General features: G+C 63.0%; 440 protein-coding genes, 12 tRNA genes, 1 pseudogene and 2 riboswitches. Of the genes and pseudogenes, 222 read left to right on the top strand and 231 right to left on the bottom strand.

Annotation, left to right across the window (positions count from 1 at the left end):
- From BGP00_RS14010 to BGP00_RS13995, 4 genes and pseudogenes are all read right to left on the bottom strand, one after another.
- Positions 1 to 105: pseudogene (locus BGP00_RS14010) on the bottom strand (electron transfer flavoprotein subunit beta/FixA family protein); the annotation flags it as partial.
- A 27-nt stretch (positions 106 to 132) separates the two neighbouring features.
- Positions 133 to 924, bottom strand: a complete 792-nt coding sequence (locus BGP00_RS14005) for an enoyl-CoA hydratase-related protein (protein WP_292693819.1) — start codon at positions 922 to 924, stop codon at positions 133 to 135.
- Complete coding sequence (gene bktB / locus BGP00_RS14000) at positions 921 to 2,108, bottom strand: beta-ketothiolase BktB (RefSeq protein ID WP_292693816.1); 1,188 nt, start codon at positions 2,106 to 2,108, stop codon at positions 921 to 923. Before bktB ends, BGP00_RS14005 begins: the two co-directional genes overlap by 4 nt.
- An 84-nt stretch (positions 2,109 to 2,192) precedes the next feature.
- A complete protein-coding gene (locus BGP00_RS13995) occupies positions 2,193 to 2,594 on the bottom strand; it encodes a nuclear transport factor 2 family protein (RefSeq protein ID WP_168605847.1) in 402 nt (133 codons plus the stop codon).
- A 157-nt stretch (positions 2,595 to 2,751) separates the two neighbouring features.
- Between BGP00_RS13995 and BGP00_RS13990 the strand changes: the two genes are divergently transcribed.
- From BGP00_RS13990 to BGP00_RS13970, 5 genes are all read left to right on the top strand, one after another.
- Positions 2,752 to 3,777, top strand: a complete 1,026-nt coding sequence (locus tag BGP00_RS13990) for an NADP-dependent oxidoreductase (protein ID WP_292693812.1) — start codon at positions 2,752 to 2,754, stop codon at positions 3,775 to 3,777.
- A gap of 20 nt (positions 3,778 to 3,797) precedes the next feature.
- Positions 3,798 to 4,151: a Rieske 2Fe-2S domain-containing protein gene (locus BGP00_RS13985; protein ID WP_168605845.1), complete on the top strand. Its 354-nt coding sequence runs from the start codon at positions 3,798 to 3,800 to the stop codon at positions 4,149 to 4,151.
- A 102-nt stretch (positions 4,152 to 4,253) separates the two neighbouring features.
- Complete coding sequence (locus tag BGP00_RS13980; protein WP_292693809.1) at positions 4,254 to 4,682, top strand: nuclear transport factor 2 family protein; 429 nt, start codon at positions 4,254 to 4,256, stop codon at positions 4,680 to 4,682.
- Positions 4,679 to 5,698 (top strand): NADP-dependent oxidoreductase, encoded by a 1,020-nt coding sequence (locus BGP00_RS13975; RefSeq protein ID WP_310013462.1) that lies wholly within the window; start codon positions 4,679 to 4,681, stop codon positions 5,696 to 5,698. The genes BGP00_RS13980 and BGP00_RS13975 overlap by 4 nt, the downstream gene beginning before the upstream one ends.
- Complete coding sequence (locus tag BGP00_RS13970) at positions 5,698 to 6,501, top strand: ThuA domain-containing protein (RefSeq protein ID WP_292693807.1); 804 nt, start codon at positions 5,698 to 5,700, stop codon at positions 6,499 to 6,501. Before BGP00_RS13975 ends, BGP00_RS13970 begins: the two co-directional genes overlap by 1 nt.
- 5 nt (positions 6,502 to 6,506) lie before the next feature.
- On the opposite strand, the gene BGP00_RS13965 is transcribed toward BGP00_RS13970, so the two are convergent.
- On the bottom strand, positions 6,507 to 7,286 hold the full coding sequence (locus tag BGP00_RS13965) for a glucose 1-dehydrogenase (RefSeq protein ID WP_292693805.1): 780 nt from the start codon (positions 7,284 to 7,286) through the stop codon (positions 6,507 to 6,509).
- A 70-nt stretch (positions 7,287 to 7,356) separates the two neighbouring features.
- The gene (locus BGP00_RS13960) at positions 7,357 to 9,606 is read right to left on the bottom strand and encodes a TonB-dependent receptor (RefSeq protein WP_292693803.1); all 2,250 of its coding nucleotides are present in this window, start codon (positions 9,604 to 9,606) and stop codon (positions 7,357 to 7,359) included.
- Positions 9,607 to 9,783: 177 nt separating this feature from the next.
- On the opposite strand from BGP00_RS13960, the gene BGP00_RS13955 reads away from it, so the two are divergent.
- Positions 9,784 to 10,803, top strand: coding sequence for an NADP-dependent oxidoreductase (locus BGP00_RS13955; protein WP_292693801.1), 1,020 nt, complete (start codon positions 9,784 to 9,786; stop codon positions 10,801 to 10,803).
- On the top strand, positions 10,803 to 11,516 hold the full coding sequence (locus BGP00_RS13950) for an SDR family NAD(P)-dependent oxidoreductase (protein ID WP_292693799.1): 714 nt from the start codon (positions 10,803 to 10,805) through the stop codon (positions 11,514 to 11,516). Before BGP00_RS13955 ends, BGP00_RS13950 begins: the two co-directional genes overlap by 1 nt.
- A 29-nt stretch (positions 11,517 to 11,545) precedes the next feature.
- On the opposite strand, the gene BGP00_RS13945 is transcribed toward BGP00_RS13950, so the two are convergent.
- A complete protein-coding gene (locus BGP00_RS13945; protein WP_292693796.1) occupies positions 11,546 to 12,307 on the bottom strand; it encodes an SDR family oxidoreductase in 762 nt (253 codons plus the stop codon).
- Between the two features lie 151 nt (positions 12,308 to 12,458).
- Here BGP00_RS13945 and BGP00_RS13940 point away from each other — a divergent pair, with 151 nt between their 5' ends.
- Positions 12,459 to 13,262, top strand: coding sequence for an SDR family oxidoreductase (locus tag BGP00_RS13940; protein WP_292693793.1), 804 nt, complete (start codon positions 12,459 to 12,461; stop codon positions 13,260 to 13,262).
- Positions 13,263 to 13,284: 22 nt separating this feature from the next.
- On the opposite strand, the gene BGP00_RS13935 is transcribed toward BGP00_RS13940, so the two are convergent.
- Complete coding sequence (locus tag BGP00_RS13935) at positions 13,285 to 14,880, bottom strand: AMP-binding protein (RefSeq protein ID WP_366522370.1); 1,596 nt, start codon at positions 14,878 to 14,880, stop codon at positions 13,285 to 13,287.
- Between the two features lie 209 nt (positions 14,881 to 15,089).
- Here BGP00_RS13935 and BGP00_RS13930 point away from each other — a divergent pair, with 209 nt between their 5' ends.
- The 3 genes from BGP00_RS13930 to BGP00_RS13920 are packed head-to-tail and all read left to right on the top strand — an operon-like array spanning position 15,090 to position 18,080.
- The gene (locus BGP00_RS13930) at positions 15,090 to 16,283 is read left to right on the top strand and encodes an SRPBCC family protein (RefSeq protein ID WP_292693788.1); all 1,194 of its coding nucleotides are present in this window, start codon (positions 15,090 to 15,092) and stop codon (positions 16,281 to 16,283) included.
- A gap of 46 nt (positions 16,284 to 16,329) precedes the next feature.
- Positions 16,330 to 17,652 (top strand): aromatic ring-hydroxylating dioxygenase subunit alpha, encoded by a 1,323-nt coding sequence (locus tag BGP00_RS13925; RefSeq protein WP_292693785.1) that lies wholly within the window; start codon positions 16,330 to 16,332, stop codon positions 17,650 to 17,652.
- Positions 17,649 to 18,080 carry a nuclear transport factor 2 family protein gene (locus tag BGP00_RS13920; protein ID WP_292693782.1) on the top strand — a complete coding sequence of 144 codons (432 nt, stop codon included), beginning with the start codon at positions 17,649 to 17,651 and terminating at the stop codon, positions 18,078 to 18,080. Before BGP00_RS13925 ends, BGP00_RS13920 begins: the two co-directional genes overlap by 4 nt.
- 42 nt (positions 18,081 to 18,122) lie before the next feature.
- On the opposite strand, the gene BGP00_RS13915 is transcribed toward BGP00_RS13920, so the two are convergent.
- Genes BGP00_RS13915 through BGP00_RS13905 form a run of 3 tightly spaced genes read right to left on the bottom strand, consistent with a single transcriptional unit; the run spans position 18,123 to position 20,496 of the window.
- On the bottom strand, positions 18,123 to 18,899 hold the full coding sequence (locus BGP00_RS13915; protein WP_292693779.1) for an SDR family oxidoreductase: 777 nt from the start codon (positions 18,897 to 18,899) through the stop codon (positions 18,123 to 18,125).
- An 11-nt stretch (positions 18,900 to 18,910) separates the two neighbouring features.
- Complete coding sequence (locus tag BGP00_RS13910) at positions 18,911 to 19,714, bottom strand: glucose 1-dehydrogenase (RefSeq protein WP_292693776.1); 804 nt, start codon at positions 19,712 to 19,714, stop codon at positions 18,911 to 18,913.
- A 2-nt stretch (positions 19,715 to 19,716) separates the two neighbouring features.
- Positions 19,717 to 20,496: an SDR family oxidoreductase gene (locus BGP00_RS13905; protein WP_292693774.1), complete on the bottom strand. Its 780-nt coding sequence runs from the start codon at positions 20,494 to 20,496 to the stop codon at positions 19,717 to 19,719.
- A 170-nt stretch (positions 20,497 to 20,666) separates the two neighbouring features.
- On the opposite strand from BGP00_RS13905, the gene BGP00_RS13900 reads away from it, so the two are divergent.
- The gene (locus BGP00_RS13900; protein ID WP_292693771.1) at positions 20,667 to 22,118 is read left to right on the top strand and encodes an aromatic ring-hydroxylating dioxygenase subunit alpha; all 1,452 of its coding nucleotides are present in this window, start codon (positions 20,667 to 20,669) and stop codon (positions 22,116 to 22,118) included.
- Entirely contained in the window at positions 22,115 to 22,897 is a 783-nt protein-coding gene (locus BGP00_RS13895) for a ThuA domain-containing protein (protein ID WP_292693768.1), read from the top strand. Before BGP00_RS13900 ends, BGP00_RS13895 begins: the two co-directional genes overlap by 4 nt.
- A 39-nt stretch (positions 22,898 to 22,936) precedes the next feature.
- Here the strand turns inward: BGP00_RS13895 and BGP00_RS13890 are convergent, their stop codons facing one another.
- A complete protein-coding gene (locus BGP00_RS13890) occupies positions 22,937 to 24,004 on the bottom strand; it encodes an acyl-CoA dehydrogenase family protein (protein WP_292693766.1) in 1,068 nt (355 codons plus the stop codon).
- A gap of 115 nt (positions 24,005 to 24,119) precedes the next feature.
- Here BGP00_RS13890 and BGP00_RS13885 point away from each other — a divergent pair, with 115 nt between their 5' ends.
- From BGP00_RS13885 to BGP00_RS13830, 12 genes are all read left to right on the top strand, one after another.
- On the top strand, positions 24,120 to 24,890 hold the full coding sequence (locus BGP00_RS13885) for a helix-turn-helix domain-containing protein (RefSeq protein WP_292693824.1): 771 nt from the start codon (positions 24,120 to 24,122) through the stop codon (positions 24,888 to 24,890).
- Positions 24,891 to 25,133: 243 nt separating this feature from the next.
- Complete coding sequence (locus BGP00_RS13880) at positions 25,134 to 25,484, top strand: OB-fold domain-containing protein (RefSeq protein ID WP_292925760.1); 351 nt, start codon at positions 25,134 to 25,136, stop codon at positions 25,482 to 25,484.
- Positions 25,481 to 26,638, top strand: a complete 1,158-nt coding sequence (locus BGP00_RS13875) for a thiolase family protein (RefSeq protein ID WP_292693763.1) — start codon at positions 25,481 to 25,483, stop codon at positions 26,636 to 26,638. The genes BGP00_RS13880 and BGP00_RS13875 overlap by 4 nt, the downstream gene beginning before the upstream one ends.
- Positions 26,639 to 26,645: 7 nt before the next feature.
- Positions 26,646 to 27,854, top strand: a complete 1,209-nt coding sequence (locus BGP00_RS13870; protein WP_292693761.1) for an acyl-CoA dehydrogenase family protein — start codon at positions 26,646 to 26,648, stop codon at positions 27,852 to 27,854.
- A 37-nt stretch (positions 27,855 to 27,891) separates the two neighbouring features.
- Complete coding sequence (locus BGP00_RS13865; RefSeq protein WP_168605823.1) at positions 27,892 to 28,875, top strand: thiamine pyrophosphate-dependent dehydrogenase E1 component subunit alpha; 984 nt, start codon at positions 27,892 to 27,894, stop codon at positions 28,873 to 28,875.
- Positions 28,876 to 28,891: 16 nt separating this feature from the next.
- Positions 28,892 to 29,905 carry a pyruvate dehydrogenase complex E1 component subunit beta gene (locus BGP00_RS13860; RefSeq protein WP_168605822.1) on the top strand — a complete coding sequence of 338 codons (1,014 nt, stop codon included), beginning with the start codon at positions 28,892 to 28,894 and terminating at the stop codon, positions 29,903 to 29,905.
- A gap of 11 nt (positions 29,906 to 29,916) precedes the next feature.
- Entirely contained in the window at positions 29,917 to 31,323 is a 1,407-nt protein-coding gene (locus BGP00_RS13855; protein ID WP_292693822.1) for a dihydrolipoamide acetyltransferase family protein, read from the top strand.
- 13 nt (positions 31,324 to 31,336) lie between these two features.
- A complete protein-coding gene (locus BGP00_RS13850) occupies positions 31,337 to 31,873 on the top strand; it encodes a VOC family protein (protein WP_292693758.1) in 537 nt (178 codons plus the stop codon).
- A 5-nt stretch (positions 31,874 to 31,878) separates the two neighbouring features.
- Positions 31,879 to 33,063, top strand: a complete 1,185-nt coding sequence (locus tag BGP00_RS13845) for an acyl-CoA dehydrogenase (protein WP_292693756.1) — start codon at positions 31,879 to 31,881, stop codon at positions 33,061 to 33,063.
- Complete coding sequence (locus tag BGP00_RS13840; protein ID WP_292693753.1) at positions 33,053 to 34,108, top strand: phosphotransferase family protein; 1,056 nt, start codon at positions 33,053 to 33,055, stop codon at positions 34,106 to 34,108. The genes BGP00_RS13845 and BGP00_RS13840 overlap by 11 nt, the downstream gene beginning before the upstream one ends.
- 12 nt (positions 34,109 to 34,120) lie before the next feature.
- Positions 34,121 to 35,314, top strand: a complete 1,194-nt coding sequence (locus BGP00_RS13835; protein WP_292693751.1) for a cytochrome P450 — start codon at positions 34,121 to 34,123, stop codon at positions 35,312 to 35,314.
- 106 nt (positions 35,315 to 35,420) lie between these two features.
- A complete protein-coding gene (locus BGP00_RS13830; protein WP_168605816.1) occupies positions 35,421 to 36,188 on the top strand; it encodes a glucose 1-dehydrogenase in 768 nt (255 codons plus the stop codon).
- A gap of 4 nt (positions 36,189 to 36,192) precedes the next feature.
- On the opposite strand, the gene BGP00_RS13825 is transcribed toward BGP00_RS13830, so the two are convergent.
- Entirely contained in the window at positions 36,193 to 37,824 is a 1,632-nt protein-coding gene (locus BGP00_RS13825; RefSeq protein WP_292693748.1) for an FAD-dependent oxidoreductase, read from the bottom strand.
- Positions 37,825 to 37,983: 159 nt separating this feature from the next.
- On the opposite strand from BGP00_RS13825, the gene BGP00_RS13820 reads away from it, so the two are divergent.
- The gene (locus tag BGP00_RS13820; protein WP_292693746.1) at positions 37,984 to 39,099 is read left to right on the top strand and encodes a zinc-binding dehydrogenase; all 1,116 of its coding nucleotides are present in this window, start codon (positions 37,984 to 37,986) and stop codon (positions 39,097 to 39,099) included.
- 418 nt (positions 39,100 to 39,517) lie between these two features.
- Here BGP00_RS13820 and BGP00_RS13815 read toward each other — a convergent pair whose 3' ends face one another.
- Positions 39,518 to 40,546 carry an IS110 family transposase gene (locus BGP00_RS13815; RefSeq protein ID WP_292693744.1) on the bottom strand — a complete coding sequence of 343 codons (1,029 nt, stop codon included), beginning with the start codon at positions 40,544 to 40,546 and terminating at the stop codon, positions 39,518 to 39,520.
- Between the two features lie 215 nt (positions 40,547 to 40,761).
- On the opposite strand from BGP00_RS13815, the gene BGP00_RS13810 reads away from it, so the two are divergent.
- A complete protein-coding gene (locus tag BGP00_RS13810; protein ID WP_292693741.1) occupies positions 40,762 to 41,787 on the top strand; it encodes an IS110 family transposase in 1,026 nt (341 codons plus the stop codon).
- Between the two features lie 236 nt (positions 41,788 to 42,023).
- On the opposite strand, the gene BGP00_RS13805 is transcribed toward BGP00_RS13810, so the two are convergent.
- Positions 42,024 to 42,821 carry an IS5 family transposase gene (locus BGP00_RS13805; RefSeq protein WP_292693738.1) on the bottom strand — a complete coding sequence of 266 codons (798 nt, stop codon included), beginning with the start codon at positions 42,819 to 42,821 and terminating at the stop codon, positions 42,024 to 42,026.
- A 336-nt stretch (positions 42,822 to 43,157) separates the two neighbouring features.
- On the opposite strand from BGP00_RS13805, the gene BGP00_RS13800 reads away from it, so the two are divergent.
- Positions 43,158 to 45,248 carry a PQQ-binding-like beta-propeller repeat protein gene (locus BGP00_RS13800; protein WP_292693735.1) on the top strand — a complete coding sequence of 697 codons (2,091 nt, stop codon included), beginning with the start codon at positions 43,158 to 43,160 and terminating at the stop codon, positions 45,246 to 45,248.
- A gap of 21 nt (positions 45,249 to 45,269) precedes the next feature.
- Positions 45,270 to 45,809, top strand: a complete 540-nt coding sequence (locus BGP00_RS13795; RefSeq protein WP_292693732.1) for a hypothetical protein — start codon at positions 45,270 to 45,272, stop codon at positions 45,807 to 45,809.
- Here the strand turns inward: BGP00_RS13795 and BGP00_RS13790 are convergent.
- Complete coding sequence (locus BGP00_RS13790; RefSeq protein WP_292693729.1) at positions 45,803 to 47,884, bottom strand: TonB-dependent receptor; 2,082 nt, start codon at positions 47,882 to 47,884, stop codon at positions 45,803 to 45,805. The two genes, BGP00_RS13795 and BGP00_RS13790, sit on opposite strands and share 7 nt — an antisense overlap.
- Positions 47,885 to 47,999: 115 nt before the next feature.
- On the opposite strand from BGP00_RS13790, the gene BGP00_RS13785 reads away from it, so the two are divergent.
- From BGP00_RS13785 to BGP00_RS13760, 6 genes are all read left to right on the top strand, one after another.
- Positions 48,000 to 48,506, top strand: coding sequence for a hypothetical protein (locus tag BGP00_RS13785; RefSeq protein WP_292693726.1), 507 nt, complete (start codon positions 48,000 to 48,002; stop codon positions 48,504 to 48,506).
- Positions 48,507 to 48,538: 32 nt separating this feature from the next.
- Complete coding sequence (locus BGP00_RS13780) at positions 48,539 to 49,423, top strand: cytochrome-c peroxidase (protein ID WP_292693723.1); 885 nt, start codon at positions 48,539 to 48,541, stop codon at positions 49,421 to 49,423.
- Positions 49,424 to 49,437: 14 nt separating this feature from the next.
- A complete protein-coding gene (locus BGP00_RS13775) occupies positions 49,438 to 49,578 on the top strand; it encodes a hypothetical protein (RefSeq protein WP_292693720.1) in 141 nt (46 codons plus the stop codon).
- A 177-nt stretch (positions 49,579 to 49,755) separates the two neighbouring features.
- Positions 49,756 to 50,301 carry a TetR/AcrR family transcriptional regulator gene (locus tag BGP00_RS13770; protein WP_292693717.1) on the top strand — a complete coding sequence of 182 codons (546 nt, stop codon included), beginning with the start codon at positions 49,756 to 49,758 and terminating at the stop codon, positions 50,299 to 50,301.
- An 8-nt stretch (positions 50,302 to 50,309) separates the two neighbouring features.
- Positions 50,310 to 50,990, top strand: a complete 681-nt coding sequence (locus tag BGP00_RS13765) for a pentapeptide repeat-containing protein (protein WP_168605849.1) — start codon at positions 50,310 to 50,312, stop codon at positions 50,988 to 50,990.
- Between the two features lie 3 nt (positions 50,991 to 50,993).
- Positions 50,994 to 51,476 (top strand): DUF159 family protein, encoded by a 483-nt coding sequence (locus BGP00_RS13760; RefSeq protein WP_292693715.1) that lies wholly within the window; start codon positions 50,994 to 50,996, stop codon positions 51,474 to 51,476.
- 9 nt (positions 51,477 to 51,485) lie between these two features.
- On the opposite strand, the gene BGP00_RS13755 is transcribed toward BGP00_RS13760, so the two are convergent.
- Positions 51,486 to 52,709 carry a nitrate/nitrite transporter gene (locus tag BGP00_RS13755; protein WP_292693712.1) on the bottom strand — a complete coding sequence of 408 codons (1,224 nt, stop codon included), beginning with the start codon at positions 52,707 to 52,709 and terminating at the stop codon, positions 51,486 to 51,488.
- A gap of 94 nt (positions 52,710 to 52,803) precedes the next feature.
- Here BGP00_RS13755 and BGP00_RS13750 point away from each other — a divergent pair, with 94 nt between their 5' ends.
- From BGP00_RS13750 to BGP00_RS13705, 10 genes are all read left to right on the top strand, one after another.
- On the top strand, positions 52,804 to 54,492 hold the full coding sequence (locus tag BGP00_RS13750; RefSeq protein WP_292693709.1) for a bifunctional protein-serine/threonine kinase/phosphatase: 1,689 nt from the start codon (positions 52,804 to 52,806) through the stop codon (positions 54,490 to 54,492).
- Positions 54,493 to 54,700: 208 nt separating this feature from the next.
- Positions 54,701 to 55,282 (top strand): ANTAR domain-containing protein, encoded by a 582-nt coding sequence (locus BGP00_RS13745; protein WP_168605803.1) that lies wholly within the window; start codon positions 54,701 to 54,703, stop codon positions 55,280 to 55,282.
- Entirely contained in the window at positions 55,279 to 56,496 is a 1,218-nt protein-coding gene (locus BGP00_RS13740; protein WP_292693705.1) for an ABC transporter substrate-binding protein, read from the top strand. The genes BGP00_RS13745 and BGP00_RS13740 overlap by 4 nt, the downstream gene beginning before the upstream one ends.
- 325 nt (positions 56,497 to 56,821) lie before the next feature.
- Positions 56,822 to 58,123, top strand: a complete 1,302-nt coding sequence (locus BGP00_RS13735) for an alginate export family protein (RefSeq protein WP_292693703.1) — start codon at positions 56,822 to 56,824, stop codon at positions 58,121 to 58,123.
- 237 nt (positions 58,124 to 58,360) lie between these two features.
- On the top strand, positions 58,361 to 60,880 hold the full coding sequence (gene nirB / locus BGP00_RS13730; protein WP_292693700.1) for a nitrite reductase large subunit NirB: 2,520 nt from the start codon (positions 58,361 to 58,363) through the stop codon (positions 60,878 to 60,880).
- Positions 60,877 to 61,230, top strand: a complete 354-nt coding sequence (gene nirD, locus BGP00_RS13725) for a nitrite reductase small subunit NirD (RefSeq protein ID WP_292693698.1) — start codon at positions 60,877 to 60,879, stop codon at positions 61,228 to 61,230. The genes nirB and nirD overlap by 4 nt, the downstream gene beginning before the upstream one ends.
- Positions 61,227 to 63,809 (top strand): molybdopterin-dependent oxidoreductase, encoded by a 2,583-nt coding sequence (locus BGP00_RS13720; protein ID WP_292693695.1) that lies wholly within the window; start codon positions 61,227 to 61,229, stop codon positions 63,807 to 63,809. Before nirD ends, BGP00_RS13720 begins: the two co-directional genes overlap by 4 nt.
- Positions 63,806 to 64,585: a uroporphyrinogen-III C-methyltransferase gene (cobA, locus tag BGP00_RS13715; RefSeq protein WP_292693693.1), complete on the top strand. Its 780-nt coding sequence runs from the start codon at positions 63,806 to 63,808 to the stop codon at positions 64,583 to 64,585. The genes BGP00_RS13720 and cobA overlap by 4 nt, the downstream gene beginning before the upstream one ends.
- Before the next feature lie 66 nt (positions 64,586 to 64,651).
- Complete coding sequence (locus BGP00_RS13710; RefSeq protein ID WP_292693690.1) at positions 64,652 to 65,077, top strand: EF-hand domain-containing protein; 426 nt, start codon at positions 64,652 to 64,654, stop codon at positions 65,075 to 65,077.
- A gap of 43 nt (positions 65,078 to 65,120) precedes the next feature.
- Positions 65,121 to 66,155, top strand: a complete 1,035-nt coding sequence (locus BGP00_RS13705) for a LacI family DNA-binding transcriptional regulator (RefSeq protein WP_292693688.1) — start codon at positions 65,121 to 65,123, stop codon at positions 66,153 to 66,155.
- Here the strand turns inward: BGP00_RS13705 and BGP00_RS13700 are convergent.
- Genes BGP00_RS13700 through BGP00_RS13680 form a run of 5 tightly spaced genes read right to left on the bottom strand, consistent with a single transcriptional unit; the run spans position 66,145 to position 74,399 of the window.
- The gene (locus BGP00_RS13700; protein ID WP_292925759.1) at positions 66,145 to 67,500 is read right to left on the bottom strand and encodes a mannitol dehydrogenase family protein; all 1,356 of its coding nucleotides are present in this window, start codon (positions 67,498 to 67,500) and stop codon (positions 66,145 to 66,147) included. The genes BGP00_RS13705 and BGP00_RS13700 overlap by 11 nt on opposite strands.
- Entirely contained in the window at positions 67,497 to 68,915 is a 1,419-nt protein-coding gene (gene uxaC, locus BGP00_RS13695) for a glucuronate isomerase (protein WP_292925758.1), read from the bottom strand. Before uxaC ends, BGP00_RS13700 begins: the two co-directional genes overlap by 4 nt.
- Positions 68,916 to 68,925: 10 nt before the next feature.
- Positions 68,926 to 70,506, bottom strand: coding sequence for a family 43 glycosylhydrolase (locus BGP00_RS13690; protein WP_292689702.1), 1,581 nt, complete (start codon positions 70,504 to 70,506; stop codon positions 68,926 to 68,928).
- Positions 70,503 to 71,504, bottom strand: coding sequence for an alpha/beta hydrolase (locus tag BGP00_RS13685; protein WP_292689701.1), 1,002 nt, complete (start codon positions 71,502 to 71,504; stop codon positions 70,503 to 70,505). Before BGP00_RS13685 ends, BGP00_RS13690 begins: the two co-directional genes overlap by 4 nt.
- Positions 71,505 to 71,543: 39 nt before the next feature.
- Positions 71,544 to 74,399, bottom strand: coding sequence for a TonB-dependent receptor (locus BGP00_RS13680; RefSeq protein WP_168605291.1), 2,856 nt, complete (start codon positions 74,397 to 74,399; stop codon positions 71,544 to 71,546).
- A gap of 378 nt (positions 74,400 to 74,777) precedes the next feature.
- On the opposite strand from BGP00_RS13680, the gene BGP00_RS13675 reads away from it, so the two are divergent.
- Both BGP00_RS13675 and BGP00_RS13670 read left to right on the top strand, forming a co-directional pair.
- Positions 74,778 to 76,088, top strand: a complete 1,311-nt coding sequence (locus tag BGP00_RS13675) for a pectate lyase (RefSeq protein WP_292689717.1) — start codon at positions 74,778 to 74,780, stop codon at positions 76,086 to 76,088.
- Entirely contained in the window at positions 76,088 to 76,468 is a 381-nt protein-coding gene (locus tag BGP00_RS13670; protein WP_292689700.1) for a cupin domain-containing protein, read from the top strand. The genes BGP00_RS13675 and BGP00_RS13670 overlap by 1 nt, the downstream gene beginning before the upstream one ends.
- 11 nt (positions 76,469 to 76,479) lie before the next feature.
- Here the strand turns inward: BGP00_RS13670 and BGP00_RS13665 are convergent, their stop codons facing one another.
- The 5 genes from BGP00_RS13665 to BGP00_RS13645 form a co-directional block, all read right to left on the bottom strand.
- Positions 76,480 to 78,012 (bottom strand): carboxylesterase family protein, encoded by a 1,533-nt coding sequence (locus tag BGP00_RS13665; protein WP_292689699.1) that lies wholly within the window; start codon positions 78,010 to 78,012, stop codon positions 76,480 to 76,482.
- On the bottom strand, positions 77,999 to 79,021 hold the full coding sequence (locus BGP00_RS13660; RefSeq protein ID WP_292689698.1) for a sugar kinase: 1,023 nt from the start codon (positions 79,019 to 79,021) through the stop codon (positions 77,999 to 78,001). The genes BGP00_RS13665 and BGP00_RS13660 overlap by 14 nt, the downstream gene beginning before the upstream one ends.
- A complete protein-coding gene (kduD, locus tag BGP00_RS13655) occupies positions 79,018 to 79,785 on the bottom strand; it encodes a 2-dehydro-3-deoxy-D-gluconate 5-dehydrogenase KduD (protein WP_292689697.1) in 768 nt (255 codons plus the stop codon). Before kduD ends, BGP00_RS13660 begins: the two co-directional genes overlap by 4 nt.
- A 4-nt stretch (positions 79,786 to 79,789) precedes the next feature.
- A complete protein-coding gene (gene kduI / locus BGP00_RS13650; protein WP_292689696.1) occupies positions 79,790 to 80,626 on the bottom strand; it encodes a 5-dehydro-4-deoxy-D-glucuronate isomerase in 837 nt (278 codons plus the stop codon).
- A 125-nt stretch (positions 80,627 to 80,751) separates the two neighbouring features.
- A complete protein-coding gene (locus BGP00_RS13645) occupies positions 80,752 to 81,771 on the bottom strand; it encodes a LacI family DNA-binding transcriptional regulator (protein ID WP_168605285.1) in 1,020 nt (339 codons plus the stop codon).
- Between the two features lie 165 nt (positions 81,772 to 81,936).
- Between BGP00_RS13645 and BGP00_RS13640 the strand changes: the two genes are divergently transcribed.
- From BGP00_RS13640 to mazG, 4 genes are all read left to right on the top strand, one after another.
- Complete coding sequence (locus tag BGP00_RS13640; protein ID WP_292921259.1) at positions 81,937 to 83,442, top strand: UxaA family hydrolase; 1,506 nt, start codon at positions 81,937 to 81,939, stop codon at positions 83,440 to 83,442.
- A gap of 106 nt (positions 83,443 to 83,548) precedes the next feature.
- Positions 83,549 to 84,340 carry a 2-keto-4-pentenoate hydratase gene (locus tag BGP00_RS13635; protein WP_292689694.1) on the top strand — a complete coding sequence of 264 codons (792 nt, stop codon included), beginning with the start codon at positions 83,549 to 83,551 and terminating at the stop codon, positions 84,338 to 84,340.
- Between the two features lie 33 nt (positions 84,341 to 84,373).
- Complete coding sequence (locus BGP00_RS13630) at positions 84,374 to 85,645, top strand: MFS transporter (protein WP_292921257.1); 1,272 nt, start codon at positions 84,374 to 84,376, stop codon at positions 85,643 to 85,645.
- Positions 85,646 to 85,732: 87 nt separating this feature from the next.
- On the top strand, positions 85,733 to 86,512 hold the full coding sequence (gene mazG / locus BGP00_RS13625; protein WP_292689692.1) for a nucleoside triphosphate pyrophosphohydrolase: 780 nt from the start codon (positions 85,733 to 85,735) through the stop codon (positions 86,510 to 86,512).
- A gap of 202 nt (positions 86,513 to 86,714) precedes the next feature.
- On the opposite strand, the gene hflX is transcribed toward mazG, so the two are convergent.
- The 7 genes from hflX to dusB form a co-directional block, all read right to left on the bottom strand.
- Positions 86,715 to 87,992, bottom strand: coding sequence for a GTPase HflX (hflX, locus tag BGP00_RS13620; protein WP_292689716.1), 1,278 nt, complete (start codon positions 87,990 to 87,992; stop codon positions 86,715 to 86,717).
- 47 nt (positions 87,993 to 88,039) lie between these two features.
- Positions 88,040 to 88,639: an RNA chaperone Hfq gene (gene hfq, locus BGP00_RS13615; RefSeq protein WP_168605279.1), complete on the bottom strand. Its 600-nt coding sequence runs from the start codon at positions 88,637 to 88,639 to the stop codon at positions 88,040 to 88,042.
- A 136-nt stretch (positions 88,640 to 88,775) separates the two neighbouring features.
- The gene (locus tag BGP00_RS13610; protein WP_292689691.1) at positions 88,776 to 90,161 is read right to left on the bottom strand and encodes a sigma-54 dependent transcriptional regulator; all 1,386 of its coding nucleotides are present in this window, start codon (positions 90,159 to 90,161) and stop codon (positions 88,776 to 88,778) included.
- Positions 90,162 to 90,186: 25 nt separating this feature from the next.
- On the bottom strand, positions 90,187 to 92,445 hold the full coding sequence (locus tag BGP00_RS13605) for an ATP-binding protein (protein WP_292689690.1): 2,259 nt from the start codon (positions 92,443 to 92,445) through the stop codon (positions 90,187 to 90,189).
- A gap of 76 nt (positions 92,446 to 92,521) precedes the next feature.
- On the bottom strand, positions 92,522 to 93,937 hold the full coding sequence (locus BGP00_RS13600) for a sigma-54 dependent transcriptional regulator (RefSeq protein WP_292689689.1): 1,416 nt from the start codon (positions 93,935 to 93,937) through the stop codon (positions 92,522 to 92,524).
- A 5-nt stretch (positions 93,938 to 93,942) separates the two neighbouring features.
- Complete coding sequence (locus tag BGP00_RS13595; RefSeq protein ID WP_292689688.1) at positions 93,943 to 95,097, bottom strand: ATP-binding protein; 1,155 nt, start codon at positions 95,095 to 95,097, stop codon at positions 93,943 to 93,945.
- Positions 95,097 to 96,110 (bottom strand): tRNA dihydrouridine synthase DusB, encoded by a 1,014-nt coding sequence (gene dusB, locus BGP00_RS13590; RefSeq protein ID WP_292689687.1) that lies wholly within the window; start codon positions 96,108 to 96,110, stop codon positions 95,097 to 95,099. Before dusB ends, BGP00_RS13595 begins: the two co-directional genes overlap by 1 nt.
- A gap of 86 nt (positions 96,111 to 96,196) precedes the next feature.
- Between dusB and BGP00_RS13585 the strand changes: the two genes are divergently transcribed.
- Genes BGP00_RS13585 through BGP00_RS13575 form a run of 3 tightly spaced genes read left to right on the top strand, consistent with a single transcriptional unit; the run spans position 96,197 to position 98,414 of the window.
- A complete protein-coding gene (locus tag BGP00_RS13585) occupies positions 96,197 to 97,360 on the top strand; it encodes a bifunctional 2-C-methyl-D-erythritol 4-phosphate cytidylyltransferase/2-C-methyl-D-erythritol 2,4-cyclodiphosphate synthase (protein WP_292689686.1) in 1,164 nt (387 codons plus the stop codon).
- Positions 97,360 to 97,890 (top strand): hypothetical protein, encoded by a 531-nt coding sequence (locus BGP00_RS13580; protein WP_292689685.1) that lies wholly within the window; start codon positions 97,360 to 97,362, stop codon positions 97,888 to 97,890. Before BGP00_RS13585 ends, BGP00_RS13580 begins: the two co-directional genes overlap by 1 nt.
- Entirely contained in the window at positions 97,887 to 98,414 is a 528-nt protein-coding gene (locus BGP00_RS13575; RefSeq protein WP_292689684.1) for a CinA family protein, read from the top strand. Before BGP00_RS13580 ends, BGP00_RS13575 begins: the two co-directional genes overlap by 4 nt.
- 3 nt (positions 98,415 to 98,417) lie before the next feature.
- Here BGP00_RS13575 and BGP00_RS13570 read toward each other — a convergent pair whose 3' ends face one another.
- Positions 98,418 to 98,858, bottom strand: coding sequence for a type II toxin-antitoxin system RatA family toxin (locus BGP00_RS13570; protein ID WP_172338546.1), 441 nt, complete (start codon positions 98,856 to 98,858; stop codon positions 98,418 to 98,420).
- Positions 98,859 to 98,865: 7 nt separating this feature from the next.
- Positions 98,866 to 99,825, bottom strand: coding sequence for a lipoyl synthase (gene lipA / locus BGP00_RS13565; RefSeq protein WP_292689683.1), 960 nt, complete (start codon positions 99,823 to 99,825; stop codon positions 98,866 to 98,868).
- 143 nt (positions 99,826 to 99,968) lie between these two features.
- Here lipA and BGP00_RS13560 point away from each other — a divergent pair, with 143 nt between their 5' ends.
- Positions 99,969 to 100,634 carry a carbonic anhydrase gene (locus BGP00_RS13560; protein WP_292689682.1) on the top strand — a complete coding sequence of 222 codons (666 nt, stop codon included), beginning with the start codon at positions 99,969 to 99,971 and terminating at the stop codon, positions 100,632 to 100,634.
- 72 nt (positions 100,635 to 100,706) lie between these two features.
- Here BGP00_RS13560 and BGP00_RS13555 read toward each other — a convergent pair whose 3' ends face one another.
- On the bottom strand, positions 100,707 to 101,963 hold the full coding sequence (locus tag BGP00_RS13555) for a hypothetical protein (protein WP_168605268.1): 1,257 nt from the start codon (positions 101,961 to 101,963) through the stop codon (positions 100,707 to 100,709).
- A 324-nt stretch (positions 101,964 to 102,287) separates the two neighbouring features.
- On the opposite strand from BGP00_RS13555, the gene gyrA reads away from it, so the two are divergent.
- The 3 genes from gyrA (at position 102,288) to trmFO (ending at position 107,025) form a co-directional block, all read left to right on the top strand.
- Complete coding sequence (gyrA, locus tag BGP00_RS13550) at positions 102,288 to 105,035, top strand: DNA gyrase subunit A (RefSeq protein ID WP_292689681.1); 2,748 nt, start codon at positions 102,288 to 102,290, stop codon at positions 105,033 to 105,035.
- Positions 105,032 to 105,379 (top strand): DUF952 domain-containing protein, encoded by a 348-nt coding sequence (locus BGP00_RS13545; RefSeq protein ID WP_292689680.1) that lies wholly within the window; start codon positions 105,032 to 105,034, stop codon positions 105,377 to 105,379. Before gyrA ends, BGP00_RS13545 begins: the two co-directional genes overlap by 4 nt.
- 269 nt (positions 105,380 to 105,648) lie before the next feature.
- Positions 105,649 to 107,025 carry a methylenetetrahydrofolate--tRNA-(uracil(54)-C(5))-methyltransferase (FADH(2)-oxidizing) TrmFO gene (gene trmFO, locus BGP00_RS13540; RefSeq protein ID WP_292689679.1) on the top strand — a complete coding sequence of 459 codons (1,377 nt, stop codon included), beginning with the start codon at positions 105,649 to 105,651 and terminating at the stop codon, positions 107,023 to 107,025.
- On the opposite strand, the gene BGP00_RS13535 is transcribed toward trmFO, so the two are convergent.
- Genes BGP00_RS13535 through BGP00_RS13520 form a run of 4 tightly spaced genes read right to left on the bottom strand, consistent with a single transcriptional unit; the run spans position 107,022 to position 109,598 of the window.
- Positions 107,022 to 107,561 (bottom strand): hypothetical protein, encoded by a 540-nt coding sequence (locus BGP00_RS13535; protein WP_292689678.1) that lies wholly within the window; start codon positions 107,559 to 107,561, stop codon positions 107,022 to 107,024. The two genes, trmFO and BGP00_RS13535, sit on opposite strands and share 4 nt — an antisense overlap.
- A 31-nt stretch (positions 107,562 to 107,592) precedes the next feature.
- Positions 107,593 to 108,213 (bottom strand): hypothetical protein, encoded by a 621-nt coding sequence (locus BGP00_RS13530; protein WP_292689677.1) that lies wholly within the window; start codon positions 108,211 to 108,213, stop codon positions 107,593 to 107,595.
- 30 nt (positions 108,214 to 108,243) lie between these two features.
- Complete coding sequence (locus BGP00_RS13525) at positions 108,244 to 108,867, bottom strand: AHH domain-containing protein (protein ID WP_292689676.1); 624 nt, start codon at positions 108,865 to 108,867, stop codon at positions 108,244 to 108,246.
- A complete protein-coding gene (locus BGP00_RS13520) occupies positions 108,852 to 109,598 on the bottom strand; it encodes a hypothetical protein (RefSeq protein ID WP_292921248.1) in 747 nt (248 codons plus the stop codon). The genes BGP00_RS13525 and BGP00_RS13520 overlap by 16 nt, the downstream gene beginning before the upstream one ends.
- Positions 109,599 to 109,878: 280 nt before the next feature.
- Between BGP00_RS13520 and recJ the strand changes: the two genes are divergently transcribed.
- The 5 genes from recJ to BGP00_RS13495 all read left to right on the top strand — a co-directional run bounded on the left by recJ (position 109,879) and on the right by BGP00_RS13495 (position 112,104).
- The gene (gene recJ, locus BGP00_RS13515) at positions 109,879 to 111,597 is read left to right on the top strand and encodes a single-stranded-DNA-specific exonuclease RecJ (RefSeq protein WP_292921267.1); all 1,719 of its coding nucleotides are present in this window, start codon (positions 109,879 to 109,881) and stop codon (positions 111,595 to 111,597) included.
- A 131-nt stretch (positions 111,598 to 111,728) separates the two neighbouring features.
- Positions 111,729 to 111,803, top strand: a tRNA-Glu gene (locus tag BGP00_RS13510).
- A gap of 28 nt (positions 111,804 to 111,831) precedes the next feature.
- A tRNA-Glu gene (locus BGP00_RS13505) sits at positions 111,832 to 111,906 on the top strand.
- Between the two features lie 29 nt (positions 111,907 to 111,935).
- Positions 111,936 to 112,010: transfer RNA gene (locus tag BGP00_RS13500), tRNA-Glu, on the top strand.
- Positions 112,011 to 112,029: 19 nt separating this feature from the next.
- Positions 112,030 to 112,104 (top strand) — tRNA-Glu (locus BGP00_RS13495).
- A 114-nt stretch (positions 112,105 to 112,218) separates the two neighbouring features.
- Here BGP00_RS13495 and BGP00_RS13490 read toward each other — a convergent pair.
- Positions 112,219 to 117,654, bottom strand: coding sequence for a hypothetical protein (locus tag BGP00_RS13490; RefSeq protein WP_292689673.1), 5,436 nt, complete (start codon positions 117,652 to 117,654; stop codon positions 112,219 to 112,221).
- Positions 117,655 to 118,076: 422 nt separating this feature from the next.
- On the opposite strand from BGP00_RS13490, the gene BGP00_RS13485 reads away from it, so the two are divergent.
- The 3 genes from BGP00_RS13485 (at position 118,077) to phoB (ending at position 120,894) form a co-directional block, all read left to right on the top strand.
- Entirely contained in the window at positions 118,077 to 119,384 is a 1,308-nt protein-coding gene (locus BGP00_RS13485; RefSeq protein ID WP_292689672.1) for an ATP-binding protein, read from the top strand.
- Positions 119,385 to 119,504: 120 nt separating this feature from the next.
- The gene (phoU, locus tag BGP00_RS13480; RefSeq protein ID WP_168605258.1) at positions 119,505 to 120,185 is read left to right on the top strand and encodes a phosphate signaling complex protein PhoU; all 681 of its coding nucleotides are present in this window, start codon (positions 119,505 to 119,507) and stop codon (positions 120,183 to 120,185) included.
- 19 nt (positions 120,186 to 120,204) lie between these two features.
- Positions 120,205 to 120,894, top strand: coding sequence for a phosphate regulon transcriptional regulator PhoB (phoB, locus tag BGP00_RS13475; protein WP_168605257.1), 690 nt, complete (start codon positions 120,205 to 120,207; stop codon positions 120,892 to 120,894).
- Between the two features lie 57 nt (positions 120,895 to 120,951).
- On the opposite strand, the gene BGP00_RS13470 is transcribed toward phoB, so the two are convergent.
- Entirely contained in the window at positions 120,952 to 122,478 is a 1,527-nt protein-coding gene (locus BGP00_RS13470; protein ID WP_168605256.1) for an amino acid permease, read from the bottom strand.
- 190 nt (positions 122,479 to 122,668) lie between these two features.
- On the opposite strand from BGP00_RS13470, the gene panB reads away from it, so the two are divergent.
- Together panB and BGP00_RS13460 are read left to right on the top strand one after the other, a co-directional pair.
- Complete coding sequence (gene panB / locus BGP00_RS13465; protein WP_292689671.1) at positions 122,669 to 123,541, top strand: 3-methyl-2-oxobutanoate hydroxymethyltransferase; 873 nt, start codon at positions 122,669 to 122,671, stop codon at positions 123,539 to 123,541.
- A gap of 20 nt (positions 123,542 to 123,561) precedes the next feature.
- Positions 123,562 to 124,608: a DUF475 domain-containing protein gene (locus BGP00_RS13460; protein ID WP_292689670.1), complete on the top strand. Its 1,047-nt coding sequence runs from the start codon at positions 123,562 to 123,564 to the stop codon at positions 124,606 to 124,608.
- Between the two features lie 221 nt (positions 124,609 to 124,829).
- Here BGP00_RS13460 and prsR read toward each other — a convergent pair whose 3' ends face one another.
- The 4 genes from prsR to BGP00_RS13440 all read right to left on the bottom strand — a co-directional run bounded on the left by prsR (position 124,830) and on the right by BGP00_RS13440 (position 131,290).
- A complete protein-coding gene (gene prsR, locus BGP00_RS13455) occupies positions 124,830 to 126,191 on the bottom strand; it encodes a PEP-CTERM-box response regulator transcription factor (protein ID WP_292689669.1) in 1,362 nt (453 codons plus the stop codon).
- A gap of 1 nt (position 126,192) precedes the next feature.
- A complete protein-coding gene (prsK, locus tag BGP00_RS13450) occupies positions 126,193 to 128,298 on the bottom strand; it encodes an XrtA/PEP-CTERM system histidine kinase PrsK (protein WP_292689668.1) in 2,106 nt (701 codons plus the stop codon).
- Position 128,299: 1 nt separating this feature from the next.
- On the bottom strand, positions 128,300 to 129,685 hold the full coding sequence (locus BGP00_RS13445) for a TIGR03013 family XrtA/PEP-CTERM system glycosyltransferase (protein ID WP_273619098.1): 1,386 nt from the start codon (positions 129,683 to 129,685) through the stop codon (positions 128,300 to 128,302).
- Between the two features lie 126 nt (positions 129,686 to 129,811).
- Entirely contained in the window at positions 129,812 to 131,290 is a 1,479-nt protein-coding gene (locus tag BGP00_RS13440) for a methyl-accepting chemotaxis protein (protein WP_292689667.1), read from the bottom strand.
- 158 nt (positions 131,291 to 131,448) lie between these two features.
- Between BGP00_RS13440 and BGP00_RS13435 the strand changes: the two genes are divergently transcribed.
- Positions 131,449 to 132,513: a hypothetical protein gene (locus BGP00_RS13435; protein ID WP_292689666.1), complete on the top strand. Its 1,065-nt coding sequence runs from the start codon at positions 131,449 to 131,451 to the stop codon at positions 132,511 to 132,513.
- Here the strand turns inward: BGP00_RS13435 and BGP00_RS13430 are convergent, their stop codons facing one another.
- Positions 132,514 to 133,815 carry a M28 family peptidase gene (locus BGP00_RS13430; RefSeq protein WP_292689665.1) on the bottom strand — a complete coding sequence of 434 codons (1,302 nt, stop codon included), beginning with the start codon at positions 133,813 to 133,815 and terminating at the stop codon, positions 132,514 to 132,516.
- A 138-nt stretch (positions 133,816 to 133,953) separates the two neighbouring features.
- On the opposite strand from BGP00_RS13430, the gene ettA reads away from it, so the two are divergent.
- The 3 genes from ettA (at position 133,954) to BGP00_RS13415 (ending at position 137,554) form a co-directional block, all read left to right on the top strand.
- On the top strand, positions 133,954 to 135,627 hold the full coding sequence (gene ettA / locus BGP00_RS13425) for an energy-dependent translational throttle protein EttA (RefSeq protein ID WP_168605247.1): 1,674 nt from the start codon (positions 133,954 to 133,956) through the stop codon (positions 135,625 to 135,627).
- A gap of 190 nt (positions 135,628 to 135,817) precedes the next feature.
- Complete coding sequence (locus tag BGP00_RS13420) at positions 135,818 to 136,789, top strand: RcnB family protein (RefSeq protein ID WP_292689664.1); 972 nt, start codon at positions 135,818 to 135,820, stop codon at positions 136,787 to 136,789.
- 75 nt (positions 136,790 to 136,864) lie between these two features.
- Positions 136,865 to 137,554, top strand: coding sequence for a 2OG-Fe(II) oxygenase (locus tag BGP00_RS13415; protein WP_168605246.1), 690 nt, complete (start codon positions 136,865 to 136,867; stop codon positions 137,552 to 137,554).
- 238 nt (positions 137,555 to 137,792) lie between these two features.
- On the opposite strand, the gene BGP00_RS13410 is transcribed toward BGP00_RS13415, so the two are convergent.
- Positions 137,793 to 139,385, bottom strand: a complete 1,593-nt coding sequence (locus BGP00_RS13410; RefSeq protein WP_292689663.1) for a lysine--tRNA ligase — start codon at positions 139,383 to 139,385, stop codon at positions 137,793 to 137,795.
- A 144-nt stretch (positions 139,386 to 139,529) separates the two neighbouring features.
- On the opposite strand from BGP00_RS13410, the gene BGP00_RS13405 reads away from it, so the two are divergent.
- The 3 genes from BGP00_RS13405 (at position 139,530) to BGP00_RS13395 (ending at position 143,086) form a co-directional block, all read left to right on the top strand.
- Positions 139,530 to 139,667 carry a hypothetical protein gene (locus BGP00_RS13405; RefSeq protein WP_168605244.1) on the top strand — a complete coding sequence of 46 codons (138 nt, stop codon included), beginning with the start codon at positions 139,530 to 139,532 and terminating at the stop codon, positions 139,665 to 139,667.
- 62 nt (positions 139,668 to 139,729) lie between these two features.
- Positions 139,730 to 142,519, top strand: a complete 2,790-nt coding sequence (locus BGP00_RS13400) for an ATP-dependent DNA helicase (RefSeq protein WP_292689662.1) — start codon at positions 139,730 to 139,732, stop codon at positions 142,517 to 142,519.
- Positions 142,520 to 142,525: 6 nt separating this feature from the next.
- Entirely contained in the window at positions 142,526 to 143,086 is a 561-nt protein-coding gene (locus BGP00_RS13395; protein WP_292689661.1) for a histidine phosphatase family protein, read from the top strand.
- A gap of 4 nt (positions 143,087 to 143,090) precedes the next feature.
- Here the strand turns inward: BGP00_RS13395 and BGP00_RS13390 are convergent, their stop codons facing one another.
- The 5 genes from BGP00_RS13390 to rpmF form a co-directional block, all read right to left on the bottom strand.
- Entirely contained in the window at positions 143,091 to 143,441 is a 351-nt protein-coding gene (locus tag BGP00_RS13390; RefSeq protein ID WP_292689660.1) for a MerR family transcriptional regulator, read from the bottom strand.
- Positions 143,442 to 143,477: 36 nt separating this feature from the next.
- The gene (locus tag BGP00_RS13385; RefSeq protein WP_168605241.1) at positions 143,478 to 143,762 is read right to left on the bottom strand and encodes an integration host factor subunit alpha; all 285 of its coding nucleotides are present in this window, start codon (positions 143,760 to 143,762) and stop codon (positions 143,478 to 143,480) included.
- Positions 143,763 to 143,895: 133 nt separating this feature from the next.
- Positions 143,896 to 144,867: a beta-ketoacyl-ACP synthase III gene (locus BGP00_RS13380; RefSeq protein ID WP_292689658.1), complete on the bottom strand. Its 972-nt coding sequence runs from the start codon at positions 144,865 to 144,867 to the stop codon at positions 143,896 to 143,898.
- The gene (gene plsX / locus BGP00_RS13375; protein ID WP_168605239.1) at positions 144,864 to 145,934 is read right to left on the bottom strand and encodes a phosphate acyltransferase PlsX; all 1,071 of its coding nucleotides are present in this window, start codon (positions 145,932 to 145,934) and stop codon (positions 144,864 to 144,866) included. Before plsX ends, BGP00_RS13380 begins: the two co-directional genes overlap by 4 nt.
- A 42-nt stretch (positions 145,935 to 145,976) precedes the next feature.
- The gene (rpmF, locus tag BGP00_RS13370; RefSeq protein ID WP_127707171.1) at positions 145,977 to 146,156 is read right to left on the bottom strand and encodes a 50S ribosomal protein L32; all 180 of its coding nucleotides are present in this window, start codon (positions 146,154 to 146,156) and stop codon (positions 145,977 to 145,979) included.
- Between the two features lie 161 nt (positions 146,157 to 146,317).
- On the opposite strand from rpmF, the gene BGP00_RS13365 reads away from it, so the two are divergent.
- A complete protein-coding gene (locus BGP00_RS13365) occupies positions 146,318 to 146,731 on the top strand; it encodes an MAPEG family protein (RefSeq protein WP_292689656.1) in 414 nt (137 codons plus the stop codon).
- A gap of 28 nt (positions 146,732 to 146,759) precedes the next feature.
- Here the strand turns inward: BGP00_RS13365 and BGP00_RS13360 are convergent, their stop codons facing one another.
- Entirely contained in the window at positions 146,760 to 147,446 is a 687-nt protein-coding gene (locus BGP00_RS13360; protein ID WP_292689655.1) for an MBL fold metallo-hydrolase, read from the bottom strand.
- A gap of 94 nt (positions 147,447 to 147,540) precedes the next feature.
- Here BGP00_RS13360 and BGP00_RS13355 point away from each other — a divergent pair, with 94 nt between their 5' ends.
- The gene (locus BGP00_RS13355) at positions 147,541 to 148,041 is read left to right on the top strand and encodes a thioredoxin family protein (protein ID WP_168605238.1); all 501 of its coding nucleotides are present in this window, start codon (positions 147,541 to 147,543) and stop codon (positions 148,039 to 148,041) included.
- Between the two features lie 19 nt (positions 148,042 to 148,060).
- Here BGP00_RS13355 and BGP00_RS25400 read toward each other — a convergent pair whose 3' ends face one another.
- Positions 148,061 to 148,471, bottom strand: coding sequence for a S24 family peptidase (locus tag BGP00_RS25400; RefSeq protein ID WP_366522326.1), 411 nt, complete (start codon positions 148,469 to 148,471; stop codon positions 148,061 to 148,063).
- Between the two features lie 352 nt (positions 148,472 to 148,823).
- Between BGP00_RS25400 and BGP00_RS13345 the strand changes: the two genes are divergently transcribed.
- Complete coding sequence (locus BGP00_RS13345; RefSeq protein ID WP_168605236.1) at positions 148,824 to 149,012, top strand: hypothetical protein; 189 nt, start codon at positions 148,824 to 148,826, stop codon at positions 149,010 to 149,012.
- Positions 149,002 to 149,427: a hypothetical protein gene (locus BGP00_RS13340; protein WP_246870328.1), complete on the top strand. Its 426-nt coding sequence runs from the start codon at positions 149,002 to 149,004 to the stop codon at positions 149,425 to 149,427. Before BGP00_RS13345 ends, BGP00_RS13340 begins: the two co-directional genes overlap by 11 nt.
- A gap of 118 nt (positions 149,428 to 149,545) precedes the next feature.
- Here BGP00_RS13340 and cysS read toward each other — a convergent pair whose 3' ends face one another.
- From cysS to fsa, 5 genes are all read right to left on the bottom strand, one after another.
- Complete coding sequence (gene cysS / locus BGP00_RS13335) at positions 149,546 to 151,015, bottom strand: cysteine--tRNA ligase (RefSeq protein ID WP_292689653.1); 1,470 nt, start codon at positions 151,013 to 151,015, stop codon at positions 149,546 to 149,548.
- Positions 151,016 to 151,092: 77 nt separating this feature from the next.
- Entirely contained in the window at positions 151,093 to 151,611 is a 519-nt protein-coding gene (locus tag BGP00_RS13330) for a DUF2846 domain-containing protein (RefSeq protein WP_292689652.1), read from the bottom strand.
- Between the two features lie 44 nt (positions 151,612 to 151,655).
- Entirely contained in the window at positions 151,656 to 152,201 is a 546-nt protein-coding gene (locus tag BGP00_RS13325; protein ID WP_292689651.1) for a hypothetical protein, read from the bottom strand.
- Between the two features lie 70 nt (positions 152,202 to 152,271).
- Entirely contained in the window at positions 152,272 to 154,086 is a 1,815-nt protein-coding gene (gene cobT, locus BGP00_RS13320) for a cobaltochelatase subunit CobT (RefSeq protein WP_168605232.1), read from the bottom strand.
- Positions 154,087 to 154,105: 19 nt separating this feature from the next.
- Positions 154,106 to 154,756 carry a fructose-6-phosphate aldolase gene (fsa, locus tag BGP00_RS13315; protein WP_168605231.1) on the bottom strand — a complete coding sequence of 217 codons (651 nt, stop codon included), beginning with the start codon at positions 154,754 to 154,756 and terminating at the stop codon, positions 154,106 to 154,108.
- A 142-nt stretch (positions 154,757 to 154,898) separates the two neighbouring features.
- Between fsa and BGP00_RS13310 the strand changes: the two genes are divergently transcribed.
- Positions 154,899 to 157,070: a primosomal protein N' gene (locus tag BGP00_RS13310; RefSeq protein ID WP_292689650.1), complete on the top strand. Its 2,172-nt coding sequence runs from the start codon at positions 154,899 to 154,901 to the stop codon at positions 157,068 to 157,070.
- On the opposite strand, the gene ada is transcribed toward BGP00_RS13310, so the two are convergent.
- A complete protein-coding gene (gene ada, locus BGP00_RS13305) occupies positions 157,055 to 158,083 on the bottom strand; it encodes a bifunctional DNA-binding transcriptional regulator/O6-methylguanine-DNA methyltransferase Ada (RefSeq protein ID WP_292689649.1) in 1,029 nt (342 codons plus the stop codon). The genes BGP00_RS13310 and ada overlap by 16 nt on opposite strands.
- 286 nt (positions 158,084 to 158,369) lie before the next feature.
- Between ada and BGP00_RS13300 the strand changes: the two genes are divergently transcribed.
- The 5 genes from BGP00_RS13300 to BGP00_RS13280 all read left to right on the top strand — a co-directional run bounded on the left by BGP00_RS13300 (position 158,370) and on the right by BGP00_RS13280 (position 163,150).
- Entirely contained in the window at positions 158,370 to 158,924 is a 555-nt protein-coding gene (locus tag BGP00_RS13300; RefSeq protein WP_168605228.1) for a F0F1 ATP synthase subunit delta, read from the top strand.
- Positions 158,925 to 158,990: 66 nt separating this feature from the next.
- The gene (gene atpA / locus BGP00_RS13295) at positions 158,991 to 160,520 is read left to right on the top strand and encodes a F0F1 ATP synthase subunit alpha (RefSeq protein ID WP_168605227.1); all 1,530 of its coding nucleotides are present in this window, start codon (positions 158,991 to 158,993) and stop codon (positions 160,518 to 160,520) included.
- 30 nt (positions 160,521 to 160,550) lie between these two features.
- Entirely contained in the window at positions 160,551 to 161,423 is an 873-nt protein-coding gene (locus tag BGP00_RS13290) for a F0F1 ATP synthase subunit gamma (RefSeq protein ID WP_168605226.1), read from the top strand.
- A 29-nt stretch (positions 161,424 to 161,452) separates the two neighbouring features.
- Positions 161,453 to 162,889 carry a F0F1 ATP synthase subunit beta gene (atpD, locus tag BGP00_RS13285; protein ID WP_168605225.1) on the top strand — a complete coding sequence of 479 codons (1,437 nt, stop codon included), beginning with the start codon at positions 161,453 to 161,455 and terminating at the stop codon, positions 162,887 to 162,889.
- Between the two features lie 3 nt (positions 162,890 to 162,892).
- The gene (locus BGP00_RS13280; protein ID WP_168605224.1) at positions 162,893 to 163,150 is read left to right on the top strand and encodes an ATP synthase F1 subunit epsilon; all 258 of its coding nucleotides are present in this window, start codon (positions 162,893 to 162,895) and stop codon (positions 163,148 to 163,150) included.
- A 100-nt stretch (positions 163,151 to 163,250) separates the two neighbouring features.
- On the opposite strand, the gene BGP00_RS13275 is transcribed toward BGP00_RS13280, so the two are convergent.
- A complete protein-coding gene (locus tag BGP00_RS13275; RefSeq protein ID WP_292689648.1) occupies positions 163,251 to 163,580 on the bottom strand; it encodes an HNH endonuclease in 330 nt (109 codons plus the stop codon).
- Positions 163,581 to 163,710: 130 nt separating this feature from the next.
- On the opposite strand from BGP00_RS13275, the gene BGP00_RS13270 reads away from it, so the two are divergent.
- Together BGP00_RS13270 and BGP00_RS13265 are read left to right on the top strand one after the other, a co-directional pair.
- A complete protein-coding gene (locus BGP00_RS13270; RefSeq protein ID WP_292689647.1) occupies positions 163,711 to 165,228 on the top strand; it encodes a CpaF family protein in 1,518 nt (505 codons plus the stop codon).
- Positions 165,229 to 165,307: 79 nt separating this feature from the next.
- Entirely contained in the window at positions 165,308 to 166,213 is a 906-nt protein-coding gene (locus BGP00_RS13265) for a DMT family transporter (protein WP_292689646.1), read from the top strand.
- Between the two features lie 50 nt (positions 166,214 to 166,263).
- Here BGP00_RS13265 and gcvPB read toward each other — a convergent pair whose 3' ends face one another.
- From gcvPB to BGP00_RS13215, 10 genes are all read right to left on the bottom strand, one after another.
- Positions 166,264 to 167,817: an aminomethyl-transferring glycine dehydrogenase subunit GcvPB gene (gene gcvPB / locus BGP00_RS13260; RefSeq protein WP_292689645.1), complete on the bottom strand. Its 1,554-nt coding sequence runs from the start codon at positions 167,815 to 167,817 to the stop codon at positions 166,264 to 166,266.
- Complete coding sequence (gcvPA, locus tag BGP00_RS13255) at positions 167,817 to 169,172, bottom strand: aminomethyl-transferring glycine dehydrogenase subunit GcvPA (RefSeq protein WP_292689644.1); 1,356 nt, start codon at positions 169,170 to 169,172, stop codon at positions 167,817 to 167,819. The genes gcvPB and gcvPA overlap by 1 nt, the downstream gene beginning before the upstream one ends.
- Before the next feature lie 6 nt (positions 169,173 to 169,178).
- Entirely contained in the window at positions 169,179 to 169,550 is a 372-nt protein-coding gene (gene gcvH, locus BGP00_RS13250; protein ID WP_168605219.1) for a glycine cleavage system protein GcvH, read from the bottom strand.
- Positions 169,547 to 170,734, bottom strand: a complete 1,188-nt coding sequence (gene gcvT, locus BGP00_RS13245; RefSeq protein ID WP_292689643.1) for a glycine cleavage system aminomethyltransferase GcvT — start codon at positions 170,732 to 170,734, stop codon at positions 169,547 to 169,549. Before gcvT ends, gcvH begins: the two co-directional genes overlap by 4 nt.
- Positions 170,735 to 170,767: 33 nt before the next feature.
- Positions 170,768 to 170,884, bottom strand: a riboswitch (glycine riboswitch).
- Positions 170,885 to 170,985: riboswitch (glycine riboswitch) on the bottom strand.
- Positions 170,986 to 171,088: 103 nt separating this feature from the next.
- Positions 171,089 to 172,249: a deoxyguanosinetriphosphate triphosphohydrolase gene (locus BGP00_RS13240; protein WP_292689642.1), complete on the bottom strand. Its 1,161-nt coding sequence runs from the start codon at positions 172,247 to 172,249 to the stop codon at positions 171,089 to 171,091.
- A gap of 273 nt (positions 172,250 to 172,522) precedes the next feature.
- Positions 172,523 to 172,828 (bottom strand): hypothetical protein, encoded by a 306-nt coding sequence (locus BGP00_RS13235; protein WP_292689641.1) that lies wholly within the window; start codon positions 172,826 to 172,828, stop codon positions 172,523 to 172,525.
- A 13-nt stretch (positions 172,829 to 172,841) separates the two neighbouring features.
- A complete protein-coding gene (locus BGP00_RS13230) occupies positions 172,842 to 174,434 on the bottom strand; it encodes an NAD(P)(+) transhydrogenase (Re/Si-specific) subunit beta (protein WP_292689640.1) in 1,593 nt (530 codons plus the stop codon).
- Positions 174,434 to 174,730, bottom strand: a complete 297-nt coding sequence (locus BGP00_RS13225) for a proton-translocating transhydrogenase family protein (RefSeq protein ID WP_168605214.1) — start codon at positions 174,728 to 174,730, stop codon at positions 174,434 to 174,436. The genes BGP00_RS13230 and BGP00_RS13225 overlap by 1 nt, the downstream gene beginning before the upstream one ends.
- Positions 174,731 to 174,742: 12 nt before the next feature.
- The gene (locus BGP00_RS13220; RefSeq protein ID WP_292689639.1) at positions 174,743 to 175,873 is read right to left on the bottom strand and encodes an NAD(P) transhydrogenase subunit alpha; all 1,131 of its coding nucleotides are present in this window, start codon (positions 175,871 to 175,873) and stop codon (positions 174,743 to 174,745) included.
- A gap of 10 nt (positions 175,874 to 175,883) precedes the next feature.
- The gene (locus BGP00_RS13215) at positions 175,884 to 176,009 is read right to left on the bottom strand and encodes an aa3-type cytochrome c oxidase subunit IV (RefSeq protein WP_168605212.1); all 126 of its coding nucleotides are present in this window, start codon (positions 176,007 to 176,009) and stop codon (positions 175,884 to 175,886) included.
- A gap of 234 nt (positions 176,010 to 176,243) precedes the next feature.
- Between BGP00_RS13215 and BGP00_RS13210 the strand changes: the two genes are divergently transcribed.
- The gene (locus BGP00_RS13210; protein WP_168605211.1) at positions 176,244 to 177,668 is read left to right on the top strand and encodes a sigma-54 dependent transcriptional regulator; all 1,425 of its coding nucleotides are present in this window, start codon (positions 176,244 to 176,246) and stop codon (positions 177,666 to 177,668) included.
- Positions 177,669 to 177,889: 221 nt separating this feature from the next.
- Here the strand turns inward: BGP00_RS13210 and folP are convergent, their stop codons facing one another.
- The 3 genes from folP to BGP00_RS13195 form a co-directional block, all read right to left on the bottom strand.
- Positions 177,890 to 178,975: a dihydropteroate synthase gene (gene folP, locus BGP00_RS13205; RefSeq protein WP_292689638.1), complete on the bottom strand. Its 1,086-nt coding sequence runs from the start codon at positions 178,973 to 178,975 to the stop codon at positions 177,890 to 177,892.
- Between the two features lie 19 nt (positions 178,976 to 178,994).
- Positions 178,995 to 180,188 carry a site-specific DNA-methyltransferase gene (locus BGP00_RS13200; RefSeq protein ID WP_292689637.1) on the bottom strand — a complete coding sequence of 398 codons (1,194 nt, stop codon included), beginning with the start codon at positions 180,186 to 180,188 and terminating at the stop codon, positions 178,995 to 178,997.
- 217 nt (positions 180,189 to 180,405) lie between these two features.
- Positions 180,406 to 180,984, bottom strand: a complete 579-nt coding sequence (locus BGP00_RS13195) for a ribonuclease HII (protein ID WP_292689636.1) — start codon at positions 180,982 to 180,984, stop codon at positions 180,406 to 180,408.
- Positions 180,985 to 181,080: 96 nt separating this feature from the next.
- On the opposite strand from BGP00_RS13195, the gene BGP00_RS13190 reads away from it, so the two are divergent.
- The 6 genes from BGP00_RS13190 (at position 181,081) to BGP00_RS13165 (ending at position 185,489) form a co-directional block, all read left to right on the top strand.
- Entirely contained in the window at positions 181,081 to 181,596 is a 516-nt protein-coding gene (locus tag BGP00_RS13190) for an N-acetyltransferase (RefSeq protein ID WP_168605207.1), read from the top strand.
- A gap of 59 nt (positions 181,597 to 181,655) precedes the next feature.
- Positions 181,656 to 182,225: a DUF1285 domain-containing protein gene (locus BGP00_RS13185; protein WP_292689635.1), complete on the top strand. Its 570-nt coding sequence runs from the start codon at positions 181,656 to 181,658 to the stop codon at positions 182,223 to 182,225.
- Positions 182,222 to 182,818, top strand: a complete 597-nt coding sequence (locus BGP00_RS13180) for a CoA pyrophosphatase (RefSeq protein ID WP_292689633.1) — start codon at positions 182,222 to 182,224, stop codon at positions 182,816 to 182,818. Before BGP00_RS13185 ends, BGP00_RS13180 begins: the two co-directional genes overlap by 4 nt.
- A gap of 10 nt (positions 182,819 to 182,828) precedes the next feature.
- Positions 182,829 to 183,995, top strand: coding sequence for a CCA tRNA nucleotidyltransferase (locus BGP00_RS13175; RefSeq protein ID WP_292689715.1), 1,167 nt, complete (start codon positions 182,829 to 182,831; stop codon positions 183,993 to 183,995).
- Between the two features lie 9 nt (positions 183,996 to 184,004).
- On the top strand, positions 184,005 to 184,775 hold the full coding sequence (locus tag BGP00_RS13170; protein WP_292689632.1) for a TIGR02281 family clan AA aspartic protease: 771 nt from the start codon (positions 184,005 to 184,007) through the stop codon (positions 184,773 to 184,775).
- Between the two features lie 69 nt (positions 184,776 to 184,844).
- Positions 184,845 to 185,489: a TIGR02281 family clan AA aspartic protease gene (locus tag BGP00_RS13165; RefSeq protein WP_292689631.1), complete on the top strand. Its 645-nt coding sequence runs from the start codon at positions 184,845 to 184,847 to the stop codon at positions 185,487 to 185,489.
- Positions 185,490 to 185,499: 10 nt separating this feature from the next.
- Here the strand turns inward: BGP00_RS13165 and parC are convergent, their stop codons facing one another.
- The 4 genes from parC to BGP00_RS13145 are packed head-to-tail and all read right to left on the bottom strand — an operon-like array spanning position 185,500 to position 190,290.
- Complete coding sequence (gene parC, locus BGP00_RS13160; RefSeq protein ID WP_292689630.1) at positions 185,500 to 187,791, bottom strand: DNA topoisomerase IV subunit A; 2,292 nt, start codon at positions 187,789 to 187,791, stop codon at positions 185,500 to 185,502.
- A gap of 41 nt (positions 187,792 to 187,832) precedes the next feature.
- Positions 187,833 to 188,165, bottom strand: coding sequence for a 2Fe-2S iron-sulfur cluster-binding protein (locus tag BGP00_RS13155; RefSeq protein WP_168605202.1), 333 nt, complete (start codon positions 188,163 to 188,165; stop codon positions 187,833 to 187,835).
- 35 nt (positions 188,166 to 188,200) lie between these two features.
- On the bottom strand, positions 188,201 to 189,265 hold the full coding sequence (locus tag BGP00_RS13150) for a cysteine desulfurase family protein (RefSeq protein WP_292689629.1): 1,065 nt from the start codon (positions 189,263 to 189,265) through the stop codon (positions 188,201 to 188,203).
- Complete coding sequence (locus BGP00_RS13145) at positions 189,262 to 190,290, bottom strand: aminotransferase class V-fold PLP-dependent enzyme (protein ID WP_292689628.1); 1,029 nt, start codon at positions 190,288 to 190,290, stop codon at positions 189,262 to 189,264. The genes BGP00_RS13150 and BGP00_RS13145 overlap by 4 nt, the downstream gene beginning before the upstream one ends.
- Before the next feature lie 158 nt (positions 190,291 to 190,448).
- On the opposite strand from BGP00_RS13145, the gene BGP00_RS13140 reads away from it, so the two are divergent.
- Positions 190,449 to 191,105 (top strand): alpha/beta hydrolase, encoded by a 657-nt coding sequence (locus BGP00_RS13140; RefSeq protein ID WP_168605199.1) that lies wholly within the window; start codon positions 190,449 to 190,451, stop codon positions 191,103 to 191,105.
- Between the two features lie 53 nt (positions 191,106 to 191,158).
- Here the strand turns inward: BGP00_RS13140 and BGP00_RS13135 are convergent, their stop codons facing one another.
- Positions 191,159 to 191,344, bottom strand: a complete 186-nt coding sequence (locus BGP00_RS13135) for a hypothetical protein (protein ID WP_273619043.1) — start codon at positions 191,342 to 191,344, stop codon at positions 191,159 to 191,161.
- Between the two features lie 2 nt (positions 191,345 to 191,346).
- A complete protein-coding gene (locus tag BGP00_RS13130; RefSeq protein WP_292689627.1) occupies positions 191,347 to 191,709 on the bottom strand; it encodes a hypothetical protein in 363 nt (120 codons plus the stop codon).
- 493 nt (positions 191,710 to 192,202) lie between these two features.
- Between BGP00_RS13130 and BGP00_RS13125 the strand changes: the two genes are divergently transcribed.
- From BGP00_RS13125 to BGP00_RS13095, 7 genes are all read left to right on the top strand, one after another.
- Positions 192,203 to 192,958: a response regulator transcription factor gene (locus BGP00_RS13125; RefSeq protein ID WP_210428622.1), complete on the top strand. Its 756-nt coding sequence runs from the start codon at positions 192,203 to 192,205 to the stop codon at positions 192,956 to 192,958.
- Entirely contained in the window at positions 192,955 to 194,544 is a 1,590-nt protein-coding gene (locus BGP00_RS13120; RefSeq protein WP_168605195.1) for an ATP-binding protein, read from the top strand. The genes BGP00_RS13125 and BGP00_RS13120 overlap by 4 nt, the downstream gene beginning before the upstream one ends.
- On the top strand, positions 194,541 to 194,993 hold the full coding sequence (locus BGP00_RS13115) for an HPr kinase/phosphorylase (protein ID WP_292689625.1): 453 nt from the start codon (positions 194,541 to 194,543) through the stop codon (positions 194,991 to 194,993). Before BGP00_RS13120 ends, BGP00_RS13115 begins: the two co-directional genes overlap by 4 nt.
- A gap of 67 nt (positions 194,994 to 195,060) precedes the next feature.
- A complete protein-coding gene (rapZ, locus tag BGP00_RS13110) occupies positions 195,061 to 196,035 on the top strand; it encodes an RNase adapter RapZ (protein ID WP_292689623.1) in 975 nt (324 codons plus the stop codon).
- Between the two features lie 91 nt (positions 196,036 to 196,126).
- Positions 196,127 to 196,531 carry a PTS sugar transporter subunit IIA gene (locus BGP00_RS13105; protein WP_168605192.1) on the top strand — a complete coding sequence of 135 codons (405 nt, stop codon included), beginning with the start codon at positions 196,127 to 196,129 and terminating at the stop codon, positions 196,529 to 196,531.
- Between the two features lie 36 nt (positions 196,532 to 196,567).
- On the top strand, positions 196,568 to 196,846 hold the full coding sequence (locus tag BGP00_RS13100; protein ID WP_292689622.1) for an HPr family phosphocarrier protein: 279 nt from the start codon (positions 196,568 to 196,570) through the stop codon (positions 196,844 to 196,846).
- A gap of 75 nt (positions 196,847 to 196,921) precedes the next feature.
- A complete protein-coding gene (locus BGP00_RS13095) occupies positions 196,922 to 197,722 on the top strand; it encodes an RNA methyltransferase (RefSeq protein WP_292689621.1) in 801 nt (266 codons plus the stop codon).
- Positions 197,723 to 197,737: 15 nt separating this feature from the next.
- Here BGP00_RS13095 and rmuC read toward each other — a convergent pair whose 3' ends face one another.
- The 3 genes from rmuC to recR all read right to left on the bottom strand — a co-directional run bounded on the left by rmuC (position 197,738) and on the right by recR (position 200,447).
- Complete coding sequence (gene rmuC / locus BGP00_RS13090) at positions 197,738 to 199,138, bottom strand: DNA recombination protein RmuC (RefSeq protein WP_292689620.1); 1,401 nt, start codon at positions 199,136 to 199,138, stop codon at positions 197,738 to 197,740.
- Positions 199,139 to 199,190: 52 nt separating this feature from the next.
- The gene (locus BGP00_RS13085; RefSeq protein ID WP_292689619.1) at positions 199,191 to 199,760 is read right to left on the bottom strand and encodes a peptide deformylase; all 570 of its coding nucleotides are present in this window, start codon (positions 199,758 to 199,760) and stop codon (positions 199,191 to 199,193) included.
- A 90-nt stretch (positions 199,761 to 199,850) separates the two neighbouring features.
- Positions 199,851 to 200,447, bottom strand: coding sequence for a recombination mediator RecR (gene recR, locus BGP00_RS13080; protein WP_168605187.1), 597 nt, complete (start codon positions 200,445 to 200,447; stop codon positions 199,851 to 199,853).
- 53 nt (positions 200,448 to 200,500) lie between these two features.
- On the opposite strand from recR, the gene fmt reads away from it, so the two are divergent.
- Both fmt and truA read left to right on the top strand, forming a co-directional pair.
- Positions 200,501 to 201,424, top strand: a complete 924-nt coding sequence (gene fmt, locus BGP00_RS13075; RefSeq protein ID WP_292689618.1) for a methionyl-tRNA formyltransferase — start codon at positions 200,501 to 200,503, stop codon at positions 201,422 to 201,424.
- Entirely contained in the window at positions 201,421 to 202,167 is a 747-nt protein-coding gene (gene truA / locus BGP00_RS13070) for a tRNA pseudouridine(38-40) synthase TruA (RefSeq protein WP_292689617.1), read from the top strand. Before fmt ends, truA begins: the two co-directional genes overlap by 4 nt.
- Before the next feature lie 237 nt (positions 202,168 to 202,404).
- Here truA and BGP00_RS13065 read toward each other — a convergent pair whose 3' ends face one another.
- Both BGP00_RS13065 and cobS read right to left on the bottom strand, forming a co-directional pair.
- Positions 202,405 to 202,905: a hypothetical protein gene (locus BGP00_RS13065; protein ID WP_292689616.1), complete on the bottom strand. Its 501-nt coding sequence runs from the start codon at positions 202,903 to 202,905 to the stop codon at positions 202,405 to 202,407.
- Positions 202,902 to 203,894 (bottom strand): cobaltochelatase subunit CobS, encoded by a 993-nt coding sequence (cobS, locus tag BGP00_RS13060; RefSeq protein ID WP_168605183.1) that lies wholly within the window; start codon positions 203,892 to 203,894, stop codon positions 202,902 to 202,904. Before cobS ends, BGP00_RS13065 begins: the two co-directional genes overlap by 4 nt.
- 88 nt (positions 203,895 to 203,982) lie before the next feature.
- On the opposite strand from cobS, the gene BGP00_RS13055 reads away from it, so the two are divergent.
- Positions 203,983 to 204,627 carry a glutathione S-transferase family protein gene (locus BGP00_RS13055; protein ID WP_292689615.1) on the top strand — a complete coding sequence of 215 codons (645 nt, stop codon included), beginning with the start codon at positions 203,983 to 203,985 and terminating at the stop codon, positions 204,625 to 204,627.
- Here BGP00_RS13055 and BGP00_RS13050 read toward each other — a convergent pair.
- Positions 204,624 to 205,289 carry a helix-turn-helix domain-containing protein gene (locus tag BGP00_RS13050; protein WP_292689614.1) on the bottom strand — a complete coding sequence of 222 codons (666 nt, stop codon included), beginning with the start codon at positions 205,287 to 205,289 and terminating at the stop codon, positions 204,624 to 204,626. The genes BGP00_RS13055 and BGP00_RS13050 overlap by 4 nt on opposite strands.
- A gap of 89 nt (positions 205,290 to 205,378) precedes the next feature.
- Here BGP00_RS13050 and BGP00_RS13045 point away from each other — a divergent pair, with 89 nt between their 5' ends.
- From BGP00_RS13045 to BGP00_RS13025, 5 genes are read left to right on the top strand one after another with little or no spacing between them, the layout of a single operon-like run.
- Entirely contained in the window at positions 205,379 to 206,164 is a 786-nt protein-coding gene (locus BGP00_RS13045) for a VOC family protein (protein WP_292689613.1), read from the top strand.
- A 52-nt stretch (positions 206,165 to 206,216) separates the two neighbouring features.
- Positions 206,217 to 206,867: a glutathione S-transferase N-terminal domain-containing protein gene (locus BGP00_RS13040; RefSeq protein WP_292689612.1), complete on the top strand. Its 651-nt coding sequence runs from the start codon at positions 206,217 to 206,219 to the stop codon at positions 206,865 to 206,867.
- Positions 206,864 to 207,370 carry a VOC family protein gene (locus tag BGP00_RS13035; RefSeq protein ID WP_292689611.1) on the top strand — a complete coding sequence of 169 codons (507 nt, stop codon included), beginning with the start codon at positions 206,864 to 206,866 and terminating at the stop codon, positions 207,368 to 207,370. The genes BGP00_RS13040 and BGP00_RS13035 overlap by 4 nt, the downstream gene beginning before the upstream one ends.
- Positions 207,370 to 208,017: a glutathione S-transferase family protein gene (locus tag BGP00_RS13030; RefSeq protein WP_292689610.1), complete on the top strand. Its 648-nt coding sequence runs from the start codon at positions 207,370 to 207,372 to the stop codon at positions 208,015 to 208,017. Before BGP00_RS13035 ends, BGP00_RS13030 begins: the two co-directional genes overlap by 1 nt.
- Before the next feature lie 11 nt (positions 208,018 to 208,028).
- Entirely contained in the window at positions 208,029 to 208,466 is a 438-nt protein-coding gene (locus BGP00_RS13025) for an SRPBCC domain-containing protein (RefSeq protein ID WP_292689609.1), read from the top strand.
- On the opposite strand, the gene BGP00_RS13020 is transcribed toward BGP00_RS13025, so the two are convergent.
- Entirely contained in the window at positions 208,463 to 209,053 is a 591-nt protein-coding gene (locus BGP00_RS13020; RefSeq protein ID WP_292689608.1) for a DnaJ domain-containing protein, read from the bottom strand. The genes BGP00_RS13025 and BGP00_RS13020 overlap by 4 nt on opposite strands.
- 59 nt (positions 209,054 to 209,112) lie before the next feature.
- Between BGP00_RS13020 and BGP00_RS13015 the strand changes: the two genes are divergently transcribed.
- From BGP00_RS13015 to BGP00_RS13005, 3 genes are read left to right on the top strand one after another with little or no spacing between them, the layout of a single operon-like run.
- A complete protein-coding gene (locus BGP00_RS13015; RefSeq protein ID WP_292689607.1) occupies positions 209,113 to 209,391 on the top strand; it encodes a BolA family protein in 279 nt (92 codons plus the stop codon).
- Positions 209,388 to 209,834, top strand: a complete 447-nt coding sequence (locus BGP00_RS13010) for an NUDIX domain-containing protein (protein WP_292689606.1) — start codon at positions 209,388 to 209,390, stop codon at positions 209,832 to 209,834. The genes BGP00_RS13015 and BGP00_RS13010 overlap by 4 nt, the downstream gene beginning before the upstream one ends.
- A 19-nt stretch (positions 209,835 to 209,853) precedes the next feature.
- Positions 209,854 to 210,633 carry an SPFH domain-containing protein gene (locus BGP00_RS13005; RefSeq protein WP_292689605.1) on the top strand — a complete coding sequence of 260 codons (780 nt, stop codon included), beginning with the start codon at positions 209,854 to 209,856 and terminating at the stop codon, positions 210,631 to 210,633.
- Here the strand turns inward: BGP00_RS13005 and BGP00_RS13000 are convergent.
- Entirely contained in the window at positions 210,617 to 211,681 is a 1,065-nt protein-coding gene (locus BGP00_RS13000; RefSeq protein WP_292689604.1) for a DUF2332 domain-containing protein, read from the bottom strand. The two genes, BGP00_RS13005 and BGP00_RS13000, sit on opposite strands and share 17 nt — an antisense overlap.
- Positions 211,682 to 211,722: 41 nt before the next feature.
- Between BGP00_RS13000 and hisG the strand changes: the two genes are divergently transcribed.
- Genes hisG through thiL form a run of 4 tightly spaced genes read left to right on the top strand, consistent with a single transcriptional unit; the run spans position 211,723 to position 215,042 of the window.
- Positions 211,723 to 212,385, top strand: a complete 663-nt coding sequence (gene hisG, locus BGP00_RS12995; RefSeq protein ID WP_168605171.1) for an ATP phosphoribosyltransferase — start codon at positions 211,723 to 211,725, stop codon at positions 212,383 to 212,385.
- A complete protein-coding gene (gene hisD, locus BGP00_RS12990; RefSeq protein WP_292689603.1) occupies positions 212,382 to 213,677 on the top strand; it encodes a histidinol dehydrogenase in 1,296 nt (431 codons plus the stop codon). Before hisG ends, hisD begins: the two co-directional genes overlap by 4 nt.
- Before the next feature lie 40 nt (positions 213,678 to 213,717).
- Positions 213,718 to 214,167: a transcription antitermination factor NusB gene (nusB, locus tag BGP00_RS12985; RefSeq protein ID WP_168605169.1), complete on the top strand. Its 450-nt coding sequence runs from the start codon at positions 213,718 to 213,720 to the stop codon at positions 214,165 to 214,167.
- Positions 214,168 to 214,172: 5 nt separating this feature from the next.
- Positions 214,173 to 215,042 carry a thiamine-phosphate kinase gene (thiL, locus tag BGP00_RS12980; RefSeq protein WP_168605168.1) on the top strand — a complete coding sequence of 290 codons (870 nt, stop codon included), beginning with the start codon at positions 214,173 to 214,175 and terminating at the stop codon, positions 215,040 to 215,042.
- A gap of 8 nt (positions 215,043 to 215,050) precedes the next feature.
- Here thiL and BGP00_RS12975 read toward each other — a convergent pair whose 3' ends face one another.
- Together BGP00_RS12975 and BGP00_RS12970 are read right to left on the bottom strand one after the other, a co-directional pair.
- Complete coding sequence (locus BGP00_RS12975; RefSeq protein WP_292689602.1) at positions 215,051 to 215,245, bottom strand: hypothetical protein; 195 nt, start codon at positions 215,243 to 215,245, stop codon at positions 215,051 to 215,053.
- 4 nt (positions 215,246 to 215,249) lie between these two features.
- Complete coding sequence (locus tag BGP00_RS12970; RefSeq protein ID WP_292689601.1) at positions 215,250 to 216,272, bottom strand: fatty acid desaturase; 1,023 nt, start codon at positions 216,270 to 216,272, stop codon at positions 215,250 to 215,252.
- Positions 216,273 to 216,551: 279 nt separating this feature from the next.
- Between BGP00_RS12970 and BGP00_RS12965 the strand changes: the two genes are divergently transcribed.
- Positions 216,552 to 218,657, top strand: coding sequence for a sodium-translocating pyrophosphatase (locus BGP00_RS12965; RefSeq protein WP_292689600.1), 2,106 nt, complete (start codon positions 216,552 to 216,554; stop codon positions 218,655 to 218,657).
- Positions 218,658 to 218,784: 127 nt separating this feature from the next.
- Positions 218,785 to 219,990, top strand: coding sequence for a GNAT family N-acetyltransferase (locus BGP00_RS12960; protein WP_292689599.1), 1,206 nt, complete (start codon positions 218,785 to 218,787; stop codon positions 219,988 to 219,990).
- Positions 219,991 to 220,219: 229 nt separating this feature from the next.
- Here BGP00_RS12960 and uvrC read toward each other — a convergent pair whose 3' ends face one another.
- Entirely contained in the window at positions 220,220 to 222,157 is a 1,938-nt protein-coding gene (gene uvrC, locus BGP00_RS12955; protein WP_292689598.1) for an excinuclease ABC subunit UvrC, read from the bottom strand.
- A gap of 84 nt (positions 222,158 to 222,241) precedes the next feature.
- Positions 222,242 to 224,890, bottom strand: coding sequence for a TonB-dependent receptor (locus BGP00_RS12950; RefSeq protein ID WP_292689597.1), 2,649 nt, complete (start codon positions 224,888 to 224,890; stop codon positions 222,242 to 222,244).
- Positions 224,891 to 225,129: 239 nt separating this feature from the next.
- Between BGP00_RS12950 and infA the strand changes: the two genes are divergently transcribed.
- From infA to BGP00_RS12915, 7 genes are all read left to right on the top strand, one after another.
- The gene (infA, locus tag BGP00_RS12945) at positions 225,130 to 225,375 is read left to right on the top strand and encodes a translation initiation factor IF-1 (protein WP_168605162.1); all 246 of its coding nucleotides are present in this window, start codon (positions 225,130 to 225,132) and stop codon (positions 225,373 to 225,375) included.
- Between the two features lie 27 nt (positions 225,376 to 225,402).
- Positions 225,403 to 225,993 (top strand): nucleoside triphosphate pyrophosphatase, encoded by a 591-nt coding sequence (locus BGP00_RS12940; protein WP_292689596.1) that lies wholly within the window; start codon positions 225,403 to 225,405, stop codon positions 225,991 to 225,993.
- 6 nt (positions 225,994 to 225,999) lie between these two features.
- A complete protein-coding gene (locus BGP00_RS12935; RefSeq protein ID WP_292689595.1) occupies positions 226,000 to 226,956 on the top strand; it encodes a ribonuclease E/G in 957 nt (318 codons plus the stop codon).
- Complete coding sequence (gene yacG / locus BGP00_RS12930) at positions 226,953 to 227,114, top strand: DNA gyrase inhibitor YacG (protein WP_168605159.1); 162 nt, start codon at positions 226,953 to 226,955, stop codon at positions 227,112 to 227,114. Before BGP00_RS12935 ends, yacG begins: the two co-directional genes overlap by 4 nt.
- Positions 227,115 to 227,228: 114 nt before the next feature.
- Positions 227,229 to 227,304 (top strand) — tRNA-Phe (locus BGP00_RS12925).
- Positions 227,305 to 227,350: 46 nt separating this feature from the next.
- Complete coding sequence (locus tag BGP00_RS12920; protein WP_292689594.1) at positions 227,351 to 228,724, top strand: integrase arm-type DNA-binding domain-containing protein; 1,374 nt, start codon at positions 227,351 to 227,353, stop codon at positions 228,722 to 228,724.
- 16 nt (positions 228,725 to 228,740) lie between these two features.
- Positions 228,741 to 229,544, top strand: a complete 804-nt coding sequence (locus BGP00_RS12915; protein ID WP_292689593.1) for a hypothetical protein — start codon at positions 228,741 to 228,743, stop codon at positions 229,542 to 229,544.
- A 207-nt stretch (positions 229,545 to 229,751) separates the two neighbouring features.
- On the opposite strand, the gene BGP00_RS12910 is transcribed toward BGP00_RS12915, so the two are convergent.
- Together BGP00_RS12910 and BGP00_RS12905 are read right to left on the bottom strand one after the other, a co-directional pair.
- Complete coding sequence (locus BGP00_RS12910; protein ID WP_292689592.1) at positions 229,752 to 230,558, bottom strand: DNA adenine methylase; 807 nt, start codon at positions 230,556 to 230,558, stop codon at positions 229,752 to 229,754.
- Between the two features lie 162 nt (positions 230,559 to 230,720).
- A complete protein-coding gene (locus BGP00_RS12905) occupies positions 230,721 to 231,908 on the bottom strand; it encodes an integrase arm-type DNA-binding domain-containing protein (RefSeq protein ID WP_292689591.1) in 1,188 nt (395 codons plus the stop codon).
- A 124-nt stretch (positions 231,909 to 232,032) separates the two neighbouring features.
- Between BGP00_RS12905 and BGP00_RS12900 the strand changes: the two genes are divergently transcribed.
- The 3 genes from BGP00_RS12900 to BGP00_RS12890 all read left to right on the top strand — a co-directional run bounded on the left by BGP00_RS12900 (position 232,033) and on the right by BGP00_RS12890 (position 234,204).
- A complete protein-coding gene (locus tag BGP00_RS12900; protein WP_292689590.1) occupies positions 232,033 to 232,818 on the top strand; it encodes a hypothetical protein in 786 nt (261 codons plus the stop codon).
- A 198-nt stretch (positions 232,819 to 233,016) separates the two neighbouring features.
- On the top strand, positions 233,017 to 233,202 hold the full coding sequence (locus BGP00_RS12895) for a hypothetical protein (protein ID WP_292689589.1): 186 nt from the start codon (positions 233,017 to 233,019) through the stop codon (positions 233,200 to 233,202).
- Positions 233,203 to 234,204, top strand: coding sequence for an SOS response-associated peptidase family protein (locus BGP00_RS12890; protein WP_292689588.1), 1,002 nt, complete (start codon positions 233,203 to 233,205; stop codon positions 234,202 to 234,204).
- Between the two features lie 157 nt (positions 234,205 to 234,361).
- On the opposite strand, the gene BGP00_RS12885 is transcribed toward BGP00_RS12890, so the two are convergent.
- The 40 genes from BGP00_RS12885 to BGP00_RS12690 form a co-directional block, all read right to left on the bottom strand.
- Positions 234,362 to 234,913, bottom strand: coding sequence for a hypothetical protein (locus BGP00_RS12885; protein WP_292689587.1), 552 nt, complete (start codon positions 234,911 to 234,913; stop codon positions 234,362 to 234,364).
- 11 nt (positions 234,914 to 234,924) lie between these two features.
- Positions 234,925 to 235,455: a hypothetical protein gene (locus BGP00_RS12880; RefSeq protein WP_292689586.1), complete on the bottom strand. Its 531-nt coding sequence runs from the start codon at positions 235,453 to 235,455 to the stop codon at positions 234,925 to 234,927.
- 46 nt (positions 235,456 to 235,501) lie between these two features.
- A complete protein-coding gene (locus BGP00_RS12875) occupies positions 235,502 to 235,792 on the bottom strand; it encodes a hypothetical protein (RefSeq protein WP_292689585.1) in 291 nt (96 codons plus the stop codon).
- Positions 235,789 to 236,346 carry a hypothetical protein gene (locus BGP00_RS12870; RefSeq protein ID WP_292689584.1) on the bottom strand — a complete coding sequence of 186 codons (558 nt, stop codon included), beginning with the start codon at positions 236,344 to 236,346 and terminating at the stop codon, positions 235,789 to 235,791. The genes BGP00_RS12875 and BGP00_RS12870 overlap by 4 nt, the downstream gene beginning before the upstream one ends.
- Positions 236,346 to 236,663: a hypothetical protein gene (locus BGP00_RS12865; protein WP_292689583.1), complete on the bottom strand. Its 318-nt coding sequence runs from the start codon at positions 236,661 to 236,663 to the stop codon at positions 236,346 to 236,348. The genes BGP00_RS12870 and BGP00_RS12865 overlap by 1 nt, the downstream gene beginning before the upstream one ends.
- A complete protein-coding gene (locus BGP00_RS12860; RefSeq protein ID WP_292689582.1) occupies positions 236,660 to 240,106 on the bottom strand; it encodes a hypothetical protein in 3,447 nt (1,148 codons plus the stop codon). Before BGP00_RS12860 ends, BGP00_RS12865 begins: the two co-directional genes overlap by 4 nt.
- Positions 240,106 to 240,654, bottom strand: coding sequence for a hypothetical protein (locus BGP00_RS12855; protein WP_292689581.1), 549 nt, complete (start codon positions 240,652 to 240,654; stop codon positions 240,106 to 240,108). The genes BGP00_RS12860 and BGP00_RS12855 overlap by 1 nt, the downstream gene beginning before the upstream one ends.
- A 12-nt stretch (positions 240,655 to 240,666) precedes the next feature.
- Positions 240,667 to 241,191 (bottom strand): putative phage tail protein, encoded by a 525-nt coding sequence (locus tag BGP00_RS12850; RefSeq protein ID WP_292689580.1) that lies wholly within the window; start codon positions 241,189 to 241,191, stop codon positions 240,667 to 240,669.
- Complete coding sequence (locus BGP00_RS12845; protein WP_292689579.1) at positions 241,191 to 242,315, bottom strand: baseplate J/gp47 family protein; 1,125 nt, start codon at positions 242,313 to 242,315, stop codon at positions 241,191 to 241,193. Before BGP00_RS12845 ends, BGP00_RS12850 begins: the two co-directional genes overlap by 1 nt.
- 22 nt (positions 242,316 to 242,337) lie before the next feature.
- Positions 242,338 to 242,856: a phage GP46 family protein gene (locus BGP00_RS12840; RefSeq protein ID WP_292689578.1), complete on the bottom strand. Its 519-nt coding sequence runs from the start codon at positions 242,854 to 242,856 to the stop codon at positions 242,338 to 242,340.
- A complete protein-coding gene (locus tag BGP00_RS12835; RefSeq protein WP_292689577.1) occupies positions 242,853 to 243,419 on the bottom strand; it encodes a phage baseplate assembly protein in 567 nt (188 codons plus the stop codon). Before BGP00_RS12835 ends, BGP00_RS12840 begins: the two co-directional genes overlap by 4 nt.
- Positions 243,416 to 244,516 carry a phage baseplate assembly protein gene (locus tag BGP00_RS12830; protein ID WP_292689576.1) on the bottom strand — a complete coding sequence of 367 codons (1,101 nt, stop codon included), beginning with the start codon at positions 244,514 to 244,516 and terminating at the stop codon, positions 243,416 to 243,418. Before BGP00_RS12830 ends, BGP00_RS12835 begins: the two co-directional genes overlap by 4 nt.
- Positions 244,513 to 245,922, bottom strand: a complete 1,410-nt coding sequence (locus BGP00_RS12825; RefSeq protein WP_292689575.1) for a DNA circularization N-terminal domain-containing protein — start codon at positions 245,920 to 245,922, stop codon at positions 244,513 to 244,515. The genes BGP00_RS12830 and BGP00_RS12825 overlap by 4 nt, the downstream gene beginning before the upstream one ends.
- 16 nt (positions 245,923 to 245,938) lie before the next feature.
- A complete protein-coding gene (locus BGP00_RS12820) occupies positions 245,939 to 247,684 on the bottom strand; it encodes a transglycosylase SLT domain-containing protein (protein ID WP_292689573.1) in 1,746 nt (581 codons plus the stop codon).
- A 90-nt stretch (positions 247,685 to 247,774) separates the two neighbouring features.
- Positions 247,775 to 248,065 carry a phage tail assembly protein gene (locus tag BGP00_RS12815; RefSeq protein ID WP_292689572.1) on the bottom strand — a complete coding sequence of 97 codons (291 nt, stop codon included), beginning with the start codon at positions 248,063 to 248,065 and terminating at the stop codon, positions 247,775 to 247,777.
- A gap of 1 nt (position 248,066) precedes the next feature.
- A complete protein-coding gene (locus BGP00_RS12810) occupies positions 248,067 to 248,426 on the bottom strand; it encodes a phage tail tube protein (RefSeq protein WP_292689570.1) in 360 nt (119 codons plus the stop codon).
- Positions 248,427 to 248,436: 10 nt separating this feature from the next.
- The gene (locus BGP00_RS12805) at positions 248,437 to 249,963 is read right to left on the bottom strand and encodes a phage tail sheath subtilisin-like domain-containing protein (RefSeq protein ID WP_292689569.1); all 1,527 of its coding nucleotides are present in this window, start codon (positions 249,961 to 249,963) and stop codon (positions 248,437 to 248,439) included.
- Between the two features lie 4 nt (positions 249,964 to 249,967).
- A complete protein-coding gene (locus BGP00_RS12800) occupies positions 249,968 to 250,174 on the bottom strand; it encodes a hypothetical protein (RefSeq protein ID WP_292689568.1) in 207 nt (68 codons plus the stop codon).
- A gap of 10 nt (positions 250,175 to 250,184) precedes the next feature.
- Positions 250,185 to 250,754 carry a hypothetical protein gene (locus BGP00_RS12795; RefSeq protein ID WP_292689567.1) on the bottom strand — a complete coding sequence of 190 codons (570 nt, stop codon included), beginning with the start codon at positions 250,752 to 250,754 and terminating at the stop codon, positions 250,185 to 250,187.
- The gene (locus BGP00_RS12790) at positions 250,754 to 251,083 is read right to left on the bottom strand and encodes a hypothetical protein (protein WP_292689566.1); all 330 of its coding nucleotides are present in this window, start codon (positions 251,081 to 251,083) and stop codon (positions 250,754 to 250,756) included. The genes BGP00_RS12795 and BGP00_RS12790 overlap by 1 nt, the downstream gene beginning before the upstream one ends.
- Positions 251,084 to 251,095: 12 nt before the next feature.
- The gene (locus tag BGP00_RS12785) at positions 251,096 to 252,133 is read right to left on the bottom strand and encodes a major capsid protein (protein ID WP_292689565.1); all 1,038 of its coding nucleotides are present in this window, start codon (positions 252,131 to 252,133) and stop codon (positions 251,096 to 251,098) included.
- Positions 252,134 to 252,261: 128 nt separating this feature from the next.
- On the bottom strand, positions 252,262 to 252,924 hold the full coding sequence (locus BGP00_RS12780; RefSeq protein WP_292689564.1) for a head decoration protein: 663 nt from the start codon (positions 252,922 to 252,924) through the stop codon (positions 252,262 to 252,264).
- A gap of 68 nt (positions 252,925 to 252,992) precedes the next feature.
- Positions 252,993 to 253,781, bottom strand: coding sequence for a hypothetical protein (locus BGP00_RS12775; RefSeq protein WP_292689563.1), 789 nt, complete (start codon positions 253,779 to 253,781; stop codon positions 252,993 to 252,995).
- Positions 253,782 to 253,828: 47 nt separating this feature from the next.
- Entirely contained in the window at positions 253,829 to 254,695 is an 867-nt protein-coding gene (locus BGP00_RS12770) for a S49 family peptidase (protein WP_292689562.1), read from the bottom strand.
- Positions 254,695 to 254,937 carry a hypothetical protein gene (locus BGP00_RS12765; protein ID WP_292689561.1) on the bottom strand — a complete coding sequence of 81 codons (243 nt, stop codon included), beginning with the start codon at positions 254,935 to 254,937 and terminating at the stop codon, positions 254,695 to 254,697. The genes BGP00_RS12770 and BGP00_RS12765 overlap by 1 nt, the downstream gene beginning before the upstream one ends.
- Positions 254,938 to 254,969: 32 nt before the next feature.
- On the bottom strand, positions 254,970 to 256,658 hold the full coding sequence (locus BGP00_RS12760; protein WP_292689560.1) for a phage portal protein: 1,689 nt from the start codon (positions 256,656 to 256,658) through the stop codon (positions 254,970 to 254,972).
- A complete protein-coding gene (gpW, locus tag BGP00_RS12755) occupies positions 256,658 to 256,921 on the bottom strand; it encodes a gpW family head-tail joining protein (RefSeq protein ID WP_292689559.1) in 264 nt (87 codons plus the stop codon). The genes BGP00_RS12760 and gpW overlap by 1 nt, the downstream gene beginning before the upstream one ends.
- A gap of 9 nt (positions 256,922 to 256,930) precedes the next feature.
- A complete protein-coding gene (locus tag BGP00_RS12750) occupies positions 256,931 to 259,093 on the bottom strand; it encodes a terminase gpA endonuclease subunit (protein WP_292925757.1) in 2,163 nt (720 codons plus the stop codon).
- Positions 259,050 to 259,676 carry a hypothetical protein gene (locus BGP00_RS12745; RefSeq protein ID WP_292689557.1) on the bottom strand — a complete coding sequence of 209 codons (627 nt, stop codon included), beginning with the start codon at positions 259,674 to 259,676 and terminating at the stop codon, positions 259,050 to 259,052. Before BGP00_RS12745 ends, BGP00_RS12750 begins: the two co-directional genes overlap by 44 nt.
- A 275-nt stretch (positions 259,677 to 259,951) precedes the next feature.
- Positions 259,952 to 260,668, bottom strand: a complete 717-nt coding sequence (locus BGP00_RS12740; protein ID WP_292689555.1) for a hypothetical protein — start codon at positions 260,666 to 260,668, stop codon at positions 259,952 to 259,954.
- Positions 260,668 to 260,880 carry a hypothetical protein gene (locus tag BGP00_RS12735; protein WP_292689554.1) on the bottom strand — a complete coding sequence of 71 codons (213 nt, stop codon included), beginning with the start codon at positions 260,878 to 260,880 and terminating at the stop codon, positions 260,668 to 260,670. Before BGP00_RS12735 ends, BGP00_RS12740 begins: the two co-directional genes overlap by 1 nt.
- On the bottom strand, positions 260,877 to 261,077 hold the full coding sequence (locus BGP00_RS12730) for a hypothetical protein (protein WP_292689553.1): 201 nt from the start codon (positions 261,075 to 261,077) through the stop codon (positions 260,877 to 260,879). Before BGP00_RS12730 ends, BGP00_RS12735 begins: the two co-directional genes overlap by 4 nt.
- 162 nt (positions 261,078 to 261,239) lie before the next feature.
- Complete coding sequence (locus BGP00_RS12725; RefSeq protein WP_292689552.1) at positions 261,240 to 262,994, bottom strand: SIR2 family protein; 1,755 nt, start codon at positions 262,992 to 262,994, stop codon at positions 261,240 to 261,242.
- Positions 262,995 to 263,177: 183 nt separating this feature from the next.
- Positions 263,178 to 263,876, bottom strand: a complete 699-nt coding sequence (locus BGP00_RS12720; protein WP_292689551.1) for a hypothetical protein — start codon at positions 263,874 to 263,876, stop codon at positions 263,178 to 263,180.
- Positions 263,842 to 264,216 (bottom strand): hypothetical protein, encoded by a 375-nt coding sequence (locus tag BGP00_RS12715; protein ID WP_292689550.1) that lies wholly within the window; start codon positions 264,214 to 264,216, stop codon positions 263,842 to 263,844. The genes BGP00_RS12720 and BGP00_RS12715 overlap by 35 nt, the downstream gene beginning before the upstream one ends.
- Positions 264,217 to 264,420: 204 nt before the next feature.
- Complete coding sequence (locus tag BGP00_RS12710; protein ID WP_292925756.1) at positions 264,421 to 265,917, bottom strand: P-loop NTPase fold protein; 1,497 nt, start codon at positions 265,915 to 265,917, stop codon at positions 264,421 to 264,423.
- Positions 265,918 to 266,161: 244 nt separating this feature from the next.
- Entirely contained in the window at positions 266,162 to 267,115 is a 954-nt protein-coding gene (locus BGP00_RS12705) for a hypothetical protein (protein ID WP_292689548.1), read from the bottom strand.
- A complete protein-coding gene (locus BGP00_RS12700; protein WP_292689547.1) occupies positions 267,112 to 267,552 on the bottom strand; it encodes a hypothetical protein in 441 nt (146 codons plus the stop codon). Before BGP00_RS12700 ends, BGP00_RS12705 begins: the two co-directional genes overlap by 4 nt.
- Before the next feature lie 41 nt (positions 267,553 to 267,593).
- Complete coding sequence (locus BGP00_RS12695; protein WP_292689546.1) at positions 267,594 to 267,995, bottom strand: helix-turn-helix domain-containing protein; 402 nt, start codon at positions 267,993 to 267,995, stop codon at positions 267,594 to 267,596.
- Between the two features lie 20 nt (positions 267,996 to 268,015).
- Complete coding sequence (locus tag BGP00_RS12690; RefSeq protein ID WP_292689714.1) at positions 268,016 to 268,402, bottom strand: helix-turn-helix transcriptional regulator; 387 nt, start codon at positions 268,400 to 268,402, stop codon at positions 268,016 to 268,018.
- Between the two features lie 119 nt (positions 268,403 to 268,521).
- On the opposite strand from BGP00_RS12690, the gene BGP00_RS12685 reads away from it, so the two are divergent.
- The 27 genes from BGP00_RS12685 (at position 268,522) to BGP00_RS12555 (ending at position 279,050) form a co-directional block, all read left to right on the top strand.
- Entirely contained in the window at positions 268,522 to 268,791 is a 270-nt protein-coding gene (locus tag BGP00_RS12685) for a YdaS family helix-turn-helix protein (RefSeq protein ID WP_292689545.1), read from the top strand.
- Entirely contained in the window at positions 268,788 to 269,285 is a 498-nt protein-coding gene (locus BGP00_RS12680) for a hypothetical protein (protein WP_292689544.1), read from the top strand. Before BGP00_RS12685 ends, BGP00_RS12680 begins: the two co-directional genes overlap by 4 nt.
- Positions 269,282 to 269,770 carry a hypothetical protein gene (locus BGP00_RS12675; RefSeq protein WP_292689543.1) on the top strand — a complete coding sequence of 163 codons (489 nt, stop codon included), beginning with the start codon at positions 269,282 to 269,284 and terminating at the stop codon, positions 269,768 to 269,770. The genes BGP00_RS12680 and BGP00_RS12675 overlap by 4 nt, the downstream gene beginning before the upstream one ends.
- Positions 269,771 to 269,885: 115 nt before the next feature.
- Positions 269,886 to 270,212: a hypothetical protein gene (locus BGP00_RS12670; protein WP_292689542.1), complete on the top strand. Its 327-nt coding sequence runs from the start codon at positions 269,886 to 269,888 to the stop codon at positions 270,210 to 270,212.
- Positions 270,209 to 270,559 (top strand): hypothetical protein, encoded by a 351-nt coding sequence (locus tag BGP00_RS12665; protein ID WP_292689541.1) that lies wholly within the window; start codon positions 270,209 to 270,211, stop codon positions 270,557 to 270,559. The genes BGP00_RS12670 and BGP00_RS12665 overlap by 4 nt, the downstream gene beginning before the upstream one ends.
- The gene (locus BGP00_RS12660) at positions 270,556 to 270,915 is read left to right on the top strand and encodes a hypothetical protein (RefSeq protein WP_292689540.1); all 360 of its coding nucleotides are present in this window, start codon (positions 270,556 to 270,558) and stop codon (positions 270,913 to 270,915) included. The genes BGP00_RS12665 and BGP00_RS12660 overlap by 4 nt, the downstream gene beginning before the upstream one ends.
- Positions 270,912 to 271,226, top strand: coding sequence for a hypothetical protein (locus BGP00_RS12655; protein ID WP_292689539.1), 315 nt, complete (start codon positions 270,912 to 270,914; stop codon positions 271,224 to 271,226). The genes BGP00_RS12660 and BGP00_RS12655 overlap by 4 nt, the downstream gene beginning before the upstream one ends.
- On the top strand, positions 271,226 to 271,348 hold the full coding sequence (locus BGP00_RS12650; protein ID WP_292689538.1) for a hypothetical protein: 123 nt from the start codon (positions 271,226 to 271,228) through the stop codon (positions 271,346 to 271,348). The genes BGP00_RS12655 and BGP00_RS12650 overlap by 1 nt, the downstream gene beginning before the upstream one ends.
- Entirely contained in the window at positions 271,341 to 271,709 is a 369-nt protein-coding gene (locus BGP00_RS12645; protein WP_292689537.1) for a hypothetical protein, read from the top strand. The genes BGP00_RS12650 and BGP00_RS12645 overlap by 8 nt, the downstream gene beginning before the upstream one ends.
- Positions 271,702 to 271,941 (top strand): DUF2312 domain-containing protein, encoded by a 240-nt coding sequence (locus BGP00_RS12640; RefSeq protein WP_292689536.1) that lies wholly within the window; start codon positions 271,702 to 271,704, stop codon positions 271,939 to 271,941. The genes BGP00_RS12645 and BGP00_RS12640 overlap by 8 nt, the downstream gene beginning before the upstream one ends.
- Positions 271,941 to 272,174: a hypothetical protein gene (locus BGP00_RS12635; RefSeq protein ID WP_292689535.1), complete on the top strand. Its 234-nt coding sequence runs from the start codon at positions 271,941 to 271,943 to the stop codon at positions 272,172 to 272,174. Before BGP00_RS12640 ends, BGP00_RS12635 begins: the two co-directional genes overlap by 1 nt.
- Complete coding sequence (locus BGP00_RS12630) at positions 272,171 to 272,578, top strand: hypothetical protein (RefSeq protein WP_292689534.1); 408 nt, start codon at positions 272,171 to 272,173, stop codon at positions 272,576 to 272,578. Before BGP00_RS12635 ends, BGP00_RS12630 begins: the two co-directional genes overlap by 4 nt.
- Entirely contained in the window at positions 272,575 to 272,925 is a 351-nt protein-coding gene (locus BGP00_RS12625; RefSeq protein WP_292689533.1) for a hypothetical protein, read from the top strand. The genes BGP00_RS12630 and BGP00_RS12625 overlap by 4 nt, the downstream gene beginning before the upstream one ends.
- 33 nt (positions 272,926 to 272,958) lie before the next feature.
- Positions 272,959 to 273,141: a hypothetical protein gene (locus BGP00_RS12620; protein ID WP_292689532.1), complete on the top strand. Its 183-nt coding sequence runs from the start codon at positions 272,959 to 272,961 to the stop codon at positions 273,139 to 273,141.
- A gap of 133 nt (positions 273,142 to 273,274) precedes the next feature.
- Positions 273,275 to 273,451: a hypothetical protein gene (locus BGP00_RS12615; RefSeq protein WP_292689531.1), complete on the top strand. Its 177-nt coding sequence runs from the start codon at positions 273,275 to 273,277 to the stop codon at positions 273,449 to 273,451.
- Positions 273,448 to 273,954, top strand: coding sequence for a hypothetical protein (locus BGP00_RS12610; RefSeq protein ID WP_292689530.1), 507 nt, complete (start codon positions 273,448 to 273,450; stop codon positions 273,952 to 273,954). The genes BGP00_RS12615 and BGP00_RS12610 overlap by 4 nt, the downstream gene beginning before the upstream one ends.
- Positions 273,951 to 274,328, top strand: coding sequence for a hypothetical protein (locus BGP00_RS12605; RefSeq protein ID WP_291407753.1), 378 nt, complete (start codon positions 273,951 to 273,953; stop codon positions 274,326 to 274,328). Before BGP00_RS12610 ends, BGP00_RS12605 begins: the two co-directional genes overlap by 4 nt.
- Entirely contained in the window at positions 274,325 to 275,029 is a 705-nt protein-coding gene (locus tag BGP00_RS12600) for a hypothetical protein (protein ID WP_291407755.1), read from the top strand. The genes BGP00_RS12605 and BGP00_RS12600 overlap by 4 nt, the downstream gene beginning before the upstream one ends.
- Positions 275,022 to 275,309: a hypothetical protein gene (locus BGP00_RS12595; protein WP_291407758.1), complete on the top strand. Its 288-nt coding sequence runs from the start codon at positions 275,022 to 275,024 to the stop codon at positions 275,307 to 275,309. The genes BGP00_RS12600 and BGP00_RS12595 overlap by 8 nt, the downstream gene beginning before the upstream one ends.
- Positions 275,302 to 275,712, top strand: coding sequence for a hypothetical protein (locus BGP00_RS12590; protein ID WP_291407759.1), 411 nt, complete (start codon positions 275,302 to 275,304; stop codon positions 275,710 to 275,712). The genes BGP00_RS12595 and BGP00_RS12590 overlap by 8 nt, the downstream gene beginning before the upstream one ends.
- Positions 275,709 to 276,071: a hypothetical protein gene (locus BGP00_RS12585; protein WP_291407761.1), complete on the top strand. Its 363-nt coding sequence runs from the start codon at positions 275,709 to 275,711 to the stop codon at positions 276,069 to 276,071. The genes BGP00_RS12590 and BGP00_RS12585 overlap by 4 nt, the downstream gene beginning before the upstream one ends.
- A gap of 308 nt (positions 276,072 to 276,379) precedes the next feature.
- Positions 276,380 to 276,994 (top strand): VWA domain-containing protein, encoded by a 615-nt coding sequence (locus BGP00_RS12580; protein ID WP_292925755.1) that lies wholly within the window; start codon positions 276,380 to 276,382, stop codon positions 276,992 to 276,994.
- A gap of 50 nt (positions 276,995 to 277,044) precedes the next feature.
- Positions 277,045 to 277,254, top strand: a complete 210-nt coding sequence (locus tag BGP00_RS12575; protein ID WP_291407766.1) for a hypothetical protein — start codon at positions 277,045 to 277,047, stop codon at positions 277,252 to 277,254.
- Positions 277,255 to 277,272: 18 nt separating this feature from the next.
- On the top strand, positions 277,273 to 277,575 hold the full coding sequence (locus BGP00_RS12570; RefSeq protein WP_292689529.1) for a hypothetical protein: 303 nt from the start codon (positions 277,273 to 277,275) through the stop codon (positions 277,573 to 277,575).
- 193 nt (positions 277,576 to 277,768) lie between these two features.
- Positions 277,769 to 277,921, top strand: a complete 153-nt coding sequence (locus BGP00_RS12565; protein WP_292689528.1) for a hypothetical protein — start codon at positions 277,769 to 277,771, stop codon at positions 277,919 to 277,921.
- Between the two features lie 57 nt (positions 277,922 to 277,978).
- Positions 277,979 to 278,845 (top strand): DUF6551 family protein, encoded by an 867-nt coding sequence (locus tag BGP00_RS12560; RefSeq protein WP_292689527.1) that lies wholly within the window; start codon positions 277,979 to 277,981, stop codon positions 278,843 to 278,845.
- Between the two features lies 1 nt (position 278,846).
- Positions 278,847 to 279,050, top strand: coding sequence for an AlpA family phage regulatory protein (locus tag BGP00_RS12555; protein WP_292689526.1), 204 nt, complete (start codon positions 278,847 to 278,849; stop codon positions 279,048 to 279,050).
- A gap of 643 nt (positions 279,051 to 279,693) precedes the next feature.
- Here BGP00_RS12555 and BGP00_RS12550 read toward each other — a convergent pair.
- Both BGP00_RS12550 and BGP00_RS12545 read right to left on the bottom strand, forming a co-directional pair.
- Positions 279,694 to 280,881, bottom strand: a complete 1,188-nt coding sequence (locus tag BGP00_RS12550) for a GGDEF domain-containing protein (protein ID WP_292689525.1) — start codon at positions 280,879 to 280,881, stop codon at positions 279,694 to 279,696.
- A 290-nt stretch (positions 280,882 to 281,171) separates the two neighbouring features.
- Positions 281,172 to 282,347: a PepSY-associated TM helix domain-containing protein gene (locus BGP00_RS12545; protein WP_292689524.1), complete on the bottom strand. Its 1,176-nt coding sequence runs from the start codon at positions 282,345 to 282,347 to the stop codon at positions 281,172 to 281,174.
- 87 nt (positions 282,348 to 282,434) lie between these two features.
- Between BGP00_RS12545 and BGP00_RS12540 the strand changes: the two genes are divergently transcribed.
- Entirely contained in the window at positions 282,435 to 284,507 is a 2,073-nt protein-coding gene (locus BGP00_RS12540; RefSeq protein WP_292689523.1) for a TonB-dependent siderophore receptor, read from the top strand.
- 347 nt (positions 284,508 to 284,854) lie between these two features.
- On the opposite strand, the gene BGP00_RS12535 is transcribed toward BGP00_RS12540, so the two are convergent.
- The 5 genes from BGP00_RS12535 to BGP00_RS12515 form a co-directional block, all read right to left on the bottom strand.
- Complete coding sequence (locus BGP00_RS12535) at positions 284,855 to 285,607, bottom strand: DNA-binding domain-containing protein (protein WP_292689522.1); 753 nt, start codon at positions 285,605 to 285,607, stop codon at positions 284,855 to 284,857.
- Positions 285,598 to 286,446 carry a DUF692 domain-containing protein gene (locus BGP00_RS12530; protein ID WP_292689521.1) on the bottom strand — a complete coding sequence of 283 codons (849 nt, stop codon included), beginning with the start codon at positions 286,444 to 286,446 and terminating at the stop codon, positions 285,598 to 285,600. The genes BGP00_RS12535 and BGP00_RS12530 overlap by 10 nt, the downstream gene beginning before the upstream one ends.
- A gap of 95 nt (positions 286,447 to 286,541) precedes the next feature.
- Positions 286,542 to 286,802, bottom strand: a complete 261-nt coding sequence (locus BGP00_RS12525; protein ID WP_168602827.1) for a hypothetical protein — start codon at positions 286,800 to 286,802, stop codon at positions 286,542 to 286,544.
- Positions 286,803 to 286,907: 105 nt separating this feature from the next.
- A complete protein-coding gene (locus BGP00_RS12520; protein WP_292689520.1) occupies positions 286,908 to 287,549 on the bottom strand; it encodes a DUF1109 domain-containing protein in 642 nt (213 codons plus the stop codon).
- The gene (locus BGP00_RS12515; RefSeq protein WP_292689519.1) at positions 287,546 to 288,085 is read right to left on the bottom strand and encodes a sigma-70 family RNA polymerase sigma factor; all 540 of its coding nucleotides are present in this window, start codon (positions 288,083 to 288,085) and stop codon (positions 287,546 to 287,548) included. The genes BGP00_RS12520 and BGP00_RS12515 overlap by 4 nt, the downstream gene beginning before the upstream one ends.
- Before the next feature lie 161 nt (positions 288,086 to 288,246).
- Here BGP00_RS12515 and BGP00_RS12510 point away from each other — a divergent pair, with 161 nt between their 5' ends.
- From BGP00_RS12510 to BGP00_RS12500, 3 genes are all read left to right on the top strand, one after another.
- Positions 288,247 to 288,525 (top strand): DUF2282 domain-containing protein, encoded by a 279-nt coding sequence (locus tag BGP00_RS12510; protein WP_168602824.1) that lies wholly within the window; start codon positions 288,247 to 288,249, stop codon positions 288,523 to 288,525.
- 58 nt (positions 288,526 to 288,583) lie between these two features.
- Positions 288,584 to 289,015 carry a DoxX family protein gene (locus BGP00_RS12505; protein ID WP_292689518.1) on the top strand — a complete coding sequence of 144 codons (432 nt, stop codon included), beginning with the start codon at positions 288,584 to 288,586 and terminating at the stop codon, positions 289,013 to 289,015.
- Between the two features lie 215 nt (positions 289,016 to 289,230).
- Positions 289,231 to 290,397, top strand: a complete 1,167-nt coding sequence (locus tag BGP00_RS12500; protein ID WP_168602822.1) for an FAD-dependent oxidoreductase — start codon at positions 289,231 to 289,233, stop codon at positions 290,395 to 290,397.
- A gap of 281 nt (positions 290,398 to 290,678) precedes the next feature.
- On the opposite strand, the gene alkB is transcribed toward BGP00_RS12500, so the two are convergent.
- The 5 genes from alkB to BGP00_RS12475 form a co-directional block, all read right to left on the bottom strand.
- Complete coding sequence (gene alkB, locus BGP00_RS12495) at positions 290,679 to 291,323, bottom strand: DNA oxidative demethylase AlkB (protein WP_292689517.1); 645 nt, start codon at positions 291,321 to 291,323, stop codon at positions 290,679 to 290,681.
- Complete coding sequence (locus tag BGP00_RS12490; protein ID WP_292925754.1) at positions 291,310 to 292,089, bottom strand: 2OG-Fe(II) oxygenase; 780 nt, start codon at positions 292,087 to 292,089, stop codon at positions 291,310 to 291,312. Before BGP00_RS12490 ends, alkB begins: the two co-directional genes overlap by 14 nt.
- Before the next feature lie 164 nt (positions 292,090 to 292,253).
- Positions 292,254 to 293,198, bottom strand: a complete 945-nt coding sequence (locus tag BGP00_RS12485) for an NAD(P)-dependent oxidoreductase (RefSeq protein WP_168602820.1) — start codon at positions 293,196 to 293,198, stop codon at positions 292,254 to 292,256.
- 57 nt (positions 293,199 to 293,255) lie between these two features.
- Positions 293,256 to 294,035 (bottom strand): SDR family oxidoreductase, encoded by a 780-nt coding sequence (locus BGP00_RS12480; protein WP_292689515.1) that lies wholly within the window; start codon positions 294,033 to 294,035, stop codon positions 293,256 to 293,258.
- Positions 294,032 to 294,361, bottom strand: a complete 330-nt coding sequence (locus tag BGP00_RS12475) for a nuclear transport factor 2 family protein (protein WP_168602819.1) — start codon at positions 294,359 to 294,361, stop codon at positions 294,032 to 294,034. Before BGP00_RS12475 ends, BGP00_RS12480 begins: the two co-directional genes overlap by 4 nt.
- A gap of 114 nt (positions 294,362 to 294,475) precedes the next feature.
- Between BGP00_RS12475 and BGP00_RS12470 the strand changes: the two genes are divergently transcribed.
- Together BGP00_RS12470 and BGP00_RS12465 are read left to right on the top strand one after the other, a co-directional pair.
- A complete protein-coding gene (locus BGP00_RS12470) occupies positions 294,476 to 295,369 on the top strand; it encodes a LysR family transcriptional regulator (protein WP_292689514.1) in 894 nt (297 codons plus the stop codon).
- A 40-nt stretch (positions 295,370 to 295,409) separates the two neighbouring features.
- The gene (locus tag BGP00_RS12465; RefSeq protein WP_292689513.1) at positions 295,410 to 295,745 is read left to right on the top strand and encodes a hypothetical protein; all 336 of its coding nucleotides are present in this window, start codon (positions 295,410 to 295,412) and stop codon (positions 295,743 to 295,745) included.
- On the opposite strand, the gene BGP00_RS12460 is transcribed toward BGP00_RS12465, so the two are convergent.
- Genes BGP00_RS12460 through BGP00_RS12430 form a run of 7 tightly spaced genes read right to left on the bottom strand, consistent with a single transcriptional unit; the run spans position 295,720 to position 301,838 of the window.
- Positions 295,720 to 295,944 (bottom strand): hypothetical protein, encoded by a 225-nt coding sequence (locus BGP00_RS12460; protein ID WP_292689512.1) that lies wholly within the window; start codon positions 295,942 to 295,944, stop codon positions 295,720 to 295,722. The two genes, BGP00_RS12465 and BGP00_RS12460, sit on opposite strands and share 26 nt — an antisense overlap.
- A 35-nt stretch (positions 295,945 to 295,979) precedes the next feature.
- Positions 295,980 to 296,540, bottom strand: coding sequence for a nitroreductase (locus BGP00_RS12455; RefSeq protein WP_292689511.1), 561 nt, complete (start codon positions 296,538 to 296,540; stop codon positions 295,980 to 295,982).
- Between the two features lie 4 nt (positions 296,541 to 296,544).
- Complete coding sequence (ppsA, locus tag BGP00_RS12450) at positions 296,545 to 298,932, bottom strand: phosphoenolpyruvate synthase (protein ID WP_292689510.1); 2,388 nt, start codon at positions 298,930 to 298,932, stop codon at positions 296,545 to 296,547.
- Entirely contained in the window at positions 298,929 to 299,621 is a 693-nt protein-coding gene (locus tag BGP00_RS12445) for a phosphoribosyltransferase (RefSeq protein WP_292689508.1), read from the bottom strand. Before BGP00_RS12445 ends, ppsA begins: the two co-directional genes overlap by 4 nt.
- Positions 299,618 to 300,259, bottom strand: coding sequence for an alpha/beta hydrolase (locus BGP00_RS12440; RefSeq protein WP_292689507.1), 642 nt, complete (start codon positions 300,257 to 300,259; stop codon positions 299,618 to 299,620). Before BGP00_RS12440 ends, BGP00_RS12445 begins: the two co-directional genes overlap by 4 nt.
- Positions 300,256 to 301,602, bottom strand: coding sequence for an erythromycin esterase family protein (locus BGP00_RS12435; RefSeq protein ID WP_292689506.1), 1,347 nt, complete (start codon positions 301,600 to 301,602; stop codon positions 300,256 to 300,258). The genes BGP00_RS12440 and BGP00_RS12435 overlap by 4 nt, the downstream gene beginning before the upstream one ends.
- Positions 301,599 to 301,838: a hypothetical protein gene (locus tag BGP00_RS12430; protein WP_292689505.1), complete on the bottom strand. Its 240-nt coding sequence runs from the start codon at positions 301,836 to 301,838 to the stop codon at positions 301,599 to 301,601. The genes BGP00_RS12435 and BGP00_RS12430 overlap by 4 nt, the downstream gene beginning before the upstream one ends.
- Before the next feature lie 49 nt (positions 301,839 to 301,887).
- Here BGP00_RS12430 and BGP00_RS12425 point away from each other — a divergent pair, with 49 nt between their 5' ends.
- The 3 genes from BGP00_RS12425 (at position 301,888) to BGP00_RS12415 (ending at position 303,625) form a co-directional block, all read left to right on the top strand.
- Positions 301,888 to 302,229, top strand: a complete 342-nt coding sequence (locus tag BGP00_RS12425; RefSeq protein ID WP_292689504.1) for a hypothetical protein — start codon at positions 301,888 to 301,890, stop codon at positions 302,227 to 302,229.
- 154 nt (positions 302,230 to 302,383) lie between these two features.
- A complete protein-coding gene (locus BGP00_RS12420) occupies positions 302,384 to 302,785 on the top strand; it encodes a CBS domain-containing protein (RefSeq protein ID WP_292689502.1) in 402 nt (133 codons plus the stop codon).
- A 387-nt stretch (positions 302,786 to 303,172) separates the two neighbouring features.
- Positions 303,173 to 303,625 (top strand): host attachment protein, encoded by a 453-nt coding sequence (locus BGP00_RS12415; RefSeq protein ID WP_292689501.1) that lies wholly within the window; start codon positions 303,173 to 303,175, stop codon positions 303,623 to 303,625.
- Between the two features lie 380 nt (positions 303,626 to 304,005).
- On the opposite strand, the gene BGP00_RS12410 is transcribed toward BGP00_RS12415, so the two are convergent.
- From BGP00_RS12410 to BGP00_RS12385, 6 genes are all read right to left on the bottom strand, one after another.
- Entirely contained in the window at positions 304,006 to 304,662 is a 657-nt protein-coding gene (locus BGP00_RS12410) for a helix-turn-helix domain-containing protein (RefSeq protein ID WP_292689500.1), read from the bottom strand.
- Positions 304,663 to 304,823: 161 nt separating this feature from the next.
- Positions 304,824 to 305,483 carry a response regulator gene (locus BGP00_RS12405; RefSeq protein WP_168602809.1) on the bottom strand — a complete coding sequence of 220 codons (660 nt, stop codon included), beginning with the start codon at positions 305,481 to 305,483 and terminating at the stop codon, positions 304,824 to 304,826.
- Complete coding sequence (locus BGP00_RS12400) at positions 305,476 to 307,395, bottom strand: PAS domain S-box protein (protein ID WP_292689499.1); 1,920 nt, start codon at positions 307,393 to 307,395, stop codon at positions 305,476 to 305,478. Before BGP00_RS12400 ends, BGP00_RS12405 begins: the two co-directional genes overlap by 8 nt.
- Positions 307,396 to 307,639: 244 nt before the next feature.
- Positions 307,640 to 315,847 carry a glucoamylase family protein gene (locus tag BGP00_RS12395; protein ID WP_292689498.1) on the bottom strand — a complete coding sequence of 2,736 codons (8,208 nt, stop codon included), beginning with the start codon at positions 315,845 to 315,847 and terminating at the stop codon, positions 307,640 to 307,642.
- A gap of 143 nt (positions 315,848 to 315,990) precedes the next feature.
- Complete coding sequence (locus tag BGP00_RS12390; protein WP_292689497.1) at positions 315,991 to 317,001, bottom strand: universal stress protein; 1,011 nt, start codon at positions 316,999 to 317,001, stop codon at positions 315,991 to 315,993.
- Between the two features lie 316 nt (positions 317,002 to 317,317).
- Positions 317,318 to 317,812, bottom strand: a complete 495-nt coding sequence (locus tag BGP00_RS12385; RefSeq protein WP_168602804.1) for an Hsp20/alpha crystallin family protein — start codon at positions 317,810 to 317,812, stop codon at positions 317,318 to 317,320.
- Positions 317,813 to 317,982: 170 nt separating this feature from the next.
- Here BGP00_RS12385 and BGP00_RS12380 point away from each other — a divergent pair, with 170 nt between their 5' ends.
- Both BGP00_RS12380 and BGP00_RS12375 read left to right on the top strand, forming a co-directional pair.
- On the top strand, positions 317,983 to 318,978 hold the full coding sequence (locus tag BGP00_RS12380) for a zinc-dependent alcohol dehydrogenase family protein (protein ID WP_366556808.1): 996 nt from the start codon (positions 317,983 to 317,985) through the stop codon (positions 318,976 to 318,978).
- Between the two features lie 79 nt (positions 318,979 to 319,057).
- Entirely contained in the window at positions 319,058 to 319,864 is an 807-nt protein-coding gene (locus tag BGP00_RS12375) for a universal stress protein (protein ID WP_292689496.1), read from the top strand.
- Positions 319,865 to 320,047: 183 nt separating this feature from the next.
- Here the strand turns inward: BGP00_RS12375 and BGP00_RS12370 are convergent, their stop codons facing one another.
- Entirely contained in the window at positions 320,048 to 320,698 is a 651-nt protein-coding gene (locus tag BGP00_RS12370) for a BON domain-containing protein (protein ID WP_183628253.1), read from the bottom strand.
- A 379-nt stretch (positions 320,699 to 321,077) separates the two neighbouring features.
- On the bottom strand, positions 321,078 to 322,214 hold the full coding sequence (locus BGP00_RS12365; RefSeq protein ID WP_292689495.1) for a serine hydrolase domain-containing protein: 1,137 nt from the start codon (positions 322,212 to 322,214) through the stop codon (positions 321,078 to 321,080).
- Positions 322,215 to 322,287: 73 nt separating this feature from the next.
- Between BGP00_RS12365 and BGP00_RS12360 the strand changes: the two genes are divergently transcribed.
- Positions 322,288 to 322,773, top strand: a complete 486-nt coding sequence (locus tag BGP00_RS12360; protein ID WP_292689494.1) for a MarR family winged helix-turn-helix transcriptional regulator — start codon at positions 322,288 to 322,290, stop codon at positions 322,771 to 322,773.
- A gap of 129 nt (positions 322,774 to 322,902) precedes the next feature.
- Here BGP00_RS12360 and BGP00_RS12355 read toward each other — a convergent pair whose 3' ends face one another.
- The 3 genes from BGP00_RS12355 to BGP00_RS12345 form a co-directional block, all read right to left on the bottom strand.
- Positions 322,903 to 323,034, bottom strand: a complete 132-nt coding sequence (locus BGP00_RS12355; protein ID WP_292689493.1) for a hypothetical protein — start codon at positions 323,032 to 323,034, stop codon at positions 322,903 to 322,905.
- A gap of 137 nt (positions 323,035 to 323,171) precedes the next feature.
- A complete protein-coding gene (locus BGP00_RS12350; RefSeq protein ID WP_310013322.1) occupies positions 323,172 to 323,381 on the bottom strand; it encodes a hypothetical protein in 210 nt (69 codons plus the stop codon).
- A gap of 8 nt (positions 323,382 to 323,389) precedes the next feature.
- On the bottom strand, positions 323,390 to 323,575 hold the full coding sequence (locus BGP00_RS12345) for a hypothetical protein (protein WP_168602798.1): 186 nt from the start codon (positions 323,573 to 323,575) through the stop codon (positions 323,390 to 323,392).
- Between the two features lie 320 nt (positions 323,576 to 323,895).
- Between BGP00_RS12345 and BGP00_RS12340 the strand changes: the two genes are divergently transcribed.
- Positions 323,896 to 324,264 (top strand): hypothetical protein, encoded by a 369-nt coding sequence (locus tag BGP00_RS12340; protein WP_292689492.1) that lies wholly within the window; start codon positions 323,896 to 323,898, stop codon positions 324,262 to 324,264.
- 317 nt (positions 324,265 to 324,581) lie between these two features.
- On the opposite strand, the gene BGP00_RS12335 is transcribed toward BGP00_RS12340, so the two are convergent.
- A complete protein-coding gene (locus BGP00_RS12335) occupies positions 324,582 to 326,258 on the bottom strand; it encodes an alpha/beta fold hydrolase (RefSeq protein WP_292925753.1) in 1,677 nt (558 codons plus the stop codon).
- 2 nt (positions 326,259 to 326,260) lie between these two features.
- Positions 326,261 to 328,435 (bottom strand): TonB-dependent receptor, encoded by a 2,175-nt coding sequence (locus BGP00_RS12330; protein WP_292689489.1) that lies wholly within the window; start codon positions 328,433 to 328,435, stop codon positions 326,261 to 326,263.
- Positions 328,436 to 328,623: 188 nt separating this feature from the next.
- Here BGP00_RS12330 and BGP00_RS12325 point away from each other — a divergent pair, with 188 nt between their 5' ends.
- A complete protein-coding gene (locus BGP00_RS12325; RefSeq protein WP_292689488.1) occupies positions 328,624 to 329,811 on the top strand; it encodes a hypothetical protein in 1,188 nt (395 codons plus the stop codon).
- A 138-nt stretch (positions 329,812 to 329,949) separates the two neighbouring features.
- Here BGP00_RS12325 and BGP00_RS12320 read toward each other — a convergent pair whose 3' ends face one another.
- Positions 329,950 to 330,888 carry a LysR family transcriptional regulator gene (locus tag BGP00_RS12320; protein ID WP_292689487.1) on the bottom strand — a complete coding sequence of 313 codons (939 nt, stop codon included), beginning with the start codon at positions 330,886 to 330,888 and terminating at the stop codon, positions 329,950 to 329,952.
- A gap of 149 nt (positions 330,889 to 331,037) precedes the next feature.
- Between BGP00_RS12320 and BGP00_RS12315 the strand changes: the two genes are divergently transcribed.
- Genes BGP00_RS12315 through BGP00_RS12290 form a run of 6 tightly spaced genes read left to right on the top strand, consistent with a single transcriptional unit; the run spans position 331,038 to position 337,749 of the window.
- Positions 331,038 to 333,248, top strand: a complete 2,211-nt coding sequence (locus BGP00_RS12315; protein WP_292689486.1) for a TonB-dependent receptor — start codon at positions 331,038 to 331,040, stop codon at positions 333,246 to 333,248.
- 11 nt (positions 333,249 to 333,259) lie between these two features.
- Complete coding sequence (locus BGP00_RS12310; RefSeq protein WP_292689485.1) at positions 333,260 to 334,177, top strand: DUF6282 family protein; 918 nt, start codon at positions 333,260 to 333,262, stop codon at positions 334,175 to 334,177.
- A complete protein-coding gene (locus tag BGP00_RS12305) occupies positions 334,177 to 334,920 on the top strand; it encodes an aldolase/citrate lyase family protein (protein ID WP_292689484.1) in 744 nt (247 codons plus the stop codon). Before BGP00_RS12310 ends, BGP00_RS12305 begins: the two co-directional genes overlap by 1 nt.
- Entirely contained in the window at positions 334,917 to 335,753 is an 837-nt protein-coding gene (locus tag BGP00_RS12300; RefSeq protein WP_292689483.1) for a hypothetical protein, read from the top strand. Before BGP00_RS12305 ends, BGP00_RS12300 begins: the two co-directional genes overlap by 4 nt.
- A complete protein-coding gene (locus tag BGP00_RS12295) occupies positions 335,750 to 337,069 on the top strand; it encodes an MFS transporter (RefSeq protein WP_292689482.1) in 1,320 nt (439 codons plus the stop codon). Before BGP00_RS12300 ends, BGP00_RS12295 begins: the two co-directional genes overlap by 4 nt.
- Positions 337,070 to 337,080: 11 nt before the next feature.
- A complete protein-coding gene (locus BGP00_RS12290) occupies positions 337,081 to 337,749 on the top strand; it encodes an NAD(P)H-dependent oxidoreductase (protein ID WP_168602787.1) in 669 nt (222 codons plus the stop codon).
- A 21-nt stretch (positions 337,750 to 337,770) separates the two neighbouring features.
- Here the strand turns inward: BGP00_RS12290 and BGP00_RS12285 are convergent, their stop codons facing one another.
- Together BGP00_RS12285 and BGP00_RS12280 are read right to left on the bottom strand one after the other, a co-directional pair.
- On the bottom strand, positions 337,771 to 338,550 hold the full coding sequence (locus BGP00_RS12285; protein WP_292689481.1) for an aspartate/glutamate racemase family protein: 780 nt from the start codon (positions 338,548 to 338,550) through the stop codon (positions 337,771 to 337,773).
- Positions 338,486 to 339,412, bottom strand: a complete 927-nt coding sequence (locus tag BGP00_RS12280) for a helix-turn-helix domain-containing GNAT family N-acetyltransferase (RefSeq protein WP_292689480.1) — start codon at positions 339,410 to 339,412, stop codon at positions 338,486 to 338,488. Before BGP00_RS12280 ends, BGP00_RS12285 begins: the two co-directional genes overlap by 65 nt.
- 273 nt (positions 339,413 to 339,685) lie before the next feature.
- On the opposite strand from BGP00_RS12280, the gene BGP00_RS12275 reads away from it, so the two are divergent.
- Genes BGP00_RS12275 through eat form a run of 3 tightly spaced genes read left to right on the top strand, consistent with a single transcriptional unit; the run spans position 339,686 to position 343,250 of the window.
- Entirely contained in the window at positions 339,686 to 341,080 is a 1,395-nt protein-coding gene (locus BGP00_RS12275) for an ethanolamine ammonia-lyase subunit EutB (RefSeq protein WP_292689479.1), read from the top strand.
- Positions 341,077 to 341,886, top strand: coding sequence for an ethanolamine ammonia-lyase subunit EutC (eutC, locus tag BGP00_RS12270; protein WP_292689478.1), 810 nt, complete (start codon positions 341,077 to 341,079; stop codon positions 341,884 to 341,886). The genes BGP00_RS12275 and eutC overlap by 4 nt, the downstream gene beginning before the upstream one ends.
- Entirely contained in the window at positions 341,883 to 343,250 is a 1,368-nt protein-coding gene (gene eat, locus BGP00_RS12265) for an ethanolamine permease (protein ID WP_292689477.1), read from the top strand. Before eutC ends, eat begins: the two co-directional genes overlap by 4 nt.
- Before the next feature lie 4 nt (positions 343,251 to 343,254).
- Here eat and BGP00_RS12260 read toward each other — a convergent pair whose 3' ends face one another.
- Positions 343,255 to 345,501: an EAL domain-containing protein gene (locus BGP00_RS12260; protein WP_292689476.1), complete on the bottom strand. Its 2,247-nt coding sequence runs from the start codon at positions 345,499 to 345,501 to the stop codon at positions 343,255 to 343,257.
- A gap of 180 nt (positions 345,502 to 345,681) precedes the next feature.
- Complete coding sequence (locus BGP00_RS12255; protein ID WP_292689475.1) at positions 345,682 to 346,530, bottom strand: GGDEF domain-containing protein; 849 nt, start codon at positions 346,528 to 346,530, stop codon at positions 345,682 to 345,684.
- A gap of 48 nt (positions 346,531 to 346,578) precedes the next feature.
- Here BGP00_RS12255 and BGP00_RS12250 point away from each other — a divergent pair, with 48 nt between their 5' ends.
- Positions 346,579 to 346,758, top strand: coding sequence for a hypothetical protein (locus BGP00_RS12250; RefSeq protein ID WP_292689474.1), 180 nt, complete (start codon positions 346,579 to 346,581; stop codon positions 346,756 to 346,758).
- Positions 346,759 to 347,058: 300 nt separating this feature from the next.
- Positions 347,059 to 348,570: an acetyl-CoA hydrolase/transferase family protein gene (locus BGP00_RS12245; protein ID WP_292689473.1), complete on the top strand. Its 1,512-nt coding sequence runs from the start codon at positions 347,059 to 347,061 to the stop codon at positions 348,568 to 348,570.
- A gap of 85 nt (positions 348,571 to 348,655) precedes the next feature.
- Here BGP00_RS12245 and BGP00_RS12240 read toward each other — a convergent pair whose 3' ends face one another.
- Positions 348,656 to 349,123, bottom strand: coding sequence for an Lrp/AsnC family transcriptional regulator (locus BGP00_RS12240; RefSeq protein ID WP_168602778.1), 468 nt, complete (start codon positions 349,121 to 349,123; stop codon positions 348,656 to 348,658).
- Positions 349,124 to 349,432: 309 nt separating this feature from the next.
- On the opposite strand from BGP00_RS12240, the gene BGP00_RS12235 reads away from it, so the two are divergent.
- The 3 genes from BGP00_RS12235 to BGP00_RS12225 all read left to right on the top strand — a co-directional run bounded on the left by BGP00_RS12235 (position 349,433) and on the right by BGP00_RS12225 (position 352,327).
- Positions 349,433 to 351,154 carry a histidine kinase dimerization/phospho-acceptor domain-containing protein gene (locus BGP00_RS12235; RefSeq protein WP_292689472.1) on the top strand — a complete coding sequence of 574 codons (1,722 nt, stop codon included), beginning with the start codon at positions 349,433 to 349,435 and terminating at the stop codon, positions 351,152 to 351,154.
- Positions 351,155 to 351,180: 26 nt separating this feature from the next.
- Complete coding sequence (locus tag BGP00_RS12230; protein ID WP_292921367.1) at positions 351,181 to 352,185, top strand: polysaccharide deacetylase family protein; 1,005 nt, start codon at positions 351,181 to 351,183, stop codon at positions 352,183 to 352,185.
- Positions 352,186 to 352,251: 66 nt separating this feature from the next.
- Positions 352,252 to 352,327: transfer RNA gene (locus BGP00_RS12225), tRNA-Ile, on the top strand.
- A gap of 52 nt (positions 352,328 to 352,379) precedes the next feature.
- Here BGP00_RS12225 and BGP00_RS12220 read toward each other — a convergent pair.
- Together BGP00_RS12220 and BGP00_RS12215 are read right to left on the bottom strand one after the other, a co-directional pair.
- A complete protein-coding gene (locus tag BGP00_RS12220; protein WP_292921369.1) occupies positions 352,380 to 352,943 on the bottom strand; it encodes a hypothetical protein in 564 nt (187 codons plus the stop codon).
- A 155-nt stretch (positions 352,944 to 353,098) separates the two neighbouring features.
- Entirely contained in the window at positions 353,099 to 353,287 is a 189-nt protein-coding gene (locus BGP00_RS12215) for a hypothetical protein (protein ID WP_292689470.1), read from the bottom strand.
- On the opposite strand from BGP00_RS12215, the gene BGP00_RS12210 reads away from it, so the two are divergent.
- A tRNA-Pro gene (locus tag BGP00_RS12210) sits at positions 353,260 to 353,336 on the top strand. The genes BGP00_RS12215 and BGP00_RS12210 overlap by 28 nt on opposite strands.
- 135 nt (positions 353,337 to 353,471) lie before the next feature.
- On the opposite strand, the gene BGP00_RS12205 is transcribed toward BGP00_RS12210, so the two are convergent.
- From BGP00_RS12205 to BGP00_RS12190, 4 genes are all read right to left on the bottom strand, one after another.
- Positions 353,472 to 354,674, bottom strand: a complete 1,203-nt coding sequence (locus BGP00_RS12205; RefSeq protein WP_292689469.1) for a glycosyltransferase — start codon at positions 354,672 to 354,674, stop codon at positions 353,472 to 353,474.
- A 681-nt stretch (positions 354,675 to 355,355) separates the two neighbouring features.
- Positions 355,356 to 355,946 (bottom strand): sigma-70 family RNA polymerase sigma factor, encoded by a 591-nt coding sequence (locus tag BGP00_RS12200; RefSeq protein ID WP_292689468.1) that lies wholly within the window; start codon positions 355,944 to 355,946, stop codon positions 355,356 to 355,358.
- The gene (locus BGP00_RS12195) at positions 355,946 to 356,395 is read right to left on the bottom strand and encodes a periplasmic heavy metal sensor (protein WP_168602710.1); all 450 of its coding nucleotides are present in this window, start codon (positions 356,393 to 356,395) and stop codon (positions 355,946 to 355,948) included. The genes BGP00_RS12200 and BGP00_RS12195 overlap by 1 nt, the downstream gene beginning before the upstream one ends.
- Positions 356,392 to 356,661, bottom strand: coding sequence for a hypothetical protein (locus tag BGP00_RS12190; RefSeq protein ID WP_168602709.1), 270 nt, complete (start codon positions 356,659 to 356,661; stop codon positions 356,392 to 356,394). The genes BGP00_RS12195 and BGP00_RS12190 overlap by 4 nt, the downstream gene beginning before the upstream one ends.
- 146 nt (positions 356,662 to 356,807) lie before the next feature.
- Between BGP00_RS12190 and BGP00_RS12185 the strand changes: the two genes are divergently transcribed.
- From BGP00_RS12185 to BGP00_RS12115, 15 genes are all read left to right on the top strand, one after another.
- Positions 356,808 to 357,173, top strand: a complete 366-nt coding sequence (locus BGP00_RS12185; protein WP_292689467.1) for a copper resistance protein CopC — start codon at positions 356,808 to 356,810, stop codon at positions 357,171 to 357,173.
- A 131-nt stretch (positions 357,174 to 357,304) separates the two neighbouring features.
- Positions 357,305 to 357,568, top strand: coding sequence for a hypothetical protein (locus BGP00_RS12180; RefSeq protein ID WP_292689466.1), 264 nt, complete (start codon positions 357,305 to 357,307; stop codon positions 357,566 to 357,568).
- 59 nt (positions 357,569 to 357,627) lie between these two features.
- On the top strand, positions 357,628 to 358,803 hold the full coding sequence (locus BGP00_RS12175) for a heparan-alpha-glucosaminide N-acetyltransferase domain-containing protein (protein ID WP_292689465.1): 1,176 nt from the start codon (positions 357,628 to 357,630) through the stop codon (positions 358,801 to 358,803).
- A 230-nt stretch (positions 358,804 to 359,033) separates the two neighbouring features.
- Complete coding sequence (locus BGP00_RS12170; protein ID WP_168602705.1) at positions 359,034 to 361,166, top strand: TonB-dependent receptor; 2,133 nt, start codon at positions 359,034 to 359,036, stop codon at positions 361,164 to 361,166.
- Between the two features lie 78 nt (positions 361,167 to 361,244).
- Positions 361,245 to 362,237, top strand: coding sequence for a PepSY-associated TM helix domain-containing protein (locus tag BGP00_RS12165; protein WP_292689464.1), 993 nt, complete (start codon positions 361,245 to 361,247; stop codon positions 362,235 to 362,237).
- Positions 362,234 to 363,187: a glyoxylate/hydroxypyruvate reductase A gene (locus BGP00_RS12160; protein ID WP_292689463.1), complete on the top strand. Its 954-nt coding sequence runs from the start codon at positions 362,234 to 362,236 to the stop codon at positions 363,185 to 363,187. Before BGP00_RS12165 ends, BGP00_RS12160 begins: the two co-directional genes overlap by 4 nt.
- 147 nt (positions 363,188 to 363,334) lie before the next feature.
- Positions 363,335 to 364,003, top strand: a complete 669-nt coding sequence (locus tag BGP00_RS12155; protein WP_292689462.1) for a haloacid dehalogenase type II — start codon at positions 363,335 to 363,337, stop codon at positions 364,001 to 364,003.
- Positions 364,004 to 364,008: 5 nt separating this feature from the next.
- Entirely contained in the window at positions 364,009 to 365,289 is a 1,281-nt protein-coding gene (locus BGP00_RS12150; RefSeq protein WP_292689461.1) for an FAD-binding oxidoreductase, read from the top strand.
- Entirely contained in the window at positions 365,286 to 366,806 is a 1,521-nt protein-coding gene (locus BGP00_RS12145) for an ABC transporter substrate-binding protein (protein ID WP_292689460.1), read from the top strand. Before BGP00_RS12150 ends, BGP00_RS12145 begins: the two co-directional genes overlap by 4 nt.
- Positions 366,803 to 367,777: an ABC transporter permease gene (locus tag BGP00_RS12140; RefSeq protein WP_246869998.1), complete on the top strand. Its 975-nt coding sequence runs from the start codon at positions 366,803 to 366,805 to the stop codon at positions 367,775 to 367,777. Before BGP00_RS12145 ends, BGP00_RS12140 begins: the two co-directional genes overlap by 4 nt.
- Positions 367,774 to 368,595 carry an ABC transporter permease gene (locus BGP00_RS12135; protein WP_168602698.1) on the top strand — a complete coding sequence of 274 codons (822 nt, stop codon included), beginning with the start codon at positions 367,774 to 367,776 and terminating at the stop codon, positions 368,593 to 368,595. Before BGP00_RS12140 ends, BGP00_RS12135 begins: the two co-directional genes overlap by 4 nt.
- Positions 368,592 to 370,364 carry an ABC transporter ATP-binding protein gene (locus BGP00_RS12130; RefSeq protein WP_292689459.1) on the top strand — a complete coding sequence of 591 codons (1,773 nt, stop codon included), beginning with the start codon at positions 368,592 to 368,594 and terminating at the stop codon, positions 370,362 to 370,364. Before BGP00_RS12135 ends, BGP00_RS12130 begins: the two co-directional genes overlap by 4 nt.
- Positions 370,361 to 370,684, top strand: a complete 324-nt coding sequence (locus tag BGP00_RS12125; RefSeq protein WP_292689458.1) for a (2Fe-2S)-binding protein — start codon at positions 370,361 to 370,363, stop codon at positions 370,682 to 370,684. The genes BGP00_RS12130 and BGP00_RS12125 overlap by 4 nt, the downstream gene beginning before the upstream one ends.
- Positions 370,666 to 372,036 carry an FAD/NAD(P)-binding oxidoreductase gene (locus tag BGP00_RS12120; RefSeq protein WP_292689457.1) on the top strand — a complete coding sequence of 457 codons (1,371 nt, stop codon included), beginning with the start codon at positions 370,666 to 370,668 and terminating at the stop codon, positions 372,034 to 372,036. Before BGP00_RS12125 ends, BGP00_RS12120 begins: the two co-directional genes overlap by 19 nt.
- Entirely contained in the window at positions 372,033 to 373,169 is a 1,137-nt protein-coding gene (locus BGP00_RS12115) for an FAD-binding oxidoreductase (RefSeq protein WP_292689456.1), read from the top strand. The genes BGP00_RS12120 and BGP00_RS12115 overlap by 4 nt, the downstream gene beginning before the upstream one ends.
- A 40-nt stretch (positions 373,170 to 373,209) precedes the next feature.
- On the opposite strand, the gene BGP00_RS12110 is transcribed toward BGP00_RS12115, so the two are convergent.
- The gene (locus BGP00_RS12110; RefSeq protein ID WP_292689455.1) at positions 373,210 to 374,679 is read right to left on the bottom strand and encodes an aldehyde dehydrogenase family protein; all 1,470 of its coding nucleotides are present in this window, start codon (positions 374,677 to 374,679) and stop codon (positions 373,210 to 373,212) included.
- Between the two features lie 238 nt (positions 374,680 to 374,917).
- On the opposite strand from BGP00_RS12110, the gene BGP00_RS12105 reads away from it, so the two are divergent.
- The 7 genes from BGP00_RS12105 to BGP00_RS12075 all read left to right on the top strand — a co-directional run bounded on the left by BGP00_RS12105 (position 374,918) and on the right by BGP00_RS12075 (position 382,156).
- On the top strand, positions 374,918 to 375,772 hold the full coding sequence (locus BGP00_RS12105) for a GNAT family N-acetyltransferase (RefSeq protein ID WP_292689454.1): 855 nt from the start codon (positions 374,918 to 374,920) through the stop codon (positions 375,770 to 375,772).
- Between the two features lie 3 nt (positions 375,773 to 375,775).
- On the top strand, positions 375,776 to 377,236 hold the full coding sequence (locus BGP00_RS12100) for an NAD-dependent succinate-semialdehyde dehydrogenase (protein ID WP_292689453.1): 1,461 nt from the start codon (positions 375,776 to 375,778) through the stop codon (positions 377,234 to 377,236).
- A gap of 5 nt (positions 377,237 to 377,241) precedes the next feature.
- A complete protein-coding gene (locus BGP00_RS12095) occupies positions 377,242 to 378,309 on the top strand; it encodes a tartrate dehydrogenase (RefSeq protein ID WP_292689452.1) in 1,068 nt (355 codons plus the stop codon).
- Positions 378,310 to 378,383: 74 nt separating this feature from the next.
- Entirely contained in the window at positions 378,384 to 379,772 is a 1,389-nt protein-coding gene (locus BGP00_RS12090) for an aminotransferase class III-fold pyridoxal phosphate-dependent enzyme (protein WP_292689451.1), read from the top strand.
- 14 nt (positions 379,773 to 379,786) lie between these two features.
- On the top strand, positions 379,787 to 380,281 hold the full coding sequence (locus BGP00_RS12085; protein ID WP_168602688.1) for an Lrp/AsnC family transcriptional regulator: 495 nt from the start codon (positions 379,787 to 379,789) through the stop codon (positions 380,279 to 380,281).
- Between the two features lie 13 nt (positions 380,282 to 380,294).
- Entirely contained in the window at positions 380,295 to 381,452 is a 1,158-nt protein-coding gene (locus BGP00_RS12080; RefSeq protein WP_292689450.1) for an amidohydrolase, read from the top strand.
- A 5-nt stretch (positions 381,453 to 381,457) separates the two neighbouring features.
- Positions 381,458 to 382,156, top strand: a complete 699-nt coding sequence (locus BGP00_RS12075) for a cupin domain-containing protein (protein WP_292689449.1) — start codon at positions 381,458 to 381,460, stop codon at positions 382,154 to 382,156.
- Positions 382,157 to 382,178: 22 nt separating this feature from the next.
- Here the strand turns inward: BGP00_RS12075 and BGP00_RS12070 are convergent, their stop codons facing one another.
- The 22 genes from BGP00_RS12070 to BGP00_RS11965 all read right to left on the bottom strand — a co-directional run bounded on the left by BGP00_RS12070 (position 382,179) and on the right by BGP00_RS11965 (position 402,558).
- Positions 382,179 to 383,429 carry a DUF3422 domain-containing protein gene (locus tag BGP00_RS12070; protein WP_292689448.1) on the bottom strand — a complete coding sequence of 417 codons (1,251 nt, stop codon included), beginning with the start codon at positions 383,427 to 383,429 and terminating at the stop codon, positions 382,179 to 382,181.
- Positions 383,426 to 385,669, bottom strand: coding sequence for a carbamoyltransferase HypF (gene hypF, locus BGP00_RS12065; RefSeq protein WP_292689447.1), 2,244 nt, complete (start codon positions 385,667 to 385,669; stop codon positions 383,426 to 383,428). Before hypF ends, BGP00_RS12070 begins: the two co-directional genes overlap by 4 nt.
- Entirely contained in the window at positions 385,669 to 387,138 is a 1,470-nt protein-coding gene (locus BGP00_RS12060) for a nickel-dependent hydrogenase large subunit (protein WP_292689446.1), read from the bottom strand. The genes hypF and BGP00_RS12060 overlap by 1 nt, the downstream gene beginning before the upstream one ends.
- The gene (locus BGP00_RS12055; protein WP_292689445.1) at positions 387,135 to 388,163 is read right to left on the bottom strand and encodes a HupU protein; all 1,029 of its coding nucleotides are present in this window, start codon (positions 388,161 to 388,163) and stop codon (positions 387,135 to 387,137) included. The genes BGP00_RS12060 and BGP00_RS12055 overlap by 4 nt, the downstream gene beginning before the upstream one ends.
- Entirely contained in the window at positions 388,160 to 389,230 is a 1,071-nt protein-coding gene (locus tag BGP00_RS12050; RefSeq protein ID WP_292689444.1) for an ATP-binding protein, read from the bottom strand. The genes BGP00_RS12055 and BGP00_RS12050 overlap by 4 nt, the downstream gene beginning before the upstream one ends.
- Complete coding sequence (locus tag BGP00_RS12045; RefSeq protein WP_292689443.1) at positions 389,227 to 390,714, bottom strand: sigma-54 dependent transcriptional regulator; 1,488 nt, start codon at positions 390,712 to 390,714, stop codon at positions 389,227 to 389,229. The genes BGP00_RS12050 and BGP00_RS12045 overlap by 4 nt, the downstream gene beginning before the upstream one ends.
- A gap of 11 nt (positions 390,715 to 390,725) precedes the next feature.
- A complete protein-coding gene (hypE, locus tag BGP00_RS12040) occupies positions 390,726 to 391,763 on the bottom strand; it encodes a hydrogenase expression/formation protein HypE (RefSeq protein ID WP_168602679.1) in 1,038 nt (345 codons plus the stop codon).
- On the bottom strand, positions 391,760 to 392,887 hold the full coding sequence (gene hypD / locus BGP00_RS12035; protein WP_292689442.1) for a hydrogenase formation protein HypD: 1,128 nt from the start codon (positions 392,885 to 392,887) through the stop codon (positions 391,760 to 391,762). The genes hypE and hypD overlap by 4 nt, the downstream gene beginning before the upstream one ends.
- Positions 392,884 to 393,126, bottom strand: a complete 243-nt coding sequence (locus tag BGP00_RS12030) for a HypC/HybG/HupF family hydrogenase formation chaperone (RefSeq protein ID WP_168602677.1) — start codon at positions 393,124 to 393,126, stop codon at positions 392,884 to 392,886. Before BGP00_RS12030 ends, hypD begins: the two co-directional genes overlap by 4 nt.
- Before the next feature lie 4 nt (positions 393,127 to 393,130).
- Positions 393,131 to 394,033: a hydrogenase nickel incorporation protein HypB gene (gene hypB / locus BGP00_RS12025; RefSeq protein ID WP_292689441.1), complete on the bottom strand. Its 903-nt coding sequence runs from the start codon at positions 394,031 to 394,033 to the stop codon at positions 393,131 to 393,133.
- Positions 394,033 to 394,374 carry a hydrogenase maturation nickel metallochaperone HypA gene (gene hypA / locus BGP00_RS12020; RefSeq protein WP_292689440.1) on the bottom strand — a complete coding sequence of 114 codons (342 nt, stop codon included), beginning with the start codon at positions 394,372 to 394,374 and terminating at the stop codon, positions 394,033 to 394,035. The genes hypB and hypA overlap by 1 nt, the downstream gene beginning before the upstream one ends.
- A complete protein-coding gene (locus BGP00_RS12015) occupies positions 394,374 to 395,090 on the bottom strand; it encodes a Ni,Fe-hydrogenase I large subunit (RefSeq protein ID WP_292689439.1) in 717 nt (238 codons plus the stop codon). The genes hypA and BGP00_RS12015 overlap by 1 nt, the downstream gene beginning before the upstream one ends.
- On the bottom strand, positions 395,087 to 395,563 hold the full coding sequence (gene hybE / locus BGP00_RS12010) for a [NiFe]-hydrogenase assembly chaperone HybE (RefSeq protein ID WP_292689438.1): 477 nt from the start codon (positions 395,561 to 395,563) through the stop codon (positions 395,087 to 395,089). Before hybE ends, BGP00_RS12015 begins: the two co-directional genes overlap by 4 nt.
- The gene (locus tag BGP00_RS12005; protein ID WP_292689437.1) at positions 395,560 to 395,781 is read right to left on the bottom strand and encodes a rubredoxin; all 222 of its coding nucleotides are present in this window, start codon (positions 395,779 to 395,781) and stop codon (positions 395,560 to 395,562) included. The genes hybE and BGP00_RS12005 overlap by 4 nt, the downstream gene beginning before the upstream one ends.
- Complete coding sequence (locus tag BGP00_RS12000; RefSeq protein ID WP_168602672.1) at positions 395,778 to 396,623, bottom strand: hydrogenase expression/formation protein; 846 nt, start codon at positions 396,621 to 396,623, stop codon at positions 395,778 to 395,780. The genes BGP00_RS12005 and BGP00_RS12000 overlap by 4 nt, the downstream gene beginning before the upstream one ends.
- Positions 396,620 to 397,081, bottom strand: a complete 462-nt coding sequence (locus BGP00_RS11995; RefSeq protein WP_292689436.1) for a hydrogenase-1 expression HyaE — start codon at positions 397,079 to 397,081, stop codon at positions 396,620 to 396,622. The genes BGP00_RS12000 and BGP00_RS11995 overlap by 4 nt, the downstream gene beginning before the upstream one ends.
- A complete protein-coding gene (hypC, locus tag BGP00_RS11990; protein ID WP_168602670.1) occupies positions 397,078 to 397,389 on the bottom strand; it encodes a HypC/HybG/HupF family hydrogenase formation chaperone in 312 nt (103 codons plus the stop codon). The genes BGP00_RS11995 and hypC overlap by 4 nt, the downstream gene beginning before the upstream one ends.
- Positions 397,389 to 398,093 carry a HyaD/HybD family hydrogenase maturation endopeptidase gene (locus BGP00_RS11985; RefSeq protein WP_292689435.1) on the bottom strand — a complete coding sequence of 235 codons (705 nt, stop codon included), beginning with the start codon at positions 398,091 to 398,093 and terminating at the stop codon, positions 397,389 to 397,391. Before BGP00_RS11985 ends, hypC begins: the two co-directional genes overlap by 1 nt.
- Positions 398,094 to 398,331: 238 nt before the next feature.
- A complete protein-coding gene (gene cybH / locus BGP00_RS11980) occupies positions 398,332 to 399,051 on the bottom strand; it encodes a Ni/Fe-hydrogenase, b-type cytochrome subunit (RefSeq protein ID WP_292689434.1) in 720 nt (239 codons plus the stop codon).
- A 15-nt stretch (positions 399,052 to 399,066) separates the two neighbouring features.
- Positions 399,067 to 399,633 (bottom strand): HupE/UreJ family protein, encoded by a 567-nt coding sequence (locus tag BGP00_RS11975; protein ID WP_292689433.1) that lies wholly within the window; start codon positions 399,631 to 399,633, stop codon positions 399,067 to 399,069.
- Positions 399,634 to 399,649: 16 nt separating this feature from the next.
- A complete protein-coding gene (locus BGP00_RS11970; protein WP_292689432.1) occupies positions 399,650 to 401,449 on the bottom strand; it encodes a nickel-dependent hydrogenase large subunit in 1,800 nt (599 codons plus the stop codon).
- Positions 401,449 to 402,558 (bottom strand): hydrogenase small subunit, encoded by a 1,110-nt coding sequence (locus BGP00_RS11965; protein WP_168602665.1) that lies wholly within the window; start codon positions 402,556 to 402,558, stop codon positions 401,449 to 401,451. The genes BGP00_RS11970 and BGP00_RS11965 overlap by 1 nt, the downstream gene beginning before the upstream one ends.
- Positions 402,559 to 402,808: 250 nt before the next feature.
- Between BGP00_RS11965 and BGP00_RS11960 the strand changes: the two genes are divergently transcribed.
- Together BGP00_RS11960 and BGP00_RS11955 are read left to right on the top strand one after the other, a co-directional pair.
- Positions 402,809 to 403,753 (top strand): asparaginase domain-containing protein, encoded by a 945-nt coding sequence (locus BGP00_RS11960; RefSeq protein ID WP_292689431.1) that lies wholly within the window; start codon positions 402,809 to 402,811, stop codon positions 403,751 to 403,753.
- 2 nt (positions 403,754 to 403,755) lie between these two features.
- Positions 403,756 to 404,286, top strand: a complete 531-nt coding sequence (locus BGP00_RS11955) for a GNAT family N-acetyltransferase (RefSeq protein WP_292689430.1) — start codon at positions 403,756 to 403,758, stop codon at positions 404,284 to 404,286.
- Between the two features lie 48 nt (positions 404,287 to 404,334).
- Here BGP00_RS11955 and BGP00_RS11950 read toward each other — a convergent pair.
- The 3 genes from BGP00_RS11950 to efp all read right to left on the bottom strand — a co-directional run bounded on the left by BGP00_RS11950 (position 404,335) and on the right by efp (position 405,910).
- A tRNA-Leu gene (locus BGP00_RS11950) sits at positions 404,335 to 404,418 on the bottom strand.
- Positions 404,419 to 404,507: 89 nt separating this feature from the next.
- Positions 404,508 to 405,344 (bottom strand): inositol monophosphatase family protein, encoded by an 837-nt coding sequence (locus BGP00_RS11945; protein WP_292689429.1) that lies wholly within the window; start codon positions 405,342 to 405,344, stop codon positions 404,508 to 404,510.
- Positions 405,345 to 405,346: 2 nt separating this feature from the next.
- Positions 405,347 to 405,910, bottom strand: coding sequence for an elongation factor P (gene efp / locus BGP00_RS11940; protein ID WP_168602661.1), 564 nt, complete (start codon positions 405,908 to 405,910; stop codon positions 405,347 to 405,349).
- A 123-nt stretch (positions 405,911 to 406,033) separates the two neighbouring features.
- On the opposite strand from efp, the gene BGP00_RS11935 reads away from it, so the two are divergent.
- Positions 406,034 to 406,387, top strand: coding sequence for a hypothetical protein (locus tag BGP00_RS11935; protein WP_292925752.1), 354 nt, complete (start codon positions 406,034 to 406,036; stop codon positions 406,385 to 406,387).
- A 10-nt stretch (positions 406,388 to 406,397) separates the two neighbouring features.
- Here BGP00_RS11935 and BGP00_RS11930 read toward each other — a convergent pair whose 3' ends face one another.
- The 6 genes from BGP00_RS11930 to tkt all read right to left on the bottom strand — a co-directional run bounded on the left by BGP00_RS11930 (position 406,398) and on the right by tkt (position 414,545).
- Positions 406,398 to 408,380 (bottom strand): oligopeptide transporter, OPT family, encoded by a 1,983-nt coding sequence (locus BGP00_RS11930; RefSeq protein WP_292689426.1) that lies wholly within the window; start codon positions 408,378 to 408,380, stop codon positions 406,398 to 406,400.
- A 63-nt stretch (positions 408,381 to 408,443) separates the two neighbouring features.
- On the bottom strand, positions 408,444 to 409,124 hold the full coding sequence (gene thiE, locus BGP00_RS11925) for a thiamine phosphate synthase (protein ID WP_292689425.1): 681 nt from the start codon (positions 409,122 to 409,124) through the stop codon (positions 408,444 to 408,446).
- 80 nt (positions 409,125 to 409,204) lie between these two features.
- Complete coding sequence (locus BGP00_RS11920) at positions 409,205 to 410,116, bottom strand: class I fructose-bisphosphate aldolase (RefSeq protein ID WP_168602657.1); 912 nt, start codon at positions 410,114 to 410,116, stop codon at positions 409,205 to 409,207.
- 136 nt (positions 410,117 to 410,252) lie between these two features.
- Positions 410,253 to 411,452 carry a phosphoglycerate kinase gene (locus BGP00_RS11915; protein WP_292689424.1) on the bottom strand — a complete coding sequence of 400 codons (1,200 nt, stop codon included), beginning with the start codon at positions 411,450 to 411,452 and terminating at the stop codon, positions 410,253 to 410,255.
- A gap of 97 nt (positions 411,453 to 411,549) precedes the next feature.
- Positions 411,550 to 412,557 (bottom strand): type I glyceraldehyde-3-phosphate dehydrogenase, encoded by a 1,008-nt coding sequence (gap, locus tag BGP00_RS11910; RefSeq protein WP_168602655.1) that lies wholly within the window; start codon positions 412,555 to 412,557, stop codon positions 411,550 to 411,552.
- A gap of 14 nt (positions 412,558 to 412,571) precedes the next feature.
- On the bottom strand, positions 412,572 to 414,545 hold the full coding sequence (gene tkt, locus BGP00_RS11905) for a transketolase (protein ID WP_292689423.1): 1,974 nt from the start codon (positions 414,543 to 414,545) through the stop codon (positions 412,572 to 412,574).
- 196 nt (positions 414,546 to 414,741) lie between these two features.
- Here tkt and BGP00_RS11900 point away from each other — a divergent pair, with 196 nt between their 5' ends.
- The 4 genes from BGP00_RS11900 to BGP00_RS11885 all read left to right on the top strand — a co-directional run bounded on the left by BGP00_RS11900 (position 414,742) and on the right by BGP00_RS11885 (position 416,404).
- Positions 414,742 to 414,966, top strand: a complete 225-nt coding sequence (locus tag BGP00_RS11900; RefSeq protein ID WP_292689422.1) for a hypothetical protein — start codon at positions 414,742 to 414,744, stop codon at positions 414,964 to 414,966.
- Positions 414,963 to 415,271, top strand: coding sequence for a cell division protein ZapA (locus tag BGP00_RS11895; RefSeq protein ID WP_292689421.1), 309 nt, complete (start codon positions 414,963 to 414,965; stop codon positions 415,269 to 415,271). Before BGP00_RS11900 ends, BGP00_RS11895 begins: the two co-directional genes overlap by 4 nt.
- A 345-nt stretch (positions 415,272 to 415,616) precedes the next feature.
- Complete coding sequence (locus tag BGP00_RS11890) at positions 415,617 to 416,189, top strand: 5-formyltetrahydrofolate cyclo-ligase (RefSeq protein ID WP_292689420.1); 573 nt, start codon at positions 415,617 to 415,619, stop codon at positions 416,187 to 416,189.
- On the top strand, positions 416,189 to 416,404 hold the full coding sequence (locus BGP00_RS11885; RefSeq protein WP_183624248.1) for a DUF2842 domain-containing protein: 216 nt from the start codon (positions 416,189 to 416,191) through the stop codon (positions 416,402 to 416,404). Before BGP00_RS11890 ends, BGP00_RS11885 begins: the two co-directional genes overlap by 1 nt.
- Before the next feature lie 88 nt (positions 416,405 to 416,492).
- On the opposite strand, the gene BGP00_RS11880 is transcribed toward BGP00_RS11885, so the two are convergent.
- The 4 genes from BGP00_RS11880 to thyA form a co-directional block, all read right to left on the bottom strand.
- A tRNA-Asp gene (locus BGP00_RS11880) sits at positions 416,493 to 416,569 on the bottom strand.
- Between the two features lie 34 nt (positions 416,570 to 416,603).
- A tRNA-Asp gene (locus BGP00_RS11875) sits at positions 416,604 to 416,680 on the bottom strand.
- A gap of 206 nt (positions 416,681 to 416,886) precedes the next feature.
- The gene (locus tag BGP00_RS11870) at positions 416,887 to 417,480 is read right to left on the bottom strand and encodes a YdeI/OmpD-associated family protein (RefSeq protein ID WP_292689419.1); all 594 of its coding nucleotides are present in this window, start codon (positions 417,478 to 417,480) and stop codon (positions 416,887 to 416,889) included.
- Between the two features lie 12 nt (positions 417,481 to 417,492).
- Complete coding sequence (thyA, locus tag BGP00_RS11865) at positions 417,493 to 418,461, bottom strand: thymidylate synthase (protein WP_292689418.1); 969 nt, start codon at positions 418,459 to 418,461, stop codon at positions 417,493 to 417,495.
- Between the two features lie 135 nt (positions 418,462 to 418,596).
- Between thyA and BGP00_RS11860 the strand changes: the two genes are divergently transcribed.
- The 8 genes from BGP00_RS11860 (at position 418,597) to BGP00_RS11825 (ending at position 426,183) form a co-directional block, all read left to right on the top strand.
- Positions 418,597 to 418,929 carry a hypothetical protein gene (locus BGP00_RS11860; RefSeq protein WP_292689417.1) on the top strand — a complete coding sequence of 111 codons (333 nt, stop codon included), beginning with the start codon at positions 418,597 to 418,599 and terminating at the stop codon, positions 418,927 to 418,929.
- 3 nt (positions 418,930 to 418,932) lie between these two features.
- Entirely contained in the window at positions 418,933 to 420,465 is a 1,533-nt protein-coding gene (locus tag BGP00_RS11855) for a methyl-accepting chemotaxis protein (protein ID WP_292689416.1), read from the top strand.
- A gap of 160 nt (positions 420,466 to 420,625) precedes the next feature.
- A tRNA-Pro gene (locus tag BGP00_RS11850) sits at positions 420,626 to 420,702 on the top strand.
- Between the two features lie 184 nt (positions 420,703 to 420,886).
- The gene (locus tag BGP00_RS11845; protein ID WP_292689415.1) at positions 420,887 to 422,584 is read left to right on the top strand and encodes an EAL domain-containing protein; all 1,698 of its coding nucleotides are present in this window, start codon (positions 420,887 to 420,889) and stop codon (positions 422,582 to 422,584) included.
- A gap of 41 nt (positions 422,585 to 422,625) precedes the next feature.
- Positions 422,626 to 423,438, top strand: coding sequence for a diaminopimelate epimerase (gene dapF / locus BGP00_RS11840; protein WP_292689414.1), 813 nt, complete (start codon positions 422,626 to 422,628; stop codon positions 423,436 to 423,438).
- Complete coding sequence (gene mtaB / locus BGP00_RS11835; RefSeq protein ID WP_292689413.1) at positions 423,435 to 424,625, top strand: tRNA (N(6)-L-threonylcarbamoyladenosine(37)-C(2))-methylthiotransferase MtaB; 1,191 nt, start codon at positions 423,435 to 423,437, stop codon at positions 424,623 to 424,625. The genes dapF and mtaB overlap by 4 nt, the downstream gene beginning before the upstream one ends.
- The gene (gene ftsY / locus BGP00_RS11830) at positions 424,622 to 425,551 is read left to right on the top strand and encodes a signal recognition particle-docking protein FtsY (RefSeq protein ID WP_168602644.1); all 930 of its coding nucleotides are present in this window, start codon (positions 424,622 to 424,624) and stop codon (positions 425,549 to 425,551) included. Before mtaB ends, ftsY begins: the two co-directional genes overlap by 4 nt.
- A complete protein-coding gene (locus BGP00_RS11825) occupies positions 425,548 to 426,183 on the top strand; it encodes an inner membrane-spanning protein YciB (RefSeq protein ID WP_168602643.1) in 636 nt (211 codons plus the stop codon). Before ftsY ends, BGP00_RS11825 begins: the two co-directional genes overlap by 4 nt.
- 234 nt (positions 426,184 to 426,417) lie before the next feature.
- On the opposite strand, the gene BGP00_RS11820 is transcribed toward BGP00_RS11825, so the two are convergent.
- The 15 genes from BGP00_RS11820 to rseP all read right to left on the bottom strand — a co-directional run bounded on the left by BGP00_RS11820 (position 426,418) and on the right by rseP (position 440,310).
- Positions 426,418 to 427,038 (bottom strand): superoxide dismutase, encoded by a 621-nt coding sequence (locus tag BGP00_RS11820; protein ID WP_168602642.1) that lies wholly within the window; start codon positions 427,036 to 427,038, stop codon positions 426,418 to 426,420.
- Positions 427,039 to 427,172: 134 nt separating this feature from the next.
- On the bottom strand, positions 427,173 to 428,993 hold the full coding sequence (locus tag BGP00_RS11815) for a potassium transporter Kup (RefSeq protein ID WP_168602895.1): 1,821 nt from the start codon (positions 428,991 to 428,993) through the stop codon (positions 427,173 to 427,175).
- Between the two features lie 207 nt (positions 428,994 to 429,200).
- The gene (locus BGP00_RS11810; RefSeq protein ID WP_273618819.1) at positions 429,201 to 429,908 is read right to left on the bottom strand and encodes a tetratricopeptide repeat protein; all 708 of its coding nucleotides are present in this window, start codon (positions 429,906 to 429,908) and stop codon (positions 429,201 to 429,203) included.
- Positions 429,905 to 430,324: a cytochrome c-type biogenesis protein gene (locus tag BGP00_RS11805; protein ID WP_168602641.1), complete on the bottom strand. Its 420-nt coding sequence runs from the start codon at positions 430,322 to 430,324 to the stop codon at positions 429,905 to 429,907. The genes BGP00_RS11810 and BGP00_RS11805 overlap by 4 nt, the downstream gene beginning before the upstream one ends.
- Positions 430,324 to 430,875: a DsbE family thiol:disulfide interchange protein gene (locus BGP00_RS11800; protein ID WP_292689412.1), complete on the bottom strand. Its 552-nt coding sequence runs from the start codon at positions 430,873 to 430,875 to the stop codon at positions 430,324 to 430,326. Before BGP00_RS11800 ends, BGP00_RS11805 begins: the two co-directional genes overlap by 1 nt.
- Positions 430,872 to 432,881, bottom strand: coding sequence for a heme lyase CcmF/NrfE family subunit (locus BGP00_RS11795; RefSeq protein ID WP_292689411.1), 2,010 nt, complete (start codon positions 432,879 to 432,881; stop codon positions 430,872 to 430,874). The genes BGP00_RS11800 and BGP00_RS11795 overlap by 4 nt, the downstream gene beginning before the upstream one ends.
- 12 nt (positions 432,882 to 432,893) lie before the next feature.
- The gene (gene ccmE, locus BGP00_RS11790; RefSeq protein WP_168602638.1) at positions 432,894 to 433,340 is read right to left on the bottom strand and encodes a cytochrome c maturation protein CcmE; all 447 of its coding nucleotides are present in this window, start codon (positions 433,338 to 433,340) and stop codon (positions 432,894 to 432,896) included.
- Positions 433,341 to 433,481 carry a hypothetical protein gene (locus BGP00_RS11785; protein WP_168602637.1) on the bottom strand — a complete coding sequence of 47 codons (141 nt, stop codon included), beginning with the start codon at positions 433,479 to 433,481 and terminating at the stop codon, positions 433,341 to 433,343.
- Positions 433,481 to 434,239: a heme ABC transporter permease CcmC gene (gene ccmC / locus BGP00_RS11780; RefSeq protein ID WP_292689410.1), complete on the bottom strand. Its 759-nt coding sequence runs from the start codon at positions 434,237 to 434,239 to the stop codon at positions 433,481 to 433,483. Before ccmC ends, BGP00_RS11785 begins: the two co-directional genes overlap by 1 nt.
- A gap of 185 nt (positions 434,240 to 434,424) precedes the next feature.
- Positions 434,425 to 434,501, bottom strand: a tRNA-His gene (locus tag BGP00_RS11775).
- 195 nt (positions 434,502 to 434,696) lie between these two features.
- Entirely contained in the window at positions 434,697 to 434,930 is a 234-nt protein-coding gene (gene rpmE, locus BGP00_RS11770) for a 50S ribosomal protein L31 (protein WP_168602635.1), read from the bottom strand.
- A 91-nt stretch (positions 434,931 to 435,021) separates the two neighbouring features.
- The gene (fabZ, locus tag BGP00_RS11765; RefSeq protein ID WP_172338865.1) at positions 435,022 to 435,501 is read right to left on the bottom strand and encodes a 3-hydroxyacyl-ACP dehydratase FabZ; all 480 of its coding nucleotides are present in this window, start codon (positions 435,499 to 435,501) and stop codon (positions 435,022 to 435,024) included.
- Positions 435,502 to 435,521: 20 nt separating this feature from the next.
- Positions 435,522 to 436,202 carry an OmpH family outer membrane protein gene (locus tag BGP00_RS11760; protein WP_168602633.1) on the bottom strand — a complete coding sequence of 227 codons (681 nt, stop codon included), beginning with the start codon at positions 436,200 to 436,202 and terminating at the stop codon, positions 435,522 to 435,524.
- The gene (gene bamA / locus BGP00_RS11755; protein ID WP_292689409.1) at positions 436,202 to 438,925 is read right to left on the bottom strand and encodes an outer membrane protein assembly factor BamA; all 2,724 of its coding nucleotides are present in this window, start codon (positions 438,923 to 438,925) and stop codon (positions 436,202 to 436,204) included. Before bamA ends, BGP00_RS11760 begins: the two co-directional genes overlap by 1 nt.
- 284 nt (positions 438,926 to 439,209) lie before the next feature.
- On the bottom strand, positions 439,210 to 440,310 hold the full coding sequence (gene rseP / locus BGP00_RS11750) for an RIP metalloprotease RseP (protein WP_168602631.1): 1,101 nt from the start codon (positions 440,308 to 440,310) through the stop codon (positions 439,210 to 439,212).
- Between the last annotated feature and the right edge of the window lie 8 nt (positions 440,311 to 440,318).

Here is a 440,318-nt window from a genome sequence, read left to right as displayed (position 1 = left end):
CATGCTCATCTTCACATTGCTCAGATCAACACCCGTTCCGTCCCCCTTCACACGCGGCTTCACGTTGTAATCAAGCACCCGCTTGATCGGCACCACGATTTTCATGACATCACCTTCTCGAACCCTGAATCTCTAACAACCTGAAAACTGTGGTTTACGTTTTTCGCTGAAGGAGCGGATCGCTTCGGCGAAATCCGCGCTGCGCCCCGCCCGAGACTGATTGGCGCGCTCAATCTCCAGCATGGCGTTGAAATCGGTCTCAAGCGCCTGCACCACCTGCCGCCGGATCATGCCGATGGCCTTTGTGGGCCCTTCCGCCAGACGCACGGCCAGCCTCTGCGCCTCGGTCAGCACCATCTCGTCTGCCACCACCCGCGTGACCAGCCCAGCAGCTCGCGCCTCAGCCGCCCCCATTTTTTCGCCCAGCAGCGCCATTTCCAGCGCCCGCGCACGACCTGCGCTACGCGCCACCAGCCATGTCGCGCCCGCATCGGGCACCAGACCGATGTTGACAAAGGCCAGCAGCAGATAGGCACTCTGGCCCATCACCACGATATCGCCCGCTAGCGCCACGCTCAGCCCCGCGCCTGCACAGGGACCATTGAGAGCGCTGACGACCGGAATCTCGAGCGCTGCCAGTTTGCGCATGAAGGGATGGTAGTGCTCGTCGAGCAGCGCCCCCAGATCCTCAGGCAGACCCTCATAGCCAGCACCGTCGGGCGCGATATCGGCGCCCGAGCAGAAGAACCGGCCCTCGCCCGTCAGCACCAGCGCCCGCGCGCCCTCGATCAGAGCCGCATCCACCGCCGCGCCCATCTCGCCAAACATGGCCGGGGTCAGAGCGTTGAGTCTGTCCGGACGGTTGAGAGTAACCGTCACGACATCGCCCACCCGCGAAACCTTGATAAAGCGGTAAGTTGTCATGCAGCCTCGATCACCATCGCAATACCCTGGCCGCCACCAATGCACATGGTGATCAACCCATAGCGCCCGCCCGTCCGGCGCAGTTCATAGGCGGCCTTGACCGTCAGGATCGCCCCGGTTGCCCCTACAGGATGGCCCAGCGCGATCCCGCTGCCATTGGGATTAAGCTTGCCCGGATCGAAGCCCAATTCACGAGCCACAGCCAATGCCTGCGCTGCAAAGGCCTCGTTAGCCTCGATCACGTCGATCTGGTCCAGCCGCAGCCCGGCCCGTTGCAAAGCCACCGGCACCGCCTTGATCGGCCCCACGCCCATATAGGCCGGTTCCACCCCCGCATGGCCCCAGCTCACGATCCGGGCCAGCGGTTTCAGGCCCTTGGTCGCCACCGCATCGCCCGTGGCCAGCACCACGGCGGCCGCGCCATCGTTGATCCCGCTGGCATTGGCGGCGGTGACGGTGCCGTCCTTTTTGAACACCGGCTTCATGGCGGCAAGGTTTTCCAGCGCCGTATCCGCGCGGGGATGCTCGTCGGTGTCAAAGACCGTCGTGCCCTTGCGGTTTTTGATCTCGATCGGCAAAATCTGCTCGGCAAAGCGTCCCTCGCGGATGGCGCGGACCGCGCGGGCATGGCCCTCCACCGTCAGCGCATCCTGCGCCTCGCGCGTGATGCCGTGGCGCTCGGCCACGTTTTCGGCGGTGATCCCCATGTGAAATCCGCCCAGCGGATCGGACAAGGTCTGGACCAGCGCATCGACCAGCGGGGCATCGCCCATCTTGCGGCCCCAGCGCTGGCCATGGTCGTGATAGGGCGCGTTCGACATGCTCTCGGCCCCGCCCGCAACGGCCACACCCGCTTCGCCCAGCTTCATCATCTGGGCCGCCGAAATGATCGCCTGAAGCCCCGATCCGCACAGGCGGTTGACCGTCAGCGCCGGGGCCTCCTGCGGGATCCCCGCATTGAGCGCTGCCACGCGCGCCAGATAGGCATCCTTGGCGCTGGTATGGATGACCTGCCCCATCACCACATGTTCGACATCCGCCGGCGAAAGGCCAGAGCGCGCTACCGCCTCGGCAATCACTCGCCCGCCAAGATCGGCCGCGGCAAAGCCCTTCAGCGATCCGCCAAAATCGCCAATCGCGGTGCGCACGCCGCTGACGATGTAAATGTCGGGTGATTGGGTCACGTCGGTCTGTCCTGTCATAATGGGAATAGGGAATATCGCATGGCGTCTGGCCGCGCGCCGGGCTTGCCGCAACTGCTCAGAAGATCAGGTGGCCGCCTTGGCGGCGACGGCGGCATGGATCGTGGCCGGATCGAAATAATAGGGCGTGATCTGGCAACATTTGCCATCGCGAAAGCGGAAAACCTCGCATAATTCGGCGGGCTTGAGCGCCGGATCGGCAAAGCGCAGGGACAGGATCGTCACCGCATGATCGCGCCCGGCGGTGGTTTCCACCCGGTCCATCGCCACCACATCCATCATGCCCATCACCTTGACGAACAGATCATACAGGCCGCTCTTGCCATGATAGGCCCCCGCCATCGGCAATCCTTCGGCCTCCACCGCCACAAAGTCGTCGGTCAGACGCTCGGCGGCCGCCTCCCACTGGCCGGTGCCGGTCAGTTCATAGAGTTCATCAACAAAGGCGATCATCTCGTCGGGCGTCATGGCGGCATCCTTGTCTGTGGCCTGTTGATCTGTGGCCTGTTGTCTGGCCCCATCATCGCCCCTGACGCGCCAACGACCACCTAGCGAAAAGGCTAGAGGCGACAAGCCCGTCGCGCGCCCTATCAAGGAGGCAACAAACCAACCGGGATGCCTGACCATGTCCTCTTCGCTGCCGGCCATAGCCCGCCATATCATCCTGCGCCGCCGCCCCGTCGGGGTGCCGCAGGCCGATTGCTTTGCCTTGTCCGAAACCCCGATGCCCCAGCCGGGCCAAGGGCAAATGCTGGTGCGGATGCTGGTCGGCTCGGTCGACCCGGCGATTCGCGGCTTTCTGGATGACCGGCCCTCTTATATGCCGCCGGTGGCGGTCGGCGCGCCGGTCAATGGCATGTCGCTGGGCCAGATTGTCGTTTCGCATCATCCCGACTGGCCGGAGGGCGCCTTTGTGCGAGTGTTCGGCACATGGTCGGATCATTTCGTGATCGGGCCTGACGCGCTGGGGCTGGAACGGGTGACGCCCGCGCCGGGCGTACCGCTGCGCGCCTATATGGGGGCGCTGGGGCCGGTGGGGCTGACGGCGTGGGTGGGCCTGTTTGCCGTGGGCGCGGCCAAGGCGGGCGAGACGGTGCTGATCAGCGCGGCGGCGGGCGCGACCGGCAGCACCGCGCTGCAATTGGCCAAGGCGGCTGGATGCCGCGTGGTGGCCATGGCGGGCGGCGCGCACAAGGCGCAGATCCTGCGCGATTTGGGCGCGGATGCGGTGGTGGACTATCGCGCGGTGTCCGACCTTGGCGCCGCGCTGGATGCGGCGGCGCCCGGCGGGATCGACGTCTATTTCGACAATATCGGCGGGCCGACGCTCGATATTGTCCTGCCGCGCATGCGCGAACAGGGGCGGATTGCGCTGTGCGGCATGATCGCGCAATATAATGACGCCGACCATCCCTACGGCGTCCGGAATCTGTGGCAGATGGTGGTCAAGCGGCTGACCATGCGCGGTTTTCTGACCTATGACCATGCCGACCGGCTGGGCGAGGCGCAGGCCATGCTCGACCGTTTGCACCGCGCGGGCCAGCTTCGCCCGCTGGAAAATGTCCATCATGGCTTTGAACGCTTGCCAGAAGCCTTCATCGCCCTGATGCAGGGTACAACCACCGGCAAGACTCTGGTGGAAATAGCATAATCGGGAAAGGGAAAGCACGAGTGAGCGATAAAGTCTGGCACCGGCTGGGCGCGGAAGCCGCCGTTGAGGATGGACAAATGAGCGTCCATGCCGTCGGCGGTTGGCAAATTCTGCTGGCGCGCAGCGAGGGCGAATTGGTGGCCATCAATGACCGTTGCACCCATGCCGCCTCGCGCCTTTCGACCGGGCGTATCCGGCGCGGGGCGATCATGTGTCCGCTGCATGGCGCACGCTTCGATCTGGCCGACGGGCGCTGCATCGGGGGGGCCTATCCGGCGGTGCGGCAATTTGCGCTGCGCGTGGTCGATGGCATGGTCGAGGTCGAGGTGCCGGGTCGCGCGCCGGGCATGGATGAGACGCCGGTGGAAGCATAAGGCGCCACTCTCTGCCTGTGCCCATGCCTATGTAATGCGCTAGGCGCGCGGGGCGGCGCGAGGCTCTATCATCGCCATAAAATCAGAAATGGGAGAGCATCCATGTCCTTTACCGGCCCCGCCGAAGACCGCCTTGCGCTGCGCGAATTGCTGGAAACCTATGCCGATGCCGTCACGCGCTGCGACGCGCAGGCATGGGGCGCGACATGGGCGCCCGATGCGCAATGGTCGCTGCCCGATTATCCTGAGATTGGCACCACCCAAGGCCGTGACGCCATCGTGGCCATGTGGGTCGAGGCGATGAAGCATTATCCCGGCATCATGTTTGAGGCATGGCCGGCCAGCATTGCGGTGGATGGCGACACCGCCACCATGCGCTCCTACACTTCCGAGGTCTATGACTGGGCCGATGGCGTCCACCGCGACCGGGGGCAATATGAGGATGAATGCGTCAGGATCGACGGGTGCTGGCATTTCAGCCGCCGGACCTTTCGCAACATCCACCGCCAGATCGGCCCCAAAGGGCTGTGAGCGCCGCCATCACGCGCAACCGCTATTGGCGGCTCGACGCGCATCCGGTCGGACAGGATTTTGCCGCCGCCCTCTCGCTGCAGACCGAAACGCCCGCCCCTTTGGCCGATGGCGAGGTACGGATTGCGGTGGACTATCTCTCGATGGACGCGGGCACGCGGATGTGGATGACAGGCCGCACCGATGGCTATCAGCCGCCGCTGGCGCTGGGGTCCCGGATGGTGGGGCTGGTGCTGGGCCGGGTGTGCGAGAGCCGCGCCTCCGGCTTTGCGGTCGGCGATCTGGTGCGCGGCTTTGGCCAATGGGCCGAACTGGCGGTGGTCGTGCCTGCACTCGCCGGGCTGGAGCGTATCGAGGGGCCATTGGCCGACCCGCGCGATCCCTTTGGCGTGGCGGGCTTGAACGCCTGGACCGCGCATATCGGCGTTTGCGATGTCGCCGGGGTATGCGCGGGGCAATGGCTGGCCGTGTCGGCGGCGGCGGGGGCGACCGGGGTGATGGCGTGCCAGATCGGCCGCAATCTGGGCGCGCATGTGGTGGGGATTGCGGGCGGGCCGGACAAATGCCGCTATTTGACCGAGGTGATCGGGGTCGACCTTGCCATTGATTACCGGGCGCAGGATGTCTCGGCCGCGCTGGCCCGGATCGAGGGCGGGGTCCATGCCTATTTCGACAATGTGGGCGGCCCGCTGGTCGACGCGGTCTTGCCCCATATGGCGCATTATGGGCGGGTGGCCGTGTGCGGCATGGTGGCGGGCTATGACGGAGCGCCCCTGCCCGGCCCGGCGCGGTTTGATCAGGTGTTGATGCGGCGCTTGCGCATCGAAGGGTTTTTCATCCCCGATGTGCTGGCGGCGGGCGGGGTCTTTCCGGCGGTCTTGCGCGATTGGGCGCGCGAGGGGCGCCTGTCGATGCCCTTTGACCAGAGCGAGGGCATTGAAAATGTGCTGGTGGCCTATGGGCGGATGATGGGCGGGGCCAATATCGGCAAAACAATCGTGAAAGTGAGCCGCTGATGCCGATCATCCACCACCATGCCCCCTTGCGCGCGCTGGTTGCGGTGCGCGGCCATCCGTTTGACCGCACCGCCTTTGACGCGATGTTTCAGGCGATGCCGGGCGTTTCGGCCACAATGGTCGACCAACCCGCCGCCGCCTTGCTGATGAACCCGCAGGGCATGGCCGATTTCGACGCGCTGGTGCTTTATGACATGCCGGGGCTGGATTTCGAGGCCGAGGCGCCGCCGGCCTTTATCGACCCATCGCCCGCCTTGCGCGCCGGTTTTCGCGCCCTGCTCGAACAGGGCAAAGGCGTGCTGGCGCTGCATCATGCGCTGGCCGGATGGCCGACATGGGGCGAGTATCACGAATGGCTGGGAGGGCAATTTCTCTATCGCCCCGCCCATGTGCGGGGCATGGACCGGCCCGACAGCGGCTATCGGCACGATGTGGCCTATACCGCCAGCATCACGCCCCACCCCATCACCGCGGGCCTGCCCGCCCATTTCGCCATGCAGGATGAACTCTATCTGGCCCAGGTGTTCACCGATATGGTCGAGCCGCTGATGACCTGTGACGCCGCCTTCACCCGCGATCACTTCTGGTCGGCGCAGCGCGCTGTCGAGGGCCGGATGTTTTGCCGCGAAGGCTGGGATCATCCGCCCGGATCATCGCTCATCGGCTGGACCAAAATGGCGATCGACAGCCGCCTGGCCTATCTGCAACCGGGCGATGGCCCGGCAGCCTATGACAATGCCCATTATCGGCGGCTGGTGGAAAATGCGCTGCGCTGGGTGGCGGGCGCGCCAACGCCCGCCTGAAGGCCTCAGCGCGCCGTCATCCCGCCATCGACCACCATTTCCGCGCCGGTGATATAGCGCGCCTCATCCGAGGCGAGAAACAGGTTCATGTTCGCAATGTCCTCGGGCGCGCCCATATAGCCCATCGGGATCAGCGCCATTGTCGCGTCATAATTGGCGGCATTGTCTTCCAGCGCCACGCCCTGAATGTTGGTGGCGATCATGCCGGGATGGACCGAATTGCAGCGAATGCCGTCGGTCGCGCCCTCCAGCGCCACCACCTTGGTCAACAGCCGCACGCCGCCCTTGGAGGCGGCATAGGACGCGCAGCCCGGAACCCCGATCAATCCGGCCACCGAGGAGATGTTGATGATCGCGCCGCCGCGTGCCTTGCCGTCGCTGCCTGCGCGGCGCATCATCGCCATGGCGCGGCGCGCACCCTGAAACACACTGGTCAGATTGACATCGATCTGGCGCTGCCAATCGGCGGTGGAGACCGTGTCCATCATGCCCAGCACCGCGATTCCGGCATTGTTGACCAGCACGTCGAGCCGCCCTTCGGCCTCGTCGATCGCGGCCATCACGCGGTCCCAATCGGCCTCGCTGGTCACATCGTGATGCAGCGCGACCGCATGGCCGCCACTGTGGCGAATATCATCAGCCACCTTCTCCGCCCCGGCCAGATCGCGGTCGGTCAGATAGACTCTCGCGCCTTCCTGCGCAAAGCGGATCGCGGTGGCGCTGCCCAATCCGGGCACCGAGGCCCCTCCGGTCACCAGCGCCACTTTTCCTTGCAACCGTGCCATAATCCTTGCTCCTGCTTGTCAAAAAGGGCGGCGCGAGAACCCCGCGCCGCCCCCGGCCCTTGTCACAATCTCAGAACTTGACGCCCAAAGTGGCGCCATAGGTGCGCGGCTCCAGCGCCGAGGCGAAGGACCACAGGCCCGCCACCGTGAAGGCCGCCGTGGTCGTGCGCGTATCGGCCAGATTGCGGCCAAAGACGCGAACATAGGCATCGGCGCCCTGCAGCTTGAAATTGAACGTCATGCTGGCGTCGAGCAGGTCCTGGGTGGCGGTGCGCACGCGGGCGTCATTGCCGTTGACGATCACCTTGGTCACGGTGGTCCCCGACATCACCGGCGTCAGCCCGCCCAGCGAGATCTGCGAGTCGTAAGGATCGATGTGGCGCAGGCCCAGCGTTGTGACCACATTGCCGAAGCCGGTCTTGGCGGTATATTCGGCATTGACCGAGCCGGAGAACTTGGGCGCATAAATCAGATTGTTGTTTGAATAATCAAAGGGAACAATCGCCCCGCCATAGATGTTGCCGACCACAAAATTGCGGAAGTGCGAATCCATGACCGATGCGCTGGCGGTCAGCTTCAAGCCTTCCATCGGGCGCAGGGTGGCGTCCATTTCCACGCCCTTGATCGTGGCGCCGCCCACATTGCTGGTGATCGTCTGGTTGCCGGTGGGGCCGCCGGGGATCGTGGTGTTCTGCTGCATGTTCTTGTAATCGGAAATGAACCCGGCCACATTGAATTGCAGCATGCGGTTAAGCGCGTCGAATTTCGCGCCGATTTCATAGGAATCGACGGTTTCGGGCTGGAAGGGCGTGCTGGCCGTGGCCGCCGTGGCGGCGCGAGGGCTGAACCCGCCCGAACGATAGCCGCGCGACCAGCTGGCATAGAACATCATGTTGGTGTTGGGCCGATAATCGACGCCGATCTTGGGCGTGAATTTGGAAAAGCCGCGCTTGCCCGAGCCCACCAGACCGGTGCTGGCAAAGCTGTTGGTCAATTGCTTTTCGTCATGGCTCCAGCGGCCGCCAAACGAAATGCGCCACTTGTCGACCACCGCCCAGTTGAAGTCGCCAAACAGGGCATAGCTCTCGGTCTTGCCATAGACGCTTTGGGCGTTGGTATCGAAAACGCAGGGCGGCGTTGTCGGGCTGAAGCCAAACACACGCGAGCATTGAGTCAGATTATAGTTCGAGGTGAAGTAATAGACCCCGGCGACATAATCGAAGCCATCAAACAATTTGCCAGCGCCGCGCAATTCCTGGCTGATTTGCGTATAACGCTGGCGGCGGTCAACGTAATAAAGATCGGTCGAGGAACCATCGAAGTCCTGCGTCTGATATTCCTTGGTATGGCGCCAACCCGTGATTGAGGTCAGTTTGATCCCGCCGACATCATAATTCATTTCCAGCGTGGCAGCGGGGGCTTGGTAATTGCTGGTCGCGCTCTGGCCAAAGGTGGTGTAAATATCGGTGGTGGTGTTGCGGTTGCATTGGTTGGCCGGTTCATAGGAGCAGAACAGCTCGCTGCTGTTGGCGATATTGGCCACCACAGGGTCGAAATTCTGCGTGGTGTTTTCCAGCGTCAGGATCGCGTCAAAGCTGGAATTTTCAGGGCGATAGCGCAGGGCCGCGCCGAAATTGTCGCTCTTGCTCCACCCGCTGGGCTGTTTGGTGGTGACGTTATTGTAAAAGCCGTCGGTCTGATTGTGGAAATACCAGAACTTGGCGCCCAAAGATGAACCATTGCCGACATTGACCACCGCCTTGGCGTTCCATGTGTTCCACTGGCCATACGAGCCTTCGACCTTGACGCCGTTCTTCATCGTCGGCTTGGTGCGGCGAATGTTGATGACCCCGCCGATAGTGTTGGCGCCAAACAGCGTGCCCTGCGGCCCGCGCAGCACTTCGAGCTGTTCGATGTCGAAAGCATCCTGCAACTGGCCCGTACTGGTGCCGATGGTCACGCCATCCACCACCACGCCCACCGTCGGGGTCTGGCTCTTTTCGATGTCGGCATAGGTCAGGCCGCGGATCGAGAGATTGGCCGCCTGGCCGCCCGAATTCTGCTGGGTGATCAAAAGGCCGGGCGCCGCCCCCGTCAAATCGCCGATATTGGCCGAAGCCTTGTTTTCCAGCATGCCCGCATTGATCGCGGTGATCGCCACGGGGGTGGTCTGCAGAGTTTCGGACCGGCGGCGTGCGGTGACGATGATGGCGTTGGAATCGACCGGCATCTGCGCGGCGGCCTGCGCTGTTCCGGCCTGTTGCGCCGACGCCGCCATGGGCGCCCCGGCCAGACACGAACCAATCAATAAGCCGCTCATGGCGCGCTTTGCAAAGATGCTCTGCATGTCCTTCCTCTCCGTGGATTATCGCGAAGGGGTATGCCCCTTTCCGTCCACGGCAACCTAAGCTCGGTAAGGCAAACGAACCTACTGCAACAAATCATAGGTGCATGCAGACAGGTTTGGTCCACATTCCGCCCAACGAGAGGAGAGCTTATGCCCCAACCTGAAAACCGCCGATTTCTCTTGGTGAAACGCCCCGTTGGCACGCCCTTGCGCGATGATTTTCAACTGGTGCGCGAGGCCGTGCCCGATGCGCCCGATGGCGGCATGGTGGTGCATAACCGCTTCATTTCGCTCGATCCGGCCCAGCGCGGATGGATGGATGACGCGCCCAGCTATATGCCGCCGATCGCGCTGGGCGATCCGGTGCGCGCCACAACGGTGGGCGTGGTCGAGTCCTCGCGTAATCCTGATTTTCAGCCCGGCGACTGGGTGCTGGGGCTGAACGCCATCGAAGATTTCTCGGTAGTGTTGCCCGGCGGCTTCACCAGCCGGATCGATGTCGGGATCGTTGACCGGCCCTCGCGCTATCTCTCGGCGGTGGGCGCGGTGGGGCTGACCGCCTATTTCGGCCTGCTCGACGCCGGAGCGCCCCAACCGGGCGAGACGCTGCTGGTGACAGGGGCGGCAGGCGCGGTCGGCTCGATGGTGGGCCAGATCGGCAAGATCATGGGGATGCGGGTGATCGGCATTGCCGGGGGCGCCGAGAAATGCCGCCGTCTGGTTCAGGATTACGGCTTTGATGCGGCCATCGACTACAAGGGCAAATCACAGGATGCCATCGCCGCCGAAATCGCCGCGGCGGCGCCCGAGGGCATTGACATCCTGTTTGAAAATGTCGGCGGGGCGGTGATGGATGCGGCCATGCTCCATCTGGCCCTGCACGCCCGCGTGGTGCTGTGCGGCCTCATCAGCGAATATAACAGCGCGCAAAAGGTGGGCATGCGCAACCTGTGGCAGGTGATTGTCAAACAGGCCACCATCAAGGGCTTCCTGATCGCCGCCTATGTCCCCCGCTTTGCCGAAGGCGGCGCCCGGATCGCCCAATGGATCGCCGAGGGCAAATTGCGCGTCGACGAGGATGTCCAGCATGGACTGGACAATGCCTATGACGCCTTCATGCGGCTGTTTTCGGGGGCCAACACCGGCAAACTGGTGCTGGAGGTCGATTGATGGCGGGGCGGCTCGACGGGCGCTGCGGCCTTGTCACGGGCGCGGGGTCGGGCATTGGGGCGGCCACCGCCCGCCGCCTGCGACAGGACGGCGCGCAGGTGCTGACGGCGGATCTGCGGGGCGAGGTTGACCTGCTGCTCGACGTGACCGCGCGCGATGCGGGCAAGGCCCTGACCGAGGCGGCGATGGCCCGCTTTGGCCGCCTCGATTTCGTCGTCCCCTGCGCCGGTGTCAGCGCTTTTTGCCCGCTTGCCGGGCACAGCGACGACTATTTCGAGCAGGTCATGGCGGTCAATGTCACCGCCGTCTTCCGGCTGATCCGCGATGCCGCGCCCCATTTGTGCGCCAGCCCGGCGGGGCGGATCGTCACCATCGGCTCGGTCACTTCGGCCTTTGGCGATGCGGGGCTGGTGGCTTATGGCACATCCAAACACGCGGTGCTGGGCATGACCCGCGCGCTGGCCGGCGAGCTTGGCCCCCATGGCGTCACCGCCAATTGCGTGATGCCCGGCGCCATCGACACGCCCATGACCGCGCCCGCCTTTGCCGCCATGCCCGAATATCGCACCCATTGGGAGCAAAAGGCCGCGCTGGGCCGGTTGGGCCAGCCAGAGGATATTGCCGATGTCATCGCCTTTTTGCTGAGCGATGACGCGCGCTTTGTCACCGGGCAGGGATGGATGGTGGACGGCGGGGCAATGACACGGATGTGATCGCCCCGCCCTCTGTCAAACTGGCCCGCTCAGAACTGCACCCGTTTGGTATAGCCGCCATCGACCACGATGTTGGTGCCCGTGGTATAGGACGAGGCGTCGCTGGCCAGAAAGACCACGGTGCGCGCCACGTCTTCCGGCCCGCCCCAGCGGCCGAGCGCGAATTGCGCCTGGGTGGCCTCGTAAAGTTCGGGCATCGCCCCTTCGATCGCCTCCCAATTGCCGCCGGGGAATTTGATCGGGCCGGGCGAAACGGCATTCACCCGGATGCCCTTTGGCCCCAGCGCCTGACTGAGCTGTCCGGCATAGACGATCAATGCCCCTTTGAGCGCATTATACCCCTGCGGCACGATAAAGGTTTCCAGCCCCGCCGTGCTGGCGGTGATGACAATGCTGCCCGCGCCCGATGCGGCCAGATGGTCTTCGAGCACCTCGACCCCGATGACCGCGCCCATGATGTCGTAATCAAGGCCCTTTTGCCAATCGCCGGTCGCGCCCGCGCCGCTGGTCGAAATCATCGGCACAAAGATGTCGCAGCCCCCCAGCGCCTCGGCCGCACCTGCCAGCCACGCGCGATAGGCATCATGACCCGCCTCCATGTCAAAGGCCGAGCCGAACACCTTGCCGCCATGCTTTTCAAGAGCCGCCACCGTTTCGGCCACCTGATCGGGGTTGCGCGAACAGAAGGCGACATCGCCCCCCTCGGCGGCGAACAATTCGACGCTGGCGCGGCCGATGCCCCGGCTGCCCCCGGTCAGAATGACCTTTTTGCCCTTCAGTCCCAGATCCATTTTGCACATCCTCTTTGCCGCGCCACACCAGCGCCGGTGATGGGATGACCTTGCGCATCCCCTCCCGCCGCGGCCACTCGCCTTTTGGAGAGGAATGGCAGGCGGGCCGGTGTGATAGCAAGGGGCAAGCACGATAAAACGAGAGGGTATTATGGGCCGATTGACTGGCAAGCGCGCCATCGTTCTGGGCGCGGGCAACAAGGGCAACATGGGGCAGCATATCGCCCGCCGATTTCTGGACGAAGGCGCCCAGGTCACCGTGGCGGGCCGCAAGGAAAGCGTGCTGGCCGAATTTGCCGAGGCCAACGCCTGCCACTGGGCTGCTTGCGACATCACCAGCGCGCAGAGTCTGGCCGCGATGGCCGATGCGGCCGTGGCGGCGATGGGGGGCGTGGACATTGCCGTCAACGCCACCGGCTGGGGCCTGCTCAAGCCGTTCCTCGACACCACGCGCGAAGAATTGGATGCGATGACCGATCTGCAATATATCGGGCCATATCAGTTCTTTCAGGCGATGATCCGCAAGATGGCCCGCAGCATGGGCGGCCGGGGCGGATCGATCATCCAGATCAGCAGCGCCACCGCCACGATCATGCTCAACGATCACGCCGCCTATATGGGCACCAAGGCGGGGACCGACCACGTCATCCGCTGTGTCGCCCATGAATTTGGCGCCGAGGGGATACGCGCCAATTCGATTTCGCCGGGCCTGACCGAAACGCCGATGACGGCCGATGCCAAAACGGTGCCGGGCCTGTTCGACTGTTTTGTCGCGGGCTATCCGCTGGGCCGGATCGGCACCAGCGATGATATTGCCGCCGCCGCCGTGTTTCTGGCCAGCGACGAATGCTTTATGACCGGAGAGAACCTTCAGGTGAACGGCGGCCTGACCCTGCGCCGCAACCCCACACGCGAGGAAATGGGCGCCGCGATCGCCGCCGCCACGGGGGGATAAGGCCGAACGCCGGGGGCTCTTTTCAGCCCCCGGCCTCAGCTTTTATGCGCTCGGCAATGTCGGCGCGCAGGCGGTCCTTGCGGATCTTGCCCGAAGCGGTGCGGGGCAGGCTCTCGACCCATTCAAAGCGTTCGGGAATCTTCTGTTTGGCCAGCCCGCTCTGCGCCACATGGGCGGCCAGATCTGCCGCCTGCCCCGCGCCTTGCCCCACCACAAAGGCGCAGACCCCCTCGCCCAGACGCGGATGGGGCATGGCCACCACCGCGCAATCGGCCACGGCAGGATGGGTCAGCAGGACCTGCTCGATCTCGGTGGCGGAAATGTTTTCGCCGCCCCGGATAATCAGGTCCTTCTTGCGCCCGGTGATGGTCAAACCGCCGCGCGCATCGCGCCGCCCCAGATCACCGGTGCGAAAATATCCTTGATCGTCAAGGGCCTCGGCGGTCTGGGCCGGATCGGCATAGCCCACCATCATCGCCGGACCCCGCGCCAGAATCTCGCCCTCCTGCCCGTCGGGCAGATCGTGGCCCGCCTCATCGACGATCCGCACCTGATAATCGACGATGCGCCCATCGGTCGCCGCCGCCAGTTCGGGGGCATCGGGCCAGCCAAAGGTGACCAGCGGCACTTCGGAGCTGCCGAAAACGCGAAAGGGGGCGCAATGGGCAAAGGCCTTGCGCGCCTTGGCGATGACTTCGGGCGCCACCGCCGCTCCGCCGCAGGCAAAGAAGCGCAAGGAGGGCAGACCATCGCCCGCCGCCAGCGCCGCATGGGCCAATTCGACCAGAAAGGGCGTCGCCGCCACGGTCCCCACCACCTGATGCCGATGGATCAGGGCAAGGGCCTCCTCGGCATTCCAGCTTTCCATCAGCACCGTCTGCGTGCCCGCCACAAAGGGCATGGCCAGACCGTTGGCATAGCCCGAAACATGCGTCACGGGCGAGGGCATCAACACCGCATCGCCCCGCCCCAACCCCCAATAGGCCGCGCTTTGTTCGATGATGCGGCCCAGCGTGGCGTGGCTGTGCAGCACGCCCTTGGGCCGCCCGGTGGTGCCCGATGTGTACAAAACCATGCTGATGCTTTGCGGGTCAACGCTCTCGCGGGCCGCAGGCAAGGCCGCCCCCGCCGCGATCAAGGCGCCATAATCATCGGCCCCCTGCCCCCGCACGGTGAAAATATGCGTCAGTTCGGGCAGATCGGCCTGAACCCGGCGCGCCATGGCCAGATAGTCGATCTTGCGGAAAACATGCGGCACAAAAATCGCCCGCGCCCCGCAATCGCCCAGCATGATGCGCATTTCGGCATCGCGATAGATCGGCACGATGGGGTTGAGCACCAGCCCGGAAAGCGCCGCCGCCAGATTGAGCACCGCCGCCTCGCGCCAGTTGGGCAATTGGAACGCCACCACATCGCCGCGCACCAGCCCGCGCGCGCGCAGCGCCGAGGCCAGCGCCATCGCCTCGCCCCAGACCTCGGCCATGGTCATCGCGCCCTGCGGGTCGATCAGGCACAGATCATCGCTGCGGCTCTGCGCCCAGTCCTGCGCGCGGTCGGCAATCGTGCGGTCCGGCCACAGGCCGTCGGCGGCAAAGGCGCGCTGATGAGGGGCCGGCACCTCTGGCCAGAGCCGGGGAGTTTTGTTGCAGTTGCCCATGAACCTCTCTCGTTATCGGCCCCATTGTGGGGCGGGGTGGCGGCCCTGTCCACTTGGCAAAAGGGTGAGGGCAAAAGAGTGAGGAACCTGTCACCTGTCCCAGCTTGGCAGTCCCTTGCGCCTGCGGCAGTCTGTCAGCCGAAAACCCCGTTTGAGGGAGGAGAGGATTGATGAGCACCCATAAGGTGGACCGCCGCCAGCGCATTGGCGATGTCGCGGAAATCATGCTGGATTACGTGGAACACAAAACCACCTATCAGGCCCAAACGACCGCCAGGGTGCGCACCGCCAGCTATACCGACCCCGACCAGTGGAAGGCGGAGATCGAGCTGATCTTTCGCCGCGTGCCGCTGATGCTGGGCTTTACCGCCGAAATGCCCCATCCAGGCGATTTCAAGGCGATGGAGGCCATGGGCCTGCCCGTGCTGATCAGCCGCGACAAGAGCGGGCAGGTGCGCGCCTTTCTCAACGTCTGCTCGCATCGCGGGGCGCCGGTGGCCGCCGAGGGGCGGGGCAATTGCGCGCGCTTCACCTGCAAATATCACGGCTGGACCTATGCGCAGGACGGCAAGCTGATCGGCCTGTCGGAAAGCGCAACCTTTGGCGATGTGGACAGGGCGGGTCTGGCGCTGCGCGCGCTGCCTTGCGAGGAACGGGGCGGCATGATCTTCGTCTGCCTTACGCCCAATGCACCGATGGATCTCGATCGCTATTTTCAGGGCTTTCTGGAAGATTTCGAGGCGGTTGATTTTGCCAACTGGGCCTATCTGGGCAGCCGGGTGATCGAGGGGGCCAATTGGAAGATCGCCTTTGACGGCTATCTCGAAGGCTATCACTTCGCCTCGCTGCACCCCAACACCATCGAGCCGCGCACGCCCTCCAATCGCACCTTCTATGAAGGTTTCGGCCCTTCGATGCGCATCGGCTTTCCCCAGCATCGCATTGCCGAGGCGCTGAAGGACATTCCGCGCGACCAATGGGGCGATCAGGAAAACAACGGCTTTGATTTCGTGCGGATTCTCTTTCCCAATGTCTCGGCCTTTCTTGCGCCCGAAATCACCCAGGTCGCCCAGCTTTTCCCCGGGCCGACGCCGGACAAAAACCGCACCGTGCTGCATTATCTGCGCCGCGACCCGATCCGCGATGATGCCGACCGCGAAAGCGTGGAAGGCATGATGAATTTCTTCCGCGATGTGACCTATCAGGAAGATTACGTCATCGGCATGGAGATCCAGAAAGGGCTGGAAAGCGGCGCCCATGACAATCTGACCTTTGGCCGCAACGAGCGGGGCAACCAATATTTCCACGAATGGCTCAACTGGTATCTGCAGGACGATCCGACCCTGCCCGAACCGGTCATGTGAACCACGCCCCTCACCGCCCGGCCAAGCAAACGGAACAAAGCATCCCATGACGCTGCAAGACAACAAATCGCGCTATTCGCCCGAATTCGATGTGGCCGTGCGCGGCGACACGATCACGGCGGACCGTTATATCTCGCCCGAATGGATGAAGAAGGAACACGCCAATCTCTGGCCCAAGGTCTGGCATCTTGGCGGCATGCTCGCCGAGCTGGAGGAAGAGGGCGACTTTATCCGCCATGATTTCGGCAAGGAATCGGTCATCATGGTCCGCCAGGGCGATGATACGATCCGCGCTTTCTACAACTCCTGTCCGCATCGCGGCAACCGGCTGGTGCTGGGCGATGCGGGCCATATGCCGCGCATCACCTGCGGCTATCACGGGTGGCAATTCACCCCCGACGGCGTGCTGGCCAAGGTGCAGGATCCAGATGATTTCCCCGATGGCAACCCCTGCGGCAAGGTCCATCTCTCATCTTTGCGCTGCGAGACATGGGGGCCTTTCGTGTTCTGGTGCATGGACGATGATGTCCCGCCCTTACGCGAATGGATGGCGCCGCTGCAGGACCGTCTGGCCAATTACGGCCTCGGCAATTGGGTGCGGGTGCTCAAACTTTCGTGCGATGCCGATTTCAACTGGAAAATCATCCGCGACAATTTCAACGAGAGTTATCACCTGCCCACCATCCATCCCGAACTGGCGACCTTTATCAACGATGGCCTGCCCACCACCTTGTTCGAGATGTATGAGAGCGGGCATAATTCGATGTGGATGATCGGCCATCAGGCCACCACCCGCGTCGATTATCACAGTGCCGAAGTGCCCGCGCCGCTGGATGACATTGCCCGCGCATGGGGGATCGACCCGGCCGATTACAACGGCCACACCGGCGACATCCGCGCCGCCGTGATCGAGGCGAAACGCCGCCTGGGGCCGGAACACGGCTATACGATGTATGCCGATATGACCGACCAGCAATTGGTGGACTATTTCCACTGCACGCTGTTCCCCAACCTCACGCTGACCATGTCGCCCGAACAGTTGCAGGTTTTGCGCACCGAACCGCATCCCACCGACCCGGAAAAGTGCATTTTCCAGCATTGGGTGCTGATGCCGCCGATCAAGGGGATGAAGGAAGTGGCCACGCCCATCGGCAATGTGCCTCTGCGCCATGACGCGGTGGTGCGCCACAGCAAATATGGCGATGGCGTCTCCCTCGGCTTTGTCGCCGATCAGGATCTTTCGATCGGCACGACCCAGCAACAGGGCCTCAATTCGCGCGGCTTCAAGGGCTGCTTCCTGCCCGCGCAGGAAAAGCGCATCCAGCGGTTTCACGAATTGCTCAACGATTATGTCGAGGGGGGCCGATGACCTGCCCACCTTCAGAACGCTTCGCCATTGCTGATCTGGTTACTGCCTATGCGCTGGCGGTGGACCGGATCGGCGATGCCGATGGCGTGGCTGCGCTCTTTGCGCCCGATGGCGTCTATGACCTCTCGGCATTGGGCATGGGAGAGATCACCGGGCGCGAGGGGGTGCGCGGATTTTTTGTCGATGCCTTTGCGGGCATGGCGCAAAACGCCCATTTCATCAGCAACCTGTCGGTGTTGGCCTATGACCCGGCCGGGTCCGCGCAGATTCAGGCCTATGGCCATGCCTTCAGCCTCGGCAAGGATGGCAATCTGCTGGAGGTCAAAGCGCGCTATGCCTTTGATCTGGTGCGGCGGGGCGATGGCTGGCTGATCGCGCGGCTTGGCATGGCGATGCTCCTGCCTCCGGTGGTCACACCGCAAGGTTGATCAAAAAGGCCCGGCAGGATCATCCCGCCGGGCCTTTTCCTTTCAGCTCATGCAATAACCGCCATCCATCATAAACTCGCTGCATGTGACAAAGCTGGCCGCGTCCGAGCAGAGATAGACCACCCCGCCCGCCATTTCATCAGGGCGCCCCAGCCGCCCGATGGGATGGGCCGCCACCACGCCCTGCATCGAAGCCTCAATCGAAGGCACCGCGCCCAGATCGACATAGCGCTGCATGATGGATTGCAGCATCGGCGTGTCGATCCCGCCGGGATGGACGCTGTTGGCGCGGATGTTATAGCCCAACGCGGCAAATTCGGCGCCCATGCATTTGGACAGCATTTTGACAGCCGCCTTGCTGGTGCAATAGGCCCCGTTGAACGGCGCGCCCTTGATCCCGCCCACGCTGGAAAAATTGACGATCGAGGCGCCGCTCGCCCGCGCCTTGCCGCCCTCTTTCAGCATGGGCAGCAGGGTCTGCACGCCCACGATCACGCTTTCGACATTGACCTGATGGATGCGGCGCCATTCCTCCAGCGGGGTTTCCTCGATGCTGGCCACGATGCTGATCGCGGCCACATTGACCAGAGCATCGAGGCGACCATATTCGCGCGCCACCAGATCGGCCACCGCCTGCCAGTCGCCCGCATGGGTGACATCATGGGCCAGCGCGTGATCGGCCCCGACATCGCCGGGCGCCACCATGTCGGTGGCCACGACGGTTGCCCCGGCCTCCTTCATCGCGCGCACGACCTCACGCCCGATCCCGCCCCGCGCGCCGGTGACCACCGCCACCACATTGTTCAGCGAAATGCTCATCGACCCAACTCCTATTGCGCGGTCCAGCCGCCATCGACCACCAGTTCGGCCCCGGTGACATAGCTGGCGTCCGCGCTGGCCAGAAACGCGGCCGGTCCGGCCAGTTCGGACGGTTCGGCAAGGCGGCCGATGGGTGTTGCCTTCTCCATCGCGATCACCAGGTCCTCCGGCTTCTGAGCAAAACCCTTGTCCACCCAGCGCTGGAATCCGGCGTTGAGCAGCGGCGTTTTGACAAAGCCGGGGTGGAGCGAATTGGCGCGGATCGGCATACGCTTGCTGGCAAATTCGATGGCGATGCCCTTGGTGAACAGGCGCACCGCGCCCTTGCTGGCATTATAGGCCGAGACTTCGGAATAGCCGACCAGCCCCATGATCGAGCTGATGTTGATAATGCTGGCCCCGCCCGCGACACCGGCCCCGCTCTGCGCCATCAACGGCACCAGCGCCCGCGTGCCCAGAAACACCCCGTCGACATTGACCGCCATGATCCGCCGCCACGCCTCAAGGCTCAGCGTCTCCACCGCGCCCGTCAGGTCGATCCCGGCATTGTTGACCAGAATATGCGCCGCGCCATAGGTGTCGCGCATATGGTCGGCAATGCCCTGCCACGACGCCTCGTCGGTGACATTGGCGCTGATATAGGCGGCCTTCTCGCCCAGAGCGGCGATGGTCTCGCCCACCGCCTCGCTCCCTGCCGCGTCCAGATCGGCGATCAGAACCTGCGCGCCCTCCTCGACAAACCGCGTCGCAATCGCAAGGCCGATGCCCCGCAAACCGCCGGTGACCAGCGCCACCCGCCCTTCCAGTCTTGCCATCGTCAAACTCCCATCATGCCGGCGGTGGTGGCGCCGTCGATTGTGATTTCCGCGCCCGACACAAAAGCCGCCTCGTCGCTGGCCAGATAGGCCACTAATCCGGCCACTTCCTCGACCCGCGCCATGCGGTTCAGGGGGGCCATGCCTTCGTAGATGGCGCGGACCGCCGCCGGATCGGGCATGCTTTCCATGATGTTGCGGATAAGGTCGGTTTCCACCACGCCGGGCAGAATGGCATTGACGCGGATGCGATATTTCTTTTGCCCGCAATAGACCGCCGCCGATTTGGCCAGCGCCACCACCGCCGCCTTGGTGGTCGAATAGGTGACATAATTGCCCAGCGGCCTTGCGGCATTCATGCTGGAATTGATGATGATCGAGCCGGTCGCGCCCTCGTTTCGGGCCATGGCGCGGATCGCATGCTGCACGGTCAGCATCACCCCGGTCTGGTTGATGCCGACCAGCCTGCTCCATGCCTCGATGGACACATCCTCGATGCTGGCGTCGCCCTGTTCGGTGCCCGCATTGGCAAAGGCGATGTCGAGCCGGCCATAGGCCTCGATCACCCGCTCGATCAGCGCGGGCCAGGCCTCGGCATCCTCGACACGGTGGCTGACGAACAATCCGCCGACCTGCGCGGCCAGCGCCTCGCCAATGTCCGCCTTCGATCCGGTAAAGACCACTTTGGCCCCTTCGGCGGCCAGACGCCGCACCGTGCCCGCGCCGATCCCGCTGGTTCCGCCCGTCACAAGCGCAACTTTTCCTTCCAGCCTGCTGGCCACTGATCGCTCTCCTTGGATTATGCTCTTGGGCCCATCATGCCCGATTAACGCGCGGGCGAAACCTATGCTTTCGGCAAGGTGACTTGCCCCCTTTGGCCATAATAGACCATGATCGGCACAACAGCCGGGCGCGCGCGACCCGGCACGAGAGGACAGGACGGCAAACCACCATGGCGGACAGTGACCCCACCACCACCCCTATCAAACCCACACCGGAAAGCTGCGGCCTGCCGGTGTCCGAGGGCATCAGCTGGCTGGAACTGATGGCGCAGGATTCGCGCCCCGCCCCCGATGTACTGACCACGCCTTCTTACCAAAACCGGGGCAGCAGGCCTTTGGCCGCCGCGCGCTATACCAGCGAGGATTTTGCAAGGCTGGAGCGCGAGCGCATGTGGCCCCGCGTCTGGCAATTTGCCGCGCGTGAGGAAGACCTGCCCGAGGCGGGGGATTATGTGGTCTATGAAAACGCGGGTCGATCCTTCCTGATCTCTCGTCAGGATGATGGTTCTGTGCGGGCCATGCATAATGTCTGCCTGCATCGCGGGCGCAAATTGCGCACCGAGGATGGCCATGCCGACCGCTTCGTCTGCCCCTTCCACGGCTTTGCCTGGAACAAGGACGGCAGTTTCAACCACATGCCCTGCAAATGGGATTTCGCCCATCTGGAGGAGGCCAACCTCTCGCTGCCCCCGGTCGAGGTCGGCCAGTGGGGCGGCTATATCTTCCTGCGCGAGGAGCCGGGCGGGCAGACCCTTGAGGAATACCTCGCCCCCCTGCCCGAACATTTCAAGCGCTGGCGGCACGAGGAATGCACCACCGTCATGTGGGTGGGCAAAGAGGTGCCCGCCAATTGGAAAGTGACCGCCGAGGCCTTTATGGAGGCATGGCACACCATCGTCACCCATCCCCAGCTTCTGCCCTTCACCGGCGATTGCAACAGCGCCTATTGGACATGGGGCGATCATGTGAACGTCAATCTGGTGCCCTTTGGCATCATGTCGCCCCACCTTGACCCCGCCGCCCACAACCAGCAGTGGATCGTGGACGAATTTGTCAAATATAACGGCCGCAGCGGCGACAATTACGAAGGGGGCAGCGATCCCTATTACGTCTCTGTCCCCGAGGGCATGACCGCGCGTGCGGCGCTGGGCGCCAAGATGCGCGCCGCCTACACCGCCCAGACCGGCTATGACCATGAGGACGCCACCGACGCCGAACTGCTCGACGCGCTGGTCTATAATGTGTTCCCCAATTTCGCGCCCTGGGGCGGGTTCATGCCCAACATCGTCTATCGCTGGCGGCCCGGCAAAACGCCCGACACCTGCATCATGGAGGTCCGCATCCTGATGCGCGTGAAGAAGGGCGAAAAGCATCCCCGCGGCGTGCCGATGAAATTCCTGCGGCTGGACCAGAAATGGACCGAGGCGCCCGAACTGGGCATTCTGGGCGATGTGTTCGAACAGGATATGGACAATCTGCCCTTTGTGCAGGAAGGGCTGCATGCCTCGAAAAACGGCATCGTCAATCTGGGCAATTATCAGGAAATCCGCCTGCGCCAGTTTCAGCAGACGCTCGACCGCTATCTGGACATTCCCGAGGGCAGCGACGGGAAGCAGGCATGAGCGAGGGCATCAGCGAGGCGCATCCCAGACGCATCAATTGCGTGCTGATCTGCGGCGGTGTGTGGCATGACATGGACTTTGCCCGGCTTGAACTGCTCAAGCTGCTGGGCGAGGATCCGGCCATCCGCACCCGCGTGTTCGAGGATTATGAGAACATCGCCGCCATCGAGGCGGCCGACATCCTCATCACCTACACTTGCGACGTCACCCCGTCTCTCGCGGCGCAGGAGGCGCTGAAAGGCTGGCTGGAGCGGGGCGGGCGGTGGTATGCGCTGCACGGCACCAATTCGGTGCTGCGGCTTCTCTCCGATGGGCCAAACGCAGGCCTGTGGGACGCGCCGCGCTGGGCGCCACTGCTCATGGATCTGCTGGGCAGCCAGTTCATCAGCCATCCGCCCATCGCCCCCTACCTTGTCGAGGTGGCCGATCCCCGGCATCCGTTGGTCGCGGGGGTCGAACCTTTTGAGACTACCGACGAGCTGTACCATCTCGAAACCCACGGCGATCTGCATGTCCTGCTCGACACCGCCTGCACCGAGCCGGGCACGGGCTTTGTCGAGGCCGATGGCGCGCCGGGGCGCCATCCGGTATTTTATATCAAGGATCATGGCCGAGGCGCGGTGCTTTATCTGACGCTGGGCCATTGCCGGGGCCATTATGACCTGCAACCCATGCTCGACTGGTGGCCCAGTGTCGATCGCTGCGCGTGGGATCTGCCGGTGTTTTATGATCTGCTGCGCCGGGGGCTGGGCTGGCTCAAAGAACCGCTGGCCGCGTAAAATCCAAGGGCCGGTGAGCATCCTCACCGGCCCTTTGTTTCAGGCCGCCTCCTGCGCATAGCGGTCAAGCTGGGCCAGCGGGCTTTCCGGCCAGCGCGAGAGCAGCACCAGCCGTTTGTGGCCATGACCAATCGAGAGTTCGTCGGTCACGCCCATGCCGCCGTGGAACTGGATCATGTCATGGCCCAATTCGACCGAAACCTGGCTGATAAAGGCCCGCGCGCCGTGGACGGCCTGCGCAAACCCATCCTGCCCCTCGGCCACCAGCGCCGAATTGATCAGCGCCTTGCTCTGCTCCAGCGCGGCATAATGGGCGACCATCCGGTGCTGGATCGCCTGAAACCGGCCCAGCGCGGTGTTGAACTGGCTGCGTGTGCGCAGATATTCGAGCGATTCATCAAAGATGCGCTGCATCACGCCCACCGCCTCGGCCGCGCGGGCCAGATCCGCCAGAGGCATGATCGCATCGAGCAGTTCAAGACCGCCATTCAGCCGATGGCCGGCGGGCGCATCATCAAAGCGCAGCAATCCGGCAACGCTGCCGTCGATCATCCGCCACGGCGTGATCGACAGGCCCGGCGCATCAGCCGCTACCAGATAAAGCCCTACCCCCTGCTTGTCGGCGGCGCTGACGATGAAGGCGTCGGCGCCGATGGCGGCGGGCACGCAATGCTTTTCGCCGCTGATGCGCATGTCCCTGGCCGTGGTGGCCACGGTGCGCGCGGCCTCGGCATGGGCCAGCGCGACGCGGCGGCGACCGGCGCAGAGATCCTCGGCCCATGGCCCGGCCAGCGACTCATCGGCCCCCGCCAGCAGCAGCCGCGCGCCCACCAGCCCGCTTTCGCACAAAGGCTCGACCACCAGCCCCCGGCCCAGCGCCATGAACAGCGTGACCATCGCCCCCGCCGTCAATCCCAGCCCGCCATGTTCGGTCGAAACGGGCGCCGCCATCAAGCCGAATTCGGCCAGCATATCCCAGTTTTCCTGACTGAAACCATGGGGTTGCGCCTGATAGGCGCGGCGGCGCTCAATGTCATAGCGCTCGGCCGCAAAGCGGTCGGCCAGAGCCTCAAGCATCATCTCTTCTTCGCTGAGATTGAAATTCACGGTTTTGCTCCCTTGGACAATAATCTAGCACTACCGACAGGCCAAAAACGCTGCGAAAAAGGCTAGGATGCCTCAACGCCCGAACAAAAGAAGGCAAAGCGAAATGGTACTGGAGATGGATGCCCCAAGCCTTGAATGGGTTGACGCCGTGCGAATCGCATCGCCCGACCAGATCCGCCTTGCAGCCGAGGCTCTCAACCGCATCGCGCTGGATTGCGGGATGCAGGTCGCCCCGGCTCACAACATTGCCGACAAGCGCACCCCTGTTGACACCGAGGGCAATGTGCTGGCCCGCGACGTGTTTGGCTGGACCAGCGACAAGGCATGGTGGCGCAACCCGCGCATCGCGCTGGATTCGCCGATCACCTCGGCCTGCCGCTTTGAAAGCGAGCCGTTCTGGCTCAATGAAAAAGGCTTTCACACAAGGCAGGCCAACCGCTATCTGAGCGGCATCGATCTGAGCAATTTTGAAGCGCGCGCCATGACCAGGGCTGCCATTGTCGTCCCGGTTCATCTGCCCTTTGGCCAGATCGGCGCGGTGTCGTTCAACCCGCTGGACCAATCGATCACCGATCTTGGCGACATGTTTGAACGCTATGGCGACATTTTCGGCCTGCTGGGCCGCACCTTCATCGCCAGCTATGTCAACACGATGGGGCTGGCTCAGGCGCTGCCCGCCAAATCGCGCCTGTCCAAGCGCGAGGTGGAATGCCTGCGCTGGGCCGCGATCGGCAAGACCGATCTGGAAATCAGCATGATCATCGGCCGCAGCCGGGCCACGGTGCGTTTCCACATCCACAATGCCTCGATCAAGCTGGACGCCGTCAACCGCAGCCAGACTGTCTTCAAGGCGGCGCAACTGGGTTATATCTCGCTGCATAAATGATCGCGGCGCCGGCTTGGCAATCTTGTTGGCCCCACACCGCATCGGTGCTGGGGCCGCCGGCTGTGTCGCCATGGAGGCTCGGCCCAACAGGCCTGAAAATTGTCTCAGCCTAGCGTTTTGAAGAGTCGCCAGCGGGCGCATCGGGGCGCTTTATCCGGACATAAGGAATCAACGGAAACCAAGAGGAGAGCCACCCTGTCAGCCGACGCACCCCTGTTTATGCCTGATGCCCCGCTGCATCTGATGGGCGGACGCCATCGGCAGACCGGGCGCGTGACCTTTCCCTATCCCGGCGATGGGCCCGGCGCCGAGTTCGATCCGGTGGCCCTGCCCACACGCGGCACAGTCTGGTCCTATACGATCCAGCGGTTTCGCCCCAAAACCCCGCCCTATGCCGGGCCGGAGGCCTTTGAACCATGGGCGCTGGCCTATGTCGAATTGCCCGGCGCGGTGATTGTCGAGGCGCGTCTGGTGGGCGTTGATCTGGACGCGATCCGCATCGGCATGGCGGTCGAGCTGACCCGCGTGGCGCTTGATCCGGCTGCGCAGGACCCGTTCTGGCTCCCCGCCTTTTGCCCGGAGGCCGCACAATGAGCGCGGCCACCAATGTCTGCATCATCGGCATCGGCATCCACCCCTTTGGCCGCACCGATGGTGTGTCGGGGCTGGATCAGGGCGCCCATGCGGTACGCGCCGCGCTGGCCGATGCGGGCGTGGCGTGGGGCGATGTCCAATTTGCCTATGGCGGATCGGATGCGGCGGGCAATCCCGACACGATGGTCGACCGGCTCGGATTGACCGGGATGCAGTTCATCAACGTCAGGAACGGCTGCGCCACGGGCGGATCGGCGCTGTTTTCCGCGCAAATGGCCATCCGTTCGGGCGAATTTGAACTGGGGCTGGCGGTCGGCTTTGACAAGCATCCGCGCGGCGCTTTCAACGCCCTTCCCTCCGAATATAACCTGCCCGAATGGTATGGCGCGGCGGGCTATATGGTCACAACGCAATTCTTCGCGGCCAAGATCATGCGCTATATGCACCTCTATGGCATCAGCCGCCGGATGCTGGGGCTGGTGGCGCAAAAGGCCTTTGCCAATGGGGTGCATGCCCCCCATGCCTGGCGGCGCGAAGAGGTGGCGCTCGACACCATCCTGAACGCGCCGATGGTCTCGGACCCTTTCACCAAATATATGTTCTGCTCGCCGGGCGAAGGCGGGGTGGCGCTGGTTTTGGCCAGCGAGAAGAAGGCGCGCGAATTGGGCATCCGCCCGATCCATCTGGCCGCGGCCACCATGCGCACCCGCCCCCCGGCCAGCTTTGAGGTCTTTGCCCCCAGCATCGAGATCGGCGGCGGGATCAACACCGCCACCCGCCTTGCCGCCGCCGCCGCGTTTGAAAAGGCAGGCATTGGCCCCGGCGAGATCGATCTGGCCCAATTGCAGGACACCGAGGCAGGCGCCGAAATCATGCACATGGCCGAAAACGGCTTTTGCGCCGATGGCGATCAGGAGCAATGGATCGCCGAGGGGCGCACCGCGATCGGCGGCGCCCTGCCGGTCAACACCGACGGCGGCTGCCTTGCCTGCGGCGAACCGATCGGCGCGTCGGGCCTGCGGCAGGTCTATGAAAATGTCGTCCAATTGCGAGGGCTTGGCGCGGGGCGACAAGTCCCCGGCGCCCCGCGCACCGCCTACAGCCACGTCTATGGCGCCCCCGGCGTCTCGGCCGTCACCATTTTGCACACATAGAGCCGCCATGAACCTTGAACTCACCCCCGAAGAACTGCGTTTCCGCGAAGAGGTCCGCGCGTTTCTGGCCGCGCATCTGACGGCGCAAATCCGCGATGGCGCGGAGGCCACCCCGTCGGTTTTTGTCGAGCCCGACATCGGTCAGGCGTGGAATGCCATTCTGCACAAACAGGGTTGGCTGGCCTATCAATGGCCCAAGGAATATGGCGGCACGGGCTGGAGCCCGGTGCAGCGCTATATCTTTGAAAAGGAATGCGCCGAGGCGGGCGCGCCCAATCTGACCGTGCTGGGGCTGAAGCTGGTGGCGCCGGTCATCTATACGTTCGGCACGGCCGAGCAAAAGGCCCATTATCTGCCCCGCATCCTGTCGGGCGAGGATTATTGGTGTCAGGGCTTTTCGGAACCGGCCAGCGGGTCGGATCTGGCCAGCCTGCAATGCCGCGCGGTGCGCGATGGCGACAAGTATATCCTCAACGGGTCCAAGATCTGGACCACGCATGCCCATTGGGCCAACCGGATGTTCTGTCTGGCCCGCACCGATGCCAGCGGGCACAAAAGCACCGGCATTTCCTTCCTGCTGGTCGACATGAACCAGCCGGGGATTTCGGTGCGCCCGATCCTGACGCTGGCGGGCGACCATGAGGTCAATCAGGTGTTTCTGGAGGATGTCGTCGTCCCCGTTACCGACCTTGTCGGCGAAGAAGGCGATGGCTGGAAGCTGGCCAAGTTTCTGCTGGAAAACGAGCGGGGCGGGTCGTGCCACGCGCCCAAGCTGGCCTATGATCTGCGCCGGATTTGCACCGATGCGGCCGATCAACCCGATGGGGCGGGCGGCGTGATGGCCCATAATGCCGACTGGCGCCGCCGGGTGGCGCGCGCGCGGCTGGGGGTTGAATCGCTGGAGATGATCGAGCTGAAAATCCTGTCCGAAATCGCGCAGGGTCAGGCGCCGGGGCCGCAGACCTCGCTGGTCAAGCTGCTGGCGTCAAACCTGCGGCAGGAAATCGACCTTCTGGCGATGGATCTGCTGGGCTTGGCGGGGCTGGAGCTGGACATGCGTCGTCCGCTCTATGGCCCCGACGCCCCGACGCCCGTCCACAATCGCCAGACCCAGGTTGCCGCCGCCCGCTATCTCAACAGCCGGGCATGGACCATTTTTGGCGGCACCAACGAGGTGCAGGCCAGCATCATCGCCAAGACGGTGCTTAACCTCTAGCCTGCCGAACAGAACAACAAAACGCCGGGAGCCGGAAATGCAATTGAGCCGAGAAGCCCTGCTGGCCGCCTATCGCCAGATGAAGATCATCCGCGAATTTGAAGAGCGGCTGCATGTCGAAATCCAGACCGGCGAGATTGCCGGTTTCACCCACCTTTATTGCGGCCAGGAGGCCGTGGCGGTGGGCGTATGCGAACATCTCTCGCCCGCCGACAAGATCGTTTCGACCCATCGCGGCCATGGCCATTGTCTGGCCAAGGGATGCGATGTGAATGACATGATGAAGGAAATCTGGGGCAGCCGCGAGGGCCTTTGCAAGGGCAAGGGCGGGTCGATGCACATTGCCGATGTGACCAAGGGCATGTTGGGGGCCAATGGCATTGTGGGGGCGGGCGCGCCGATTGCGGTCGGGGCGGCGCTGGCCTCGCGGGTCGATGGACCGGGGCCGGACGGCCTGAAAATCGCCATCGCCTTTTCCGGCGACGGGGCCTGCAATCAGGGCACGACCTTCGAGGCGATGAACCTTGCCGCCGTGACCAAGGCACCGTGCATTTTTGTGTTCGAAAACAATCACTATTCCGAACACACCGGCGTATCCTATGCGGTGGGCACCAATCAGGACATCGCCAGTCGCGCCGAAGCCTTCGGCATGAAGGCATGGCGCGCGGACGGCACCGATTTCTTTGCCGTCCATGACACAATGCGCGAGGTGCTGGATTATGTGCGCGCGGGCCATGGCCCGGCGGCGGTCGAATTCGACACCGAGCGCTTTTTCGGCCATTTCGAGGGCGACCCCCAGCGCTATCGCGGCCCCGGCGAGCTGGACCGTATCCGGGCCACGCGCGATTGCCTCACCCGGTTCCGCGCCTCGGTAAAAGGCGCTGGCCTGCTCTCGGACGCCGATCTGGACGCGGTGGACGATGATGTGATGGCCGCCATCGAAGGGGCCGTGGCCGCCGCCCGCGCCGCCGCAAGGCCAACACCCGAAGACGTTCTGGCCGACGTCTATATCGCCTATTAAGCGCGGGAGAAGTTTGATGAGCAATATGATGTACCGCGCCGCCGTCCTCTCCACCATCATGGAAGAAATGGAGCGCGACCCCAATGTGGTGGTGCTGGGCGAAGATGTGGTGGGCGGCATGGGGACCGAGGGCGGACCGGAGGCCATTGGCGGCATCTGGTCAACCTCGACCGGGCTGTATGACCGCTTTGGCGCAACCCGTGTGATCGACACGCCGATTTCGGAAAGCGCGATTGTCGGCGCGGCGGCGGGGCTGGCCCTGTCGGGCAAGAGGCCGATTGCCGAATTGATGTTTGCCGATTTCATCGGTGTCTCGCTCGACCAGATCTGGAACCAGATTGCCAAGTTCCGCTATATGTTCGGCGGCAAGACGCGCTGCCCGGCGGTGATCCGCATGGCCTATGGCGCGGGATACAATGCCGCAGCCCAGCACAGCCAATCGGTGCATCAGATCCTGACGGGCATGCCGGGGCTGAAGGTGGTGATGCCCACCACGCCCGCCGATGTGAAGGGCCTGCTGCGCACCGCGATCCGCGACGATGATCCGGTGATTTTTCTTGAGCACAAAGCGCTTTACGCCACCACCGGCGAAGTGCCCGATGATCGCGATTTCATGATCCCCTTTGGCCATGCGCGCCTGTCGCGCGCCGGGGGCGATGTCACGATCATTTCTTCGGGCCTTTTGCTGGGCATGTGCGAGGCGGTGGCCGACAAGCTGAAAGGCGAAGGCATTGGCTGCGATGTGATTGACCTGCGCACCACAAGTCCGCTCGATGAAGAGACCATTCTCGACAGTGTCGAGGTGACGGGCCGGGTGGTGGTGGTCGATGAAGCCCCGCCGCGCTGCGGGCTGGGCGCCGATCTTTGCGCGCTGGTGGCTGAAAAGGCGTTTTCCAGCCTCAAGGCCCCGCCGCTGCAGGTCACCCCGCCGCACACGCCCATTCCTTTCGCCCGCGAATTGGAAAGCGCCTATCTGCCCTCGGTCGACAAGATCGAGGCGGCGGTGCGCCGCGTGCTGGCATGGCGATAAGGGAGGCGATGATGCCGGACATCCGCCCGTTCTGCATGCCCAAGTGGGGCATCGAAATGACCGAAGGCACGTTGGCCGACTGGAAAGTGGCCGAGGGTGACACGTTCGCCAAGGGGCAATTGCTGTGCCTGATCGAGACCGCCAAGATCACCAATGAGGTCGAAGCCGAATATGACGCGGTGCTGGCCCGTGTGCTGGTGCCTGCAGGCGCCGAGGCGCAGCCGGTCGGCACGCTGCTGGCCGTGACCGCGCAGGCCGGGACCAGCGCCGAGGAAATCGACGCCTTCATCGCCGCCTTCCGCCCCGCCAATGCGCCGACCAACCCCAACGCCGGAGCGCGCGAGGATGCGGCGCCCGCCCCTGCGCCCGCCCCCGCCCCGCGCCCGATCCAGACCAACCGCGCCATCAGCCCCGAAGCGCTCAAGCTGGCCGAGGCCAGCGGGCTGGACATCGAGCCGATCGAGGGTTCGGGCCGCCATGGCCGCATCACCTTGCAGGACGTCCAGCAGGCCTTGAACGCGCCCGCCCGCCCGGTGCTGGTCGGCACGCTGGCGCTGGCCGAGGAAGGCAAGGCCTTTGCCTCGCCTTTGGCCCGCCGGATCGCGGCCCAGCACGGGATCGACCTGTCCGGCGTCAAGGGCACCGGGCCGCGCGGGCGCATTTCCAAGGCCGATGTGCTGGCGCTGGTGGCCACGCCTGCGCCCATGCAGGGCGCGGCTTTTGCCCCCGTGCCCAACCCGCCCGCCATCGTCCCGTTTGACCGGGTGCGCAAGGTGGTGGCCCAGCGCCTGACCCAGGCCAAGCAGGAGATCCCGCATTTCTATCTGCGCTCCAGCGCGCGGCTTGATGAACTGCTGGCCCTGCGCAAAACGGCCAATCTGGTGCTGGGGGCGCGGGCCTCGATCAATGACTATCTGGTGCGCGCCACCGCCATCGCGCTGGCCCGCCACCCTGATGTCAATGTGCAGGTGCATGGCGCAACCATCCACCGCTTTGCCCATGCCGATATCGCCATGGCGGTCGCCAGCCCCAACGGCCTTGTCACGCCCGTCGTCCGTCAGGCCGACCGCCAGAGCGTGGCCCAGATTGCGCAAGCCACCGCCGCCTTGATCGACAAGGCCAAGGCCGGGCGCCTCTCGCTGGGCGATATGGAGGGCGGGACCTTCTCGATTTCGAACCTTGGCATGTTCGGGGTGGAGGAATTTACCGCCATCATCAACCCGCCGCAGGCCGCGATCCTCGCCGTGGGCGCGGCAGCGCGCGCGGTGTGCGAAAGACCCGACGGCAGCGCGGGGTTTGAAACCCGCCTCGCCCTGACGCTCTCGGTCGATCATCGCGCCATTGACGGCGCGGCGGCGGCCCAATTCCTCGCAACGCTCAAGGGGCTGATCGAAGCGCCCGAAGCCCTGTTTGCCTGAAAGGACCATGACCATGGCCAAGCGTGGCCCGCTGACCGATATCGGCCCGATTTTTCAGATGGCCTATCTGCCATCCGATTTTGACGACGCCCTGCGCCATTGGACCGAGGTGGTGGGGGCCGGTCCCTTCTTCATCATGGAGAATATCCGGATCGCCGAGATGACCTATCTGGGCCAGCCCACCGATGCGGTGATCTCGGCCGCCTGGGGCTATTGGGGCGATATGCAGATCGAGCTGATCCGCGCGGAAAATGACGCCCCCTCGATCTATACCGGCGACTATGCGGTCAAGGACCGGCTGCACCATGTCTGTGTGGCGGTGGAGGACATCGATGCGGCCCGCGCGGCGTTGAAAGAGGCGGGCGCGACCATCCTGATCGAGGGCAAGGTGGGCGAAAGCGCCGCGGTCATCTATGCCGATGCGGGCGGCGGGCCGGGCAATGTCATCGAATATGTCAAGCTGATGGAAGGCGGGGCGGAATTGTTCGCGATGATGCGCGAGGCCGCACGCGACTGGGACGGCAGCGAACCGCTGCGCAGGCTGGGTTGAAGATCATGGTGACCCCGCGCGCCGCCGCCATCGCCGCCAGGGTTGAGGATTTCGTCCGTACCCGCATCATCCCTTTTGAAACCGACCCGCGACGCGACCATCATGGGGCGCCGCTGGACGAACTGGTCTATAAAATGCGCGATCTGGCCCGCGCCGCCGGGGTGCTGACGCCGCATATCCTGCCCGATGGGACGCATTTGACCCAGCGCGAAACGGCGGTGGTGCTGATCGCATCGGGCCTGTCGCCGCTGGGGCCTCTGGCCTGCAACACGATGGCGCCTGATGAGGGCAATATGTATCTGATCGGCCATGTCGCCAATGCCGATCTGAAGGCGCGCTTCCTGACGCCGCTGGTCGAGGGGCGGGCGCGTTCGGCCTTTTTCATGACCGAACCGGCCGAACTGGGCGGGGCCGGGTCTGACCCTTCGATGATGATCACCACCTGTCGGCGCGACGGCAACCATTGGGTCATCAACGGCAAGAAGCGCTTTATCACCGGGGCGCAGGGGGCCAGCGTCGGCATCGTCATGGCCAAATCCGAGGAGGAGGACAGCAAGGGCGGCGCCTGCATGTTCCTGGTCGATCTGCCCGATCCGGCGATCCGCATTGATGATGTGCCCAACACCATCGACACCTCGATGCCCGGCAGCCATGCCGATGTGACCATCGACAATCTGCGCGTACCGGCCGATCAATTGCTGGGCAACGCGGGCGATGGGTTCAAATATGCGCAGGTGCGCCTGTCCCCTGCCCGGCTCTCGCACTGTATGCGCTGGCTGGGGGGCTGCATCCGGGCGCAGGAGATCGCCGGCGATTATGCCAACCGCCGCATGGCCTTTGGCAAACAGTTGATCGACCACGAGGGCGTCGGCTTCATGCTGGCCGAAAACATGATTGACCTCAAACAGGCCGAATTGATGATCGACTGGTGCGCGGGGGTGCTGGACACCGGCAGCCTTGGCACGGTGGAAAGCAGCATGGCCAAGGTGGCCGTATCCGAGGCGCTGATGCGGATTGCGGACCGCTGCGTTCAGGTGATGGGCGGGACGGGCGTGACCGACCGCACCATCGTTGAACAGATCTTCCGCGAGGTGCGCGCTTTCCGCATCTATGACGGCCCCACCGAGGTTCACAAATGGAGCCTTGCCAAGAAGATCAAGCGCGAGTGGAAACATGCCCATGGCGGATGAGGCCGATATGGCCGCCGCCAACAGCGGGGTGGGCGCGATGCGGACCCTGTTCGATGTGGGCGCGCTGGAGGGCTGGCTTGACGCCCATCTCGACGGATTTGCCGGGCCGGTCACGGTGGAGCAGTTCAAGGGCGGGCAATCGAACCCGACCTATCGGCTGACCACGGCCGGCGCGCGCTATGTGCTGCGGCGCAAGCCCGCCGGGCCGGTGCTCAAAGGCGCGCATGATGTATTGCGTGAGGCGCGGGTCCAGCAGGCGCTGGCGGGCAGCGATGTGCCGGTCGCGCGCATCCATGCCGTGTGCGAGGATGACAGCATCATCGGCAGTGCGTTCTACATCATGGACATGGTCGAGGGCCGGGTGTTCTGGGACGCGAGCCTTGCCGATTTGCCGATGGCCCAGCGGGCGGCCTGTTATGATGAGACCAATCGCGTCATCGCCGCGCTGCATGCGGTGGATTACGGCGCGGTGGGGCTTGGCGATTACGGGCGCCCCGGCAATTATTTCGCCCGCCAGATCAAACGGTGGAGCGAGCAATATCTGGCCGACGAGCTGGCCGGGCGCGATCCGGTGATGGACGAATTGGTGGCATGGCTGCCCGGCGCCATTCCCGATGGCGATGAAACCAGCATCGTCCACGGTGATTTCCGCATCGACAATGCCATCTTTCACCCCACCGAGCCGCGCATTCTGGCGGTGCTGGATTGGGAGCTTTCAACGCTGGGCCATCCTTTGGCCGATTTTGCCTATCACGCGATGGTCTATTCGATGCCGCCCGACATTGTCGCCGGGCTGGGCGGGGCCGATCCGGTGGCGCTGGGCCTGCCCAGCCTTGAGGATTACATCGCCGCCTATTGCCGGCGCACCGGGCGCAGCGGCATCGAGAATTGGAATTTCTATCTGGCCTTCAACTACTTCCGTCTGGCCGCGATTTTTCATGGCATCAAGGGCCGCGTGCTGCGCGGCAATGCCAGCAATGCGCAGGCCGCCCAAAGGGCGCAGGCTTTTCCAAGGCTGGCGCGGCTCGCCCACTCCTTTATATAGGAAGCTGCCCTCGTGATACCTGCTCATGTTCCCGCCGAACTGGTCGTTGATTTCAACATCTTTGATCCGCCCGGCGCCGAGGCGGACTATATCGCGGCATGGCAGGCGCTGCGGCGCCCCGATGGGCCGGGTCTGGTGTGGACACCGGCCTTTGGCGGCCACTGGATCGCCACCGATGGCGCGGTGATCCGCCGCCTTTGGGCCGATACCGCCAACCTGTCGAGCCAGGTTCTGGCCGTGGTGCCGGGCCTTGGCGAGGTGATGCAGCTCATCCCGCTGCAAAATGACGGGGCCGAGCATAAGGCCTTTCGCACCCCCATCATGAAGGGCTTTGCCGGGCGTCATATCGCCGCGCTGGAACCGGCGGTGCGCGCGCTGGCGCAGGAGTTGATCGCGGACATCAAGCCGAGCGGCGCCTGCGATTTCATGCCCGATTTTGCCGAGATTTTCCCGGTCCATATCTTCCTCTCGATGCTGGGCGTGCCGGTGGAGGATCGCGAAAGGCTGCGCCCGCTGGGTGCGCAATTGACCCGGCCCGACGGCACGATGAGCGTGGTCGAATTGCGCGATGCGGTGGACGATTACCTGCGCCCCCATGTCCGCCAGAGACTGGCCGCGCCGGGCGAGGATCTGCTCAGCCGTATTCTGGCCGAGCCGGTGCAGGGCCGCGCATGGACGCTGGACGAGGCGCTGCGTATGGCGCGCAATGTGCTGTTTGCCGGGCTGGATACGGTGGCGGCGATGGTCGGCATGGTGGCGATGCATCTGGCCCGCCATCCCGACGATCAGCGCCTGCTGCGCGGCCAGCCTGACCTGATCCCGGCGGCGGCGGATGAATTGATGCGGCGCTATCCTTCGGCCTCGGTGTCGCGCAATGCGGTGGCGGATATGGATGTCAATGGCGTCACCATCAAGGCGGGCGACATCGTCTATCTGCCCAGTATGCTGCACAATCTCGACCCGACCTGTTTTGACCGGCCCGAGGAGGCGCGATTTGATCGCGGGCTCAATCCCATCCACCACACCACCTTTGGCGCAGGTGCGCACCGCTGTGTCGGCGCGGGGCTGGCGCGGATGGAGATGATCGTGTTCCTTGATGAATGGCTGGGGGCGCTGCCTGAATTCACCATTGATCCGGCGCGGCCTGTGACGATGAAGGCGGGTAATGTCGGCAGTTTGATCAGCCTTCCCCTGATCTGGAAATAGCGGGCTGGTGCCGCCGATCTAGACTGCCTGAAAAGATAGGCGGCAAGCGGGCCGCGCCATGCAAATATGGCCCCGGCCACGCAGATGGCGAAACGGGAGAATGGCGATGCGTAACAGGCTCGATGGCAAGGTGGCGCTGGTGACCGGCGGCGGGATGGGCATGGGCGCGGCCACGGCGCAGGTGATGGCCGGCTATGGCGCCAGCGTGATGGTGGCCGACCGCAATATGGCGGCGGCGCAAGAGACGGTGCAGGCCATTCTCGACGCGGGCGGGACGGCGGTGGCGCAATCCTGCGATGTCGCCGAAGAAGCGCAGGTGGCCGAGATGATCGCGGCCTGTGTCGCCGCCTTTGGCCGCCTGGATTGCGCGGTCAACAATGCCGCGATTGCCCCCGATCTGCTGCCGATTGCCGATGCCGATATGGAGGTGTGGGACCGGGTGATCCGGGTCAATCTGCGCTCGGTCATGCTGTGCATGAAATATGAGATCCGCCAGATGCTTGCTCAAGGAGACGCGGGCGCCATCGTCAACATTGCCTCGGTCAGTTCGGTGCGGCCCCTGCCCGGCAATTCGGCCTATGTCGCGGCCAAGCATGGCGTGATCGGCCTGACCAAGACCGGCAGCGTCGAAGTGGCGCCCAAGGGCATCCGCGTGAATGCGGTGATGCCCGGCGCCATTGACACGCCGATGCTGCGCCAATCGCTCGCCGACACCGGCTATAGCGAGGCCGATTTCGCCCCCGCACTCAGCCTGTTCGGCCGGTTTGGCCGCCCCGAAGAAGTGGCCGAGGCCAGCGCGTGGCTCTGTTCCGATGCGGCCAGCTATGTCACCGGCCACGCGCTGGGGGTCGAGGCGGGCTATCTCACAAGGTAGCCTGTCAATTGCGCCCCACCATGTGCCGCCCCGCCAGATAGGCAAACACCATCCCCGGCCCCAGCGTGCCCCCGCCCCCGCCATAGGTCATGCCCATCATGCTGGCCATGGCATTGCCGGCGGCATAGAGGCCGGGGATAGGCACCATATCGAGATCCAGCACCCGGCCCAGCCTGTCGGTCTGCGCCCCGCCCTTGGTGCCCAGCGCGCCGCTTTTCACCTCGGCGGCATAGTAAGGCCCGCCGTCGATCCGGCCCAGCGTGGCGGCTTTGCGGCCCTTATGCGCCGGATCGCCCCAATAGAGGTCGTAATAGCTCTCGCCGCGCCCGAAATCTTCATCGGCACCCTGGTCCACCATCGCGTTCCAACGCTCGACCGTGGCCGCCAGCGCATCGCCCGGAATCCCAAGCACCCCGGCCAGTTCGCCCAGCGTCTCGCCCCGCGCGATCCAGTCCGCCGGTTCCTTGCGATGGCCATCGCCGGTGCCGATCAATTGCGCATCAAGGAAACCCCATTTGTCGTAAAACGCCTGATTGAACACGCACCAGCACGGCAGGTTGCGATAGGTGCTGCTGTTCTGGTCAATCTCGTGAAAGGCGCTGCCAAAGGCGTTGTAATTGGCAGCTTCGTTGCAAAAGCGCCGGCCCTTGCGGTTGACCATGATCGTACCGGGCAAGGTCCGCTCGCCGGTGAACAGCATCATCCCCTTGGCGTTGAGCGGGGCCTCGACAATCGGCATCCACCATGCCTCGCGCATCGAACCCATCATCGCGCCCGCGCGCATCGCCATCTTTTGCCCGTCGCCGGTGTTGGTGTCGATCGAGACGGCATTTTGCAAAGGCCCGCGCAGGAAGGCTTTCTTGAACGCCTCATTATGCTCAAACCCGCCCGTGGCCAGCATCACATTGCGCGCCCGCAACACCTGTCCATCGGCCAGTTCGACGCCCGCGACGCGCCCCTCCTCCAGCAACAGATCCCTGCCCCCGACGCCCAGCAGGAATTCCACCCCCCGATCGAGACACCCGCGCAGCAACCGCCCCACCAGCGAATGCCCCAGCCCGCGCTCATCATTGGCCGCGCGACGCTCGGCTTCCTCGGGCGGCAAGGGATCGGGCACCGCCTGCGCCAGCGAAGTTTCACCCACGGTGAAATAGACGTGGGGCCAATAATAGGGCGATTTCTCCACCCTCTCCGCCCATTCCCCCAATTCGCCATAGGGATAGACCGGGCATTCCAGCGTCCGCCCCCCGCGCGATGCCGCGCCGGGCTGTTCGGGGTGATAATCGGGGAAATGGGGCACCACGCTGAATTTGACCGGGGTGCGCTCTTCAAGGAACTGCACCATGGCCAAGCCGCCGTCGATATAGGCCGCCGCCATATCCGGATCGATCAACCCGTTCGACATGCTCTCCAGATAGGTCAGCGCCTTGTCCCGGCTGTCCTCCTTGCCATAGGCCTGTTGGTGGGGGTTGCAGGGGATCCAGATCTGCCCGCCTGACCAAGCGCTGGTGCCGCCGATCTTCTCGCCCTTTTCGACCACGAGAACGCGCAGGCCCTCCTCCGCCGCCGTCAAGGCGGCCGTCAGCCCTGCCGCCCCCGAACCCAGCACGATCAGGTCATATTCGGCCTGCGCCATCGCCATTTCTCCCGCTTCGGACGCTTTGTGTTGTGGCGCCTCCTGCGCGATGATAGCCAAATCCCGACACGCCCGAACCTCTCAAGTGTCTCAGGTGCCCCGGCCCGCCAGCCCCGTGCTAGATTCCGCCCGATCTCGCCGTTTTTTCGGAGAAATTCGATGCTGCCCTCCACCACCCGCTCGCTTGTGACCACCCTTTATGACGATGCCCGCATGGTGGTCGAACTGGCCGATCTGCCCCTGCCCGCCCCCGGCCCGGACGAGGTGGTGGTGCAGGTTGAGGCAGCCCCCATCAATCCATCGGACCTTGGGCTGATGTTCGGCCCCGCGCTGATGGCCCAGGCCAGCTATGAAGAGGGGCGCGTTTCCGCCCCGGTGCCCCCCGCCGCCATGAAGGCGCTGGCCAATCGCATCGGGCAGCAACTGGGCATCGGCAACGAGGGCGCCGGGCTGGTGGTGGCCGCCGGGTCTGACGCGCAGGCGCTGGTGGGACGCCGCGTGGCCGCCTTTGCGGGCGCGATGTACAGCCAGTATCGCGTCATTCCCGCAGCCGGCTGCATGGTGCTGCCCGAAGGCGTGTCCGCGCGTGAAGGCGCAGCGGCCTTCGTCAACCCGCTGACCGCGCTGGGCTTTATCGAGACCATGCGCGCCGATGGCATGTCGGCGATGGTCCACACAGCGGCGGCCTCCAATTTGGGACAGATGCTGGTGAAGCTTTGTCTGGCCGATGGCATCCCGCTGGTCAACATCGTGCGCAGCCCCGATCAGGTCGCGCTGCTGCGCGGCATTGGCGCCCACTATGTGCTCGACAGCACCAGCCCCGCTTTCCCCGAGGAACTGGCGCAGGCGCTGAGCGAGACGGGGGCGCGGGTGGTCTTCGATGCCATCGGCGGCGGGCCTTTGCTGGGCACGGTCCTGACCACGATGGAAAAAGTCGCCAACGCAGACGGCGCCTATTCGCGCTATGGCTCGACGCAGGTCAAGCGCGGCTATGTCTATGGCGCGCTCGATATGGCGCCGATCACCCTGCCGCGCACGCTGGGCTTTGTGTGGGATGTGTCGGGCTGGCTGCTGGCCCCGATGATGGAGCGGCTTGGCCCCGAGGCGCGGGCGCGGATGCATGGCCGCGTCGCAACGGAACTGACGACCACCTTTGCATGCCATTACAAGGGCGAATTGTCGCTCGTAGATGCGCTGTCGCGCGAGGCCGTCGAAGATTACACCAGACGCGCAACCGGCAGCAAATTCCTGATCCTGCCCTCAGCGCCGGTGTGATCAACAGGCCATTGAAAGGTGGCCCTGATATGGCCGATACGTTGACCGTTGATGCCATCCACCTCAAGCTGTCAGGATGGACTATACCCTGACATGACGCCACTCCCCATAACGGCAGCCGACAGCGTGGCCGGCTGCCGCAAGGCGGCCATGTATGGATGCCCCCATACGTGCAAGTGTTGTTGAAGCGGGTCGGGGTGTGATCGGATGCGGTCATGTATCAGGCCTATTGTGCGGACTGACGACCGCTGGCCGGTATGGAGATGCGCGGGATTGGTGCAAATCAATTCTGCGGGCTCGAAGCCCCATGACTCGGAATGCTTTTCCAAACCCGGATCTGACCGATCACTTTGCCCTTACTGCTCCTCGAACTTCTCACACGCCCGACGTACCGGGAACTGCTCGCGTGATCGTGTGATCAGGCCGCAGCGGTTGCCGGATTTCTGTAATCCTCACCTTTGGTCAGCATGGCCCAAACAGCCCGTGCCATCTTGTTGGCCAACGCGATGGCAACCAGCATTCTCGGCTTGCGCCCAAGCATGCGAAACAACCAAGATCCCTCTGGTGGCGATTTGCGCGAAGCCCAACGCACAACTGTCATCGCGCCCGTGATCAGCAGTCGGCGAATGTCTCGCTGTCCCATCTTCGACGTCTTGCCCAGTACCTGCTTGCCGTCGGTCGAGTGCTGGAGTGGGACAAGCCCAAGCCACGCAGCAAAGTCCCTCCCGCGACGAAACGTTTCCATTGAGGGGGCAAAGGTCTCGATCTCCATGGCGGTGACGTGCCCAATCCCCGGAACCGTCAACAGCCGGGCTGTGGTGGGAGCATTTGCAGCTTCGTGTTGGAGAACTTTTTCCAGCTTCGCGATCTGCTCGGCCAATGACGCGATTTGTTGCAGATAAAGCCTAGCCATCTCGACAACGAGCAAATCGAGCGATGTCTCAGCGTCCTCAATAGCGGCTTCGAGGACGCGTACGTTGGTCACGCCCTGCGGCGCGACTACGCCATGTTCGGCAAGGTGACCACGAAGCGCATTGACCAACTGCGTTCGCTGGCGAACCAACAGATCCCGTGTTCGAAAGACCATCGCGCCGGCCTGCTGGCCCGATGATTTGAGCGCAACAAAGCGTATATTGGGCCGAGCAGCCGCTTCGGCGATCGCCTCTGCGTCCGCAGCGTCGTTCTGTTGCCGCTTGACGAACGGCTTCACATAAACGGGCGGGATAAGGCGGATCTCATGGCCGAGTTCCCTGATGGCACGACCCCAAAAATGAGCGCTGCCACACGCTTCCATGGCAACAATGCAACGCAGCTGCTGAGCCAGAAACGTAAGCACCTGGGAACGCGAGAGTTTCTTGCGAAACACAGCGCTGCCCTTCGAGCACGCCCCGTGCGCCTGGAAAACCCGCTTTGCCAAATCTAGGCCGATAATGCTAACTTCGCCCATGGATGCCTTCTCCTCTGTAGTGAAGTTGTGGAAACATCACTTTGACACATTCGATGCCGTCGGGAGGGGGCATCCACATGGGGTAATCGCGGGAAGCGAGTCGCCCCAGTCAGTAGGACATGGATGGAAGTGGCTGTTCCCCGATAAGATGGAGATACGGGCTCACGGTAGGACGCCGGGCCTAGGCATCTCTAGGCATCTGATGGAGAACAGCCATGGCAGAATATATCGGTCTCGACGTTTCGATGAAAGATACGGCGATCTCGGTTCGGCGAGAAGGCAAGCGGATCTGGCGGGGCAAATGCGCCTCAGACCCGGAGGTGATTGCCCGGACGATCCGCAAACATGCGCCAAACTCAGAGCGGGTCATCTTCGAAACGGGACCTTTGTCAGTCTGGTTTTACCACGCCCTTCAGATTGAAAGATTACCGGCGATCTGCGTTGATGCGCGCCATGCCAAGGCGGCGCTGGATATGGCCGCCAACAAGACTGACGCCAACGATGGCGATGGGTTGGCGCATCTGGCCGAGGTCGGCTTCTACCGCGAAGTTCGGGTAAAGGGCTTTGACAGCATGCTGACGCGCACGCTCGTGACTGCCCGAACCAAGTTGGTCAGAATCAAGACCGAGATCTCAAATCAGATCCGCAGCTTGATGAAGACGTTCGGCCTCGTGATCCCTGCAGGCAAAGGCAGCACGTTCGAAGCCAATGTCCGTGCAAGGCTAAGCGAGAACTCCGAGTTGGCGACCATCATTATGCCGCTGCTCGAGGCCTGGTGCAGCATTCGATTACGCGCCGCCGAGTTGACCCGGCGCTTGATCGGTGATGCTTGTCAGAGTGAAGCTTGCCAGTTGCTCATGTCCATTCCAGGCGTGGGTGTCGTCACTGCAACGGCCTTCGCCACCGCAGTGGAAGATCCAGCCAACTTCCGAACGTCGCGTTCAGTCGGGGCATGGCTCGGGCTGACGACGAGGAGATATCAATCCGGTCAAGTCGACTACAACGGCCACATCTCGAGACGAGGCGATCACCAGGTGCGTAGCCTGCTGTATGAGGCGGCATCCGTCATTCTGACCCGCAGTTCAGCGGATAGCACGCTGCGAGACTGGGGTATCAAGCAACGCGAAAGGATCGGCTTCAAACGGGCCGCCGTCGCCGTTGCGTGTAAATTGACGGTCATTATGCATGCCATGCTGAAAACCGGAGAACTGTTCGACAGGTCGGCTCAATCTCCGGCGTAAGCACGCGCCAGCGGGCGAAATTTAGCAGTTCCGTCCATGCCGGGACGTGGGCTGAACCATTCCGCTTGATGGAATGCACCGGGTCATTGCCGAGTGCGCCGTCCACATAGGAAGGTTCCGTCCTCGAAGACTCAACATGCGGCGGCTCCTGCCGACCGCGAAGACGACCCTGAACCCGGCATACGGTCAATGCAGAATCCGCTTGCAAACGTGGTCGCGATTAGAGCGTGGACTCATTACGCAGCACAGCAGCTGCGAGTGCAGACGAGTTTGACTGCGGCCATGAAGTTGGCGGGATCCTTGTCGTAGCGGGTCGCGATGCCTCGGAACTGTTTGATCCGATTGAAGAAGCGTTCGACGAGGTTGCGCTGGCGGTAGAGCCATGACGAGAAGCCGTAGCGCTGCTTGCGATTGGAGCGGTCGGGAATATTGGCCCACACGCCTCGCGCCGCGGCGGCCTCGCGGATGGCGTCGCTGTCATAGCCCTTGTCGCCCAGCAGCGTGGCCCCCTCGGGAATATCGGCAATCAAGGCTTCGGCTTCGCAGGCATCGTGAACCTGCCCGCCGGTCAATCGCAGGCCGACAGGACGTCCCTCAGCGTCGACAAGAGCATGGAGCTTGCTGGTAAGGCCGCCCCGGGGCTCGGTGCTCGCCCATCCCCCGGATGGGCTGCGCGCCTGCGCTCCCATGCCATGATCGGATGCCCCCCTTTTCGCGGTCGCACCATGCTGGTGGACGCGCACGCAGGTGGAATCGATCATCACCAATTCGCCGTTGAAGCCCGCAGAAACCGCCGCCAGCAGCCGGTCCAAGACCCCGGCTTTGCGCCAGCGCACGAACCGGTTGTAGCAGGTGCTCGACCGCCCATAGCGTTCGGGGACTTCCGCCCAAGGCGAACCGGATCGAAACCGCCAGAGGATCCCGTTCAAAACGCGGCGGTCATCAACTCGAGGCACGCGGCGCGGCTTGTTAGGCAGCAGGCGCTCGATGATTGCCCATTCCTTGTCCGTCAGTTCGTATCGCCGCCGCGCCACCTGCCTACCCTTTCTGGGTAGCGCCTGAATCACGCAATGGCCGCAAACTCAACACGGTTTATGAGTTTACACCTTAGACGACCCCATCAATTCTCGGCGCTACTCAACACTCTGCATTCAATGCCCTAAACAGACCGCTTTGTCCGAGGGAACCAGTATGAAAGTGGGCACGACTGATTGCTTTGGTATAAATATTTATATAATCTTCATTATCGGTAAACTTATAACCCGCCCAGAAACCCGGTTTTCGGCCCCTGAAATTGCGCCTGATTTCCCCACTGGCTTTATTATTTAATATCGTTAAATTCATCCTCAACAGCCCCAAGGAGGATGAGGATGCGCATCGGCGCGACAAAGCTTTACGCCGCCACCGCCACGCTCGGCCTGCTCAGCGGCGCACCGCTGGGCGCGCAGGGTGAAAAGGACTGGGCCAGCTATCATGCCAATCCCGGCGGCGATCACTTTTCGCCGCTCGGCCAGATCACCCCGGCCAATGTCGCCGCGCTGCAACCGGCCTGGCGGATCGACACAGGCGCAGGTGGCTTGCAGACTACACCTCTGGTGATTGACGGCATTCTCTATGCGATGACGCCCGATCAACAGGTCATGGCGCTCGACGGCGCAACCGGGCGCAAACTCTGGCAGCGCAAATTGCCCGACAGCAATCTCCAGCCCGTGCGCGGCCTCAGCTATTGGTCGTCGGGCAAGGAGCGCCGCTTGCTGGTGGGCGCAGGGTCCTATCTGCATGCGCTGAACATGAAAACCGGGGCTTCCATTGCCACATTCGGGGCGCATGGCCGGATCGATCTGCGCGCCGGGCTTGACCGCCCGCTGGCCTCGGTGGCCCTCGCCCTTACCTCGCCGCCCGCAATCTGGGGCGATTTGGCGATTGTCGGCTTTCGCACCGCCGAATCCACGCCCGCCGCGCCCGGAGCCATCCGCGCCTATGACGTGCGCACAGGCCGCCTTCGCTGGACCTTCCACGCGATTCCCCGCACTGGCCAGCCCGGCGCCGAGACATGGCCCGCCGACGCCTGGAAAACCGCCGGCGGCGCGAACAACTGGGCGGGTATGGTGGTGGATGCCGCACGAGGGATCGTCTTTGCGCCGATGGGTTCGGCGGTCAGCGATTTCTATGGCGCCGACCGCAAGGGCAACAATCTTTACGCCAATTCGCTGGTCGCGCTCGATGCCAGAAGCGGGCGGCTGCTCTGGCATTATCAGCTTGTCCACCACGACCTGCTCGACCGCGATCCGCCCAGCCCGCCGGTCCTGTTGACCGTTGACCATGACGGGCGCAAGGTCGATGCCGTGGCGCAGGCGACCAAGCATGGCGTGCTGTTCCTGTTTGACCGGGCGACGGGCAAGCCCTTGTTCCCCATTCAGGAAACGCCTGTTCCGCAAAGCAATGTACCCGGCGAGGCGAGTTCCCCGACCCAGCCCATGCCAACCCTTCCCGCGCCCTATGCGCGCCAGCGCCTGACCGCTGACATGCTGACCCAGCGCACGCCGCAGGCCCATGACGCAGCCGCCAAGGCCTTTGCAGAATATACCAGCAACGGCCCCTTTGCCCCGATGCAGGTGGGCAAACCCACGGTGGTCTTTCCCGGCTTTGACGGCGGGGCCGAATGGGGCGGACAGGCCATCGCGCGCGGTCGGGGCATTCTCTATATCAACGCCAATGACATCGCATGGACCGGCTCTCTGGCCCAGGCATCCGGAGCGCAGGGCGAGGCCACCTATCAGCAGAATTGCGCCGCCTGTCATGGCATGGACCGCAAGGGATCGCCGGGCGCCTTTCCCTCGCTGGAAGGTGTGATGACGCGCCGCCTCGAAGGCGAAGTGGCGGCCACGATCCTGCAAGGCAAGGGCCGGATGCCCGCCTTTGCCCATCTGGCGCCGCAGATAACCGCGCTGATGGACTATCTGCGCCATGGCGATGCGCCAAAATCCGACCGCGCGGAAATGGCCGGCAACGCCCCCTCGACCCAGCGTTTCATCTTTACCGGCTATCGCAAATTCCTCGACAGCGATGGTTATCCCGCCGTGGCCCCGCCATGGGGGACGCTGAGCGCGATCGACATGAACAGCGGGCGCTATCTCTGGCGCGTACCTTTGGGCGAATATCCGGCATTAACGAAATCGGGCATGGAGCCTACGGGCAGCGAGAATTACGGCGGCCCTATCGTCACGGCCAGCGGACTGCTGTTCATCGGCGCCACCGTCTATGACCGCCAATTGCGCGCCTTTGACGCGGCAACGGGCAAGGTCCTGTGGCAGACCACCCTGCCGCAGGCGGGCGTGGCCACCCCAATTACCTATATGACCGGAGGGCGCCAATTCGTGGTCATCGCCACCAGCAATGCGCGCGATGCCAAGGCGCAGGCCGGGTCGGGCTATTCGGCCTTTGCCCTTCCCCGCCGGTAAAATAGGCTCTAAGGCGCGGCCATGACGACAAGCCAGGACATTCTGCAATTGAGCAAGCGCGTGGCCGCCAGCCACGGCTGGGCCGCCGCCAAGGTCTTTAAATCCTATGTGATGAGCGATGCCGACCGCGCGGCGATTTCACGCTGCGCGGTCGATCTGCTGGCGATCTTTCCCGCCGCGCCCGATGCCAGCCTGATGATGAGCGCCGCGCTGGCCGTCAGCGCGGAGCGCGCGATTTCCGCCCCGGTGCATGTCATGCGCGGCCATCTGACGGTGGAAGGCCGACCGGTTCTGGGGCCTGACTATGGTTGGCTGATGGTGGGGCCTTATGTGGTGGATATCGCCCTGTTCCGCCTCGCCTATTCGGCAGACGCCCCCGCGTTGCTGGCCAAGCATGTCGATCTGGCCTTTGGGCCGAACAAAGCGCTCTATGTCGATCACTGGTCGATGACGCGCCGGGTCGGGCTGCGCTATTTGCCCGAGCATGTATTGACCGAGGCGGAAGTCACCGCGCTGATGGGCGATGCCTTCCACCGGATCAAACAGGCCCGCGATCAGTAACTGGCGCGCAGCGAGAGCTGATAGCTGCGCCCTGCCTCGGGGAAACCGTCGACCAGTTGATAATTGGCGTCGAAAAGATTGCGCGCCGAGGCGGCAATGCTGATCCCCTTGCGTAATTCCACCTCGGCCTTGATCGCGGCATTCACATAGGCGCCGGTGCGATAATAGCGGATCGGCGTCGCGCTGGTCACGGTCCAGCGGCTTGAGGCGATGTCGGCGCTGGGGATCAGGTGGAAGCGCGAGACGGGCGTCCAGTCGGCATAAACGAAAGCCTTGTGGCTGGGCACATCGGTGGGGCGGAAAGCGGCGTTGCCCGGATCGACCAGATCGCGATGCACCCATGTGTAATTCCCGCCAAGGGCAAGGCTGGGCAGTACCTGCGCGCTGGCCGAGAGTTCGACGCCGTAATATTTGCCCCGTGCGACGTTCAGCGATTGGGTCATCACGCTCTGCGCGCAATTGCCCGGCGTGGTGCTGGCGGTGCAGGCATAGCCCTGCACGCTTTCCGACACGATGGCGTTGGAAACGAGCGCGTGGAAGGCGGCGGCCTCCAGCTTGACGGCCCCCAGACGGGTCGAGCCGCCGATCTCAATCTGACGCGCGCGTTCGGGCTTCAGGCCGGGATTAGGGATCGACGTGCCAAAACGCTGGCTGAAACGTTCAAAGATCGTGGGAAAACGCGCGCGTGAGGACAGGCTGACATGCAGGCGCGTGTCGGCATTCACCGCCCAGTCGAGCCGCCCCTGCCCGCTCCACGCACTGGTGTTGCGCATCGGGTAATTATAGAGGACGCTGGCGCCCGATGTGCCCAGCGGCGCGCCATATTCTTCGGCCCGCTTCAGATCGCGCCAGTCATAACCGCCGCCCAGCGTCAGGCTCAGCGCCGGGGTGAATTGATAGGCGTGTTCGAGCGCGAGACTATAGGTGTTCTCAAGGGTGGTCTGGACCGGTTCGACAGCGCCGCTGGGGAAACTGGTCTGCGCCTCACGGTGGCGGTCGGAGCGCATCTGGAACGCGATGCTGATCCTTTCGCGGGCCGAAGGGCGCAGCGTCAATTCGCCCGATCCGCCCAGCGCCTCGTCCCAATAGGGGCTGTTGAAGGCGCGGCCCAGCGTCTGGCTGTTCTCATTCGCATTATCCCATGCGCGCAGCATGTTATAGAAATTGTTGCGATAAAGCCGCGTTTTCAGCGTTCCGATCTCGCCCAGTGCGGTATTCGAGAGGAAATAGAGGCTCTCGGTGTTCCATGCGGGCCAGGTCCAGAAACGCTGAGACGACACCGGATCGGTGATATGCAGCGGGGCCAGTTTCTGCCCTTCCTGCCGCGTATAGGCGATCACATATTCATCCGTGGCATTGGGGGTGAAACCGGCCTTCACATTCACCCGCCAATCGCCCGATTGCGAAAGGTTGCGGCGACCCGCAGGCTGATTGGCCGTGCTCGCATAGCCGCCCGCCAGATCCCAGTGATCGGTATAATTGCGGCCAAAGCTGACCTGCGCATACCATTTGTCATGCCGTGTGCCGATCAGCGCATTGGCCGAATAGCCCGCATATTCGCCCTGCCGCCCCAGATTGAGCGAGGCCCCCACCTTGGCTTCCAGTTCCCTGGTCGGTTTGGCGGTGACAAGGTTGATCGCTCCGCCCATCCCGTCCGGCCCGTTCAGCACCGAGACATAGCCCTTGGCGATCTGCACCTCGGCAATGTCATTGGTCAGGAAACGGCCGAAATCCAGACGGTTATCGGCGGGAAGATAGACCCGGATGCCGTCCACGCTGAGCGGCACCTGAAAACGGTTGAACCCGCGCACGAAGATCAGCCGTTCATTGCGCGTGCCCCCGCTGTTGCCCGCCGATACCCCCGGTGCCAGCGCCATCGCATCGTCCAGCGTGACGCGGCCGAAAGTCTCAATCGCCTTGGCGCTCAGGCGTTCGCTGGTGATTTCCAGATCCTTGGGCGGCTGGGCGCTTACCACAATCTGACCCAGCGCAAAGCTGGCGCTCTGGTCCTGCGCAAGGGCGGGCGTGGCAAGCGTGGTGGCCGCCAGAAGCGGGAGGATACGGGCCGGAAGCATGGAAAATTCCCTCATGGACGCCACGATTATGGCTTGTGATTCGCGCCATTAGCTATATCCATGAAGATATAGATGCAATGCCGGGGGCGTAATCATGCCGAAAAATGGCGTAATCATGGCGGGGTTTTGGGCTGCGGCGCTGGCCCTTTGGGCGGGGCAGGTTTGGGCCCAGACACCCGCTGCCCCCGCCTGCGCAGCGCCCGTCGCGCCCAGCGGAGAATATGCGCCATGGACCAATCCGGTGGCGATAAAGGCGGGCGGCGATCCGGCCGCGGCGCCCCTCTTGCCGTTGGGCACAGCGGCGCGCGTTACACTGATCGCAACGCCTAAGGTGAAGTATGAAGTCAGACCGGAAAAGCCCGGTGGAACCGTCAGCTATGGTGGTATTCTTATATTGGATATTACCAAGAATAGCTCCTATCGCATTGCACTCAGCTCGGCGGCGTGGCTTGATGTCATCGGCAAGGACGGCGCCTTGCGTTCAACCGCGCATGGCCATGGGCCCGATTGTACCGGCATTCGCAAAGTGGTGGAATTTCCGCTCCAGCCGGGCCGCTACACGGTCCAGATTGCGGCCAATGGCGCCGACGAGATAACGGTGATGGCCCTGCCCAGCCCATGAAGCCTATCTTTGCATTTTTGGCATTAATGGCCTTGACCATCCCCCCACAGGTACTGGCGCAGAATCGCCATGATGCGCGGGTGGCTCTGGGAAGACGGTTGTTTTACGACGCCGACCTCTCGCGCGACGGCTCGATGTCCTGCGCCACGTGCCACGAACAACGCCACGGCTTTAGCGACGGCAACCTGGTCCACCCCGGCGTGACGGACGAACCGGGGCGGCGCAATGTCCCCGGCCTTGCCAATGTCGGGCGCTTTTCGCCGCTGACATGGGCCGACCCGCGCCAAACCACGCTGGAAAAGCAGGCTGCCGTGCCGGTCTTCGGCACGCATCCTGTGGAAATGGGCATGGCCGGGATGCAGGAGCAAATCCCCAAGCGGCTGGGGCGCGATCCCTGTTACCGCCAGATGTTCGCTGCCGCCTTTCCGGGCCATGATCAGAAACTGGATTTTGCCAAAATATCCCGCGCGCTGGCCGATTTCGAGCGGAGCCTGATTTCGCGCGATGCGCCCTTTGACCGCCACCGCCTCTCGCCCGAGGCCACCGTGGGATGGGCTGCCTTTCGCCGGTCCTGCGCCTCGTGTCACAAAGGCCCCGATTTTACCGACATGGCCTTTCACCGGCTGAGCCCACCGGATCCGGCCGCGCCCGATCAGGGGCTGTATGAAGTCACCGGCCGGCAGGCCGATCGAGGCCGCATCCGCACCCCTTCCCTGCGCAATGTGGCGGTCACCGGGCCTTATTGGCACGATGGTTCGGCCCCGACCCTTGATGATGCCATCGGACGCCACGGGCTGAACCTCGCGCCGGACAAGACGCGTGCAATCAAGGTCTTTCTGAACGCCTTAACCGATGATAAGTTTTTGAACAACCAAGCCTTTTCTTTACCACAGACCGCCTGCGGCGTGAAATTATAACAAGGGCATCAACCATGCCGCGCGTGCGCATCGGGCTGCAGCAGGCTTTCGGGCCCTGTCGAGCGCTCCTCTCGCATTGCGGCATGGCGATCCCGATGCCGGATCTGGCCGCCGTGGTGCTGGCCAGCGAGGGACGAACCTCGCTCTGTCCTTGATCTTGCTGGATTAATTCCTCCCGCCATTTAGCCTTGTTGCCCCGCGCCATTGTGTGCGAAAGGAATGGCATGAGCCTGCCCCCTTCCCCGCCCCGCACCGGCGCGAAAAAGCGCGCGACCGGATCGGCGCCAAAATCATCGTTGCCAAAATCATCGGCAGGCGCCTCGGCCAAGGGCATGGCGCGGCGCGAGGAGATCCTCACCGGTCTGATGAACCGGCTGAGCCGTCAGGAATTGCGCAACCCTTCGCTGCGCGAGATCGGGCGGGCGCTGGGGATCGAACCGGCCCATATCCTCTATTACTTTTCCAGCCGCGAGGAATTGCTGCAACAGGTCATCATCCGCTGGGACGATGATGCCCGCCGCGCGGCGCCCGAAGGAGGCGACACGCTGGACGATTTTGCCCGCCATATCCGGCGCAACATGACCATTCCAGGCATCATGCATCTCTATCTGACCTTTGCCGCCGAAGCGGTGGAGGCGCAGCACCCCGCGCATGATTTCTTTCTGAAACGCTTTGAAGCCGTCTCGGCCAGGCTGGAGCACCATATAAGGCTGGAACAGGCCGAGGGGACCATTCCGGCAAGCGTCAACCCCGCCTCAAGGGCGCGGCAATTGATCGCCTTGTCCGATGGCCTGCAACTGCAATCGCTGGTCGATCCCACGGTCGATGCCTATGGCGAGATGATGGATGCCATCGCGGCCCTGCGCCAAAAATCATGAGTGAGAAAATGTCGGAGATGATCGAAAATCGCCCATTGGGCCGCGATGATGTGGCCGCTTTGGCGCGGGCGCACAAGGGCGGCGTCCATCTGGTCGCTTGCGATCTGGATGGCGCCGAACTGGGGGAGCTTGATCTGGCCGGGTGGAGGTTTGAGCGCTGCACGCTGCGTCGCGCCGAATTGGCCAAGGCGCGGTTGGAGCGCACGCAATGGCAATCCTGCCGCGCGCCCATGGCCAGTTTCTTCAACGCCGATCTGACCGATGCAGTGTTCCGCTCCTGCGATCTGAATAACGCCAATCTGCGCCATGCCCGCATGACCAGCCTGCGCTTTATCGGGGGCAAGCTGACCGGGGCGGATCTTGGCGATGCGCGGATTATTGACGCCCATTTTGAGGAAACGCTGATGGCGGGGGCCAAGCTTGCCGGGCTGGATTTCCGCAAGCAGCACTTTGCACGGGTGGATTTTTCGCAGGCCGACCTGCGCAAATGCGATTTCCGCGATGTGAGCTTTGAGGATTGCAGCCTGCGCGATGCCAACCTTGTCGGCGCGCGTTTTGACAAGGCCGATCTGCGCGGGGCGGATCTGGGCGGTTTGCGGTTGACCGATGCGGCGCTGTTTCGCGGGGCGACGATTTCGCGCGCGCAAGCCGCACAATTGCTGGCCGAACTGGGGCTGAAGCTGGGCTGATTTTTGGCGTCCGCCTATCGCCTTGATGCCGATGCCGCAAAGATTGCTGCGGCTCTGGGCGCGGATGCGGCGGGCGATGTCTGGATGGGCGGGCCGGTGACGCCGGGCGGTTATGCGCCCGTGGCCATACGAGATAAAGAGCGCGGGCGCATTCTGGTCCCGCGCCTGTGGGGCGTGCCGCCCCCGCCGCGCGGAGAGCATATCATCACCCATGTCCGCAATCTGGACAGCCCGTTCTGGATTGGCACCCTGCGCCATACCCAGTTTCGCTGCCTTGTGCCGATGACGGCGTTTCATGCGCGTGGCGGCTGGATGGAGGATCGCGCCAGGCCGGTTCTGGCCGCTGCGGGCATCTGGCGCGATTCCGAAATTCCCAGCTTTGCGATACTGACGGTTGAAGCCATGCCCGTGATCCTGAAGCCCCAGGATTTCGGGACATGGCTCCATGCCGATTTCAAACTGGCCCGGAGGCTGGTTGAAGGTTAAATTCGCAGGTTAGATGCGGACGCCGCTGATCGCCGCACCCCAGGTCGTGCGCCAGCGCTTCTTCACACCGGTCAGCCCCGCCAGAGCCACCACCGAAAGGGCGGCAAAGATCAGGAAACCGCCGCTCATCGAACCGGTCCACTGCTTGGCAAGGCCGAGCGAAGAGGCAAGGTAAAAACCGCCCACGCCGCCGCCAAAGCCGACCAGGCCGGTCATCACGCCAATCTCATGACGGAAGCGCTGGGGCACCAATTGAAACACCGCGCCATTGCCCACGCCCAGCGTCGCCATGGTCAGGAAGAACAGCGGGAACATCACGGCAAAGTTTGCCGGAGATTGCGAGATCACCACCAGCAGTACAGCGGCCAGAGCATAGACGCCCGAGAGCGTCTTGATGCCGCCGATCCGGTCGGCCAGCGCGCCGCCCATCGGCCGCACCAGCGATCCGGCAAACACGCAGGCCGCCGTGGCATAACCCGCCTGAACCGGGGTAAAGCCCAATTCGCCGGTGTACCAGCTGGGCAGCGAGCCCGACAGGCCGACAAAGCCGCCAAAGGTCACACCATAAAACAGGATGAACCACCATGCGTCGCCATCGGCCAGCATCTTGAAATAGCCCTTCACATAGTCGCCGGTCGATTTGGCGGGGGGCTGATGCGGGCTGTCTTTAACGAAGACCAGATAGGCGACGAAGATGATAGCAACGGGAATGGCGGCCAGACCCAGCACATTTTCCCAGCCATAGGCCTTGGCCAGCAGCGGCGCGAAGATCGCGGCCAGCACTGTGCCCGAATTGCCCATGCCGGCAATGCCCATCGCCTTGCCCTGATGCTGGGGCGGATACCAGCGGCTTGCCAGCGGCAGCGCCACGGCAAAGCTGGCCCCGGCAAAGCCAAGGATGATGCCCACCGCGATCAGACCGTTCATCGAGGACACGCCAAAATGCCATGCCGCGATCAGGCCTGCTATGACGATGATCTGGCCGATCGTGCCGGTCACTTTCTGGCCGATGCGATCCACCAGAAAGCCGTTGACCAGACGCAGCACTGCGCCCGCCAGCGTGGGGACAGCCACGATAAAACCCTTTTGCGCAGGAGACAGCGCCAGCGCCTTGGAAAAGATCGGCGCCAGCGGGCCGAGCAGGTTCCACACCATGAAGGCGACGTCGAAATAGAGGAAGGCCATGATCAGCGTGGGCCGATGGCCCGATTGCCAGAAGGATTTATCAGTCATCGCAAAGGGTCTCCACGGTGAAAGGATTTAAGGGCTTGACGGGCGCCTTGGCCAGCCTGCCAATCGCGTGTGTACGTGAGAGGGATGGCGGGACATGCGCGATGAAGGCAGGTTGTGGGTTAGCGCGGGCGTGGCCAGCGAATGCGGGCCTCGCGCGGAAAATCAGGACTTTGCCGGAGTTTACCTCGGCACGGAAACCGAACGCGCGGGGCGCGGCATGGTGGCCGCGCTGGCCGATGGGGTGTCGGGCGGCAAAGGCGGAAGGATCGCGGCGGAACTGGCCGTGGCCAGCCTGCTCGACGGATATTTCACGCAAAGCGACACCATTGGCGTGGCCGCCGCCGTCAACCGGGTGATGGCGCCCTACAACCGCTGGCTGGCGGCCATGGGACGCAGCGAGACGATGGCGCATTGCGCAACCACGTTTACCACATTGGTTCTGCGTGGGCGTCGTGCCCATGTCTGCCATGTGGGCGACAGCCGGGCATGGCTGCTGCGCGATGGACACTTGAGTCAGATCACCAAGGATCACACCCATTCCCACCCCGACCGACGCCATATCCTCTTGCGCGCGCTGGGTCTCGAAGAAGAATTGCGGCTGGACCATCACGAGATCGCGCTGGCCGAGCATGACCGTTTGCTGTTGACCAGCGACGGTGTGCATGGCGTGTTGTCGGCGCGAAAAATCGAGAAAATCCTGAGCCAGCGGCAATCCGCCGAGGCGGATGCGCAGGCTCTGGCCATGGCGGCTCTGGATGCGGGCGGACAGGATAATGCCAGTGCGCTGGTGCTCGATGTGGTCAGCCTGCCCGCGGTGGGCCATGATGCGATTGCGGGCGATCTGGCCCGCCTGCCCATTCTGCCGCCGCCCGAGGCGGGCGAAAGCGTCGATGGGTTTCGGCTGGAAAGCGTGTTGTCCGATGGGCGATACACGCGATTGTTCCGCGCCACCGATACGGCCGATGGTGCCGAAGTGGTTATCAAGTTTCCCAAGCCGACCCTGCTGTCCGAAAGCGGCGCACGCTCGGCCTTCACCCGCGAATTGCTGATCGGCAGCCGGGTGAACAGCCCCTTCGTCGGCGGCGCCATTCCCGTTTCGCTCGAACGCCAGACGCGCCTTTACGGGGTCCAGCCTTTCTATGACGGGCAAACGCTGGAAGAGCGGATGAAAGCCCCCATTGCGCTGGACGAGGCGCTGGGCATTGCCGTTGGCCTGACCCGCGCGGTGGCCGCGCTGCACAGACAGGGCATCATTCACCGCGACATCAAGCCCGAGAATGTCATCCTGCCGCGCGAAGGCGGGTTGAAACTTGTGGACCTTGGCGTGGCGCGCCTGCCTCGCATCGAGGATTTCACCGGCGACGAGATCCCCGGCACGCCCTCCTATCTGGCCCCCGAAATGTTTTCCGGCGAGGCGGGCAGCGAGGAAAGCGATCAATTCGCGCTGGGCGTGACGCTGTGGCGGCTGTTCGCCCGCGTCTGGCCCTATGGCGAGGCCGAAGCCTTCAGCCGCCCGCGTTTCCGCGAAGCCGCCCCGCCCAGCCGCACGCGGCCCGAGCTGCCCGGTTGGCTCGACGCTGTCCTGCTGCGCGCTGTGGCGATTCAGCCTCAGGATCGGTTCGGCGATGTGGTTGAATTGCTGCGCGCATTGGAAGGCGGTGCGGCGGTCGAGCGCACGCCCCTGCGCAAACCCGCATTGATCGAGCGGCATCCGGTCGCCTTTTGGAAAGGCGTATCCGCGCTGCTCTTTGCGGCGCTGGTTGCGGTGTTGATCTGGAAATAAAAGTCGATTCGACATGGCGCTGCACCTTGCTGAAAAGGGGCGGCGCCATTGCCGACTATGGTGGTGGAAATGATTTTGCAAATAGCCGACCGCGCCTTTGCGGCAGCTGCGAAATAAAAATGCCGGATTCGTCTCGCTTATGCAAGAGCAAATTGGAAATCACGCAAAGCCCCTTGCGTTGCGGCCCGTCCGCCGCCATCGAGAATCCATGCGAATAGCCATCATCGATGAAAGCGCGGTCCGGGCCAGCGTGATGCAGGAAGGTCTTGCCCAGCTTGGCGATTGCGAGATCTTCGTGATCACCGAAAGGCGTGGGCTGGTGCGCCGAATTTCGGAAATTGACGCCGATATCGTCTTGATGGACTTGGGAAATCCCAGCCGCGACGTGCTGGAGGAATATTTCGCCGTCAGCCGCGTGCTGGCCCGCCCGATCGCCATGTTCGTCGATGATTCCGACGAGGAATCCATCGGCGCCAGCATCGATGCCGGGGTCTCGGCCTATGTGGTCGACGGCTTTGCCCCGCACCGCATCCGCTCGATCCTCGATCTGGCCATCCGGCGCTTCCATGCTTTTTCGCGCCTGCAAACAGAACTCTCTGTTGCGCAAAGCAAATTGGCCGAGCGCGAGGCCGTGGACAAGGCCAAGCGCATCCTGATGCAGACGCGTGGACTGGGCGAGCCGGAGGCATACGCCGAATTGCGTAAGACCGCGATGAACCAGGGCAAGCGCATTGCCGAAATCGCCGACGCGGTGGTCACCGCCCATAAATTGATCGGAGGAGCAGCATGACGACCAAATTCTCCATCGGTTTTCTGCCTCTGGTCGATGCGGCGCTGCCCATTCTGGCCCATGTCCATGGCTTTGCCGCCGAGGAAGGGCTCAGCCTCGAACTGGTCAAGGATGTCAGTTGGGCCACGGTGCTGGATCGGCTGCTTTATGGCCATACCGATGCGGCGCATATGGTGGCCCCGCTGGCAATTGCCACGACGCTGGGGCGCGGGCGCCCTGCCCAGCCTTTGTCGGCACCCTTTGTGCTGGGGCTGAACGGCAATGCGATCACGCTGAAATCCGATCTGGCGCAGCAGGTTGCGCCCGAAGGCGCCTTGGGCGATCCGGTGGCCGTAGGCGCGGCGCTGCGCGAAATTGCGATGGAGCGCAAGGCGGCGGGCCATCCTTTGTGCTTTGGCGTGGTGCATCGCTATTCCAGCCATAATTACATGCTGCGCTATTGGCTGGCCGGTTGCGGCATTCGCCCCGATGAGGATGTGGAGATCACCACCGTGCCCCCGCCCTTCTGCGCCGATGCGCTGGAGGCGGGCGATGTTGACGGCATTTGCGTGGGCGAACCGTGGAACAGCGTGGCGGTGGAACGGGGCGCGGGCACGATCGTGCTGGCCACGGCGCAGGTGTGGCGGCGCGGCGTGGAAAAGGTGCTGGCCATGCGCGAGTCGCTGATGGAATCGCGGCGCGGGGAGGTTGAAGCTCTGATCCGTGCGCTGCATCGCGCCGCGCGGCAATTCGTCGATCCCGAGGCGCTGGTCACCAATGCGGCGATTTTGGCGCGGCCCGAATATCTCAACGCCGATGTCAATCTGATCCAGCGCGCGCTGGGCGACCGGCTGTTGCTGCACAAGGGCGGCGAGCTGATCCATTTTCCCGATTTCATGTTTCAATATCGGGAAGCGGCCAATTTTCCGTGGGTTAGTCAGGCCCAATGGCTCTATTCCCAAATGCTGCGCTGGGATCGCACGCCCTATGATGCGGGCGATGAGGCCAAGGTCGCGCGGGTTTTCCGCCCCGATGTTTACCGCAGCGCGCTGACCGGAACGGATGCCCCCCTGCCCGGTGCATCCTCCAAGGTGGAGGGCAGCCTGCATCAGCCCATGGCGGTGGGGACGCAGCAAGGGCTTATCACTCTGGAAAAGAATGCGTTTTTTGACGGGCGCATCTTTGATCCGCACGATCTGGCCGGTTATCTGGCGCGCGATGCCTACGCCAAATAGCGTAGGCGCGGGCGTCAGGGGGAATAAGCGCTTGCCGAAATTTCCCGCCTCGCCGTAAAACCGGCACGCGTTTCGATAGGCCGAACCCAAAGACGGGATTGGCCAACGGAGGCGAAACGCCAGCAAAGTTTCGTGGCAATGGCGCCGCCCGGTCTGTTCCCCAAGGAGGGGGAAGCAGGCCGAGGCGGCTTTTTGCGTTTTACGCCCTGCCCCACAGAGCCCGCGCTGGCGCGTGACAAAACAGCCAACAGAACAGCAACCCGCCGGGGCGGGAACGGGAGAGCTTTGCCTTCGAAAAGGCAGATTTTCCATGAGGGGACGAGCCATGATCCGTTATCTGCTGACCGCCGCGCCGGTCGCGTTAATCGCCACGACTGCCGCCACGACTGCTTATGCCGCCGCGCCTGCGCCCAAGTTTGGCGATCCGGTGCCTTTTGCCGATGGCGCGATGACGTTTGACCCGATTGTCGATGCGCGGCTGCGCTGGGAAGATGTGGATGCCAGCACCAAGAGCGCCGATGCCGTGACGCTGCGCGTTCGGGCCGGGGCGGAAATCAAGCACAAGGCTTCGGGCCTCTCGGCGCTGGTTGAGGGTACGGGGACAGTGGCGCTCGATGACCATTACAGCGCCTTCCCCTATGCCAACCCCGCCAGCAGCCAATATCGCAGCGCGCAGGCCGTGATCCCCGATCCGCAGAACGCCGCCTTCAACCGTTTTCAGATCGCCTATCAAAAGCAGGGCATCGGCCTTACCGTGGGCCGCCAGCGGATCAATCTGGACGATCAACGCTTTGTCGGCTCAGTGGCCTGGCGCCAGAACGAGCAGACGTTTGACGCAGTGCGCGGCACCGTCAATGGCGGCCCGATTTTGCTGGACGCCACCTATGCGATCAGCCAGCGTTCGATTTTCGGCAATGATGGCGGCCCGCGCAAAGCCTATAACGGCCACTTCATCTTCCTCAACGGCGGGTTGAAGAACGCGATGGGGTCGATCAAGGGCTTTGCCTATATCCTTGATTACGACAAAACCGCCTTCTCGAACGCGGCGGCGCGCAGCACGCTGGACAGCTCGCAGACCTATGGTGTTCGCGGCAATACAGCGCCGATCAAACTGGCCAAAAACATCAATTTCGTGCTGACAGGCAGCTATGCCAACCAGCGCAATTACGATCGCAACGCCAAGACCTATAATGCCGACTATTACTTTGGCGAAGCTGCGCTCAATGTCATGAACACCACTTTCACCGGCGGTTATGAAGAGCTGGGCGCGGATCGCGGCGCTGCGGGCGGCACATGGTCATTCCAGACGCCCATGGCCACGCTGCACAAGTTCAACGGCACCGCCGACCTGTTCCTGACCACGCCCGCCAATGGCCTTGCCGACACCTATGTGGGCGTTGCGGGCAAGTTTCCCAAGGTCAAGGCCCTGCCCGGCCTGAACTATGGCGTGACCTATCACTGGTTCGGCAGCGCGGTGAACAGCCTGAAATATGGCGATGAACTGGACGCCCAGATCGGCTTCAAGATCAGCAAGGTCACATGGCTGGTCAAATATGCCGACTATCAGGCCAAGGGCTTTGGTGCGGACACCAAAAAGTTCTGGCTGCAAGCAGAATATTCCTTTTAAATCATATCACTGACCATAATCTTTCGCATCCGCACAAAACCTCTTGCAGATGAAACGCGATGCGGTAAGATACATCCATACATGCATTGGTTCCTCGCCCAGCGTCGGGCGGATTGACCGGAACCATCGCATACCATCCAACATATGCGTGGCAACGAAGCCGCATCGAACCGTCCCAACGGATGGCTTCGTTGCGGCTTTTTTCTGTTTGGCGCGCAAAACCCAGGAGTGCCCGAGGTGAATGCCCCCAACCTTGTGAAAATCCCCGAAGGCGATTTGCGCGAAAGGCTTGTTGTGGTCGGCAACGGCATGGCCGGTTGCCGCGCGGTGGAGGAAATTCTCGCCCGCGATGCAGACCGCTTTGCCATCACGATCTTTGGCGCCGAACCGCGGGTGAACTATAACCGCATCATGCTCTCGCCGGTTCTGGCCGGTGAAAAGCAGTTTGACGACATCGTGATCAACACGGCCGAGTGGTATGTCGAAAACGACATCACGCTGGTTTCGGGCGATCCGGTGGTGGCGATTGATCGCGCCGCACAGAGGGTCACGAGCGCTTCGGGTCGCATCGAGGCTTATGACCGCCTGTTGATCGCCACCGGCTCTGAACCCTTCATCATCCCGGTGCCGGGCAAGGATCTGTCGGGCGTGGTGTCTTTCCGCGATCTGGATGACGTGGACAAGATGCTGGCGGCGGCGGCCAATGGCGGCCATGCGGTGGTGATCGGCGGGGGCCTGCTCGGGCTGGAGGCGGCCCATGGCCTGTCGCTGCGCGGCATGGACGTAACCGTGCTGCACCTGATGCCCACGCTGATGGAGCGTCAGCTCGACGAGGCCGCTGGCTGGTTGCTGAAGAGCGAGCTGGAACGCCGGGGCCAGACGATCCTGACCGGGGCCGATACCGCCGAAATTCTGGGCCAGGACGGTAAGGTCGTCGGCGTCAAGCTGAAGGATGGCCGCGAGATCCCCGCCAGCATCGTGGTGATGGCCGTGGGCATCCGCCCTTCGACCGCGCTGGCGCGTCAGGCTGGCCTCGAAGTCGAACGCGGCATCATGGTCGACGATCACATGGTGACCAGCGACCCGGCCGTCATGGCGGTTGGCGAATGTGTTCAGCATCGCGGGATCTGCTATGGTCTGGTCGCCCCCTTGTGGGAAATGTGCCGTTCGCTTGCCGATGCGGCGGTGGCCGCGCCCACGGGCTATACCGGCTCGGTCACCTCGACCAAGCTCAAGGTTTCGGGGATCGACCTGTTCTCGGCCGGTGATTTTTCGGGCGGGGCCGATTGCGAAGACATCGTTATGCGCGACGCCGCGCGCGGCGTGTACAAGCGCGTGATCGTCAAGGAAAACAAGCTGGTCGGCGCGGTGCTTTACGGCGATACCGCCGACGGATCATGGTATTTCGACCTGCTCAAGCGCGAGGAAGATGTTTCCGACATCCGCGAAGCCCTGATCTTCGGTCAGGCCTTTGCCCAAGGCGGAGGCGCCCTCGCGGACCCTAATGCCGCCGTTGCCGCCCTTTCGGACGATGCCGAAGTGTGTGGCTGCAACGGCGTAACCAAGGGAACCGTTGTATCGACCATCAAGGGCGGCGCCTGCAGCCTCGACGCTGTGCGCAGCCAGTGCAAGGCCTCGGCCTCCTGCGGCTCGTGCACGGGCCTTGTGGAAAGCCTGCTGAAACTGACGCTGGGCGACGATGTGAAGTCGGGGCCGAAAACGCTCTGCAAATGCACGACCTTCAGCCATGACGATGTGCGCCGCCTGATCGTGGAAAAAGAGCTGAAGGCCATTCCGCAGGTCATGCAGGAGCTGACGTGGAAGACGCCCGATGGCTGCGCTTCCTGCCGCCCTGCCCTCAACTACTATCTGCTCTGCGCATGGCCGGGCGAGTATGTGGACGATCAGCAGAGCCGCTTCGTCAACGAGCGCATGCATGCCAATATCCAGAAGGACGGCACCTACTCGGTGGTCCCGCGCATGTGGGGCGGTGTAACGACCCCCGACGAATTGCGCGCCATTGCCGACGCCGCCGACAAGTATCAGGCCCGTCTGGTCAAGGTGACCGGCGGCCAGCGCATCGACCTGTTCGGCATCAAAAAGGAAGACCTGCCCGCGATCTGGGGCGATCTGAATGCCGCCGGGATGGTGTCGGGCCATGCCTATGGCAAGTCGCTGCGCACGGTCAAAACCTGCGTCGGTTCGGAATGGTGCCGCTTCGGCACGCAGGACTCGACCGGCCTTGGCATCAAGGCCGAGCAGATGACCTGGGGTTCGTGGATGCCTCACAAGTTCAAGATCGCCGTCTCGGGCTGCCCGCGCAATTGCGCCGAAGCCACGATCAAGGACTTTGGCGTGATCTGCGTGGACTCGGGTTATGAACTCCATGTCGGCGGCAATGGCGGCATCCATGTCCGCGCCACCGATCTGCTGTCCAAGGTGACGACCGAGCAGGAGGCGCTCGATGTCTGCGCCGCCTTCATCCAGCTCTACCGCGAACAGGCATGGTATCTGGAACGCACCGCGCCATGGATCGAACGCGTCGGCCTCGATTACGTCAAGGCTCAACTCTTCGACGACCCCGAAGCTGTGGCCAAGCTGGCCGAGCGCTTCCATTACTCGCAACAGTTCATGCAGGACGACCCATGGGCGCGCCGCGCCGCCGGCGAAGACAGCGAACTCCACCAGCATCTGGCCGAGTTCCGCCCCTTTCCCACCCCCCTCTCCACTGCGCAATTGAAGGAGGCCGCAGAATGATTGGCGACTGGATCGATATCGGGCCGACCACGCAGATCAGCCCCGGCAATGCCCGTACCCTGCCGGTGCAGGGTGGCGAGGAGATCGCTATATTCCACACGCTGGACAATCAGTTCTACGCGCTGGTCAACAAGTGCCCGCACAAGCACGGCCCCCTCTCGCAGGGCATCGTGCATGGCAATGTCGTGACCTGCCCGCTGCACAGCTGGAACATCAGCCTGAAAACCGGCGAGGCGCTGGGCGATGACAAGGGCTGCGTGCCCACCATCCCCATCCGCGAGGATGCCGGGCGGCTGTACCTGAAGCGCGACGCGCTGGTTTCGGCCAAGGCGCCGGAGGCCACGGCATGAACAAGGCGGCGATCCGCACCACTTGCGCCTATTGCGGCGTTGGCTGTGGCATCGCCGCTCAGGTGGCGGCCGCGCCTCGGCAGGCAGGAGTGCCGGGGGAGCGCGCCGTCACCATCCAGGGCGACGGTCAGCACCCCGCCAATCACGGCCGCCTCTGCTCCAAGGGCACGCATCTTGGCGAGACGGTGGCGCTGGAGGGGCGTTTGCTCGCGCCCATGATCGGCGATCAAACGGTCGGCTGGGACGGGGCGCTCGATGAAGTGGCCGATCGGATGCGCGAGACGATCGAGGCCCATGGCCCTGATGCGGTCGCCTTCTATGTCTCGGGCCAATTGCTGACCGAAGACTATTACGTGGCGAACAAGCTGATGAAAGGCTTTATCGGCAGCGCCAATATCGATACCAATTCTCGCCTCTGCATGGCCAGTGCCGTTGCCGCCCACAATCGCGCCTTTGGCGAAGACATTGTGCCCGGCAGCTACAGCGACCTTGAAGAGGCCGATCTGATCTTGCTGGTGGGCAGCAACACCGCATGGTGCCACCCGGTGATCTGGCAGCGGATGGAAGCGGCCCGCGCCGCGCGCGGTACCAAGATCGTCGTGATCGACCCGCGCCGCACCGAAACCGCCGAGCAGGCCGACCTGCATGTGGCGCTGGCCCCCGATGGCGATGTGGCTTTGTTCAACGCGCTGCTGGCCGAGATGCACAAGCGCGGGCTGACCGATGATGCGGCGCTGAATGTGCCGCTGGGCTTCTGGGCGGGCCTGCCCTGTGATCCGTGCGTTCCGGCCGAACAATTCGCCGCTCTGGCCGATCTGGTCGCTGCCCATCCGCGTATGGTCACGCTGTTCTCGATGGGGGCCAACCAGTCCTCCAGCGGCACCGACAAGGGCAATGCGATCACCAATCTGCACCTTGCCATGGGCCGCATCAACCAGCCCGGCGCCGCCCCTTTCAGCATGACCGGCCAGCCCAATGCGATGGGCGGCCGCGAGGTGGGCGGGCTGGCCAATATGCTGGCCTGCCATCTGGGTTTTTCCGACGCGGAATTGCGCGATGTGGCCGGTTTCTGGAACACCGCCAACATCTGCTCCGGCCCCGGCAAGAAGGCGGTGGACATGTTCCGCGCCATTCATGATGGGTCGATCAAGTTCCTCTGGGTGATGGCCACCAACCCGGCGGCCTCCATGCCCGACGCCGGTTTCGTGCGCGAGGCGCTGGCGCGCTGCCCCACGGTGGTGGTGTCCGAGGCGATTGCCGATACCGACACCGGCCGCTTTGCCCATATCCGCCTGCCCGCCCACGCATGGGGCGAAAAGGACGGTACCGTCACCAATTCCGAACGCCGCATCAGCCGCCAGCGCACCCTTTTCCCCGCCCCCGGCGAGGCCAAGGCCGACTGGTGGATCATGGGGCAAGTGGCCGCGCGCATGGGCTGGGGCGATGCCTTTGCCTATGATCGCCCGGCGCAAATCTGGCGCGAATATGCCGCGATGACGGAGCTGGCGGTGCGCTATGGTCGGCGGCTGGATCTGCGCGATCATGCGGCGATTTCCGATGCCGATTATGATGCGATGATGCCCTTTCAATGGGGCGGTGATTATCCGCTGGCCGATGGCTACAGCACGCCCGATGGCCGTGCGTGGCTGATTTCGGTGCGCCCGCCCGCGATGGCGGCAATTGATCCGGCCTATCCGCTGCGCCTCAACACCGGGCGCTATCGCGACCAGTGGCACACGATGACCCGCACCGGCTATGCCCCCACGCTGGCCCAGCACCGGCGCGAGGCTCTGCTCGAAATTCACCCCGATGACGCGATGCTCTATGGGCTGGACGATGGCGGTTTGGCCCGCGTGGCCACGGCCAATGGCGCCTCGGTGTTTCGTATAGGGGTCAGCGATGGCCAGCGGCGCGGCGACATATTCGTGCCGATGCACTGGACCGATGTGATGGCGGGCGGCGCACGCGCCAATCTCCTGCCCGCCCAGCGTGTGGACCCGGTTTCGGGCCAGCCCGCCTTTAAGAACACGCCCGCAAGAGTGGAACCGGTGGCCCCCGAATGGCGCGGGTTCCTCCTTCTCAAGGAACCGGCGGCGCCTGAAGGGCTTTTGTTCTGGAGCCGGTCGCGGGTCAAGGATGGCTGGCTTTATGAACTGGCCGGGATGGGCTCGGTCGAGGTTGACGCGCTGTTGCCCGCCGGTGAGCGGTTGGAGGTCGCCGACCACGTTCGCGGGATGCGCCGCATCGCGGTGCGCGGCGATGATGCGGCGCTGGCGGGCGCGCTCTTCGTCACGCGCGAAGGCACCCTGCCCGCCCGCGCATGGATTGCCGAGCAATTGGGCGCGGATGGCGAGGCCACCGAATGGCTGGCCGCGCGGCCCAGCACGCCTGCCCCCGATCGCGGCGCGATTGTTTGCGTCTGTCACGGCGTGGGCGAAAAGGATATTGAGGAAGCCATCTGCGCGGGCGCGTGCAGCGTGGCGGCTATTGGCGAAGAAACGCGTGCGGGCACGAATTGCGGCTCTTGCCGCCCGGCCTTGGCGCGCATGTTGGCAAAAATGATGGAGGCGGCGGAATGAGCCACGATTTTCCCGCAGGTATGGTCTGGCTGGTGGGCGCAGGCCCCGGCGATCCGGAATTGCTGACGCGCAAGGCCGAAAGGCTGATCCGCGCCGCCGATGTGGTGTTCTATGATGCGCTGGTTGGCGAAGGCGTGCTGGCGCTGGTCCGTCCGGGCACACGGATGGTCAGCGTGGGCAAACGTTCGGGCCGCCACAGCAAGGCGCAAGGTTCAATCAACGACCTGTTGCTGGAGGCCGCATTGGCGGGCCAGCGCGTGGTGCGCCTGAAGGGCGGCGACCCTTCGGTCTTTGGCCGCAGCGCCGAGGAGATCGAGCATCTGGCAAAGGGCGGCGTGGTGGCCAAGGTCTGCCCCGGCATCACCACGGCCAGCGCGGCGGCGGCCAGCGCGGGCGCCTCGCTGACGCTGCGCGGATCGGCGCGGGGCATCACCTATGTCACGGCCCATCTGCGCGCAGGCGAACCATTGAAGCTGGATTGGGCGACGCTGGCAAGCGAGAGCCAGACCGTTGGCGTCTATATGGGCCGCGCGGCGGCGGGCGAGATCGCGCGTGGGCTGATCGCGGCGGGGCGCGATCCGGAAACTCCGGTGATGGTGGCGGTCAATGTCTCGCGCCCCGATGAACGCCTGATCCGGGGCAAGCTCTCGGCGCTGGCTTTCCTGGTCGCCACGATCAGCGATGATGACCCAACCCTTCTGCTGATTGGCGAGGCGGTGCGAGCGCCCGATTTCACTCCGGCGGCGATGGAGCACTTTCACATTATTGCCAATTGAGCCCGACGCGCCGATGGTTGCGGACGGAGCGAATCCGATACGCAACTCTTGATGGCGGGGTGTGCCATGAAAACCATCGGTCTTTGTCTTGGTCTGTTGATTGCCGCGCCCGCTGTGGCGCAAGGCATGGGGGGGGATCGTGCCGATCTGGCCCAGCGCCTTTCGCAGGCCGATGCCGATGGCAATGGTCAGGTGACGCGGGCTGAATTCCTCGCCTATCGCGCCGGGCAATTCGCGCGGTTTGACCGCAATGGCGACGGGTTTGTGTCGGGCGATGATGTGCCGCGCCTGCTGGCCGGCCATTTCGCGCCCCGGTTGCAGGCGATGCTCCAGCAATTCGACGCCAACCATGATGGGCGGATCAGCCGCGAGGAATTCGTCAACGGACCGGCGCGCAGCTTTGATCTGGCCGATGCCAATCATGACAATGTCATCACCGCCGCCGAGATGAAGGCTCTGAACGACAAAGGCAAAGCCGCGCGCGGGGGATAAGCGCATGGTTGCCGCGGGGCGATGATATGCGCTACCAAGGATCATGACCCGTTCCCGCAGCCAGCGTAATGCGCCCACGATTGCCGATGTCGCCCGCCATGCCGGTGTTTCGCCGATGACGGTTTCGCGCGTTATCAATGGTGAAGCGGCGGTGCGCCCGGCCACGCGCGAAAAGGTGGAGGCCTCGATTGCGGCGCTGGATTACGCACCATCGGCCGCCGCGCGGCAATTGGCCGGTGGCGAGGATACGCGCATTGCCCTTGTTTATTCAAACCCTTCCTCGGCCTACCTGTCGGAATTTCTGATGGGCAGCCTCGACCGCGCCAGCAGCCTCAATGTGCAGTTGATGGTCGAAAAATTCGGCGAAGAGGCGAGCGTGTCCGAGATGGTCGCCCATTTGCGGCGCGGACGGATCAGCGGGATCATCCTGCCCCCGCCTCTGTGTGAATCCGAGGCAATGCTGACGGCCTTGGCCGCAGAGAGCATTCCGGTGGTGGCGGTGGCGCCGGGAGTTCCGCGCGAGGATGTCGCCTCGGTGTGCATCGACGATTTCGCGGCGGGGCGCGCCATGACCAGCCACCTGATCGCGCGCGGCCATCGCAGGATCGGTTTTATCAAGGGCAACCCTGACCAAAGCGCCAGCGAGCGCCGCTATCAGGGCTATCTCGCCGCTCTGGCCGAGGCAGGATTGGCCCCCGACCCGGCCATCATCGCCCAAGGCTATTTCACCTATCGCTCCGGGCTGGAGGCCGCCGCCTCGATCCTGGCCGCGCCCCAGCCGCCCAGCGCGATCTTTGCCAGCAATGACGATATGGCCGCCGCCACGGTCGCCATGGCCCATGCGAAGCGGCTGGATGTGCCGGGCGATCTGTCGGTCTGCGGTTTTGACGATACGCCGCTGGCCACGACGATCTGGCCCGAATTGACCACCATCCACCAACCGATCAGCGATATGGCGCGAGCGGCGGTGGAGATGCTGGCCCGGATGGTGCGCAGCAAGAAACTGGCTCCGGCCCATGAATGGCTGGATTTCACGCTGATCCTGCGGCAATCCGATGCCGAGGTGGTCAAAGGCTGAGAGCGCTCCTGATCGTGCCCGCATCCTGATCGGTCGGGCGCCACGGCCCGGCCATCGCCCCCTTCGGCGCGAAGAGGCCATGGACGGGATCATCGCCCTTTGCCACTTCGCTCAATTCGGCAGCCCTTGGGTCATCGACGGGGCCGTTTTGGCCGCGCAGGTGTTTGATCCAGGCGGCGATGGCCGAGAGGATCGCGGGGCAGGATCGGCCCTGCGCCTGATTGGCGGCCAGGGTGGCGAGCCAGCGCTGGGGGATCTTCTGCGAGCCGTCCATCGCGATCTGGATCAACCGGTGGTTGAGCGCGGGATTGTCGAAGCGCTCGATCAGCGCGGCGGCATAGGCGGCAAGGTCCATGCCCTCGGGCGCGGGAATGGTGGGCGCGGCTTCCTCGCGCATCAGGCGCAGCGCCATGGCGCGCAAGGCGGGATCGCCAACTGCCTGATGAACATAGGTATATCCGGCCGCCAACCCGCAATAGGCCAGCGCCGAATGCGCGCCGTTGAGCATCCGCAGTTTCGCCGTTTCATAGGGCGCCACATCGCCAACGATCTGCGCGCCCACGGTTTCCCACGCCGGACGCGGCCCTGCAAAACTGTCCTCGATCACCCACTGGCTGAAAGGCTCGGTCATCACCACGCCTTCGTCGCGCAGGGCCAGCAGGCCCTCGACCTCGGCGCGGTCAGCGTCCGTGGTCGCGGGCACGATGCGGTCAACCATGCTGCACGGAAAGGTGCAATGGGCCGCGACCCAATCCACCAGATCGGGATGATGCGCGGCCAGATACTCACCCATCAGGCGTTTGAGCTGATGCCCATTGTCCGCCAGATTGTCGCAGGACAGCAGCGTCAGCCCGCCGATCCCCGTCGCCTTGCGCGCGGCCAGCGCTTCGGCCAGCAGCGGATAGAAACCGCCCGCTGCAAGGGTAAGATCAAGGCCCCCGTCCGCCTTGCGGCAATAGCCCTTTTCGGTCACGGTGAACGTGACGATATGGGTGGTCGGAGCGCTCAGCAACGCTTTGATCCGCGACGGTTTTTCCGGCGCGACGATCACCTCGGCCACGCTGCCGATCACGCGCAATTTCGTCCCCTCGCCCGATTTCTCGGCCAGCGTGTAGAGCCCGTCCTGCGGGTTCAATTGCTCGCCAACGGTGGGGCTGCGCAGCGAAATGCCCGCGATCAGCCAATCTCCATTATGGCCCTCCATCGCGCGATCCGTGTACCACGCCTGATGCGCGCGGGTGAAGGCGCCAAGCCCGAAATGGACGATGCCGATGCTCTTGGCCGCCCGATCATAGGCGGGTAAGGCGGCATTGTCGGGCAGGTTCTGTGCGGAAATCCGGCTCACAGCTTATAGGCCTTTTTCACCAGATTATAGGTCAGGTCCTGTGCCAATTCGGCGGCTTCCCAATCGGCCATCCGGTGTTCGACCACCATTTGCGCCAGGAAACCGCAGTCGATCCGCCGGGCCACATCGTGGCGCGCCGGGATCGAGAGGAAGGCCCGCGTGTCATCGTTGAAGCCGACGGTGTTGTAGAAACCGGCCGTTTCGGTCGTCGCGTGGCGGAAGCGGCGCATCCCTTCGGGGCTGTCGTGGAACCACCATGCCGGGCCGAGCTTCAGGCAGGGATAATGCCCGGCCAGCGGCGCCAATTCGCGGGCATAGGTCGATTCATCGAGCGTAAACAGGATGATGGACAGGCCCGCCTCATTGCCAAACACGTCGAGCAAGGGCTTCAAAGCGTTGACATAATCGGTGCGCATCGGAATATCGGCGCCCTTGTCGCGGCCGAAATTCTCGAACAGGCTCCGGTTGTGATTGCGGAAAGAGCCGGGGTGGATCTGCATCACCAGCCCGTCCTCCAGGCTCATCCCCGCCATTTCGGTCAGCATTTGCGCGCGGAACAATTCGGCATCGGCGGGTGTAAACGCGCCCTTGGCCACGCGGTCGAACAGCGCCTCCGCCTCGGCCGAGGACAAGTTGGCGGTCTGCGCGGTGGGGTGGCCGTGGTCGGTGCTGGTCGCGCCATGGGCGGCAAAAAAGGCGCGGCGCCGGCGATGAGCAGCCAGATAGCCCTGCCACGTCAGGCAATCCTCGCCGGTTATCTCGCTGAAACGCTTGAGATTATCGCGGAAGCCTTCGAACTCGGGATCGACCACCGGGTCCGGGCGATAGGCGGTGACCACCCTGCCCTGCCAGCCACCGGCCTTATTCTCGGCCATAATCGCGCCATGATGCGCCAGATCATCGAGAGGGCTTTCGGTCGTCGCGATCACCTCGATATTATACCGATCGAACAGCGCGCGCGGGCGGAACGCGTCGGTCGAAAGCTGCTCGGTGATCGTATCGAAATAGAAATCCGCCGTCTCGGCGCTCAGCATCTCGCCCATGTCGAAGACCTCGGAAAACACCCAGTCCGACCACATGCGCGAGGGCGTGCCACGATACAAATGCCAGTTTTCCGCCAGAATCCGCCATGCCTTGCGCGGATCATACGTCGCCTTGGCAGCGCCGATGCCCAGATCCTCCAGCGCCACGCCCTGCGAATAGAGCATCCGGAACAGATAATGATCCGGCCGCAGCAGCAGCTCGGTCGCATTGCCAAACGTCTCGTTCTTCGCAAACCAGCTCGGGTCCGTATGCCCATGCGGGCTCACAATCGGCAGGCCCGCAACGCTGGAATAAAGCTCGCGCGCCACAGCGCGAACGCCGGGATCAGCAGGAAACAAACGGTCGGGGTGCAAGTCCAAAGGACGGGGCATGGTTGGAAAATCAATCCTTTAACGCGGTGAAACGGAAATTGCGGAAACGCGCCTCGCCCTTGCCCGCCGCATAAAGGCCGGGTTTGAGCGCCAGAAAGCCGCCGCGCACATTGTGGTGATAGCCCGACACTTCCATGCCGCGATCAAAGCGGTGCCAGGTCTGGCCACCGTCGCTGCTGGTATGGATGGCGATGATGTGGCGGCGGTTGGTGATGCGCATCCGCAGGCGCTGGCCATGGGTGTGTGCGGGGCGGCCGCGCTCCATGCCATATTGGTGGGTAACGAAGCGGTCCTTGTCGAAACCGAGCCCGGCATAGAGCCGGTCGTCATAGAACAGCACGAGGCCAGCCGTAGTCCCGGGATCAATTTCGATATCGCATTCAAAGCGATAGGACGTGTCGCCTGCTGTCAGCAACAAAGGCGAACCATCGACCGGAGCATTGCCCTTGGCGGTCAGATGCAGCACGCCATCGGCCACCCGCACCCGCGCCGCCTCATCACGAGCGGGACGGAAAAAGGTCCATTTGCTGCCCAAAGCCAACGGTGCGGAAAAATCGTCCGACAGCGCCATGCCATGGGGCAGCGCCTGCCCGCCGCGCGGTTTGGGCAAGGGGCGTGAAAGATCGCCGCCCGTCATGCGCGGCCAGCCATCCTTGCCCCAAACCACGGGATCAAGCAGGCATTGCCGCCCCAGCGTCCAGAAATCCGCGCGATAGCCGTGATAGACCGCCCACCACGACCCATCGGGCGCGTCGACCAGCGAGGCATGGCCACGACACCACCACGCCTCTTTGTCCGAGACGGTGCGCACCAGCGGATTGCCCGGGTGATGCTCCCACGGGCCATGGATCGAGCGCGAGCGCGCGGCGATCACCATATGGCCGGTCGGCGGGCCAGCGGTGCCGCCAACCGCGGTCAGCATATGGAAATAATCGCCGTGGCGCAGGATCTTGGGGCCTTCGGGGCTGAAGCCCTCGACGTCCCATGTGTCGGGATAGCGCCAAGGATCATAGACATGCTCTGGCGATCCGGCCAACGAGAGGCCATCATCGGACAGGCGCACCCGGTCGCCGCCCGAGAGGAACAGCCAGCGCGAGCCATCCTCACCCACAGCATGGCACGGGTCGATATGTTTGGGCAGACCGAGCGGAACCGGATCGCTCCACGGCCCGTCAATATGGTCGGCCCAGATGACGAAAGTGTCATTCTGCTCGGCCTTGACCGGGATGTAGAGGAAATAGCGGCCTTTATGCTTGACCAGACTGACCGCCCAGACCGCGCCGATATTGCGGAACAGCGCGGGCTTGCGCGGTTGCCAGTTCACCAGATCGCGCGAATGCCAGATCGTCAGGCCGGGATAGGCGTCAAAGCTGGAAAAGGTCATGTAATAATCCGCGCCATCGCGCAGGATCGCCGGATCGGCCCGGTCGCCCGACAGGATCGGGTTCAGAAAAGTGCCATTGCCCAGATCAGGCGCGGCCTGATTGTCGAAGCCCGGCGCGGGGGCGGCCTTAGCCTGCGCCGACAGTCCGGCCAGCGTCGTCAGCCCGCCCGCCAGCAAGGCTGCGCGGCGGTCAATTGTAAAGCTCATGCCTGTTTCACCAATCCCGTTGTCTGCGCCCAATTCAGCCAGAGCTGGGGCCAGATTGCGACGGGCTTGCCCGCCGCATTGCGCAGGCCAAAGCCATGGCCGCCCAGTTCGAAAAGATGGCATTCCACCCTTGCGCCCTTGGCCTTCAACGCATCGCGCAGCGCCAGTGTATTGCCCACCGGCACGGCCGGATCATCCTCGGCGTGGAGCAGGAAATGCGGGGGCGGGGTGGCCGGAATGTTGCGGTCGGGCGAATGGGCCGCCTCCTGCGCCGCGCTGGGATGATCGCCCAGCATTTCACGACGCGATCCGGCATGGGCCAGAGGGGGCGTCATGGAGATGACCGGATAGATGGGCGCGGAACAGAAAGGCCGCGCGGGCAAGGCATCCACCGCATCCATGGGCGCATAGACCGCCGCATCAAAACGCGAGGACAGGTCGGCGCACAAATGCCCTCCCGCCGAAAAGCCCATGGCCGCCACGCGGGCCGGATCAATGCCATATTGGCCCGCGCGGTGACGGATGATACGGATCGCGCGTTGGGCGTCAATCAGGGCCGTATCGGGGCCGCTCGCCCATCCCTCGCCCGGCAGGCGATAGAACAGGACGAAACATGTAAAGCCGCGCGTGGCAAGCAAGCGGGCCATTTCATAGCCCTCGCGGTCGATCACCACGCGGACATAGCCGCCGCCCGGCGTGATCAGCACCGCCGCGCCATTGGGCTGTTTCGGACGGAACACCACCATGCGCGGATGGGAAATGCCGTGGATTGCGCGATCGGGCAAAGCGGGATCTTTCGACCGCTCCACGATTTCCTGGGCGATCGGGTGCAACTGCCCCGGCCCCACCTTGTTTGGCCAAAGCGAGATCACCTCAGGCGCATCGGGCAGATCGTCAGACGGGGTGGCAGGCGGAGAGGCCATCATTCCCTCCGCCCGCCATGAGGCTGCCCCCGCCAACAGGCCGGATGCCAGAAGCGTCCTGCGATCCATAATCATCGAACACATCCTTTATCCGGCCCCATGGGGGCAGAAGTCTTAGTATTTCCAGCGCGCACCGAACTGGATCGTGCGGCCGAAGTGGTTGTTTTCATAGTTACGCGTCGCGCTCGCATCGGTGTAGCGATAGCGATAGGTGTCGAGCAGGTTGTTGCCGTCGAGCGAGAGTTCGACGCTGTCGGTCAGCTTGTAGCGCACCGCCGCGTCAAAGCTGGTATAGCTGCCGTAGCCTTCAAACACGTTGCCCGTGCCGCTTGTGCTGTCGTTGAACGGCCCGCGATAGCTGAGCATCCCGCGGATGCTGAACTTGCCGTCGTCATAATAGAGCGTGGCGTTCCATGCCGTCTTGGACACGTTGAGCAGCGTTGCCGGATAGACCGCGTTCACACCCACCAGCGTACAGGCCGACGTGGCCGTGGCGCGGGTGCAGGCGCTGGTGGCCGGACCGGTGATCGTGTAATTGGCGTTCGACTTGATCAGCGTTACGTTGCCCTGAAAACCGATATTCTTCAGCTTGCCGGGCAGGAACTTGAACGGCATCTGCAATGCCAGCTCCATGCCCTGCAGACGGGCGCCGCTGCCGTTCACATTGGCCGTGATCTGATAGATCTGGTTCGGGTCAAAGTTGATATAGGCAGGCGAGCTGGTCGGCAGCGCGCTTTGCGGCAGGCCGGTCGAGGCAAAGGTCGCCGCATAGCTGGACGAGATCGGGAAGCTGGCGATGTCTTTCTGGAACACGGCCAGCGAGATCACCGACTGGGGCGCGAAGTAATATTCAACCGCCAGATCGTAATTGGTGGCGCGATAGGGGTCGAGCTGCGGGTTGCCATAGCTGATCTTGTAATTGAACCCGTCGATCGAGCCGCCCGGCGTCAGATTGCCCAGCGTCGGGCGCGTCAGCACCTTGGCATAGGCCGCGCGGATGATGACCTTGGGATGCGGATAAAAGGCAAGATTGGCCGAAGGCAGCCAGTCGCCATAGCCGCGCTGCACCGTCACGCTGTTGCCCGAAAGGATGCCGGTCGATTTCTGGCTGGTATAGGCATAACGCGTGCCCATGTTGCCGCCAAATTCCAGACCGAGCAGACGGCCCTTGAAATTGGCCTCGAAATAGCCGCCCGAGGTGGTTTCCTGAACCGAACGCACGTTGCCGCTGTCCAACGTGGGGGTGCGGCTGTAAAGCTTGGTAAAGGCCGTGGTGGCGGGCAGGTTGGCCACGATCCAGCTGCTGGTCGTGCCCGCAGGCTGGCCCGCATTGCCCAGATTGACCGTGTCGACCATGCTGCTGGTCAGCGGGAAGCCATAGGTGGTCGACGAACAGGTCAGCGTGCCCAGCACGAGGTCGGAACCGCTGTTGCCGCAAACCGCGCTGTCGCGCAGATAGGCCACCGAGTCAAAGTTGAACCGGCGCCAGACGCCGCCCGCCTTGATCGTGAAGCCTTCGGCCACTTCCCAGTTCACATTGCCCTGCACCGTCTTGAAGCGGTTGGTGACATTGGAAGGACGGTCGCGGATTTCGGCCAACTGGAACTTGGACGGATCGGTCACGCTGTCGCCATAGGAAATGACGGGCGAGGCCATGTTGCGGTAATCATAGGTGAAACCATTGGCGCTGCGGTTGTCGAGCAGCATGGTGGTTTCCAGCGGAATATCCGCATCCGACTTCGAAATACCGCCCAGGATCTTCACCTTCAACTTGTCGGTGATGTCCTGATCCAGCGTCGCGCCGACCTGATAGAAGGTGGTGTTCGACTGGCGCAGGTAATGTTCGGTGCGGACATAGGCGTGGTTGAACGTGGCCGCGACCATATTGTTGTTCGCGTCATAGACCGGATTGACCACGTCGATCGACTTTTCATTCGAACGGGCCAGCACTTCGAGCCACTTTTCCTCGCGGTTTTCCTTGAAGCGCGAGAAGAGCACGTCAACAGAGAGCTTGGTGTGGTCGCTGGGCTTGAACTGGATCGAGCCGGTCAGGCCCAGACGCTCGCGTTCATGGCTGATTACGCCATAGCGCGGAATGCGCGGGTGAAACGACAGGCTGGCCTGATCGCAGGTGCTGCTGGGGCGATAGCTGCCGGTGTAATTGGTGGGAACGCCGCCCGTGGCGCCGGGCACCGAGTAGAAGCAGTTCGTGCCGTTGACGGAGTTGAAATAGGCCTGAGCCCAGCGCACCGAATTGTTGCCCAGCTCCAGCGTGCTGGTCTTGGAATAGGCGGCCGAGATATTGGCGCCGAAGGTGCCTTCATCATTGCGCCAGCTCAGCAGGCCCGCCAGACGGGGGCCGAGGTTCTTCGAGAGGTCGTTATAGCTGCCCTGAACATTGGCCACGGCGGTCAGCCCGGCCTTGCCGCCCAGCGGGTTGCCGGTGTTGAGATCCACCACCGCGCCCAGCGAGCCTTCATCGAGCGAAGGTTCGGCAGTTTTGTGGACGACCAGATTGGTGAAGAGTTCCGAGGCGAAGACGTTGAAATCGAACGAACGGTCGCGGTTGGCGCTGGCGCCGTCGGACGAGGTGGCCACGGTTTCAAGACCGTTCACCCGAACGCGGGTGAATTGCGCGCCAAGACCGCGTACCGTGATCGCGCGACCTTCGCCGCCGTCGCGCTGGATCGAGATGCCGGGAATACGCTGAAGCGATTCGGCGAGATTCTGATCGGGGAACTTGGCAATGTCTTCGGCCACGATGGCGTCAACGGCGGCCACCGAGTTCTTTTTCAGATTAAGCGCGGCCTCCAGCGAGCGGCGGAAGCCGGTGACGACAATGGCTTCGGGCGCGGGCGCATCGGCGCCGGGCGCTGCAGGCGCGGTCTGCGCATAGGCGGGCGCGGCCAGCGCGGTGCTGGCGGCCAGAGCCAGACGCAAAGCTGTAAAACGTGTGACGGTATGAGGCATTATAACTCCCCCTTAAACTCCCTGCGGGCGGCGATGCGCCCCACTCCTCAATCCATGCCCCAAGGGATTGCTACCGGTGTCATAAGAAGGAAACGCGAATCGCATTTCCACCGCCTTTTGCATCCAGATCCCTGCCCATTGGGGCCAATTTATTCTCACAAGATGTTGCTGATCAACGTTTTTAATTTCCGTCGAAGGGAAACCCTTGTCCGATTTGGTAACCGGTGTCATAAGTCTTGGCATGAGGCCCCGGCCTCTGTCAAGAACCACCAACAACGAAGCCCCACAGGAGAGGCCCCGGTGACATTTTTGCCCACCCCCGCTATTCGTCATGCCCGCTTTCTGTTGGCCGCCGCGCTTTTGCCGCTGGCCGCGCCCATCTGGGCCGAAACGCCCAATGCCCCTGCCCAGGCCAGCTTTGCCCATCCCGCCGATCCCACCAAGGGCGGCGCCGGCGGCCGCATCATCCGCGTGACGACTCTGGCCAAGGACGGGCCGGGATCGTTCAAGGAGGCCATCGAGGCCAAGGGCCCGCGGATCGTCGTGTTCGAGGTGGGCGGCGTGATCGACATGGGCGGCACCGAACTGGTCATCAAGGAACCCTTCCTCACCATCGCCGGGCAGACCGCGCCCTCGCCCGTCACGCTGATTCGCACCGGCATCGACCTGCACGGCCATGACGTCATCATCAGCCACCTGCGCATCATGACCGGCGCGATGGACAAACCCCATTTCTCGGGCTGGGAACCGGACGCGTTTTCCACCGTGGCCGCGCATAATGTGGTGATCGAACATTGCAGCTTCATGTGGGCCATCGATGAAAACATGTCGGCCAGCGGCCCGCGCTTCACCGGCAAAACGGTGCAGGACTGGCGCGCGGGCACCAGCCATGACGTTGTTTTCCGAGAAAACCTTGCCGCCGAAGGTCTGGCCTTTGCCAGCCATTCCAAGGGCGAACATTCCAAGGGTTCGCTGATCCATGACAACACCACCAACATCAGCTTCTACCGCAATGTCTGGGCGCATAATGTCGAACGCAGCCCGCTGGTGAAGGGCGGCGCGCAGGTCGCTATGGTCAACAACATCATCTATAACCCCGGCCACCGCGCGGTGCATTACAACCTGATGGCGCTGGAATGGGCGGGCCATGACTATGTCACCGGCGAAATCACCGCAGTGGGCAATGTCATGCGCGGTGGCAACCAGACCGATCCGGGCCTGCCCTTTTTGATGCTGGGCGGCGATGGCGATCTGGCCTTTTACGGCAAGGACAATCGCGCGGTGGACCGCCATGGCAACGCCCTGCCGATGTTCGGTCGCTATGGCGAGACGAAGGCCAAGCTGATTACATCCGACAAGCCACTGGCCAAGCTCGATGGCTATACGATCTTGCCCTCCGGCGAGGTGGAGACCAGCGTTCTCAACTCGGTGGGCGCGCGGCCTTGGGATCGCGATCCTCAGGACATTCGCGTGCTGTTCTTTGTGGCCGAAGGGCGGGGCGACATTATCGACGATGAAAAGCAGGTCGGGGGCTATCCCCACACCGCCGAAAAGCGCGCGCCTTTTGCCGAGGCGGCCTGGGACCTGACCACGATGACGCCCAAGAACGGTGCCTATCCGGGCCAGAAATTCGGTCCGCAGGAAAAGCTGAGCGATCGCGACAAGGCGATGCGGCAGGGCGGCGTCTGATGCTGGCGGCGCTCTTGCTGGCCGCCGCGCCCCCGATGGCAATCATCGACGAGCGCGACGTGATGCGACGCGAAGCCGTGCCGCATGGCGCCATCGGCATGTCCACCGCATGGCGGATCAGCGATGCCGCGCCGCAACCTCGCCGGATGGAATTCCGGCGGCGCACGCTGGATGTGGGGGCCGCCATCGGCCTCCACATCATCGCCCATGACGAGGTGTATTATGTCCTGTCGGGCGAGGGAGCTGTGGAAAGCGACGGCCAGAAAGCCGCGCTGAAACCGGGTATGACCGCCTATCTCTATGACGGAGCGAATGTCAGTATCCGCCAGACCGGCAAGGAGCCGCTGGCGCTGATTATCACCTATCCGGTAAAGCCTTAACTGCCCGGCCCCTAACTTCCCGGCTGCACATAGGGAGCGGTGGCCCACATGGCCCGCTCCCACCCGCGCGGATCATTTTCCACGCGCGGATTTTCGCTCATCAGCATCGTCGCGCGGGTCGGCAGACTATAGGACGTCCAACTCCCCTCACCCGTTTTCGCCAGTTTTGCAAAAGCGTCCTGCAGCGTGTCGCGCGTCGCCCTCGCGCCCGCATCCCTACCGCTGAAACTGCCCGGCGCATCCAGCGTGCCAAAAACATAGGGAATGTCATCAGTATGGGCGGCCCCGCGCAACGGATCGATCGGCGAACGGCGGGTCAGGCAATAGACCCAGGTTTTCTGCGCGCCCGCTGCAGCCCGCGCGTCGGCCTCGATGACTTGCCCCGGCCAACTGCGCCCCGCCGTGGTGGCCGCATAGTAGATTTGTTCGGGGCTCCATTCAGGGTGATGACTGCGGTATTGTGCGACCACATAGGCCGGATCGAGGTCAATCTTGACCTCGGCCGCCATGCGTACAGCGACATTTTCCCAATTCAGCCCTCGCAATTTCGGCCCGCGCGGGTCAAGAAAGGCCCGCGTTTCCTCGATCACATTGCCAAGGATCATCGGAATATCCAGCGATTGGGGCGCTGCGTCAGGCCAGAACGGATGGCGCGGCAGATTGGTCATATCCAGCACCGGCCCGAAATAGGCGGAACCGCCCATGATGGGATCGGTGGCGCCCAACCCTTCGACAAAGCGCTCGATAGGCAGATGGCGCAAAGCCTCGGCATCGCCCTGCGCGATTTTGAGGCGATCGAAAAAGGCCCGCGTGCGCTCCCAAGCATGGGCGGGGCCGCTGGCGACAACCTGCTGGCCGCTCATCGTGGCGGCGGAATGGAACAGGCCCCGCGCGGCAGGCATCGCCATCAGCGTGGCGATCTTGGCCCCTCCGCCCGATTGGCCAAAGGTGAAGATACGCGAAGAATCGCCGCCAAAATGATGAATATTTTGCCTGATCCATTGCAGGGCGCAGATCAGGTCAAGTTGCCCAAGATTGCCGCTGTCAGCAAATTGCGCGCCCAAAGGCTGCAGCCACAAATAGCCCAACGCATTGAGCCGATGGTTGACCGTCACCACCACCACATCGCCCTGCTCGCCCAGATGATGGCCATGGGTCAGCGGATCGGTGACGCTGCCGGTGGTATAGGCCCCGCCATGGAAATAAACCATCACGGCACGGGCGGCCTTGGTGTTCGCCTCGGGCGTCCAGATGTTGAGGAACAGGCAGTCCTCTGACTGCGGCTGATCCTTCATCCCGCGCTGGGGACAGATCGGGCCAAAGCTGTGGGCCAAGGTGGGCTGAGTGGCAAAAGGCTCGATCTGCGGGCGCGCGAAACGGGCCGCGCGGGCGTAGCGTATGCCCTTGAACGCCAGCACTTCGCCCTCTGGCAGGCCCTGATAAGCGCCCGCCTGAACCTTGCGCCGGCCGGCCAAGGCGGGCGAGGCGATCAACGCCGCCGCGCCGCCAAGGACAGTTCGGCGCGTGGCCCTACCGCCGGACATCGCCGGAATTGCCGGTAAAGCTGTCGACTTCGGCGCGCGGCAGGCGGAGCCAATCGCCGTGGAGTGAATGTTTGAGGGCATTCATGGCGAGGCCGAGCTGCGCCATTTTCCTGGCATCGCCGCCCTCCAGCCAGCCCGTCAGGACACCCGCCGCAAAGGCATCGCCCGATCCTACACGGTCGATGATATCGGTGATCTCGATTTCCGGCGTCTGATGCCGATCCTCGCGCAGATCGACGCGGGCCGAAAGGCGGTGGTGGGTCTGGGTAATCGGATGGCGCGCGGTGCTGGCCATGACCTGAAGGTTGGGAAAGGTGGCGAAGGCAGCCTCGACCGCCTCGCGCCGCCGTTCCGCGCCATCGCCGGAGAAAGGCTTTTGCAGCAGCAGTGTCATGTCGCGGTGGTTGCCGAACATGATCGTCGCGTCGGCCAGCAATTCCAGCAGGATCTCGCGCGGATTGCTGTCCCACGCGCCCCACAATTTCTCGCGGAAATTGCAGTCGAAACTGACCGGAACACCTGCCGCACGGGCCGCCCTGATCCCGGCGCGGGCGAGGTCCACACCGCCCGGGCCAAGCGCGGCGGTGATGCCGGAGATGTGGAACAGGCTTGCGCCATCAAGCGCGGCGGCGAAGTCGAATTCCTCCGGCCGCGCAGTGGCAAAGGCCGAACCGGCGCGGTCATAGGTGATTGCGCTGGGCCGCAGCGAACCGCCGACTTCTAGGAAATACAGGCCCATACGGCCATCCCGGCGCACGAAATGCGCGACATCGACGCCTGCGCCCGCCAGCGCCGCGCGGGCCTTGTCGCCCAGCGCATTGGCTGGGACTTTCGACACGAACCGCGCCTGATGCCCCATCGCCACCAGCGCGACGCCAACATTGGCCTCCGCCCCGCCGATGGTCAGGTCAAGCGATTGCGCATCGGCAATCACCCGCCCCGCAGGCGTGGCGAAACGCAGCATCACCTCGCCGAAACAGACGACAGGGCCAGAACGATCCTTGGTCATCGCGCCAGCCAACCGCCATCGACGGCCAGCACATGGCCCTGCACATAATCGGCAGCATTGCTGGCCAGAAACACCGCCGCGCCGCCCATATCCGCCGGGCTGCCCCAGCGGCCTTCGGGGATGCGCTCCATGATCTGGCGGTTGCGGGATTCGTCCGCCTGCAAAGCCGCCGTATTGTTAGTGGCGATATAGCCGGGCGCGATGGCGTTAACATTCACGCCCTTGCTCGCCCATTCGCAGGCCAGCAGCTTGGTCAGCCCCGCTACGCCCGATTTGGACGCGGTGTAGCTGGGCACGCGGATGCCGCCCTGAAACGACAGCATCGAGGCGATGTTGATGATCTTGCCGCGCTGGCCGGTGTCGGCATGATGCGCGATCATGTGGCGACCGGCGGCCTGCGACAAAAAGAACACCGATTTGAGATTGGTGTCGACCACCGCGTCCCAGTCTTCCTCGGTGAAATCCACGCTGTCATTGCGGCGGATAATCCCGGCATTGTTGACCAGAATGTGCAGCCCGCCCAACTTCTCCACCGCCTGCGCCACGACATCGCCCACCGGGGCGATGGTCGAAAGGTCCGCGCCGATGATCTCGGCCCGGCGCCCGGCATCGCGCACCAGAGCGGCGGTTTCCTCCGCAGGCGTACGGCCCACCAGCGCCACATCGGCCCCGGCCTGCGCCAAAGCCAACGCAATCCCCTGACCGATGCCCGTATTGGCACCGGTCACCACGGCCACGCGGCCGGTCAGGTCAAAGCTCATCATGGCCTCACTTGAGCTGGCAAATGTCGAGGACCTTCATGTCGGTATAGTCGAGGTTTTCCCCGCCCATCGCCCAGATGAAGGCATATTTCTTGGTGCCCGAACCCATGTGGACCGACCACGGGGGGCTGATGACGGCCTCTTCATTGCCGATCACGATGTGGCGCAGGTCTTCGGGCTGGCCCATGTAATGGAACACGCGGTCGGCCTCGGTGGGCATGTCGAAGTAGAGATAGATCTCGCTGCGGCGGTCATGCAGGTGCGGCGGCATGGTGTTCCACACGCTGCCTTCCTCCAGCACGGTCAGGCCGAGCAGGAGCTGGGCGCTCTCGCAGACGCCGGGGATGACGAGCTGATAGATCGTGCGCTGGTTCGAATTGGCCAGATCGCCGCGGGCCAGCGGGTTCGCCTGATCGAGCGTGATGTGCTTGATCGGGAAGGCTTTATGCGCCGGGACGCTGGCGATGTAGAAACGCGCGCCTTCGCCCTCGAAGATTACCTCACCCGTGCCCATGGGGACGTAGAGGCATTCCTTGTTGCCCATTTCATAGCGCGTGCCATCGACCGTGATCGCGCCCGGGCCGCCGATGTTGACAATGCCCGCCTCGCGGCGCTCCAGAAACGGATGGCCCGCAGCGGAGGCAGGTTCGCTCTGTTCGGGCAGCTTCAGCGGCTCCTTGCCCGGCACCGCTCCGCCGATCACGAAGCGTTCGTTATGCGAATAATTGAGGTTCACTTGCCCCTCGACAAACATGCCCGATACCAGATAACGGTCGCGCAGTTCATCATTAGAAACACATTCCATCATGTCGGGATGTGTGGCATGATAGGTCTTGCTGAACATGGGTAGCTCTCCCGGCAAAGATTTGGTGCCGTCCGGCACATGGTTGATTGCTTGGTAGCGGGTTTTGGTAACCGGTGTCAATAACAGCCAAACATGACTTTTTGCAGACAGGCAAGCGGCCTGGATCAGCCCTTGAGCGGCGCTGTCGAGGCCCGTTCGACCAGTTCGGAACGGAAGAAAGACTTGTGTTCGGCCGCCCTCTCCGGCTGGATCAGCTTGAAAGCCGCCGAACGCGCCATCGCCCGGATCGGCCAGCGCACCGTGCTGAGCGGAGGCCAGATATGCGCGCCGATCGGCGTATCGTCGAAGCCCAGAATCGAGAGCTGGCGCGGCACTTCCAGCCCCTGCTCCAATGCGGCGTGGAGCACGGCGGCGGCCATCTCGTCATTAGCGGCAAAGATCGCGGTCGGGCGCGGATTTTGGCTCAACACCTGCTTGGCGGCGGTATAGCCCGAATCGAAAGTGTAATTGCCCGATGCCCGCAATTCGTCAGGCAGGCTCAGACCGTGCGCCAAAAGCGCCTCACGCAACCCCGCCTCACGCTCGCGCGCCGAGCGGAAGCCATCAGGCCCCGCAACATGGCCGATGCGTGTGTGTCCATCGCGAATCAGCTTATCGACCGCCTCGCGCACGGCCTCGCGGTCATTCGATTCGACCAGGTGCTCTTCATCATCCAGCCGCGCCGAGCCCATCCGCACATAGCGGCAGCCCAGTTCGGCGCAGAGCCGGGCCACTTCGTCATTTTCAGAAACCGGTGGCAGGACGTAAATGCCGTAAAGCCGCTGCTGCTCGATGAAATGGCGGATATCGTCGAACAGATGCGGGCTCTTGCGGTCCACCGGGCGCACGACCAGCGCGAATTCGGTGCCCTTCATCGCATCCAGCATGCCTTCCTGAACCGACAGGACCATCTGCGCATTGGGGTTGTCGTGGATCAGGCCGATCAGGAAATTGCGCCGCAAAGCCAAGGCCCGCGCCTGCGGATTGGGCACATAGCCCAGATCGCGGATCACCGCCGTCACCTTGTCGCGCGTTGCATCGTTGAGCAAGGGCGAGTTGTTGATCACGCGGCTGACGGTCTTTTTCGACACACCCGCCAGGCGCGCCACATCATTGATCGTCGGCTTGGGCTCACGATTGGCCACGTTGTTCCCACCTCTCTGGCTCGTCTGCACTTTTGCTGCCTTGCCCTTGCATGATGAAGGGCGCAAGCAGGAGACTGATTGACACCGGTTACCATAAACGACATTCCCACGCAAAGGCGAAACCCCGCGTGGGGAGATTCGCGAAACGAACCCTTGGTGAGAATGATGAGCCTGCAACCCGCCCTGATCCGCGTACATCCCGAAGACAGCGTCGCCGTGGCGTTGCGGCCCATCGCGGGCGGAGAGGTGGTTGCGCTTGGCGATCAGCATTACACCGCCAATGCCGCCATCCCGCAGGGGCACAAGCTGGCCCTGATCGCCCATGCGCCGGGCGACACCGTGCGCAAATATGGCCAGCCCATCGGCAAGGCCACCGCCGCCATCGCGCCGGGCGATCATGTTCACACGCATAATCTGGCCACGGCTCTGGCGGGCGAATTGACCTATGCGCCCGATGCCCATGGCGATGTCGCGGCGGCGCAGCCCAATGCGGCCCAATGGCGCGGCTATCTGCGCGTGGACGGGCGCGCGGCAACGCGCAACGAAATCTGGGTGCTGCCCACGGTCGGCTGCGTCGGCCTGACCGCCGAACAGGTCGCGCGCGAGGCCACCGCTCGCCATGCCGATCTGATTGCGGAGGGGCGGGTCGACGGCATCCATGCCTTTTCCCATCCCCACGGTTGCTCGCAACTGGGTGACGATTTGGCGGGCACGCGGGCGGTTCTGGCGGGTTTGGCGGCCAATCCGAATGCGGCGGGCGTGCTGGTGCTGGGGCTGGGCTGCGAATCGAACCAGATTGCCGAGCTGATGGCACTGGTCCCCGAAAGCGCGCGGGGCAAAGTCGCCACCCTCTCCTCGCAAAGCGCGGGCGATGAGCTGGCTGAGGCCGCCGCGGTGATCGACGCCATAGTCGAACAGGCCGCATCGGCGCAGCGGGTGGACTTGCCGCTTTCCGCGCTGGTGGTCGGGCTGAAATGCGGCGGGTCGGATGGGTTTTCGGGCCTGACCGCCAATCCGCTGCTGGGCCGTTTTGCCGAAACGCTGGCGGGCGCGGGCGGCACGCCGGTGCTGACCGAGATCCCCGAGATCTTCGGCGCTGAACAGGCCCTGCTCTCGCGCTCGTCGAATGCGCAGGTGTTCGATGCCGCCGCCGCCTTGGTCAACCGCTTCAAGCGCTATTACCTCGATCAGGGCCTGCCGGTTTCGGAAAACCCCTCGCCGGGCAATCTGGCAGGCGGGATCACCACGCTGGAGGAAAAATCGCTGGGCGCGGTGCAGAAGGCGGGCCGCGCCGCGCTCTGCTCCGTCATCGATTATGGAGAGACGGCGCCGCTGGGCGGGCTGGCCTTGCTGGAGGCGCCGGGCAATGACGCGATTTCCTCGACCGCGCTGGCGGCGGCGGGGGCTACGATGGTGCTGTTCACCACCGGGCGCGGCACGCCGCTGGGCTTTCCCGTGCCGACTGTGAAGGTCGCGTCCAATCATCAACTGGCCGCCAACAAACCGCATTGGATCGACTTCAATGCCGCCGTGGCATTGGACGAAGGACAGGATGTTGCCGATGAGGCCTTCCTCGCCCGGCTGGTGGCCATCGCCAGCGGGGAAAGGACCGCCGCCGAACGCCATGGCCAGCGCGCCATCGCCATCTGGCGGCGGGGAGTAACCCTATAGGCAAGGCGGGCTGAAAACCGGTTTATGCAATCGCTTGCCCTTATGGTCGATTGCCATTGACACCGGTTTCCATTATTAAATTCACCCAAAGGATTGTGGGATCAGGATGCACACTCAAGAAACCGATCAGACCATCGCTCAGGCCTTCGTTGCGGCCCGCCGCTCTGGCGAAGGTCTGGCCATCTATCCCGGCCCCGCGCCGGTCACGCTGGCCGATGCCTATCGCATTCAGGACGCCGCGATTTCGATCGACGGGCGCGCCGTGGCCGGATGGAAAGTGGGCCGGATCAATGCCCCACTGGATGCCGAACTGGGCGCAAACCGCCTTGCCGGACCGATCTTTGCCGATTCCGTGACGCAGGACGGCGCGGCTATGCCGGTCTTTGCCGATGGTTTCGTTGCGGGCGAGGCTGAATGGCTGCTCCATGTCGCGCCCGGCTTTGCCGGCCCCGTCCCCGCCGATGATGCCGGCACCAAGGCGATCATCGACGAGGTGCGCATCGGCATCGAAATCGCCAGTTCGCCCTATCCCGGCATCAATGCGGACGGCCCCTGCGTGACCGTCTCCGATTACGGCAACAACGCGGGCCTCGTGCTGGGCGCGCCGGTGGACGGGTGGGCTGATCTCGACCTCTGCGCGATCTCCATCGCCACCACCATCGACGGCGCGGTGGTGGGTGAAGCCACGGCTGCCACAATGCTCGACGGCCCCTATGGCGCGGTGCGCTTTTTGCTGGCCAATCTGATGGAGCGCGGACTGGATGTGTCGGGCGGCCTCTGGGTCTCCTCGGGCGCGGTCACGGGCGTGCATCAGGCGCTGGTCGGCCAGAGCGTGAGCGCCAGTTTCGGCGATCTGGGGCAGGTCTCCTGCACGCTTACCCAGGCCCAGCCCCGTTAACGCGCCACAAGAAGCGCAATTGGAGAGTGGATGATGACAGGCGTAATTGAGCTGGATCCCAAGGCTGGACGGCGGCGCTGGGTCGTGTGCGGCCTGCTGTTTGCGGCAACGGCGGTGAACTATATCGACCGCCAGATGATCGGCGTGCTCAAACCCACGCTGAAGGAAGAACTGGGCTGGCAGGAAAGCGATTTCGCCACCATCGTCTTCTGGTTCCAGATGGCCTATGCGATCGGCTATATCTCGTTTGGTCGGATCGTCGACGTGCTGGGCGCGCGGCTGGGCTATGCGGTTGCCATCGTAATCTGGACGGCGGGGCATATGGCGCATGGTTTTGCCACCGGGGTCGCCAGTTTTGCCGCCGCCCGCTTTGGGCTGGGCGTCGGGGAATCGGGCAATTTCCCTGCCGGTATCAAGGCCGTGGCCGACTGGTTCCCCCAGCGCGAGCGCGCCTTTGCCATCGGTCTGTTCAATGCAGGCGCCAATGTGGGCGCGATCATCACGCCGCTGCTGGTGCCCGCGCTGGTGCTGTGGTTTGGCTGGCGCTCGGCCTTTTTCATCACCGGCATTTTTGGTCTGGCATGGCTGGTGGCATGGTGGGCGCTTTATCGCCATCCGCGCGAAGAGGCCAAGATCACGCCGGGCGAACTGGCGTGGATCGAGCAGGACCCGGCCGACACCACCGAAAAGATCGGCTGGAGCCGCCTGATCACCCTGCGCGAGACATGGGCCTATGCGCTGGCCAAGTTCCTGATCGATCCCATCTGGTGGTTCTTCCTCTTCTGGCTGCCGGGCTATCTGTTCGACCGCTATCATCTTGATCTCAAAAGCTTCGGCCTGCCGCTTGCCGCCATCTACATCATTTCCGATCTGGGCAGCGTAGCTGGGGGCTGGCTCTCGTCCTTCATGCTGAAGCGCGGCTATTCGGTGAATGCGGCGCGCAAACTGGCCATGCTGATCTGCGCTTTCTGCGTGCTGCCGATCTATTTCGCGCAGAGCATCGAGAGTGTGTGGGGCGCGGTGCTGGTGATCGGCCTTGCCACGGCGGCGCATCAGGCTTTCTCGGCCAATGTTTACACCCTGCCTTCCGACATGTTCCCCCGCGCGGCGGTGGGCAGCGTGGTGGGCATCGGCGGCACGATCGGCGCGCTGGGCGGCATGGGGATGGCGCTGTTCACCGGCTATATCCTCGACGCCACACACAGCTATGAATTGCTCTTCGCCATTTGCGCCAGCGCCTATCTGGTCGCTCTGGCGGTGGTCCACCTGCTCAGCCCCCGTCTGGCGCCCGCCACGGTGGAGTAACGAAATCCTCCCCCATGATTGCTCATGGATTGTCTGGACCGGGAAGGCTGCCTAAAGCTTTCCCGGTCCTTTTTTTGTGAGTGCCTTATGACCGCTTCGCTTTCCCGATTGCTGAACATCATGGCGCGGCTTCGCGATCCCGAAAGGGGCTGCGAATGGGATGTGGCGCAGACCTTCGCCACCATCGCGCCCTATACGGTCGAGGAAGCCTATGAGGTGGCCGACGCCATCGAACGGGGCGACATGGCTGGCCTGCGCGAGGAGTTGGGCGATCTGCTGCTGCAGGTGGTGTTTCACAGCCGGATGGCGCAGGAGGCGGGCCTCTTCGCCTTTGACGATGTGGCCGATGCGATCAGCGACAAGATGGAGGCGCGCCATCCGCATGTGTTTGGTGACGCCGCCGATGAAGGCCAGTCGCGCGAGGTTCGCTGGGAAAAGCTGAAAGAGCAGGAGCGCGCGCAAAAGGGCGCGTCGAGCGCTCTGGATGGCGTGGCTCTGGCCCTGCCCGCGCTGATGCGGGCGGAAAAGTTGCAGAAGCGGGCGGCGCGGGTCGGCTTTGACTGGCCGGATGTGTCCGGCCCAGAGGCGAAGGTGGCCGAAGAGGTGATCGAACTGGCCGAGGCGACCACGGACGAAGAGCGCTTGGCCGAGGCGGGCGATTTTCTCTTTGCCGCTGTCAATCTGGTGCGCGCCTATGGCATCTCGGCCGAAGAGGCCCTGCGCGCGGCCAATGTTAAATTCGAACGGCGGTTCAAGGGGATGGAGGCGATTGCCGAGGCGCGCGGGGTGGATTTTGCCGCGCTCTCGCTCGATGAGCAGGAAGGGTTGTGGCAGGAGGTCAAGAAGGGGGAAAATGCGAGGGTCTAGACCCTCGCGCTCCCGATACTGTCTGTGTCGCGTGCAAGGTTCGGCGTTTTGTGTCGGACGCGGCGTTGGAATTTTAAAGCCTGCGGCGCGGATATAAAGCGCCGCAGGCTTTATAAAATCATACCCCTCACAAACCACATACAATTAATGGGATTGCAAAGGGACAAGTCCCTTTTCCCGCCGGAGGCATCCCTTAACCGACCTACAACCTCACAAACCGCCCAAATTCCTTAGGCGTCAGCTTCACCGACATCACCCGCGCAGGCTCATCGCCTCCGGCCTCCTCATCGGACAGTACCTCGCCATGGGCATAGAGCCAGGCGATGCGCGCGCCATCATGGACAGGGATGGTGAAACGATGCTCCCGCGCATCCCCGGTCAGCAACCGGTTGGCGGTTTCGAGCAATTCCTCGCAGCCCTCGCCCGTCATGGCCGAGAGCGGGACAACCACTTCGTCATCATGGGCGGCCTCACGAGCGGCGTGCCAGAGATGCGCGGCCTGTTCGGCGCTCAGCAGGTCCCACTTGTTCCACACCTCGATCATCGGCACCGAAGGGGCGCGTGTCCCCTCCTCCAGCAAACCAAGATCTTCCAGGACGGAAAGCACCTGTTCCTTTTGCGCCGCCGTGTCGGGATTGGCGATATCGCGCACATGGATGACGATATCGGCCGCCGTCACCTCCTCAAGCGTGGCGCGGAAGGCGGCGACCAATTGCGTCGGCAGGTCGGAGATGAAGCCCACCGTGTCCGACATGATCGCCTTTTCGATACCAGGCAGGCGGATCGCGCGCATCGTCGGGTCCAGCGTGGCGAAGAGCAGATCCTGCGCCATCACGCTCGCCCCGGTCAGCCGGTTGAACAGCGTCGATTTGCCCGCATTGGTATAGCCCACCAAGGCCAGCACCGGCCAGGGCGCCTTTTCGCGCCGGTCGCGGTGCAGCCCGCGCGTGCGGCGGACCTGTTCCAGCTCGCGCCGGATGCGGGCCATGCGGTCGCGGATCATGCGGCGGTCGGCCTCGATCTGGGTTTCGCCCGGACCGCCGAGGAAGCCGAAGCCGCCCCGCTGGCGTTCAAGGTGAGTCCAGCTGCGGACCAAACGCCCCTGCTGGTAATCCAGATGCGCCAGTTCGACCTGCAAACGCCCTTCGGCAGTCGCCGCGCGCTCGCCAAAGATTTCGAGGATCAGGCCCGTCCGGTCGATCACCTTGCGCTTGAGCTTGTCCTCAAGGTTGCGCTGCTGAACGGCCGAGAGCGCGCCATCGACGATGACAAGTTCGGCCTCATGCAGATTGCATTGGGTGATGATGTTCTGGATCTGGCCTTCGCCGAACAGCGTGCCGGGGCGGGGTTCGCGAATGGCGATCGGGAAGGCCTCAGCAATCACCAGCCCGATGGCCAGCGCCAGACCTTTCGCCTCTTCCACACGCGACTCGGTGTCGGAGGCGCTGGGGCGCCCCCGAATCTCGGGGCAGACGATCAGGGCGCGTGCGCCCCGTGTAACCTCGCCCTCGGCTTCCTCTCCGAAAATCAGGCGTCTGAACCTTCTTCACCATCCCACTCGCCGGTCAGATCGACCGGGCCAAGCGGCTGAATCGTCGAAACCGCATGCTTATAGGCAAGCTGCACATAACCTTCGCGTTCCAGCATCATGCAGAACAGGTCATAGGCCGCAACACGCCCCTGAAGCATCACGCCGTTCACCAGGAACATCGTGACCTGTACGCTGGACGAGCGGATCGAGGAAAGGAACACATCCTGCAGCAGGCGGGCCTTCTTCGACGCGTCGCCGCCCTGCGGGAACAGGCGTGTGTCGATGGGCTGGCTGGGCATGATGGTCGAAACGGCGTGCTTATAGACCAGCTGCGACTGACCATCACGGCGCAACAGGATCGAGAAATTGTCGAACCAGGTGACAATACCCTGCAACTTCACGCCCTTGACGAGGAACATGGTGACGGGGGTCTTGTTCTTGCGCAGATAGTTCAGGAACTGGTCCTGCAAATTCTGGCTGCCCTTGCCCGAGGCTACGGGAACGGGGGCTGCGGCAACGGCTTCGACGCCCTCTTCAACGGCGGATTCCTCAGGCTTAGAACGCGGACGAGCGGACAGCGTGCGGCCAGTAGACATGGTTTGCTCCTATTGTTGGCGGCCGTTTCTACGGTCCGCATTCTGGCCAAAGGTGATTCTGCGCCTTTGGCCGACTGAGCCTCATGTCTAGCCTCTCGCAGTTGCAGCGTAAATGCCGAAATTGCGAAAGACGTATTCAATCCTCCTCGTCATCGTCCCGCTTGTCGCCCATGCCCAGCAGCTTGAGCTTGCGATGCAGGGCCGAACGCTCCATCCCGATAAAGGCGGCGGTCTTTGAAATATTGCCGGAAAAGCGGCGGATCTGAACCCGCAGATATTCCCGCTCAAAGTTTTCCCGCGCCTCGCGCAGGGGCACGCCCATCAAGGAGGACATGCCGGAATCTCCGGCCAGACGCCCGCTGTTGATTTCGGCAGGCAGCATATCGACCTCGATCCGCCCCAGCCTCTCGCGCGGGGCCAGAATCACCGTGCGCTCCACCACATTGCGCAACTGGCGCACATTGCCCGGCCATTCATAGGCCTGCATCGCGGCCATCGCCTCGATGCTGATATCGGGCGGGGGCATGCCCTGATCATTGGCATAGCGGGCAAAGAAATGCTGGACCAGCACGGGAATATCCTCGCGCCGCTCGGCCAGAGGCGGCACCGCCACCGGCACCACGTTGAGCCGATAGAACAGATCCTCGCGGAAGGTCTTTTCGATGATTTCCTTTTCCAGATTGCGGCTGGTCGAGGACACCACACGCACATCAACGCGGATCTGGCGATTGCCGCCCACGCGGACAAAGGCCTGCTCGGTCAGAACCCGCAGGATGCGCGCCTGGGTCGACAGCGGCATATCGCCCACTTCGTCCAGATAGAGCGTGCCCCCATCGGCCAGTTCGAGCAGACCTGCGCGCACCAACTTGCCATTGGCCTCCTCGCCAAACAGCTCCTCCTCGAAACGTTCAGGCGTGATCCGGGCCGAATTGACGCTGACGAAAGGCTTTTCTGCCCGCCCGCTCCACGAATGGAGCAGGCGCGCTGCAACTTCCTTGCCCACGCCCGATGGGCCGGAGATCAGCAGGCGGCTGCCGGTATTGGCAACGCGTTTAAGTGTGGCGCGTACATGGTTGATTGCGCTGGATGAACCGTGAAACTCCGTCCCCTGCGCCGTATCCAGTTTCAGCCGCGCGTTTTCCCGCCGCAACCGCTCCGTTTCCGTGGCGCGTTCGACCAGATGCAGCAGGCGCTCGGTCTCAAAGGGTTTTTCGATGAAGTCCATCGCCCCGCGCCCGATCGCGGCCACCGCCGTGTCGATATTGCCATGGCCCGAAAAGATGATGACCGGCAGGTCAGGCTCACGCGTCTTGATCGCGTCCAGCACCTCCAGCCCGTCCATCGGGCTGCCGTGCAGCCACACATCGAGCAGCACCAACGAGGGCCGCCGCCGGTCCACCTCGTCCAGCGCGGCGCGGCTGTCGCCGGCGGTCCGGCATTCATAGCCCTCGTCCGACAGCACACCCGCCACCAGTTCGCGGATGTCCTTTTCATCATCAACGATCAGGATATCGACAGCCATCAGGCTTTTCCTCTTTTCATTCGGCTCATTCCCCCGGCTCCATCACCTTGCCCGCACTCAAAGGATCGCGGGCAAAGCGCAGGGAGACGACGGAGCCACCGCCCTCGGCGCTGGCGAAATTCATGTCGCCGCCGTGTTCTTCGACAATTTTCTTCACAATGGCCAACCCCAGCCCCGTGCCCTTTTCGCGGGTGGTGACATAGGGTTCGACGATACGTTCGCGGTCCTGCGGCAATCCGATGCCATTATCGGCCACCACCGCCACGATGCTCTCGCCCTCGTCGATCAGGCTCAGCCGGATCGCGCCGCGATAATCCTCGCCCGCCTGCTTCTGCTTGGCCTCGACCGCCTCGGTGGCGTTTTTAAGCACATTGGTCATCGCCTGACCAAACTGATGCCTGTCGCAACCGATGAGGCCGATATCGGAGGGCGCATCGATGGAAAAATCGATGTCTGAGCGCGCAACCTCCTGCAGGAACAGCGATTGCCGCGCCAGATCGACCGGATCCTCGGAACGGAACACCGGTTTTGGAATGCGGGCAAAGGAGGAGAATTCGTCCACCATCTTGCGCAGGTCGCCCACCTGACGAATGATCGTCGCGGTCAGTTCCTCGAACAATTCGGGATTGTCGCTGATCTGCTTGCGATAGCGGCGCGAGAGGCGTTCCGTGGCCAATTGGATCGGGGTCAGCGGGTTCTTGATTTCATGCGCAATGCGCCGCGCGACGTCCGACCATGCCGCCTGCCGTTGATCGAGCAATTGGCGGGTGATGTCTTCAAAGGTGATCACATGGCCGCCCTGCGCCTCGCCCGAGGCGCTGTTGTTGGCCGTCACCTTCACCGCAAGCGTGCGCAGATCGCCCCCGCGTTCGGAGGACACGCCATGCTGGACCACGCCCTCGCGCTTGCCTTCATCGACCATGCCCGCAATCGGCGGCGAAATCTCGGCCAGCGCCTGCCCCACGGGCGCGCCGTCGCTGCGGCCCAAGAGCAGCTTTTGCGCCGAGGAATTCATCAGCCGCACCGCCCCGCCAGCGTCCAGCGAGATGACGCCCGCAGTCACCGACTCCAGCACCGCCTCCATCAGCGCGCGACGCTCGTCGATCTGCTGATTGGCGCGGACGAGGGCGGCCGTCTGGCGCTCAATCTGCTCGGTCATGCGGTTGAACGCGCGGTTGAGCAGGCCGATCTCCTCGGCCCCGCTGCGCCCGGCGATGCGGATTTCATAATTGCCCGCACCCACCCGCTGGGCCGCCGCCACAAGGTCATAGAGCGGCTGCACCTGTCTGTCGGCAAAGCGCAGGGCAAAGACCACCGACAGGCCCACCAGCACCAAGGATATGACAAACAAGGCAATATTGAACCGCAATTGCAGCAACCGCGCCCTTTGCGTCAGCACCTGATAGGCCTTTACGATATTGTCGGCGCGCTTGCCCTGGCTGATCGCCAAAAGGTCGGATGTGCGCGCGGCATAGAGGTAAAGCCCGGTCCGCTGGTCGATGGCCGTCACCGCCTCGATGCGATCCGCCTTGGCATTGACGACGATCGCCTCGCCGCCATCAACCCGACGGCGATCCTCGGTGGAGATCTGAACCCGCGCATCATCGCGCGCGGGGTCGACAATCGCCACGGTGATCATCCGCCCATCGGCGCCCTTTTGCAGGATCGCCACCTCGTCCAGCCCGCGTTGCAGCACCTGATAGGACAGCGCCCGCTGGAAATCGAGGCTGACGATGCTGGTCTGGCTCAGGATATAGCGCAGGTCGCTGGTCATCGCGATGGCCTCGTTCGAGACATCGCGCTGTGTCTGTTCGTAATAGCCGCGCGCCAGCTTATTGGCGTTTTCCAGAAGCCCACGCGAATTGTCGGAAAACCAGAATTCCACGCCCGACTGAAACAGCCACGATGCAAAGATCACCACCAGCAGCGTGGGCACCGCCGCGATCAGCGAGAAGAGGAACACCAGTTGGGTGTGCAGCCGCCCCTTGCCGCCCGGAATGCTGGCCCCGCGCCGTACAGCGATCCAGCGCCCGATCAGCACAAGGATCGCCATCGCGGGCAAAAGCATGCCCACCAGCAGCGAAGCGGTCATCCCGCCCGAGAGCAATTGCCCCTTTTCCGCCTGATCCGACACCGCCAGCCATGCCGAAAGGCTGGCCGCCAAAAAGCCGAAAACCGAAATGCCCCAGACGTAGGGCTCCAGATTGGCGCGCCGCGCATAGACCAGCGTTCGCCGCCACCATCGGGGCCATCGTCTCGGTCTTGCCTTATCATCGCTCACCATCGTGGCAGTATTACAACGCCCCTGTGGCAAGAATGCAAGAGGAAACCGACGCATTACCCCAAAGGTCGCCCCTGCCCTAAGGTCGTCGCAGGAAGGAATCGGGGTCTATCGCCAGTTCGCCCAGGCGTTTGCGCAACGTGTTGCGGTTGATCCCCAGCATTTGCGCCGCCCGCAATTGGTTGCCCCCGGTTGCGGCCAGAATGCGGTTGAACAACGGCCTTTCAAACGCCGCCAGTGCCGCGTCATAGACAGTGCCGGAGGGCGGATTATGCTCGCTCAGCCAGCGTTCGACCGCGCCGTTCAGATCGAGCGGGGCCTCGATCTGCTCCTCGGCCCGCGCGGCGGAGGCCAGCATCGGCTCCAGCGCAGCAGCATCAATCACATCCTCGCGCGCCAGCAGCGCCAGACGATAGATGAAATTGCGAAGCTCGCGCACATTGCCCCGCCATGGCTGGCGCATCAGCATCGCCTCGGCCTCGGGCGCCAGACGCCGCCGGGGCAGGCCCTCCGTGGCCGCCAGCGCGAGGAAATGCCGCGCCAGCGCCGCAATATCATCCGCCCTTTCGCGCAAAGGCGGCAGGTGGATCGGCACGACGTTCAGCCGGTAATAGAGATCCTCGCGGAATTGCCCCGCCGCGATCATCGGCTCCAGATCCTTGTTGGTGGCCGCCACGATGCGCGTGTCGATGCTCACCTCGTCGCGCCCGCCCACGCGACGGATGCTGCCCGATTGCAGCGCGCGCAGCAGGCGGGTCTGGGCCTGCATCGGCATATCGCCGATTTCGTCGAGGAACAAAGTGCCCCCCGCCGCCTGCTCGAACTTGCCGATATGACGGGCGACGGCGCCGGTAAAGGCGCCCTTTTCATGGCCGAACAATTCGCTCTCGATCAGGTCAGCGGGAATGGCCGCCGTATTGACCGCCACGAAAGGCCCCTTCTGCCGATGCCCTAACTGATGGATCGCCTCGGCCACCAGTTCCTTGCCCGTCCCGCTCTCGCCCAAAATCAGCACGGTCAGATCATTGCGCAGCACGCGCGTGATCATCCGGTACACCGCCTGCATCGAGGCCGAACGCCCGACCAGCGGCAAGCCCTGCCCCGGCCCCTCGTCCACGCCCCCGCTCAGCGAAGAGCCCTGCGAGCCCGCCGCCTGACGCACGGTGCGCACCAGTTCGTCAATGTCGAAAGGCTTGGGGAAATATTCAAACGCCCCGGTGTCCGACGCGCGCACCGCCGTATCCAGCGTGTTCTGCGCCGAGAGCACGATCACCGGCAGATCCGGATGTATCTCGCGCACGCGGCCCAGCGTCTCGATCCCATCGCCATCGGTCAGCATCACATCGGTGACCAGCGCGGAAAACTCCCGTGTGGCCAGCAGGCGGTCGCGCTCGACGATTGAATCGCAGCGCACCACCGAAAAACCCTCGGCCTCCAGTGCGGCGGTGATGACGATGGCGATGGACTCATCGTCCTCAACCAGCAAAATGCTCATAGATCCTATCCGTTCAGGGCGTCTGGGGCCGATTTGCGCCGAGGCCTGCCCGATCCGCCCGGCGAGGCCATCGGCAGATGCAGGCGGAAATGAGTCCAGCCCCCCGCCTCGTCGCGGTCATGGGTGATGCGTCCGTTCATGTCGCGCATCAATTTGCGCACCAGCGCCAGACCCAGCCCCTGCCCGGTCTTTTTGCTGGTGACGAAAGGCTCGAAAATCTGGTCGCGCACCGAAGGATCGACGCCGGGGCCATTGTCCGACACGCGCACCTCGATGGGCAGACGCACCGCCTTGCCGCGATCGGTGGCATGCAGTTGCAGACCCGAAACGAAGCGGGTGCGCACGATGATACGCGAATTTTCCACGCCCTGCGTCGCCTCGCGCGCATTGGAGAGCAGGTTGATAAGCACCTGCACCAGCCCATGCGCGCTGCCCAGAACGGGGGGCAGCGAGGGGTCGAATTCTTCCTCGATCCGCGTCCTGCCTTCCTCCTTGGCCCCGCCTGCGGCGGCCAGAATAGTGCTGGCGCGGCGGATGGTTTCATGCAGGTTGCACGGCTCGACCGGATCGGCGGTGCGGCGCGAAAGCGTCTGCATCTGGTCGATCAGCTTGGCGATGCGATCCACCTCATCCGCAATCAGGATGGTGAGCGCACGGTCGCTGCCCTCCACCTTGCGCGCCAGCAATTGCGCCGCCCCGCGAATGCCCGCCAGCGGGTTCTTGATCTCATGGGCCAGCACCTCCGGCCCGCGCAGCCGCCCGTCGCCATCGCCCGGCATCGACTGGCCCAGCGGCTCGACCGTGGCGCTGTCGGCCAGAGTGACCATCATCCAGCCCGGCGCATCCATCACCGGCGTGGTGGCAATGTCGAGCCGCCGGCTGCCCTGGCCCAGAACGTGGGCATCGACCTGTCGCGCGGTGATCGGCGCATCGCTTTCATAGACGCGCTGCATCAGGCGTTCATCATCCAGCGCCACGACATCGACCAGCGAACGCCCCAGCAGGCGGCGCTGGCTCTGGCCCAGAAACTGCTCGGCGGCCGGATTGGCCATCGAGATCTTCTGCCCCGGCGCCAGCAGCATCACCGCCTGAGGCAGGCTGAGCAACATGCGCCGCGCGTCGGGCGCGGGGGGAATGACGTCGGGCTGATCGGGCGCCATCAGGCCGCGTCTTGCAGCAGCGGCGTGAAAAATTCGTGGAGCGCGGCTTTTACGTCGCGCGGGTCATCCATGAAATTGGCCTTGTTGCGAAACGAGGCCGACCCATGCAGGCCGTGCGTGTACCAGCCGATATGCTTGCGGAACATATTGACGCCGGTCTTGATGTCATAATGGGCGAGCATATCCTCGTAATGTTCGAGAATAACGCCATATTTCTCGGCCAGCGAAGGCTCGTCCAGACGCTCGCCCGTCGCCAGCCAATGCATCATCTGACCCAGCAGCCAGGGCCGCCCATAGGATCCCCGCCCGATCATCACGCCATCGGCGCCCGATTGCTCGACAGCGGCGGCCACGTCCTCGATCGTGCAAATGTCGCCATTGACGATGACGGGAATATCGACCGCCTCCTTCACCCGGCGAACAAAGGCCCAGTCGGCACTGCCCTTGTACATCTGATTGCGGGTACGTCCATGGACCGTAATCATCTTCGCGCCCAGATCCTGCGCGGTGCGCGCCAGTTCGGGAGCATTGAGGCTGTCATGACACCAGCCCATCCGCATCTTGACCGTGACGGGCACATCCACCGCCTTGACACAGGCCTCGATCAACCGCGCGGCCAGATCGGGCACGCGCATCAGCGCCGAACCGGCATCGCCATTAACCACCTTCTTCACCGGACAGCCCATATTGATGTCGATGATGGCGGCGCCCTTGTCAGCCGCGATCTTGGCCGCCTCGGCCATCTGGTCCGGCTCGCAGCCGACGAGCTGCATCGAGACCGGCTCCTCCATCGGATCCCACGCGGCCTTCTGGATCGACTGGCGCGTTTCGCGGATCGCGGCCGGGCTGGCGATCATCTCGGTCACGTTCAACCCCGAACCATAGCGCCGCACGATGCGCCGAAACGGCAGATCGGTGACAGCCGTCATCGGCGCCAGCACCACGGGGCAATCGATCTGGACAGGGCCGATATGGATCGGCTTCAGAGTGGGGGGGGTGGGAGTGTCTGTCATGAATGTTCTGCTATGGGGCGTGCCTAAAAAGTGGGCAGCGCATAAAGGATTGCGCGCCGCACAGCAAGGGATTACCGGCGCGATCCATGAGCAGCGCCCCGACTCCAGCAGATACCCGTAGGTCAGCCATCGTTGTGGCCGCAGGAGCGGGCCTGCGCGCGGGACAGCCCGTGCCCAAGCAATTCGCCCCATGGCGCGGCAAGCCTGTGGTGCGCCATTCGGTCGAGCGCCTGATGGCCGCCGGCGTCGCGCCGATTGTGGTGGTGATCCCCGAGGGCGCGCAGGATGTGGCATCGGCGGCGCTCGATGGTTTGCCGGTGCGGTTGATTACGGGCGGCGCCTCGCGGCAGGATTCGGTGCGTGCGGGGCTGGAGGCTCTGGCCCCCGATGCGCCTGCCATCGTGCATATCCATGATGCGGCGCGTCCGATCCTGCCTCTGGCGGTGGTTGAACGGCTTGAAAAGGCGCTGGTGGAACAACCTGGCGCGATTCCGGTTCTTCCTGTCGTGGACAGCTTGTGCAATGCCTCGGACAATCTGATGGGGGCGCCCGCCCGCCGCGAGGCCTTGCGCCGGGTCCAGACGCCGCAGAGCTTTCGCTTTGTCGATATTCTGGCCGCGCATCGCGCGTGGGATGGCCCAACCAATGCAGGGGATGATGCGCAGGTTGCTCAGGCCTATGGTCTGGGCATCGCTCTGGTTGATGGAGATGAAGCCTTGCACAAGCTGACCTATGCCAGCGATTTTGCCGCATCCGGTGCCAAGGGCCTGCCCCCGGTCCGGGTGGGCACGGGTTATGACGTCCATCGGCTGGAAGATGGCGAGGAATTGTGGCTCTGCGGGGTCAGGATCGAGCATCATCAGGGCCTTAGCGGGCATAGCGATGCCGATGTGGCAATCCATGCGCTGGTCGATGCGATCCTTGGCGCCTGCGCGCGCGGCGATATCGGCCAGCATTTTCCGCCCAGCGATCCCCAATGGAAAGGCGCGGCTTCGGATCGTTTTCTGGCCCATGCGGTCAAGCTGGCGGGCGAAGCCGGCTATGTCATTGGCCATGTCGATGTGACCATCATCTGCGAGGCGCCCAAGATCGGCCCCCACCGCGAAGCCATGCGCGCCCGTCTGGCCGCGATCATGGGCGTCGATGTGGGGCTGGTCAGCGTCAAGGCCACGACCACCGAAAAGCTGGGCTTTACCGGGCGCGGCGAAGGCATTGCGGCGCAGGCGGCGGCAACGCTGTTGCTGGCCTGATGGCGCGGCTCCTTGCCCTGACGGCTTCGGCTCTGTTGGTGATCGCGCCCGGCATGGCGCGCGCCGCCGAGCCTTGTTTGTCGCCCGCCGAATTTTCCTCGCTGGTGGGCTTTGCCCTGCCCGGCACGATTGCCGGGGTGGCCCAGCGCTGCGGCCCCTCCCTGCCCGATGGCGCGTTTCTGCGCGGCCCCGCGCGGGGCATGATCGAGCGCTATGCCGCCGCCAAGCCCACGCTCTGGCCCGGCGCCAAGGCCGCCATCAATAAGTTGAGCGCGAACGCGCCCACCGATATTTCCGCCCTTTTGGGCCAATTGCCCGATCCGCAGCAACAGCAGATCGTGGAAACCATGGTGACCGGCATGGTCGCCGAAAAGCTCCCCATCGCCCGCTGTTCGGAATTGGACCGGCTGCTGGCGATCCTCTCCCCCCTGCCGCCTGAAAGCACGGCTGAGGCCATCGGCCTTGCCATCGGCCTCGGGTCGCGCGCCGGACAGGCGCGCCTTGGCAAAATTGTGATTTGCACACAATGACTCAAGCTTCCTTCTTCGCTCCCGACATTATGGAAATGGCCGCGCAGGTGATCGCGGAAAACCGCGCGCTGGGCCGCAAGGTCGTGCTGGCGGAAAGCTGCACCGGGGGCCTCGTCTCGGCGGCGCTGACCGAAATCGCCGGTTCCTCGGCGGTGGTGGAAAGCGGTTTCGTCACCTATTCCAATGCGGCCAAGCAGAAGCTGCTTTGCGTTTCGCCCGACATTATCGACACGTTTGGCGCGGTGTCCTGCGCCTGTGCATGGGCGATGGCGCAAGGTGCGCTGAAGAATTCGGACGCCGATGTGGCCGTCGCGATCAGCGGCATTGCCGGGCCTGATGGCGGCACAGCGCAAAAGCCGGTCGGCCTGGTGGTCTTTGCCAAGGCCGAGCGCAACAGTGAGGAAGTGCTGGCCGAGGAGCGCTTCTTTGCCCCCACCAGCCGCAGCGAGATCCGCGCAGAAGCGGTCAAGGTCGCGCTTGAACTGCTCTTGCCGAAAATGGAGGCCCCGGCCGAGGAGGAGTAATCCTCAGGCCGGTTCACCACCATAGAGTTTGGCCGCACGCTCTTCAAAAGCGGCCACCATCTTGCGGAACGCCTTGTCGAAATATTGCCCGGCAAGGCTTTCGAACAAGGGGTTGCGGAAGGTGAAGCTGACGTCGAATTCCAGCTCGCAGCCGCCATCGACATCGCGAAACTTCCAGACATTGTCCAGATCGCGCATCGGCCCGTCGAGGTAATGCACGGTCAGCTCGCGCGGGGCGTCGAACACCACGCGGCTGGTGAATTTCTCGCGCAGCATTTTGAAGCCCACCAGCATGTCGGCCACCATTTCGCGCCCGTCATTGCTCTTTACCCGCGTGGCCACGACCCAGGGCAGGAATTCGCCATACCGGCCCACATCGGCCACCAGATCGAACATCTGCTTGGCCGAATAGGGCAGGCGGCGCGTCTCATGAATACTCGGCATTGACGTATCAGCCCTTGGCGCCAACTTTTGCCTGAGCCGCCTTGGCGAGCTTGGCCTCACGCGCGGCGCGCATTTCGGCAAAATCCTTGCCCGCGTGATAGGACGAGCGGGTCAGCGGGCTGGCCGCGACCTGAAGGAAGCCCTTGGCCCGCGCAATCGCGCCATAGGCGTTGAACGCGGCGGGTGTGACGAATTCCTTGACCTCGGCATGTTTGGGCGTCGGGCGCAGATATTGGCCCATGGTCAGGAAGTCGATCTGAGCGCTGCGCATGTCGTCCATCACCTGATGAACCTCCAGCCGCTGCTCGCCAAGGCCCAGCATGATGCCGCTCTTGGTGAAGATCAGCGGATTATGGGCCTTCACCTCCTCCAGCAGACGGAGCGAGGCGTAATAACGCGCGCCGGGGCGGATGGTGGGATAGAGCCGGGGCACGGTTTCCAGATTGTGGTTGTACACGTCCGGGCCTGCGGCAACGATAGCCTCGATCGCCGGACGCATCTTGTTGCGGAAATCGGGGGTCAGGATCTCGATCGTCGTGTTGGGCGTGGTGCGGCGCAATTCGTTGATGACCTTGACGAACTGGCCCGCGCCGCCATCGGGCAGATCGTCGCGGTCCACCGAGGTGATCACGATATGCTCCAGCCCCAGCTTGGCGGCGGCCTCGGCCACATGGGCCGGTTCGTTCAGGTCGACCTTGCGCGGCATCCCGGTCTTGACGTTGCAGAAGGCGCAGGCCCGCGTGCAGACATCGCCAAGGATCATTACCGTGGCATGCTTTTTCGTCCAGCATTCGCCGATATTCGGGCAAGCCGCCTCTTCACACACCGTGTTCAGCCCCAGCCCGCGCATCAGGTCGCGCGTGGCGCCATATTCGCGGCTGACGGGGGCTTTAACGCGAATCCAGTCCGGCTTGCGCTGAACCGTGGAATTGGAATCGGGCGAAGGAGGCGTGGAGAGGTCGTTCATGACCCGGCAGATAGGCGCATGATGCCGCTCTTTCCAGAGTTAAGTTTGAGTTTCTGCTGGCCTTCGGACAGGCTTCGGGGCAATCGGCAGCCACGGGCATGACGGGCCGAATCCCCGATGCCCTCCATCGTCAGGAGAACGAGATGTCAGATACGGGTAACGCCCCCGCCACCCCGCCCCTTGACCGTCTTATCGCAGGGTATCACCGTTTCCGCGAAACCGGCTGGAACCCGCATCGCGAACGCTGGAGCACGCTGCGCGAAGGGCAGCAGCCCGAAGTCATGGTGATCGCCTGTTCCGACAGCCGGGTCGATCCTTCGCAGATCTTTGATGTCGATCCGGGCGAAATCTTTGTCGTGCGCAATGTCGCCGCGCTGGTCCCGCCGTTTGAAACCACGCCGGGCCATCACGGCGTTTCGGCGGCGCTGGAATTTGCCGTGCAGGTTCTCAAGGTCCGCGAGATCATCGTGATGGGCCATGGCATGTGCGGCGGCTGCAAGGCGGCGCTGACACAGGAACTGCATGGCGCCGAACCGGGCCAGGGCGGCTTTGTCGCCAACTGGATCTCGCTGCTCGACGAGGCGCGCGATGAAGTGGCGCACAAGCATGGCACCGAGGGCCGCCCCGCCGAGCGTGCAATGGAGCAGGCAGGCGTCAAGGTCAGCCTTGAAAACCTGCGCAGCTTCCCTTGCGTGGCGCAGAAGGAGGCAAAGGGCAGCCTGAAGCTGCGCGGCGCCTTCTTCGCCATTTCGGACGGTCTGCTGCATCTGCTGGATGAAGCCACCGGCGAGTTCGCCCCGGTCGAATAAAAGGCGGCCGAATACGAAAAGGGGGCGGCGGTTTCCCGTCGCCCCCTTTTTTGCGGGTTGAAAGCGTAAGCCTTACTTACCGGCAGCCTTCTGGGCCGCATAGAGCGACCAGAGTTCAGCCATCGGCTTACGCGGCCCTTCGACCTGCGCGAAAGTGGCCTGCGCACCGGCGTAATCGCCCGCGTCCACCTGCGCGATGCCCAGACGGGTCAGCACGACCGGCTTGTCCACGCCCGGCTTGTTCAGAGCAATCTTGTAGAGATCAATCGCCTTGGCCGATTCGCCATAGGACAGGAACGCATCGCCCGCGCCCGACACGGTGCCCACGGTCGCATTGGCGGCGCGCGCATCCTTTTCAAAACCGGGCAGCGAGGCCTTGTCCGGGCCGATACGGCTGTTGGCGGTCTTGAGCGCTTCGGCATAGAAGGTCTTGGACGCATCCAGCTTGCCCGCGGCCACACCGGCCTCGATCACGGCCTTCACTTCTGCCGGGTTGCGGCGGGCATCAGCGGCCTGCACGAACTCGCCATAGTCGCGCTCTTCGGCCCAGCTGTTGGTGCGCGCCATCAGGCGCATCAGGTCAATCGTGTCCTGCGAGGGCAGCTGACCCAGATCGCGCAGCACGGCAATCGCGGCCGACCAGCTCTTGGTCACGGGATAGGCCTTGACCAGCTTGGTCGAGAAATTCACCGCCTGACCGTAATCGCGCGCTTCATAGGCAAAGCCCAGACCGCGACGATACCAGTTTTCCGGCGCCGCCGTCCCGGCAATGTCGATGGCCTTGTTCAGCTCGTCAAAACCGGCCTTCGACTGCTTTTCCTCGAAATTGATTTCGGCCAGCCACACATGCGGCTCGGCTTCCTTGTTGCCGGCGGCGATCGAGGCGTCGAGGTTCTTGCGGGCGCCCGCATTGTCCTTGGCCTGAAGCGCCATCTGGGCCAGCGCGAAGTGCAGCTTGGGCAGCAGGTCGGGCGGGGTCTTGCCGCTGTCGACCATCATTTGAATACCCTTGCCCTGAAGCGTATCGTCCTTGGCCAGGCTGCCAAGCTGGATGCCCCAGTTGCCCGCCGTGAACTTGTCGTCGGGCTTGGTCGCGGCGGCCAGAACCTTTTCATACTGCGCGCGCAGATCGGCAATGCCTTCGGGGCTGGGCGCCTTCTTGACCTTTTCCAGAGCGGTCTGGAACGGCACGCCCACAGCCAGAAACGGCTTGGAAAGGTCGGGACCAGCCGGAGCCGCCATGGCCGGGGCCGCCACCATCACGCCAGCGCCCGCAACAGGCAAAGCCAGCGCCACGGCCACAGCAAAGCGCGAAAGGGAAAGCTTCATTGCAATCTATCTCCTCTTGGCATGGCAACCAGCGTGCCGCCCCAAACTCAACGTTGCGCTTGTTAAGGCAAATCCGCGTCAATGCAACTATAGCCTTAATGGCCTGTCGCGTGTGAACCACGATTGAACTACGACTTTGTGCGCATGGCCGCGGATTTGCGCAAGCATCGCGCCGGGCATGGGCCGTCCAGGTGCGTCCACTTGTGGAAAACGCATTCGATCCGGCCCACTAGGCGACGCAATCGCTGGCCATAGGCGACGCCATGGCCTAGAGACGTTCAATCCGGGCCAGTCCCACAACAATCGAAGAATGAAAACACGCGCGTGAGCGACGAAACCACCTTGTCCGCCAGCCCCATGGGCGAATTTACCCGCGTCGATATCGTCGACGAGATGAAGACCAGCTACCTCGATTACGCGATGAGCGTGATCGTGGCGCGCGCGCTGCCCGATGTGCGCGATGGTTTGAAGCCTGTGCATCGCCGCATCCTGTGGACCTGCCACGAGAACGGCTTTACCCATGCCAAGGCCTATCGCAAATCGGCGCGTATCGTCGGCGACGCGATGGGCAAGTATCACCCGCATGGCGACGCGGCGATCTATGACGCGCTGGCGCGTATGACGCAGGACTGGTCGATGCGCCTGCCGCTGATCGACGGTCAGGGCAACTTCGGCTCCATGGACCCCGATCCGCCGGCCTCGATGCGTTATACCGAAGCGCGTCTGGCCAAGGTGGCCGACAGCCTGCTGGCCGACATCGACAAGAACACCGTCGATTTCGTCGACAACTATGACGGGTCGGAGAGCGAGCCGCAGGCCCTGCCCGCGCGCTTCCCCAACCTGCTGGTCAATGGCGCGGGCGGCATCGCGGTCGGCATGGCCACCAACATTCCGCCGCACAACCTTGGCGAAGTGATCGACGGCGCGCTGGCCACCATCGACAATCCCGCGATCACCACCGACGAACTGATGAAGATCATTCCGGGGCCGGACTTTCCGACCGCCCCGCTGATCCTGGGTCAGGGCGGTGCGCGCAACGCCTATAACACCGGGCGCGGCAGCATCATCATGCGCTGCCGCCACGAGATCGAGACGGGCCGCAATGACCGCCGCTCGATTGTCCTGACCTCGATCCCCTATCAGGTGGGCAAATCGGGCCTTGTCGAAAAGATCGCGGAAGCGGCCAAGGACAAGCGCATCGAGGGCATTTCCGACATCCGCGACGAATCGAACCGCGAGGGCGTGCGCGTCGTCGTGGACCTCAAGCGCGATGCCACGCCCGAGGTGGTGCTCAACCAGATCTGGCGCAACACGCCCGCGCAGTCCTCCTTCCCGGCGAATATGCTGGCCATCCGTGGCGGGCGCCCGGAAGTGCTGGGGCTGAAGGACATCCTCACGTCCTTCATCGCCTTCCGCGAAGAAGTGATTACCCGCCGCACCAAGTTCGAGCTGAACAAGGCGCGCGACCGGGCGCATATCTTGCTGGGTCTGGTGATCGCGGTCACCAATCTGGACGAAGTGGTGCGCATCATCCGCGGCTCGCCCAATCCGGGCGCGGCGCGGGCGGCCCTGTCGGCGCGCGAATGGCCGATGGGCGAAATCGCCTCCTATATCCGCCTTGTCGAGGCCATCGAGGAAGGCAGCGACGAGCTTTCGGCGCCCACCTATCGCCTGTCCGAAACGCAGGTGAAGGCTATCCTGGACCTGCGCCTGCACCGCCTGACGGCGCTGGGCCGCGACGAGATCGGCGACGAACTCGAAGGTCTGGCCAAGGCGATTGCCGAATATCTCTCGATTCTTGGCGACCGGGCCAAGCTCTATGGCGTGATCCGTCAGGAACTGATCGAGGTGCGCGCCGCTTTTGCAACGCCGCGCGTATCGGAAATCACCGCCGCTGCCGATGGCATTGACGATGAAGACCTGATCGAGCGCGATGACATGGTCGTGACCGTGACGATGGACGGCTATATCAAGCGCACGCCGCTCAGCACCTTCCGCGCGCAGGCGCGTGGCGGCAAGGGCCGTGCAGGCATGGCCACCAAGGAAGAGGATGCCGTGGGGACGATGTTCGTCACCACCACCCATAATCCGGTGCTGTTCTTCTCGACCGCCGGCAAGGTCTATCGCCTCAAGGTCTATAAGCTGCCCGAAGGCGGCCCGGCTACGCGTGGGCGTCCGATCGTCAACATGCTGCCCGCGCTGGACAAAGACGAGACAATCGCCACCGTGCTGCCGCTGCCCGAGGATGAGGCGGATTGGGGCGCGCTTTCGGTGGTGTTTGCCACGGCCAAGGGCAATATCCGCCGCAACAGCATGGATGCCTTTGCCAATATTCCGTCGAACGGCAAATTCGCCATGCGCTTTGAAGAAGGCGATGATGATCGCCTGATCGGCGTGGCCTTGCTGTCGCAGGATGACGACGTTCTGCTGGCAAGTCGTCAGGGCAAGGCGATCCGCTTTGCCGCCGATGAAGTGCGCGAATTCACCAGCCGCACCTCAACCGGCGTGCGCGGCATGTTGCTCAAGGGCGATGATGAGGTGATCTCGCTCTCGATCCTGCACCGCGTGGGCACCAGCAGCGAGGAACGCGAGGATTATCTGAAATTCGCGCCGTGGAAGGGTGAGAAGGAAGGCGAGCCTTCGATCTCGGCCGAGCGCATGGCCGAATTGGCCGCGCGCGAAGAATTCATCCTCACGGTCTGCACCAATGGCTATGGCAAACTGTCCTCGGCCTATGAATATCGCCGGACCGGGCGCGGTGGGCAAGGCATCACCAATATCGACAACATCGCCCGCAATGGCGAAGTCGTGGCCAGCTTCCCCGCCGTTCAGGCCGATCAACTGATGCTGGTGACCGATCAGGCCAAGATGATCCGTCTGCCGCTTTCATCTCTGCGGGTAATCGGGCGCGGGTCGGCGGGCGTACGCCTGTTCAATGTGGCCGATAATGAGCATGTCGTTTCGGCGGTTCGCCTGGCCGAGAGCGAAGCCGAGGATGAAAGTGTCGAGGAAGCGGCGCCTGAAGGTCAGGCTGCCGAAGATCAGGCGGGCGAAGGGACGGCGGGCGAATGAGCCTGCCGCCTGTTGCCCATAAGGTGCTGACTGCGCCGCAGATGGCGCAGTTCCTTGCCGATGGCGTGTTCAAGGGCGCGCCGGTGGATCTGGCTGATGGCTATATCCACCTCTCGGCCGAGGCGCAGTTGGCAGAAACCATCGACAAGCATTTCACCGGTATGGGCGATCTGTTTATCGCCACGGTCGATCTGGCGGCGCTGGGCGATGCGGTGAAGTGGGAAGTCTCGCGCGGCGGGGCGCTGTTTCCCCATGTTTACGGGGATTTGCCGCTGTCGGCTGTGGTTGCGCATGGGGCGTTGGTGCGCGCGGGCGATGGTTCGGTGGTTTTGCCTGCGGCGTGAAGATGCGAGGGTCTAGACCCTCGCGCTCCCGTTACTGTCTGCGCTGTGCCATAGGTTCGACGTTATGTATCGGACGCGAAATTGAAAAGCCTGCGGCGCGGACGGCTCAGCCCTCTCCGCGCCGCAGGCTTTATTCATACCCCCAACACTACGCCAGAAGCCCACCCCCCATTAATGGGATTGCAAAGGGACGAGTCCCTTTGCCCGCCGGAGGCCCCCCTTCCACCCAACCTTGCCCCCCTCCCCCACAATAGCTAAAGCCCCACCCCATGACATATGACGTACACATCATCGGCGGCGGCTTGGCGGGAACCGAGGCGGCCTGGCAATTGGGCAAGCGCGGTTTCAAGGTTCGCCTTTCGGAAATGCGTGGCACCGGAGAGCGCAGCCCGGCCCATCAGGGCGATGGGCTGGCCGAACTGGTCTGCTCGAACTCGTTGCGCAGCGATGATGACACCGCCAACGCCGTGGGCCTGCTGCATTACGAGATGCGCGCGCTCGACAGCCTCATCATGCGCGCGGCGGACAAGGCGCGGGTTCCGGCCGGGTCCGCTCTGGCGGTGGACCGCGATGTGTTCAGCGACACGATCGAGGCCGAACTGACCGCGCTGCCCAATCTGACGCTGACGCGCGAGCGGATTGATACGCTGCCCGATGCGGGCCTGACGATTGTGGCGACTGGGCCTTTGACCGCCGCGTCGCTGGCCGAAAAGATCGGCGCGGCAACGGGCGCGGACAGCCTCGCCTTTTTCGACGCCATCGCCCCCATCGTCTATGCCGAGACGATCAACATGGACATCGCCTGGCGCGCTGCGCGCTGGGACAAGGGCGCCGAGGCCTCCATCGCGCTGGGCTCTGACGGCAAGGATTACATCAATTGCCCGATGAACAAGGCCGAATATCTGGCCTTTCGCGAGGAATTGCTCAGCGGCGAAAAGACCGTGTTCAAGGAATGGGAGGCCAACACCCCCTATTTCGACGGCTGCATGCCCATCGAGGTCATGGCCGAACGCGGCGAGGACACTTTGCGTTTCGGCCCGATGAAGCCGGTGGGTCTGGACGATCCGCGCAGCGTTTCAGAAAAGTTTCCCAAGGGCCGCTGGCCCTATGCCGTGGTGCAGTTGCGGCAGGATAACAAGCTGGGCACGCTGTTCAACATGGTCGGCTTTCAGACCAAGCTGAAATATGCCGAACAGACCCGCGTGTTCCGCATGATTCCGGGGCTGGAAAATGCCGAATTCGCGCGGCTTGGCGGCCTGCACCGCAACACTTTCCTCAATTCGCCCACTTTGCTGGACCGCCAACTCAGACTGAAATCCTCGCCCCACATTCGATTTGCCGGACAGATCACCGGCTGCGAAGGCTATGTCGAAAGCGCAAGCGTCGGCATGTTGGCGGGCATCATGACCGCCTGCGAACTGGCGGGCCGCGATTGGGCCGAGCCGCCGCGCACCACGGCGCTGGGCGCCCTGCTGGCCCATATTACGGGCGACGCAGAGGCGGACACTTATCAGCCGATGAACATCAATTTCGGCCTTTTCCCGCCCATCGTCACGGAAAAGAAGATCAAAAAGCCCGCCCGCAAGCTGGTCTATACCGAACGTGCGAAGGCCGATCTGGCGCCTTGGCTGGCGGGGATCGCTTAATCCGGGTCATCATCGTCTGTGGCGGGGCGGCCCTTGGGCGCAGCCTTGCCACAGGCGCAATCAGCCTTGGCCTTGTCGCGCTCGGCCTTTTTCGCATCCTGCGCGGCGTAATAGGCGTTCAGTTCCGCGCGGCTGAGGATACCATCGCCATTGCGATCGATCTCCTTGAAACGATTGGACGTCTTGACCGCCCATTCCTCAAAGCTGAGCAGATTGTCGTGGTTGACGTCCAGCTTTTGGAATGCCTTCACGCGGGTTGAAAGCATCTCGTTGCGATTGATCGAGCCGTCGCGGTTGCGGTCATAGCGGTTGAAGCGCCTGTCCTCCTTGGACATCACCTTCTTGGCCGCATTGGGCAAGGCCGGGCCGCGCCCATGCGGATCGGCATCGGGCAGCTCGATAGCTCCCTCGCCCGGCGGGCCGGAAACGACCGGCAGAGGGGCGGCGCGTTCCAGACTGGCCCGCCCCTGCCACCAGAAGAACCCCGCGCTCACCAGAACCAGCGCCGAGATCGCCCCGATTACCAACCGCCCCATTCAACCCCTCCCAATCTATAGGGAAAGTACCTTAGATCCCCAGCATTCCAAGCCGCAAAAGTGTAAAAAGCGAAATGTTTTCCACGCCCTGACGCCCCTTGGTCCGCGCGGCCAGCCCATGCAGAACTACCAGCGGGCGCATCTTGCGCGGCAAACGAACCGCGCGCCAGCCATGGGCCTTGATCAGATCGGCCACTGCGGCCTGCTCCTGCGCATCACCCAGATGAGCCGCCAGATCGCCCAGCGCCCAGCCCCGGGCCATGCTATCCGCCCCCTCGCCCAACGCAGCGCAGGCAGCCACCCGCCCGTCGATCCACGTCTCGAACGCCTCGACCGGCAAAGGCGCCTCGCCCAGCAGGGCCTCCCAGCCATCGACCAGCCCCATCAGCGCGCCATGTCCACCATCCCAGCAGGACAGAGCCGCCAGCAAAGGCTCGCCCCGCGGCCATTTGTCCGCCGAGTCGCGCAGCCGATCGCGCCACCATGCCAGCCTCATCTGGGCCAGAATCGGTTCACGCGCCCCGCGCACCACCCCCGCCAGACGCACATCCAGCGCCAGCATCGTCAGCCACCGCTCACGCGTGGCCACCGGCGCATAAGCCACCGCAAGGCGCCAGGGCGCGGGCAAACTATCGAGAAGATCCTGAGACATTGGCGGGCCTTTAGCCCAAGGCGGGCGCGATTACAGCCCCAGATCGGCCAATTCCTGCGTATCGGGCCAGAGCATGTCGACCATCGCGTCCAGTTCGGTAAAATCGACATGGCGCTGCATCGGGTCGTAACGGTTCAACACCATCGGCTTGGCCTGCGGGCGCAGCAGGCGACGGCGCAGAGCCTTTTGCAGCAAGGTCAGGCGCTGAACCGCCTCGACCATCGCCACTTCGGGCGTCTTGCCGCGAATGTCCGCCCATCGCGCCTCAACCTGGCCCACGCGCTCCATCACCAAGGCGCTGTAATCCCGATGCGGGCCGCGATGCATGGGCAGCGCCAGCTTGATCGCCGCCGAATCATGGGCAGGCAGCAACAGACCATTACGCCGGAAATCGTCGAACCCCACCCGGTCGCGCCCGATCGTATCGAACATCGGCCCGAAGCAGCGCTGAGAAAGCAATTGTTTGGGCAGAATGTGGTGGCGCTGCAGTCCGGGGTCGTAATCGGGGCTGTCCGATTGATTAACAGCGCGGAAGGGCAAAGACGGACGAGCCCGATGACGAATATGGCTCAGCGCCGCCCTTGCCGAGGGTATGGGGCCAAGCCCCGCGACTGGCGACACTGTGGCGACGATTTTCGTCAGCGTGCTAGACATACCCGAAGAATTTTTCCATTTTCCTCGGGAGTGACCCCGAGAATTTCTCCATCCGGCCCTTCAACTTCAACGGGCTCCTTCACCGTCCAGCCGTCCACCAAACTGTGGATAAGTCTTACGGCAACCTTGCCAGCCAAGCCGGGCTGTTTGGCAAGGAGTGGCTCGATTCGCAGTTCGAGTCCAGCAAAAAAACTTAACCCCTCACTAACCACGTTGCCCGCCCCATCGCGCGCCAAAGCCGTCAGGCCCAATGCGGGAAAGGCACCGCCCTTGAGCCAGCCCGGAACGATCCGCCGGAAATGCTCAGCGCTCATGATTGTGCGGGCCGGGCCCCATGCCACCCCCATCGCCCCCGGCAGATCGAGCAGGCCCAGCACCACCCCGGCCATCACCCGGACCACGGGCAATTGGCTGCCCCCGCCGGAAAGATGCTCGCCCGGGGCAAGGCGCAGCCATGCCGAATGATCCAGATCGGTGTCCGCCGCCACACCATAGCGCGTCGCCACCTTGGGCGCGGCCCCGGCCCCGGACAGGCCGGACAGATCGAAAGTCAGCCCGCTGGACAGCAATTCGAGCCAGTCATCATCGTCCTTTGGCCGGTGCGAGACCGTAAAAACCCGTGCAGCATCAGCAGCTTGCTCCAAAAGATCAAGCACCGCCTGCGCCTTGGGCGTACGCCCTTGCGGAAACTGGACATAAAAAGCGGAGGATTTGGGGGACGGAACTGTCATCAATTCAACCGCGCTATGGCCTCCAAAAAAATGGCGTCACAAAGGACGTATGGCATTTTTCGTTTCATGACGTCGAGTCCCGGGCATTATAACCAAAATGGAACAACGTCGGGGCAACATTCGTATCATCTTATGTATGCTCCATGTTTAACAAATCCCCTACCCTTTCTGTCGGGCGAAAGATGGTCTAGTCCCCTCCATTATGCATGCAGATTTGACACAATGGATCCGCCCCGAATCTTCTCTGTCGGGCAAGGCCTGGCGCTGGCGCGGGGGCAATATGGACATGGCGCAGACCGCCTCGGGCGGGCTCAGCGATGACATCATCACCCAACTGCTTCTCGCCCGCGGCGTTGCGCGTGAGGATCTGCCCCGTCACCGCGCGCCCACACTTCGCGCCTTTCTACCCGATCCGTCCGAATTCCGCGATATGGAACTGGCCGCCCGGCGCATGGCCGACGCCATCGAACGGCGTGAGGCGATCACCATATACGGCGATTATGACGTGGATGGGGCAACCAGCGCGGCTTTGCTGATCCGGCTGATCCGGATGCTGGGCCATGACGCGCGCCATTACATCCCCGACCGCCTGCTCGAAGGCTATGGCCCCACCGGCGAGGCGCTGGTGCGGCTGGGGGCCGAGGGTGCGCAACTGATCGTGACGGTCGATTGCGGGGCCATGGCGCATGAGGCGCTGGCCATGGCGGCGCAGGCGGGCGTGGAGGTGATCGTGGTCGATCACCACAAATGCAGCGCCGAATTGCCGCAGGCGCTGGCACTGGTAAACCCCAACCGGTTGGATGAAAGCGACATTGGCGCGGCGCATGGCCATCTGGCGGCGGTCGGCGTGGCCTTTTTGCTGGGCGTGGCGCTGGTGCGGGTGCTGCGCGGGCGGGGATGGTTTGCCGGGCGGGCGGAGCCGGATCTGTTCGCCCTGCTCGATCTCGTCGCGCTGGGCACGGTGGCCGATGTGGCCGCGCTGCATGGGCTGAACCGGGCGCTGGTGGCGCAGGGGTTGAAGGTGATGGCGCGGCGCGAGAATATCGGCATGGCCGCGCTGATCGATGCAAGCCGGTTGAACCGCGCGCCTACGGCCACGGATCTCGGCTTTGCTCTGGGGCCGCGCGTGAATGCGGGCGGCCGCGTGGGCGAGGCCACGCTGGGCGTGCGCCTGCTGACCACGCAGGACGCCGAGGAGGCGCGCGAGATCGCCGCCCAGCTCTCGCGGTTGAACGAAGAGCGCCGCGCCATTGAAATGGCCGTGCAGGAGGCCGCTGAGGCGCAGGTGGAGCGGCAGGGCAACCGCAGCGTGGTCGTGGTCTCGGGCAAGGGATGGCATCCCGGCGTGATCGGCATCGTGGCGGGCCGGATCAAGGAAAAGACCGGCAAGCCCACGCTGGTGATCGCCATGGATGATGATGGCCCCAATGGCGGATATGGCAAGGGATCGGGCCGCTCGATTTCGGGCGTCGATCTGGGCGCGGCGATCATTGGTGCGCGTGAACTGGGCTATCTGGTGGCGGGCGGCGGCCATGCGATGGCGGCGGGCCTGACCGTGGCGCAGGACCGGCTGGACGATTTTGCGCAGTGGCTGGACGACCGTCTGGCGGGCGATGTCGGGCGGGCGCAGGGGGCGCAATCGCTGCTGCTCGATCTGGCCGTGGCGCCGCGCGGACTGCAGCCCGAACTGGTCGAACTGCTGGAGAGCGCGGGTCCCTATGGCATGGGATGGCCGGGGCCGCGCGTGGCGGTGGGGCCGGTGCGCGTGGTCAAGGCCGATGTGGTGGGTGCGGACCACCTGCGCATGATCGTGCGGGGCGAAGATGGCGCCAGTTTCAAGGCGATGGCCTTTCGCGCGGCCCAGACCGAAATGGGCCAGACGCTGATCCATGGCGATCATGGGCGCAAGCTGTGGCTGGCCGGGCGGGCACGAATCGACGATTGGGGGCCGCGTCGGGCCGCCGAATTGCATGTCGATGATGCGGCATGGGCCGGTTAACAATCAAAGCGCTGATATTTCAAGATTTATGATAATTTTTGCGTTTTTTCCGATAGTAACGCGTTTTGTGACTTGACCAACCGGCCCCCTCTCCATAAATGCGCGGCCTCACCAAGGCGCAAGCCGAGGTTGGCCCCTTCGTCTAGCGGTTAGGACGCGGCCCTTTCACGGCTGAAACACGAGTTCGATTCTCGTAGGGGTCACCACTAAATAGCCCGCCTTGGTTGCAAGGTTGGCCCCTTCGTCTAGCGGTTAGGACGCGGCCCTTTCACGGCTGAAACACGAGTTCGATTCTCGTAGGGGTCACCATTTACATAGCCTGCCTTGGCTTCAAGGATGGCCCCTTCGTCTAGCGGTTAGGACGCGGCCCTTTCACGGCTGAAACACGAGTTCGATTCTCGTAGGGGTCACCACTTGTAAATCAGAGCCATCGGCCCCTTCGTCTAGCGGTCAGGACGCGGCCCTCTCACGGCTGAAACACGAGTTCGATTCTCGTAGGGGTCACCATTCTCTCCATCCATGCAGCACCTGCGCAGCCCGCGCCAAGGCACCCTTGCGAGGTCAGGCCGGGCGCATCCTGCGATGATGGGAAGAGCATAAAGCTCTCCCCATAGCTATCGGTCACAGCCGGAAACGCACCCCGCCCGTTACGCTTTCGCGCTTGCCCGCAACGCCCAGCTCGCCCGTGGCGTTAAGGAAAAAGCTGGCGCCCGGCGTCAGCCTGTATTCGACGCCCGCCGCCATGGTGACATCCAGCCGGTTGCGACCCACGCCCAGCGCCGTCAGACCGGGCGTATAGCCCGCCAGCCCCGCCGTGGTATCGGCCTGGCCGCCCTCGGCCCGATAGCGCGCGCCCAGTGTCAGGAAGCGCCGCCAAGGCCCGGCCGCATCGGGCGCGGTTTCGAAACTCAGCCCCGCATCGACAAAGCCCTGCACCATCCTCGCCGCGTTTACAGACAGGGCAAAGGGATGAGGGCTGACCTCATCAATCGCGCCGCGCTTGGTAATGACCCATGTCGTGCCGATCTGCGGGCGAACGACCCATCCCCCGCCCAGAGGCACCGCATGGCTGATCGAGGCGTCGAAAGACCAGCTTGGCAGCAAATAGCTGCTCATGATCGTCCCGGCGCCGGGCACATAACGGCGGGTCTTGGCCAAGGCCCTGTCGTAATTGGCCGAAAGGGTGAGCCGGGTGATTTCGCCAAAGCGCGCCGCCACACCGCCGATCACCCCGCGCGCCTTGGTTGAAGCGCCCAGCATCGCGACCGACTGATCCTGATCCATCCAGCCCATATAGACCGAAGCGGCATAATTGCCCCCGGCAACGCCCAGTCCGCCCAGCACGCCAAAGCCATTGGTCGTGGCCGAGCTCACGCCTTGCGCCTGATTGCCGGAGAACTGGCGCAGGCTGCCCAGCATCTGGCCAAAGCCGAAGAGATGCGGCGTCCCGTTCACCTCGCCCTCACCCATGGAGCGCGAGGCCGCCGCCTGCGACAGGGCGGTTTCTGCGCCGATCTGCATGGCGTCGGCATAAGGTTCGGGCGTCAATTGCGCAAAGGCCGAGGCGATCGGCGCGGCATTGCCGTCCTGAAGCGCCGAAAGCGCCGGGAACAAGGCCGCCGGAGCGCTGTTCGCAGCCATGGCATTGTTGACATAGGCAATCGCATTGCGGACCTGCGGCGTATAATTGACCGGATTGGCAAATTGCACCAACAGCCCCATATCGCCATTGGCCAGTTTGCGAACCGCCCCGGTGATGCCCGTCACCGTGTCATAGGTTCCTGTAACACCCCCGCTCGCGCTGATCAGGTTGAGCGTTGTGCCCACCTTTACCGGGGCAGAGGCGGCGATCTGCAAAGTGCTGCCCGGCAGGATCGTCAGCCTGCCGTTGACGATCAGCTTGTCCGAAACCGTGGGCGTAATTTCGAACAGCGAAGTCGATCCCCCGTTCAGCGTCACATTGCCGTTCACTGTCATGGTGCCGGGCGAAGCGCCGGGGCTCAGCGTGCCGTTGACCACGACATTGCCGTTGACCGCGCCCGCCGAACCGAAAGTGGCGTTGCCCCCCACAGTAAAGCTGTCCGCATTCATCACCGATCCGGCCAGCCCCACCAGCCGCCCGCCCGTCATCATCACGCTGCCAAAGCTGCCGATGCCCGAGACCGTGGCAAAGCCGCCCGTCTGGGTCATCGAGGCAATGTTGCTCACCGAGGCGAAGGCGACGGGGGCCGCCTGCGAACCGCCATTGACCGAGAGCGTGTTGATGCCCGCGCCGCCATTGATGCTGCCGGAAAACGCGCCGTTCATGGCGATGGCGTCATTGCCCGCCCCGGTGGCCAGGCTGCCCCGGATCATGCCGGTGTTGACGACCGACATGTCCCCGCCATTAAGAATGATGTCGCCCGTGATCGTGCCGCTGTTGGCAAGGCTGAACCGCTGTTGGTCCAAAAGCGAAATCAGCATGGCATTGTTGGTGATCACCTGAATGAAGGCGTTTGTTACAGGGTCGAACCCGTTGCTGTATCGCACATAGCCGTTGATCGTGCCCGAATTGTTGATCGCAAGGGTGGAGCCCGCCGCGCCGGTCATCGAAAGGTCGATCCCGCCAATGATTGTGCCGCTGTTGGCGATGATGCTGTTGCCCACGGTCGTGCCGCGCAAAAACACGGACGAGGCGCCGCCGGAATTGAGAATGGTGCCGCTGTTGCTGAATGAAAAACCGTTGTTCGTAAACAGGGTGAGGTTGCTCTCCGCCCGATAGACCGTGCCGATAGTGGCCGAATTGTCGAAGGCGGAGGTCAGCAGGAACAGGCGGCCCACATCGGCCCGATTGGAGAAGCTGCCGAGAAATCCGTCCAGAGCGCGCGGAAAAGTGGGCGCGGAAAAGTTGAACGAGGAAACCATGCCGGTCGTGGCCAACTGATTGATGATCGCGCCGTCGCCGCCGACATAGATAGTGTCCGTATAGCCCGACGGCCCGGTGATCGTGACCTGCGAGGAAGCGCCTGAGGCCAGTGTGAATTCGTTGGTGAAGCCGGGAAGCAGCGCGCCGCCCAGCGACACCGTGGCCGTCCCGCTGCGCTGATGGCCGATCCAGTTGACGCCTGCCCCGCCGTTGATCGTGCCCGTCACGCCGAAACCCGATCCGGTCTCCACCAGATAGTCATCGGCGTTGCCAAAGTTCAGATTGCCGTTGATCGTGCCGCCCTTGGCAACATAAAATCCGGGCATGTTGTAAAAGCTGGACGCCCAATAGTTCAGATTGACGTTGCCGTTGATCGTGCCCGAATTGATGATCGTGCCCCCTGCGGTGCGGATCGCATCGCCGAAGCCGGTGATCGTACCGCCCGCCAGATTGGTCAGCGTGTAATATGGGCTGTAACTGCTGTCGTTGGTGATGGCCGCGCTTGCGGTGCTGGTCAACGTGCCGCTGTTGGTGATGGAGGCGGTGGTGTTGACGGTATTGGTGCCGATGACGACCGCCGAATTGCCTGCGGTGATGGTCCCGTTGTTCGTAAGTGTGGAGGCGCGCACCCCATAGCCGACATTCGAGGTGATCGTGCCGTTATTGGTCACGCCGCCGCCCGTATACACCGCCGCTATTATGGTGGCGCTGTTGTTGAGATCGGTGAAACTTATCTTGCCATTATTGATGACATTGCTCGATTGCAGGAAAACAGACCCATATCCGGGCCAGTACGGACTGTTTTGCAGCGTCATCGAGAGCGCGCCATTATTCGTTATGGTCAGCGCCGTCGGAAGGGTGGTCATGCCGGGCTGCATGACGGCGGCCTCCTGTATCGCCACCGCGTTGGTGGCGGCAATCGTGCCGTTGAGCACCACATTGCCCTGCCCCGCCAGATTGACCGTGGAGCCGAAGGCGCCGTTCGTGTTCAGCGTCAGCGCCGCGCCGCCCGCGACCTGATAGCCAAGGCTGGTGAAACCGCTTCGCATGGCCAGCGTCGCGCTTTCATTGCCGGTCACGTCATAGCGCAGCACCGAATTGGACGCGCTGACCGTGCCGTTGATCCCGGCATAGCCACTGGTGCCGCTGCCCGAAATGGTGGTGATCAACGCGTCTCCCGAACCCAGCGTGAGGTTGCCGTAGAGCATGCCGCCCATCTTGGCCCAATATTTGTTGTAGGAGCCGTAATAGGACGGCGCAGGCGAGAGAAGATTGACATTGCCGTTGATCGTGCCCGCATTGGCCACCGACACCAGAGCGGAGGTGGAAAGACTGGATATCGCGGCGGTGGAGCCCATGATCAGGCCGCCCTCACGATTGTCGATGAACGAATTCATATCGAGCAGCACACCGGTCGCGCCGCTGATCGTCCCGGTGTTGACCAGCGAAGAGGCAAAGAGACTGGCCCCGACCGTGGAGCCGGTGATGGCGCCGCTGTTGGTGTTGTTGGTATTGGGGGTGCCGTTGGTTTCGGTCAGCACCAGCCCCGTTCCGCCCAGCGAGAGGATCGCGCCGGTGTTGCTCAGGCTCTTGCCGTTCTGGTCATAGACGCCGGTGCCGTTGGCTATGATCGTGCCATCGTTGACGAAAGAGGCCAGGCTGGAGCCCTGCGCGCCGATCTGGATCGTGCCGAACAGCGTTGTCTTGTTCACCAGCGAACCCGCGCCATTGATGCCCAGACCATTATAGGCGGTAAAGCCCTGCCCCAGGGTGACCGTTGCGCCCGAAGCCACATTGGCATTCATCACGAAAAAATTCGTGGGCAGCGTCAGAGCATTCGACAGTTCGGCATTTTTCAGGAAATTAATCTGCAGCAAATTCGTGCCGCCGCCGCCGTCCAGCGTGCCGTTGATCCCGGTCACCAATGCGCCATTCACGTAATTGGCGACTACCGTATCGTCCGCGGGGCCCAATAGGACATTGCCGTTGATCGTGCCGGCCGAGGAGTCCAGCATCGCGCCGTCCATGCCCAATGTGGTCACGATATTGCCGTTGATCGTGCCGGTGTTCAACAGCGTCAATTTGCCCGAGACCGAGATCGCATCGGCACCGGGCAAAGCATTGATGGTGCCCAGGAAATAATTGTTGATCGACACATTGGAGCCGATGATGCCCATTCCGCCGCCGGTATTGGTGATGAGCCCCAGGTTGTTCAACGCCAGGGAGGAGCCGTTGGCAATGGTGGCCGCGCCCTTGCTGGCGATGGTTGCGCCGGCATCGTTTTCGATGGTCAGATAGTTGCCGGAGTAAATCGCGCCGCCCGCGCCGTCATTGGCGATCACGTGCGAATTGATGATCGTGTTGCTCAAAGAGGCGGACTGCGCAGAGGCGATGCTGATCGTGGCGGCGTTGCTGGCGGAATGGATGATGGAATTATTGGAGATCAGATAATTGCTGTCGACGTTGCCCTGGCTGATCGCGGAGAGGCTGCCGCCTTCGATTGTGCCGCTGTTATGGATCTGGCCGAAACGGGCCGCAATGGCGCCGATCGTCCCGGTGCCGGTGTTGATGATTGAATCCAGCCTCGCATAATTGCCGCTGGTGGAAATGGCCACGCCGCTCGTGCCGCTGATCGTCCCTTCGTTGTAAACCATTACTCTGGTGGGGGAATAGATCGAATAGGGTCCGGGGCTCTGCGTCAGGGCAATGCCGGTGGTGCCCGAAACGATGCCTGTCGGGGCGACGCTGATCGAGGCATAGGTGCCGCTGAAATCGTAGGTGCTGACCAAGGTCGTGCCCGAGCTCACGGTGATGCCCGGCGCGCCATAGGCGGTCACGATGCCGTTCACGGTAATGACGGCATTGCGTGAATAGTACCCATTGGGCGACGGGATCGCCACGGTAATGGCCGAGGCGCCCGTATTCGTCACCGTGGCATCGCTGACCACGGTCAGCGGGGCATAGTAGGCGGTGAGGGTTACGCCATTGGTGGTGGTGCCGGTGCAGGTGATATCCGTGAGCTGCGGGTTCGGACTGGGCGAACATTCCGCCCACGCCCGAACCGGGGCGCCCACGGCCAGAGCGGCAAGGCTGATACGCGCGACGAAAAGCGCCGCTCGATACGAGCGACGGCCATTACTGTTCTGGATCACCAGTTGCCCCTGTCTTTGCTGTGCGGGACTATGGTATTATGCGTATAGAATAGAGTCATTACAAATTGTTCAAAAATTAATATTTTTTATAAACCGCAAACATCCAGCCTACGCGCCCGCCGCCTGCCTGACCATTGCCGGAGATTTGATGGCCATCTTCTTTCCTGATGCCACGGCCGCCTTTGCCCGAGGCGATGACCGGCCTTCACCCGCGCCGAGCCTGCGCAACAGGGCGAAATGCCGGGGCAGCGCCGCCTTGCGAACAATGAGGCGTCAGGCGCAGAGAGCCGCGCCCATGGACACCGCCATCCCATCCCGCCCCTGTGCCGAGAGAATTTGCCACCGGCTTGATGTTTCGCGCTATTCTTGCGCTCAATGCTTGGCGGTTTCATAAAACTGTCATACGCCTTCCCCATGCGCTGATGGCGAGCGTCTGGCCTGATGCAGGCGCCAAGGAATGGACGATCCGAGCAATGCGCGACAGCAAGCTACCCTGGCCTGCCATCATCCTCGAATTCCTGACGTTTTTGCTGCTCTATCTGGATGGAGCAGGCTTGCTGATGGTGGCTCTGACCGGGGCGTTCTGGACCTTTTCGCTGCTGGCTGTGTGGTGGTGGTGCAGCGATCAGGCCGAACCCGACGCCCCGCGCGAAATCGAGGGCAATGCCCGCCAGCAACAGCTTGAACAGGGCCATATGGTGCGGCGCGCGCTGATTTCGGCGCTTGAGGGCACGGGCGCGCCGATGATGCTGGTGGACCGGGTGCGAATCATCGACGCCAATGCGGCTGCCCGTTCGGCTCTGGGCGAACATATTCTGGGGCAGGACCCGCGCATTGCGCTGCGCCATCCCGATGCGATCCGCCTTCTGGACAGCGCCGATGATGAAACCGCCACCGCCAGCATCCGAGGCCTGACCCGCAGCGGCAGCCTGTGGCAATTGACGCGCCGCCCGGTCTATCCCGGCCTGTGGGTGATCGAGGCGCGCGACCGCACCGCCGAGGCCGATATCAGCCGCGCCCACACCGATTTCGTCGCCAATGCCAGCCATGAATTGCGCACCCCCCTCTCTTCGGTCATCGGCTATGTCGAAACGATCAGCGAGAGCGTAGGCAAGATGGATGGCGCGGTGATGCAGCGCTTTCTGGGCACGGTATTGCGTGAGGCGCGGCGGATGCAGGCGCTGCTCAATGATCTCATGTCCCTGTCGCAGCTTGAGGCGGAAAAGCATGACGCGCCCACCTCGCAGATCGACCTTGCGCCGCTGGCCGCACGGGTGGTGGGCGAATTTGCGCCGCCGCCGGGCAATCCAGCCCGCGTCGAATTCGTCAAGCCCGATGAGCCGTTCGAGGTCGCCGGCGATGTGAAGCAGATCGAGCAGGTCCTGCGCAATCTGATCGACAATGCGTTGAAATATGGCGACGCGGATCAACCGGTGACGGTCGCGCTGACCCATGCGCCGCGCGGCATGGCCGAATTTCTGGTCACAGACCGGGGCGCGGGCATCTCGGCCGACCATCTGCCACATCTGACCCGGCGCTTTTATCGCACCGATCCGGGCCGCAGCCGGGCGGCGGGCGGCACCGGGCTTGGTCTTGCGATTGTCAAACATGTGGTCGAACGCCATCGCGGCAAGCTGGACATTACCAGCAAGGTGGGCGTGGGCACCAAGGTTTCCGTGCGCCTGCCGTTGATCCCGGCCAAAGAACAAAAAGTCACAAGTTCGTCATAGTCCTGTCATGAAAGCGATGCATGGCGCTTTCAAGGCTGGTTGGAACGGACATGGATGTTGCCTTTTGTGACATGTATGTGACGATCATTCCATCACAGCTTGAACAGGGAATTGCGTCCAGTGGCAGAACATACGGTCAAAGCCTTTGACGAGGAAATCACCACGCTGCGTGGGCTGATCGCCGAAATGGGCGGTCTGGCCGAACTGGCGATTGGCGAAGCCGTCGAAGCGCTGACGAAGCGCTCGCAGGAACTGGCCGCGCAGGTGATCGAGCGCGACAAGAAGATCGACCGGCTTGAGGCCGAGGTCGACCGGCTTGCGGTCAAGATCATCGCCCTGCGCGCGCCCATGGCCGACGACCTGCGCGAAGTGCTGGCCGCCCTGAAGATCGCGGGCATTCTCGAACGCATCGGCGATTATGCCAAGAACATCGCCAAACGCGTGTCGCGGATCGAGGGGCGGCTGAATTCCGAACCTCAGACGCTGATCCCCGCGATGGCCGAAATCGCGGGCGAGATGGTGCATGACGTGCTGACCGCCTTTGCCGCGCGCGATCCCGCGCTGGCGGTGGACGTGATCGAGCGCGATGCGCGGGTCGATGCCTTTTATGACAGCATTTTCCGCAACATGGTCTCGTTCATGATGGAGAATCCCTCCACCATCACCTCGGCCGCGCATCTGCTGTTCATCGCGCGCAACATTGAGCGGATTGGCGACCACGCCACCAATATTGCCGAACAGGTCTATTACGCGGCCACCGCCGAATATGTGGTCGACCGGCTGGAACGGCCGGAAAACTGAACGTTAACAGGGGGCACCCATGAAACAACCCCGGCTCTTGCTGGTAGAAGATGACCCGGCGCTGGCGGAACTGCTGGAATTCCGTTTTCAGGCCGAGGGCTATACGGTCCTGTCCACGCCCGATGGCGACGAGGCGCTGTTGCTGGCCGCCGAGGAGGCGCCCGATCTGGTCCTGCTCGACTGGATGATCGAGGGCACCAGCGGGATCGAGGTCTGCCGCCGCCTGCGCCGTGACAAGGCCACCGCCCATGTGCCCATCATCATGCTGACCGCGCGCGGGGCCGAGGACGATATGATCCGCGGCCTTGAAACCGGGGCCGATGATTACATCACCAAGCCCTTCAGCCCCCGCGAACTGATCGCGCGTGTTTCGGCCATCATGCGCCGCATCCGCCCGGCGCTGGCGGGTGAACAGATCACCGTGGGCGACCTGACGCTGGACGCCACCGCGCATAAGGTGACGCGCAAGGGCACGATTCTCGCGCTGGGGCCGACCGAGTTCCGCCTGCTCAAATTCTTCATGGAGCATCCCGGCCGTGTCTTCTCGCGCGGGCAATTGCTCGACGCGGTGTGGGGCACGGACAGCGATATTGAATTGCGGACCGTGGACGTCCACATCCGCCGCCTGCGCAAGGGCATCGAATTGGAAGGCGCGGTGGACCCGGTCCGCACTGTGCGTTCGGCAGGCTACGCTCTCGAAGCGGTCTGAACCCCGCCAAACCCTGAACAAAAAAGGGCGGCTCCAAAAGGGCCGCCCTTTTTTATATCATGCGCCCGGCATCGGCGGCACCGGCAGATCCGGCGCATCGCTGTCGTCCTCATGCACCTCAACCAGACCACGGCCGACATGGCTGCGGCTGCGGCTGTAGAAGTAATAGACGAAGAGCCCGACCACGCCCCAGCCAAGGAACAGGCTGATCGTGGCCTTCGACAGGCTGATGAAGAGATAGATGCAGCCCGCGATCGAGATGGGCGCCACGATGTTGACGCCCGGCGTGCGGAACGGACGATGACGATTGGGATCGGTCCGGCGCAGCACCATCACCGCCACCGACACCGCGCCAAAGGCGAACAGGGTGCCCGAATTCGACACGTCGGCCAGCAGGCCCACCGGGAAGAAAGCGGCAAACAGCGCCACGAACACGCCCGTCAGCACGGTGATGACATGGGGCGTATGGAACTTGGGATGAACCTTGGAGAAGAATTCGGGCAGCAACCCGTCACGGCTCATCACGAAGAAGATGCGGGTCTGGCCGAACATCATCATCAGGATCACCGAGGGCAGCGCCAGAATGGCCGCTGCGCCCACCAGCCAGCCGACGAAGGGATGGCCCACCTGGCGCAGCGTCCAGGCCAGGGCTTCCTTGGAGCACACCACGGCGTTTTCATTGAGCGCCTTGCAGGCGTCCGACAGCGCGGCCGTACCGGGCGAGAGCACTTCGCCATGCGCGCCGAAAACGGGCTGTGCGCCCACGGTGCCGATCACGCCTGCGGCCACCAACATGTAGAAGATGGTGCAGATGGCAAGGCTGCCGATCAGGCCGATCGGCATGTTGCGCTGGGGGTTCTTGGTTTCCTCGGCCGCGGTCGAAACCGCGTCAAAGCCGACATAGGCAAAGAAGATCGAGGCGGCGGCCCCCGAAATACCGGTAAAGCCAAGCGGAGCAAAAGGCTTGAAATTGCCCGATTTGATAACCGGCAGCGTCAGCGCGATAAACATGGAAAGGGCAACGATCTTGATCGCCACCAGCGCGGCATTCACCGTCGCGCTCTCCTTGGTGCCCAGCACCAGCAGCCCGGTGATGATCGCCGCGATCAGCATCGCGGGAAGATTGATGATGCCCCCATCGAATGGTCCCCGCACCAGTTCGAGGGGAACCGTAATATGGAAGGTATTTTGCACAAAGCCGATCATATAGCCCGACCAGCCGACCGACACGGCACCCGCCGCAATGGCATATTCCAGAATGAGCGCCCAGCCCACCATCCATGCCACCAACTCGCCCATCACCGCATAGGAATAGGTGTAGGCAGAGCCCGACACCGGCACCATGCTGGACATTTCGGCATAGCACAGAGCGGCCACGGCGCAGACAAAACCGGCGATAATGAAGCTGAGCATCATGCCCGGCCCCGCCTTTTGCGCGGCCTCGGCCGTCAGAACGAAAATACCCGTCCCGATCACCGCGCCCACGCCCAGCATGGTCAATTGAAAGGCGCCCAGAGAGCGATGAAGTGATTTTTTCTCAGCCGTGGCCAATATGGCATCCAACGGCTTGACGCGACCGAACATGCAGTTCCCCTGAACGCAATAAGCAATGGGCAAGAAAATTAACGGATCGCGCAACATTCGCAAGGGCGGATTATGCGTAGTCCACCGGTGGATTATCCATCTTGCCTTGTCGCGGCGCCAGAGTCACGCATTGATGGCGCGTACCGATGGCGCTTTACCCCATGCCCCGCGCCGGGCTAGAAGCGCCCTTATGTCTACGACCTTTCAGATCGATACGGCCACCAGCCGCGCCAACCCCACCCCCACGCCGATGCGCCGGCTGACCATTCCGGCCATCCGACAGCGCAAGAAGGACGGCGTGACCGCAGAGCCTGTGGTGATGCTGACCGCCTATACCGCGCGTCAGGCGCAATTGCTGGATGCGCATTGCGACCTGCTGCTGGTGGGCGATTCGCTGGGTCAGGTGATCTATGGCCTGCCCTCGTCGCTGCCCGTCACGCTGGACATGATGGTGGCCCATGGCGCCGCAGTGGTGCGCGGCAGTTGGCATTCCGCCGTCATCGTCGATCTGCCCTTCGGCACCTATGAAGCCTCGCCCCAGCAGGCATTTGAAACCGCCGCGCGGGTTTTGCGCGAAACGGGATGCGCGGGGGTAAAGCTGGAAGGCGGCGCGGCGATGGCCGAAACCGTGGCCTTTCTCTCTCAGCGCGGCATTCCGGTGATGGGCCATATCGGCCTGACGCCGCAGGCGGTGAACCAGTTGGGCGGCTATGGCGCACGCGGGCGTAGCGAGGCCGAGGCGGAAAAGATTCTGGGCGATGCGCGCGCTCTGGACAAGGCCGGGGCCTTTGGCATCGTCGTGGAAGGCGTGGTCGAACCTTTGGCCGTGGCTATCACCAAGGCGGTGGCCTGCCCCACCATCGGCATCGGCGGCTCGGCGCAATGCGACGGACAGGTACTGGTCACCGAGGACATGCTGGGCATGTTTGAGCGCGTGCCGCGTTTCGTCAAACGCTATGCCGATGTGGCGGGCCTGATCTCTGAGGCGGCCGCCGACTATGCCGCCGAGGTGCGCAGCCGCAGCTTCCCCGGCATCGAACAGACCTATCAGCCCAAAGCCTGACCCGGCGGAGTATTTTCCAAGTGACGCAATTTTTGAGGCATTTCGGCGGCTCGCTGATTTTTTCCGCCGTCTGTCTGGCGCTGGCCGCCGCCTATGGCTGGCATGATACGGGGTCGATTTCGGCCGTGGGCGGGATGATCTGGATCGTCCTCGTTCTGGCCGTGCTGGAAGTGTCGCTGTCCTTTGACAATGCGGTGGTCAATGCCGCTGTGCTGAAGGATATGGATGCGATCTGGCGCAAACGCTTCCTGACATGGGGCATGCTGTTTGCGGTGTTTGGCACGCGTGTGGCCTTTCCGCTGCTGATCGTGGGCTTTACCGCCGGGCTGGGTCCGGTCGAGGCGGTGCATCTTTCGCTCAATGAACCGGCGCAATATGAGGCGATCATGCGCCATGCCCATATCCCGATTGCGGGCTTTGGCGGGGCGTTTCTGGCGATGGTGGGCCTCGGCTTCTTCATCGACCCGGACAAGGAAACACACTGGCTGCGCTGGGTCGAGGTGCGGCTGAAGCTGGTCGGCTCGATCAAGGCGGGCGAGGTTGCGCTGCTTTTGCTGGCGCTGGTGCTGATCGGGCGCTGGCTGCCGGGGGATGAGGCCTATACCCTGCTGGTCTCGGGCGTGTTCGGCATTGTGACGTTCATCGCGGTTGAGGCGCTGGGCCATTTCCTGGAAAGCCGCGAGGCGGCGCGCGCGCTGGCGGGCACGGCGGTGCGTTCGGGGTTGGGCGGCTTTCTCTATCTCAACGTGCTGGATTCCTCCTTCAGCCTTGATGGCGTGATCGGCGCTTTTGCCCTGTCAAACAATATGGTGATCATCGCTCTGGGCCTGTCGATCGGCGCGATCTTTGTGCGTTCATTGACCGTGCTGCTGGTCGAGCAGGGCACGCTGTCGGAATATGCCTTCCTTGAGCATGGCGCCTTCTGGGCGATCATTGCGCTGGCGGCGATCATGCTGGGTTCGGCACTGATGGAAATCCCCGAAACGGTGACGGGTCTGATCGGCGCGGTACTGATCGGGGCGGCGCTGTGGGCCTCTGTCCGGGAAAATCGACGCGAGGCGGCGTAAGGCGGCACGGGGTGCCAGTGTGGTTCGTTTGCCACAATGAACAGCTATTCATAAAAATGCCATATACGCCCCATTGAAGCCCCGGCCTTTCTGTGCAAATCGGGCGTTGGAAGAAAAAAAGGGAGGGGAAGGGCGGCTTTCGAGCCGCCCTTTTTCATTTCAGCACGATGGGCGCTTCTTCAAGAATTGTACTTATTGGTACATCGGACTTGATAGCGCTATCAGTGCTGCAAGTCATATTGCTTGAGCAAATCGTAAAGCGTCGGGCGGCTGATCCCCAGCAGCTTGGCGGTTGAGGAAATATTGCCCTCGCTGCGCGCCAGTGCCTGACGGATCACCCGCCGGTCGGTAATCTCCCGCGCAGATTTCAGGTTGAGCGGCAGGTCCTCCTCGCCCCCCGGCGCGTCCAGATCGAGATCGCCCGCATGGACCAGCTTGCCATCGGCCATGATGACGGCGCGCTTCACCCGGTTTTCCAACTCGCGCACATTGCCCGGCCATCCCCACGCATCCATCGCGGCCAGAGCATCAGGGGCAAAGCCCTTGACCGCCGGGTTCATCTCCTTGGCAAAACGCGCCAGAAACGCCCGCGCCAGCAGCGCCGCATCGCCCGGCCGCTCGGCCAGCGAGGGGATTTTGACCACGATTTCGGCCAGCCGATACCACAGATCCTCGCGGAAACGGCCATCGGCGATCATCGCCTCAAGGTTTTGATGCGTGGCGCAGACGATGCGCGTATCGACCGCAATCGAACGCCGCCCGCCGATCCGCTCGATCACCCGCTCCTGCAGGAAACGCAGCAATTTGACCTGCAGCGCGAAGGGAATATCGCCCACCTCGTCAAGGAACAGCGTGCCGCCATGGGCCTGCTCGATCTTGCCCTCGGTGGTTTTGACCGCGCCGGTAAACGCGCCCTTTTCATGGCCGAAGAGTTCCGATTCCAGCAGGTTTTCCGGGATCGCCGCGCAATTGATCGCGACAAAAGCCCCTGCCCGCCCGCTGGCCTCATGCAATCCGCGCGCCAGCAATTCCTTGCCCGTGCCGCTGGCGCCCAGCAGCATGACCGAAACATTGGTGCCCGCCACCCGCTCTATCGTGCGCGCGACGCGCAGCATTTCGGGCGCGGCGGTGATCATCGTGCCCAACACGCGATTGTCCTTGCCCGCCCGCACGGCCAAGGCGCGGTTCTCCGCCTCCAGCCGGTACAGCCGATAGGCGCGGGCCGCAATCAGCGCCATTTCATCGAAATCCATCGGCTTCTGATAGAAATCATAGGCCCCGCGCTCGATGGCCTGCAAGGCGCTTTCACGCGCGCCATGCCCGCTGGCCACGATCACCTTGGTGTCGGGCTTCAAGCCCATGATCTCGTCCAGCAAGGCAAAGCCCTCGCTGGTGCCGTCCGGATCGGGCGGCAGGCCAAGGTCGAGCGTGACGACCGCCGGCTCCTCGCTGCGCAGCGCGGCCATGGCGCTGGCGCGATCCCCGGCCACGATCACCTCGAAATCCTCATAGGCCCATTTGAGCTGAGCCTGGAGCCCCGGATCATCCTCGATCACGAGCAGTTTGGGCCGCGTCTCACTCATTTCAGGCAACCTTTTGATCATTATCCATGGTCTTCAGAATTTCCGCCGCGCTGGCCAAAGGCAGGCGGACGATAAAGCGGGTGCCGATCCCCTCGCGGCTTTCCACATCCAGCCGCCCGTGCATCGCGCGCACCAGTTCGCGCGCCTCATAGGCGCCAATGCCAAAGCCGCCCGGTTTGGAGGAATCGAAAGGCTTGAACAGGCGGTTGCGGACAAATTCAGGGGCCATGCCGTGCCCTGAATCGACAATCTCGATCCGCCCATACAGGCCATCGCCCGCAATCGAGACAAAGACCGGCATGTCGGGCGCGCTGGCGTCCACCGCATTCTGGATCAGATGGGTCAGCACCTGCTCGATACTGTGGCTCTGGCCCGCAATGGTGCAGGCGTCACGCTCGATCACCTGAACATTGTGGCGCACGCGGAAGGTTTCGGCCAATTGCCGCGCCAGAGCGCCCACCTCGACCGGCTCGGCCTTGTCCCCCGCGCTGGTGCCATAGCGGGAAAGGCGGGCGACCAGATGGTTGAGCTTGTCGGCCGAATTGCGCAAAGTCACCAGCATGTCGGCTCGGAAATCGGGGTTTTCGGCATGACGTTCAGCATTGCGGGCCAAGAGGGAAAGCTGGCTCGACAGGTTCTTGATGTCATGCATGACAAAGGCGATACGGCGGTGGAATTCATCAAAGCGCGCCGCCTCGGCCAGCGCCTGCTGCCCCTGATGCTCGGCCAGATAGGTGCCGATCTGCTGGGCCACCACGCGCAGCAGGTCAAAGTCTTCCCAGTCCAGCTTGCGGTCCTGGGGCGGGCGGGCAAGGATCACCGACCCCACCAGCCGCCCGTTGTGCTGCAGGGGCACCACGGCCCATGCGCGGCTTTCCTCGCGCAGCCATTCGGGGATGGCAATATCGGCATCCCCATTGGCGCGCACCGTGTCCAGATCGACGATATGGTCGCTGGCGGCCAGAAAATGCGCGGCGGCCAGACCCAATGCCTGCGCGGGAACATCGACGGTCGGCCATTGCCAGCGCGCGGCCAGCACCATCTCGCCGGTGTCATCAGGCGTCAGCAACAGGCCCGCCGGGCTGTCGGTAATATCGGCCATCGCCTGCACGGCGCGCTGGTGCAGCGGGGCGGCGTCGCGCCCCTGCCCGCCGATGGTGCGCGCAAAGCGCAGCCATTCCTCGCGATATTCATAGCGGTGCTTGAAGAAATGCTTGGTGAACATCACCCGCATCCACCCGCGCATCCGCCGCGAGGGCAGCAACAGCGCGGCGGCCGAAATCGCCGCGATCAGGAAACTGAACTGCCACCAGCGGCCAAGCTCGCCCCCCGCACTGGCCAGCCAGCGCGCAATCGCGATCATACCCACGAAATAGAGGCCGATCACGATCAGCGAGATCGACTGGAACGTCACCGTGCGCGAAGGCTTCAACCGCAGGGTCTCGCGCCCCTTGGCCGCGCCCAGCGCCAGAATGCCCGCAAAGCCCACGTCCAGCAGCCCATGCAGCGAGGCCAGCTCGACAGGCCAATGTTTGGCCAGATAGGCCACCGTATAGAGGTTGAGTTCAAACACCCACACCGCCGCCAGCGCCAGCGCAGGCCAGCGCAGCATATGTCGCCCGGTGCTGGACGCGCTGGCATAGAGATTGTGCACCAGCACCAGCGAGCCCACCACGCCCAGCATCGCCAGCATGATGTTCAACTGATAAAGCTCGACCTCGTTAAGCAGCGCCGGATTGATGCGATGCTCGATGAACTGCACCGTGGGCACCAGAATGTCGACAAGGCACAAGGCGGCCACCACCGGCCCCACCTCGGTCAGGCTGGTATGGCGCCCGTCGCTGGCAAACATCGCATAGATGGCCCACAGATAGGACAGGTTGCGCAGGCCCAGCAGCCCTTGGGCCACAAGGCTGAGTTCGCCCTCGACCACCACGGCAAGGCACCACAGCGCCGTCATGGCCAGCGCGGCGACAATCGCCTTGCCCGCCCCGCTGTAGCGCTCGCGCTGGCCCCAGATGCTGACGGCCACGGTGATTGCGGCGCACGCGCCCGCCACATGCGCGGTGCTGGCCACCCAGTCCCACAGGCCGGGACCAGCCGACATCCTAGCGCGCCCCCTCGTGCCAGAGCACCACACGCAGCGTTTGCAGGATGATCAGGATGTCAAGGAAAGGCGTGTAATTCTTTACGTAATACAGGTCATATTCCAGCTTGTTGCGCGAATCCTCAAGGCTGGCGCCATAGGGATAATTGACCTGCGCCCAGCCGGTGATGCCGGGCTTCACCATATGGCGCTCGGCATAATAGGAGAGCTTGTCCTCAAGGTCGGAGACGAATTCGGGCCGTTCCGGGCGCGGGCCGACAAAGCTCATCTCGCCTTTCAGCACGCTCCATGTCTGGGGCAGTTCGTCGATACGCACCTTGCGGATGAAATTGCCGATGCGGGTGACGCGCGGATCGTTCTTGGCGGCAAATTGCGCGCCGTTGGCCTCGGCATCCAGCCGCATCGAGCGCAGCTTGATAACGTCAAAGCTCTGGCCATAAAGGCCCACGCGGCGTTGGCGGAAGAAGGCGGGGCCCTTGCTGTCCAGCTTCACAAGAATGGCGAACAGCACGATCACCGGCGCCGTCATGGCCAGCAGGAGCAGGCTGACGATCACATCGAAAATCCGCTTGGCGGCGCTGGAAAAGGCCCGGCCCGAGGAAAAACCGTCCGAGAAGATGAACCAGCTGGGGTTGACCGTATCGAGATCGACGCGGCCCGTCTCGCGTTCCATAAAGCTGGAGAAGTCATTGACGTGAACGCCTGCCGTCTTGATGCGCAGCAGGTCTTTCAGAGGCAGCGCGTTGCGGCGCTCTTCCAGCGCCAGAACCACCTCGGACACGCCAAGGTTTTCGACATGGCGCTTCAGATTGTGTATCGCCGTGCGCGGGATCGCTTCCTCGACAATCGGGGCCGCCTCGCTCATGCCGACATAGCCGACGATGACAAAGCCGCTCTCGGCCCGCTCGCCAAGCTCGCGCAGGCGCTGCGCCCGGTGGCCCGCGCCCAGCACCAGCACCCGGCGCCGAAACGCCGCCGTCCCTAGAATGCCGCCCACGATCAGCCGATTCATCACCAGCAGCGCAATCGCCCCCAGCATCGCGTAGAACAGGGTGGAACGCCAAAAAATCTGGCTGGTAAACAGCGAGTTGAACAGGGCCAGCGCGATCACGCCCAGCGACACCGCCACCAGCAGCCGCGCCGAGGCGAAACGCACAGAGCGCAAGGCATCGGCGCCGTAAACCCCCACCGCGATCATCGCCATCTGCATCACCAGCGCAAAGGCAATCAGCGGTTGCAGGCGCGTTTCAAAACTTTCCGAGGGCATGCCCAACTGGTCCGCCCGCAAGCGCCAGGCAAAGTCGCCCGAAATCATCAGCAGGACCAGATCGATCAATCCAAGCAGGATCACCGAATGGGGGATGTAATGTTTGAAAAGACGAATCATCGGCCTGCTCAAGTTTGGCGCCGGCCATCAGGCAGGCTTTGAGCAAGACTTAGGGATGAGACGTAAAATGTCGGTAAATTTGACAAAGCACCGGGCCGATCGACCCGGCATTTCGCCGGTATCAAACTAGAACTCGCTCCAGTCTTCGCCCGATGGCGCGGGGGCCAGCGCCAGATTGCCCGCAATCGACATGACATTGCGCTGGGGCACGCTGCTCAGCCGGCGGGCGGCGGCCTTCTCCTTGGACTGGGCGCGCGCGTCTCTGTCGCGGGTGCGGAATGTGCGCACCATGGCCGAAAGCTGCTCGGCCTCATGCGCCAGATCGCGGGTGGCCGCGGTGGTCTGTTCGACCATGGCGGCGTTCTTCTGGGTCACGCGGTCCAGTTCGCTGACGGCATTGTTGACCTGATGGATGTTCTGCGCCTGCAATTCTGCGCTGGTGGCAATGTCGGTGATGACCTCGTTGATCTCGCCCACGCGGCCCATGATGTGGCGCAGCAGATCCCCCGTCTCGCGCACAAGAGCGACGCCCCCCGAAACCTGATCGGCCGAATCATGGATCAATCCGCCAATGTTGCGCGCCGCATCCGCGCTGCGCTGGGCCAGCGCGCGCACCTCATTGGCGACCACGGCAAAGCCCTTGCCCGCCTCGCCCGCGCGCGCGGCCTCAACACCGGCGTTGAGCGCCAGTAGGTTGGTCTGAAACGCAATCCCGTCGATCACGCCCACGATCTTGCCGATTTCCGTGGCCGAACTTTCCAGCGCCGCCATCGCGTCGATCGCCCGCGTCACCACGCCCGCGCCCTCGTCGGCCTGCGTGCAGGTCTCGGCAATCGCGCGCTGCACCTCGGTGGCGCGGGTGGCGGTTTCCTGCACCCCGTCGGTCACCTGGCTCATCGCGGCGGCGGTTTCTTCCAGCGTCGCGGCCTGCTGGGTGTTGCGCTGGGCCATATCGTCGCTGGCGCTGCGGATGTCCTGAATGGATTCCATCACGCTGGCCGCGCCCACCCGCACCGACCCGATCGCCTTGGCCAGCGAGATCAGCGCCTGATTGAAATTGACGCGCAACTGTTCGTAATCGGCGGGAAAGGCCGTCTCGATGCGAAATTCCAGATCCTGCGCGGCCAGCCGGTCCAGGCCCTCGCTCAACGCGCGCACCACCTTGTGCTGCTGCTCATCGGCCACCTGCTTGGCCACGGCGGTTTCGCGGAACACGGCGGCGGCCGCATACATCTGGGCCACCTCGTCGCCATTGTCCTCGCCCTCCAGCGCGACATCGTAATTGCCCGAAGCCATGGCGTTCAGGCATTGCGCCAGATGCGACACCGGCTCCACCACCGCGCGCGAGACGAACAGCCCCGCCCACAGCAAGGTGCCCGCGCCCACCACGATGGTGATCAGCGTGGTGATCACAGCGGCCATGATCAGCGCGTCCACGCCCCCCGCCGTGCCCGCTGCTGCGCTGAGCGCCTGATTGGCGGCATAGAGCCGGTAATGCAGAAAGGTCGCCGCCGACACCTGCACCACGCTGACCGCGGCCAGCGCGCCAAGGCAGAACACCAGTTTCTGTCGGATGCCTGGGGTTGAACTGTTCCCGAAAAGCACGCGCGCGACCTCTCATCCTGTTTTGATCCAATTCCGGCTCTTAACGCGCCTGCCGCCAAATCAGACCTTATGCGGTATCCGGCAAATCTACTTATGCCCCTGCGCGCTTGTGCATCTGCGCTCTTGCATCCGCGAAAGGATTGGCCAAAGGAAGGCGCGTGTTAGCCAGACTTCCCCGCCCCGCCGCGATCCTGTTCGCTTTGCTGATGCTTGCCGTGACGGCATGGTGCTTTTCGGTCACGCCCCCGCCGATCAAGACGGCGAAGAAGGGCGGCTATACCGACGGACGCCTCTATCACGATATCGCCGCGCAGGTGGCACAGGGGAAACCCTATCATCAGGCGGCGGCCGAATTGCACCGGGCGCATCGCTATCCGCTCAAACCCTTTTTCACCATGCGCCCGCCCACGGAAATGGAAATCTCCGCCGTCATCGGCTGGAAGGGTTTTCAGAAATTGTGCATCGTGATGCTGGTGGCCGGGATCTTTACATGGGCCATCGCGCATGAGGGGCGGCTGACGGGGGCGGAACGGTTTCTGGCCGGGGCGGCGGTCGCCGTGGGGGGCACGGCGGTGTCCTCGGACTGGCTGATGGCGTTGCAGGAATATCCGGCGGGATTGTGCATTGCGGTGGCCTTTGCCGGTGTGATTGGCTGGCCTCGGCAATGGTGGTATGTGGTGCCGGTGCTGGGCGCGGGTCTGTTCATCCGCGAACTTGCGCTGCCTTTTGCGCTGCTGGCCGCTGTCTATGCAGGCTGGAACCGGCGCTGGGTCGAGGTGGGCGCGTGGGCGGCGCTGATCGCGGCATGGGGCGTGTTCATGGCCCTTCATGCGCAACTGGCGATGGCGCAATGGCGCCCCGGCGATATCCAGTCGCAGGGCTGGCACGCGATGCAGGGTTTTTCGGGCTTTCTGAAGGCGGTGATCTATACCACGCCGCTGCAACGCCTGCCTTTGCACTGGGCACTGTTTGGCGCGGCGCTGCCGCTGGCGGGCTGGCTGGCGCTGGGCGGGCGTGAGGGGATCTTCGCCAATCTGCTCGTCTGGGGCTATGCGGTGATGATCGCGATGTTCTCGCGGCCCGACACGTTCTATTGGGGCGCGATCATGAACCCGTGGTATCTGGTCGGCTATGCCCTGCTGCCGCGCGCCATGGTTCAGCTTTACTGGGCGATCCGGGGGCAAAGGCGGGCCGAGGTCGCGCCCCTGCCCGCCGGGGCATGATTATCCTGCCGGACTGATCGTGCCGGTATAGGAACCCAGAATTTTCAGCACCGCCGCCCACGCATCGACATTCTGCTGCAACTGCGCCGGGTCGATCTTGTCCAGCGTATCGTCGGGCGTGTGGTGCCAGTCGAAATAGCGGGTCATGTCCTGATTGAGGTCAATCACCGCCGTCTTCTGCTTTTCAGCAATATAGCCCACATCCTCGCCGCCCTCGGGCGTGCCCTCGCCGGTATAGATGCCCATTTTCGCCAGTTCGGCCCCGATCCGCTCGGCCAGCGGCTTATCCTGCGGGGCCATGCGGAACAGGAAGCGGAACACGCGGTCGGCCCCGGTGTCCGATTCCATCACCAGCGCATGGGGCTCATTGGCATGGGCCTTGGCATAGGCCTGACCGCCAAAGCCGCCCATTTCCTCGGTCCCGGCCCACAGGACGCGGATCGTGCGCGCCAATTGGCCAGACCGGGCAGCCTCCAGCGCGGCGGCGGTGATGATGCCGCAGCCCGAGGCGTCGTCAATCGCCCCCTGCCCCAGATCCCAACTGTCGAGATGGCAGGCAACGAGGATCGGCGCCAGTTTGGGGTCGCGCCCCGGTAATTCGGCGATCACATTGCCCGACATCACCTGCCCCGTAAAACGCGGGGTCAAGGTGACGCTGGCGGTCAAAGGCCGCCCCTTGGCCGCCAGCCGCGCGATCAGATCGGCATCGGGGTTGGACACCGCGCCCGAGGGCAACGGCTCGCCCTGCGGCGGGATGCGGGTCACACCGGTATGCGGGCTGCGCGTATGATCGGTACCGATGGAGCGGATCAGCAGCGCCGAAGCGCCCTTGGCCGCCGCGATGGTCGGCCCCTGCCGCCGCGCCTCGCCAAAGGGGCCATAGCCGCCGCCGTCCTGCGCCGCTTTCATCGCATGATCAACAAAGGCGATCTTGCCCCGCAAAGACCCTTCCGGCGCCAGTTTGAGCGCATCGAGCGTGGGGAAATAGACCAGTTCGCCATTCACGCCCTGCGGCGGAGTTGCCCCCGAATAGCCCAGCGCCGTCACCGCCAGTTTCTGCGACACGGGCGCGGTGATCGCGGCCTTTTCCTCGCCGCGCACCCATCCGGCAATCGGAAAGGGTTCGGAGCGCACATTGGCAAAGCCCAGCGATTTCAGCCGAGCCACCGCCCAGTCGCGCGCGGCAGCCTCGCGGTCAGTGCCGCCAAGGCGCTGCCCCACATCGGTGGTCAGGTCGGTTATGATGGAAAGGGCATCGGATAAATGGGCATCGCCCCCCGCCGCGCAGGCAGGAGAAGCCATCAATCCGGCTGATAAGGCCAACAGGCTGTAGAATTTTCGCATGGTGCCAGGCTATCGCCCAAGCGCCCGCTTGGCAACCGCGCGCCCAGGATGTAGAGCGGCGCGCAATTCCTCATCCGTTTATCTGGAGACCGCCACGTGGCCGCCCAATATGCCTTCGTCATGAAGAACATGACGAAAACTTTCCCCGGCGCGCAAAAGCCGGTGCTGAACAACATCAGCCTGCAGTTCTATCAGGGCGCCAAGATCGGTATCGTCGGCCCCAACGGTGCGGGTAAGTCGACGCTGATCAAGGTGATGGCCGGTATCGACACCGACTATACCGGCGAGGCATGGGCGGGTGAAAACATCACCGTGGGCTATCTGGAGCAGGAGCCCCAGCTCGACAACAGCAAGACGGTGCTGGAAAACGTCAAGGACGGCGCGCGCGCCACGGCCGACATGGTCGAGCGGTTCAACCAGATCGGCATGGAAATGGCCGAGGAAGACGCCGATTTTGACGCGCTGGGCGCTGAAATGGCCGAACTGCAGGACAAGATCGACGCCGTGGACGGCTGGACGCTGGACAACCAGCTCGAGATCGCCATGGAAGCGCTGCGCTGCCCCCCCGGCGACTGGGCCGTGGACAGCCTGTCGGGCGGTGAACGCCGCCGTATCGCGCTGACCCGCCTGCTGATCCAAAAGCCTGACATCCTGCTGCTCGACGAACCGACCAACCACCTGGATGCGGAATCGGTCGAATGGCTGGAAAACCATCTCAAGGAATATCACGGCGCGGTGCTGATGATCACCCACGACCGCTACTTCCTTGACAATGTGGTGGGCTGGATCCTCGAGCTCGACCGTGGAAAGTACTTCCCCTACGAGGGCAATTACTCGACCTATCTGGAAAAGAAGAGCCAGCGTCTGGCGCAGGAAGACCGCGAGGCCACCGGCCGCCAGAAGGCGATCAACGACGAATTGGAATGGATCCGCGCCGGCACCAAAGGCCGCCAGACCAAGTCCAAGGCCCGTATCAAGAAGTTCGAGGAACTGGTTGCAAGCCAGGAAAACCGTGGCCCCGGCAAGGCCCAGATCGTCATTCAGGTGCCAGAGCGCCTCGGCGGCAAGGTCATCGAGGCCAAGAACATCTCCAAGGCGTTTGGCGACAAGGTGCTGTTCAACGACCTGTCGTTCCTGCTGCCGCCGGGCGGCATCGTGGGCGTGATCGGGCCGAACGGCGCTGGCAAGTCCACGCTGTTCAAGATGATCACCGGTCAGGAACAGCCCGATTCCGGCACGATCGAAATCGGCTCCACCGTGCGTCTGGGCTATGTTGACCAGAGCCGCGACCATCTTGATCCGACCAAAAACGTCTGGGAAGAAATTTCCGACGGGCTGGATTATATGAAGGTCAACGGGTTCGACACCTCGACGCGCGCCTATGTCGGGGCGTTCAACTTCAAAGGTCAGGATCAGCAGAAGAACGTCGGCAAGCTGTCGGGCGGTGAACGCAACCGCGTCAACATCGCCAAGATGCTGAAGCGCGGCGGCAACGTGCTGCTGCTCGACGAACCGACCAACGATCTTGACGTGGAAACGCTGGCTGCTCTGGAAGAAGCCATCGAAAACTTCGCAGGCTGCGCCGTGGTCATCAGCCACGACCGCTTCTTCCTTGACCGTCTGGCCACGCATATCCTTGCCTTTGAAGGCAACGGCCATGTCGAATGGTTCGAAGGCAATTTTGAGGCCTATGAAGAAGACAAGCGCCGCCGCCTTGGCGATGCGGCCGACCGTGCGAGCGCCGGGGCATACAAAAAGCTGACGCGTTAATCGCGGTTTTAGCGTATAGAGGGGGGCGGCAGGCGCAAGGCTTGCCGCCCCTTTTTGTATGAACAAAGGCCAACGGCCCGGTTCAGAATGTGGACAGCGCCCCAAGCCTATACAGAAGATCACAGGAAGTGAACCGGCCGTGCGAAGGGAAGCATGGCGCCCGGCCAACGCTTCGACTGGGAGGTGGCTTATGAAGACGATCAACGGGCGGATGCGCCCTCTGGCCAATCTGGCGATGAGCCTGGCCCTGCTGTCGATCCCGGTGCAGGCGATGGCGCAAGACAATCGAGGCGATCGCGGCGGTTGGCGCGGTGCGGAAGGTTCGGGCGGCGAACGCCGCGGCGGCGGTGCACCGATGCAGGGCCAACCCCAACGTCAGCCGCAAAGTCAGCCTCAGGGGCAACCGGGCGGCTTTGGCGGCCACGGCGGCGGACAGCCATCGTGGGGCGGCGGCAACGCTGCTCCGGCGGCCCGTCCCGCTCCGCCTGCGCCCCCTGCCCCTGCGGCGCCGGGCGGCTGGAACGGCGGCAATCGCGGACCGGATCGCGGCGGCTGGGGCGGCGGCCCCGGCAATGTGCAGCCTCAACGCAATGATGGGCCCCGTGGCGATATGCAGCGCGGTGATATGCAGCGCCGGGATGGCCCGCGCGGCAATGAGAACTGGCGCGGCGGCGGCAATGAAAGCTGGCGCGGCACGCCGGGCTGGCCTCAGGGCGGTGTCAATCGCGGGCCGCAAGGCTGGGATCGCGGACCGCAGGGCGCGTATAATCGCGGCCCGAACAACGGCCCCGGCTGGAACGGCAATCGCGGTCCGGGCAATCCGGGCATGAACGCCCCGCGCGGCGACTATCGCCGCTGGACACAGGACTGGCGCCGCGACAACCGCTACGACTGGCAGCGCTATCGCACCAGCAACCGGATGGCGTTTCACATCGGGCGCTATAACCCGCCCTATCGCGGCTATGCCTATCGCCGGCTCAGCGTGGGTTTGTTCCTGCAACCGCTGTTCTACAGTCAGGGGTATGTGATCTATGACCCCTACAATTATCGCCTGCCAGCGGTTTACGGGCCTTATCAGTGGGTGCGCTATTACGACGATGCGCTACTGGTAGATACGTATACCGGCGAGGTCGTCGATGTGCTCTACGATTTCTTCTGGTAAACAAAAGCCCAAAAGGGTCGCAACGGACAGGGCGGGGTTGATCCCCCGCCCTGTTCTGCTTCATATCGCAAACCCATGACCAAACCCGATCCCGCACCCGACCGTGACGCTCTGATCGCCCAGGGCGATGCCGTGCGCGCGCGGCTCGATGCCGACCCCTATGCCTATCGCGTTCCGCTGGACACGATGGACATGTATGCGATCACTGATTTCCTCTCGGCGGCCGAATGCCATCGCTTCATGACGCTGGTGGATGAAGTCGCGCGGCCATCGGCCACGTTTGAACCGGGCAACCAGCAGGACTATCGCACCAGCTTTTCCGGCGATGTCGACCGGGCCAACCCCTTTGTCGCCATGATCGAGCGGCGGATCGACGACCTGATGGGCATCGATCCGGTCTGCGGCGAGGCGATACAGGGACAGCGCTATGCCGTGGGTCAGGAATATCGCGGCCATTGCGACTGGTTCCCGCCGCTCTCGGCCTATTTCCAGAAAGAGGTTCCCTGTGGCGGGCAGCGCAGTTGGACCGCGATGATCTACCTCAACGAACCCGACGAGGGCGGAGAGACCGACTTCATGCATGTCGGCGTCTGCGTTCAGCCGCGTCTGGGCATGTTGCTGGCGTGGAACAATGCCAACCGCAATGGCGAGGTCAACACTTACACCCAGCATGCCGCCAAGCCCGTCACCAAGGGGCAAAAATATGTGATCACCAAATGGTATCGTACGCGCGAGTGGTCGGCGCGGATGGCGGATGCGGAGTAAGGGTTTGAGGTTTGAAGGGTTTGCCTCCGGCGGGCAAAGGGACTCGGTCCCTTTGCAATCCCATTAATGGGGTGGTGGCTGGAAGGCGGGTCTGGGCGCTGATGAAATTAAAGCCTGCGGCGCGATGGTGAGGCGCCGCAGGCTTTAATTTGAGACGCCGCGTCCGACACTCTTGGTCGAACCCCTTGCGCAACGCAGACAGTAAAGGGAGCGCGAGGGTCTAGACCCTCGCATTAATTCACCCCTCCAATGCCTCAGCAATCAGCTTGCGCGTATTCTCCACGCCATAGAGCGCGATGAACGAGCCCATACGCGGCCCCTGCGAGCTGCCCAGCAGCGTCTCGTAGAGCGCCTTGAACCAGTCGCGCAGGCTTTCGAAGCCGAAATGCGGGTCCTTGCCGATTTCATAGACGATGTTCTGCAGCAATTCGGCCGTGGCATCGTCGCTGGTCGCGGCCAGTTCCTCGTCCAGCGCGGCCAGAGCGGCGGCCTCGCCTTCCTCTGGCTTGCGCCGGTGCAGCGTGGGCGCGATAAAGTCGCGGTTATAGGCGAGCGCGCGCGTCACCAGCGCATCGAGCGCGGGATGGGCTTCGGGGCGGGCATCCTCGACATAATTGGCGAGGTAGGACCAGACCTGATCGCGGGTCGCATGAGCGCCCAGCACGCCGACCAGATTGAGCAGCAGGCCAAAGCTGACGGGCAGCTTCTCGCCCTCGCCGCCCTGATAGCCATTGGTGCGCAGCAGGTGCCACACCGGATTGCCCAATTGCTGCTCGATCGGCTGCGTGCTCAGCTTCTCGCGGAACTGCCAGTATTCGTCCACCGCGCGGCCGATGATGCCGGGGTGCAGGCTCTTGGCGCTCTTGGGATCGCGGAAGAGGTAGAAGCCCAGCGACTCCTCGCTGCCATAGGTCAGCCATTGCTCGATGGTCAGGCCGTTGCCCTTGGACTTGCTGATCTTCTCGCCCTTTTCGTCGAGGAAGAGTTCATAGATCAGCCCCTCCGGCTTCTGCCCGCCCAGCACGCGGGCGATCTTGCCGCTCTGCGTCACCGAGTCGGTCAGATCCTTGCCACACATTTCGTAATCGACGCCCAGCGCCACCCAGCGCATGGCCCAGTCGACCTTCCATTGCAGCTTGGACCGGCCACCGAACACCGTCTGCTCGACGATCTCGCCTTCATCCTCGAAACGGATCATGCCGGTTTCGGCATCGACCACCTCGATGGGAACCTGCAGTACCACCCCGCTCTTGGGGGAAACGGGCAGAATAGGCGAATAGGTCTTGCGGCGCTCCTCGCGCAGCGTGGGAAGCATGATGCCCATGATCTTGTCATAGGCGCGCAGCACGCCGCGCAAGGCATCGTCAAACGCGCCCGAATTATAGCGGTCGCTGGCCGAAACGAACTCGTAGTCAAAACCGAACTGATCGAGGAATTCGCGCAGCATCGCATTGTTATGATGCGCAAAAGATTCATGCGTGCCAAAAGGATCGGGAATGCGGCTCAAGGGCTTGCCCAGATTGTCGGCCAGCACCTGCCCATTGGGCACATTGTCGGGCACCTTGCGCAAGCCATCCATATCATCCGAAAACGCCACCAAACGTGTCGGCGCGCCGGTCAGCACCTCATAGGCGCGGCGCACCAGCGTGGTGCGCAACACTTCCTGAAACGTGCCGATATGCGGCAGGCCCGAGGGGCCATAGCCCGTCTCGAACAGCACCGGCTCTCCGTTCGGTTTCCCGTTCGGATAGCGTTTCACGATCTTGCGGGCCTCCTCGAAAGGCCATGCTTTGGAAACCTGTGCGGCGGCAAGAAGTGCTTCGTCTGTCATAGTGCCACGCCTTTTGCCCAAGGGGGCCCAAATGGCAAGCGGGGAAACGCGCCCCTCGTAGGAACACGAATGGCGCCTTTGTATTTTTATCAGGCATGGATGGCAATCTGGCCCCCGCCAGTCTGCGAGCCTTGAGGTGCCTTCATGAACCTTCGTCGTCAGGAAACCGCCCCATCCCCCGCTGCCCGCCCGATGGACCCGCGCGACCGTTTGCGCCTTTATGGCCCGATCCGCCCGATGCAGCCCGCGCCCAGTCTGATCGAACGCATTTTGTTCTCCTGACGGGGTAAAACCGGCCTGCCATCCATTGCCAACCGGCCCGCGCCCCGGCATCAGTCGGGGCGATGGATGACGCCTCCCCCTTTCCTGGCCCTACCCTGCCTGTGCTGGACCTGCCCGCCCTGCATGCCAATCACAGCGGTTGCTGGCTGCGTATGCGGGGCGGCGTGACCAATGCGGTGGGCAAGGGCGAGGCGATTGTTACCGCCGCCGATACGCCGCTGCTTATCCTCAACGCGCCTTTGGTGGCCAGCCGGCTGGGCTATCCCGATCTGTCGGGGCTGGATCTGCTGGAGCTTTACGCCTTTGTGCATCCCGCGCGCTTTGTCGTGCCCACACCCAAGGGGCTGGCCCAGGCGCTGGGTCTGGCGCAGCCGACGGGCGATGCCGATGTTCCGCTGTTGCTGCAACAGGCCGCAGCCGCGCTGCTGGCCCATTGCGGCGCGCCCGATTGGGCCGAGCGCGAGGGGGCGTGGACCGCGCTGCAGGGGCTGGCCAAGCTGCGCTGGGCATGGGCGCCGGTGCTGGCCACGGCGATTGAAAAGCCCGCCCGCGCCGAACGCTGGCTCTTTTCCCGCCTGCCCGAATGGGAGGAAACCGCCGAGCGCCCCCAGCCCGCGCAGGTCGATCTGTTGCAGGCCGATGTGCTGAGCCAATTGGACCATATCACCGGCCATGGCAGCGAATCCCGCCCCGGCCAGCAGGATTACGCCGCCCGCGCCGCCCATATCTTTGCCCCGCGCACCGCGCGCGGCGCCCCCCATATGCTGTTGGCCGAGGCGGGCACGGGCACCGGCAAGACTTTGGGCTATCTGGCCCCCGCCTCGCTCTGGGCGCATGCCAGCGGCGGGACGGTCTGGGTGTCCACCTATACCAAGGCGCTGCAACGGCAATTGCGGCGCGAGGCGCGGCGCGTCTGGGGCGATTCCAATCGCGTGGTGGTGCGCAAGGGGCGCGAGAATTACCTGTGCCTTTTGAACCTTGAGGACGCGCTGCAAGGCGGCTTCGGCGGGCGGGCGGCGATTCTGGCGCAACTGGTCGCGCGCTGGGCCGCCTATACGCAGGACGGGGATATGATCGGGGGCGATCTGCCGGGCTGGCTGGGGACGCTGTTCCGCCAGCGCGGGATCACTTCGCTGACCGACCGGCGCGGCGAATGTGTCTATGCCGGTTGCCCGCATTACCGCAAATGTTTCATCGAACGTTCGGCCCGCGCCAGCGCCGAGGCCGATCTGGTCATCGCCAATCACGCGCTGGTGATGGTCAATGCCGCGCGGGGCAAGGATGTCGCCCTGCGCCCCACCCGCATCGTCTTTGACGAAGGCCACCATGTGTTCGAGGCCGCCGACAGCACCTTTTCCGCCGATCTGACGGGCGCGGAGGCCATCGAATTGCGCCGATGGGTCATTGGCCCGGAAAAAGGATCAAAGGGCCGCCGCCGGGGTCTGTCCGCCCGCCTTGCCGATGTGGCCAGCTATGACGAAGCGGGCGCCCGCGCCATCGCCGCCGCGCGCGAGGCGGCCGAGGCGCTCCCCGGCGATGGCTGGCTGCAACGCGTGGTCGAGGGCGAGCCGAGCGGCGAGATCGAGCAATTGCTGGCCGCCGTGCGTGCCACCACCTTTGCCCGCGACGAAAGCGGCGGGCAGGAGGCTGGCTATGGCGTGGAGACCGAGGCGGCCTCTTTGGATGGCCCATTTATCGAGGCCGCTCTGGCGGCAGGCGAGGCTCTGGCTGCCTTACGCAAACCTTTGATCCAATTAGGATTGCGGCTGGAGGCGATCATGGACGAGCCGCCCGACTGGCTGGATGGCCAAGGCCGCGCGCGGATCGAGGGTGCGCGCTCATCCCTTACATGGCGGGTCGATCTGATCGCCGCGTGGGAGGCTTTGCTGGCGCGTCTGTCGGGTCCGGTCGATCCGGGCTTTGTTGACTGGCTGGCGGTGGACCGGGCCGATGGGCGCGAATATGACATGGGCCTCCATCGCCGCTGGGTCGATCCGATGCAGCCCTTTGCCGCGACGGTTTTGAACGGCGCGCATGGGGTGATGATGACCAGCGCTACCCTGCGCGACCGGGCCGGGGACGCGGATTGGGATCAAAGCTGGGAAGGCGCGGTGGCGCGTTCGGGCGCGCAGCATATCGAGGTCACGCCCGAAGTGGCGGCCTTTGAAAGCCCCTTCGACTATGCCAATCAGGCCGAGGTTTTAATCGTCACCGACATTCCGCGCGGCGATATTCCGGCGCTGGCCGGTGCCTATGGGCAGTTGATCGAGGCGAGCGGGGGCGGCGCGTTGGGCCTGTTCACGGCGATCCGGCGCTTGCGCGCGGTGCATGGGCGGATTGCCGACCGCATGGCGCGCAACGGCCTGCCGCTCTATGCCCAGCATGTCGATCCCATCGACACCGGTACGCTGGTCGATATTTTCCGCGATGATCCCCATGCCTCGCTGCTGGGCACGGATGCGTTGCGCGACGGGGTGGACGTGCCTGGGGATTCATTGCGGCTGGTCATCATGGAGCAGGTGCCTTGGCCCAAGCCTTCGATCCTGCACCGTGCGCGGCGTCTGGCGCATCCACAGGGCGGGCAGGCGCATGACGACCGCATCATCCGCGCGCGTCTGGCGCAGGCTTTTGGCCGGTTGATCCGGGGGCGTGGGGATCGGGGGCATTTCGTTGTCCTGTCCGCCGCCTTCCCCTCGCGCCTGCTCACCGCCTTTCCCGCCGGAACGCCGGTTGTGCGCTGCACGCTTGCAGAGGCTTTACAAAGGCTGCGCGCCCATGCTTCAGGCGGAACTTCACCTTTATCGCAGGCCGAGTCTTCGGCCCAGAGTCGAAATGATTGCCAGAATGGTTGATGTCCGATGAAAACGCTGGGCCTGTTGCGTCACGCCAAATCCGATTGGGGCGATGCGCGCGCCCGCGATTTCGACCGCCCGCTCAACGCGCGCGGGCGCAAAGGCGCGCCGCTGATGGGCAAGCATATTGACGAATATTGTGCCGAGCGGGGCCTGCGCTGGGATCGCATTCTGGCCTCGCCCGCCGTGCGCGCCGCCGAAACTATTGAGCTTGGGGCGCAAGGGGCCGGTTATGGCCATGCGCTGCCGGTGAACTGGGACCGACGGATCTATCTCGCCTCATCGGCCTCGCTGCTTGATGTGCTGCGCGATCAGGATGACGCGGTCGAATCAGTGCTGCTGGTCGGGCATAATCCGGGGCTGGAGGATCTGATCTTCGACCTCGTGCCGGATGACGGCTCGTCGCCCCTGCGCGATGTGGTTGAGCAGAAATTCCCCACAGCCGCCTTTGCGGTGATGGAGGTGGATGTGACCAGCTGGAAGGATATCGAGGAAGGACAGGCGCGCCTTGTCCATCTGATGCGCCCGCGCGATCTTGATCCTGCGCTGGGGCCGGAAAGACTGTAGCTTTTTAAGCCAGCGCGCGGGCCAGTTGCGCGCGCAAAGCGATCAGATCGGCCACCAATTGCGGATCCCCGGCGGGCGCAGGCGCGACCGGCTCGGGCGCCAGTTCCATTTTGTCACGCGATTGCAGCCACTTTTTTGCCCCGCGCAAAGTGAACCCCTCCCGATGGACCAACCGGTCGATCACGGCGAGCAATTCGACATCTTCGGGACGATAAAGGCGCCGCCCTCCAGCACGCTTGACCGGGCGCAGCATCGGGAATTGCTCTTCCCAATAGCGCAGGACATGCGGCTGGATCGACAGCGCCTTGGAAACTTCACCAATCGTGCGGAATGCGTCAGGCGCCTTATCCGTCATGCCAGCCACACTCCGCCGATCATTCTATCGCGCGCGTTAATTCGCGACGCGATCTTTCAGCATCTGGCTGGCGCGGAAGGTCAGCACGCGGCGCGGCGTGATCGGCACTTCGACGCCGGTCTTGGGATTGCGGCCCACGCGCTCGCTCTTGTCGCGCAGCAGGAAAGTGCCAAAGCCTGAGATCTTGACGTTCTCGCCTTCGGCCAGAGAGTCTGAGACGAGATCGAGGATCGATTCCACCATATTGAGGGAATCGGCCCGCGACAGGCCCAGTTTGCGGTTGATGGCTTCGGCCAGATCAGCTCTTGTCAGTGTAGACATAGATCGCACTACTACCCCCTCCAAAGGCCTCTTGTGGGCACCCCTCGCCGCACAAGATAGCAAATATCGCGGGTAATACAATGCTATCCCGCGTCGAATTCGACGCAATATAAGCAAATCTGAAAGAAAGGGTTTAGACCCGGATCAGGCTTGCGCCCCACGTAAATCCACCGCCCATCGCCTCCAGCATGACCAGCTGGCCCGGCTGGATCCGGCCATCGCGGATCGCGCAATCCAGCGCCAGCGGCACCGAGGCAGCCGAGGTGTTGGCGTGATCCTGCACCGTCACCACAACCTTTTCAGCCGGCATGTGGAGCTTCTTGGCGGTGGCCTCCAGAATGCGGGCATTGGCCTGATGCGGCACCAGCCAGTCGATATCCTGCGGCGTAAACCCTGTTTCTTCAAGTACTTCGCCAAGGACCGTGGCCAGATTGACCACGGCATGACGGAACACTTCGCGACCCTTCATGCGCAGCTTGCCCACATCGCCAGTGGTCGAAACGCCGCCATCGACGAAGAGCAACTGGTTATGCGAGCCATCGGCATGAAGCTTGGTGGCCAGAATGCCCGGAGCATCGGCATCATCGCTTTCGCGCGCCTCCAGCACCACCGCGCCCGCGCCGTCGCCGAACAGAACGCAGGTCGTGCGGTCTTCCCAATCGAGGATACGGCTGAAAGTTTCCGCGCCGATCACCAGCGCACGACGCGCCTGACCACAGCGCAGCATCGAATCGGCCACGCCCATCGCGTAGAGGAAGCCAGAGCAGACCGCCGCCACGTCAAAGGCGATTCCGCCATTGGCGCCAATCGCATGCTGCACGATCGTGGCCGTCGCCGGAAAGGTCTGGTCCGGGGTCGCCGTGGCCAGAATGATGAGGTCGATGTCCTTGCCATCAACCCCGGCCGCCTCAAGCGCCTGGCGCGCCGCCGCCGTGGCCAGCGAAGAGGTCGTCTCCCCCTCGCCCGCCAGATAGCGTTGACGGATGCCGGTGCGCTCGACGATCCACTCGTCGCTGGTATCCACCTTTTCGGCCAGTTCCGCATTGGGAACCACCCGCGTGGGCAGCGCGCTGCCCGTACCGATCAGAACCGAACGACGCATCATCCCTGGCCAGCCTCAGCCGTAACCTTGTGGGGCGCGCGCAGCGTTTCGGTGCCGAGCCTTGCCAGGTCGGCCTTGATCCGTTCGGTCAGATTTTCCTCCAGCAGCCGTTGGGTCACCCCAACCGCATTCGCCACCCCCAGCGCATTCGCGCTGCCATGGCTTTTGACGACAACCCCGTTCAGGCCGAGAAACACGGCGCCATTATGATTATTGGGGTCGAGATGATGTTTGAGCAGGTCTGTCGCCGGGCGTGAGATCAGGAAGCCGATCTTCGAACGCAGCGAGGACGAGAAGGAGCGGCGCAGCAGATCGCCCACAAAACGGGCGGTGCCTTCAATCGCCTTGAGCGCGATATTGCCGGAAAAGCCGTCGGTCACAACGACATCGACCTCGCCGCGACAGATCTTGTCCGCCTCGGTAAAGCCATCGAAGGTCATCGAGAGATCACCGGCCCGCTCTTTGAGCAAGGCGGCGGCATCACGCAGTTCCTCGGTGCCCTTGTTGTCTTCGGTGCCGATATTGAGCAGGCGGACGCGCGGCTCGGGCTGGCTGTTGACGATCCGCGCATAGGCCGCGCCCATGATCGCGAATTGCACCAGATTGCGCGCATCACATTCCGTGTTGGCGCCCAGATCGAGCATAACGACATCGCTGGGCTGATACGTGGGCATGATCGCGGCCAGAGCCGGACGGTCGATGCCGGGTATCGTGCGCAGGGCAAGCTTGGCAATCGCCATCAGCGCGCCGGTGTTGCCCGCGCTCAGGGCCGCGCCTGCCGAACCATCCTTGACGGCATGGATAGCCATGCCCATCGATGTGGTCCGCGCGCGGCGCAGAGCCTGACTTGGCTTCTCCTCCCCACTGATGACATCATCAGCGTGGAGGATCTCTACCAACGGACGCAGAGCCGCATGACGGTCCAGCGTCCGCTCAATCCTCGATTGGTCGCCCACGAGGAGGAAGCGCACCTGCGGATAACGGTCCGCCGCCAGGGCCGCGCCAGCGACCATGACTTGCACACCTTCATCCCCGCCCATCGCGTCGATTGCGATACGCGGAAAATTCATGATGCAACTACCCCTTCACAGGCCCCAACCGGGGGCCGGACATTAGAGACCGACAGCGATGATCTCACGACCATTGTAATGGCCGCAAGACGGGCAGAGGTTGTGCGGGCGCTTCAGTTCGCCGCAGTTCGAGCACTCGTGGAAAGCTTCGACCTTCAGCGCATCATGGCTGCGACGCATACCGCGACGGCTGGGGGAAGTTTTTCTCTTAGGGACAGCCATTTCGGCACCTATTCCTGAAAAATACGAATTAGACGACAAAAGCCGCCAGACATGCGTTGCCGCATAGGCGGATGCGAAGCGGCGCCTATACCGGATTTCTCGTGCGTTGCAAGTCGCTGATGGCTATGGCGCCCATGAAAGATCTCAAGGGAGTTACAAATATGAACCTGCTCGGCCTCACGCCGGTGCTTTTGCCCACAACTCTGTGCCTTTGCGCGGCGGCGGCCGTCATCAATTTCTGGCTTGGGATGCGCATCGGGCGCCTGCGCATGGCTCGAAAGATCGAAATGGGCGATGGCAACGACCCGCTTTTGTATGCCCGCATGCGTGCCCAATCGAACTTTATCGAAAACACGCCCATCACCCTGATTCTCGTTGCCGTGGTCGAACTGGCGGGCAAGGGCGGCTGGTGGCTGCCGGTGGCGGGCGCGGTGTTCATGGCCGGGCGCGTGATGCATGCCTTTGGCATGGACGGAAATTTCAAGCCCGGCCGCCCGTTCGGCACGGCCAGCGCCTATCTGGTGCAACTGGCCCTTGCCGTGATGGCGGTGCTGACGGCGGTTCGCGTGATCTGAACCGCCGCCTGCCCATGATTAAACGATATCATCCATAGATGCTGCCGACAAAGGGGTTGGTCAGCATCTCATGGCCGAATGTGCTGCATGGCCCATGGCCGGGGACAAAAGTGATGTCCTTGCCCAGGGGCCACAGCTTTTTGGTAATCGAATCGATCAGTTGCTGATGATTGCCGCGCGGGAAATCGGTGCGCCCGATGCTGCCCTGAAACAAAACATCGCCCACGATGGCCAGACGCGAAGGCTCGTGAAAAAACACCACATGGCCCGGCGTATGGCCTGGACAGTGGATCACCTGAAACACCAGTTCGCCCACCGTGACCGTATCGCCATCGACCAGCCAGCGGTCGGGCTCAAAACTTTTGCCCGCCAATCCCATCCGCATATTGGGATTGTCCAGCCCCTCGATCCAGAAGCGGTCATCCTCATGCGGCCCTTCGATGGGCAGGCGCAGATCCTGCGCCAGAACGCCCGCCAGCCCGCAGTGATCCATATGCCCATGCGTCACCAGCAACTTTTCAAGGGTCACGCCACGCGCCGCAACCTCGGCCTTCAGCTTGTCCAGATCGCCGCCCGGATCGATCAGCGCCCCGCGCATGGTTTTCGTACACCACACCAGCGAGCAATTCTGCTGGAACGCGGTGACGGGGATGAGGTGGATGCGCAGCGGCGGTTCTCCGCTTGCACGCGTGTCAGTAGGTTTGCTTTCAGCCATGACGGAAATCCTAGGGCCAGTCGGCCGCGAAGGCCAGTAGAGATAGGCGCAGGCTTCGCTATATATACTCTATCGACTTAGTAAGGATTACCCGATGCGCCTTCTCCTCGCCGCCGCCGCGCTTGTGGCCGCCCCCGCCATGGCCGCCCCCGCCCCGCGCCTGCCCGAAGCCAGCTTTGCCGCCCTGCCCCAACCGCTGCCCCTGCCCTATGACGAGGCCGCCGATGCGCACAAGGATGTGGCCGCCGCCATCGCCCGCGCGAAAAAGGCGCATAAGCTGGTGATCGTCGATCTGGGCGGCAATTGGTGCGCCGATTGCCGCATTCTGGCCGCCACCATGGCTCTGCCCAGCCTGAACCCCTGGCTGAAGAAGCACTATGAACTGGTGACGGTCGATGTGGGCCGCTACACCAAGAATCTCGACATCGGCGCCACCTATGGCGTGACGCGGCCCAAGGGCGTGCCTGCATTATTCGTGGTCGATCCGCGCACCAACAAGCTGCTCAACCCCACCACCTCGGTGACGGCGCTCTCGGATGCACGCTCGATGACGCCTCAGGCGCTGGCCGACTGGCTGGCGCAATGGACCAGGTAAAAGAGGCTGGTGGGCGGTTTTAGAGCCGCCCCCCCTTCCACACCACACGGCCGATCACGGTCACGTCCTCGGGCGCCAGATCAATCGGATCATAGGCCGGATTGTCGCTTTTCAGCCGCACCCGCCCCGGATGCCCCATATCGATTCGCTTGACCAGCACATGGTCTCCCACGCGCACCACATGGATGCCATCGCGCAGGGCGCGGCGTGAGCGGTCGACCAGAATTTCATCGCCGTCATTGAGCACGGGATGCATCGAATCCCCGGCCACCGCGATCGTCGTCAGATCGGCCGAATTCAATCCCATGCTTCGCAGCCAGTCATGCGAAAAGCGCAGCGCGCCAAAGGGCTGCTCGCCCCCGGCCGTCGCCCCCGGCCCGGCCGATGCATCAAGCGCAAGGCGCGGAACATCAACCCAATGCGCTCGCACAGGTTTTCCTATGGGGGCGACAGATTTTTCCTCCATCCCGCCCAGCCGTGATTCGTCCACACCAAAGAACTGCGCCAGTTTTCGCCGGTCCCTCTCCTCCAGCCTGCGCGGACTTCTTTTCTTAACAAACTGCTGTAAATAGCTGGGATTACGTCCAATTAGTGACGACAGAGCCGCCAGACTGACCCCGCGCTCGGTGGATAGAGCCATCAAAGTGGTTCGGGCATTTTCCTGTTCCATGTCCAAACTCTTAGCATAGGAAATTTCCTAGACAAGAGGGCGGAATAATGAGAACAAATGGGCAACAGATTTGCCGAATCGGACGAATCACCAACGGAGTAAAGGGGGTTTCATGCTGTTGCGAATGATTGAGGATTTCCTGCGCCGGACGGGCATGCCGTGGACCAAGTTCGGGCGCATTGTCGCCCATGATCCGCGCCTTGTCGGCGACATGCGCAATGGGCGAAGCCCGCGTCCCGATCTGGCCAATCGTATTGAAATTTATATCAACACCTATTCGGAGATGCCTCATGCGCTTTGATTTTCGCACCAGCAACGACATTGATGCCCAGCGCGTCGCCCTTTTCAGCCCCGCCGCCCGCCTGAACCCCGGCAAGGGCGTTGGCGCCCCCCGCGCCCGTGTCCGCCACCCTTCGGTGCAATTGCTCGATGCGGTGATGCGTCTGGCGGGCGAATATGGCGAACTGATTTCGCATGGCGAACGCCCTTGGGCCAGCGCCACTTTCCACGGGACGCGCCATACGATCACGCTGCTTTTCAACGGCAAGGAGGGCGCGGCGGGGGCCGATGAATTCATCGCCGCCCTGCCCGAGCATGAATTCACCATCCGGGGCCAACTGGTCGCCGACGCGGTGGTGTCCGAGGTCACGCATGTGACCTTGCCCACCGAACGGATGGTGGTGGAAGCAGAACTGCTGATGCTGGCGGACGACTGAAGCGCAATTTAACAGCGCAACTCTCCGGCGGGCAAGGGGCGTGGCGCCCCTTGCATAGCCATCAGATCAAGCAGTTTTGACAATAAAACAAAGCCGATAGAACAAAGACTGCGGCGTTTCAGCCCAGCTTCCATTCCCATCCCAACGGGTCGCCATCCATTGCCTCCACGCCGCGCGCGGCCAGTTCATCACGCAAAGCGTCGGAACGGGCAAAATCCTTCTCCACCCGCGCTTCCTTGCGCTGGGTCAGCACCGCTTCGATCTCTCCCTCGGTGATCGTCGCGGATTTGGGCCGCAGCCGCAGATCGGCCCGCTCCAGCCCCAGCAGATTGAGGCCCAACACATTGTCCATCGCCGTGATGGCGCCCAGCTTTTCCACCGCGGGCACCTTCTTCATCGATGCCACCTCTTCCAGCAGCGTCAGGGCCACCGAAGTGTTGAGGTCATCGCTGATCGCGGCATCGAAACGCTCCATCAAGGGCGCGATCTTCTGCCCCCATCCGCCGATCGCGGCATAACCGGCGTCCGCGCATTGCGCCTTCACCTGCGCCGTGGCCATCAACAGGCGCTTCAACCGCACCAGCGCCGCGCCCAAGCCTTCCCAGCTAAACTCCAGTTCGCTGCGATAATGCGCCTGAAGGCACATCAGGCGATAGGCCAGCGAGTGATAGCCCCGGTCGACAAGCAATTGCAGGCGCAGAAACTCGCCCGAGGATTTCGACATTTTCCCGCTGCGCTCGACCAGGAAATTGTTGTGCATCCAGAACTGCGCGCCCGAATGAGACGCCACATCCAGCGAACCACACCCGCACGCCGCCTGATTCTGCGCAATTTCATTGGGATGGTGGATTTCGCGATGGTCGATCCCGCCGGTGTGGATGTCGAACGGAAAGCCCAGCACCTCGCCGCTCATGACCGAGCATTCCAGATGCCAGCCCGGCGCGCCGCGGCCCCACGGACTGTCCCATTCCATCTGGCGCGTCTCGCCCTGCGGCGTCTTGCGCCAGATGGCGAAGTCGGCGGCATTGCGCTTGCCGTCCACCTTTTCGATGCGGCCCTCGCCCTCCTCGGTATGGGCGCGGGCAAGGCGGCCGTAGTCGGCCACGGTCGACACGTCGAAATAGAGCCCGCTTTCCAGCTCATAACAATGGGCTGCCGCGATTTTCTTAGCAAATTCAATCATCTGCGGCACGTAATCGGTGGCGATGGTCCATTGCGCGGGCTGACGGATATTTAGCGCGCGCACGTCGGCCCAATAGGCCTGCTTGTAATGCTCTGCGATGTCCCAGATCGAGCGGGCCTCTTTCGCGGCCATCTTCTCCATCTTGTCCTCGCCTGCATCGGCATCATCGGTCAGATGGCCCACATCGGTGATATTGATGACATGGGTCAGCTTCAGCCCCTTGAACGAGAGCGTCCGGCCCAGAATATCGGCAAAGACATAGGCGCGCATATTGCCGATATGGGGATAATTATAAACCGTCGGCCCGCAGGAATAGACCCTCGCCTCGCCCGGATGAACGGGGGTGAAGGTTTCCATCTGGCGGGTCAGGCTGTTGAACAGCTTGAGAGGATTCTGCTCGGTCATAACCGGGGGCGTATGCGCGCGCTCCGGCAAAGGTCAAGAGGGCGCGGGCGTGCGTAAAGCCACCCGCGCCATTTTCATTAATGCGCGGCAGCCGGCGTGCTGACGGTAACCCCGGCAAGCGTGGCGATCTCTTCAGGCTTGAGAACACCTTCGCCATAGGACTTGGGATCGGACAGCGAGAGCTTCTTGTTGCTCCGAAAATCGGCTTCTTTGGCGGGAAACAGGTCGGGCCGCCCGGCCATGATCCCCATCTTGATCCGACAGCCGACATACTGAACCTCGTCGGCTTCCAGCTCCAGTGTCACCTGATCCTTCGCTTCGCTGGACACCGAAAAGCTGTGCTTGCCTGGCTCGGCGGCATAGACGAAATAGCGCCCAACGCCCATCGAGCTGATCTTCTTGTCATTTTCCGACACCGCACAGCTGATGGCCGCGCCGAAGATCGAAGCGCTGCGATAGAACACAACCAGGCCCTTGCCCTTAGGAGCGGGAGGCACCACCATCATCAATTCAGGCGGGGTGTCGTAGGCCATTGCCGGAACGGACAGGCCACCGACAGCGGCGGCGGCAAAAATGGCCAGGTGTTTTAAACGCATCGAAATCCACTCCCTTTGTGAAACGTTGTTGGGCCGGGCCGAGTTCAGGGCTCGACTGAAAAATCAGCCGCCAACTTGGCCTCGGCATAGGTGCCGGAGGGCACAACCACTTCCTTGCCCTTCATGAACCAGCCGAGCATGGCGGCGACCGGAACCGTTGCTGCCGACGCGATCATTATGCGATTGACGTCCTTGATCGAACTTTTCCCGTTTTCCGACAAATGCATCGAACGCAGGCGCACCTGATGCCCATTTACATCCAGCCAACGCGCGGCAAGGATCAGTTCGCCCGGCCCGCCGCTCATGCTCGACTTCTTCGCATGGACCACCTCACCCTCGCCGGTGGCCCCTGCCGGAATGATGGTCTTGCCGTCCAGCAGAACGGGATCGACAAGGCGAATAGGGAAATGGGCATCGGGCTTGGAAATGGCGCTTCCCTGCGCCTCAAGGATCTCGATACGTACAGGCGTAAGCGCGGGGACAACGCGAGGCGTGGCCTGTACTGGACCGGGCGACGCATCCTGCGCGGAAAGAATACCGGAAGGAAGCGCAAGACAGCACACTGCCAAGCGCAAAAATGCCCTAGTCATGAAATGATAACCCCCAGATTGTTGGAGGCTATCGCCCAATCTCATCTTTGGCAATTAGCAAAAATGCAGATCATGCATCCTCGAACAGGCCCGCCAATTGTTCGATCATCGTGCCGCCCAGTTGCTCGACATCCATGATCGTCACCGCGCGGCGATAATACCGCGTGACATCATGGCCGATGCCGATGGCCACCAGTTGCACCGGCGATTTATTCTCGATCCAGCCGATCACGCGGCGCAGATGGCCTTCGAGATAGCCCGCCGCATTGACCGAAAGCGTGCTGTCATCGACCGGCGCGCCGTCGGAAATCACCATCAGGATGCGCCGATCCTCGGGCCGCGAGAGCAGGCGGTCATGCGCCCATTTCAGCGCTTCCCCGTCGATGTTCTCTTTGAGCAGCCCCTCGCGCATCATCAGGCCAAGATTCTTGCGCGCGCGGCGCCACGGTTCATCAGCCTTTTTATAAACAATGTGGCGCAAGTCATTGAGACGGCCCGGATGCGCAGGCTTACCCGCCGCCAGCCACGCCTCACGCGATTGCCCGCCCTTCCACGCGCGGGTGGTAAAACCGAGGATCTCGGTCTTGACCCCGCAGCGCTCCAATGTGCGCGCCAGAACGTCAGCCGAAATCGCGGCGATGGAGATCGGCCGCCCACGCATCGACCCCGAATTGTCGATCAGCAGCGTGACGATCGTGTCCTTGAACTCGACATCGCGCTCGACCTTATAGCTGAGCGAGGAACCGGGCGCGACGACGATGCGCGACAGGCGCGCAGCATCGAGAATGCCCTCTTCCTGATCGAAGTCCCAACTGCGGTTCTGCTGCGCCATCAGGCGCCGCTGAAGCCGGTTGGCAAGCCGGGTGACGATGCCCTGCAAGCCCTTCAGCTGCGCATCCAGATAGGTGCGCAGGCGCGTCAGTTCATCATCGTCGCACAGATCATGCGCGGCGACCACTTCGTCATATTTCTCGGAAAAGACCTTGTAATCAAAGTCATTGGGCAATTCGGTCCAGGGGCGGTTCGGGCGGGTGGGCAGCATGCCCTCCTCGCTGTCCTCGCCCTCGTCGTCCATCTCGCCCTGATCTTCGATCTCGCTCTGCTGGTCGCTGTCGCCCTGCTCGTCGCCCTGGCTGCGGTCGGCGGCCATTTCGACGGGCTGTTGCTCTTGGCCCGGCTGATCCTCGTCCTGCTGCTCTTCCTTGTCCTGCTCGGCCTCTTCGTTGTCCTCATCCTCGCCGGGCTCGTCCACGGCTTCGGGTTGGGTCAATTCCAGATGGCGCAGCATGTCCAGAGCAAGGCTTTGAAAAGCCTTCTGATCGCCCAGCTTGTCGGCCAGCGCGGCAATATCGCCGCCCGCCTTTTCCTCGATAAAGGCGCGGCGCATTTCGACGCCACCCTTCGCCATTTCCGGGATCGGCTGACCGGTCAGCTTCTCACGCAGGATCAGCGCCAGCGCGGTATGCATCGGCACCTGCTCTGCGCGTTCGGCGCGGGCGATGGCGTCTGTTGCCATCCGCATATCCAGCGCCGCGCCCAGATTTTCGCGCATTCCGGCATAGTCATTGGCCCCAAGCGCCTCAAAGCGCACGGTTTCCACCGCATCATAGGCGGCGCGGGCCACCGGCTCCTGCGGCGCATTCTTGCGGTGAAGCACCTCATTGTGGTGCTTCAATCGCAGCGCATAGGAATCGGCGAAACCGCGCGCCTCCATGGCGGCTGCGCGCGGAATGCCCCGCCCCGGCATCGGGACACGAAAGGTCGTGCCCGTCTGGCTCGGGTTATCGGGGCTCCAGTTCACCTCAATGTCGCCCCGCTCGGCAATTGCCCGCGAAGCGCCGGTCAGCGCAGCCTTGAAGCGGTCGAGAGGAGTGTCCTCGGCCAATGTCTATCCCTTGATTCTATTAGAGGCTTTGGCCCGTCTTGGCCCAGTCCGCCATGAAGCCTTCAATACCCTTGTCCGTCAAGACATGCTTGACCAGACCCTTGATGACGGCCGGCGGTGCGGTCATCACATCGGCGCCGATGCGCGCGCATTCCAGCACATGCACACCGTGGCGGATCGAGGCCGCCAGAATTTCGGTGGCGTAGTTGTAGTTGTCATAGATCAGGCGAATGTCGCGGATCAGTTCAAGGCCATCAAAGCCATTGTCGTCATGACGGCCGATGAAGGGCGAGATGAACGAAGCGCCCGCCTTGGCGGCCAGCAGCGCCTGATTGGCCGAGAAGCACAGGGTCACGTTCACCTTGGTGCCGTCGCCCGTCAGCGCCTTGCAGGTCTTGAGGCCGTCGATGGTCAGCGGCACCTTGATGCAGACATTGTCGGCGATCTTGCGCAGGATTTCGGCCTCGCGCATCATGCCTTCGTGGTCGAGAGCGATGACTTCGGCCGAAACCGGGCCATCGACGATGCCGCAGATTTCCTTGGTGACTTCGAGGAAATCACGGCCCGACTTGGCGATCAGCGAAGGGTTGGTGGTCACGCCATCCAGCAGGCCCGTGGCGGCCAGTTCCTTGATGTCGTTGATTTCTGCGGTGTCGACGAAAAACTTCATGGGTGGTCCCCTGATTGGCGCGCGCCCACGGAGGGTGCGATTCTGTAAAGCGGCTGAGGACCGCCTATAGGCAGGTGCGGCGCGATACCCAACCCCCTTTACTGGCCTTGCGGTTCCTATGCACCCGCCCCATAGGGAAGCCATGACCCGCGCCCGCCTGCTTGTGATGAATTCCGCCCTGCCGGTGCTGGATTACCGCGTACCCCATGGCATGGAGGTCGAACACGGCAGCGTGGTGATCGCCCCACTGGGGCCCCGGCAAGTGATGGGCATCGTGTGGGAAGCCGACCGCCTGCCCGGCGAGGAAGTGGGCGACAATCGCCTGCGCCCCCTGCTCTCGGTGCTGCCGGTGCCGCCTTTGCCCGCGCCCTTGCGGCGGCTGATCGAATGGACGGCGGATTATTATTGCGCCTCGCTGGCCTCGGTGGCGCGTATGGCGCTGTCCTCAACTGCTGCGCTTCAGGGCGGGCGGATGATGACGGAATATCGGTTAAAACCCGATGCCGAACCGCCAAAGCGTTTAACGCCCCAACGCGCCGCCGCGCTGGAGGCTTTGCAAGGCGCGCAGGGCACTTTGCGCGAACTGGCCGAGGCGGCTGGTGTGACCGAGGGCGTCTTGCGCGGCATGGTCAATGGTGGGATGATGGAAACGGTGCGGGTCGATCTCGACCGGTCCTATCCGCGCGCCGATCCTGAATTTGATGTGCCCGATCTGTCGGATGGGCAGCAAGAGGCCGCCGATCAGATGGTCGATGCGGTGCGCGGCGGATTGTTCGCACCGTTCCTGCTCGACGGCGTGACCGGATCGGGCAAGACCGAAACCTATTTCGAAGCCGTAGCCGAGGCGATCCGGCTGGGGCGGCAGGTGTTGGTTATGCTGCCTGAAATCGCGCTGACGCAGAATTTCCTGCGCCGTTTTGAGGCGCGCTTCGGGGTGGAGCCGGTGCTGTGGCACTCCAGCCTCAAATCCGCCGAGCGCCGCCGGGCATGGCGCGCGATTGCCGGGGGTCAGGCGCAGGTGGTGGTGGGCGCGCGTTCGGCGCTGTTCCTGCCCTTTCCGCGTCTCGGCCTGATCGTGGTGGATGAGGCCCATGAGGTCTCGTTCAAGCAGGATGATGGCGTGCGCTATAATGCGCGCGACGTGGCGGTGATTCGCGCAAGGTTTGAGAAGATCCCCGTTGTGCTGGCCTCGGCCACGCCTGCGCTCGAAAGCCTGACGCTGGCCGAGGCGGGCGTGTACAAGCGGATCATCCTGCCCGACCGTTTCGGGGGCGCGCAATTGCCCGACATTCAGATCGTCAATCTGATCCAGCATCCGCCCGAACGGAACCACTGGATTTCCCCGCCCCTGGTCAAAAAGCTGGTGGAGCGGCTTGAGAAGGGCGAGCAATCGCTGCTCTTCCTCAACCGGCGCGGTTATGCGCCGCTGACGCTGTGCCGGGCATGCGGCCATCGGTTTCAATGTGATACGTGCAGCGCGTGGCTGGTCGAACACCGCCTCTCGCGCCGCCTCGCCTGCCACCATTGCGGACAGGAGCAGCCGATGCCCACCGCCTGCCCCGAATGCGGCGAGGCGGATTGTCTGGTGGCCTGCGGGCCGGGGGTGGAACGCATTGCCGATGAGGTGGCGCAGATCCTACCCGAGGCCCGCGTGGCGCTGGTGACGTCGGACACGATGAATACGCCGGATAAGGTGGCCGAATTTGTCGCGGCGGCCGAAAATAAGATGATCGACGTGATCGTCGGCACGCAATTGGTCACCAAAGGCTATCACTTTCCCGACCTGACGCTGGTGGGGGTGATCGACGCCGATCTTGGCCTTGAGGGCGGCGATCTGCGCGCAGGCGAGCGGTCCTATCAACAGATCGCGCAGGTGGCCGGGCGCGCGGGGCGCGGCGAAAAGCCGGGCGAGGTGCTGATCCAGACCCGCCACCCGACCGCGCCCGTCATCGCCGCGCTGGCGGCTGGCGACCGCGACGCCTTTTACGAGGCCGAGGCCGAGGGCCGCCGCCATGCGGGTGCGCCGCCTTTTGGCCGCTGGGCCGCGATCATCGTGTCGAGCGAAGAAGAATCCGAGGCCAAGGAGGCCGCCCGCGCGATTGGCGGCACGCGGCCCAACCTGCCCGATGTGGCGATCCTCGGCCCCGCGCCCGCGCCTTTGTCCTTGCTGCGCGGACGTTATCGCTATCGGTTGCTGGTCAATGCCAAGCGCAGCGCGGAATTGCAGAAGGTGCTGCGCGAATGGCTGGGCGCGCTCAAATTCCCGCAAGGGGTGCGCGTCAGCATCGACATCGACCCTTATTCCTTTGTGTAAACACCCTCGCGGGCCAGCAACTCCTTCTTCACCCCCTCGCCCCAGGCATAGCCGCCCAGCGCGCCATCGCCCCGAATAACCCGGTGACAGGGGATCAGCACCGCGACGCGATTGGCACCATTGGCGCTGCCCGCCGCGCGGCAGGCGGCCGGGCGACCGATCGCGGCGGCCAATTGGGCATAGGACCGCGTCTCGCCCGCCGGGATCTGGCGCAGGGCGGCCCAGACGGCCTCCTGAAAGGCGGTGCCGCGCACGTCGAGGGGAATGTCCGAAACCTCGCCGGGCGTCTCCACGGCGCTTAAAGCCCACGCAAAGAGCGTTTTGAACGCCTCGTCGCCCTCCACCAGTTCGGCCTTGGGAAACAGCGTGCGCAGATCCTCCACCCCCACGCCAAAGGCCAGACGGCATATCCCGCGATCCGTGGCCGCCACCAGCATCGCGCCCAAAGTGGTGGGCATCACCGCCCAGTGAATGGTGACGCCCTCGCCACCCTTGGCCCATGCCGACGGGGTCATGCCCATGCGCTCCTTTGCATTGCGATAGAAAGTGGATGGTCCGCCAAAGCCCGAGGCATAGATCGCATCGGTGACGGATTGCTGCCCCAGCACCTGTCCCGCGCGCTCGATCCGGCGGGCGCGGGCATAGGCGGCAGGCGAGAGGCCGGTGGCCCGTTTGAAGATTCGCTGGAAATGCGACGGGCTATATCCGGTCGCCTCGGCCAGATCAGTTAAGGAAGGCGCATCATCGCCCATCATGCGCAGCGCGGCCTCGATCGCCGCCGCGTCGCGCCCCGCCTCATCCGGGCGACAGCGCAGGCATGGGCGGAACCCATCGGCGCGCGCCGCATCGCCATCGGCAAAGAATCGGACATGATCGCGCAAGGGCCGCCGAGCCGGACAGGACGGGCGGCAATAGATGCCCGTGGTCGCAACCGCGAAAACGAAGCGGCCATCGGCGCCCTTGTCGCGCGCCACCACGTTTTCCCAAAAAACTTCTGTTTGATCGTTGTCCATGGAAAACTGCCTAGCACAGGTGCGCAGGCGATACTTCCCACCCCTTGCGATCAAAGTTTTTTCGGGCAAACTGACGCATAGGAATGCATCGCGCATTTCTCAGACAAACGGGCCGACTTTGCGCTCGACCATGGACTTTGGAATCAGGTGGCAATGGGCCGCTTGCATCGCGCGGTAATCGTCGCTATGCGCGCCGCCCAAGGGGGACAGATACGCAGTTTAACCCTGCGTGTCCTTTCCTTTGCGAACCGGCATAGAGCCTTCCGGCAAGAGGGGACGTAAAAGCGTGGACAATTCCGCCGGCATTACTGCCAGTCTTCAGGGGCGCTACGCGTCCGCCCTGTTTGAACTGGCGCAGGATTTGGGCGTGGTAAGCGCCGTGGAAGCGGACCTTGAGGCGCTGGGTGCGGCAATTGCCGAATCCGACGACCTGTCCGCCCTGATTCGTAATCCGCAGATCAGCCGCGATGCGGCTGGCCGTGCGGTCGAGGGTGTGGCCGGGGTCCTTGGCCTTGGCGAGGTTACCCGCAAATTCCTTGGCGTGCTGGCTGCTGGCCGCCGCCTTTCGGCCCTGCCCGACATTCTTCGCGCCTTTTCCGCCATCGCGGCGGCCGCGCGCGGCGAAGTGACGGCGCAGGTGACCAGCGCCCACCCGCTGAGCGACGATCAGTTGGCCGCCCTTTCGGGCAAGCTGGCTGCTCGTGAAGGCAAGGCCATCAAGCTGAAGACCAGCGTCGATCCGGAACTGCTTGGCGGTCTGGTCGTGCGCATCGGCAGCCAGCAGATCGACAGCTCGATCCGCACCCGTCTCAATTCTCTCGCCCAAAAGATGAGGGGCTAACAGGCCCCTCCTAAAGGGTCGATTGCGGGGCCACGGCCCCCAACAAGGTTCGATGAAAGGCTGAACATGACAATTCGCGCCGCTGAAATCTCGAAGGTCATCAAGGACCAGATTGCCAACTTCGGCACCGAAGCCCAGGTTTCGGAAGTCGGCTCCGTGCTCTCGGTGGGTGACGGTATTGCCCGCATCCACGGTCTGGACAAGGTTCAGGCCGGTGAAATGGTGGAATTCGCCAATGGCGTTCAGGGCATGGCCCTGAACCTCGAAGCCGACAATGTCGGCGTCGTGATCTTCGGCTCGGACAGCGAGATCAAGGAAGGCGACACCGTCAAGCGCACCGGCACCATCGTGGACGTTCCGGTGGGCAAGGGCCTGCTGGGCCGCGTGGTTGACGCGCTGGGCAACCCGATCGACGGCAAGGGCCCGATCATTTCCGACACGCGCAGCCGCGTCGAAGTCAAGGCTCCGGGCATCATCCCCCGCAAGTCGGTGCATGAACCCGTGCAGACGGGCCTGAAGGCCATTGACGCTCTGGTTCCGGTTGGCCGCGGCCAGCGCGAACTGATCATCGGCGACCGCCAGACCGGCAAGACCGCCGTGGCGATCGACACGTTCATCAACCAGAAGGCCGTTAACGCCGGTGATGACGAATCGAAGAAGCTGTACTGCATCTACGTCGCCGTGGGTCAGAAGCGTTCGACCGTTGCGCAGATCGTGCGTCAGCTCGAAGAAAACGGCGCGATGGAATATTCGGTTGTGATCGCCGCCACCGCTTCGGAGCCCGCTCCGCTGCAGTATCTGGCGCCCTACACCGGTGCGGCCATCGGCGAATTCTTCCGCGACAACGCCATGCACGCCGTGATCGTGTATGACGACCTTTCCAAGCAGGCCGTGGCTTATCGTCAGATGTCGCTGCTGCTGCGTCGTCCCCCGGGCCGTGAAGCCTATCCCGGCGACGTGTTCTATCTCCACTCGCGCCTGCTGGAACGCGCTGCCAAGCTGAACGATGACATGGGCGCCGGTTCGCTGACCGCTCTGCCGATCATCGAAACGCAGGCGGGCGACGTGTCGGCCTACATTCCGACCAACGTGATCTCGATCACCGACGGCCAGATCTTCCTTGAAACCGGCCTGTTCTATCAGGGCGTCCGTCCGGCCATTAACGTTGGTCTGTCGGTGTCGCGCGTGGGTTCGTCGGCTCAGACCAAGGCGATGAAGAAGGTTGCCGGCTCGATCAAGCTGGAACTGGCCCAGTATCGCGAAATGGCTGCCTTCGCTCAGTTCGGTTCGGACCTCGACGCTTCGACCCAGAAGCTGCTGAACCGCGGTGCGCGTCTGACCGAGCTGCTCAAGCAGGCTCAGTTCTCGCCGCTCGGTTTCGAAGAGCAGACCTGTGTCATTTTCGCTGGCACCAACGGTTATCTGGACTCGGTCCCGACCAACCGCGTGACGGAATATGAAGCCGAACTGCTCAGCTTCCTGCGTTCGCAGCATGGCGACCTGCTCGACCTGATCCGCAACACCAAGGATCTGGGCGACGAAGCCAAGGGCAAGCTCAAGGCCGCTCTGGACGCTTTCGGCAAGCAGTTCGCTTAAGTCAGGTCTAGCTACGAAAGGTAGTTGGCAATGGCCAGCCTTAAGGAACTCAAAGGCCGGATCAACTCGGTCAAGTCGACCCAGAAGATCACCAAGGCCAAGCAAATGGTCGCGGCGGCGAAACTGCGTAAAGCGCAGTCCGCTGCCGAGGCCGCGCGCCCCTATGCCTCGCGGCTGGCGGGCGTTGTCGCCAGCCTCGCCTCGCGCATCGTGGTCAGCGAAAGCAGCCCCAAGCTGCTGGCCGGTACCGGCAAGGATGCAGTGCATCTGCTGGTGGTGGCCAATTCGGATCGCGGTCTGTGCGGCGCCTTCAACTCGAACATCGTCAAGGCAGCACGCCTGAAAGCCAAGGCTCTGGAAGCCGAAGGCAAGAAGGTGCAGTTCTACCTGATCGGTCGCAAGGGCCGCGCGGTTATCCGTCGCGAATTCCCCAATGCGATCATCGGCGGCTTCGACACCACCACGGTGCGTGAAGCGGGCTATGCCGAAGCCGATGCGATCGCTGCCGAACTGGTGGCGCTGTATGATGCAGGCAAGTTTGACGTAGCGCATCTCTTCTTCAGCCGCTTCCGCAGCGCGCTGTTGCAGGAGCCCACGACGCAGCAGATCATCCCCGTTCCCGCTCCCAAGTCGGAAGTGGCGGCGGACTCGGTGGTCGAATATGAGCCGGAGGAGGAGGAAATCCTCGCCGCTCTGCTGCCGCGCTATCTGAAAACGCAGCTTTTCGGCGCTCTGCTGGAAAATGCGGCCAGCGAACAGGGTGCATCCATGACCGCCATGGATAACGCCACCCGCAACGCCGGCGACCTGATCAGCAAGCTGACCATCCAGTATAACCGCAGCCGTCAGGCCGCGATCACCACTGAACTCATTGAAATCATCGCGGGCGCCGAAGCGCTCTGACGACGACACAGCAGGCAAGGAAGAAACCCATGTCCACCAGCACTGGCAAAATTGCCCAGGTTATCGGCGCCGTCGTCGACGTTGCCTTCGACGGGGAACTCCCGGCGATTCTGACCGCTCTGGAAACCGACAATAACGGGAACCGTCTGGTTCTCGAAGTTGCTCAGCACCTTGGCGAAAACACCGTCCGCACCATCGCGATGGACGCCACCGAAGGTCTGACCCGCGGCCAGGCCGTGACCAGCACCGGCGCGCAGATCTCGGTGCCGGTCGGCCCCAAGACGCTGGGCCGCATCATGAACGTCGTGGGCGATCCCATCGACGAACGTGGCCCGGTCGGCGCCGATCAGGTTGCCCCGATCCACGCCAAGGCCCCGGAATTCATCGACCAGTCGACCGAAGCCGCGATCCTCGTGACCGGCATCAAGGTCATCGACCTTCTGGCTCCCTATGCCAAGGGCGGCAAGATCGGTCTGTTCGGCGGCGCGGGCGTTGGCAAGACGGTTCTCATTCAGGAACTGATCAACAACATCGCCAAGGGCCACGGCGGCGTGTCGGTGTTCGCGGGCGTTGGTGAACGCACCCGCGAAGGCAACGACCTCTACCACGAATTCCTCGACGCCGGCGTTATCGCCAAGGACGCCGAAGGCAACCCGACCCCCGATGGTTCGAAGGTTGCTCTGGTGTTCGGCCAGATGAACGAACCGCCGGGCGCCCGCGCTCGTGTGGCTCTGTCGGGTCTGACCATGGCTGAATACTTCCGCGACCAGGAAGGCCAGGACGTGCTGTTCTTCGTGGACAACATCTTCCGCTTCACGCAGGCCGGTTCGGAAGTGTCGGCTCTGCTGGGCCGTATTCCTTCGGCCGTGGGTTATCAGCCCACCCTGTCGACCGACATGGGCGCGCTGCAGGAACGCATCACCTCGACCACCAAGGGTTCGATCACCTCGGTTCAGGCCATTTACGTTCCCGCGGACGACCTTACCGACCCGGCTCCTGCCACCTCGTTCGCCCACTTGGACGCAACGACCACGCTGAACCGCGCGATTTCGGAACTCGGCATTTATCCCGCGGTTGACCCGCTCGACTCGACCTCGCGCGTGCTGACGCCCGCCGTTGTCGGTCAGGAGCACTACGAAACCGCCCGCCGCGTTCAGGAAACGCTGCAGAAGTACAAGTCGCTGCAGGACATCATCGCGATCCTGGGCATGGACGAGCTTTCGGAAGAAGATAAGCTCACCGTCGCCCGCGCCCGCAAGATCCAGCGCTTCCTGTCGCAGCCCTTCCACGTGGCCGAAGTGTTCACCGGCATCAGCGGCAAGTTCGTGCAGGTCGAAGACACTGTGCGTTCGTTCAAGGCGGTTGTGGACGGCGAATACGACCACCTGCCCGAAGCGGCCTTCTACATGGTTGGCGGCATCGACGAAGCGGTCGAAAAGGCCAAGAAGCTGGCTGCGGAGGCGTAAGCCATGGCGCTGCATTTCGAACTCGTCACGCCTGCAAAGCTGGTCCGGTCCGAGGAAGTCCACATGGTGGTCGTCCCCGGTTCGGAAGGCGAGTTCGGCGTGCTGGAAGGCCATGCGCCTTTCCTGTCGACCATCGCCGATGGCACCGTGAAAGTGTACAAGAGCGAAAACGCGGCTCCGGAGGAAATCGCCATCGCCGGCGGTTTCGCCGAAGTGACGCCCAAAGGTCTGACCGTTCTGGCCGAAAAGCTGGTGGGGTGATCGCGGGCTGACTGGCTTCGTCGCTCGCTTTGACGGATAACAGATTGAGGGCCGGGAAAAGGGTTTGCGCCTTTTTCCCGGCCCTTTTTCTTTGGTAGTCCTACCTTCCCCTCCTCGCCGTCGGCGCGTGAAAATCCGGGTCCTTGCCCGCCACCCAGTTGAGAAAGCGCGCCAGAACCTCATGCCCGCGCAAAATCGCGACATCCTCTGCGATACGGGCCAGTTCGGCGTTGGTGAAATTGGCGTGCAGCGCCCGGTGACAGATCGGATGGACGGCGACCACGACGCGCCCACCGCGCGATTTGGGCACCGGATGGTGCCACTCGATCCGGCGGCCCAGCGCCCTTTCGCAAAGCCAGCAGGGCGGGGATGTTTGCGGCTCGTTCAAAGTGTCAAAATCGGTATTTGCCCGTGATCGGCGCTTGGCCATTAGCAAATCCTCAAAGTTTCCGTTCTATTCACCTTGCTCAATTGGCACAGGCTGATCGTGTTCTCAAACGGTCGATGCCCCAGATGGTCGCGGGCAATGTCTGTGTGGTTTGTGAAGGAATAGACGGACGATGAGCGCATTCGGGCGACGCACTGGCCCCGGCAGCTTTGGCGCAGGCGCAAGGCCACAGTTTGGCGTAGCGCGCCCGATGCGAGCCGATGGTCTGCCCGCCGGTGCTCCTCCTCCGCCGCCTTCGGGCGGGGATCAGTTTCCGCCTTTGCCCACCGAAGCCGAAATGACGATGGATTCCAAGGGCGGCGATGCGATGGCGCGCCTGGCTGAGCGGATGAATTCCACCGTCGAATCCACCCGGCAGGCTGAGGGTTTTGAGGCCAGCGTTCATAAGATCAAAGAGCAGGTGCTGCCCCGCCTGCTCGAGCGCGTTGACCCCGAGGCCGCGGCCACGCTGACCAAGGATGAGCTGGCCGAGGAATTCCGCCCGATCATCATGGAGGTGCTGGCCGAGCTGAAGATCACGCTGAACCGGCGCGAGCAATTCGCGCTGGAAAAGGTGCTGATCGACGAATTGCTCGGCTTTGGCCCGCTGGAGGAATTGCTCAACGATCCGGACGTGTCCGACATCATGGTCAACGGCCCGGACCAGACCTATATTGAAAAGAAGGGCAAACTTCAGCTTTCCACGATCCGTTTCCGCGACGAACAGCATCTGTTCCAGATCGCCCAGCGCATCGTCAATCAGGTCGGCCGCCGCGTTGACCAGACCACGCCGCTGGCCGACGCCCGATTGAAGGACGGCAGCCGTGTGAACGTGATCGTGCCGCCGCTGTCGCTGCGCGGCACGGCGATCTCGATTCGTAAGTTTTCCGAAAAGCCGATCACCATCGACATGCTGCGCGATTTCGGTTCGATGAATGACCGCATGGCCACCGCGCTGAAAATCGCGGGTGCGTGCCGGATGAACATCGTCATTTCGGGCGGCACGGGTTCGGGCAAAACCACCATGCTCAACGCCCTGTCGAAGATGATTGATCCGGGTGAGCGCGTGCTGACCATCGAGGACGCGGCCGAATTGCGCCTGCAACAGCCGCACTGGCTGCCGCTGGAAACGCGCCCGCCCAACCTTGAGGGCCAAGGCGCGATCACCATCGGCGATCTTGTGAAGAACGCTCTGCGTATGCGGCCTGACCGGATCATTCTGGGCGAAATTCGCGGCGCGGAATGTTTCGACCTGCTGGCCGCGATGAACACCGGCCATGACGGATCGATGTGCACACTCCACGCCAATTCCCCGCGCGAATGCCTTGGCCGTATGGAAAACATGATCCTGATGGGCGACATCAAGATCCCCAAGGAAGCCATCAGCCGCCAGATCGCCGAATCGGTTGATCTGATCGTTCAGGTCAAACGCCTGCGCGATGGCAGCCGCCGCACCACCAATATCACCGAGGTGATCGGGATGGAGGGCGATGTGATCGTCACGCAGGAATTGTTCAAGTTCGAATATCTGGACGAAACCGACGACGGCAAGATCATCGGTGAATGGCGTTCCTCGGGCCTGCGCCCCTACACTTTGGAAAAGGCGCGCCAGTTCGGCTTCGACCAGACCTTCCTTGAGGCATGTCTCTGACCGGCGGATGCACGCGCGGCATTGTTTCATGCGCAAAATAGCGGTGCAACAATCGGCCCCGATGGGTTAAGGGCCGCGCGTGCCTCAACATCAACGCCCCTTTCTGGCGCTGGGCCTGCGCCTTGCTGCCACGCTCGCGCTGGCCACGCTTTATATGATGGTCAAGCTGCTGCATCAGCGCGGCGTCGCCCTGCCCGAAATCATGTTCTGGCGTCAGGCTTTGACGATACCGCTCCTGGGCGGATGGCTGGCGGCGCGGGGGCGGCTGTTTTCGCTCTATACGCGGCGGCTCAAAACCCATGCCTTGCGCACGATCACCGGATCGATCGGCATGGTCTGCCTGTTTGGCGCGCAGGTGCTGCTGCCTTTGCCGGTGGCGACTGTGCTGGGCTTCACCACGCCGCTGTTTGCGGTGCTGCTGACGGCCGTCGTCTATAAATCGCCGCCGGGGCGGCTGCGCTGGATGGCGGTGGCGCTGGGTTTTGCCGGGGTGATCATCATCACGGCGCCGGGCGATGGGGCGTCCATTGCGGGCGGCATTTCGCCGCTGGGCCTTGCCGCCGGGCTTTGCTCAGGCTTTCTGGTGGCGGTCATCAGCCTGCAAATCCGCGATCTGACCAGCACCGAGACGCCGATTGCGGTGGTGTTCTATTTCGCGCTGTTCGGCACGCTGCTGCTGACCCCGACGATGCTCTATTACATGACGCCGCATTCGCCCGCGCTCTGGGCCGAAATCATTGCGATGGGCGTGGTGGGCGCGCTGGCGCAGGTGCTGCTGACGGCGGCGCTGCGCTTTGGTTCGGCGGCCAGCGTGCTGGTGATGGATTATGCCACGCTGATCTGGACGACGATCTATGGCTGGACGATTTTCGACCAATTGCCGCCCGCGCATACCTGGGCCGGGGCGCCGCTGATCGTGGCGGCGGGGATGATGATTGCCCTGCGCGAGCATCGGCGAATTAAAGCCACCCGCGAAACCGCATAGAAAAAGGGCCGCCACGCGAACGCAGCGGCCCCCTCCTGCGACCCTTTAGCTTAGTCCTTCCAGACCAGCTTGGGCTTGCGCGCCGCCAGCGTTTCATCAACGCGGCGCCGCGGTGTATAGTGAGGCGCGCTCTTCAACGTCACATCCCCTGCCCGCCCGCGCTCGGCCAGCGAGCGCATCGATGCGATCAGGCGATCGGTGCCCGCCTTGCTCTCGGTTTCGGTCGGTTCGACCAGCATCGCGCCATGGACCACCAGCGGGAAATAGACCGTCATCGGGTGGAAACCCTCGTCGATCAGCCCCTTGGCGATATCCAGCGTCGAGAAGCCCTCGGCCATGCCATTGTCGCTGAACAGGGCCTCGTGCATGCAGGGGCCATAGGCGGCAAAGGGCGCGTCCAGCACATCTTCCAGCTCGCGCAGGATGTAGTTGGCGTTGAGCACAGCATCCTCGGACACCTGACGCAGACCATCCGCGCCGTGGCTGAGGATATAGGTCAGCGCGCGGGTGAACATGCCCATCTGGCCATGGAACGCGGTCATGCGGCCAAAGCTGTTGGGGTGGCCGTGGTCATGCGCATCGCCTTCCTCGACCAGATGCGCGACGCCATCGGCATCGAGCGTGGCGAAGGGCAGCGGGGCAAACGGAGCCAAAGCCTCGGACAGCACCACCGGCCCCGAACCCGGACCGCCGCCGCCGTGGGGCGTCGAAAAGGTCTTGTGCAGGTTGATATGCATCGCGTCCACGCCAAGGTCGCCGGGGCGCACCTTGCCGACGATGGCGTTGAAATTGGCGCCGTCGCAATAGACATAACCGCCCGCCGCATGGACCGCGTCCGAGATCGTCTTGAGGTCGCGCTCGAACAACCCGCAGGTGTTGGGGTTGGTGATCATCACGCCCGCGATGTCCGGCCCAAGGCGAGCCGTCAGCGCGACCACATCGACGCGGCCATCCTCGGTTGCGGGGATGTTTTCCACGCGGAAACCGGCAAAGGCGGCGGTGGCCGGGTTCGTACCATGCGCGCTTTCAGGCACCAGCACCACAGGGCGTTCCTCACCGCGCGCGGTCAGGGCAGCGCGGATGCAGAGCAGCCCGCAAAGCTCGCCATGCGCGCCCGCCTTGGGCGTCATGGCCACGGCGGGCATCCCGGTCAGCGCCATCAGCCAATCGGCCAGCTGCGTGATGACCTTCAAAGCGCCCTGCACCGTCTGCGTCGGCTGCAACGGGTGGACATCAGCGAAGCCGGCCATCCGCGCGACCTTTTCATTCAGGCGCGGATTGTGCTTCATCGTGCAGGAGCCGAGCGGGAACGGCCCGAGGTCGATGGCGTAGTTCTGACGCGAAAGGCGCGTGTAATGGCGCACCACTTCCGGCTCGGTCAGGCCCGGCAGAGCCGGAGCAGCCTTACGCAGGAACTTGCCCAGCGCGGGCGCTGGAGCCACATCGGCATCGTCGAAATCGACGCCATAGGTTCCGGGCGCGGCCAGTTCGAAGATCAGCTTTTCCTCAAGGTTGAGGCCATGATCGCCGCTGACCGTGGCGGGCAGGATCGCGCCTGCCTCACCCATTTCCGGGCGCCATCCCGAAGCGTTGGGAGCGTTCATCACAGCACCTCCTTCAGCGCCGCCACAAGGGCCGCAATATCTTCATCGCTCGTGCATTCCGTGGCGGTCAGCAGCAGGCCATTGGCCAGCGCGGGCGTTTCGGCATAGAGGCGACCAAGCGGCACGCCGCCCAGAATGTCCTTGGCCGCCAAGGCATCGACGACCTCGTGCGCATCCTTGGGCAGGATCACGGTAAATTCGTTGAAATAGGCATCATTCAGGACGCTGACGCCCGGAATGGCCGCCACCGCCGCGGCCAAAGCCTGCGCCTTGCCATGGTTGATGCGGGCCAGGCGCTCCAGACCAGCGCCGCCCAGAAGGCTCATGTGAATGCTGAAAGCCAGCGCGCAAAGACCTGAATTGGTGCAGATATTGCTGGTCGCCTTTTCGCGGCGGATATGCTGTTCGCGCGTGGAAAGCGTCAGCACGAAGCTGCGGCGCCCTTCGGCGTCCAGCGTCTCGCCGCACAGGCGGCCCGGGATCTGGCGCAGGAACTTTTCGCGGCAACCGAACAGGCCGAGATACGGCCCGCCAAATTGCAGGCCCACGCCCAGCGACTGCCCCTCACCCACAACAATATCCGCGCCCAGCGCGCCGGGAGCCTCCAGCAGACCCAGCGCCACCGGCTCCGTCACCACCGCGATCAGCAGCGCGCCATGCGCCTGCGCCGCCGCCGCAATCGCGGCCAGATCGGGAATGCGGCCCAGAATGTCGGGGTACTGCACCACAACCGCGCTGGTTTCGCCGTCGATGGCGGCGATGATCGCGGCATCCTCGGCATCGCCCGACATTACGGGGGCCTGCGCCACCAGTACGTCATCGGTGAAACGCGCCATGGTCTGCGCGGTCGCCACATAATGCGGGTGCAGGCCGCCGGTCAGGATCGACTTCTTCCGCTTGGTCACGCGATGCGCCATGGCGATCGCTTCCCAGCAGGCGGTCGAGCCGTCATAGAGGCTGGCGTTGGCAATATCGGTGCCGAGCAGGCGCGCGACCTGCGTCTGGAACTCAAAGAGCACCTGCAGCGTGCCCTGCGCGATTTCGGGCTGATAGGGCGTATAGGCGGTCAGAAACTCGCCGCGCTGGATCAGGTGATCGACGCTGGCGGGGATATGGTGCTTATACGCGCCCGCGCCCAGAAAGAAGGGCGCCGCGCCCGCCGAGAGGTTTTCTCCGGCAAGGCGGCCCATATGGCGTTCGACCGCCATTTCGCTGGCATGGCCCGGCAGGCCCGCAATGGGTCCTGCCTGCAACGCCTCAGCGGGCACATCGCAAAACAGCGCGTCAATATTGTCCACGCCGATCCGCGCCAGCATTGTGGCGCGGTCGGCCGGGGTGAGAGGCAAATAACGCATGGGCGATTAAAGCTCCGCAATATAGGCGGCGTAAGCGGCCTCATCCATCAGATCGGCCAGCTCGCCAGCGTCCGAAACGCTCATGCGCCACAGCCAGCCTTCGCTCTCGGGCGAGGTGTTGACCAGCTCGGGGGCTTCTTCGAGCGCCGCATTGCCTTCGGTCACTTCGCCCGAAACCGGGGCGTAAACGTCGCTGGCGGCCTTCACGCTGTCCACCACGCTGGCCGTGTCGCCCTTGCCCAGCGCCTTGCCCGCTTCGGGGACTTCGACAAAGGTGATGTCGCCCAGCGCGTTCTGCGCGAAATCGGTGATGCCGACGGTCGCCACATCGCCGTCAACGGAGATCCACTCGTGGTCCTTGGTGAAATAGCGGGTCATTTTGCGGCTCCTTTGCGGAAATAGCGATGGGGAACAAAAGGCATGGCAGCGACCGTGGCGGGCAGCTTCTTGCCGCGCACGTCGATGAAAAGTTCAGTGCCGGGCGCGCCCAGAGCGGCGGGCACATCGGCCATGGCGATGGGGCAGCCCAGGCTGGGCGCAAAACCGCCCGAGGTCAGCACGCCGACCTTATCCTCGCCGCTGTACACCTCGGCGCCTTCGCGCGCGGCCTGACGGCCCGAGAGTTTCAGGCCCACGCGCACCGTTTCGGTGCCCTGCGACAGGCCGGTCAGGATGCGGTCGGCGCCGGGGAAGCCGCCTTCGGCGCGGCGGCGCTTGGAAATGGCGAAGGAAAGGCCAGCGCTGATGGGGTCGATGTCCTCATTCAGATCATGACCATAGAGCGGCAGGCCCGCCTCCATGCGCAAGCTGTCGCGCGCGCCAAGGCCGATTGGCTTGACCGCTTCGTGGGTGCAGAGCATCTCGGCCAGCGCCTCGGCGCTTTCTGCGGGCACGGCGATTTCATAGCCATCCTCGCCGGTATAACCGCTGCGGCTGATGTGCAGTTCAACCCCGTTCCAAACATAGGGACCGGCCTGCATGAAGGAGAGTTGATCCACGGGCACGATCTGCGGCTGGGCGGGCGCGATGCCGAAAGAGGCCAGCGCATCGGCGGCGCGGGGGCCTTGCAGCGCCAGCAGCGCGAAATCGTCGCGGTGAGTCAGCGTGATGTCATCAGGCAGGAATTCGCGCAGATGGCCAATATCATCCCACTTGGTCGCGCCATTAACGATCAGGAAAAAGCCGCCGGGCCAGCGCGTAATCATCAGATCGTCGATGATCCCGCCCGTTTCATTCAGCAGCAGCGAATAGCGCTGGCGGCCAACCTTGAGTATCGAAAGATCGGCGGGCATCAGCGCTTCCAGAGCGGTGACGGCGTCCTGCTGATCCTCGTCCTCGCTCGACACGACCAGCTGGCCCATGTGGCTGACATCGAAAAGACCGGCGTTTTCGCGGGTCCACAGGTGTTCGCCCATGATGCCTTCGTATTGCACCGGCATCCAATAACCGGCGAATTCGACCATGCGGCCGCCGCGCGCGCGGTGCCAGGCATCGAGAGGAAGGGTGAGGGTTTCGGGGATCTCGGCTTCTTCGCCCGAGTCAAAATTGTATGTGTCGCTCACAAATCAGCCTTCCGCACAGCGTTGCACCATTCCGGTGCCCCCTCTGTCACGGAAACCTGAGAGCTTAGCCCGCGCATGGGAATGCGCAGATTTACCCCTTCGGCGGCCCCCGAACCCATTGGTCCGATTGCACTTTCCAGAGCGTCGCTATTGACCGACACGGTCCTTATTGCCTGAGAGATTCCGGGGCGGTTGCTCCTTCGGCGCCGGGCAATTCTTGCGAATCACCCGAACTCTCCCGCATCGTTCAGCGACTGATGTTCGCCATCTCTTTTTGCGGCGCAAAAGTCAAACAGCCTGTCAGAAATTCTACCCCAATACGTAATCCGCTCCATAAATCCGGCGTAATCACGGTCAGACGTTGCTCAATCCTTCGGGGGCGGTGCCGTGGATCTGGCGATATTGCGCGATGGCGAAACGGTCGGTCATGCCTGCGATATAGTCGGCGATATGGCGGCTGCGCTGGGGCTCGGCCTGCGGCAGGCGGGCGGCCCATGCCTCGCCCATGCGCAAGGGGTCCTCGCTATAGGCGGCAAACAGGCCCGAAACGACCTGATGCGCCTTTTCCGCCGTGGCCAGTTGATCGGGGTGGTAATAGAGCCGGTCATACATGAAGCGCTTCAAGGTCCGCTCGGCCTCAGCCATCGCGGGCGAAAAGGCAGCGCTGGCGCGGGTGGCGGCGCGGATGTCGGCAATGCCAGCCATCCCCTGCGTGCGGCCCTGCGTTTCGGCGATCACATCATTGACCATTATGCCGATCTGGCTGCGCACCAGCTCGCGCAACTTGCGATCATGGGGGGCATGGGGGTGCTTGGCCTCAACCGCGCGCCATTGCTCGGCCACAAAGGGCTGGGTCAGCAGATCGTCGAGATGGAGGAAACCGGCGCGCAACCCATCGTCAATATCGTGATTGTCATAGGCAATGTCGTCAGCAATCGCGGCCACCTGCGCCTCAAGGCAGGACCATTCACCCAGATGCAGCGGATAGGCCGCGTCCAGTTCGGCCAACGCCCAGTTAGGGTTGCGGACCGGTCCATTATGCTTGGCCAGCCCCTCCAGCGTCTCCCATGTCAGGTTCAGCCCTTCATGCTCGCAATAGGGGCTTTCCAGACGCATGAGCGTGCGCAAAGTGTTGGCATTGTGATCCCAGCCGCCTTGCTCCTTCAGCGCCTCGTCCAGTGCGTCCTCGCCGCTGTGGCCAAAGGGCGGATGACCGATGTCATGGGCAAGGCAAAGCGCCTCGGTCAGATCCTCGTCCAGCCCCAGCACGCGGGCGATGACGCGACCGATCTGCGCCACCTCGAGGCTATGCGTCAGACGGACACGGTAGTGATCACCATCGGGGGCGACGAAAACCTGCGTTTTATGCCGCAAACGCCGGAACGCAATCGAGTGGATGATCCGGTCGCGGTCGCGCTGATAGGGGCTGCGCGGGCCGCGGGCGATCGAGCCTTCGAGCGCGAATTCACGGCCAAGGGATTGCGATGGGTCGCAGGCCAGGGGGGATAGGGGCATGGGTTTTGGGGTAGGCGGATTTTGTTTGAAGAAAAAGGGGAAAATGCGAGGGACTTGTCCCTCGCGCTCCCGTTACTGTCTTTGTTGCGCCAGAGGTTCAGCGCCAAGTGTTGGGCGCGATGGCGAAATGATAAAGCCTGCGGCGCGGATAGGATAACCTCACCGCGCCGCAAGCTTTAAAAATCATCAACTGCGGACGGATCAACCCCCACCCCATTCATGGGATTGCAAAGGGTCGAGACCCTTTGCCCGCCGGAGGCATCCCTTCAAATCTTACCTTTCCCACCCGGACATGCACAACCCAGCCGCCGCCGCCGTCACGCGGATCACTTCAGGGTCCTGAATCCGGCGCACCGCCATGACATAATCGAACAGCGACCGCTTAGGCCCCTGCAACGCCTCCAATTGGCGTAATTGGCTGATGGTCAGCTTGTCCACCATATGTTCGGCCATGCAGGCCGAGACCGGTTCGGACAGCCCCGCCCCCACAAGGGCCGATTTCACCCGGCCCCGGGCGATCCCCTGAACACAGCCCGAGAGGGCAAGGGTAAGGGCAAGGACTGTCAGAACACGGCGCATTATCAAACCTTTATCAATGGGCCAGCGCCTTGACGATGTCTTCCACCATCTTTTTGGCGTCGGCCAGCAGCATCATGGTCTGGTCCATGTAGAAGACATCATTATCAACACCTGAATAACCCACGCCGCCCATCGACCGTTTGACGAACATCACGGTCTTGGCCTTGTCCACGTCGAACACGGGCATACCGTAAATCGGGCTGGACTTGTCGGTCTTGGCGGCGGGGTTGACCACGTCATTGGCGCCGATGATGAAAGCGACATCGCACTGGCCGAACTCGGAATTGATGTCCTCCAGCTCGAATACCTCATCATAAGGCACATTGGCTTCGGCCAGCAAGACATTCATATGGCCCGGCATTCGCCCGGCAACAGGATGAATGGCATATTTGACGCTGACGCCTTCCTTCTTGAGCACATCGGCCATTTCGCGCAGCGCGTGCTGAGCCTGAGAAACCGCCATGCCATAGCCGGGGATGATGATGACGCTTTCGGCTTCCTTCATCAGGAAGGCCGCGTCCTCGGCGCTGCCGCGCTTCCACGGACGCTGTTCCTTGGGCGCTCCGCCGGATGCTTCAGGCGCGGCGCCAAAGCCACCCGCAATCACCGAGATGAAGCTGCGGTTCATCGCCTTGCACATGATATAGGACAGGATCGCGCCCGAAGAGCCGACCAGCGCGCCGGTGATAATCATCGCGCTATTATGCAGAGTGAAGCCCATCGCGGCCGCCGCCCAGCCCGAGTACGAGTTGAGCATCGAGACCACCACCGGCATATCCGCCCCCCCGATCGGAATGATCAGCAGGAAACCGATGATGAAGGCCAGCAGCGTAATCAGGCCGATCACCCAGAGCGACTGATCCATCGTGAAATAGCCGACAAGGCCAAGAATCGCGATGATCGTGCCAAGGTTGATGACATGGCGCCCCGGCAGCATGATCGGCGAACCCGACATCTTGCCCGCCAGTTTGAGGAAGGCGATGATCGAACCGCTGAACGTGATGGCGCCGATGGCGATGCCAAGGCCCATTTCGATGCAGGATTGGGCGTGTATCTTCAGAACGACTGCCGCTGACGCAAAGGCACTGGCACCGTCTGCGGATAGACCACTTACTTCGCTACCAGCAACTTCGGTCAATTCCGCAATCCCGAAAGCCTGCGGATTGAGATAGGCAGCCCAGCCCACTAGCACGGCGGCCATACCGACCAGCGAGTGAAACGCCGCCACCAATTGCGGCATCGCCGTCATGGCGATGCGCCGCGCGATGACAAAACCGATGCCGCCGCCGATGGCGATCGCGGCGAAAATCATGCCAAACGAACCAAAGTCAGGAACAGTTTGAAGCCCATGCTCAATCGCGGCAGGAGTTTCCCCGTCAGGATTAACTACGGCCGGGAAATGCGTCACCAGCGTCGTGGCCACAGCAATCAGCATGCCGATCATGCCATAGCGATTACCCGCACGGCTGGTCGCCGGACTCGATAATCCGCGCAGCGCCAGAATGAACAGCACGCCCGAAACGAGGTAAGCAAACATCGCCCATGACGGCGTTGCCGCATGTTCGACAGCGCCCGCCGCGCCCGCGCTAAGAAGCTGGAGAACCATCACTTCTTCTCCTTCTTCTTATACATGGCCAACATGCGCGCCGTGACCGCAAAGCCGCCAAAGATATTGACCGAGGCCAGCACCACCGCGCCCAGCCCCAGCCACTTCGACACGCCACCCGCAGCGCCCAGCCCAGAGGCCGCCGCCGCGATCAACGCGCCCACAACGATGACCGAGGAGATCGCATTCGTCACCGCCATCAAGGGCGTGTGCAGCGCGGGCGTGACCGACCACACCACATAATAGCCGACGAAACATGCCAGCACGAAGATCGACAGGATCGAGATAAAGTCCATTACGCCCTCCCCTCAGAGCAGTCGCGGATTGACGACCTGGCCGCCTTGCGTCAGCCGGATCGCATTGCCGATTTCCTCGTCCAGAACAGGCTTGCCCTGCTCCTTGTCCCAAAAGGCCGAGAGGAAGTTGTAGAGATTGCGCGCAAACAGAGCCGAGGCATCTGCCGCCAGATGCGCGGGCGTATTGGAATAGCCCATGATCCGGACGCCGTGCCGCTCCACGATCTGATCGGGAACCGAACCTTCGACATTGCCGCCCTGCGCCACGGCAAGGTCGAAAATGACGCTGCCCGGCTTCATCGTGGCGATCTGCGCATCGGAAATCAGGCGCGGCGCCGCCCGTCCGGGGATCAGCGCCGTGGTGATGACGATGTCCTGCTTGGCGATATGGCTGGAAACCAGTTCGGCCTGCGCCGCCTGATATTCCGGGCTCATTTCGGTGGCATAGCCGCCCGCGCCCTCGCCCTCGATGCCCGCGACATTTTCCACGAAGATCGGCTTGGCGCCCAGTGATTGGATCTGCTCCTTGGTCGCGCTGCGCACGTCTGTGGCCGAAACCTGGGCGCCCAGACGCCGCGCGGTAGCGATGGCCTGAAGCCCCGCCACGCCCACGCCCATGATGAACGCCTTGGCCGCCGAGATCGTGCCCGCCGCCGTCATCATCATCGGAAAGGCTCGGCCATAAACGCCCGCAGCATCAATCACGGCCTTATACCCCGCCAGATTGCTCTGCGAGGAAAGGATATCCATCGACTGCGCACGCGTGATGCGCGGCATGAATTCCATCGCCAGCGCCTCAATCCCGGCGACGGCGTAGGCATCAACCCGCCCGCGCTGACCAAAAGGATCAAGCCCCGCCGCAACCCACACGCCCGGCTTCGCGCCCGAGAGCAGGCCCACATCAGGCCCCTGAACCCCCAGCACAATATCCGCACCCGCCACCACCGAGGCCGCGTCGCCCATGATTGCGCCCACCGCGGCATAATCGGCATCGGCAATCGAGGCGGCATGTCCCGCCCCGCTTTCCACCGCCACAATCGCACCAAGGTTTGTGAATTTCTTCACCGTTTCCGGCGTCACGCAGACGCGCGCTTCCCCCGCCGCTCTTTCCTTAAGAGCGGCGATGCGCAATTTATCCGTCATTCCAGACCTTTCAGCGGGAGATGAGATAGACGACGAAAGCGGCCACGATGGCGATGACCGGGGTGCTGACCTTGATCAGACGAATGAAACCCTCATAGGTTTGCCGCGCGGCGGTAATATCCTGAGTGTGAGTCATTGATTTTTCCCCTGTCCCATTAAATTCTTGGCCAATTCTTATCATCCTGAGGCGTCAGCACAAGATAAAACATGATCCGCGGCAAAACATAAATTGCACCATGGGTTAAATTTCATTTTCACCACCATGGTTGACGCGCGGCCCGAAAAATCCGGATGCCAGCCGGGTCAGGTTTAAGCAGGTCTTTACCCAATTTGGCTAAATCCAGCCGTTATGACGACAGACCGCGCAAATATGGCAGAGACCGAACAGCGCCTGCTGATGCTGATCGACGATGAGCCGGCCCAGAGCCGCCTGATCACCGCGCTGGCCGCGCGCGAGGGCTGGCGGACGCTGGTGGTGGGCGATGCCGAAACGGCCGTGGCCATGCTGGGCACGCGGCAGGGCATGCAATTGGGCGCGGTGATCCTTGACCAATGGGTGCCGGGCGATGAAGCCTGCTCGCTGATCGCCGATCTGCGCAGCCGCCGCCCCGCCCTGCCGATCCTGATGCTGACAACCTCGGCCTCGCCGCTGCTGGCGGTTGAAGCGATGCGCGCGGGTGCAACCGATTACCTCATCAAGCCCATCGCGCCCGACCGGTTGATGAGCGCCCTGCGCAACGCCACCACGCGCGAAACGCCGCGCGATGAATTGCAGCCGTTGACCGAAAAGATGAACGGTCCGGCCGATTTTGAATCGATGATTGGTGCAGCTCCGGCCTTCCGCACGGCGCTTGCCATCGCCGCCAAATCCGCGCGCGGCCAGGGCCATCTGCTGATCGAGGGCGAGAGCGGCACCGGCAAGGAAATGCTGGTGCGCGCCATCCACGCCGCATCGCAGCGCGCCAAAATGCCGCTGCGCATCGTCAATGCGGGATCGACGCCGGGCAATTCCATCGAATCCGCACTGTTCGGCCATGAAAAGGGCGCCTTTCCCGGCGCTTTCGACCGCCAGATGGGCGCGATCCAATATTGCGACGGCGCCACGCTGGTCATCGACGAAATCGACCGCCTGCCGATGGGCGTTCAGGAGCGGCTGGCCGAATATCTGACCACAGGATCATGCCGCCCGATCGGCGCGCGCCATGCCTTCCGGGTGGATGTGCGGCTGATCGCGGCGTCGAATTATCCGCTCAAGGATCTCATCGTCCATGGCGATTTCCTGCCCGAACTCCACGCCGCGATCTGCGCGACCACGGTGTCGCTGCCGCCGCTGCGCGCGCGGCTGGGCGATATTCCGGCGCTGGCGCGGCATTTCCTCGCCCGCATCGGCGAGCAACCGGGCCTGCGCGAACTGGGCATCACCGATGGCGCGCTGTCGCTGCTCTCGGCCTATGACTGGCCCGGCAACGTGCGCCAACTTCAGGCTGTCCTGTTCCGCGCCGCCGTCTTCTGCGATGGCGACGCGCTGACCGCCGACGATTTCCCCCAACTCTCCAGCATGATCTCCGCCGAGCCGATGAGCCCCAGCAATGGCGTGGCCCACGAAAGCGCGGGCGTGATGCTGTTTACCGCCGATGGCAATCTGCGCCCCCTGGAGGACATCGAGGCGGACGTGATCCGGCTGGCCATCGGGCATTACCGGGGCCGCATGACCGAAGTGGCGCGGCGGCTGGGGATCGGGCGTTCGACACTGTATCGAAAGTTGAGCGAGCTTGGGATTGGGGACGCGGCGTAAGGGCTTTCGGGTTTTTGCCTCCGGCGGACAAAGGGTCTTGACCCTTTGCAATCCCCATATTGTCTTTGTTGCGCTATGGGATCAGCCTCGCGCAACCTTGCAGCGCCGCAGGCTTTAAAACCGCTTCGCGGATCGGCGCAGGCTGGCAAACCGAACGCCAAATAATGGGATTGCAAAGGGACGAGCCCCTTTGCCCGCCGGAGGCAAACCTTCTTACCCCCTCAATCCACCAACTGCCCAAAATCCGTCAAAGCCGCATCGCGCAAACCGCGCCACACATGCAGCGCCTGGACCGTCTGCGCCACATCATGCACGCGGATGACCTGCGCCCCGGCATCCATCATCCGTACGGCCAGCATCAGCGACCCGCCCAAACGCTTGTCGGCAGGAGCCTCATTGGACAAAGCCCCGATCATCCGTTTGCGGCTGGCCCCAACCAACAGGGCACAGCCCAGCGCATGAAACAGCGGCAGCGCGTTCATCAGCGCGAGGTTTTCCTGCAATGTCTTGCCAAAGCCGATACCGGGGTCGAGCAGGATGCGGCTCCGGGCCACACCCGCCGCCTCGGCCGCATCGCGCCGCGCGCGCAGCCAGTCGAACACGTCCAGCACGACATCGCCGTAATGGCCGTCCTCGTGGAGGTCTTCGCCCTTGCCCGGCGCATGCATGATGCAGACGGGCGCGCCGCAATGGGCGGCAAATTCAAGACTGCGCGGATCATGACGCAGGCCCGAGACATCGTTCCACAGATGCGCGCCTGCCGCCAGCGCCGCCTCGAACACGCCCACGCGGCGCGTATCGACGCTGATCGCCGCGCCCGTCCGGGCCAGTTTCTCGATCACCGGCACCACGCGCTCGATCTCGTCGCCCTCCCACACCGGGGGCGCTCCGGGGCGTGTACTTTCGCCGCCAATGTCGATCATCGTCGCGCCCGCCTCCAGCATCGCGCTGGCATGGACCACGGGCACATCGGGGCCGGAAATATTGCGGCCGCCGTCGGAAAAACTGTCCGGCGTCACGTTGAGGATGCCCATCACCTGCGGCTGATCCAGCCGCACCGTCCGCGCGCCCATCTGCAACGGCGCGCGGGGGGAACGCAGCGCTTCCCATTGTTCCTCGGCCTCGCCCTGGATGACGCGGCCTGCCTCGGCCATGCCAAAGCGGGTGCGTTCGACCACCTTGCCGCCTTCGCGCCGGATCAGCGCGAAACGGCTGGCATAGGTCAACCCGCCTGCCAGACGAAGGGCTTCGCCTTCCTCGGACTGAGGGCTGTCGGCAAGGGCGATCGGGCGCAAATAGACTGTCATGCGCCCGGTTTAGCCGCGATCAGTCCTCGTTTGCCAGCAGATAAAGCTGACGGATGGCATCAAGCGGCTTCATCTGCCCCTCATGCTCGATGTTCCAGAAGGTCCAGCCGTTGCAGCTGGGCGCACCCTGCAATTGGGCACCGCAGGAATGGATCGACCCTTCGGTCTTGCCCGAAACCAGCGAGCCATCGGCGCGCACGGTTGCGGTGAAAGCCGGGCGGTTGCGCCCCTTCTTGCCGGTCAGCACGGTGCCGGGCTTGACCCAGCCGGTTTCGATCAGCGTGCCGAAAGGAACCTTGGGCGCGGCGCGCTTGCTCTTCATCGTGCCGATGGCGGATTCATCGAGCGGCAGCGCCATCTCGATACGCTCCATGGCGGCATCGCGATAGTTCTGCTCACGCTCGCAACCGATCCATTCGCGGCCAAGGCGCTTGGCCACCGCCCCTGTGGTGCCGGTGCCAAAGAAGGGATCGAGCACCACATCGCCCTTGTTGGTCGTGGCCAGCATCACGCGATAGAGCAGGCTTTCGGGCTTCTGCGTCGGGTGGACCTTCGATCCGCCCTTCTTCAGACGCTCCGAACCATTGCAGATCGGCAGCACCCAGTCGCTGCGCATCTGAAGCTCGTCATTGAGCGTCTTCATCGCGCGATAGTTGAACGTGTACTTCGCCTCCTCGCCCATGCTGCACCAGATCAGCGTCTCATGGGCATTGGTAAAGCGCGTGCCCTTGAAATTGGGCATCGGGTTCGATTTGCGCCACACGATGTCGTTCAGGATCCAGAACCCCATATCCTGAAGGATCGCGCCGACGCGGAAGATGTTGTGATACGAACCGATCACCCAGAGCGAGCCGTTGGGCTTCAAAACGCGGCGCGCTTCGGCCAGCCAGGCGCGGGTGAAACGGTCATAGGTGCCAAAGCTGTCGAACTTGTCCCAATCATTGGTGACGGCATCGACATGGCTGCCATCGGGGCGGGCCAGATCGCCGCCGAGCTGGAGGTTATACGGCGGATCGGCAAACACCATATCGACGCTGGCGGTCGGGATCGAGCGCATCGCCTCGATGCAGTCGCCATCCAGAATGCGGCCCAGCGGCAGTTCGCTGCGCGGCGTTTCGACCGGCTTGAGGACAAGATCCTTCCTGATGCGGCTGGCCAGTTTGCGCGGCGCCGGGGTGGAGCGGGTGCGCTCCTTGAGAAGGACAGTGCCCATGAGGATTCCTGTGAATAAGTGCGTTGAACGGCCCCCTCAATGAGTCATTCGCAGACTCACGTCAAGGCCCGACTCGTGGAGTCAGCACGAGTCGCGATGGTAACACCGAGTCAAGGACAGGAGAACAGAAAGAGTCTGACACAAGGGATAGAGTCAGGCGCGACTCGGCAGACTCAACATCTAGTGGCGTGGCAATCGGGACTCAGGGGGCGATTTTTTACAAAAAGGACAATTGCGCGACCGGCGCGAAAGTCCGCCGATGATGCTCGCAAGGCCCATGTTCGCGCAAACCCGCCAGATGCTGCGCCGTGCCATATCCGGCATTGCGCTCCCACCCATAATGGGGGTGCGCCAGCGCCAGTTCGCGCATCACCCGGTCGCGGTGTTCCTTGGCGATGATGCTGGCAGCGGAGATCGCCGCCTCTGTGGCATCGCCCCCCACAATCGCCCGCGCGGCCCAGCACCAGTCGCCCACGCGCCCCTGCGGCGTCTTGTTGCCGTCGATCAGCACCATCGCGGGTTCACCAACCTTGGCCACCAGCGCGCCGACCGCCCGCGTCATGGCCAGCATCGTGGCGGCAAAGATGTTGATGCGGTCGATCTCGTCGGCCTCGACCACGCCGATGGCCCAATGCGCCTCGGCCATGATCCGCGCCTCCAGCGCCGCACGCCGCTTGGCCGACAATTTCTTGCTGTCGGCCAGCCCCTCGATCGCGCTGTCGCAAAGCCACACCGCGCCCGCCACCACAGGCCCCGCCAAGGGGCCGCGCCCCGCTTCATCCACGCCAAAGATCATGACGCCCCGATTGCCGCCCCCGCAGCCCGCCCGCAAGCATTTCCTTGCATAGCTTGCTTGCATCTGGCGCCCCCCTGCCCTAACGCGCGCGGCATTATGGCTATCGAACCCTCGCTCATTCCGCTGGACAATGTTGACCCCTCGCTGGTCGAGGAATTGCTCGATCGCGCGTTTGAGCCGGAACGACGCGGGCGCACCGCCTATAAGGTGCGCGGCGATGCCGAATGGCTGCCCGCTCTGTCCTTTGCCGCAGTGGACGAGGAACAGCATGTGGTCGGCTCGATCCAGTGCTGGCCGGTGGCGCTGACCGATCCCGATGGCCGCCGCCATCCGATGGTCATGGTCGGCCCCGTCGCCGTCCTGCCCGAGGCGCAGGGGCGCGGCTTTGGCAAGGCGCTGGTCACGGCCGCCATTTCGGCGATGAACCCCAAGGCGCCCTTGCCCATGGTGATGATCGGCGATCCGGAATATTACGGCCGCTTCTGGGGCTTTACCAATGCGCCCACGGGGGAATGGGATCTGCCCGGACCGTTTGAACAGCGCCGCCTGCTGGTGCGCTGCGACAATACCGCCATCCTGCCGCAAAAGGGCATGCTGGGCCCTTGGGGCTAAACAGAATTAGGGCAGGCGAAGCACTGGCGCACAGCGCCCGCCTGCCCCATATTGCCGCCATGCCCTATACGCCCCCTCCCGATCTGGCCGCGCTCTCGCTTGAGGACATCGCCCGCATGGTGGCCGAGCGCCGCCTGCCCCCGGTTGATCAATGGCATCCGGCCGAGGAACTCGACAGCCAGATGGAGATCCGCGCCGACGGATCATGGTGGCATCAGGGCGGGCCGATCACCCGCCCGGCCATGGTGCGCGCCTTCTCCACGCTTCTGATGCGCGACGATGCGGGCCAGCACTGGCTGGTGACGCCGCAGGATCGCCAGAGGATCGCGGTGGTCGATGCCGCCTTTGTCGCGGTGGATGTGGCGCGGATTGACGGGGCGCTGGTGTTTCGGCTCAATACCGATGACACGGTGGTCGCGGGGCCGGACCACCCGCTGATCGCGCGGGGAGATGCTGAAACGCCCGCGATCTATCTGGCCGTGCGTCATGGCTGTCTGGCCCGGATCGACCGCTCCACTTGGGGACAATTGGTGGATATGGCGCTGGAAAAAGCGGGGATGGTTGGGGGTACAGACGGTGGACTGTCTGTGGATAGTTTGGGGATAAGTTTCCCCCTTACGCCTCAATGAGCAATCTGCGGTACAAGCTGGAGCGGCTGTATCACGCCGGGATGGCGGGGCCTGCGCCCACGCTGTTTCCCGATCCGCGCACGGCGGGCATCGAGGAATTCAAACCCGCCGCCGTGCTGATCGCCGTGACCGAGCGGGCCGCGCCCGGCGTGCTGATGATCCACCGCCCCGGCACAATGCGCGCCCATGCCGGACAGGTTGCCTTGCCAGGCGGGCGGCTTGATCCGGGCGAAACCGACATAGACGCCGCCGTGCGCGAGGCGCAGGAGGAGCTGGGCATTGACCCGCGCCATGTCGATGTGATCGGTCCTCTTGATGTGTTCCTGACCGGATCGGGCTATGCGGTGACGCCGGTGCTGGCGCTGATCCCGCCCGATCTGCCGCTGGTGCCCAATCCGGACGAGGTGGCGCAGTGGTTCGAGGCTCCCTTCGGCTTTGTCATGGACCCGGCCAACCATCAGCGCCGCGCCATCGAATGGGAGGGCAAGACCCGCCATCTGGTCGAAATTCCATGGAACGGGCATCGCATCTGGGGCATCACCGGGGCCATTCTCGCCAATCTTTCCAAACGCCTGAACTGGCCAAATGACTGAACAGCACGGTATGACGGAATTTCTGAAACGCGAAGGCTGGCTGGTCCGGCCGGACCTGGCCGAACTGGTGGCGGCGGTCGGCCCCTTGCGCTGGGTGGGCGGAGCCGTGCGCGATACGCTGCTGGGCCTGGCGGTCAAGGATATGGATGCGGCCACGCCCCTGTTGCCCGAAGAGGTGATTGCGCGGTGCAAGACCGCAGGCATCCGCACCGTTCCGACCGGCATAGAGCATGGCACCGTGACCGCGCTGACCGAAGGCGGGCCGGTGGAGATCACCACGCTGCGCCATGATGTGTCGACCGACGGGCGGCGCGCGACCGTGGCCTTTGCGCAGGACTGGCGCGACGATGCGGCGCGCCGCGATTTTACGATCAACGCGCTCTATGTCGATCCCGCCACGGGCGAAGTGTTCGATTATTTCGGAGGGCTGGCGGATCTGGCGGCGCGGCGGGTGCGCTTCATCGGCGATGCGGCCCAGCGCATCCGTGAGGACCACCTGCGTATCCTGCGCTATTTCCGTTTTCAGGCCCGCTTTGGCCAGACCCCCGATCCGGAGGCCGAACAGGCCTGCGCCGCGCTGGCCGCCACGCTCAAGGGCCTGTCGCGCGAGCGGATCGGGATGGAGATGATGAACCTGCTGGGCCTGCCCGATCCGGCGCCCACTGTGGCGCGGATGGCGGAGCTGGGCGTGCTGGCGGTGGTTTTGCCCGAGGCTTGCGTAGAGGCGCTTGCCGATCTGGTAGCGCAGGAGCGGGCGCAGGGTGTGGCGCCCGATGCGGTGCGGCGGCTGGCGGCGCTGCTGCCTGCGCAGAGCGGGTTGGCCGAACAGGTCGCCTCGCGCTTTCGCCTGTCGGGGGCGCAGAAGAAGCGCCTTTCCCAAGCCGCCGCGCGCGGCAAGGATACAGGTGATGCGCGCGCCATGGCCTATGCGCTGGGCATGGAGGGGGCGATGGATCGCCTGCTGCTGAACGGCGGGTCGATTGCGCCTTTGGGCGGCTGGACCATTCCGCTTTTCCCCCTAAAAGGCGGCGATATCGTCGCGCGCGGCGTTGCTGCCGGGCCGCGTATCGCCCATATTCTCCGCTCGGTCGAAGGGCGGTGGGTGGCCGAAGAGTTCCCCGATGCCGCCCGCGTCGAGGAGCTGTTGAACGAGGCCCTGTTGAACGAGGCCCCTTGAGGAGAGATTATGACCGCCGCCAAAACAGGCGCTCATGCAGATAAGGCCGGCGCGGCGCTCGATCGGTTGATCGAGGCAGGCTCGGCCCTATGGGCGCAGGCGGTCCAACTGGTGATGACCCAGCCGGTGCTGGGCTGGGCGCTGGTTTGCGCCGGTCTGTTGATCTTCGGCAATCTGATCCGCTACCGGCTGCCGATGCTGGGCGGGTTGCTGCGGTTTTTCGGCAATCTGGGGCTGATTGTGGCCCTGATCGTGGCGCTGATGGGGGTGGTCGATCTGCGCCGCTTTGGCATCACCTCCGCCCTGCCCGATGCGATCACGCGCCATTTGCCCGAGGGCGAGGAGCCGCAGGTGGTCGAGGGCAAGGTGACGCGTGTGCCCCTGGCCGATGACGGGCATTTCTGGGTGCAGGCCTCGATAGACGGGACACCCCGGCGGTTTCTGGTCGATACGGGCGCTACGCTGACCACCATCTCGCCCGAAACGGCGCAGGAGGCGGGGCTGCATATCGCGCGCGATGGGCCCAAGATCGAATTGCGCACCGCCAATGGCAACGCCACCGGGCGCATCGTGCTGATCCATGAATTGAAAATCGGCAATGCCGTGGCCCGCAATATCGAGGCGGTGGTGGCCCCCGGCCTTGGTGAAACCAATGTGCTGGGCATGAATTTCCTGACCCGGCTCAAGGGTTGGCGGGTCGAGGGGCGCGTGATGGTGCTGGAGCCGCATCATCCGGCAAAAACCGATCCGTCCCAAGCTGGCACGGACGAGGTTGGTTAACACAATTGCCGCGCGCGGGGGCCGTGGGAATAGTGGTGCATCATCCGATTGTTTCGAGAGCCTTGCGCGATGCCCCTGTTCGACCTCCTGCTGGAATTGCCCAACCATCTGGTGCTGGCCTCGGCCTTTGGCTTTATGGCGCTGTTGCTGGTGGGCGGGATCATCCGGGCCGAGGCCAGCGGCGCGCTGGGCGCCACGATCCGCATGGTGGGCAGCGCGGGGCTGACGGTGGCCTTTGGCATTACGCTGGTGCAACTGGGCGGGGCCTTTGTCGGCGTGCCGCTGGTGGCGGGGGTGGCGATGGCGGCGCAGGCTTCGGCGCCGGTCCTGCGCGGGGGCGAAACCCGCGTGCCGCTGGGCGAGGATGGGCACTACTGGGTGGAGGCCGCCGTCAACGGCACGCCGCAGCGCTTCCTGATCGACACCGGCGCGACCTATACCACCCTGTCCTCCGAAGTGGCGCGCGAGGCGATGGTCGAGCCGGGCGCGCATTCGGGCCGGGTCAACCTGCACACCGCCAATGGCGATACGCCGGCCCAAATAGCGCAGATCGACAGTCTTGAGGTCGGCTCGATCCATGCCGCCGACATGACCACCATCATCGCCCCAACCATCGGCACGACCAATGTGCTGGGGATGAATTTCCTCTCATCCCTCGAAGGATGGCGGGTTGAGGGCAAGGTGATGATCCTTACCCCCAAGGTGACCGATTAAAACCGGGGGATCAGCTCTGAAACTTGTTGTCGCGGGGGAAGCCCTGCGGTGCGAAACTGCCCGCCGCGCCGCGTGCCACGCGCCATTGACGCAGGTCCTTTTCCACCCGCGTCCGCCCCGTCTCGCCGCCCATCGTCCAGCTTAGTCCGTCCTCGAACTTCAGCGTGATGATGTCGGACAGACCGCCATCGCGATAGCGCTGCAGCGTGACGCCCTGTCCCTTGGCCAGCACCGGCACCTCGACCAGACCGAAGATGACGATGCGGCGGTTTTCCCCGATCACGGCCACGTAATCATGCTCTGGCGGGATTTCGCGCACCACCATCAGCTTGACGCCATCCTTGACCGTCATCACCGCCCGGCCCTTGCGGGTTTCGGCCAGCAATTCATCCGCCTCGGCGGCAAAGCCGCGCCCGGTGTTGGCCGCCAGCAGCAATTGCGCCTTGGGATGATAGACGATCATGGCCACGATATGCGCGTCGGCATCAATATCGACCATGGAGCGCAGCGGCTCGCCAAAGCCGCGCGCGCCGGGCAATTTGTCGCAGCCCAGCGTGTAAAAGCGCCCATTGTCGCAGGCGATCAGCAGCTTGTCCGTGGTCTGCGCATGAAGCACAAAGGCCGGGCCGTCGCCTTCCTTGAACTTGTATTCCTTGTCCAGCGGTTCATGCCCGCTGGCCGCGCGGATCCAGCCGCGCGCGGAAAGGATCACCGTGAGCGGCGCCTTTTCGATCATCGCATCCATGCTGAATTCGCGGGTGGGCGCGGCTTCCTCGATGGTGGTGCGGCGGCGGCCCAGCGCGGTGGTCTCGGCATAATCCTTGCGCAGCGTGGTAATGTCGCGCTTGAGGCGGGTGCGCTGACGGGCCGGATTTTCCAGCAGCTTCTGCAGCTCGTCCTGCTCCTTGAGCAGATCGTCACGCTCGCCGCGCAGCTCCATTTCCTCCAGCTTGCGCAAGGAGCGCAAGCGCATGTTGAGGATGGCTTCGGCCTGCCGGTCGGTCAGGTTGAATTCGGCCATCATCACCGGCTTTGGCTCATCCTCGGTGCGGATGATCTCGATCACCCGGTCAAGGTTGAGATAGGCGATGATATAGCCTTCGACCAGTTCGAGCCGGTTGGCGATCTTGTCCAGCCGGTGGCGGGCGCGGCGCTGCAGGATGTCGATCTGCGAGACGATCCATTGCAGGAGCAGCGGTTTCAGCCCCAGCACGCCGGGCGTGCGCTGCGCATCCAGAACGTTGAGGTTCAGGCTGAACCGGCTTTCCAGTTCGGAGAGCTTATAAACGCTTTCCTTGAGCAGGTCGGGATCGACATTACGGCTCTTGGGCACCAGCACGATGCGGATCTGGGTGTCCGATTCGTCGCGCACATCCTCAAGGATCGGCAATTTCTTGTCGGCGATCAGACCCGCAAGCTGCTCGATCAGCTTGCCCTTCTGGACCATGTACGGAATTTCCGAGATGACCAGTTGCCACTGGCCGCTGCCCAGCTTTTCGATGCCGGTGGGTTCCCATTGGCCCGCCTCGTCGCGCCCTGTCGAGAAACGCGCGCGCACCCGGATCGAGCCCTTGCCATTGGCATAGGCATGGGAAATCGCGGCCGGACTGTCGACCACGATGCCGCCTGTGGGGAAATCGGGGCCGTGGAACACCTTCATCAGATCGGCATGTTCGGCCTGCGGATTCTCGATCAGCAACAGCGTGGCGTCGAGGATTTCCGCGACATTGTGGCTGGGAATGCTGGTGGCCATGCCCACCGCAATGCCCGTCGCGCCATTGGCCAACAGGTTGGGGAACAGGCCCGGGAAGATCTCCGGCTCCTCATCCTCGCCATTATAGGTCGGGATGAAATTGACCGTGCCTTCTTCAAGGCCCGCCATCAACTGCATCGCCGTCTTGGTCAGCCGCGCTTCGGTGTAGCGATAGGCCGCGGCATTGTCGCCGTCGACATTGCCGAAATTGCCCTGCCCCTCAACCAGCGGATAGCGCAGCGAGAAATCCTGAGCCAGACGCACCATCGCGTCATAGACGCTGGCGTCGCCATGCGGATGGTATTTACCGATGACATCGCCCACCACGCGGGCGGATTTCTTGAACGCCTGCGCTGGGTCCAGCTTCAACTGGCGCATGGCCCAGAGCAGGCGGCGATGGACCGGCTTCAGTCCATCGCGCAGATCGGGCAGCGAACGCGCCGTGATGGTGGAGAGCGCATAGACCAGATACCGCTCGGACAAAGCGGCGTCGAAAGGCGCATCGATGATGGCGTCAAACGGATCGGGTTCGGTGATGTCGCTGGGCATATCGCACCTTCCCTAACAGGCCGACGCGCATATCCCAAGTATTACCCGCGCTGCATATCCCGGCTTTCACCCGGAATTTTTACGGTCAGGCCATCCAGATCGGGTTCGATGGTGATCTGGCATGACAAACGACTGGTCGCGGCGACGCCTGCGGCCAGATCGAGCATATCCTCTTCATCGGCGCTGGCCGGTTTGAGGCGCGAAAACCAATCGGGAGAGATCAGCACATGACAGGTCGAGCAGGCCATCTGGCCCTCGCATGTCCCTTCCAGAGGCATGCCTGCGGCCTGTGCCACTTCGAGCAGACGCTGACCTGCACTGGCCTGCGCTTCCACACGTTGCCCCCCGGCGGTGATGAATTGCACCTTGATCACTATTCTTCGACCCCTATCCGACTTGTGCGGCCGCCCTATTGGGCATCGGCTGCGGCATCGATTCGCTTCAAGGCCTCGGCAAACTCTCCGCTTTGCGTATAGCGCCCGAAACCGAGGCGGATAGAATTTTTTGCTTGGGTTGACGAAAGTCCCAAGGCGGTCAGCACATGGCTGGGCCGCCCGGAACCGCTGGCGCAGGCTGACCCTGCGGAAAAGGCAATGTCGCGGCAATCGCTCATCAAACGCGCGACATCAAGGCCATCGCGCCGGATATTGAGATTGCCATGCCAGCGCTGTACCTCGCTGCCATTCAAGGTCCAATGGGGCAGGATGGCGCGGGCAATTTGCCACAGCGCCTCCACATGTTCCCCATCCTTTATCCACAGATCTTTACACAGGGCCGCCGCCACGCCAAATCCGGCACTAAGCGCGGGGCTGAGCGTGCCGGAACGCAGGCCGCCCTCCTGCCCCCCGCCATGGATCAGCGGGTTCAACGACACCCCATCGCGGGTCCAGAGCGCGCCGATCCCCTTGGGGCCATAGATCTTATGCGCGGAAATGGCGACCATATCGGCACCCTCGGGCGCGGCCATCTTGCCCGCCCCCTGCACCGCATCGCACAGGAACAGCGCGCCAGCCTCATGCGCCCGCGCCGCCAAAGCGGCCACGGGCTGCACCGTGCCGATCTCATTGTTCACCTGCATCACGGCCACCAGATCGGTCCCCGACGCGATTTCCGCATCCGCCGCCACCAGCCCCTCGGCCGACACCGGCAGCACATCGACCACTGCCCCGCAGGCCCTTGCCGTATCCAGCACGGCGGCATGTTCGATGGCCGAAACTGCGATGCGGCGAGGGCGCAGGCCCTGAATGGCCAGATTGATCGCCTCGGTCGCCCCGCCGGTAAAGGTCACGCGCCCGCCCGGGGGCAGGATGCCCGCGACAGACTCGCGCGCCACCGCAACCGCCGCCGCCGCCGCGCGGCCGGGGCGATGCGGGCTGTGCGGATTGGCGAAACCGGCCTCGCCCAGCCAGTAGAGCATCGCCTCACGCGCTTCGGGGGCCAGCGGCGTCGTGGCCTGATAATCGAGGTAGATCACCGGCGAAGCCCGCGCAAAACCTTGAGCAGCGCGGCCAGATCATCGCGCGTCGTCTCGCGCCCGATGGAAACGCGGAACACTTCCCGCGCCTCCTCCTCGCTGCGCCCCATGGCAAGAATTACCGGGCTGGGCTTGAGGCTGCCGCTGGAACAGGCCGAACCGGCGGAAATGGCGATGCCCGCCATATCGGCGCGGATCAGCACCGTGGTCGCATTCACGCCGGGCAGTCGATAGGCGCCGATGGTGGCGATGCGCTCGGCCCCCTCGCCGATCACCTCGCCGCCCATAGCGCGGATCTCATCCTCAAACCATCCGCGCAAGACCGCCGCCGACAGCAGCCATGAACGATCCGTTTCAAGAGCCGTCGCCAAGCCCATGATATAGGGCAGGTTTTCCGTCCCCACACGATAGCCGCGCTCCTGCCCCCCGCTGGGCTGGATCAGGCCAAAGTTGCGCACCAGCAGAGCGCCGACGCCCGGAGGCGCCCCGACCTTATGCCCGGCAATCGCGATCATATCGGCATCGGGCAGCGACAATTTCCCCGCCCCCTGCGCGCAATCGGCCAGCCACACCGCACCCTTCGCCCGGATCGCCTCGCCAAGGGCAGGCTGGATCACGCCGGTCTCGTTATTCACCTGCTGCACTGCGATCAGATCGACCGAGGGCAGCGCGCCCGGATCAACCCGGCCAAGGCGATCCACCGGGATCACCGCATCGCGTTCCGCCAAACGCGCCACAGCCGGATGTTCAACCCCGCTGGCCGCGCGGCGCAGCGCCTGCGCGCGGGTATAGCCGATGGCCAGCGCCTCGGTCGCTCCGCCGGTAAAGATCACCTCGCCCGGCCAGTTCAGCGCCTGTTTCACCCTTTCGCGCGCCGCCTCCAGTTGCGCCCGCGCGGTGCGGCCCGATCCGTGCTGGCTCGACGGATTGGCCCATTCGCGCAGGCCTTCGCCGATCGCATCGCGCACCTGAGGCAGGATCGGCGTGGTGGCGGCATGGTCGAGATAGATCGTGGACTTGGGCATTATCGAAGCTCTTTTACCGCGCGTTGTCTGAAAACATTGCTTTCGCTTGATGGCTTTCTATATAGCGCATCGCTTCCAATCACAGTCCCTGCCGCAGATTTTGCGCTAGATTTGCGTATTTGCCGCCGGTTCTGTCCACACGATCAGGGATTTGATACATGCCCGCAGTGATCTTTCCCGGCCCCGAAGGCCGCCTCGAAGGCCGCTTTCAGCCCGGCTCGCGCCCGCGCGCGCCCGTGGCGATGATCCTCCACCCGCACCCGCAGGCCGGCGGCACGATGAATGACCGCGTGACGCAGGCTATGTATAAAACCTTTGTCGCGCGCGGGTTCGCCACGCTGCGCTTCAATTTCCGCGGGGTTGGCCGTTCGCAAGGCAGCTTTGACAATGGCATCGGCGAATTGTCGGATGCGGCCGCCGCGCTCGACTGGGTGCAGTCGATCCACCCGGAATCCAGCACGACCTGGGTCGCCGGTTACAGCTTTGGCGCGCTGATCGCGATGCAGCTCTTGATGCGCCGCCCGGAAATCCGGGGCTTCATCAGCGTGTCGCCGCCCGCCAACATGTATGATTTCAGCTTCCTGGCCCCTTGCCCGGCCAGCGGCATCATTGTGCAGGGCGCGGCCGACACGGTTGTCACGCCCAATTCGGTGCAGAAGCTGGTGGATAAGCTGCGCACGCAAAAGCACATCACGATCCACCACGACGAAGTGCCCCGCGCCAACCATTTCTATGAGAACGAACTCGACGAGATGATGCGCGCGGTCGACAATTACCTCGACATGCGGCTTTCGCCGGATTGCCCGATCCGCTGATCGGATTTGGCTGCCTAAAACGCCCGATCCCCTGATCGGGCGTCAGGCTCCCGTCATGGCTTTCCTGAAAGCGCGGCGGGAGGCGGCAGGCTCCAGATCGCAACATTGGCGCCCAGAATCACCGCCAGCACGATCATCAGAATCGCCTGTTTGCGCACCCCGCGCCGCCATAGGGCGCCCGAGCCGATCACCAGCAGGATCACGGCCAGCACAGCCATCGAAAGCGCCGTGTTCAACATGCTCAGGCCTTGCCGAACAGGCCCTTGGCCATCCCCAGCACATCGTTGAGCGCGCTGCCATCGCCATCGCGATCAAGGAAGCTGTTGATGGACGAGAGGATCTGCGGGTTGTTCTGCAGGATCTGCGAGACCTGCCCCAGTCCTTCAACGCCGCCCAGCGCGCCCACCACCTGATTAAGCGTATCGGGGGCGATGCCGGTCTGCGCGGCGGCGGTTTCCACCGTATCGCCTTCCTGCGCATGAGCCTGACCCAGCGCGGTGATCGCGTTTTGCGCGGTGGCGGGGTCAATGCCCACCTTGGCCGCGATGGCCGCCACATCGACGTTACCCGACAATTGCCCCAGCAGGGAATCAAGCAAGCTCATCGTTTCACCCTCCGATTGGTTAACCGAATGCATGACACGGGTTTATGACGGGGCCAAGCAAAAGGCGCCGGTGACATAGCCACCGGCGCCCCTCCTCTCACCAATCTTCCGTGGTGTATGCGCGAAACCGAAATTATCGCCGGACGGGCCACGACAGAGCGCACCGGCCCGACAGGCCAGAGCAATCCGCGTTTCCATCAAACAGCTTGGTCAAAACCGAACACTCCGCAAGAAGGGCCAGCAGGCCGCAACAACAAACGGTCGATTCAAGAATGCCCTCTCGCAATAATCGCCGTGCCGGAAGGCCCCCTTTGTCAATTACATACGAATTGACGAGGGAATTAATAGACCAGCCCCCACACTACGTCAAATGGCAGATTGCAATTCCTCCTATTTTCCTACGTTTGATGTAAACCTGCCACGCTTGCGCCCGGTCCCGCCACAGGCTACCGCTCAGCCTTGGTTCAGCCGCGCCATGCAGGTCGCTATGTCGATGAGCAACAACGAGAAAGCCGCATCTTCTGCCACGCCGCGCCACACGATCGCGCTGGTGGATGATGACCGCAATATTTTAACCAGCGTTTCCATAGGCTTGCAGGCCGAAGGCTTTACCACGCGCGTCTATGCCGATGGCGCCAGCGCGTTGAAAGCCTGCCTTGAAAATCCGCCCGATCTGGCGATTTTCGATATCAAGATGCCGCGTATGGACGGGCTGGAACTGTTGCAGCGCCTGCGCGAAAAATCCGCGCTGCCGGTGATTTTCCTGACCAGCAAGGATGAGGAGCCCGACGAGGCGCTGGGCCTTGCCATGGGCGCGGATGATTACATCACCAAGCCCTTTAGCCAGCGGCTGTTGGTGGCGCGAATCCGCGCGATTCTGCGCCGGGTCGAGGTGGCCCGCGCCGATGCCGCCGAACCTGCCCAGGATGACACGCCCACCCCCGATCTGGTGCATCGCGGCCGGTTGAGCATGGACCCGGCCCGCCATGAGGTGCGATGGGATGACCGGCCCGTCTCGCTGACCGTCACCGAATTCCTGATCCTAGAAACGCTGGCCCAGCGCCCCGGCGTCATCAAGAGCCGCAACCAGTTGATGGACTGCGCCTATAATGATGACACCTATGTCGATGATCGCACCATCGATTCGCACATCAAGCGCCTGCGCCGCAAATTCCGTCAGGTGGACCCGACATTTTCGGCCATCGAAACGCTGTATGGCGCAGGCTATTCCTTCAGCGAGGGCGGATGAACGCGGCGGAAATGCCCCCGCGCCGCCCGGCCCATGCGCGGGGAGGCCCATGGCGCGGCGTTTCGCTGACCACGCGCATTCTGGCGGTCAATGTGATCGTGCTGGCGCTGATCGCTTTCAGCCTGCTCTATATCGATTCCTATCGCCGCGAGGTGCTGGGCGAACGCTTCAAACGCGCCAGCGGCGAGGCCGAGATCGCCGCCGAGGCGCTGGCGCAGGCATCGGGCGATACGCGCGCGCAGGTGCTGACCACGATTGGCCGCCGTCATGCGCTGCGCCTGCGCCTCTATCGCGCCGACGGGTCGCTGGAGGCCGACAGCTTCCTGCTTGCACCGCCATCGTTCCATCTGGCCGATCCGGCCACCCAGCCGTGGTATATGCAATCGGCCCGCCTGCTGGACCGGGGCATGGACGCCATTCTGGGCGCGCCCGAAGTGCCCGCCTATGTCGAGCCGCCCGCCCCCACCCACGCCAATGACTGGCCCGAGGTGATCGAGGCGCGCCGATCGGGCCAGACCGCCGTGCGCGAACATTATGCCCCGGACCGCACGCCCATCATCAACGCCGCCACGCCGGTCGGGCGGCGCGGACAGGTGCTGCTGGTCCAGCAGAACGCCCGCGATGTGACGCAAAGCGTGCGCGATGCGCGTCAGACGCTGGCGATTGTCGTGGCGATTGCTTTGCTGCTCACGGTCTATCTCTCGCTGTTTTTGGCCCGCACGATTGTGCAGCCGCTGCGCCTGTTGGTGCGCGCCTCGGTGCGGGTGCGGCTGGGGCGCGACCGAACGGTGGTGGTGCCGCGCCTGCCGGATCGCGGGGATGAGATCGGGCTGCTGGCGCGTGCGCTTTCGGACATGACCGAGGCGCTGCGCACGCGCATGGACGGGGTGGACCGCTTTGCCGCCGATGTCGCCCATGAAATCAAAAATCCCTTAGCTTCCTTGCGCAGTGCCTTGGAGTCGCTTGATAAAATCGACGATCTCGATCTGCGCCGCCAATTGATGGACATTGCCAATCACGATGTTCAGCGCATGGACCGCCTGATCAGCGAAATTGCCGAGGCGAGCCGGATCGACGCCGAACTGGCGCGCAGCACGTTTGAGCCGGTCAATCTGCGCGTGCTGGCCGAGGCGATGGTGGGCGCACGCGGGCGGCGCGGGGCCAATCGCGATTGCCGGCTGCTGCTGCACCATATCGGCAACCATGAGGCCGTGGTGGCGGGCGTGGCGACAAGGCTGGAACGGGTGCTGGAAAACCTGCTGGACAATGCCGTGTCCTTTTCGCCGCCGCATGGCGCGATCCGCATCGAGATCACCGGCACCAACGAGCATGTGGTCGTCGAAATCCGTGACGAGGGCCCCGGCATCCCGCCGCAGGCGCGCGAACGCGTGTTCGAGCGCTTCCACTCGCTGCGCCCGGCGGGCGAGGATTTCGGCGCGCATTCAGGCCTTGGCCTGGCCATCGCCCGCACGATCATCGAGGGCCATGACGGCACCCTGACCGCGCGCGATCCCTTACCAGGCGAGCGGGGCGCGCGACTGGTGATCGAATTGCCCACCTATCATCAGGAGGTCGAGGAGGAATGAGCAGCCCGACCAAACCCCACTGGGCCAGACAGGCGACCTGCGTGAGCATCGGGGGCCGCGCGATCCTGATCGAGGGGGCGCCGGGGGTGGGCAAATCCTCGTTGGCGCTGGGGCTGATCGACCGGGGCGCGGTGCTGGTGGGCGATGATGGGGTGATGCTCTGCGAGGATCAGGATACCCTTTACGCCCTGCCCCACCCCAACACGCGCGGGTTGATCGAGGTGCGCGGGGTCGGGCTGGTGACGATGCCGGTGGCCGAGCGCGCAAGGGTGGCGTTAATGATTCGGCTGGAGGCGGGCGGGCCGCGCCATATCGAGGTCGCGCCCAGAATCACGGTGGGCTCGCTGGTAATTCCCTGCATCACGCTCTGGCCCGACAGTTCGGCGCTGGTGCTGCGCGCCGAACTCGCCCTAAAGTACCATGGCCTTTGGGAACCAACGGAAATCTGAAGTGTTGCCCCAAATTGCATAGGTGCGCCCTCTTCACATTTTAACGCTCTGGGCGCAGAGAAGATTTATGACAGCCTCCGACACATCCCCTGCCGCTTCGGACAGCCTCACCCTGCATGGGGATCCGGACAAGCAGCGCATCCTGCTGGTGACGGGGGTGCTGGGCGCGGGCAAATCCACGGCGCTGCGGGCGCTGGAGGATCTGGGATGGGAAACCATCGACAATTTCCCGATCCGCTTTCTTGAAAGGCTGCTCGACACCAATCAGGAGGACCAGCATGCCGATGGTCATCCCATGGGCGGGCCACTGGCCATCGGCTTTGATTCGCGCACACGCGGCTTTGATCCGCAGGCGGTGATCGCGCTGGTCAAACGGTTGAGCCTGCGCTCCGATATCGAATTGACGACGCTCTACCTCGACTGCGGCGTGGGCGAGCTGGAACGGCGCTATAACGAGACGCGCCGCCGCCATCACCTCGCCTCGGACATGCCGGTCGCCACCGGCATTTCGGCCGAGCGCGACATGATGGAACCGCTGCGCCGATGGGCCGACATCGTCATCAACACCACCGCCTTTACCACCAACGCGCTGCAACAGGCGATGCGGGAACAATTCGCACCCGATTCGGGCCCCGCGTTAACCTTGACGATCACCAGCTTCGGCTTTTCCAAGGGCATGCCCCCGCTGGCCGACTTTGTTTTCGACATGCGCTTTCTGAACAATCCCCATTGGGACAAGGTGTTGCGCCCGATGACCGGCCGCGAAGGCCCCGTGGGCGACTTCATCCGCGAAGATCCGGCCTTTGACGAGGCATTTACCCGTATTCGCGACCTGCTCCTGCTATTGCTTCCACGCTTTCAGGCGCAGGGAAAAGCCTATGTTCACATCGCTTTTGGATGCACAGGAGGGCGCCATCGGTCGGTTTTCATGGCCGAACAAATCGGCGCAGCCTTGCGCGCATCCGGATTTTCGCCCACAATGATTCACCGTAATCTGGGCTCACGCGCGGCCGACCTTGTTGAAGGAAGCGCCGCGCGATGAGTGGCCATTTATATTTGCCTGCGAAAGGTCCTGCTCCCCACATGCCCGGCGCCATTATTGTCATGATGCAACAAATGTCTGGGATGCGGGCATGATCGGCCTTGTTCTGGTGACGCATGGCCATCTGGCCGAGGAATTCGTGCGCGCGATGGAGCATGTTGTGGGCCGTCAGGAAGCGGTGGCCACGGTCTGTATCGGCCCCAATGACGATGTCGAACGCCGCCGCAAGGAAATTGCCGAGGCGATCAAAACCGTCGACAGCGGCGAAGGCGCGATCATCCTGACCGATCTGTTCGGGGGTACGCCCTCCAATCTGGCGATTTCGCTGATGGAGGCAGGCCGGGTCGAGGTGATCGCCGGAATCAATCTGCCGATGCTGATCCGTCTGGCCGGTGCGCGAAAGGGCGCGACGGTACGGGCGGCGGTTGGCGCGGCGCGTGATGCTGGACGCAATTACATAACCATAGCGTCCGAGTTTCTGGGCCAGGAAGCCTGATAAACCGGGATTCCTGTACACAGGTGAGAGGAAAGCATGGCTGAAGCACGGGAAACCGTTGAGATCGTGAACGCAAAGGGTCTGCATGCCCGCGCGAGCGCGAAATTTGTCAATATGGTGGCGATGCTGCCGGGCGGCATCAACGTCAAGGTGCTCAAGGACGGCACCGAGGCGGCGGGCGGCTCGATTCTGGGCCTGATGATGCTGGGCGCGGCGCGCGGCGACAGTGTGGACATTGTCGTGGCGGGTGATGGCGCGGATCAGGCGCTGGCGCGGCTCTCGGGTCTGGTCAAGGACGGTTTCGGCGAAGATTGAAGGGTTCGACAGGGACGCATGGCGTGGCTATAGGCGGCGCAGTTTCCCTGTTTTGCCATAAGGCTTGCCCCTGACATGCGCCGCACCATCACCGGCTTTTCCAATCCCACGGTCAAATTCCTGCGCTCGCTGCGGGAAAAGAAGCTGCGCCGCCGCGAGGGTTGCTTTCTGGCCGAAGGATTGCGGCTGCTGACCGATGCGCGCGAAAGCGGGCGTTTGCCCGAGACGTTGGTGATGGCGGAGGGGCGTGAGGCGCATCCCCTGCTCGATACGCTGGAACAGGCCGTGCTGGACGCGGGCGGCGAGGTGATCGAGACCAGCGAAGATATTCTGGCCAAGATTACCGGCAAGGATAATCCGCAGGCCGTTTGCGGCGTATTTCGCGAATTTGACACATCGCTGGCGGGCGTGGATCGCCATGCCGCGCCGATCTGGCTGGTGGCGCAGGCGATGCGCGATCCGGGCAATCTGGGCACGATGCTGCGCACGGCCGATGCGGTGGGCGCGGGCGGGCTGATCCTGCTCGACGACAGCGTCGATCCGTTCAGCGTCGAGGCCGTGCGCGCCAGCATGGGCGCGATTTTCACACAAAAGCTGGCCGTGGCGCGATGGGAGGAATTCCTGCCATGGCTGCGCGGAGGCGATGGGCAATTGGTGGCCGCATCCTTGCGCGAGGCGGTGCCTTATCGTGGTGCCCCCTATGCCGCGCCCTGCTTCATCATGGTGGGCAACGAATCGCGCGGGCTGCCCGAGGAATATGAGCTCGCCTGCGACCTGCGCGTGACCATGCCGATGAAGGGCCGCGCTGATTCGCTCAATGCAGCCGTGGCCGCCGCCGTGCTGGCCTATGAGGTGCTGGCCACGCTGGAGGGGTAATCCCCCTCCCCCTGCTTATTCCCCATCGGGCCATGGCAGCGCCGAAGGCTCAGTCACATCGCCATAGCGCGGCAAACTCTCGACCACCGGCACATCCTCAATCTGCTTACCGATCTCGATACCTTTGTCGCGCAAACGACGCCCACTCGAAAGCACGTTGCGTTCAAAACTACCGACGAACTTGTTGTAATTGTCCACCGCGCTGGTCAGACCGCCGCCAACACGCTTGAGGTGGTCACCAGCCACCCTCAACCGATCATACAATTCGCCGCCCAGACGCCCGATCTCGCGGGCCTCCTGCGCCAGCATGTCCTGTTTCCACACCATCGCCACCGTGCGCGCAATCGCCACCAGATTGGTAGGTGTGGCCAGCAAGACCCTGTTACGGAATGCAAAATCCCAAAGCTCGGGGTCCTTTTCCATCGCCGCCGCGACAAAATGCTCGCCCGGCACGAACATCACCACATAATCGGGCGCTTCGGCAAACTGGCTCTGATAGGACTTGGTGGCCAACGTCTGCACATGGCCGCGCATACTGGCCACATGGCGGGCCAGCGCGATGTCCCGCGCGCCCTCATCGCTGGCCTCGAACGCCTCCTGATAAGCGTTGAGCGAGACTTTGGCGTCGATCACCAGTTTCTTCTGGCCCGGAATCGACACGATCGCATCGGGGCGCAGCCGCCCTTCCTCCGTGTCGATCGAATGTTCGGTCACAAAATCGGTATGTTCGGAAAGGCCGCATTGCTCCAGCACATTGCGCAGTGCCTGTTCGCCCCAGCGCCCGCGCGCCTTGGGGGCATTGGTTAACGCATTGCCCAGTCGCGCCGCTTCCTCGCGCACCTTCTCCTGCCCATCGCGGATCGACTGGATCAGGCCGGTGAGCTGACCAAAAGCATCGACGCGCCCTTTTTCCAGCGCGCTCACCTGATCCTCATAGGCCTTCAGCCGCGCCCCCACCGGGGCCAGCACGGAATTGATCCGCTCGGCCTGCTTTTCCTCGCTCTGGGTAAAGCGGGCCTCAGCGCGGGAGAGAAATGCCTCCTGCGCCCGTTCCAGCACGCGGGCGCCGGCCACTTCAAACTCGCGGCGCAGTTGATCCTGCGATTCGAGCAGCAGGCGCTTTTGCTCTTCGAAATGCTCGGCTTGCGCGCGCAGGGTCGCCAAGTCGCGCTGGGCGCGCAGCATATCGGCGCGCGCATCCTCCAGCGCCTGCGCCAGCCCGTCGGCCCGCGTCGCACGCTCGCCCGCCGCAGCCAGATCGGTGATCGCGCGGCGGAAACGCTCGTCCAATTCGGCAAAAGCCTTTTCGCGCTCGGCCAGCCTTGCCTGCGATTCGGCCACAGGGCGCTGGCCGAGAAACCAGCCCAGCCCCAGCCCGACCACCAAAGCAACAATCACAAACAAGGCAGAATCCACGGCTCACTCCAGTCAGAACGAACCGTGAACCTAGAGGGCAATCGCCCCCGAATCAAGCCAGCTTGCGCGCCTTTTCCAGCTTCTTGAGCGCCATATTGCGCTTCAGCCGCGAAAGGTGGTCGATAAACAGGATGCCTTCGAGGTGATCGATCTCATGCTGGATGCAGGTGGCCATCAGGCCTTCCATCGCCTCCTCATGCACATTGCCGTCGACATCCTGCCAACGCAGGCGGCAGGTGGCGGGGCGCTCGACCTCGGCATAAATATCGGGGACCGACAGGCAGCCTTCCTGATAGACCGAATGTTCTTCCGAAGGATCAAGGATTTCCGGGTTGATAAAGGTGCGCGGCTCGCGCTTCACCGGCTGATGCGTATGCTCATGCCCGCCATGCGAGGTGCAGACTTCGGGTTCGGCATCGGGATCTTCGGGCTGAAGATCGACCACCACCACACGCAGCGGCACGCCCACCTGAATAGCAGCCAGGCCAATGCCCGGCGCGTCATACATCGTCTCGTACATATCGGCGACGAGCACCTTGAGCTCATCGTCAAACACGGTGACAGGGGCAGAAATCTGCTTCAGGCGCGCATCGGGCGCTTCGAGGATCGGTCGGATAGCCATGATGGCCAGATAATCGCACCCTGCCCCGCGCGCAAGGCGCCGTGTCCGATTTCTGTAATCGTCAGGAAACCGGGCGTCTCGCGCGCGTTTTTAGGAAACGGGCCGCCTGGCCCGGAGCGCCTGCGCCAAAGTCCCCTCGTCCAGATAGTCCAGCTCGCCTCCCACCGGCAGACCATGCGCCAGTTGCGTCACGCGCACGGGCATCCCTTCCAGCCTCTCGGCAATATAATGCGCGGTGGTCTGTCCCTCCAGCGTGGCATTCATGGCCAGCACAACCTCGTCAATCCCGCCCGCGCCCACACGCTCTATCAAAGGCGCGATCGACAGATCCTCAGGCCGCACCCCATCCAAAGCCGACAGCCGCCCGCCCAGCACATGATAGCGCCCGGTAAACAGCCGCGCCCGGTCCAGCGCCCACAGATCCGCCACATCCTCCACCACGCAGATTGAGCGCGCATCACGGCGCGGATCGGCGCAGATCGCGCAAGGATCGCTGGTGTCGACATTGCCGCAAGTGGTGCATTCGACCAGCCGGTCCTGCAACACCTCCAACGCGTCGCGCAATTGCCCCAGCGAGGTGTCGCGCCGCTTAATCAGCCACAACACAGCCCGCCGCGCCGAACGCGGCCCCAGCCCCGGCAGGCGCGCCAAAACCTGCGCCAGTGTCTCGATCTCTTGCGATGCCATGCGCCTCCAGATAGGGCGGCGCAGAGCAAAGGCAAAGAGCCGGAAAGTGACTTATGCGCATCATCTATATGGGCACGCCCGAATTTGCCGTTCCGGCGCTGGAGGCTTTGGCGGCCGCGGGCCACGATGTGGTGGCCGCCTATAGCCAGCCCCCCCGTCCCGGCGGCCGTCGCGGGCGCGAATTGACGCCCAGCCCGGTGCATAAACGCGCCGCCGAGCTGGGCATCGAGGTGCGCCATCCGGTATCGTTGAAGGGCGAGCAGGAACAGGCCGATTTTGCCGCGCTGAAAGCCGATGTCGCGGTGGTGGCGGCCTATGGGCTGATCCTGCCGCGTGCGGTTCTGGCCGCGCCGGTGCATGGGTGCCTCAATCTGCATGGCTCGCTGCTGCCGCGCTGGCGCGGCGCAGCGCCGGTTCAGCGCGCGATTTTGGCCGGGGACGCGGAAACCGGCGTCGGCATCATGCAGATGGAGGCAGGGCTGGACACCGGCCCGGTGCGGCTGGAAGGGCGGACCGACATTGCCGAAAAGACGACCGGCGAATTGACCGAGGAACTGGCGCAAATGGGCGCGCGGCTGATCGTTCAGGTGCTGAGCGATCTGGACGCTTATCCGCCGCAGGCTCAGCCCTTGGAGGGCATCACCTATGCCCACAAGATCGACAAGGCCGAGGCGCGGCTGGATTTTACCACCAGCGCCAAGCAGGTGTTGCGCCAGATCCGGGCCTTCATGCCCGCGCCCGGCGCGTTCTTCGAACTGGAGGGCGAGCGTTACAAGGTGATCTCGGCTGAATTGGCCGAGGGCGCGGGCGATCCGGGCGTGATCCTCGACGATGCGCTGACCATCGCCTGCGGCGTGGGCGCGATCCGCGTCGTGCAAATCCAGCGCGCGGGCAAACCCGCCATGGCCGTGGCCGACCTGCTGCGCGGACGGCCCATTCCCGCCGGGACGCGGCTTAAATCGAGCGATCTGGCATGACCCGTTTCGCCTTTACGCTGGAATTTGACGGCACGCCCTTCATGGGCCTGCAGCGGCAAGCGCATGGCCCCAGCATCCAGCAGGCCGTCGAGGAAGCTATCGAACGCGTCACCGGCGAGCAGGCCGTGATGTTTGCCGCCGGGCGCACCGATGCCGGGGTCCACGCGCTGTTCATGCGCGCCCATGTCGATATTCAAAAGGACATCGCCCCCTTCCGCCTGATGGAGGCGATGAATTATCATCTGCGTCCCAACCCGATCGCGGTGCTGGATTGCAGGGTCGTGGCTGATGACTGGCATGCGCGCTTTTCCTGCATCGGGCGCAGCTATATCTATCGCATCGTCAACCGCCGCGCGCCGTTGACCATCGGACTGAACCATGCGTGGCAGGTGGCCAAACCGCTGGACGCCGAGGCGATGCATGAGGCCGCGCAGGCGCTGGTTGGCCACCATGATTTCACCACTTTCCGCTCGGTCCATTGTCAGGCCGCCTCCCCCCTTAAGACGCTCGACAGCCTGACCGTGCGGCGGCAGGGCGATCAAGTGATCATCGAAACGGCAGCGCGGAGCTACCTCCACCATCAGGTGCGATCGATGGTCGGGGCGCTGTCGGTGGTCGGGCTGGGCCGCTGGCCGGTGGAGCGGGTGCGCGAAGCGCTGGAGGCGCGGGATCGACAGGCCTTGCCGGTGAATGCGCCTCCTGATGGGCTGTTTTTCAACCGGGCGTTTTATCAGGGGGAATAGATAATGCGAGGGTCTAGACCCTCGCGCTCCCATTACTGTCTTTGTCGTGCCAAGGGTTCAGCGGGTTCAGCGTCAGGTGTCGGACGCGACGTATCCAATAAAAAGCCTGCGGAGCTTTCTAATTGCGCCGCAGGCCATCAACTCCAAAACACCCCAGCTTGCGATCCCACCCAAAATTAATGGGATTGCAAAGGGACAAGTCCCTTTGCCCGCCGAAGGCCCCTCCTACCTCAAAACTCAACGCGACGCCTTGATGCAGCCATATCGCACGACAACCGCCCCATTCCTTCGCGCCACCAAACCCTCAAAAGGCATGGACGAAAGATTGACGTATTTCGGCCAGTCGAGAAAACTATCTTCGCGCCCGGCCGTCTCACGTTTCTTCTTTTCGGCTGCACTTGGCTGGGTCAGCATCAGCTTGCCTTTGGCATCAGAGCGATAGACGGCCGTCCAAAACGGGTCATTGATGTAATGGCCATGCCTAGCCAGCGCCACCGTCCGTCCTGTCGTGTCCAGGCTATAAGTGTCCTCGACGTAATAATCTTCTCTCTCGGTGGCATAAAACAGACGGGTTACTGCCCCACCCTGCCATCGCATCTCGGCCCACTGTCCGCTCGTTTCGCCCGATCCGACCGCTTTTTTCATCTCGGCGGACGTGCGATAGGCACACCAGCGCTGCGGGCCTTCTTCCAGATCACCAAAGGCCAGAAAGAAGGCCAGCGCGGCAACGGGCATCAAGCCCGCGCCACCACGCTCTCAGGCAGATCGGTGCCAAACACGCGCTGATAATACTCAGCCACCAGCACCCGCTCGGTCTCGTCGCACTTATTCAGGAACGAGAGGCGGAAGGCAAAACCCGCGTCCTTGAAGATTTCGGTGTTCTGCGCCCAGGTGATGACGGCGCGGGGGCTCATCACGGTCGAGATGTCGCCATTGATAAAGCCCGCACGGGTCAGGTCGGCCACGCGCACCATATCGGCGATGGTGCGTTCGGGCAAGCCGGGCACCTTCTTGTGGACGATGCCGGTTTCCGTCGCATGGGGCAGATAGTTCAGCGCCACGACCATGTTCCAGCGGTCCATCTGGCCCTGATTGATCGCCTGCGTGCCGTGATAGAGGCCCGACGTATCGCCAAGGCCCACCGTGTTGGCGGTGGCGAACAGGCGGAACCACTTGGACGGGCGGATCACGCGGTTCTGGTCCAGCAGGGTCAGCTTGCCCTCGGTTTCCAGCACGCGCTGGATCACGAACATCACGTCGGGGCGGCCCGCGTCATATTCGTCGAACACCAGCGCCGTCGGCGTCTGCAGCGCCCAGGGCAGCAGGCCTTCGCGGAATTCGGTGACCTGCTTGCCATCCTTCAGAACGATGGCGTCGCGCCCGATCAGGTCGATACGGCTGATATGCGCGTCAAGGTTGATGCGGATGCAGGGCCAGTTCAGACGCGCGGCCACCTGCTCGATATGGGTCGATTTGCCGGTGCCGTGATAGCCCTGAACCATCACGCGGCGGTTATAGGCAAAACCGGCAAGGATCGCCAGCGTGGTGTCCGGGTCGAACACATAGGTGTCGTCGCGGTCGGGCACGCGTTCGTCCGCCACCGAAAAGGCGGGGACTTTCATGTCGATATCAATGCCGAACACCTCGCGCACATCAACGGTGATGTCGGGTGCGCTCAGGATGGTGGTCGAGCGGCTGTCGGGCTGAATGTTCTGAATCTCGGTCATCGCACAAAACTGCTAGCCGCTGCTTCTCGCGGCTGCAATATGTTTGCAGGGTTTGAGAACCAGATTCACCTTGGGGAGAGAAATTATTATGGAATTGTTCGGCGCCCTGTTTTCGCCTTTCGTGCGCAAAGTGGCCGTGGTGGCGGCGGAAAAGGGGCTTGCATTCGACATGCCGCCTTTCAGCTTTGCCGATCCTTGCGAGGATTTTCTGGCCGCCAGCCCGTTCCGCAAGATCCCGGCGATCAAGGACGGCGATTACCGGCTCTGCGATTCCACCGCGATCTGCGCCTATTTCGACGCGCTGGCGCCCGATGCCCCGATCTATCCGGTCGAGGCCCGCGCGCGCGGCCGCGCGGTGTGGTTCGAGGAACTGGCCGATACGATCATGGTGCCCACGCTTGGCCCTGCGATCTTCAACCGCTTTGTCCTGCCCCGTTTTCGCGGCGTGGCGGGGGATGAGGATGCGGCGTTGGCCGCGATCGAAAAGTTCAACGAGGTGCTGTCCTATCTGGAAGGCGTGACGCCCTCCGATGGCTGGCTGGCTGGCGAATTCTCGCTGGGCGATGTGGCCGTGGCCAGCCTGCTGCGCACGGCCGAATATATTGGCGCGGGGCTGGACCGGGCGCGTTTCCCGGCGATTGCGGCCTGGTATGACCGCGTGACTGCCCGGCCGGCATGGCAAAGCGTGGCCGCGATGGAGACCGGACAGGCCAAGGCCGCCGGTTTGGCCTAAACCGTATCAGGAAGCGCAAAGCAGCGGGCGAACATCATCGCCAAATAGGCATCGCCCGCCAGCGCCAGATCCGGCAGTCCGGCCAAGGGCGCCTTGCCATAGATGAAGCGCTTGAGCGGCGCGGTGTTGGGGGCGGTCAGGATGAAATCGCCCCCTGCCCCTCCCCGCGCGATGGTCAGCACACCCGATCGCAATGTCAGCGAAAAACTCTCGCGCGCGATGATGATGGCGCATGCCATGTCCATATCCGCTGCCCGTTCCGCCACGATCAGCGCCCGCAGCGAGAGCATCAGCGCCACCGGCGAGATCGCCAGCGCCATATCCCGATCCGGCGACATCAGCGCCCAGCGGCACATGGCCAGCAGCACCGGCTCGGCCGCCCGCCCCCATGGCGTGAGGCCGTAGAGCCGCTCCTCCTCATCACGTCGGACAAGGCCGGCTGCCTCCAGCCCGTTCAGCCGCTCGGTCAAAACACGGGCGCTGATCCCCGGCAGGGCAAAGCGCAGGTCGGTGAACCGCCGCGCCCCCAGCATCAGCTCGCGCAGCACCAGCCCGGCCCAGCGTTCGCCCAGCAATTCCATGCCAAACGCCGCCCCGCAGGCATCGCCATACCAGCGCCCATGACTGTTCTTGGTTTCAGAGGTTACTTTTCCCAACTTCATGGTTGTAATTTGTAACCATACTGCCACCCTCTGTCGATACGAATCACGCCAATACAGAATCACAAGGGATGCCCCAAAGGGAGAGCGAGATGGACAAGCTGCTGGGAAGCTGGATCTGGTATGAGCTGATGACCAAGGACGCAGCCGGGGCCAAAGCCTTCTATGAGGCCACCATCGGCTGGACCATCGCGCCGGGGAACGAGCCGCCGCTGTTCTACGGTCATATCGCCCGCGCCGATGGGCGTCAGGTCGGCGGGGTGCTGCCGCTGTCGGAGGATATGCTGGCGCAGGGCGCGCATCCGATGTGGGTCGGCTATATCGGCACCGATGATCTGGACGCCACGCTGGCGCAGGTGATCGCGCGCGGCGGGCGGGCGCTGATGCCCCGCATGGATATTGCCGAGGGCAGCTTTGCCATGGTCATGGACCCGTGGGGCGCCAGTTTCTATCTGATGCAGCCCAATCCGGGGCCGGACGCCGCCCCTTCGGTCGCCTTTTCCCCCACCGAGGCGCAGAGCGTAGGCTGGAACGAACTCTACACCGGCGATTTCGACGCCGCGCTGGCCTTCTATACCGAGATCTTCGGCTGGGAACCGGCCGGGTCGATGGATATGGGCAGTTTCGGGACCTATCAGTTCCTTGCCCATAATGGCGTGACGATTGGCGCGATGATGCCCAAGCCGCCCCATGTGCCGATGGGCGGGTGGAACCACTATATACGCGCCGCGGATTTCGACGCCGCACATCAGGCGGCGGTGGCGGGCGGGGCCAATGTGCTGCACGGGCCGGTCGAAGTTCCCGGCGGAGACTGGATTATCAACGCGCTGGACCCGCAAGGCGCGGCTTTTGCCATCGTGGGCCAGAAACTGGTTTGAGGGCGCCCCTTTTCGCGATATTGTTCCATCAATGTTCTCGTGAGGATGCGTTATGGCCAGCTATACGTTTTTCACCAATCCGATGTCGCGCGGGCAAATCGCGCGATGGGCGCTGCATGAGGTCGGGGCCGATTACGAACAGGTGATCGTCGAATATGGCGCGCCCAAACCGGCGGCGCTGCTGGCGGCCAATGGCCTGGGCAAATTGCCGACGCTGGTGCATCACAGCGCCGATGGCGATTATCCGATTGCGGAAACCTCGGCCATCTGCGCCTATCTGGCCGAAACCGAGGGCGGCGGCACGCTGGCCCCCACCGCGCGGGAGCGGGCGGCTTATTACCGCTGGCTGTTCTTTGCCGCAGGGCCATTGGAACAGGCGATCACCGCGCGCTCCATGGGCTTTGAACCGACCGAGCGCCAGCGGGTCAGCGTCGGCTTTGGCTGCTATGATCTGGTGGTCGATACGCTGGCGGCGCATTTGCGCGGGGTCGATTATGTGTGCGGCGATCGCTTCACGATGGCCGATGTCTATGTCGGCAGCCATGTTTTGTGGGGCACGATGTTCAAGACCCTGCCCGAATTGCCGGAATTTGTGGCCTATGGCGAACGCCTGACTCAGCGGACCAGCTATGTCGAGGCCAAGGCTATCGACCATGCCCTGATCGCGGCGGCACAGGCGGCATCATCGGAGGCAAAAGTATGAGCCAGTGGGGGAAAGCCAAGGGCACGCTCTCCCTGTGGTATGACAAGGCCGTGCATGGCGGGGCCGAGGCGGCGGCGGTCTTCTATGCCGGTCTGTTTCCCGATACGGCGGTGGGCCATGTCATGCGCTCGCCCGGCGATTATCCGGGCGGCAAGGCAGGCGATGCGCTGGTGGTGGAATTCACACTGCTGGGCTTTGCCTGCATTGGCCTGAATGGCGGCGGGCATACAAAGCATACCGATGCCTTTTCGATCCAGGTGACCACCGAAACGCAGGAAGAGACCGACCGCTATTGGGATGCGCTGATTTCCGGTGGCGGGGGGCCGATGGCCTGCGGATGGTGCGTGGATCGCTGGGGTGTGCGTTGGCAGATCACGCCGCGCGCCTTGATCGAGGGCATGGGCGATCCTGATCCTGCGGCGCGCGGGCGGGTGTTTGCCGCAATGCAGACGATGGTAAAAATCGACATTGCCGCCATTGAAGCGGCGCGAAAGGGCGTGTGATGCTCGAGCTCTATGGCCACCCCTTCTCGTCCTATACGTGGAAGGCGCTGATCGCGCTTTACGCCAACGAAACGCCTTTCACCTTTCGGATGCTGGACGGCCAGAACCCCGAATTTTATGCCAAGGTGCAGGCGGCCAGCCCGATGGGAAAATTCCCCCTGCTGGTCGATGGCGAGACACAGGTGTTCGAGGCCAGCGCGATCATCGAATATCTGGCGCTGCATTACCCCGGCCCGGCCCCGCTGTTGCCCGCCGATCCCGATGCCGCGATCCGTACCCGCATGATCGACCGGGTTTTCGACAATTACGTGATGAACGCCATGCAGGAGAGCGTCGATGAGGCGATCCGCCATGGCGCCGTCTCGGACGAGGTGCAGAAGCGGGTCGATGAGCGCCTGCTGCGCACCTATCGCTGGATCGAGAAATGGCTGGAGGACTATCAGGCCGGGGATGAGGTCAGCCTGATCGAATGCGCGGCCGCGCCCTCGCTGTTCTATGCCGATTGGGTCACGCGTATTCCAGAGGATTGCCCAAATCTGCGCGACTGGCGGGCGCATCTGCTGGCCCTGCCCCCTATCTCGCGCTGTGTTGAGGATGCGCGGCCCTTTCGCGCTTATTTCCCGCTGGGCGCGCCCGATCGCGATTGAGGAAACGTGTCATGCATGAATTGTCGATCTCCCGCTATATTGCCGCCGCGCCGGACAAGGTCTGGGACATCATGGTCAACCGCCAGAACGAATGGTGGTGCCCCGCGCCATGGCGGGCCGAGGTGGTACATCAGGATCGCCGTCCGGGCGGGGCCTGCGAAATGACCATGTTCGGCCCCGATGGCGAGGTCATGCCGATGCGCGGCATCTATCTGGCATGGGACGAAGGGCGGCGCTTTGTCACCACCGATGCGGTCAATGGCGATCTGGAGCCCTCCGGCCCCTTTATGATCGGCATCTGGCAGGTGGACGCCGAAGGCGAAGGCACCCGCTATACCGCCAGCGCCCGCCATTGGAGCGCCGAGGCGATGAAGCAGCACGAGGCGATGGGCTTTACCCAAGGGTGGAGCGCCTGCGCCGACCAACTGGCCGCGCTGGCCGAGGCTTAGGCAAACCCCGGCAATTTGCGCAGCATTTGATAGGCCTCGACCACCTGTTGCAGTTTGCTTTCATGGCTGCGGTCGCCGCCGTTGCGGTCGGGGTGATAGCGGTGGACAAGGTCGGAATAGCGCACCCTCAATTCGCGCCGATCCGCGTCGACCCCCAGCCCCAGCGTGTCGAGCGCGCGTTTTTCCTCTTGGCTGGCGATGCGGCCATCGGGCCATGCCATAGGGCGCATCGCTTCCTTGGCGCGGCGGGCGCGCTGGCTGATCGCGTCCAGCGGATCGGCGAAATCGGCCCAGCGCGGGGCCGAATCAATGCCCGCTGTTGGGCGAAAGGCTCGCGTTTCCTGTTCCCAGCCATGGATCGGCGATTGCGCCGCCCAGATTTCCTCCGGGCTCATGCCCTCGAAATAATCATAACCGGCGTTGAAAGCACGGATATGGTCAAGGCAGAACCAACGGTAATGGCCCGGCCCGTCAAAGCCCGAAGCCTTGGCGCCGGGCGCGCGAAATTCGCCCGCCTGATCGCATCCGGGCCATTCGCATGGACGCTGCGAGTCCCTAACCCTGCCGTGAAATCTGTCCTGAACCATCTTTTCCCCTTGGCGACAAATGGGCTAGGAGGAAAGGCCCTGCTTTAAGGAAACCTTCTATGTCCGGCCCGCTTGCCACGGAAATCACCCAACGTCTGACCGCCGCTTTTGCTCCCGTGCGGCTGGATGTCATCAATGATTCGAGCAGCCATGCCGGGCATATGGGCGACGACGGAACGGGGGAATCGCATTTCACCGTATTGATCGAAAGCGCCGCCTTTACCGGCGTCAATCGCGTGATGCGCCAGCGGATGGTCAATCAGGCGCTGGGCGATATTCCGGGCCAGCGTGTTCATGCGCTGGCGATCCGCGCTTTTGCCCCCGGCGAGGCGGCGTGACCGCACAGCGCCGGATTCGCCGAGCTTCCCGCATTCTCTTGCTCAATGAGGCGGAGGAATTGCTGCTCTTCCGCTTCACCCCCAATGATCGCGCGCCCTTCTGGTGCGCGCCCGGCGGCGAGGCCGAGGATGGCGAGACCTATGAGGAGGCCGCCACGCGCGAATTGCACGAGGAAACCGGCATTCACGCCGATTGCGGGCCGGAAGTCACCCGCGTGATCAGCGATTTCGTCACCCTTGCGGGCGAGCCGGTGACAGGTGACGATCGCTATTTCCTGCTGCGTGTGGCCGATCCCGCCATCGACACGGCGGGCCATACGCCGACCGAACAGGCCGTGATGCGCGAATATCGCTGGTTTGCGCGCAAAGAGATCGCCGGTTGGCCCGAAACGATCTATCCTGAGGATATGAGTGAAATGCTGGGGCGCGTGCTGGGCGCCTGAAACGGGAAAGGTGCCTTGTATGGATTCCCTGTTCGAGATTGCCGCCTATCATCCCATGCTGACGCTGCTGATTATCATCGCGGCGGTGCTGGCGCTCAAATCCTTTGGCATCAATCAGGAGTTTCAGCGCGCCGTGGTGTTCCGCCTCGGGCGTCTGGCCGAAACCAAGGGGCCGGGCTGGTTCTGGCTGGTGCCGTTGATCGACCGGGTGGTCAGGGTCGATCTGCGCGTCATCACCTTTGCCCTCGCCACGCAGGAGACCGTGACGCGCGATGGCGTGGCGGTGCGGGTCAATGCGGTGCTGTGGTTTCGCGCGGTCGATCCGGCGCGGGTGGTTACGACGGTGGTGAACTGGCAAGGCGCGGTGATTCAGGCGGCCGAGACGGGGATGCGCGATGCCATCGGGCAAAGCGATCTGGACCAGATGCTGAAAGATCGCGCGGCGATCAATTCGCGGCTGCTGGTGTTGCTGGAGCAGACCTGCGCGCAATGGGGCGTGGCGGTGGATGCGGTCGAGATCAAGGATCTGGACATTCCCGAACAGATGCAGCGCGCCATCGCCCGCGAGGCCGAGGCCATCCGCGAGAAACGCGCCCGCATCATCAAGGCCGAGGGTGAGGCGGAGGCGTCCCTACGGCTGAGCGAAGCGGCGCAGGTCATCGCAAAGGTGCCCGGCGCGCTGGAATTGCGCCGGTTGCAGACGCTGAGCGAGATCGGCGTCGAACATAATTCGACGATCATCGCCATGTTCCCCACCGAAATCCTTGAGGCCGCCAAGGCCATCAGCCGCAAGGATTAAACCACTCCACCCACGCACCATGGGCATGGGCGGCGCCCAGCAAAGCCGGTTCTTTCCCGCCGGGCCAGTAGCGAACGAGCAATTCATGGCGGAAGGTGGTGCGATTCGTTTCCAGCATTACCCATGCCAGCGGGCGCTCGGGCGTGGCGGCGGCTCCGGCCTGCTCCATCGCGGCGGTGATCCGCGCGCGGCGCTCATCGCCCAGATATTGCCAGACGATGGAGTGATAGAGCACCCGGCACACCCCCGCCTCCTGTGGCGCGGCGAGTCGGCGCTCGACCCAATCGGCGGCATCGGCCTGCGTCAGGATCGGCGCCAGCTCCTGCGCCAGCGCGATCACGCCATCGAGCCGCGCCATCCTCTCATGATTCTCCGCCCAGACATAGGCGCGCAGCCGCAGCGCCGCCGCCGGATCAGACAGGTCGATGGGCGCGCGGTCGCAACCTTCGATATGGGTGATCTCCACCTTGCCCGAGGGCGGAGGAGGCCCGCGCCATTCGGGACGGATCAAAACCGGGCTGCCTTCCGCACCAACGCGGACGCCGCCCAGATCATAGGCATAGCGCTCCATCATCGTATTGGCGCCCGCGCTGCACCCTATCTCATTCATTTCAAAGCGCGATCCCACGCGCCCGGAGAGCCATAGCAGCCCCGCCATGATGCCCGCCGAACGCCCTGCCTCATTGGTCTGGGGCGGCCCGTCGAACCATGGCAGCAGCTCTGCGTCATGGCGCGCCACAACCTCGGTCACAATCGCGCCCGCATCTTCCACCTCGCCGCGATAGACCGCCCCCAGAGCCGGTTCCGCCCCCGACAGCCACAGGTAATGCAGCCCGCCTGCCAGGCGCAGCGGCATTGCGTCCTCCAATGAAAGCCCCGGCCAACCCCGCATCCGCGCGCCCACCAGAGTCGGCCCCGACAGCAACCCCGTCATGGCGCGCAGCACGCGCGCGGTGATCGGCGCGCTGTTCTGATCGCAATGGCGCGCCTGCCATTCCAGCGTGTCATGAACATGGGCGATTTCCATGATCGGATTCTGTGCTGTCATGGCGGTTGCTCTGGGCTCCAATGCAAACTAATGCGGCGCGCATGTCATTCTCGTCCAAACCGCTCACCTTTGCGATCCCCAAGGGGCGCATCCTCGATGAAGCTCTGCCGTTGATGGCGCGCGCTGGTGTCGTGCCCGAAGCGGAGTTTCATGACAAGAAGTCGCGCGCGCTGTCCTTTGCCGTCGAAGGCTCGGACATGCGGCTGATCCGCGTGCGCGCGTTCGATGTCGCCACATTCGTGGCGCATGGCGCGGCGCAGGCCGGGATCGTCGGCTCGGATGTGGTGGAGGAATTCGCCTATCCCGACCTTTATGCGCCGGTTGATCTCAACATCGGCCATTGCCGCCTGTCGGTGGCCGAACCCGTCGATGCGGGCGATACGGCCAGCGCCAGCCACCTGCGCGTGGCCAGCAAATATCCGCATCTGACCCACAAGCACTATGAGGCCAAGGGCATTCAGGCCGAAGTGGTCAAGCTGAACGGCGCGATGGAGCTGGCGCCGATGCTGGGTCTGTCGGGGCGGATCGTCGATCTGGTGTCCACCGGGCGCACGCTGAAGGAAAACGGGCTGCGCGAGACGGAAGTCATCATGCAGATCTCGGCGCGGCTGATCGTCAACCGGGCGGCCTTGAAGACCGATCCGCGCGTGGGCGAATTGGTCGAACAGTTCCGCAAGATGGCGGCGGAAAAGGTCGAAGCATGATCCGGCTTAATTCGCGGGACGCCGGCTTTGCCGAGGCGTTCGAGAAAATCGTGGGCGACCGGCGCGAGAGCGATGCGGGCGTGACGCAGGTGGTGCTCTCGGTTCTGGCCGATGTGCGGGCGCGCGGCGATGCGGCGCTGGTGGATTACACCGCGCGCTTTGACGGCCATGAGCTGGAAACCGAGGCCGATTGGCGGATCGGCGCGGAGGAATGCCGCGCGGCGTTTGAGGCTTTGGACCCGACCCTGCGCGGTGCGCTGGAAACGGCCGCACGCCGCATTGCCGCCTATCATGAGGCGCAGAAGCCGGAGAACCGCGACTATACCGATGCGGCGGGCGTACGCCTCGGCGCGGTGTGGCGGCCGGTGGACGCGGCGGGGCTTTATGTGCCCGGCGGGCGCGCGGCCTATCCGTCCTCGCTCTTGATGAACGCCATTCCGGCCAAGGTGGCAGGCGTTGAGCGCCTGGTGGTGGTCACGCCCACCCCGCGCGGCGCGGTCAACAGCCTCGTTCTGGCCGCCGCGCATCTGGCGGGTGTGGACGAGATCTGGCGCGTGGGCGGGGCTCAGGCCGTGGGCGCGCTGGCCTATGGCACGGATCGGATCAAGCCGGTCGATGTCATCGTCGGCCCCGGCAATGCCTATGTGGCCGAGGCCAAGCGCCAGCTTTACGGCGTGGTGGGCATCGACATGGTGGCCGGGCCTTCGGAAATTCTGGTGGTGGCCGATGGGCGCAACAACCCCGCGTGGATTGCCGCCGATCTGCTGTCTCAAGCCGAGCATGACCCGGTGGCCCAGTCGATCCTGATCACCGATGATGCCGATTTTGCCGATGCCGTGATCGCGGCGGTCGAGGTGGAACTGCAGGCTCTGGCCACGCAGACCACCGCGCGCCAGTCGTGGAACGATTACGGCGTGGTGATCGTGGTGGATGATCTGATGGGCGAGGCCCCGGCCCTGTCCAACCGACTGGCCGCCGAACATATCGAAATCGCCATTGACGATCCGGACGCCATGTTTGCGCAAATCCGCCATGCGGGCAGCGCCTTTCTGGGCCGCCACACGCCCGAGGCGATCGGCGATTATGTCGCCGGGCCGAACCACGTTTTGCCCACCGGCCGCCGCGCGCGTTTCGCCAGCGGGCTTTCCGTGCTAGACTTTATGAAGCGTACCAGCTTCCTGCAACTTGACGAAGCGGCTCTGGCTGCTATCGGCCCGGCCGCTGTGGCCCTTGCCGATGCCGAAGGGCTGCCCGCCCATGGTCGCTCTGTCGCGATCCGGCTGGGTCAATAAGGCCGCCCCGATAAGGTCGGCCCCAATAAGGAATTTTTCGATGAGCAAAGCTCCCAAGTCCCAGTCCCGCTCGGTCGCCCGCCTTGGCGCGGTGCAGGCGCTGTATCAGCATGCGATGGAAGGCACGCTGCTGCCGGTGCTGCTTGATGAATTCCACCGCCACCGTCTGGGCGCGGAAATCGAGGACATCCAGTTTGCCGATGCCGACCGCATCCATTTCGACGATGTGGTCAAGGGCGTGCTGGCGCGGGCCGAGGAAATCGACGCGCGCATATCCGAAAAACTGGCCGAGGGCTGGCGGCTGGAGCGTCTGGACAAGACCATGGTGCAGATCCTGCGCGCGGGCACCTATGAGCTGCTGGCTCGCGACGATGTGGCCGCGCCCACGGTCATCAACGAATATGTCGATGTGGCCCATGCCTTCTTTGACGAGCGCGAAGCCAAATTCGTGAACGGCGTGCTCGACGCCATCGCGCGGGCGGCGCGTTAATCCGCTTGGGGCGGGAACTGGCCTTTATCGAGGCGCTGCGCGCGCTGGCCAGCGACCCCGCCGCACGTGGGCTGGCCGATGATTGCGCGGTGCTGCCTTTTGGCAGCGAGACGCTGGTCTTGACCCATGACACGATGGTGGCGGGGGTGCATTTCCTGCCCGATCAGGACCCGGCCGATGTGGCATGGAAACTGGTGGCCACCAATATGTCAGATCTGGCCGCCAAAGGCGCGGTGCCGATGGGCGTGCTGCTCTCCTATCAACTGAACGGCGCCGAACCGCGCTTCCTCGTCGGCTTGGCCGAAGCGCTGGATGAATATGGCGCGCGACTACTGGGCGGCGATACGGTCAGCAGCGATGGGCCGCAGGTGCTGGGCCTGACCGCCATCGGACGCGCATCCTTTCTGCCGGTGCCGGGGCGCAATGGCGCGCAGGTGGGCGATCTCGTCTATATCACCGGGCCTGTGGGCGGCGCCATGGTGGGGTTGGAAGCCTTGCGCCTTGGGCTGCCCGAATCCCAAAGCCTCGCCTATCGCCGCCCTCAGGCCCATCTGGGCGAGGGTCAGGCGCTGGCCCCTTTCGTTACCGCGATGATGGATGTTTCGGACGGGCTGCTGCTCGACGCCTCGCGCATGGCGCGGGCCAGCAAGGTGACGATCAGCCTTGAGAGCGCGGCAATCCCGCTGGCCTGTTCCGAAGACCGGCGCGATGAAGCCTTGCGCTGGGGCGATGATTATCAATTGCTGCTGACCGCGCCGCCCGAGCTGACGCTGCCTTTGCCGATGCACCAGATCGGCGTGGTGGTAAAAGGGCAAGAGGCGCCGGTGCTGATCGACGGCGCCCCTCCCCTTGGCTCACTGGGCTATCAGCATTAAATCCCCACTTAAACCCAGCGCCCGCGGATCACGGTCTGCAGGCCCCATGCCCCGCCGATAATCAGGCCAAAGGCGATGGTCGACAGGCCAAAGGGCGCCTGCCAATGCCATAGGTTCATCGTCTGGGCGATGAGAGGCGCGATAAAGCCGATGCCGAAAAGGAAGGGCATCCAGTAAAAGACCTGCTTGAGCACATTTTCCATCGGCTTAGCTCCCCTTGACCGCAGGCCCGCCAACGGGCGGCAGCGGCGAAACATCCACCCCGCGCGCCTCCAGAATATGGCGCATCGCGTAATAGGCATGTTTGGTGCGGTGGTTCGGGATGCCCGGATACATGTGATGGATGATGTGATACTGCATCCCCATCGACATCACATGGCCCAGCTTGCTCTTGAACAGATTGGTGTTCTCATAGCGGCCGGTCTTGCCCTCGCGCGGGTGATGCGGCGCCCAGCTCAGATAGAAGCGGATATAGGACAGGCCGACATGCCGCGGCAGCCACCAGAGCAAAGCCGCCTCGATGGCATAGCCATTCCACGACATGGTGAACAGCACCGCCATGAAGAAGAGCTGCAGCAGCATGGTTTCCTTGAGCGCCCGCTGGGCCTCGGGCGTGCCCATTTCGGCCAGGATGCGTTTGTAATGATGGATCGAGCCATCGACGCCGGGCTGGCGGTTATACCAGGTCTTATAGATCGCCATCCACCAGTTGGGCGCCTCGTCGGTATAGTCGGGGTCCTTCAGCGGATCATTGCAGTGGTAGTGATGCTCCAGATGCATGATGCGCGCCATCGAGAACGGAAACACGATGGGGATCGTCGAAACCGCACCCACCGCTTCGTTAAGCCAGCGCAGCTTTTCGCCCTTGCGCGCGATGTTCGAATGCATCGCTTCGTGGCTGGTCACATAACCGCCCGTGGCGATCACGCAGGAGATCAGACAGGCCAGCGGAAGGTTAAGATGCCCCATGATCGCCAGCGGGAAAAACGACACCCACAGCGCAAAGCAGCCAAAGGCCGCCACCGCATAGGGCCACATCCGCCCGCCGTGAAACTGGCGCGCGATCTCGATCTCTTCCTTGCGCAGATCGCGGCGCGTGTGCCGGTCCAGCCCATCGTCGCGGCCCAACGGAATGGCCCGCCCGCCGCCAGAATCCAGCGCGGGCTCATAAAGTGCAGGTTCGACAGGCGCCTTGGTCGCGTCCTGAACGAGCTTTGGATCTTCCAGCATTTATCATGCCCCGTCTGATACATTTCGGACCCGACTCAAGCTTTGGTGAATCGGTCGATAACCATTTGTAAACCATGATGCGCTTTGGAAAAATCCCTAACAGAATCTTAATGGACAATCTGTCCCATTCCGGGGCCGCGCGGATCAAATCACCCTTGCGCTGACTTTTCAGCCCCCTATACCTGTGCAAGCGATGGGCACTGTTTGATCGAACAAGAACAGGCCCGGACAGGAACTGCCGGATTTGCCCGACAGGACCGAAAAGCAGAGGGGATAGCTATGAACCTGGTGCTGATCGCCATGGGCCTTGGGGCCTTGGCCGTTGTTTACGGTTACATCACAAGCAGACAAGTTTTGGGCGCGAGCGCCGGTTCGCCCCGGATGCAGGAAATTGCCGCCGCCATTCAGGAAGGCGCGCAGGCCTACCTTAAGCGGCAATATACCACGATTGCGATTGTCGGCATTGTGGCGGCGATCATCATTGCGCTGGCCTTGGGCAAGATTGCGGCGATCGGCTTTGTGCTGGGCGCGGTTTTGTCGGGCGCGGCGGGGTTTATCGGCATGAATGTGTCGGTGCGCTCGAATGTGCGCACGGCCGCCGCCGCGCAGCAGGGCCTGCAGGCGGGCCTGACACTGGCCTTTCGCGCGGGCGCGATCACGGGGATGCTGGTGGCCGGACTGGCGCTGCTGGCGATTGCCGGATTCTTTTGGCATCTGACCTCGACCGGTGGCTTCGGCCATGGCCTTGCCCCAAATGACCGGACCGTGGTGACGGGGCTGACGGCGCTGGCGCTCGGGGCTTCGCTGGTGTCGATCTTTGCTCGGCTTGGCGGCGGCATCTTCACCAAGGCGGCCGACGTCGGCGCAGACCTTGTCGGCAAGGTCGAGGCGGGCATTCCCGAGGATGACCCACGCAACCCCGCCGTGATCGCCGACAATGTGGGCGACAATGTGGGCGATTGCGCGGGCATGGCCGCCGACCTGTTCGAGACCTATGTGGTGACCGTGGGCGCAACCATGGTGCTGACCGCGCTGCTAGTCAAAGGCACGGGCAATCTGATGGCGCTGATGAGCCTGCCGCTGCTGATCGGCGGCGTGTGCATCGTCACCTCGATCATCGGCACCTATTTCGTGCGATTGGGCGCGAGCAAGAACATCATGGGCGCGATGTACAAGGGCTTCCTTGTCACCGCGATCCTGTCGATCCCGGCCATCGGCTGGGCGATCCATACGGCGGTGGGCGATTTCGGCACGCCGATTGACGCATCGGGCCTGACCGGCGGGGCGCTGTTCCATTGCTCGCTGCTGGGGCTGGTCATCACCGGCCTCATCATCTGGATCACCGAATATTACACCGGCACCTCCTATCGCCCGGTCAAGTCCATCGCCAAGGCATCCGTGACCGGCCATGGCACCAATGTCATCCAGGGCCTTGCCATCAGCCTTGAGGCGACCGCCCTGCCCACGCTGGTGATCGTGGCGGGGATCATCATCGCGTTTAAGCTGGCGGGCCTGATCGGCATTGCCTATGCGGCAACCGCGATGCTGGCGCTGGCGGGCATGGTGGTGGCGCTCGACGCTTATGGGCCGGTGACGGACAATGCAGGCGGCATTGCCGAAATGGCCGATATGGAAGCCTCGGTGCGCGAAAGGACCGATGCGCTGGACGCAGTGGGCAATACGACCAAGGCGGTGACCAAGGGCTATGCCATCGGTTCGGCGGGGCTGGCCGCGCTGGTGCTGTTTGCGGCCTATACCACGGATCTGCGGGAGTTTTTCCCGCATCTGACCGTCAATTTCAGCCTTGAAAATCCCTATGTCATCGTGGGGCTGCTGCTGGGGGCTTTGTTGCCCTATCTGTTTGGCGCGATGGGTATGACGGCGGTGGGCCGCGCGGCGGGCGATGTCGTGGTCGATGTGCGCGAACAGTTCCAGAGCAACCCCGGCATCATGGCGGGCACGTCCAAGCCCGATTATGCCCGCACGGTCGATCTGGTCACGCGGGCGGCGATCAAGGAAATGATCGTGCCCAGCCTGCTGCCCGTGCTGACGCCGGTGCTGGTCTATTATGTCATCACGTTGGTGGCGGGGCAGGACAATGGCTTTGCGGCGCTGGGCGCGCTGTTGCTGGGGGTGATCGTGGGGGGCCTGTTCGTGGCGCTCTCGATGACCAGCGGCGGCGGCGCATGGGACAATGCCAAGAAGTATATCGAGGACGGCCATCACGGCGGCAAGGGCAGCGAGGCCCACAAGGCCGCCGTGACCGGCGACACCGTGGGCGATCCGTATAAGGACACCGCAGGCCCGGCGGTCAATCCGATGATCAAGATCACCAATATTGTCGCGCTGCTGCTTCTGGCGGCCCTGGCGGGACATATGGGCTGACTACTTCTGACCCTGCGTCCGGTCATCACGCCGGGCGCAAGGTCAGAAAATATCCCGCTTATTCATACTTCCTTTCCGGCTTTCTCCTTAACCTTGGACGCATATTTTCCGCGCTCACGAGGTAACTGTGGCGAGCCAGCCCAATTTTATTCGCGCCAAGCCTGTTGTCGCGCCTTCGCGCCTGCCGCCCGGCCCCAACCCCACGCCGCAATTGCCGCCCAAACCCGCGCCTGCGGGCGAAATCCGCAGCGTCGACTGGCGCGAGATGCAGGATATGGGGGCGATGTTGGCGTGGGATGCTCTGGCCATGTGGGCCAGCGAGCCGAACCCGTTTTTTGAAAGCTGGTATCTGCTGCCTGCGCTGCGCGGGCTCGATCCCGATGGACGGGTGCGGATATTGCGCTTTGAAATGGGCGGCGATCTGGCGGGGATCATGCCCATTGTGCGCCAGAGCCGCTATTACACCCGCCCCATCCCGCATTGGGCTGGCTGGACGCATCCCAACGGCTTCCTTGGCGCGCCGCTGGTGGCGCGGGGGCTGGAAAGGCCGTTCTGGCGGGCGCTGCTCACCTGGGCCGATGCGCAGGGCGGGCTGGGGCTGTTTCTGCATCTGGGCGAATTGCCGCTGTCGGGGGCGGTGGCTGATGCCTTGCGCGATGTGCTGAACGAGCAGGGGCGCAATGCGGCGCTGGTCGGGCGCAAACAGCATGTGATGCTGCAGAGCGACCTGTCGCCCGAGGCCTATTTCGAAGCGACGGTTTCGGGCAAGAAGCGCAAGGAATACAGGCGTCAGGCCAACCGAATGGGCGAATTGGGCGCGCTGAAATTTGTGCGCCATGAAGGCGAGGATGACCTCTCGGCCTGGTGCGAGGATTTCCTGAAGCTGGAAGCCGCAGGATGGAAAGGCGAGGCCGGATCGGCGCTGGCCTGCCTGCCCGCCACCACGGCGCTGTGGCGAGAGGCGCTGCATGGCGCGGCGGCGCGGGGGCGGCTCGAACGGCTGTCGATGACGCTGGACGGGCGGCCCATCGCCATGCTGGCCACCTTTATGACCAAGCCGGGCGCCTTCATGTTCAAGACCGCCTATGATGAAACCCTGAGCGCCTATTCCCCCGGCGTGCTGTTGCAGCGCGAAAATCTGGCAATGCTGGATATGCCGGGGCTTGGCTGGGTCGATAGCTGCGCGGACGAAACCCATCCGATGATCACCCACCTGTGGCATGAGCGCCGCCCGGTGGGACGGGTCTCAATCGAGATCGGCGGGGCCGTTCGGCGGGGCCTGTTTGGGGTTATGGCTCGGCGGGAATTGGGCGGGGCTGAGTTTGGGATTTAAGAAGGGTTTAGATGCGAGGGTCTAGACCCTCGCGCTCCCGTTACTGTCTGCGTTGCGCCAAGGGGGCAGCGATTTGTGTCGGACGCGGCCTCGGAATTTTGAAAGCCTGCGGCGCAGGCTTTTAATTCATAAAGCAGAACACCGCCGCAGGAACCCTCCCCATTAACGGGATTGCAAAGGGACAAGTCCCTTTGCCCGCCGGAGGTATCCTTCATAATACCCCCACACATCACCCCCCCGGATGATAGAAATCATACACCGTCCGCGCCACCGCCTCTGACACACCGGGCGCGCGCATGAGATCATCGAGCGCCGCCGCTCTGACCCGACTAGCCGTGCCGAAATGCAGCAGCAAAGCCCGCTTGCGCGCAGGCCCGATGCCGGGGATTTCATCCAGCGGCGAGGCCGTGATCGCCCGGCTGCGCTTTTCGCGGTGGGCGCCGATGACGAAGCGGTGGACCTCGTCGCGCATGCGTTGCAGGTGGAACAGGACGGGCGAATTGACAGGCAGCATTTTCTCGCGCCCATCGGGGAAATGGAAGACCTCACGCCCGTCGCGGCCATGGTGCGGTCCCTTGGCGATGGCGATCAGCGGCACGTCCTCGACGCCCAGTTCCTCCAGTGCTGCTTTCACCGCGCTCATCTGCCCCTTGCCGCCGTCGATCAGCACGCAGTCGGGCCACTGGCCCTTATCGCGGTCGGGGTCCTCCTCCATCGCGCGGCCAAAGCGGCGGGTCATCACCTCGCGCATCATGGCGAAGTCGTCGTTGGTCTGCGCCTCGCGGATGTTCCATTTGCGGTACTGGTTCTTGATGAACCCTTCCGGCCCGGCGCAGATCATCGCGCCCAGCGCATGGGTGCCCTGAATATGGCTGTTGTCGTAAACCTCGATCCGCTGCGGCTCGTCCAGTTCGAGGAAATCGGCCATTTCGCGCCAGACTTTGGCCTTGCTGCCGCTCTCGGCCATACGGCGGTCCAGCGCCTCGACCGCATTGCGCTCGGCCTGTTCGACAAGGCGCTTGCGGTCGCCGCGCTGCGGGATGGTAATTTCGACCTTGCCGCCTGCGGCCTCCTTCAAGGCCTCGGCCAGCAGATCGGCCTCGGGCAAGGCGCGGTCGAGCAGGATGACGCGCGGGGGCGGCACTTCCTCATAGAATTGCGCCATGAAGCTTTGCAGCACCTCGCCCATCTCCATCCCCTCGGTGCGGGCCGGAAAGAAGGCGCGGTGGCCCCAATTCTGGCCGCCACGGATGAAGAAGGCCTGGATCGCGATCTGCCCCGCCTTTTCGGCGCAGGCAAAGATGTCGGCATTGGGCAGACCCTCGGCGTGGATCGCCTGCGAACCCTGGATAAAGGTGGCCGCGCGCAAACGGTCGCGCAGCATAGCGGCGCGCTCGAAATCAAGATCCTCGGCCGCGGCGCTCATCTGCGCTTCAATCTCGCGCTGAACCGCATTGCTCTTGCCGCCAAGGAAGTCCTTGGCCTGACGCACCAGTTCGCCGTAATCCTCCTTGCTGATCCGGTCCACACAGGGCGCGCTGCACCGCTTGATCTGATACAGTAAACAGGGCCGGTCGCGCCGACTGAAGAAGGAATCGGTGCAGCTTCGCAGCAGGAAAAGTTTCTGCAAGGCGTTGATCGTGGTGTTGACCGAACCGGCGCTGGCAAAGGGGCCGTAATAATTGCCCTCGGCCCGGCGCGCGCCGCGATGCTTCATAATCCGCGCGAAATCATGATCGGAACGCAGCAGAATAAAAGGAAAACTTTTATCATCGCGCAGCAGCACATTATAAGGCGGGCGAAACCGCTTGATGAGTTGTGCTTCCAGCAACAGCGCCTCGGCCTCGCTGTTGGTGGTCACAATCGTCATGCTTCGCGTCTGCGACACCATGCGTTGCAGACGCAGAGGCAGCCGATCCACCTGCGTATAATTGGCCACGCGGTTGCGCAGCGCCCGCGCCTTGCCGACATAGAGCACGTCGCCGCGCGCGTCCTGCATCCGATACACGCCGGGCCGCACCGGCAAGGTCGCCAGCACCTCGCGGATCGCCGCCACGCCCGCATCCAGATCGGGCCGCTCGCCCCCGCCCCGGATCAGGCTTACCGCCTTGTCCTCATTAAACCGGTCCGCCGCGCGGTCGGGCGGATTGTTCGCATCATCAACCATCCCGCCCAGATAGGCCCCATCACGCAAAAAGGGGAGAGGCGGCGTGCACCTCTCCCCCGGCTTTTGCCCAGCCATCAGGCCCGATCAGAACATCTTGCGGAATTCCACCTCGATGACCCGCCCCTGCGCATCCATATAGAGCGGCTGATAGGACAGCGGAGTGTTGCCATTGCTGTCGGTCACGCGCTGGCGCTGGTTGAAGATGTTCTTGGCCCCGATGCTGAAACGCGCATCCTTGAAGAAGGGCGTTTCCTTCACCAACCGCTTCTGCTGCCCCAGATCGAAGAACAGGCGCGTGTTCAGCTTAAAAAGCGAGCCAAAGCGCAGGTCGGTCGAACCGGGCGCGCCGCTGCCGTTGACATGGGTGGGCGCGGTCCACGTGCCGTTCATGCGCAGGCCGATGCCCTTGAAGAAGAAGCCGCCCTCGCCCTCCAGCGAGTGCCGCGCCGTGCCCCCGCCCGACAGCGCATCGCCGCCCAGCAGATCAAGCGAAGGCCCGCTGGCCGCAACCTGAACCCGGTTTACGAAATAGACGGTGTGATAAAGCGAGAGGTTCCAGCGGCCTTCATAACGACCGCCGCGCCCACCGCCCGGAGGGCCACCCGGACCGCCCCCGCCCGGCGGAGGACCGCCCATGCCGCCGCCCGGCGGCGGACCACCCGAACCACCGCCACCCGGACGCCCTCCGCCCGGTCCATTACCGCCCGGACGCCCGCCTCCCGGAGGCGGGCCACCGCCGAACATGCCCATCGGCCCGCGCCCTTGCGTCTTGATTTCCTTGCCCAGATTGCCGCCGATATTGAAGCCCCAGCGCACATGCTCATCGCGCGTTTCGGCCAGAGTGATCGCGCGGCGGTCGATCTGGGTAATGGCGCCTGTAGTGGGATCGCGCGTCACGCGTCCCGGATAGGCCCCCTCGATCGCCGTGGTCAGCGTGGTCGGGAAGGCGCTGGTGACATTGCTGGACTGGTTGTTGAAATATTCCACCACCAGATTGGACTTGCCCTTCAGGATGGGCGGGGTCCAGTTCAGGCCCAGCTTGATATCATTGCGATGCTCCTTCACCAGCGCCGCATTGCCTCCGGTGATGACCGTGGCCAGCACGGTCTGGCTCTTCACAAAGTCATAGACCGAGACGTTATAGGTGGCCACCAGCGGCGAGCCCAGATTGGACAGCGAAGGCGCGGCCTCGTCATAGAGATAGCTGGCCTGAAGCCCCAGTTTGTCGGTGACGTTCCATGTCAGGCCCGCGCTCCAGTCCACCAGTTCGCCGAAATCGGACAGGTGATCGGCCGAGGCCGAAAGGTTGAGCGTGATATCGCCCAGCGCCTCGCCCACATGCTCGCGGCGGCTGGTGAGCGGAATGCCAAGATTGACGCCCAGCGAAGCATCGCCGCGCTTCAGGTTCGAAGCGGGGCTAAGCGCGCTGGTGCTGCTGGCGTTCAGAGCAGTGTAATTGAAGCCGCCCTTGACCGTCACCGCCATCTTGCCCGCCGGCAGGGCAACCGGACGCCCGACAAGCGTGACCAGCGTGGTGACTGTGTCGGTCTTGCTCTTGGCGGTGGTAAAGCCGCCGCTGGGCGCGATGCCGCTGGCCAGAGCGGCGGCCAGCACCGCATTGTCGGTCACGCGATTGGCCGTGGTGGTCGTGGCGTCGACATGGCTGATGTCGGTGGTGGCCGACAGGTTCCAGTCGAGCAGGCGCTTGTTCAGCCCTGCCCCCGCCGAGTAGGTGTCGGTCAAGGTGCGCCGCGTCAGAGCCCCGTCAAAGGTGCGCAGCACATCGGTGGCGGGCGAATAGGTATTAAGCCCCGCCAGCCCCGTCACATCCGCGCGCGAAGCCAGCGCGTTGAAAGTCATATTGCCGCCCATGCCGTCCTTGCCCAGCGGCGCGGTATAGGTGCCGTTGAGCGAATAGTCCTTGGTATTGGACACGAGCGTACGGTTGGCCGCCGGGCTGGGATCGGTCGAAAAGGTGGGGATGGTGTTGCGCGCCTGAAGGACTTTCGCCTGCGCCTCGGTGACCGGATCGGTGCGGTCGGCCTTGGCGGTCAGGTTCATCCGCTTGCCCTTGTCGATTTTCAGCACCGATGCCATGCCTTTCAGCGTATTGGCGCCGATGCTGTCGGACAGGGCCAGTTCGGCCTCGACCGTGCGGGCCTGATAGTGATCCTTGAGGATGATGTTCACCACCCGCTGGTCGGCGCTGTAGCCAAAGCGCAGCGCGACTTCCTCGGGCAGGACCTCGACCCGACGGATCGATTCCGGCGGATAATTCATCATTTCGCGGAAATTGGTGATGCGCTGGCCATTGACCAGAATGACCGGGCCCGAAGACCCGCGTCCGCGCCCGCTGCCCGTCTGCGGCGAAATGGCGGTGATCAGGTCATCCACCGTGGTTGCGCCATAGGCGGCAATGTCTTCCTCGTCGAACACGGCCACGGGGGGCTGGGGCGCCTCGACCTGCCCCTTGATGCGGTCGGCCACGACCACGATCTCGCGCCCGCGGGTCACCGGCGTTTTGGGGGCGGTGGCGGTTGCGGCGGCATCGTCGGATGCGCCCTCTGCGGCGGTTTCGACCACTGGCGCGTCGGCGGCGGCCAGCGGCGCGGCCTCTGCGGCAGGCGCAGATTGCGTTTGGGCCAGCACCGACCCACCGGACGCCATCACCCAAACCAGCGATACCGGCACAAAGGCAAACCGGGGGCCAAACTTGCGGGCAATCTTGCGCAAAACGGATACTCCCTGAGACAGAACCTTATGATTGGCATGGCTGTCAGGGCTATGCGGATGCCGATTGGACCGCCTGTTCGCAAGCGCGGCAAGGTAACATATTGTCGCATTGGCGCTACATTTCGGCGGCATGTTGGCATATCTGGCCAAACCTTGCGCGAGTTTGGCTTTCCTTTTGCCGTATCTGCGTCTATGGCGCGCGCCAATCTCCCCTCTTATTAGAGAACCGAAGTTTACGGATGGCGAAAGAAGAACTGCTCGAAATGCGCGGCCAGGTGGTCGAACTGCTGCCCAACGCGATGTTCCGCGTGCGGCTGGAGAACGATCATGAGATCCTCGGCCACACCGCAGGCAAGATGCGCAAGAACCGCATCCGCGTGCTGGTGGGCGACGAGGTGCTGGTCGAGCTGACCCCCTACGACCTGACCAAGGGTCGCATCACCTATCGCTTTATGCCCGGTCGCGGCGGCCCCGGCAGCTATTAAGCGCCCGGCTGCACCCTAGCGATGGCTATGAACGAACAGGCCGGCAAACCGCTTCTGGTGCTGGCCTCGTCCTCGCCCCGGCGGCGGGACCTTTTGGCGCGTCTGGGCATTGTGCCAGACCGCATCGCCAGCCCCGACATTGACGAAACGCCGCTCAAAGGCGAATTGCCGCGTGCCTATGCCCGCCGCCTTGCGGTGGAAAAGGCACGCGCCGTCGACCGTGCGCCCAACGAGATCGTGATCGCGGGCGATACGTCGGTGGCGCTGGGGCGGAGGGTTTTGCCCCCGGCCGATACGGTGGAATTACAGCGCGAAATGTTGCGCGCGATTTCCGGGCGGCGACAAATGTGCATCTCCTCGGTCTGCGTGATCGACACGGCGGGGCGCGAACGCGTCAAGCAGGTCGAGACGCTGGTGATTTTCAAAAATCTGACCGATCAGGAAATCGAGACCTATATCGCCAGCGGCGAAGGTCTGGGCAAGGCCGGCGGCTATGCCATTCAGGGCCGGGCCGAAGCGCTGATCCGGCGCCTGTCGGGCAGCCATTCGGGCGTGATCGGCCTGCCTTTGTATGAAACGCGGGCGCTGCTGCGCGCCGCCTCCTATCCTCTGGATTAAGCGACCATGTGGTTAATCGAGCAAGGCATCGGCGAGGATCGCGCGGTGCTGCTCGATGGAGCCGAAGTGGTGGCCGCCAAGATCGACTGGCCCGGACGTGCTGCGCCGGGGCAGGTTGAGGACGCGACCCTGATCCGCCGCGCGGGAGGTTCGCGCCGGGGCCTGTTGCGCCTGAAGAGCGGCGAGGAAGCCTTGGTCGACCGCCTGCCGCGCGAGGCGAGCGAGGGCGCGCCAATCCGCGTCGAGATCCTGCGCAGCGCCATGGCGGAAACGGGCCGCTATAAATTGGCCCAGTCGCGCCCATGTGATGCGCCGCTGCGCCCTGCCCCGCGCCTTGCCGATGTCCTGCCCGATGCGCGCGTGGTGCGCCAATTCCCCGCCGGTGTGTGGGAGGATGTGTGGGGCGAAGCATGGAGCGGTGCGGTCGCCTTTTCCGGCGGAGCGCTGGTGCTGTCGCCCACGCCCGCGATGACGGTGATCGACGTCGATGGCCCCCTGCCCTCGCCTGCGCTGGCCGTGGCGGCGGCCGGGGCGGTGGCCTCGACCATCAGGCGGCTCGATCTGGGCGGTTCGATCGGCATCGATTTCCCCACTCTGGAGACCAAGGCTGATCGGCAGGCGGTGGACGGCGTTCTGGCGCAGGATCTGGAAGGCTGGCCCCATGAACGCACAGCGATGAACGGCTTTGGCTTTGTCCAGATCGTTTCGCGGATGGGGCGCCCTTCGCTGCTGGCGCGGCTCACTCACGCGCGGGCGGGCGCGGCGGCGCGGCTTTTGCTGCGCCGGGCCGAGAGGGTTGCGGAGGCCGGACTGCTGCTGCTGCGCGCCCACCCTTCGGTGATGGCGGCCATCACGCCCGCATGGCGCGAGGAACTGGCCCAGCGGAGCGGGCGGCGGCTGGATTTTCAGGAAGATGCGGGTCTTGCTCTCGACGGCGGATTCGCGCAGGCGGTGACATTATGACCCAACAAAATCGCAAATGCCCGGTCTGCGGCAAGCCCCGCAACGAATCACATAAACCATTTTGCTCAACCCGTTGCCGTGATCGCGACCTGATGCAGTGGCTGTCGGATGGCTATGCCCTGCCCGGAAACCCCGCAAATGGGGAGGATGACAAATAAGTTTCATCGAATGTGTTTTTTTGGCTTGCCAAGACCGATCCGGTTAGCCATAGGCCCGTCCACCAGCAGCGAGGCGATGGCAACATCCTCTGCTAAACGGTAAAAAATGGTAATGCCTGGGTAGCTCAGTTGGTAGAGCACGTGACTGAAAATCACGGTGTCGGCGGTTCGATCCCGTCCCCAGGCACCATTTACTTCCCCCAATAAATCCCAATCGGTACTAACCAGCCTTGCAAATGGCCGGTTTTTCCAAGATTTCCCTTCCCAATCGTTCCCGTTGCTTTGCTATCCATCTCCCACTGTTTGGGGGTATTGGGCGGGGTACGAGAATTGGGCAAAGGGGGTATCCGATTCTTACCGACGCAAAGTGTCGAACAGCGAAGGGCGGCGACAAACCCTACAAGCTCAGCGACGCACACGGCCTTTATCTTTTCGTTTCGACATCGGGGCATCGCTCCTGGCGTTGGAAGTACCGAATCGGCGGCCGGGAAAAGGTGCTGACGATCGGGGCCTATCCTGCCGTTTCGTTGGCACAGGCCCGAGTAAGCCGCGAGGAAGCCGCCCGGTCCCTTGCCGCGGGCTTCGACCCTTCCAGATCCAAAAAGCAGCAGGCTGCCGAGACGTTCGAAGCTGTCGCGAAGATCTGGCACCGCAAGCGAAAAGACTTTCTATCCGACAAGCACGCAGCCAAAATTCTGCGAAGCCTGGAGAAAGATGTCTTTCCAATCATCGGCCATTTGCCGATCGCCAAGATCAGGCCCGCGCATATCCTCGAGGTGCTCAATCCCATCGAGGAGCGCCGCGCCTTCGACCAGGCGCACCGAATGCGGCAACGGATGTCGGACGTGTTTGTCTTTGCAGTTTCATCCGGCTTGGCGGAAATCGACCCGGCTGGGATGATGCGCAAGGCTCTGCATGCCGTACCAAAACGCAATTATCCCGCCTTGACCTCCATCGAGGAGGCCCGTGCGCTATTGATTGCCGAATCGAACCTGAATGGTTGGCCGCATACAAAGCTGGCTTCGCGTCTTATCGCGCTGACGGCCGTGCGCTCGGAACCCTTGCGCTATGCCGAGCCATCGGAATTCGAGGGGTTGGACACAAGCGAGCCGATCTGGCGCATCCCGGCGGGCAAGATGAAATTGGGCAAGGAACAGCGCAAGCAGCAGGCCTTCGAATTCATAGTGCCGCTGCCGCGCCAGGCCGTGGAGATCGTCAAACTGGCGATCGAGCTGACGCATGGCGGCCCATATCTGTTTCCCAACACCCGCTTTCCGACCAAGCCTATCAGCGACAACGCTATTTCCAAGCGATACCGCGATCTGGGCTATTCCGGCCGACATGTTCCGCATGGATGGCGGTCCACCTTCTCAACCATCATGAACGAACGCGCCGAAAGACTGTGGCGCGCGGCCGGGCATACCGACGCCTCGCCCGATCGAGCGATCATCGATCTTATGCTGGCGCATCAACAGGAAGGAGTCGAGCCGATCTACAACCGCGCCGCCTATATGGAGCGCCGGCGCGAGCTGGCGCAGGAATGGGCCGACCTGTTGTGCGAGGGACTGCCCCCTGCCCTGTCTTTGCTCACGCTGACACCGCGCAACTGAACTGCGGAGGCCGCGCATGACGGCCTCTTTTGGTGACAAGGCATCCTCGCTGGTCGGCGCGCTGGGCGCCGCCCTGTCGGCACGTGAATCGGCCAACGGATCATCGCCGCGCTCTGGCCAGCCGGTCTGGCGCAACAGCTATTATGAGGGGCAGTTGGAGGACCGCATCTGGCGGCCTATCGGCATCGGACGACAGCGCGGCACGCGCAAAGGCGCATCACGTCTGGCGGGCGCTGTGCTGAAGGCAGCCAGAGCGCTGGACCTGCGCACGCGCAAAGAGCGAAAGGCCAATACCCCCGGCGTCCGTAACGGCGTGTTGGGCGAAATCGGCATTGCCGTGCTGGAAACGCTCTATGGTCTTGTCGATTACGCAACCGGACGGCTGGAGCCGGCGATCAACACCATCGCTGAACGGACCGGCTATAGCTATTCTGCTGTCCACAACGCGCTGGCACGCCTGCGCGATCGCGGATTTCTGAAATGGATCAGGCGAAGCCGGAAGACCGAGAACAAGGGCGAGGCCGGGCCGCAGGTCGTCCAAATCCCCAACGCCTACGCCCTAACCATTCCGGTTGAATTTCAGGACTTTGTGAACCGTTTGATTGGCGACGCCAACACGCCCGATTGTGAGCAATGGCGGCGCGAACAGGCGGGCAAGGATCTGGACGCCCTCATCGCGCAGGTCTCTGCCAGCCGGTTCCACCGCGACTTTTGGGCGGGCGATAAGCTCACCGGCGAGAGCTTTGCTTCGATTGCAGCGGCTCTCGATAGGCAGGAGCGCGAATCTTCCAGGGCCGGAGAAACCGTGGGATCATACTGATCCGATGAGGAATTGGGCGATCTAAGATCGCCTCAATGAGTCTTTGGACGATAAAGCGCCACCCGATAGCTAGCCGATCAGGGAGAAATGCCGCCGGAGGAACCGGCGAACGGAGCCGCTTGCGCGGCTCCGAGGCTTCCCAGGGGGGAAGGGTGCAGATCTTGTGCCAGATCCAGACCGTATCGCCAGCGGCCAGGTCGCAGCCGGTTATATGGCAAAATTGCTGATCAAAACCTCGCCAACGCGCTTTGCTCCTCCCGCCCCTGCGATGGTATAGGTCGTCTCTATCGACTGGATCTGGAATGCACCGAAGCACTTCCGCACCTCCGGCTGGTCATTCAGGCTCAACAGGAATTTGCCGCGCGCGCGGCCCAGTTGATCGGCCAGCCGGGCAAAATCCTCCCTGCGAAAGACATCCGCGCCATAATCGGTTTCGCAGGCCCAATAGGGCGGGTCGAGATAGAAGAGCATGCCCGGACGTTCATAGCGCTCAATGAAACGGTCGAAGGGGAGCTGCTCGATCACGACGCCGGCCAGCCGCTCGTGAATGTCGGCCAGCATGGGTTCGAGCTTCGATATATTAAAGCGCCCGCTGACATGGTGGCTGACGCCAAAAGTCCGGCCGCTGACTTTCCCGCCAAATGCCAGCCGCTGGAGATACAGGAATCGCGCGGCGCGCTGGAGATCGGTCAGACGTTCGGGCGGCAGCGCGCAAAGGCGTTCGAATTCCGCCCGCCCGGCAACACGCCAGCGCAGCATATCGAGGAGATAGGGGTAATGCTCCTGGAGCACTCTAAAGAACGTCGCGATATCGCCGCTGATATCATTGATCACCTCGACCTTGGGCCGGGCCGCCCGGCGCAGGAAGATACCTCCCATGCCGACAAACGGCTCCGCATAGGCGTCATGAGGCGTGCGCTCGATGATGGCGCATATGCGCCGGGCAAGATTGCGTTTGCCGCCCTGATAGCCGGCGGCAGGGGAAACTGGGGATACTGTGCTTAGGGGTTCCATCGCTATTGCTGGTCCAAAGATGCCCCGCCTGCTGCGCAGGTGCGGGGCGGCCGGTGAGGCCTGCTGCGTCGTGGCGAGTTGCTGCTCGTCGGTGGCCGGGGGACTGCCCGGTCACCCCCGCTCCACGCGCGGGGGAGTTCTCTGACTTGATTTTATCCTGTCTTATTGGGGGCAATCGATCATGGCGCCCCATCGATCAAACAGCGCCCGGCGGCGCGCCATGTGCTCAGCACGATCATAGGCCGCCTTCACCTTGTCCTTTTGCGTGTGGGCCAGCGCCATCTCGATGATGGCGCTTTCCTCCGGCGCCGCCTCGTTGAGGATCGTGCTGAAACTGGCGCGCCAGCCATGCGGCACATGGCGACCGCCATATCCAGCATCGATGTAAAGCTGGCGAATGGCCCCCTCGCCCATCGGCACCGCGCCGCGCGCGAAAACAAAGGCTGCGGCATCGGGCAAACAATCGGTATCATGCCCAATCTCAGCCAGCGCCTTGTGCAGGACCTGCAACGCCTGCGGGCTGAGCGGCACGATATGGTCATACTTCTCGTCCGCCTTCTTGACCTTGGCCAGCTTCATACGCGCTGCCGGCACCGTCCAGATCGCGGCGTCCAGATTTACCTCGCCCCAGCGCATGCCGCGCACGGCATTGAGGCGTACGGCCGTCAGCGCCAGAAAGCGCGAGGCAAGCCGGACCAGCTTTCGCGCTGGCGTATTTTCACAATCAACCAGCAACTGGCGACAGGCGTCGGCCGTCAGCAAGGCGGGATGCGACCGCACCGGCCGCGCGGGCTGAAGCTCACGGCCAAGGATCGCGGCGGGATCGCTGGCGCAATGCTTGCGCGCGATGCCAAAAGCAAAGATCGAGGACAGCCGCTGACGAAAGCGCTTTGCGGTGGGCAGGCACCCCCTGCCCTCCACCGCCTCGATCAGATCGAGCAGCATGGGCTCATCGATGTCGCCGATCGGCACCTCGCCCAGGACCGGGAAGGCATCGCGTTCGAGGTTGCCCAGCACATCGGCTGCATGCTGCTCTGACCAGCGCCCTGCCTTGGCCTCATGCCAGGCTCGGGCCAGCTCGCCGAAGGTCATCGGCTTGCGCATCTCGTCCGCCGCACCACCCTGCCGTACGCGGGCCTTCAGCCCATCGCGCTGCGCGCGCGCCTCATGCAGTGACAGCGCGGGATATTGCCCCAACGTGGCCAGCTTCTCTTTGCCCTTCAGGCGGTATTTCACGCGCCAGCTTTTAAGGCCGCCGGGCGCGACGAACAGAAAAAGGCCGCCAGTATCGAACAGCTTATAGGCGCGCGCCATCGGCTGCGCAGCCTTGACGGCGGCAGGTGTCAGCATATTTTGTTCCTGGCGAGGGTTGCTTTGAAAGATTTATTCAAGAGGCTTGGGCTAGAGAGTGTCCCAATGGTTAATATCGTGCTGCCATCGTTGCATTCGACGGCCTGAATGCTAACCATAAAATATGATGATAATTAAACTGCTCGCAGCAATCTTCTTCGGCGACAAACACAAAAGAGCCAGTATGGAACAAATCCCATTAAAGTTCCTATCAAGTGCATCGTCCATTCTCACTTGGGCTACCTTCGCGTTAGCCATTTGCACGGCCCTTGTCGGGTGGATATCGGCGCAAGTACGATCTGAGACTGGACGCAGGGCAGACCTGAGGGTTGCAACTGCCGACGAAAAAGCCGCGACGGCTTTGGCATCAGCCGCAACTGCGAATGAAAGGGCAGAGGCCCTCAAAGCCGAAAATTTCGCAACTCAAGAACGATTGATTTCTGCAGAGCACGCGTTAGAAATAGAGCGCATCGCTCGAATTCGATTGCAAAAAGCAACCGCTCCGCGAACACTTGCTCCTGAAACAAAAGAAAAAATTTCTGAAGTACTGACAGGATACAAGCAATCTGTGAGAGTTTTATCTATTTCCGATATGGAAGCTCAAGAGCTTGCACGGAGCTTTATCGAAACATTCGATTCCATTGGCCTTGAGGTCTATTTTTACGCATTCGAACAGTCGGCTCAGAATTTCTATGGCTTTTCGTACTGGGATCCACATGGACCTGATGCAGAATTCGCTGTTGCCATGGTGAACATTTTTGGTCGAGCTGGTCTGTTACTCCACGATCCAATGGCCGGTATGCAACCGAAAAAGCCCATGCCTCTTACGCCTATGCCAACTGTCATAATTTATCTGCGCCCATCTACTGACATTCATAACGCCAGAGAACTCAAACCCGGACGTCAATGATATGCTCATCGCGGCGGATAACTCATCCGCCGCGCGATTGTCGAAACCCTGCAGAGATCTTGCCTTTTCGGCATAACGCGGAAAAGCTCGATACCCCCACCGATACCCCACATTTTGGGGAAATTGCCTCATGAGGCAAACTCGCCCCGTTGCCGTTTGTTCTCTTTTCGTTCACATAGGGCGGAACGGAGAATCGCAATGGAACTTGCCGCACAACTGAACAAACTGATCGAGGACGGGGCCGACCGGGAGCGTCTTGGGGCATGGCTTGAGGCCAATGCTGTGACCGTGGCCGAAGCATTGGAAGGGATGGTAGCCATTCCCATTATCGACCTTGATGACATGCCTCGCTTCATCGCCGCCCGAGAATCCGGGAAGGTTTAAATGTCCTCGCCCACCACTCTTACATCCCTGTCCCTATGCCTGATCGAGGAAACCTATGGGCAGGCCATGCAGGCCCCCATCGAACGCGCCATTGGCGTGCGCCTGGCGTTGGCTTGGCTGGTCCATGTCGGCATAGCGAAGGATTGGCAGGCAAAGGAATTCTGGCGAGAATTGGGCCGCCATGATCCTGAGGCGGCCAACGAATGCATCGGTTACACGCGGAGCCTGACTTTGACCACCCTGACGCATGCATGGCTGGTGGCTGCAGGGTTTTCGCATCAGGACGCATCGATGCGGCTCGACCGTGCGAAAGCCGCGCGGCATCTTGTTGACCTGCACGCACTTGAAGATCAGATCTGGCGCATGTGCAACAGATATCAGCCGGGCGAGACCGAAAGCATCCGGCGCTTCTTCAACGCCAAGAAGCTCGCCGCCTTTAATGATGGCCCTTCTATCGTGCATCCAGGGCAACTCGGCCTTGTGATCCGGTCTGCACATGGAGAATATGTGCTTGAGCAGGCGACGTGGGGGTTTCCGGTGGTGCTGCGCGGCAAAAACGGAAAGCCTCTCAAACCCAAGCCGGTCAACAATGCCCGGTTTGACAAGCTAGGGAGCTATTGGCGCCGTTGGGCCGAATACCCGCACAATCGGTGCCTTATCCCGCTGACGCGCTTTGCGGAGGCCGAGGGCGAGTATGGCAGCATGACCACCACATGGATATCGCAACCGGCAGAACCGATATTCGCATGGGCCGGACTGTGGGCCGAGAATACCGAATGGGGCCCATCCTATACCGGCGTGATGACCGATGCCGCGCCGGACATGATGGCGATCCATGATCGCTGCCCCGTCATCATCCATCAGACCGAATGGCAAGCATGGCTGACGGCCCCACTGAAAGACCTCGGCCGTTTCGATTATCCGCTCAACGATGATGCGGTGAATATTGATCGGACATCCGTACCTTGGAGCAAGGGCGGCGATCCTACGCAGTTTGTTTGACCCCGATTCAGCGCTTTGGTATGTTCCATACATCGCACCGGGGATGCCTCTCAACGAAGCACACTTCCCCGGTCTTGCGTCGGTGTAGCTTAGCCTGGTCTAAAGCAACGGTCTCCAAAACCGTGATCGTAGGTTCAAATCCTACCACCTTCGCCATCTACTCCGAAGCCTTCGCCGCCTTCGCCGCAATCAGGGCTTGGGCATCGACGTGCATTTGGGCTGCGCGGAAAGCTGCGTTGCCGATGAGATCGTCGTCGGCTTTGGGACGACAAACCAAGTCGGTAGCGGCAATGGGTCGGTCATCGACCGGGGCAGCGTGATCGGTTCCGGGCAGATCGGCAGCGCCGGGGCTACTCGCAACTGAGGGCCGCACGCGGTGCAGGTCAAAAGCATTCCGAGCATCACGATAATAACCGGGAGCTTGCGCATTGGATTTCTCCGCAATTGCCGCGCTGGCGGCCGCTGGTTGATGATTGACGGCGGCCTGATCGGTGGCGGCCTGTTTGCTGGCGCTCTGGGTCGAGGTCAGCAGCTTATGATAGGCGCCCTCCCACTTCGCGGCCGCCTGATGCTCGATCATGGCCCATACGCCCAGCACCAACGCCAGCGCGGCCATAGGATGGGCAAACAGCCATTTCAGACCGGCGCCGATGCGCTTCCAGCCCTGCCAGAGCTGGATGGCCTCCCAGATAGCAGGGATAGAAAACATGAACTGCCTCCTTATGCCGCCGCGAAAGCTGACGTCAGGTTGATGTAGGTCTGCGGGGTGGCCCCGTTGACGTAGCGAACCCGAAAGACCGTACTGGCGCTGTAGGGACCGGTGATATCGACCGAAGCATTGGCAGCCGTTCCGGCCGTGACGGCCGTAGTCGAAACCACGCGATAGGTGCTGCCCCCGTCGACCGACTGATCAATGTAAAGCGTGCCGGTCTGATCGGTGATGACCCGAGCTTTGAACTTGGTCGCGAAAGTCACGGTGGTCGTCGGCCGATCGACACCGGTATAGGTGGCCGCGCCCGCCAGCACTGTCGTGGTGTCCAGATAGCCGATACCGCGAACGGTCGCCATTTGCACCGGGCTGGCGGCATTGCCGATCTCATTGCCATCCGATCCGATCAGCACCGCCCCTTGAGCAGGCACCTTGGCGCCGCCCGCGTTGTTGACCTGCGGCAGAGTGACAGTGGCGCTGGCGATGCTGCCCAGATTGAGGACGAGCGCCAGCGCCACCGCCAGGAGACGGATTGCTTTCATGGTAATTCTCCGAAATTTAAATGGGAAATGGCGGAGCGCCGCGCAGTCACGGCTGGTCGGGCGGCGGCGCCTTATCGTGAGTGGGCGAGTGCGGCTCGGTAAACGCCGTGCCGGCAATCAACATGCCGACCGCACCGATAATCAGACTGAGATAGACCGGCAGTGCAGACCAGATCTGGAGCCACTCGCCCACGTCCATCGCATTGTCCCGAATGGTGACGATCGCATACATCGGCAGGCCGAAGCCAAAGATGATCATCACGGCAAAGCCGATGATGCGCGCGAATGCGAAAGTTTGATTGTCGCGCCCTGTTAGCGCCTGCTTGAGCCAATTCATTCCTTTTGCCCCATGATTTGTGTGAGCAGCGGCAGGACATCCGTCGCCTTGCCGCCTGCAAATTTGTAGGTCGGCCCCTTCGCAGTAAAGACGCTGGCGCGCAGATCCGCTGGCCATCGGGCATCGAAGAACAGGTCCCTTTCGGCCTGCGCGCGGGCGATCTGCTGGCCGAAATTGGTCCATTGCATGATGTTGGCCCGCGCGGCGTCCAGCTTTCCGGACAGGAAATCTCTCACCCACTGCGCGCGCGAAATTGATCCGTTGCGCCATTCGAACGACAGCGCGGCCGCGAGCTGATGTTCTGCCAAATCCCGTCCGCCAAAGGCTTTGACCACATCAGGAAGATACCGCGCCCTGATCAGATCGACCGTGGCGCGCAGGCATTTGTCGAGCGGCTGGGGATTGTCCTTATATTGCCGGACCTGATTCCCGCCGCTCTCAGCAATACCACCCGCCCAGGTCCACACATTGGCCGGGCAGAGATAGGCCGACAGACCGATGGCCTCACGGCTGCACAGAAAGGCCGCCGCGCGCGGCGTAAGAAGATTGGGCATCACTTGCCTCCGAAGTGAATAAGATTGGACATCCAAAGAACGATGGTGGTCCCTGCCCCGCCGCTCAGCAGCCACATGAGAGTCTTTCCCGCCCCATGCGCCTGATCCCGCGTGCTCTCGAGCGCGTCCAAGCGGTTGTTCTGCGCGGTCTGGCCAGATTCAAACGCTGCCATCGTTGCATCGAGGCGCTGGTTGACACCCTTGAAGCCCTCCCGCATTGCCGTATCGAGACTGTCCATGCGGGTCATCATTGCGTCCTGTGTAGCTTCCATTCGACCGAAATCCCGGGCGAGATCGCCGTGAGTTACACCCATCATCCAAACTCCGCCCGCCACCGCGCATAAGTCTCAAACACCAGCTGATTGCCCGCGTCGGTCCAATGGATCTTGTCGGGATAGAGCAGGCCCTGAGCGTTGAAGTTCACCTGATCCAGCCGCAACATCGGCAATCCACCCAGCGACTTGCAGACCGAGGTCGCCACCCCGACAAAGGCGTCAAAGGTGGTGGCCGTGTAAACGCTCGATGCGAACGTGGCGTAATCCGGGCGCGGTGGTATGAGCATCTCCGCACGAGCCGGATTCGACGCCAGCAATTGGCTCAGTACCCGCGTCAGGTTGGTTTTGTACTGCGCCAGACCCAGCGCTGTGGTGGGCTGCCCGTGGTAAAGCATGTCGTTCGTCATCAGCGCCACGGTGTATTCGGGCGCAGCATTGCTGCCCTGGCCGCTAATGGCCTGCGCCTGCGCAATGATCGAGGTCAGCGCCGCCGTAGTGAAGTTGATGCATTGCCACCCGCCATGCGCCTGCCGCATGTGCAGGATCGGACCCAGCGTCCCGCTGGCGGTCAGGACGGCAGGGCGACGGATCAGGCCAGTAAGCTCCACCGGGCCGCCGCTGGCGCGGATGGCATAGGTGCCGCTGGCGGTCTGGCCGGTGGCCGATGGGCCGGTATAGCTGTCCAGCACGGTCGTTCCTGCCGCGCTAACGGTCTTATAGTCGGTCCCGTTATAGCTGAAGATCAGCGACCCCGCCCCCGACTGCTGGGTATAGAACACATCCACAAAACCATAGGCCCCGGTGAACGATACCGACGCGCCATCGGCCAGAATGGTCGATTGCCCCAGCGGCCCGTTGGTGCCCGCCGTGGTCGTTCCCGCGATGGTCAGGCCATAGAAAGCGGCGGTATCCGCACCCGTTCCGCTCACATCGCGAATGACCGAGTTGGCAACGCCCTGCCATGGCGCGGCATCGGGAGCTTCCTCGGCATTGAGCCACGCCGAAAGCAATTGCCACCAGTGCTTTTGCATGCTGGTGGCATAGAAGTGCGCGCCCAAGCTATCCGCAATCAGCACCTTGGGCGAATTGCTTGACGCGCATTGCGCCATGGCCGAACGCGCCTTCAGGCGCAACGCGCCATCGGCCGGGCGGCGCGGGATCGGGTAATAGACGCCGTTGACGTAAATCTTGCCTTCGCCCCAGAAGCCCTCGCCATTGTAGGGCAGGCTGGTGACGGCAAACGTGCCCATCGGCACATGGGGCGCCGGATGGGCCGCGCGCGCGGCGGCAAAGGCAGCCGTGCTGTCGGCGGTGCCCGTGTTGTCCGCGCCCGAGAGCAGGCCAATGCCTTCGGCCGCCAGCGCCTGCGTTGCGACCGAAGCGCTGTCCAGTGCCGTTTCCGCTGCCGCCTGACGCGGGCTGATGCCGGTGGCGATCTGCCAGCCAATGCCCGTCCGACTGTTGGCAACAGCCGTTGAAGCCGTATTGGTGCCCGGCAGGCCCGCGACATAGCGCGGCGCGGATCCGGTCAGCGTGCCAATCGACGTACCGGCGTTCGTGCCATAGATCCCGATATACTGCCCGGCCGTGACCGGGATGAAGCACGAGAGCGTGTTGACGCCACTGGCCAAGGTAATGGGCGTTGCAGAGACAAGCGTGAACTGATTGGTCACACTGTTTTTGGTCGCAATAACAATTTTGCCCGGCCCGGCGGCATTGACATGGCAGGAAACGCTGACCAGTCGCCCGCTTTTGGCCACGGCCTGTTCCGAGAAGGTCGTATAGCCGCCGACGATGTTGTAACTCAGCGCCGTTGCCGGATAGAGACCGCCGCTGCTGGTGGCGCCGGTGATCTGATCCTGGATTTTGTTTTCAGTCGCTTTTGCGCGGGCGATTTCGCCGCTCTGCACGCGATAGGACAGCGCGGGCAGAATATTGGCCAAGGTTGACTTTGCACTGCCGGTACCGGGCAGACCCGCCATATAGGTCAGCGTGTTGCCGGTTGATCCTGTGGTGATCGAAAATGGCTGCAGGCAGTAGCAGCCTACCCAGTAATTCACTCCGACATAGGGCGTCCAATCGGTAAAGGTGTTGGCGCCGCTCGCCAGCGTAACATCTTTGCTCTGTTGGAGCGTGACGGTGCCATCACCATTGTCGGAACAGACAACCAGCGTGGCGGCTACAGAGGAGCCGGGGTTATAGACCGAAATCCCGGTCAGCTGCCCCTCGGCCGCAACCTGCGCCGTGGCGAAGATCGTCAGGCCGTTGCCGGTGGCGTTGGGACCTGCGACGGCCGGATAGGTGCCGCTGGTGGCGAGCGACCCGGTGACGGAGGTTTGGAGCGAGGCAATGGCCAGCGTGTTTGGGCTGACCGATGCAAGCAGCGCGTTGATTGCAGTCGCGTTGGCCGCTGCCTTGTCCGCCAGCTTGCCCGAGATCGACCAGCCCAATTGTGCCTGGGCGGTCGAAGATTTCGTCAAGCCTCCGCTGGTAGCGGTTCCGGGCAGGCCGGTCGTGTACCAGGTGGTGTTTCCCACGCCAGAATTGACGCCAAGGATGCTGGTTGCCGCATAGACCGCCAGATACTGCCCGGCGCTGATCCATGGGTTCCATGTCAGGAAGGTATTGGCCCCGCTGGCCAGCGTCACCGCCCGCGTAAGTTGATTGCCCGCGTTGTCGGTCACCACCCGCACCGTGCCATCGCCGTTGATGGCGACAATCGCCAGCGTCGCCGGGCCTGCGCCGGTCGCATAGACCGATACGCCCATCAGCACGCCCGATTGGGCAAATGCCGTCTGCGAAAAGACCGTTATCCCGGCCACGAAAGCGCCCGTGCCCGCCCCAGCCGGATAGATCCCACCTGTTCCTGCGGCGCCATCCTGCGAGATGGTCAGTTGCGGCAGGCCAAACGGAGCCGTATCAAGCCCCGGCTTCGACGGGTTATTGCCCCACGCGCCAAGGCTCAGGCCGTCTGAGGTGGGCGCGTAAAACATGCGCCCCGCCGGGATGGTGCTAACGGTCGCCGTCGGGGCCGTGGCGCCGGTCAGGCCCGCAATCGTGGGCAGCGTATAGGTCGGAGCGCTGTTGCTAGTCGAGATCCCGCGATTGCCGATGCGCGCGGACGTGATGGCGCCACCGGAAACCGTGATGAAAGCGGTGTGACCCGGAGGCCCACCCGAGATCGTCAGCGCAAATTCGCCCGATACCGTCGCGCCTGATCCGGCCGTCCCCAGCGTGATCTGGCTTACCTCAAAGGGCAAAGCCGTCGGTGTGGTCAACAGGGTGTTCTGGATCGCGGCGGCGACACTGGCCCCGCTTGCCAGCAGCGCGGCATTGCTGGTCGCTTCAGCGATAGCCTGCCCGCCGATTTGATCTATCAGCGTGGCGAAGGCGGCCGTCACCTGGCGGCCATTTTGCCACAGCGGGAAAGCATCGCTGCTGCCCAGGGGAAGGACTGCGGGTGGATAAGTCGGGATCTGGGCCATCAGCGCAGCTCCACCCATTGCACAAGCGTGGGCGAACCGTTCGTACAGCCGACGGAATAGGTCTTTCCGGCCGGAACCTTGAAAATCACGGTGCCGCCGTTGGTCGTTCCATAGGTGCCAGCGCCCCACATCGTGAGCCCGTCAACGGTCCAGGTGTACCAGCCGGCCGCCGATGTGGTCATGGCCACCTGCACTTCGATCATTCGCCCGGTGCTGTTGGTATAGGTCGTATTGACCGCCCGCGCTAAAGGCCCGGTCGCGGTGGTCAGGTCATGATAGGACTGGCCCACACCAAAGATGGCAGCGATCGAGGGGAACAGGGCCTGCAGCGCCGTCAAAACCTGATTGCGCGTGGTCTTGCTAGGGGTAACCCCGCCCGCGACCACCACTGCCATCATTTCCTCTTGGACCATATTGAGGAAGTCAGCCGAGACAGTTGTGGCCGGCGTCCCGGACGTAGGATCGCCCTCGGTGAAATAGCCAGGCGTGCCGGGGGCCGCCGGCGCCGACAATGCGGGCGCCGCCGTGGCGGTGTCGATGCGAAACATGAGAACCCCTCGTCAGGACAGGAGGATAAAGAGAATGTGGGCCGAGTAAGGTTGGAGCGTCGCGATCAGGTCTGCCGGATCGTTGACACCTGAATCAGCCTCGATCGTGATGCCGATCACAGGGCACCAGGCCTCGCCGTAAACGGCGCCACCGGCGGTCAGCACTCCGGCGCGCGCCGGCGCATAACGCGTGATCGCGATCGAGAAACCCAGCTGCGTTGCAACAGCGTTGATGAAAGGAAGGCTTGGCCCGTTGCCGACGACAAAACGCGCTCTGATGCGTGCCTGACGTTGCTCGATCGTCAGGGCGGTTGCATCCAGCCCGAGTGTTGCCTCCCATTCTGCGAGCAGATTGGAATTGTCGCCGGGGAGATAGGCGGACAGCAACGTGTCGACCTCATTGTCTATCCGCGCGAAGGTCCGGGCCAGCGCCAGCAGCAGCTGAGCCTGTCTCGATCCCGGATTGAATCGCCATGCCCTCCCCTGCGGCATCAAGCGCGCAAAGGCAGCGGCATAATCATCTGCAGTGCGCCCCATTACACATAGCTCACAGTTCCCAGCCTGGGCAGGGCGAAGGTGTTTGAGACGACATTGCCGATCGGGCCCGGCGCGATGCTTCCTGCTGTGCAGGTCATCCCGGTAATTACGGCGCCTGCAGCGGCGGAAACGGAGGCAAGCGCGGCGTTGATTTTGTCAAAGTGGGTTGTGCCATTGACCACGCCATATGTGGTCAAGGCAGCAGCCAGCGCTGCGTTGATCGCGTCCTGCGTTGTCGTGGATGGCGAGCTTCCGAGCCCGGCTATCGTGAAGTTCACGGAATTGGCCACGGGCGCCATCGCGTAAACCCGCGGATCGGCGGGCTGAAGCGTCGCCAGATAATTGGCCAGAACGAGTTGGTCACCGGTCGCCGTCACATCCCGGTCATCGGATGCAGCAAGACCGGAAGTGCCCTGCGGAAATCCACCCTCAGCCGCACGGACATCGTCCATCATGAAAAGGACCACGACGGTGCCAACGCCATAGCCGCGCGGCACGCACCAGGCGCGGGTGACGCCGGGGACCTCAAGGGCCCAGTTTTCATAATCGCTGGGCGACCCACCAGCGGGCGTGGCCTGATATGCGCTCAGAACCCGCGCAAGGAATTCGTCTTCGTTTTCGATATCGGCGCCGCCGGTCAGGGCCGTCGTGACGGTTCCCTCCAAATTCACGTTTGTGATGCCGGAGGCGAGAAACATTGCCGCCCCCAGCTCGGTATTGCCCGCCGCCCCCGCAACCACCGCCTGTGTGTTGACCATGATGGTGGGCCCGACCGACGCGGCGTCAGCGGTCGTAACAAAGCTGGTGCCGTCTCCGCGCGTCAGTTGCGTGCCTGCGGGGATGGTTGCCGGACCATTGACGGAAAACGCAGTCTGACCACCGCCGCTTTTCGTGGCGGGTTTGATATAGGCGCCCTTCAGCGCGCCCCAACCAGCCAGAAATTCATCCCGCGCGGTGAATGGGACCGTCTGCCTCGCAGCATAATCGAGGTAGCCGTAAAGCCCATCTGCCAGTCCGGCCGCCGCCGCACCGAGCGCCCGCAAATTGGCATAGCGCAGCAGCGTGTCCAGGCCAGGCAGATCAGCATCGATGTCGCTCTGCACCTGATCGCGCAGAGTGGACAAGGTGGGCCGCGCTTGGGGCATGTCAGAGAAAATCCCAGAGATTTGCAAAGCGGATAGAGATCGGTCGGGCAGATCCGCGCGTGATGGTTATGGTCAGCACCAGCATGGTCGAACTGAGCCATACTGCCGCGGCGTTGACCTCGATCGCGATCTGATCGGTCAACAGCCAGCCAAGGGCATCAAGGGCATATTGCTCGACCTGCCGGGCCACCGAAGGAAGCGCCTTGGACCGCTCCAACAGCCAGAGCTTCGATCCAAGGGTAGTGTCAGCCCACCAGCCGCGCCGCAGCGACGTGCCATCCGGGATAACGTCGTCATCCCCGGCCGTCGCATCCGTGAAAAGGCTGATCAGGACCGAGGTGGTCAGGTCGTTGATGAATTCCAGGGTGTCGGTGTCGTCGACAACGGCGCCGACCAAAAGGCCATTTTCGTCAATGATCGGGGCATTGGTTTCATCAGTCCAAATGCGCGGCATGATCGGCTGAAAAACCCAATCCGCCTCGCCCGTGGCATTGTTCCAGCCGGTGATGATATCGGTCATGCGAGAGGCACCGGCTTATCGCTTCTGGCGCTTCCGCGCACGATTCCGCCATGATCATGGTCGTTATAGGTATCGCGAAGGGCGCCCAAAGCGACTTCATCACCACCGGTCAGAGCGGTGATTTCACCAGCCGCCTTTAAGGTTCCGGTGCATTCAACTTCCGGAATATCGAGCGTGAGTTTGCTGGCATTGTGAATGACGATCGGCAAACCCGCCGCGCTGATCTCCAATCCATCGGCCGTCATTTTTATCATGATGCCTCGCACATCGTACATGGCACTGTCGCCGGGCTGCAGTCCTTTAGGCCGCGACGGGCGATGGTTGGTCGAGATCGCGATCGAGCAGTTGCGATCGCCGCCAAGACGCAACATGAGAACTTCCGAACCCAGCGGTGGCACGCTCGTGAAACCAAAGGCGAACAGCCGTGAAACCTTGTCCAGGACACGGGCCATAAATCCGGATCCCGCAGCCTTCTCGGTTATCTGCAGCTTTTGCACTTCGCCGCTGTCGTCTGCTCCGCTCACAGATCCAATGCCGGCGATGTTTTCGAACCCTCGCATCATTGGCCATTCCCTTGGGCTATGTTCAAGCTGGCCGTGTTGACCGGAACGAGGGTAATTGGCTCCGGCGTAAAGGCGCTGGGCGGCATTGCAGTGATCTGCGCCGTCGTGCCGCGCTGTCCATCACGCCGATATGTCACCTCGGCAATGATCCAGTTCTGCCCGGCCTTTACCCCTGGCAACGTAATCGGAATGAGCGTGTTCGGAGACCACAGGGCGTCGGCGTCATCGCGCCAGCTATCAACCACAGCGGTCACAACATTTGACCGCCCTGCCCGTCGTGCGGCCTCCCAGTCAGCCCGCTTGGCGGTAAAGTCCTGCGGGTTTTCGGCCATGTATTCGGTCATCAGATAGGTCAGCCGATGCCGCGGAACCCCGGGATCCTTTCGCAGGTAGGTGAAATCACTCCCGCCGATCGCCCCCTGGGTATCTGCGGTGACGCTGGTAACCACATAGTCCGAGAACCGTTGATCCATGCTGCGTTCAACGGACCACTGCTCAACGTTTACACCCCACGCGATGCCGCTCGATGCCCGCCTTGTACCCGCGCCCGCAAGAATGAGCCGGCCAAGATGGTCTTCATAAGCCAGCAATCCGGCATTTCGCGCCACCCGCTGGATGATGGCTGCGGCCGTGTCGCCATAATTCAGGGCCCATTGGGGGATGGTTGGACCGGCCGATGATCCGCCGGCCAGCACAACGCTGATCCCATAGACCGTCGCAAGTTGGCTCGAGACCGTCAGCGCATTGCCGTTGATCATCTGGTGTGATGGCCATTCCGCGCCGCAATCGACCAGATCCTGTGTTTTGCCGCGCCCGGAGATCTCGATCGAATGGTTCGAAGCGTCGCCATAATCGCGGATGAAATCAATGTATCCAGTGATGACAGTGTCGTTCCCCAAACGAACGCTGCAGGAGTCCCCCTCCTTTACCGCAAGCGTTCCGCTGACGCTCGCCCGCACGCGAAACGAGGGCGGAAAGCCTTCGGCCCGCAAGGTAAGCTCGATCTCTTCCCAGCCCTGAAATTCCAGCCCGTTTGCAATCAGGACAAGATCGTTGAGCGCCGTCTTGGGTTTGGCGACAACCACGATATCGCTCATGATGCCAAAGCCTCAAATGTGAGCGGAAAGAACAGCGGGTGAATAGGATTGACCTGCCCGACCAGCTGATCGGCGCGTGTGGCATCGCCATAGAGCTGCTGGGCGATCAAAAGCGCCGGCAAAGGTTGGCCAAATGCAAATTCGCGCAGATCCGCCGCCGTGGCCGCCGCATCGCGCAGCATAACCACAATTGCCGCCCGACAATCCCGCAGCGCTGCATGAACATCATCCGCGCCCGCATCGGCGGCCTGCACGGCAAGCTTGTCCAGCACAGGGGCAATCTGGGCGATGCGGGCGGCGGCGTCATCCGTGCTCGATGGCTGATAGCGCGAAACGGCATCGGTCAAAGCCGCTGCGGCCGCCTGACAAACCATCAGGTCAACCAAGGCGGTGATGCTGGTACTGCCGCCCGACAGTGTCGTGGCAATCAGGCTGAGCAGGATACGGATAGCATCTGCCGGGTCAGCGCAGCAGTCGAGCAAAGCATCGATCATATCGGTGACGGCGGTGGCCAGATCGGTGATATCGGCAAGATCGACCGATGCCGCCAGGGCGGAGGTTGCAGCCGCCCGATCTTTAACTTCCTGCCGCAGAACTGATGCATCCGAAGTTAAGCCGGAGATGGTCTGATCATTGGCATAGGCGCTCTGGTTGGTAGCGATCAGGCCGCTGTTCGCGCCTAGGGCATAGCGCCCATAGGTCGATCCGCTGGATGCAATCAGCCCAGTTGCGATGCGATACAGCGCCGTGGCGTCATTGGCATACCAGAGGACGCGCGACACCCATCCCGCGATGCGTCCGACCAGATCGGTGCGGACGCCGGCTACGCTCAAAAGTCCCGTCGCCGACGCCAACAGGCTGGAAAACCCAATGGGTTTGCCAGAAATCAGGGCGAGCACGGTGGACTTGGCAAAGCTGATGAGCGCTTTGCGCAAACGGCTGCCTGCCGGTGTCAACGGGCGTATAAATTGGACGTCCCCCACCTGTTTCTGCAGGTTTGTGGTGGCGGCCGACGAAGCGACCGGATATTCCTGTTGCCCGGTTTCAACCGCCTCGATCTCCACCTCAGAGTAATTTTCGGCATCGAGGCCCTCGCCGATCGTCCATCGCAGCAGCGCCACCGTAATTTTGCCCAGCGTGGGATGGTCGAGCGTGCCTGGCCCCGGTTTGTCGCATGCAGCCAACAGGGCGGCGCGCTGCATGGAGACGCTGCTTCCGCCCAGCTTAACCGACCCATCCAGCACAAATCCGTGCAGGCGAAAGCGGCGGGCATCGCGGCCCAGATCCTCCGCCCAAGACACCTCCTTGCCGGGATATTGGTGCACGACAACGCGCCGCCCACCGGCCGATTGGTTCTCCACCACGGCAAATTTCGCGCCGCGAAACGCAGCGGGTGCAAGAGCCATCGATGCGCCTTTCGGATCAGTTTGCCATGGCGGTGCTGACCGCCCCGCCGTTGCTGCGCGCTGTCACCTTGGTCCCCGGAGGAGCGCCCTTCATTTCGACGGTAACATGGACCTTCGAAGGGTCCGCCACCCGCCCGACATAATTGCGGGTTTCCTTGAACGGGATCCGCCGGGCAAATTCCTCATTGCTGATCTCGCCCTTGTTGGGGTCGCCGAACCTCTGGCGCCATTTGTCCACACGGGCGGGCCCAGCGTTATAACCAGCGGCCGTCAGCACTTCATTGCCGTTGTAACGCTGAAACAGCTGATCGGCGTATAGCTGGCCAAGCTTGCGGTTATAGGCCGCATCGCTGCGAAAACGCTTTTCATCCCATGGGATGTTGTTCTCACGCGCCACCTGCTGGGCCGTGCCAGGCAGAAGTTGCGCAACGCCGATCGCACCTTTGGAGCTGACCTGATTCTGGCGCGAACCTTCGCCCAGATGCTCAATCCGCTCAAACAAAGACCCGCCCATTTTCTGCGCCTGCGCCCAGGTCCGGCTCAGAACACCTCCGGGCGCCGTTCCAGCATGAAAGACCCCTTGGCCGCCCTTGATGGCGGCATAAAGCAAGGGATTGCTGGTCATCATAAATGTATCGACGGCCTGCGAGAATGTTTCGCTGGCTTGTTTCAACACCCCCATGGCGGGTTTGAAATTGCCGCCTACGGCATCGGAGAATATCTGCGCGGCGGCGATTTCTTTGTCGAGAATGCCCTCTGTCATCGTCGCCGCTTTATGGCCTAAGATGCCTATGCCACGATCTTTGATTTGTCCTAGAGTCTGAAACTTTTCATTGTTTCGCTCGGCATCCTTCAGCGCGGCATCGGATTGAACGTTGCCATACTGTTTGACCTGAGCGAGATCGGCCTTGAGCGCTTTTCCGCCCCGATTCAAAAGCGGCAAAACCTCCAGCGGAATACCCAGTTGGTTGGCGATTTGGCGCTGGCCTTCAGGGTTGCGCTTGGAAATGGCATCAGACAGCCTGCCCAAGAAGTCCTCGTTCAGATCGAGGCTGCCGTCCTTCTTGCGCGGAATGGCGAGACCGAGACGTCGCATAACGTCATATCCGCCCGGATTGCTGCCATAGAGCGCGCCGTTCAAAGATTGCTCAATTCCGGCGATCGCCTGGCTGCCCGCGCCCTTTTCCGCTCCTGATCGTTGCGCTCCGGCTTCGAATGCCTGCAGGGTCTGGGCATTCACACCCCAGATCTTTGCAAAGCGGCTGATCTTTGCGGTATTATCAGCCCAGCTCGCCCCGAACTTTTGGCTCGCAATGGTGCCCGCCAGCAATGCGCCGGCAACCATCCCCACGCCTCCGGCCACACCCCCCAGCGCCAGCTCGAAGCCGCCAGCTTCGGTTGCCGCACCGGTCATGGCGCTCCGGAAAATGCCCAATGCATTACCGCCCTGGCTCAAGATGCCCCCAAGGCCGCCCGAAACAGACCGGGTGCCCAGCGTGCGCGCGGCGGATTGCTCCATCTGCGAAAATGCCTGATGGGCGGCTTTGGCATAGGAAAAGAGCGAACGCTTGCGACGATTGATGGTCGCTTCATCATCGTTCGCTGCCTGCCGATTGTTCCGCCTGATCTCGTCAGAAAGCCGACGCGAGTTTTTAGCGCCGGCTTTCGCCACTTGAGAAAGTCGTTTTTCGGCGGATTTCGCGCCGGGATCGGTCTGATCATGGGCGACAATGCCAATGCCGACTTGGGCTTCATCAGACATGGTCCGCCCACTCCAGCCAGTCGTTCACCTGACGCCAGGTGTAGGGATAAAGCTCGATCGGCAGCTTGCCGTGCAGTTGCCCGAGCAGACTCAGTCGGCGGCGCCAGTCGAGGGGGCGTCGATCAAAAAACGGGCAAGATACCCCGATGCCTGCTTGCCATCGCGCACGCCCAGGCTGCGAACCGCCGGTTCGGGGACGCCGGAAATCAAGGCAATCGCCTTGGCATCGGCCTTCCACCCCTCGTCCGCGCCAAGCTCGATCATTTCACCCACAGTGGGTTCGCGCAGGCGAAGCTCGGTATAGGTGATATCGCCCAGCGTTACCGGCTTGCGCAGCGTGATGACCAGCTGCTCCGGAATGTCGTCAGTTGCTTTGGCCATCTTACTGCTCCTTCACGCTAGCCGAGGAAAAGAGGATGTCAAAGGTACCGTCTTCGGTGTTGACCTTGGCCGGCTCGCCATCGCGCCAGGCGTTTTTGGCGATGATCACCTTGCCATTGGCCAGCACCGCCACCACCGTGACGCCATCGGCCGCATTGAGATCGGCGATCTTGAACGCATTACTGTCGCGGCCGGTCCAGGCGATATGGCCCTCGTTGGGCATTTCCTTGTAACCATGGACGCCGTCCTGCCCTTTGAGGGTTTCGCGGTTGGTGCTGCTGACCAGATAGGTGCCCGATCCGGCAACAGCATAATTTGTCCCGTCGATCGTGATAGACAGGGTTCCGGCAATGGCGGACATGTGGGCCTCCTTAGATCAGGCGGAACTGGAACAGCGTGGCGAACTGGCGCAGCTGGTTGATCAGCACGCCGGGCCACAGGACATTGACGCGATCGGGATTGGTCAGATCCTTTTCGACGATCAGGTTTTGCGCAAAGACGTCCGATTGCTGGACCAGCGCATAGTCCTCCTCGAGGGTGAGGTAGGAGGCGATGATGTCCGCCCGGATGACCGCAGGCGTGACCACGCGAGAGTTCGCCTTCACCCGCGTTCCATCGGCGGCCAGCTTCACGCGCGCATATTTGGTCTGGACCCAGCTGCGCATGAACCGCATGACGAACATCAGCGTGTAGAGCGTCTCGACATTCAGATAGGAATTGTCGGCCGCGCCTTGGGCATTGGTGACGTAGGTGGTGATGATCCGCTCCATCTGCACCGCGCCCGTGGCATCGACAAACCAGGTGGAGCATCCGCTATAGAGCAGCGTGGTGTTGCGGACCGGCTGAAGATAGCGCGAAGCCATAAGAGGGGCCAGAATGCCCTGCACCGGCAGATTTTGCAGCGGGATCCCCGGATCGTCGCGCAGACTTTGCGCGCCCGCACCGGCAAAGGCCGCCGCCCAGCCCCAGACCGGATTGGGCCCATCGTAAAAGGGGATGATCGTCAGATGCTGGTTGTTCTGCGCAGCTGCTGCTGCGGCAACCGTCCCTGCCGTGCCGCGCATGGCGGTCCAGACATGGCCGTAGATCTGCGAAAGCGGGTGCCAACGCCCGCCTGCGGTGTCGGCCAGAAAGGCCTTCAGCGCCGTCAGGGCGGTCGCGTCGGTTTGCGCGCAAACGATGAAGTCGAAGGTCTGATCCGACAGATTGGTCAACGGGGTCGTAAGCGCCGGATTGGTCGCGCCGCCGGCCATGGCCGTGATCGCGATGGAAACCCCGGCGGGCAGCGCTTCGCCGCCTGCAGTCCCAAGGAAGTTCACGCGCAGATCGATATCGTTCCCCAGCAGGCCCGCGTTGCGCGCCGTCACCGTGACATTGGCGCCGGTGGCCGAGGCCGTAACCGGCAAGCCGCAGGCAATCATCGAAGGATTGCCCGAAACCCGCCCGTCCGAGGCGTTAATGGCGGTCACGATGTTGCCAGCGATCGCGCTGGCCGTATCGCCGGTCAACACAGCGATCGGAACCAGCACGCCCGCCACATAGAGCGCGATCGTGCCGGGTGCGGTCGCCGTGCCGGTGACGGCCAAGGTGCCCGCGGCCGCGGTGGCGCCGCCCGCATCGGCCAGAGGCAGCGCCCAAACCTCGCCCGCGCCATCGTTAAGCGCATAATAGGCTGCCATCTGCGAGAGGATCGACCCCTTGCCCCCGCCGGTCACAGCTTCAGCCGCCGAAGCGACGCGCACCGGCGTTCCCGCCGTGTACGTGCCGCCGCTCAGGATCTGTCCGACCAGCAGCGTGCGTTGGGTCGCCTGGGCGGTGTTGGCCTTCGAGGGGTCGAGCTCGGCAAAGAACAGCGGGATCCGCAGGTTCGACGGCGTGTTTACGAAAGGCACGGTCATGCCATCATTCCTTTTCTTCGGTTACGGGCGCGGCCTCGACTTCGGCCTCTTCCTCAGCGACCTCGTCCTCGATCAGCAGCAGGTCGCCGTGCTCGATCAGCTGCGCGATCGCGAAATCGCCTTGGTCGTGGGGAATGCCGCGCACGCCATCGATTCGGCGGCGGGTTTGCGGATGCAGCACAAGGCGATCCGGGGCGCAGATGACGCGCATGGGCAGGCTCCTAGGGATTTAGGGGAAATTGGGCCGAAAGCGGCGGATGATTGGCGGCCGTCAGATCGATGTCATTCACGTCATCGGCGGAGACGGGCGCAAAACTGTCGGCGTCCTCGAAGAACTCCACCGCGAAATCCATGACGATCGCGGCAATATGCGTGGCACCCTCAGACGAAATGACCAGAGAGCTGTCGATTGATGCGATCTGCTGGATCCGCATGAAAAGCTCATGCGAGTTGACGATAGCGATCTCGATCTGGCGCTTGAGGAGCCAGCATGCGGCCTCGGCAATAGCTGCGCCGGCGTTGTCTTCACTGGCATAGGCTTCCACCTCGCCGATCACGCGGATCATGGCGGTGGTGGTGTATTGCGGCGAGCCCGAACGGCTTTGCGATTGACGCCTCTCGCGCAGGATCCGAAGTTTGATGATCGGCATCTGCCCGCGCACCGTCGGCCAGTCGCCCGGCTGAAACACCCGCGCGCCCGCATCGGTGGCCCCATCGGCGCGCAACTGGGTCTCGAACAGGCCGAGCAGGAGCTGCGAGGTAACGATCTCGTCGGGCGCGGGCCAAGGCATCAGGGCTGCGCCTTCATAAGTTTGAGCAGGATGTGGCCATGGCCATCAGGCAGGGGCCGCGCCACGACATAGGCGCTGCCGGTGGCGGTTATGGTGACCCGGTCGCTTTGGGCCGCCTCGATGCCGTTCAGCGCAGCGGCGCGGATGCCCAGCGTGGGGGTCTGAATAACCACCTCTTCACCGTCGACGATGTGGGTTTCGGTCGAAGCCTCATCCCACACCGCATCCGGAATCGGGATAGGCTGGCCCCCGCGCGGAGTATAGACAACCTCCTCCCCGAAAACCTTCATCGAAGGCCCGAGAACGAGGCTGTCCCAATTGATGGCCATGGCCGCCTGCCCTTAGGCGCCCTGGTGACCGGTGCGCAGCACTTCGGGGCGCTTGCAGATGAACAGCGGATATTCATACGCCTCCATCCGCCACCAGGAATTGCGATCGCGGTCGAAAATCGGAACGACATAGCGTTCGCGGCCGGGGGTATTGATCCAGTCGAAGCTCTCGCCCGGCGCCATGGCCTTCTCGAAAACGCCCGGCGCGTTGACCGGGAAGAACTTCACCTTGTCGTCGGGGATCTTGATCGTGGTGTTGTCGTCCGACCCGCGATAGTTGACCCAGTTGACCCCGGCAAAGGGGAAGCTTTCAAACGCCCCTCCCTTGCGCAGCTCGGTCGCGTCGGACCAGTTCTTATAGGTCTTTTCGACGTCGGGATGAGTGATGAAGGCGTCGAAGAAGCTGTCGCCGCACAGCCCCATGACGCTGGTGGCCGTGGTAAAGGCACCCTTGGACGAGCGGGCCATCGAGCGGACCATCGCGTTGATGATCGGGCGCAGCGTGTATTCGACCTTGGCATCGAGGTTGAAGGCGATTTCAGCCGGTTGGACAAAGCCAAATTCGTCGAACCAGTTGAACCAGACGCTGCCGTCGGCATCGAGCAGCATGCCCTGAACCGCTGCCAGACGCTGATATTCCTCGGTATAGTCCAGCACCGAGAGCAGACCGGTCGGGCCGCCCAGACGGCGCGCAACTTCGGTCTGCACCTGCATCAGAACGCTTTCCTGCCCAAATTCGCGGATGTTCTGCAGCTCGTGCGAATGGATCGTATCGCCGTTAAAGATGCGCGGCACGTCGAAATAGCGCATCCGGCGGCGCTCGGTCTGACGTTCTGCATTGGTGGGCTGGCCACGCTGGCTCAGAGGAACAACCGTCAGGATGCCGTCGCGCTCTTCCACCGCCAGCGCCGTGGTGCGGATCGGGTTGGGATTGAACAGCGCCTCGCCCAGATCGCCCAGCATGCTGGGCAGATGCGGGATGCGCTCGACCTGGCTGGTCAGCGCAACTTCGGAAAACGGATCCTGGCGGAAGATATTGATGATCGACATGGAGAGCTCCAAATGGGAGGCCACGCCAATCACGCGCGCAGCCCAAGGGGACGGGCAGCGCGCGCTGACCGGTTCAGTGGATGTTGAATTTTCGAGAAATCAGGTGGCGGCAGACCGCCCGCCAGGGATCAGACCGAGAGGATGCCCAAGGCCTTGAGCTGGGCCAGCGCAGCGGTCTGCTGCGGCGTGGTCGTGACGTTGGCGCCCCAGACCAGTTCGGCCGCCTGCACCTTCATCGGCCCGCGCACATTGGCCACCGCGCGCCGATCGGCGGAGGTGGCATCGCGATAACCGCTCCACAGGATCGCTGCGGCGTTCTGCAGACCGTTGGTGGCAGTGGGGTCGAACGGCCCATATTTGGTCGTGCCGGTCACCGTGATGGTAAAGCTGTCCGCCGCCGCGAAGGCCGTGCCGCCTGCCGTGATGGTGAAGCCCAGCCCGCCCGCGCTGAAGGCCGTCCCGGCAACGCCGTGCCCGACCTCGATGCCGGTCGGATCATTGACGATGAAGTGGGTGGCATCGTCGAATTCGACGGTATAAACGCCGATTTTCGCCGCATTGCCGACGGTGATCGCACCGAACGTGCCGTTGCCGGTGTTGGTGCCCAGCGCGGCCGCAACCCCGGCGGCGCCGGTGAGCTCAGCCCCCAGTACCAGACCGGCCAGGCAGACTCCGCTGCCCGAAACAAGGATGATGGCTTCGCGGGTCAGCATGCCGTCGCTGGGATCCCAGACGACATAGCCGCCCTCGCGGCGGTTTTCGGTAAAAACGGGATTGGTGGGATTGCCCATGACCGGGCTCCTTTCTCACAGATTAGGGGGAAGAGGCCCGGTGCAAAGGCCTGATGTTGGGCTGCTGATCAGCGCGTCTTGATGCCCGCTTTGGCGAAGGCCGCGCCCCAGCTGGCATCGACCGCCTTGCTGCCGGTGACTTCAACCTCGGTGCCGAGATTGGTATTGCGCTTCATGCGATCGGAGCGCGCATGGCGGTTTTGGCTGCGATCATGATCATCGTCGTCGCGATCATCGCGGCTCTTACGGACCTGTCCGCGCAGGGTGCGGATCGCTTCGGAGCGGGTCATGCGGGTTTCGCAGGCCAGACTGACGGCCAGCGGCAGATTGGCGGCGGCGGCGCTATGGCCAAGGATGGCGGCGATGCGCTGCTGTTCGCGGACGCGGGCCGACGCGCGGGCATTGCGGCCGTGCATTTCCTCGCGGCTGTCGTCCTCATCATCGTCATCGTCGTCTTCAGCCGCGCGGCGCGAGCGTTTGCCCTTGGACTTGTCGTCATCGCCATCGTCGTCCGGATCATCTTCCGATGCACGGCGCGAGCGCTTGCCCTTGGACTTGTCGTCATCGCCATCATCGTCGGGATCATCTTCGGAGGCACGGCGCGAGCGCTTGCCCTTGGACTTTCCGTCATCGCCGTCATCGTCCGGATCGTCTTCCGAGGCCCGACGCGAACGCTTGCCCTTTGACTTGCCGTCATCGCCGTCATCGTCCGGATCTTCCTCCGAGGCCCGGCGAGAGCGCTTGCCCTTCTGTTCGTCCTGATCCTCATCGTCCTCCGCCATGCGGCGGCTCGAACGGGCCAGACCGGCGAGATGCGCAAAGCGGCTCGTCCCGGCGGAAAGATTGCTGAAATTCATGGGTCACTCCGTGTTGGCGTCAGGCCAGATGCGGGGCCGGGCCCCCGTCAGAGCTGCTTGAGCAGCGCCCGGAACGCCTCATCCGGCGCGGCAACCGCGTCGGCGAAGCCAATGTCGACCCCATCGGCACCCAGAAACGTGCCGGCCTGAGTGTCGAAAACCTGTTTGCGGGTCATGCCGCGGTTGCGCGCCACCGTGTCATCGAACAGACGGCCGACCGTATCGACGTCGCGCTGGAACCGCTCGCGCGCCTCATCGGACAGGGCTATCATCTCGCTGCCCTCGCCCTTCAGCGCGCCTTTGGTGATCAGCGTGGGAGCCACGCCCATCTGCTTGAGGTAACCGGCGATCGACAGGTGGATGTAGATCACGCCCACCGACCCGGTACCGCCCGTGCGCGGCACCCACAGGCGCTTGGGATCGACGGCCGAGGCGATCGCATAAGCGGCCGAGAAGGCATTTTCGCCCAGAATGGCCGCGATCGGCTTGATACCTCGGGCGCCATAAATGGTGTCGACCAGGTCAAAGCAGCCGGCAACATCACCGCCCCCGCTGTCGATATCAAAAGCAATGGCGTCCACGGCATCATTGGCCAGTGCATGCATGAATTGATAGCGCACGCGGTCATAGCCCGACACGCCCAGGTAATCGCCATAGTGCCACAGCCAGCCAAGGCGCTGGATTAGGATGCCTTTGACCGGGATAACTGCCACCCCGCAAATGATGTCATAGGGGCATGCTTCGGCGCGTTCATTGCGGGGCATCCCCCATTCGCGCTCGGGTGTACCTCCCGGCGTGGTGGTCTCGAGCTTTTTAGCCTGATCGAGCAGTTGCATGACCAGAGGCGCGCATGATGGCGCCAGCGCCACCGGGGTGTTGAAAAGGCCGGTGATCAGATTGAGCGGCAAGCGCATCAGCGCGATCTCCTGCCTTTGGAATTGTGGTGGATGCGCCCGGATTGAAGCGAGAGGGGCTCAATCGGCGCGCCGCCGACAAACTCCGCCTGCGCGGGCAATTGCGTTTCGACCATGCGGCGCTCGATCTCGGCAGGGTCCTCGTTGACGCGGATGGTTTCCCCGCCGATCAGGCGCAGCGCACAACCATCGGGCGCTTCGGCCAGATAGGCGACGGCGGAAACCGCAACGCGCAGAGTCATGAGGCCGCCAACACGGGTGACGTCGAAAAACATTATGGCTGTTCCGTGCTGGGCGCCTGCGCGGCCTGGGTGGCGGAGTAATCCTGTCCAAACCAGCGCGGCGCGGGCAGGCCCAGTTCCTTCATGCGATTGTATTCGATCGCCCGCTGTTCGAGGTTTTCCTCCCAGTCGGAGCCCTGCCGCGCGCATTCGTCTTCCATGGTCGACAGACCGGCATCGAGGCCGAGCACCACGCCTTGCCGTTCCGCCACCGGATCGACCCAGCCGCGCGCCGCGCCCAGCCAGCGGCCGCGCGAATAGGCAGTGCGATGTTCGATATAGGACGGCGCATTGCGCGGCAGCGGCAGCAGGCCGCGTTCGAAAGGCTCCTCAAGCCAGGTGGCGACAACCGGCGTCGCCGTGTTCTGGCTGAAATCCTCGCAGCGCCGCGTGTAGGTTTTTTCCGACTGGACGATGCCTGCGCGCGCCGATGACCAGCTGCTGTCACCATAGTCGTTGTGGATTTCTTCGGCCGATGTACCGAGGCAGACCGAAACGGCACGCAGCATTTCATGCGCGAAAGGCGTCATGTCCTGCTGGCCGCCGCCGGGGGCAACAGACTGGATCTTTTCGCCCGGCGCCAGCGTGGCCAGTTTTACGCCATTGACCTGCAGATCGCGTTCGGCATGGAAATCGGCGCGCATGTCCTGGTACCAGCCCAGCGCCTTTTCTTCCTGGTCCTCGTCCTCCAGCGCATTGCGGATCATTTCAGAGTCGAAGGGGGATTCGATGTAAATGCCGAAGGCTGCGGCAACATTCTCCGCCTGGAGCTTCACGCCATAGAGGCGGGCAAGCATCTTGAGCTTGCTGATGACCGGCGCGAACACCGACACGCCGCGGCTTTGACCGAACCGCTCCGGATCATAATCATGATAGACCCGGCGCCAGCCATCCGGATCGACCCGCTCGACCCGTTCCCACTGCATGCTCTGAACGGAATTGTACCAGTCGTACTGGTGGGCCTGCCGAAAATGATAGGCCAAATGAACCTGATCATCGTCCAGCTCGACCCCGCCGCGCAGATAGCGGGTGTCCGGCGCCTGAAACGGGTTGGACAACAGATCCGGATCGATGCCCTGAATGCAGGTTGCCCATTTCGCCGCGCCGGGCGCAATCCGGTCGGGGCGCCAATGCGCCATCAACACGCTTTCGCCATCGACCAGCTTATGCCCCAGCGCCACGCGGAAGATCTGCGACAGGGTCATTTCCTGCGTCAGGTCAGCATAATGGCCGACATCATCCGCCCAATCGCGCAGGAGGGCCTCGAGCGCCTGGCGGTACTCGGCAGCCCAGACGGCATCGAAGCCCTTCGCATGCAGCGACAGAACCCTGTAATCGGGCTTTGCAACGAACCGATAGGACGCGCCGATCGTGGAATCGAGGATCCTGCTGATCGCGCCCGAAACCCACGGGTCGTTGCGGCGCAGATCGCGCACCCGCGCGGCCATGCGGTCGCGATAGATGTTGATCTCTGAATCGGGTGACCGGATCCAGGGATACCAGCCGCCCAGCTCCTTCGAGCTCCAGTCCGCCCCGTCATAGGGGAACCATTGCGGCGTCTGGCCGGACAGCGATCCGCGCATGCGCCCCCGGCCGCCCCTCGCGCCTTCACGGATACGCGCGATGTCGTTTGAGGAAATCACTCGTCCCTGATTGTCGAGAATGGCGGGTGGCGATGGCATCAGAAACGCACCCCGATTGCCCGACGCGGGCTGCAGATGATGCCCAACTGCGCCTGCAGCTGGCGAATGGCTATGGTGAGCTGGGCAATATTGGTGCGGTCATAGGTGACCGATTTACCGCCCTCGCCCTGCGTGTAGGACGCGCTGACGACCTTGGCGCCCGACATCAGGTCCAGGTAATCCTGCTGCATCTGGGCCAGTCGAGCCTGCAGGACGGACGTATCCATCCCGGCAAGCACACTGGTCTGCGGGTTGAAGCGCATGGCATTCCTTCAGGCGAGACGGCGGCCCAGACGGCGGGCATCGGGGCGGCCCCGGCGGGGCGGAGCTGCGGGCGGCGGTAGTGGCGGAGGGGGCGGCGGTCGCGTCGGCGCCGGTGATGATGGATCGGGCGGTTGGGGGGCCGACGGCGGCGGACCTTGGTCGTCCGCTTCCGGCATCTGGGCCCCGGCGGTGCCCGGTGTGATGACCGCGCCGACATCGTCGGCCAGTCGATTGAGTTTCAGCCCCATGTGCATCAGGCCATGGAGCGCGGCATAGGCATAGACGCGGCAATCAAGCGCCTCGTTCGCGCGGCCGGGTTTGGGAACCCATTTGCGCCGGCGCAGCGATCCATGCCCGGTCCATTCGATCTGTTCGGCCGTCAGCTGGGCAAAGCGGTTGACGTCGGTCTGCACGTTGAAGTGCATGTAACCGGGGCCAGGCTTTGTCTTGCGCAGCGCGGCGTGAACAAAATCCTTGGCTGCGTTGACGCCGATGATGATCGGCCGAAACGACTTTTTCGAACGCGAACTGGGCCGCTTGATAGGCCAGACCGGGTTGGTATGCCCGGTCCTTGCGCTTTCCCCCTTGATCGCCCAGACCTTGCGGCCGAGGCGCGCCTTGGCAAAATTATAGACCGCGTCGGTATGGTGGCCGCCGGAGTCAATGCAGACCGCCCGCGTGGTGAACGGGCGCCCATCCGCCCGAAACCAGACCCGCGCGAGATAGGCGTCGATCTGGGCCTGCACTTCGGGATCGGAGATTTCGCCGTCGATGACATGATAGTCGATCGACCAGCTTTCCTCATTCCGGCCCCAACCAACATTCTCGATCTCGACGCGGTAATCCTGGACGTCGATGCCGGTGGTCATCACCGCCACGCCGTCGGGCACTTCGGCTTCCCAGATCTCGCATCGCGCGGCCAGCGCATCGAGGGAGATCTCCGCCCCGACATTGCGCTTGTAAGGCAGCGCCGCCTGCGTGTTCCACCAGGGCTGAAGCTTGTCCTCGTCGCCCTGCGCCTTGATCCACTTTTTCGCGATCATCGCGGGCCTGTCGCGGTCCCACGGGCTGTAGAGCTTGCTGGCCTGAAAGCCCGCATGCTCGTTGGGCACCGCCCAAGTGCCGCAATGGACACATTTGGCGCGATAGACCGCATGGCGGTTTGACGCCCACCAGTCCCAAACCTGATCGACCGGATCGCGCCGGCCGTTGCGCCAGGTGCTGGCATAGGCGTCCAGCGGGATCTGCTTTTCGCCACAGCAATCGAACGGCCGGGTCTGATGCCAGCGGATCGTGTTCAGCGCGCGGCGGCGTTCGGCCTCGGTCCAACCAACGCTGCATGCCTCGCAATGGATCGCCGCTGTGTCGGTCTTGTGCTGGCCGTCCTCGGTCTTGTCCCAATGGACATGGTCGAAGAAGTCCAGAAACTGGCGATGGCCGCAATGCGGGCAAGCCACGCTGGCGCGGCGCTGGTCGCTATCGAGATAGGACTTCTCGATATTGCTCTCGCCTTTGACGGTGGGAGAGCACACGCGGATCGACAACCAGTTGGCAAAGGACGCCAGACGCTCATCGCCGATGTCCATCGCCAAGCCTTCCCGGGTGAGCGGGTACTTGTCGATTTCGTCGTACATGATGATGCGCAGCGGGCGGCGCGCAAGGTTGTCGGCACTGCCGGCGCCGACCAGGGCAAGGAAGCCGCCCGGGAAGGCCTTATAGTCAATTGTCTCCTCAGAATTGCGGCTCTTGCCCGAGCCGATAATCTTGCGCAGCGCCGGGGTGGCGTTGATGAAAGGGCCGATGCGCTCTTTGCTGAACTGCTCTGCCGCGTCGTCTTTGGGCTGGACGATCATCATCGGCGCCGGATCGAGATCGGCATGATAGCCGAAGACGTTCTCGATCAGGCTGGTCTTGAGCAGCTGAGTCGCCACCATCGCAGAGATGATGTGAACCCCAGGCTCTGTGACCGCCAGCATCGGCCCGCGCGCGATTTCCACGTCGCTGGTGCGCCACTGGCCCGCGGTGCTTCCGGCGCCGCGCGGCTTGACCCGTGTGGTGTCGGCCCATTCAGGGATGCTGATCCGAGGCGGCGGGCGCCAGCCCAGCCGGAAGTGCTCGATCAGCCGCCTATTCTGTATCTCCTTCCGAGAAGTCCGGCTCGGGCTCGCCAAGGGCTTCGAGCTGCTCTTGGACATAGACGTTTAAAGCCTCGACGACACGGGCCGTCTCAATGCCCAGATCTGCCGCGAGCAAAGGTCCGATTTTGACCGGCCAGGTGATCCACGAATCGCGCTGTTGACGGGCCAGCTTGAAAAAGACTTTGCCCGCCCGCTCGATCTCGATCAGCTCGCCGGCGTCGCGGCGCAGGCTGAGCAGCTGGCGGGCAGCAAGGGCATTTTCCTTGATGCGCTGCGCGTTGACCTGCGAGGTATATCTGCCCTGCTCGAGGTCGCCCAGGAAGTCATCGATCTGGGAGGGATCGTACTGGTCTCCATACCCGTCAACCGCGTTGCCGTCGGGGTCAACCGCATCGGGCGAAGGGTCAACCGGTTGACGCCTGCGGTCAACCGGAACGGCATCGGTTGACGGGCGTTTGAAATTGCCGAGCCCGGCATCGCGCATCCGTCGATCAGACTTTTCGACATCGACCAGATCGCCGGAAAAGACCAGAACTCCGCGACTTTTCCATTTGCTGGCAGCTTGCTTTGAAGCGCCATGAGCTTTGGCGTATTGGGCGAGCGAGCAAGTCGTCATGGGGTCAACCGTCAACCGTCAACCGGATTTTGGGGGTCGTAGCTGGGGAGACGACGGGGTGCGCAATTCCCCACGTAGCAGATGGGCCTAGGAAGGACCCAAAGCCCCCCCGGGGGGTGGGGGCGCCGCCGGTGAGCGCGGTGCCGGCACCGGCGGGCGCCTGTTGGGTCCCGGCCGATCAAGACGAAACATGGCGACCGGATAAGCATCAATCTCATCGACCATAACGATGCGCGGAATTCGCGGCTTGCCTCGAAGCAATTGGACCATATCGATCACCTCTTCTTGGTCGCCAGCGCTTTGCGGAACGCCGCGTCAAACTCGCGCTTAGCATTGGCGCGGACATAGGCCCGCGCGGTTTCGTAAAACTCGAGATGCTTCGGCGCTTCGGACGTGCCTTCGAACTGGACGAGTAGCTTCAGAGTTGTCCTCACGCCTCCGATCAGGCTTTGGTTGTTGCCCTTGGTGCCATACTCGCCGCCACCTTTACTCCGCTTTCCACGCTTAACCTCGAGCCCCTTCCCCGCGCCAACGCCACGCTGCCAAACACCCGACACGATCTCACCGCTCTTCTTGAACTTGATCTTGCCGACGAAAACATCTTTCCGGCCCTGATATCGCTTCAGGGCATTGCGAGGCAGGTTCCCATACTGGTTCAGCGTCGCCTGGCGCGGTGCGAGCATCGCCCGCTTTTTGCCAAGCCACCGGTCGCCGCCATCGACATAGGGTTCAAGATATTGCGCCTGAATGTCCTTGGCGCGGACATAGGCAATGGGCATCCGCTTCGTAGCGGCCGTCACACGCCAAGCATTTTGCGTGAAGGGCGTCGGGTTCTCAAAGGTTTCCTTAACCTCTTCCCGCTCGAGATCCGCCACACCGCGCGCCAAGGACGTCAGGGCCAATGCCGAAGCAAACGGCACCTCGTCTGCGCGAAGCGCGAAAAGGGCGCGCTGCATGCCCGACAGATCTGCGCGAAAGTCGATCGACAGCATCAGTCCGGATTGCCGATATCAATGGCGGGACCGATCTCAGAGCGCAGTGCTACCTCTTCCCGCCGATTTTGCGCAAAGGCGAGCACACCGAGGGCTGCACGCCCGGCTTCCAATTCGCGAACGATCTGGCGCACGGCGTTGCGCGTGATCGGGATCCGCTCCTCACCTGGACCGTCACTGGCGAACTGACGCAACACCTGCAGGTCGATCATGCTTGGCCTCTGTTGCTGCGGAATGCCTGGCGAATGCCCGATGCGATCTTTGCGCCGCGTTCTTCCAGCTCATTGAAATGATCCGCGCTGCGCACGCCCGCCCCCAGATCGGACAGCAGCTGATCGAGGTCATGGCTGAGCGGCGAGAGCTGCCGCGCCACGGCCGCGCCGGGCTTTGCATTGGGAATGGGTTTCACGGCGCAGCCCCAGAAACGACAAAACCCGCCAACCTTGCGGTGGGCGGGTGCCGGATGCATTTCGTGCTGCTGTTGATTTGCCAGTTACGTGACCGTTTTGGATGTCCGGTTTTTGTCCGCATTGACGAGCACCGGGATAAACCAGAGATGCCGGATACGCATCTACCTGAAAAAACGGGAGGCCACACTGCCCAAAAATTCGGTCATCTGCTCCAGTGTCTCGTTCAGGCCCTCGATGCTTTTTCCAAAAAGGCCAGCTGTCAACTCAGGCGAGGCGGCCGAAATATTCCTTAGATGAGCGATCCGGTCACGGAAGCTTTTACCATTGTCATTACGCCATAAAAACCGTCCAGGTGGCACCCAGAACCGCGATCCGTTTTCCTTCATGGCTGGAAGCATTTGATAACCAGCTTCAGCTGCGATCACAAACTCACTGTCGTCCCAAATCGCATCTGCCTCGTTGGGTCCGACGACGATGTCCTTGGCTTCTAATTCAAAAATCTTGAAGAAAAAATCGCTATGGGGTGTGTTACGAGTTTCGAAACCTTCAAGAAGTTTCCAGTCGATTGTCTCAAGGGCGGCGATGGGTAGACAACTCACCGCAGGACGGCTTTCGTCATATTTCGCGTGGATCGTCATATGCATGAGTTGGGCGGCCCGTTCATACCCATTTGCACGAAGGAGCGAAGCCGAGACTCCCCAATGAAAGCACATTGCCGCACCAAGCATGCGGAGTGATATAACGTAAGTATATCCCGACCCATCCATATCGCGAAAGGTGATGGCTGTGATGGCGCGTAGTATCGTACGGAACGCTTCGTCGGTACCCCATCTTGTTCCTATCAAGACAAGTCTGCGCAGGCCCTCTGCTTTCGTAACGATACGCTTTACTAGATCGTTGATAGACTGCTTGTCCGGCGTTCCTTGAAAAAAGTCCGGACCACGTACCCAGTCTGAAAACAGATCGACTTCATGAGCAATCAAGTCGCTCCACTCTGCAGCATGCCCGTCATCCCTGCACATTTTTTTTGCCGTGCCGATCAGAAGCGCCATTGATTCTGGATGAACACGGTTCATGGTGGCAAGAGCGTCTGTCTTGGCCATCAATTGTGTAAAGAAACTGTCTGCATCGGTAATTTGGATCGTCTTACCCGCTCGATGGGCTAGAAGGTCTGCGCCAAGGACCGATAGCTGACCGCGGGAAGCCCAATAAAAAGGATACCGTCGGTTGGGGGAACGAATGATTGCGGCGCGCAGCGCCGTGTCCCAGTCGCCAGACCATCCTACAATGACCAGGCCGTATTCATCGAACACCCGGTCAACCAGAGCATTCATCGCGGGAGAATACGTCTCTAATTCGTCCTGTGTATTCTTGATACGTGCGTCCATGTAATCGCCGTGCACTTTGATGATAGTGCACCGGGAATGAACGAGCGGAGTCGCACCAACAATAGCATCGTCTGAAGCAATTACCGTCGGTTCGACACCGACATCGCGAAGGGCATTTTCAAGTAGGCGATCGAAATTAGTCGTTACAATCACCCGGATCGTACCGACGGCCACGAGGTTCGCTATCGCCCTGTGAGCTACTGTCGGCTGGTAAGGCTCCTCGCCATCCCTAGCTTCAACATATGCATGAATGATCGACCGCCGCTCCGCTGGAGTTGAAGCAATAGCATCCAAAATATCGGAATAGCTGGGCTCCTGCCCGTAAGTCTCCCGATACCATGCAGACCAGTCGACCTGATCCACCACGCCCCGAACACTGCCAAGGCGGCGTATCAGATCAAGGGTGATTTCCCAACCCGTGGGCACGCCAGCGGAGCGGGATATTCCGCTGCCAATCAGGAGGGCTTGGACCCCTGGGGAATGATGGAGCGAGAGGGCAAGGGAATCAATCGGGGCGATTTCGATCATTGGCATAGAGTATTCGTAGCGCCTTCAGGATTTCGTTGGAACCCACTCCACTCAAGTTACTTGGGATGCCTCAATCGATGTCAGTCTTCCAAGCACCCACGGGAGCCAGTCCAGCCGGAAATGACACCCAATGGGCCGATCCAGATCGGTGCAGTCCAAAAAGTTTCATGATCCCATCCCAGATCAATAAAGTCCGATCCGCCGGTGAACCAACACCAGATCCTCGTCCCCCACCTGCCCGCGAACATCCTCAAGAATTGACGGCCAGAGATCCAGTGCATCAAGCAAGACCTTTCGCGTCCGCCTCACGCTCATCCGCAGCCGTCTCGCAGCCCACGTGATGCCCAGATCATCGACAACCATAGCCAGCACATGCTGCGCGCCCGTCAGGCACCCCGTACAGACCATAGGCAGTTGTCGGCGCCACCGTGAATAGGCTATCGCGCGCCGCACCCGGCCTAGGCTCTCGAAAAAGGCGGCATCGGGACAAACACTCAGATCCACGCGGGTTTCGAGGCTGGCGCTGCGCACAGTCACCTCGGCATCGATGCGTTCATGCTCGGCCTGAATTTCCAACGCCCATCCCAACTGGTCATTGCTGATCGCGCCTGATCGGTGAAGGCGGGCCAACGCGCCCTGGCGCATAGTGGCCGCGGCCGCGTGGGTTTCGACCGTTCCGTTGCGCTTATGGCCAAACTTGCCTTGCGCGGCCGCATGCGCCTTGCGCAGCGCGCGCTCCTCTGCCGCACGTTCGGGATGGCATTCGGCATAGGCGGCGGAGATCCGGCGCCGCTGGTCGGCCATCATCCGTTCGGCAACGCCGGCCTGCTTGCCCTTGGCTTTGCGCTTACCAGCCGCCTTCGACCCGCCTGATTTTGCCATGTCCCGAAGATCCCCGCTTGATTGCCGATGGCGGGGTGTAATCAATGGCAGGGCCTTCCATCAGTCTGCGATTTGTCGCCTCATGCGCGCGATCGTCCACGTTCCAGCCCAGCGAGCGCAGCAGCTGCACCGCCTCATCGCGCTGTTGTGGCAAGCGCAGGCCACGCGGACCGGGGATCTTGATCAACAGGCCGCTGGCCGTGAGATTGCCGACGATCTGGTGCGCATACTGGCGCCGCACGCCCACGGCGGCCGCGATCTCGCCCAGGCTCGGGCTGTGGCGCCATTGTGCGATATATTCATGGATGAAGTCGAGCACCTGCAGACGCAGCGACACCATGGCCGGGCGCAACCGCCGCGATTTGCTTTCCGTATTTCCTGCCATTGTGGACATGACAGGAACATAGCGGAGGAATGCCTAATTTTTAAGCGCATTATAGTAAAATCTTAGACCCGCCCCCAAAGGGTATATATCTCCGACTTTCATCCGGGGCCCGCATACGCCACCACGCAAGGAAATTAAGCGGATTCCGCCACGATGGGTTTAAGCGATTACCGGAACGCTAGCGTCAAGCATTGGGTCACTAAACCTTCCAACAGTGGAAATAAGATCGTTGTAGCGGGTAATATGATGAATATTACCATCCTGCCCATTATCGCGATGGTAGTACATTAACTTAATAATTTCAGATTGATTATCTTTGCTCATAGCTTCATCAATTGCCTCCTCAGACATTGCCAAAGCCCTTTCTATTTCAATACTCAAATCCTGCAGATTGAACTCATGCGTAGATTTATTAAAACTTTCTGGAACATAAAATTTAAAAAGATCATTTCTGTTGATATTATTAACATAATCCAAGCCATAAAAATTCTTTATAAGAAGAGATATTAAATAATCACCTTGAAGCCTATTTGACCCAGAAAGGGATATGCAAGTTTGAATTTGATGAATTAATTTTATTCTATCCCTCGCAGAGACAGAATAAACATCAAAGTAAGCACAAATTTTTTCAAAAAAATTGAGTGATTTCCTGGGATTCCTCTGCCTCATCAGGAAAAATTCGATTTTCTCCTCCAAAATTCCATATTGCGCGCAAAGCTGAGAAACAAAATGAAACGCGTCTGGCTTTCTAAGTTTGTAACGACGATCTATAAATCTGCTTAAATACTTTCCACCATCAAATTTACTCCCATACGCACCCGATACTGAACAAGAGAGCTGCTCAAGGTGCACACCTAAAATAAAAATCAACCCCCTGACGTCAAAAAGGTGCTTTATTTCTTCGAGCAATTTAATTGCATAGGTAGGCCGGCAGCGATCAAGCTCGTCAATCACAATGATAATGGGAGCGCTATGACCATCTTTGTTGATCTTCTCGACAATAGCAGCCAGACTCTTTTTCATTTCATCGATAGCAGACTGACCTTCTTCGAACGCATTGATGCGCCCATCCATCAATGTGAAGGATGCTCTGGAAACGTCCTCGATCAGACCATTTGCAAGATCCTTGCCTCCGTCTTCGATGGATTTCTTCATGCCCTCCGTTAAGGAGTGACCGGTATCCTTGACGATCCCCTCCAGCTCATCAACTACTGGCGCAGTGATCACCATACCAGCGGCACGCTTAATTAACCCAAGGCCAGCGCATTTTGCCACGCGGCCAGCTTTGCCAACGAATTTATCAAAGGTCTGCTTGACCTCTGGCTCATTAAGATAGGGCTTTAGCGCCTTCTTTAGCGTTGCAGCCAACGCTACCATTGGCTGGTCTGCAAGGTCATCAGCCCATGCATCGACAAATGCCACTGGATGATTTATGCTTACTTGTTCGGCAAAACGCTTTAGGAAGAAGCTCTTTCCCTCACCATAGCCAGCATCAACAGCGATAGTGAATGCTCGCTGCACATGCTGACCATGATTTCCGTTTGTTAAACTTTCGAGATAGCCCTGAAGCATCAAAGCTTCACTGCGCCTATCGAAAAGATCTCCATCCCAAATTTTTTTAAACATATTCATCTCGCTCGCTAAAGTTCGGTCCATAGCTTTCAAATAGGAGGCAGTATTTTAGAATAATTCGTGAAACTTTCTGGGTCTAACCTCAATCGATTTCAACCAATCAATATAAAATTACCGCTCAATCCATATTTTAAAAATCCATCTTCCGAAAAAGCAACTCATATGGATTAAATCCATGGCTTTCACTTATATTTTAGCAACCGCAGTGGGCGTCGCGCTTATATAAAAATTCATGCGGGACAAATGATTAATATTATACCGGATAATACTATTCAATTTCCGAATGCGAAACTGCATTGCGCAGCACAGTAGGCATGGCCTCCAACACAATTGGGAGAAAGCGCTCACCATCCAAAACCATAGAATCGTATATAATACTTATAACAGAAGAGAATCCTCTTGTATTTTCTGTCTGAACTGTGATCTTCTTAACAATTCCATTGGTTTGCAAATGGTTGATGAAGCTACCATATATGTCATCGGGAACATACGAGTTAATATAAATTCGTATTTTGGGACCTTCAAATTGGCTGTCGGGACGACGATCCAGACTTGCCCAGCGGGCCGAAGCAAGTGGATTACGCACTTCTCCTCTTCTTAAAGACAACTCGAGTTCAGCAAATTTATCAGAAATTATACGCTCTATTCCAACGTATTCATTCTTCGGCTCTAGAGTTTCAAATGTTCCAAAATCTTCGATAAACGACCTAAACTTATTATTGATATAATTATTATGAATATTTATAATTTTCTTTGTCAGAGTAGATATAAAAAAGTTAGTTTCGTGAATGTGCAAACCGGCAGGATATGAAACATGCTCGATAACTCGAGTATCAAAAGGAATTGAACCAATATCATCGGTAATAATAATCACAGGCTTTTTGAACGTAATTCTCATACCTAGCTCAAACATTACGTTTGGGTTCAATCCAGATACGTCGCATACAACTACTGGATTTTCATATAGATTTTTAATAATTCTGCGCTGGATTACATCGGACTCAAAATCGTCACTTACGATCTGAGGATACATCCCCGCATCTGTAATTGCTTTATGGATGACTTTTTTTACGTCATTCCAATGTGCTGCGTCATATTTGGGAGGCATCGCAGAAATGGGCATAATAATGCCGCAAGTCTCTTTGGCGCCTGAGTTTTGCTCAGCACCGTCCACGTCAGATGCCGAAATATTGTCAGCATTAGATTTTACATTGCGGCTCACTGCTCTTCCTTCACTTCAAACATCGTCACCGTGCAGTCTTTGATATGCAGCGCCCCGGATGCGGCAAAGAACGATAGCCCCCCAAACCTGTTCTTCCCCGCCACACGCATCAGCGCCAAGCTTGTGTCCTTCGGAATGGCCGGGTCGTTTACGTCCCCCCGCAGCAGTTCCACGGCGCCATCAACCCGGAAACCTTCGGGGTCCGCGAACTGCGCCCTCACTTTGGCCTCCATGTCTGGGATGCTGCCCTTGTCGTCCAGGCAACCGCGCCCTTCAGCGATTTGTACTGGCGTCAAATTCGGTTTTGCTGGGCCCAACCACAGGCCGAGAGCCACCATCAGCGCAAAAAGCGCAGCGATGGTGATGAATAGCCGCCACACCCATTTCAGCCACGAGGGCATTGGCCGGCGCTTGCCGTCATAATCCCGATCACTCACTTAGCTTGCCCCCAAGCAATTTTAGATCCCGCGCCCGCAGGCTATCCCTGCGCTCCATATCGCGTCGTCAGACCATGGCGGATGCCCGGCCCCGTGAATGGTTCGGCCGCGCGTTCCTGAAGGCGCGACATGCCGGTTTTTCCGGCCTGCGCCATGGTGCGCATGATTTCCGCGACGGCCAGCCTGCCGCTCGGCGCCAACTGGCGATAAAGGTCAAGGATCGCCCATTCCTCCTTGTCGATCGCGGCCTCCATGGCGCTGATCGACGGGTCATCGGTTTCGCCCAACAGATATTCCTGCGACACGCGAAACATCCGGGCAATGATGGGCAGCTTTCGCATATCGACCGGGGCGCCGATCAGGATCTTTCCAATGGTCTGCGCAGAGATCCCAAGTTCAGCCGCCAGCGCGCGCTGTGTCACCCTGTGGGTCGACATCAGCATGCGCAGACGGTCCCGGCGGATCACCGAAGCGCCTCGGCCGATATGGATTTGCCTTTTGACGATGTGATGATTTTGACTGGTGCCTTTACCGGCCGATCGGCAGGCTTCGCCGCCAAGGACGCTTGCGCCATGGTGCGCATGATCTCGATGACAGCTTTTTGGCCCGACGATTCGAGGCTGTGATAGAGCCCTAAGACTGCCTGATCTTCGCTCGAGAGCGTTGGTGCCGGTGCATCAAGCGCCGGATCATCCGTTTCGCCAGCCAGGTAAGCCGGTGTGGTCTGAAGCTCCCGCGCGATTTTCACCAAGTGCGGAGTGGATCGGCGACCGCTGCGAATAAGACTGTTTACGGTAGTTTGCGGAATTTCGGCACGGCGCGCCAGTTCGGCCTGGCTGATGCCAAGCACCTTCAAGCGAAGCTCTATCCGGCGTCCTAGTTCCATGCCGAACAGCCTAACGGATTTCCGGTAGAATAATATTCCGCAGTTACGGTTGACTCATACCGCAATGTCGGTAGGTAAACGGTATGGTTCTCCATTGCCAATCCGACTCGGCTCTAGCCCAAGCGATCCGCAAAGCGGGTTCGCAAGTCGCGTTCGGCCGGATCGTCGGCAAGAGACAGTCGGTCATCCATGACTGGTTGCGAAAGGAGCGTCCGCTTCCTTCCGAATTGGTATTTGTCGTCGAAGCCGCCACCGGCATTTCCCGCCACGACCTTCGCCCCGACATTTACCCTCGCGACGTCCAAAATCCGCCTGCCGAAGCCGCCAATTCCGACCAATCGGGTGCCGCATGAACCGGCGCCAACTCCATACGCTGCCCATGGCCTTCGGTTTCCGCCACGGCAGCGGCCAGCGGGCGCCGCTAGTTCCGGCCCCGCTGGCACCTTCCTTCCGCGCGAACGCCCCCCTACCTGTAGCGCGCGGCGGCGTCCGCCGGGGATTGCCCACGTCCCCGGCGGATTGCGCCATCAACCATTCGACCTCGCGCTCCAAATCGCGCCCTCCTTTCCTGCGCCTCCTGCCTATCGCGGCGCTGGTCATCGGTCTGCTGCAATCGGCGGCCGCTTTTACAGTCCTTCTCACCGCGCCCGCTGGCGGCGCAGGCCTGTCGCGACACGGCGAGCGCGCGCAGGCCATCATCCGTGAACCGAAACTCCACGGAGCCAGCGCCCTTCCCTTCGCGCACGCCAGCTGCGCAGGCCATGGCGGTATGAGCATGCCCGCCATGGCCGAACCGTTACGGCTTGGCGGAGCTGGCACCATTTCCGGCCGGGGGATCCCGGCATGACCGTGCATCGCGCGCCCACCTCCATCGACGCCGCGCTGGCCCGCATTGCCGGACAGCTTGATGGCGGATGGGGGGCCATGGGCCGCGCGGTTTCCCGATCGGAGACCACGGTGCGCGCATGGGGCCAACCCGGCCGCCGCGAACAGATCCCGATGGCGTCCGCGATCGCGCTCGATCTGGCCTTTCAGGCTGCAGGCGGCACCGGCGCGCCGATCTTCGAAACCTACGCGCTGCAGCTCGATCTGGCCTGCATCAACCGCTTTGCCGATCGCGCCGCATTGGGCGTTCATCTGGCCAGCGTGATCAAGGAATCGGCCGAGGCCGAGAGCGCCATGCTGAGCGCGATCCTGCCCGATGCAGGCCCCGCCGAAATCCGCCGCGCACTGCGCGAGCTGGAGGAGGCCCTGGTCGCGATGGGTACCGCCCGCGCAATGCTGACCAACATGAAGTCCGGCACAACCGACAGCCCTCAGATCCCGCCGTAATCCGGCAACAGGGCCCATCCCGCCCTGACCAAGCCCAAGCCTCACCTTTCAGCCGATCCGCCCTGATCCATCCGATTTCGGGGGCGGTTTTCTGCTGCCTGAAAAGGATATCGTCATGCTCAGCGAATTTCAGAAGCTTAACTGCATCGAGGGCCTTATTGCTTCCGGCCTGCCCATCGATCAGGCCGAGATTACGGTCGATCTGGCCGATCGCGCGGCGCGGGCCGCCCGCGAAACCTTTCTCAGCACGCTGCGCCCCGCCCCGAACTTGGCAGTCGGCAAGGCTGCGACGCAGATTGCCTCCCAGCTTGCTGCGAAGTCGTTTTTGGCGCTGGCCGAACTGTCGCTCAGCGAACGGTTTGCCGGGAGTGGCCCCCTGCGTGAAGTTCACCTCGACGAACAAACCGCCGCACAGGCCCCCGCACAGGAGGCCGCGCAGTGACGAACGCTCCCGATTTCCGCAACGGCGCGATCAGCCTGCAATGGCGCGCTGCCATCGAGCAACTTGGCTGCCCGGCCCATATGGCGCCCGATGAATGGGCAAAGGTGATCGAGTTGGCCCATGATGCCGCCATCGCCGCCCTCGCCACTTTCTTTAAGGTCGCAAGCAGCAGCTGCAATGTCGAAATCTCCACCAACGCCATCACCAATGGCGCCGAACTGGCGCAGATGATGTTGGTCAATCTCCAGCAATCGGTTTTCCGTTACTGCGAAACTTGCGGCGGCGGAGCGCGCACCATTCCGTTCAATCTCAGCGCCGACGATGCTCAAAAGAGCACGGTCCAATGAGCGGCCTCCTCCCCGATTTCCGCAATGCATCGGCCACCAAATCGTGGACCAATGCCTTCGTCGAATTCCCGCGCCCGGCCAATGTCTCCGAACAGGACTGGCAGGCCATGATCGACCACTCGCGCGAGACGGCCATCGCCGCGATCGAGACGTTCTATCGGGCCGCAACCAGCGGGGGTGATGCCTGGCAGGTCCAGATGGCCATCGCCAACGGCGCCGAACTGATCCGGCTGCTGCTCCGCAATATGCAGGAAAGCATCTGGGCCATTGCCGAACGCGATGGCCTGCCTGTCGAGGCCAAGCGCTTTTCCATCGAATGGGAAACCATCGAACCTATGAAGGAGGATGGCCGATGAGCTCGTTCCTCAACGACGCGCAAAAACGCGAACTGGTCGCTCACCTTATCGGCACCGGCGCACCGGCCGATCAGGCGGCGGTCACGGTCGACCTTGCCCTTCATGCGATGGAGGAAGCGGTCAAAACCTTTGGCGACCGCTGCAAAGCAGCGCCCAGCATGGTGTCCGAGATTATCGCTTTCCAGATCGGTGCGCAGTTTGCGGCCCGTCGCTTCGCGGAATTGGGAGAAGGCGCGACCGCCCTTGGCGAACGTCTGGGCATGGGCCGCGCGGACTTCCTTACCTCGGCCGGCGCCGGTTCGGCCGCCTGATGCCCCATCCCATCGCCCTCCGCCTCGCCATCGCTGCGCTGGGCCTGCTGGCTGCGCCGCTCCTGGCGATGGCTGCGGCGGCGCTGGAACTCTTCATCCCCGGAGCAATCCACCATGGATAAGATCGACCCCATCCCACCCCGTACGACCATTGAATTCGACCTGCCCGCAGAGTTCGTCGCGCGGTCGTTCATTCTGGTCGCGATCTCGGACGAGCGCCGCCGCCAGGTCACCGCCGAAGGCTATGACGCCGCCCATGACGACCGCCACACTGCGGGCGAGATCGCCCTGATGGCCGCGTCTTATGCGGCGCTGGCCGGGCGCCATGAAATCGCCGCGATGCACGCATGGCCTTGGGATGATCCCTTGCCCCAAAGCCTGACCGCCGCGCCCCGCCGCCTGCTGATCATCGCGGGCGCCCTCATCCTTGCCGAAATCGAGCGCATTGACCGCGCCGCCGCGAAGGAGACCACCCATGGCTGATATCGATGCTGACGAACGCCTGCGCCTTCTGATCGAGCGCATCGAGCGTCTTGAATCCGAAAAGAAGGGCATCTCGGACGACATCAAGGACGTGTACCTGGAGGGGAAGGCTACCGGCTATGACCCCAAGGCCATGAACCAGGTTGTCCGGATCCGGAAGATGAAGCCGGACGACCGCAAAGAGCAGGAAGCCATCCTCGAGGTTTACCTCAACGCGCTGGGGATCGAATAATGGCGCGCGGGCTTGGCGATATCCGCCCGCACTGGTTGCGCCGCGCGATCGTGCCGGTGGTCGGCCTGGCGCTTTGCGTGGCAATCTTCGCGCTCTACGCGGCGGGCACGCTGCTGGTCGCGATCTGGGCCGCCTTGCGCGCGCTGGGCGAAGGCCCGGTGAAAATGATGGATGAGCTGCGGCATGAGATCATCCCGGCCATGCGCAGCGCCTGGCGGGGGGAACGGCCATGAACCGCAACTCCGTTGCCCGCTTCGCCGCGCGCCTGATCGGCAAAGCGCCCGCCGCCCCCGCCACGCCCGCTGCGCCGCCCGCCCCGCCGCCCGGCGACAGCCCGGACGAATGGCGCGTCGGCGATCTGGCCGAATGTATCGCGGAAAGCGGCGATTGGCGGTGCCGCAAAACCGGATACATTCTGGAGGATGGAGGCCCTCAGTTCGGCGAGCGATACCGCGTTGTCGACGTCGATCCGCGCCTCAATATCACCGGCCTGATCTTTACCCGCTGGCCCGGTCTGGCTTTCAGCGCGGCGGCTTTCCGCAAGGTCCTCCCCCGCACCGATGAAGCCGCTGCTGGCACCTGCACCACGATCAAGGATCTGCTGCGCCTGCCCGCCCAACCGGTGGAGGCGGCATGATGGCAAAACCTTTTCCCCTTCCCTCGCCCGGACCCGGCCTGCGCGTCGAAACGGGCGTAATCCAGTTCGAAGGTGACTGGCCCGGTATCTTCATTCGGGGCGACGAAGCGCTGGGCTTTGCCGCGCGCCTGACCGCCGTGCTGCGCGGCGATGCCAATCACGATGCAACGCAGCAGGTGTTTGAGCTGTGTCGCCTCCTCATCAAGGCGCACTCAAAACCCAGACCCCGTCGGGAAATGGCATCTCGGCTTCGCGATGCCGAAGAACAGCACTTGCACGCGCGCCACGCGTCCGAAGAGCGGTTCATCCGCAACGTGGCGAAGTTTGCCGAAATGAGGAAGCCGTGATGCGCCCCCTCTCCCACCCCAAAGGAGCCAACGATGGAAAAATCCAATTGGACGGCGCAGCGCTCCGGCGCGGGCCTGTCTGTCGCGATCACGGACCGGTACGGCCGGGTGTTGCGCAAGTTGACCAGCGTGGATCGGATCGCGGGCGAGCCGGACGGTACGATCATCGCGCACTTCCGCAACGGCGACACGCATATTCTTTCGCAGCCGGCTTAATCCGAGCCGCCCTGCACCCCCGCAAGCTTTGCATCGGCCTGGCCTTCTGGGCGGTCCTCCATCTGATCGACCGCGTGATCGCAGGCGTGGTGCAGTGCTCCGCCCTCGGCTGCCTGCCCAATGGAGGCGCGCTGTGACCCACGCCAACGCCAACCGCGCACCATCGATCCGCCGCCGCCGTCTGGCCCGCGTGCCCCTGCTGGGCGCCTGCACCTGCCCCGAATGCCGCGCCCTCGATGCCGCCCACCCGGGTGAGGGTTATCAGCTGGCGCTGCCCGGTGGGCGCCCTGCAGGGGAGACACGGGCATGAGCACCTTCGCCCTCACCATCATCGAGCCCCAGCTCTCCCGCATCATGGCGGGCCAGCTCACCACGCTCTGGCGCGTCGGGATCCAGATGCAGGCCTATCGCCCCGGCGATCTGCTCTGGATCCGCGAACCCTTTTATTTGCCCAAGAGCAAGGCCCACTTCGCCCCCAGCAGCGCGGCCGCACAGGGCGTTACGCCGATCTATGCCGCAGACCTGACGCCGGAGAGCCCCGCCCCAGAGGGCTGGCTCGGCCCTCTGATGAAGGCGCGCACCATGCCGCGCGCCTGGCATCGCCAGCATCTGGTGATCGAAGCGGTCGACCGCACGCGCCGCCTCCATTCGATGACGTCCGATGAAATGGTCGCCCAGGGCTTTGCCCATCTGAACCACTTCATCGGCTGGTGGAACAAGGCCGCCAGCCTCGCGGGCCCCGACTTCCGCTGGGACCTCAACCCGCTGATCTCCACCATCGCCTTCGCCCGAATCGGAGCGCCCCTGTCATGACCGAACAGACCCTGACCCGCATCGCCGCCGACACCATGCCCGAGGGCAATTATGCCATCGTCGAAGCGCTGGGCCACCGCACGCTGGTCGGCCGGGTGGCCGAGGTCGAGCGCTTCGGCACCAAGATGTGCCAGATCGAGCCACTGTTTGCGGATGTCATGCTGGGCCCGGTGCTGCTGAGCGGAGCATCGCTTTACCAGTTCACCCCCTGCACGCCCGCGCAGGCCTATGCCCGTCGGCACAAGAACGAATACGGCCTGCCGCAGGCGATCAGCGATGCATTGCCCGAGGAGGCGCGCCCGGCCCCCCGCCTGCCTGATTTCATCACCGGCAACGACGAAGACGATGTTCGCGATGAATGGGGGCATCCGTGAGCCGCCCCGCCTCACGCATCACAGCCGAACGCGAAGCCGTGCTGCGGTTCTTCGCCGCCGCGCCCAGCACGCAGTTGGCCCTGCGCGAGCACCTGGGCATTACCAGCACGCTGGCAACAGCGCGCATCGGCAATGCGATAGGCGCATGCGAGCTGCGCCGCGTCATGCCCAGGCCGGGGCAGCCGATGACCCCGGCCGTCTATGAAATCACGGAAAAGGGTCGCGCGGCGCTGAACGCGATCGACAATCCTCCGGCTGCAGTGCCGGTCCCTGCCCCCGCCAAGAAGGTTCTGCCCACCCATGCCAAGAAGCTGAAGGCAGGCGCCGGCCAGACCCCGCGCGAACTGGCCGTCAGCATGGAGGAGGAACGCCGTCGCGATATCAGCCATGAATGCTTTTCGATCGAGCTTTTGAACAAGCTGCTGGGCGCCACGCCGCGCGGCATGATCCCCCGTGCGCGCCGGGGCGCTCCGGGGGGCCGCCATTCGATCCCGATGCAGTCATTTCCCGTGGCAGCGGGCCGCGATCCATGCCCGCGCTGCGGCACACGCGGCGATCTGGGCTGTGCGCATCAGCGTCCTGCTGAGACGGTCATGCCCGATCATTTTGTCGCACCTGTCGATGGCCGTCAGCAGTCGGCAGGCCGTCTAGGCCATCACCGCCGCAAGATGTCGACCGGAACTGGGGTGTACCATGGCTGAGCCCATTTCCTTCCCGGGCGCCAACTTCACTTTCATGGGTGATGGAGAGGTTGTCGTTGACCTTCATGTCTTTCGGCAACCGCGCGGCCCCGCCAATGTTTCCTGCTGGCGGCTTTCGCCGGAAGAGCTTGAGGAGATCAACCGGACCGGCTGCATCTTCCAGACCGTCATGTCGGGTTCGATCCTCTATCCCTGCTTCGTTGGTAGCGAGAGCGCCACGCGCGCCTTGGTCGTCGATACTGGCCCTGTCTGGATCCGGGAGGGCAGCGACAATGCGTGACCTCTCCACCCTCAACCGCTGGCGCGATCGCGGGGCGGAAATGGCGCTGTGGGGCTGGTTCGACACCAGTATGGAAAAATTGGGCGGCTATTTCCATGTGCCGCGCAGCGCGGCGGTCACCCTGCGCGTCATCGTCTCTACGGCTGCTAATCCCGAGGCGGAAGGATGGGATCACATTTCCGTCAGCCTGCCCAACCGCTGCCCGACCTGGGAGGAGATGGAGTTCATCAAGCGCACCTTCTTCCTGCCGGAAGAGGTCTGCTTTCAGCTGCACCCGGCTGAGGCCGATTACATCAACAATCACCCCTACTGCCTGCATATCTGGCGCCACGCGACGATGCTTGTGCCGCTACCGCCGCCCAATTTTGTCGGCCGCAAGGAACTGGGGGTGCTTGGGGCATGAACCTGCTCGACATGATGGGCGACAGCGCCCCGCCCGCGCCCAAAGCCCCTACGCAGCGCTCCGTTCCCTTGCGCGCATCGCCAGCCGCAAGATCCTCCGGCACTTACACGCCGCGCCCCGTTCGCCCGATGTGGCGAAACGGCGTGCCCGTTACCGGCAGCGATGCCGGCTATGTCAAACATAGGGCGGGCGATCTCCGCTGGCTGACGCATGGCTATACCGCCGATGGCCAGCCGCTGGGCCGATGGTTTCGCTGGAGCGATTCCCGGGAGGGTTGGATGTGGATCTGCATCGATCCGCAGGACCTGACGGGGATCAATGCCCTTCCCGATACCCCGCCGACGGGAGGTGAGGCATGACAGACCTGCTCACCCTTGCCGCATCCCGTCGCCATGCGCCGACATCGCCGACAACTCGACCAAATTGGAAGCCGGAAGGCTGCGCCGATTGCGGCCTGCTGCACCCCAGCTTCAGCCTGAACGGAGCGCATGGCCCTTGGCGCTGCGCGGATTGCCACCAACAGGCAAAGGAGGCCCGCCGTGGCTGAGCTTCACTCTGCATGCCGCAGATTTCGATTTTCCAAGTTTCCGGGCCTGGCCCGCCTGGACGCGACAGTGAGCGATCTCCCGTCGTCTGCAAAGTCACCGGCCCCAACGGAGTAAATGCAATGTCTGCTTCCACCACTACTGTTCTGACTGCCGAAACGGCCTCGGAATATGATTTCGTGATTGGCCTGGATGCTTCCGGCTCGATGGCTAGCCCTTCGACGCGCTATCCGGGCAAGACCCGCTGGGAGGAAGCGCAGGAAACCATCTTCGGTCTGGCATCGGTCCTCAACAAGTATGATACCGATGGGATCGATCTGGTCGTTTTCGGCGGCGCCGTGCAGGTTTTCGAATGCGTAACGCCCGACAAGGTGTCTTCGATTTTCCAGAGCCGCAGCCCGCGCGGGTCCACGCCTCTTGCGGAAGCGATCGTTCAAATCGACGCGCTGAACGCCGACGGCAAAAAGGCCGTGGCTATCATCTTCACCGATGGCGAGCCTGATGATCGCGCTGCCGCGGAAGCCGCCATTGTCGCAGCTGCGGCCAAGCTGGAGCGCGATGAGGACTTCACGATCTTGTTTGTGCAGATTGGCGATGATGCGGGTGCGGCGAAGTTCCTTGCCCATCTCGATGACGGCCTGACTTCGGCCAAGTTCGATATCGTCGATACCATCAGCGCGGCGGAAGCCGACAAAATGGAACCGCTCGATCTCATCAACACAGCGATCAATGATTGATCGGCGCGGGAGGGGCTGCGCTCCTCCCCGCTATTCGCGAGGTTATCGATATGGAAGACAACTCTCTCAAGCGCGAAGCCTTGAAACTCTGGTCGACGGCGGTGAGCTGGTTTTCGTTCATCTCTTTGCCTGAAGGGCGAGGCGCTGCCGTTGTCGCAGCAGCGGTGCTGGTTTTGCTGATCTCTCCACTGCTTTTCGTTCTTGTCTCGATCGGCGCTGCTGCGCTGATCGCTTATCGCGCGTCCAAAACGCCAGATTGATCCTGAAGGAAGTCGACCGTGGCTAAGACCCTTTCCTTCAAGACCCTGCTGAAGCTGGCTGAGGCCCGCCAGATGGCGCTGGATTGCGTGGCAGAGAAGTACACCGCCGCATACATCATTCGTCGCCTTCAGACCGAGTTTGACGCCACCTTTCGCTACACCTGCGGCACCACCGTCCTGCGCTGCGCCCGGATCGAGGTGAGCAACACGGCTGGCAACGAGACGGCAATGCTCAAGGCATGGCTGGAACGGGCGAGCGCGACTTTGGCGCCGCTGCGTTCGCGATCCATTTCCAGTGAATTGTCAGCTGGCAATGTCTGACCGCGCCCCCACCCACACGTCCGAAACGATTCCCGTTATTGGCGGGCAGGGCAATGGCAGCAGCTGCCCTGCCCTTATCATCCCTTCCGTGCGGCCGCAAAGCCCAACGGGTCGCCCTGCCCCGGTCAGCGTCAAAGGCGCGGCCGGGGCATATCCCGTTGTGCTTCTCCCCATGCCGCCAGCCGATCGGGTGATGGCTGTCATCGATGACTGCTGGCACCGTGGCTCCGGCCTCGGTGAAACCGTCAAATCCGTGCATCGTCATACGCAGACACGGATCGATCCGGATCAGGTCCGCCGACGATTTGTCGTGCTGGCCGACCGCTGTGTCCGATCGCCGCCCTGACGCCGCTCGCAACCCGATCGATCCCAAATGCCCGCCCGAAAATTGAACGAGGCTGCCATGAAGCGCAACACCGCCCCCCGCATCAAATGCAATCCCATCAAGGGCCGTCGCCCTGTCCTGCAGAATCTGAACTGTCACGAGCTGAAGATCGATCACGGCTATCAGCGTGCTATCGATAATGGCCAGAGCAAGCAGCTGATCGCCCGGATCGCGCGCGACTGGGATTGGGCCATGTGCCAGCCGCTGGTGGTGGCCGAAAGGTCAACGGCCCAAGATGAGCTGTTTGTCATCGATGGCCAGCATCGGCTGGCAGCAGCTCGGCTGCGCGGCGATATCTATGAATTGCCCTGCGTCGTCGTCCGCACCAATGGCATCGAGGCCGAAGCCGCCATGTTCCGCCAGATGAACGGGACGCGCCAGCCGCTTTCCCGCCTCGATCTGTTCAAGGCAGCGCTGGCCTCGGGCGATAGCGCGGCGCGCGCGCTGTCATCGGCGATCGCCGCAGCCGGGCTTAAGCTGGCGACGCACACCAACAATGCCTCGTGGGGGCCGGGCGTCATCGGGAACATCGGATCGCTGTCGAAGTCGTGGAAGTCTCCCGGGCCAGCCGCCACGAGCCTTGCGCTTTACGTTCTGGGCGCCGCCTGGCGCGGCCAGCCGCTCCGCCAGTCGGGCACCCTGTTCCCCGGCATTCTGGCGGTCTGCGCCGATGAGCTGAAAAAAAACGCCCGCCTGACAGCAGAAAGCGAAGAGATCGAGATGCTTGCCGAGATGGTCGGCGAAGCGCCCCAGGAGCAGTGGCTGCGCGACATCCATATGGTGCGGGCGGAAAACCCCGGTCTGGTTTTCGAGGCAGCATCGCAGCGGATCTTCCGCAAAGCGTGGGGGGAGCTGATGGCCGAATTCGCAGGGGAGGCAGCTTGATATGAGCCAGCCGACCGTTGAACGCCTTTTACCGATCGCGCAGGTCCGAGAAATCACCGGCGCCGGGACCAGCACGATCTATCGCTGGATGAGCCAGGACCGGTTCCCTCGGCCGATCAGCGTCACGCCGGGCACGCGCCGCTGGCGTGAAAGCGACCTGATTGCGTGGCAGCAGGCCAAGTTTTCCACAGCTGGTACCAGCTGAAATTGGGGGGATCGCAGGGGGTATTCACCCCATCCCCTTTAATTTTCTCAAGATTTACGAGGTCTTTATGCAAGTGGTATCAGCCCGTCCCCAGGCACCATTTACTTCCAAGCACATTCTAGACCGTCTGAGGACATCCGGCAATGGTGGAATTCCGCCATTTCTGCTGGGTCACCGGTTCATCGAAGTCTTTCGCTCTACTTCACCTCTCGCAGGGTTTACCAAGGGCTTTGATGGAAGATGTCATCCGCGACCGTTTTCAGGGCCGCCAGTGTCGTGTGCTCCTCAAGGACGACATCGAACATTTGGTGGCCGCGAGTATGGCGGCTCTGGCCCCGCCCAAGCTTCTCTACCCGCGCACCAGCGGGGCCAGCCGTCTTGGTGTTCCACCAATGCCCAATGCGTTGCGATCTACGACCGGGCAATTCCTCGCACGCTGGCTCCCGTCTGGAAGGCCGTAGAGCTTGTTTTCCGGGCAAGCCTGATCCGGCGCCAGAATAGGCTGGAGATTCGGCCTGCAAACGCGAACACCGCGTAATTGATGCAGTCCCTCTCTTGGATGGTACGAGGCCGCATGAACACTTCAACACAGGACGGTTTGCGATAGGCTGTGTTGGCGGCGCGGGTGACCGGCCCTATATTCCTAGACCGTCAGCCTGCCGTCCACCCGAACACAGTCACGTCCCCCGCTCTTGGCCTGATAAAGAGCTCTGTCCGCCCGTTCGAGGCAGGAGGCCAGCAAATCGCGGGGACCGACCTCCACCGCTCCCACGCTCATGCTGGGCATTGCAAAACCCAGAACTTCCATATCGTTGGCACCGGGCAAGCGGGTACGCAGACGGTTCAGCAAATCGCCGACTTCCTCACCCGTCACGCCGGGCAGCAGCATCACAAACTCCTCTCCGCCGGAGCGCGACAAAAGATCGCCTTCCCGCAAGGCACCCCGCAGCCGGCGAGCGAATTCAACCAACACCCGATCCCCGGCTTGATGACCGAAACGATCGTTGATGCTCTTGAAATGGTCGAGATCGGCGATCGCCACGCAGACCGGCAAGCCATGGCGGCGGCATTGCGCCTTGATCCGACGTGCCGCTTCCTCGAAACCACGGCGGTTGAGCAGACCGGTCAGCGGATCGACAATCGCCAACTGCCGCAACTCGTGGGCCAGATCCTCGGCCAGCAGGAAGAGCGCAAACAGGCCGATGCCTGTCAGGCTGGCTGGAACCCCCAGCAGATAGAAAGCACGATAGGGATCCATCGACATGCTCCCCCACGGAACAGTCAGGACGCCCAGCACCGTCAACACGGCGAAAAAGCCGGCGAACAGCGCCATCATGGCTTGCGTCACCCGACCTGCAGCAAGGCCCTCGCCAGACCCTTTGCGCAAGCTGTCGATGCCTAGGATCAGCATGACCGTGACATAGCTCGTCACCAATGGACGATGCATCGGATTGGCCGGAAAACCCAAAATAAGAGCGAAGCTGGCCACTGCGACGATTGCGAGAAAAACACTGATCCAGCGTGCTTCGTGCAGGCCGCTGCGTTCGCGAAAGCCCAGCGCGATCAGCGTGGCGCCACCCAGCGAGCCCATGGTCGCCATCACCGTGATAAGAACGTGATCGCCCGAGGTAAGCAGGCGGACCGCCATAAGCGTATGGTCGAAGGTGATGAAGAGAAAGGCCGTGCCCCACAGGATGGCATGGCGCGCACGGCCAAAGCGCCAGAAAGCGGCAAGCAGAGCGATGGCGAGAAGCAGGCTGGTGGCAGCAACACCGAAAGTGGCCAGGGCAGAAACGATCATGAGGGCCTTATAGCAAAATGCATAAGTCATTTCACTTAGTATGGGCAATTTTCCATCTGAGCGGGTAACCTGCCAGCAGTCCTGATTGCCGACCGATGTCTCACCCTCCGCACCAAACGGGAACGATGGTTTTTGGTGGTGATGTTGGTCGCGCCCGACCCCATTTCGTCGTTGCGCTGGCTAATCGCCCCGTGCTGCCAGGGCCACGGATTGGGGCGACCGTTTTGCGAGGATTGGGTGAGGAACAGTTCAGCGAGGGAACCAGTTGCGCATCCTCGATACGGCGCCGGGCGGCGACCATATCCCTCCTTCGACATTGCTCAGGAGGATGCCGATGCCAGATCTGTCGCGGCCTGATTGGCCAAACGCCTGGCCCTTCCCTTGCGTTTGCTGCGTTGGCGCGCCAGCCAGAACCAAAGGCCGGTCACAGCAAAGAATGGCAGGCTCAAGCTGGTGATGAACAGGATGATCCGCCCGCCCATGCCAAAGAACGCGCCGCGATGGATTTCAAACACGCCAGCCATCACACGCTCGCCCGCCGGACGCCGGGCGTAAAAGTCAGCGCTCAGGACCTTGCCGGTTGCGCCATCCACGACCACCGCATCATCGGCGCGATTGTGCCTTGCCCCCTGCGGCAGGGCGCGAAACCGCAGAGCCGCCCCCTTTTCCGGCACGATCAGCGTGATCCTGCCATAAGCATGGCCTGAGGTGGCCTTTTCGAACCCCTGCCAGCCCAGCGCGAAATCGGGCTGCCCCTTGGCCTTCACCTTCTCTGCGCGCTCGCCGCCCAGCAGCGATTGAACGCCATTGCGATACCATTCGAACGACCACCACAGGCCGGTCAGCGCGCTCAGCAGATAGACCGTCATCATGACTCCGCCCAGCAGCAGGTGCAGTTCCCGCCACCACCAGCGGCCCGTTCTCCCGCGCGGGATGGTGAGCCATGCCCGCCAGTCCCGCGGCTTTGACGGCCAGCGCAGATAGAGCCCGCCAAGACCAAGGACGATCAAGGCGATCGCCGCGCTGCCGGTGATGATCCGCCCCGGCCCCTTGCCGTTGCCCGGCATGGCCAGCCAGCGGTGCAGCCGCTCCACCGTGTCAAACAGGGCCGCCGCCGGAAGCGGACCCAGCAGGCGCCCATCGCGCTGATCGAAGAGATAGGTCTCACGCCCCTTTGCCTGTGCTGTTTTATCAACAAAGCTGATGCGGGCGGGAACGGCGGGGTCACTGTCGATCTGCGCGCGCGCGATGCTTCTGCCGGGCTGCGCCATGGCCGCGCGCTCCAGCAAGGCCACCGGCGCCAGTGCAGGCTGCCCGGTATGGAGCGGGGCCGGTTTGATCAGCAGCGCCTGGATCTCGTCCTGAAACGACATGGCCGCCCCCGTCAGGCCCATCAGAGCCAAAACGAGGCCGAGCGTGAGCCCGAGCCAACCATGCAGCGTAAACAGCCACTTGCGGAAGATGATGCGGAAAGGCGGGCGAATCGATGTGCTCATGGAAATCAGTTATTGCAATCCACTATCAATAGCAATAACTGCCGTCGCGAATTGCCCGTCCGGGGAATTCGCCAAGGGGAATTTTATATGCTGCTTCTCATCGTCGCCGCCAACGTCACCGCCATGACCGAAGCACCGCAGGCCGAGCGCCCGCTCGACGATGACATTGTGGTGACCGGACGCAAGGAGACGCCCTATCGCGCCGAGGTCGTGCAGGTCGGCGCCTTTCGCAACCAGTCGCTGCTCGACACGCCCGCCAATGTTGCCGTCATCACCCGCGCCCTGCTCGACGATCAGGGCGCCAAGGGGCTGGACGATGCGCTGCGCAACACGCCCGGCATTACCCAGCAATCCACCAGCCCCACCACCAGCAACAATTTCGCCTCGCGCGGGGTGCTGCTCAATGCGCGCACCAATTATCGCCTCAACGGCGCGCTTCAGATCATCAATCTCGGCCCGATCCCGGTGGAAAACAAGCAGCGGGTCGAATTGCTCAAGGGTGTTTCGGCGCTCTATTACGGACTGAGCACACCTTCGGGCATCGTCAATGTCGTCACCAAACGGGCGACGGATAAGCCGGTGACCAGCTTCTATGTTGATGGCGATGCCGAAGGCAGCATCGGCGGCGGGGTGGATATCGGGCGCAAGCTGGGCGCGGATCAGAGCATCGGCCTGCGCCTCAATGCCTATGGCTCGCATGTGGAAACGCCGATCAACGGTGTGAACGGCTATCGCTATCTGGCCAGCGGCGCCTTTGACTGGAAGGCGAGCGAGAAGCTCTCCTTCAAGCTGGACGCCGAACATTACCGCCGCGCCACCGATGAGCCGGGAGGGATCACCCTGCCCACGGCGGTCAATGGCACCATCGCCCTGCCCGCCATCCCCGATCCGCATAATCGCTATGCGCCGGTGAATGCGCCCTATCGCACATGGGTGACCAATCTGCTGGGCCGGGTCGATTATCTGCTGGGCGGCACATGGTCGCTGCGCGCGGAAAGCGGCTATGCCAGCACCCGCCGCCAGCGGATGATCGCCAATATCGCCCGTTATAACCGCAGCACCGGCGCGGGCACGATCGCGGCGACCTACACGCCCGATCAGGACTATTCCAATCTCTATTGGCGCGCCGAACTGGCCGGGGAAGCCAATACTTGGGGCATCCGCCATGAATTGCTCTTCGGCTATGCCCGCAACCGGCAGGTGCAGGCCGATCAGAACCAGCAATCCTATGCGGCGGTGGCGCAGAATCTCTATGCGCCGACACCTCTCTCGCTGGCATCCCTGATCCCCACCACACGGCGGCTGACAGCGGGCAGCGTGAACATCGACACCGGCCTTTATGCGATGGATCAGGCCCATCTGGGCGAAAAAGTGCTGGTGATGGCCGGGCTGCGCCATGTCGATTATCGCACCAGATCAGCCAGCAGTGATTTCGCCCTGCGCACATGGACGCCGACGGGCGCGCTGGTACTGCGCCCAACGGCTGCCACCAGCCTCTATCTCAGCTATATCGAGGGGCTGGAAAGCGCAGGCACCGCGCCCGACGGCACGATCAACGCGGGCGCGGTGCTGCCTGCGGTGCGCAGCCGCCAGTGGGAAGTGGGCGGGCGGGCGCAGGCGGGCGGGCTGATGCTCTCGCTCGGCTGGTTCCGCATCAACCGGGGGCTGGCCTATACCGACCTTTCAACGAACAATTATATCGTCAACGGACGGGCGCTGCATCAAGGGATCGAAGCCTCGGTGCAAGGCAATCTGCTGCGCCGGCTTTCCATCGCGCTGGCCGGGCAATATCTGGTCGCCCGCCAGCAGCAGACCGGATCGGCGGCGCAGGACGGCAAGCTGGTGGACAATGCGCCGCGCTGGTCCGGCTCGGCTTTTGTCAACTGGCACCCGGCGCCGCTGCCCGCATTGGGGCTGAATGCCGGGGTGTATTACACGGGCCAGCGTTTTACCGATGTGCTCAATCAGGGGGTCCTTCCCGCCTATGCCACGCTCAGCTTGGGCGCCAGCTACAAGCTGACCCTGCCCGCCGGTCGCGCGATGACGCTGCGCGCCAATGCCGACAATGTGACGGACAAGCGCTATTGGGCGACCGGCGGCAGCACGCTTTATATCGGATCGGCGCGCACGCTGCGCCTCTCGGCCAGCGTCAATTTCTGAGGATCGACCCGGCAGACTGGTGGCGATCAGCTTCCGTTTCCGCGCCAGCACCGCTGCGCCAAAAGCCGGAAAGGAGAAGTCCGCACCTTGAATCGGCCTGTCAGCGGCAGCACGCTAACCGATGTGCCCTATTCCTTGCCTGGATTGGCAGCGCCAATTGGCAGCATCCACAGGGCCGCAAAGGACAATGGCGTGCCGACGCGACATTTTCGGCCGTGACGGACCGCCGCAATACGCTGAAAACAGGCAATCTCTGCTCGCTCGGCCTTGGCATGGACCGCGCTTTTTCCGCGCTGCCCTTTCAACTGACCTTTACGGTCTCTGTGCCCCTCTTTTGCATTTGGGCATTAGGCTTGCGTCACAGCGATCAAACCATCGCCGATCCAACGCGCCAACCATTGCCCGATGGCAAGGATGCCTTTTTCCTCACCCCATCGGGCGACCGCCTGTTCACATATTTGTCCCAAAAGCACAGGGCCGCAGATGAGCAACGTCAGCATGGCGGCCTCATCTCCATCAATCCTGCGCAAGCGGCACATCTCTTCCTGACGCCAGACCAGCACAGCGCTTGCCTTCTGTTGCTCCTGAGCGACAGGTGGCACCTGCCCCTCGGCCAGCGCCATCCAGATTTCGGCGGCATTGGTGTCGAGCGGCAGGATGGCCAACGCCGGAATGACCTTTAGCCATGCCGCGTCCCAATCCAAGCCTGCCATCTGTGCGGGCTTCATAGCCATCGCATCCGCCGCCACAAAGGCCTGCGAGAGCGCCAGTTCGATTCGCGCCAGTTCGCCAATCTCGCGATCATTCGGAAATTGCGCGCTCAGGCTGGCGGGCAGACCGTCTGCATAATCATCCAGTGTCCAGCTATGCGGGGGAGTGCGGTCAATATGGTGCGCGGCGGCGGCACGAAAATCTGCTTCGCCCATCCACGCCATGGTTTGCGGATAGGTTTCCACCAGACAGGCCATCAGGCTGGCGCGGTAATTGTTCTGGTAAACCGCCAGCCCTGCGGCGCGGCGCAGCGGCAGGCTTTGCGCCTCATCCTCATCACCGTCGGCCAGCCAGTCCAGAAAGGCGCTCTGCAAGGCGCTCAGGCGCATGAGGCAAGCTCCTCCATGGCGATGGCCCGTGCCACATCCAACTCGGCCAGCAATTCGGGCAAAGGCGGAATATTGTCGTCCCGCTCGATCATCACGGCCGCATGGGGCGCCCGCGCCAAAGCCAGACGCAACAGCGCCCAGACCGGGTCCGGCACAGCCTGATCATGCGTGTCGATCAACCCTTTGCACCCTTGCGTATGACCGGCCAGATGGATCTGCTCCACCGCCTCATAAGGTATCGCGGCCAGATAGTCGGCCGCGGAAAATCCGTGGTTCACCGCACTGACATGGATGTTGTTGACGTCCAGCAGGAGGCCGCAACCGCTGCGCGCCACGACCGCCGCAAGGAAATCCCACTCGCTCATTTCATCATGGGAAAAGGCGATATAGCTAGACGGGTTCTCGATCAGCATCCGGCGGCCCAGCACATCCTGCGCCCGCGCGATATTGGCGCAGACCACATCCAGCGTCTCGGCCCTGTAGGGCAAAGGCAGCAAATCGTGGGAATTATGCGCGCCATAGCGCGTCCAGCAAAGATGATCGGAGACGATGCAAGGCTCGATCTCATCCACCAAAGCGCGCAACCGCGCCAGATAATCGCCGCGAAGCCCGTCCGCCGATCCGACCGACATCGACACGCCATGCAGCGCCACGGGATAGTCCGTCCGCACCCGGCGGAGGATCTCACGCGGGCGGCCACCGGCCACCATGAAATTTTCCGATATGACCTCGACGAAATCGACCGGCACGCCGCCTGCCAGAAAGTCCTGATAATGCGGGCGGCGCAGGCCCAATCCGAAACTGGGGCCAAAATGGGGACGCGGCGGAAGGGTGGGCATGGCGGGCATCCTGATCCGAAAAAAGGGGGAGCGCGGCCCGTCGCAAATGGCCCAACAGGGACTTTGCGACAGGCCGACAGACTTTCGTTTTCGTCTTACTTGGGCGCGGTCAGGCTGCCACCGGCCTTCACGCAGGCCGCCTTGGTCATGTGCTTGAAGCCCTGCCCCTTGCAGTCATTCTGGCCCTTGCAATCGTGGTTGCCGCTCTTGCAGTCCGACGTTCCCTTGCAGGAGTTGACGCCATAACAGGCTACCTGCGCGCCATGCGCGGCAAAAGCGGGGGCGGCGGCAACGGTGCTCATGGCGATGACAGCGGCGGCGGCAGCAAAGCTGATCTGGCGGGTGGTGGGGTTCATGGCATATCTCCGATAGGTTCTGCCGAAATGGCACAGGCTATTCGGGCCGCGCGCGCCGATGGTTACAGGACCGGTTACAGGCCCAGCGAAAAACCGCGCAAAACATCACCAGCGCAGCAGGCGCGGCCCCAGCAGCGCCCCCCCAGCCGCAGCAGCGGCCATGCCCAGCGTGTACCATGTCAGCACAAAGATCGCCGCGCTTTCCGGGCAATGCAGGCAATAGATCGTCGCGCCCCATGCCCCCGCCGTCAGTCCCGCCGTGGCCCCTGCCAGCCGCAAGCGCGTGGGCGCCAGCCGCCGGAAAGACCATAAGAGCCCGCCGAAAATAGGCAGCGAGAGCAGGAATACGTTGGTTGAGCAGACCTTCCAGCTCATCCCCAGCCACATGGCCAGCCATTGGGATGATGGCACAGAGGCCAGTTCCTGAACGCTGATCGCCACCAACCCCAGCACCGGCAGACAGGCCACCCACAACCACCCCGCGACCCCCGCGCCGGGCCGGGCCAGACGCAAGGTGGCCAATGTTGCACAGAGCGCGAGGCTGCCGGTGTAGAGCCATTTGATCCAGAACATGCCCCCGTGCATGGCGAGCCAGAGATCTGCTCGGAAGCCGAGCCCCAGCCCCACCGCCATGAGCGTGAGCAGGCCGCCTGACACCAGCCCCGCGACCAATCGGCGTGAAAGGCTATAGCGCGGCACGGGCGGCACATCGGCGGCCAGCGCGGAAATGAGGTCCTCGGTCTTCATAGCAAACTGTCCTTGACCCGCTGCGCCAGAGCCTTGAGCCCGCGATGCACGGAAACCTTGATATCGGATTCGCCCAGATCAAGTTTTGTCGCGGCCTCGGCGGTGGAAAGCCCGTCGATCCGCGTGGCGCGGATGGCGGCGGCCTGTTTTTTGGGGATCGTTTCCAGCAAGCGCTCGACATCGGCGACGGCATCGCTGGCCTCGGCAAAGCCCTCGACGGCAAGAATATCCTCCAGCCCCTCAATGGTGCAGGTGCGCCCGCCTTGACGGAAATGGTCGATCATCTTGTAACGCGCCACGGCAAAGAGCCAACTGGTGAAGGGCCGCGCCACATCATAGGTCGCGCGGCGGGTGTGGACCGCGATCAGCGTCTCCTGCAACAGGTCCTCGATCTCATCCTCCTGCGCGCCCATGCGGCGGCGATAGAAACCTCGCAAAATCGGCACCAGCGCGCGCAGCAATTGCCCATGGGCGGCGCTGTCACCGGCAAGGCCCATCACCATCCACTGTTTCAACGCCTCTTCACCCGGTTGCATAGAGCCTCCCCAAGGGGCCATTCGGTGCGGACATCCATTCGGTTACACCAAGGCACGGCAGCGCGCGAAAATATTTCATCTGTAACCGGGCGCGTGGCCGCCACGAATAGCGGGGCATGGACCGGGCGCTGATTGCCCGGCCCTTTTCAGGAGGACACAGCATGCCCAGCCATTCCGCCACTACCGCCTCGATCGCTGCGTCGCTCGCGATCGCCTTGGCCGCCGTCGCAACTGCCCACGCGACGGACGCGCCCAAGACCGAGAAATGCTATGGTGTGGCCAAGGCCGGCAAGAATGATTGCAAGGCCGGCGCAGGCACCAGCTGCGCGGGCACATCCAAGACCGATTACCAGGGCAATGCGTGGAAGCTGGTGAAGGCAGGCACCTGCACCGGCATCAAGACGCCCAAGGGCAACGGCTCGCTGACCCCCAAGGCCTGAAGCCTGCTGTTGCCCGCTCTGCCCCAACGGAGCGGGCAGCCAGTTCGGAGATGCCCCAATGAAACCGCTCTTCAAGCTTTCCGCCCTTCCCCGACCGCTGACCGATGATCTGCTTCTGCTGCTGATGCGGCTGGGGATTGCGCCGGTCTTTTTCCTCTCGGGCCGGACAAAGGTCGAAGGCTGGTTCACCCTGACCGACGCCACCTTCGACCTGTTTCGGACGGAATATGCCCTTCCGCTCCTGCCCCCGGTTCTGGCCGCATGGCTGGCGACGATTGCCGAGCATCTCTTCTCCACCCTGTTGGTGCTGGGACTTGGCACCCGGATCGCAGCAGCGGGACTGCTCGGCATGACGGCAGTGATCGAGATTTTCGTCTATCCCGATGCCTGGCCCACGCATCTGAACTGGGCGGCCCTGCTGGTCCCGTTGATCCTGCGCGGGGGTGGGCGCTTCGCGCTGGACCGGTTCGTCGGCCAACGGGCTGGGTGAGCAACCGCCGCCGAGCCGGCCATTCCCAGCTCGGATTGATCCGTCGGAACCTGATCTTCGTTCTTTGACGCATTGTGAACCGATAAAGGTGGCTTCAGGGCTTGTCGTCATGTTCCCAATCATAATCGGCTTATAACATGCTTCAGCGTCGGGATTTCCTATCCGCCTCCGCAGCCACCCTTGCCGCACCCGCCCTGACCGGCGCCGCAGATGCCATGCCGGCGATAGGCAACGCTCTTCCCGATGTGGCGGTTGTCGGCGCGGGCGTGTTCGGCGCCTTTGCCGCATTGACCCTGCGCGAAAGGGGGCAGCGGGTCGTTTGTCTCGATCAATATGGCCCGGTCTCGCCTCGCGCCTCCTCCTCCGGAGAAACCCGTTCGATCCGTTCGGGCTACGGAGCGCAGGCCTTCTATTCGGCATGGTCTGCCAAGGCTTTGGCCATGTGGCGGATGCGCGAGGCCGAATTCGGGCGCAAGCTGCTCTATCCCTCGGCGCGGATCGAACTGACGGATCACTGGACCGAGACCATGATTGCGCAGCGCAAGATCTTCGACGATCTGAAGCTGCCTTACGAGATTGCCTCGCGCGATGAATTGCGCCGCCGCTTTCCGCAAATGAATTTCGACGATGTTGATTTCGCCTTTGTCGAAACGGCCGCCAGTTCTGTGCTGGTCAAGGCGCGCGAGGCGGTGCTGGCGGCGGTCGAGCAATTCGAGAAAAAGGGCGGCCAGATGCGCTTTGCCCGCGCTGTGCCGGGTGAAGCACAAGGACGCCGCCTGCTGTCGCTCAAACTGGATGGCGGTGATACCCTTTCGGCGGGCAGCTATGTTTTTGCTGTAGGGCCCTGGGCGGGCAAATTGATGCCCGCCATCGCCACCCCCCGCATCAACGTCTATCGCAGCGAATATCTCTATTACGGCACGCCCGCCGGCGATCCGCGCTATTCATGGCCGCATCAGCCGCTCTGGCATGACCATATTCGCGGCGGCTGGGGCTTTGGCAGCATTGAGCGCGGCCTCAAATATTCCGTCGCTCCCGGGCCGCGCCTGGCCATGGATCCCGACACCGCCGAACGCCTGCCGCGGCAGGAACTGATCAAGGCCAGCCGCGCCTATATTGCCGCGCGCTTTCCCGCCCTTGCCAACGCGCCCATCATGGAAAGCCGCGTCTGTCAGGTGGATGATGCCAACACCACCAACTTCCTGATCGATCGCCATCCGGATTTCGACAATGTCTATCTGGCTTTTGCCGGTGGCGGGCATGGTTTCAAGCATGGTCCGCTGGTGGGCAGTTATGTGGCGGATCTGGTGACGGGCCGCCCGGTTGATGCTGATGCGCGCCGTTTGTTTGAACTTGTTTCGCATCCGCCGCAGCCCGGGTGATACGCATGAACAGCCACCCATCAAACGCAATGAAGCCGCCTCGACAGGCTTTGCCGTTGGCTATGAAAGCGCCTCGCAATTCGACCGCGACTAATCGGCGCCTGTTCGGCCAACCACCCGGCCGCGATGCCAGTGCGATCAGGCAAGGGGCAACTGCCAATCTCGAAGCTTAAGGCCATCCTCAAAGTCGACGTTCCAGACACCTTTTGTAGCCGTGGAAAGCATCCCTTCATTCATGCAAAGCAAGGATTAAGCCCTCCAACAAATCCGGCGTGATTCAGTCACCGGGTCTTTCGAAAGGTCAGGTTGTAGCGCATCGCGCCGGTGGAGGGGTGATCTGCGTCCTTGAGCTCATCCACACCGTGGAAGACCAAACGCGACGGACCGCCCCAGACGACCACGTCCCCATGGAAGAGCCGGTGACGCGCCGGACGGTCATTGCGCTTATGACCGCCCCACAGGAAGGTGGCCGGCAGGCCCAGCGACACCGAGACGATCGGCGCGTCACGATCCCGCTCGTCCCTGTCCTGATGAAGGGAAAGGCGTGATCCGACGACGTAGCGATTGACGAGACAAGCGTCCGGTACGAACCCACCAAAGCCGAGGGCGTCGGCAGCGCGGTTCGCCAGGTCGAGAAAAAGCGTCGGCAGGTCAGGCCATGGCAGTGCTGTCACAGGGTCGATCACATCATAGCGGTAGCCCGACCGATCCGACACCCAGCCCCACGCGCCGCAGTTGAACATGGCCACAGACATGGCCTTTCCACCGCGCGTTTCCATGTGGCGGAAGGGTGACAGGGCAGACATCCGTTCAATATGCGCGATCAAGGCGTCGGCCGCGTCGAGGGCAAAACGGCTCAAAATCGCGGCGCCCGGCCCAAGCTCCACGTCACGCTTTTCGTCGGCGAACAGATCAGCCTGCATCATGGAAGATAATCCCCAGCGTATGTCGCTTGCCCGAACGCAGCTTGCTGACACCATGGCGCAGGGTGACGCGATAGTCGCCTTTCATGCCGCGCTGCGGGCGGATGTTCACGGCAAACAGGACCCCGTCCCCCTTGCCCAGAGGCACGACCGCCGGGCGCGATTGCATGCGCGGCCGCTGCTCGGTCAGCACGAACTCACCCCCGGTAAAATCCTTGCCGGGCTCGGACAGCAGGATGGCGACCTGCAAGGGAAACACATGGTCGCCATAAAGATCCTGATGCAGGCAATTATAATCCCCTTCCCCATACTCAAGCAGCAGCGGCGTCGGGCGCCTCTGCCCAGCCTCGTGACATCGCGCCAGGAAAGCAGCATGATCGGCAGGAAATCGGGCATCGATCCCCATCCGCTCGTGCCAGCCATTGGCGATCGGCGCGATGCGCGAATAAAGAGCAGTACGCGCCGCTTCGACCAGAGAAGGCAAGGGATAGGCAAAATAGCGATACTCGCCTTTGCCGAAGCCGTGGCGTGCCATATGGATGTGGGATCGAAACGCCGCCGTCGGACCGTAAAGCCCGACCATGGCATCACACTCTCCGCCATTGAGGAGGCCGGGCAGGATGGCCCAGCCTTCCTGATCGAGGCTCTCAGCGATGGCTTGCCAGTCATAGTCGGCGATGCGCGCACCAACACGGGCCAGATCATCATCGGAAAGTCCGGTGAGGCCATTAAACTGGCTCGGGTCAAGCCCGAGAACACGAAATGTCATTGGCAGAACTCCTTGCAGAAAGCCTGTCATGGCAGACAGCATCGGAGCGAGCATCCCGATCCTTGCGATCAAATTACTGTTTCAATCAGATGGCAGGAAGCAGATTTGGAATTCAGCGCTCTTGCCGCCAAAACAGCGCTTCCCGGCCCAAAACCGCACCAGCCTTATTCCTTGGGGGACACATAGTCCGGCTCATGGGTGAAGGGCATTTCAGAGCCATCGCGCAATGCGGCGAGAATATCGGAAAAGCTGGTCGAGCAACGAAAGCCGAGCCGTTGTTCGGCATGGGAGGCATCATAAACGCGCCCAATGCCGGTTGGCAGGCTCCACCCGCGCGCGGCATAGAGATCCGCCGCGTCCGGGAACTTCTCCAGAATGGCATACACGGCATTGCTTTTGAGTTGGCTTACATCCTCGCGCGCAAATGGCGTGGGGGCAGAGATGATGAACGTGTCGAACCCGATGTCGGGCGCGCGGTCGAGCGCGGCAAGATGGGCGGCGGCCGCATCCTCAACCGTCAGGCGCCGATTGAGGAATTCATTGGCTTTCAGATTTTCGCCCGAAAGATGGGTGTGCGTATCGTCATCTTCGGGAAAAAACCGCGCCGTGCGCAGCACCACACAAGGCAGGCCGCGCTCACCGGCATACAGGCGGCACAGGCCTTCGGCGGCAAGTTTGGTCACGCCATAGATATTTCGCGGCGCAAGCGGCCCGACCTTCTCGTCAAGCCAGACGGCGGCGTCACCCGTTTCATCGCGAATGGCCTGGTTGATCATCAGGGATGTCGTCGATGTGAAGACAAAGCGGTCATGACCTGCCGCTGCGGCCGCTGCCAACAGGTTAAGCGTGCCGGTGACATTAACATCGATGAAAGCCTGTTCGGAATAACGGGCTATGTCCGGCTTGTGGAGCGCTGCGGCATGAATGACGGCCTCGATCCCACGGCCAAAAACCTCGCGCACAACGCCGGGATCAGCGACCGAACCTATATGATCGGTGTCGGGCCCTTCTGCCACATCCAGCCCGGTGACACGATGGCCCGCCGCACGAAGGCGCGGAGCAAGAAACCGGCCAAGCCAACCGGAGGAGCCTGTCAAAAGAACGTGCATGGCTGGAGAGCGCTAACAAGCGCAGGCCATGGTGTCAAAACCATCCTCACCGCTCTTTCAAACGGTCGGTATCGTGCCTCCGTCGATGACGTGTTCTGTTCCGGTGATGCTGGCCGCCCGGTCAGAGGCCAGAAATGCAATCAGGCTGGCGACTTCTTCGGGTGACGACGGCCGCCCGATCGGGATGCCGCCCAGCGATTCCATGATCCGGCGCCTGCCTTCCTCCATGCCGCCGCCGCTCTCATCGCCCAGCCTTCGCGCCAGTTCGATGGCGGCCTCGGTTTCGATCCAGCCGGGAGACACTCTCACGACCCGAACGCCGTGTGGGGACACCTCCCTGGCAAGGCTCTTGCTGTAGGTCGATAATGCGGCCTTGGCGGCGGCATAGGCCGTCGTTGCCTCGGGCAACGGCAACCGGCTCTGGATTGAGGTGACATGGACCACCACGCCGCTGCGCCGGGCAACCATGGCCGGCACCAATGCGCGATCCAGCCGCACCGCCGGGTAAAGGTTGAGATCCAGTTCTCCGGCCCATGCGGCATCGTCAAGCGCGGCAAAGCCACCGGCGGGGGCGGAGGAGCCACCCAGCATATGGACAATGATATCGGCTACCCCAAGCCGTTCCTGTACGGCCTGCGCCAGCTTGCCGGTGCCATCGGGTGTTGTCAGGTCGGCGATGATGCATTCATCGGGCACCGCATCGGCGGGGCAGCTTCTGGCACAAGTCAGAACCTGTGCGCCTAACTGACGAAAAAGACGGACGGTTGCCGCGCCCGCCCCGCGCGTGCCCGACGTGACCAGCGCCCGTTTGCCGGCCAGCGTGAGGAAGGTCGTCATGGCGCGATCTCCAGGCTTGCGATCTTGTCCCCATCAAGCGTGAAGCGATAGCGCAGGTCGATGGGGCTGCCGGGGAAATTGCCCACCAGATGCGCGGTCACAACCCTTGCCTCGCCATCCTCGGCCAAGGCGAAAGGTTGGGCGGCATAGCTGTATTTTGCGGAAGCAGCCGCTTTCCACTGCCGGATCGCCTCGCGCCCAGTGTAGGTCTGGCGCTCATCGCGCACGACAGCATGTTCGGCGAAAACCTCACCGATGTCAGCCCCATCCGATGATTGATCCGCCGCGAAATAGCGGGCGATGGCCAAAGGCAGTTCGATGTCCATTTCATACTCCTGGCAAAAAGTGAGCGCATCAGCGCCGACCGATCAAACTTAGGGCTGGACCATCATTGTGATAACAGGGATAAAGCGGGATGGACTGTTGCGACATTGAGGATAATGACTGACCCGGCCCTCACCCGATTGAACAGCGTGCTGGCCATCGCCCAACGCGGCTCCTTCCGCGCGGCAGCCACGGAACTGGGCATGTCGACCACCGCGTTGAGCAACATGATCGCCAGGCTGGAGCGGGAATTGGGCGTGCGCCTGTTTAACCGTACGACACGCAGCGTCGCGCTTACCGATGCTGGCCTGACCTTTGTTGAACAGGTGGGGCCAGCGCTGCGAACCATTCACGACGCGATGGAAGGGGTACGCTCGCAACAGCAGACCCCGTCGGGCACGCTGCGCATCAATGCTTTCGCCTCCGCCGCCCGCGAGATTTTCGCCCCCTTGCTGCTGGAATATATGCGGTGCTATCCGCGCGTGCATGTCGATCTGGTGACCGAGGGACGGCTGGTGGACATCGTGGCCAACGGTTTCGATTTTGGCGTGCGCAGCCGGAATTTGGTGCCTACGGACATGATTGCCATCCCGCTGGGCCCCTCGCGCCGCCATGTCGTGGTGGCGACATCGGCCTATATTGCCAATAATAGGCGGCCTGATGTCCCTGCCGATTTGCTGCGCCACAGTTGCATCCGCATCCGGCTGCCCGATGGGGGGCTGTATCGCTGGCGTTTCGAAAGGGATGGCGAGCCGGTTCACATCGACGTGACCGGCCCCATCACGCTGGATGAAGCCAGTCTTGCGCGCATGGCGGTGCTGGCCGATGTCGGGATCGGCTATTTCATGGAGTCCGACGTACAGCAGGAACTGGAGGACGGACGGCTCTTGCGCCTTTTGACGGAGTGGACACCGGCTTTGCCGCCCGTCTGCCTGTATTACCCCCATCGCAAGAATTCTCCGGCCGCCGTCAGGGCCTTCATCGATTTGGCGCGCAAAATGGCAGGCTGAGACCTTTCGCCCTCAGAACGGTCCTTTATGTACCCCGTTGGTGGCGGCCAAATTTGACGTTCGTTCAGGCAAGGCGCCCGGAAATCTCGGCGAATCCAACGAGCGCATGGTTCCAAAATCGGGTTGGCGGGCCTGGGAATTGCTCCGGCAAATCTCGCAGGACGAAACGCGCATCGGGTTGTTTCAATCGCGCCAGCCACCGATCAAGCGGCAGATCAGCCAAAGCCGCGCCGCAAAGCACAGCTTTGGTCCCATAAGAACTCGGGCCGTAATCCTCGCCTGCCTCAGCCTCGTCCCAAGTCCGCATCTGTTCGAACCACAGGTCGAGACAGTTTATGACGGCCTGCCGCTCATGAAGGGGCCAGTTTTGCCATAGTTTGCCGAGCGCTGTTGTTCAGGAAATCGACCATCGACAGGTTTTCGCGATCGGGAAAATCTTCGTCGGGCATATCGGGAAGAATTTCGGGAGGTTCAAAAAAGGGATCCTCCTCTGGCGCAGGGACAGCCGGAGCCTCCGGCGGCACTTGCGGAGGGATAACCTCGGGCAATGGAAAAAATTCGGGTTGAGTTGCCATGACTCATTCTCCGGGAATCTTGCGTAACAGGTGGCTCAGTCGCGCCAAAGCAGCTCGGGCTTTTGACGCGGCGGGGCAGGTTCACCCCCGCTTGGGCGACCGACAATGATGGGGGCCACCGGCCGCCAAGTGAGTGGCAACCCCAATGCCGCCCTGCCCTCATCCGTTTCAAGCCAGCTCTGGGCAAAGCCGATCCAGCATGTGCCCAATCCTTTGCCATAGGCCGCCAACATCAAATTCTGCGCAGCCAATATGCAGTCGATCTGTGACCACGGACTGTCTTTTGTCGAACAGATCAGGATCAGCGCCGGGGCATGATAGAATATATGGAAATCAGGGTTCTCAAGCATTTCCTCGAAACGATGCAGCGCCAGACCGGGCGCGGGACTGCGCAGCATCAGCGCCTTTGCCTCATCGGAAATACGGTCCAGCAAGGCCGGATTGCGCAGAATGCAAAATCCCCAGGGCTGACCGTCCATCGCGCTGGGCGCCTGTATTGCGGCATCGATCACCGCCTCCAGCACCGCCGGGTCAATGGCTTCATGAGTGTAGGCCCGCGTTGCGCGACGGCCGTAAATGGCTTGTTCCAGATCCATAGGCTTATCCTCCTGCCGCTTCCGCCTGGGCGATACTTTTGATGGCCCTGGCAAAACTGTCGGGGTTGAGAGAGATGGAGTCGATGCCTCGATGGACCAGGAATTCTGCAAAATCAGGATGATCGCTTGGCCCCTGCCCGCATATTCCGATCTTGACGCCGGCCGCATGGGCCTTGGCGATGACATCGCCAATCATGATTTTGACGGCTTCCTCACGCTCGTCGAACAGGGTGGCCAAAAATTCGGAATCCCGGTCAACGCCCAGCACAAGCTGCGTCAGATCGTTGGAGCCTATCGAAAAACCATCGAACCTTTTGGCAAACTCCTGCGCCAAAACCACGTTGGAGGGGATTTCGCACATCATATAGATCTGCAACGCATGCTCGCCGCGCCGAAGGCCGTTTTGGGCCATGATGGCCAACACGCGATCGGCTTCTGCCGGGGTGCGGCAAAATGGCACCATGATGATGACATTGGCAAAGCCCATCACCTCGCGCACCCGCTTTAACGCCTGGCATTCCAGCGAAAAGCCTTCCCGGTACCGCTCGTCATAATATCGCGATGCCCCCCTGAAGCCGAGCATCGGATTTTCCTCATGCGGCTCGAAGCCGCTTCCGCCGATCAGATGGGCATATTCATTGGTCTTGAAATCGCTGAGGCGGACAATCGCGGGATGCGGGTAATAGGGCGCGGCCAACCGCGCGATACCGCGCGAGAGCAGATCGACGAAATAGTCCGCGCCGTCGGCATGGTCTTTGATCAGGTCGGCAATCTTGCGCCTGTCCGCCTCGGCAACCCTTTCGGGATGCAGCAAGGCCATGGGATGCGCCTTGATCAGCGTATTGATGATGAACTCCATCCGCGCCAGCCCCACCCCCTTGGCCGGCAGTCGCCACCATTGGAAAGCCGAGGCCGGCTCGGCGATATTGACCATCACCTGCGTGCGTGTGGCAGGAAAGCTGCCCGGATCGATCTCCTCGCTTTCGTAGTCCAGCAGGCCGTCATAGACAAAACCCTGCTCACCCCCGGCGCAGGAGAGCGTTATCGGCTGCCCTTCGCGCAGCAGCGCCGTGGCATGACCGGTTCCGATCACGGCAGGCACGCCCAGTTCGCGGCTGACAATGGCGGCATGGCTCGTGCTGCCACCATGATCGGTCACAATACCGCCCGCCCGCCGCATCAGCGGGACCCAGTCCGGATCGGTGTTGCCCGTCACCAGAATGGCGCCGTCGGGAAAGCGCGCCATATCGCCCGCATTGCGCAGGACGCAGGCCTTGCCCGAGGCGATGGCGCCCCCGACCGCCGCCCCGGAAAGGATGGGCTGCGCCTTTGCCTTGAGGCGATAGGTGCGGAAAGCGGCGCTGCTGCGCCCCGACTGCACCGTTTCAGGCCGCGCCTGAACCAGATAAATCAGACCGGTTTGCCCATCCTTGGCCCATTCCAGATCCATCGGGCGGCCATAGTGCTTTTCGACGAGCACGGCCCAGCGGCCAAGTTCGACAATTTCCGCATCATCGAGCACAAATTTGCCGCGTTGAGAAAGGCGGGTCGCGACGATCCGTGTGTTTTTGCCGCCGCCATCGGCATAGATCATCCTGACAGCTTTCTCGCCGCAGGTCTTTTCAATGATCGGACAGGTGCCCGGTGTGGCCAGAAGGGGCTTGAACACAACATATTTATCGGGATCAACAGAGCCCTGAACCACCGTTTCGCCAAGACCCCACGCGGCGCTGATAACAGCGACATGGGGAAAGCCGGTTTCGGTATCGATGGTAAAGATCACTCCTGATCCCGCCAGATCGGACCTCACCATCTGCTGGATGCCGATCGAGAGAGCCACCGAGAAATGGTCAAACCCCTTGGCTTCGCGATAGCTGATCGCGCGATCGGTAAAGAGCGAGGCAAAGCAGCTCAGGCAAGCCTCCAGCAGGGCCCGGTGTCCCCGGATATTCAGAAAGGTTTCCTGCTGCCCGGCAAAGCTGGCATCGGGAAGATCCTCCGCCGTTGCGCTGCTGCGCACAGCCACGGCCGGATTTTTCACCTTGGCCCGTTCCTCCAGCTGATCGTAGGCGGCACGGATATCGCGAGCGAAATTGTCCGGCAGATGAGCGCTCAGAATAAGATCCCGGATCTCGGCCCCCGCTTGTTCCAGCGGTATCCGACCGGCCTGATAGAGCCTGATCCGCTCCTGCATAGGGGTCTCGATGGCATTTTCGGCGATGAAGTCGCGATAGGCGGCGGCGGTTGTGGCAAATCCTGCGGGTACGCGAACGCCACTTTCGCCCAATTTGCACACCATCTCACCGAGCGAGGCATTTTTTCCGCCGACGCAACCGACATCCCCCATGCCGATCTGCTCGAACCACAGAATGCCGGGCATCGTGCAAGTCATTTTCCACCTCCCCGAGCCTGATCCGCATGAGGGCTTGCCTGACGCCAGCGGCGAGCCTCTTCCAAAAGGGCAATGGCCTCGGCGTCCTGAGTCTGAGTGAAATCGCCGTAATGCACGCCCACCGAATAGAACGGGTCGGGCGAAGCAAGGCACACCACCTGATCGCAGAGTTTACGCAAGCTCAGAAGCGTATCAGGCGGCGCCAAAGGCACAGCCAGAACGATGCCACGTGGCCCCACCTTTGCCAAAGCTTTCAGGGCAGCGCGCACAGTGCCGCCAGTGGCAATTCCGTCATCGACCACCACGACCATCCGCCCTTTCAGCGATACAGGAGGGCCTGTGCGATAGGCAGCACGTCTGCGGTCAATTTCATCCAGTTGGCGACCGATTTCGTGATCGATATAGGCCTTGTCCGCACCGGCCATCCGCGCCGCCAATTCGTCGATCACCACTTGAGGTGAAGCGCCGTCGACGAGGGCGCCAATGCCATATTCCTTGTTGCCCGGTGCGCCGATTTTGCGGACCAGCAATATGTCAAGCCGCGCGCCCAGGGCCTTGGCCACCTCAAACCCCAAAGGCACCCCGCCGCGCGGCAATGCCAGCACAACAGGGTCCTCCAGCCCCAGCGCCTTCACCTCACGAGCCAGAAGCACACCCGCCGCGCGGCGATCCCTGAACAGCACAGTCATGGCCTGACTCCGAAATGATGCAGAAACCAGTCGCGCGCCAAATCGACGACCTGATCAAGCGTTCCGGGTTCCTCGAACAGATGGCCCGCCCCCGGAATGATCATCAGTTTGCGGCCGCAGGTCATGGCCTCATAAGCCTGTTCGTTGAGCTCGATCACCGCCCGGTCCAGCGCGCCGACCAACAGCAGCGTCGGAGCCTTGACACGCGCAAGGGCATCGACCCCGGCAAGATCGGGCCGCCCGCCGCGCGAGACAACGGCGGCAATGCGCGCGTCACCTGCGGCTGCGCGCAGCGCCGCTCCGCCGCCTGTGCTCGCACCGAAATAGCAGGGCGGCAAACCAGCCGTCGCGGTATGTCCCGCCGCCCAATCCACCGCACAGCGCAGGCGCGAAGCCAGCAAGCCGATGTCAAAGACGTTACGGCGGTCGGCCTCCTCCGGCCCCGTCAACAGATCGAGGAGCAGCGTCGCCAGCCCCGCTTCACGCAATCGGTCGGCAACGTGGTTGTTGCGCGGACTGAGCCTGCCGCTGCCGCTGCCATGGGCGAAAATGACGAGACCATGCGGCCGGGGAGGTACGCCCAGGATGGCAGCCAGCGGCGGAAAGCCCGGCATCGATATGGCGATCGGCACTGTCATAGCCCGAAAGGCCAGGTTTCCGGCGCGCCTTTCGGGCGCTCATGTCCAAGGGGCGTGACGGCACGGGTTTCCTCGAACCAGACATAAGCGTCGAACTGATCGGCAAGAACCGCTTCGAAATAATGGCTCAAAAGCTCCGACTGCGGCCGATAGACAACGCCTACGGCCCGTTCGAGGAGGGGGTGCGACAACGCCTCCGCCAAGGCCTGACGTTTGCTGCCCCGCCAGTCGGTCAAGCTGCGGGCGTAGCCTGTATGGCGGAACGCCTCTTCCCAGCTGTGCTGCCGTGCTGGACGAAGCTCCATCACCTTCATGTCGCCTCCCCAGTCGGAGGCTGCGGCAACTGTTCCGCGATCTGTGCCGAAACCTATCAGCACGGCCTCATCGCCATAAGCCGCGCGCACCAGTTCGCCGATATTGAATTCACCGCGCCACCCCATTGCGGTCGCCGATGCATTGCCGATGTGCGAATTATGCGCCCAGACCACGGCACGGGCATCGCAGCGAAAAGCCATGAGACGCTGGAGCGTATCGAACATATGCCGATCGCGCAGGTTCCAGCTGGCCACCGCCCCGCGATACATCGCGCGATAATAGCTCTCTGCGGCCCGCACTATTCGTGCGTTCTGTTCAGCATCGAAATAGGCTTCGCCATCGTCGGCGATCAGTTGAATGCGCTTTCGCAGTAGCTCGCCCAACTGGGCAACAACATCCTCTTCGCAACCGGCCATGCGTCCGTGCTCGACCGCCTGCCCGTAATGCTGGGGCGCGCCGCGCCATGCCATCAGCGATCCGTAATTGCGCCGCGCTTCGGCGGCGGCGGCGGGATCATGGTTTTCGAGATAGGCGATCACGGCGTGGATGGATTCGCCCAGACTGTAGACATCGAGCCCCCGCACAGCCGTGCGCGCCGCTTCGGCAAGGGGCGCATTGTGTCCGCGCAGCCAATCAGCGAAGGCCAGAACCTCCTGATTGCGCCACATCCATGTCGGAAAGCGCAGAAATGCCTCGCCTGCCCGCAGGCGTGGAGCATTGTGGCGGACATATCCGTCGATGCGCGCGATATCGGGCCAATCACCTTCCACAAGGACAAGATTGAAACCATGGGCTTCGATCAAACGCCGCGTAATCGCGGCGCGCGCGGCATAAAACTCATGGGTTCCATGGGTCGCCTCGCCAAGCAGGACGATTCTCGCATCCCCAAACCTGTCAAATGCATCGGCAAAATCGGCAGCTTCGACCGCAGGCAAAATCTCGCCCGCCTCGCGCAGCCGACCGGCAAGGGCGGCGGCCTGCGGTGCCGGCGCCTTGTCCCTATCGAGCTCTCGCCGCTGTCCGATCATCGCTTCTGATCCGGGACATTGGTCATCGGGGTCTTGGGCAAATTCACCGGGACCGCAGGCCCCGCTGGTTCGGGCGCCCATTCGGTCGATCTGGGTGCGGGCCTGGCCTGCTGCTCCTGTTTGGGCTTGCTGGGCGGTGCCACGTACCAGATGGTCAACACCAGAACGAGAAGCAGGACCATGATCGCCGAGAGCCACCTTTTGGCGGGCGATGGTCCCGAAACAGGGTCTTTCATAGTTTGGGCCTCCCTATTCGACAGGTGCAAAGGACGAAGGCCATTCCGATTGCATCTCGGCCAGCAGATCATCCTCATAGCGACGGCAGGCCTGCTTTCTGGCGCCAATGCGCTGCATGCTGTCGATCAGAGCGTCGGCTGCAAGCTGCGCCATGCGATCCAGCTTCGCGCCGATTTTCGCGTCCAGATGCTGTTCGATCTTGCGCTTGAGAAGCGCATGTTTCGCGCATTTGGCCAGATGAAACATCTTTGCCGCCATGTCGTCGTGGCCGTCGATATGGCAATCGCATTGATGGCAATGGCCCTGGCCATGCGCCTCGGGATGCTCATGTCCTTCCATCATCGTGCTTCTCCGTTCAGGTCTGCCCAGCGCAAAGCGGCGGCGGTCTGATGAGAATAGGCACCGGAATTTTTCGCCGATGCTGGGAATTGTACGGAGGCCGCGAACCGTCGGCAGGCTTGACAGGACGCAAGTCGAGGCACGCGCGATCGGTGCAACCTGAGCCGGCCAATGAAGGAGGCCTCCCATGAAAGTCTCAGAAGCCATGCATCGCGGTGCCAATTGGATCGCTCCGGATGCCTTATTGCCGGATATCGCCGAGCGCATGCGGCAGGATGATGTCGGCGCCTTGCCGGTGGGCGAAAATGACCGGTTGATCGGGATAGTCACAGACCGCGACATCGTCCTGCGCGGGTTCGACCGGCGCTCAGATCCGCTTCAGCTCACCGCACGCGACGTCATGACCAAGCCGATCATCTATTGCCATGCCAATGAAGAATTGGAAGACGCGGTGACGGTCATGGAAAGCAGATGCATCCGGCGGATGCCTGTCATCGATGCCGATCACCGGATGGTGGGAATGCTCAGCCTGGGTGACGTTGCGGCCAAGGCCACGCCCTCCATTCTGGCCGAGGCACTTCGCGCCGTTACCGCCCATCATACTTGATGGCCATCAACTCGCGAAAATCCGGTCATGCGATCAAGTAAAGGCCAGACGGCGAGTCGGAAGGTAGCGGTTCAACAGGGAAAGCTAGATCCTTACGAACAGCCAGCCTCACCGACAACGACCTCGATGGCTAGGCCCGTGGCGACCATTGTCTGACACTGTCCGCAAGGCAGCTAGCACAGTGATGGTTTCGCCGCGGGCTGACCGTCGTTTCCCGCAAGGAAAAACCGGGCTCGAACCGCGAGCAGGCAATGCAGATCGCACGACAGATCGCACAGGATGCCGGAGGACAAGTGTTGATGCGGGCCGCAGACAAGGCCGCAGGGAGAACGGGACGGGATCACGGCGAGGTTTTGCTGCACACCCAACCAATTGGGAGACCACCACATGAAACTGCCTCATGATGTCATCATTCTGCTCGCCGATGGCGCGCGCATGCTCCTGCTCAAAAATTGCGGAACCCAACTGGAGCCCGATTTGCGCGTGATCGGACATCGCCAGTTCGAAAACCTTCCCAACCGGGATCTGCTTGCCGATGCGCCGGGCGTCGGCTTTTCTCGAGCCTATCCGGGGCACGACACCGTGGCGCGTGCAGATCCGCATCAGGCCAATGAGGACGCATTCCTTGCCGCTTGCGCAGAAGCGCTCGCCGGGGCAGCAGAGGACAGCAGCGGCCTTGTCGTTGCGGCCCCGCCCCGCGCGCTTGGCGTGCTGCGCCGCCACTATGATGAGCGGATTCGTGTCCGGCTGATCGCCGAAATCGACAAGGATCTGGTCAAGCATTCGCTCGACGACATCACGCGCCTGCTGAGCGGCTATCAGGCAGCCGTCAGCGAGTAGGGGCGCCATTGACGCCGACATAGGGACCATCCCAATTAACGGGATCCTCTGCATTCGCGGCAAACACCGGAGTGGGCACCGTGATAGCCAAAGCAGATGCGGAAATTATCATTTTAAACATGCAATTCCCTCCTTGCACTTACATATGCAACCGGGACTCTGCACCATCCTTGATAGGCATTTATTCGCAATCATCCGCCTAGATTAATCACGTATTTCGGATAAATTTACAAAATCCTCCACCTTCATCAAAGAATTTCTTAAAAGCAGGAATGAAGACAATCCTATCGGGTTGAGCCGGATTCCGCAGAAGCACGATTGACGGCGGATGGTCGCCCGTACAGGGCGCGATACCAAAGCGCATGGGGCAACCCCATCGGCTAGACAAATGCCGTACCGGACTGCCGGATTCCTCCATTCGCAAAGACCTCGAGACGGTCGCGATCAATAATGTTGATCTGATCGCGCCGCGGCATGCTGATGATGCTTTGCTCGCGCAACCGGCGCAAGGCGCGGCAAATCGATTCCGGCGTTGTGGCAAGATAGGCCGCCATATCGACCTGCGGCAGGGGCAGAAAGAGACTGCCGTCGGACGTCATGGGAAGCCGGTCGACAATCGAGGTCAACAATGCGCAGAGCCTGACAAGAACCCCATTGCAGCCCAGGATCATGCCGCGACGAAAAATGGGGTCCTGTTCGGCGCAAATAGAGGGCAGCAGCCTTCCATCCTCACGGTAACTGCGGATCAGCGCCTCATGCCACCATCGGCGTGAATGACGGACATAGAGCAGATCGGTCACGGCCTCGGCGGTAAAACGGTAAGACTCGGTTACCGGCAGTCCAATCTGGTCACCGGCAAAAAAGAAGGCGGTAACCTGTCTGTTTCCCTCGACCGACATGCTTATGCCCCGTGCGACCCCGGCGCGCAGTTCATAGACATGCTCGCAAGGATCGCCCTCCAGGAAAAGCATTTCTCCCGATTTTGCCGGCATGGCGATTTCATAACGCCGCGGCTCCAATTTCACAAAATTGTTCATGGCGATTCTGACACCTCAGCTTGACTGAACCAGTCAGACTAGACAGGGCGCGGCAATACGGCATTGGGTTATATACATAGCGCGAAGACAGAGATCTGAAGTCGTCCCCGCTCGCGCGAGCTTCTCGGCGGCCGCAAGCAACGCAAAAAAGCCTGTTCGGATCAGGCTGTTCGGGAACGGATGCGATGGGTCTGTTTCCAGTGCTTTTCCCGCCCCAAACCGGCCGCAAACGCAATGCGCAAGGCATCGGCAAAATTTGTGACAACCAGCTTTTCCATAATATTGGCGCGATAGACCTCGACTGTTCGCGAACTGATTCCAAGATCAAAGGCAATCGTTTTGTTGGGATATCCGCAAGCCAGCCCGTCGAGCACCTCACGCTCGCGCTCTGTCAATTTTGCGGTTTGTCCCCTTGCCCATTGCGCCCGTTCAAACAGCGCCGTGCGATCGTCGATCTGCCGAAAGCCCAGTTCAATCGACTGTATGAGCCTTTCGCGATCGAACGGCTTCTCCAGAAAGTCGATGGCGCCCCCTCTCATCGCCTGAACGGCCAGTGTGATATCTCCATGGCCGGTCAAAACGATGACGGGGAAATTCAGGCCGCGCCCCGCCATGCGTTCAAGGACCGTCAGACCGTCAAGACCGGGCATTCGGATGTCCATCAGCACGCAGGCCGCAACGGAATTGTCGGCGCAATCGAGAAATCTTTCTCCATCCATCCAGCGTTCGACACGATAACCCGATGTCCGCAAAAGAAAATCGAGAGAGCGACGCACCGAATCCTCATCATCAACAATATGAACCAGCCCCTGTTTATGCATCGCCTGTCTCCGCGATCGGTAAAGTCATGTAAAAAGCAGCGCCTCCCCCGTCGGCCTTTTCGTACCAAAGCCGTCCGCCATGGGCCTCCACGATGGTGCGGCTGATGGCCAGCCCGATGCCCATTCCGGTCGCCTTGCTGGTGACAAAGGGTTCGAACAGATCGGCCTCCAGGTCGGGGGCAATTCCCGGCCCGTTATCGACCATTGCAATATGGACCATGTCGCCCATCACCTGCCCGCTGATGACGATGCGGCCGGAGTCATCGACGGCCTCCAATGCATTGCGCAGCAGATTGAGAAGCACTTGCTGGATCTGTACCCGATCCACCAGAACGCAGGGCAACGAGGCGGGCACATCTATATCGCACAGGACACCGCGGGCCTTGCTGCCGACCGCGCCCAGTGCGCTTGCCTGCGACACCAGATCCTGGGGATGGACAATCACGCGCTCCAGATCCCCGCGCGCCACAAATTCACGCAGTCGGCGGACGATCGCGCCTGCCCGCAATGCCTCGCGCGCAGCCTCATCCATCGCGCTGCGGGCTGACGAGATCGTTTCGTCTTCATAAGAAGCAAGCAGAACCGCCGTCGATTGGACATAATTGGCGATGGCGGTCAAAGGCTGATTCAATTCATGGGCCAATGCCGTGGCCATGGATCCGATCGCGGACACGCGCGAAATATGAATCAATTCCGACTGCAGCTCCTGCAGTTTCGCCTCCGCCTCGCGCCTGGCCGTCAGATCGCGGAGAAAACCTGTAAAAACGCGACTGCCTTGCGAGATAGCCTCGCCTATATAAAGCTCGTGAGGAAAGAGTGTGCCGTCCTTACGCTTTCCGGTCACACAGCGCACATTGCCGACGATGTGGCGTTGTCCTGTGGCCAGATAACGCTTCAGATATTCGTCATGGCGCTGCGCATCCGGTTCGTCCATCAGTATTGAGACGTTTTTGCCGATCACCTCCTCGGGCTTGTATCCAAATAAATTCTGGGCGGCCAGACTGAATGACTGAATAATCCCATTCTCGTTGATCGTTACCATCGCGTCGGGAACTGTGTTGAGAATGGCGCGCAACTGGGTCTCACTGCCCTCTATACGCCTCAACTGATCATATTCTTTTGTAATATCCCGAACAACGCAGCTATATCCGACGAGACAGCCGCCGGCATCATCAATCCTGCTGATGTTAATTTCGCCAAAAAACGAAGTTCCGTCCTTTTTCTTGCGCCAGCTGCGCTCTACCACCGGTCCGGATACCAGCGCCATTTGCAGCCATGCCCGGACCTGCTGCTCCTCGCCCAATCGGTTCTTGAAGAAAAAGCTGATGTGCCTGCCCAGCGTCTCGGCTTCGCTCCAACCATAGAGCCGCTCGGCGCCCTTGTTCCAGAGCACCACCTTTCCATCCGGATCGAACATGGAAATGGCGTATTGCCGGGCGCTGTCAATCAACAGGTTAAGCTCTGTCTGCAGCGTCATGGCCTTCTGGCGTATGCGAACCAAATCGTTGACCAGCCGGGTGAACAGAATGGCGCCGGCGACTTCTCCCGTCGGTCCATGCCAGGGCACCATGTCCCATTCGACCCAATCAATTGAGCCGTCCAGCCGCGTGAACACTTCGGCATCGCCGCAAAGACTCTCACCGCCCAGAACGCGACGATGAATTGCCCGCAGGCGGTCATCGATCTCGGGAAAGATTTCATAATGGGATTTTCCGACAATACATTGATCCTGGATGCCGTAATCCTCCAACCAGCGACGGCTGCAGGCCAGGTAGCGCATTTCGCAGTCGAATATGGCAACGGCTATGGGAAGATGGGTCAAAAAGAGATCTTCAATATCTCCGCTCTGCAGCAATTTCGCCATCCCGTCCCCCATGCGTCCAGCACACCCCCATTTTTGCAGCAGATACATCGGGCACGATCCTCAACACCGCGAAATCACGCCGCCGCCAGTGGTAAAGCTGCACCTCTTCCGGCCTCCTTCAACCGAGTGCAATCCAATTGACGGATCATTTATTTTCGCAAATTCGCTATCCCATCTATGCGTGATTATACCTAATGCGCAGGCTGATATTGAACCGCCACAGCCATGTAATTTCTGATATTTCGCCATTAATTGAAGGCAGTGCGGAAGTTTTCAAATAGAGCGTCAAGGCTCATGAGGCGGCGATAACAAGGACAACCTTGCGCCGTGCCCCCTGTCCGGGAAACGGAATTGTCGAACCCGAATAAGCCTCACCATCCACGCTCAGGCCAGTTTCCCCGCCCCGTTCGACAGTCACTTCGATGATACCCTGGCCGCGCAATGTTGCGGTAAAGCCGGGCCAGTCCGGCGGGAGACAGGGAACCAGCCTCAGTTCACCCTTTTCAAGCCTGAGCCCAAGGATAAATTCGCTGGCAAGCCGCCAGCTCCATGCGGCCGCGCCTGTGTACCAGCTCCAGCCCCCACGCCCCAGATGTTCCTCGCCGCCGCTGATATCTCCGGCCACAACATAGGGTTCAATCGCATAGTGCTGGGCCGTTTGGGGCGTAGAACTGTGTTTGATGGGATTGATGCGGTCAAACACCGTTTTGGCCCGCGCGCCATCGCCCAACATCGCGGCGGCAATGCCCAGCCATGCCGCTGCATGGCTGTATTGCCCCCCATTTTCGCGGATCCCCGGAGGATAGGCCTTGATATAACCGGGATCGCGCGCCGTTGCGTCAAAGGGGGGATGCAGCAGGCGAACAATGTCATCCTCAGGACGCACCAGTTCTTTAAAGGCACTGTCGAGAGCCTGCCTTGCCCGAAGAGGATCACCGCCGCCGGCGATCACCGCCCACGACTGGGCGAGGGAATCGATGCGGCATTCATCGTTGGATTGCGCGCCCCAGTTTCGACCCTGATCATCAATCGCCCGGATATACCATTGGCCATCCCAACCATGGCGATCAATGGCATCGGTCAGCATCCGGGCGCGCGGAAGCCAAATTTCGGCAAAGTCTTTGCGGTCCCCCTCGCTTCCAAGTTCAGCGAAATCACGGATGGTGGCCGCCATAAACCAGCCCAGCCAGACGCTCTCGCCCTTGCCCGCGCTGCCCACCCGGTTCATCCCGTCATTCCAGTCGCCGTCGCCGATCAATGGCAAACCGTGGTCGCCCAGACGCCAGGCACGCCCAAAAGCGCGCAGGCAATGTTCATGCACCGTCGCTTTTTCCCCTTCAGGAAACTGCGCGAAACGATCATGCTCCTGTCTGCTCAGCTCAGGTGCCTCCAGAAAGGGCACTTTTTCGTCCAGCAACAAAGCATCACCGGTAGCCCGGACATATTGGGCCACCGCATGGGGAAGCCAGAGCAGGTCGTCCGAACAGCGCGTCCGCACCCCTCTTCCGGCCGGCGGATGCCACCAGTGCAAGACATCTCCCTGTGAAAACTGGTGGGCGGCGGCCTGCAGGATCTGCCGCCGCGCGAGGTCCGGATCGGACCAGAACAGGCCCAGCACGTCCTGTAACTGATCGCGAAAACCGAAAGCGCCGGATGCCTGATAATATCCGGCACGGCCAAAAAGACGCGAGGACATCGTCTGATAGGGCAGCCAGCGGTTGACCATGAGATCAAACGCGGGATCAGGTGTCTCGACCTTGATCGCGCAATGGCGGCCCCACGCCTGTGCCAGACGAGCCTCACCGCCATCGATCTGGGGGACGGTTTGCCAGCGCCCGATAATATCGGCCACCTGCTCCTCATTCGCCCCCTCGCCCAGCATGAAGGCGATTTCGCAGACCCCATTGGCGGGAATATCCATGTGGAGCTGGAGCGCGGCGATGGCATCGTCTCCGGCATTGTCAGAACGATTGCCCAGATCCCAGTTTTGCAAACCGACCGGGCATTGCCAATCGGCCGGGGCGCCAAGAAAAGCGCGGCGCGACGTTGTCAGACTGTGCGGAGGAGCATTGGCGGCAAGGAAGGCAATACGACCGGAGAACTCGCTATGCCAATGATTGACAGCGAGAATGGCGCGCAGTTCCGGACGATAGACGCTTTGGCGAAGCATTGCAGGCTCACCCGCGATCGCGCCCAACAGCCAATCGGCAAAGCATGTGGCCGTAACGCGGCGGGCGATCCCCGTGCAGTCGGTCAATTTGAGACGGAAGATTTTGACCGGGTCGTCGGCGGCCACAAAACAGGACAAATCCTGGACAAGCCCCATGCCCTGTCGGTGCCATTGCGTTTGCCCCAGATGGTGTTCCACCCGGCAGGCCCCGCCTCGTCCGGCAGGCAGCGGCGTCACCGACCAGACCTGCCCGGTTTCTTCATCCCTCAGGTAAAGCGCTTCGCCCTGCCGATCGCACAGGGGGTCATTATGCCACTGCGTCAGCCGGTTTTCTCCGCTGTTGCCGGCAAAAGTAAAACCAGGTCCAGCCTCGGTAACGATGCTGCCAAAATCCGCATTGGCAAGGACATTGACCCAGGGCGCGGGCGTGGCACGCATGGGATCAAGGTCAATGCGGTAATCCCCACCGGCGGTAAAACCGCCCAGGCCATTGCCGAATTGGAGCGCAACGATCTCCTCCGGTTGCGCCAGGGGTTGAAATTCCACCTTGCGCCCCGCCGGAATGAAGAGAGGACCCATTTCGTCCTCGCCCTCACGCGGCGGCGTCTTCCATGCCCCGCCCGTGCCGTGCACACACAGAGTGGCAGCATGCTGCAGGGTGCGCAGGCGCCTCGCCTCGATATATTCGCGAGCCAGAATATGCACGCCCGAGCGCGCGCCTAGCAGATCATCGCTTCCGGCCTGACGCACCGCTTCGACGATCCGGTCGCGCAAAGGCTCAAAGTAGCCTGAAATGCCCGAGTGCAGGAGCACCAGATCCACTTCAAAACCGCGCCATCGCCAGAAGCGCTGGGCAGCGAGGATAAAGCGCAGCTCTTCGGCGGCAAAGTCTTCATCCAGTTCCGCAAGCAGCAAAGGACAATCGCCCGAAATGCCCAGCGCCCAAAGATCATCCCGGTATCCCAGGTCCGACGGCGCATGATGCGGAGCGAGATTGCCGGCAAGCTGGGCAAACATCGCTTGCGCCTCGGCAAGGCGATCCGGCCTCAGGCCCAGTGTATGGAGATCGCGGGCAGATCGGGCTGCGGCTTCCTGTTCCGCCCAATCCAGCGCGCCGAGCGAGCCGTAGCGACGCGACAAGTCCAGCGCTTCCTCGCGCGATGAGGCAACCGTGGTCACAATCGCCAATTCGGTCTCGCCATGGGCGGGCAATTCGATGTCCATGTCGAAAACCGCCGCCGGATCGAGCGGAAACCTGCCGCGTCCACCGACCGCACCGGAACTGTAGGGACAGTCTCGGGAATTGGCCAACCGCTGCCGCGACTTGGCCCGTGATACTTCCCATCCTCGCAAAGACACCCGGTCATCGGACATGACAAGGCGCTGGACCAGCACAGGAGACGGGTTTCCCGGAGAACGGGGACGCAGGGCAAACAGCAAGGCATTCATTTCCGCATGGGTTTCCGCCTCGACGAACAGGCGCGCGAAAACGGGGTGGCGCTGCCATTCGGCAATGGGGGCCAGAGCGATCTCGGCATCGCTGATCAGCCCGATCCGCCGCGTTTTGCCGGTCGTGTTGACCATGCGCAGCCGTCGGATCTCGACATCCTCGGAAGGCGCCACCAGCACGTCCAGAACAGTAACAATGCCTTCCGCTTCATTTCGGAATTCGACCTTATGCGCATTATAGATGGTATGGTGCGCACCCCGGCCCAATGGCATTTTCGCGGCCGACCATACCGCACCGCTTTCCCGGTCCCGAAAATAGAAGAAATGGCCGACGTCCTGATCCACAGAAGCGGGACGGGTCAATGCCATGGCATTCCAGCGCAGATCGCCATCGCCGCTTCCCCCAAGGCGCAGGGAAAGGCGGCCATTGCCAAGCAGATGGCGGCCCTGCTCGGGGCGGATCGCCATTTCCCACGGCTGGGGCCGCGCAATCTCCGAACCGACCGAAGGTGTTTGGGCCATGCGGTCCAGCCGTTCGAGTTCTGGCGGCAACTCCCATGGTATGCGCTCATTCAGCAAAAGATCGACGGTTTGCACTCTGGGATCCGCATGAAAGAGCGAAACAAAGAGATTATTGCACAAGGCATTGCCGATTGCCGCAATCATCATGCCCTGGTGATGGGCCATGAAGGACTGCACCGCAGCGGGCTTTCCAGCCTCCGGACAGCGCGCTGCGGTAAAATCAAGCGCCTCGTAAAAGCCAAAAGGGCCAATGGCGCCCAATGCCTTGAGGTGCTGTAGATTGGCAACCGCAGCTTCAGGGTCAGCCGCCAGGGCCAAAGCCGTGGCATAGGGCGCGATGACAAGATCTTCATTAAGGCCGCGACGCAGCCCCAGTTCGGGCACACCAAAGGCGCGATAGCGCAGAATGCCGTCCGCCCCCGCCGAAGCGAAGCCCGATTCCGAAATGCCCCAAGGCACCTCCATGCGCGCGCCATAATTCCGCTGGCTCAGGACCGCGCTGCGCTCACTCTCACCAAGCAGCGTTTCGGGATCGCTGCGCAGGAAAAGAGCCGGCATCAGATATTCAAACATCGACCCGTTCCACGAAACCAGCGCCAGCGCACCGGGATGTTTCACGATCGGTCTGCCCAGATGGAACCAGTGCTCGGGCGGGACATCCTGCTTGGCGATGGCAAAATAGCTCGCCAATCGCGCCTCGCTGGCCAGAAGATCGTAATAATGCGGATCAATCCGTTGGGCACTGACGTCGTAACCGATATGGAAGAGCTTGCGGCGCGTGTCATAGAGCGGGCCAAAGTCCATCTCATAGGCCAGAGCAGCGGCCCGGTCGGCGCTGCGCTTCAACGCGCGGCTCAATCTGCGCCACCGAACCAGAGCCCGCCGCGTGACCTTGCCCAGTTCCGCCTTCCAAATCCGCAGCGGACCGGATTCGTGCTGTTGGGCAAACATGCCTTCCAGCATTTTGGCCGCATTCCTCAGCCGGGCAATGTCGTTCAGACGCGCATAGGGTGACAGGCCTTCGATGATCTGTCTTGCGCTCGCCTCCGCTTCCGGGGGCGCATGGGCGAGCAGCCGCAGCCATGGCAAGTAAGCGTCAAGATCGCGCCGGCAGGCGGCCAGGTGGTGCTCGCTGCGCTCCATCCAGATCTGCAATTGCCGCAATCTTTCGCCTGACTGCAGGGTCACTTCCTTGCTTGAGCGCACAAGTTCGGCCCGCAATTGCGCCAGCTGCTCCAGACCTTGCTCCACAACCGCGGGCCAACGGGTCGGCTCGTTGCGCGCAACGCGTATCTGCGCAATGAACGAGAGCAAGGCCCTGTCATCATGGCCGCCGTGTTCCAGCTGTTCACACAGCAGGCCCAGGCAATCCTCCAGCCCGTCCCAGCGGGCCGTTGAAAAGACCGGCTCATCAGCCGCCAGATCGCATCCCCGCGCGAGCACAACCATGCTGACGGCCAGATTACCGCTGTCGACTGTGGACACATAGCGCGGTTCGAGAGGAGCCAGCGAAGTGGTATCGTACCAGTTGAGAAAATGGCCATGCCACCGCTCAAGCCGACCAAGAGATGCAAACATCGCTTCGGACCGGGTGTGCAACTCTTCTGTGCTGATATGCCCAAGGCGCCAGGCGCAGAGCATGGACAGCGCCATCATGCCGATGTTCGTGGGCGAAGTGCGATGAGCGGTGGCCTGGATCGGCTCCATCTGATGATTGTCGGGCGGGAGCCAATTATCCTCGGGGCGGGCAAAGGTTTCGAAAAACAGCCAGCTGCGCCTTGCCGTGCGGCGGAGAAAAATCCGTGCCTGCTCATCCAGCCGCGACATGGCGTGTGAACGTGGCGTACCAGTGACCACGGCAATTTCCGGCGCGATCAGCCACAGGCAAAGGAGGGGAGCGGCCGCGACAAATCCATGCCCGTCAACCATAAAGGCCAAAAACAGCCCCAGCGCAAAGATGGTCGAGGCAGAGCCTATCCGCCATTGCCCCGCGCGATGGGTGGATTTTGCCATTTTGCGCTCGACATCGGCTGCACTGGTCCATTCCAGCATATGTCTGCGGCGCCCCATGCGCCACATGGTGACCGCAATGGCATGGAGAGCGGTTGCCGCATCGGAAGGCAGGAAAACGATCTGCAACAGCCAGCGCGCCAGATGCTCTCCCGTCTGACGAAAAGTGCTGATTATCACCCCTCGGCGGCGACCGCGGGCCAGCCCGGTCACCAAATCCGTGAAGAGCCAGGCGCCCGGAACCAGCAGAGCCAGAATGGTCCAGCCCAAAGGACTGCCCGGCAGCAGGAACCACCCGCCGATCATCAGCAACAGGACACTGACCGGCACCAGACTGCGCCGCATGTTGTCCCAGATCCGCAAGCGATCAAACAGCGTCAGCCTGTTCCGAAGGCGCATCTGTCCCGGCCCGGGCACCTTGGGCAAAAGCCAGGGGAGCAATTGCCAGTCACCGCGCACCCAGCGATGCCAACGACGCACATATTCGCCGTAGCTCGATGGAAAACTCTCATAGACGATGATGTCGCTCGCCAGCGCCGAACGACCGTGCAGCCCTTCCCACAAATCGTGGCTCAGCAGGTAATTTTCAGGAATGCGTCCTTCAAGACTGCGGGCAAAACCGGGGACGTCATATATGCCCTTGCCCACGAAATTGCCTGTACCGACAAGGTCCTGATACACATCGCTGACGGCTCGGGAATAGATATCGATCGCGGTATCGCCGCCAAACAGTCTGGCGAAAAGACTGTCCGAACCATGCGGGGCGATCTCGACCCTAGGCTGCATCACGGTATAGCCGGAAACCACCCTGCCCAAACCGTCAAAAATCGGCCGGTTCAGCGGATGGGCCAAAGCTCCGGCCATCCGTGCCACGCAGCCGGGCGGCAACCTTGTATCGACATCGGCCGTCACGACAAACCGTGCTCCGACGAGCAGATCGACCGGGCCTGCGGTCAAGGGGAAGGCGCGGCTGTCTCCGGTCTGCAGGAAATGGTTGAATTCCTCCAGCTTTCCGCGCTTTCGCTCCCAGGCCATCCAGCATCCCTGCGCAGGGTTATATCGGCGGTTTCGGTGTAAAAGACAGAAACCGGCCGTGGCATCGCCCGCGGCATATTTGCGGTTCAGCCTGTCGATCCCCTGCTGGAGCGCCGCCTCAATCGCTTCATCGCCCGGTCTGCGTTCGAGGGCCGCATCGGATGGGTCCGAGAGCATGACAAACCCCTTTGCCTCGGGATTGGCCAAACAATGCGCCTCGAGACGGGCCAGCAAACCTGCCACCTGCCCCGCATCGCCTATGATGACCGGCATCACCACCAGCGTCGGCCATGCAGGCGCGATGCCGCGTGAGAAATCAAGCTTGGGCAGACGTCTGGGCGCCACCACGCTTGTGACCAGCCAATTGACCAGCGTGACACTCAGAACCGTTGCCGGGAGGACAGAGAAGGCCAGGCCAAGCACCCATTGCCACAGCGATGCCCGGTTGAACGCGAGATAGGCGGAAGGGAGAACCAGCCCGACCAGCCCGCATAAGAGCAGCGCCACGAAATAGGCCGCGCCGGGATTTTCGCGCAAGAAAGCCCACAACCTGCCGGCCAGCGACCGGCCCGCGCCAAGCTGTCTGGCAAACTCCGGCCTGCCTGCTCCAATCAGCCAGTAGCCCACATGGGAATGGGGCAGTTCGCTGCTTTCACCGGCACGCAGAATGGCGCTTTCGGCAACCGCAACCTCCCCTGCCCCGCAATGCTCGGCGATCCGCTCTACCGAGCGCCGATAGGCATCGCGCGTCTCGAAATCCATGCTCGTATAGCTGCCTGCAGGATCTCGCTCCAGCGTGCGCTCAACATGGCTGATCGCGTCGAACACGTCGGACCAGGCGATATTGGAGACAATGCCCAGATTGGCGATTGAGCGCGCAACGCATTCCACCGGCTGGTAAAAACCGAGATACTCCCTGCAGCTCGCGCTGACGAGAATGGGTTCGGGAACCGAAGGGAAGGCCCGCGCAAAGCCTGCCATCAACAGTTCAAGACAGGCGATCCGCAAGGTTGCAGGCAAAGCCCAGATCTCCGCGATATCAAGCGGGTCATGCTGTTGATAGCCTTCAAGATAGGCCAACACGCTTTCACGGCTGATCTGGAAATGCGTGGCATAGAGCAGGTCATGCGCGATGGTGAGGACCCGCGGATCACCCTGCATCCTCCCGGTGGCAATGGTCCGCAGCTTGCAATAGAAACCGGAGGGCAAATCTTCGGCGATCTGCAATACCGCCCGCTGCACCTGATAGCCATTGTCGAGAAGCCATTCAGCCGCCGAGGAATTGGACGGTTCGGCGCTTGCCGCCGCCGCCATGGCAGTTTTCAGCCAATCGCTGATACGTTCTATGCGCGCCCAGGCTTCAACCGATCGCGGCGGTCCGGGACGGCATGCCAAAGCGTGCGCCTTGCCGGTCTCCCATGCATGACAGGCGACTGGATCTTCTGATGCGGGGTCCATCAGGCAGTGTGGGGCGCGATGGGGCTCCGCGGCCCATGGGCGCCCAATTGTGAATGCACGTTGGCGCGGCCGGCGATCGGTCGAGGCGGGCGGACGAGCATCACCGGACAATCCAGATGATCGAGCAGATAGCTGGCCGTTCCCCCGATCGACAGATCGCTGCAATGCCTGCCGCCTTGCCCTTTGGCCGAAATCACGACCAGATCAGGCGCCAATTCGCCTAGCACCCTGAGCAAGGTGCTGCGCGTATCGCCCTTGGTGCAAAGGATGCTCGCGGCCAGTCCTTGATCGATCAGGCGGCGCCGGGTGGATTCCATAAATCCGCAGGCCGCCTGTTCATTGCGCTGGTCAAGACGCTTGCGCAGTTCGATGTCGCCGGTCGCCAGCGGCCCGAATTCAGTGAGCGCGCCGTCGGGCACGACATGAACCAGCAGCAGTTCCGCCTGCGATTTCCGGGCCAGCCGGACCGCCTCGGCAAGGGCCGCTTCGGCATAATTGGAACCATCGACAGGCACCGCAATGCGCCGCATCATGACTTCACGCGGCGTATAGCCGGAGGGCACCAGCAAGACCGAACCAAGCTGGGAGTCGGCAATCAGCTTGGCCACCTGCCCGGTGGTTTCGCGATATTCGTCGGCGTGGGGAGAACCGATCACGGTCAGGGCGCCCGCCTCGCAGGCCCGATGGCCCAGCGCATTGAGCCAGTCACCCTCGCTGAGCTCCACCGAAACAGCCTGAGGCAACTGTGGCAACATATCTCGCCAACGCGCAAGTTCCCTGCGCGCTTCCTGCCTGCGCATGGTCCAGGCAAGAGGATCGGGAATGGCCGACAGATCGGATGCTTCAGGCATGGCATGAAACAGGATCAACGGCCTTACGCTGGACCTGGCAAAATCGGCGGCAGCCAGCACGACGTCGCGCGAATGGCGCGAACCATCGACAAAAGCGATCACCGGACTTTCTGCCGATGCCTTGAGAACGAAGTCATGCGGATTGGACGAGACTGCCATGATTAACGGCCCTTGGGCTGAAAGAGGGGATGCGGGGATTGCCCGAAAGACCGGCAAAGGCTCACGCATGGTTGCGGACCAAAACTTCGGCAAATGGGCTGATCGGCGTTATCCGCAATGTTACGGGTAAGGCTTGCAAAACCGGATACGGCGTCATTATTTATATTTTAATTCAATTATTTAATTGAATTTCACAAACAAGCATTGCGACCGGACCGGCCGATTGTCACGACAGGATGAAAAGGCAGGCACACTGTTGGCAGGCGGCAAAGACGATCAAAATGCGCCTTGCCGCCCCGCCCGCCGATGGCCGGATCTAGCCGATTGCGATCTTGCGCAGTCGCTGATCCGCATCCTTGTCCTTTTTCATTTCGAGTTTGAGGACCCCGTCCTTCATCCTGGCTTCAATCGAGGCCGGATCCACGTCGCGCGGCAAAGTGAAGCGGCGGCGAAACGCGCCGTAGCTGCGCTCGCTGATGATATAGCCGGCTTCCTTTGTCTCGGTTTCCGCCTTTTTCTCGCCGGATATCGTCAGAACATCATTGTCGAGTTCGATCGAAATATCCTTCTCCGGCACCCCCGGCATCTCGACGGAAAGCAGATAACCGCCGTCCTTCTCGACCATTTCGGTAACCGGCATGGTATCGAGCGAGATGTTCGGGAATGTGAGAAGTCCGTGCATGGTCCTGCCAAAGGGAAGGTCATCGAACAATCGGTCGATCTCGCCGCGCAACCAGTTGATCGGGCCGCCGGATTTCACTTCAACAGCCTGCTTTGTGCCCAGGACGGGAACACTCGTCTGCTCGTTCATGATGCACTCCTGGAATTGGTGGTGGGACAGCCGGCCCTCGGATCCTGCGCCGGACCGGGCTGATCCAAGGGCTACGCCGTGGCCGCGGGCTGCCATATCGGGTATGATACGGATGGCCGCACAACAGGTGGGCAGGCCACCTTTACCGGCAGGCTTTTGGGAGGCGCCCTATGTCGACATCAACCATGCGTGCCATGCAGCTTGATACGCCGGGCCAGCCGCTCAGGCCTGCAAGCCGACCAATCCCGGAGCCGGGGCCGGGAGAAGTCCTTGTCGCCATATCCGCATGCGGCGTGTGCCGCACCGACCTGCACGTGGTGGATGGGGACATTCGCAACGGGCTGCCCATTGTACCGGGGCACGAGATCGTCGGCAAAATTGCGAAGATCGGGGCCGACGTGTCCTCCTTCGCAATCGGAGAGCGGGTAGGAATACCATGGCTCGGCCAGACTTGCGGCACATGCCACTATTGCGCCAGTCATCGTGAAAATCTCTGCGATGCTCCGCTCTTTACCGGGTTTTCGCGTGATGGCGGCTTTGCCAGCCATTGTGTTGCCGATGCGAACTACTGCTTTCGCCTTCCCGACAGCTTCGATGATATCCATGCCGCTCCTTTGCTGTGCGCGGGGCTTATCGGATATCGAGCCTACAGAATGGCCGGCGAGGCGCCCGTCCTTGGCCTTTACGGCTTTGGCGCGGCGGCCCATATTCTGGCCCAGCTCGCCGTTTGGGAAAGGCGCAAGGTATTCGCCTTCACCCGTGACGACGATATTGCCGGACAGGCCTTTGCGCGAAGTCTGGGCTGCGCATGGGCCGGAGGTTCGAACGAAGCTCCCCCCGAAGCGATGGATGCCGCCATCATCTTTGCTCCGGTCGGTGCGCTGGTGCCCACCGCGCTGCGACATATACGCAAGGGCGGCCGGGTGGTCTGTGCGGGCATCCATATGTCCGACATACCTTCCTTCGCCTATAACGACCTCTGGGGAGAGCGGGCCATCCTGTCCGTTGCCAATCTCACCAGAGCGGATGGCACCGAATTTCTGGCACTGGCCGAACAGGCCCGGATCCGCACAAAAGTGACGTCCATGCCGCTTCTTGAGGCCAATGCAGCCTTGAACCGGCTCCGCGCGGGTGAGGTAGAGGGAGCATTTGTGCTGGTTCCCTGACCGCTCATATCGGTATCTTTCCCAATGGTGGGCGTGCCCGGCGCGGATAGTTTTGCATCTCGCTTTCGGAGTGCAATCTATGAAAAACATCCTTGTGCTTGTTCATGATGACGAAGGTCAGGAAGCCCGCCTTCAGGTCGCGCTTGATATGGTGAGAGCGCTCGAGGGACACCTTGTCTGCCTCGATGTCGAACTGCTTCCGATGGTGGCGGCCGATTCCCACAGCAGCATGGCGGCCACTCAGCTGGTGTGCGAAGAGCATGACCGCTCCGCCGCCAATCGCACCCGCATCACCGAATATCTCGCGCGCGAAGGTGTTTCATGGGACTGGCACAGAGTGATCGGGATGCCCGATACAGCCATCGAGGATGCGGTCGGACAGGCGGACATCCTTGTCCTGTCCAGCAATCTGGACAAAGAGGATCCAGTGGAACTGCGCCATCTGGTCAACCGGATTGTAAGCGGAATAAGGCGGCCTATCGTCGCGGTACCCACAGGCTGCAAGAGTCTCGATCTGAAAGGAACCGCCCTTGTTGCATGGGATGGTTCGCGCGAGGCCGATCAGGCCCTGCATGACGCCGTGCCGCTGCTGAGCCTTGCGGGCGAGGTCATCATGATGGATGCCAATGAACCCAATGGCCCTTTTGCCGCTGAATCAGCCGCCGTTTATCTGTCCCGTCACGGCATTCATCCCCTTGTCGAAACCGTCCAGATCGAAAGCGGCCATACAATCTATGCCGCAATCCTCACCAGAGCGCGTTCAGCCAATGCCGCCTATATCGTGATGGGCGCCTATGGGCACTCGCCCACCCTTGAGTCATTTTTTGGCGGTGTCACTCGTTCGATACTGGCGAAAAGCGATCGGCCCGTTGTTCTGGCCCATTGAAAACCGTCATTGGCGAAGGGCTGACGGCAAAGGACAGATCAGCCCTGTCCATCCTGCCGACAGCAGGCCAAACACCCGTCACGCACAATAAACCGCCCGGGCGTCCGCAATCGCAATTGAAGAAGCCCGGGCGAACCTGGAATGATTGGCCGCATGGAATGGCTCTGCGCCTCCTTGCGGGCATCACAGCACGATGATGTGATCTTCCACTTGCGTGACGCCGGGGGCTGCCCATGCCGCCTGTTCGGCAACGCGCCGCTCATAGGGTGCGCGAACCTTGCCGCCAAGCGTCACTTTCCCGCCATCCAGCGTAATGGTGACAGCAGCCGCATCCAGATCGGCCTGCCGCTCAAAGGCATCTTGGATTCGTTTGCGCACTTCCGGCGAAGATACATGGGATGCGACGAGTATGTTATTGGAAACGCCGGTGACCCCGCTGATCCGAGCGGCGACCTGACTGGCTTCATCACGCTGATAATGCCAATCCACTGTCCCGGTCAGCGTTACCCATCCATGCTCGACCGTCACATGGATCCGATCCTCAGGGATGAGGACAGCCCAATGCATGATATCGACAATGCGCTTGGCGATTTCATGATCGGCCGTCTTGGGGTCGGTTTTGAAGCGTACCTGCAATTCCTGAGCGATCGCCTTGACCCCGCTGACCCGCCGCGCAGCCCGTTCGGCCGCAAGTTTCTCGGCATAGCTCTTCACATAACCGCTCAACGTGACCACGCCATCAACCACAGCAACCCCAATGTCTGCCTGGTCGATGCTCGGTTCCCATTCGAGCTCAGCGACGACATCGCCTTGCAACTGGACATCCGTTTTCATGGCATTACAACTCCTAAATATCTGTAAATCTTGATATTATGTCGGCAGGAATTTGCCCCCCTGAAAGGCTTGATCGGAACAATCTGGCCACCGGGCCCCGACACAAGTATTCGCAATGTTACGGAGCGGTCATGGCGCGCGGAGCTTTCGGAGCGCTTGCCCCACGCCGGACAATGTGGCTGCTGTCACAAGACAGTGGTGCAGAGGCGGTCTTGCCGGACGCTGCACAACCTTGCGCGCCTATGCCGGGAATGTGACCGCAAAGCGCGATTGGGCGCCAGCGAGCCCAGCATCGCAAGACCCAGCGCCATGATCCAGCATACCGGCGCCGGAAAGGCATCGCCGGTATGCTGCGGATATGCGCGCGTTAGCTATCTCGTCAGGCGAGCATCCGGGTGGCGATCGCCCTGAGCGCCGCGCGGCTTTCGCGGGTGGCCGACAGATTGCTCAGGATGACGATGGCGGTCCGTCGCGCGGGGTCTAGATAGGCCATGGTGAACACTCCGGGATCCCCGCCCCAGTGGTTTATGCGAGGAACCCCGTCGAGCAGCGATTGCTGCCAGCCGAGGCCCTGTCCGGTCAGCCAGTCCGCCAGACCGGGCGGCTTCTGCATCCTGAGCATCTCCGCCATGCCCGTCTCACTCAACAGCCGCGCATTCCGGATGGCGCCGCCATTCGCGGCTGCGGCCATCAGCAATGTGAGATCGCTGACCGACGCGCGGATCATCCCCGTCGACCAGTCGGGGAAGCCCACCGGCTCAACCGGCGTGACCGCTCCTTCGATGAGATCATAAGGGGTGGCGCGCAGCCCCGCCGCCGTTCCCGAAATGGTCCAGGAGATATGACCGAGCCCGAGCGGCCGGAACAGACGTTCACGCGTCAGGTCCCGCATGTCCTGCCCGGCGATCCGTCCGACGAGATAGCCAAGCAACGCATAGCCGATGTTACTGTAGTCCCACTGAACTCCCGGAAATTGCTTCAGGTTGCCCCCACGCGCGTAACGCCCTCCGGCGGCGAGATAGTCGCGCAGCAGCGTGCCGATCTCCATCGGCGAATCGACACCGCGTTGCCGAAAGTCGATCTCGTAATAATGCTCATCGGAAATGCCCGACATATGCGTCAACAAATGCCGAAAGGTGATCGCCAACGCCCCCTCTCCCAAGATCGCGAAGTCCAGATGGCGCGCGATGGGATCGTCGAGCGCGATCTTGCCCTCGTCGACCATCAGCATCACGGTCTGCGCGGTGATCACCTTGGTGATCGAAGCGATATGAAACATGGTATCGCTCGTCGTCGGCCGATGCCGCCGCAGATCGGCATAGCCATAGGCGCGCGTGAAGGACACCGCGCCGTCCCGCGCAAGGCCCAGAGCGAGGCCGGGTATGCGCGCCGCTGCCATCTGATCGGCCACGAAAGCGTCGAAATTCTCAGCCGCACGCCCCGGCGAAGGAAGAAGCGCCCCGACAAGCCCAGCAGCCGCTTTACCAAGGAAACCGCGCCGCGAGCCATGCATCATCGTCTATTCCCATTTCATGATCTTCCGCTATATAGGTAGGCGCCTACGCAAATGTCAATGACGAGGAGGAGCGATGAAGGATTACGTGGCGCAGATGCAGGGTGCGGCGCTTGGTGCGCGATTGCGGCGCCTCAGCGCGGCGATCGATGCCGACGCGACCCGCATCTATGCGAGTATGGGATTGAGGTTCGAGCAACGCTGGTTCGGCGTGATCAACCAGCTTTCGCTGAACGGATCGATGTCGGTGAGCGAGCTGGCCGCAGCACTGGGCATCAGCCACGCATCGATCAGCGAGACCCGGCAGTCGCTCGAAAAAGCGGGCCTTGTGCTGTCAAAACCGGACCAGCATGACTCGCGCCGTCGAACCTTGGCCTTGTCGCCATCGGGAGAAGCGCTCGTTGAACGGCTCCGGCCGCTGTGGAGCGCTTTCGATGAAGCCGCGCGCGAGCTTGACGCCGAAGCGGGTGAGGTGATCCAGGCTTTGGCGCGTCTGGAGCAGGCGCTGGCGCGGCAATCGCTTCATGACCGCATCGCCGCCCGGATCGGCTCTTGCGGCTAAAGCTGGAATGCTGGCCGAAGATCGGTTCTCAGGAGCCCGTCGCCGCGAACAGGCGGTCACGCCTTGGGCTGGTGGCATCATCGAGGATAGGATTGGCCTATCGACCGTGACTGTGTCGAGGCGTCCGGCCTATATCCCATCAATCTGCTCACCTTTGCGCCTGCCGACCATATCGATCCGAACCGTCACCGCTTCGCTCGATGCAACCTTGCAGGTCTTTTCCGGGCATCCGGATTCCACCTTTTCCATCAGCAGCGGCATGGTTCATTTTCCATATCGACGCTCTTCCCGCCGATCCGCCCCTCCCGCCGATCCGCCTTGCCCGAAAGCGCCGATGTCTGCGGCCCGGCCAACAGGTCCATCTGCCGACCGGGCCATAATCCGGATGCTTTGCCGGATCAGTATCGCCGCGCGTGATAGAAAGGAAAGCGCTTCACCAGCCCTTCGATCAGATGTCCTTTTGACCGGCGGCGCATCTCTTCGGCCCCTTCGCTGGTCACGCAGACCAGATGGGTGCCTCCTGCGGGCAGGGTTTCGATATCGCTAATCCGAACGCCTGCCTGTTCACACATGGCTGCGACCTGCGCTTCGGGCAGACCGATGTTCATCGCGCGGCTCATTGGCCGCACTCAGCCTGCCAGGACCGTGCCGCCCAAGCCCCCAGATCCTCCTGAAAGGCCATGATGCTGCGGGCGACACCTGCCGCCTTTGCCTCATATTTCAGGCCGATTGCCTCATCGGAGGCGGAATTTGCCCGCATGAGCAAAAGCTGGTGTCGAAAATAAAGCTGGTTGAGATCCATGACGAGGCTCCCTTGCGTAAGCGGGAGCACATTTGTCTCTCAGTCGCGGATGCCTACGAGAGAAGTTCCGCAATACCTCGCATATAGCTGTTATCCAGAAAAATGTAAGATGGAATAAGTTTTGTATGATTGAAAAGAATGCGTCTTATTGCTGAAATCCTGTGCGATAAGGCGAGAAAATTTTACGATTGCACGCAAAAAATTAAAAATGCCATCCCGATCAGGCCATGGTATATTGATCCATCACGCGATTTCCGGCCGCAAGCTCCCCTGTGACAGAGAGACATATGTGCTCCCGCTTGCCAAGCAGGAGGACCACGATGTCCAACCTCCCCGACCATGCCCTTTCCGGTCTGCGATGCCGTTTTGGCGTTCAGGAAGCTCACATCTACATGGATTTCAGCGACGGCCATGCCGATCTTCGCGGCACGCCGCCATGGCGCTCCATTCCTCTTTGGGTGTCCAATGATCGCGCAGAAGCCTATTTTGAAATCTATCAGGCCGTCCCCTCGCCCGGAGTTTCCGCAACGGACGGGGACGAGCAATGGCAATGGCGCCTGTGCGCGCCGGGCGGTCATGTTCGCGCATCGGGCGGGCCTTATCAAAAGGCTGAGGAATGCGTGGATGCCGTCAAGGCCCTGCGCCAATCCGCCGGCACAGCCAGAATCAGGCATTTGGGAACCGAGTGATTGCAGTCCAAAAGCGGCGGCAACCATCCAAGCGTTTCTCAAAGGCCGTCTGCGGGTTGTTCAATGAAACGGCCCTGCCCCGGTTATGGCACCGCGCGGGCGGGCAAGTGGCATCTTGGCGAATTGTCCGATTATGGGCCGCGTGCGGGGGCCGCGCAGCCACCGGACCGGAAGGGTTATCCTGAATTGGGCGGCGTTCCCTCACGCCGCCGCCCATCGGTCAGTTCACAATCGGCATGACGGATCGCTGGCATTGCCAAGGTCAAGCGCTTAGCCTCCCAATGGCCCTGTCATGGCCGCGCCCGGCGCCCGCGGCATCACACGCCGATCGGCTGGGTGGCGGTAAACAGCCACGTTACGAACAGGCCTGATACCAGCGCCCCCGTCAGCACCGATCCCGTCCAGCGTCGCGATGCCGTGCCAAAACCCGCGACGGTGATGAATACCGGGATAAAGCCAATGGCCGTGATGGTGCGCAAACCTTCGCCGGCGAGCAACAGATATCCGGTCAGCCAAAGCGTGCCGTATTGCACCAGCAGGAACAGCGCAAAGCCCCCGCCCAGCAGGGCGCAGGCCCCGAAAAAAGCCATGGCGGCACGCCCTTGATCCAGCGGCCAAAGCGTGTCCAACGCGCGCAATGTCGCCCATGTGAACAGGGTGAAACAGGGAAGATAGACCACAAAATCGCGCAGGCGTGCCAGCGTCAAAGGCCGGATGGTGATGAACCACCAGGCCGGATTGACATGGACAAGCCGGTCAGCCAGCAGGATGGGCCCATAGGCGGCGCAAACCGCCAGAACCGCAACGAGAACCGCTTTGCCCGGCCGGACGCCGACAGCAGGTTCAGCGGTGGGGCGCACCATGATCCAGCCCAGCCCGGCACAGACCAGAGCCCACAGCGCATATTGGTTGGTAAAGGTTTGGCGCAACAGTCCGTTCTGGCCGATGGTCACCTCTTCAAGCGCCGAGAGGGGAATAAACAACACAGCGGGCAGCAGGGCGAACAACGCCATTCTGCCCGCATGCGCCCGGCGCGGCAACGTATCGGGTTGCGTCTGCGCAGGCATGCGCCCCGGCAAAAGCAGCGCCATCACGCCCAGCATCAACACCGGCACCGCCACCAATGCCAGCGCGCCGCCCAACTCGCGCCAAGGCCAGATCTGGTCATCCACCGGCAGCGCCTTTGCCCCCTGCAACGTGCGCGCAAACCAGGAAAGCGCAGGCGTGATGCCGGCGGAGGATTCATGCAGCCACGCATGCACCACAGGCGGTGTCAGCAGCATACGGGCGTTGCCCTTGGACATATCTCCATAAAGTCTGCCCGGTTCGACCGGCGCGGCCGAGCCGAATGTCCGTCGCAGCTTGAGATTGGTGCCCGTTGCGCTTGGCGCGCCCGGCCCCCACATGAAGCCGCCAAATTCATCATACCGGCCGTAAACCACCAGCAGATTGCGGGGAAAAGTCGTCGATCCTTCCGGTGCGAACGGCGCGCCCACACTGGACCCTTCCAGCACCAGCGCGCGATAGCCGTCGGGAAAGGCCGCCGCCGCCGACAGCACGGCCCAGCCGCCCATGCTGTGCCCCTCCAGCCCAATGTTGTCCTTGTCGACAAAGGGCAGCGAGCGCAGATAGGCCAAAGCGTCAGGGCCGCCAAAACCATCGGCAAAGGTTGCCGGATCGCTGCTGCCATGCCCGCGCTGGTCCGGCGCCAGCACCACATAGCCGCGCCGTGCATATTCGGTGGCAAAATTGCCCTGCATTTCGGCGCTGTTGAGATAGCCGTGGAAGGCCAGAATGCCCGGTGCCGGTCGTTTGGCATCCGCCGCCGGACGAAACAGCAAGGCGCGCATGTGGGCGCCCGAGCGCCCCGTAAAGGTAACCGCCTCTACCCGCACATCGGGGCCGCCCTGAACCCGCGCCGCCAGCCATAAGCCGCCGAGCAGGACAATAAATGCGGCCAGAACGACACCAACCGCCGTTTTACGCTGCCCCATCATCACAGCTTCACCCCCAGCCTTACGCCAAATTCGCGCGGGGCATTGTAGAACTCGTTCAGGGTCGATTGGCCGGTGACGAAAAATTCCTTCGTCAGGTTGGTGCCATAAACTTCCGCTTTCCAGCGCCCCCAGTTCAGGGTGATATTGGCATTGACCAGATGCCGGGCGTTGATCAGATCATATTGCGGAAGATAGGTGACGTAGGCCCATTGCGAACCGACATAGCTGTAATTGACCCGCGGCACGAGCGTGCGCCCTTCGCCAAGCCGGAAAGTGTAATCCAGCCCTGCGTTCCACGTCCATTTTGGCGAGAGCAGGTTAGGTCCGGCGTTGGACGTCATGATCTGATAGGCAAAGCAATTGGTGGTGATCGTGGCGGTGCAGGCAGGCAATTGCGCATTGGCCGCGCCCGGCTGCCATTTGTTGATCACCGAAACGCTGCTCAATTGCGAGTCAACATAGGAGACCCCGGCATCCAGGCCAAAGCCCGCGAGTTTGGCCTGAATTTGCCCCTCAAAGCCCTTGATGGTAGCATTGGCGAGGTTGACCACGCCGTTCTGGCCCGACAGGGGGCTGATCACGTCCATCTGGAAATTATTGTATTTGTTATAGAACACCCCAAGCTGGGTGCGCACGCGCCGGTCAAGGAAGCTCGACTTCCAGCCTGCCTCGAAATCCCACACGGTTTCGGGGTTGAACGATCCGCCCGGCGGATTGATGCCGCCCGGCTTGTAGCCGCGCGCGGCAAAGACATAAAACAGGTTGTTCCCGTCAGGCTTGTAATTCAACGCCAGCTTGCCGGTCATGCGACCGTCACCCTCTGTGCCGGTCTGCGGGATGGTGAGAAAGGCAGCGGGGGGAGTGCCGCCCAGATAGACCGCGCCGGTGCCATCGACATGGTAATGTGAATAGCGTGTGCCGGCCTGCACTTCCAATTTATCGGTGATGCGATAGTTGGCCTGCGCAAAGACGCCCAGCGTGGTCTTGTCATTCATCGGATTGACCACAATGGGGAATGGCGCCGTGCCGTTATAGTGCAGCAGGACGTCAATCTTGTTGTGCTGATAGTAACCGCCCAGAATATAGTTGAAGGCCTTGCTGTCGGGCGAAATGATGTTGATCTCCTGCGAGATCTGACGCTCGCGCACATACTGATCTTCGGTCTGCGGACCGAAGGGGCCGGGCGCCTGCGCCTGATTGGCCCCGTCCACATCATAGACATTCCAGATCCGCTTGTTCTGATACCCGCTGAGCGAGCGGATCACGAGGCCGCCCGGGGTTTGATATTTCAACTCCAGCGCCGTGTTGAAGGCGCGCTCGAAATTGGCGGTCGGGGTGTCGTAATTGAGGGTGTAGCGCGAAGATTGGCGCCCGGCGGAAAAGGCGGTGCCCGCGATCGGCTGATAGGCATAGCCGCCGGTGGACTTCTCGCTCAATTCCGCCTTCCAATAGGCTGAAAATCCGCCCGATTTATACAGGGCCGAGAGCCGCTCATCATGCTCCTTCAGACTGTCGGGCCGGTTCTTGTAGGGGCCAAGATCGGTATAGTAGGAATCGCGCCAGTGATGGTTTGTGGCAAAGCGCAAGGCGAAGTTGTCGCTGACCGGCACATTGAGCGCCCCATTGAGCCGGACATTGTTGTAGCTGCCATATTCGGCCGTGGCATCGCCGCCCAGTTTGCCCAATTCAGGGCGTTTTGTATTGATGAAGATGGCCCCACCGGTCGAATTCGACCCCACCAGTGTGCCCTGCGGCCCGCGCAGCACTTCAATGCTCTGGATGTCATACAGGTCGAAGCTTTGCGTGATCGGAGGCTGGAACAGGCCATCGACATAGCTGGCAACGCCATTGGCCACCTGGGGTGAACCGCTGGCAAGGCCGATGCCGCGAATGTTGATCGATTCCGTCAGACCAGCCTTGACGATGGAGAGGCCCGGCGCGATATTTTGCAGATCGCGCTGCACGACGACCGCCTTTTCCGCCATCTGGTCGCCGGAGAGGGCTGTCAGCGCAATGGCCACCTTTTGCGAGCTTTCCGTGCGCCTTTGGGCGGTCACCACGATCTCCCCAGGGGTCGCGGCGGCGGGCTTTGCATTGTCACTTGTCTGCTGCGCCATGACCGGCGTTGCCGCCAGCGTTGCAGCCAGCGCCGCCATCGAAATCGTTGCCCTCATGATCCATCTCTCCGATGTGGGGTCCGCCTTATGTGGCGCCCCTTTCCATGCGGAGTTCCTGCAACTTTCGATAATCGGAAAATAGCGGCCTATTTCTCGGCATCAGGCGGTGTTAGAACATAGCAATCGGCGGTGCAGCGATCGGTGTGCCGAAAGAACAAAACAAGCCATGAACGAGGATGCCGGATATGAGCAGGCCCGCCAGCGCCTTGAGCGCAGATGATACGCCGGAGAGCCTGCGCGCGCGGCAGTTGTTCGGTTGTGTGGTCACTGGCGGCAGACTGGCCGCCACCGGGCCTTCGGTGGTGGCTGACAAGGTCGAGCAATGGCTTTGGTCGAGCGGCGCCCCGAACAAGGCGCTGACAGAGGCGGACCTGTGCGAAACCTTTGCCATTGGCCGCCGCATGGCGCGGCAAACGGCGCGGGTACTGCAACAGCGCGGGGTGATGGCGCCCCATCGCGGCGGCAAGGGCGCCGGCGGGCTGCGACCGACCGCGCCCACTGCCGAAGAGGCCGCGCGGTCGCTTGTGCTTGCGGCGCATGGCGCCGTCACACCCCGCGCAATCCATGAAGCACGCGATCTGCTGCGGCCTCTTCTGAGCGACAGGCAGGGTGCCCTGTCTGGATGGCTGAACAGTACGATGGCCCAGATCGACAAAGCGCAATCGGCCGGACCCGCGGCGGATGTTTTTGCGCCAATCTTTGGCTGCGGTCGGAAATCCCAGGTGATCGCAGACCGCTTGCTGGGTGAACTGGCCGCTGCGCCTGATCGCGGCAAGGCGACCCATCTGGGGTCGCTGGACGCCATCGCGGAACGCTATGACACTCGGCTCGAGATCGTGATCGAGGCCGTGCGAATGCTCGAAGACCACCAGAAGGTCGTGCTGCAGCGAGGTCGGGGCGGTGGAGTTGTCGGCAGCGATGGCTCCGTCTCGCAAGCGGCGCGGATGACCAATGCCTTCCTTTCCGCCCATGGTGTGTCATTTGATGCATGCCGCGAAATGCTTGAACAGATCAATATCGGGATGATTGATCTGGCCTGCCAACGGATTGGCGAACGCGGCGGTGAACGCGTGGAGCGCGCGCTCGGCGCGATGGCGCAGGCGCGCGATGCCACAGAGGTTGGGTTGGCATGGTATCCTTTCCAGCGCGAAATCGCCCTGATGGCGGACAGTCCTGTGCTGCACCTTCTGGCCCAATGCCTTGCCGGAACACTGCTGCTGCGCCGCCTTTCCAGCGCCGATCTGCCGGATCCTCAAGCGCGCGAACTGTTCGATGCGAGCCGCTCCATCTCTCTCAATCTTAAGCAGGGCAGAACCGGCCAAAGCGCGCGGGAACACCGCCGGTGCCAGACCGCATTGGGGGTTTGCTGGTAGCGCAGTCTGTTTGACGCACGACGCCCCGCCAATGCCCAAGTCGGGCAAGCGTTGTTGGCGCGGCTCAGGCCGGTTGAAAAAGAACAGGGGTTATTCCGCCGTCAGCAGACCTTGATGACCGAGGCAACTTCGACCCGTTCATGAATTATAGATGGCCTGACGCGCCATCGGAATCTGCGCCTTCAAATGGTCCATGAAGATGCGCACCCGATAAGGCATGTCCTGACCGCTGTGCAGCACCCAGATGCTGGATTTGTCGCCCGATGGTTCGACGCATTGATAATCGTCCAGCAACCGGACAAGGCGCCCGCAGGCAAGATTGCGCCGCACGGTGATCGTGGGCAGACGCGCGATGCCCGCCCCTTCGACGGCGAACATTTCAATCGAAAAGGCATTGTCGGTGCGTATCCGCGCCAGAATGGGCTGGTGGAGCAACTGCCCTTCGCGCTCAAAGGACCAGCGCGTTTCATCATGCCCCTGATGGACGATGCATTGATGGACAGCCAGATCCTCCAGTTTTTTGGGCGTGCCATATTCGGCAAGATATTCCGGTGATGCGCAGACGATACGGTCAAATTCGGTCAGGCGCACGGCCACATTGCGGCTGTCGGGCAAGGTGCCGTAGCGGATGACGATGTCGAACCCGTCGGTGGCCGGATTGACCAGATCGTCGGTGGTCACGATTTCCAGATTGATGCGCGGATAGGCGCGCGAAAAGCTGGAAAGCACCGGCGGCAAATAGGTGTTCATGCCGAAATGGGGCGCGGCAAGGCGTATCCGCCCCGAAGGCGCACCCGTGATCGCGGCCAGATCGTCGGCCGTTTCCTCCAGCGCAATCAAAGACGTCTGCGCCCAGTCCAGCGCCAGCGCCCCCGCCTCGGTCAGGCTCAGGCTGCGCGTGGTGCGTTTGAACAGGCGCGCATTGAGCGCCTTTTCAAGCGTCAGCAATTTGCGCGTGGCGGTGGAGGCCGAAATGCCCAATCCGCGCGCGGCGGCCGCGATACTGCCCGAACGGGCCACCCGTTCGAACAGTTCAAGCGCGTCATACTGAATATCGGACAACTGGCCTGGGCGCATCGGGCATCGCTCCTATTATTGCAGAACGTGCAATACAGCCAAGCGCAGCGCCCCGATAGTCGCAAAGTGATTCCGCCGCTAGGAACCAGATGAGCGCAATGCATAAAATCACGCAGGCGCATCGAAAACGCGCATCTTGGGAGAGACGCATGAGGCATTCCGGCGAAGCCAGCCTTTCCGTGCTGGCGATTACTCTTACACTTTCAGCACTAATGCCATCGGCCGCACAGGCTCAGGACAGCGCCGTTCCTCCCGGCGAGATCATCGTTACCGCCCAAAAACGGTCGGAAAGCGTGCAGCGCACCCCGGTGGCCATCGATGTGGTCTCCACCGCCACGGTCCAGAACGCCAATATCACCACGATGACCGGCCTGTCGCGCATCGTGCCTGCTGTCCAGATCGTGCAGGCAGCGGGCGCCACGCCGCTTTATTTCATGCGCGGCGTCGGCTCGCTCAGCGGCACCTCGCTCAACGATCCGGCGGTCTCGCTGTCCTATGACGGCGTGCCCCTGTTCCGCCAGTATCAGGGCAATGGCCAGTTCTATGACCTCGCTCGCGTCGAGGTGCTGCGCGGCCCGCAAGGCACGCTGTATGGCCGCAACGCCACAGGCGGCGTCATCAGCTTTGTCCCCACTGCCCCCAAACTGGGCGATACATCGGGCAGCCTTGGCGTGACAGTGGGCAATTACAACGAGATCGACACGCGCGGCACGCTCAATGTTGCATTGGGCGACAAGGCGGCCCTGCGCGCCTCGTTCCAGACGGCCCAGCATGACGGCTATCTCAACGATGGCGAACAGGACGACAAGGCGCGCTCGGCCCGCCTTCAGTTCTATGCCGAACCTCATGCGGGACTGCGCATCAAGGTGGCGGCCGACTACAGCTATCAGGGGCAATTGGGCGGCGGCTATGCGCTGGTCGATCAGTCCTTCTTCAACGGCTATGCAGCGGGCACCCAGAAGATCACCGCCGAGGACCGCGTCGGCTATCTTTCGCCGCGCGGGCAGCTCTATTTCGCCGCGCGCAATCGCGGGCGGCCTTATCAGACGCCCAATCTGCATTTCAACAACAACTTCTATGGCCTGCACGCGGTGGTCGATGTGGATACGCCGATCGGCACGCTGACCGTGCAACCGGCATGGCGCCATGCTGATCTGGACTATTATGCCGTCAACGCCTTTGCTCTCAACATTGCCGAACATGACGACCAATATTCGCTCGAAACCCGCCTCACCTCAAAGGCCGGCGGGCGGCTGACCTGGATTCTTGGCGCATTTTTGGCCAAGGATGATGTGGACGCGGGCTATATTTACGACAATTTCAACCAGACCGGCTCGATTGCCCATTACCGCCAGATTTCCAAAAGCGCAGCGGTCTTTGCCGATGCCACGCTGCGCCTGACCGACCGCCTGCGCCTGCTGGGCGGCATTCGATATACCCATGATACCAAGGAGGCCAATGGCGGCCAGACCGATCTGGTGGGCGGGTCGCAAATCCCGCTGGCGGGCAACCGTTCATGGGATGCAACGAACTGGCGCGCAGGTTTTCAATTCGATGTCGCGCCGCGCATCATGGTCTATGGCACCGCGGCCACGGGTTTCCACGCGGGCGGCTTCTATTTCAGCCATGTCGTGCTGCCCACCGACAGCAACTCGGTTGAGCCGGAACGGATCACCGCCTTCACCCTTGGCGCCAAAACCCGCCTGCTCGACAACAAGCTGACGCTCAATCTTGAGGCGTTCCACTGGGGCCTGACCGGCCAGCAGGTCAGCCTGTTCACCCTCGACAGTCAGGGCGCGACGATCTTTCCCACCTATAATGCGGGCAAATCCACCAGCAAAGGCGTTCAGGTCGATCTGCAGTATCAGCCGACCCGCCTGACCAGTCTGGGCGCGCAGGTGGAATATCTCGACGCGGTGTTCAACAGCCTGACCTATGTGCAATCGCTGCCGGTCCAGCCCGGATTCCTGTGCCAGACCAGCGGTGCGGCGCCCCAGTTGCGCGTGGATTGCAGCGGCCAGCGCCCGCCGCAGGCCCCGCAATGGTCGCTCAACCTGACCGCCGATCAGACGGTGGAATTGCCGTCAGGCGCGGGCATCACCTTTGGCTGGCGTGCCCATTTCCAAAGCTCCACCATCACCGGCTTCAACTATCTGCCCGACGACATCCAAAAGGCCGTCTGGCAGCACGATCTGACCGCCACCTACAAACCCGAAGGCGGGGCGTGGGATCTGGGCGTCTATGTCAACAATCTGACCGATGCGGTGATCAAGAGCAACGCCACACATGCCGCCAATGTGCAGGCCTATCAATTGCGTCCGCCCCGCACCTTCGGCGCGCGTTTCAACCTCCATTTCTGAGGACAAGCCCCATGAACGACAAGACGGAACTCGACGCGCGGATTGATGCGCTGCTGGTGGGCGCGATCGACCTGCATTGCCACAGCGGCCCCTCGGTCATGCCGCGCGAGATCGACCATATTGAGGCGCTGCGCGAGGCATCGCAGGCCCAATTGCGCGCGGTGCTGTTCAAGGACCACTATTATTCGGTCACCCCGGTCGTGCGGCTGCTGGAAAAGCATTACGCTGATCTTGGCATCACCATGCTGTCGGGCGTCCCGCTGAACAACACGACGGGCGGGCTGAACCGCTATGCGGTCGAACACGGGCTGCAACTGGGGGCCAATATCGTGTGGATGCCGACCTTTTCGGCGGGCAATCACATCCGTCACGATCATCGCCACCGTTCGCTGCCCACCACGCAGGAAATGCTGCAACCGCAAATGCTGACCGTGGTCGACGATATGGGGCGGATCAAGGATGAGGTGAAATTCATCCTCGACCAGATTGCAGCGGCCGATGCGGTCTTGTCCGCAGGCCATCTTCACATCAGCGAAATCTGGCCGCTGTTCGAGGAAGCCAAGGCGCGCGGGGTCAACCGGCGGTTGGTGCAGCATCCCACTTTCGTGATCGACGCCAATCTGCGCGATATCGGCGAGCTGGTGGCCGATGGAGCCTTTATCGAACACAGCATCTGCATGTTCGTCGAGGATTCCCGCTTCCGCTTCTTCGATCCCGAAACGCTGGACGGGCTGATCAAGGCGGGCACGGTGGAACAGACCATCCTTGGCTCGGATCTGGGGCAGATCAACAACCCCTCGCCGGTCGAAGGCTTCCGCTCGGTCATCCGCATCTGCATCGATCTGGGCTATGATGACAGCCAGATCCGCGCGATGATCAGCGGCAATGCGGCAAGGCTGATGGGTCTGGACAAGGCGGCGACCGCCTGATGCTGGTGGGAACTTTCATCAAGACGCCGGCGGTGCAGGTGGTCGAACTGCTGGGTCTGGCGGGGCTGGACTTTGGCGTGGTCGATGCCGAGCATGGGCCGTTCGACCGGGCCGCCGCCGATCTGATGATGGTGGCCGGGCGCGCGGCGGGGCTGGACCTGTTCGTGCGCACCGCCGACCGGTCGGCCACCAGCGTGCTCTGGGCGCTCGACATTGGCGCGGCGGGGCTGGTTGTGCCCCATGTCGACAGCGCGCAACATGCCGCCGAATTGGTGCAGGCGGCGCGTTTTGCCGGAGGCGCACGCGGATTTTCCAATTCGCCGCGCTTTGGCCGCTATGGCGCCTCCACCATCGAGGAAGCCATGGCGCTGGGCGACCGCGCCCGCATCTATGCCCAGATCGAAAGCGCGCAGGCCGTGGCCGAGGCCGAAGCGATCATCGCCACGCCGGGGCTGGACGGGGTAGTGGTGGGCCGGGCCGATCTGGCGCTGTCCATGGGCCTGACCCGGCCCGATGCCCCAGAGGTTATGGAGGCCACACGTGATGTGCTGGCGCTGGCGCGCAGCCATGGCAAGGCGGCCATCGTGGTGGTGGGGTGCGCCGCAGAAGCCGGCACCTTCATCGCCATGGGCGCCAGCCACATCATCGTGGGTTCCGACCAATCCTTCCTGCGCGCCTCGGCGCTGGCCGCCGCTTCGGACATCCGCGCCCTTTGCCCCCGCCATCAGGAGCAGCAAGCATGACTTTTGCCCAGACACGCCCGGCAAGCCGGTTCGACCTGTCCCAAACAGCCCCGCAGGCGCCCGGAGAATGGATCATGCGCGGCGCCAATTTCGTGGTGGTCTATGCCAGCCTTCCCGCCGGGGCCAAGCTTGAACGCGACAATCCCGATGAAAGCATCGTCTATTTCCCCGATGGCATGGCGCGCATTACGGCGGGCGGCGATGTGGTGGAATGCGGCGCGGCGGCCACTGTGGTTATCCTGCCCCCCGGCCCCAGCCTGATCGAGATGACCGGCGCAGGCCGGGTGCTGCGCCTCTTTTCCATCGCGGCGCAGGATCTGGCCGCGATGGCCGCCAATGCCGACATCTATGCCGACGGCGCGCCCGAAGTCGCCCCCATGCGGCCATGGCCCGCGCCCCACGATGGGTTCAAATTGCGCCATTACCGCGTCGAGGATTACCGCGACCGCCCGATGCGCATGTTTCGCAGCGCCAATCTGATGATCAATATTTTCGATTTCGACGGCCCGCGCGACATCATGGCGCTCAGCCCGCATTCCCACGCCGATTTCGAACAAGGCTCCTTTGCGATGAGCGGGCAATGGGTGCATTCCTTGCGCTATCCATGGTCCAAGCAACTGCCCGACTGGCGCGAGGACGAACATCTGGCCATCGGCAGCCCCTCATTGCTGGTCATTCCCGCCACAGTCATCCACACCAGCCGCTCGACCGCGCCGGGCAACAACCAACTGGTCGATATTTTCTCGCCCCCCCGGCGCGATTTCTGCGATCTGGGCTATGTCTGCAACGGGGCGGAATATCCCGTTGCCGATACGGAGGGGGACAAGGAATGAAGCATCGACCCGAAGAGGCAGTCGATACATCGCGCGCCTATCGTCGTTCTGCGCTGCTGCTGCTCACACTGGTCTATATTTTCAATTTCGTCGACCGGCAGGTTCTCAACATCCTGGCCGAAGCGATCAAGCATGATCTGGCGCTCAGCGATACGCAGCTTGGCATTGTCACCGGCCTTGCCTTTGCGCTGTTCTATTCGCTGCTGGGGGTGCCTATCGCCCGCTTTGCCGAACGCGCCGACCGGCCGCGCCTGATCGCCATCGCGCTCTCGGTGTGGAGCCTGTTTACGCTGCTGTGCGGGGCGGCGGGGTCCTTTACGCAAATGCTGATATGCCGCCTTGGCGTAGGCATTGGCGAGGCGGGCGGGGTTCCCCCTTCGCATTCGCTGATTGCCGAATTTTCGCCCAAGGCGCGGCGGGCCGTAGCGCTGGCGATATTCTCGACCGGGCTGCCGCTGGGCTCGTTCATCGGGCTGGGCTTTGGCGGGATTCTGGGCGATGCGCTGGGCTGGCGCTGGACCTTTGCGGTGGCGGGGGCGCCGGGCCTGCTGATCGCGGTGGTGGTCATGCTGGTGCTCAAAGAGCCGCGCCGGACCTTTCCCCTGCTGACCAGCGCCGCACCGGCGGAGCCGCTGCGCGCCTCGCTCGCCTCCTTTCTCTCCACATCCACCTATCGCTGGACCGTGGCGGGCGGCGCATTACAGGCTGTGGTGCTCTATGGCACGGGCGCCTTTCTCGCGCCCTTCTTCCTGCGTGCGCATGGTCCTGAACTGGCCGCTCTGGCCGCCGGGCTGGGGCTAAAGGCGAACGGCTTTCTGGGCCTTGCCTTTGGCGTCACGGTCGGGCTGGCAGGCGCGGTAGGCACATTTTTGGGCGGGTGGCTGGGCGACCGTTTTCATGGCGCCTCGCTCAAAAGCTATGTCACGGTGCCCGCTCTGGCCGGGTGGCTTTCGATCCCGGCCTTTCTGGTGGTGTTTTGCGCGCATGATCTTGCCACAGCCTTTCTGGCGCTGGGTTTCGCCAATGCGATGATCAACGCCTATTTCGGCCCGATGCATGCCACCTGTCAGGGCGTGGCAGGAGCCAGCCGGCGCGCGACCGTGTCCGCTGTCACTCTGGTGATCGTCAATCTGGTGGGTCTTGGGCTTGGCCCGCCGCTGGTGGGCATGATCAGCGACCATGCCCGTAACGCGATGGCGATGGAGAGCAAGGATGCGCTCCGGCTGGCGCTGGTGGCGATCAGCGCGGTGTCGCTGCCGGCCGGTCTGGCCTTCTGGAGGGCGCGGGCCTCGATAGACGCCGACACAGTCAGTTAAGGAAAATAATCATGAACATTCTGGCGGTCTATTGCCACCCAGAGCCGCAATCCTTCACCCATGCCATGCTGGATGTGGCGCAAAGGACTGCGGCGCAAAGCGGCCACACGATGGACGTGATCGACCTCTATGCCCGCCCCCCGGCCCCACCCGCCGGACGCGGGGATTTTTCCGCCCTCTCCGATCCGGCTCTTTTCCACTATCAGACCGAGCAGCGCATCGCCTGCGAACAGGGCACGTTCAGCGCCGACATCGCGCAGGATCAGGCGCTGGTGGCAAAGGCAGACCTGCTGCTGCTGCTGTTTCCCCTGTGGTGGGGCGGCCCGCCCGCCCTGCTCAAAAGCTGGTTTGAAAAGGTGATGGCCTATGGCTTTGCCTATGTTGACGGCGCGCGGTTTGAAACGGCGCTGTTCGCGGGCAAACTTGCGCTCTGTGCGATAACCACCGGCGGGACGGCGGCGCGCTTTTCCGAGGATGGCACCTATGGCTCCATCGAAAAGGTGCTGTGGCCGCTGCACCATTGTCAGTTGCGCTATCTGGGCTACGCCGTCGAGGCCCCCTTTGTGGCCTATGCCGCGCCCCGCGTCACGCCCGAAGACCGCGCAGCAATGTTGCGCGAACTGGAAAGCCGCCTGAACGAGGTTTGCGGCAGCGACGCTGTAAAGGGCTTGCAGGGTTGACCCGAAGGCGGGGCTACATCGTCATCCCTGCATGGCGGCCCGCGCTATGGCTTCGACGTGAATCAATGCGCTGTCGAGCACCGGAAAGGAGAGGTCGGCGTTGCTGAAGGCGATAGACAGGTCGGTTCCGCCCAGCACCACCGCATCGGCATTCTGCTCCTCGTGAAGCTTTCTGGCAGCCTCGTGGAAATAGGCACATTGCTCAGGGGTGGCATGGCCGGATGCGGCAAGTGTGACATAGGCTGAATGGACCGTATCAAGGTCATCGCCCGTTGGAACAACAACCTCCACCGAGTTCACCCCATAAAGCTTTGACTGCATCACGGCGCGGGTTCCCAATACACCGACCCGGCGGACACCATAGCTGGCCAAATAGCTGTTCAGGGCAGGAACGGCGCTCAACAAAGGAAGGGATGATACTTTTTCGAGTTCGGCCATACAGAAATGGCCGCCCATGGATGTCACGGCCGCCACATCGCAGCCACCGGCCCGCAGTTGATCGACATAGCGCGCAAAAATGGCGGCCTGTTCGACAGCCCGATCGGCTTCGAGATTGGAGATCATCTCGCGCGCATCGGCATGGACAATGGTAAGCGCAAGCCTGCGATTGGCCGCAGCATAGGCGCGCACAAGCGCACGATAATAGACCTCTGTGGCGGCAGGCCCAACGCCGCCGATCAAACCAATATGCATGTCGCCTCCAGATTGTGCCTGTCCATAGCGGACCCGCCGAAAATCAGAGATCGAGCGACCAGATCTGGCCGACCAGATCATGGCCAAAGGAATGGTGCTGCTCTTCATTGATCAGCACAAATCCGGCCCGCTCATAAATGCTGCGCGCCGCGGCGAGCACGCTGTTGGTCCATAATGTAAGCCGCGTGTAGCCAAGTTGCCGCGCACGTTCGATGCAGGTCGAAACAAGCAGCTTTCCCGTGCCTGTGCCGCGCGCGGCGGGTTCCACATAGAGCAGGCGAAGCCTGGCCACGCCCGGTTCGTCGGTATGAACCAGGAAAATCGACCCCACCATTTCGCCTCCTGTCTCGGCAATCCAGGCGGCATCCCGGGCCGGATCGAAATGATCGTGAAAATCGGCGAGGATGCGCGCGACAAGAGCCTCGTACCCCCGATCCCAGCCATATTCGTCGGCATAGAGAATGGCCTGCCGGGCCGTGACCATGCCCAGATCGCCCGGCTCAAGGCCCCGCAACCTCAGAGCTGGAGCCTCGACCTTTGCCTCCAGAGCCTGAGCCATGGTGGCGGCGGCCGCGATCAGGCGCCGGCGTTGTGTTTCGGGCAACTGGTGAAGCAATGCGCCAACCGCCGCCTGCGTGCTGCCATTCAAATCCGCCGCCGCCCTCCGGCCTTCCGGCGTCAGGATCAGCAACTGCTGGCGGCCATGGGCCGGATTGCTGCGCGTTTCCAGCAAATCGCGGTGTGCAAACCGCTTGAGCGTGCGGCTGATCTGGGCGCGATCCATATTCAGGGTGCGCGCAATTTCGGCCGCGGTCGGCTCATGACGATGGGCCAGTTCATAGAGCACGCGCGCTTCGCTCAGCGTAAAGGGACTGCCGTCCAGATGGACGTCAAGCAACCCAAGCCAGTTGGTATAAAGCCTGTTGAAGTGGCGCAGGGCGGCGACATCGCCTGTCAATTGGTCCAGCATGGGCTTTACCATAGAAGGAATGTTGCCTGAGTCAACAATGTGAGAGTTGGCGCATGGATAGCAACGATATATCCGCCCAATTTCGGACTGCGCCCGCATGCAGGGGCCGGTCGTCCGCCCCCAATGGCCTGCCCTCCCTCCCGACGGGCGTGAATTACGCAGCGACCCGCAAGATTTTCAGCCTTAATATGCCCCAAGGACAAGGGAATGGTCGGCCAACGCGCCGTACCCCCGGCCATCGGTCCGAGACATGCAGCAGGAGGGCGATACAGATTGCGGTATCGGGGCGACTTCAGGGGCGGACGCTATATTTTCAGCGATCTGAAAGAGGTGCTGGCCAAGGCCTCTCCCGCGCGCTCGGGCGATGACCTTGCCGGTCTTTCGGCCGAGAGCGGGGCGCAGCGCGTTGTTGCCCGGGCGGTGCTGGCCGATGTTCCTCTCACCCGCTTTCTGGAAGAACCGCTGATCCCCTATGAGGTTGACGAGGTCACCCGCCTGATCTGCGACAGCCATGAAAGGGCGGCCTTCGCCCCGCTCGCCCATCTGACGGTGGGGGGCCTGCGCGACTGGTTGCTCGACGGCGCCACCGATGAGGCCATGCTGAGCGCAGCCGCCCCCGGATTGACGCCCGAAATGGTGGCCGCCGTCTCCAAGCTGATGCGCAATCAGGATCTGGTCGCCGTGGCGCGCAAGACAAGAGTGGTAACCTCCTTTCGCAACACGATCGGCCTTGCCGGGCGGCTTTCCACCCGTCTGCAGCCCAACCATCCCAGCGACGATCCGCAAGGCATCGCCGCCGCGATCTTTGATGGGCTGCTTTATGGTGTGGGGGATGCGGTGCTCGGCATCAATCCGGCAACGGACAATGTACCCGGCGCGCTGGCTCTGCTTCACATGCTCGACGAATTGCGCGAGCTTTACGCCATTCCGACCCAGAGCTGCGTGCTCACCCATGTCACCAATTCGCTCGAACTGATGCGGCGGGGTGCGCCGGTTGATCTGGTGTTTCAGTCCATCGCGGGAAGCGAGGCGGCAAACCGGGGGTTTGGCGTCGATCTTTCCTTGCTGGCGGAGGCGCGTGATGCGGCGCTGGCGCAGGGGCGCGGAACGGTCGGGCAGAACGTCATGTATTTCGAAACCGGCCAGGGCGCCGCGCTTTCGGCCGATGCGCATCACGGCCTTGACCAGCAGACGATGGAGGCGCGCGCCTATGGCGTCGCTCGGGCTTTCTCGCCCCTGCTGGTGAACACCGTGGTGGGCTTTATCGGCCCGGAATATCTCTATGACGGCAAGCAGATCATCCGCGCCGGGCTGGAAGACCATTTCTGCGGCAAGCTGCTTGGCGTGCCGATGGGCTGCGACATCTGCTATACCAACCATGCCGAGGCCGATCAGGACGACATGGACAATCTGATGGTGCTGCTGGGCGTGGCGGGCTGCAACTTCCTGATCTGCGTTCCGGGCAGCGATGATGTCATGCTCTCCTACCAAAGCCTCTCCTATCATGACGCGCTCTATTTGCGCGGCACACTGGGACTGCGCGCCGCCCCCGAATTCGAGGTCTGGCTGGAGAAGATGGGGGTGCTGGATGGCGACGGCTCGATCCGCGCGCTGGCCGATCCGGCGCGGCTGACGCGGCTGATTGAGCATCGAGGGCCGTTGGCATGAACCGGACGCCGGATGGCCCTGCGGGGCCGACAACCGCCGATCTTTGGGACCGGCTGCGCCGCACCACGCCTGCGCGCATCGGCCTTGGGCGGGTCGGCCATGCTCTGCCCCTTGGCGAAGTTCTCGATTTCCAGCTTGCCCATGCGCGCGCGCGCGATGCCGTTCATGGCGTGCTTGATCGCGATGCCTTGGGCCAGGCGCTGGCACCTCTGCCGATTGTCATGGTCGAGAGCGCGGCGGCGGATCGCGCCATATATCTGCGGCGCCCCGATCTTGGGCGGCAATTGTCGCCCGTCTCGGCCCGGATGTTGGCCGAACTGGCAACGCGGGGGGACCCCTGCGATGTGCTTTTCGTGCTCGGCGATGGCCTGTCACCCGGCGCGGTTGAGACACGCGGCCCCGCTCTGGTCAAGGCAGCAATAGGCGAACTGGCGGGTCTTTCCATCGGCCCGGTGATCCTTGCCCATCAGGCCCGCGTCGCGCTGGGCGATCCGGTGGGCGAGGCCTTGCGCGCGCGGATCTGCGTGATGATCGTGGGCGAGCGTCCCGGCCTGAGCGTGGCCGACAGTCTGGGCATCTATCTTACCCTTGCTCCGCGTAGCGGGCGGCGCGACAGCGAGCGCAACTGCATCTCGAACATCCACGATGCGGGCGGGCTTTCCTGCGCAGAGGCTGCCCGCAAGCTGAGCTGGCTGGTGCGCGAGGCGCTGCGGCGCGGCCTCAGCGGGGTTGGCCTTAAGGAAGAAGCATCCCTTGCCTCCCCAACCGTTGCAGACCTTCCGCCATCATCAAGGCCAACTCCATGACCGCAAAGCCCATCATCCATCTTGAACAGCGTCTGGGCACGTTCCGGCTTTGGGGCATTGCGGTCGGACTGGTGATCTCCGGGGAATATTTCGGCTGGAGCTATGGCTGGGCCAGCGCGGGAACGCTGGGTTTTCTGGTGGCCACGCTGGCCGTCGCGGCCATGTATGTCGCGTTCATCTTTTCCTTCACGGAACTGACGACGGCTATTCCCCATGCGGGCGGTCCCTTTGCCTATGCCCTGCGCGCCTTCGGGCCAACAGGCGGCGCCGTCGCGGGCTTTGCCACGCTGATCGAATTCCTCTTCGCGCCCCCGGCGATCGCGCTGGCCATCGGCGCCTATCTCAATGTCCAGTTCCCCGGACTGTCGCCGCGCACCACGGCGTTGGGGGCCTATCTGCTGTTCATGGCGCTCAACATCATCGGGGTGCATGTTGCGGCCAGTTTCGAACTGGTGATGACCCTGCTGGCGGTGGGTGAGCTATTGGTGTTCATGGCGGTCGTGTGGCCCGCCTTCAGCCTGTCGCATTTTCTGGCCCATGGCTGGGCGGGGCGCGACCATTTCTCGCTGGCGGCCCTCGGGGGCATTTTTGCCGCGCTGCCCTTCGCGATCTGGTTCTTTCTGGCGATAGAAGGCGTGGCCATGGCGGCCGAAGAGGCGAAAGATCCGCGCCGCACCATCCCGCGCGCCTATATCGCGGGCATTCTGACGCTGGTGGCGCTGGCCTTCGGTGTGATGCTGCTGGCCGGCGGGTCGGGCGATTGGGCCGGCCTTGCCAATCTGAATGATCCGCTGCCGCAGGCGATGAAGCGCGCGGTGGGGGGATCGAGCGGATGGCTGCATATGCTGGTCTGGCTGGGGCTGTTCGGTCTGATCGCTTCGTTCCATGGGATCATCATGGGCTATGCCCGTCAGATTTTCGCGCTGGGCCGCGCGGGCTTCCTGCCGCATGTTTTCGCCCGGCTCCATCCGCGCTTCAAAACCCCTCATATCGCGACATTGGCAGGCGGCGCGGTGGGCATTGCCACAATCTACAGCGACAATCTCATCTCCATCGCCGGGCAACCCCTCACCGCCAGTATCGTCACCCTGTCAGCCTTTGGCGCGTTGCTGATGTATATGGTCTCGATGGCGGCACTGTTTCGCCTGCGCCGCAGCGATCCTGCCCTGCTGCGCCCGTACCGTGCTCCGGCCTATCCCTTCGCGCCTGCTTTTGCGCTGGGCATGGCCGGGCTGGCTCTGCTGACGATGGTTTACAACAACAGGGAGCTTGCCGGGATCTTTGCCGCGCTGATGGCTGTCATGGTGGGCGGCTCCGCGATATTCCGGCGCCGGTCCCTGCCCCGAACCGAGGATGCGGCTTGATGGCTCACTTTGGCAGGACCCGCGCCTGCCCCTCGCCCGATGCCGTCAGAATCGGCGCCGGATGGCCAGGCCCCAGCGACGTGCGCGCTTCGATCATCTGACCCAAAGCCTCCGCGCTGACCGGGCGCGAGAAGAGGAAGCCCTGGAAATGGTCGCAGCCGCATTCCAGCAGCCTAGCACGCTGGCCTTCGGTTTCCACGCCCTCGGCAATGACGTCCAGATCGAGCGCCTGCGCCAGTTGGATGATCGCCTGAATCAGGCGTATGGCATCCTCATCCTCGTCGTCCAGATTGCGGACAAAGGCGCGGTCGATCTTGATCCGGTCCACCGCAAAGCGCTGCAGCGAAGACAGGCTGGAATAGCCCGTACCGAAATCGTCGAGTGCGATGGCAAAGCCTTCCTGTTTGAGCGTCGCGATATTGTCGCGCGTGGCCGCGTCATCGCCCAGCAGCACCGTCTCGGTGATCTCGAATTCATACTGGCGCGGGTCGATCGCATGTTGGGCCACAAGGCGGCTGATCATCGCCATGAAATTGGGCGAGCGCAATTGCAGCGCGGAAACATTGATCGCCACCGGTACGCCATGCCAATTGCGCGTTTCGGCAAAGACGCGCCCTACCGTAAAGGCCCCCAATTGCGCGATCAGCCCGCTTTCCTCGGCCAGCACCACAAAGGCGTTGGGCGGGATCAGGCCCTTTTCCGGGTGGTTCCAGCGCACCAGCGCCTCGACCCCGCGCATGCGGCCCTGGGCGTCCACCTGCGGCTGATAGACCATATGCAGCATCTCTTCGTTCAGAGCCTCGCGCAGGTCCATTTCCAATTGGCGCCGGATACGCAGCGCCGCATCCATTTCCGGCTCGAAGAAAGTGGCCCGATTGCGACCCTTTTCCTTGGAACAATAGAGCGCCAGATCGGCCTGACGCAGCACCTCGCTGGCCGAAATATCGGGGTCATTGATGATGGTGATGCCGATGGAGCAGCCGATTTCCACCACCTGACCATCAATATCAAACGGCCGGTCAAAGGCATTGATGATCCGTTCGGCCAGATGCGCCGCGCCCGGCGCGCCCGAATGCGGTTGCAGGATCACGAATTCATCGCCGCCCAGCCGCGCCACCGTATCGGTATCGCGCAAGAGATTGGCCAGCCTGCGCCCCGCCGCGCGGATCAGCGTATCGCCCGCCGGATGGCCCAGCGTGTCGTTAACCTCCTTGAACCGGTCAAGATCGAGGCACAGCACCGCCACATCCATCCCCGAGCGCCGCGCCAGCGAGCGCAACTGATTGAGCCGCTCGAACATCAGCGCGCGATTGGGCAATTGGGTCAGCGTATCGTGAAAGGCCAGATGGCGCGCTCGCGCCTCGGACAGGATCAGGCCGCGCGCATAGCGGTGCGTCTGGCGCGCAAGGCTGATACCCAGCAGCAGCAGCAGCAGCAGCATCGCCGCCATCGGCCACATCAGCCGGACCAGAAGGTCGCTGCCCGGATTGCGGCGATCCCAAGCCAGACCGGCAACCACCTTGCCGCTCAGGTCCTGAAGCGGGAGGACAGCGGTATTGTCATCCGCGCGCAGATCAATGGTCACGCGGAAATTATTGACCAGCTTGCCCACGCCAAAGATCGAGAGGACCGAGCGATCCACCGGCGCCATCGTGATCACCACCGGCCCGCCCAGAGCGCCGGCATGGGAACGCACCAGCGTCGAGGTCATGATATAGAGCTGGTTTTCCGCAAACAGGATATTGGTGAACTGGATCGGCTGGGGCAAGGCATCGACCTTGCTTGGCGGGATCGAGGCCTCGGCGGCCCGCGTCCGGCCCAGAAGGCCCGCCATCGCGCTGGCATAGGCCCCGCTGATCATGCCCGGATCGACCCGGCGCCCATCCACGGCAAAGAACAGCGGCCGGTCGCGCCCGTCCACCACGATCAGCCGGGTGATATTGTTGCGATCAAGGAAATAGAGCGCCAGATTGCTTTCCGCCCATGCCGGATCAAACGCTCCGGTCAGATGGCGCAGCGCATCTTCTGTTTCCAGCCGCGGCTGGACCATGGCGGCAAAGCTGGTCAGGCGATTGCGGTAACCACGTTCGGCGGTCTGCATCTGCATCGATAGCGCGACATCGTCGAATTGGTTGACCATGACAGTCACGACAAGTGTCAAAACCGCCAGAACCCCGACGGCAAGCGCAATGACAGGGCCATAGACACCGGCGCCGGCCCTCTCGGCGCGAGGGGTCTTGGGGTTCATCATGTTCAGCGTCAGCCTTCCGTTGCTGTTGATTTACAAAAACATGCTGGCATTCGGTTGTGCTGATTGCGAATAAATAAATGTACTTGAGAATTTAACTCAGGACCTCCTCCGCAATTGCGCCTAGGTGCTGTTATGGGCTGCTTTAGAGCTGATGCGGCGCCCGATCATGGGCGCCGCGTTTCATGCCACGCAGATCTGGTTCCTCCCCGCGCGTTTGGCGCGATAAAGCGCCGCATCGGCGGCCTCCAGCGCGGCGCGGGCATTGGGAAAGGCAAACACATTGGCCACCCCGCCCGAGATTGTGATCTGCCCGATGGGCTGGTCGCTCTTGCGGTTGACGAAATTGCGCCGGGCCAGTTTCTCGCGCGCCTCGTCCAGCAATTGATAGACCTGTGCGGGGGTCTTGTCGCGAAACAGCATGACGAATTCTTCGCCGCCGTGGCGCGCCACATGGCATTTGTCGTCCGACAGGCGCTGGAGCGTCTGGGCGATGGCCTGAATCACGCGGTCGCCCGCCTCGTGGCCATGGGTGTCGTTGATGCGCTTGAAATGGTCGATGTCGCAAAAGGCCAGACAGAGCGGCTCGATCCGCACCTGCGCCTCGCGATACTCGTTTTCCAGCACCGCTTCAAAGGCGCGTCGGTTGGGCAGGCCCGTCAGGTGATCGACATGGGCGTCGCGCTGGGCGCGGTCCAGGCTTTTGCGCAGGGCGGTCGCTTCCTGCTCGCTGCGCCGCATGCTTTCTTCCAGCAGTTGCGTGCGCTCGATCATCGCGCGGGTCAATTCAGCCAGGCTGGAGACGAATTCGCCGCTATCGGCGCCGGGCAAGACGCTGGCCACCTGTTCAAGGGCGGCGTTATAGGACCCTGAGTCGCTGCGCGCGCGGGCAGCGGTGCTGGTGAACACCTCCAGCCGGGTGCTTAATCGGTGAAGCATCTGCTGCGCATTCTCGCGCAGCGCGCCGTCCTCATCCTTCTCAGTGACCTGATCCAGCCAGGCCTGAGTGATGATCCGGTTTTCCTCGCGCATGACGCTGAATTTTCGCGCAAGGCGCGGCGATGACCCCGAATAGGCGGCATGAACCGCCAACAGGTTCTCCGGCGTTACTTCCAATTTATTATCAACGAAGAATTCTTTAATACGATCAATCAATTGTTCCCTGCGCACGTCGTTCAAGGGCGTAGCGTCAGGGTTTTGCGACATATTATCAAATTCAGCGGAAGAGGCCAAAGCCAACTTGAACAAGCGCAAGGCTGAATCCTTTATGAGTAACGTTTGCACTGATGCCGGATTAGAATCAAGCTTCCTTCAAATGCGCCCTGTTACCCGCTACAAGATTCCCGTAATTGCCAGAAGGCTTCCTTAACTATACGCCCTCCCCCTAGGGGTTTACCGCTTGTACCAAGGACCCAAGACATTGGTCGTATTGGCTCCCGACTCGCTTGCAAAGAGCCGGATCGGGGCGCATGCGCGGGACCGCCCCGACAATCCCCGGCCCATAGGCCCCGGAACCTATCCCATTGTCAGGCCAACACAAACGCAGGAGAAGCCCTCGCCATGTCTGCGCGCATTGCCCATCAGACGCTCAAATCCCGCATCACCAGCGCCGAACAGGCCGCCGCCCTTATTAACCCGGGCGATACGGTAGGCATGAGCGGATTTACCGGTTCCGGTTATCCCAAGGCGGTGCCTCTGGCGCTGGCCTCGCGGATCGAGGATGCCCATCGCGCGGGCGATCCGTTTCAGGTGCGCGTGTGGACCGGCGCCTCGACCGGGCCGGAACTGGATGCGGCGCTGGCCAAGGCCAATGGCATCGAATTCCGCCTGCCCTATAATTCCGACCCCATCGCCCGCGAAAAGATCAACAGCGGCCAGATGGACTATTTCGACATGCACCTCAGCCAAGTGGCGCCGATGGCGTGGCAGGGCTTCCTTGGCCCGCTCGACGTCGCGCTGGTCGAGGTGACGGCCATCAACGCCGACGGCAGTCTCGTGCCTTCCTCCTCGGTGGGCAACAACAAGACCTGGCTCGACCGTGCAGACCGCATCATCCTTGAGGTGAACCGCTGGCAGGCCGAAGAGCTGGAGGGGATGCACGACATCTATTACGGCACTCGCCTGCCCCCGCATCGCGTGCCGATTCCCTTGACCCGCCCGGATGACCGCATCGGCCAGCCCACGCTGCAATGCGATCCCGACAAGATCGTGGCCATTGTCGAAACCGATGCGCCCGACCGCAACCTGCCCTTTGACGCGCCGGGCGAAACGGCGCTGCGCATCGCGGGCCATCTGCTTGATTTCCTTGCCAATGAAGTCAAGCAAGGGCGGATGCCGGAAAACCTGCTACCGCTGCAATCGGGCGTGGGCAATATCGCCAATGCGGTGCTCTCGGGTCTGGTCAACAGCCCGTTTGAAAACCTCACCTCCTATACCGAGGTGATTCAGGACGGCATGATCGACCTGCTCGACGCGGGCAAGCTGCGCATGGCCTCGGCCACATCCTTCTCGCTCAGCCCCGAGGCGGCGCAGCGGATGAACAGCAACATGGTGGCCTATCGGGAAAAGATGATCCTGCGCCCGCAGGAAATCAGCAACCACCCCGAGCTGATCCGCCGCCTTGGCTGTATCGCCATGAACGGCCTGATCGAGGCCGACATCTATGGCAACGTGAACTCCACCCACGTGATGGGCAGCCGCATCCAGAACGGCATCGGCGGCAGCGGCGATTTTGCCCGCAACGCCTATGTCTCGATCTTCATGACGCCCAGCACCGCCAAGGGCGGCAAGATCAGCGCCATCGTGCCGCAGGTGGCCCATGTCGATCACATCGCGCAGGACGTGCAGGTGGTCGTGACCGAACAGGGCCTTGCGGACCTGCGCGGCCTAAGCCCCAAGCAGCGCGCGCTGGCCATCATCCAGAATTGCGCCCACCCCGATTTCCGCCCGATGCTGGCCGATTATTATGATCGCGCGCTCAAGGGGTCTTATGGGCTGCATGCGCCCTCGCTGCCCGGCGAAGCGTTGAGCTGGCATCAGCGGTTTATTGAGACGGGGACGATGAAGGTTTAAGGGAGCGTTTAAGATGCCTCCGGCGGGCAAAGGGTCTCGACCCTTTGCCCGCCGGAGGCATAAATGGAGGCCTAAAACCCCGGCCTCAATCCTCCAACGGCACCCCCGGCAAATGCTTCGACGTGCGAATCGTCAGCGACGTTTTCACGCTGGCCACATTGGGCGCGGGCGTCAGCTTGCTGGTCAGGAACTCCTGAAAGCTTTGCAGATCACGGCTGACGATTTTCAGGATGAAGTCGATTTCGCCATTGAGCATATGGCATTCGCGCACTTCAGGCAGCCCGCGCACATGGTCCTCGAACCCGCGCAAGGCTTCTTCGGCCTGGCTTTTGAGCGAGACCATGGCAAAGACGGTGATCGAGAAGCCCAGCTTGGCCCCATCGAGTTCGGCGTGATAGCCGCGGATGACGCCTTCCTCCTCAAGCGCGCGCACACGGCGCAGGCAAGGCGGCGCGGTCAGCCCGACGCGTTGGGCCAATTCGACATTGGTAACGCGGCCCTCGTCCTGCAATTCGGCCAGCAAGCGCCGGTCGATCTGATCAAGATTGGCCATAAGCCCGGAAATTCCCCAATTGCGGCCCGCAGATCGCGGCGGAAAGACCCTTCCTGTCGGCAGGGTCGCCAAAGATGAAAGAATCAGCCCATCTGTTGCGGGCCGTGCTAATATTATTATCTATGGCCGCAATCGTCCCACATTGCAACGCCACCAAGCTACGTGCTTTCGCTCGGCGGCAGGTGTGATAGGATACAGAATAAAGTTGTACACAGGTTCCGCTGCCGATCCTAACCTCTCGCTAGGATTTAACACCGTATTGGCTTGGAAAGGCCATCTGAAACACCATAACTGCTGATACAAAAAACCATGCGCTATGACGACCGCCTTGCCACCGCCCTTCGCCTGACGCCAGTCGGGCAAGGTGTCGCGCGCATTCAGTTCCGGCAATTGCTGGACCTGCTGGGCACGCTGCCGGCCGAGGAACAGGGCGAAATGGTCGATCTGGCCTATCTGCGGCTTGGCGAATTGGGCGGACGGATTCCGGCGGCGGACCGCGCGACGATTCTGCGCCAGCCCGGCCTGCGGCTGCGCGCGCCCCGGCTGGTGGCCGCGCTGGCGGGGGCAGAACCTGTGGTGTCTTTGTCCGCGCTCCACGCCGCGCAATTGAGCGATGAACAATGGGTGGACCTGATCCCCGCGCTGCCGCTGGCCTCGCGCGGGACGCTGGGGATGCGGCGCGATCTGGGGCCGGGCGCGCGGGCGCTGCTGGCGCGGCTGGGCATTGGCGATCCAGCGTTGAGCAGCACGCCCGCACCAAAGGACCCTGAGCCCAAGGCACCCGAGCCCGTGGCCCAAACGCCTGCGCCGCCTCCGCCCGAAGCGCCGGTGAGAACCCCGCGCGCATCGGCCTATCAGGCTTCCTCGCCGCTGGCCGAGGACACAATCGGCGCGCTGGTGCGGCGAATCGAGGCCTTTCGTCAGGCCCGCGAAAACAACATGGCCGCCGAGGCCGCACGTCCTGCTCCGTCCAAGAAGGCCAAGCCGGGCCAGCCAATCCAGTCCTTCGATTTCGCCAGCGACGGCGAAGGCCGTATCGTCTGGGCCGAAGCGCGGGTCGCGCCGATGGTGGTGGGCTATGGGCTGGGCGGCAATGGGCCGGGGGCCAATGCGGTGCGCCTGCACCAACCCTTCCGCGCGGTGATGATCACGCTGGCCGGGGCGCCGGCGATTGCGGGCGAATGGCAGGTGGATGCCGTGCCGCGCTTCGATCCGCTGGGCGGGCGCTATATCGGGCATCTGGGGCGCTTTCGACGGCCTGCGGCGGTTGCGGCATCCCCTGTCCCAGCCGTTCCCGCTCAGGACAGCGAGACCGACCGCCTGCGCCAATTGCTTCATGAGTTGCGCACGCCGGTGAATGCGATTCAGGGCTTTGCCGAGGTGATCCAGCAGCAATTGTTCGGCCCGACGCCGCATGAATATCGTGCGCTGGCCGCCGTTGTTGCGGCTGACAGCGCGCTGATGCTGGCCGGGTTTGAAGAACTCGATCGCTATGCCAGGCTTGAAAGCGGCAGTCTGGCGCTGGCCAGAGGCGAATGCGATCTGGCTGCCGCGCTCGATGTGCTGGTTTCGCGGCTGGCGAGTGACGAGCGCGGGCCTGCCTTGCGGCTCGAAGGACATGAGCGCCCCTGCCCCGTCGCCCTGGACGGGACCGAGGCGGAGCGGCTTTGCTGGCGCCTTCTGGCCACGCTGGCGGGCAATGGCAAGGCGGGCGAAGCGCTGCCGATCCGGATGGCGCATCGCGGGGATGCGGTGTTGGCCTGCTTTACCCTGCCGGCGACTTTGGCTGGGTTGAATGATGAGGAACTGTTTCACGGCGCTGCGCCCGCCACGCATCAACCCGGCGCGGGCATGTTCGGCACCGGTTTCGCCCTGCGCCTCGCCGCCGCCGAGGCACGGGCCGCAGGCGGCAGCATCATGCGCGAACACGAGCAACTTTTGCTTACATTACCGGGCTTGACCCTGCCGATTGTTAACCTTAGCCAAGTGCCTGAAAACAGGTCGGAGGCATGTGAAACGCCGGTGGCTTGATTTTTTCGCGCGGCAGGGGGCCCGATTTGTCATTTCACCAGATTACCGACCAGCCCGCGCCGGAAGCTTTTGTGCATTTCCGCCAAGGGGTTGGACAGCGCTTCGTGGTCACCATCGATACCGAGGAGGAATTCGATTGGACCAAACCGCTGACCCGCACTCGCCACCGCGTCGATACGGTCTCGCGCCTGCGCAAGTTTCAGCAGTTTTGCGAAGGTTTCGGCATCGTTCCGATCTATTTGATTGACTATCCGGTGGCCACCTCCGCTCTTGCCGCAGAATTGCTGCGCGACGCGGTGATCTCCGGGAGAGCGGAAGTCGGCGTCCAGCTGCATCCTTGGGTTAACCCACCTTATGAAGAGGAGGTTAACCAGTACAATAGCTTTTCGGGCAATCTGCCCTTCGCGCTGGAACGGGCCAAATTCCTCAAGCTGCACGCCACGATCGCAGAGAATTTTGGGGCGGCGCCGATGATCTATCGCGCCGGACGTTATGGCATCGGGCCCAACACCGCCGATGTGCTGCATGAGGCCGGGGTGGCCATTGACACGTCGGTGCGCTCGCGGTTTGATTACAGCGGCTGGGGCGGCCCCAATTTTCGCGATCTGCCGCTGCGGCCCTATTGGGTGGGTGAACCGGGGCGCCTGATGGAAATGCCGTTGACCACGGTGTTCTCCGGGCTTTTGCGGCGTCATGGGCAATGGCTATATCCGAAACTGTCGCGCTTTGACCGGCTGCGCGGCGCTATGGCGCGCTTTGGCCTGCTGGAGCGCATACCCCTGACGCCCGAAGGGGTCACGGTGGGCGAGGCGCTGCGCGCGGTCAATATTGCGGTGGACGAAGATCTGCCGGTCATCGTCCTGTCCTTTCACAGCCCCTCGCTCTGCCCCGGCCACACCCCCTATGTGCGGACCGAGGCCGATCTGGACGAGATGTACGAATGGTGGCGCCAAGTGTTTGAATTGCTGATCGCGCGCGGCGTCAAACCGACCAGCGTGCGCGAGGTGATGGAAAGCACCCTGTTCGATTGAAACCCTTGCCTGTTGCGCATGGCGCGGCTAACGCGAGGCGGCGCATGATGCGCAAAGCATGGCTTGGGGCCTGTAGCTCAATGGTTAGAGCTGGCCGCTCATAACGGCTAGGTTGCGGGTTCGAGTCCTGCCGGGCCCACCATGTCTGACCGCGCAAAAAGGGGAACGGCAAGCACCGCCCCCCCTCTGCAGTATCAATTCACAGTTGCGGCCGCTCCGGCATTTTCCACCTTGGCCACGGGGGCGGCAGGGGCAAGCGCGGCGGCCTGCAGCGGCGCCGTGCCGGCCGGAATGGTGAAGGATACCGGATCAGCGGTATGGGCGCGCAATTGCTGTCCATTGGTCAGCGTGGCCGAATGGCCGGTGACAAAGGCGCCGAATACGCCAACAGCGACAACCGCGCCCACTGCGGCCCCCGCATTGCCCTGCCCCTCGCTGCGATAGGTGCCGTTCAGCGGAATCACCCGGTCGCCCAGTTTCAGCGAGTTGAAAGTCACCTCCAGCTTGGCCGATTTGCCAAAGGCGCCCTTGCCGGTGCGATAGCTGACGCTTGCCTCACCCGGCGTGCCGCGCGGGATCAGGACATAACCTTCCTGCATCACATCAAAGACGGTGGAAATCTTGAACTTGTCGCCAACCTTCAGCGACTTGGAAGACAGCGTGTCATTGGGCGTGACGACCACTTCGGCATTGGGCGCCAAAGTGATGGTCTTGGCCAAATCGCCCTGTGCCAGCGCGGCATTCGACGAAATCAGCAAGATTGACGGAAAAATATACTTGAACACGAGCCCCTCCCGTTGAAAACAGGGCCAGAATGCCCCGTTGACATGCGGCGTTCATCTTGGCTCGACCGGGGTTTTTCAAGGCGGGCTACCATCATAATGGATCTATAAAACGGCAGATGGACGCCCCATCATGCTGTCCCAATATCAATTTGCCGAAATAGCTGACGATAATCTGAAAAGGCCAATCTCTTTTGCGGGGCCATTTTGGCGCGATCCCTGCGCTCCATCTGCTGCGCCATGTTTTTCCGCTTGCGCTGAACCTCTGCCAAACCTAAGGGCTTGGCCGTGTCGGGGAGTAGCGCAGCCTGGTAGCGCATCTGCTTTGGGAGCAGAGGGTCGCAAGTTCGAATCTTGTCTCCCCGACCATTTCCCAATTGTTTTCACCCGTCCGAGGGCAGCACTAATTCACTGCAAAACGTGGATTTTGGGGATTGCCGCGCGATCGCGATCTGCGCGTTCAACGGATCGCGTCAAAAGGGGCATGGCCTGAGCCCCTCTGCATTAAGAGTGACAGGCTTCCTTGGCCACCGCTTCGAGCGCCAGAGCTGCGTTGCGAATATCGAAATGACGTTCAAAACAGGCCCGCGCCCGCTGCCCCATCTCGGCCCGTTCTTCGCCCGACAGGGCGGACAGACGCTGCAGCAATTCACGCGTCCCATCCAGCGTGTCCGGCGCCACAAAGCCCGCGCGCTTGTCCGCCACTTCGCGCCAGATATTGACCTTGTTCGAGATCAGCACCGGCACGCCGCAAGCCAGCGCCTCGGCGACGACAATGCCGAAATTTTCCTGATGCGACGGCAGGGTAAAGGCGAGCGCCGCACGATAGGCGCCCCACTTGGCGTCTCCGGTCAACATGCCGGGCCAATGGATGCGTGCGGCCAAACCAAACTTTGCCGCCAGCGCCTGCAATGATGCCTTGAGCCCGGTCTGATCCGGCCCCGCGAGCACCAGATCGATATCAGGATGGCGCGCGGCATATTCGGCAAAAGCCTCAATCAGCAGATCGCATCCCTTCTTTTCATGAATGCGGCTGAGATACAGCAGGAAGGGCCTGTCGCCCAGTTCCGGCACCGCCTGACGAAAAGCGGCAATCTGCTGATCGATCTCATCGGCCGGCGGATTGAACGCGCCATAGCCCACCACTTTCTCGCGCACCTGATAGGGCCAGAAAGCATCGCGGGCGAGCAGCTTCTCCTCTTCGGTGGTGAAAAGCACGCGTGAGGCATTGGCCAGCAAAGGCCCTTCATTCAACAGCCAGGACATCTGCTTGGCCATGGATTTGATCGGATAGTTCTGTTTGAACCATGGATCGAGCATGCCATGGGTATAGACCAGATAGGGCGTGTTGCCCCCCACCAGTCCCCAGCGGGCCGCCATCGTACTGAAATTCCACAGCCCTTCGATGATCGCGACGTCATATTCGTCACGATGCGCCCTGAGCCAGGGAATGGCGTAAGGAGAAAAACGGACACGCCTTTCCATCGCGCGAAGCAGCGCACTGCCCGCATTCGCCTCCTGCGTCGGCCTTCCGATGGCGATCACCCCCCCCGGGCAATCGGCCAGAAACGGCGCATCGGGCGAATCCATGGTCAGGATATCCTGTTCATGACCATTCCGTGCCAGTTCAACTCCTGTTCGCAACACTCCTTCGATAGGCCCACCTTCCGCCGGATCGGCGGAGGCTATGATCCGTAAAATCTTCATATCGCCCGGTCCGTCTGCGTCCCCATCAGATCCTCGGGTTTATATGGAATTTTTATGTCAGTTTGACTATCTCTAAATTTGTGGTTTACGCATTTTAACTTAGCTACGCAATTCAGTTATCACAGCACAAGAAATCAACCTCTTTGGATATATTTTCCTAAATTTTCATCCATATACCTCAAACCATCATCGGCATGGCAATAACATTTCCCCACCCAGACTTTCTAAATCCGCATCAATAGATAACTATAGTTACAACCCATACCGATGGATCATTTTTTAATATCGCAACATCGTAATATTCAGCAAAGCGCCAAGATCATTATCTGTAAATCCTTGTCTCACCGCCTAAATCCATAAAATGCCCCCCGGCGATGGCGGGCGCTTTATGCACCAATCCGCCGGAGCCTATGTGGCAGACTTGGCCATAGAATCGGACGCGGCGCCTTTCCCCGCCACCTGTTGGTTAAAGGACAGCAGCCAGCGCGACAGCGGCTTTTCCAGCCCGAGATGGCAGACGCCCCCCCGCAACCACCGACAGGGCAATCCCCATTAGCGAGCCGGCCATGGACCAATGGCGCGATACTTCGCCTCATCGCCCCGGCAATGAAATGTTACCACCGCCAAGGCGCGATGCCTCGGACCTGACGCTTTCGCTAATTTCAGACCGCTCGCCCGGCGCTATTTTTCCAGCATCTCCGCCAGGGCGCGACGGGCGCGATAGAGGCGCGTTTCCACCGCCTTGCCCGTAATGCCCAGCAAGGCCGCCACTTCGGCCTCCGCCATGCCCTCCACCCCGCGCAGCACGAGCACCTCGCGCTGGGACGCGGGCAGGCGGGCAATGGCGGCCATCGCCCGCGCCAGTTCCTGCCGGTCGGCCAGAGCGTCATCGGCCCCCACGGCCGGATCGGGCATGTTGGGCTCGTGATCCTCGGGCAGGGCGAAGGAGAACAACGCGCGCAATTTCCGGCGACGCGCGCGGTCGCGGCATTTGTTGAGCGCGATCCGCGCGATCCAATGCGCAAAGGGCCGCGTGCGGTCATAACGCCCCAGCGCGGCAAAGGCGCTGATAAAGCTCTGCTGGGTAATGTCCAATGCGGCGTCCTCGTCGCCGCAGGAGGCGCGCGCGATGCGGAACACCGCGTCGCGGTGGCGATGCAACAGGGCGCTGTAGGCCGCCTGCCGCCCGCCCAGCGCCAACGCGGCCAGATCGCCATCGCTCAATGCTTGACGGTTGAAGGCTTCCGGGCTCCGGGCGTCGTGCGCAGGCATCAGCGCGGCTGATCCGCCTCCGTGGCCGTCAGCATCCGGGCGACCCCGGCATCGAAACGCGCCGCCTGATCGGGGCGCAGCACCGCGCGCATGGCAAAGACATGCTCAAGCGTCGCCTTTTGCAGCGCCCCCATCGCGTGATGCGACCGGTCCACGGCGGCGGCCACGCGCGGACCATAGGAATGTTCATCGCGCAGGGCCGCCGCCAGATCGGCATTGGCCGCCCGCTGCTGCGCCACCAGTTGCGCCTTCTGCACGGCAAAGCCGGCGTTCATCGTCGCAATCCTTGCCTGCTGCGATGCATCCAGCGCCAGTTCGTCATGCAGCAATTGGTGCAGCGCGGTTTCATCCTGCGCCCGATGCGGCATCATCCGCGCCACCATCGCCCCGCCCAAGGCCCCGGCAAAACCCAGCGCCAGCGCCAGCAGCAACGATCCCTTGCGATTCACAGCGCCCGCTCCAGCAAGGTCGACGGCGCCAGCGCCAGCCCCTGCCCCAGCGGATCGACCGGCGCGCGCGGCGCCGCGCCCAACCCGGAAACCAGCGCCCCGGAAACCATCGCAATGGCCGCAATCCCCGCCAGCATCGGCACCGAGAGCGCCGGTTGCCGCGCACGCTCGGCGCCCTCAAGCACCGCGGCCTCGATTCCATCCAGCCGCGGGTCGGACTGCGCCGCGCCCAGTCGCGCCAGCAGATCGTCGATTTGCACCTTCATCCTAGCCTCGCCTCTTCGCAACTGACCTTCGCCTTCTATACGCAGCCATTGGCCCGGCCCCTCACTTTTTCTGCGAGGGGCATCGCCCTGCCATGCGTATCGGCTGATGACATCCCCCCAATCATCCAAAAGCGGAGAATTTGCCCATGCGTTTCCTGATCCTGCCCCTGATCGCCATTGCTACACCGGCGCTGGCTGCCCCGGCCCTGACCTCGGCCACCCCGGCCGAAGGCAGCGACACCGCCAATGTCACCCGCATCACGCTGAATTTCAGCGAGGCCATCGACCCGGCCGCCTCAGGCGTCGAGGTGCTGATGACCGGGATGCCCGGCATGGAGCATCATGATCCGATGAAGACCGGCGGCGTCAAGGTCGCCATTTCGCCCGACGGCCGCGCGATGGTCGCCACCCTGCCCCGCCCCCTGTCCGAGGGCACCTATGCCGCGCGCTGGCATGTGGCCAACAAGAGCGCCGAAAAGGCCAGCGGCGCCGTGACCTTCAACACGCACTAATACCGAGAACCCCCACCCCAACGCGACACTGTGCCGCCGGACCTATCATTTTCGGCAAAGTAATGTGCAGATCTGTCATAAGCTCGTCACAACACGGGGCTGCCTCGCGGCCTTGTTGAACGGGGGGCCGTATGACGATGAAACTGCCGCTGATCGCGCTGGTGGGTGGGGTGATGGCCTTGTTGGCCGCCCCTGTGGCGGCCCATAGCATCCGTTTTGCCCCGGACGCGCGCCGCCTTGCGCCGCTCCACGGCGAAGATGCGGCTTGTTTCCGTCTGCGCGATCCGGCTTTCCATGCCGATGGCCCGAATTGGAGCCAAAGCGGCGCCAGACACGATTTTATACTGCCTCCAAGCCTGAACCTGCCCCACGCGCCGGCCTGCACGCCGGAATGAGGAGCAGCCTTGTTACGGCGCTTGACCGCCCGGGAATCGCCTCGATAAGAGGATATAACATGACACAAGAATCTTCTGTATCCACGCGCCCGCCTTCCACGCGCCTGATCGCCATTGACGCCCTGCGCGGGCTGGTGATGGCTTTCATGCTGGTCGACCATGTGCGCGAAACCTTTTTCCTGCATTTGCAGGTCAGCGACCCGGTCGATGCCAATACCGTCGATCCGGGCCTGTTCTTCACGCGCCTGCTCTCCACCTTCTGCGCGCCGGTCTTTGTCGCGCTAACGGGCATGTCGGCATGGCTCTATGGCCAGTCGCACAGCAAGGGCGAGGTCAGCACCTTCCTCATCAAGCGCGGCCTGTTCCTGATCGCGCTCGAACTCTCGGTCGTGTGCTATGCTTGGCCTACGCAGGCGAACCACTTTCCCCCGCCCACCGTCTGGTTTCAGGTGATGTGGGCGATCGGCGGGTCGATGCTGGCGCTGGCGGCGCTGATCCATCTGCCGCGTGCGGTGCTGGTGGCGCTGGGTCTGGGCATTGTCACGCTGCATAATCTGCTCGACCCGATCCGGCTGGTCGAGGGCGATGCGTGGTATGTGCCATGGGCCTTGCTGCACCAGCGCGCCGCGATCCATGCGGTGGACTGGATGACGATCAAGATCACCTATCCCATCCTGCCGTGGATCGGGGTGATCGCGCTGGGCTATGGCATGGGGCCGTGGTTTGCGCGCGGGACCGATCCTGCGCCGCGCATCCGGCGTCTGGCGCTGCTGGGGCTTGGGCTGGTGCTGGGCTTTGTCCTGCTGCGCTTTGCCAATATCTATGGCGACAAGCCCTGGTTCGTGGCGCAAACCCCGCTGCGCACGGTGATGAGCTTCCTTGCGCTGACCAAATATCCGCCCAGCCTGCTGTTCCTGATGCCAACGCTTGGCGCAGGCTGCCTGCTACTGGCGTGGTTTGAACGGCTGGGCGATCATCGCGCGATGCCGATGCTGGCATGCCTTGGGGGGGCGCCGCTCTTCTATTACGTGCTGCATCTCTACACGCTCAAGCTGATCTATAATGTCGCCATGGCGATCTATGGCCCGGTGAAGGGTCAGTTCTTCGGCGTCGATCACCTGTCCACCGTGTGGATCTGGGTCGCGATCCTGCTGCCGGTGCTTTACCTGCCCACGCGCTGGTTTGCCGGGCTGAAGCAGCGCCGCCGCGATCTGGCATGGCTTAAATATCTCTGAAGCGGCGGGCGACGGGCGCGCGCATCAATCGTGCCGCGCCCCCCTTCTTTTCGACATGATCAACCGTCAGATCGCCCCGCTTCGATCAAAGATTCCTCATAAACGACATAGCCTCACAATTGTCACAAAAGAGACCGGCCGCCGCGAAAAGGACGGAAAACACAACGCGGCAGGATCGGTCCGACGCCCACGCAGGTTGAGAACAAGCATCCATCAGGGGGATATCCAGAATGATCGACCGATCCGCTATCAAACCCGTGCTGCTGGCAACAGCCGCGCTGCTCTCGACACCCGTATTTGCCGCCGACGAAGCCAGCTCCATCGTCGTCACTGGCCAACGCCAGGCCTATCGCGGCGATGTTCCGGTCAAGGAACTGCCGCAAACGATCCAGTTGATCGACGCCAAGCTGATGGACGTGGTCAACCTGACCAAGATGGATTCCATCACCGACATTGCCAGCGGCATCGTGCGCCAGAACAATTTCGGCGGCCTGTGGGACAGTTTCGCCATCCGCGGCTTTGCGGGCGATGAGAACTTCCCCACCGGCGTGCTGGTCAACGGCTTTAACGGCGGGCGCGGCTATGGCGGCGCGCGCGACGCGTCCAACGTGGAAACCATCGAAGTGCTCAAGGGGCCCAACGGCGCGGTCTTTGGCCGGGGCGAGCCGGGCGGCACGATCAACATCATCACCAAGAAGGCCAAGATCGGCAAAACCTTTGGCCGCATCGGGGCGCAGGCCGGTTCCTTCGACACCTATCGCGGCGAAGGCGACCTCAACATCGCCATCAGCGACAAGCTGGCCATCCGCGCCAATGGTGCGATCGAGGATACCGGATCGTTCCGCAACACGGTGAAATCCAGCAAGGAAGTCGTCAATCCCTCGATCCTGTGGCAGCCCACCGACAAGACCTCGCTGTCCTATGAGCTGGAATATGTCAGCCTGCGCACGCCGTTCGATCGCGGCATCGTGGCGATCAATGGCAAGCTGGGCGCGGTGTCGCGCAATACCTTCCTTGGCGAACCCGGCGATGGCCCGACCCGCGTCAACGTTCTGGGTCATCAGGCGCAGTTGCAGCAGAAGCTGGGCGGCGACTGGGTGGTGATCGCGGGCTTTGGCCTGCGCGAAACCAGCATGATCGGCTTTTCCGAGGACGCCGAACTGGCCACGGGGCGCCAGCCCATTTTCAGCACCGGCACCATGCTGGCCCGCCAGCGCCGCTATCGCGATTTCCGCACGCGCAACATCACCGGCCGCGCCGAAATTTCCGGCCGCATCGCCACCGGTCCCATCCTGCACCATGTCATGCTGGGCGCGGATGTGGATGAATTCGACATCAACACCTGGCAGACCCGCTATCGCCCCGTCGCCTATACCGCAGGCAGCCCGGTGACCGCGGCCAGCAATGCCATCAACGTCTTTGCACCGGTCTATGGCCTGATGCCCACGCCCAATGCCACCGTGCTCAACTCGCTGGAAAAGCAGAAGAGCTGGGGCATCTACTTTCAGGACCAGATGGACATCGGCGAAAAGGTCAAGATCCGTTTCGGCGGCCGCTTTGACCATTTCAACCAGTTGATCGGCGCCCGCGTGGGCAGCTTCAACCCCACGGTCAACACGGTCAAGGAACGCTTCAGCCCGACCGTCGGCCTGCTTTATGACGTGAACCCGCGCATGGGGCTTTACGCAGCATGGGGCAACGGCTTCCGTCCCAACAGCGGTCAGGACTTTGCCGGCCAGCCTTTTGCCCCGGAAACCAGCAAGTCCTATGAAGTGGGCGCACGCTATACCAGCAAGGTGATCTCGGCCTCGCTGGCGGTGTTCACCATGACCAAGGCCAATGTGCTGACGCAGGACCCGGACCCTGCGCATCAGGGCTTCTCCATCGCGGGCGGCAGCGCGCGCAGCACCGGCGTCGAGGCCGGGGTGGATGCTCACCTGCCCGGTCAGATCGACATCCACGGCACCTATGCCTATACCGATGCGCATTGGACCAGCACGTCGAAGGACTTCAACTTCGGCCTTGCCATCAATCCGGGGGCCAAGCTCATCAACATCCCGGCCCATACGGCCAACCTGTTGGTGACCAAGGGCTTTGATCTTGGCGAAAAGGGCAAGGTCACGGTGGGCGCAGGCGTCAATTACGTCTCCTCGCGTCTGGGCGAAACGGCCACGACCTTCTACCTGCCCGGCTACACGCTGACCCGCGCGCTGCTGACCTATGAGCCGACCAAGCGGATCCGGGTGGGCGTGGATGTCACGAATCTGTTCGATGTGACGTGGTACGCCTCGTCCTACTCGACGCTGTGGGTGGCGCCGGGTGCGCCGCGCACGATCATGGGGCGCATCAGCTACGCGTTCTGATTTCCATCCTGACTGGCCACCGCCTGCCCTCCCACGCAGGCGGTGGCTTTTTTGTGCCTTCTTGCCGGAAAACCGCCGATGAACCGCAAAAGCCTGTTGGTCTGGCACCGCCGCATCGCGCTGGCATTGGCGCCTCTGTTTCTGTTGCAGGCGGTGACGGGCCTGTTCCTGCTGATCCCCCCACCCGCGCTTGCCATCACATCCGGTCCTGCCTTGCCCCCATCGGCGCTAGTGGCCGGCGCGATGCGGGCCGCGCCGGGGTTTCGTGCCTTCCGCCTTGATTATTCGCCCGATGCCCCGGTGGTGGCGCGGATGACCAACGCTGCGGGCGAGCGCGTTTTCGTGGCCATCGACCCGGCGACCGGCCATGTGCTGGACAGCGGCTCGCTCTGGCATGACCCATGGCGTATCGCGCAGGAATGGCACAACAGCCTGTTTTCCGGTGTTATCGGCTCGACGCTGGTGGCGCTAGAAGCCATCGCCCTGCTGGCGCTGGCGATCAGCGGGATCATCTTCTGGTGGCCCGGCAAGGGGCGGCTGCGCCAGGGCCTGTCGATCCCGGCCCGCGCGCCCAAGCGTTTGAAATTGCGCCTGTGGCATCGCTCGACCGGAGTGGCAGCCTCGGCGCTGCTGGCGATGATGGCGGTGACGGGGCTGCTGCTGGTCTGGCCGTTGATCGTGCCGCCCGCTGCCGGGCCCTTTCTTGGCGATCCCGCGCGCACCGATCCTGCGCCGATGCTGGACGTCGCCTATGCCCGCGCCGCGCTGCCGGGCCAATCCTTGAGCGACATCCGTTTGGCCCCCTCGGGCCATGCGACATTCCATTTCGCGGCGCGGACTGGCAATCACTGGTATCTCGACACTGTCACGATCGAGCCGGATGGTCGCCCGCGCATCACCCGCGGCACCGATGCGCCCGAGCTGTGGATGCGGCTGTTGCCCTTGCATACGGGCGATGCGCTGGGCATTTTCGGGCAAATCCTCATCGCGCTGGTCGGCGGCGCGCTCCTCTTTCTTACCATCAGCGGCGTGATCGCATGGAACCGCGCCCGCAAAGGAAAAAGCAAATGACTATAGTACCCCGTGGCGGTTCCGCCACCATCGTACATTGCGGCGACCCCAAGCGCGGCGCGGCATGGGCCGAAATCTTCGCCCGCGATCTGCCCGAGGTGCCCTTCCGCTGCTGGCCCGACATTGGCGATGCGCAGGACGTGCGCTATCTGATCGCCTGGACGCTGTCCGAGGAAGTCATCGCCGCCCTGCCCAATCTGGAGGTGCTGTTTTCCATCGGCGCCGGGGTGGACCAACTCGACCTATCAATCCTGCCGCCCCATGTCCGCGTGATCCGCATGATCGAGCCGGGCATCACCACCACCATGGCCGAATATGTGACCATGGCGGTGCTGGCGCTGCACCGCGATCTGCCCGCGCTGGTGGCGGGACAGCGCGCGGGGACCTTTCCCTATATGCCGGTCAAGATGGCGCGCGAGCGCCGCGTGGGGATCATGGGATTGGGCGAACTGGGTCAGGCCGCGATCCGTATGCTGGCCCCCATCGGCTTTCGCCTCTCGGGCTGGAGCCGCAGCGGGCGCGAAATCGAAGGCGTGGAGACATTCGCGGGCGACGCGGGCATGGAGGCCTTTCTGGGCGGGCTGGATATCCTTGTCTGCCTACTGCCGCTGACGCCGGAAACGCGCGGCATTCTGTGCCGTGAAACCTTTGCCAAAATGCCGCGCGGTGCCGCTCTCATCAATGTCGCGCGCGGCGGGCATCTGGTGCAGGAGGATCTGCTGTCCGCGCTGGACGAAGGAGCGATAAGTGCCGCCTTCCTTGATGTCTCGACCCCCGAGCCCCTGTCCGAAAACCACGCATTGCGCAGCCATCCCGCGGTTTTCCTGACCCCCCATATCGCGGGCGTCACCCGCATCGACACAGCGGTTTACGCGCTGATCGACGCGCTCAAAGGCGTGATGGCGGGCCAGAGCGTGGCGGGCGACATCGACCGCAGCAGGGGTTATTGAGGGCGCGGCATAGTGTGCCGAAAGGCCCGCTTAAAAAACCGTATGCGCCCCCTTGCGCCGATGGCAATCGGCTTCTTCTTCCGGCGCGGCGGTGGCCTATTATGAAGGTGTTCGGTGCCGGTCGCGCACCCTTTTCAGGATGGACCCATGACCATTTTCACTCCCAAGTTCATCAGCTTCGACTGCTATGGCACGCTGATCAAGTTTCACATGGGCGAGATGGCCCAGCAGTTCTACGGCGATGTGATCGGCGAGGAAAAGATGCCTGCGTTCATCAGGGACTTTTCGGCCTATCGCTTTGACGAAGTGCTGGGCGCGTGGAAGCCCTATCGCGACATCATCGGCAATGCCCTTGCCCGCACCGCCAAGAAGTGGGGCGTTGCCTATGACGAGGCTTACGGCGAGGCGATTTATAACGCCGTGCCCACCTGGGGCCCGCACCCGGATGTGCCCGGCGGCCTGTCGAAAATCGGCACCAAGATCCCGCTGGTGATCCTGTCCAACGCAATGAACAGCCAGATCCACGACAATGTGGCCAAGCTGGGGGCGCCCTTCTACGCCGTCTATACCGCCGAAAGCGCACAGGCCTACAAGCCGCGCATGCAGGCCTTCGAATATATGTTCGATCAGCTCGGCTGGGGGCCTGAGGTCGGGATGCATGTCTCCTCCTCCTTCCGCTATGACCAGAACACGGCGACCGACCTTGGCTTTGGCACGCGCGTTTTCGTCGGGCGCGGGCATGAGCCTTCGAACGCGAATTACCGCGATGTCGAAATCCCGCACATCGGCTGCCTGCCCGCGCTGGTCGGCCTCTGATCGCGATGGAGCCTGTCCCCTCCCTCTGGCAAGCCACCGCCCCCGCCTTTACCGGCGGACAGGCGGGCGGCGTCGAAGGCCGCTATGATGTGGCCGTGATCGGGGGCGGGTTTACCGGCCTTTCGGCGGCGCTGGCGCTGGCGCGGGGCGGAGCGCGGGTGGCCCTGCTGGAGGCAGGCGCGGTGATCGGGGCGGCATCGGGGCGCAATGGCGGCCAATGCAATTCGGGCACCGCGCATGATTTCGGGGCTCTTGCCTCGGCCCATGGCGTGGACAAGGCGCGGCGCTGGTATCTGGCCCATTGCGACGCGGTGGACACGGTCGAACGCCTCGCCCGCGAGGAAGGCATCGACTGCGATTTCCGCCGCGCAGGCCGCGCCAAACTGGCCGCCAAGCCGGAGCATTTCACCAAGATCGAGGCGGCCTACAAGCTGCTCTCCTCCGAGGTGGACCCCAATGTTTCGCTGGTGGACGCCGATGGTCTGGCTCAGGAAATCCGCGCCGATGGGTTCTATGGCGCACTGATCCAGCATACCAGCGCGCAATTGCATGTGGGCCGTTTCGGGGTGGGCCTTGCCCATGCCGCCGCCCGCGCGGGCGCGCATATCTGGGAACAGGCGCCCGTTACCGGGATCAAACGTGAGGGCGCGGCCTATCGCGTGGAAACCTCGCGCGGCGCTGTCTCGGCATCGCAGGTGCTGGTCGCCACCGGCGGGGCCAGCCCGCAGGCGCCCTTCGGCTGGTTCCGCCGCCGCATCGTCACCGTGGGCAGTTTCGCCATCGCCACCGCGCCGCTCGACGCCGCCTTGGTCGATCACCTGTTCCCGGGCCGCCGCAATTACGTCACCAGCCGGATCATCGGCAATTACTTCCGCCTGACCGCCGACAACCGGTTGGTGTTTGGCGGGAGGGCTCGTTTTGCCCTGTCGAACCCGGCCTCGGATCTGAAGTGTGCGGATATTCTGGAAAAGGCCATGACGCGCCTGTTCCCCGATTTGGCGGGCACGCAAATCGACCACCGCTGGGGCGGCGCGATCGACCTGACGCAGGACCGCCTGCCCCGCGCGGGCGAGCATGAGGGCCTGTATTACGCCATGGGCTATTCGGGCCATGGGGTACAGATGGCCACCCATATGGGCGGACAGATGGCCAAGGTGATGGGCGGCGATGCCGATGCCAATCCCTTTGCCGATCTCGCCTGGCCCGCCATTCCCGGCCATCTGGGCAAGCCATGGTTCCTGCCCTTTGTGGGCGCCTATTACCGCGTGCTGGACTATTTCCAATGATGGACTTTTCACGCCGCGCCATGATGCTGGGCGGATTAAGCGCTGGCCTGGCGGGCCTGCCCGCGATGGGCGCCGCCCTGCCCAAACGCGGCGGTTCGATCCGCGTGGCCACGCAATCGGTCTCCACCGCCGATACGCTCGACCCGGCCAAGGGCGCGCTTTCCACCGATTATGTGCGCCATTACATGCTCTATTCGGGGCTGACGCGGATCGGGCATGATCTGCTCGCGCATCCTTCGCTGGCCGAACGGATCGAGAGCGCCGACCGGACCACATGGCATGTCGCGCTGCGCCGGGGCGTGCATTTCCATCATGGCGGCGAATTGACCAGCGCGGACGTCGTCTTCTCGCTGCTGCGTCACAAAGACCCCAAGCTGGGCAGCAAGATGGCCAGCCTTGCCGAGCAATTTGCCGAGGTGCGCGCCGATGGCCGCTATGGCGTGGTCATCCGCCTGACCGGGCCGAATGCCGATCTGCCCGCCCTTCTGGCGCAGTCGCATTTCCTGATCGTGCGCCACGGGGTGGATCGACCCGACGGCAATGGCACGGGCGCATTCCGCCTGGCCGAATTCAAGCCGGGCATCCGCACCGTGGTGGTCCGCAATCCCGACTATTGGGTGCCGGGCAAGCCCTATCTCGACCGCATCGAACTGATCGCCATTCCCGATGAGGTCAGCCGTATCAACGCGCTGTTGGCGGGCGATGTGCAATTGGTGAACGCGGTGGCCCCGCATTCCACCCGCCGCGTGGAGGCATCCCCGGCCCATGCCATCGCCACCACGCCATCGGCGCTCTATTCCAACCTGATCGCGCGGATGGATCGCCTGCCCAGCGGCAATCCCGATTTCATCGCCGCGCTCAAACATCTGGTGGACCGCCCGCTGGTCAAACGCGCGCTGTTTCGCGGCTATGCCACCATCGGCAACGATCAGCCGATCCCGCCCTTTCACCCCTATTACAACCCCGCCATTCCCCAGACCGCGCTCGATCTGGACCGGGCGAAATGGCATGTGCGGCGCGGCGGGTTGCAGAACGTGCGCCTGCCGATCTTTTGCGGCCCCGCGGTCGAAGGTTCGGTCGATATGGCCTCGGTGCTTCAGGAATATGGCGCGCGCGCGGGCCTCGATCTGGCCATTACGCGGGTGCCCTCGGACGGATACTGGTCCACGCACTGGATGCGTCACCCGCTTTCCTTTGGCAGCACCAATCCGCGCCCGACCGCCGATCTGGTCTTCTCGCTTTTCTACAAATCCGACGCCGCATGGAACGAGACGGGATGGAAAAACCCGCGCTTTGACCAGCTCCTGCTGGCCGCTCGGGGTGAGACAAACGAGGCAGACCGTAAGGCCATGTATGGCGAGATGCAGCAGATCGTGCATGACCAGTGCGGCTCGATCATCCCGGTCTTCATCAGCCTGATCGACGGCCATGACCGGCGGTTGCAGGGGCTCAACCCGCTGCCGATGGGAGGATTGATGGGCTATCAATTTGCCGAACACGTATGGTGGGCGGCATGAGCGGGGCAAAAACCGGAAAGGCCAGCCTTTGGCCGATGGTGGCCCGGCGGGTGGGTTCGGCGGCGCTGACGCTGCTGCTGGTCTCGATGGTGATCTTTGCCATTGCGGGCCTATTGCCGGGCGATGCGGCGCAGGAGGCCCTTGGCCAGTCCGCCACGCCCGAACAGGTGGCCGCGCTGCGCCACGAAATGGGCTTGGACCAACCCGCCCCGGTGCGTTACGCGCGCTGGCTCTCGGGCATGGTTCAGGGCGATGCGGGGCAATCGCTGGTGGCCGGTATGCCGGTGGGCGCGATCATTGCCGAACGCCTGCCCAACACGCTGATGCTGGCGGGGATGACGGCGGTGCTGGCGGTGCCTCTGGCGCTGATCATGGGCATTACGGCGGCGATCCGGCGCGGCACATGGATCGACCGGGCGATCAATCTGGCCTCGCTCTCGATGGTGGCGCTGCCCGAATTTCTGGTGGCGACGGTGGGCGTGCTGATCTTTTCGGTCAAGCTCATGTGGCTGCCCTCGATCGCGATGGTTTCGGCCGAGGCGAGCTGGAGCGACACTTTGCGCTCCTGCGCGCTGCCGATCCTGTCGCTGACGGTGGTGGTGGTGGCGCAGATGGCCCGCATGACCCGCGCCGCCATCGCGGATCAGCTTGACCGGCCCTATGTGGAAATGGCGCGTTTGAAGGGCGCTTCGCTCTCGCGCGTGGTGTTGGGCCATGTGCTGCCCAATTGTCTGGGGCCGATTGTCAATGCGATGGCGCTCTCGCTCTCCTACCTGATGGGCGGGGCGATCATTGTCGAAACCATCTTCAACTTTCCGGGTCTGGCCAGTTTGATGGTCAATGCCGTGACCAGCCGCGACATGCCCTTGTTGCAGGCCTGCGCGATGATCTTCTGCTCGGCCTATCTCCTCTTGATGCTGGTGGCCGATATGGTCGCGCTGCTGGCCAACCCAAGGCTGCGTGCGCAATGAAACGCTCGATCTCCCTTTTGGCCGGGGCCCCTCTGGCCACGCGCATTGCCGCCGGTTTCGTCGGCTTCTGGCTGGTGCTGGCGGTGGCGGGGCCTTGGGTGGCGCCGCATCCGGTGGGCGCCTTTGTGGATCAGGACGTGTTTTCCGGCCTGTCCGCGCGCTTCTGGCTGGGCAGCGATTATCTGGGCCGCGATGTGTTTTCGCGCCTGCTCTATGGCGCGCGCTATACGGTGTTTCTGGGTCTGGGCGCGGCATTGCTGGCGGCCTGCTGCGGCACGACCCTTGCGCTCTGGGCCACTTTGTCGGGCGGGATGGTCGATGAGATCATCTCGCGCGCGATGGACACGCTGATCTCGATCCCGTCCAAGATCCTTGCGCTGGTGCTGGTGGCGGCCTGCGGTTCTTCCCTGCCGCTCCTGCTGCTGATCTGCGCGCTGACCTATGTGCCGGGCAATTTCCGCATTGCGCGCGCGCTGGCGATGAACCTTGCCGCGCTGGATTTCGTGGCGGCGGCCCGCGCGCGGGGCGAGCGCAAATTCGCCATCGCCCTCCACGAGGTGCTGCCCAATATGATCCACCCGCTGCTGGCGGATCTGGGCCTGCGCTTCGTGTTCGTGGTGCTGCTGCTTTCGGGCCTGTCGTTCCTCGGCCTTGGGGTGCAGCCGCCCTATGCCGACCTTGGCTCGCTGGTGCGCGAGAATATCTCGGGCCTTACCGAGGGCGCGCCCGCCATCCTTGCCCCGGCGTTGGCAATTGCCGTGCTGACGGTGGGGACGAACCTGTTGATTGACGCCCTCAAGCCCGAGGACAAGCGATGAGCGCCCCCCATATCGAAGTTTCCGGCCTGACCGTGGCGGTGGGTGATGTGCCGATTGTTTCGGACATTTCCTTTGCCGTACAGCGCGGAGAGGTGCTGGCGCTGATCGGCGAATCCGGTTCGGGCAAGAGCACGACCGCGCTGGCCCTGATGGGATGGTGCCGCCATGGCGGACGCATTGCGAGCGGCACGATCCGCGTGGGCGGCATGGTGATCGAGGGCAAGAGCGAGGAAGAGCTCTCCGCGATCCGGGGCCGCCACATTGCCTATATCGCGCAAAGCGCGGCGGCGGCCTTCAACCCTTCGCGCCGGATCATGGCGCAGGTGATCGAACCGGCCATCATCCATCGCATCATGACGCGCCAGGAGGCCGAGGCCAAGGCGGTGGACCTGTTCCGCGCGCTGGCCCTGCCCTCGCCCGAGACGATTGGTGATCGCTATCCGCATCAGGTCTCGGGCGGGCAATTGCAGCGGCTGATGGCGGCGATGGCGCTGATTACCGATCCCGAACTGGTGATCCTGGACGAGCCAACCACCGCGCTCGACGTGACTACGCAGGTCGAGGTGCTCAAATGTTTCAAGGCTGCGCTGGCCCATTGCAACCATGGCCGGGGCGCCACCGCGATCTATGTCAGCCATGACCTTGCCGTGGTGGCCCAGATGGCCGACCGCATCGCCGTGCTTTTGAAAGGGCGGCTGGTGGAGGAAGGCCCGGCCGAGCAGGTGCTGACCGCGCCGCGCGATGCCTATACGCAGGTGCTGGTCAATGCGCCCCATCCGGTGCCTGCCGCGCCTGCGGGTGATGATGCCGCGCCGGTGCTCTCGGTGCGGGGGCTGACGGCGGGCTATGGCCGCGTTGTCGATGGAATGCCGCAGATTCCGGTGCTGCGCGATGTGGCGTTTGATCTGCCTGCGGGCGGCGCGCTGGGCATCATTGGCGAAAGCGGGTCGGGTAAATCGACGCTGGCCCGCGTGATCGCCGGGCTGCTGCCCGCCGCGCAAGGCGAGGTCCTGCTGAACGGCAGCGCTCTGCCGCCACGGCTGGAAGATCGCAGCCTCGATCAATTCCGCACCGTGCAACTGGTGTTTCAAAACGCCGATACCGCGCTTAATCCGGCCCATAGCGTGCGCCGCATACTTGCCCGCCCCTTGCAGCATTACCACGGGTTGACCGGCGCGGCGGCGGATCGGCGGGTGGCCGAATTGCTGGACCTGACGCGCCTGCCGCCCGAGGTGATCGACCGGCCGGTGACGAAACTGTCGGGCGGCCAGAAGCAGCGCGTCAACCTTGCCCGCGCGCTGGCGGCCGAGCCTAAGGTGCTGCTCTGCGATGAAGTGACATCCGCGCTCGATACGGTCGTTGGCGCGGCGATCCTCTCGCTGATCGAGGATCTGCGCCGCGATCTGGGGCTGGCCACGGTGTTTATCAGCCATGATATCCACGCGGTTTCGGCTTTGTGCGAAAAGGTGCTGGTGCTGTACGGTGGCACGCCGGTCGAACTGGCCACGCGGGCCGCGTTTAACGGGTCGCGCCATCATCCCTATACCAGCCTGCTCAAATCCAGCCTGCCCACGATGGACCCGCGCTGGCTCGACACCACGCGCGCGCCGATCCTGCGCGGTTTTCGCGTCGAGGGCCTCTGCCCGTTTCAGCCGCGCTGCGCCGAGGCCGTTCCGGGCCTGTGCGATGCCGTGCCCGCGCCGTTGCGCGAAGGCGATGGCATGCGCTGGCTGTGCCACCATTCCCCCAGCATCAAGGAACAAGCATGAGCGCCCGTTTCCGCCGCCTTGTCGAAACCGACCGGCCGCAGGTGAGCCTCACCATCGACGGCGTGGGTGTCACCGCGCTGGCGGGCGATACGCTGATGGTGGCGATGCTGACCAACGGCGATGCGTTGCGCAGCAGCGAATTTTCAGACCTTGAACCGACCGATGGCCGCCGCGCGGGCTTTTGCCTGATGGGCGCCTGTCAGGACTGCTGGGTCTGGACCGCGCAGGGCGAGCGTCTGCGCGCCTGTTCAACGCCGGTGCAGGGCGGCATGGAAATTTCGACTCACCAGCCGGAGGCGACATGGGCAACCATCGCGTAATTATCGTCGGCGCAGGCCCGGCCGGGGTGCGCGCCGCATCGGCCGTGGTGCGCGCGGGACTGCGCCCCATCGTCATCGACGAGGCCGCCCGCGCCGGCGGCCAGATCTATCGCCGCCCGCCGGAAAATTTCCAGCGCGACCACGAAGCGCTTTACGGCACCGAAGCGGCGCGCGCCCGCGCGATCCATGAGGATTTCGCCGCCCTCGTGCCCCATATCGACTATCGCCCCGAGACGCTGGTGTGGAATGTGGCCGAGGGCCATGTCTGGGCCGCGCATGAAGGCGAGACGCAGGCAATCCCCTATGACGCGCTGATCGTGTGCAGCGGGGCCAGCGACCGCGTGGCCCCGATCAAGGGCTGGCAGGCGGCGGGGTGCTATTCGCTGGGCGGGGCGCAGATTGCGCTCAAGGCTCAGGGCTGCGCCATCGGGCATCGGGTGATCTTCCTCGGCTCCGGCCCGCTGCTCTATCTGGCCGCCGCGCAATATGTGAAGGCCGGGGCCGAAGTGGCCGCCGTGCTGGACACCTCGCCCTTCTGGCTAAGGGTGAAGGCCGCGCCGAAACTGGCCGCGATGCCCGAACTGCTGTGGCAGGGAGTCAAGCTCCTGCGCGATCTGAAGCGCGCGGGCGTGCCTGTGCTGACGGGCGTGACGCCGGTGGAAATCGAGGGCGATACTCAGAGCGGCGTTTCGGGCGTGACCGTGCGCCACAAGGGCGCGGTCAAGCATTTCGCGGGCGATGCCGTGGCCATGGGCTGGCATGTGAAGCCCGAGGCGCAGATTGCCGATCTGGCCCGCGCAACCTTTGCTTTTGACGAGGCCACGCGCCAGTGGCTGCCCCAAACCGATGCCGATGGGCGGGCGGGCAATGCGCTTTACCTTGGCGGCGATGGAGCGCGGGTCTTGGGCGCGCGTAGCGCCGAGGTGACGGGCGAACTGGCCGCGATGGCCGCGCTGGCTGATCTGGGCCTATCGGTGGATGCTGATCGCCGCCGCTGGCTGCTGGCCGAAAAAGCCAATTACGCAAACTTCGCCAAGGGGTTGGCGCAGGCTTTCCCATGGCCACATGAACTGGTCGCCGCGATCCCCGATGAGGCCATCGTCTGCCGCTGTGAGGCCGTGACCGCCGCCACCCTGCGCGCCAGCGTGAACACCGCTCATGCGCAGGAAGCCAACCGCGCCAAGGCCTTCAGCCGCGTCGGCATGGGTCGTTGCCAGGGGCGCTATTGCGGCCATGCCAGCACCGAAATCATCGCGGCGGCGCGCAGCGTATCGCTGGAAAAGACCGGGCGCCTGCGCGGGCAGGCCCCGGTCAAACCTATCCCCGTGAGTCTGAAGCGGAACGACCTATGACCCAGATCCACCAGAGCGATGTCGCCATCATCGGTGGCGGTTTGATGGGATGCAGCGCGGCGCTTTTCCTGCGCCAGCGCGGCATGTCGGTGACGCTGCTGGAAACCGACAAGGTGGGGCGGCAGGCCAGCGGCACCAATTTCGGCAATGTGCGCCGTCAGGGTCGCCCGATCTTTCAGCTTCCCCTGGCCAATCGGGCGATCCGCATCTGGCGCGATTCCCCGCAATTGCTGGGCTCGGATGTGGAATATCTGCAAAGCGGCCATATCCGCGTGTGCTTCCGCGACCGCCCGGAAAATATCGGCAAAATGGAAGACTATGCCGCCCTTGCGCGTGAGGAAGGGCTGGACCTCGAATTGCTGTCCGCCAATGCCTTGCGGGAGAAATTTCCGTGGCTGGGGCCGGACGTGCTGGCCGGGTCCTATTCGGCCACCGACGGCCATGCCAATCCGCGCCTTGCCGCGCCTGCCTTTGCGCGGGCGGCGGCGCGGCTGGGGGCCTCCATCGTCGAAGACACCAAGATCGTCCACGCCGAGAAGGTGGGCGAGGATTTCCGCCTGACCGCCGAGGATGGCCGCCAATTTGCCGCGCCGATCCTGCTGATCACGGCGGGCGCATGGGCGGGCAAGATCGCGGGCTGGTTTGGCGAGGAAATCCCCCTCACCCCGCGCGCGCCGACGATGAGCGTGACCGAGCCGGTGCCCTATGCCATCGCGCCCGCCGTGGGCGTGATGACGCCCGATGAGGTGGAAACCGTCTATTTCCGGCAGGTGGCGCGCGGCAATATCGTGCTGGGCGGATCGACGCGGGCGCAATCCTATCCCGACGACTATCGCTCCTATGTCTTGCCGCAAAACACCATGACGCAGTTTCAGCATCTGCGCCGTCTGGCCCCGGCACTGGCCAATCTGCAGGTCATCCGCGTGTGGAGCGGGATCGAGGGCTATACCGATGACGCCCTGCCGATCATGGGGCCGAGCGCCAAGGTTTCAGGCCTGTTCCACGCCTTCGGCTTTTCGGGCAGCGGGTTTCAGATCGGGCCGGGCGTGGGCGAAACCATGGCTGAATTGATCGCCACGGGCGCGACCGATATTCCGCTCGAACATTATGCGGTGACGCGGTTTGCCAAATAAGTAAGGGGGCAAAGGTATCGAACCTTTGCCCCCCTTTTCGTTACAGCCCGATCAGCACCGTTTTGCTCTTGCAGCTTGCCAGATAGGCCTCGCGCCCCAGATCCTTGCCCAGCCCCGATTGCTTGAAACCGCCGGTGGGCAGGATGAAATCATCCGAGCGGCCATAGCGGTTGACCCAGACCGTGCCTGCCTCAAGCGCCCGCGTGGCGCGGATCGCGCGGCTCAGGTTCTGGGTATGAACCCCCGCCGCCAGACCATAGCGCGTGCCATTGGCCAGCGCATAGGCTTCCTCGTCATCGGCAAAGCTCTGCACCGTCAGGACCGGGCCGAAGATCTCGCTTTGCACCGCAGTGGCGTCGGCGGAAAGGCCCGCGATCAGCGTGGGTTCGTAGAAAGTCCCGGCCCGTTCGACCCGCGCCCCGCCGGTAATCGCCTCGCCGCCCTCGGCGCGGGCGGTTTGCACGATGGCGTCGATCCCCGACAATTGCTTTTCCGAAACGATCGGCCCCATCGTCGTGCCATCGGCCCATGTCTCGCCCAAACGGTGGGCGCGGAACAGGGCGGCGATGCGCTCGGTCACCTCATCGGCCACGCTGGCCTCGACCAGCAGGCGCGAACCGGCGACGCAGACCTGACCGGCGTTCAAGGTGATCGCGCGGGCGACAATCGCGCAGGCCTTGTCCATATCCGCGTCGGCAAAGATGATCTGCGGGCTCTTGCCGCCCAGTTCGAGCGTGCAGGGTTTCGGCCCGGTGGCCGCACAGGCGCTCATGATCGCGCGGCCCGTGGCGGTCGATCCGGTAAAGCTGACCTTACCGACCTGCTCTGCGCGGACGAGGCCATCGCCAATGTCATGGCCCATGCCCTGCACCACGTTGAAGATGCCCGCAGGCACCCCGGCGGCCACGGCCAGTTCGGCCAGACGCACGACCGAGAAGGGCGTCAGTTCGGAAGGCTTGAGCACCACGGCATTGCCCGCCGCCAGCGCTGGGCCCAATTTCCACGCCGCCATCACCAGCGGCAGGTTCCACGGCGCAATTGCGCCGACCACGCCATAGGGTTCATTGGCGGTGAAACCAAAACGGTCATCGGCGGTGGCGCCCACCTCGCCGCCATGCTTATCGGCAAATTCGGCGAAAAAGCGGATGCATTCGGCGGTATAGGGCAGATCCCATGCCAGAATCTCGGCCAGCGTGCGGGTCGAGCCCACCGCTTCCAGCGGGGCCAGAACCGCGCGGTCGGCGTCAATCGCATCGGCCCAGCGGTGCAGGATACGGGCGCGGGCGCGCGGGTCCATCCGGCCCCAGCCGCTGCTTTTCTGCGCGGCGGCGGCATCTTCTGCCGCTTGGTTCATCTGGTCCATGCTGGCCGCGTGCAAGGGCGAGAGCAGCCCCCCATCGGAAGGGCGCAACACATCGAACACCGCGCCGGCGCCCAGAATTTTGCGCCCACCGATGAAATTGGCCGCCAGATCGGGCCGGATGGAATCGGGGTTGAAGGCAATCGTCATCGGGCATGGCTCCGCAGTGGTTCTTTGGGGGTTCTGGGGGCAAGATTATTGCCCAGCGGCAGAATCGACTGGGCAAAGCGGGGCGCTCAACGCCATAATCTTCTGATCTTATGCATAAGGCGGCAGCCTATTCCATTCGCGCGGGGCTAACCCATTATCAGGACTGGCGCATCACCCCCTCGTTTGGATGCGCCGACACACCAATACGGTTGGCGGGGCAAAGGAAAGGAGTGCGGCGATGGGCGAGCTGGTCACCAGCGACGTGAGTTTTCGGGCGATGCGGCATGAAGATGTCGAGCGCGCGGTCGAGATGTCACGCGCGCTCTCCTGGCCGCATCGTGAAGAGGACTGGGCGCTGTTTCTGAGCCTGGGCCATGGCATCGTGGCCGAGGTGGACGGAGAGGTGATCGGCACCATCTGCGGCTTTCCCTATGGCGATCATGCCGCGACGCTGGGCATGGTGATCGTCGATGATGCGCATCAAGGCAAAGGCTATGGCCGCCAGCTGATGCAGGCGATGCTCGACCATCTGGGCAACCGGACCGTGCTGCTTCAGGCCACGATCGAGGGCGCGCCGCTTTATGAAAAGCTGGGCTTTGTCGATATCGGCACGCTGCATCAACATCAGGGCACGATCCCGCTGGCCCCGCTGGCCGCGCTGCGCAGCGGCGAACGTATCCGCCCGCTCGGCTCGTCCGAACAGACGCCGGGCGAATTGTACAGCAAGGCCACCGGCACCGATCGCCATGCGATGATGCGCGCCCTGACCGCGCAGGACAGCACGGTGGTTCTGACCCATGACGATATTCCCGTCGGCTTTGCCCTGCTGCGCCGGTTTGGCCGGGGATGGTCGGTGGCGCCTGTGGTGGCGCCCGATGCCGATGGCGCCAAGGCGCTGATCCTGCACTGGCTGGCCCAGAATGCGGGCAATTTCACCCGCCTCGATGTGACCGAGGAAAGCGGACTTTCGCCATGGCTGGAAGGGCTTGGCCTGCCGCGCGTCGATACGGTACGCATGATGGCGCGGGGGCCTCTGCCCGAAACGGCGCCCAACGCCACGCTCTTTGCTCTCACCACCCAAGCACTGGGGTAAACCATGCAGCTTTCCGATAACACCCTTTTGAAGCAGGCCGCGCTGATCGGCGGACAATGGCTTGGCGCCTCCTCGCGCGATGCGCTGGCGGTGAAGGACCCGGCCAATGGTGCGGTGCTGGGCGCGGTGCCCGATTGCACGGGCGATGACACACAGGACGCCATTGCGGCGGCCAATGCAGCATGGCCGGCATGGCGCGCGCGCACGGCGGGCGAACGCTGCGCGCTGCTGGAGGCATGGCACGCGCTCGTGCTGGCCAATCTGGACGATCTGGCCCTCATCATGACCGCCGAACAGGGCAAGCCGCTGGCCGAGGCGCAGGGCGAGATCCGCTATGCCGCCAGCTTCATCAAATGGTTTGCCGAAGAAGGCCGCCGCACCGGCGCGCGCAACGTCGTCTCGCCCGAACGCGATCGTCGCGTCATCGTGCTGACCGAGCCGGTGGGCGTTTCGGCGGCGATCACGCCGTGGAATTTCCCCGCCGCGATGATCACGCGCAAATGCGCGCCCGCGTTGGCCGTCGGGTGCCCGGTGGTGATCAAGCCTTCGGAAATGACACCCTTCACCGCGCTGGCGCTGGGCGAACTGGCCTTGCGGGCGGGCTTCCCCGAAGGCGTCATCAATATCGTGACCGGCCTGCCCACGGCCATCGGAGCGGCGATCACGGCCAGCCCGCTGGTGCGCAAGCTGTCCTTCACCGGATCGACCCGCGTTGGCTCCTTGCTGCTTGAACAATGTGCCAAGACCGTGAAGCGGACCAGCATGGAATTGGGCGGCAATGCGCCGTTGATCGTCTTTGCCGATGCCGATCTCGATCTGGCGGTGAAGGCGGCGATGGCCAGCAAATTCCGCAATGCCGGGCAGACCTGCGTCTGCGCCAACCGGATGCTGGTGGCCGATGAAATCTACGACGCCTTTGCCGAAAAGCTGGCCGCCGCGGTCGCCGGGTTGAACGCCGCGCCGGGGATGGAGCCGGGCTCGACGGTCGGCCCGCTGATCAATGCCGCCGCCGTGCAAAAGGTCTCGGCCCATCTCGAGGACGCGCTGGGCAAGGGCGGCAGGATCATCGGCGAAGGCAAGGGCCGCAGCGATGACCGCTTTGTCCGCCCCGTCATCATCGGCGATGCCAATCCCGAGATGCGCCTGGCTTCGGAAGAAACCTTTGGCCCCCTCGCCCCGCTGTTCCGCTTTACCAGCGAGCGGCAGGCGATCGAGATGGCCAATGACACGCCCTACGGCCTTGCCGCCTATTTCTACACCCGCGACCTGTCGCGCTCGTTCCGCGTGGCCGAGGCGCTTGAGGCCGGGATGATCGCGCTGAACACCGGCGGGATCGCGATGGAAATGGCGCCCTTTGGCGGCGTCAAGCAATCGGGCCTTGGCCGCGAAGGCGGACAGCAGGGCATCGAGGAATATCTGGAAACCAAGGCCTTCCACATCGGCGGGCTGGAATTGGGGGCATAAGACCCATGCGCAATTACAAGATCGCCGTCATCGCCGGGGACGGCATTGGCAAGGAAGTCATGCCCGAGGGCCTGCGCGCGCTGGAAAAGGCGTCGGGCGCCTATGGTTTCGGGCTGGATCTGCAGGTGCATAATTTCGCCGATTGCGATTATTATGCCCGGCATGGCCGCATGATGCCCGAGGATTGGAAGGATCAGATCGGCCGCCCCGATGCGATCTTCTTTGGCGCGGTGGGCTGGCCCGAAACGGTGCCTGATCACATTTCGCTGTGGCAGAGCCTGCTGCAATTCCGCCGCGAATATGACCAGTTCGTCAATCTGCGCCCGGTGCGTCTGATGCCGGGCGTGCCCTGCCCGCTGGCCGGGCGCGAACCGGGGGACATCGACTTCTGGGTTGTGCGCGAAAACACGGAGGGCGAATATTCGAGCGTCGGCGGTCATATGTTTGCCGGGACCGAGCGCGAGATCGTCATTCAGGAAACCGTGATGACGCGCCAGGGCATTGACCGCGTGCTGCGCTTTGCCTTTGATCTGGCGCAGAAGCGGGAGCGTAAGCACCTGACCAGCGCGACCAAATCGAACGGCATCGCCATCACCATGCCCTTCTGGGACAAGCGCGTGGAAGCCATTGGCGAGGAATATCCCGATGTGAGCCATGACAAGTATCACATCGACATCCTGACCGCGCAATTCGTGATGAACCCCCAGCGTTTCGACGTCGTGGTCGCCTCCAATCTGTTCGGCGATATCCTCTCGGACCTTGGCCCGGCCTGCACCGGCACGATCGGCATCGCGCCGTCCGGCAACATCAACCCCACCGGCGAACACCCCAGCCTGTTCGAGCCCGTCCACGGTTCGGCGCCCGATATCGCGGGCAAGGGCATCGCCAATCCGGTAGGCCAGATCTGGTCGGCCGCGATGATGCTCGAACATCTGGGCGAGGCAGAAGCGGCGGCGGGCATCATGCGCGCCATCGAACACGTCCTGTCCACCCCCACGGGCCGCACCGGCGATCTGAAGGGCAGCGCCAACACCGTGGAATGCGGCAAGGCGATTTCCGAAGCCATCGGCTGAACCACGGCATAAAATGCCGCGCCCCTGCCCCTGTTTGGCGAAACACGCCTGAACCGCTAGCATAGGTTTGCCTCATGACCGAAACCCTGACCAACCGCTCGCTGATCGATCTTGACCGCGATCACCTGATCCACCCGGTGGCCTCTTTCCGTGGCCACGAGGCGCATGGCGCGCGCGTTTTGGCCAGCGGGGACGGCATGTGGCTGACCGATATAGAAGGCAAGCGCGTCATCGACGGCTTTGCCGGCCTGTGGTGCGTCAATGTCGGCTATGGTCAGGACAGCGTGGTGGAAGCCGCCGCCGAGCAGATGCGCCGCCTGCCCTATGCCACGGGCTATTTCCACTTTGCCAGCGAACCAGCGATCCGGTTGGCGGCAGAATTGACCGCTCTGACGCCCGAGGGCCTCAATCACGTCTATTTCACGCAAGGCGGCTCGGATTCGGTGGACAGCGCGGTGCGCTATATCGTCCACTATTTCAACGCCATCGGCAAACCGGACAAGAAAGAGTTCATCGCGCTCGAATGGGGCTATCACGGCTCCTCGGCGATGGGCGCGGGCCTGACGGCGCTGGCCAATTTCCATCGCGGTTTCGATCTGCCGTACAAGTGGCAGCACCATATCGCCTCGCCCTATCCCTATCGCCACCCCAATGGCGATGACGATGCCGCCGTAATCGCCAGCACCATTGAGGCGCTGGAAGCCAAGGTGGCCGAAATCGGCGCGGACAAGGTTGCCGCCTTCTGCTGCGAACCCATTCAGGGCAGCGGCGGCGTCATCGTGCCGCCCGTGGGCTGGCTCAAAGCCATCCGCGAAGCCTGCGACCGGCTTGGCATCCTGCTGCTGGTCGATGAAGTCATCACCGGCTTTGGCCGCACCGGGCCATTGTTCGCCTGCGAGGCCGAGGGCGTGACGCCAGATTTCATGACCACCGCCAAGGGCCTGACCGCCGGTTATGCCCCGATGGGCGCGCTGTTCATGGCCGACCATATCTATCAGGCGATTGCCGATGCCAGCCCGCTGCCGGTGGGTCATGGCGGCACCTATTCGGGCCATCCGGTAGCCGCCGCCGTGGGTCTGGAAGTGCTGCGCCTCTATCGCGAGGGCGGCGTGCTGGCCAATGGCGTGATGGTGGGCGAACGTTTCGCCGCGCGGATGGAGGCGATCCGCAGCCATCCGCTGGTGGGCGATGTGCGCTATCGCGGGCTGCTGGGCGCCATCGAACTGGTGGCGAACAAGGAAACCAAGGAGCCGCTTGCCGCCGATCTGGCGCTGGGCGATCGCCTCTCGCAGATGACCTGGGACAATGGCGTGATCGTGCGCTGTTTCGCCAATGCGGTCATCGGCTTTGCCCCGGCGCTGACCTGTACGCCCGAGGAAATGGACATCATTTTCGACCGTGTGCAATTGACGCTCGACCAATTGCTGGATCAGGCCGATATTCGCTCCGCAATCGGCCAATAAGAGGAAAACGCCCCATGATGCCCGGCCCCAAACTCGACCGCATCGATCTCAAGATCCTTGCCAAGCTGCAACAGGCCGGGCGCGTCACCAATGTCGAACTGGCCGATGCGGTGGGCCTCTCGCCCAGCCCTTGCCTGACGCGGGTAAAAAGGCTGGAGCAGGCGGGCTATATCACCGGCTATGGGGCCCATCTCAACCTTGGGAAGCTGGGCGAATTTCTGACGGTTTTCACCGAGGTCACGCTGTCCGAACACCGGCGCGGCGATTTTTCGCGCTTTGAAAGCCGGATCGTGAAACTGGACGAGATCGTCGAATGCCATCTGGTTTCGGGCGGCTATGACTATCTGCTCAAATTCGTCACGCGCGGCGTGTCGCATTACCAGTCGATCATCGAAGGGATGCTGGAAAGCGATTACGGGATCGAGAAATATTTCTCCTATGTCGTGATCAAATCGCCCTTCATCAAACATCACTTCCCGATCCAGAGCCTGTTCGGCAATTCGGTTTAAGGGCCTTCAGACCATGACGGACATAGCTGCGCTGCTGGCGCCATTGGTGGCGCTGCGCCATGATATCCATGCCCACCCGGAATTGGGCTTTGCCGAACATCGCACGGCGCGGGTAATCGCCGATGCGCTGCGCACGGCAGGGCTGGAGGTGCATGAGGGCATCGGCGGCACCGGCGTGGTGGGCGTTCTGCGCCATGGATCGAGTTCACGCACCGTGGGCCTGCGCGCCGACATGGACGCGCTGCCTATCGATGAAAAAACCGGCCTGCCCTATGCGAGCCGCCATGAGGGGTGTTTTCACGGCTGCGGCCATGACGGGCATGTGGCGATGCTGCTGGGCGCGGCCCAGGCGTTGGCCGCCGATCCTTCGGGCATCGACGGCACGGTCCATTTCATCTTCCAGCCTGCCGAGGAAGGGCAAGGCGGCGCGCGCGCGATGATCGAGGATGGCCTGTTCGAGCGCTTTTCCTGCGACCGCGTCTATGCGCTGCATAACTGGCCCGCCCTGCCTGCCGGAACGATTGCCACGCGCGCGGGCGCGATCATGGGCGCGGCGGACAAGTTCCACATCACCCTGCGCGGACGCGGCGGCCATGCTGCGGTTCCGCATGACACCAATGACACGCTGCTGGCGGCTGCATCGCTGGTGCAACAATTGAACACGATCGTTGCCCGCAACGCCCCCGCCAGCGCAAACGCTGTGCTCTCGGTCACACAGATCCACGGCGGCCACGCCCACAACGTCATCCCCGGCGAGGCGATGGTGGCGGGCACCGTGCGCACATTCGACCCCGCCGTTCAGGACCGGATCGAAGAGCGGATGCGCCAGATCATCGCCGGAATCGAGGCCGGTTTCGAGGTCAGCGCCGAACTGGACTATGACCGCTATTACCCCGCCACGATCAATGATGCCGACGCCGCGCAGGACGCCCTGACCATCGCGGCCACCGTCGGCACGGCACAGCGCGCGCCCGAACCCGCCGCCACGTCCGAGGACTTTTCCTTCATGCTGCAGGTCCGCCCGGGCGCCTATATCTGGCTGGGGCAAGGCGTGGGTGAAAGCCCGGCCCCGCTGCACAATCCGCATTATGATTTCAACGACGCCGTGCTGGAAACCGGCCTGCGTCTCCATCTCGCGCTGGCCCGGCATTGGCTGGCCCCGCAGGAGTGAATGCCATGAACCTGACCACATGCCCCTCCTTTATCGACCTCGACGCCTTTGCCCAGACCACACAGGCGGGCGCGGAACCGTTTGGCGCGGATGCGGCGCTGCTGCCCCTGCGCGGCGGCCCGGTGGAAATGCACGCCTGCCTCCTTTCGGGCAGCGGCAGCGCGCAGGCGCAGACCGGTGACACTATGCTGATCGTGGCCGAGGGAGAAGCGCAGATCACCGCAGGCGGCCAGACCCACACCCTGGCCAAGGGCGGCAGCCTCGTCCTGTCCGGCCCGCAGGCTTTTGACTGGAGCGCGGACCATGCCCGCGTCGTCACCATGCGCTATATCGGAGGCGCGGGCGAAGCGGCGGGCGTCACCGCCATTGACCCCACCACCGAGCGCGTCCCCTCGGGCGCGCCGCTGGCCGAATTGCTGATCGGCCCCACGCCGCAATGCCGCAATCACACGCAGTTCCTCTCCACCGACGGCGAATTCATGGTCGGCGTCTGGGATTCCACCCCCTATCACCGCCGCGCGATGCCCTATCGCCATTTCGAACTGATGTATCTGCTCGACGGCAGCGTGACCTTCATCGACGAGGAAGGCCGCGAGGGCACGTTCCGCAAGGGTGACCTGTTCATGGTCGAACAGAATGCCCAGTGCAGTTGGGAAAGCCGCGAGGACGTGACCAAGATCTTCGCGATCTATCGCCCCAAGTAACGCATGGCAGGGTTCCGGGCGATCAATGTTCGCCCAGAACCCGCGCCTTCATCCGGTGCAGCCCCATCCACATGCCGACCACCACCATGGGCACCATCACGCCCATGATCTCGGCCGCCGGGAAATGTTCAAACCGATGCTCGGCGGCCTTGAGCATATAGCCGATCAGGCTGATGCCATAATAGCTGAGCGCGACGACCGAGAGGCCCTCGACCAGTTGCTGCAGCCGCAATTGCAGGCTGGATGACCGCTCCATGGATCGCAGCAAACGCCCGTTCTGGTTCTCGATGCGGGTTTCGACGCGGGTGCGCAGCAGCGATGTGAAATGCGCCGCGCGCTGCGTCAGATCCTCCAGCCGCCGCGAATAGGCCTGCGTGGTGCGGATCGCGGGCAGCAGGCGGCGCTGGGTGAAATCCTCAAGGCTGGGATGGCCGGGAATGGCGCGCGGCATCAGGCCCGCCAATCGCTCCTCCACCAATTGGGCATAGGCGGCGGTCGCGCTCATCCGATAATGCGTCTCGGTCGACAGCGACATGAGATCGAGGCTGAGCACCGAAACCCGTTCGAGCAGCGCATCGTCGGTCGTGTCGGGATTGGCCACATCGGCGGCCAGTTCGCGCAAGGTCGCCTCGGCCGCGTCCAGCCGGGGCCAATAGGCCTGCGCCATCGGCAGGCCCATCAGCGCCAGATTGCGGTAATTGCCCAATTCCTGAAACCGTTGCAGCAACCGCGCCAGATCGGCAGGCGCCGCGCCATTGGCCGAAACCAGCGCAATGCCCAGCCCCTCGGCCCCGATGCGGAAATCCGACCACAGGCGCACGCCGGACGCGCCGATCATGCAGGACACAAGATCGGAGCCGACAAAGCCCATCTGCGGCAAAAGGTCGCGCGCCTGCGCCTGATTTTCAACCACATGGATGCGCGTGGCGCGGATGACCTGTCCGGGAAAACGCTCGATCCATGCCAGCGCCTGCGCGGGGTCGGCATGGGGTTCGTGCATGAACAGGGTGATACCGCAGGCCTCGCTGTGCTGCTCCCAGACAAAGGAAATACCGGGGCCAAGCTCACCCTCGGCATGGCGCGGATTGTCCGATTGGTTCAGCCGCCCGCCGATGGGCAGATTTTCCAGCATCGCCCTTTGCCCCGCCCGCTCCTCGGGCGAGACCAGGCGCAGCACCTGAAGGATCCGCGTCGGCGCATGGATCGCGGGCCAGCGACGCAGATGCATCTCGCCCACCACCTGCCGCCGCAGCGGATGTTCGTCGAGCCTCATTCTCCACTCCCCCTTAACGCGGCGATTATTCCCTGCCCCAGCGACAGGCCGCCATCATTGGCCGGCACCTGTTTGTGCGCCACCGGCACCATGCCTCGCGCGCGGATTTCCCGGCGCAGCGCGGCCAGCAACACCCGGTTCTGCATCACCCCGCCCGACAGGACGACATGGCCGCCCGGCGTGCCGGCCAAAGCCGCGTGATGCGCCAATGCCCTTGCCAGCGTGGCATGAAACCGCGCCGCAATCCGCCCCGGCGCAACGCCTGCGTCCAGATCGCCCAGCAGCGCCCGCCACAATCCGCCCCATTCCAGAGCAGGCGCAACGTCCCACGCCGCCTCGTCAAAGGGCCGGGCCAAGGCTTCGAGCGCCATGGCCGCCTGCCCCTCATGGCTGATCCGCAAGGGATGGATGCCCAGCGCCGCCGCCGCCGCATCAAACAGCCGACCTGCCGATGAACATGGCGGACAATTCGTGCCGCTGTCGATCATGCTTTCGGCCAAGCGCAACTTGGGTTCCTCGGGCAGATGGTGCAACAAAGACCCCGCCGCCGCGCGCCAATCTGCCCCAAACGCCGCGCGCAGATGAGCCAGCAGATTGCGCCACGGCTCCTTCATCGCCGCCGCTCCGCCGATCAGTGGCACCGGCGCGAAACCGCCCACACGCTCAACCCCGCGATAGCCCCCGCGCAGCACTTCGCCGCCCCAAAGCGCGCCATCCGGCCCCAACCCCAGCCCGTCGAGCAACAGGCCTACATGCTCGCCATCAGCCATGCCATTATCGGCCATACAGGCGGCCATATGGGCATGATGGTGCGCCACGCGGACCAATGCCGCGCCCGTTTCCTGCGCGATCCGCTCGCCCATCTGGGTGGAGAGATAGCCGCCATGGGCATCGACCGCGACGATCCGGGGCGTGAAATCGAACAGGCGGCGATAGAGATCGAGCATCGCGCGATAATCCTCCAGCGCCGCCGCCTGCTCCAGATCACCGATATGCGGGCCGACCATCGCCTCACCGCCCCGGATCAGGGTGAAGGTCGCCTTCAGCTCCCCCCCGCAGGCCAGCACCAGGGGCAGGCCATCGAAGGGCAGAGCGATGGGCGCGGGCGCATATCCCCGCGCGCGGCGGATGGGGATGGGCGCGCCCGCCTCGTCCATGGCCAGCACGCTGTCATCCAGCCGGTTCTCGATTGTCCGGTCATGCATCACAAAGGCATCCGCAACCCCGGCCAAAGCCTCGCGCGCCTGCGCATTGTCGATCACCTGCGGCTCGTCGGACCGATTGCCCGAGGTCATCACCAAAGGCCCGCCAAATTCGGCCATCAACAAATGGTGCAAAGGCGTGGCGGGCAGCATCACGCCCAGATGATCCTGATCCGGTGCCAGAGCATCAGGCACATCGGCCACGCGAGGCAAAAGGACAATCGGCGCCGCCGCGCTTTCCAGCAAGGCGCGTGCCGGGGCGCTGACCTCGCACAAGTCCTCCGGCCGAGCGGTCATCACCGCAAAGGGCTTGGCATCGCGCGCCTTGCGGCGGCGCAGTTCCGCCACCGCCCGCGCATTCATCGCATCGCAGGCCAGATGAAATCCGCCCAATCCCTTGATCGCCACAATCGCCCCGCTGCGCAGCAATTGCGCGGCCGCCGCGATGGGTTCTCCCTCGCCCCCCTCGATCCACAGGCGCGGACCGCAGGCGGGGCAGGCAATCGGCTGGGCATGGAAACGCCGGTCCGCCGGATCGCCATATTGCGCGGCGCAGGCTTCGCACATGGGGAAATCGGCCATGCTGGTCTGCGCCCGGTCCCACGGAATGGCGCGGGCGATGGTCAGACGCGGGCCGCAATGGGTGCAATTGGTGAAAGCATAGCCGTGCCGCCGCTCCCCCGGATCGCGGATTTCGGCCAGACAGGCAGGACAGGTTGCCGCATCGGGCGGGATGGCGGTGGTGGTGGCGCCCTGCCCGCTTTCGACAATGCGGAACGCGCCCCAGCCTTGACCAACCGGCGCATCGCATACCTCGATGCCCGCCACGCGGGCCAAGGGCGGCGCCTCATCCCGAATGCGGCGCGCCAGTTCGTCAAGATCGGCATCATCGCCCCATGCCGCGATGCGCACGCCCTCGCCATCGTTCGACACTTCGCCCGTCAGGCCAAGTTCTTGCGCCAGACGCCAGACGAAGGGGCGAAAGCCCACGCCCTGCACCGTCCCGCGCACGCGGATGCTGCGCCCGCACACCGACATCAATGCACCGTGCAGACCATGCAGGGGTCAAAGCTGCGCACGATATGCTGGACCGAAACCGGCTCGGTCTCGCCCGCACGGATGGGCGCGCCGACCAGCGCCTGTTCCAATGGCCCCGGTACGCCTTGCGCATCGCGGGGCGAGAAGTTCCAAGTCGTAGGCGCGATGATCTGATAATGGCTGATCCGCCCGCCATCCAGCCGCAGCCAGTGGCCAAGGCTGCCCCGCGCCGCCTCGGTCAGGCCCATGGCATCGCCCGTGTCCAGACGCGGGCGCGTGTCCTGAAAAGGCGCGGGAGGGTCGATGGCGGCGATCCAATGCTCCATCGCCATCACCACCAGCGCCACCTCAATGATGCGCGCCACCACGCGAGCCTCGACGCTGGCCCCGTCGCGCGCCACATAATCGCGCAGCAGCGGATGTCCCGCCACCAATTGCCGCGAAAGCGCCCCCACCTCGGCCACATTGCCGCCAAGGCGCGGGGCCTTGCACCAACTGTAAGCGTCGGGGTTGCTCATATCGGGCGCAGGCGCAGCATGGCGCGGGGCGCCGCCGTTGCCTGCATACCATGCGTGGGACACATCCTCGGTGATCGCGCCGATGGGCAGAGGCCCCGCCGCACCGATCCCGGCATCGAACATCCCGCGCGGAAACAGCGGACCGTCCCCGCTGGCATAGGCGCCGAACGCAATATGGCGCAGGCGCGTCACGCCGGATCGCGCCAGATCGAGCCTTTGGGCGATGGTCAGGAAATGGGCGAAATCCCCCCCGCATCCCTGCGCCCAATCGTAAAGCGCTTCGCGGCTGGAAATCGCGGCCACGGCCTCCAAAGGCGCGGCAAACAGGGTGTTTTCGCAAAAGGCGCGAAAACCCGACAGCATCAGCCGCAACCGCGCCTGTTCGGCTCGCGTGATGGCCCGCGTCGATCCGCCCGGCTGGATAGAGAGCGTATGGGGCCATTTACCCGCCAGCACACCCATCATGTTCATCAGGCCAGCCCGCGCGGGCAGCATCTGGGTTGCCGCGCTGCCTTTCAGGGCGGTGAAACGGTCCGCCGCCGCCTGATGCCAAGGTTCGCCCGCATAGGCGGCGCGGGCGAAATCGGGCATGAAAAACAGGTAGAAATGGGTGATATGGTCCGCGATATTTTCCACCGCATGGACCAGATTGATCGCATGTTGCCCATTGGCCGGGGGCAAGCGCCGCTCCAGCCCGGCGGGGCGCACCCCGGCCAAGGCGCGGGCCGCCGCCACGCTTTGCGAGACCGAACAGATGCCGCAGATGCGCGGGGCATAGGTCAGCGCGTCCGCAGCAAGCCGCCCCACCAGCATCGCCTCAAACCCGCGATAGAGCGGCGAGGTGACGCGCGCGCCCTCAACATGATCGCCCGCGATGTCGAGCCGCACCTCAAGATCGCCCTCCACCCGGTTAAACGGGCCGAGGATCAGGCGCGATGACTTCTCGCTCATGCGCCCTCCTTGCGCCGGTCGCGCGGCAGGATGGCGGGGGTGGGCCTTGCGGCATTTTCCTTCAACCGGCGCGGCGTGGCGGCCTTGGACAGGCTGGCCAGCGCGACGAACCACGCCTTGGGCATATCGGTAGGCAATCCGATGGGGATGCCGCTGATCTTGGGCGTCAGGGAGAAACTGTGGCCCGGTTCTTCAAAACCCGGCGCCGTGCAGTTGATACAGGGGTATCCCCCCGTTAGGCACGAACCCGACCCGTTCCACGCCCGCGTGTTGCAATCGGCCCGCGCCTGCGTGCCCTTGCAGCCGAGGTTTTCCATCATGCAGCCAAGGTCGCCCAGTTCCTCGGCGCTGGCCTTGAATTCATAATATTCGTTGCGGGCGCAGCCGTGGTGGACCAGTTGCGAAGTATAGGCCAGCGGGCGCTCCCATTCGTCGAGGTCGGCGGCGGACAGGGTACCGCCCGCCAGTTGCAGGATAGTATCGACAAACCATCCCGGATGGATCGGGCAACCGGCGATATTAATGACCGGCAAACCACCCCGCGCGCGAAATCCCGCACCCAGCAAGCCTCCAGCCCGCGTGCCATTATAGGCAAGCCCGCCCGCCTCCACCGCATTGCCGCCCCCCGCCGTGATGCCGCCAAAGGCGGCGCAGGAGCCGACCGCGATAATATGGGTCGCATGGGCGGCAATCGCGCCGATCATGTCACGCATCGGCCGCCCGGTGCCCGCCATCAGGTGAAAGCCGCCGGTGCCGTTCGGGCCGTGGATGACCGATCCTTCGAGGCAGAGGATGTCGACCGGCTGCGTCCCATCGGCGGCGGCGTCAAGGATCGCGCGCGCCTCCGCCCCGGTCGCCTCGGAGAGCGAGGGGTGCCACAGGACCTCGACATGGGCGGCGCGCAGGGCGGTGACGAGATCCGGCTCCTGCTGGCCCAGCAGGGAGAGCGTGCAACCCCCGCAGCCCCCCGATTGCAGCCAGATCAGGCGCAGCGGACGCGTAGGCGTTCCGGCGGGATAGGTCATTCCTCGCCCCCTTCCGGCCCCGCCAGCGGCAGGCGCAACGTGAATACCGCCCCGCCGCCGGGCGCATCGGCATAATCGAGCGATCCACCCAATTTGCCCGCCATCGTATAGGAAACATAAAGACCCAGCCCTGTCCCCGCGCCGATCGGCTTGGTGGTGAAGAAGGGTTCGAAGATCTTGTCCTGATGATCGCGCGCCACGCCCGGCCCATTGTCGGCCACCGAAAGGGCAATCGTATCGCCCTCCTGCGCGGCGGAAATATGGATCGCTCCGCCCTCGCGGTCCTTCAGCGCATCGGCGGCGTTCTGGACCAGATTGACGAGGATCTGGTGCAACTGCCCCTTGCGGCTGGAAATCTCCAGCCTTTCGGGCAGCGCGCAATGCAATTCGGGCGGATCGCGCAGGGCCTTCAAGACCCAATCCGCCGCCGTATGCACCAGCCGGACAAGGTTGAAACTTTCCAGCGGCTCGCGCTGGCTGGCGGAAAAGCGGCGCAGGTCCTGCACAATATCGCGTACACGCTCCGCCCCCTCCAGCGTGCCATCGACCAAGGGGCCGATGTCGGAGAGCACCCGGTCGATCTTGAGCTTTTCGCGCAGAGCCGCCAGTTCGGCCCCGCCCCGCCCGGCGTCAATGGCAGCCAGATATTGCGTGATCGCCCCGCCATAGCGTTTCAGAGCATACATATTGCCGAAAACAAAGCTGATCGGATTGTTCAACTCATGCGCCACGCCCGCCACCAGACGGCCCAGCGCGGCCATCTTCTCGCTGGTCAGCAATTGCTGCTGGGTCTGGCGCAATTTGCGATGCGCCGCGTCCAGTTCGGCCAGCGTGCGCTCAAGCGCAATATTGCGCTCCTCCAGCGCGGTCTGGCTGGCGACCAGATCGGCATAGACATCATCCATCTTGCGGATGACATCAATCCACATATCCTCGCCATTCATTCCCAAATCGGCAAGTGCGGCAAATTCCTGCACCGGATCATGCGGGCAATCGACATGGGACGGATCGAAGCGGCCCCCGAAACGATCCCCATCGAACCTGTCAAATCCGCCCGGCGCCATCATCGGCCCGCCACTCCCCGCAGCGGATGGACGTTTTCCAGCCCATAGCGTTCGAGTTTCGCCCGCAGGCCCACCCGCGACAGGCCCAGTTCGCGCGCCGCCTGCGATTTGTTCCAGCGGTGGCGGATCAGCGTTTCGCGGATGATCCGGGCCTCCATCGCGCAAACACGCTCCTTCAGATCACCCGTCAGGTCGCCCAGATCGGGCATGGGTTCCTGCGCGGCCACCTCGCGCACGGCGGGCGCGGCGATATGGGGCGATAGCACATCCACCCCCAGCCAGCGCCCCTCCACCCCGCGCACCAACATGCGCTGGATCTCGTTCTGAAGCTCGCGGACATTGCCGGGCCAACCATAGGCCGACAGGCGCGCCATCGCCTCGTCAGAAACCCCCTGCACCCGCTTGCCCATGCTGCCCATAGCCCGGTCCAGCAAGGTCTGCACCAGCACGGGCAGATCGCCGGGGCGGTCCTTCAGATCGGGCAGGCGCACGATCATGCCCGCCAGCCGATAGAACAGATCGGCGCGGAACCGACCCTCGCGCATTTCCTGTTCAAGATCGCGGTTGGTGGCCGCGATAATGCGCACATCCACCTTGCGCGTGCGCCCATGGCCCAGCGGGCGGATCTCGCCTTCCTGCAAAACGCGCAGCAATTTGACCTGAAAGGCGGGGCTGACCTCGCCGATTTCGTCGAGGAACACCGTGCCGCCATCGGCGCGTTCGAACAGGCCGATATGGTCGTCGATCGCCCCGGTGAAGGCGCCCTTTTTATGGCCGAACAATTCGCTTTCCAGCAATTCGTCGGGCAGCGCGCCGCAATTTTCCACCACAAACGCCTTGTTCCAGCGCAGCGAGCCATAATGCAAAGCCCGCGCCGCCAGTTCCTTGCCCGTGCCCGATGAACCGATCAACAGAACCGGCACATCAAACGGCGCTACCTGCGCCAGCGCGCCGCAGACATCATCCATCGGGCTGCCTGCGCTGCGCACAATGCCGTCATTGAAATCATAGGCGCGGCGCACCTGCGCCTTGCGCTTGTCCACCACGGCGCTGGCGGCCTTTGGAGCCATGCGCAATTCCACCGCCAGCAATTCATTCTCGCGCTGAAGCTGAAACAGGCGGCAGGCCGAATGCAGCGTCAGCAGCAGGTGGTCGGGATGCCAGGGCTTGGTCACATATTGGAAAATGCCCGCCTGATTGATGCCGTCGATAATGTCATGCGCATCGGCATAGCCTGAGATGATCATGCGGATCACATCGGGCCAGCGCTCCTTGACCAGCGTCAGGAACTCCACCCCACTGCGCTCGGGCATACGCTGATCGCACAGGATCACCTGCACCCAATGCTGGGACAGCATCTCCTCGGCCTCGCGCGTGGAGGAGGCCGTCAGGATCTCGAACTCATCCTCGAGAATGCGGCGCAGCGATTCAAGGCTGCGGATCTCGTCATCGACGATAAGGATGGTGGGCAGGCCGGATTGCGTCATGGATCAAGCCTCTAACAGATTCTGGGCAATTGCTCACCCGCCAACCAGTCGACCACGCGCATGCCCCCGATCAGCGTTTCCATGCGCAGCAAACCGGGCGTGCCGGGGGGCATGGATGCGCCCACCGTGCCGATCTGCGCCGCATCGCGCCCTTCGGGATGGGCGCGCATGATGTTCAGCACCGCCTCGGCCTGATCCCCTGGACAGATGCAGATCAGCTTGCCCTCATTGGCGATATGGATCGGGTCGAGGCCCAGCAATTCACACGCCCCTGCCACCTCCGGCCGCACGGGGATCGCCGCCTCTTTCAACGTCATGCTCACCCCCGCCGCCTCGGCCAACTCGTTGAGCGTGGCCGACAGCCCCCCGCGCGTGGGGTCGCGCAGACAGGCGATGGAGGGCGCCGCTGCCAGCATATCGCCCACCATCCGATGCAGCGCCGCGCTGTCGCTCTCAATCGTCGTGCCAAAGGCAAGCCCCTGCCGCCGGCTCAAAATCGCCACGCCATGGTCGCCCAGCGTGCCGGAAAGCAGGATCGCCATGCCCGGCGCGATTCGTTCGGGCGCGATCTCGATCCCTTCCGGGATCAGGCCGATACCGGTCGTGGTGATGAACAGGCCATCGGCCGCCCCGCGCTCAACCACCTTGGTATCGCCCGTGGCGATGGGCACGCCCGCCTTGCGCGCCGCCGCGCCCATGCTGGCGGCAATGCGGTCCAGCGTTTCGAGCGGCAATCCCTCCTCGATAATGAAAGCCGCCGACAGCGCCACCGGCACCGCCCCCCCCATGGCCACATCATTGATCGTGCCATGCACGGCCAGCGAGCCGATATCGCCGCCGGGAAATTCCAGCGGACTGATGACATGGGCATCCGTGCTCATCACGATGCGCCCATGGGGCAGGTTGAGGCGGGCCGCGTCATGGCCCTGATCGAGGATGGGATTGGCGAAATGGCGGGCGAATATCTCACGAATCAGGCGCGTGGTGGCCATGCCGCCCCCGCCATGGGCCATTTCGATGGCGGCGCCGGGGCGCAGGATGGTGCTCATTCTGCCGCCTCCATTTCGGCCATCGTTTCGGCGCGACGATAGGTGTAATAGGCGGCGCAAGAGCCTTCCGAGGAGACCATGCAGGCCCCCATCGGCGTTTCCGGCGTGCATGCCTTGCCGAACAATTTGCAGTCCTTTGGCTGCTTCACCCCGCGCAGGATGGCCGGGCATTCGCAGCTTTTGACCTCGCGGCTCTGCTTCTCGCTGATGGCGAAACGCGCCTCGGCATCGAAATCGGCCAGTTCGGGGCGGATCGCACGGGCGCTGTCGGGCACGCTGCCCAAACCGCGCCACTCGAACGTGTCACGCAGGGCAAAGACCTCCTCGATCACGCCTTGCGCCTTGGTGTTGCCCGCCTCGGTCACAACGCGCGAATATTGGTTCTCGACCTCTTGGCGCCCCTCATTCACCTGACGGATCAGCATCAGCACCGATTGCAGCACATCGAGCGGTTCAAACCCTGCAATCACCATCGGCCGCCCATAATGCGCCACCAGCGGGCGATAGGCCCCCGCCCCGATCACCGTCGAAACATGGCTCGGCCCCAGAAAGCCATCAAGCGCCACACCCGGCGCGGCCAGCACATGCGCCATCGCGGGCGGCGTCAGCACATGGTTGCAGAACACGCTGAAATTCGCGAGGCCCTGCGCCCGCGCGGTGAGGATCGCCATGCCGGTGGCGGGGGTGGTGGTTTCAAAACCGATCCCCATAAACACCACCTGCCGATCCGGATTGTCCCGCGCCAGCGCCAGCGCGTCGAGCGGCGAATAGACCATGCGGATATCGGCCCCCGCGCTCCTCGCTGTCAGCATGGATCGCCGCCCGCTGCCCGGCACGCGCATCATGTCGCCATAGGTGGCCAGAATGACGCCATGCCGCTCAGCCAGTTCGAGCGCATCGTCCAGCCGCCGCATCGGCAGCACGCAGACCGGACAGCCCGGCCCATGCACAAAGCGCACATTGGACGGCACCAGATCCTGCACCCCATAGCGGAAGATCGCATGGGTATGCCCGCCGCAAAATTCCATGAAGGCATAGGAGCGCGCCGGATCGGCCTCACGCGCGATGGCCTTGGCAAGGCTCTGCGCCAGCGCCGGATCGCGAAATTCGGAGACATATTTCATTGTCCGGCCCCCAATTCTTCCTCGATCAACCCCGCCTCGGCCATCATTTTCAGCGTGGCCTCGGCCTCCTCCGCGCTGATCTTGTGCAGCGCATAGCCGACATGGAGCAGCACATAATCGCCCAGCGCCACATCATCGACCAGCGCCACCGAGATCGAGCGCGTGATGCCGCCAGCCGACACCGTGGCCATGCCGTCGGGCAAAAGCTCCACCACCTGCGCGGGGATCGCAAGGCACATGGGATCAGCCCTCCACCACGGGGCGCGAGGCCAAAGCCATCGCCCGCGCGGCCCGCAGCCAGTCAAGCCATTGCCCCATCCCCTCGCCGCTGCGCGCGGAAACGCGGATCAGGCGGACGCGCGGATTGACCCGGCGCGCGTTGGCCATCGCGGCCTCGATGTCGAAATCCAGATGCGGCAGGAGATCGACCTTATTGACCAGCACCAGATCGGCGCTGGCAAACATATCGGGATATTTGAGCGGCTTGTCCTCGCCCTCGGTAACGGAAAGGATCGCCACGCGCGCGCCCTCGCCAAGATCGAAGGCGGCGGGGCACACCAGATTGCCGACATTCTCGATGAACAGCACGCTGCCCTCGGCAGGCGAAAGGTGGTCAACCGCATGGCCCACCATATGGCCGTCGAGATGGCATCCCTTGCCGGTGTTGATCTGGATCGCGGGCGCCCCGGTCGCGCGGATACGGTCGGCGTCGGCGCTGGTCTGCTGATCACCCTCGATCACGGCGACAGGAAATTCGCCCGCGATCTCGGTCAGGGTGCGACACAGCAAGGTCGTCTTGCCCGATCCGGGCGAGGACACCAGATTGAGCGCCAGAATACCGGCCGCCGTGAAACGATCCCGGTTGGCGGCGGCAAAGAGGGCGTTCTTGCCCATAATGTCGGCCTCAAGCTGGATCAGGCGCGTCTGGCTCATGCCCGGAACGGAAACGCTTGCGGCCCCATGGCCATAGTGCAGATCCTCGCCATGATGGTGATGATCGTGGTCATGGTGATGATGGTCATGCCCGTGATCGTGGTCATAATGGTCATGATGGTCATGATGGTCATGATGGTGATCGTGGCCATGATGATGATGCCCGCCTTCCAGCTTGGCCCCGCCTTCGCCGCATCCGCAAACCGTGCACATCACAAAACCTCCAATTCGCGGATGGTCATGTCTTCGCCACCCGTCACCTGCAATTGATAGGACCCGCATTGCGGGCAAGCATCATAGCGCGCCGAAATCGCCACATTGGCCGCGCAAGGCATACACCACGCGCGGGCCGCCACATCCTCGATTTCCAGCCGCGCGCCCTCGGCCACGCCGCCGCGCATCACCACATCGAAACCGAAACGCAGCGCCTCCGGCTCGACGCCCGACAGCGCGCCGATGGCCAGCTTGACCAGTTCGACGCGCGTGAAACCGGCGGAGCGGGCCTGTTCCTCCAAAATCTGGCGGATGGATTCGCATATTGCCATTTCGTGCATCAGGCCGCCTCCATCGCCGTATCCATTGCCCATTCAACGCAGGGGTCGATGGCCTGCATCACCCATGCCGCCTCCTCTGCCCCGTGGCATTGCGCCAAGAGCGCCGCCGCATCGCCATCCGGGCCGAACCGGCGCGCGGTGGGGGCGTCAATGGTGTAGGCCGCCACCCGCCCCTTGTGAAGCGCCGCGCGGTGTATCAGCCGCCCCCTCGCGCAGGTCAGCCCGGCCACGCCCACGCCCGGTTCGGGTGCATGCATGTCAGGTGCGACCGGCGCTCCAGCCAGCCGCGCGGCAAAGATCGGACGCAAGGCCTCGGGCGCCCGGGCCAGAAACCTCTCGGCCAGACCAGACGCCTCCACCACGCTCCAGTCGCCCGCGATCACCGCGCGCGCCAGCTCGGTCTGCGGGCGCTCGCCGATCAGCACGGCCCAGTCAAGGCAGAGGCGCAGGCCTGTTTCGCGCCGCGCCTCGGCGTGGACGCGCGCGATGCGTCGGTCCAGCTCTTCCTGCGCAATGGCTTCCCCCATCGCCGCCGCCACGGCCAACTCGCCCGCCAGCCCCTGCGCCTCGCGGCAAATGCCGTGCAACCGGCGGAGCGCCTGCCCCACCTTGATGGCGGGCAGGCCGATCAGCAGGCCTTGCGCATTGGGAATCGCGCAATGGACGATCCGGCCCCCGCCGGGTGTTATGGCGATACGGATGGCCGGGCCGGTCACGCCGCATCCTCGCGGTTCAGGCGGAACAGGGCGCGGCGGCTCAGCGCCGGTTTCGGTTTCGGTTCCGGCTCCGGCGCGGGCGGCTCGGTCATGATTTCGGCCATGGCGGCGTCCGCCGTGGCGATGGCCGCCTCCATGGTTTCAAATTCAAACATGGGCGAAAACAGCGAGATCGCCCAGTAGAAGCCCAAAGCCGGTTCATGCCCCCGGATCGCCTCATAGGCGCCCGATGGCAAAGCGATATGCCGCTTCTCTCCCACCCTCGCGGGGGCCTCATCCTCAGGGCCAAAAGCCAGCACATTCATGAACCACGGCGTAATCAGCACGCCCATGCGCCAGCCTTCGCGCTCGCAGCTCCCCCGCATCGCCACGCCCAGCGCCGGGTTCACCACCGGCACGCCCGCCATGCGCGTCTGCGCAATTTCGGCAAACACCGCCTCTACCTGCGCGATCCATGGTTCGGGCTGGCTCATTCCACCACCATAAAGCCTTCCTTGGGCGCGTCGCATTCCGGGCATGTCCAATGGTCGGGCAGATCGGCAAAGGGCGTTCCAGGCGCGATCTGCCAGTATGTGCAGCCATCGGCGGGGTCATAGATATGCCAGCAGATCTTGCATTCCAGCTTTGTCTGCGGGCCGATCTTGCCCACGTCCCCGCCAAAGGAACCGTCGAAGAAGTGGGACTCGCTCACCGATAGGTGTCCATGATCTCGGCCAGCCGCTCGGCGCTGTCGGCAATGTCCTCGGGCGCAGCCTGCGCCACGGCGGGCAAGGGGCTGATCTCGATCGTGTTGAGGATCAGCGTGTCCTGCGAATTGAAATAGCGCACCCACCAATTGTGCCGCGTGCCCGTGCTGCGGATCCGGCAATTGCCATAACCGCGCGAGAGGATGATGAGATCGCCCTTGCCCAGCGCTTCTTCCAGAAACAGCAGGTCGCCCTCGGTATGGGGCAGCAGCGAGAGGTTGATGACATGCGGCTGCGCGCGCGTGGAGGTGCCGGGGATATGGGCGTTGATTTCGGCGATCAGCGCGGGGGCGTTGAACAGGCCGTCAAAGGTCTTTTCCGGGATCGTCACCTCGCCCTGCGCGCGGCCAAAGGCGGCGGCGATGAAACCCGCCGGAAAGGCACCGATGTCCACCCGGTCGCCCCGACGCTCGCCAGTTTGCCGCACGCGCCACACGCCCGCCAGCACCGATTCCTGCGCCTGATAACTGTCGCCCAGCACGACCGAAACCTCGCCCTCGCCCAGCAATTGATCCACGAAGGCCAGGTCGGCCGGGGCCAGATGGGCCAGATCGACGCTTTCCTCCGGGCCGCCCGCTGCAACACGGTTCAAGGCAGCAAGGATCGCCTCGCCCGCAGCCACGCCTGCGGCATGATCGGCGGCGTCCGCCGGGATGCTGGCCATCGAAAACACCCGCATTTCCTCGGGCATGATCATGTAATCCAGCTTGGCATCATCCGGCCCGTCGGGCTGGCTGCCCGGTCCCACCAGAGCGCTCAGGAGGGTTTCGATTTCAGGGTTCATCATGCGTCTCCGTTGGGCGTGGCGCAGCCCGAAGGCATACGGAAGGGCGGCGGGTCGGACGGTTCGCGGCCCAGCATGTCGGGCAGTTCGTTCATATATTCCGACCAGTCGCGGATGCCCTCCATCGCGCCCAGATATTGCCCTTCGCGCAGGAAGATCAGCGCCGGAAAAGAGGCAAAGCGAAAGCGGCGCTGCATCGCGCGCTCGGCATCGCGCGCGGCCACCAAAACGCCGACATGCCCGCCCAGCGCCTTGTCCAGTTCGGGCACCACCACGGCCAGATCATCGCATTCGGCCAGCCGCCACCAGTCCCCCGCCACCAGCAGCATGGAGAGCGGATGGGATGCGGCGATGGTGTCAAAATCCTCCTCGCCCACCACGGCATAGGCATGGCGCGCGATGATCGAGGCAAGCAGCGGCGAATGGGCCGAGCGGTCGAGTTCGGGGGAAAGGTCGCTCACAGGCTGTTCTCCGACAAAAGGTGGTCTGGCAATTGCGGTTCGCGCGCAATCAGATCGGCAAAGGCGGCGTCCAGATCGACCGCCTCGCCGCGCAGCAGCGCCGCCAGCGCATCGGTGGCGGCCAGCGTCTGCAGCGCGGTTTCCTCGTCCATCTTTTCGCGCGCGGCGCCAAGAAAGGTCATCAGCCATTCGCCCGGCGCGCATTCGCCCACCAGCGCGGTGTCGATGGAATGGATCGCGCCATCATGGCTGCACAGCGCAAAACCCGCGCCGCCTTCCACCACGCGCATGGGCAGGCCAACGCACATTACAACGCAACTTTCAGGTTGGGCCCGCCAAGGATCGACTGGATTTCCGCCTCATGGTCCTCCGGCCCCGCAGGCCCGGCCCAACCATCGGCCAGCACTCGCGCGTCGCCGTGGCGGGGGGCTTCCTGCGCATCGGGGCGGGCGGCCTCATAATGCTCCATCAGCATTTCAAGGCTGCCGATGCCCTGTTCGGGCGAGAGCGGCACCGCGCGGCGCGTGGCATGAACCCCGCGCGCGGCCAGCCATTGGAGGGCCACCTCGATCGCCGGTTCCATCTGCGCCTTGACGCTTTCGCGCAGGGAACCGCCGAAATCCTCCAGTTCCTCGGGCTGCACCCCCACCAGCAGGATTTCGGCCGGCGGCTCGCCCATCATCTCGGCCATGGCCAGGACTTCCTGAAAGCCGGTCTGGTGCAGCGAGATCTTTTTAGCGCCAAGAAAGCTCGGCACTTCCTCGCCCTCGACAACCTTCATCGTGGCGGGCGGCAAGCCGTAATCCACCGCGTCGAACACCACCAGCAGGTCGGCCTCGCGGATGTCCTGCACCAGATAGATGCCTTGCGTGCCGCCATCCATCAGCCGCACATGGTCAGGGAATGACCAGTGGCGGTGGAGATGTTCGACCGCGCGCACGCCAAAGCCTTCATCGGCCCACAACAGATTGCCGATGCCCAGAATGAGTGTGTTGAGCTTTTGCCCGTTCATTGATTGCTCCCCACCATTGCTTCGAATGGCTTCGCTATGGAAAGAGGGATAGCAAGCGCTGTGCCAGTTCCTGCCAAAGCGTGAAGATATGGGCCAAATGGGTTAGGGGTGGCTGCGAGGCGCAGGGGCTAAATGCAAAGATTCTTTCCACTATGGAAAGATGATTTGGACGCCATCTTTCCATGCAAAAAGGGGAGCGGTTTCCCACTCCCCCCTTTGTCATGCTTGGCAGAACCGATCAGGTATCGCGGTCAATCGGCTTGGCATCGCGGAAATTGCGCCAGCCCGAGATCATCGAGGAAATGATCGACTGGCGCGACATGATATCCTCGCGCACGGCGGCATAGATATGGACGATCACAAAGATCACCATCGCCCACATCGCCAGATGGTGCCAGGTGTGCACGGTCTGTGAATTGCCGCCGAACAGCCACAGCACCGGCCCGGTAAAGACCGTGTGGATCCAGCCCGGCCCCTCGCCCTCGCCATAAAGGGCAAAGCCGGTGACGATCATGAACAGGCCCACCCAGACGAACAGGATATGCATGGACACCATCGCCAGCGGATTGTGGCCGATATATTTGCGCGGATGCTCCTCGATCATCGCATACCAGCGCATTTCATGCAGCACGCCTTTCCAGAAGCCGATATGCCAGAAAGGCGGACGGAAGATCTCGCGCGCATGATGGTTGCCCACAAAGCTCCAGTAGAAGCGCAGGACAAAGCCCACCGCCATGATCTGGCCCGCGCTGAAATGGAGAAAGCGGACCCAGCCGAAGAAGAAATGGCTGGAAGCCTCGCCCATCAGCGTGAAGGGCGGTGAACCGATCAGATAGCCGGTGACGAACAGCACCGTGACGGCAAGCGCATTGATCCAGTGCCAGATGCGCACCGGCGCTTCATAGACATAGACCGCTGGCTCAACGGCTAATGGCGGGTCGATGGGTGTGCTGGCCATGGCGCCCTCTCCCCTTTATGCGGCGAGCAGGGCAAGGCCGGTGGCGCCAAGCGCGAGGCCCGCCGCCAGCCGGCCCTGCGACCGTGAGAAGATCATCCGGCCCATCTGCCAGCCCGCGCCATGCAGCAGCGCCGAAGACACAAGGAAACCGCCGAAATAGGCCGCCAGATTGCCGCTGGCCTCGGCCCCGTGTGCCAGACCATGCACCGCGCCCGTGGCCACGATCAGCCCCAGCGCAAGGCCCGAGGACAGCCGCGTGGCCAGCACCAGCAACGCGCCCAGCACCAGCACCGATCCGGCCACCATCGGCTCGACCATCGGCAGCGCGCCCGTCATCAGCCCGGCCGCCGCCCCCGCCGCCAGCGCGCCCATAAAGGCCAGCGGCGCGATCACCGCCGAACGCGCAGGTCGCGTGGCCGCCCACAGGCCCACCGCCACCATCGCGGCCAGATGATCCACGCCCGAAAACGGATGCGCCAGCCCCGCCATCATCGAGCCATCATGGCCCGGATGCGCCATGGCGGGCATGGCGGTGGCAGCCAGAACAGAGGCGGCCAGAGCAGTTTTACCAATCGCTTTCATCAAACCTCTCCTCTGTTTAGCGGACCTTGACCTGCGCCATTTCCTGCCCATCCGGCCCCATCACATGAGTCGAACAGGCAAGGCAGGGGTCAAAACTGTGCAGCGTGCGCAGGATTTCCACCGGCTCCTCGGCGCGCTCGACCTTGGTGTTCATCAAGCTGGCCTCAAAGGCGCCGATGTTGCCCTGATTGTCGCGGGGAGATCCGTTCCATGTGGTCGGCACGACGCATTGGTAATTGTCGATCTTGCCGTCCTTGATGCGGATCCAATGGCCCAAGGCCCCACGCGGCGCCTCGGTAAAGCCCACGCCCTTGACCTCGCTGGGCCAGGTCTTGGGGTCGAATTTGGCGGTGTTGGCGGTGGATGTGTCGCCCGCCTTGATATTGGCGATCAGTTTGTCGAGGAAATACTTCTGCTTGCGCGCGGCCCATTGCGCCTCCAGCCCGCGCGCGGCGGTGCGGCCCAGCGTCGAGAACAGGGCGTCCATCGGCACGTCCAGCGTCTTGAGCGCCCAGTCGATCTGCTCCTTGATCTCCTTGTTGCCCTGCATATAGCCGATGACATAGCGGGCCAGCGGCCCCACCTCCATCGCATGGCCGCGCCAGCGCGGAGCCTTGATCCAGCTGTATTTGGCGCTTTCGTCGATTTCCTCGATGCGGGTGCTGGTGCCCTTGGCGGCCTTGCCCAGCTCATAATGCGGTTCGGTGACGCCGTCCCACGGGTGCAGGCCCTTGCTCTCATCCTCATATTTGTACCACGAATGGGGCACAAATTCCTGCACCTGCGTCAGGTCGGCCAGATCGACCGGGTGAACCTCATTCAGCTTGCCGTTGATGATCGCCCCGCGCGGCATCAGCAGGTTGGCGGGGCTGTAATCATTCGCCTTGTCGGGAATATCACCATAGGCCAGCAGCGACTTGTTCGACAGGCCGCCGCCATAGAGCCAGCCCTTGTAATAGGAGGCAATGGCCATCAGGTCGGGAATATAGACATTCTCGACGAATTCGATGCAGCGCTGGGTGATGTCGGCCACGTAATTGAGGCTGGCCATGTTGATCGGCGCGCCCGCCGCCATATCGCCGTCAATGTTGATCGCGCAGGGCACGCCCCCGACCAGCCAGTTGGGGTGAATATCCTTGCCGCCAAAGATCGTGCGCACGCGCATGATTTCCTTCTGGAAATCCAGCGCTTCAAGGTAATGCGTCACCGCCATCAGGTCGGCTTCGGGCGGCAATTTATAGGCCGGGTTGGTCCAATAGCCATTCTTGAACGGCCCCAACTGCCCGCTTTCGACAAATTTGCGCAGGCGCGTCTGCACATCGCGGAAATAGCCGGGCGAGGAATTGGGATGGCTGGGCGAGACCTTTTGCTGCAACTCGCTGGTGGCCTTGGGGTCGGCCTTGAGCGCATTGACCGGGTTCACCCAATCGAGCGCGTGCAGATGGTAGAAATGCACCAGATGGTCATGCACCTGAAGCGACAATTGCATGATATTGCGGATCGAATTGGCGTTTTCGGGAATGTCGATCCCCAGCGCGTTTTCCACCGCGCGCACGCTGGTGAGCGCATGGGTGCCGGTGCAAACGCCGCAGATGCGCTGGACAAAGGCCCATGCATCGCGCGGGTCGCGACCCTTCAGGATCACTTCCAATCCGCGCCACATCGTGCCGGTGGAAACAGCGTTGCGGATCACATTGTTGGCGTCGAGATTGACCTCGCAGCGCATATGCCCTTCGATGCGGGTGACGGGGTCGACGACAACGCGCTTGCCGCTGCTGTCGAGGTTAAAGCCATTGGGCGTGGCGATCGTGGCCATCAGTCCTGTCCCTCAAGTTCGCTGGTTTTGCTGTCTTCGCCGGTTTTCTGGCGCGCGCGCTTGACCGCGCTGGCGGCGGCATGGGCGGCGGCCGCAATGCCCACCACGCCAGCGGCCGTCCCGCCGATCTGGTCGGCATTGGCCTCGATGCCGAAACCCTTGATGTCGGTCAGGCGCTCATAGAACGAACCCTTGTCCCAGAAGCCGTCCTCCGAACAGCCGATGCAGGGGTGGCCCGCCTGAATGGGGAAGGACAGGCCGCCGTTCCAGCGCACCGTCGAACAGGCGTTATAGGTGGTGGGGCCTTTGCAGCCGACCTTGTAAAGGCAATAGCCCTTGCGCGCGCCCTCATCGTCGAATTTCTCGACAAATTGCCCGGCGTCGAAATGCGGGCGGCGATAGCATTTGTCGTGAATACGCTGCGAATAGAACATCTTGGGGCGGCCCTGAAGGTCCAGCTCCGGGAAACGCTCAAAGGTCAGGATATAGGCGATCACCGCCGTCATCACCTCGGCGATCGGCGGGCAGCCGGGCACCTTGATGATGGGCTTGGCGGGCAGACCGGGCACCTTGTGCACCGGGGTGGCCTGCGTCGGATTGGGCCGCGCGGCCTGAACGCAGCCCCAGCTTGCGCAAGATCCCCAGGAGATGATCGCCTTGCAATGGTCGGCGGCTTCTTTCAACTGCTCAAGGAACGGGCGCCCGCCGATGATGCAGCTCATCCCTTCCTGATTGAGCGGCGGATTACCTTCGACCGCCAGAATGAAATTGCCATCATATTTCTTGATGGTTTCCTGAATGATCGCCTCGGCCTGATGCCCGGCGGCGGCCATGATCGTGTCGTCATAATCCAGACTGATCATCGAAAGGATCACGTCCTTGGCCAGCGGATGGCCCGAACGGATGAAACTTTCCGAACAACAGGTGCATTCCAGCCCATGCAGCCACAGCACCGGAATGCGCGGCTTGGTTTCCATCGCGTTCTGGATTTGCGCGGCGGCGGCGGGCGGCAATCCCAGCGCGGCGGCGGTAAGGCTGCAAAACTTGGTAAAGCTGCGCCTCGTGATACCCTGACGGCGCATCACATCATAAAATGTCTCGGTGGCCATGCGTGTTCTTCCCCGGACGATGCCCCTTGGTCGGGGCTCTGCGTGTTAAGATTTCGGCAGATGTCGTTAAGCAAGGCCTGTGCCAGATACGGATATTGGCGGGAAACGGTCGAAAATGACCGACTGGCGAACCAATCTGGATGGCAAGTTGCCTTCCACAAGCATCGCGCACTTTCCACCCATGGGCGCAAATCCGTCTCCGCAGTTTGCCCCCTTGTTCGCCCGGCGCGGCGCGGCCATAGGCTTGCCCATGAGCATCATTCTGATCGACGCCGGAGGAACCATCTCCTCCCTGCCCGACGCGGGCGGCAAGCTGGCCGGGGGCGCTTCCGGCCTTGGAGAAACGCTGGCCGGACCTGTCGTGCGACAGGTCTATGCGGGCCTGTCCGAGGACATGACGCTGGCCGACATGGCCCGCGTGCGCGATGCGGTACTGGCCGCGCTGGGTGAGCCGGAGGTGGCGGGGGTCGTCGTCGCCCATGGCACTGATGCGATGGAGGAAACCGCCTATCTCATCGACCTGTCATTGCCGCTGACCAAGCCTGTGATCGTGACCGGGGCGATGCTGCCGATCAGCGATCCGGCCAGCGATGGTCCGGGCAATCTGGCCGCCGCGCTGCGCGCCGCCGCCACGCCGGAATTGGCGGGGCATGGTGCGCTGGTGGCCTTTGCCGGGCATCTGATCCCGGCGGCGCTGGTGTATAAACATGCCACTTCGGCGCTCGACGGCTTTGGCTGGCGTGGAGGCACGGCGGGCGCGGCCTCGGGCGAGGCGATCACTCCTCCTGCGCCCCTGCCCCGGTTTGCGCCGCTGGCGCCGGTGGTGCCGGATGATGCGTGTCCGATCATCGCGCTTTCGGGCGGGGATGATGGCGCCATGATCCGCGCGGCGGTCGCATCGGGCGCGCGAGGCATCGTGCTGATGGCGCTGGGTCGCGGCAATGGCTCGGTGGGCGCGGCTTTGGCCGTAGCGCAGGCAGGCGTGCCGGTGGTGGTCGCCTCGCGATGCCCCACAGGCTCCACCGCCGCCGATTATGCCAGCGGCCAGCGTTTGGCCGAAGCGGGCGCGATCTTTGCGGGCGGATTGGGCGCGACTCAGGCGCGGATTTTGCTCTCCACCCTGATCGCGGCGGGCGAGGATGATATTGCCGGGCAATTTGCCGCGCGCGGCGCCATTTACACGGAAACCCATTGATTATGCTGACCCATCGTATCGCCGTCATGGACGATCTGGACGCTCTGCGCGCCTTGATGGCGCGGGCCATCGACCATCTGCAGACCGGCTTCCTGACCCCCGAGCAGATCGCAGCCAGCCGTCATGTGATGGGGCTGGATACCCAGCTCATCAAGGACGGCACCTATTTCCTTGTCGAATCGGATGGGGCGCTCGCGGGCTGCGGCGGCTGGTCCTATCGCGCCACGCTTTATGGCGGCGATGCCAGCGTGGTGGCGCGCGAACCCGAAGTGCTCGATCCGGCCAAGGACGCCGCCCGCATCCGCGCCATGTACACCAACCCCGATTTCGCCCGGCAGGGCATCGGCCGCCGCGTGATGCAGGTCTGCGAGGATGCCGCCCGCGCCGCCGGTTTCGCCCGCACCGAAATGATGGCGACCATGGCGGGCGTCCCGCTCTATCGCGCCTGCGGCTACAGCCCCATCGAGGAAGTGCTGTCCGCCCCCATCGACGGGGTCCGGGTGCCTTTGCTGCGCATGGGCAAGACACTGTAGGCAAAGAAAAAGGGCCGGTGATAAACCGGCCCTTTTTTCATCAGGGAATGGTGCCCCTGGCCCGACTCGAACGGGCACATCTTTCGATATCCGATTTTGAGTCGGACGCGTCTACCATTCCACCACAGGGGCGTTATTCCCAAAACCATCTGCGAAGGATCGCCGCAGCGGCTATGTTCGCTCCGCCTAGCGATCCTTTCGCATCAGATCAATGGCTTTTATCAGCCTTCCTTCAACGCGCCCACCAACAATTTGTGGAGACGCGAGTGGAGAGCATCATTGCCTGCCAGCACTTCCTTGTCGCACACCGGCAGCGATTGGCCGCGATAGTTCGAGACAAAACCGCCGGCCTCACGCACCAACAGACAGCCTGCAGCCGAATCCCAAGGCTTCAGGTTCGATTCCCAGAAACCTTCGTAACGGCCCGCCGCCACCCATGCCAGATCGAGCGAGGCCGCGCCAAAACGGCGAATGCCCGCCACCTGCGGCGCGATGGCCGCATAGATCTTGGCCCATTCCAGCGGATCGCCATGGCCCGCAAAGGGAATGCCGGTGGCGATCAGGCTCTCGTCCAGATGACGGCGGCCCGACACACGCAGACGGCGGTCATGCAACCATGCCCCGCGCGTTTTTTCCGCCCAGAAGCTTTCATCCGTGATCGGCTGATAAATGATCCCGGCGATGACATCGCCCCAACCATCGCCCGCCGGGCCCTTGCCGTCAAAGGCAGGTTCCTGCGCGGCGATGGAAATGGCGAAATGCGGAATGCCGTGCAGGAAATTGCTGGTGCCATCGAGCGGGTCGATGATCCAGCGCGGGCGGGTGGGATCGCCCTCGATCACCCCGCCCTCTTCCATCACAAAGCCCCAATCGGGACGCGCGGCGCGCAATTCGTCATAGATCGTGCGTTCGCTCTGCTGGTCGGCGCGGCTGACGAAATCCGCCGTGCCCTTGCGGCTCACCTGAAGGTGCTCCACCTCGCCAAAGTCGCGACGCAGGCGCTGACCGGCCTTGCGGGCGGCGCGCTCCATCACGCGGATCAGGCCGGAAATTGCCATACTCAGTCAGCCTTACCGACATAGGTGCGTTCGTAAACGTTCACCACGATGCGGGTGCCCGAAGCGATATGGGGCGGCACCAGGATGCGCACGCCATTGTCCAGCACGGCGGGCTTGTAGCTCGACGAGGCGGTCTGGCCCTTCACCACGGCGTCGGCTTCGACGATGGTGGCTTCAACCTGTTCGGGCAGTTGGACGCTGATCGGGCGTTCATCGTACATTTCGAGAACCGCTGTCATACCGTCCTGAAGGAAGGCAGCCGCATCGCCCAGAAGGTCGGAAGGCAGGTTGATCTGATCGTAGGTTTCCACGTCCATGAACACCAGATCGTCGCCCTCGGCATAGAGGAACTGAAAATCCTTGGTGTCGAGACGGACTTTCTCCACCGTGTCGGCGCTGCGGAAGCGCACATTGGTCTTGCGCCCGTCGATCAGGTTCTTCATTTCGACCTGCATAAAGGCGCCGCCCTTGCCGGGCTGGGTATGCTGGGTCTTTGCGACCTTCCAGATACCGCCTTCGTATTCGAGAATGTTGCCGGGGCGGATTTCGACGCCGCTGATCTTCATGGGGTTTGACCTTCGATGGAAAAGAGCAGGAATAAGTTTGGCGCAAAAGCGCAGTCGGGCGCCCTTAGCGGACCTCGGGCCGTCTGGCAATCGTGCAGTGCATGGGGATTGGCGCGCAGTGTATTGGGATTGGCCGCCATTGCGGGCTTGGCCGCGCCCGCCTTTGCCGAGCCCAATGGGCCCGCCTTTACGGTGCGACGCGGCGAATATGTCTGCGAGATGCCTGGAACCGCGCTGACCGCCGCCGGATTGCGCCGCCCGGAAGAGGATTTCACCATCCGTCAGGGCTCGATCTACAGCACGAGCGAGGGGCGCGGGTCCTATCTGGCCACGGGCGATGAAATTCACATGACAACCGGCCCCAAACGGGGCGAACGCTTTCGCCGGGTCAGCGAGAATTTCCTGCGCAAGCTGACCAGCGAAGGCAAGGAGACCGACCTTCGCTGTATCCGCCGCGTGGCCAACAACCGCTACTGATCGGCGGGCCTCAGCCTTCCACCGGCCAACTGGTGCGGTGGGCCGCTGCCCGCTTCGTGCTGGTGTAGAGCCAGATCAGGGCGGCGGCAAAGATCGTGATGCCCAGCGGCAGCGCCAGATCGCCCGGCTCGATGATTTCCAGCGGGGTCGGGCTGTTGCGGGCCGCGGCGATCCCGGCGAAAACCACGCCGAACAGGCTCTCACCCGCGATCAGACCCGTGGCAGCCAGCACGCCCAGCCGCTCGGCCAGTTCGGGGTCATGGTTCTTCCTGGCCCAATTGTCATAGAGCCGCCCGATGATCGCCCCCACCGGGATCAACAGCGTCAGCCCCATCGGCAGATAGATGCCCATGCCCAGCGCGAGGGGCGGCAAAGCGCCCTTCTTCATCGCGCGCAGCACCTCATCGATGATGACGGCGACCACGCCGATGCCCGCGCCGATGCCGATCAAGCCCCAGTCGAGACTGCCGCCCAGCACGCCCTGCGCGATGGCGGAAATCAGCGCCGCCTGCGGCGCGGCCAGCGCCTCGGGCCCGGCATTGGCGGCGCCCTGAAAACCGAAGGTGGTGTTGAGCAGGCTGAGCACCGGCGGGATCACCAGCGCGCCGAACACCACGCCCAGCGCCAGCGCGATCTGCTGGCGCCAAGGCGTCGCGCCGATCAGCTCGCCGGTTTTCAGGTCCTGCAGATTATCATTCGAAATCGTCGCCACGCCAAAGACGATGGCCGTGACGAAGAGCGCAAAGGCCACCAGCGCGCGGGTCGCCTCGGGCGCAATATCGCGGCCGAAGATCGCCGCCAGCAGCAGCGCAATGCCCAGCGCAGAGATGATCCCCGTGCCCGAAATCGGGCTGTTCGACGCGCCGATCAGGCCCGCCATATAGCCGCAGACCGAAGCGATCACGATGCCGATCAGCAACACGTACAGTACGGTCAGCACCAGCACCGGCACGAAATGCGCCTCGATCGGCCCGCCCGAGGCGAAACCGGCCAGCAGCAGCCCGATCGGCACCATCGAGGCGGCAATCACCGCCCCCACCAGACCAATCGGCAGATCCTGCTCGCTCAGGGCCAGCGCCCCGCCCTGCCCCGATTTGCGCGCGCGCTGCGCCGCCAGAGCGCCGGTGATGCCCTTAACAATCGGCCCGATCACGCGCAGCAGCGTCCAGACCGCCGCCACGCCGATCGTGCCCGCGCCGATAAAGCGCACCTTGCTCTTGAACACGCCGGAGACGAAACCGGCCATTTCATGCATCGCCGGGACGCCGCCCGCGGTATAATGCGGCACCAGAATGACCCAGCTGATCAACATGCCGATCAGCATCGCAAGGCCCACCGTCAGCCCGACCAGATGGCCCACGCCGATCAGCGCCAGGCTGAAGCTGGTCGAAACGCCCGAAGCGCCCGCGCCAAAGCGAAAAACGCGCGAGGCTTCCTCGGCCACCACGCCCATCTTGGCCAGCAAAGTATAGCCCACCGACACGCCGGATCCCAGCACGATGGCGGCCAGACCCTTGCGGTTCTCCTCCTCGCCGCCGACGCCCGCGCCAACCTTGAGCACCTCGGCCGCCGCCACGCCTTCGGGATAGGGCAGATCGCTGCCCGTCACCAAAGCGCGACGCAGGGGGACCGAATACATCACCCCAAGAATGCCGCCGACACCGATCACCGCCACCGATTGCCAGTAAGGGAAATCGACCCACCAGCCGATCATGATCAGACCAGGCAGCACGAAGATGATCGCGCTGAGCGTCCCCGCCGCGCTGGCGATGGTCTGGACGATGTTGTTTTCCTGAATGGTCGCGCCCGAGAAATGGCGCAGCACCGCCATCGAGATCACCGCCGCCGGGATCGATGTGGCAAAGGTCAGGCCGATCTTCAGCCCGAGATAGACATTGGCAGCCGTGAAGACGATGGTCAGCAAGGCGCCCAGTACGATACCGCGTAGGGTCAGTTCGCGCGTATTCGCGCCGTCAGGATTGGCTTGGGTCATGCCCATGTTCTGACACGCCGACGCCCCTTGGGAAAGGGGCAGCCGACATGCTCTTCAACAACTTTATTGCGCGGCCGTGATGGCTTCCATCAAGGCTTTGACATTTGCCGCCTCATCGCCATTCCAGACCGCGCCCGAAATGGCCAGAAAATCGGCCCCCGCACGCACCAGCGGCGCGGCATTTTCGGCATTGATCCCGCCGATCGCCACGCAGGGGATTTCAAACAGGCCCTGCCACCAGGTCAGCAGATCCGGCTCGGCGTGATGCTCGACCTCCTTGGTGGTGGTGGGATAAAACGCGCCAAAGGCCACGTAATCGGCCCCGGCCTCTCCCGCTTCCAGCGCCAGATGGCGGCTGTTGTGACAGGTCACGCCGATCTGGGCATCGCGGCCCAGTTCCTCGCGCGCCACCTTCACATCGCCGTTCTGGGCCATATCGTCCTGCCCCAGATGCACGCCATCGGCATTCAGGCGCTTGGCCAGCGTGATCGAATCGTTGATGATGAAGGCAATCTCGCGCTCGGCGCAAATGGCCTGAAGCGGAGCGGCCAGACGCGCGGCGGCGTGATCGTCGATACCTTTCACGCGGAACTGAAACGCCGCGATCCGGTGACGCCCCTTCAGGCCCGCATCCAGCGCGCGCGCCAGCCTTTGCGGAAAATCGCCGCCCACATCGGCGGGCGAGATCAGATAAAGCTGCGTGGGCGCGCGGGTGTGTTCGAAAGTCGGTGCTTCTTCGGTCATGGCCGCGCCCATACCGCATAAAAAACGCGGAGGCCAGTCTTGGCCCCCGCGTCTTTTGCTTCACCCAAGGGGCTTAAGGATTATTCCTTGCCCTTGTAGATGTTGATCAGCTTGCCCAGCATGGCCAACGCTTCGTCGCGCGGGCGCTGGAACGTGTTGCGGCCGATGATCGAGCCATTGCCGCCGCCGTCGCGGATGTCGCGCGCGTCCTGATAGACGGCGTCGGCGCCCTTGGTGGCCCCGCCCGAGAAGATCACGATGCGGCGGCCGTTGAAGCACGACTGGACCACATGCTTGACCCGGTCGGCCTGCGCAGACCAGTCGGTGCCTTCATAGCAGGGCTTGGCTTCGGCCTGTTCGATGTGGTTGCTGGGCAGCTTCACCTTGATGATATGCGCGCCGATCAGCGCCGCGATATGCGCAGCATAAGCGCCCACGTCCAGCGCCAGCTCGCCGCTCTTGGGCAGCTTGCCGCCGCGCGGATAGGACCAGATCACCGTGGCAAGGCCAACGCTGGCCGCTTCGTTGCGCAGTTCCTTGATCTCTTCGATCATCTCGAACACATCGTCCGAGCCGGGATAGATCGTGAAACCGATGGCCGAGCAGCCCAGACGCAGCGCGTCATCAACGCCGCCCGTCAGCGCTTGGTTGGCCGCCGTACCCCAGCTGTTCGAGCTGTTGACCTTCAGGATGGTCGGGATCTGCCCGGCGAACTTGTCGGCACCCGCCTCCAGCATGCCCAGCGGCGCGGCATAGGCCGACAGGCCCGCGTCAATGGCCAGCTGATAGTGGTAATGCGGGTCATAGGCGTCGGGATTGACCGAGAAGCTGCGCGCCGGGCCATGTTCAAAGCCCTGATCCACCGGGAGAATGATCATCTTGCCGGTGCCGCCCAGCTTGCCCTGTGACAGCATGCGATAGAGGTTGGCCTTAACGCCGGGATTGTCGGATTCGTAATTGCTGAGGATCTTCTGGACAACCTTGGTGGTCATGCGTGTTTCCCTGTTGGTTAAGGCCTGTTGTTCATACCTATGCATAGAGGTTTGCATAGGTATGCGCGGCCGGTCTGAAATAGCCCGCCCGGTTTTGCAATGCAACTGCTGCACTGCAACCGGGCGGGCGAATTTATTAGATTTCGAGCGCCTTGACGCCCGGCAGTTCGCGACCTTCCATCCATTCAAGGAAAGCGCCGCCTGCGGTCGAGATATAGGAGAAGTCCCCCGCCACCCCGGCGTGATGCAGCGCAGCAACGGTATCACCGCCGCCCGCCACCGAGACCAGCGAACCTTCCTTGGTCAGCGCCGCCGCGATTTTGGCCAGAGCCACCGTCGCCGCATCGAAAGGCACGGTTTCAAACGCGCCCATCGGCCCGTTCCACACCAGCGTCTTGCAGGTTTTCAGCGCGTCGGCCAGCGCCTCAACCGCGCTGGGGCCAACGTCGAGGATCATCTCGTCGGCGGCCACTTCATGCACGTTGCAGGTGCGCAGCGAAGGCGGATTGGCGGCAAATTCCTTTGACACCACCACTTCATAGGGCAGATGCACGGTGCAACCGGCAGCGTCCGCCGCTTCCATGATCTCTTCGGCGGTGCTGGCCAAATCATGCTCGCACAGGCTCTTGCCCACATCCACGCCGCGCGCGGCAAGGAACGTGTTGGCCATGCCGCCGCCGATGATCAGGTGATCGACCTTGGTCACCAGATGCTTGAGCACATCGAGCTTGCTCGACACCTTGGCCCCGCCGACAACGGCGGCCACCGGACGCACCGGATTGCCCAGCGCATTTTCCAGCGCTTCCAACTCAGCCTGCATCGAGCGACCGGCATAAGCGGGCAGCACATGGGCCAGACCTTCGGTGCTGGCATGGGCGCGATGCGCGGCCGAGAAAGCGTCATTGACGTAGAAATCGCCAACCTCGGCAATCGCCTTGACCAGTTCGGGATCGTTCTTTTCCTCGCCCGGCCAGAAGCGGGTGTTTTCCAGCAGGGCAATATCGCCCGCGCCCAGAATGCCCACCGCCTGCTTCACGACATCACCGGCCACTTCGGGAACGAACATCACTTCGCGGCCCAGCACCTTTTCCACCGCGCCCACGACCAGCGAGAGCGACTGATCCGCCACGCGATTGCCCTTGGGACGGCCGAAATGCGCCAACAGCAGCACCTTGGCGCCCTTGTCGGCCAATTCCAGAATGGTCGGCGCCACGGCGCGCACGCGGGTGTCTTCCGTCACCGCGCCATCCTTCATCGGCAGATTGAAGTCCACGCGCACCAGCGCGACCTTGCCGGTCACATCGCCCAGATCATCGAGCTTGCGAAAAGCCATCACTAACCCCCAATTCGGAACGCAGGTTTAGCGTCCGATCGTAAACATATGCCTGAGAGACAAAGGGCGGAAAGGTTTCCCTTCCCGCCCCGGTGTTCCATCAGAGGAACTTGGCCATCGCGCCTGCCGTGTCCAGCATGCGGTTCGAGAAGCCCCACTCGTTGTCGTACCAGCTCAGCACGCGCACCAGCTTGCCGTCGATGACAGCCGTTTCCAGCGCGTCGATGGTCGAACTGTGCGGATCGTGGTTGAAGTCGATCGAAACCAGCGGCTCTTCGGTATAGCCCAGCACGCCCTTGAGCGGACCTTCGGCGGCAGCCTTGAGCAGAGCGTTCACTTCCTCGATGGTCGTGTCACGCTTGGGCTGGAACGTCAGGTCGACGACCGACACGTTCGGGGTCGGCACGCGGATCGACGAACCGTCCAGCTTGCCCTTCAGTTCGGGCAGCACTTCGCCCACGGCCACGGCAGCGCCGGTCGAGGTCGGGATCATGTTGAGGGCAGCGGCGCGAGCGCGACGCGGATCCTTGTGGATCTGGTCCAGGATCTTCTGGTCGTTGGTGTACGAGTGGATCGTGGTCATCAGGCCACGCTCGATACCGATCGATTCATGCAGAACCTTGGCGAAAGGCGCCAGGCAGTTGGTGGTGCACGAAGCGTTCGAGACGATCAGATCGTCGGCGGTCAGCGTTTCATGGTTCACGCCGAACACGACGGTCTTGTCGACCTTCTTGGCGGGCGCCGAAATCAGCACGCGCTTGGCGCCGGCGGTCAGGTGCTTGCCGGCCGAATCACGGTCGACGAAGAAGCCGGTGCATTCCAGCGCGATGTCGATGCCATTGGCGGCATGCGGCAGGTTGGCGGGGTCCTTCTCGGCGGTCACCTGAACGCGCTTGCCGTTCAGGATCAGGTCGTTGCCGTCCACTTCGACGGTGCCCGAGAAAGTGCCGTGGACGCTGTCATGCTTGAACAGACGGGCATTGGCCTTGGCATCGGCCAGATCGTTGATCGAAACCAGTTCGAGCCCGCAGTCGGGGCGCTCCAGAATGGCGCGGGCCACATTGCGCCCAATGCGACCGAAACCGTTGATGGCAACCTTCACAGCCATGAGTATCCTCCTCGTTAGTTCTGGAGTGCCGCAAGAATTTGCGGCGCAATCTTTTCAGCCGTAAGACCGAAATAGTCATAAAGAGCCGGGGCCGGAGCCGACGCGCCAAAGGTGTCGATACCAAAGCGCAGACCGTCAAGGCCCGTAATACGTTCCCAGCCAAAGGTCGTACCTGCCTCGATGCTGACCTTCAGCACGTCGGCGGGCAGAACATCGGCCTTATAGGCCGCATCCTGTTCAAGGAAGCGGCTCATCGACGGCATCGAGACCACATCGGCGCCCACACCCTGCGCTTCAAGCGCGGCGCGAGTCGCCATCGCGATCTCTACTTCCGAACCGGTCGCCACGATCACCACCTTGCGCTGCGCCGTGGCGGCGACAAGACGATAGCCCCCCTTCGCCGTCAGGTTCGGACCCGAGTGGCGCAGTTGCGGCAGGTTCTGACGGGTCAGAGCCAGCACGCTGGGGCGGCCTTCATTGGCGATCGCCAATTGCCATGCCTCGGCGGTCTCAATCACGTCGGCGGGGCGGAACACTTCCAGATTCGGGATCATGCGCATCGACATCACATGTTCGATCGGCTGATGGGTCGGACCATCCTCGCCAAGGCCAATCGAATCGTGCGTCAGCACATAGACCACCTTGGCCCGCTGAATAGCCGACATACGAATGGCATTGCGGCAATAATCCGAAAACACAAGGAAAGTGCCGCCATAGGGGATGATCCCGCCATGGAGTGCCATGCCGTTCATGGCCGCAGCCATGCCGAATTCGCGGATGCCGTAATAGACATAGCGGCCCGAATAGTCCTGCGGACCAAAGGGCCTGGTCGACTTGGTATCGGTCAGGTTCGAACCGGTAAGGTCGGCCGAGCCGCCCACCATTTCGGGCACATGCGCGGTCAGCACTTCCAAGGCCAGCTGGCTGGCCTTGCGGGTGGCGACCTTCTGGTTGCCTTCGAGCCATGCGTCGAACGTGGCCTGCACCTCGGTCTGATCCGGCAGCTCACCGTTCATGCGGCGCAGCAGTTCGGCGCCCTTGTCGCTGGCCGCCACACGCGCGGCCCAGTCAACCGCCGCCGTCTTGCCCAGAGCGCCCACATTGCGCCAGTCGCCCAGCACATCGGCGGGCAGTTCGAACGCAGGCAGCGTCCAGCCCAGTTCGCCGCGCGCGGCTTCGACTTCGGCGGCGCCCAGCGGCGAGCCGTGCACCGAATGGCCGCCCTGCTTGTTGGGCGCGCCCTTGCCGATGATCGTGCGGCAGGCGACGAGCGAGGGGCGCGGATCAGCCACCGCTTCGGCAATCGCGCGTTCGATATCGGCGAAATCATGCCCGTCGCAGGACACCACATGCCAGCCGGTCGCCGTATAGCGCGCGGCCACATCTTCGCTGGTCGACAGGTCGGTGTCGCCGTCGATGGTGATGCGATTGTCATCCCACAGCACGACCAGACGGCCCAGCTTCAGGTGCCCGGCAAGGCCGATGGCCTCGTGGTTGATGCCTTCCATGATGCAGCCGTCGCCCGCGATCACGAAGGTCTTGTGGTCAACCAGATCGTCACCGAACTGGGCGTTCAGATGACGCTCGGCAATGGCAAAGCCCACCGACATGGCAAGGCCCTGACCCAGCGGGCCGGTGGTGCATTCCACGCCCGGCAGCTCAAAATTCTCCGGGTGACCGGCGCAAACCGAGTGCAGCTGGCGGAAATTCTTGATGTCCTCGATCGTGGGCTGCTCATAACCGGTCAGGTGCAGCAGGCTGTAGATCAGCATCGAGCCGTGGCCCGCCGAGAGGATGAAGCGATCGCGGTCAGGCCAGCGCGGCTGGGCCGGATCGAACTTCAGGAATTTCGAAAACAGCACCGTGGCAACATCGGCCATGCCCATCGGCATGCCGGGGTGGCCCGAATTGGCGGCCTGAACCGCATCCATCGAGAGCACACGGATGGCGTTGGCCATGTTTTGCAGGCGGGGGGCGGTAATGCTCATGATGCTTCCGAAAGCTCCGAATAGGTATGCACAGGCACACAGGCGTGCGATTCGCGCCGCCTCCATTGCGGACCGTGGGGCGCTGCGTCAACCTCTGCGCAGAGCCAAAATGGCATCGAAATCGCCGCAACCGTTGTCATTTGGGCCACTGCGGCCTTTGCAAGGGCAAAATTATTGCGCTAGGCCTCTGCCCCTGATGGCCAGCAGCGAACAAGAACCCGCCCCGATGAACAGCGCCCTCGACCGGATCGAGGCCGCGATGGACCGGATCGCCCATGCCGCACAGCGCGCCCGACAGGCTCGCCTCGATGCGGCCGGTCAGACCGCCCAGCTTGAGGTGCGCCACGAAATCCTGCGCGAAAAGGTGGGCGAGGCGCTTTCCACCCTCGATGTGCTGATCGCAAGGGCGCAACAATCATGAGCCGGGTCGATCTGATGATCGGCGGGCGCGATTATGCGGTCGCCTGCTCGCCGGGCGAGGAAGAGCATGTGCGCATGCTGGGCCGCATCATCGAGGAAAAGATGGATGCCCTGCCCGGCACGACGAATCAGAGCGAGGTGCGCTCGATGCTCTTTGCCGCGCTCCTGCTGGCCGACGAACTGCATGAGTTGCGCCAGCAGGTCGATCAGGGCGCCCCGCGCTGCGATCCCGCAACAGCCGAGCGGCTGGAGACTCTTGCCGCAAGACTCGAACAACTGGCCGCATCGGTTGAAGATCTTATCTGACCTTCGTTCTGGCCCTTGAGAAATTGCCCCATCGCGCCTACATATGTGCGTGACGGGTACTGCCCGGTGCGAGCCGCATGAAAATCCCTGAGGCTATAAGCAATCCTAGGGGGCTGTCCCTGCCACTGGCTCTGGCCTCTGGTACATGGTCCCCACCTGACGTCGAGGCGTCAGAGGATTTCCCGGCAACGGCCCATGGTGGTCCCGTCACCCTTTATATGTTGCGCGTTGGCCCTCCGGCCAACGCTTGCGGCGCCAGCCCTCTCCCCCTGCCCTGCCACCCAGATGATAACCCGTAGGGTAGCATGGCAGGGGGAGAGGGCTGACGCCGTTTGAGAGGCTGACTTGACCGACAAAAAATCCCTGCGCGCCCGTTTGCGCCGCCTGCGCCGCGAACATGTGAATGCCCTGCCTGCCTCGATGTCCGCCCTGTTGTTTCTGCGCCCGCCCGGCGCGGTGGCGGCGCTGGCGGGCGAAGGATCGGTTGTGGGCCTTTATCACGCCATCTCGGGCGAGGCGCCGACGCGATCCTATGCCAAATGGTTTGCCGAAAACGGGCGGCGAATCGCCCTGCCGTGGTTTGCCGCCGTGGGCGCGCCGATGCAGTTTCGCGCATGGAACGATCCCTTTGCCGATGAAGGGCTGGAAACCGGCCCCTATGGCGCGCTCCAGCCCTCTGCCGATGCCGAGGAACTGTTTCCCGATGTCGCCTTCGTGCCGCTGGTGGGCTTTACCGAGGATGGCCTGCGGCTGGGGCAAGGCGGCGGGCATTATGACCGCTGGCTGGGCGCGAATCCGGGCGTGATGGCGCTGGGGCTGGCATGGGATTGCCAGAAGGTGGACAGCCTGCCCACAGAGCCCCATGATATGCCTCTTCGCGCGGTGATCACCCCCACCCGCCTTTACGGAGATATCTGATGCGCAAAGAACCTACGTGGCGCATTCCGGCGGGCCTGTTGCTGCTGCTGATCGGGCTGGCGGTCTATGCGGCGCTGGTGGCGCGTTATATCGCGCCGTGGATCGCGCCTTGGCCCGCGCTGGGGCAAATGCCGGTCTATGTCGTGCTGGGCGTGGTCTGGCTGTTGCCCTTGCGGCGCTTCCTGATCTGGATGGAGACCGGGCGCTGGGGCTAAATCCCCCGGCGTTTAATCCAGACGCAAAAAAGGCCCGATCCGCGATGGACCGGGCCTTTTTGTTTTCCTTTCGGAAATGGACCCAAGGTGGCGCGAGTGACGGGGCTCGAACCCGCGACCTCCGGCGTGACAGGCCGGCACTCTAACCAACTGAGCTACACCCGCGCAATATGCTTGGGCCTCGCAAGGAACCATGAAGTGGCGCGAGTGACGGGGCTCGAACCCGCGACCTCCGGCGTGACAGGCCGGCACTCTAACCAACTGAGCTACACCCGCTCACTTCGATGTTTCCTTCGGGGCAGCGCCCCTTGGGTGACGCGGCCTCTACGTTGGGAGGGGCGACCTGTCAACAGGCTTGAACATGCTTTTGCCCAAGCCCCGGTTTTTCAGGGTTTTCACGCGGTGAACGCCCTTTAATCCCTGCCACGAATCTGTTTCTGGCGCGTGACAATGCGATTTATCCACAGACTAATGCCGCAAAATCAGCACTTTTCATATTTCCAATTGCGCCTTTTCCCTTCCCCCATCCATTCCACCGCCTGAGCGATGCGGCGGGCGCGGGTGGCGGGCGCTTTGGCCTCGACGATCCATTCCAGATAATCGCGCCGATGCGAGGGCGCGAAACCCTCGAACACCGCCCGCGCCGCCACATTCTCCGCCAGAGCCTCTGTCAGATCATCAGGAACGGCAATCTCCGCCTTGGGCGCCTTGGGCGCACGGGCGGCCTTCGTCGTCCCCGACAGGCCCTGCGCGGCCTCCATCAGCCGCATCCGAAACGTATCAGGATCGGGCAGGTCGTCCATACTGGCGATCTTGCCATAGGCGCCCAGCCCATCATCACGGTGGCCCTCCTCGCCCCCCTGACGCCCCGCGCCATGGATCACAAAGGCGCAATGGGCCTTGAACGCCGCCATCCCGGCCAGATTCTTACCATTGAGCGTGAAATGGGGCATCGACCATTTGATCGTCTCGCCCAGCCCCGGCACGGCCTCATGCACCGCGCGGCGCAGATGGATCAGGATCGGCCGCGCGAAATCGGGCGCGGCCGCGATATAGGCATCGATTCTCTGATCCATTTGCTCTCCCTTTTACACAGCGACGGGCGCTCCCAATTTCCCTTGGGGCGCGTAATCCAGCACCGAGAAATCCTCGATCCGGTAATCAAAGATGCTCTGCGCCCGCGGCGCAATCGCCAGCCTCGGCTCGCCCGAGGGCACGCGCTTCAACTGTTCCTCGACCAGATCGCCATGGTTGAGATAGAGATGCACATCGCCCCCCATCCACACCAGTTCGCCCGGCTCCAGCCCGGTCTGCGCCGCCAGCAGGCGGACGAACAGCGCCGCGCCCCACAGATTGAACGGCACGCCCAGCGCCAGATCCGCGCTGCGCTGATAAAGGATGCCCGACAGGCGCCCATCGGCCACATGGAACTGATAGGTCTTGTGGCAAGGCGGCAGCGCCATCGCGTCCACCTCGGCCACATTCCAGCCTTCAACGATATGGCGGCGGCTGCCCGGATTGGTTTTCAGCGCATGGACCAGATCCGCAACCTGATTGATCCCCTGCCCCAGCCGATACAATCTATCACCGTTTTCATCAAAACCGGCAGGCTCATACGTGGGCCAGTTCACCCATTGCTTGCCATAAACCGGGCCCAGATCGCCCCAGCGCGCGGCAAATTCCGCATCCGCCACGATCCGCGCGGAAAAATCCTCGCGCGTGATCTGGTCCCCCGTCTCGCGCCGATAATTCGCCAGCGGCCAGTCGGTCCAGATTTCCACCCCCTGCGCGCACAGCGCCCGGATATTGGTGTCGCCGGTCAGGAACCACAGGAATTCGCGCGTGGCGGTTTTCCAGAACACCCGCTTGGTGGTGACCAGCGGCATACGTCCATCGGACAGATCGCAGCGAATCGTCGCGCCAAATAGCGATCGCGTGCCGACCCCGGTACGGTCACGCCGCTCATCGCCCGTTTCCCAGATCTGGCGCATTAGATCGAGATATTGCCATTCCCAATGGCGGCGAGAGCTGGAACTGTCGGTCTGCATCCCCCTCATCTAACGCCGCCCCGCGCCGAAAGCCACCGGCAATCGCCCCGCATCTCCTATGGGTATTTGCGGAACTCGTGCACGCGAAATGCCAAAGTCTACCGTAGTAAAACGGGCGAATATCATTCTCATGGGTTGCCCGCGTTGAAATCCGTCATCCTTCCCTATCGGCAACTGGCCATTGTCCAATTGGCGCTGGCGATCGTGCTGATGCCGCTGATCGCGCTGTGGCCGCGCTCCGGGATGGCGATGCTGGTGCTGCCCCTGCCGGGACACAGCGCCGGGGCCGCCCTGTGGGCCAGGCAACAGGGCCTGCCCCTGACCGGAAGGGGCATCGCGCGGGGCAGTCTGATCCTGATCGGGCGCCGCCCCTATACGCCTTTTTCCGCGCTGAAGGCCGGAGCGCTGGTTTTCGCCGCTCCATCTTCGCTTTGCCAGTCTCCTCCAACCCCGCAATCTGCAAATCACCAAGGATAGACCATGAAGGAAATCGTCAATCTGCGTCATCTGGGGATGAAGGCCCTTGTCGGCGTATGCTGGCTCATCACTATTCTGGTGCTGATCGGCAGCATGATCGCCGGTTCGGGCTTTGCGCCGGTGCTGCTGGCGCTGGCGCTGGTGGCGGTGCCGACGCTGCTGATGATGTCGGGCAAGGATGACTGCGTGGCGCGCATCGCGATCGGCGCCACGCTGCCCCTGTTCAGCGCGGTGCTGCTCTATCAATGGAGCGGCGCCACATGGCAGGTCGATCTGCACATGACCTTCTTTGCGCTGATCGCCATGCTGCCCATGCTGGTCGACTGGCGCCCGATTGTCGCTGCCACAGTGGTCACCGCGCTCCACCATCTGCTGCTCAGCTATATCGCGCCTTCGCTGGTGTTTGGCGCGACGGGCGATCTCTTTCGCGTGGTGCTCCATGCGGTGATCCTGCTGGTGGAAACCGGGGTGCTGATCGCGCTTGTGCATAAATTGTCGCAGGTGATGATCCAGCAGGAGGCCGCGCAGGAGGAAAAGGAACGCGTCACCCTTGCCGCCGAGCGCGAGCGCGAAAGCGCCGAGGCCGAGCGGCGCGAGGTGGTCGAGGAAATCGGCACCGCGATGCAGGCGCTGGCACGCGGCGATCTGGGCCACCGACTCAACCGCCGTTTCCCGCCGCAGTTCGAGGAATTGCGCGAGGACTTCAACCGTTCGGTCGGCGATCTGGCCGCGCTGGTCAGCCAGGTCTCGCGCGCATCGAGCGTCATTCAGGCAGGATCGGCCGAAATGCGCACCGCCAGCAACGATCTGGCCATGCGCACCGAGCAGCAGGCCGCCCGCGTCGAACAGGCAGGTTCGACCATGCAGCGCCTTGTCGAGGCCGCGCGCAACACCGCGCATAACGCCGCCTCGGTCAATGCCGCGCTGGATCAAGCCCAGCAAAGCGCCAATGACGGCCAGCATGTCGTCAGCCGCGCCATGGCGACGATGGAACTGGTCGAAAAATCCGCGCAGGAGATTCGCCAGATCATCACCCTGATCGACGGCATCGCGTTTCAGACCAATCTGCTGGCCTTGAACGCCGGGGTCGAAGCCGCGCGTGCGGGCGATGCGGGCAAGGGCTTTGCCGTGGTCGCCAATGAAGTGCGCGCTCTGGCCCAGCGCAGCGCGGATGCGGCCAACGGCATCAAGCAATTGATCGACACATCCACTCATCAGGTTTCCGAAGGCGTGGCGCAGGTGCTGCAGACCGGCGAGGCGCTGCAGGGCATCATCGGCCAGATCGGCCAGATCGCCCAGGCGGTGGGCGCGATTGCCGATGCGGCCTACAGCAATGCCGAGGATCTTTCGGCCGTGGGCGACACGTTCCGCATCCTTGACCAGTCGACCCAGCAGAACGCCGCCATGGTCGAGGAAAGCAACGCGGCGCTGCAGGCGCTCTCGGGCGAAACCAACGTGCTGATCAACGCCGTGGGCCGGTTCAGCGGGGAGAGTTCGGAAGGGCAATCCGGGGGCCGCATGGGGCTGGCGGCGTAACGGCCGCCTGTGGAAAACTTTGAAAAGCCGGGATTTCTGCGGTTTTTTGAAAAAATGCGTCGGTTTTTGAAAAAACTTGCCACTTGCCGCTTGCCAAGGTGAATACCCCCCTATATAGGCGCGCTCCTGCCCAGCGGCGCTCTTAGAGAGCCGCACCGGTCGGGGAATAGCTCAGCCTGGTAGAGCACTGTCTTCGGGAGGCAGGGGCCGGAGGTTCGAATCCTCTTTCCCCGACCATTTTCTCTCTTTTGGAGAGATACAGGATAAGGCGGCCTTCGGGCCGCCTTTTTCTTTGCGTGCAAGATATTTGCCCCGGCCACCGCACCGCCCACCTAGGCCCACCGCGACAATTATTAACGCAAATTTCACAACCTGATCCTAACTTTCATCCAATTTCGCGCTTCAGGGGCAAGCCATATCCATGTCCGTCATTGCCAAGATCCAGCGGGCCAGTTCACAACCAGACGCTCGGCCCGCCCGGTCCGCGCGCAATGACATGCTCGCGCTGGCCATTGCGGTGACGGCGACATGCATGGTCGCGGCCATCGGCGGCAAGGCGCTCTCGCAGGTCTGGGCGCGGGCCAGCGGCATCGGGCTTGGCCCGGATCAGCTTTTGACCAACGCGCTTTTGCTGAACATCGCGCTCGTCATCTTTGGCTGGCGCCGTTATCAGGATCTGCACGGCGAGGTCATGGCCCGCCGTCAGGCCGAGGATCTGGCCCGCCAGATGGAGCAGTCCGATCCGCTGACCGGCTGCCTCAATCGCCATTCCTTTGCCCCGCGCGCCAATCAACTGCTGGCCTCCTTGCGTGAGCGGGGCGAGACGGCGGCGCTGGTGATGCTCGACATCAACGACTTCAAGGTCATCAATGACAAGATCGGCACTGCCGGCGGCGACCTGCTGCTGACCGACACGGCGCGGCGGATCGAGGCGCTTTTGCCGCCCGAGGCCTTGCTGGCGCGTCTGGGCGGCGATGAATTTGCCTGCGTCATTCCCTTTGCGCCCGGTCATCCCGAGCGCGTGGACCATATTGCCGACGCCATGCTGGCCGCGATGGACCGCAAGCTGGAAAATCACCGGCTGAGCGCCAGCGTGGGGCTGGCCAGCGGCGACCGCCAGAACCGGCTGGGCAATGGGCCGATCGACGCCAATGGCCTGCTCCATCTGGCCGAGGTTGCGCTGTTCCATGCCAAGAAGCAGACGCGCCCTGCCCCGCTGTGGTTCGAGGAATCGCTGGAAACCGAATTGCGCTATCGCTGCGAACTGGAACTGGCGATCCGCGAGGCGATTCCGGCGGGCGAATTCGTGCCCTATTATGAACAACAGGTCGATCTGGCCACCGGCGAGGTCTTGGGCTTTGAAATGCTGGCGCGCTGGCATTCGCCCACTTTTGGCCTGATCGGGCCGGATGTGTTCATCCCGATTGCCGAGGAAATCGGCGTCATTGCCGACATGTCCGAATCGCTGATCCGTCAGGCATTGCGCGATGCACGCGAATGGGACCCGCGCCTCACGCTCTCGGTCAATATCTCGCCTCTGCAATTGCGCGATCCGTGGTTTGCGCAAAAACTGCTCAAGCTGCTGGTCGAGGCGCAATTCCCGCCCCAGCGGCTGGAGGTTGAAATCACCGAGACCAGTCTGCACCAGAACATCGCCGTGGTGCAGGCGCTCGTCACCTCGCTGCGCAATCAGGGCATCACGATCAGCCTTGATGATTTCGGCACCGGCTATTCCTCCTTTGCGCAACTGCGCAAGCTGCCCTTTGATCGGATCAAGATCGACCGCAGTTTCGTATTGGCCATGCAGGAGGATTCCGACAGCCGCACGATTGTGGAAACCATCGCGCTGCTGGGCAAGGGCCTTGGCCTGCCGGTCACGGCCGAAGGGGTCGAATCGGCCGAATTGCTCGAAAGCCTGCAATCCCTGGGCAGCTTCAAGGGTCAGGGCTATCTCTACGGCAAGCCCCAGCCCGCCCAGGCCACGCGCGAATTTCTGGCGGAACGTGACCTGCTGGCACCCCACGCCCATGACGTTTCGCTGGCCGGCAGCCGCCCGGACGCCCATGAAAGCGAAAGTGCCGATCCTGTCCTGCCGCAAGAGTGGCGCCGCACCGCCTAAAAGGGTGGACCTGAGACGCCAACAGGCATAGAGCGCGGCCCATGCGCATAGGTTTTGTCAAGATGCACGGGCTGGGCAATGATTTCGTCGTCCTTGATGGGCGCAGCGAAGCCCTGCCCGAAATCACCACCACGCTGGCCGCCGCGCTGGCCAACCGTCACACCGGCATCGGCTGCGACCAGCTGGTCGTGCTGGACGGGTCGGACGTGGCCGATTTCCGCATGCGGTTTTTCAACGCCGACGGCAGCGAAAGCGGCGCCTGCGGCAATGCCAGTCGCGCCGTGGGCCTGCTGCATGGTCGCCCCGCCCGGATCGAAACACAGGGCGGCATCCTGACCACCGAGCCTAGCGAGGCGGGGATCAGCGTCGACATGGGCGTGCCGCGCTTTGACTGGGATGCGATTCCGCTGGGCTTTGCCATGGATACGCTGACCATGCCGGTGGGCTGGGAAGATTTGCAGGACCCCACCGCGGTCAATGTCGGCAATCCGCATGTGATCTTCTTTACCCCCGACACCGACGCCGTCGATCTGGCCCGCATCGGTCCGATCATCGAGCATGATCCGCTGTTTCCCGAGCGCATCAACGTCAATGTCGCCACCATCGTCTCGCGCAGCGCCATCCGCCTGCGCGTATGGGAGCGCGGCTCGGGCATTACGCTGGCCTGCGGCACGGGGGCCTGCGCAACGGCGGTGGGTGCGATGCGCCGGGGCCTTGTGGACCGCCGGGTCGAGGTCACGCTGCCGGGCGGCCGCCTGATCATCGAGTGGAATGCCGATGGCCGCATCATCATGACCGGCCCTGCCACCGAAGCCTTTCGCGGCAGCTTCGAGCTTTCCGATTTCCCTGCATGAGCGTTGAGGTCGTCTCGCGCGTTGAAGTCGTCTCCTTGGGCTGCCGGATGAATCTGGCCGAAAGCGAGCGGATGCAGGCGATGCTGGCGGGTGAAACCGATCTGGTGGTCATCAATTCCTGCGCCGTGACGGCCGAGGCGCTGCGCCAGACGCGGCAGGCCATCCGCCGCGCGCGCCGCAATCGCCCCCATGCGCGCCTGATGGTGACCGGCTGCGCCGCCGAAATCGAGCGTGAGGCGATTGCCGCCATGCCCGAGGTGGACGGTTTGATCGCCAATGCGGCCAAGCTGGATGCGCGGGCGTGGAATGTGCCCGATCTGGCCCCGGTGGCTGCGCGCTCGGTGGGCCATACGCGCGCCTTTGTCGCGGTGCAGAACGGCTGCGATCATGCCTGCACCTTCTGCGTGATCCCTCAAGGGCGCGGGCCTTCGCGTTCGCGCTTGGCGACCGATGTAATTGCCGAGGTGCGCGAACATGTCGCGGGGGGCGTTGGCGAAGTGGTGCTGACGGGGGTGGACCTCACCTCTTGGGGACAGGATTTCGGACTGCGTCTGGGCGCGCTGGTTTCCGCCATCCTGCGCGAGGTTCCCGAACTGGCGCGCCTGCGCCTGTCCTCGGTCGATGGGGTGGAGATCGACCCGGAACTCTTCGACCTGCTGGCCGGGGAAGCGCGGCTGATGCCCCATCTGCACCTCTCGCTGCAACATGGCGATGATCTGATCCTGAAACGCATGAAGCGCCGCCACAGCCGCGCCGACGCGCTGGATCTGGTGGCGCGGTTGAAGGCCCTGCGCCCCGACATGGCCATCGGCGCCGATATCATCGCCGGTTTCCCCACCGAGGATGAGGCCGCCCATCAGGCGAACCTGTCGATCATTGTCGAACTTGCCATCGTCCATGGCCATATCTTCCCCTATTCCCCCCGCCCCGGCACGCCCGCCGCGCGTATGCCGCAGGTGGAGCGCGAGGTGGTGCAGGAGCGCGCCGCCGCCCTGCGCACAGCCGTGGCGGCCCAGCGGCAGGCATGGCAGGAAAGCCTGATCGGGCGCCCCCAGACGGTTCTGGTCGAACGCGACGGCACAGGCCATGCGGAAAATTTCGCCTCCATTCGCGCGCCTGCGGGCGCACGGCGCGGGGCCATCATCACCATCACACCCACATTTTTGCTTGAAGGAATGCTGGCATGAGTGCCGATAGCTGGTCCGACCGTTTGCTGGGCGGTTTTGCCAAGACGACCGACCGCCTGACGGGCAATATCGCCGGTCTGCTGGGCGGGGCTTCGCGCCTGTCCGAGGATCAGCTCGACGATCTGGAAGATGCGCTGATCCTGTCCGACCTCGGCCCGCGCGCGGCCGCCCGCATCCGCGAGCGTCTGGCCGCCACGCGGTTTGAAAATGGCGTCGATGAAACCGCGATCCGCGAGGCCGTGGCCCAGGAAATCGCCGCCATCCTGCGCCCGGTGGCCAAGCCGCTGGATGTCACCGCCTTTCCGCGCCCACATGTCGTGCTGGTCATCGGCGTCAATGGCAGCGGCAAAACCACGACCATCGCCAAGCTGGCCCATCTGTTTCAGGAGCAGGATTACGCGGTGATGCTGGCGGCGGGCGACACGTTCCGCGCGGCGGCCATCGGGCAGTTGGGCGTCTGGGCGGATCGTCTGGGCGTGCCCATCGTCAAAGGCCCCGAGGGCGGCGATCCGGCCAGCGTGGTGTTCGACGCGGTCAAGGCCGCGACCGACAAGGGCACCGATGCGCTGATCGTCGACACCGCAGGCCGGTTGCAGAACAAGCGCGAGCTGATGGACGAACTGGCCAAGATCCGCCGCGTTCTGGGCCGGTTGAACCCGGCCGCGCCGCATGACGTGGTGCTGGTGCTGGATGCCACCAATGGTCAGAACGCCTTGGCCCAGATCGAGGTCTTCCGCGAGGTGGCGGGCGTGACCGGGCTGGTGATGACCAAGCTGGACGGCACCGCACGCGGCGGCGTTCTGGTGGCGGCGGCCGAGCAATATGGCCTGCCGATCCATGCCATTGGCGTTGGCGAAACCATCGACGACCTGCGCCCCTTCGACCCGGACCTTGTGGCCCGTGTGATCGCCGGGGTTGCGGCATGAGCGCGACGAAGAAGAAGTCGGGCTGGCTCAATATCCTTATCGATTATGGGCCGATGCTGGCCTTTTTCCTCGCCTATCGCGCGTGGCGTCCGGCGGGCAGCGAGGCGGGGATCGGCGATGTCGTGGCCATCACCAAGAGCACCGTGGTGTTTATCGGCGCCACGCTGGTCGCGCTGATCGTATCGAAATGGCGGCTAGGACGGATCGCGCCAATGTTGTGGCTCTCCTCGGGCCTCGTCGTGTTCTTCGGCGGGCTGACGGTGCTGCTGCATGACGCCACATGGGTGCAGATCAAGCCGACCGCGATCTATGTCGCCAGCGGGCTGGCCTTGCTGATCGGGCTGATGCGCGGGCATGCGCTGCTCAAGATCCTGCTGGAGGATGCCTTTGCGGGCCTCTCCGACGAAGGATGGATGAAGCTGTCGCGCAACTGGGGCTGGTTCTTCCTCTTCCTCGCCGTGCTGAATGAGGGGCTGCGCCATTTCTACAATCAGGCGAATCACAATTTTGACACATGGCTGGCGATGAAGATCTGGCTGTTCATGCCGCTCTCCTTCCTCTTCACCTTTGCCCAGATGCCGATGCTGTTGAAGCATGGGCTGGGGGCGGAAGAGGATTCCAGAGAGGATTGAATGCGAGGGACTCGTCCCTCGCGCTCCCGTTAATGTCTGCGTGGCGCCAAGGGTTCGGCGTTAGGTGTCGGACGCGGCATTGAAAATTAAAAGGCCTGCGGCGCTGGTTGAAGGCGCCGCAGGCCTTTTTATGAAAATGGCCCCAAAGCGCGAGGCTTCAGGACCACTCCAAAATCAGTAATGGGGTGCAGGGGGACAAGTCCCCCTGCAAAAATCCATCGCGAAGCGAAGTGATTAACCCTGCTGATCCGCGCGCGAAGCGCCTTCACCGTCGAGGTTGGCTTCGACAAACGCCCAGTTCACATGGTCGAGCAGCGCGTCGAGATAGCTGGGACGCAGATTGCGATAGTCGACGTAATAGGCGTGTTCCCAGACGTCGAGCGTGAAGAGCGGCTTGACGCCTTCATAGGCCACCGGGGTGTCGGCATCGTGATAGCTCGTCACCTTCAGCTTGCCGTCTTCGAGCACCAGCCAGCCCCAGCCGCTGGCGAAGTGGCCGGCGCTTTCCGCCTTGATCGCGGCCTTGAACGCGTCCAGCCCGCCCAGATCGGCATCGATCTTGGCCAGCAGTTCAGCGCTGGGAGCGGTCTTTTCCGGGCTCAGGCCCAGCCAGTAGAAGGTGTGGTTCCAGATCTGGGCCGAAGCGTTGAACAGCTTCTTGTTGCCCGCAGCCTTGGCGGCCGCGATCACTTCGAGCAGGCTCTTGCCTTCCAGATCGGTGCCCTTGATCTGGTCGTTGGCCTGCGTGACATAGGCATTGTGGTGCTTGCCATGGTGATAATCAAAGGTTTCGGCCGAGAGGACCGTGCCAAAGGCATCCTTGGCATAGGGCAGTTCGGGAAGAGTGAAGGCCATGACTTTCTCCTGTGTTATCGCGAATCCCCGGCCCGGGGCTTGATCTGTGATATGGGCATCAAAGCGCGGATCGGCCACCGTGCAGAACGAAAAATTCTGTAGGACGGGAAAGTTTCCCCTTCCCGCCCCTTTATTTAGATCTCGACCTGGCTGCCCAGCTCGACCACGCGGTTGACGGGCAGGCGGAAGAATTCCATCGCGGAGGCCGCATTGCGCATCATCCACGCAAACAGCTTTTCGCGCCAGATCGCCATGCCCGGCTTGGACGAAGCGATCAAAGTCTGGCGCGAGAGGAAGAAGCTGGTCTTCATCATGTCGATCGGTTCGCCGTCCAGCGTCACGCCTTTAAGCGCGGAGGGCACATCGGTATCCTCAAGGAAGCCGAACTTGATCGCCATTTTATAGAAGCCCTGACCGAAATTCTTCATCTCGATCCGCTCGCCATCCTCCAGCACCGGCACGTCCTGAATGGCGATGGTCAACACAACCACGCGCTCATGCAGAACCTTGTTATGCTTGATATTATGCAGCAGCGCCGAAGGCACCCCGCCCCGCGTCGACGACATGAAAATCGCCGTGCCCGCCACGCGCTGGGCGCTGGAATGGGCACTCTTGGCAAAGACCTCGAAGGGGATCGTGCCCTCGGCCATGCTGGCCCGCATCAGCGCGCGTCCCTTGGACCATGTGGTCAGCAGGGTAAAAATCGCCAGCCCCATCACCAGCGGCACCCAGCCGCCATCCGGGATCTTCGTCAGATTGGCCGAGAGATAGCCGAAATCGAGCAGGGTAAACACCACCAGCAGAGGGATCGCCAGCCACTTGGCCCATTTCCAGACCACGAACAGCATCACCGCCAGCAGGAAATTGTCGATCATCATCGCGCCCGTCACCGCGATGCCATAGGCCGCCGTCAGGTTCGAGCTTTCCTTGAACACAAACACCAGCAAGATCACCGCGATCATCAGCGCCCAGTTGATGACGGGAATATAGATCTGCCCGGCATTCACGCTGGTGTATTTGATCGACATGCGCGGGATAAAGCCCAGCTGGATCGCCTGCTGCGTGACCGAAAAAGCCCCGGTGATGACCGCCTGCGACGCAATGATCGCGGCCAGACTGGCCAGACCCAGCAAGGGCCATTGGAACCATTCGGGCGCGAGGAAATAGAACGGGCTGGCCAGAGCAGGCGCGCCCACGCGCACCAGCAGCGATGCCTGCCCCAGATAATTGAGCACCAGCGAGGGCAGCACGATGGCCAGCCACGACAGGCGAATCGGCGGGCGCCCAAAATGGCCCATATCGGCATAAAGCGCCTCGGCGCCCGTCACAGCCAGCACCGCCGAACCCATCGCCAGAAACCCGCGCATCGGATCGGCCACGAACATCGCGGCGGCAAAATGGGGGGAAAGCGCGGCCATCACGCCGGGATGCTCCAGAATGCTCATCACGCCCAAGACCGCGATCACCGCGAAATAGACCAGCATGACCGGGCCGAAAAAGGCCGCAACCTTGGCCGTGCCCCGGCTCTGGATCAGGAACAGGCCGATCAGGATCACCACCACCATCGGCACGACCGCGCCATGCATCCCCGGTTCGTAAACGGCCAGACCCTCGATCGCGCCCATTACCGAAACGGCGGGCGTAATCATCGAATCGCCATAAAACAGCGAGGTGGCAAACACGCCCAGCAGCACGATGCCCGCCGACCAGCGCTTGCCCGAAATATGCTGGTTGACCAAAGCCAGCAGGGCCAGCGAACCGCCCTCGCCCCGGTTGTCCGCGCGCATGATGATCGAGACATATTTCAGCGTCACAATCACCATCATCGACCAGAACATCAAGCTGATGATGCCGTAAATATGCAATTGATCGAGAGGCAGGCGGTGATGACCGGCAAAAGTGTCGCGCATCGCGTAAAGCGGGCTGGTGCCGATATCGCCAAACACCACGCCCATCGCCCCCAGCGCCAGCTTGGGCAGGCTGCCATGCGATCCGTGATGATTGGAAGAGTGTTCGACCTTATCGGTCTCGCCCGGCTGCGCCACTGGCTGCATCATGCCTATGCCCCTGAGTCGCCGCGAAAAGCGGCAAGGCCCGGCGATTAGCAGCGCGGCAATGCCCCGGCAACAGCCGTTTGCATCCCCGCCGCGCTGCCTGATCGCTTATTGCGGTGCGGCCATAGGAGCGGCCATGGGAGCCGCCATCGGCGCGCCTTGCGGGGCGGCGGCCTCGGCCTGCGCGCGCTGGCGCAGCATAGCCATCAATTCGTCCAAGCGCTTCAAACGCATGGCAATATCATCGCGCCACGGAGCATCGGCAGGCGCCTTGGCCACCAGATCGGCCCAAAGGCTGCGCGTTTCATCAAAACGCCCCGCCCGCGCCATCGCCAGCCCGAGGAAGAAGGACGGCCCGGGCGCCTTGGGATCGGCATTCTGCGCCTGACGGAAGGCATAGAGCGCGGCCGGGGAGAGATTGCCCTCGGCATGGCTGACCAGCGCATTGGCAATCGCCAGCCACGCATCGCCATTCTTCGGATCGGCCTCGACCGCCCCGCGCAAAACCGTTGCCGCCTCGGCATATTGGCCATGCATCGCCAGCGCATCGCCCGGCACGACCCAGCGGTTTTTGGTCGGGTCCACGCCCGACAGCTTCTGCCGCTCCTCAACCAAGGCCTTGCCATTGCCGGCCGCCGGGTTGCTCGGCGCCTTCATGGCCGAGGGCATCGTCGGCTGTCCCTGCAGCGCGTAACCGGCAAGGCCCACCATCAGCGCGGCGGCCACCGCCTCCCAGCCCTCACGCCGCCCACGCATCAACATGAGCAAAACCGCCAGCACCAGCACCACCAGCGCGATCAACACCACCCAGGTCATGCCTCATTCTCCTGCCCGCCGGTAAATCTTTTGCGGAGCAAAAACGCCGCGAGCGCCACCAGCAGCAGAGGCGCGGCAAACAACGGCCATGTCGCGGCGCTGACGCGCGGCTCATAGCTGACGTAATCGCCATAGCGCTGAATCAGCCACGCGCGAATCGCCTCAGGGTCCTCGCCCGCCGCGATGCGCTCGCGTACCTGCGAACGCATATCGCCCGCGATCGAGGCATCCGAATCGGCAATCGACTGGCTCTGGCAAACCAGACAGCGCAGCGTTTCCATCAACGCCTTGGCCTTGGCCTCCTGCGCCGGGTCGGGCAATTGGCGATAGGCCCAGGGCGCTGGCGGCATCGAATCGTCGGCCCATGCGGGAGCCGCGAACATCAGCACCAAAGCAGCAAAGAACGCGCGGATCATCACTGCGCCTCCTTGAGCAGACGGATGATGTCGGGGATCTGTTCGGGGCGGATATCGCCGATATGCTGGTAACGGATCACGCCCTTGCCATCGATGACAAAGGTTTCCGGCACCCCGCTTGACCCGATAGCCAGCTGCACTGCGGACACGTCATCCGCGCCGATCCGGGCATAGGGATTGCCATATTGCCCCAGAAACGCCGCCAGATCGGCCTTGTGATCGCGGATGGCGATGGCGTTGATCGTCACGCCCTGACGGCGCAATTCCTCCAGCACCGGCGCCTCGGCGCGGCATGGGATGCACCAACTGGCAAAGATGTTCAGCAATTGCGGCTTGCCGGTCTGAAAATCAGCCGTGGCCAGACCGGGCCGCTCATCGGCCGCCGCGCGCAGGGTGAAGGCGGGCAAAGGCTTGCCCACCATCTGGCTGGCGATATCGGTGTTCTTGGGCTTGACCAGCCCGACCACCACCAGCGCCACGAAACCGGCAAACAGCACCAAAGGCAACCACAGCGCCCAGCGCGGGGCCTTGGCGGGACTGTCCTTGCTCATGCCGCATCTCCCTTGGCCGCATCTCCTTGGGCCGTATCTCCTTGGGCCAAAGCCGCCACTTCATCGCGCCGGTTTCCGCCCTTGGCCCGCGCCACGCGGCGCTTCAGATCCTGCGCCACGCGGCTGAGCAAAGCCAGACCGCCGCCCAGCGCCACCAACAAGCCGCCGATCCAGATCAGCGGCACATAGGGCTTCCACCAGAGGCGCAATTGCCAGCGGCTCTCGCCCTTGTCCGACAGGGTTTCATCGCCCAGCACCGTGTAAAGCTGACCATTCCAGCGGCCCTTCAGCGCCGAAACCGCATTGGTCTGCAGCGGCGCCCAGAAAGTGCGCGATTGCGGGCGCAGCGTCACCTCGGGCCCGCTATCATAGCGCGCCTTCAAAACGCCTTCCATCGCCGTCCAGTTCGGCCCGGCAATGGGCGCCACCTCGGCCAGGCGGATGCTCCACGGGCCAACCTGATTGACTTCACCCACCTTGGCGGCGACGAGCTTTTCGACCGTAAAGGCGCTGTCCGAGGCCATGCCGAACAGGGCCACGCCGATCCCGGCATGGGCAATCACCATGCCCCACAGGCTGAGCGGCGCGCGCAGCACCGAACGGCCCCGCAGCGGCAGGAAGGAAGCCACGACCAACGAAGGACCAAGCGCCAGCCCCAGCAGCGGCAGCACATGGCGCACGCCCACCGCAAAGGCCCAGCCTCCCGCCGCAATCGCCACCACCAAAGGCAGCGCCAGCAGCGGCGAGATGCGCGAGAACTTGTCCCGCCGCCAGCGCAGCATCGGCCCAAAGATCAGCACGACAAACATCGGCACCGCAAACATCGCCGAAACCGGCGTGAAATAGGGCGGGCCAACCGAAACCTTGGTCCCCATCGCCTCCGTGAACAGCGGATAGAGCGTGCCGATCAGCGTGATGCCAAGGATCGAGGAGAGCATGACATTGTTGAACACCAGCGCGCCCTCGCGGCTGGTGATGGCAAAACGCTCACCCTCGGTCACGGTGGCGGCGCGCAGGGCGAAGAGCAGCAGGGCCCCGCCGATATAGATCGCCAGCAGCGCGAGGATAAAACCTCCCCGGCGCGGATCGACCGCAAACGCGTGAACCGAGGTCAGAATGCCCGAGCGCACAAGGAAGGTGCCGACCATCGACATCGAGAACGCCACCACGCCCAGCATCACCGTCCACGCCCGCAGCGCATTGCGCGCGGCCAGCACAGAGGCGCTGTGCAGCAAAGCGGTCGCCGCCAGCCACGGCATCAGCGAGGCATTCTCAACCGGGTCCCAGAACCACCAGCCGCCCCAGCCCAGCACGTAATAGGCCCAATAGCTGCCCGCCGTGATGCCCACGGTCAGGAATATCCACGCGCCCAGCACCCAAGGCCGCATCGCACGGGCGAAATCCGGCCCGACCTGACGCGTGATCAGCGCGCCAATGGCAAAGGAGAAAGCGATCGAAAGCCCGACATAGCCCAGATAAAGCGTGGGCGGATGAAACGCGAGGCCGGGGTCCTGAAGCAGCGGGTTAAGCCCATTGCCATCCTCGGGCGCCGGATAGAGCCGGGCAAAGGGATTGGAGGCAAACAGCAGGAAGGCATAGAAGCCAAGGCTGACAAAGGCCTGTCCGGCCAGCGTCGCCATCATCGTAGGCTCGGGCAGGCGGCGCTCAACCGCGGCGACGAACGCCCCGCCCAGCCCCATCACCGTCACCCAGAGCAGCATCGAGCCCTCGTGATTGCCCCAAGTGCCCGCGATCTTGAACATCAACGGCTTGGCCGAATGGCTGTTTTCCGCCACCAGCTTGACCGACAGATCGGTCTGCACAAACAGCCAGATCAGGATACCCAGCGCGGCGGCGGCCAGCACCCCCTGCACCATGGCCACCGGGCGCACGATGCCCGCCATCCCCTTGCCATTGGCCGTCAGCGACAGGCCGCCCGCCAGCAATTGCAGGCCGGCCAAAGCCGCCGCCAGCCACAACAGGCCCAAACCGATTTCAGGAAGCACGGGGGGAAATCCTCACTTGGTGTTTTCGATGGCTTTGCGGGCCTGCTGCATATCTTTCATCTCGCGCGGCACGTATTTCTCATCGTGCTTGGCCAGCAGATTGTCGGCCACGAAGGTCCCGTCGCGCCCCAGCTTGCCCTCTGCCACAACGCCGCTGCCCTCGACGAACAGGGCGGGACGGATCCCTGCGAAGCGCACCGGAATGCGCGCCTTGCCGTCGGTGACGATGAAATTGACCGTGACGCCATCGGGCGCATTCTTCATACTGCCGCGCTCGACCATGCCGCCCAGACGCACGGCCCGATCCGCTTCCGGCGGATTGGCGGCCATATCGGCGGGCACATAGAAATAGCTGGCCTGGCTGCGCAGCGCCCATGTCGCCAGCAAACCCGCCCCGATCAGCGCCACCAGCGCGATGCCCAGCAAAACCAGACGTTGATGTTTGGCCCGAACCGCCATTTAACCCTCGCGTACCTTGTCGCGGCGTGCCTCGGCCCGGCGCATTGCCAGCCAGCTATAGACCGCCAGACCCAATGTTGTCGCGCCCCCTAATGCATAGGCGGCGATCACGAATTGCCATTGGTCAAATGTCTCGGTCATTACCAAGCCTCCCCGGCGACCGGGACCTGCGCCCGCATGGCTTTGCGGCGCAAACGCGCCTCTGCCTGTTCATCGGCCAGAATGGTGCGCATCCGCGCCATCACTATGCCGCCAAAAATCAGCGAAAAGCCCAAGGTGGCGATCAGCAGCGGCACAAGGAAATCGGCCGCCATGGCCGACTTGCCCATCGTGATACTGGGCGGCTGATGCAGGCTGTTCCACCAGGTGACCGAATAATGGATCACCGGGATGTTAACCGCCCCCACAAGGCCGAAAATGGCGGTGATGCGGCTCTGCCCTTGCCCGGCCTGCTGGCTGCCGCGCGCGGCGGCGTCGAGCGCCATATAGCCGAAATAAAGGAACAGCAGCACCAGCATCGAGGTCAGCCGACCATCCCACACCCACCATGTGCCCCATGCCGGACGGCCCCAGATCGAACCGGTGATCAGGCACAGCGCGGTAAACACCGCGCCGGGCAGCGCCACCGCCCGCGCGGCAATCCCGGCCAGCGGATGGCGCCAGACGATTTCGGTAAAGCTGGCAATCGCAATCGCGCTCCACCCGCCCATACCCAGCCAGGCGGTGGGCACATGCAGGTAAACGATTCGCACCGTATCGCCCTGAAGCGCATCGGCGGGGGCAAAGAACACGCCCCACACCAAGGCCCCCGCAGCCAGCGCAAAGCCCAGCAACAGGCACAGCGGCGTGGCCCAGCGGGCAATACGCAGGAAACGGGCGGGATTGGCAAAACCGTGCATGACCGATCAATAACCGCAAAAGCGCCGACCCTTTCGGCGCGCGTCCTTGCTTTGGCAGGCCGCATCGCGCGCGGCAAGGGGGCCATGGGGCCAGCACCATGGTTTTTACGCGTATAGGAACGGCGGCAAAAAGCAGAAAGGGCAATAAAAAAGCGGCCTGCAAAGGCCGCTGCTGCTTATAAAAATGGGGCGATTAATGGGGCTCGAACCCACGACCTCCGGTACCACAAACCGGCGCTCTAACCAACTGAGCTATAATCGCCACACAATTTTTGCGGGGTTTTTCAACCGCGCCGTCCCTGCCGGGAGCGGCCCTTTGCACCAGCTTGGCGAAGATGGAAAGAGTTATTTTCACTTTTCCGTGAAAATTTTTCCCACACCGCCCATTTCGCTCATACCCCAAGGCAGAGCAGGCGCGCGACAGGCCGGTGCAGGCCCGCCGCGCCCCATAAAACGCTTACTTCTTGGTGAGCGAAAGCCCGCCAAAGCGCTTGTTGAACTGCGCCACGCGGCCGCCCTGATCCAGCAGACGGGCGTTGCCGCCGGTCCATGCCGGGTGCGAGGTCGGGTCGATGTCCAGCGCCAGCGTGTCGCCTTCCTTGCCCCAGGTCGAGCGGGTCTGGAAGGTCGTGCCGTCGGTCATCTGCACGGTGATGAAGTGATAATCGGGATGGATGTTAGCCTTGGCCATGGCATTCGCTTTCACAAAAAACGACCGGTTCCGACCGGCCTGAATGAGAAGCGGCGCGCATAGCCGCGCGCCGCCTGCTTGTCCAGTTGAATCAATCCTTGGGCGGGTCGGCGATCATCGCGGTAAAGTTGACCTCACAGGTCACCTTGCCGTCAATCTCGGCCTTGCCCCAGAATTTGCACACACGCGCGCGCTTCTGGATAAAGCCCACCTTGAGATCGAGCAGCACGCCCGGCTCGACCGGAGCGCGAAACTTGGCGTCCTCGATGCTCATGAAATAGACCAGCTTGTTGCTGCCGGCCAGTTCCAGAGTTTCAATGGCCAGAATGGCCGCCGCCTGCGCCAGCGCCTCGATCTGAAGCACGCCGGGCATGATCGGGCGGCCGGGAAAATGGCCCTGAAAGAACGCCTCGTTGAAAGAGACGGCCTTCACCGCATGGATGTCCTCGCCGATGTTCAGCGCGGCAACCCGATCCACCAGAAGCAAGGGGTAACGATGAGGCAGCGCCGCCAGAACCTTGCGAATATCATATGTCAGCGGCGCCGCGGCTGCGGCAGTATCGTCGCTCATCCTATCCCCCTCGTCTCTTCTCAGCGGCTCTCGTTGGCCGGAGCCTGCTGCTGCTGTTGAGCGGCAGCTTCACGCGCTTCGCGCGGCTGCCAACCGGCGGGCGGCACGATCTGAACGGTGGGCAGAGCCGTGTTCAGCTCGGTCAGGATCTGCTGATTGAGGTTATAGGCATTGGTCGCGGCCAGAATGGCTTCGGGGTTGAGCAGCAGCGTGACACCCGCCTTGCTCATCGCGGTCTGAACGGCGGCGGCGCGCTTGTCCATGATCTGCTCAAGCACATAGGCGTCCGACAGGCGAACCGGTTCGACGATCTTTTCGATCTCGGCCTTGCCCTGTTCCTGGATCTGCTGAACCTGCTGCTGGGCCGCGGCCGCCAGAGCGTTCACATTGGCGCCCGGCGCGGCGCGATCCTTCTGGAACTTGTCCACGATCGGCTTGATCTGGGCGTTGAGCGCGGCTTCCTTGGCCTTGGCGGCGTCAAGCTGCGCCTTGTAGGTCACTTCGCGGTCCGCCTGCGCCTTCTTGAAGGCCAGCGAATTGGCGACGACCGCGTCGAGGTTGGCAACCGCCACGCCGTTGACGCCGGCCGAAGCGGTCGCTGCCGGAGCGGCAGCGGCGGGCTTGGCAGCCGGAGCGGCCAGAGCAGCCTGCGAAATACCAGCCAGCGCGGCCAGAGCGATAATCTTGGCAAAAGTTTTCATCAGAACTGGGTTCCCACGTTAAATTGGAAGGTCTTGGTATCGTCGCCCACTTCGTGCAGCAGCGACTTGGCAATATCGATGCGGAACGGGCCAAAGGGCGAATTCCAGTTAAAGCCAACGCCGATCGCGATACGCGGACGCGGGCTGTCGCCGTAATAGAATTCCTTGAACGGGCTGATGTTGCTGCCGATCGCGGTATTGGCCGCACCTGTTGCAGTGTTGGTCTTGCTGGTGGTCGTGACCACGCTGCCGTCGGTGTTGGTTTGGGAATAAAGCGCGTTGCCGCTGGAATCGCGCGAGGGCACAAAGATCGAGCAGCCCACATAGCCGCAAATCGCGGTCGAATCCTGCAGATTGGGCTTGGTGATGCCCCAGACCGCGCCGGCATCCAGGAAGATCGAGGGGCGGATGCCCATTTCCTTGGCGCCCGAACCCAGCGGAATTTCCACTTCGGCGTGGAACAGATAATAATATTTGCCGCCCACCGAATCCTGCGTCCAGGAATTCTTGTCCGTGGTCAGGACATAGGTGCCCGTGCTGTCGGTGGTATAGGGCTTGCGCACCACGCGCGGACCGATGCCGCGAATGTCGAAACCGCGCATCTGCGGTTCGCCCAGATAGAAGCGGTCGGTCAGGAACACGTCGTCCACGCCGTCAATGTGGCGGCTGCTCAGCGCCTTGATCGCCCCGGCCTCGCCCTTCAGCGAGAAGATGAAGCCCTTGCCCAGCGGGTAGAACTGCGAGGCATTGGCGCGGATACGCGCATAGCGCACATCGCCGCCCAACCCGGCGAAATCGACGCCCAGCGAGCCGGAGCGGCCGCGCGTAGGACGCACGCGATTGTCCAGATTGTCATAGATCAGCGAGGCGCCGACGATCGAGGACAAACGCTTGCCTTCCGCGTCGCACAGATAGCGGCCCGCCAGCAGCGGATTACAAGCCAGAACGCCGGCCGTATTCTGCGTGTAGAATTGCGTCTTGTCCAACGACACATTGTCATAGTTGAGCGTATAACGCCCCACCAACGACATGAATTCGGTCACCGGGAAGCCAAGGCGGGCCTGAAAACCGGTGGTCGAATTGCGATACAGCGAATTCGAGTTCGAGCTGTAATAATTGTAGTTGTTATAATCGCGCCGATAGATGTCGATGCCCATCGAGACATTCTTGTCCATCAGATAAGGCTCGGTAAACGACAGCACGAGGCTCTTCGAATAGCGCGAGACCGAGCCCGACAGGCCGATCGTCTGACCGCGCCCGCGGAAGTTGTTCTGGCGGATCGAAGCCTGGAAAATGAAGCTTTCAAGGCTGGAATAACCGGCTGAAAGCTGCAGTTCGCCGGTCGGCTTCTCCTCGACGTTGGCTTCCAGAATGATGCGGTCGCGCGCCGATCCGTTGACCTGCTTGACCTCGAACTTTTCCTGGAAATAGCCGAGGCTCTTGATGCGGTTGGTCGAACGCTTCACCTGCACCGAGTTGAACGCGTCGCCCTCGGCCAGACGGAATTCGCGGCGCACCACCTTGTCCTGCGTCAGCGTGTTGCCGTTCACGTCGATCCGCTCGACATACACGCGCGGCGCTTCCTGAAGGTTGAAGGTGACGCCCATTTCCAGGTTCTTGGGGTCGCGCTGATAATCGGGGCGCGCGTCGGCAAAGGCATAGCCGAACACACCAACCGTCTCGTTCATCTTGTCGATCGTGTCTTCGACCAGCTTGGCGTTGTACCACTGGCCCTTTTTCATCGGCAATTGCTTGGCCAATTGCGCGCCGTCGAAATCGCGCAACTGGCTTTCCACCTTCACATCGCCGAACTTATAGCGCTGCCCTTCTTCGACCACATAGGTGATGATAAAGTCGCGCTTGTCCGGCGTCAGCTCGGCCACGGCGGAAACCACGCGGAAATCGGCATAGCCCTGCGTCAAGTAGAACTGGCGCAGCTTCTGCTGGTCATAGGCCAGCTTGTCCGGGTCATAGGACGTGTTCGAACGGAAAATATGCAGCGGGCGCGCGGTCTTGGTGATCATCGCGGCCTCAATTTCCTTGAGGCTGAAATGCTCATTGCCGATCACGTTGATCTGGCGGACCTTGGACTTGGGCCCTTCGTTGATTTCAAAGACGATATCGACACGGTTCTGGTCCAGCCGCACCATCTTGGGTTCCACCGTCGCGGCGAAACGGCCCTGACGCTTGTAGAGCTCGATGATGCGCGACACGTCGGCGCGGACCTTGGACCGGGTAAAGATCTGGCGCGGGGCCAGCTTGATTTCCGGGTTGATCTTGTCTTCTTTCAGGTGCTTGTTGCCCTCAAGCACGATGCGGTTGATGACCGGGTTTTCCTTGACCGTAATCACCACGCGGCCGCCATCATTGCGCACCGACACGTCGGCAAACAGTTCGGTGGCGTAAAGATCCTTGAGCGCCTGGTCGGCGGCGGCCTCGCTGTAGGGCTGGCCCGCGCGCATCTGGATATAGGACAGGACCGTATCGGGCTCGAGACGCTGCGCGCCTTCGACCGTCAGCGACAGGATCGGCTCGGCTGCAACCGTGGCCACCGGCTGGGCAGCAATCGCCGGGGTTGCCGCAGGCTTGGTCGCCGGAGCAGCAGCCGTGGCCGCAGGGGCGGACTTTTGCGCCGGACGTTCGGCCGCAACGGCCATCTGGGGCACGCCCGCCAGGATCGTCGTGCCCAGCAAGGCCATGCCGATCTGGCCCAGGCGCGTCATCTTATCCGTATTTGCCTGCCCGAAAGCCATATTCCGATCCATCTTCGACACGGTACTTCCCATCCTTAGCAACCGTCGGTCACCCGATCGGTCAATGCGCCCCCGACAATCGACCCCCATCAGGCGGCCAGCTGCACGGTCCCCGTGTTTGCCCGTTTCATGCGCCGGACGAACCGGCCGAAACAGCATCCCTTTTGCGCGTCATGCGCCCTCTGCCCGATGCGGGCCCAGCTTTCAAGGCATCTTGCGCCATCCGGCGATGCGGGCCGGGCAAAACCGCCCCGTCAAAGGCCGAACAGATCCGCCGGCACCAGATCGTTGATGGTGACGAACACCATCAACGCCAGCACAAAGGCAATCCCGGTGCGAAAGGCCCATTCCTGGCTCTTTGCATCCAAGGGTTTGCGCCGCACCGCTTCGGCCACGTAAAATGCCAGATGTCCACCATCCAGCGCCGGGATTGGCAGCAGATTGATGAATGCCAAATTAATTGAAATGAAAGCCGCAAAGTACACAAACGGCAACCAGCCCGATTGCAGGGTCTGGCCCGAATATTGCGCCATTTTAATCGGCCCGCTCATCTCGCGCACGCTGCGCTGGCCGGTCACGATCTGTTTCAGGCCCGTGGCGATCAGCCCCATCAGATGCAGCGACTGGTCGCCCGCTGTCACAAAGGATTCGACCACGCCCATCCGGATATGGGTCACTTCCGTATCGCCCAAAGGCCGCCCCACGCCCAGCCGCCCGATCCGCGCGCTGTTGCCCAGCCCATCCTTCATCATTTCGGCGGCCAGCGTGACCGGGATCGTCAGGCGATGGCCCGAACGTTCGACCTGCAATTGCACGGTTTCGCCCGGAAAGGGCTTTACGGCATCGGGAATCTGCTCAAACCCCGCAATCGCCTTGCCATCAATGGCCACGATCCGGTCGCCCAACTGAACGCCCGCCGCCTGCGCGGCCGAATTCTCGCTAAAGCGCCCCACCACAGGCGGCACCGTCAAACGCCCATAGGCCATATTGAAAGCGGCAAACACCAGCACGGCCACGATCAGATTGGTCGCCGGCCCCGCCAGCACGATCAGGAAACGCTGCCACAGCGGCTTGAAATGGAACCAGCCCTCGCGCTCCTTGATGTCGAGCGGGATCTTGTCCACCCCCGCCGAGGCCGGGTTCATATCGCCCGCAAACTGGACATAGCCGCCCAGCGGCAGCATCGAGAGCTTCCAGCGCGTACCGCGCCGGTCGGTCCAACCCGCGATTTCCCGGCCAAACCCGATCGAAAAGGCCACCACCCTCACCCCGCACCAGCGGCCCACCAGATAGTGGCCCAGCTCATGCACCAGCACCAGCGGCCCCAGCATCAGGGCAAAGGCAAGAATCGTCATCAAGATCG

This window comes from Novosphingobium sp. 63-713 (assembly GCF_001898925.1).
In the GTDB taxonomy this organism is placed as follows: Bacteria; Pseudomonadota; Alphaproteobacteria; order Sphingomonadales; family Sphingomonadaceae; genus Novosphingobium.
The sequence above is the reverse complement of the archived record's forward strand: the minus strand, read 5'-3'. Positions and strand labels throughout refer to the sequence as shown.

What these genes read in the sequence shown, in the direction of transcription:
- BGP00_RS14005 (WP_292693819.1), bottom strand. Translation starts at nt 924, where the DNA reads ATGACAACTTACCGCTTTATCAAGGTTTCGCGGGTGGGCGATGTCGTG.
- BGP00_RS13995 (WP_168605847.1), bottom strand. Translation starts at nt 2,594, where the DNA reads ATGACGCCCGACGAGATGATCGCCTTTGTTGATGAACTCTATGAACTG.
- BGP00_RS13990 (WP_292693812.1), top strand. Translation starts at nt 2,752, where the DNA reads ATGTCCTCTTCGCTGCCGGCCATAGCCCGCCATATCATCCTGCGCCGC.
- BGP00_RS13980 (WP_292693809.1), top strand. Translation starts at nt 4,254, where the DNA reads ATGTCCTTTACCGGCCCCGCCGAAGACCGCCTTGCGCTGCGCGAATTG.
- BGP00_RS13970 (WP_292693807.1), top strand. Translation starts at nt 5,698, where the DNA reads ATGCCGATCATCCACCACCATGCCCCCTTGCGCGCGCTGGTTGCGGTG.
- BGP00_RS13965 (WP_292693805.1), bottom strand. Translation starts at nt 7,286, where the DNA reads ATGGCACGGTTGCAAGGAAAAGTGGCGCTGGTGACCGGAGGGGCCTCG.
- BGP00_RS13960 (WP_292693803.1), bottom strand. Translation starts at nt 9,606, where the DNA reads ATGAGCGGCTTATTGATTGGTTCGTGTCTGGCCGGGGCGCCCATGGCG.
- BGP00_RS13955 (WP_292693801.1), top strand. Translation starts at nt 9,784, where the DNA reads ATGCCCCAACCTGAAAACCGCCGATTTCTCTTGGTGAAACGCCCCGTT.
- BGP00_RS13950 (WP_292693799.1), top strand. Translation starts at nt 10,803, where the DNA reads ATGGCGGGGCGGCTCGACGGGCGCTGCGGCCTTGTCACGGGCGCGGGG.
- BGP00_RS13945 (WP_292693796.1), bottom strand. Translation starts at nt 12,307, where the DNA reads ATGGATCTGGGACTGAAGGGCAAAAAGGTCATTCTGACCGGGGGCAGC.
- BGP00_RS13940 (WP_292693793.1), top strand. Translation starts at nt 12,459, where the DNA reads ATGGGCCGATTGACTGGCAAGCGCGCCATCGTTCTGGGCGCGGGCAAC.
- BGP00_RS13930 (WP_292693788.1), top strand. Translation starts at nt 15,090, where the DNA reads ATGAGCACCCATAAGGTGGACCGCCGCCAGCGCATTGGCGATGTCGCG.
- BGP00_RS13925 (WP_292693785.1), top strand. Translation starts at nt 16,330, where the DNA reads ATGACGCTGCAAGACAACAAATCGCGCTATTCGCCCGAATTCGATGTG.
- BGP00_RS13920 (WP_292693782.1), top strand. Translation starts at nt 17,649, where the DNA reads ATGACCTGCCCACCTTCAGAACGCTTCGCCATTGCTGATCTGGTTACT.
- BGP00_RS13915 (WP_292693779.1), bottom strand. Translation starts at nt 18,899, where the DNA reads ATGAGCATTTCGCTGAACAATGTGGTGGCGGTGGTCACCGGCGCGCGG.
- BGP00_RS13910 (WP_292693776.1), bottom strand. Translation starts at nt 19,714, where the DNA reads ATGGCAAGACTGGAAGGGCGGGTGGCGCTGGTCACCGGCGGTTTGCGG.
- BGP00_RS13900 (WP_292693771.1), top strand. Translation starts at nt 20,667, where the DNA reads ATGGCGGACAGTGACCCCACCACCACCCCTATCAAACCCACACCGGAA.
- BGP00_RS13895 (WP_292693768.1), top strand. Translation starts at nt 22,115, where the DNA reads ATGAGCGAGGGCATCAGCGAGGCGCATCCCAGACGCATCAATTGCGTG.
- BGP00_RS13885 (WP_292693824.1), top strand. Translation starts at nt 24,120, where the DNA reads ATGGATGCCCCAAGCCTTGAATGGGTTGACGCCGTGCGAATCGCATCG.
- BGP00_RS13880 (WP_292925760.1), top strand. Translation starts at nt 25,134, where the DNA reads ATGGGCGGACGCCATCGGCAGACCGGGCGCGTGACCTTTCCCTATCCC.
- BGP00_RS13875 (WP_292693763.1), top strand. Translation starts at nt 25,481, where the DNA reads ATGAGCGCGGCCACCAATGTCTGCATCATCGGCATCGGCATCCACCCC.
- BGP00_RS13870 (WP_292693761.1), top strand. Translation starts at nt 26,646, where the DNA reads ATGAACCTTGAACTCACCCCCGAAGAACTGCGTTTCCGCGAAGAGGTC.
- BGP00_RS13865 (WP_168605823.1), top strand. Translation starts at nt 27,892, where the DNA reads ATGCAATTGAGCCGAGAAGCCCTGCTGGCCGCCTATCGCCAGATGAAG.
- BGP00_RS13860 (WP_168605822.1), top strand. Translation starts at nt 28,892, where the DNA reads ATGAGCAATATGATGTACCGCGCCGCCGTCCTCTCCACCATCATGGAA.
- BGP00_RS13855 (WP_292693822.1), top strand. Translation starts at nt 29,917, where the DNA reads ATGCCGGACATCCGCCCGTTCTGCATGCCCAAGTGGGGCATCGAAATG.
- BGP00_RS13850 (WP_292693758.1), top strand. Translation starts at nt 31,337, where the DNA reads ATGGCCAAGCGTGGCCCGCTGACCGATATCGGCCCGATTTTTCAGATG.
- BGP00_RS13845 (WP_292693756.1), top strand. Translation starts at nt 31,879, where the DNA reads ATGGTGACCCCGCGCGCCGCCGCCATCGCCGCCAGGGTTGAGGATTTC.
- BGP00_RS13840 (WP_292693753.1), top strand. Translation starts at nt 33,053, where the DNA reads ATGGCGGATGAGGCCGATATGGCCGCCGCCAACAGCGGGGTGGGCGCG.
- BGP00_RS13830 (WP_168605816.1), top strand. Translation starts at nt 35,421, where the DNA reads ATGCGTAACAGGCTCGATGGCAAGGTGGCGCTGGTGACCGGCGGCGGG.
- BGP00_RS13825 (WP_292693748.1), bottom strand. Translation starts at nt 37,824, where the DNA reads ATGGCGCAGGCCGAATATGACCTGATCGTGCTGGGTTCGGGGGCGGCA.
- BGP00_RS13820 (WP_292693746.1), top strand. Translation starts at nt 37,984, where the DNA reads ATGCTGCCCTCCACCACCCGCTCGCTTGTGACCACCCTTTATGACGAT.
- BGP00_RS13815 (WP_292693744.1), bottom strand. Translation starts at nt 40,546, where the DNA reads ATGGGCGAAGTTAGCATTATCGGCCTAGATTTGGCAAAGCGGGTTTTC.
- BGP00_RS13810 (WP_292693741.1), top strand. Translation starts at nt 40,762, where the DNA reads ATGGCAGAATATATCGGTCTCGACGTTTCGATGAAAGATACGGCGATC.
- BGP00_RS13800 (WP_292693735.1), top strand. Translation starts at nt 43,158, where the DNA reads ATGCGCATCGGCGCGACAAAGCTTTACGCCGCCACCGCCACGCTCGGC.
- BGP00_RS13795 (WP_292693732.1), top strand. Translation starts at nt 45,270, where the DNA reads ATGACGACAAGCCAGGACATTCTGCAATTGAGCAAGCGCGTGGCCGCC.
- BGP00_RS13790 (WP_292693729.1), bottom strand. Translation starts at nt 47,884, where the DNA reads ATGCTTCCGGCCCGTATCCTCCCGCTTCTGGCGGCCACCACGCTTGCC.
- BGP00_RS13785 (WP_292693726.1), top strand. Translation starts at nt 48,000, where the DNA reads ATGGCGGGGTTTTGGGCTGCGGCGCTGGCCCTTTGGGCGGGGCAGGTT.
- BGP00_RS13775 (WP_292693720.1), top strand. Translation starts at nt 49,438, where the DNA reads ATGCCGCGCGTGCGCATCGGGCTGCAGCAGGCTTTCGGGCCCTGTCGA.
- BGP00_RS13770 (WP_292693717.1), top strand. Translation starts at nt 49,756, where the DNA reads ATGGCGCGGCGCGAGGAGATCCTCACCGGTCTGATGAACCGGCTGAGC.
- BGP00_RS13765 (WP_168605849.1), top strand. Translation starts at nt 50,310, where the DNA reads ATGTCGGAGATGATCGAAAATCGCCCATTGGGCCGCGATGATGTGGCC.
- BGP00_RS13755 (WP_292693712.1), bottom strand. Translation starts at nt 52,709, where the DNA reads ATGACTGATAAATCCTTCTGGCAATCGGGCCATCGGCCCACGCTGATC.
- BGP00_RS13750 (WP_292693709.1), top strand. Translation starts at nt 52,804, where the DNA reads ATGCGCGATGAAGGCAGGTTGTGGGTTAGCGCGGGCGTGGCCAGCGAA.
- BGP00_RS13745 (WP_168605803.1), top strand. Translation starts at nt 54,701, where the DNA reads ATGCGAATAGCCATCATCGATGAAAGCGCGGTCCGGGCCAGCGTGATG.
- BGP00_RS13740 (WP_292693705.1), top strand. Translation starts at nt 55,279, where the DNA reads ATGACGACCAAATTCTCCATCGGTTTTCTGCCTCTGGTCGATGCGGCG.
- BGP00_RS13735 (WP_292693703.1), top strand. Translation starts at nt 56,822, where the DNA reads ATGATCCGTTATCTGCTGACCGCCGCGCCGGTCGCGTTAATCGCCACG.
- nirD (WP_292693698.1), top strand. Translation starts at nt 60,877, where the DNA reads ATGATTGGCGACTGGATCGATATCGGGCCGACCACGCAGATCAGCCCC.
- BGP00_RS13720 (WP_292693695.1), top strand. Translation starts at nt 61,227, where the DNA reads ATGAACAAGGCGGCGATCCGCACCACTTGCGCCTATTGCGGCGTTGGC.
- cobA (WP_292693693.1), top strand. Translation starts at nt 63,806, where the DNA reads ATGAGCCACGATTTTCCCGCAGGTATGGTCTGGCTGGTGGGCGCAGGC.
- BGP00_RS13710 (WP_292693690.1), top strand. Translation starts at nt 64,652, where the DNA reads ATGAAAACCATCGGTCTTTGTCTTGGTCTGTTGATTGCCGCGCCCGCT.
- BGP00_RS13705 (WP_292693688.1), top strand. Translation starts at nt 65,121, where the DNA reads ATGACCCGTTCCCGCAGCCAGCGTAATGCGCCCACGATTGCCGATGTC.
- uxaC (WP_292925758.1), bottom strand. Translation starts at nt 68,915, where the DNA reads ATGCCCCGTCCTTTGGACTTGCACCCCGACCGTTTGTTTCCTGCTGAT.
- BGP00_RS13690 (WP_292689702.1), bottom strand. Translation starts at nt 70,506, where the DNA reads ATGAGCTTTACAATTGACCGCCGCGCAGCCTTGCTGGCGGGCGGGCTG.
- BGP00_RS13685 (WP_292689701.1), bottom strand. Translation starts at nt 71,504, where the DNA reads ATGATTATGGATCGCAGGACGCTTCTGGCATCCGGCCTGTTGGCGGGG.
- BGP00_RS13680 (WP_168605291.1), bottom strand. Translation starts at nt 74,399, where the DNA reads ATGCCTCATACCGTCACACGTTTTACAGCTTTGCGTCTGGCTCTGGCC.
- BGP00_RS13670 (WP_292689700.1), top strand. Translation starts at nt 76,088, where the DNA reads ATGCTGGCGGCGCTCTTGCTGGCCGCCGCGCCCCCGATGGCAATCATC.
- BGP00_RS13665 (WP_292689699.1), bottom strand. Translation starts at nt 78,012, where the DNA reads ATGTCCGGCGGTAGGGCCACGCGCCGAACTGTCCTTGGCGGCGCGGCG.
- BGP00_RS13660 (WP_292689698.1), bottom strand. Translation starts at nt 79,021, where the DNA reads ATGACCAAGGATCGTTCTGGCCCTGTCGTCTGTTTCGGCGAGGTGATG.
- kduD (WP_292689697.1), bottom strand. Translation starts at nt 79,785, where the DNA reads ATGATGAGCTTTGACCTGACCGGCCGCGTGGCCGTGGTGACCGGTGCC.
- kduI (WP_292689696.1), bottom strand. Translation starts at nt 80,626, where the DNA reads ATGTTCAGCAAGACCTATCATGCCACACATCCCGACATGATGGAATGT.
- BGP00_RS13640 (WP_292921259.1), top strand. Translation starts at nt 81,937, where the DNA reads ATGAGCCTGCAACCCGCCCTGATCCGCGTACATCCCGAAGACAGCGTC.
- BGP00_RS13635 (WP_292689694.1), top strand. Translation starts at nt 83,549, where the DNA reads ATGCACACTCAAGAAACCGATCAGACCATCGCTCAGGCCTTCGTTGCG.
- BGP00_RS13630 (WP_292921257.1), top strand. Translation starts at nt 84,374, where the DNA reads ATGACAGGCGTAATTGAGCTGGATCCCAAGGCTGGACGGCGGCGCTGG.
- mazG (WP_292689692.1), top strand. Translation starts at nt 85,733, where the DNA reads ATGACCGCTTCGCTTTCCCGATTGCTGAACATCATGGCGCGGCTTCGC.
- hfq (WP_168605279.1), bottom strand. Translation starts at nt 88,639, where the DNA reads ATGTCTACTGGCCGCACGCTGTCCGCTCGTCCGCGTTCTAAGCCTGAG.
- BGP00_RS13610 (WP_292689691.1), bottom strand. Translation starts at nt 90,161, where the DNA reads ATGGCTGTCGATATCCTGATCGTTGATGATGAAAAGGACATCCGCGAA.
- BGP00_RS13605 (WP_292689690.1), bottom strand. Translation starts at nt 92,445, where the DNA reads ATGGTGAGCGATGATAAGGCAAGACCGAGACGATGGCCCCGATGGTGG.
- BGP00_RS13600 (WP_292689689.1), bottom strand. Translation starts at nt 93,937, where the DNA reads ATGAGCATTTTGCTGGTTGAGGACGATGAGTCCATCGCCATCGTCATC.
- BGP00_RS13595 (WP_292689688.1), bottom strand. Translation starts at nt 95,097, where the DNA reads ATGGCGCCCGATCAGCCCGACGTCATTCCCCCCGCGCCCGACGCGCGG.
- dusB (WP_292689687.1), bottom strand. Translation starts at nt 96,110, where the DNA reads ATGACAGACACTCCCACCCCCCCCACTCTGAAGCCGATCCATATCGGC.
- BGP00_RS13585 (WP_292689686.1), top strand. Translation starts at nt 96,197, where the DNA reads ATGAGCAGCGCCCCGACTCCAGCAGATACCCGTAGGTCAGCCATCGTT.
- BGP00_RS13580 (WP_292689685.1), top strand. Translation starts at nt 97,360, where the DNA reads ATGGCGCGGCTCCTTGCCCTGACGGCTTCGGCTCTGTTGGTGATCGCG.
- BGP00_RS13575 (WP_292689684.1), top strand. Translation starts at nt 97,887, where the DNA reads ATGACTCAAGCTTCCTTCTTCGCTCCCGACATTATGGAAATGGCCGCG.
- BGP00_RS13570 (WP_172338546.1), bottom strand. Translation starts at nt 98,858, where the DNA reads ATGCCGAGTATTCATGAGACGCGCCGCCTGCCCTATTCGGCCAAGCAG.
- lipA (WP_292689683.1), bottom strand. Translation starts at nt 99,825, where the DNA reads ATGAACGACCTCTCCACGCCTCCTTCGCCCGATTCCAATTCCACGGTT.
- BGP00_RS13560 (WP_292689682.1), top strand. Translation starts at nt 99,969, where the DNA reads ATGTCAGATACGGGTAACGCCCCCGCCACCCCGCCCCTTGACCGTCTT.
- BGP00_RS13555 (WP_168605268.1), bottom strand. Translation starts at nt 101,963, where the DNA reads ATGAAGCTTTCCCTTTCGCGCTTTGCTGTGGCCGTGGCGCTGGCTTTG.
- BGP00_RS13545 (WP_292689680.1), top strand. Translation starts at nt 105,032, where the DNA reads ATGAGCCTGCCGCCTGTTGCCCATAAGGTGCTGACTGCGCCGCAGATG.
- trmFO (WP_292689679.1), top strand. Translation starts at nt 105,649, where the DNA reads ATGACATATGACGTACACATCATCGGCGGCGGCTTGGCGGGAACCGAG.
- BGP00_RS13535 (WP_292689678.1), bottom strand. Translation starts at nt 107,561, where the DNA reads ATGGGGCGGTTGGTAATCGGGGCGATCTCGGCGCTGGTTCTGGTGAGC.
- BGP00_RS13530 (WP_292689677.1), bottom strand. Translation starts at nt 108,213, where the DNA reads ATGTCTCAGGATCTTCTCGATAGTTTGCCCGCGCCCTGGCGCCTTGCG.
- BGP00_RS13525 (WP_292689676.1), bottom strand. Translation starts at nt 108,867, where the DNA reads ATGTCTAGCACGCTGACGAAAATCGTCGCCACAGTGTCGCCAGTCGCG.
- BGP00_RS13520 (WP_292921248.1), bottom strand. Translation starts at nt 109,598, where the DNA reads ATGACAGTTCCGTCCCCCAAATCCTCCGCTTTTTATGTCCAGTTTCCG.
- recJ (WP_292921267.1), top strand. Translation starts at nt 109,879, where the DNA reads ATGGACATGGCGCAGACCGCCTCGGGCGGGCTCAGCGATGACATCATC.
- BGP00_RS13485 (WP_292689672.1), top strand. Translation starts at nt 118,077, where the DNA reads ATGGCGAGCGTCTGGCCTGATGCAGGCGCCAAGGAATGGACGATCCGA.
- phoB (WP_168605257.1), top strand. Translation starts at nt 120,205, where the DNA reads ATGAAACAACCCCGGCTCTTGCTGGTAGAAGATGACCCGGCGCTGGCG.
- BGP00_RS13470 (WP_168605256.1), bottom strand. Translation starts at nt 122,478, where the DNA reads ATGTTCGGTCGCGTCAAGCCGTTGGATGCCATATTGGCCACGGCTGAG.
- panB (WP_292689671.1), top strand. Translation starts at nt 122,669, where the DNA reads ATGTCTACGACCTTTCAGATCGATACGGCCACCAGCCGCGCCAACCCC.
- prsR (WP_292689669.1), bottom strand. Translation starts at nt 126,191, where the DNA reads ATGAGTGAGACGCGGCCCAAACTGCTCGTGATCGAGGATGATCCGGGG.
- prsK (WP_292689668.1), bottom strand. Translation starts at nt 128,298, where the DNA reads ATGTCGGCTGGTCCCGGCCTGTGGGACTGGGTGGCCAGCACCGCGCAT.
- BGP00_RS13445 (WP_273619098.1), bottom strand. Translation starts at nt 129,685, where the DNA reads ATGATTCGTCTTTTCAAACATTACATCCCCCATTCGGTGATCCTGCTT.
- BGP00_RS13430 (WP_292689665.1), bottom strand. Translation starts at nt 133,815, where the DNA reads ATGGCTTCTCCTGCCTGCGCGGCGGGGGGCGATGCCCATTTATCCGAT.
- BGP00_RS13420 (WP_292689664.1), top strand. Translation starts at nt 135,818, where the DNA reads ATGAAGACGATCAACGGGCGGATGCGCCCTCTGGCCAATCTGGCGATG.
- BGP00_RS13415 (WP_168605246.1), top strand. Translation starts at nt 136,865, where the DNA reads ATGACCAAACCCGATCCCGCACCCGACCGTGACGCTCTGATCGCCCAG.
- BGP00_RS13410 (WP_292689663.1), bottom strand. Translation starts at nt 139,385, where the DNA reads ATGACAGACGAAGCACTTCTTGCCGCCGCACAGGTTTCCAAAGCATGG.
- BGP00_RS13405 (WP_168605244.1), top strand. Translation starts at nt 139,530, where the DNA reads ATGAACCTTCGTCGTCAGGAAACCGCCCCATCCCCCGCTGCCCGCCCG.
- BGP00_RS13400 (WP_292689662.1), top strand. Translation starts at nt 139,730, where the DNA reads ATGGATGACGCCTCCCCCTTTCCTGGCCCTACCCTGCCTGTGCTGGAC.
- BGP00_RS13395 (WP_292689661.1), top strand. Translation starts at nt 142,526, where the DNA reads ATGAAAACGCTGGGCCTGTTGCGTCACGCCAAATCCGATTGGGGCGAT.
- BGP00_RS13390 (WP_292689660.1), bottom strand. Translation starts at nt 143,441, where the DNA reads ATGACGGATAAGGCGCCTGACGCATTCCGCACGATTGGTGAAGTTTCC.
- BGP00_RS13385 (WP_168605241.1), bottom strand. Translation starts at nt 143,762, where the DNA reads ATGTCTACACTGACAAGAGCTGATCTGGCCGAAGCCATCAACCGCAAA.
- BGP00_RS13380 (WP_292689658.1), bottom strand. Translation starts at nt 144,867, where the DNA reads ATGATGCGTCGTTCGGTTCTGATCGGTACGGGCAGCGCGCTGCCCACG.
- plsX (WP_168605239.1), bottom strand. Translation starts at nt 145,934, where the DNA reads ATGAATTTTCCGCGTATCGCAATCGACGCGATGGGCGGGGATGAAGGT.
- rpmF (WP_127707171.1), bottom strand. Translation starts at nt 146,156, where the DNA reads ATGGCTGTCCCTAAGAGAAAAACTTCCCCCAGCCGTCGCGGTATGCGT.
- BGP00_RS13365 (WP_292689656.1), top strand. Translation starts at nt 146,318, where the DNA reads ATGAACCTGCTCGGCCTCACGCCGGTGCTTTTGCCCACAACTCTGTGC.
- BGP00_RS13360 (WP_292689655.1), bottom strand. Translation starts at nt 147,446, where the DNA reads ATGGCTGAAAGCAAACCTACTGACACGCGTGCAAGCGGAGAACCGCCG.
- BGP00_RS13355 (WP_168605238.1), top strand. Translation starts at nt 147,541, where the DNA reads ATGCGCCTTCTCCTCGCCGCCGCCGCGCTTGTGGCCGCCCCCGCCATG.
- BGP00_RS13345 (WP_168605236.1), top strand. Translation starts at nt 148,824, where the DNA reads ATGCTGTTGCGAATGATTGAGGATTTCCTGCGCCGGACGGGCATGCCG.
- BGP00_RS13340 (WP_246870328.1), top strand. Translation starts at nt 149,002, where the DNA reads ATGCGCTTTGATTTTCGCACCAGCAACGACATTGATGCCCAGCGCGTC.
- cysS (WP_292689653.1), bottom strand. Translation starts at nt 151,015, where the DNA reads ATGACCGAGCAGAATCCTCTCAAGCTGTTCAACAGCCTGACCCGCCAG.
- BGP00_RS13330 (WP_292689652.1), bottom strand. Translation starts at nt 151,611, where the DNA reads ATGCGTTTAAAACACCTGGCCATTTTTGCCGCCGCCGCTGTCGGTGGC.
- BGP00_RS13325 (WP_292689651.1), bottom strand. Translation starts at nt 152,201, where the DNA reads ATGACTAGGGCATTTTTGCGCTTGGCAGTGTGCTGTCTTGCGCTTCCT.
- fsa (WP_168605231.1), bottom strand. Translation starts at nt 154,756, where the DNA reads ATGAAGTTTTTCGTCGACACCGCAGAAATCAACGACATCAAGGAACTG.
- BGP00_RS13310 (WP_292689650.1), top strand. Translation starts at nt 154,899, where the DNA reads ATGACCCGCGCCCGCCTGCTTGTGATGAATTCCGCCCTGCCGGTGCTG.
- ada (WP_292689649.1), bottom strand. Translation starts at nt 158,083, where the DNA reads ATGGACAACGATCAAACAGAAGTTTTTTGGGAAAACGTGGTGGCGCGC.
- atpA (WP_168605227.1), top strand. Translation starts at nt 158,991, where the DNA reads ATGACAATTCGCGCCGCTGAAATCTCGAAGGTCATCAAGGACCAGATT.
- BGP00_RS13290 (WP_168605226.1), top strand. Translation starts at nt 160,551, where the DNA reads ATGGCCAGCCTTAAGGAACTCAAAGGCCGGATCAACTCGGTCAAGTCG.
- atpD (WP_168605225.1), top strand. Translation starts at nt 161,453, where the DNA reads ATGTCCACCAGCACTGGCAAAATTGCCCAGGTTATCGGCGCCGTCGTC.
- BGP00_RS13280 (WP_168605224.1), top strand. Translation starts at nt 162,893, where the DNA reads ATGGCGCTGCATTTCGAACTCGTCACGCCTGCAAAGCTGGTCCGGTCC.
- BGP00_RS13275 (WP_292689648.1), bottom strand. Translation starts at nt 163,580, where the DNA reads ATGGCCAAGCGCCGATCACGGGCAAATACCGATTTTGACACTTTGAAC.
- BGP00_RS13270 (WP_292689647.1), top strand. Translation starts at nt 163,711, where the DNA reads ATGAGCGCATTCGGGCGACGCACTGGCCCCGGCAGCTTTGGCGCAGGC.
- gcvPB (WP_292689645.1), bottom strand. Translation starts at nt 167,817, where the DNA reads ATGAACGCTCCCAACGCTTCGGGATGGCGCCCGGAAATGGGTGAGGCA.
- gcvPA (WP_292689644.1), bottom strand. Translation starts at nt 169,172, where the DNA reads ATGCGTTATTTGCCTCTCACCCCGGCCGACCGCGCCACAATGCTGGCG.
- gcvH (WP_168605219.1), bottom strand. Translation starts at nt 169,550, where the DNA reads ATGACCCGCTATTTCACCAAGGACCACGAGTGGATCTCCGTTGACGGC.
- BGP00_RS13240 (WP_292689642.1), bottom strand. Translation starts at nt 172,249, where the DNA reads ATGCCCCTATCCCCCCTGGCCTGCGACCCATCGCAATCCCTTGGCCGT.
- BGP00_RS13235 (WP_292689641.1), bottom strand. Translation starts at nt 172,828, where the DNA reads ATGCGCCGTGTTCTGACAGTCCTTGCCCTTACCCTTGCCCTCTCGGGC.
- BGP00_RS13230 (WP_292689640.1), bottom strand. Translation starts at nt 174,434, where the DNA reads ATGGTTCTCCAGCTTCTTAGCGCGGGCGCGGCGGGCGCTGTCGAACAT.
- BGP00_RS13225 (WP_168605214.1), bottom strand. Translation starts at nt 174,730, where the DNA reads ATGGACTTTATCTCGATCCTGTCGATCTTCGTGCTGGCATGTTTCGTC.
- BGP00_RS13220 (WP_292689639.1), bottom strand. Translation starts at nt 175,873, where the DNA reads ATGACGGATAAATTGCGCATCGCCGCTCTTAAGGAAAGAGCGGCGGGG.
- BGP00_RS13215 (WP_168605212.1), bottom strand. Translation starts at nt 176,009, where the DNA reads ATGACTCACACTCAGGATATTACCGCCGCGCGGCAAACCTATGAGGGT.
- BGP00_RS13210 (WP_168605211.1), top strand. Translation starts at nt 176,244, where the DNA reads ATGGCAGAGACCGAACAGCGCCTGCTGATGCTGATCGACGATGAGCCG.
- folP (WP_292689638.1), bottom strand. Translation starts at nt 178,975, where the DNA reads ATGACAGTCTATTTGCGCCCGATCGCCCTTGCCGACAGCCCTCAGTCC.
- BGP00_RS13200 (WP_292689637.1), bottom strand. Translation starts at nt 180,188, where the DNA reads ATGGGCACTGTCCTTCTCAAGGAGCGCACCCGCTCCACCCCGGCGCCG.
- BGP00_RS13195 (WP_292689636.1), bottom strand. Translation starts at nt 180,984, where the DNA reads ATGATCTTTGGCGTGGATGAAGCGGGGCGCGGCCCCTTGGCGGGGCCT.
- BGP00_RS13190 (WP_168605207.1), top strand. Translation starts at nt 181,081, where the DNA reads ATGGCTATCGAACCCTCGCTCATTCCGCTGGACAATGTTGACCCCTCG.
- BGP00_RS13185 (WP_292689635.1), top strand. Translation starts at nt 181,656, where the DNA reads ATGCCCTATACGCCCCCTCCCGATCTGGCCGCGCTCTCGCTTGAGGAC.
- BGP00_RS13180 (WP_292689633.1), top strand. Translation starts at nt 182,222, where the DNA reads ATGAGCAATCTGCGGTACAAGCTGGAGCGGCTGTATCACGCCGGGATG.
- BGP00_RS13175 (WP_292689715.1), top strand. Translation starts at nt 182,829, where the DNA reads ATGACGGAATTTCTGAAACGCGAAGGCTGGCTGGTCCGGCCGGACCTG.
- BGP00_RS13170 (WP_292689632.1), top strand. Translation starts at nt 184,005, where the DNA reads ATGACCGCCGCCAAAACAGGCGCTCATGCAGATAAGGCCGGCGCGGCG.
- BGP00_RS13165 (WP_292689631.1), top strand. Translation starts at nt 184,845, where the DNA reads ATGCCCCTGTTCGACCTCCTGCTGGAATTGCCCAACCATCTGGTGCTG.
- parC (WP_292689630.1), bottom strand. Translation starts at nt 187,791, where the DNA reads ATGCCCAGCGACATCACCGAACCCGATCCGTTTGACGCCATCATCGAT.
- BGP00_RS13145 (WP_292689628.1), bottom strand. Translation starts at nt 190,290, where the DNA reads ATGCCCAAGTCCACGATCTATCTCGACCATGCCGCCACCACGCCGATC.
- BGP00_RS13140 (WP_168605199.1), top strand. Translation starts at nt 190,449, where the DNA reads ATGCCCGCAGTGATCTTTCCCGGCCCCGAAGGCCGCCTCGAAGGCCGC.
- BGP00_RS13135 (WP_273619043.1), bottom strand. Translation starts at nt 191,344, where the DNA reads ATGTTGAACACGGCGCTTTCGATGGCTGTGCTGGCCGTGATCCTGCTG.
- BGP00_RS13130 (WP_292689627.1), bottom strand. Translation starts at nt 191,709, where the DNA reads ATGAGCTTGCTTGATTCCCTGCTGGGGCAATTGTCGGGTAACGTCGAT.
- BGP00_RS13125 (WP_210428622.1), top strand. Translation starts at nt 192,203, where the DNA reads ATGAGCAACAACGAGAAAGCCGCATCTTCTGCCACGCCGCGCCACACG.
- BGP00_RS13120 (WP_168605195.1), top strand. Translation starts at nt 192,955, where the DNA reads ATGAACGCGGCGGAAATGCCCCCGCGCCGCCCGGCCCATGCGCGGGGA.
- BGP00_RS13115 (WP_292689625.1), top strand. Translation starts at nt 194,541, where the DNA reads ATGAGCAGCCCGACCAAACCCCACTGGGCCAGACAGGCGACCTGCGTG.
- rapZ (WP_292689623.1), top strand. Translation starts at nt 195,061, where the DNA reads ATGACAGCCTCCGACACATCCCCTGCCGCTTCGGACAGCCTCACCCTG.
- BGP00_RS13105 (WP_168605192.1), top strand. Translation starts at nt 196,127, where the DNA reads ATGATCGGCCTTGTTCTGGTGACGCATGGCCATCTGGCCGAGGAATTC.
- BGP00_RS13100 (WP_292689622.1), top strand. Translation starts at nt 196,568, where the DNA reads ATGGCTGAAGCACGGGAAACCGTTGAGATCGTGAACGCAAAGGGTCTG.
- BGP00_RS13095 (WP_292689621.1), top strand. Translation starts at nt 196,922, where the DNA reads ATGCGCCGCACCATCACCGGCTTTTCCAATCCCACGGTCAAATTCCTG.
- BGP00_RS13085 (WP_292689619.1), bottom strand. Translation starts at nt 199,760, where the DNA reads ATGGCTATCCGACCGATCCTCGAAGCGCCCGATGCGCGCCTGAAGCAG.
- recR (WP_168605187.1), bottom strand. Translation starts at nt 200,447, where the DNA reads ATGGCATCGCAAGAGATCGAGACACTGGCGCAGGTTTTGGCGCGCCTG.
- fmt (WP_292689618.1), top strand. Translation starts at nt 200,501, where the DNA reads ATGCGCATCATCTATATGGGCACGCCCGAATTTGCCGTTCCGGCGCTG.
- truA (WP_292689617.1), top strand. Translation starts at nt 201,421, where the DNA reads ATGACCCGTTTCGCCTTTACGCTGGAATTTGACGGCACGCCCTTCATG.
- cobS (WP_168605183.1), bottom strand. Translation starts at nt 203,894, where the DNA reads ATGACCGAGATTCAGAACATTCAGCCCGACAGCCGCTCGACCACCATC.
- BGP00_RS13055 (WP_292689615.1), top strand. Translation starts at nt 203,983, where the DNA reads ATGGAATTGTTCGGCGCCCTGTTTTCGCCTTTCGTGCGCAAAGTGGCC.
- BGP00_RS13050 (WP_292689614.1), bottom strand. Translation starts at nt 205,289, where the DNA reads ATGAAGTTGGGAAAAGTAACCTCTGAAACCAAGAACAGTCATGGGCGC.
- BGP00_RS13045 (WP_292689613.1), top strand. Translation starts at nt 205,379, where the DNA reads ATGGACAAGCTGCTGGGAAGCTGGATCTGGTATGAGCTGATGACCAAG.
- BGP00_RS13040 (WP_292689612.1), top strand. Translation starts at nt 206,217, where the DNA reads ATGGCCAGCTATACGTTTTTCACCAATCCGATGTCGCGCGGGCAAATC.
- BGP00_RS13035 (WP_292689611.1), top strand. Translation starts at nt 206,864, where the DNA reads ATGAGCCAGTGGGGGAAAGCCAAGGGCACGCTCTCCCTGTGGTATGAC.
- BGP00_RS13030 (WP_292689610.1), top strand. Translation starts at nt 207,370, where the DNA reads ATGCTCGAGCTCTATGGCCACCCCTTCTCGTCCTATACGTGGAAGGCG.
- BGP00_RS13025 (WP_292689609.1), top strand. Translation starts at nt 208,029, where the DNA reads ATGCATGAATTGTCGATCTCCCGCTATATTGCCGCCGCGCCGGACAAG.
- BGP00_RS13020 (WP_292689608.1), bottom strand. Translation starts at nt 209,053, where the DNA reads ATGGTTCAGGACAGATTTCACGGCAGGGTTAGGGACTCGCAGCGTCCA.
- BGP00_RS13015 (WP_292689607.1), top strand. Translation starts at nt 209,113, where the DNA reads ATGTCCGGCCCGCTTGCCACGGAAATCACCCAACGTCTGACCGCCGCT.
- BGP00_RS13005 (WP_292689605.1), top strand. Translation starts at nt 209,854, where the DNA reads ATGGATTCCCTGTTCGAGATTGCCGCCTATCATCCCATGCTGACGCTG.
- BGP00_RS13000 (WP_292689604.1), bottom strand. Translation starts at nt 211,681, where the DNA reads ATGACAGCACAGAATCCGATCATGGAAATCGCCCATGTTCATGACACG.
- hisG (WP_168605171.1), top strand. Translation starts at nt 211,723, where the DNA reads ATGTCATTCTCGTCCAAACCGCTCACCTTTGCGATCCCCAAGGGGCGC.
- hisD (WP_292689603.1), top strand. Translation starts at nt 212,382, where the DNA reads ATGATCCGGCTTAATTCGCGGGACGCCGGCTTTGCCGAGGCGTTCGAG.
- nusB (WP_168605169.1), top strand. Translation starts at nt 213,718, where the DNA reads ATGAGCAAAGCTCCCAAGTCCCAGTCCCGCTCGGTCGCCCGCCTTGGC.
- BGP00_RS12975 (WP_292689602.1), bottom strand. Translation starts at nt 215,245, where the DNA reads ATGGAAAATGTGCTCAAGCAGGTCTTTTACTGGATGCCCTTCCTTTTC.
- BGP00_RS12970 (WP_292689601.1), bottom strand. Translation starts at nt 216,272, where the DNA reads ATGCTGGAAGATCCAAAGCTCGTTCAGGACGCGACCAAGGCGCCTGTC.
- BGP00_RS12965 (WP_292689600.1), top strand. Translation starts at nt 216,552, where the DNA reads ATGAACCTGGTGCTGATCGCCATGGGCCTTGGGGCCTTGGCCGTTGTT.
- uvrC (WP_292689598.1), bottom strand. Translation starts at nt 222,157, where the DNA reads ATGGTTGATGATGCGAACAATCCGCCCGACCGCGCGGCGGACCGGTTT.
- infA (WP_168605162.1), top strand. Translation starts at nt 225,130, where the DNA reads ATGGCGAAAGAAGAACTGCTCGAAATGCGCGGCCAGGTGGTCGAACTG.
- BGP00_RS12940 (WP_292689596.1), top strand. Translation starts at nt 225,403, where the DNA reads ATGAACGAACAGGCCGGCAAACCGCTTCTGGTGCTGGCCTCGTCCTCG.
- BGP00_RS12935 (WP_292689595.1), top strand. Translation starts at nt 226,000, where the DNA reads ATGTGGTTAATCGAGCAAGGCATCGGCGAGGATCGCGCGGTGCTGCTC.
- yacG (WP_168605159.1), top strand. Translation starts at nt 226,953, where the DNA reads ATGACCCAACAAAATCGCAAATGCCCGGTCTGCGGCAAGCCCCGCAAC.
- BGP00_RS12920 (WP_292689594.1), top strand. Translation starts at nt 227,351, where the DNA reads ATGGCCGGTTTTTCCAAGATTTCCCTTCCCAATCGTTCCCGTTGCTTT.
- BGP00_RS12915 (WP_292689593.1), top strand. Translation starts at nt 228,741, where the DNA reads ATGACGGCCTCTTTTGGTGACAAGGCATCCTCGCTGGTCGGCGCGCTG.
- BGP00_RS12910 (WP_292689592.1), bottom strand. Translation starts at nt 230,558, where the DNA reads ATGGAACCCCTAAGCACAGTATCCCCAGTTTCCCCTGCCGCCGGCTAT.
- BGP00_RS12905 (WP_292689591.1), bottom strand. Translation starts at nt 231,908, where the DNA reads ATGCTGACACCTGCCGCCGTCAAGGCTGCGCAGCCGATGGCGCGCGCC.
- BGP00_RS12900 (WP_292689590.1), top strand. Translation starts at nt 232,033, where the DNA reads ATGATGATAATTAAACTGCTCGCAGCAATCTTCTTCGGCGACAAACAC.
- BGP00_RS12895 (WP_292689589.1), top strand. Translation starts at nt 233,017, where the DNA reads ATGGAACTTGCCGCACAACTGAACAAACTGATCGAGGACGGGGCCGAC.
- BGP00_RS12890 (WP_292689588.1), top strand. Translation starts at nt 233,203, where the DNA reads ATGTCCTCGCCCACCACTCTTACATCCCTGTCCCTATGCCTGATCGAG.
- BGP00_RS12885 (WP_292689587.1), bottom strand. Translation starts at nt 234,913, where the DNA reads ATGTTTTCTATCCCTGCTATCTGGGAGGCCATCCAGCTCTGGCAGGGC.
- BGP00_RS12880 (WP_292689586.1), bottom strand. Translation starts at nt 235,455, where the DNA reads ATGAAAGCAATCCGTCTCCTGGCGGTGGCGCTGGCGCTCGTCCTCAAT.
- BGP00_RS12875 (WP_292689585.1), bottom strand. Translation starts at nt 235,792, where the DNA reads ATGAATTGGCTCAAGCAGGCGCTAACAGGGCGCGACAATCAAACTTTC.
- BGP00_RS12870 (WP_292689584.1), bottom strand. Translation starts at nt 236,346, where the DNA reads ATGCCCAATCTTCTTACGCCGCGCGCGGCGGCCTTTCTGTGCAGCCGT.
- BGP00_RS12865 (WP_292689583.1), bottom strand. Translation starts at nt 236,663, where the DNA reads ATGATGGGTGTAACTCACGGCGATCTCGCCCGGGATTTCGGTCGAATG.
- BGP00_RS12860 (WP_292689582.1), bottom strand. Translation starts at nt 240,106, where the DNA reads ATGGCCCAGATCCCGACTTATCCACCCGCAGTCCTTCCCCTGGGCAGC.
- BGP00_RS12855 (WP_292689581.1), bottom strand. Translation starts at nt 240,654, where the DNA reads ATGTTTCGCATCGACACCGCCACGGCGGCGCCCGCATTGTCGGCGCCG.
- BGP00_RS12850 (WP_292689580.1), bottom strand. Translation starts at nt 241,191, where the DNA reads ATGGGGCGCACTGCAGATGATTATGCCGCTGCCTTTGCGCGCTTGATG.
- BGP00_RS12840 (WP_292689578.1), bottom strand. Translation starts at nt 242,856, where the DNA reads ATGACCGATATCATCACCGGCTGGAACAATGCCACGGGCGAGGCGGAT.
- BGP00_RS12835 (WP_292689577.1), bottom strand. Translation starts at nt 243,419, where the DNA reads ATGATGCGAGGGTTCGAAAACATCGCCGGCATTGGATCTGTGAGCGGA.
- BGP00_RS12830 (WP_292689576.1), bottom strand. Translation starts at nt 244,516, where the DNA reads ATGAGCGATATCGTGGTTGTCGCCAAACCCAAGACGGCGCTCAACGAT.
- BGP00_RS12825 (WP_292689575.1), bottom strand. Translation starts at nt 245,922, where the DNA reads ATGGCTCTTGCACCCGCTGCGTTTCGCGGCGCGAAATTTGCCGTGGTG.
- BGP00_RS12820 (WP_292689573.1), bottom strand. Translation starts at nt 247,684, where the DNA reads ATGTCTGATGAAGCCCAAGTCGGCATTGGCATTGTCGCCCATGATCAG.
- BGP00_RS12815 (WP_292689572.1), bottom strand. Translation starts at nt 248,065, where the DNA reads ATGGCCAAAGCAACTGACGACATTCCGGAGCAGCTGGTCATCACGCTG.
- BGP00_RS12810 (WP_292689570.1), bottom strand. Translation starts at nt 248,426, where the DNA reads ATGTCCGCCATTGCCGGAACCCTGTCTATCACGATCGACGGGACAAAT.
- BGP00_RS12805 (WP_292689569.1), bottom strand. Translation starts at nt 249,963, where the DNA reads ATGACCGTGCCTTTCGTAAACACGCCGTCGAACCTGCGGATCCCGCTG.
- BGP00_RS12800 (WP_292689568.1), bottom strand. Translation starts at nt 250,174, where the DNA reads ATGCGCGTCATCTGCGCCCCGGATCGCCTTGTGCTGCATCCGCAAACC.
- BGP00_RS12795 (WP_292689567.1), bottom strand. Translation starts at nt 250,754, where the DNA reads ATGCCTTGGCCCGCGCCCGACGAGATCGTTACCTCGCAGCTCCTGCTC.
- BGP00_RS12790 (WP_292689566.1), bottom strand. Translation starts at nt 251,083, where the DNA reads ATGGCCATCAATTGGGACAGCCTCGTTCTCGGGCCTTCGATGAAGGTT.
- BGP00_RS12785 (WP_292689565.1), bottom strand. Translation starts at nt 252,133, where the DNA reads ATGTCGATCATCAATATCTTCCGCCAGGATCCGTTTTCCGAAGTTGCG.
- BGP00_RS12780 (WP_292689564.1), bottom strand. Translation starts at nt 252,924, where the DNA reads ATGGGCAATCCCACCAATCCCGTTTTTACCGAAAACCGCCGCGAGGGC.
- BGP00_RS12775 (WP_292689563.1), bottom strand. Translation starts at nt 253,781, where the DNA reads ATGAATTTCAGCAATCTTTCCGCCGGGACGAGCCGCTTTGCGCATCTC.
- BGP00_RS12770 (WP_292689562.1), bottom strand. Translation starts at nt 254,695, where the DNA reads ATGCGCTTGCCGCTCAATCTGATCACCGGCCTTTTCAACACCCCGGTG.
- BGP00_RS12765 (WP_292689561.1), bottom strand. Translation starts at nt 254,937, where the DNA reads ATGACTCTGCGCGTTGCGGTTTCCGCCGTCGCCTATCTGGCCGAAGCG.
- BGP00_RS12760 (WP_292689560.1), bottom strand. Translation starts at nt 256,658, where the DNA reads ATGCCATCGCCACCCGCCATTCTCGACAATCAGGGACGAGTGATTTCC.
- gpW (WP_292689559.1), bottom strand. Translation starts at nt 256,921, where the DNA reads ATGCGCTTCAACCCGCAGACCAGTGTGCTTGCCGGGATGGATACGTCC.
- BGP00_RS12745 (WP_292689557.1), bottom strand. Translation starts at nt 259,676, where the DNA reads ATGACGACTTGCTCGCTCGCCCAATACGCCAAAGCTCATGGCGCTTCA.
- BGP00_RS12740 (WP_292689555.1), bottom strand. Translation starts at nt 260,668, where the DNA reads ATGCTGTCGATCGACTTTCGCGCAGATCTGTCGGGCATGCAGCGCGCC.
- BGP00_RS12735 (WP_292689554.1), bottom strand. Translation starts at nt 260,880, where the DNA reads ATGATCGACCTGCAGGTGTTGCGTCAGTTCGCCAGTGACGGTCCAGGT.
- BGP00_RS12725 (WP_292689552.1), bottom strand. Translation starts at nt 262,994, where the DNA reads ATGATCGAAATCGCCCCGATTGATTCCCTTGCCCTCTCGCTCCATCAT.
- BGP00_RS12720 (WP_292689551.1), bottom strand. Translation starts at nt 263,876, where the DNA reads ATGGCAAAATCAGGCGGGTCGAAGGCGGCTGGTAAGCGCAAAGCCAAG.
- BGP00_RS12715 (WP_292689550.1), bottom strand. Translation starts at nt 264,216, where the DNA reads ATGGTGTCGCTGCGTCTGCAGGTGCTCGACTTCATCCATGAATATATC.
- BGP00_RS12710 (WP_292925756.1), bottom strand. Translation starts at nt 265,917, where the DNA reads ATGGACCGAACTTTAGCGAGCGAGATGAATATGTTTAAAAAAATTTGG.
- BGP00_RS12695 (WP_292689546.1), bottom strand. Translation starts at nt 267,995, where the DNA reads ATGCTGATGTCGACCCACAGGGTGACACAGCGCGCGCTGGCGGCTGAA.
- BGP00_RS12685 (WP_292689545.1), top strand. Translation starts at nt 268,522, where the DNA reads ATGGTTCTCCATTGCCAATCCGACTCGGCTCTAGCCCAAGCGATCCGC.
- BGP00_RS12680 (WP_292689544.1), top strand. Translation starts at nt 268,788, where the DNA reads ATGAACCGGCGCCAACTCCATACGCTGCCCATGGCCTTCGGTTTCCGC.
- BGP00_RS12675 (WP_292689543.1), top strand. Translation starts at nt 269,282, where the DNA reads ATGACCGTGCATCGCGCGCCCACCTCCATCGACGCCGCGCTGGCCCGC.
- BGP00_RS12670 (WP_292689542.1), top strand. Translation starts at nt 269,886, where the DNA reads ATGCTCAGCGAATTTCAGAAGCTTAACTGCATCGAGGGCCTTATTGCT.
- BGP00_RS12660 (WP_292689540.1), top strand. Translation starts at nt 270,556, where the DNA reads ATGAGCGGCCTCCTCCCCGATTTCCGCAATGCATCGGCCACCAAATCG.
- BGP00_RS12655 (WP_292689539.1), top strand. Translation starts at nt 270,912, where the DNA reads ATGAGCTCGTTCCTCAACGACGCGCAAAAACGCGAACTGGTCGCTCAC.
- BGP00_RS12650 (WP_292689538.1), top strand. Translation starts at nt 271,226, where the DNA reads ATGCCCCATCCCATCGCCCTCCGCCTCGCCATCGCTGCGCTGGGCCTG.
- BGP00_RS12645 (WP_292689537.1), top strand. Translation starts at nt 271,341, where the DNA reads ATGGATAAGATCGACCCCATCCCACCCCGTACGACCATTGAATTCGAC.
- BGP00_RS12640 (WP_292689536.1), top strand. Translation starts at nt 271,702, where the DNA reads ATGGCTGATATCGATGCTGACGAACGCCTGCGCCTTCTGATCGAGCGC.
- BGP00_RS12635 (WP_292689535.1), top strand. Translation starts at nt 271,941, where the DNA reads ATGGCGCGCGGGCTTGGCGATATCCGCCCGCACTGGTTGCGCCGCGCG.
- BGP00_RS12630 (WP_292689534.1), top strand. Translation starts at nt 272,171, where the DNA reads ATGAACCGCAACTCCGTTGCCCGCTTCGCCGCGCGCCTGATCGGCAAA.
- BGP00_RS12625 (WP_292689533.1), top strand. Translation starts at nt 272,575, where the DNA reads ATGATGGCAAAACCTTTTCCCCTTCCCTCGCCCGGACCCGGCCTGCGC.
- BGP00_RS12620 (WP_292689532.1), top strand. Translation starts at nt 272,959, where the DNA reads ATGGAAAAATCCAATTGGACGGCGCAGCGCTCCGGCGCGGGCCTGTCT.
- BGP00_RS12610 (WP_292689530.1), top strand. Translation starts at nt 273,448, where the DNA reads ATGAGCACCTTCGCCCTCACCATCATCGAGCCCCAGCTCTCCCGCATC.
- BGP00_RS12605 (WP_291407753.1), top strand. Translation starts at nt 273,951, where the DNA reads ATGACCGAACAGACCCTGACCCGCATCGCCGCCGACACCATGCCCGAG.
- BGP00_RS12595 (WP_291407758.1), top strand. Translation starts at nt 275,022, where the DNA reads ATGGCTGAGCCCATTTCCTTCCCGGGCGCCAACTTCACTTTCATGGGT.
- BGP00_RS12590 (WP_291407759.1), top strand. Translation starts at nt 275,302, where the DNA reads ATGCGTGACCTCTCCACCCTCAACCGCTGGCGCGATCGCGGGGCGGAA.
- BGP00_RS12585 (WP_291407761.1), top strand. Translation starts at nt 275,709, where the DNA reads ATGAACCTGCTCGACATGATGGGCGACAGCGCCCCGCCCGCGCCCAAA.
- BGP00_RS12580 (WP_292925755.1), top strand. Translation starts at nt 276,380, where the DNA reads ATGTCTGCTTCCACCACTACTGTTCTGACTGCCGAAACGGCCTCGGAA.
- BGP00_RS12575 (WP_291407766.1), top strand. Translation starts at nt 277,045, where the DNA reads ATGGAAGACAACTCTCTCAAGCGCGAAGCCTTGAAACTCTGGTCGACG.
- BGP00_RS12565 (WP_292689528.1), top strand. Translation starts at nt 277,769, where the DNA reads ATGGCTGTCATCGATGACTGCTGGCACCGTGGCTCCGGCCTCGGTGAA.
- BGP00_RS12560 (WP_292689527.1), top strand. Translation starts at nt 277,979, where the DNA reads ATGAAGCGCAACACCGCCCCCCGCATCAAATGCAATCCCATCAAGGGC.
- BGP00_RS12555 (WP_292689526.1), top strand. Translation starts at nt 278,847, where the DNA reads ATGAGCCAGCCGACCGTTGAACGCCTTTTACCGATCGCGCAGGTCCGA.
- BGP00_RS12550 (WP_292689525.1), bottom strand. Translation starts at nt 280,881, where the DNA reads ATGACTTATGCATTTTGCTATAAGGCCCTCATGATCGTTTCTGCCCTG.
- BGP00_RS12545 (WP_292689524.1), bottom strand. Translation starts at nt 282,347, where the DNA reads ATGAGCACATCGATTCGCCCGCCTTTCCGCATCATCTTCCGCAAGTGG.
- BGP00_RS12540 (WP_292689523.1), top strand. Translation starts at nt 282,435, where the DNA reads ATGCTGCTTCTCATCGTCGCCGCCAACGTCACCGCCATGACCGAAGCA.
- BGP00_RS12535 (WP_292689522.1), bottom strand. Translation starts at nt 285,607, where the DNA reads ATGCGCCTGAGCGCCTTGCAGAGCGCCTTTCTGGACTGGCTGGCCGAC.
- BGP00_RS12530 (WP_292689521.1), bottom strand. Translation starts at nt 286,446, where the DNA reads ATGCCCACCCTTCCGCCGCGTCCCCATTTTGGCCCCAGTTTCGGATTG.
- BGP00_RS12525 (WP_168602827.1), bottom strand. Translation starts at nt 286,802, where the DNA reads ATGAACCCCACCACCCGCCAGATCAGCTTTGCTGCCGCCGCCGCTGTC.
- BGP00_RS12520 (WP_292689520.1), bottom strand. Translation starts at nt 287,549, where the DNA reads ATGAAGACCGAGGACCTCATTTCCGCGCTGGCCGCCGATGTGCCGCCC.
- BGP00_RS12515 (WP_292689519.1), bottom strand. Translation starts at nt 288,085, where the DNA reads ATGCAACCGGGTGAAGAGGCGTTGAAACAGTGGATGGTGATGGGCCTT.
- BGP00_RS12510 (WP_168602824.1), top strand. Translation starts at nt 288,247, where the DNA reads ATGCCCAGCCATTCCGCCACTACCGCCTCGATCGCTGCGTCGCTCGCG.
- BGP00_RS12505 (WP_292689518.1), top strand. Translation starts at nt 288,584, where the DNA reads ATGAAACCGCTCTTCAAGCTTTCCGCCCTTCCCCGACCGCTGACCGAT.
- BGP00_RS12500 (WP_168602822.1), top strand. Translation starts at nt 289,231, where the DNA reads ATGCCGGCGATAGGCAACGCTCTTCCCGATGTGGCGGTTGTCGGCGCG.
- alkB (WP_292689517.1), bottom strand. Translation starts at nt 291,323, where the DNA reads ATGATGCAGGCTGATCTGTTCGCCGACGAAAAGCGTGACGTGGAGCTT.
- BGP00_RS12490 (WP_292925754.1), bottom strand. Translation starts at nt 292,089, where the DNA reads ATGACATTTCGTGTTCTCGGGCTTGACCCGAGCCAGTTTAATGGCCTC.
- BGP00_RS12485 (WP_168602820.1), bottom strand. Translation starts at nt 293,198, where the DNA reads ATGCACGTTCTTTTGACAGGCTCCTCCGGTTGGCTTGGCCGGTTTCTT.
- BGP00_RS12480 (WP_292689515.1), bottom strand. Translation starts at nt 294,035, where the DNA reads ATGACGACCTTCCTCACGCTGGCCGGCAAACGGGCGCTGGTCACGTCG.
- BGP00_RS12475 (WP_168602819.1), bottom strand. Translation starts at nt 294,361, where the DNA reads ATGGACATCGAACTGCCTTTGGCCATCGCCCGCTATTTCGCGGCGGAT.
- BGP00_RS12470 (WP_292689514.1), top strand. Translation starts at nt 294,476, where the DNA reads ATGACTGACCCGGCCCTCACCCGATTGAACAGCGTGCTGGCCATCGCC.
- BGP00_RS12460 (WP_292689512.1), bottom strand. Translation starts at nt 295,944, where the DNA reads ATGGCAACTCAACCCGAATTTTTTCCATTGCCCGAGGTTATCCCTCCG.
- BGP00_RS12455 (WP_292689511.1), bottom strand. Translation starts at nt 296,540, where the DNA reads ATGGATCTGGAACAAGCCATTTACGGCCGTCGCGCAACGCGGGCCTAC.
- ppsA (WP_292689510.1), bottom strand. Translation starts at nt 298,932, where the DNA reads ATGACTTGCACGATGCCCGGCATTCTGTGGTTCGAGCAGATCGGCATG.
- BGP00_RS12445 (WP_292689508.1), bottom strand. Translation starts at nt 299,621, where the DNA reads ATGACTGTGCTGTTCAGGGATCGCCGCGCGGCGGGTGTGCTTCTGGCT.
- BGP00_RS12440 (WP_292689507.1), bottom strand. Translation starts at nt 300,259, where the DNA reads ATGACAGTGCCGATCGCCATATCGATGCCGGGCTTTCCGCCGCTGGCT.
- BGP00_RS12435 (WP_292689506.1), bottom strand. Translation starts at nt 301,602, where the DNA reads ATGATCGGACAGCGGCGAGAGCTCGATAGGGACAAGGCGCCGGCACCG.
- BGP00_RS12430 (WP_292689505.1), bottom strand. Translation starts at nt 301,838, where the DNA reads ATGAAAGACCCTGTTTCGGGACCATCGCCCGCCAAAAGGTGGCTCTCG.
- BGP00_RS12420 (WP_292689502.1), top strand. Translation starts at nt 302,384, where the DNA reads ATGCATCGCGGTGCCAATTGGATCGCTCCGGATGCCTTATTGCCGGAT.
- BGP00_RS12415 (WP_292689501.1), top strand. Translation starts at nt 303,173, where the DNA reads ATGAAACTGCCTCATGATGTCATCATTCTGCTCGCCGATGGCGCGCGC.
- BGP00_RS12410 (WP_292689500.1), bottom strand. Translation starts at nt 304,662, where the DNA reads ATGAACAATTTTGTGAAATTGGAGCCGCGGCGTTATGAAATCGCCATG.
- BGP00_RS12405 (WP_168602809.1), bottom strand. Translation starts at nt 305,483, where the DNA reads ATGCATAAACAGGGGCTGGTTCATATTGTTGATGATGAGGATTCGGTG.
- BGP00_RS12400 (WP_292689499.1), bottom strand. Translation starts at nt 307,395, where the DNA reads ATGTATCTGCTGCAAAAATGGGGGTGTGCTGGACGCATGGGGGACGGG.
- BGP00_RS12395 (WP_292689498.1), bottom strand. Translation starts at nt 315,847, where the DNA reads ATGGCGGCGGCGGCAAGCGCCGAACCGTCCAATTCCTCGGCGGCTGAA.
- BGP00_RS12390 (WP_292689497.1), bottom strand. Translation starts at nt 317,001, where the DNA reads ATGGCAGTCTCGTCCAATCCGCATGACTTCGTTCTCAAGGCATCGGCA.
- BGP00_RS12385 (WP_168602804.1), bottom strand. Translation starts at nt 317,812, where the DNA reads ATGAACGAGCAGACGAGTGTTCCCGTCCTGGGCACAAAGCAGGCTGTT.
- BGP00_RS12380 (WP_366556808.1), top strand. Translation starts at nt 317,983, where the DNA reads ATGTCGACATCAACCATGCGTGCCATGCAGCTTGATACGCCGGGCCAG.
- BGP00_RS12375 (WP_292689496.1), top strand. Translation starts at nt 319,058, where the DNA reads ATGAAAAACATCCTTGTGCTTGTTCATGATGACGAAGGTCAGGAAGCC.
- BGP00_RS12370 (WP_183628253.1), bottom strand. Translation starts at nt 320,698, where the DNA reads ATGAAAACGGATGTCCAGTTGCAAGGCGATGTCGTCGCTGAGCTCGAA.
- BGP00_RS12365 (WP_292689495.1), bottom strand. Translation starts at nt 322,214, where the DNA reads ATGATGCATGGCTCGCGGCGCGGTTTCCTTGGTAAAGCGGCTGCTGGG.
- BGP00_RS12360 (WP_292689494.1), top strand. Translation starts at nt 322,288, where the DNA reads ATGAAGGATTACGTGGCGCAGATGCAGGGTGCGGCGCTTGGTGCGCGA.
- BGP00_RS12355 (WP_292689493.1), bottom strand. Translation starts at nt 323,034, where the DNA reads ATGCCGCTGCTGATGGAAAAGGTGGAATCCGGATGCCCGGAAAAGACC.
- BGP00_RS12350 (WP_310013322.1), bottom strand. Translation starts at nt 323,381, where the DNA reads ATGAACATCGGTCTGCCCGAAGCGCAGGTCGCAGCCATGTGTGAACAG.
- BGP00_RS12345 (WP_168602798.1), bottom strand. Translation starts at nt 323,575, where the DNA reads ATGGATCTCAACCAGCTTTATTTTCGACACCAGCTTTTGCTCATGCGG.
- BGP00_RS12340 (WP_292689492.1), top strand. Translation starts at nt 323,896, where the DNA reads ATGTCCAACCTCCCCGACCATGCCCTTTCCGGTCTGCGATGCCGTTTT.
- BGP00_RS12335 (WP_292925753.1), bottom strand. Translation starts at nt 326,258, where the DNA reads ATGGGGCAGCGTAAAACGGCGGTTGGTGTCGTTCTGGCCGCATTTATT.
- BGP00_RS12330 (WP_292689489.1), bottom strand. Translation starts at nt 328,435, where the DNA reads ATGAGGGCAACGATTTCGATGGCGGCGCTGGCTGCAACGCTGGCGGCA.
- BGP00_RS12325 (WP_292689488.1), top strand. Translation starts at nt 328,624, where the DNA reads ATGAGCAGGCCCGCCAGCGCCTTGAGCGCAGATGATACGCCGGAGAGC.
- BGP00_RS12320 (WP_292689487.1), bottom strand. Translation starts at nt 330,888, where the DNA reads ATGCGCCCAGGCCAGTTGTCCGATATTCAGTATGACGCGCTTGAACTG.
- BGP00_RS12315 (WP_292689486.1), top strand. Translation starts at nt 331,038, where the DNA reads ATGAGGCATTCCGGCGAAGCCAGCCTTTCCGTGCTGGCGATTACTCTT.
- BGP00_RS12310 (WP_292689485.1), top strand. Translation starts at nt 333,260, where the DNA reads ATGAACGACAAGACGGAACTCGACGCGCGGATTGATGCGCTGCTGGTG.
- BGP00_RS12305 (WP_292689484.1), top strand. Translation starts at nt 334,177, where the DNA reads ATGCTGGTGGGAACTTTCATCAAGACGCCGGCGGTGCAGGTGGTCGAA.
- BGP00_RS12300 (WP_292689483.1), top strand. Translation starts at nt 334,917, where the DNA reads ATGACTTTTGCCCAGACACGCCCGGCAAGCCGGTTCGACCTGTCCCAA.
- BGP00_RS12295 (WP_292689482.1), top strand. Translation starts at nt 335,750, where the DNA reads ATGAAGCATCGACCCGAAGAGGCAGTCGATACATCGCGCGCCTATCGT.
- BGP00_RS12290 (WP_168602787.1), top strand. Translation starts at nt 337,081, where the DNA reads ATGAACATTCTGGCGGTCTATTGCCACCCAGAGCCGCAATCCTTCACC.
- BGP00_RS12285 (WP_292689481.1), bottom strand. Translation starts at nt 338,550, where the DNA reads ATGAAGAGCAGCACCATTCCTTTGGCCATGATCTGGTCGGCCAGATCT.
- BGP00_RS12280 (WP_292689480.1), bottom strand. Translation starts at nt 339,412, where the DNA reads ATGCTGGACCAATTGACAGGCGATGTCGCCGCCCTGCGCCACTTCAAC.
- eutC (WP_292689478.1), top strand. Translation starts at nt 341,077, where the DNA reads ATGAACCGGACGCCGGATGGCCCTGCGGGGCCGACAACCGCCGATCTT.
- eat (WP_292689477.1), top strand. Translation starts at nt 341,883, where the DNA reads ATGACCGCAAAGCCCATCATCCATCTTGAACAGCGTCTGGGCACGTTC.
- BGP00_RS12260 (WP_292689476.1), bottom strand. Translation starts at nt 345,501, where the DNA reads ATGATGAACCCCAAGACCCCTCGCGCCGAGAGGGCCGGCGCCGGTGTC.
- BGP00_RS12255 (WP_292689475.1), bottom strand. Translation starts at nt 346,530, where the DNA reads ATGCGCGAGGAAAACCGGATCATCACTCAGGCCTGGCTGGATCAGGTC.
- BGP00_RS12250 (WP_292689474.1), top strand. Translation starts at nt 346,579, where the DNA reads ATGAACCGCCAACAGGTTCTCCGGCGTTACTTCCAATTTATTATCAAC.
- BGP00_RS12245 (WP_292689473.1), top strand. Translation starts at nt 347,059, where the DNA reads ATGTCTGCGCGCATTGCCCATCAGACGCTCAAATCCCGCATCACCAGC.
- BGP00_RS12240 (WP_168602778.1), bottom strand. Translation starts at nt 349,123, where the DNA reads ATGGCCAATCTTGATCAGATCGACCGGCGCTTGCTGGCCGAATTGCAG.
- BGP00_RS12235 (WP_292689472.1), top strand. Translation starts at nt 349,433, where the DNA reads ATGCGCTATGACGACCGCCTTGCCACCGCCCTTCGCCTGACGCCAGTC.
- BGP00_RS12215 (WP_292689470.1), bottom strand. Translation starts at nt 353,287, where the DNA reads ATGCGCTACCAGGCTGCGCTACTCCCCGACACGGCCAAGCCCTTAGGT.
- BGP00_RS12205 (WP_292689469.1), bottom strand. Translation starts at nt 354,674, where the DNA reads ATGAAGATTTTACGGATCATAGCCTCCGCCGATCCGGCGGAAGGTGGG.
- BGP00_RS12200 (WP_292689468.1), bottom strand. Translation starts at nt 355,946, where the DNA reads ATGCCTGCGCACGACGCCCGGAGCCCGGAAGCCTTCAACCGTCAAGCA.
- BGP00_RS12190 (WP_168602709.1), bottom strand. Translation starts at nt 356,661, where the DNA reads ATGAAGGTGCAAATCGACGATCTGCTGGCGCGACTGGGCGCGGCGCAG.
- BGP00_RS12185 (WP_292689467.1), top strand. Translation starts at nt 356,808, where the DNA reads ATGCGTTTCCTGATCCTGCCCCTGATCGCCATTGCTACACCGGCGCTG.
- BGP00_RS12180 (WP_292689466.1), top strand. Translation starts at nt 357,305, where the DNA reads ATGACGATGAAACTGCCGCTGATCGCGCTGGTGGGTGGGGTGATGGCC.
- BGP00_RS12175 (WP_292689465.1), top strand. Translation starts at nt 357,628, where the DNA reads ATGACACAAGAATCTTCTGTATCCACGCGCCCGCCTTCCACGCGCCTG.
- BGP00_RS12170 (WP_168602705.1), top strand. Translation starts at nt 359,034, where the DNA reads ATGATCGACCGATCCGCTATCAAACCCGTGCTGCTGGCAACAGCCGCG.
- BGP00_RS12165 (WP_292689464.1), top strand. Translation starts at nt 361,245, where the DNA reads ATGAACCGCAAAAGCCTGTTGGTCTGGCACCGCCGCATCGCGCTGGCA.
- BGP00_RS12160 (WP_292689463.1), top strand. Translation starts at nt 362,234, where the DNA reads ATGACTATAGTACCCCGTGGCGGTTCCGCCACCATCGTACATTGCGGC.
- BGP00_RS12155 (WP_292689462.1), top strand. Translation starts at nt 363,335, where the DNA reads ATGACCATTTTCACTCCCAAGTTCATCAGCTTCGACTGCTATGGCACG.
- BGP00_RS12150 (WP_292689461.1), top strand. Translation starts at nt 364,009, where the DNA reads ATGGAGCCTGTCCCCTCCCTCTGGCAAGCCACCGCCCCCGCCTTTACC.
- BGP00_RS12145 (WP_292689460.1), top strand. Translation starts at nt 365,286, where the DNA reads ATGATGGACTTTTCACGCCGCGCCATGATGCTGGGCGGATTAAGCGCT.
- BGP00_RS12140 (WP_246869998.1), top strand. Translation starts at nt 366,803, where the DNA reads ATGAGCGGGGCAAAAACCGGAAAGGCCAGCCTTTGGCCGATGGTGGCC.
- BGP00_RS12135 (WP_168602698.1), top strand. Translation starts at nt 367,774, where the DNA reads ATGAAACGCTCGATCTCCCTTTTGGCCGGGGCCCCTCTGGCCACGCGC.
- BGP00_RS12130 (WP_292689459.1), top strand. Translation starts at nt 368,592, where the DNA reads ATGAGCGCCCCCCATATCGAAGTTTCCGGCCTGACCGTGGCGGTGGGT.
- BGP00_RS12125 (WP_292689458.1), top strand. Translation starts at nt 370,361, where the DNA reads ATGAGCGCCCGTTTCCGCCGCCTTGTCGAAACCGACCGGCCGCAGGTG.
- BGP00_RS12120 (WP_292689457.1), top strand. Translation starts at nt 370,666, where the DNA reads ATGGGCAACCATCGCGTAATTATCGTCGGCGCAGGCCCGGCCGGGGTG.
- BGP00_RS12115 (WP_292689456.1), top strand. Translation starts at nt 372,033, where the DNA reads ATGACCCAGATCCACCAGAGCGATGTCGCCATCATCGGTGGCGGTTTG.
- BGP00_RS12110 (WP_292689455.1), bottom strand. Translation starts at nt 374,679, where the DNA reads ATGACGATTGCCTTCAACCCCGATTCCATCCGGCCCGATCTGGCGGCC.
- BGP00_RS12105 (WP_292689454.1), top strand. Translation starts at nt 374,918, where the DNA reads ATGGGCGAGCTGGTCACCAGCGACGTGAGTTTTCGGGCGATGCGGCAT.
- BGP00_RS12100 (WP_292689453.1), top strand. Translation starts at nt 375,776, where the DNA reads ATGCAGCTTTCCGATAACACCCTTTTGAAGCAGGCCGCGCTGATCGGC.
- BGP00_RS12095 (WP_292689452.1), top strand. Translation starts at nt 377,242, where the DNA reads ATGCGCAATTACAAGATCGCCGTCATCGCCGGGGACGGCATTGGCAAG.
- BGP00_RS12090 (WP_292689451.1), top strand. Translation starts at nt 378,384, where the DNA reads ATGACCGAAACCCTGACCAACCGCTCGCTGATCGATCTTGACCGCGAT.
- BGP00_RS12085 (WP_168602688.1), top strand. Translation starts at nt 379,787, where the DNA reads ATGATGCCCGGCCCCAAACTCGACCGCATCGATCTCAAGATCCTTGCC.
- BGP00_RS12080 (WP_292689450.1), top strand. Translation starts at nt 380,295, where the DNA reads ATGACGGACATAGCTGCGCTGCTGGCGCCATTGGTGGCGCTGCGCCAT.
- BGP00_RS12075 (WP_292689449.1), top strand. Translation starts at nt 381,458, where the DNA reads ATGAACCTGACCACATGCCCCTCCTTTATCGACCTCGACGCCTTTGCC.
- BGP00_RS12070 (WP_292689448.1), bottom strand. Translation starts at nt 383,429, where the DNA reads ATGAGGCTCGACGAACATCCGCTGCGGCGGCAGGTGGTGGGCGAGATG.
- hypF (WP_292689447.1), bottom strand. Translation starts at nt 385,669, where the DNA reads ATGTCGGTGTGCGGGCGCAGCATCCGCGTGCGCGGGACGGTGCAGGGC.
- BGP00_RS12060 (WP_292689446.1), bottom strand. Translation starts at nt 387,138, where the DNA reads ATGAGCGAGAAGTCATCGCGCCTGATCCTCGGCCCGTTTAACCGGGTG.
- BGP00_RS12055 (WP_292689445.1), bottom strand. Translation starts at nt 388,163, where the DNA reads ATGACCTATCCCGCCGGAACGCCTACGCGTCCGCTGCGCCTGATCTGG.
- BGP00_RS12050 (WP_292689444.1), bottom strand. Translation starts at nt 389,230, where the DNA reads ATGATGGCGCCGGGCGGATTTGACAGGTTCGATGGGGATCGTTTCGGG.
- BGP00_RS12045 (WP_292689443.1), bottom strand. Translation starts at nt 390,714, where the DNA reads ATGACGCAATCCGGCCTGCCCACCATCCTTATCGTCGATGACGAGATC.
- hypE (WP_168602679.1), bottom strand. Translation starts at nt 391,763, where the DNA reads ATGAGCACCATCCTGCGCCCCGGCGCCGCCATCGAAATGGCCCATGGC.
- hypD (WP_292689442.1), bottom strand. Translation starts at nt 392,887, where the DNA reads ATGAAATATGTCTCCGAATTTCGCGATCCGGCGCTGGCGCAGAGCCTT.
- BGP00_RS12030 (WP_168602677.1), bottom strand. Translation starts at nt 393,126, where the DNA reads ATGTGCCTTGCGATCCCCGCGCAGGTGGTGGAGCTTTTGCCCGACGGC.
- hypB (WP_292689441.1), bottom strand. Translation starts at nt 394,033, where the DNA reads ATGTGCACGGTTTGCGGATGCGGCGAAGGCGGGGCCAAGCTGGAAGGC.
- hypA (WP_292689440.1), bottom strand. Translation starts at nt 394,374, where the DNA reads ATGCACGAAATGGCAATATGCGAATCCATCCGCCAGATTTTGGAGGAA.
- hybE (WP_292689438.1), bottom strand. Translation starts at nt 395,563, where the DNA reads ATGAGCCAGCCCGAACCATGGATCGCGCAGGTAGAGGCGGTGTTTGCC.
- BGP00_RS12000 (WP_168602672.1), bottom strand. Translation starts at nt 396,623, where the DNA reads ATGATGAACCCTGAAATCGAAACCCTCCTGAGCGCTCTGGTGGGACCG.
- hypC (WP_168602670.1), bottom strand. Translation starts at nt 397,389, where the DNA reads ATGTGCGTTGGCCTGCCCATGCGCGTGGTGGAAGGCGGCGCGGGTTTT.
- BGP00_RS11985 (WP_292689435.1), bottom strand. Translation starts at nt 398,093, where the DNA reads ATGAACGGGCAAAAGCTCAACACACTCATTCTGGGCATCGGCAATCTG.
- cybH (WP_292689434.1), bottom strand. Translation starts at nt 399,051, where the DNA reads ATGGCCAGCACACCCATCGACCCGCCATTAGCCGTTGAGCCAGCGGTC.
- BGP00_RS11975 (WP_292689433.1), bottom strand. Translation starts at nt 399,633, where the DNA reads ATGAAAGCGATTGGTAAAACTGCTCTGGCCGCCTCTGTTCTGGCTGCC.
- BGP00_RS11970 (WP_292689432.1), bottom strand. Translation starts at nt 401,449, where the DNA reads ATGGCCACGATCGCCACGCCCAATGGCTTTAACCTCGACAGCAGCGGC.
- BGP00_RS11965 (WP_168602665.1), bottom strand. Translation starts at nt 402,558, where the DNA reads ATGGCCACCGAGACATTTTATGATGTGATGCGCCGTCAGGGTATCACG.
- BGP00_RS11960 (WP_292689431.1), top strand. Translation starts at nt 402,809, where the DNA reads ATGAGCATCATTCTGATCGACGCCGGAGGAACCATCTCCTCCCTGCCC.
- BGP00_RS11955 (WP_292689430.1), top strand. Translation starts at nt 403,756, where the DNA reads ATGCTGACCCATCGTATCGCCGTCATGGACGATCTGGACGCTCTGCGC.
- BGP00_RS11945 (WP_292689429.1), bottom strand. Translation starts at nt 405,344, where the DNA reads ATGGCAATTTCCGGCCTGATCCGCGTGATGGAGCGCGCCGCCCGCAAG.
- efp (WP_168602661.1), bottom strand. Translation starts at nt 405,910, where the DNA reads ATGAAGATCAGCGGCGTCGAAATCCGCCCCGGCAACATTCTCGAATAC.
- BGP00_RS11930 (WP_292689426.1), bottom strand. Translation starts at nt 408,380, where the DNA reads ATGACCCAAGCCAATCCTGACGGCGCGAATACGCGCGAACTGACCCTA.
- thiE (WP_292689425.1), bottom strand. Translation starts at nt 409,124, where the DNA reads ATGACCGAAGAAGCACCGACTTTCGAACACACCCGCGCGCCCACGCAG.
- BGP00_RS11920 (WP_168602657.1), bottom strand. Translation starts at nt 410,116, where the DNA reads ATGACCACCAAGGTTGTCCAGAAGATCCTCAGCAATTACGAATCCGAC.
- gap (WP_168602655.1), bottom strand. Translation starts at nt 412,557, where the DNA reads ATGGCTGTGAAGGTTGCCATCAACGGTTTCGGTCGCATTGGGCGCAAT.
- tkt (WP_292689423.1), bottom strand. Translation starts at nt 414,545, where the DNA reads ATGAGCATTACCGCCCCCCGCCTGCAAAACATGGCCAACGCCATCCGT.
- BGP00_RS11900 (WP_292689422.1), top strand. Translation starts at nt 414,742, where the DNA reads ATGGCCAGCAGCGAACAAGAACCCGCCCCGATGAACAGCGCCCTCGAC.
- BGP00_RS11895 (WP_292689421.1), top strand. Translation starts at nt 414,963, where the DNA reads ATGAGCCGGGTCGATCTGATGATCGGCGGGCGCGATTATGCGGTCGCC.
- BGP00_RS11885 (WP_183624248.1), top strand. Translation starts at nt 416,189, where the DNA reads ATGCGCAAAGAACCTACGTGGCGCATTCCGGCGGGCCTGTTGCTGCTG.
- BGP00_RS11870 (WP_292689419.1), bottom strand. Translation starts at nt 417,480, where the DNA reads ATGGATCAGAGAATCGATGCCTATATCGCGGCCGCGCCCGATTTCGCG.
- thyA (WP_292689418.1), bottom strand. Translation starts at nt 418,461, where the DNA reads ATGAGGGGGATGCAGACCGACAGTTCCAGCTCTCGCCGCCATTGGGAA.
- BGP00_RS11855 (WP_292689416.1), top strand. Translation starts at nt 418,933, where the DNA reads ATGAAGGAAATCGTCAATCTGCGTCATCTGGGGATGAAGGCCCTTGTC.
- BGP00_RS11845 (WP_292689415.1), top strand. Translation starts at nt 420,887, where the DNA reads ATGTCCGTCATTGCCAAGATCCAGCGGGCCAGTTCACAACCAGACGCT.
- dapF (WP_292689414.1), top strand. Translation starts at nt 422,626, where the DNA reads ATGCGCATAGGTTTTGTCAAGATGCACGGGCTGGGCAATGATTTCGTC.
- mtaB (WP_292689413.1), top strand. Translation starts at nt 423,435, where the DNA reads ATGAGCGTTGAGGTCGTCTCGCGCGTTGAAGTCGTCTCCTTGGGCTGC.
- ftsY (WP_168602644.1), top strand. Translation starts at nt 424,622, where the DNA reads ATGAGTGCCGATAGCTGGTCCGACCGTTTGCTGGGCGGTTTTGCCAAG.
- BGP00_RS11825 (WP_168602643.1), top strand. Translation starts at nt 425,548, where the DNA reads ATGAGCGCGACGAAGAAGAAGTCGGGCTGGCTCAATATCCTTATCGAT.
- BGP00_RS11820 (WP_168602642.1), bottom strand. Translation starts at nt 427,038, where the DNA reads ATGGCCTTCACTCTTCCCGAACTGCCCTATGCCAAGGATGCCTTTGGC.
- BGP00_RS11815 (WP_168602895.1), bottom strand. Translation starts at nt 428,993, where the DNA reads ATGGGCGTGGTGTTTGGCGATATCGGCACCAGCCCGCTTTACGCGATG.
- BGP00_RS11810 (WP_273618819.1), bottom strand. Translation starts at nt 429,908, where the DNA reads ATGACCTGGGTGGTGTTGATCGCGCTGGTGGTGCTGGTGCTGGCGGTT.
- BGP00_RS11805 (WP_168602641.1), bottom strand. Translation starts at nt 430,324, where the DNA reads ATGATCCGCGCGTTCTTTGCTGCTTTGGTGCTGATGTTCGCGGCTCCC.
- BGP00_RS11800 (WP_292689412.1), bottom strand. Translation starts at nt 430,875, where the DNA reads ATGAGCAAGGACAGTCCCGCCAAGGCCCCGCGCTGGGCGCTGTGGTTG.
- ccmE (WP_168602638.1), bottom strand. Translation starts at nt 433,340, where the DNA reads ATGGCGGTTCGGGCCAAACATCAACGTCTGGTTTTGCTGGGCATCGCG.
- BGP00_RS11785 (WP_168602637.1), bottom strand. Translation starts at nt 433,481, where the DNA reads ATGACCGAGACATTTGACCAATGGCAATTCGTGATCGCCGCCTATGCA.
- ccmC (WP_292689410.1), bottom strand. Translation starts at nt 434,239, where the DNA reads ATGCACGGTTTTGCCAATCCCGCCCGTTTCCTGCGTATTGCCCGCTGG.
- rpmE (WP_168602635.1), bottom strand. Translation starts at nt 434,930, where the DNA reads ATGGCCAAGGCTAACATCCATCCCGATTATCACTTCATCACCGTGCAG.
- fabZ (WP_172338865.1), bottom strand. Translation starts at nt 435,501, where the DNA reads ATGAGCGACGATACTGCCGCAGCCGCGGCGCCGCTGACATATGATATT.
- BGP00_RS11760 (WP_168602633.1), bottom strand. Translation starts at nt 436,202, where the DNA reads ATGAAAACTTTTGCCAAGATTATCGCTCTGGCCGCGCTGGCTGGTATT.
- bamA (WP_292689409.1), bottom strand. Translation starts at nt 438,925, where the DNA reads ATGACGCGCCTGGGCCAGATCGGCATGGCCTTGCTGGGCACGACGATC.
- rseP (WP_168602631.1), bottom strand. Translation starts at nt 440,310, where the DNA reads ATGACGATTCTTGCCTTTGCCCTGATGCTGGGGCCGCTGGTGCTGGTG.